Below are 461,373 nucleotides of genomic sequence, written 5' to 3' on the forward strand. Positions count from 1 at the left end.
TCTCTGGTGAGAGTAGTGAGGTTGTGGATTTCTCGGCGAAAGAGCAAGACACCCTTGTCGATGACACTAAGGAACTGCCTCCTCCCGTGACCGATAAAACCGTTACCTTGGCAGACAATAGTAATGGCAGACACCGAGTGGTTGTTCCTGATGAGGTGGTTGATTCATTAATAGAGACTGAATCAAAGGTGGTAGCCCCATCCTCTCAACAAGTGGAACCTGTGGCAAAAAGCGAAGACAAACCGGCAAGCAATGCGGTCAACTTCTCATTTGCCAGAGAAGAACTCATGGGAATCAGTGCGAAGCGTTACACTATCCAGCTTGGCGCTTTGAGAACCATGCGTGAGGTGCAATCCTTCCTGGATACCCACCAAATGCAAGATGAAACTCGAATCTATCCTACGCTTCGCTCTGGAAAGAAATGGTACATCATTACCTATGGTGACTATCGCTATGTGAAGCTCGCTAGCCAAGGCATTGCCGAGCTGCCAGAGGCGGTTCAAGAGGTAGGCCCTTGGGTCAAGTCAATGGCACAAGTACATAAAGAGATTGAAGCGGGAAAATAACACTGAGATGAGCTTCATTTTATGTTACATTCCGCGTCCTATAAATTATGGGTAGTGAAGACCAGCAATGAAAAAACAACGTGCCTTTTTAAAGTGGGCAGGTGGCAAATATGGACTCGTTGATGATATTCAGCGTCATCTGCCACAAGCAAAAAAGCTGGTTGAACCTTTTGTTGGTGCAGGCTCGGTTTTCTTAAATACTGACTACGAGCAGTATTTGCTTGCAGACATTAACCCAGACCTTATCAATCTTTATAACCTTTTGAAGAATGATCCGCAGCCTTATATCAATGAGGCCAAGCGTATGTTTACGTCTGAATACAACCAAAAAGAGGTGTATTTAGAGGTTCGTAGACAGTTTAACGCCACCGATGACATTCTTTTCCGCTCTGTCGCTTTTCTGTATATGAATCGATTTGGTTTTAACGGCCTGTGTCGATACAACAAGAAGGGTGGATTCAATGTTCCCTTTGGTTCTTACAAGAAACCTTATTTCCCAGAGCAAGAGCTAGAGTTTTTTGCTGAGAAAGCGAAGAAGGCAACGTTTGTCTGTGAGGGTTACCTAGAAACCTTCAAGCGTACTCGTAAGGGAAGCGTGGTTTACTGCGACCCTCCCTATGCTCCACTATCAACGACAGCGAACTTCACCACTTATTCGGGTAATGGTTTCTCTTTGGATGACCAAGCGGCTCTAGCTGATGTTGCTGAGCGCACCGCAAATAAGCGTGGCATACCTGTGCTGATCTCTAATCACGATACCATGCTAACTCGTCGTTTATATCACGGCGCAGAGCTGAATGTGGTGAAGGTTAAGCGTACCATCAGTCGCAATGGCGCAGGGCGAAATAAGGTTGACGAACTATTGGCTCTGTTCAACAGCGCCGACTGATTTCCCCTTTGTTATCGCAACAATGATAATCATTTCAAATTTGTCCTTTTAGTTTATCGTTTGCTTTTGTAGAATTGCGCGCAAATTGAACGCCTTATACAGGGGACAGGTATGACCGATTTTCTTATTGCTCCATCTATTTTATCCGCGGATTTTGCTCGCTTAGGTGAAGATGTTGAGCGTGTGCTCGCAGCTGGCGCCGATGTGGTGCATTTTGATGTGATGGACAACCACTACGTTCCAAACCTGACCTTTGGTGCCCCGATCTGTAAGGCACTGCGTGACTACGGAATTACCGCACCTATCGATGTGCATCTAATGGTTAAGCCGGTAGATGCTATCGTCCCTGAGTTTGCCAAAGCGGGCGCAAGCATGATCACCTTTCACGTTGAAGCGTCTGAGCACGTTGACCGTACTCTGCAGCTCATCAAAGAACATGGCTGTAAGGCGGGTGTGGTACTTAATCCTGCAACACCACTTTCTCACCTAGACTACATCATGGACAAGGTTGATATGATCTTGCTGATGTCGGTAAACCCGGGCTTTGGCGGCCAATCTTTCATTCCAAATACTCTGGATAAACTGCGTGCTGTGCGTGAACGTATTGACGCAAGTGGTCGTGATATTCGTCTAGAGATTGATGGTGGTGTTAAGGTCGACAATATTCGTGAGATTGCTGAAGCGGGCGCAGATATGTTTGTTGCAGGCTCAGCTATCTTTAACCAGCCTGATTACAAGCAAGTGATCGATGAAATGCGCGCTGAACTGGCGAAGGTGAAATAACTTGTCATCAAATACTATTAAGCTTCTCGCATTTGATCTCGATGGAACGCTACTGGATAGCGTTCCTGATTTGACAGCAGCTCTAGATCTCGCAATGAAGGCGGTAGAACGCCCTGGGGTGTCAGAAGCTCAAGTGAGAGAGTGGGTCGGCAATGGTGCTGATATACTTGTTGGGCGTGCTTTGAGCCAGAATATCGAGATTGATGCGAGTCTGACAGATGAAAGCAGAAGCGAAGCGAGAGAGCTTTTTGACCGCTTTTACGGCGAGTGTGGCCACTCGAACAGCACGCTTTACCCGACGGTGAAAGAGTCATTAATTGGCTTGCAGCAGGCGGGTTATCGATTAGCGATTATTACCAATAAACCATACCAATTTGTGCCAGAGATTCTTCAGCAGCACGGTATTGCGGATCTGTTTGTTGATGTCTTAGGTGGCGATAGCTTAGCTAAGAAGAAACCTGACCCAATGCCTCTGGCTCACTTGATGGACAAGCAGCAGGTTTCTCAATCAGAGATGATCATGATTGGCGATTCTAAAAACGACATCTTGGCTGCTAAGAATGCGGGAGTCATGTCTGTTGCCTTGCCATATGGGTATAACCATGGTGAACCTATCGAGCAGTCGAACCCAGATCACCTGATTCAAGACCTCTCTCAACTCCCCGAGTTGCTTACTCGCTGCTAGAGACAGTAATGAGCCTGAAATCTCAACTTAGGCTCATTTTCCTGTTTTTTTTCTTTCAATATACTCATCGATGAGTACACTGCTTTATCGTATAAAAATTTTATTCTAGAAGTATTGAGGAAGTAATTATCATGACCACTAAACCAATAGTGTTGAGCGGTGTTCAGCCGTCTGGTGAATTAAGCATTGGCAACTATCTTGGTGCTTTGCGTCAGTGGCATCAGATGCAAGATGATTACGACTGCCAGTACTGTGTTGTTGACCTTCATGCCATTACCGTTCGTCAAGACGCAAAGGCACTGCACGAAGCAACGCTAGACGCACTTGCTATCTGTCTTGCAGTAGGCGTAACGCCAGAGAAAAGCACGCTGTTTGTTCAGTCTCACGTACCTGAGCATGCTCAGCTGGGCTGGATTCTAAACTGCTACACCCAAATGGGTGAGTTAAACCGCATGACGCAGTTTAAAGATAAATCTCAGCGCTATGCGAATGACGTTAATGTGGGCCTGTATGACTACCCTGTGTTAATGGCTGCGGATATTTTGCTGTACGGTGCACACCAAGTGCCAGTGGGTAACGACCAGAAGCAACACCTAGAGTTGGCCCGCGATATCGCAAACCGCTTTAACAACATCTACAGCACACCAGAAGCGCCAATCTTCCAAGTGCCTGAGCCGTACATCCCAACAGTGAACGCTCGCGTAATGAGCCTTCAAGATGCGACTAAGAAGATGTCTAAGTCTGATGATAACCGTAAGAACGTTATCACCCTTCTTGAAGAGCCAAAATCTATCATTAAGAAGATTAATAAAGCGCAAACGGATCCAGATAACCCGCCTCGTATCCTGCATGATATCGAGAACAAGGCTGGTATTGCTAACCTAATGGGACTGTACTCTGCGGCGACGGGTAAAACCTTTGCTGAGATCGAAGCGCAGTACCAAGGCGTTGAAATGTACGGTCCTTTCAAGAAAGATGTGGGTGAGGCGGTGGTTGCTATGCTTGAGCCAATCCAGTCTGAATACCACCGTATTCGCCAAGATATGCCGTATCTGAACGAAGTAATGAAGGCTGGTGCTGAGAAAGCATCAGCGAAGGCTGCTGTGACTTTAGATAAGGTTTTCGACGCGGTTGGCTTTGTTAAGCGTCCGTTTTAAGATCTTGGTCAAATAAGTTGTGATAGAATGCCATCGCCGTCAAGGTGGTGGCATTTTTAGTTTGGATTCTGGCATGCTGTTGATCATTGATAATTACGACTCCTTTACTTACAACCTATATCAGTACTTTTGTGAGTTAGGGTGTGACACTAAGGTCGTTCGTAATGATGCGATTACCATTGCCGAGATCCACGCGCTGCAACCGCAAGCCATCGTTATCTCGCCGGGTCCTTGCACCCCAAATGAAGCCGGCATTTCTCTGCAAGTCATTCAAGAGTTTATGGGACAACTGCCTTTGCTTGGCGTATGCCTTGGGCATCAAGCGATCGCCCAGGTGCTTGGTGGAAAGGTGATTCGCGCTGATAAAGTCATGCACGGTAAAACTTCCCCAATACAACATACCAACACAGGTGTGTTTTCTGGGCTTAATAACCCGCTAACGGTCACCCGTTATCACTCCTTGATTGTAGAGAAAGAAACCCTCCCAGAATGTCTCGAGATAACCGCCTGGACCCTCGACGAAAAAGGGCAACAAAAAGAGATTATGGGCTATCGCCATAAGACGCTACCCGTTGAGGCGGTTCAGTTTCATCCAGAATCGATAAAAACAGAGCAGGGTCATGAGATCCTAGCTAACTTCCTTGCTCGTATCCCGCAAACATAAAGCATATCTATTGAAATTCCTTGCATAACATTTTTGTTACTTATTCTTCGTGAAAATGAGGTTTGTTATGCAACATGATCACTTTTTCTTGTCTGTTGCTCGAATAGCGTCACACCGCTCACATTTTGCACGGTAAATTAGTCTATTTAGACGTATTTTCCTCTTGAAATGGTTAATAAATTGTAAATACAATGCTTGTACAGAGGAAATGTCTCCAGCAATGCATAAATAGCGAATTTTTTAATTGCGAGGGGAGTGCATAAAGGAGTGCAGAATATGACAGATGTAACGCGTAAAGATTTCGATGAAGTGATGGTCCCTTGTTATAACCCGATGTCGATAATTCCGGTTCGAGGTGAAGGGGCGCGAATCTGGGATCAGCAAGATAAGGAATACGTTGATTTTGCTGGCGGTATCGCGGTGAGTTGCTTAGGTCATTGTCACCCAGTGATGGTAGAGGCACTCACTAAGCAAGCGAATCAGTTATGGCACCTTAGCAATGTAATGACCAATGAGCCCGCTTTGCGTTTGGCTAAAAAACTGGTCGAGCTGAGCTTTGCAGATAAGGTCTTCTTTGCTAACTCCGGTGCAGAAGCTAATGAGGCAGCACTTAAACTGGCTCGTCGCTATGCTGTGGATGAGTTTGGTGAGCACAAATCTAAGATCATCGCCTTCAATCAAGGCTTTCATGGTCGTACCTTCTTTACAGTGACAGTGGGTGGTCAATCGGCTTACTCGGATGGCTTTGGCCCTAAACCGGGTGATATCGAGCATATCCCATACAACGACATTAAAGCATTCGAAGCCGCAATCTCCGATGAAACCTGCGCGGTCATGATGGAGCCTCTACAAGGGGAGGGTGGCATCATTGCTCCGACTTCTGAGTTTGTACAAACAGTCCGCGAACTGTGTGACAAGCACAACGCATTATTGATCTTCGATGAGGTGCAAACGGGCAACGGTCGTACTGGCGATTTCTACGCATACCAAGGCTTAGGTGTCACACCTGATATCTTGAGCACCGCTAAGTCTCTTGGTGGTGGTTTTCCGGTTGGCGCTATGCTGACGACAGAGAAGCTGGCTAAACACCTTAAGATTGGCACTCACGGCTCGACCTACGGTGGCAACCCATTAGCGTGTGCGGTAGCTGAAGCTGTCGTTGGACATGTTTCTCAACCTGATGTTCTACAAGGCGTAAAAGAGCGTGAAGGGTTATTCCGTGCAGAGCTAGAACGCATCAATGCTAAATACCCAATCTTTGCTGAGTTCAGAGGTAAGGGCTTGCTGCTTGGCGCTGAGCTGAACGATGACTGGAAAGGTCGCTCTCGTGATGTATTGGTGGCTGCGGGTGAAGAAGGCCTGATGGTGCTGATTGCAGGCGCTAACGTGGTTCGTTTCACTCCTTCGCTGGTGATCACGCCAGAGGAAATCAAGCAAGGATTTGAGCGCTTTGAAACGGCTGTAGCTAAGTTATACAACGCGTAGTTTTCTATCAGGAGGATAGTGGGATGTTAGTAGTACGCCCAATTTTAAAGGATGATTACGATGCATTGCACTTGTGCGCAGAGGAGTCCGGTCACGGATTTACCTCTTTGCCAGTCAATGAAGAGTTGCTTACGAGTAGAATTGATCACTCAGTAAATAGCTTTCAAAAACCAGAGGTGACTGAACCCGGTGATGAAGGCTACCTGATGGTCGGTGTTGATTGTGATACGGGTGAAGTAGCCGGTACTACAGGCATAGAAGCCTCGATAGGTTGGGATACCCCTTTTTATTCGTACCATATCAGCAAGGTTGTACATTCGTCGCCAAAACTGGGCGTGAATAATGTCGTGAAGCTACTGACCTTTGGTAACAACTACACCGGGTGCAGTGAAATCTGCACCTTGTTCCTGCGCCCTAAGTTCCGTGGTGGACTGAATGGTCGATTGTTGTCTAAGTGCCGCTTCTTGATGCTAGCGGAGCATCCTCATCGATTCTCTAAGACTATCTTTGCGGAGATGAGAGGGGTCTCTGATGAAAAGGGCAACTCTCCATTTTGGGAGTGGTTGCAGGAGCACTTCTTCTCTATCGATTTCACTATGGCTGATTACCTCACTGGTATTGGCAAGAAAGGCTTTATTGCTGACCTGATGCCAAAGCTGCCGATCTACATCAATCTATTGAGTAAAGAGGCACAGGAGGTGATTGGTGAAGTACACGATAATACCCGCCCAGCATTGAAACTGCTTGAGAACGAAGGCTTCACTTGTCGAGACTACGTCGACATCTTCGATGCGGGTCCAACGGTGGAGTGTGACCTTCGCAATATTGACACCGTGCGCCATTCATTTAGGGCTCAAGTGTCGGTTGCAGAGCATGGCAGCTCTACTAACTATCTCATTAGTAATACCTCGTTTGAGAATTTCAGAGCCGTAGCTCAACAAGCGGCATTTGATGCTGAAACTCAAAGCGTCATTCTCAGCCCTAAAGTCGCAAACGCTCTTCAAGTTAAGAGCGGTGATTGGGTTCGAATGGCGGCAGTGTAAACAGAACAACAAGGACGAATTAGATGGAAACGCATTTTATCGCGGGTGAGTGGATTTCAGGGCAAGGCCATGATGTGCACTCTTTATCTCCTTACAACAGTGAGGTTATCTGGCAGGGTCACTCTGCGAGCAAAGGGCAGGTAGAGCTGGCTGTTTCAAGTGCGCGACATGCGTTTTTGAGCTGGAAAAAATGTTCTTTTGAACAGCGTGAGCAAATCGTATTGCGCTTTGCTGAACTGGTTAAAGAAAACGCCGAGTTGATTGCCGAGACGGTAGCTAAAGAGACGGGCAAGCCATTATGGGAAACTCGCACTGAAGCTGCTGCGATGGCAGGCAAGATTGCGCTATCCATTAAGTCGTACCATGAGCGAACAGGCACCAAGCACAAGCAGGTTGCGGGCAACGATGTCACCTTGCAACATAGACCGTTGGGCGTATTGGCTGTATTTGGCCCGTATAACTTCCCTGTGCATCTTCCTAATGGGCATATCGTGCCTGCGCTATTGGCAGGTAATACCGTGGTGTTTAAGCCGTCTGATCTAACGCCACTGTGTGGCGAGCTTGCCGTGAAGCTTTGGCATGAAGCGGGCTTACCGAATGGTGTCATCAACCTAGTCCAAGGCGGTAAAGATACCGGCATTGCACTGGCTGATTCAGCGCAGATTGATGGGCTGTTGTTTACTGGTAGTGCTAACACTGGTCATATCTTACATCGCCAGTTTGCTGGGCAACCTGAAAAAATGCTGGCGCTGGAAATGGGTGGCAATAACCCTCTGATTGTCGGTGAAGATTTTGGTGAGCTGGATGCTGCGGTTCACACTGTAGTGCAGTCTGCCTTTATTAGTGCGGGGCAAAGATGTACCTGTGCTAGGCGCTTGTATGTTGCCAGAGGTGACGCGGGCGATAAGCTCATTGCCAAGTTAGTGAAGGTGACTGGTCAGCTAAAAATGGATCAGCCATTTGCTGAGCAGCAACCCTTTATGGGCACCCTTATCTCACGCACGGCAGCGGAGCAGATTGTGGCAGCGAAACAGTCGTTGATAGACCTTGGCGGCAAGCCTCTATTGGATGGGAAGTTGCTGGATGATGCCTTTGTTGAGGCGAGCATCTTAGATGTTACTGACATCAAGGCATTGCCTGATGAAGAGTACTTTGGTCCCTTGCTGCAGATCGTTCGTTACAACGACTTCGCAGAGGCCATAGAGCTGGCGAACAACACTAAATATGGCCTATCGGCCGGTCTGATTTCTATTGATGATGCTCAGTGGGAGCTCTTTTCTGACGAAATTCGTGCTGGCATAGTCAACCGTAATCGCCCTATCACAGGAGCGAGCGGTGATGCGCCATTTGGCGGCCCCGGTGCGTCAGGTAACCTTCGTCCAAGTGCATTCTATGCCGCAGATTACTGTGCATATCCTATGGCTTCTATAGCAGGAGATGCGCCAATAATGCCTGAAACATTGTCTCCAGGTATTCAATTCGACTAGTCATCAACAAAGTACTATCAAGGAGGGGTTATGGGTGTCCAAAAGCTATTTGACCAACTGTGGAGTGATTTTAATGGCAGGCTTTGTCCGTCATCGCACACCATTCATGAGCTATTAAAGCAAGATAAGGCGCTAATCAACGATCACATTGCGCTGCGTACCTTCAATTGTTCACCCATAGGCCTAGAGGTATTGGCGAAGCCATTTATCGAGCTTGGCTATAAAGAGGGTGGTGACTATCTCTTTAAAGCGAAAAAGCTGGTTGCTAAGCATTATCAACATCCAGACCCTAATATGCCTAAGGTATTCATCAGTCAGTTGCAACTCGAGCAGTGTTCAAGCGAGTTGCAGGCGATTGTGAAAAAACTATCGGAACAAATTGATCCAAGTAAATTGCAAGGCTCTGCGTTTTTACATGGTGGTCGTTTGTGGGACCTGAGCTTTGAAGATTATCAAAGCCTAGCCAAAGAAAGTGAGTATGCCTCATGGGTAGCTGCACATGGCTTTGGTGCCAATCACTTTACCGTGAGCGTCAATCAATTGGCTCAGTTTGAAGAGGTATCTGAGGTGAATACTTTCCTTAAGGATAACCAATTTGCCATCAACGCTTCCGGCGGAGAGGTGAAGGGCTCTTCTGAGGTACTGTTAGAGCAATCCTCTACAATGGCGGATAAGGTTAAGGTTGTATTTTCTGATGGCGTACAGAGCGTTCCAGGTGGCTTCTATGAGTTTGCCAAGCGCTATGAGGTGTCTGCAGGAAACCTATATCAAGGCTTTGTTGAAGCGTCAGCGGATAAGATCTTTGAGAGTACCAATAATTAGGTAACTAGCTGTCAGTTAGAAGCTCTCAGCTAGAAGAGATAAAAAACGCCGTCATATGACAGCGTTTTTTTATATCTGGCTACTTTAGAGTGGATTAGCGAGTGCCGTAAACCACAATAGTTTTACCGTGTGCAGAGATCAGGTTCTGCTCTTCAAGCATCTTCAAGATACGACCAACGGTCTCACGAGAACAACCTACAATCTGACCAATCTCTTGACGAGTGATCTTGATTTGCATGCCGTCTGGGTGAGTCATTGCATCAGGTTGCTTCGCTAGGTTCAGTAGAGTCTGTGCGATACGACCAGTAACGTCTAGGAACGCAAGATCACCGACTTTCTGGCTAGTTACCTGCAGACGGTTAGCCATTTGCGAAGAAAGACGCATTAGGATGTCTGGGTTAACCTGAATTAGCTGACGGAATTTTTTGAATGAGATTTCAGCAACCTCACATGGTGATTTAGCACGTACCCAAGCAGTACGCTCTTGATCATCTTCAAAAAGACCTAGTTCACCGATGAAGTCACCTTGGTTTAGGTAAGAAAGAATCATTTCTTTCCCTTCTTCATCTTTGATCAGTACGGCAACCGAACCCTTAACGATGTAGTAAAGAGTTTCTGCTTTTTCACCAGCATGGATCAGTGTGCTTTTTGAAGGGTATTTGTGGATGTGGCAGTGTGACAAAAACCATTCTAACGTTGGATCTGTTTGAGGTTTACCTAAAACCATATTCTTATCTTCCTCTCTCAGCGAGTATAATTATGTTCCCTGACCTCGCCATATAAGGGGAGCGGGGTGTAGTTGCTGCTACTACTTCAAATTTTATCAGTACGAATAGTATCTTTTTTTTAAGTACATTTCTTGATTTTGATCGGTTTGAATTGTCGATTTTACAAGCAAAACCGTGTCCTCAATCACACTCTGAGACAAGAGTGCGACTCAGATTCAAAATTAGCCGATCTTACCCGTCTCTAGTAATTGTTGCAGTATAGGACGAATAATCAATTCCATAGCAAAACTCATTTTTCCTCCTGGGACAACCAAAGTATTGTGACGAGACATAAATGAGCCATCGATCATTGCCAATAGATAGGGGAAGTCGACATTCTTAAAGCCACGCATACGAATGACCACAAAGCTTTCATCTAAACTAGGGATTCCTTTGGCGTTTAGAGGGTTTGAGGTGTCAACGGTAGGCACTCGCTGGAAGTTGATGTGTGTGCGCGAAAACTGTGGGGTAATGAAGTTCAGGTAGTCGTCCATTGATCGCACAATAGAGTCCATCACCGCTTCTCGTGAGTGTCCTCGATCGCGAGTATCGCGAACGAACTTTTGAATCCACTCAAGGTTAACGATAGGCACCATGCCAATCAGCAAATCAACATGCTTAGCAACGTTACAGGTGCTGTCTACGACGCCACCGTGCAAGCCTTCATAGAAGAGAACGTCGCTTTCTTGTGGCAGTTCTTGCCATGGGGTGAAGGTACCCGGCATTTGATTGTATGGCACGGCTTCGTCGAAGGTGTGCAGATAGCGACGCACCTTTCCTTCGCCTTTTTCGCCAAAGTCCTTGAAGAAGTTTTCAAGTGCAGGGAAGTCATTGGCTTCAGGGCCAAAGTAACTGATATGTCGACCCTGCTCTTTCGCTTTTCGAATAGCCACATCCATCTCTGGACGGGTGAAACGGTGGAAGCTGTCGCCTTCAACCCAGGCGGCCTTTGCATTCATCATGTTGAACATTTTGCGAAAGGCTTCTGATGTAGTGGTGGTTCCGGCTCCTGAAGAGCCCGTTACCGCTATAATGGGGTGCTTGGCTGACATGACTTTCCTTGTCTTGTGAGTGAATAAAGGTCAATTGTATACAAATCGAGTTTAACGATTGAGTGCTTATAAGAGTTTTGCGTCGTGGCTCACTTTTATATCGATGCTCTCATGTAGCTCTGAATAAACAATAACAGCTGTACCTTGTTGCAGCTGCCATTTGATTTGGTCTATCTTATCTTGCAGTGAGATCTCTACGTCTCCGTAGTCTGTTCCTTCTCTGAGAACAAACTCTTTTATCAGGCTATCCAGTGTTTCAGGAGCGATTTCTTTCCAAGGTACGATCATGGCTGAGGCTTATTAGATTAATATGTCTGGGAGGTGAATTTATCATAAAAGCTTGGCACAGCCACCTCCAACCAAAAATAGGGGTTGCTAAACGTGCCGCCAATAAAGCCAACATGCCCTCCATTAGCGACCAAGTGATAGTCGATATTGTTGTTGAGCTTAAACTTAGGGACGACTTCATCGGTCATAAATGGGTCATCCTTGGCGTGAATGACGTTAATAGGGATGGTCACGCTATTGAGCTTTGGAAGACCTGAACAACGAGTATAGTAGTCGCTAGCATTGGCGTAGCCATGCAGTGGTGCGGTAATAGCATTATCGAACTGATGTAAGAAGCGCATGTTCTTTACGGTATCTACATCGATCTCTAGTGCCTCTTCCAATAAATGAATCTTTTGCAAAGCTGTCTGCTTCAAAGAATCCAACAGATAGTGATGATAGAGCCTTGAGAAGCCTTGTTCGATACGTCGAGAGCAAGCGGCCAGATCGAGAGGAGCACAAATGATGGTGGCTTCATCTATGATTGGCTGATCCGCATACCGAGCCAAATAGTTCACCAGCATGTTTCCCCCCAGTGAGATCCCAACCGCCACCTTAGGATTATTGGGAAATCGACGGTTGAGGTGTTCGAGGAAAAATCTCGCATCCTCGGTCTCGCCAGAGTGATAGGCACGCGCTTGCTTGTTGGGCTTACCGCTACAACCTCGAAAATGCATCATCACAGATAACCACCCTTTCTCGGAAAAAGAGTGCATCAGCCCATGTGCATAAGGACTGTTAAAGCTACCTTCCAAGCCATGAAATAGGATGAAGATAGGCTTGTTGGCGACGGAGTTACATTGCCAATCGTCGCTCCAAGCTAAATCTATAAAGTCATTATCTGGTGTGGTCAAGGTTTCCCAAGCCGGTGTGAACAGCGGTTGTTTGCGAATAAACCGTGGCATTAGTGTTTGAAGGTGAGGGTTCTTCATTGCCCAAGAGGGAGAGAAGGATTTCATCATGGCCTTTGCTTATTGAAGATAACCGCTAAATGCTCAGCCCCGAGTTGATGACAATAGTCGTCTGCAAGGTGTGGCGCTTCCACCTGAGTGAGTTCAATTCGATGAATGATGTCTATGATGTCAGCCTGTTGCTGGCGCTCAAGTTGCAGTTCGAATTGCAGTGAGTCTCTATACAAAGACTCTGGCAGGTGTTGCTTACTTTTACGTCTCAACTCACGAAAATGAAGCAATAGTGCTTCAGTGCGCCCCAAGCTTTGTATTATCTGTGGCCACTGAGAGGTCGGGAAAGTGAGTCCGTGCTCATCAAGCCACTTCAATGCCAACAGTAGATTAACGTTGCCATGGAAGTGGTTTTGCAGGTTGAGACACGCCTCTTTTATCTCCCGCATCGAGTAGTACTGCAAACTGAATTGCCAAAGGCTCTCGATGGTTAGGTGATCGTTAGGCGTGTTGTTGTTCATTCTGCGTCGAGGTTAGCCTGCATCTCTTCAAGGGATTCTTGCTCGGTCATCCATTCCATCTCCACATCCTCAAGCTCTGACTTAGCGCTAGCCTGTTGGCCAAGCACTTGAGTAAGTTTAGACTTATTTTCTGCTTGATACAGTTCGGTATCACCAAGTTGCTCTTCGCACAGCTCTAACACATTGTTGAGCTTATCCATTTTCTTTTCTAAAGCCGTGATATTTTTGCGAATCGGAGCGGTGAGCTTTCGAAACTCCGCTTCTTTTCTTTTTTGGTCTTTCTTGGCCGAGGCAGAATTAACGCTCGATTTAACCACTTCCTTTGATTGCGCTTTCTTAATTTCTTTTTGCTGCTCGGTTAGCCACTTGTAGTAGTCATTTAGATCACCATCAAAAGGCTCTACCTGCTTATCATGCACTAGGTAAAGATCATCGGTAGTCGCACGCAGCAAGTATCTATCATGGCTTACGATAACCATTGCACCCTCAAAGGTTTGCAGGGCTAGGGTTAGCGCTTGACGCATATCGAGGTCAAGGTGGTTGGTTGGCTCATCGAGAAGCAAAAGGTTAGGCTTTTGCCAAACCAGCAATGCCAATACTAAACGAGCCTTTTCGCCCCCAGAGAATGGCGCTACCTTATCCAGCGCTTTTTCGCCCTGAAAGCCAAAGCTACCTAAGTAATCTCGAAGCTGCTGCTCTGTATGATTTGGGGCAATCTGCATCAGATGCTGTAGGGGCGTTTCTTCTGGGTGAAGCGTTTCCAGTTGGTGCTGAGCAAAGTAGCCAATCTTCACGCCTTGCGAATACGTAAGCTCACCGCTCTTTGACGCTAACTCACCAGACAGCAACTTGATCAGGGTCGATTTACCGGCGCCGTTACGCCCTAGCAAACCTATACGACTACCGGGAACGAGATTCAAGCGGATTTTATCTAAGATCAAAGTGTCATCGTAGCCTGCGGATACTTGGTCCATCATCACGATAGGGTTAGGTAGCGCGGTTGGCTCGCGAAACTCAAAGCTGAATGGATTATCAAACTGAGCGGGTAAAACCTGTTCCATTTTTTCTAGGGCTTTTATTCGACTTTGTGCCTGACGTGCCTTAGAGGCTTTATAACGGAAGCGGTCGATATAGCTCTGCATATGTGTCATCTGCTTTTGTTGCTTCTGATACATAGCTTGTTGAAGTACTAGCTTCTGGGCACGCTGGGTTTCAAATGACGAGTAGTTACCCGTGTATTCGTTGAGATCTTGATTTTCGATATGGATAATGCGACCCACTACAGGATCTAAGAAGTCTCTATCGTGAGAAATCAGCACCAAGGTGCCTCTATAGTTTTGCAACCAACGCTCAAGCCACATGACGGCATCGAGATCCAAGTGGTTGGTAGGCTCATCGAGAAGCAGCAAATCTGAGCGGCATAGCAGTGCTTGAGCGAGGTTCAAGCGCATGCGCCAACCCCCCGAAAACTGAGTCAGATTCCACTCCATTTGTGCTTGAGAAAAGCCTAAACCATCGAGGAGTTCAGCCGCTCGAGCACGAATAGAATAGCCACCAATAGTCTCTATCTTCCCATGCAACTCGGCCACCTTGGTGCCGTTGTCGTCTTTTTCAGCTTGGACTAAGTCAGCTTCTAGCTGGCGATATTCTCTGTCGCCATCGATAACATATTCAATTGCTGTGCGTTCAAGGGCAGGCGTTTCCTGTGCAACCCAAGCGAGCTCCCAATGCTTTGGTTGCTTGAAGTCACCCGCATCAATGCTGAGCTCATCCTTCATCAAAGCAAACAGGGTTGATTTACCACACCCGTTTTTCCCAACAAGGCCGACTTTGTCGCCGGGATGAATTGTGGCAGAAGCGTCTTGCAGAAGGGCTTTGCCTCCGCGCAATAATTGAATGTCTGAAATCGTAATCATGAGAATGCTGAGCGTTAATCAAATATGTTGGCTCGCATATTAGGTGGAATAGGGGTAAAAGTCGATCTCTTGGCGTGATAGGATAAACCTAACGTAACAGTTAAGGAATGTGTCAAGGAATGACAAAGCTGTCTGCTTACCCGCCGAATATCCCAAGAGTGCTAGTCATATACGCGCATCCCGAACCAGACAGTTCGGTTGCCAACCAGTGCATGATCGAAAAAATAAAAGATCTGCCAAATGTGACTGTGCACGACTTATACGCAGAATACCCTGACTTCTTTATTGATATCGCTCTTGAGCATCAGCGCCTCTTAGAGCATGACTTGATTGTGTTTCAACACCCTATGTTCCTTTATTCCTGCCCATCACTGCTCAAAGAGTGGATGGATCGTGTATTAGATAAAGGGTTCGCCTTCGGCTCTCAATGCGCCTTGAAAGATAAACATTGGCGTAGCGTGATTACGACAGGTGGGCAAAAGTCGGCATTTTCTCCCGGGGGATACAATAAATATCCCTTAGAGCAGATCCTTCAACCCTTTGAGCTTACGGCAGCCCTTTGCCAGATGAACTGGATTGAGCCTTTGGTGTTGTATTGGTCGAGAACCGTATCCGACACCACTCGTGAAGAGCACGCGTTTCAATATCGACAGTGGTTATCGGATCCCTTTGCGACTCAACCTAGTCTGGAGGAGTACACCGATGGCCATGAATAATGAGCTGATTGAGAGTGGGGTACTGTTTCTTGGTGCTGCGGTTGTGGCTGTTCCATTGGCGCAACGCCTTGGATTGGGCAGCGTCTTAGGTTATTTGCTGGCGGGTGTGGTTATTGGTCCGTGGGGGCTTTCCTTGATCAGCGATGTTGATGCAATACTGCACTTCTCTGAGCTAGGGGTGGTACTGCTACTGTTTCTGATTGGCTTAGAGCTAAATCCGAAAAAGCTGTGGGCGATGCGAATGCCCATATTGGGCTTGGGCGGCGCTCAAGTCATAGTAACAACCCTATTTCTTTCTATGGTGGCCTATCTACTGGGTCAGTCGTGGATGAGCAGTCTTGCCATTGGTATGGGGTTGGCACTGTCGTCTACCGCCATTGCTCTGCGTGTTATTGATGAGCAAGGATTGGCTGGCTCCGAAACTGGCCAGTCAGGCTTTGCAGTGCTGCTGTTCCAAGATATTGCCGTCATTCCAATGCTGGCGTTATTGCCATTGCTTGCCGGAGAGGTGGCAGGCAATTGGGCTGATGTAGGCCTAAAGCTATCTGCGGTCGTGGCCTTGCTGGTGGCTGGCCACTTTTTGCTAAGACCCTTATTTAGATTTGTACTCTCTACGGGCACCCGAGAACTCTTCACTGCTGCGGCACTTCTGGTGGTGTTTGGCATTGCGGTATTTATGCAGCACCTTGGTTTATCGATGGCGCTGGGGACATTCTTAGCTGGGGTACTGTTGGCTGAGAGCGAATATAGGCACGAGCTAGAGATCACGATTGAGCCGTTCAAAGGGTTGTTACTGGGGCTGTTCTTCATCTCGGTAGGCATGTCCGTTAACTTAGGTTTGTTGATAGAGAATCCATTACTAATATTGGCAACAGTTGTGGGACTCGTTACGGCAAAAGGACTGATCTTGTATGTGCTCGCGCGACTGTTTGGCACCAAGTCCAAATCCAGAAGTCGAATGGCGGCCATACTTAGCCAGGGGGGCGAGTTTGCCTTCGTCATATTTACAGCTGCCCTTGGTTTCGGATTGCTTTCGGTGCCTGTTGCGAGCTTCTTGTTGGTGGTAGTGAGTCTATCTATGGTCACCACGCCCTTGATTCTGAAAGTGCAGACTTGGGTGTATTCACGTAGCATCAACACACCCGAAGAAACGGAATCCCATGAGCAGGTACAAGATCGCAGACCAAGAGTGATAGTGGCAGGGTTTGGTCGCTTTGGTCAGGTGGTAGGTCGGTTGATGTATGCCAACAAGGTGAAGATCACCATCTTGGAAAGCGATGCCAGTCAGATAAAGCTATTGCGTAAGTTTGGCTACAAGGTGTATTACGGAGAGGCCACGAACATTGATTTGTTGAGGGCGGCAGGGGCACATAATGCAGAAGCGATTGTACTGTGTACCGATGATCCGGATGAAATTATCCAAACTATCGAGTTGTGTCAGCAGCACTTTCCGCACCTTAAGATATTAGCTCGCGCTCGAAGCCGCGTAGAGGCTTATCAATTGTTGAACCATGGTGTCACCAGTTATTCTAGAGAAACCTTCTTAGGTGCTCTGGATCTTGGACGCCAATTGCTCATTGCACTTGGCATGCACCCCCATCAAGCCTCTCGAGCCGAAAAGCACTTTAATAAATTGGATAACACTATGTTGAAAGAGTTGCTTCCTCAACACAGTGATGAGAGCAATTTAGCCTTGCGTGCCAAAGAAGCACGTAAAGAGCTAGAAGAGATCTTTGATCGAGAAATTGAGAATGAGCGTCAATCGAGCAATTACTGGAACAAAAAAGATGAAGATTAAGAAGCGATTTATTGCAGGCGCAGCTTGCCCAGAGTGCAGCGATACCGATAGTTTGCGCTGGTGGGAAGAGAATAATGTTGAATGGGTAGAGTGTGTTAGCTGTGATTTCAAAGAGCAGCGTCTTCCTGCTGATCAGCAAGAGCAAGTGGGTGAGCAAGACCTGATTGGGATCTTTAAACCTGAATAGCATTAAGCGCTAGCCATAGCAGAGGTTAATCTGTATTATTGCGCCTCTTTTTTGAACAGTTGAATAACCAACTTTTTGGAGTGACTATGAAAATCGACAATAACTCAGTAGTAAGCCTAGCGTATCAAGTAAAAGTTGAAGAAGGCGTAGTTGTTGATCAAGCGGGTGTTGATGCACCATTGGATTATCTACACGGACACAACAACCTAGTAGTTGGTTTAGAAAAAGCGCTTGCTGGCCGTACTATCGGTGATAAGTTCAGCGTAACGGTAGCTCCAGAAGAAGCATACGGTGAGCATAGCGATGCTATGGTTCAACGTGTTCCTGCTGATGTTTTCCAAGGCGTTGACCAAATCGAAGTGGGCATGCGTTTCCTAGCTGACACTGACCAAGGTCCAATCCCTGTAGAAATCACTGAAGTAGACGGTGACGAAGTAGTGGTTGACGGTAATCACATGCTAGCTGGCCAAACTCTTACTTTTGACGTTGAAGTGGTAGCAATCCGCGAAGCGACTGAGTCTGAGATCGAACATGGTCACATTCACAAAGAAGGTGGCTGTGGCCACGGTCATGACCACGGTGATGATCACGAATGTTGTGGTGGCAAAGGCGATTGCGGTAAAGGCGACGATTGCTGCTCTAACGACTAAGCGGTTTTTACAACCTTAATGTGCTAAAAGCGCATTTCGAGATTGTTTCGCTATAATGAGCCTCCCACCCAGTGGGAGGCTTTTTTGGTTTTAAGACGAAGGAAATGTTATGCAGCCACCAATCAGTATTGCCATCCATGGCGGAGCCGGCACCATATTGCGCAGCAAAATGAGCGAACAACTTAAGCAAGAAATGCTTGCGGTATTAGAGGCCTCCGTTCGCGCCGGCTATGAAGTCTTGCAAGCCAATGGCGATGCTGCTGATGCCACGATAGCGGCAGTAAAGGTAATGGAAGATTCACCTCATTTTAATGCAGGTAAAGGCTCTGTATTGACCCATGAAGAGTCAATTGAAATGGATGCCTCAATTATGCACGGCAAAGCCCTCAATGCGGGGGCAGTGGCTGGGATCAAAGGCATCAAAAATCCCATTGAACTTGCCAATGCCGTGATGTTGAACAGCGATCATGTGTTTTTGATAGCCGATGGCGCTCATCGATTTGCACAGTCACAAGGCTTTGAATTTCTGGATGAAGAGTACTTTGTAACAGAGCGCAGACGCCAGCAACTGCAGAGCATGAAAGAAAAGGGCATTTTTGCCTTATCTGAGAGCAAGTACCCTGATGATAAAAAATTTGGCACTGTAGGTGCGGTTGCTCTGGATTGTTTTGGGAATCTTGCGGCTGCCACAAGTACTGGTGGCGTCACCAACAAAAAATTTGGTCGAGTAGGCGATAGCCCAATCATAGGTGCGGGTACTTATGCTGAAAACGGCAATGTAGCGGTATCGACGACAGGTGTAGGTGAGCACTTTATCCGTAAAACGGTGGCATCAGATCTTGCAGCAAGGATGCGTTATCTTAAAGAGGACGTCCACGCTGCCAGTGAGCAAGTCATTCATGGTGAACTCGAAGCTATGGGGGGAGAAGGCGGCTTGATTGCCTTGGATTCTAACGGTGATATTCACTTTGCGATGAACAGCTCAGGAATGTATCGCGCCAGCATTGATGCCCAAGGTTCTATTACCGTGAAAATCTATGCTGACGAATAAATAGTGGGACGTAGCGCCTTGTGCTCGCCTCTTTAGTAATGAGGAGGCGGTGTTTCTTCAGTGGGATCCGCTAGGTTCGAGGCATCAATATTTTTAACCTTACCCACAACATACTTCATCTGGTGCTGCATCTTCGAGATAAGGATCTGTTGCTGACTAAGGGCGTCATTGAGCTCATCGATGGTTTGTTCTTGGAATGCAGCCTTGCACTCAAGGTCATCAATCTTCTGATTGAGTTGCTGAATTAAAGTAGAAATCTCAGTCGTGTTGGACATCAAAGCGAGCCTATAAAGTCGATAATGGCTCGCAGTTTACCCCAGATCATCATTCCCTTCATCTTTTAGGGAACTATTATAAATAACTGTGTCTAAAAGCCCATCGCTCGCAATTTTACTTAGAAATGACAATAAATAGTTGTCTAGACGCAATTATAATTCGTACACTGATCTGTAATTTGTTAATTTTAATAAGATTAACGATAAATAATCTGCACTAAAAAGTGCTCGTAGCAAATGGCGCAGCCATGATTTGGAGAACTCAATGAAACCAATGCTAAAACTTTCTCTGCTTGCAGCAACTGTTGCTCTAGCAGTAGGTTGTCAAAAAGAAGAAGCACCAAAGACAGAAACTGCAGCAGCAGCTCCAGCAGAAGCAGCAGCAATGCAATTCAACTCTGACGACGATAAAGCGGCATACGCAATCGGTGTTTCGTTCGCTACTTACCTAAAAGCAAGTGTAGAGAAGCCTCAAGAAATCGGCATTGAACTTAGCGATGAGATGGTACTTAAAGGTATTACTGATGCGTTTGGTGGTAATGCGGGTCTTAACGAAGATGAAATCCGTCAAGCTCTTGAAGGCCTTGATGCTCGCGTAAGTGAGCAAATGGCTGCTCAAGCTGCAGAGAAATCAGCAGCTGCAATCAAAGCAGGCGAAGACTTCCGTGCAGAATTTGCTAAACAAGACGGCGTAATGCAAACAGAGTCAGGCATTCTTTACCAAGTAGAGAAGCAAGGCGACGGCGCAACACCTAAAGAAACTGACGTTGTTAAAGTGCACTATGTGGGCACACTAACAGACGGCACTCAGTTCGACAGCTCAATTGAGCGTGGCGAACCAGCGACATTCCCTCTTAACCGAGTGATTCCTGGTTGGACTGAAGGCGTTCAGCTAATGCAAGTGGGTTCTAAGTACAAGTTCGTTATCCCACCAGAGCTTGCATACGGTGACCAAGAGTCTCCAGCTATCCCTGCTAACTCAACACTAGTGTTTGAAGTTGAGCTATTGGATATTGAAGCTCCAGCTGCACAGTAAGCGTTAAAAAATACTTATGAAACCGAGGCTTGCCTCGGTTTTTTTGTATTTTGTTTATGACTCAGATCAGAATATTGCGGTGTTGACTCAGGCAGGACTCTCTTTTTTAAAATATTCTGATAAACTTTGACTTAATATTTGAATTCTGAACATGGACAAGCGCGTGAACACAGAAACTCTCGATACAGAATCGCTTTTAGAGTTGGAATCCGTTGATGTTAAGCCCTTTACGGAGCATGACAAGATCATCCTGCGCTCATATGAGGCTGTGGTTGATGGCATAGCGAGTTTAATTGGACAATTCTGTGAGATCGTTCTTCACTCTCTAGAGGATCTCAACACCTCTGCTATCCGTATCGCCAATGGTGAGAATACCGGTCGCCAAGTAGGTTCGCCGATTACCGACCTAGCGTTGAAGATGCTGAAAGACATCGAAGGCTCTGAGCGTAATTTTTCTCGTGCTTACTTTACCCGTGCTAAAGGCGGAGTATTGATGAAGTCTATTACCGTTGCTATCCGCAATGGCGATAATCGAGTTATTGGCCTTTTGTGTATGAATGTCAACTTGGACGCACCCTTCTCTCAAGTGCTGCACTCGTTCATGCCAACAGAAGAAGCAGAAGCTGCTGCATCATCGGTAAACTTTGCTAGTGATGTAGAAGAGCTGGTGGACCAAACCGTTGAGCGCACCATTGATGAAGTCAATGCGGACAAGATGGTCTCTAACAATACCAAGAATCGTCAGATCGTTATGGAGCTGTACGATAAGGGTATCTTCGATATTAAAGATGCCATCAACCGTGTAGCAGATCGTCTCAACATCTCTAAACACACCGTTTATCTCTACATTCGTCAGCGTAAGACTGAGGAAGAGTAGTTTGAGCCTATCGTACACCTTAGTGGTCAGTGGCGAGGTTTATGGTGAGCAATCTAGTTTAAATGCTTACCAATTTGCTGAAGCACTGATAAAAAAGGGACACCGTTTAGTCAGCGTGTTCTTTTATCAACAAGGGGTAACGAACGGTAATGGCCTTACCGTTCCGGCGAACGATGAGTTTGATCTAGTGTCTGCCTGGCAGCAATTGGCTGCGGAACATGGCGTGTTATTGCAAACCTGTGTAGCAGCAGCACTGCGAAGAGGTATTGTTGGCAAAGAAGAATCTGAGCAACATCAGCTTGCACAATCAAATCTTGCAGATGGTTTTGAGCAATCGGGTCTAGGGAGTTTGGCTGAGGCGCTATTGACTCAGGATAGGGTAGTGCAGTTTTGAAGAAGATTACCTTTGTATTTACCAGTACCCCGCACAGCACAGCGCAAGGTAGGGAAGGCCTAGATGCCATTCTCGCGACGTCTGCGTACAGTGAGAACCTGCAACTGGTCTTTGTTGGGGATGGGGTGAGTCAGCTATTAAAACAGCAGCAACCGCAATCTATCCTTAGCCGAGATTACATCTCTGCATTTCGTTTACTGGATCTCTATGAAGTCGAAGAGGTGTATGTGTGTAGCGAAAGCCTGAATGAATTAGGCTTTACTCAGCAAGAGCTGTTCTTGGACGCAGAACTTTTAGATAGCGAAGGGATAGCACACAAGCTTGCCACTTCTGATGTCGTACTAAGGTTTTAGTCATGCTTCATATTGTTTCTCGTTTACACAGCCTAGAGACTCTATCTCGCTATGTTTCAGCCAAGGACACGGTGCTATTGGTGGAAGAAGCGGTGTACGCAGCGAACCCTAAACACAAAAAACATGCACTATTACCCTCTATTGAGGTTAAAGCGCTTCAGCCTGACCTCATAGCTAGAGGTTTGGAGAGCGTATGTGCGTCACATATCGAAGCGGTCGACTTTGCTGGATTCGTGGATCTCACGGCCGAACACAGCAAATCCATTACTTGGTAAGCACTTTTCTGCGTGTTTATGTCCGATCTAGGCACGATCTGATAAGGATCTGCCTACTGGTTAAAAAAGATCTGTATATTTCTTGACACCCCCCCCATCCCCGAATAGAATTTCGCGTCCCTAATTGCACTAGTGTGATAGGGCTTAGATTTTTCACAAAGCTTACTTTAAGTAATCAGGAGCTAGTTAATGGCAACTATTAACCAGTTGGTACGTAAGCCTCGTGCAAAGCAAGTTGTTAAAAGCAACGTGCCTGCACTAGAAGCGTGCCCACAAAAACGTGGTGTATGTACTCGTGTTTACACTACTACACCAAAAAAACCTAACTCAGCACTTCGTAAGGTTTGCCGTGTTCGTCTAACGAACGGCTTTGAAGTGACTTCGTACATCGGCGGTGAAGGCCACAACCTTCAAGAGCACAGTGTTGTTCTTATCCGTGGCGGTCGTGTTAAAGACCTTCCAGGTGTGCGTTACCACACTGTTCGCGGTGCACTTGACTGTGCAGGCGTAAACGACCGTAAACAAGGTCGTTCTAAGTACGGTGTGAAGCGTCCTAAGTCTTAATGGATTCCGTTAAGTAAGGCCAAACACTAAATTAAATTTTAATTTTGAAGAAACTGTAAAGTTTTGGATAACCTGAAGAAGACAACGGAGAATTCCTATGCCACGTCGTCGCGTTATTGGTCAGCGTAAGATCCTTCCAGATCCTAAGTTCAAATCTGAACTGCTGGCAAAATTCGTTAACATCCTTATGGTTGACGGAAAGAAATCTACTGCAGAGAAAATTGTTTACACTGCACTAGAAACTATGGCTGAGAAGTCTGGTAAAGACCACTTAGCTGTATTTGAAGAAGCTCTTGAAAATGTTCGCCCAGCGGTAGAGGTTAAATCTCGCCGTGTAGGTGGTTCAACTTACCAAGTACCTGTAGAAGTTCGTCCGGTTCGCCGTAACGCTCTTGCTATGCGTTGGTTGGTTGAAGCTGCGCGTAAGCGTGGTGAAAAATCTATGGCTCAACGCCTAGCTGCTGAAATGCTAGACGCGTCTGAGAACAAAGGTACTGCGGTTAAGAAACGTGAAGACGTTCACCGCATGGCTGACGCTAACAAAGCGTTCGCACACTACCGCTGGTAATCCCTCGGTAATACCTTTAGTGCAGCGAGCTTTGCTCGCTGCATTTCTCTATTTTTCAGAAAGGAAAAATAGGGTCTATTCATATTTTTAAAGCTCTTTTTAAAATATTAATAGTCCCTAATAAGAGGATACAATCGTGGCTCGTAAAACTCCTATTGAGCACTACCGTAATATCGGTATCGTGGCTCACGTAGATGCAGGTAAAACAACCACAAGTGAGCGTATTCTATTCTATACCGGTCTCTCCCATAAAATTGGTGAGGTTCATGACGGCGCAGCAATCATGGACTGGATGGAGCAAGAGCAAGAGCGTGGTATTACTATCACATCTGCGGCTACCACCACCTTTTGGCGCGGTATGGAAGCTCAATTCCCAGATCATCGCATCAACATCATTGATACCCCAGGACACGTAGACTTCACTATCGAAGTAGAGCGCTCATTGCGCGTACTTGATGGTGCTGTAGTGGTATTCTGTGGCGCGTCTGGTGTTGAGCCTCAATCTGAAACCGTTTGGCGTCAAGCTGACAAATACGGTGTTCCTCGTCTAGTGTTCGTTAACAAAATGGACCGTACGGGTGCAGATTTCTTGCGTGTTGTCGATCAAATTGAAGAGCGTCTTGGCGCAACTCCAATTCCAATCCAACTAAACGTAGGTACGGAAGAAGAGTTTGCTGGCGTTGTTGACCTTATCAAGATGAAGCGCATCAGCTGGAACGAAGCTGATCAAGGTATGTCTTTCTCTTATGAAGATATCCCTGCTGACATGCTTGAAAGTGCTGAAGAGTGGCGCATTAACTTGGTTGAAGCAGCCGCTGAAGCCAATGAAGAGCTCATGGACAAATACCTTGAAGAGGGTGAACTAAGCGAAGCGGAGATCAAGCAAGGTCTACGTATCCGCACCCTTAACAATGAAATCGTGTTGGCAACGTGCGGAAGTGCTTTCAAAAACAAGGGTGTTCAAGCTGTACTTGATGCTGTTGTTGACTTCCTACCATCTCCAGTGGATGTTCCTGCGATTCAAGGCGTAGACGAAAACGAAAAAGAAGTTGAGCGTCATGCCGACGACAAAGAACCGTTTTCAGCACTAGCATTTAAGATTGCGACAGACCCGTTTGTAGGTACGTTGAGCTTTGTGCGTGTGTATTCTGGTGTTGTCAAAACCGCGGATACGGTCTACAACTCAGTAAAACAGAAAAAAGAACGTCTTGGTCGTATTGTGCAAATGCACTCGAACAAGCGTGAAGAAGTGAAAGAAGTACGAGCAGGCGATATTGCCGCTGTAATCGGTCTTAAAGACGTAACTACAGGTGATACCTTGTGCGATATGAACCACAAAGTGATTCTAGAGCGCATGGAGTTCCCTGATCCAGTTATTCAGATTGTGGTTGAGCCAAGATCTCAAGCAGACCAAGATAAAATGGCCATTGCTTTAGAAAAACTTGCTGCGGAAGATCCTTCTTTCCACGTGGAAATGGACGAAGAAACAGGTCAGACACTGATCTCAGGTATGGGTGAGCTTCACCTTGATATCATCGTCGACCGTATGAAGCGTGAATTTAATGTTGGTTGTAACGTAGGTAACCCTCAAGTGGCTTACCGAGAAGCGATTCGTGGTACAACTGAGATTGAAGGTAAATTTATTCGCCAGGGTGAGCGTAACCAATACGGTCACGTATGGCTTAAACTTGAGCCGTCTGAACCCGGCGAAGGTTTTGTTTTTGAAAACGATATTGTGGATGGTGTGGTTCCAAGTGAATACATCAATTCGGTATCGAAAGGTATCGAAGAGCAAATGATCAATGGTGTGCTTGCCGGCTATCCTATGCAGGATGTCAAAGCGACTTTGTTCGATGGTTCTTACCACGATGTTGACTCAAGTGAGATAGCGTTTAGAATCGCTGCCTCAATGGCGTTCAGGGATGGTGCTCTTAAGGCACAACCAGTTCTCCTTGAACCAATGATGAAAGTTGAAGTAACTACTCCAGAAGACTGGATGGGTAGTGTAGTGGGTGACCTAAACCGTCGCCGCGGCATTATTGAGGGCATGGAAGATGGTACTGCAGGACTCAAAGTAGTCCGTGCGCAGGTTCCACTGTCTGTCATGTTTGGTTATTCAACTGACTTGCGTTCGGCGACACAAGGCCGTGCTTCTTACTCTATGGAGTTTAGTGAGTACGCCGAAGTGCCGAAGAATGTGGCTGATGCTATTATTGCCGAGCGTGGTTAATAGTTTAGGCGTTGTATAGACCTGATGAAATTTTCAGATCAGCACGCCTAAATATTGCGCTAAAGGCGTTTGATGCTTAAAATAGCAAATTCTGGCGCGCCTCGACTATGTCTGGTCGCGGCGAATCATAACTAGGAAGGAACACGATCGTGTCTAAAGAAAAATTTGAACGTACGAAACCGCACGTAAACGTTGGTACTATCGGCCACGTTGACCACGGTAAAACAACTCTAACTGCAGCTATCTGTACTACTCTTTCAAAAGTATACGGTGGTGAAGCTAAAGACTTCGCATCTATCGATAATGCTCCTGAAGAGCGTGAGCGCGGTATCACAATCGCTACTTCTCACGTTGAGTACGATACTCCTGATCGTCACTACGCACACGTAGACTGTCCTGGACACGCCGATTATGTTAAAAACATGATCACTGGTGCTGCTCAAATGGACGGCGGTATCCTAGTTGTTGCTGCGACTGATGGCCCTATGCCTCAAACTCGTGAGCACATCCTACTTGGTCGTCAGGTTGGTATTCCTTACATCATCGTATTCATGAACAAATGTGACATGGTTGATGACGAAGAACTACTTGAGCTAGTAGAAATGGAAGTTCGTGAACTTCTTTCTGAGTACGATTACCCAGGTGATGACCTACCAGTAATCCAAGGTTCTGCACTTGGCGCTCTAAACGGCGAAAAGCAGTGGGAAGACAAGATCGTTGAGCTTGCAGAAGCACTAGATTCTTACATTCCACTTCCAGAGCGTGCTGTTGACCTACCGTTCCTACTTCCTATTGAAGATGTATTCTCAATTCAAGGTCGTGGTACTGTTGTTACTGGTCGTATCGAGCGCGGTATCCTACGCGTAGGTGACGAAGTAGAAATCGTTGGTATCAAAGAAACTACTCTTACTACTTGTACTGGTGTTGAAATGTTCCGTAAGCTGCTTGACGAAGGTCGTGCAGGTGAGAACGTTGGTGCACTACTACGTGGTACTAAGCGTGATGACGTTGAACGTGGCCAAGTACTTGCTGCTAAAGGTTCTATCAACCCTCACACTAAATTTGAGTCAGAAGTGTACGTTCTTTCTAAAGACGAAGGCGGCCGTCACACTCCTTTCTTCAAAGGTTACCGTCCACAGTTCTACTTCCGTACAACTGACGTAACAGGCGACATCACTCTACCTGAAGGCGTAGAAATGGTAATGCCAGGTGACAACGTTCAAATGACTGTTGAGCTAATCGCTCCAATCGCAATGGACGAAGGTCTACGTTTCGCAATCCGCGAAGGTGGCCGTACTGTAGGTGCTGGTGTTGTTGCTAAGATCTTTGACTAATATTTAGTTAAAATCTTGCGATACTCTTCCTCGGAAGAAACCGCACTTGAAAAGGGGAGCTTCGGCTTCCCTTTTTGCTCTCTGTAGCTACTAGCTTTGAGCTGCTAGCTGTAAGATTGATATTTCCTCCCACTGAAGGCTTGAAGCTTGCAGCTGAACTCCGATTATTTTTCACACACCCCTTGCATCCCATTCTGCGATCTGTATAATGCCTCCCACTGACTTAGGTCGGTTTGTGAACCAATGAGCACTGAGGGGCTAGGTTTTTCCTAGGTAACGTATACTCAGCTTATGTTCGCGGTTAATACAATTAATAAATAGCGTTAAGCTACAAGTTAATCGAAAATTAACTGACAATGCTTCCTGATTTTGGAGGCTACGGTTTCACATAAATCAATCGGCATTCCCTTATCTTTTTAAGTGTGAGTGGCGATATTGTTTGTGTATTTAATTATTAATTGGAGCTCTGTCTCATGCAGAACCAACGTATTCGTATCCGCCTTAAAGCTTTCGATTATAAACTAATCGATGCTTCAACTGCGGAAATCGTTGAAACAGCAAAACGTACTGGCGCACAGGTTCGTGGTCCTATTCCACTACCTACTCGTAAAGAGCGTTTCACTGTTCTAACTTCCCCACACGTTAACAAAGACGCACGTGACCAGTACGAAATTCGTACTCACAAGCGTTTGATCGACATCGTAGAACCAACTGACAAGACTGTAGATGCTCTTATGCGTCTAGACCTTGCTGCTGGTGTTGATGTTCAAATCAGCTTAGGTTAAGGGAGATTAGAATAATGATTGGTCTAGTCGGACGTAAAGTGGGTATGACCCGCGTATTTACCGAAGAAGGCGTTTCTATCCCAGTAACTGTAGTGGAAGTAGAAAATAACCGTGTATCACAAGTTCGTACTCTTGATACTGATGGTTACTCTGCAATCCAAATTACAGCTGGTGCTAAGAAAGCTAGCCGCGTTAATAAAGCCGAAGCTGGTCACTTTGCGAAAGCAGGTGTTGAAGCAGGTCGCGGTCTTTGGGAATTCCGTTTAGAAAACGGCGAAGAGTTTGAAGTTGGCGCTGAGCTAAACGTAGAACTTTTCAACGAAGTTAAAAAAGTAGACGTTACTGGTACATCTAAAGGTAAAGGCTTCCAAGGCGCTATCAAGCGTTGGAACTTCTCTACTCAAGATATGACTCACGGTAACTCCTTGTCTCACCGTGCACCGGGTTCAATTGGCCAATGTCAAACTCCAGGTCGCGTATTTAAAGGCAAGAAAATGGCTGGTCACATGGGAGCTGAGCGTGTAACGACTCAAAACCTAGAGATCGTACGTGTTGACGCTGAGCGCAATCTGCTTCTTATTAAAGGTGCAGTACCAGGCTCAATCGGCGGCAACGTTATCGTAAAACCAGCTGTTAAAGCATAACGTCTAGGAGTAAGTAATGGAATTGATGGTTAAAGGTGCTGATGCACTAACTGTTTCCGAGACTACTTTCGGACGTGACTTCAACGAAGCTCTTGTACACCAAGTAGTTGTTGCTTTTGCAGCAGGTGCTCGTCAAGGTACTCGTGCTCAAAAGACTCGTTCTGAAGTATCTGGCGGTGGCGCTAAGCCATGGCGTCAGAAAGGTACTGGCCGTGCACGTGCTGGTACTATTCGTAGCCCAATCTGGCGTTCAGGTGGTGTTACTTTTGCTGCGAAACCACAGGATCACAGCCAAAAAGTTAACAAGAAAATGTACCGCGGCGCTATGAAAAGCATTCTTTCTGAGCTAGTTCGTCAAGAACGTCTAGTTGTTGTAGATAACTTCTCAGTAGAAGCACCAAAAACTAAAGAGCTAATAGCTAAGCTGAAAGATCTTGAGCTTAACGATGTTCTGATCGTAACTAGTGAAGTAGATGAAAATCTATTCTTAGCTGCTCGTAACCTTTATAAAGTTGACGCTCGTGACGTTGCTGCGATTGATCCAGTAAGTCTTATTGCGTTCGACAAGGTTCTAATTACTGCTGAAGCAGTGAAGCAAGTTGAGGAGATGCTGGCATGATCACTGAAGAGCGTCTACTAAAAGTTCTACGTGCTCCACATATCTCTGAAAAAGCAACTATGGCTGCAGAGAAAGCGAACACTATCGTTTTCAAAGTAGCAAAAGATGCAACTAAAAAAGAGATCAAAGCAGCTGTAGAAAAGCTATTTGAAGTTGAAGTTAAGTCTGTAAATACTCTTGTTCTTAAGGGTAAGACCAAACGTCAAGGTATGCGTGAAGGCCGTCGTTCAGACGTGAAAAAAGCTTACGTTACCTTGAAAGAAGGTCAAGATCTTGACTTCGTTGGCGGTGCGGAATAACAGGAGTAGTTAAGAATGGCTATTGTTAAATGTAAGCCGACTTCCCCTGGTCGTCGTCACGTAGTTAAAGTTGTTAACGCTGACCTACACAAGGGTAAGCCATACGCTCCACTTCTAGAGAAAAACTCTAAGAATGGTGGTCGTAACAACAACGGTCGTATCACAGTACGTCACATCGGTGGTGGTCACAAACATCACTACCGTCTAGTTGACTTTAAACGTACTAAAGATGGCATTCCAGCGAAAGTTGAGCGTCTAGAATACGATCCAAACCGTAGCGCAAACATTGCTCTAGTTCTGTACGCAGACGGTGAGCGCCGCTACATTATCGCACCTAAAGGTATTTCAGCTGGTGATACAGTCCAGTCTGGTGTTGATGCGCCAATCAAAGCAGGTAACACTCTGCCGATGCGTAACATCCCAGTTGGTTCAACTGTTCACTGTGTTGAGCTTAAGCCTGGTAAAGGTGCACAAATTGCTCGTTCTGCAGGTGCATACGCACAAATCATCGCTCGCGATGGTGCATATGTAACTGTACGCCTACGTTCTGGCGAGATGCGCAAAGTTCTTTCTGAAGGTCGTGCAACGATCGGTGAAGTTGGTAACTCTGAGCACATGCTACGTGAACTAGGTAAAGCTGGTGCTTCACGCTGGCGCGGCGTACGTCCAACCGTACGTGGTGTAGTAATGAACCCGGTAGACCACCCACACGGTGGTGGTGAAGGTCGTACATCTGGTGGCCGTCACCCAGTATCACCTTGGGGTCAGCCTACTAAAGGCTTTAAGACTCGTAAGAACAAGCGCACTGACAAGTACATCGTACGTCGTCGTAATAAGTAATCTATAAAGAGGAATCGCCATGCCACGTTCTCTCAAGAAAGGTCCTTTTATTGACCTGCACTTGCTGAAGAAGGTAGAGAAAGCGGTAGAGAATAGCGACAAAAAACCAATTAAAACTTGGTCTCGCCGTTCAATGATCATCCCAACAATGATTGGTTTGACTATCGCTGTCCATAATGGTCGTCAGCACGTACCAGTATTCGTTACCGAAGAAATGATCGGTCACAAACTGGGCGAATTCGCACCAACTCGTACTTATCGCGGCCATGCTGCAGATAAGAAAGCTAAGAAGAAATAAGGAGTAGATGATGGAAGCTTTAGCTAAACATAACTTTGCTCGTATTTCTCCACAGAAAGCGCGCCTTGTAGCGGATCAAATCCGTGGCAAGAATGTTGATCAAGCACTAGAAATCCTAACTTTCAGCAACAAAAAAGCTGCTGAACTAGTTAAGAAGGTTCTTGAATCAGCAATCGCGAACGCTGAGCATAACGAAGGTGCAGATATCGACGATTTAAATGTCGCTAAAATCTTCGTAGATGAAGGTCCTATCATGAAGCGTATTATGCCTCGTGCTAAAGGCCGTGCCGACCGTATCTTGAAGCGTTCTTGCCACATCACTGTTGTTGTTGCAGACGCTTAAGACTAGGAGATAAGCAATGGGTCAGAAAGTACATCCTAATGGTATTCGTCTTGGCATCGTCAAGCCTTGGAATGCTACATGGTTTGCTAACACCAAAGATTTCGCTGACAACCTAGACGGCGACTTCAAGGTACGTCAGTTCCTTACTAAGGAACTTTCAAAAGCGTCTCTTTCACGTATCGTTATCGAGCGTCCTGCTAAGAGCATTCGTGTGACTATTCACACTGCTCGTCCAGGCGTTGTGATCGGTAAGAAAGGCGAAGACGTTGAGAAGCTACGCGCAGCTGTAGCTAAAATTGCAGGTGTACCGGCGCAGATTAACATCGCTGAAGTACGTAAGCCTGAGCTTGATGGTCAACTAGTAGCTGATAGCATCGCTTCTCAGCTAGAGCGTCGTGTTATGTTCCGTCGTGCTATGAAGCGCGCAGTTCAAAACGCAATGCGTCTAGGTGCTAAGGGTATCAAAGTAGAAGTAAGCGGCCGTCTTGGCGGTGCTGAAATCGCGCGTACTGAATGGTACCGTGAAGGCCGTGTGCCACTACACACCCTACGTGCTGACATCGATTACGCAACTTCTTCGGCTCACACCCAATATGGTGTGATCGGCATTAAAGTCTGGATCTTCAAAGGTGAAATCCTAGGCGGTATGCCAGCTGCTAATGCAGTAGAGCCAAAGGCTGACAAGCCTAAGAAGCAGCGTAAAGGCCGTAAGTAAGGAGTCGACTAATGCTACAACCTAAACGTACTAAGTTCCGTAAGGTTCAGACAGGTCGTAACCGTGGCCTAGCTAAAGGTACTGAAGTAAGCTTCGGCGAATTCGGTCTTAAAGCTGTTGGTCGTGGACGTATTACTGCTCGTCAAATCGAAGCGGCACGTCGTGCAATGACACGTCATGTTAAACGTCAAGGTCAAATCTGGATTCGTATTTTCCCAGACAAACCGATTACTGAAAAACCTCTTGAAGTTCGTCAAGGTAAAGGTAAAGGTAACGTAGAGTACTGGGTTGCTCAAATCCAACCTGGCAAGGTTATGTACGAAATGAATGGCGTACCTGAAGAGTTGGCACGTGAAGCGTTCCGCCTAGCGGCACGTAAACTGCCTATCAAAACAACATTTGTAACTAAGCAGGTGATGTAATGAAAGCACAAGAGCTACGTGAAAAAAGCGTTGAAGAGCTTAACGCTGAGCTATTAAATTTGCTACGTGAACAGTTCAACTTGCGCATGCAAGCGGCAACTGGTCAACTACAGCAAACACATACTCTTAAAGCTGTACGTCGTGATATCGCACGTGTTAAAACCGTATTGACTGAGAAGGCAGACGCATAATGAGCGACAAAATCCGTACTTCACTTGGTCGTGTTGTTAGTGACAAAGGCGATAAGTCTATTGTTGTTGCTATCGAGCGCATGGTTAAACACCCAATTTACGGCAAGTTCGTAAAGCGCACGACTAAAATTCACGCACATGATGAAAACAACGAGTGTGGCCTAGGCGATACTGTTGAAGTTCAAGAATGTCGTCCACTGTCTAAGACTAAGTCTTGGACTTTGGTGAAAGTTGTAGAAAAAGCGAAAATCTAATTTTCGTTAATTTTTAACAACTTAAAGCGGCTTCCAGATTTTTTTGGGAGCCGCTTATTTTTTGTCTACCCAATTGCAAAAAAGGGTGGTACAATTCGCGTCCCTTTAAAGAGGCAGCCCGACCCGAGAGGGTCTAGTTTTTAATATTTAGCGGAGCACTAACAATGATCCAAATGCAAAGTACACTTGACGCTGCAGATAACTCTGGCGCGCGCAAGGTAATGTGTATTAAGGTTCTGGGTGGCTCACACCGTCGTTATGCACATATCGGAGACGTCATCAAAGTTACTGTGAAGGAAGCAATTCCTCGCGGTAAAGTAAAAAAAGGTGATGTTCTGAAGGCGGTAGTAGTTCGCACCCGTAAAGGCGTTCGTCGTCCAGACGGTTCTGTCATTCGCTTCGACCGTAATGCTTGTGTATTGTTGAACGACACTACTGAGCAACCAGTCGGCACTCGTATCTTTGGCCCAGTGACTCGTGAACTTCGTAATGCGAAATTCATGAAGATTGTATCACTGGCTCCAGAAGTACTATAAGGAGCACTTAAATGGCAGCTAAAATCCGTCGTAACGACGAAGTAATCGTTCTTGCTGGTAAAGATAAAGGCAAGAAAGGTAAAGTAACTAAGGTTCTAGCAACCGGTAAAGTTATCGTTGAAGGTATCAACCTTGTTAAGAAACACCAGAAGCCTGTACCGGCAATGGGTGTTCAAGGTGGTATCGTAGAGCAAGAAGCAGCAATTGATGCTTCAAACATTGCAATCTACAACGCAGCTACTGGTAAAGCAGACCGTATCGGTTTCCGTTTCGAAGATGGCAAGAAAGTTCGTTTCTTCAAGTCTAACAACGAAATCGTTTCTAACTAAGAATAGAGTAATTTGGAGTGAACTATGGCGAAACTGCATGATTACTACAAGTCGTCTGTAGTCGCTGAACTGACCAAAGAGTTCAGCTACACAAGCGTCATGCAAGTCCCTAGAATCGAAAAGATCACCCTTAACATGGGTGTGGGTGAAGCAATCAATGATAAGAAGCTTCTAGAAAACGCAGCATCTGATATGGCAACGATCTCTGGTCAAAAGCCACTTATCACTAAAGCGCGTAAATCTGTTGCAGGCTTTAAAATCCGTGAAGGCTACCCAATCGGTTGTAAAGTAACCTTGCGTGGCGAACGTATGTGGGATTTCCTTGAGCGTTTGATTAACATCGCTCTACCACGTGTACGTGACTTCCGTGGTGTTAGCGCTAAGTCTTTTGACGGACGCGGTAACTACAGCATGGGCGTTCGCGAGCAAATCATCTTCCCGGAAATCGACTTTGATAAAGTTGATCGCGTTCGTGGTCTTGATATTACTATCACGACTTCTTCGAACACCGATGAGGAAGGCCGAGCTCTGCTGGCTGCCTTTAACTTCCCATTCCGTAAGTAAGGTGAAGGGTTACTGTTATGGCTAAACAATCTATGAAGGCACGTGAAACAAAACGTGCAAAGCTAGTAGCAAAATTCGCTGAAAAGCGTCGTGCGCTAAAAATCACTATCAGTGATGTTAACGCATCTGAAGAAGAGCGTTGGGACGCAGTACTTAAACTGCAATCTCTTCCACGTGATTCAAGTGCATCACGTCAGCGTAACCGTTGCAACCAAACTGGTCGTCCACACGGTTACCTACGTAAGTTCGGTCTTAGCCGTATTAAGGTTCGTGAAGCTTGCATGAAAGGCGAGATTCCGGGTCTTCGTAAGGCTAGCTGGTAAGTGCCACTTAATCATTTGGAGTATAACGTATGAGCATGCAAGATCCGATTTCGGATATGCTGACCCGCATTCGTAACGGTCAGGCAGCAAACAAAGTTGCTGTAAAAATGCCTTCTTCAAAGCTTAAAGTTGCAATTGCTACTTTGCTGAAAAACGAAGGTTACATCACAGACTTCGCTGTAGAAAGCGGAGCAAAACCAGAGCTAGAAGTTACTCTTAAGTACTTCCAAGCAAAACCAGTAATCGAGCAAATCCAACGTGTTTCTCGTCCAGGTCTGCGCGTCTATAAGAATAAAGACAGCATTCCTTCAGTGATGGGTGGTTTGGGTATTGCTGTAGTGTCCACTTCCAAAGGTCTTATGTCTGACCGCGCCGCTCGCAAAGCGGGTCTTGGTGGTGAGATCATCTGCTACGTAGCTTAAGGAGTAGAATATGTCTCGTGTTGCTAAAGCACCTGTCGCTATTCCAGCTGGAGTAGAGGTGAAGATTAACGGTCAAGAAGTTACTGTGAAAGGCCCTAAGGGTGAACTTTCTCGCGTTTTCAACAACGCAGTAGTAGTTTCTCAGGAAGATAACAACCTAACTTTCGGTCCACGTGAAGGTGTAGCTGGTGCTTGGGCACAAGCTGGTACTGCTCGTGCACTTGTAAACAACATGGTTGTTGGTGTTACTGAAGGCTTTACAAAGAAACTGATCCTTAAGGGTGTTGGTTACCGTGCTGCTATTAAAGGCAACGCTGTAAACCTAACTCTAGGTTTCTCTCACCCAGTTGAGCACGCTGTGCCAGCGGGTATTAAAGCTGAATGTCCTAGCCAAACTGAAATCGTACTAACTGGTGCTGATAAGCAACTAGTTGGTCAGGTTGCGGCTGACATTCGTTCTTACCGTGAGCCTGAGCCTTATAAAGGCAAAGGTGTTCGTTACGCAGATGAATATGTGCGTACCAAAGAAGCTAAGAAGAAGTAAGGTAACACTATGGATAAGAAAGCATCTCGCATCCGTCGTGCTACACGTGCACGTCGTAAGATTGCTGAACTTCGTGTGAACCGTCTAGTAGTACACCGTACTCCTCGTCATGTGTATGCACAGGTTATTGCACCAAACGGCTCTGAGGTTATCGCAGCGGCTTCTACTGTAGAAAAAGCGATCCGTGAGCAAGTTAAGAGCACTGGTAACGTTGACGCTGCTAAAGCTGTAGGTAAAGCTATTGCTGAGCGCGCTATCGAAAAAGGCATTTCTAATGTTGCTTTCGATCGTTCTGGTTTTCAATACCACGGTCGAGTAGCGGCGCTAGCAGATTCTGCTCGCGAAGCTGGTCTGAAATTCTAAGGTAGGGTTGATCGATGGCTAAAGAACAACAACAAGCTTCAGATTTGGCAGAAAAACTAATCGCCGTTAACCGCGTTGCTAAGACGGTTAAAGGTGGTCGAATCTTTAGTTTCACTGCACTAACAGTAGTTGGTGACGGTAACGGTCGCGTAGGTTTCGGTTACGGCAAAGCTCGTGAAGTACCTGCAGCGATTCAAAAAGCAATGGAAAAAGCACGTCGTAACATGGTTACTATCGCGCTTAATGAGGGTACTCTTCACCACGCGGTGAAAGGTCGTCACACTGGCTCTAAAGTTTACATGCAGCCAGCTGCGGAAGGTACTGGTATCATCGCCGGCGGTGCGATGCGTGCAGTACTTGAAGTTGTAGGTGTTCATAACGTACTAGCGAAAGCGTACGGTTCAACGAACCCTATCAACGTAGTTCGCGCGACTATTGATGGTTTGAGCGGCATGAAATCTCCAGAGATGATAGCTGCTAAACGTGGTCTAACTGTTGAAAATATTTCGGAGTAAGCACCATGGCAACTATTAAAGTAACTCAAACTAAAAGCTCAATCGGTCGTCTACCTAAGCACAAACTGTGCTTACGTGGTCTTGGCCTTCGTCGCATCAACCACACAGTAGAACTTGAAGACACGCCTGCAGTACGCGGCATGATCAACAAGGTTTACTACATGGTTAAAGTTGAGGAGTAATCAGAAATGCGTTTGAATACTCTATCACCGGCTGCGGGTTCTAAGCCTTCTAAGAAGCGCGTAGGTCGTGGTATCGGTTCTGGTCTTGGCAAAACAGCCGGCCGTGGCCATAAAGGTCAAAAGTCTCGCTCTGGCGGCAGTGTTCGTCCAGGTTTTGAAGGCGGTCAAATGCCTTTGAAACAGCGTCTACCTAAGTTCGGTTTCACTTCTCGTAAGAGCCTAGTGACTGCTGAAGTTCGTCTAGCTGAGCTAGCGAAAGTAACTGGTGACGTTGTAGATCTTAACAGCCTTAAAGCTGCTAACGTAATCACTAAGAACATCGAATTTGTAAAAGTTGTTCTTTCTGGTGACATTAACAAAGCTGTGACTGTTAAAGGTCTTCGCGTAACTAAAGGCGCTAAAGCTGCTATTGAAGCTGCCGGCGGTAAAATCGAAGAATAATCTTCGAGGGAAAGGTACAGATGGCTAAAAAACCAGGACAAGATTTTAGTAGTGCAAAAAGTGGCGTAGCGGAACTGAAAACACGCCTTCTATTCGTATTAGGCGCGTTGTTAGTGTTTCGTGCGGGTTCTTTTGTGCCGATCCCTGGTATTGACGCGGCTGTACTTGCCCAACTGTTAGAACAGCAGCAGGGCACCATCGTTGAAATGTTTAACATGTTCTCCGGTGGTGCACTTGAGCGTGCATCTATCTTGGCCCTTGGTATCATGCCGTATATTTCGGCATCGATTGTGGTCCAATTGCTAACTGTGGTTCATCCCGCTCTAGCCGAGCTTAAAAAAGAGGGTGAAGCTGGCCGTCGTAAGATCAGTCAGTACACACGTTATGGCACGCTTGTACTTGCAACATTCCAAGCTATCGGTATAGCAACAGGCTTACCGAACATGGTCGACAATCTGGTTGTTATCAACCAAACCATGTTCACCCTGATTGCAACCGTGAGTTTAGTAACCGGTACCATGTTCTTAATGTGGTTAGGTGAACAAATTACAGAGCGCGGAATTGGTAACGGTATATCGTTAATCATCTTTGCAGGTATTGTTGCAGGATTGCCTTCGGCAATTGGTTCGACAATTGAGCAGGCGCGTCAAGGTGAATTGCACGTACTTCTTCTATTGTTGATTGCAGTTTTAGCATTTGCTGTTATCTACTTTGTTGTATTCATGGAACGTGGTCAGCGTCGTATCGTCGTTAACTACGCCAAGCGTCAACAAGGTCGTAAGGTATTTGCAGCGCAGAGTTCTCACTTGCCATTGAAAATAAACATGGCTGGTGTTATCCCTGCGATATTTGCATCAAGTATTATTTTGTTCCCAGGAACATTAGCACAGTGGTTCGGTCAGAACGGCGAGAGTGCAACATTCGGTTGGTTAACTGATGTTTCACTTGCATTAAGCCCGGGTCAGCCTCTGTACGTAATGCTTTATGCATCAGCAATCATCTTTTTCTGCTTCTTCTACACGGCGTTGGTTTTCAACCCGCGTGAAACAGCAGATAATTTGAAGAAGTCTGGTGCTTTCGTACCCGGCATCCGCCCAGGAGAGCAGACAGCAAGATACATCGATAAAGTAATGACTAGACTAACCCTAGCAGGTGCTCTATATATTACCTTTATCTGTCTGATTCCCGAGTTCATGATGGTCATGTGGAACGTACGTTTCTACTTTGGCGGCACATCACTACTAATCGTAGTTGTTGTAATCATGGATTTCATGGCACAGGTACAGACTCATCTGATGTCACAACAGTATGATTCTGTGTTGAAGAAAGCAAATCTGAAGGGCTACGGCCGTTAATTCGGTCTTAGTTCCAGATTTCATTTACGGAGTTTAGCAATGAAAGTTCGTGCTTCCGTTAAAAAAATCTGCCGTAACTGTAAGGTTATCAAGCGCAACGGTGTTGTGCGTGTAATCTGCAGTGAGCCAAAGCACAAACAGCGCCAAGGCTAATTAGCAGAATTTTTTACTTGAAAAACAGGGTAGGTTCGAGTATATTCCTCGGCCTACCTTTTGCGTGCAAAAGAAGTAGTATGCCGCAGCGTATCCTCGACGGGCTTTGCTGCGGATAATTCTTTACATAAGTACTAGGAGTGAATAGTGGCCCGTATAGCAGGCATTAACATTCCTGATCATAAGCATTCTGTAATTGCATTAACTGCAATCTACGGTATTGGTAAAACCCGTTCTCAAGCTATCCTAGCTGAAGTGGGTATTGCTGAAAATGCTAAGATCAGTGAACTAACTGAAGAGCAGATCGATCAACTGCGTGATGGTGTAGCTAAATACACTGTAGAAGGTGATCTACGTCGTGAAGTATCGATGAACATCAAGCGTCTTATGGACCTTGGCTGTTACCGCGGTCTTCGTCATCGTCGCAGTCTACCACTACGTGGACAGCGTACTAAAACCAACGCTCGCACCCGTAAGGGTCCGCGCAAGCCGATCAAAAAATAATCGGATAAGGTAGAGAGTACAATGGCAAAACAACCAACTCGCGCACGTAAACGCGTTCGCAAGCAAGTAGCTGATGGCGTAGCGCACATTCATGCTTCTTTCAACAACACAATCGTAACCATCACTGACCGTCAAGGTAACGCACTAGCTTGGGCTACTGCAGGTGGTTCAGGTTTCCGTGGTTCTCGTAAGTCAACTCCGTTCGCAGCTCAGGTTGCAGCAGAGCGCGCTGGCGAAATGGCTAAAGAATATGGCCTAAAGAACTTGGAAGTTATGGTTAAGGGCCCTGGTCCTGGTCGTGAGTCAACTATCCGTGCACTAAACGCTGCTGGATACCGCATCACTAACATCGTTGATGCAACTCCGATCCCTCATAACGGTTGTCGTCCACCTAAGAAACGTCGCGTTTAAGTTTCGTTTCTAGGAATATTGGAGAAAGAACATGGCTAGATATTTGGGTCCTAAGCTGAAGCTTAGCCGTCGCGAAGGTACTGACTTATTCCTTAAGTCTGGTGTCCGTGCGATCGATACCAAGTGTAAAATTGATAACGCACCAGGTGTACACGGCGCTCGTCGCGGTCGTCTATCTGAATATGGCGTTCAGCTTCGTGAGAAGCAAAAAGTTCGTCGTACATACGGCGTTCTAGAAAAACAATTCCGTAACTACTACAAAGAAGCTGCACGCCTTAAAGGCAACACAGGTGAAAACCTGCTTCAGCTTCTTGAAGGTCGTCTTGATAACGTAGTTTACCGCATGGGCTTTGGCGCAACTCGCGCAGAAGCACGTCAGCTAGTTAGCCACAAAGCTATCTTAGTTAACGGTAAAGTTGTAAACGTTCCTTCATTCAAAGTAGCGGCAAATGACGTTGTTTCTATTCGTGAGAAAGCTAAACAGCAATCTCGCATTAAGGCGGCTCTAGAAGTTGCTGAACAACGCGAAAAGTCAACTTGGATTGAAGTAGATGGCAGCAAAATGGAAGGCACGTTCAAGCGTTTACCAGAACGTTCTGATCTGTCTGCTGACATCAACGAACACCTGATCGTCGAACTTTACTCTAAGTAAGGTTTAAACTAAAGAGAGGACACAATGCAGGGTTCTGTAACAGAATTTCTTAAGCCACGTCTCGTTGATATCGAACAGATTAACACGACACACGCAAAAGTAACTCTTGAGCCATTAGAGCGTGGTTTCGGCCATACTCTTGGTAATGCACTTCGCCGTATTCTTCTATCTTCTATGCCGGGTTGTGCCGTAACAGAAGTAGAGATTGAAGGTGTGCTACACGAATACAGCACTAAAGAAGGCGTTCAAGAAGACATTCTTGAGATCCTACTAAACCTTAAAGGTTTGGCTGTACGCGTAGCGGAAGGCAAAGATGAAGTGTTTATTACACTGAACAAATCAGGCTCAGGCCCTGTGGTTGCAGGTGACATCACCCATGATGGTGATGTAGAGATCGCTAACCCTGAGCACGTTATTTGTCACCTAACGGATGACAACGCTGAGATCGCTATGCGTATCAAAGTTGAACGTGGTCGTGGTTATGTTCCAGCTTCAGCTCGCATCCATACTGAAGAAGATGAGCGCCCAATCGGTCGCCTACTTGTTGATGCTACATACAGCCCAGTAGACAAAATTGCCTACTCTGTAGAAGCAGCACGTGTAGAGCAACGTACTGATTTGGATAAGCTTGTTATCGATATGGAAACGAACGGCACTCTTGAACCGGAAGAAGCTATCCGTCGTGCAGCAACTATTCTTGCTGAACAATTGGATGCGTTCGTAGATCTTCGTGATGTACGAGTTCCAGAGAAAGAAGAAGAGAAGCCGGAGTTCGATCCTATCCTACTTCGTCCTGTAGACGATCTTGAGCTAACAGTTCGCTCTGCCAACTGTCTAAAAGCAGAAGCGATTCACTACATTGGTGATCTTGTTCAGCGTACTGAAGTGGAGCTTCTTAAAACCCCTAACCTTGGTAAGAAATCACTTACTGAGATTAAGGATGTGCTTGCTTCTCGCGGCTTGTCTCTAGGTATGCGCCTAGAAAACTGGCCACCAGCGTCAATCGCTGAAGATTAATCAATATTAGTTAGAAGGATTAGGTCATGCGCCATCGTAAGAGTGGTCGTCAACTCAACCGCAACAGCTCACATCGCAAAGCGATGTTCAGCAATATGGCTAGCTCTCTTGTACGTCATGAAGTTATCAAGACTACATTGCCAAAAGCAAAAGAGCTACGTCGCGTAGTTGAGCCTTTGATTACATTAGCTAAGACTGACAGTGTTGCTAACCGTCGTCTAGCATTTGCTCGCACTCGTGATAACGAAGTTGTGGCAAAACTATTTAACGAACTAGGTCCACGTTTTGCTACCCGTCAGGGTGGTTACACACGTATCCTAAAAGCTGGCTTCCGTGCTGGTGATAAAGCTCCAATGGCTTACATTGAGCTTGTAGATCGCCCAGCTGCTGAAGAAGCTGCTGAGTAATAGTTCAGTTAGAACTGAAAAGCCGGGCATCTGCCCGGCTTTTTTGTGTCTGCAATTTGAGAATGAATACCTTGTTAGCTTGCCCTGACTATAGTCGAATAGCCCATTCATATAGTCTTAGCGACAAGGCTTATGTTAGATAGCCTCTATCCCCACAAACTCGTTAAAGAACCTAATAACCCACTACTTGCACCCTCTGAGGTCAGGTACTGTATGATAATGGGTGCAAATTGCGATACCAAAGCCGGATCGATTCCCAACCCTTCAAAGGTACTCTTCACTGAATCCATATCGGTAATCATCGACGTCAAACCGGTTGAACCGGTAAAACTGTTTAGCCCTGGAATTAAAGAGCTTAGTTCACTGGAATTCTCATTCGATAATTGTGTTTGAGCCAAAGACAGTAAAGCACCCGCACCACCTGCCGCTTGGGTTGGAGTAACATCCAGCTCACTAGAAAGTAGATCTGCGAGGGGTGTACTTTGCGCTGTATTAAGCTGTTCGCCTATCTGGGAAGTTAGCGCAGACATATCTGGTTGTTTCTCTTCATCATCATCTGAACCAAATAGTCCAAACAAAGCATAACTTGGTGTACTTAAAACCAAGGCACCAATTAAGGTAGATACAGCTAATCCCTTCATTCCGTATTCCTCTTTATTTTAGGTTTCTTAAGTCTAGGAAAAGAATGAACGTTTTGCTGAGTTTGCTTGAATGAATTGGCAATAAAAAACGGCGCTTAGTACGCCGTTTTTCTTGTATGACTCGAAATGAGATTACTGGTTTAATGCTTGCTCTAGGTCAGCGAGGATATCGTCAATGTGCTCGATACCAACCGATAAACGAATCATCTCTGGACTTACACCTGCATTTTTTTGTTCAACCTCCGTCAGCTGACGGTGTGTTGTCGATGCAGGGTGACAAGCAAGAGACTTCGCATCGCCAATGTTGACCAGGCGTTTGAAGATCTGCAGGGCGTCATAGAACTTAACACCCGCCTCGTAGCCATCTTTCAAGCCAAATGAAAGGATACTGGATGGCTTACCCTGCATGTATTTCTCAGATAGAGCGTAAAACTCTGAATCGACAAGTCCTGCGTAACTCACCCAGCTGACTTTTGGATGCTGTTGTAGGTAGTTAGCAACCTTAATAGCGTTCTCACAGTGACGCTCCATGCGCAAAGAGAGTGTCTCGAGACCCTGCATTAACATGAAGGCATTCATAGGAGACAAAGCCGACCCCGTATTTCGTAGTGGAACCGTACGAGCACGGCCAATAAATGCCGCTTCACCAAAGGCTTCTGCATACACCACACCGTGGTAAGAAGGCTCTGGCTGGTTGAATACTGGGAATCTGTCTTTGTGCTGCGCCCACGGGAACTTACCTGAGTCGATGATCATACCGCCCAAAGTCGTCCCGTGACCACCTACGTATTTCGTCAATGAATGAACTACGATATCGGCGCCATGCTCGATCGGTTTGCATATTGCAGGAGTCGCGACCGTATTATCTACGATGACAGGAACACCTTGCAGGTGTGCTAGCGTGGAGATGGCTTCAAGATCGGCGATGTTACCTGCAGGGTTACCAATGGACTCACAGTAAACGGCTTTGGTTTTGTCGTCTATTAGCGCTGCTAGGGTTTCTGGCTTGTCATCTGCTGCGAATCTGACCTCAATACCTAAGCTTGGGAACATGTGGGCAAACAGGGTATAGGTGCCACCGTACAACTGTGGCGTCGAAACTATGTTATCGCCTGCTTGTGCCAATGTGAGCACGGCGTAATGTATTGCAGAGCTCCCCGCACTCACCGCAAGACCTGCGATACCGCCTTCTAGTGCCGCCATGCGCTTTTCTAATACATCATTAGTTGGGTTCATGATTCGGGTATAGATATTACCCGGAACGGCTAGATCAAAGAGATCAGCGCCATGCTGAGCATCATCGAATTCATAGGCTACGGTTTGATAAATCGGGGTTGCGCAAGATTTAGTGGTTGGGTCGGTTTCGTATCCATGATGGATCGCTAGAGTTTCGTCTTTCATCTGCTTATTCCTATCCTTGTGGAAGAAATAAGATGCCATGTTTTGATGGGGTTCGACAAGAGGGGCTGTGTCGCGTTTTTGAATATAGAGTTTGCATAAAAAAAGGCTTTTCTCTAGAGAAAAGCCTTTCTAAACATAGTGTTTGTAAGAATTACAGGATAGCCAGTAGTTCTACTTCAAATACTAGTGCAGCAAACGGAGGGATTGCAGCGCCAGCGCCACGCTCACCGTATGCAAGATCTTGAGGAATGTATAGCTTCCACTTAGAACCAACAGGCATTAGTTGAAGAGCTTCAACCCAACCTTTGATAACGCCAGTTACTGGGAACTCAGCAGGTTGACCGCGAGATACAGAGCTGTCGAATACAGTACCGTCAGTTAGCTCACCGTGGTAGTGAACACGTACTTGTGCGTCAGAAGTTGGAACTTCACCAGTACCTTCAGTCAGTACTTCGTATTGAAGACCAGACTCAAGAACCGTTACTTCAGAACGAAGAGCGTTGTCTGTAAGGAACGCTTCACCGTCTGCAGCAGCTACTTTAGCTTGCTCTGCACGTGCAGATTCAACACGAGTGTGAAGCTCTTGAAGTGCGTTGTTGATCTCGTCAACTTCGATTGCTGGCATGCCGCCAGTTAGAGCTGTTGCGATACCTGCAGCGATAGCGTCAACGTTAAGGCCTTCAAGACCGCTGCCAGCTAGTTGCTGACCCATTTGTAGACCGATACCGTAGCTTGCTTTTTGCTCTACAGTTTCGAATTGAACTTCAGACATAATTGTCACTCTCAGTTTTTTGATATAAAGGCGCAAGCATACCAGTTCTGACCTGCGTTGAAAATTGCTCCTATAAATGCGGGTCAAATTTTATATAAATATTTCAGGGTCTCTTGATCTTTTGGCCACCAAGTTTGTAAAAAGCAAGTCAGCCAACACTGGAGTAGCTCCCAATTTCAGTTAAATTTCGTTCAATTCTGTTTCATAGAGAGAGTCGGGTGTGTTCATTGAGCGGTTTTTTTTATATCCTGATAGAAATGGATAAGTCGGAGTGATATGGGATGAATCGACGTACCCGCTCTAAGAGACACACAGAAGTATTATTAGACACGTGGAACCAAATAGAGTGGAAAGCACTGCCTTCAAAGATTAAAGGTGGAGTGACTTCGTTACCGAAATTACATCGCAGGGCGTTGATGATCATAGTACCTGTTACCTTGATCCTTGTTTTTATGCCAACCCCCAAGATCACTTCAGGGATTGAAGCTGGCACGCCCATCAACGAGAGGGTATCAGTACCCATTAACACTCGTGGTTTGAGTGAGCAATCAGTCAGCGCAACAACGACCACAACAAGCGTTGCCGTGGCAGGTGAAGAACCAGTTAAAGAGCAATGGATCGAGTATGAGGTGAAAGCAGGCGACACCTTAGCCAATGTGTTTCGTGAAAACAGCCTTGCAATGACCGATTTGAATGCCTTGGCAAAGATTGAGGGCATTGATAAACCGCTCAGTCAGATTAAGCAGGGCCAGCTTGTTCGATTCAAGCGAGATGCAGAAGGTCGCTTAGACATTCTTCAGCTTGAGCGTTCTGGTGATTCAGTGATGTTCTTCCGTTTGTCGGATGGTGGATTCGGTCGTAGTAAGTAACTACTTACTACGCTTTTCTTCGCATATCTATATGCGGTATACCATCCTCAAGATAAGGGGCTGAAAAAGCCTCAAAACCATGTCTTTTATAAAACTGCTCTAAATGCGCTTGAGCGCCAATCTCAATGGCTTGATTGGGCCACAGGTGTAGACACTCTGCTACCGCCTTCTCCATCAAGCTATGCCCCAGTTTTAATTCTCTCACTGATGGACAAACTACCACTCTACCTATGCTAGTTGCCGGGTAAGATAATCCAGCAGGTATGAGGCGAGCGCCAGCAACCACACGCTCGTCAATGAAACCGATGAGATGCTTAACCCCATCAAGTAAGTCTTTGTTGTCTAGCTCTGGGTAAGCACACTCTTGCTCGACAACAAAGACATCGACACGAAGCTTTAATACTTGGTAGAGAAGTCGGTTGTCTATTTCGTCAAACGAAAGCAGTTTCCATTCAATCATGTAAGTAAGTACCCATTTACTAAAAGTGTGGCCATTCCCAATAGGTTATCACAACTCATCAGCGATTTGAGATAGAGTCGCTATGTCTATTTTTAAGTCAATTAAGTAATAACAGATAAAAATATAGAATTTCCAGTTATAAATTGAACGCTGCATAATCAAGCGTAATCTCATTAACAGGATGTTAGTATGCTCGACACAGTTGTTCCTCTTACCCCGCGCTCGGCGATTGACTCTAAATTGCCTTATACCGCCCTTAGAAAAGGGGAAGTTGCATTAGTTGGAGCAGGTCCTGGTGATCCTGAACTATTAACTATCAAAGCGCTCAATATGCTGAGACAGGCTGAAGTTATCTTGTATGACTATCTCGTATCAGATGAGATCATGTCGTTAGTTTCTAGCGACGCTATTCTTGTTTGTGTGGGTAAGCGAGCCGGCGCTCACAGTGTTCCACAACATAAAACCAATCAACTACTGGTCGATTTTGCCAAACAAGGCTATCGCGTTGTGAGGATTAAAGGCGGCGATCCCTTTGTCTTTGGCCGAGGTGCAGAGGAGCTTGAGATCTTGGTCGATAATGGTGTGAGTTTTCAAGTGGTGCCAGGCATTACTGCCGCCTCTGGCGCCACCGCTTATGCAGGCATCCCTCTTACACATAGAGATTACGCGCAGTCAGCTCTCTTCGTCACAGGCCACCTCAAAGATGAGGATTCGAGTGTTGATTGGTCTACATTAGCGAGAAAGAATCAAACCCTAGTCATCTATATGGGGCTGATGAAATCGGGCTTTATTGAGAAGCAGCTTCAGCAACATGGCAGGGCAGAAGATACCCCTATCGCGATTATTGAGCGTGGTACACAGTCTTCGCAGAGGGTCATCTATGGCAAGCTTTCAGAGTTAAGTGAGCTGTCTACACAGGCCGCATCGCCAGCGCTTATTGTTGTAGGAGAGGTGGTTGCTCTAGGGAAGAAATTGGAGTGGTTTAGTAAAGACTGTGAGCACAGCCAAGAGTTGGCCTATGTATAATAAAAAGGCCTGAGTAGTAACGACTCAGGCCCTTAAAATGGGTTAGAAGAATTAATCCTCGTAAGCCTCTAATGAGACACCATTAAGAAGGTATCCCGTTTGAGCCAATTCGTGTTCTATAGTTTGCGCCTTTAATTCACCAACCACATACACCACGTCCCATAACTCTTGTACAGGAGCCCCACTTGGGAACTTCACGTAGATGATTTGGTTTGGCGGTGGTGGTGGCACGTGAATACAAGCACCAAAGTAAGGAACGAGCAGAAACTCAGTCACCTGATTCGCATCACCTTCTAGTGGGATTACAAATCCCGGAATCTTGACTTGGCTACCATCAAGCTCTGTACGCACCGAACCCACCATAGATTGCGCTTCTGCATTAGTCCCGTCGTGATTTGAGGCAGATGGCATTCCCTGAATATCAAATTGAGCGCGCTCACTTTCAGGAACCAGATCAATCCAGTTCAGCTGAAGTGGTTCAGCCTGGGCTGCAATGTTAAACATTGCTAGCGCTGCAGTAGCAAGCCATAGGGCTATTTTTCTCATAACTTCTCTCTTAAATTCGAATTGTCATGCCATCAGCAAGTGACTGACGATATGCCCTAAATGCTGGAATAAATCCGATGACGACTCCGGCTCCTAGCACTAGGCCAATCAATGTCCACTCATGGGTGGTCAGCATATTCAACTCAATACTTATACCATAAAGTTGCTGCACGATGGGTTGTAGTATTAATAACAAAGCGTAAAGTCCTACGACACCCGTCGCAATACCGGCCATAGTTAGCGCTGTAGCTTCACTGACTAGCAAGACAAAGATATGTCGAGGTCGCGCGCCCATCGCTCTTAATATAGCCATTTCTCTACGTCGCTCTTGCAAGCTGGTTAACAAGCTACTTAGCATACCCAGTAGACCTGCGATAACCACAAAGCCAGATACCGCGAGCAAGGCTTGCTCTGCAACAGACATCATGCCCCAAAGTTCATGTAAGGCAATGCCAGGGAGTATCGCACTCAGAGGCTCTTTGTTGTACGTGTTAATTTGTCGCTGCAGAGTAAAGGTTTGTATCTTAGATTTTAACCCCAGCATGAAGGCGGTAATTTCTTTAGGCTGAAAATCAATCTTCTCTAGCACTTCAGCTCCGGGGTTACCCCCCATGTTCGTGCCTGATTCCCACCCCACATGAATCGCTTCAATAGCCTCTAACGAGACATGTACCGTTTTATCTACAGGCGTCCCTGTCGGCGCTAATATGCCGACCACTTTGAATGGAAGGTTGTCGTGCCTTGCAAAGCCAACATCGGCGATGCCGTGGGCGATGATGATCTCTGTACCTACTTCGTAGCCAAGAGTCTTAGCAACATCTGCTCCGATGGTCGCTTCAAAAAGACCATTGAATGGCTTACCTGCACTGAGCTCTAGGTGCTGTTTCTTGCCGTATTTGTAGTGATCAAAATAGGCTTGGGTGGTGCCCATTACCCTAAAGCCCTTGTGGGAATCGCCAAGTGAGATAGGGATAGCACAGTCTACGGCAGGGTTGTTGCTGAATTCTTCATAGCTCTTCCAATCGATATTATTAGTGGCATTACCAATACGAAAGACGGAGTACAGTAGTAGGTTTACTTGTCCTGAGCGAGCACCCACTATCAAGTCAGTGCCAGAGATAGTGTTAGCAAAGCTGTTTTTAGCTTGGGTACGAATACGTTCTACGCCAAGGAGTAATATGACGGAGATTGCCACTGTTAAAATGGTGAGAAAGGCTGTGGTCTTTCGGTTTGATAGGCTTTTCCAAGCTAAATGCGCGGTCGCGTTCATTAATTTAAGGCTCCGGTTTTAACTAGGTTGATATCTTGCAAGTTGATACCCGTATCGAACAGTTTTTCAAGCGTTGGGTCATGGCTAACAAAAACCAGTGTTGAGTTAGCTTGCTCTGCCTGCTCCATAAGTAGCTCGATAAAAGCGGTTCGGTTTGCATAATCGAGCGCAGAGGTTGGTTCATCGGCAATGATCAGCTGTGGCTTGCCAATGAGTGCGCGCGCCGCTGCGACACGTTGTTGCTGTCCAATACTCAACTCAACTACAGGCTTATTCAATAGCTCTTCAGCTAGATGAAGTCGCAACAACAGCTCGCGGCCCTGCTGCTTAAGATCTCCGTCTACAGCATTTTTCCTTTGCTTAGAAAAATGGCAAGGAAGCACCACATTATCAATCACAGATAAATAAGGGAGTAGGTTAAATTGCTGGAAAATATAACCAATGTTATCGGCACGGAATCTATCTCTTTGAGTTTGAGATAGGGAAGATAACTCAGTGTCCAACACTTTGAGAGAGCCACTTTCACAAGAGGCAATACCTGTCAGAAGGCTAAGCAGTGTCGATTTACCGCAACCACTTGGACCCTTGATAAACACATGCTCTCCTCTATTTACCGAAAGTTTCGGTATATCTAGGGTAGGCGTTGGGTTATCAGGCCATGAAAAGCGAACATCTTGCAGTTCGATAACGGTGTCTATTTGAGAGTGTTCGGTCACTATGTTTCCTATATCAATCTGTTGAAAAGTGACAGGAGATGGCCACTACCTGAGTAGCGGCCATTTTTTGATTAAAGCTTGATAACAGTGTTGCCTTTGGTGAGTTCCGTAGCAATCTGTGCAGAGTCGGTTAGCAGGTTAACACGAATCGTCTGCGTGCCACTGAATAGCTTGAACCAGTCGCTATCAATCTCGGTAAGTTTGCTGACATCTTTACATTGGTACTGATACGCAATGTTGAATTCACCGTGGCCACCACTATGGTCATGATCGTCATGGCCGTGGGCGTCATGGTCATGCTTATCTGCGTGATCGTCGTGGCCGTGAGCATCATGGTCATGCTCATCCGCATGATCGCCATGATCGTGTCCGTCATGATCGTCATCACCACCGAGTGTATGTGAGACTTGTGCAGTGGAAAGCTCACAGCCTGCTGCTGAGCTCATTTTTAAGATAGAGTCAGCTGCATTGAGTTGAGTAAGTGCTTTTTCCAGAGCTTGGCGCTGCTCATCGTTGTTTGGTGCGTGCTCAAATCCAACTACATCTGCACCTGGAGCAAGAATCTCCACAAGAAGGTCTTGGCCATCTTGAGCAATGTTAAACTCAACACTGCCGTGAACGTGAGCACTATGTTGACGGAAGTTTTCTTCAGCATGAACTGAAACGGAGGCTACCGCTAGCGTTACAGCGCTTAGGGTGAATAGTGGCTTAACAGCTTTTATCATTGTTCTAATTACCTAAAGAAGTAGAAACGACGCATTCTAGCGTCGAAATCTTTCAATCATATTTCTCTGCTATCTCTAACCCCAACCAATTGCGTTGGAGCCAGTTAACAGAACTCAGACAGTCAAGCTTCTAAAAAGTTTGAGTTTTATAGGTTTTCCCTAACTAAAGTGATCACTTGTTGTATCTCTTCAGCGGTTAACTCACCCTCTTTAGCCCAAAGGATATTGCCGTTGTTATCTTGAACCGCAATCAACGAGGTCTTTGGTTCAAGATCCCAGGCTTTAGCCACTGCGCCATTTTCATCTAACACGATTGAGGAGTGCGGGAATTCAATTTTGCTGTCCTCTGCACTCGACTTTACAAATGAGCTAGTACCCCAAATGGCATCGTCTTGATTGACTATGGTTGTGGTTTGGTATTTATCCTGTGGGAAGTCGGCTTGGACGATTGCATCTATCATTGGCTTATTTAAAGCCTTAGCTGCAGAGCGACCGGCAATAGCTTGTATTACGCGCGTCTTACCCACCATGCTTGCTGAATCCCATTGATGATATGTTATATCATCATTTTTTACCATCGCTTCCCCATGACCAGCAACGCTCACCATTGGAGCTTTCTCTCCGGTGGTTAGATTCAGTGCCCATGAAGACAAAGGTAGAGTCATTCCCAGAACTGCGATTAAGTGTTTTGCTTTCATATATCTTCCGTTGTTGTGCTACACGCGATAGTTGGCTTTAAGTATATGTTAAATAGATTATTTCACACTTAACACTAGTCGTTTTGTGGTGGGAAACAAACTCCCGTACCACCAATTCCGCAATAACCATTGGGATTTTTGGCTAAATATTGCTGGTGGTATTCCTCTGCAAGGTAGTAAGGGCCAGCCGGTGCGATCTCTGTGGTAATAGAAGGTTTACCTGATTGAGCCAATAGTTGTTGATAGGCCGTTTGCGACTCTTTTGCTGTATTCATTTGCTCATCGCTGTAGGTGTAAATAGCAGAGCGATATTGAGTGCCTCTGTCATTACCTTGACGCATTCCTTGAGTGGGGTCGTGCTTTTCCCAAAATACTTGCAGTATGGTCGCTAAAGAAACCTGACTTGGGTCGAAGATGACACGCACAATTTCGGTATGACCCGTTTGCCCAGAACAGACCTCTTCATAGGTTGGATTGGGCGTATAACCACCGGCATAACCGACGGATGTAGAGACAACCCCAGGGATATTCCAGAAAAGACGCTCCGCTCCCCAAAAACACCCCAAACCGAGTAATATTTGCTGGCAACTTTTTGCTGGTGGCATGGTCAAATCTGTGTGGTTTACAAAGTGTTGCCCCGACTCAAGGATGGGATTATCACGACCGGGTAGTGCATCTTCCTTTGAAATCAGGATTTGTTTGTCAAACATGTGGCCTCCTAGCGAAAGTAAGTGATTTTTTAAATTTTTTATCATGGATCAATCCTTTATACTATTTAGTCGCTCCCTTGGGGAATTTTTCTGGCTACACACCTCTGTTTCGTTACAGGAAGTACAGTAACAATTACATAATGAATCAACGCGTAATACGGATATTTATCGCTTTCGCTTTTTTGGTTTTTAGCCAATTAGGTCGAGCTGAGGCTACTCTCAACGTTAATGGACTTTCTGATAAGGCCGAAGACAACGTTGAGGCATATCTGTCTGCAATTCCTGAACAAGAGTATTCCACATCCCTTCGTTTTCAGTCTCGTATTGAAGAGAGCATAGTTCAAGCGGTCAGGGCTTTGGGCTATTACCATCCTGAACTCACCTTTACTGTCAACGAAGAAGACCAAGAGCTTAATGTCGATGTTAAGTTGGGCGATCCTGTGATTATCGAAGAGTTGGATATTCAACTGAGTGGTGAAGCAGAAGATGACCCGGCATTTGAGGCGTTAATCAAGGCCAGCAAACTTAAGAAAGGTGCGCAGCTCAGTCATGGTGATTATGACGATCTAAAGTCCGGCCTGCGCAACTTGGCGCTCAAGCGAGGCTATTTTGAGGGAGACTTCAGCGTTACACGCCTAGAGGTTGCCCCAGATCTCAATCAGGCGTTTATACATCTGCATTACGAAAGTGGTATTCGCTACACCTTCGGCCCTACTAGCGTGTCAGGCTCACAAATAGAGCGAGACAGAGTCTTCTCACTGATCCCATTCGAGCAAGGTGACCCTTATCTTGCTAGTGATATAGGAAAGCTCAACCAAAATCTGTCCAGCACTTCATGGTTCGCTTCTGTGTACGTAGAGCCAGATCTAAGCCAAGTTGGTAATGGAAACAGAGAATTGCCGATGGCGATTCGTCTCTCTCCGCAATCTCGCCACCAAGTGGAAACGGGTATTGGTTACTCAACGGATGTGGGAGTCAGAGGCTCATTGAACTGGAAACGTCCATGGTTGAACCCTCAAGGTCATAGCTTTACCAGCAGTTTTTCACTGTCCAAGCCTGAACAGGAAATTGTCGTTGGTTATAAAATCCCACTGGAAGATGTGCTTCACGAATACTATCGAATTCAATACGGTATGAAATACCTAGATAACAACGATACGCAAAGCTTTGAGTCGAGCTTAGGTTTAGAGAGGCACTGGCAGCTCGAGAGTGGCTGGCACCGCACCGTGTTTATTCGTCTTCTTAATGAAGATTTTACCCAGGGTATTCAGGAAGACCGCTTTACTATGCTATTGCCAGGGATTTCCTATTCCAAAACACGCTCACGCGGTGGGGCTATGCCTACCTGGGGTGATAAGCAGACGATTTCCTTTGAGTATGGCGATCCCGCCGTTTTATCTGAAGCTCGTGTATTACGAGTGCAAGGAAGAACCACATGGATTCGCAGTTATGGTGGCAATCATCGCGGTATCTTCTATATCGGTGGTGGTGCTAACTTTACCGAATCGGTTTCCGATATTCCGCCCTCGCTACGTTTCTTTGCCGGTGGTGACAATAACCTGCGTGGCTACGAGTATGAGTCGATATCGCCAAAAGATAGCGAAGGTAAGTTGACGGGGGCTAAGTTTATGGCGACTACTAGTCTAGAGTATCAATATCGAGTGTATGGAAATTGGTGGCTGGCAACCTTTGTAGATTATGGTGATGCATGGAACGAAACACCTGAAGGAAAGATAGGTACGGGTTTTGGTATAAGGTGGGCATCACCGGTGGGACCAGTAAGGCTTGATTTCGCCTTTGGTTTGGACGTAGAAGAGGGTACAGATAAGTTCCAGCTTCACTTTGGTTTGGGGCCTGAGTTGTAATGACGCAAGAATCACAACATAACGAACAGCAAGCAACAGTGGAAGCTCCGCCTGTTACCAAGAAAAAACGCTCCTTGTGGCGTCGTTTCTTGCGTGCGATTGCTCATCTATCGCTGGGTATGCTCGCTCTGATTTTGTTCGTCATCATTACGTTATGGGTACTGCTTTTCACTAACCCAGGGCTTAATGGCATTATTTGGACAGCAGAAAAGTTTGTCCCTGAATTAAAGGTAGAGGACACAGAAGGCGCGCTACTTAACGACTTCCAGCTTTATGGCATTGAATATAACAACCCTGACCTGTTTGTCGCATTGCAGGCCGAAAAGCTTGCGCTAGACATACAGCTGCGCTGCATTCCTAAGGTTGAGTTGTGCATTAAAACCTTAGGTATAGAGGGAGCCACCTTTGCCCTCACCGATATCGCGCCAAGTGAAGAGGTGGCAGAGCAGGAACCAAGTGAGCCCATTACCAGTGTCTCTCTTCCTTTCGGTCTGGGCGTAAAGATTGAGCGCCTGTATCTGAATAGAATCGATCTGGATATCTTGGGTAATAAGATCGCATGGAGAGAATTTGAGACTGGAGCGCAAATGCGCTTTGATAGCCTTACCTTGAATCCGACGCGCCTTGATGGCGGCCGACTAACACTTGCTGCAAGTGAAGGTGAGCCAGAGGTGGTACAAGAGGCCAGCGCTGATTCGTCCAAGTCAAAGATTGTTTTACCTGAGGTATGGATCCCTCTTAGCGCCAAGATTGAAGATATTACCGTCACCGACTTTAAAATGACCTCGCCAGAGGTAGAAATAGACCGAGCGCATTTGGTTGGTTCTGCCAAAGGGAATAACGTTACCGTTGAAACCTTTGAATTGGCTATGCCACTTGTCGATTTAAATCTAGATGGCGAAGTTGAACTCAAAGAAGATTACCCACTGACTATTAATACCGATGCAAAGATAAAGCAAACCACGCTTGCAGGTCAGACATTGTCATTGAATGCCGAGGGCAGTGTGGCTGACTTAGCGCTAAGTGCTGGGTTGAGAAAGCTCATTGTTGCAGATATCGATGCCAAACTAGAGCCACTAGATCCCGACATTCCATTTGATATCGATTTAAGGCAAGCGCAAGTGCAGTGGCCGTTGCAAGGCGAGGCCGACTACAATGCTCAAATCGTCTCTCTACAAGCTAAGGGTATTTTAGATAAGTACACCCTCGATTTAATGGGTGCAGCGCAGGGCAAGACGATTCCTGATGTGGATCTTACTGTGGATGGGGAAGGTAGCCTAGAGCACATAGATCTAGAAAGTATCGATGTTAAAACGCTGCAGGGCGTTATTGAAGGCAGTGTGATGGCGAATTGGGCTAGCCCTATCAATTGGGCCGCCAATCTTCAATTACAGCATATTCAACCCGGGAGTTATTGGCCGGAGGCTGAAGGTGATATCAGCGGGAGTTTGGCAACAACCGGTCGATTGCCAGAGAAAGGCGGTTGGGAGGTTGAGCTTTCAGAGCTTGATATTGACGGCATATTCCGTGATTACCCACTCAATATTAATGGTGTACTTGACGCTAAAGACGCGACAGGTAAGGGAGACTATCGATTTGATACACCTGGCTTGCTTGTGGCACATGGGCAGAACAATATTCGTATTTCAGGGGGCCTTGATCAGAACTGGAATCTGGATACCAAACTCGATATTCCTGAAATAAAGCATACAGTGCCTGATTTAGACGGCTCTGCCATTGGGTTAATCGAACTTCGAGGGCCCTTCGCTACGCCTGAGGTCATTGCTGATGTCACAGCGAACAAGATTGCTTGGCAAGATCAGCTGACGATTGAGTCTATAACCCTGAAAGGAGATGTTGAGCCATTGCCGACTCCGGGCGGAAAGCTCAACTTGGTTGTGCAAGGCTTGCAGCATCTGGAGCAGAAAGTAACGCGCAGTGAGTTTAGCTTTAATGGCACTCAACAGCAGCACCGAGCGTCATTTAGCATCGACTCCGAGATGGTCAAGGGTGGCGTGAGCGTATCCGGTAGCCTAGAAACCGAGCCTGGTATCAAGTGGAAGGGCGAACTGCAAGATGCCAGTTTGACCACGGTACAAGGCGAATGGACGCTAGACCGTAGTCCAAAGCTTTCCTATGACGTGGACACACAAGTGGCGTTTGTTGAAGCTCACTGTTGGCTGCAGGCCGACTCTAAGTTGTGTCTTGATAAGGACGTGCAAGCAGGCCAATCTGGCGAGGTGTTTGCTAGTGTTCAGAATTTCAATTTCTCCCAAGTCGCATCACTGCTGCCAAAAGAGGTCACCTTAGTGGGTAAGGTTGACGCCAATGCCCGTGCAAAATGGTCACCAACAGCTTTACCTGAGGTAGAGGTTAAGGTCGACCTTCTTAAGGGGAGTGTCACACAACAGCTAGATCGCCCTGTGACGGTAGGATGGAACAAAGCCGACCTTAAGGCGAGCCTTGTTAAAGACGACCTTAAGGCTGAGTGGTTAATTGATTTGACCGACAACGGCGATATTAAAGGGCGCGTCGACTTAGATGAGGTATCTAAGGAAAACAAACAGATAGATGCTCGCTTGCAACTCCAGCAGATCACTTTGGGTATGCTAGAGCCTCTGTTCGGTGAATTCAGTAAGGTGGGTGCGGATATTAACTCTGACATTCAATTACAAGGCCCCGTTGAACAGCCCAAGATCTTTGGCGATTTTAGAATTGAGAATATTGTCGCTACCGGTGATGTCAGCCCAATTGATGTGACCTCAGGTCAAGTAATCGCAAAATTCTCCGGTTATCAGGGAGACTTTGACGCCAAGATCAACACCGAAGAAGGCGAACTCTTAATCACGGGTAACAATGATTGGCAAGACATGAAAAATTGGCGAGCTAATTACAATATATCGGCCAATGAATTGCTGGTGGACGTTCCTCCCGTCGTGAAGGCGAAAATTGAGCCTGATATTGATGTCGCTGTCTCTCCTGGTCTCATTGACGTCAAAGGAGAAGTGAGACTACCTTGGGGAAGAATCACCGTTGAAGAGCTTCCACCGTCAGCGATTTCGGTGTCTTCGGATGAGATTATTTTAGACAAAGACCTAAAACCATTAGAGAAAAGCTCTGATTTCCCATTTGCGATTAAAACGGACATTAAGGTCATTATTGGCAACGACTTCTTGTTGAGCGCCTTCGGCTTGAAAGGCGGCCTTGTTGGTGAGATCAATGTATCTCAAAAGAATGAGGCGCCGTTCATTCTTGGAGAGGTAAACATTGTCGATGGTAAATATCGCTCCTTTGGTCAAGACTTAATTATTGATGAAGGTAAGGTTCAGTTTAATGGGCCAGCAGACCAGCCATATCTGTCGATAAAGGCGATTCGAAACCCAGACAATACTGAAGATGATGTTATCGCGGGTATCCAAGTTACAGGCCCCGCTGATGAACCGAGCATCGATGTGTTCTCAGAGCCCTCGATGCCTCAAGCGAATGCCTTATCGTATATTTTGCGAGGGCAGGATATAGACAGCGACTCTGGCGGTAACGCCATGACGACAGCGCTTATCGGTTTGAGTTTGGCTCGAAGTGGACGTGTCGTCGGTGAGATCGGCGAAGCCTTTGGCGTAAGCGATCTGCAACTAGATACAGCGGGTACCGGAGATGATTCTCAGGTCACGGTAAGTGGCTACATTCTCCCTGGCTTACAGGTCAAATACGGTGTGGGTATTTTTGAACCCGTTGGTGAGTTCACATTCCGCTATCGATTGATGAAAGACCTGTATTTAGAAGTGATGTCAGGCACAGACAGCGCCGTAGATTTGTTGTATCAGTTTGAATTCGATTAAACATAGGGTGAAGGTATGCAGCATTTAGTTTTTGTTTATGGAACCTTGAGACAAGATGAAGCGAATCATTACCTTCTGCAAGGAAGCGAGTTTCTAGGCTTGTTTGAGACTCCACCACAGTACGCTCTTTACGACTTCAGCACGCTTCCGGGCATTGTTGAGGGACACGAGGTGATTACAGGAGAGGTCTATAGGATCAGCGATGAAGTACTAGTGAAGCTAGATATTTTTGAAGATGTGCCTATTGAGTACAGAAGAGAAACCATCGACACTCCCTTCGGTGAAGCATGGATCTACCTTTACCAAGGAACTGAATCAGGCAAAGCGATAGAGTCAGGAGACTGGAATTTACGTAACTAGGCCAATAGGCTTTGGTCATATTAAACAAGGATGTATGTATGAAATGGATGTTAACGGCGTTGAGTTGCGTGATGCTATGGGGCTGTGTGGGTAAACCGGATCAGATTACTCCGGTAAACAACTTTGAGTTAGAAAGGTATCTTGGTAAGTGGTATGAGATCGCGCGTCTTGACCACTCCTTTGAGCGGGGCATGAATCAAGTATCAGCAGAATATACGATGCGCGAAGATGGCGGCGTTAAGGTGCTTAACAGTGGTTATTCCACGGAAGATAAAGAGTGGAACAGTGCTGAGGGTAAGGCCTATTTTGTTGAGTCTGAAGACTTAGGATACTTGAAGGTTTCCTTCTTTGGGCCTTTTTACGGCTCCTACATCGTGTTTGAACTAGAAAAGCAGAACTATGATTATGCCTTTGTCTCAGGGCCTAATCATTCCTACCTTTGGCTACTCTCGAGAACACCGCAAATCAGTGATGACATAAAGCAGAAATTTAAAAGCCAAGCAAAAGAGCTTGGCTTTGATACTAGCGAACTAATCTGGGTCGAACAGACTGTGGATTAGTACTGTTCTGGGTTATCGCGCAGGAAACCGTGTAAGGTTTCAATCATCTCGGTTGAACCAGCAAAGAATGGAACACGTTGGTGCAGTTCTTCTGGTTTGATCTCCATGATACGGCCTTCGCCATCTGTCGCTTCACCGCCCGCTTGTTCCGCTAGGAAAGCAATTGGGTTGCACTCATAAAGAAGGCGTAGCTTGCCCGTTGGGTAAGCACGGGTGCTAGGGTAAAGGAAGATACCGCCAAGTAGCAGGTTACGGTGGAAATCTGATACCAAAGAACCAATGTAGCGAGAAGTGTAAGGACGCTTACCTACTTCATCTTCTTCCTGGCAGTATTTGATGTACTTCTTCACACCAGCAGGGAAGTTAATGTAGTTACCCTCGTTGATAGAGTAGATAAAGCCCTGCTTAGGAATACGCATGTCTTCGTGAGACAGGCAGAAAGAACCGATAGACGGATCGTAAGTGAAGCCGTGAACGCCTTTACCCGTAGTATAAACTAGCATGGTTGAAGAACCGTAGATCACGTAACCAGAAGCCACTTGCTCTGTACCTGGCTGCAAGAAGTCACGCTCTTCTGCTAGGCCGCCAATTGGCGACAAGCGACGGTAAATAGAGAAGATAGTACCAACAGATACGTTTACGTCGATGTTGCTAGAGCCATCTAGTGGGTCCATCAATACAACGTATTTCGCTTGTTTGTTTACTTCTTTGTCGAAGCAAACTACTACGTCTTCTTCTTCACTCGCAATACCACAAACTTGGTCACGATTTTCTAGTGCGGCTTTGAAGGTATCGTTTGCTAACACATCAAGTTTTTGTTGTGCTTCACCTTGGATATTTTCTTCACCGGCTGCACCCGTAATATCGACAAGGCCAGCCTTGTTGATTTCACGGTGTACGATTTTTGCCGCCAGATTAATCGACGACAAAAGAGACGAGAGCTCACCGCTAGCATGGGGGAAATCATGCTGCTTCTCTATGATAAATTCACCTAACGTTCTTAAATTGGACATGGGGGGTTCCGTTTATTTGTATGACAAGTTCTTTTTTTAGCCAAATATACAGGACAAAACATATTACGACACGCGAAGTAACTGATCTATTTCACAGTTTTCTGACTTTCATCACTCGCAATGCTATGGGTTAGTGTCCAGAATCTGGTTAGAATCAATTATAAGGCTTATTGACTCACCTTGGGATAGAGCCACCTCTCAAAGCAAATGGAAACTTTATGCATATTCATATACTCGGAATTTGCGGCACCTTTATGGGTGGCGCTGCGGTACTAGCAAAGCAACTTGGTCACAAAGTGACGGGTAGTGATGCGAATGTTTATCCTCCAATGAGCACATTGCTTGAGTCGGAAGGGGTTGAAATCATCCAAGGCTACGACCCTGATCAACTGGAGCCTCGTCCAGATCTCGTAGTGATTGGTAATGCAATGAGTCGCGGTAATCCTTGCGTTGAATATGTGTTGGACAACAATCTTAAATACACCTCAGGCCCGCAGTGGTTACAAGAGTTCCTTTTACACGATCGTTGGGTGCTGGCTGTGGCGGGCACTCATGGTAAAACGACTACTTCAAGCATGCTGGCTTGGATACTGGAAGATTGTGGCTATGAGCCAGGATTTCTTGTAGGCGGTGTGCTGGGTAACTTCGATCAATCGGCTCGCTTAGGCGGCAGCATGTTTTTTGTTGTAGAGGCGGACGAATACGACAGCGCCTTCTTTGACAAGCGTTCTAAGTTTGTTCATTACCACCCTAGAACTCTAGTGATGAATAACCTCGAGTTTGACCACGCAGATATCTTTGATGACCTAGAAGCCATCAAGCGCCAGTTTCATCATCTAGTCAGAACCGTTCCGAGTAACGGACGAATTTTATCTCCTGCTGACGATGAAGCCTTGAGTGATGTATTGACGCGCGGATGCTGGAGTGAAACCGAATTCTCCGGCAAAGAGTGGCAAGTGAAAAAACGAAAAGCAGACGGCAGTCACTTTGAGGTGTATTTGAAGCAACAGAAAATGGGTGAGGTGAAGTGGAACCTAGTAGGCGACCACAATGTAAATAACGCCTTGATGGCAATAGCGGCGGCGAGACACGTGGGCGTTGTTCCTGACTTGGCTTGCGAGTCTTTGGGGCGATTTATTAATACCAAGCGCCGCTTAGAGTTGAAAGGGGAAGTCAATGGTATCACCGTTTACGATGATTTTGCCCATCACCCAACAGCGGTTGAACTCACTTTAGATGGTTTGCGTAATAAAGTCGGAGAGCAACGAATCTTTGCGGTACTAGAGCCAAGGTCGAGCACCATGAAGATGGGCGTTCACAAAGATACTCTTGCGGCTTCCCTAGGCTTGGCTGACAAGGTATTCCTTTATCAGCCTGACAGCATCGAATGGTCAGTGGAGGATATTGCACAGCAGTGCTCTCAGCCAGCACAAGCGTCCAACTCAGTGGATGATATTGTCAAATCTTTAGTGGAAGAGACTAAGCCAGGCGATCATATATTGGTGATGAGCAATGGTGGCTTTGAGGGAATCCATACTAAGCTTCTACAAGCACTACAGGTAGCGGAACATTAATGCAGCGTAGCCAACAACAAAAAAGCATCACACTGGCCATGACGGGAGCCTCTGGGGCTCCTTACGGCTTAGCATTGCTCAAGAAACTGCTAGAAGCGGATTATAAGGTCTTCTTTCTTGTCTCTTCTGCGGCCCGCGTGGTGTTAGCCACTGAACATAACCTTAAGCTTCCTAGTGGTCCTGATGCCATCAAAGCGGCATTGGTGGCGCATTTGGGGTGTGATGACTCTAAGCTGGTGGTGTGTGGTAAAGAAGACTGGTTCTCTCCAGTGGCATCAGGCTCAGCCGCGCCTAAGCAGATGATTGTGTGCCCTTGTTCTGCAGGAAGCCTTGCCTCCATAGCTCATGGTATCTCTGACAATCTTATTGAGCGCGCTGCAGACGTGGTGCTTAAAGAGCGTGGTCAGTTAATTCTAGTGGTGCGTGAGACGCCATTTTCCACCCTACACTTAGAGAATATGCTTAAGCTGTCGAAGATGGGGGCGACTATTATGCCTGCCGCTCCAGGGTTCTATCATCAGCCGCAGTCCATTGAAGATCTGGTTAATTTTATGGTGGCGCGAGTGCTCGACCATATCGGTGTCAATCAAGACTTGGTGCAGCCTTGGGGCTACGATAGACGCCAGTAATTACTTCAAAACAGCAACGCCAGCATATTGCTGGCGTTGTCATTTCTAACCTTTATCAATGTAGGTTGGGTTTGAACTACAGGTTCTCCTCGGCAAATTCGGCTAATCGACTGCGCACTACACCGTTGAGGTGAATGTTTGCTGAGCCTTCAAAATTTTTGAAGCGCTCCACCATATAAGTAAGGCCTGAAGTTACAGGGGTTAAATAAGGGGAGTCTATCTGTGCAAGGTTGCCAGAGCAGACAATCTTGGTACCTTCACCACAGCGAGTAATAATGGTCTTGATCTGCGAAGCGGTAAGGTTTTGGCACTCATCGAGTAAAACAAAAGCGTTTTGGATGGAGCGTCCGCGCATAAAGTTGATGGATTTAAACTGAATGTTAGCCTTCTCACAGATGTAACGCAGTGACCCCTCCGTGCAGTGGTCATTCTTGTGTAGCGCTTCTAGGGTATCGGTGACCGCAGCAAGCCAAGGCAACATTTTTTCTTCCTCGTTGCCGGGTAAAAAACCGATAGACTCGCCAATCTCTGGCGTATTACGAGTCACGATGATCTTATCAAACATATTATGTTCAACGGATTGCTCTAGAGCGGCTGCCATGGCGAGCAGGGTTTTACCACTGCCTGCTGCACCGGTTAATATCACCAAGTCGATATCAGGGTCCATAAGGGCATCGAGCGCCATTCCTTGATAGATATTCTTTGGTTTAATATCCCAGGCACGACGACTCATCATCTTGTCTCGGCTTAGGTCTTTTAGAGTGACTGACTCTGAATCCATCTCAGTGACACGTGCAGCAAAGTTACTGTCAGAATCTAGAATGTACTGGTTGATGTAGGGTTGTTCGATACTGGATTGGTTGATTAAGTGATGGGTTTTTCCGGCTAGAGCAATGGAGTTAACTTCGTTTATCTTGTCCCAAAATGTTCCCTCGTATTCTACAAATCCCTTAGTTAAGTACTGCACATCGTCAATGAGCTGGTCGGTGCGGTAGTCCTCTACGTGGCGGACACCGGCTCCCTTGGCGCGTAGCCGCATATTGATGTCTTTGGTGACGAGCACGACATCACGTGGTGAGCGTTTGTTTTGTAGGTAGATAACGGCATTGAGTATTCGATTATCCCCAGCCTTATCCGCAAAGGCCTTTACCGTTTCTTGCAGTTCAAAATCAGCCAGTATGGAAAGTGTGCCTGTAGATTTTGATTCATTATTAAAACGGATACCTTCGGATATTTGGTCTGGCGTTGCTTCGCGGAACAGATCCTCTAAGGTACGAATCGCAACACGCGCATCACGAGCAACATCTCGTTTGCTGTCTTTGATTCGGTCTAGTTCTTCTAAAACCGTCATGGGAATGACGACGTCGTGTTCTTGAAAGGAATAAATGGCGTGTGGTTCGTGAAGTAGGATGTTGGTGTCGAGTACGAAAATCTTGCGTTCGCTATCACCCATAAGCGTCTCCTTTGCTTATCTGACGTTGTGTATCCAAGCGATCTCAAAACCCAGTTTGTAGACTGATGAAGAGAGCTCAGTTAGACAGTTAAAACCTCTTCTATTTTGAGTGTAGTTTGGTTTCATTTGTTTGACAGTTTGATTGCATAATTTATATCCAGCGAAATTAAGGTTTTACGTGCCCAGCATGCATCGATGTACTATCATGTCGCCCTTTTTCTGATAGGAAACTTAGCCAGTTTTGCTCGGTTTTCTTCTACTATTGTTAGAGTCAATTATACAAAAGGGTTTTAGCTGAATGGCATTTGCGATTGGTCAACGTTGGATTAGTGATACAGAGAGTGATTTAGGTCTTGGAACGATAGTTGCCATTGATGCACGAACGGTAACCTTGATGTTTGCCGCCTCAGAAGAAGAGCGACTGTACGCTATCAGTGATGCCCCGATTACTCGTGTCACCTTTGCTGTTGGCGACACCATCGAAGCGCATGAAGGCTGGTCACTGAACGTCGATCAGGTCATTGAAGAAAAAGAGGTGCTTTGCTACGTAGGTACGCGTGAAGATACCGGTGAGCAAGGCGTGGAGCTTCGTGAGATTTTCTTAAGTCACCAGATCCGTTTCAACAAGCCACAAGATAAGCTGTTTACCGGACAAATTGACCGCATGGACAATTTTGTATTGCGTTATCAGGCTTTGAACAACCAATACCAGCAGCATAGAAGCCCACTTCGAGGGTTGACAGGTATGCGTGCGGGTTTGATTCCTCATCAGCTGTTCATTGCTCAAGAAGTTGGTCGTCGATACGCACCGCGTGTTTTACTGGCCGATGAGGTAGGTCTAGGTAAGACCATTGAAGCCGGCATGATCATCCACCAACAAGTGCTGGCGGGTCGCGCGGAACGAATTCTTATCGTGGTGCCTGAAACCCTAACACACCAATGGCTGGTGGAAATGATGCGTCGCTTCAATTTGCACTTCTCGGTGTTTGATGAAGAGCGCTGTGTTGAGGCCTATGCAGAAGCCCATAATCCATTTGATACGCAGCAATTGGTGCTTTGCTCGCTGGACTTCCTTAAGAGCAGCCCTAAGCGTCATCAACAGGCGTTAGAAGCCGAGTGGGACTTATTGGTAGTCGATGAGGCTCATCACCTTGAGTGGAGTCTTGAGGCGCCAAGCCCTGAGTATATGGCTGTTGAATCGCTAGCATCCAAAATTCCTGCTGTGTTGCTGTTAACCGCAACGCCTGAACAACTAGGTCGTGAAAGCCACTTTGCGAGGTTACGCCTATTAGATCCAGATCGTTTCTATGATTACCAAGCCTTTGTTAGTGAAGAAGAAAACTACGCTCCTGTGGCTGAGGCTGTAAGCCAGTTGCTATCCGGTCAAGCGCTAGCTAATGATGCTAAGAATCAGATCACAGAGCTGCTATCCGAGCAAGACGTAGAGCCAATGTTTAAGGCCATATCCGATGACCAGCACCCTGAACAGCAGGCATCAGCAAGACAAGAGTTGATTGATAACTTGATGGATCGCCATGGTACGGGACGCGTATTGTTCCGAAATACTCGTGCTGCGATCAAGGGCTTCCCTGAGCGCCGAGTACACCTGCTGCCTATGCCTTTGCCAGAGCAATACGCTCGCGCCATTAAAGTGTCAAAGATGTTCAATGTTGACCTGCCAATTGAAAAACAAGCAGGCATCATGCTTTACCCTGAAGAGGTTTTCCAAGAACTGGGAGATACCGGGTCGTGGTGGCAATTTGATAGCCGAGTAGATTGGCTGATCGAGAAGGTGAAAGAAAAGCGCTCTGAAAAGGTACTGGTTATTGCCTCAAGAGCCACGACAGCATTGCAGCTTGAACAAGCACTGCGTGAGCGTGAAGGCATTCGAGCTACGGTGTTCCATGAAGGTATGTCGATCATAGAGCGTGATAAAGCGGCCGCTTACTTTGCGCAAGAAGAGGGCGGCGCGCAAGTACTGATCTGTTCAGAAATAGGCTCAGAGGGTCGTAACTTCCAGTTTGCTAATCAGCTAGTGATGTTTGATCTGCCATTTAACCCAGACTTGCTAGAGCAGCGTATTGGTCGCTTGGATCGTATTGGCCAGAATTCTGATATTGATGTATTCGTTCCTTACTTAGAGGGAAGCTCTCAGGGCGTACTGGCGCATTGGTACAATGAAGGTCTTAACGCCTTTGCTGAAACCTGCCCAACGGGTCGCACAGTGTATGAGAAGTTCTCCTATGAGTTGACTGAGATGATCGCAACCGGTGATAGCTCAGCGCTTCCCGATGTGATTGCTCAATCGGCAAAGATTAATCAGCAGCTTAAACAAGACCTAGAGCAAGGCCGTGACCGACTGTTAGAGATGCACTCTAATGGCGGTGATCGAGCGCAAGACTTGGTTCATGAAATTGCCTCTAAAGACAACGATACCCAGTTCGTTAGCTTTGCCCTTAGTCTATTCGATTGTATTGGCCTAAACCAAGACGATAAGGGAGAGAATGCGTTGGTCGTAACGCCTTCTGAGCACATGCTAGTGCCGAGTTACCCTGGTCTTCCATACGATGGCGCCACCATCACCTTTGATCGTGATACGGCGCTTTCCCGTGAAGATATGAACTTCATGTCTTGGGAACACCCAATGATTCAAGGCGGTATTGATTTACTGCTGAGTGAAGGGGTGGGAGCGTCAGCGGTTTCTTTATTAAAAAACAAAGCCTTGCCAGTAGGTACTATGCTTTTAGAGTTGGTGTATCTGGTTGATGCACAGGCGCCTAAACGCAGTGGTATTTCTCGCTTCTTACCGCAAACGCCAATTCGCTTGATGCTAGACGGTAAAGGCAACGATCTCTCCGAACAGGTTGAGTTTGGTAGCTTTAATCGTCAGTTGAGCCCAATTAACCGTCATATGGCGAGTAAGTTGGTTACCTCTGTTCAATCGCAGGTTCAGGCCTTGATTGCTATGGGTGATGAGAAAGTACTGCCAAAGCATGAGCAGGTTAAGCAGCAAGCTAAGGCTGAAATGCAAGCTAGCCTCAGTGCTGAGCTAGAACGTCTACTTGCCCTTAAAGCGGTTAACCCTAACATTCGAGACGAGGAAGTATCGGCAATCGAAGAGCAAATTAGCGAGCTCGATGGCTTTATTTCTCAAGCGCAGATTCAATTGGATTCCTTACGCTTGATCGTTGTTTCCCATAACTAATACTGGAGTGAAAACATGGCCATGACTGAGTACCATCCTCCAGTAGACCCGTGGATAGATATCATTTATCAAGATGAGCACATCTTGGTGGCCAATAAACCTGCTGGCTTGTTGTCTGTTCCTGGTAGGGAAGAGCGCCACTACGATAGTTTATGGAGTCGTCTTGTCGAGGAGTACCCTGAGATCCAAGTGGTGCATCGCTTGGACATGGCCACTTCCGGTTTGATGTTATTTGCCCTCAACAAAGAGGCCGAGCGTCACCTTAAAAAGCAGTTTCAATACCGCTTAACGCACAAGGTGTATTACGCGCGTGTGTGGGGTGAGCTTGAAGAAAAAGAGGGGATCGTCGATCTCCCTCTGATCTGTGATTGGCCAAACAGACCAAGACAGAAGGTATGCACCCACGATGGCAAGCCCTCAAGAACGGATTATCAAAAGGTAGTGCAGGAAGAAAAAACCTGTATTGTGCGTCTGTTGCCTATTACTGGACGATCACACCAACTGCGTGTGCACATGAGTGAAATGGGGCACTCCATTGTTGGCGATGAATTCTATTCTGAAGGGGAGGCGAGGGCCTATTCTGAACGCTTGCAGCTACATTCAACGGAACTGAGCTTTTATCACCCTAAAGATGGCAAATTAGTCAGTATGTTTGTGCCATGCGACTTTTATCCTGAGGCAGAACCTTTAGTATTGAAACTCTACTCTGCAGAGCCTGAGTTACCAGACTATAAAACCTTGCCAAAGCATTAAGGATTACGCATGCCACAATCGTTACCTAAGGTTGTCTTCTTAGATAAGGCGACCATTCCTGCACATGTTCACTTTCGTGAATTAAGCTTTCCCCATCAATGGGTGGAGTATGATTACACCTCGCTTGATGAACTAGAAGAACGATTAGTTGGCGCTGAGATTGTCATCAGCAATAAGGTCGCGCTTAATGGCGAAATACTTAAGCAGTTCCCTAGCATCAAGTTGATAGCAGTCTCTGCCACGGGGACCAACAATGTTGATTTGGATTACTGCGCCCAGAATCACATAGCAGTGTGCAATATCCAAGGGTATGCCACACGCTCTGTACCTGAGCATGTGATTGGGATGATCTTTGCTCTCAAGCGCAATCTGTTCGCTTATCATCAAGATATAGAAAAAGGTGTGTGGCAAAAAGACAAACAGTTTTGTTTCTTCACGCATCCTATTACTGACGTAGCAGGGGCAACGATAACGATTATTGGCAGTGGTAGCTTGGGGCAAGCGGTCGCTACCCTAGCAAGCGCTGTGGGCATGAAGCCTATCTTTGCCGAGCGTAAGGGTGTGTCGCAGGTGAGAGAGGACTATGTGAGCTTTGAAGAGGCTCTGCAGCAGGCAGATATAGTCACCTTGCACTGTCCGCTTACCCAGAGTACAACGGATTTGATTGCACGAGATGAGTTAGCTTTAATGAAGCCGACCTCGGTTCTGATCAACACGGGTAGAGGCGGTTTAGTGAACGAAGCCCATTTAGTCGGAGCGCTTAAATCGGGTGATATAGCGGGGGCGGGATTTGATGTGTTTACCCAAGAGCCAGCTGATACCTCCAATCCCTTGCTTGCCAATATGTCACTGCCTAACCTATTACTTACCCCGCATGTAGCGTGGGGGAGCGATTCTGCATTGCAAAGTCTTGTGGATATTCTTCTCAATAACATTGATGACTTCATGGCAGGAAAGCACTCAAACAGAGTTGTTTAGTACAAAAGTATTTAGCACAAAATGAAGAGTACAAATAAAAACGGTCACCTAAAGAGGTGACCGTTTTTCATCTAAATACAGTTTAGCCTTGCGGCTTAATCACGAGTACGTTTACTGGAGAGTTATGTACCACCTTACTCGCCACTGAACCCAAAACAACATTATCGATTCGTGAGCGCTTGTGGCTTGGCATGACGATTAAGTCTGCGCCTAGCTTTTCGGCATAATCGATAATGGTAGCGTAGGGCTTACCTTCAGCGATATGAACTTGATAAACCAATTCAGGGTCTACAAAGTTATCTGCGAAGTTTCGAAGCTGAGCTTCCACATCTTTCTTCATATCTTGTACGGCATCCTTAGGGAAGTAGGTTGCCACCATGGACATATGAATCCCTGGTAATACGTTCAGAAGATGCAGCTGTGCATTGCTTTGCTTGGCATGCCAAACGGCTGCCTTTAAGGCTTTATCACTGAAGCCTTTTTCGTTCAGGTCAACGGGGACTAAGATCTGTTTGTACATGGGAAATGCTCTTGAATTTTTGTCGTGCTATTGCCCCATAGTGTAGACCATGGGGCATTGAGCGAAATCAAACTATGCGTTGATAGACTCTCTAGCTCGACGTCGTTTTTGATTTAGTGCCATTAATAACACTAGAATCAATGCAGGAAGGAATACCCACTCCTTCATTGGTCGCTCTGCTTTTTGAATGATGTGTTTGATTTCCCAGTCAAAATCTATGCCTGCAGCTTCTGCAGGGCTACCGAATTCGACCATATCCACAATCACGTTATCATCATTTTGAGAAAGCATTAATCCCATTGAAGAAATGCGGTCCTCTGCGGTGCTGGCATTGTCATCAAACGGCAATCGAACCGTTTTGCTGATGAACTTGCCTTCGAGGTTTTCACCCTCTACAACCATTTGCAGAGCCTTGCCTATTGGCATTTGCTCAACAACGGTGGAGATTTCAGTCGCAGGGACTTCCAATTGAGCAGGGTAAATTTGATCCCACCAAAAGCCTGGACGGAAGAAGGTAAAGGTCAGTACTAGCAGGGCAATGGTTTCCCACCACTTATTGCGAGTTAACCACCAACCTTGCGTTGCAGCAGAAAATAGCAACATTGCGGCGGTCGCAGAGAGTATGGTCAGCATCAGGTGCCACCAACTGTCTATTCCCATCATCAGAAGCTGAGTATTGAAGACAAACATGAACGGCAGAATGGCCGTACGTATGTCATAGGTAAAGCCTTGGATACCCGTACGAATAGGGTCGGACTTTGCAATTGCCGCGGCAGCAAAAGCCGCCAAGCCTACTGGCGGTGTATCATCGGCAAGGATACCGAAATAGAACACAAACAGGTGTACAGCAATCAGAGGGATGATCAGCCCGTGCGCGGCACCTAAGGTGACAATAACCGGAGCCATCAAGGTCGACACAACAATATAGTTGGCTGTGGTCGGCAGTCCCATACCTAAGATAAGACTGATAACCGCAGTAAACAGTAACATCATGATGACGCTACCGCCGGAGATGAACTCGACAAAGTCCGTCATCACCAAGCCAATGCCAGTAAGCGTTACTACGCCAACTACAGTACCAGCCGCTGCTGTCGCGACACCGATGCCTATCATGTTACGCGCACCTGAAACCAGAGCTTCTAGCAGGTCATGAAAACCGATCTTAACGGCTTTAGCGATCTCATTATCTTTATTAAATAAAGCCATTAATGGACGCTGGGTAATTAGAATGAAGACCATGAATACCGTAGCCCAGAAAGCAGATAGACCCGGTGAGAAACGCTCTACAGTCAAACACCAAACCAACACCACTATAGGTAGCAAAAAGTGCAGACCAGATTTGACGGTAGGGCCTACATCTGGGATCTCTGTTAGATCTGGATCCATCTCGGCATGGTCCTGATACTGGGAGGAAATACGCACAAGCCCAACATAAGCGATGAGCAAAGCCACAGTCACAATTGGAGTCGCGGCTGCGCCAAATACGTCTTTGGTCCAGCCAATGCCGTAGTATACCGCTGCACTAATTACGCACAGACCCAGAATGGTGCCAGTGAAAGAGAGTAGGCTTTGCAGTTTGGTTGGCGTATGGCGACGAGGTAAGCCTTCCATGCCCGCCTTACAGGCCTCTAAGTGCACAATATAGATAAGGGCAACATAAGAGATGAGCGCAGGTAATAGAGCGGCTTTAATCACCTCTACATAGGATATACCGACATACTCAACCATCAAGAATGCAGCAGCACCCATGATAGGAGGGGTTAGCTGGCCATTGGTGGAGGCTGCAACCTCTACGGCACCCGCTTTAGTGCCAGGGAAACCAACGCGCTTCATCAGTGGGATGGTAAAGGTACCAGTAGTCACTACGTTGGCGATGGATGAGCCTGATACTAAGCCAGATAGACCAGAGGCAACAACCGCAGCTTTAGCGGGGCCTCCACGCATATGACCGAGTAGTGAGAAAGCGACCTTAATAAAGTAAGCACCGGCACCAGCTCTTTCTAACATGGCGCCAAACAGTACAAACAAGAATACAAATGAGGTCGAAACCCCCAGAGCAACACCGAATACACCCTCAGTAGTCAGCCACAAGTGAGACATAGCCTTATTCAAGCTTGCGCCTTTGTGTGCAATGACATCTGGCATGTGTGGGCCAGCAAAGGTGTAGGTAAGGAATAAAGCAGCAACGACCATTAGCGGTGGACCCAGCGCGCGACGAGTTGCCTCTAGAAGCAGAACCATGCCGATCACCGAAGCCACAATATCCATCGTGGTTGGTGCACCAGAGCGCCCTGCTAATTGGGTATAAAAGAGATAAATGTAGCCGGCAGCCAAACTGCCCAGCAATGCCAAGACCCAATCAACGGCAGGAATTCTATCTCGCGGTGAGCCCTTTAAGGCTGGATAGGCGGTAAAGGCAAGGAATATGGCAAAAGTGAGATGGATAGAACGAGCTTCGGTATCGTTGAGGATAGCGAAATTGAAAATGAATGGCAGTGGTGAAGCGTACCAAAGCTGAAACAGTGACCAGCATAGCGGCACAAACCATAGGATTCGCCCTGGAATACCCGAAGGGTTTCTTGCCCCAGTATCCGCTTGTGCGACGATCTCTTGTGCCTCTTGAGAGGGAGTCGTTGAATGTGTCATTAGTGTGTCCTAATTCTGTTGACGCGAGGGTTGGTTAGGCGCGCACCTTTAGGTACTTATACCAATCGTACTAAGTAACTGGTGATTCTAGCTGGTTAAAATACTCGATAACTGCATTAGTATTTTTGATTGTAGAATAACTACTTATCGAAAAATTCTGCCTTGTTCTCGAGCATTTTTCCTGCGCTATTTCTGAACACTTACTCAGTGTGATTGGTATCAATAACCTTAGACCAAGCCCAAATACTAGCCAATAAATTGCAATATAAAGAGAGGGGGTTGCCAAATGGAGGCAAACAGAAAGCCCCAGTCAAGAATGGGAGATTGGCTAGTAAACGTAAGGGGATGCTGTGCTACCCCCTATTTTCACCAAACAAAAGTAAGGAGGCTTTAGCCTCCTTATCTTATTTGGTTACTTGATAAGGCCTACTTCTTTGTAGTACTTCTCTGCACCAGGGTGAAGAGGAATAGATAGGCCGTCTTTCACCATGTTCTCTTTCTTAAGATTTGAGAATGCAGGGTGCAGACGTTTGAAGGTGTCAAAGTTTTCAAATACTGCTTTAGCGACTGTGTAAGCGACTTCGTCTGAAACGTCAGAAGTCGTTACCATAGTTGCCGCTACACCGAAGCTGTTAACGTCTTGGTCTGTACCACGGTACATGCCAGCAGGTACTGTGCTAAATGCATAGTAAGGGTTATCAGCGACGATCTTATCGATCCCTGGACCCGTTGCTGGAACTAGCTTCGCGTTACAAGAGGTTGTTGCTTCTTTGATTGATCCATTTGGGTGACCAACCATGTAGATGAAGGCATCAATCTTGTTATCACAAAGCGCTTGAGAACGCTCAGAGCCTTTTAGTTCAGAAGCAAGTTTGAAGCTGTCGTTAGTCCAGCCCATAGCGTCCATGACTACGCCCATTGTCGCGCGGTCACCAGAACCAGGGTTACCAATGTTGACACGCTTGCCTGCTAGATCAGAAACGTTATTAATACCAGAGTCTTCGCGTGCAATGATGTTAAAAGGTTCTGTATGAAGAGAGAATACAGCGCGAAGCTTTTTGTAAGGACCTTGGTCAGAGAATTTGCTGGTTCCGTTGTAGCCGTGGTATTGCCAGTCTGACTGAACGATACCAAAGTCTAATTCGCCAGAACGCATAGTGTTTACGTTGTAGATAGAACCGCCAGTAGACTCCACTGAACAGCGTACATTGTGGTCATTACGGTCTTTGTTAACAAGCTTACAGATTGCACCACCAGTAGGGTAGTAAACACCCGTTACTGAACCAGTACCGATAGTAATGAACTCTTGCGCTGAAACTACGCCTGCGGCCATAACTGCTGCAGCAATCGCACCAAGCTTAATCGCTTTCTTAAATGCCATGATGTTTCTTCCTTATATCCATGATCATACCAACAGCCTTCTATGTGCTATTGAAGTTTCCTGTATGGAAACGGCATCTTTTTCAATCCCAATTGAGCCAACAGCACTTGTTGTAATGTTAAATATTCGATCCAACCGAATCTTCTTAGTTTAGATCGACTTTAGAAGAAACGTTCAACATAACAGCAATTACAGAGGGTAAATCGTTGAAAAAGTGGCTGCATCATAGCAAAAAATAAGCAGAAAGAGAGTGAGCAGGATGATGGAGAATAGAAAAGCGGTTGCTTATATGAGGAGTTAAAGGTGTTTATTTTGTGAAATAATCTTTAAAAACAATGAGTTATTATTAAGTGGTTAATGAATTGTAATTTTAATGAGATGTGATCGACTTCACAGCCTAATAACTAAGCTGTGAAGGTAAGAAAGAGGATTTTATCCAGCGTATTCAAAGAGTTCGCAAACAGAGTCGAACAGTTGTTTAGTGCTGATCTCAAGGGTAGGGGTGATGAAAATAGTGTCATCGCCGGCAACAACACCAAGAATGCCTTCAGACTTACCAAGAGAGTCGAGTAAGCGAGCAATCAGCTGAGCACCAGCAGGCCCTGTATGAATGACGACTAATGCATTGTTGTAGTCAATATCCAGTACCAACTCACGCAAAGAGCTCGATACCGTAGGAACGCCAAGCTCTGCGGGCAGACAGTAAACCATCTCCATTTTCGCGTTTCGTGTACGAACAGCGCCAAACTTGGTCAGCATACGAGAGACCTTAGATTGGTTTATGTTGTCAAAGCCTTCAAGTTTAAGTGCTTCTACAATCTCGCTTTGCGAGCCGAAACGTTCTTCTTTTAAAAGGGATTTGAACTCGCGGACTAAACGGTCCTGTTTTTCGCTGTTTCGCATTCGTTGTTCCACATATTATTGGTTTTATTAGTCGCATGAGGGGAACCCTCACGTCAGTTAGTGTCTCACAGAACTGTAATATACCCAAGTAATGGGTGAGATGTCTCATGAAAACTGGTTACTTACTTTTCCAATACGTGAGAAGGGTCTTTTAATACTAAAATTGCCGCTTTGATGAGTGAGTAAGGTCGCAAAGGTGTCGTTACGTGTTTGTAAAGGTAAAGTAAATATTATAGTTTCGAGGCTATATAAGAACTAAAACAACAATTACCTCTATCTTACCCAAGGAGAACACAATGAAAGTCGCTGTTATCGGAGCTGCTGGTGGTATTGGACAAGCACTGGCACTTCTACTAAAAAATAATCTTCCTGCTGGCTCAGATCTCGCTCTATACGATATTGCACCGGTTACTCCTGGTGTTGCAGCGGATCTTAGTCATATCCCTACTCCAGTATCAGTCGTTGGTTTTTCAGGACAAGATCCTACTCCGGCTCTAGAGGGAGCTGACGTGGTATTGATCTCTGCGGGTGTTGCTCGTAAACCCGGCATGGATCGTGCGGATCTCTTTAATGTGAACGCGGGCATTGTGAAGTCTCTTGCGGAAAAGATTGCTGTTGTATGTCCAAAAGCGTGTGTGGGTATCATTACTAACCCTGTGAACACTACAGTTGCTATTGCTGCTGATGTACTGAAAAAAGCCGGTGTTTATGACAAGCGTCGTTTATTCGGCGTAACAACACTTGACGTTATTCGATCTGAAACCTTTGTTGGCCAACTTAAGGGTCTAGATCCTACTCAGTTAGATGTGCCAGTTATCGGTGGCCACTCAGGCGTCACAATTCTTCCGCTATTGTCTCAAGTGAAAGGCGTTGAATTTACTAGCGAAGAGATAGCATCACTGACCACTCGTATCCAAAACGCAGGTACAGAGGTTGTTGAAGCGAAAGCGGGTGGCGGTAGTGCGACACTATCTATGGGTCAAGCGGCATGTCGCTTTGGTCTGTCCCTGGTTCGTGCTCTACAAGGCGAAGCTAACGTGGTTGAGTGTGCGTATGTCGAAGGCAGTGGTGAACATACTCGCTTCTTTGCACAGCCAGTTAAACTGGGTACAGAAGGCATTGAAGAGGTATTGGATTACGGCGTGCTAAGTGAGTTTGAAAGAGCTTCTCTCGATGACATGCTTGAAACTCTATCTGGCGATATTGCTAAGGGTGAAGAGTTCGCTAAATAAGCTATCTCTAACAACCGAGTAATAATGACTGGAAGCGGATCTTTATGATCCGCTTTTTTGATCCCGTAACAGATAACCTGCGTAAAAACCTGTATTCATCAAGAGTGAGGCGACGGCTATGGATATGGATAAGATCACGACGGGAATGTGGGTAGAGTCTTCAGAAGGCCTGGGGCGCGTCCTAGCCGTAGATAAGAGAGACGAGATGGTGCTTGTAGAAGGTTTGCACGATGAGCAGTGGGCTGTGCCAGCCAGTTCAGTGAATCAAGACGCTCAGTTGCATCCAGGGTGCGACAAATACTATTAGGGTAGAATAAGGTAAACGAACGCCACTCTTTTGAGTGGCGTTTTTGTAATTAGCTTATTTGTTACGTTTGACCGCAAGATGGGCTAAGGCTTCAAGGGCCTCTTTTTCAATTGAGTCAGGCAAGATAGCCAGAGCTGCAATCGCTTTGTCGGCTTCGTCATTAGCGACCTTAGTGGTGTATTCCAATGAACCCGTATCATGCATAGCCTGCATAATCTCATCCAAGCGTTCCATACCATTAGCTTGCTCAATCGCTTCAATAATCATTTCGCGCTGTGCGTCTGACCCATTTTGCATGGCGTAGAGAAGCGGTAGGGTAGGCTTTCCTTCTGCAAGGTCATCCCCTACGTTTTTACCCATCTCTTTGCCGTCAGCGGTGTAATCCAATACATCATCGATAAGCTGAAACGCCGTACCTAGATGGCGGCCATAGTTTTGCATCGCGGTTTCTAGCTCTGGAGTAGAGTTCGTTAATATTGCTGCAATTTGCGAAGCTGATTCAAATAGGCGTGCGGTTTTAGAGTAGATCACCTGCATATAGCTTTCTTCGGTTGTAGAAGCATCATTGCAATTCATCAATTGCTGAACCTCACCTTCAGCGATCACATTGACCGCTTCACTCATCAACTCGAGGATCCTCAAAGATCCTAGGCTTGTCATCATTTGGAATGAGCGGGTGTAGATATAATCACCCACCAAAACACTGGCCGCATTACCAAAAGCGGCGTTGGCGGTTTCTTTTCCTCGGCGCATATCCGATTCATCAACCACATCATCGTGCAACAGCGTTGCTGTGTGAATGAATTCAATGAACGCAGCAGCGGTGATATGCCCTTCACCTTCATACCCCAAAGCACGAGCCGATAGCAGCGTGATAAGCGGGCGTAAACGCTTTCCACCACCGCTAACAATGTAGTGCCCCAATTGATTGATTAGAGCGACTTCTGAGGTCAGCTGAGCGTGAATTGTTTGGTCTACTTTTACCATGTCGTCGGCAGTGAGGGCCTGAATAGCGCTAAAGTCCATTGTACTTCCGGTTTTGAGTCGCTACGGGGAGTAGCTGGGATGATAATTAATGTTGAATTTTACACTAAAAAACGTTGCCAAATACACCCGTAAAAGGCATCATTCTCGCACTTTTATGTGGCGATTATCTTTTCGCCAATTTTTTTAAAATATGGCTTGTTTTATGTGATGCGTTCACGTAGAATCTGCGCCCTATTGATGAATTAGTTAGCGCACACCCAAACTACAAATTTAAGTTAAAGGCTGTGCGGAAAAAGCGGAGTAAAATATGTACGCTGTTTTCCAATCTGGTGGTAAACAACACCGTGTAAGCGAAGGCCAAACTCTTCGTTTAGAGAAATTGGACGTTGAAACTGGTGCAACTGTTGAGTTTGACTCAGTTCTTATGATCGCTAACGGTGAAGAAATCACTGTTGGTGCACCTCTTGTTGAAGGTGGCAAAGTTGTAGCTGAAGTGGTTAAGCACGGTCGTGGCGATAAAGTAAAAATCGTTAAGTTCCGTCGTCGTAAGCACTCTCGTAAGCAACAAGGTCATCGTCAGTGGTTCACTGAAGTGAAGATCACTGGCATCAACGCTTAAGTTATAGGAGAGTTTAACAATGGCACACAAAAAAGCTGGCGGTTCTACTCGTAACGGTCGCGATTCAGAAAGCAAACGTCTTGGCGTTAAGCGTTTTGGTGGCGAATCAGTTCTAGCGGGTAACATCATCGTTCGTCAACGTGGTACTAAATTCCACGCTGGTAACAACGTTGGTATCGGTAAAGACCACACTCTTTTCGCTCTTACTGAAGGTAAAGTGAAATTTGAAGTTAAAGGTCCTAAGAACCGTAAATTCGTTAGCATCGATTCTGAGTAATTAATACTTAGATTCAAGCTGAATTCAAAAGCCCTGCCGATTCGGCGGGGTTTTTTATTTTAAAGGTACTCGGTTTCTTGGTCCTGGGTCCTAGGGAATACTCTAGGGCCTAGCACCCAGATACCTAGCACCTAAAAGAGTTGGATCTGCTAAAGTTGATCCAAGCAAGATATTCACACCAATACGGAGTGAGAAATGAAATTCGTAGATGAAGCAACTGTAAAGGTAGAAGCAGGCGATGGCGGTAACGGCATTGTTAGTTTCTGGCGTGAAAAGTTTATAACGAAAGGTGGTCCCGATGGCGGTGACGGCGGTGACGGTGGTGATATCTACCTTGAAGCTGACGAAAACCTGAATACGCTGATCGATTACCGTTTCCAACGCTTTTATGCAGCAGATCGTGGCGCAAATGGCCGTGGCGGTAACTGTACTGGTAAGCGTGGTAATGACCTGACACTTAAGGTGCCTGTAGGTACGCGCGCCGTAGACATCCATACCAATGAGGTTGTGGGTGAAGTTGCAGAGCACGGCAAGAAAGTAATGATCGCAAAAGGCGGTTGGCACGGACTGGGCAACACCCGTTTTAAATCATCAGTGAACCGAGCTCCTCGTCAAAAGACTATGGGTACTAAAGGAGAGGTTCGTGAACTTCGCCTAGAACTACTGCTATTGGCTGACGTAGGTATGCTTGGCCTGCCAAATGCGGGTAAGTCGACCTTTATTCGTTCAGTTTCTGCAGCTAAACCAAAGGTAGCGGATTACCCGTTTACGACTCTTATCCCAAGCTTGGGTGTAGTGAGTGTGGTTCCAGAAAAGAGCTTTGTAGTTGCTGATATCCCTGGTTTGATCGAGGGTGCCGCAGATGGCGCTGGCCTTGGTATTCGCTTCTTGAAGCACCTAGAGCGCTGCCGTGTATTGCTGCATATGATCGATATCATGCCGGTTGATCAAAGCGATCCTGTGCAAAATGCTCTGACCATCATTGATGAACTTGAGCAGTACAGTGAGAAGCTAGCAGATAAACCACGCTGGTTGGTATTCAACAAGACTGATCTTATGCCTGAAGAAGAAGCGAATGAAACGATCCAAGAGATCTTGGACGCGCTTGGTTGGGAAGAACAGTACTTCAAGATTTCAGCAATCAATAAACACGGCACCAAAGAGCTGTGTTACAAACTTGCTGACTTTATGGAAACACTTCCTCGTCAAGCGGAAGAAATTTCAGAAGAAGACAAAGTCGACTTTATGTGGGATGACTACCACAAAGATGCGATGTCAGGCAGCAACGTTGTTACTGAAGACGACGATGACTGGGATGACGACGAAGAAGATGACGGTCATGTTATCTACGTTCGTGACTAGTATCTTTTGTAGACAATAGTCTGAACAATAAACATAATAAAAAGAGCCTGGAGACTATCCCGGCTCTTTTTTTGTCTGTGCGAAACAGAATTTATCTCAAGGATCTGAGATCATGCACCTAAACCAGAAAATCTCTAATCTCGATGCGTTTATCTTCACCCATTATCGTATCGTCCATGGTGTACGCATCGCTGTAGCCTTTGTTCTTACCTTAATTGCAGCGACGTATTTTGAGGTTCCGGAGCGAACTTGGATCCTCATTACTCTATTTGTAGTGATAGGACCAATCTCCTACCTTGGTAACGTTTTGCCAAGGGCTTGGCATCGTGTCCTCGGCACTTCTCTTGGGGCAATATCAGGAATCATCGGCATTGCTATCAGTCAGTATTCTGTGGCGCTAATGTATTTGTGGTGTGCGGTGATCATCTTTCTGAGCGCCTACTTTGCACTGGGAAAGCGGCCTTACGTAGGGATACTGATAGGTATTACCTTAGCGGTCACCTTGGGGGCTGCAAATGCCGATGTAGATGTGGCGATGTGGCGCGGCGTTGATGTAACATTAGGCTGTATTATTGCGGTATTGTTTTGCCTTATCTATCCACAGCGTGCATTCATCCATTGGCGCCTGCGCATCGCAAACACTCTCAAAACCCTTTCTAAGGTTTATCATCTTTCCTATTCTCCCAACGTGATAGAAAAGCCTAATCTTGAGCCGTTTCAAAATACGCTTGTGAAAGAGATGACCACTATTACAACTCTTACTTCACCATCGATCAAAGAAACCAAACTTAAGCGCCAGCTGCTCGATGCCATTCAGATTCAATTGCGCAATTTGCTGAGTACTATTGAGCTCCTTAACCATTCCTATTGGAGTGACAGAGAAAGTCATTTAAATATGCTGTGGTCTAAATCGCTAAAACAATGCCAGCAGCAAGTGGAGCAAGAGCTTGAAGACCTGGCTTATCTAGTCGAAAAGGGCGAGGTTCGAGGTAGCATTCGTATTGAAGAAACGGATGAGATTATTGGTGAATTAAAAGACATTATCGCTGAATTAGGCGGTGAAAAGTCCAATATCTATGGCTATGTTTGGCTTAACCTGAAGCTTATTGAAGATCTCGGAAATCTTAAGAAATTGCTGATCTTAGCCCTTAACCTCTCACAAAAATCATAAGTTCGCTTTGGTCTTCAATTTTGGTTGTTCTTAATCAATTAAATTTGAATTATCAGTATTGTTTTATATGCAAACCCAATAGAATATTGTTTTTATTTTAAACAATCCTCAAAGAGATAGAATGGAATCTAAACAACGCGCTGTTTCTCGCCTTATCGCTCAAGCGGGACAGATGTTGCATGCTCATGGAGCTGAAAGCGCGCTTATCGGCGGCATAATGGAGCGTATTGGTCTTGCCTGTGGTATGGATGAAGTCGAAGTATCACTCTCTGCTAGTTCATTGGTTGTGACTACGGTTACCCATGAGCATTGCATGACCACCACACGACGCTGCCCCGATAGGGGAATCAATATGCGCGCGGTGACAGAAGTACAGCGTATCTGCATCATGCTAGAAAAAGGCATCCTAGATTACGACCTCGCCCAGCAGAAGCTGAATAAAATCACCCCGGAGCGTTACAATCGCTGGCTAGTGGTGTTTATGATTGGTTTGTCTTGTGCCTCGTTCAGTCACCTTGCCGGAGGTGATAGCGCCGTATTTGCGATGACCTTTGTGGCTTCTGCTATCGGCATGATTGTCAGGCAAGAGATTGGCCATCGTCACTTCAACCCACTACTCAACTTTGCGACTACAGCTTTCGTCACCACCTTTATTTCAGCGCAAGCGGTAGTGTTTGAGATTGGTAACAGCCCCAATGTCGTCATGGCATCGTCGGTTCTTATGCTGGTTCCCGGCTTCCCTTTAATTAACTCTGTTGCGGATGTCTTGAAAGGGTATATCAATATGGGCATTGCTCGATTTGTGATGGGCAGTCTGCTTACACTGGCAACCTGTTTAGGGATTGTCGCAGTGAGCGGTGTGTTAGGCATGTTTGGGGTGACACTATGAGTGATTTGTTTGCTTTGCTCTTGGGGCTTATTGACGACATGTTCTTTGCCGCCATTCCTGCGGTCGGCTTTGCACTGGTTTTCAATGTGCCTAAGAGTGCGCTGTTCTATTGCGCGCTAGGCGGCGCTATTGGCCACGGTTCGCGCTATTTGATGATGCAGTTTGGCATGCCTATAGAATGGGCCACCTTGTTTGCTGCTACCATAGTTGGCTTTATCGGAGTCGCGTGGTCGCATCGATTCTTAGCACACCCAAAGGTGTTTACCGTTGCCGCAATGATTCCTATGGTTCCGGGGGTATATGCCTTCAATGCGATGATTGCCATGGTAGAAATTAGCCAATCAGGCTATACCCATGAATTATTTGCTGGCCTAATAGAGAATTTCCTCACCGCAATGTTTATCATTGCAGGACTTGCAGTTGGGCTCGCTATGCCTGGCTTATTTATTTATCGTCGTCGCCCTATTGTTTAGAGGAATATCCCAATGATCGTCAGCATGATTGCCGCTATGGCTAACAACCGTATTATCGGCAAAGACAACCAGATGCCGTGGCACCTACCAGCCGATTTTACCTGGTTTAAGAAGTGCACCATGGGTAAGCCAGTGATCATGGGGAGAAAGACGTATGAATCTATTGGTCGCCCTTTGCCTGGCAGGCACAATATTGTTGTCAGCCGCGACGCCGAGCTAACGATTGAAGGCGTAACAACCGTCACCTCGATTGAATCAGCATTGGAGGTGGTTACGGATGAGCCTGAGGTGATGATTATTGGTGGTGGCTCTATCTATAAGCACTGCCTGCCAATGGCAGACAAGCTGTACTTAACCTACATTGACCTTGAAGTAGACGGCGATACCCAATTCCCTGACTGGGGAGAGGGGTGGAAACAAATCCATTTAGAGCAATATTTCTCTGATGAGAAGAATGCCCACGATATGCAGTTTGTGGTGTTGGAAAAGGGCTAAATAACTAGCCCTATCAGATCATATTACAGCGCTGCTTGCGTAAAGTAGCGCTTGTCTTCCCAGCGAAGCATGGTCATATGATTGCCCCATACGCAGCCGGTATCTAAGCCGATAACATTGTGTGAATCAGTGCCCATCAGTGCTGCCCAGTGTCCAAATATGGATTTCTTTGGTAGCGACACTCTTTGTTCTAATTCAAACCAAGGTATCAATTCGTTCTTGTCTACTTCTTCTGGTGGCAGTTTGCTGTCCATATCTAAGCGTCCATCATGATAGCAATAGCGCATGCGCGTCATTGCATTGATGGTAAACCTTAGGCGGGGCATACCCTCTAGAGCAGGATCCCAGATGTCGGGAGAGTTGCCGTACATCTTTTTAATCAGCTTTTTCCAGTTATCCCCAGATAGTACCTGCTCCACTTCTTGAGAGGCTTGACGTGCTTCATCTAGGCTCCAAAGCGGATAGATACCAGCATGACTCATCACGAATTCTGGATGCTCCACGAGTAATGGTTGGTGACGAAGCCAGTCTATTAACTCAGAGCAATCATCCGCATCAAAGATAGGTAAGGTATTGTCTTTTGGCTTGGCCTTATGAACCCCTAATGAAATGGCAATAAGGTGCAAGTCGTGGTTACCCAAGACCACTTTTGCTGAATCACCCAATGAGCGAATAAATCGCAGCGTCTCTAGTGATTTTGGGCCACGTGCGACAAGGTCTCCGGCAACCCAAAGTGTGTCTTGTTGTGGGTCGAAGTGGACTTTTTCTAGCAGTAACAGGAGTTCATCCAAACAACCTTGGATGTCTCCAACAAGATAGTTGGACAAGAAAACCTCTAATTAATTGATAACGTTTGGCACGGAAAGGTTGAAAGGGGCGATCTGAGCTTTAAAGGTATCACCATCGTCAGATTGCATAATATAGTGCCCCTGCATGACGCCCACTGGTGTCTCTAGAGCGGTACCGCTGGTATAGGTGTAATCGTCATGTGACGCAATAACAGGCTGCTCTCCAACGACACCATCACCTTCTACGGTGATTTGCTTGCCATTGCCATCGGTAATTAACCAGCAGCGAGAGAGAAGTTGTACGGAATGAGGGCTGAGATTTTTTATGGTGATCATGTATGCAAATACATAGCGGCCATTATCGGGTTCCGATTGTTCCGCTATGTATTTGGTGTGTACATGACATTTGATACAAGGTTGACTGACGTCCATGTGGTCTCCTTGTTAGAGCGTGTTCGCTCTAGTGGTTGTCGGCAAGCCAGTTAGCCATATCGACAAATTGTTCCAGAGTTAAATTCTCCGGACGCATGCCTGGGTTGATCCCCAGTTGTTCCATCACTTCTGCGCTAACTAGTGATTTATAGCAGTTGCGAATAGTCTTACGGCGCTGATTGAAGCCTTCACGACAGACTCTATCTAACCATTTCAGGTCTTTCGCTGGATATGGCAGTGTCTCGTATGGCATCAGTCGAATAACCGCAGAGTCGACCTTTGGTGGCGGAACAAATGCGGTAGGCGGCACTTCTAAAACGGGCATCACCTTGCAGAAGTATTGAGCCATAACGGTCAATCGGCCATAGGCTTTACTACCTGGCCCAGCCGCCAAGCGATTAACCACTTCTTTTTGCAGCATAAAGTGCATATCTTCAATGTCTTTATGGAACTCAAAAAGGTGGAACATCAATGGAGTAGAGATGTTGTATGGCAGATTACCAAAAATGCGCAATTTATTGTTTGGCTTTACTAATTGAGTAAAGTCGAAACGCATCGCATCACCTTCGTGAATGGTCAATTTTTCACTGAGGTCAGGGTGGTTGCGTAGACGCTCTGCAAGGTCTCTATCTAGCTCAATCACAGTTAGCTTATCAACTAACTTACCAACAGGCTCAGTAATAGCACCTAGGCCTGGGCCAATCTCGACAAGGTTTTGACCTGGTCTTGGATTGATGGATGATACGATACCGTCAATGATGTACGGATCGTTTAGAAAGTTTTGACCAAAACGTTTACGCGCTTTGTGTCCTAAGTGGACATCATTTCTCATTGTTTTTTCTCAACTAATTCTATCGCGTGGGAAAGTGCAGTTTGGAAACTTCCTGTATCCGCGTTACCTGTGCCGGCCAAATCCAAGGCAGTGCCATGGTCGACAGAGGTTCTAATAAAGGGTAGACCTAAAGTGATATTCACTGAACTACCAAAGCCTTTGTATTTTAGCACTGGCAGCACTTGGTCGTGGTACATACCCAAAACCACATCAGCATCCTGTAGATACTTGTGATTAAAAATGGTGTCAGCAGGCAACGGACCTACAATGTCCATGCCTTGCTCTCTAAGCTTATCTAAGGTTGGGGAAATTGTTTGAATTTCCTCTTGCCCTAGGCAACCATCTTCCCCTGCATGAGGGTTTAAGCCACAAACGTAGATTCGAGGCTTAGGAAGGCCAAATTTAGTGACCATATCCTTATGCAGTATCTGCATGATTTGCTCAATTCTTTCTTCAGTTACCGCTTTCGACACGTAGGCTAACGGTATATGCGTGGTAACGAGTGCAACTCTTAACCCTTCTGTTGCCAGCATCATTACGACCATAGGCGTATTGGATTGCTCAGCGAAGAACTCGGTATGTCCACTAAAGGCCACTCCCGCTCGGTTAATTACCCCCTTGTGCACAGGGCCGGTCACTATAGCGGCAAATTCATCATTCATACAGCCTTGAGCGGCTCTTTCTAGTGTTTTTAACACATAGTGGCCGTTAGCCTCATCAAGTTGACCAATTACGGCTTCTTTGGCCATCGGAATATGTTCAACGGTCAGTGTTCCTTTACGTTGAGGTGATGGGGCTTGTTTTGCATCGTAGTCGAGCAAGTCAACGTCTATACCTAGATGCTGAGCACGCTGCTGCAACATGTTTTTGTCAGCGCACACCACTAACTGGTGTGGGTAATCACTGTCCACTAGAGATAAGACTAAATCAGGGCCAATGCCGGCAGGCTCACCTGCGGTAATAATGACGCGATTACAGCTCATTGCTGACCTCTTCGTCATCTTGGCTTTGTACCATTTCGATAAAGGCACTGGCTCTAAGTTCTTGCATCCACGCTGAGGCTTCTTCGTTAAATTTACGATTGAACAAGATTCTGTAGGCTTTATTGTTCATAGCACTATCAGTGCGATCCACTTCACGGCGATCAATCACCTCTACAATGTGCCAGCCATGCACTGTTTGGAATGGTTCACTAATCTGACCCACAGGCAAGGTTTCTACTTGGTGTTTGAATTCAGGTACGTATAGGTCAGGCGTTTGGTAGCCGAGCTCACCATCACGAGCGGCAGAGCCTGGGTCTGCACTGTATTGCTGTGCTAGTTCACCAAAGGTTGCTTCACCCGCTCTGATTTGGCGAATAAAGCCATACAGTTCTTTCTGTGCACCTTCATCACTTAGGATTACAGAGGTCTTAATGAGGATATGACGCGCATTAACCTCAGTTACAGCAACAGTCTCAAGGCCTTGCACATCTTCAATTTTCAAAATATGGAAACCAATACCACTGCGGAATGGACCTATGATGGCATCTTTACCTTGGGTCGTGATTTGGTCGGCAAAGATGGTTGGCATTTCTTCTTTACGCATCCATCCCCAGTCACCACCTTCTAAGGCTTTAGGTCCCTTAGAGTAGGCGATCGCAAGTTCAGAGAACTTCTCACCCTTGCTCAAGCGCTCAACCAGCTCGTTAGCTTGTTCTTCAACCTCAGTCTTTGATTGATCATCATTGAATCTAAGCTGAATATGGCCCACGCGATAGTTAACGCTCTTGTTGGTTTCCTGCGCCAACATACCGGCCATTGACTCTACCTCGGCAGGAAGGATGTTAATTCGACGACGAACTAAGGCATTACGTGCCTCTGAGATGGCGACTTCTTTACGAATTTGCTCACGGAACTCAGTGTAGGTTAAGCCTTGTGCTTGAACGCTCGCAATCAACTGTGCTTGGGATTGCTTATTGCCTTCAGCAATGCTTTGCACTGCGTCATCGAGACGATTGTCGTCAATTCTTACGCCAATTCGCTCAGCTTCTTGAGACTGCAGTTCATCCATGATCAACTTGTCGATCACTTGCTCATTAAGCACGTCCGCTTCAGGAAGTGCTTGTTGGTTTTCTTGAGCGTTGAACTTAAGTGTCTTCATCGCACTATCAATGTCGCTCTGCAAGATTACGCCATCGTTAACGATTACAACTACTCTGTCCATTTCTACTGGCGCAGCTAGGCTAATAGCGGGCAGTAGCATCAGGAGCATAGTCGTGACGAGTCGTTTAAACTTATTCATTATTTTTCCAATACATCTTCTTTGTGGTCATCGGCATGTTGCCAATGAGATATTTAATTATTCAGGTAGAAAGGACGACCGTAACCTAGAGCGTTACCTCCGTCACCATAATCCGTACCAAAGTTAGTGCCAAATCCGATAATGCCGATATTAAAGCTAATATTCTCTTCATATTCCGGGCCAGGAGTAGGAGTACCGACCCCTCCAGGCCAAGAACGAAGTTGGTCAGTGTAGGTGATACCCACATACCAACAATCGGAGGTGTAGGTGACTCGTGCTAGGGCCTCTAGCATAATGTCTTCGGTAGTATCATAGAAATATTGAGCATTAAAGTTCCAATTTCTACTGAGTTTGTAGCCACCTAATAAACCGACCTGCGAAATACCATCGGTGGTGATTGAATCTAGGTTGATAGAATTACCTACTGTTTTATCTAGATAACTTCTAGTGACATAGCGATAGTTGGTTTGGATATAACCTGGGCCTTGACGATACTCAATAGTACTGTTGGCTAACTGTACCTCTGAATCACTGATGTCATATTGAATGCCGCCATGATAGAAGAGATAGTCATTGAAGTTAAAGTCACTCTCGATCGCCCAGGCTGAATAGTTAGAATCAGCAGGGTCGGTTTCGCTCGTGTTACCCGTGTTAAGGTAGTAGATCTGACCAAACGCGAGGTTCATACGCTCTCTGTAGTTAGAGTCGTAAAAGCGGGTTGTTGCGCCATAACTGATCTGATTAGCCGCCGCTATTTTGTCAACGCCACTGTATTTACGTGTTCTAAACAAGCCGTAGTAGTCAGTTTGCATAAGCGTTGTATCGTAATCATAGATGTTGCTTTGATCTTCATAGGGTACGTACAAGTATTGGACTTTCGGCTCTAATGTCTGCGTATACCCATCAATAAAGCTTGTTCCGCGCTCTAGATAAAGAGTACCTGTGCTTCGAAACTCGGGAATGATACGTGCGACATTTGAGTCTAGGTTTCGGGTATCCTCTAGCGAGAGATCTACACCATCAAGGTCTTGATGGTAGTAGGTACCCAGTACTCGCCCTTCGGTTTCCCAACTGCCCCAAGTGGTATGCAATGGTATGGTTAAACCTGGTTCTATATGCAGTCTTGTCGCTTGACCTGGCTTAGCATTACGCTCGTCATCGGTATCAAAGTGGGTTGCGTGGCTGACCATATCAAAATCAAGATACGGTAAAAGCTCAGGATAGAAATACTTGGCACTCAACTGTGGGACCATACGGTAGGGTAGGTCAGTGGTCGTTGATAACAACTGGAAGTCACGAACCAATAGACTCGTATCCCAGTGGTCATTACGATAGGACACCTTACCTTGTTGCAGAAGTTGTCCATCTTCACGCTCACCAATGCTAGACGATACATCTCTAAAGAAGTAAATATCGCTGACTTTGGCGTAGTCAACTTCTAGCTTCCAGTTACGGTCAAACACGCCGTAGTGGGTATAGCCTACTCCCCAGCGATCGCCAAGCTCAGGATACTTCTGATCGTCCGCTAGGTACTGACCTTCAATTTGACCACGGCCCCAGCCACTTAAATATCTAAACGTGCCATCAGTCTGCAGACCGCGTTCAGACATGTATTTGAATGTGGTTTCTAAATCGTAGTTTGGTGCAAGGTTCCAATACACAGGGATGTCTAGTTCAAAACCATCACTCGTCCCGTACGCCACGGTAGGGTAGAGAAAACCGGTTTTACGTGTGTCACCAATAGGTACGGTTAGCCAAGGCAGATAGAAAACAGGCACATTCTGAATCTCGAATCGAGGATTATAGAGCGTGGCTTCTTCTGCTTCTTGGTCAATTTGGATAGATGAGGAAACTAGGCGCCATGAATTGTCATCTTCTGGACAAGAGGTGATAGAGCCATCTTCTAACTCATAGTACAGCTTTCCTTCAACGCGAATCACCTTAGCGTCGCCACGTCCGTTCTGACACAGCAAGTTGTAGTTTGCCATTTCTAGAGTGGTGACATCAGTGTCTAAATTGGAGGTTGCGGTTTCTGATACGGTCTTAATTTGACCGTCAGACATTTCCACATTGCCTCTTGCAACTATGGTATTTTCAGCTTGATAAAGGGTTACGGTATCCGCATTAACGCGTTTTGTTCCCTGGGTAACCTTTACATTGCCTCGGTAAGTGGCTTCTTTACCGTTGATACCATCGAGAGAATCTGCCTCTACGTGAGTGGGCAGTTCCTCTTCTTCTTCGGATTTTTCCGGAATAAGACATTGCGAGGTGAGGTCAAAGGTCTGGTCTTCGGCTGCAGAAACGATGGCCGTCAGCTCAGCGGCTGGCTCGGCATTTTGTTCTGCAGTTGAATTATCAGTGAGTTCTGTTTGGGAGTCGCTAAGATCAACTTGTGAAACTGAGCCTTGATCTTCTTGTGAGTTCTCCTGCACACTAGTTTCTGCCTGCGCATTTGTAACACACAATGCTGTGGTTATTGAAAGAGCGAGCCAGGTGCGGGGAAATTTTGACATCGAATTAGAAACTTCCTTGATGATGAATAAGTCCGTAGACTGTAATTGACCGTTTACTTGGTCGAATGTTCCTTATGATAATAGAATTTGGAGCGTCAGGCACTAAAAGAGCACATTACTCTATAAAAATTAGTAGATTGAGAAAAAAGCATGTATTTTTTTGGCAAAATTTTAGGCGCATTTTTTGGTTTTCTGTTTGGTGGGCCTATTGGCGCATTCATCGGATTGTATATTGGACACCGCTTTGACCGAGCAAAAGCGATCAATCAAGCTCGTCAGGGTGGCTTTTCTGGATACCAGAGAACCGTGAATCCAGCGCAGCAAATAGAGTTTTTTAAAGCTGCGTTTTCGGTGATGGGCCATGTAGCGAAAGCAAAAGGTCAGGTAACCGAGAGCGAAATTCAGCTTGCAAGCGTCATGATGCAACGCATGAATCTGAATGATGAGCAGAGACGCATTGCTCAAGAAGCATTTCGTGAAGGCAAGTCATCGTCTTTTCCGTTGCGAGAAGTACTTGGTCGCGTTCGTGAAGTGAGTGGGCGCAGGCATGATCTGATGCAGTTTTTCCTTGAGCTGCAGATTTCCGCCGCCTTTGCCGATGGAAGTATTCATCCAAATGAGCGTGATGTTCTGCATATCGTGGCTGAAGTGTTGGGCTTTAGCGCCGCGCAACTTGAGCGCCGATTAAAGATGCAAGAAGCCGCTTATCGCTTCCAACAAAGTGGTGGCTATGGCGGACAGTACTCAGGTGGTGGTTATCAACAGCAAGCTACGACTCAAGATCAGCTTGCCGCTGCTTATGAAATCCTTGGGATAGAAGCCTCTGCTGAGCCTAAAGAAATTAAGCGTGCTTATCGCAAGTTAATGAATGAGCATCACCCGGATAAGCTGTCAGCAAAAGGCTTGCCGCCTGAGATGCTTGAAGTAGCAAAAGAAAAGGCGCAAGAGATCCAGAATGCCTATGATGTAGTGAAGAAAGAACGGGGCTTTAAATAAGGGCATTCTATGACGCTAAATTACGATGATGTGTTGAGCTTTTGGTTCGATGAACTGCAGCCAAGTGATTGGTTTCGCTCCAGTGCTGAGCTCGATCAACAGATTCAACAGCGATTTGGTGAGTTGCACGGTAAAGCGTGCGAATGCGAGTTGGCCTGCTGGCGCCAATCTCCGCAAGGGAGGTTGGCTGAGATTATCGTACTAGACCAGTTTTCTCGTAATTTATTCAGAGAGTCACCATTGGCGTTCGCAAATGACCCTCTAGCCCTTGCCTTAGCTCAAGAGGCAGTTTCCCTTGGCGTTGACGCCAAACTCCCTCCTCAGCAGCGTAGCTTTCTTTATATGCCTTATATGCACAGTGAATCTCTGTTGATTCACGAACATGGATTACAACTGTTTACTCAAAGCGATTTACAGCAAAACGTTGAGTTTCACCTCAAGCATACCGCTATTTTACAGCGGTTTGGTCGCTACCCTCATCGAAACAAGGTTTTAGGTCGAGAAAGCAGTAGTGAGGAAATAGAGTTCCTCACTCAGCCTGGTTCAAGCTTTTAGTCGGCTTTGTTGAGCTTCCAATCGTAATCAAAGCTCACTTTTCCTTCAAAGCCCGTGAGATCAGAGCGATACTTTGCGAGGTGTCTGAGTACACCTTGTTCCCCATCAAAATCCACCGCAAACCAATCGTAGATGGAAGACAGTTGCAGCTTGGCATTGCTTAGTTTTGCCCCCTTACCACTGTTGATAAAGGCTTGTGCGCTTTGTTCTAGCAGTTGTTCGGTATTGTCTGCGGTAAATGCCTGCACCTGAAGGTTAGGGCAACCTAGACTGGCACAATTAACGGCGTAGTGAGTTCGAGGGTCTTGCCAGATTGGTCGCAGAATTCGGTGTTCAATATCGTTGAGACTCAATGGCTTACCTGCTACCTCAATAATCTCCTCTCCCCAAGGTCCAAAGCTAAATAATCCGCCGAGCTTAGTGATGGATTTTACTGGGTAGTTATCTAGGATGAGGTCCACAGTCAAAGCATTGTAAAGATTAACCCAATAGGCGTATTGCTCTGCCTGAGAATATTGACGAGGGTCGATGTCGGCTAAAGATGAGACATAGGCTTTGAGGGCTTGCTTGTCTTTGTCTGTGACAGAGGCATAACGAAACAGCGTATTTTCCCCTCGTTCAACTAGATAAGCATCTAGCAGAATCTGCCACTGGCTGTGATCGATGCGTTGCGTGCTTTGAGTATGCTTGTCCCAAAATGGCCAAGGTTCAGATTTTGGCGCACTAAAGGCGTCAAATGACAGCAGTGACAGAATCAATATCCATACTTTGTACATGTCTTTCTCCAGTGTGATTTTATACCCATCGTACTTTCTGATCACTTACTTAGTGTGATTGGTATTGGCAAAAAAAAAAGGCCTTGTATAAACAAGACCTTTTAATTGGGAACTCTATTTCAACAAATTATGCTTAACGCATAAATGCCGGGATTTTGTTCTCATATTCTGTGATTTTCTCAGCGTGCTGCAGCGTCAAACCAATGTTATCTAAGCCATTCAGCAAGCAGTGGCGACGAAACTCATCAATTTCAAAGCTGTACTGCTTGCCATTTGCTGTCACTAGCATTGCTTCTAAGTCTACCGTCACCTCAGCGCCTTCATTCGCTGCAACAAAGGTGAATATCTCATCGACTTCTTGCTCGGTTAAGCGCACTGGAACCATCTGGTTGTTGATGGAGTTACCATAGAAAATATCGGCAAAGCTTGGTGCAATCATCACTTGAATACCGTAGTCAGCCAGCGCCCAAGGTGCGTGCTCACGTGATGAGCCACAGCCAAAGTTCTCGCGTGCTAGCAGAATACTTGCGCCCTTGTAGCGGGGCTCATTCATTACAAACTCCGGGTTTGCTTGCTCACCAGCATCATCTAAGAAGCGCCAGTCATGGAACAAGTGCTGGCCAAAGCCTGTGCGAGTTACCTTTTGTAGGAACTGCTTTGGAATGATGGCATCCGTGTCCACGTTAGCAGCGTCAAGAGGAACGACTAAGCCTGTATGTTGTTTAAAACCTGACATGTTATTTCCTCTTACTGCTGTTCAAAAGTGCGAATATCAACAAAATGACCTGCGATTGCGGCCGCTGCTGCCATTGCTGGGCTAACTAGATGCGTACGACCTTCACGGCCTTGGCGTCCCTCAAAGTTACGGTTACTGGTAGAAGCACAACGCTCTTTTGGACCCAAGCGGTCGTTATTCATTGCAAGGCACATCGAACAACCTGGTAGGCGCCATTCAAAGCCCGCTTCGATAAAGATCTTATCTAGACCTTCAGCTTCTGCTTGCGCTTTTACTTGCTCAGAACCAGGAACGATAAGCGCTTGAACGTGGCTTGCAACTTGGCGACCTTGTGCCACTTTTGCTGCAGCGCGCATGTCTTCAATTCGAGAGTTGGTGCAAGAGCCCACAAATACTTTATCAACAGGGTAATCAGAAAGCGACTTGCCCGCTTCTAGTCCCATGTAAGCCAGTGCTTTTTCTGCAGAGGCTTTCTCTACAGGGTCGCTGAAACTTGTTGGGTTAGGAATTGGCGTATCAACTGAGATGACCTGACCTGGATTTGTTCCCCATGTTACTTGAGGTTTGATCTCTGTCGCGTCCAGTGTAACGATTGCATCAAACTTCGCATCATCGTCAGACTTTAGGCTAGACCAGTAGGCAACAGCCTCATCCCAATCACTGCCTGTTGGCGCAAACTTGCGGCCTTTAATGTAATCAAAGGTCGTTTGATCTGGAGCGACTAGGCCTGCTTTAGCACCTAGCTCAATCGCCATATTACATACTGTCATACGGCCTTCCATAGACAGATCGGTAATCGCCTCACCACAGAACTCAACTACATAGCCAGTGCCGCCAGCAGCCGTTGTCTTGCCGATAATGGCAAGCACGATATCTTTAGCGGTAATGCCTTCTGCAACCTTACCCTTAACTTCAATCTTCATGGTTTTAGCTCGAGATTGCTTTAGGGTTTGAGTCGCTAGCACGTGCTCAACTTCAGAGGTACCGATGCCAAATGCGATGGAGCCAAATGCGCCGTGAGTCGCGGTATGAGAATCACCACACACAATGGTCATGCCCGGAAGGGTAATACCTAGCTCAGGGCCCATAACGTGCACTATGCCTTGATATTTATGGTTCAAGTCATAAAGGCGAACACCAAACTCAGCACAGTTGCGAGACAATGTTTCCATTTGGATGCGAGCCATTTCACCAGAGGCATTGATGTCTTTGGTGGTGGTGGATACGTTGTGATCCATAGTGGCAAAGGTTTTGCTTGTTTGACGTACGCGACGCCCTTTTTCACGTAGACCATCAAACGCTTGTGGTGAGGTCACTTCATGAACTAGGTGGCGGTCAATGTACAAGATAGGGTTTTCACCCTCAGCTTCTACCGCAATGTGCGCATCGTAGATTTTTTCGTATAAGGTTTTAGCCATTATTCTTTCCTTTTTCCTTCGCAAACGAATGCGAAGGAAATTCATCCATTTTAAGAGTTGCGAATGTATTCAGCGATCTTATCGCCCATCTCTGACGTCGTCAGCGCTGGCTTGTCACCCGCTAGATCTGCGGTAAGCTCACCGGCCGCTAGGGCTTTAGAGACTGCATTCTCGATATCTTTTGCTGCGGCTTCTTCACCTAGGCTGTAGCGTAGCATTAGCGCTGCAGATAGGATTTGTGCTACTGGGTTAGCAATGTTTTTGCCTGCGATGTCTGGAGCACTGCCACCGGCTGGTTCGTATAGACCAAAGTTGCTTTCATTTAGACTCGCTGAAGGTAGCATGCCCATAGAGCCTGTGATCATTGCGCATTCATCAGAGATGATGTCGCCGAAGATGTTTGAGCACAGCATGATATCGAATTGAGATGGGTCCTTGATAAGTTGCATTGTGGCGTTATCAATGTACATGTGATTTAACTCAACATCAGGGAAGTCCTTCGCGACTTCTTCTACCACTTCGCGCCAAAGAATAGAGCTTTGTAAAACGTTCGCTTTATCAATGGAGTAGACGTTTTTGTCACGCAGGCGAGCCGACTCAAACGCGATACGAGCAATACGCTCAATCTCATAGCGATGGTAAACCTCAGTATCAAAGGCTTTCTCATTTGCGCCTTCGCCTTCACGGCCTTTCGGTTGGCCGAAGTAAATACCGCCCGTTAGCTCGCGAACCACTACGATATCGAAGCCACGGTCTGAGATGTCTGCACGAAGCGGAGAGAAGCCCTCTAAGCCTTTGTGGATTTGTGCTGGACGTAGGTTACAGAATAGTTGGAAGTGTTTACGCAGAGGAAGCAGGGCACCACGCTCTGGTTGATCATTTGGTGGTAAGTTTTCCCATTTAGGGCCGCCTACAGAACCAAACAAGATAGCATCAGAAGCTTCACAACCGTTTAGCGTTGACTCTGGTAGTGGTGAGCCGTGATTGTCGATAGCAATACCACCTACATCATGCTCGCTACGCTCAAACTTAATAGAGTGCTTGCTTTCAATTGCATCAAGAACTTTGTGCGCTTGTTGCATTACTTCTGGGCCAATACCGTCGCCCGGTAAAACGGCAATCTTGTAAGATTTATCTGCCATGAAATGGTCTTCCTTAAATTTATAAATGTTTGAGCTACCCCTTGCGAATAGGACAAGGGGCGAAAGTATTAAACGGTTTCTTTGTTTCTTTTTTGCTTCATCACTTCGATTTGATCGGCACGATGAATGCTATTAATTACGTGCAGAAGTGCTTGTCCCGATGCTTCTACGATATCGGTCGCAAGACCTGTACCATGATATTTGCGCCCTTTGTAGTTGGCGATGATATCTGCCTGACCTAGACCGTCTTCACCTTCCCCTTTTGCTGTAAGGTCGAACTTATCTAGATCAATCTCGTAGCCAGTTAAGCGGTAAATACATTGGTAAAGAGCATCAACAGGACCGTTGCCCACTGCAGCTTCGCATTTTTCTTCATCGCCACATTGCAATTTGATGCTAGTGGTAGCCATTACACTACCAGATTGAACGCTTAAGTAGTTAAGCTTGAAGAAGTCATCTTCGTCACGAAGGTTGGCAAAGTGCATAAGCGCTTCAAGGTCGTAGTCGAATACCTGGCCCTTGCGGTCGGCCAATTTCAAGAAATCAGCGTACAAGGTATCAAGGTTATACTCTTCTTCTTTGTAGCCCATGCTATCCATATGGCTCTTCACTGCAGCACGGCCAGAGCGACTGGTCAGGTTCAGCGCTTGGTTTTTAAGGCCGATAGACTCAGGAGTCATAATTTCGTAGGTGTTCTTATTCTTTAGCATGCCATCTTGGTGGATACCTGAAGAGTGGCTAAAGGCATTGGCACCTACAATCGCTTTGTTTGCTTGAACTGGCATGTTACAAAGCTGAGAAACCAACTTGCTGGTACGGTGAATTTCATCGTGTTTAAGGTTGGTTTGAACACCTAAGAAGCTCTCGCGAGTCTTGATGATCATCGCGACCTCTTCTAACGAACAGTTGCCCGCACGTTCGCCGATACCGTTGATGGTGCCTTCGATCTGACGAGCACCTGCTTGTACTGCTGCAATCGAGTTTGCCACAGACATGCCTAGGTCATCATGACAGTGCACAGAGATGATCGCTTTATCGATGTTAGGAACGCGATTAAATAGGGTCTCGATGATGCTACCAAACTCATTAGGAACGGTGTAGCCCACAGTATCCGGGATGTTGATGGTGTTGGCACCAGCATTGATTGCCGACTCCACCATACGACATAGATTGTCGATAGGGGTACGGCCTGCGTCTTCACAAGAGAACTCAACATCATCGGTGTATTTACGTGCGTGTTTTACCGCGTTCACACCCATTTCAATAACATCATCGTAGCTACGACGAAGCTTGTCTTGAACATGAATGGTTGAGGTTGAGATAAAGGTGTGAATTCGGAACTGGTCCGCCACCTTTAGCGCCTCTGCAGCCGCGTCGATATCTTTAGCGACTGCGCGTGACAGTGCACAGATACGGCTGTTTTTGATGTGTTTCGCAATGGTTTGTACTGACTCAAAATCACCCGGGGAGGAAATAGGGAAGCCAGCTTCAATAACGTCCACACCCAAGCGCTCGAGTGCATAGGCAATCTGTAGTTTCTCTTTGACTGTTAAGCTCGCAGAAAGTGCCTGCTCGCCATCTCGTAGTGTGGTGTCAAAGACAATGACCTTATCGCTCATGTTGGCATCCTTTTTCCAGCGTTGTGATTAAATTTCAGCATAAAAAAACCCGCATTCAAGTTGCGGGTTTTATCAATCTTGGTGGTGTTTTTCGCCCACTAGCAACCCGCGTGTTTAAGTCACGATCAGGAGGAGCAGTAGAGAAGTTGAAACACCAAATTTCATAATAGAAAAACAATCCACCAATTAAGTTAACAAATTAGTACCGCAATTCGCCTGCAAGCGTCAAGGGGTAAGTGGAATAAATCTTCAACATTTCTTCAAAATTAGATTTACCCGTAAAACTTGCCATCTTAATTTCATCTTTAACGCATTGATTAAGCTAAATTAATCACTTTCAGCGTTTTTGATTAATTTAACTCCTCTCTATTTCAGTTTTACATCACTATAATTAATCAGGTGAGTAATTAAACAGTGGTTAGAGTTAGATGTCTAGAAAGGCGGGTCGCCCAGCGGAAAAGACAGAGGCGCGAGAGAGTCTTATTCGAAGCGCCAAGTTGTTGTTTAGTAGTATGCCCTATGAAAAAGTATCAACGCGCCTGATTGCAGAGAAGGCGGGAGTAAACTCGGCCATGATTCGTTATTACTTCGGTAATAAAGAAGGGTTATTTGAAGCCATGATAACTTCGGTAATGACACCGATACTCGACAGCATGCGTAGGCATAAGCAAAGTCCAAGTTCGCAGTCTTTAGAGAGTATCATGCGTGCTCACTATCTGGTCATGAGTAAGGACCCTGAGTTTCCTCGTATGCTCGCGCGTATCATGATGCAACCTCCCTCAGAGGTTCAGCGCCAAGTGACGGAAAAGATGTTTGATCAACTCGTAGGCACGCTTGGTGATGACCTACTCTTTACTCAAGATAAGCAAAATGTATTCCGCTCGGACTTAGATGTTAAGAAGTGCAAGCTTACCTTCATCAGCATGCTGATGTTTCCCTTCATCTCTCCGCCGGCAATACTGGAAAAGCATCAAATTGAGCTCACACCAACTTTTCTAGAAGAGATGCTACAGCACAATCTCAGTGTCATCGCATCAGGAATGATAAATACCAAGGTTCAGAACCAGGACAACACTTAATGAAACTTAACCGAAAACTGCTGTTTTTTCCCGCGCTGGCTGTCGGGATTATCACCCTAGTTGTGATGATTGAAACTCGACCTGATGTACCCACCAAACCTGCAGGAGACAGAGCAAGACCTGTCGAGGTCATGACTATGACTCCAGTATCAATGGCGCCAGAAGCCATCGGATTTGGACAGGTATCCCCCAAGTTTGAGTGGAAGGCGATTGCTGAGGTTACCGGAAAGGTGGTGTATCGAAACCCTGATCTTGAGCGTGGGCGCATTTTGACGGCGGGCACTGAAGTGCTCAGAATTGATCCGTTAGATTATGAGCTAAAGCTGATTCAAGCCAAAGCGGATTTAGGCTCCAGTGAAACTCAGCTTAAAAAGTTGGCTCTGGAGAATAGCAACAGCAAGAGCAGCTTAAAGATTGAAAAGAACCGATTAAAGTTGGCAGAAACAGAGCTCAAGCGTATTCAAGATTTGAGGAGCAAAAAAGTGGCCTCTCAGTCTGACGTTGATGCGCAGCAACAAACGTACCTTGCGCAGCAGAAGCTCGTTCAAGACATTGAAAACCAGATGGCGCTGTATCCTGATGAGAAAAAAGTGGCAGAAGCCTTGGTAGAAGTTAACCAAGCTAAAGTGAAAGAGGCGGAACGCTCCCTTGAGAAAACCAGTATTGTTCTTCCTCGCGATTTGCGCATTTCTTCTGTGGATATCGAGCTTAATCAGGTGGTAAACCTGCAACAAGAGATGATAGTCGCACAAGGGCTAGACGTAATGGAGGTTGAGGCACAGCTTTCCATCCATGATATGCAGCTGTTAGTGCAAAGCCTTGAAACAAAAGAGCGCGATGCTGTGGGCTCTCCACTGCCTAGTTTTTCACGCCTTAATGCCGAGGTCACCTTATCTAGCGGCAATTTGAAAGCGACATGGCCGGCTAAGGTAGCAAGAGTGAGTGATTCTATCGACCCTACCCAAGCCACCGCTGGCGTGATTCTTGAGGTTGAACAAGACTACAGCCAACTCTCTCCTAGCGGCACGCCACCTATGGTCAGTGGCATGCTGGTTCGAGCGAAGATCGAGGGAACAGAGTCTGCGGCATGGGTGATCCCTGAGCGCGCTTTGCACGGCGATAAGGTGTATTTATTCGAAGACAATAAGTTGAAAATAATGCCGGTTACCGTTCTCTATCGACGTGATCAGCAGGTGGTGGTTGATGGGGATTTCTCTGACGGGGATACCTTGATCCTTAACGACCTACTGCCGGCGATACCGGGTATGTTGCTGAAGCTTGAAATGCTTGAAGACGAGCCACAAGCATCGGAGGGTGACGCGTGATTCGTTTCTTTGCAAGACACCCAACAGCGGCCAACTTGCTGATGCTACTTATCTTTTTGGTGGGTGTTCTTACCTTACCCACCATCAAGAGAGAAACCTTTCCCGAGTTTTCGCCTCCCTACATTATGGCGACCATCGTCTATCCTGGTGCCTCACCAATGGAGGTGGAAGAGAGCTTGTGTGTCAGGATGGAAGATGCGGTAGATGGACTGTCCAATATCGAAGAAACCACCTGTGAGGCTATTGAAGGCAGCGCTCGTCTAACGTTGAAGCTGGATAACTCTGCAGACATTGGTCGTATGCTGGTGGATGTGCAAACGCAGATTAATTCGATCAATGACTTCCCAGACGAGATTGAATCTCCAATGGTGCAAGAGCTGGATTGGAACGAGCCTGTGGTAGATGTGGCAATTACTGCAGATACAAGTTGGCCAGAAATAAAGGCTTATGCAGAGAGCCTGAAGCGTACTATGAAGCTGGACTATGGCGTCTCCTTGGTTGATGTGTCTGGTTTCTCTGACCATCAATATCGTGTCGAACTCAATACCTACATCATGCGTCAACTCGGGCTGAGCGTGAATGACATAGCGTCCCAGATTGGCAAGCAGAACGTAAAATTGCCGAGTGGCAACGTAGAGACGCCAGAAAAGAATCTACTGATTCGCTTTGATGAAAGACGAGTCACCCCGCAACAACTAGAGAGTATCGTAGTGAGCTCGGGGCCTAATGGCTCTATTGTGCGCCTTCGTGACGTGGCCACCATTACCGATCGCTTCGAGCTGGATGAACAGAAGGTACTGTTTGATGAAAAGCCTTCGGCCATACTCAAGATCAGTAAAAACAAAGAAGATGATGCTCTTAGAATCAAAGATAATGTCACCCGTTTTGTTGATGATCAACGCGCGATCGCTCCCGATGGGGTCACTATTGAGATGACCAACGATCTCTCATCTGTGCTCTGGGATCGATTGAGCATGATGGTGCGCAATGGATGGCAAGGTATCGTATTGGTATTCGCCACTATGTGGCTGTTCTTTAGTTTGCGATATTCATTCTGGGTTGCGGCAGGCCTACCGGTTGCTTTCCTTGGTGGCATTTTTATGATGGCTAATCTGGGTATTTCCATCAACATCATGTCGCTGGTGGGTTTGTTGATGGCCATCGGTATCATGATGGATGACGCCATAGTGATTGCCGAGTCGATAGCCGCGCATCTTGATCGGGGGCAAAGCATTGATGATGCGGTAATAAACGGCGTGAAGAAGGTGCTCCCCGGAGTGGTATCTTCATTTCTAACCACAGTGTGCATCTTTGGTAGCTTGCTGTTCTTAGATGGTGAGATGGGTGCTGTGTTAAAAGCGGTACCGCAGGTGTTGATTCTTGTACTGAGTATCAGTCTTATCGAGGCTTTCTTGATCTTGCCTCATCACTTATCACACTCATTGCACAGTGCTAAGAAAGAGCGCCCAGACCTGCGCTTCAAAACGGCTTTTCTCGAGAAGTTTGAAGAGTTTCGTAACGGTCCTTTAGTGCGAGCGGTGGACAAAGCGGTCGAGTATCGTTATCTCTTTATGGGCTCGGTTATTGCAGCCTTGCTCATTTCTATTTCCCTGCTTGCCGGCGGGCATCTTAAGTTTGTGCCCTTTCCTGAGTTGGATGGGGATATCGCAGAGGCGCGAATTATCCTACCTCCAGGTTCTTCATTGAGCCAAACCGAAAAAGTCGTAGAGCGACTGGTTAAATCTGCTGAGAAACTTGATAAAGAGTGGACCGAAAACGTCGAAAATGGCGTTCCTTTAATTCAGCACATTACCGCAAGCTTTAACAGCAATGCGGATGCTAATGAGTCAGGTCCGCACATTGCAACGGTGCGCCTAGACTTGCTTGGCGCAGAAGTGCGAAATACCATCCTTGATGACTTTATTGATGCCTGGCGCGAAGATGCAGGGGAGATGGCTGCGCCTATTTCACTGGTATTTAAACAACCGACTATGGGGCCGGGCGGGCGCGCAATCGAAATCCGCTTGCAACATGATGATCTAGAGTCTCTCAAGGCGGCCTCAATAGAGATACAGTCTTATCTGAATGAGTTTGATGGCGTGCACGGCGTGCTTGATGACATGCGAATGGGTAAAGAAGAGGTCTTGGTTAAATTGCGCCCTGGGGCTGAAAGCTACGGGGTGAATGGGCAGATGATTGCAAGTCAGTTGCGCGCCGCCTTCTATGGTGAAACGGCAGATGAGATCCAGATTGGCGTTGAAAACATTAAGATTGAGGTGCGTTTAGACAAAGAGGAAGCGGGCAATCTTGAGCGTCTGGCTAACTTCCCAATTATCATGCCTGACGGTGCACAGATCCCTCTCGCAACCCTAGCAAGTTTTGATTTTCAGCGAAATTACGTGCGGATACAGCGTATCAACGGTATGCGAACCGTGGCGGTATTTAGTGACTTAGACACCTCAAAGGCAAGCTCTGGGGAGATTATCAGTAAGTTCAAGACTCAAGAACTTCCCAAGCTTCAGCAGAAGTACCCGGGTATTCGTGTTGATTTTGAAGGGGAGTCAAAGGACACAGCAAAGACCGGCTCATCGATGGGCAAAGGCTTCTTAGTGGGCTTGTTTGGTGTGTTTGCGATTTTGAGTTACCAATTCCGTAGCTATCTCGAACCCTTTGTGGTTATGTTGGCGATCCCGCTGGCCTTTATTGGAGTGATTTGGGGGCACTTCTTGCTAGGGCATAACATGAGTATGCCAAGTATTATGGGGTTTGTGTCTCTTGCAGGGATTGTAGTGAACGATTCTATCCTCTTGGTTCAGTACATACGCTTTCATGTGGATGAAGGAGATACAGTGCATGATGCTGTGGTTAAGGCGAGTCGAGAGCGCTTCCGAGCGGTATTTATCACCTCAATGACAACCGCAGCTGGTTTACTGCCATTGCTTTTGGAAACAAGCCTACAGGCTCAGGTTATTCAGCCTCTGGTGATATCGATAGTGTTTGGTATCTTTGCCTCAACAGTGTTGGTGCTGTTTATGGTGCCTTGCGCGTATTCCATATTGGCTGATTTTGGCAAGGTGTCTAAACATGAGAACCTTAATGCCTAACTATCAATGTCCAACTATCAATGGTTTTGTTTGAATACATCAAAACGTGCTTAAAATGTAATCTCAACTCAAACAAAACGTCACCTTCTTGTCATTTAACTTCCTTAGTTTGGGCATTAACCCTTTGGGTACCCATCTGGGAAGTTGATAAGGAAGGCGACATGAGTAGTTTTGATTTAGAAAATCAGGGTGTACAGCGAATAAACCCTATCGTTCGTTTTGATCTGGCATTTTCATTGTTCTGTCTTGAGCATAGATTTGCTTCTCAGGTTGGCTTATTTAGCAGGGCTGTCTCTCACTCTGGAGACGGCCATCTCTACGCAGCAATTGCTCTAATCGCTTGGGTCGCCGATTCGACTATTGGCAGTCTGTTTCTTGCCTGTGGTCTGATTTCATTTGTTATTGAGCTGCCGATTTACTGGGTTGCCAAGAACAGCTTTCGCCGTCGCCGTCCCCATGATTTGTCCTCTCGATTGACCAACTTTATTGAACCGTCGGATAAGTACAGCATGCCCTCAGGCCACACTGCTGCTGCGACCATTATGGCGGTATTAACTTGCGCCTTCTTCCCGAGCTTAGCTGTGATAGCGGTGGTTTGGGCTAGCCTCATTGCACTTTCTCGAATCCTACTTGGCGTTCATTTCTTTAGCGATATCGTTGCGGGTGTGATGCTGGGTTTAGCCAGTTCATTCATCGCAATGGCAATTGTGGGAGTCTAATTTGTGAAGATACTCTATGGCGTGCAAGGCACTGGAAATGGGCATATCGCTCGTGCGAGGGCTATGGCTGAGGCTTTTAAAAATCGAGATGGGATACAAGTAGACTTTGTCTTTTCAGGTAGGGAAAGAGAAAAGTACTTCTCGATGGAGTCCTTCAATGGCTATCGCTCTTTTTCTGGGCTCACATTCAACTCTCATTGTGGCAAGGTGGACTACCTAAAGACCGCCACCAATAATAACTTGGTGGAGTTGTTCCAAGACATCAACAGCCTAAATGTTAAAGACTACGATCTAGTACTGAATGATTTTGAGCCTATTTCTGCGTGGGCCGCTAAGAAGCACAAAGTGCCTTGTATTGGCATCAGTCATCAGAACGCGTTTCGCTTTCAGGTTCCAAAGAAGGGCTTTGGCTTGATGGATAAAACCATTATTCATCACTTCGCACCCTCAGATTTTCAATTGGGCCTGCATTGGTATCATTTCGAGCAACCTATTTTGCCACCTATTGTGCATACTTGTGCACAAGGTGCAGTAACCGAAGAAGCATTTATCTTAGTCTATCTGCCTTTTGAGGACTTAAAGCAAGTGGCAGATTTACTGCAACGTTTCTCTGATCACTCTTTTCGCTGCTACCACCCTGATGTAAGGGATGCGGATGACATCGGTAATGTGCAGTTTCGTCCCCTGTCGTTTTCTTCTTTTCAGAGGGATCTTTCTCGCTGTCAGGGAGTGATTGCGAACGGTGGCTTTGAGCTGCCATCGGAGGCGCTCTCTCTAGGGAAAAAACTACTGCTTAAACCCCTCAATGGACAGTTTGAGCAGCAAAGCAATGTGGCTACTTTGGAGTACCTAGGCTTGGGTTCTGCAATGCTGGAATTGGAAGCAGGAACAATACGAAAATGGCTAGGTGAACAAAAACCGGATCCGATTCGTTATCCAGATGTTGCCGGAGCTATTTCTGATTGGGTTATCGAAGGAGACTGGCATCAGCAGGAAGCATTAAGCCAAAAACTGTGGAAGAAAGTGGACTTTCCTAGCCATATAACACATCTATTGGATTGATCTGAGCGCCTCGTTCGGTCTCTTTTCTGTAGTGGTAAGTGACCATTTACTACGGGTCTCTTACCACTTTTAGTATATACACCTTTCATTAATGACTGCTTTTTGTCTAATTATTCATCACAAAACCTGATTTAGGTTTTTTTACACTTAAATTAAGTGTTTGTTATTTATGGCTAAAATATTGTTGTTGATAAAACGTACTGATTCTTTATCAATTTGCTTGTTCCTTGGTGATGATTTGAAACATATTAGCGCTATTGAATATTCATCCCGTTGATGATTCGCCGGTTGGTTCGTAGTTTCGTAACTCTATATTTTGATACGAGCTATGCAGTAGTACTGACTCGCGGTTGGCTAAATAGAATAAAGAGAAGAGTATATGTTAACTAGCAATTCACATGATTGGCAGCAAGGATTAGCTCACCAAGGAACAACCCTACGTGGAGTCGACTTAAATCTGCTAACCGTGTTTGATGCAGTTATGCAGGAGCAAAATATCACTCGCGCCGCAAAAAATCTGAACATGTCCCAGCCTGCAGTAAGTAATGCAGTAGCGCGCTTGAAAGTGATGTTTAAAGACGATCTATTTATGCGTCAAGGTCGTGGTATTTCTCCCACTCTTCGTGCGCGTCAATTGTTTGTCCCTGTTCGTCAGGCACTGCAATTGGTTAAGAATGAACTGCCTGGTGCGGTATTTGATCCAGCAACATCGACCAACACATTCTCTATTGCAATAGGGACACCTAATGATGTTCGCTTTGCGCCTCAGCTTATCAAAACCACCACAGAGAAAGCGCCTAACGTTAAGTTGAATCTGGACTCGCATGGTGGGGTTTCATTGCATGAGAAGCTTAAGCAGCAAGAGCTGGATTTTGTCATTGATTATACGCGCTTCGAACAACCTGGCTTTGTAAGTACTGAACTATACAGCGATGAGCTTGTGGTGATTTGTGCAAACGATCATCCCCGTTTAGGGAACAAGCACCAGATCTCTATGGAGCAGCTTTTAGCTGAGCAACATGCACGCTTGTCTCCTGCTAGCGATGTGATGGGTTTGAGCGATCGAATCTACAAGAGCTTAGAGGTGACCTCTTCATACCGAGGTGCAACCTTGGGTAACTTGATCGCGGTTTCTGCGCAATCTGAACTTATTTGTGTTGTGCCTCGCTGGGTAAAAGACTTTTTCCCGACAAACCTAGGTATCCATGCATTGCCATTCCCTGGTGAGCTAGCTGAGATTAAAGCATACCTAACATGGCATGAATCGCGTGAAAACGATGAAGCACATGTGTGGATGAGAGAGCAATTAATGACGGTTTGCGGAGAAGTTGTAACAAAAGATCGTTAGGGATCTTTAGCCAAAAATAGCGCATAAAATCATCAAGCACCAAAAACTAGGTTTTTTGGTGCTTTTTTATTAGCCATATGCAATTAATGACTACTCTTACCAGTAAGTAAAAACCGGATTTATGTCCAATTTTGTATGATGAGAAAGCTATTAGAATTGCGTTTTATTTGCCCGACTGTAAACTATGCGCTCACTCAGCTTACACCTGTAAGCCAAAAGGTAGAGGTTTATGACCAGTTCAGAGTTTCACATTGTAAAAAAGGTTCGCCAACAGGTTGTAGATGGAGGAGATCGCGCGGCACTCAAACATAAGTTTGATGGTGCTTGGCACGATATTTCTTGGTCGCAATTTGGACAGCAAATGGATGCTGTTTCTATGGCACTTTTGGCTCAAGGATTGAGTGTTCAGGATAAGGTCGGTATCTATGCCAACAACATGCCAAAATGGACAATGGCAGATATTGGTGCATTACAAGCACGTGTTGTAACCGTTCCTATTTATCCTACTAATACAGCAGAACAGTCTGCTTATGTTATTCAAAACGCAGACGTGAAGGTGTTGTTCGTTGGTGAACAAGAGCAATATGACGCGTCTGTAGGCATCTTCGATCAATGCGAACAGCTAGAGCTGATTGTTGCCATGTGCGACAGCATTAAACTTGAAGATAATAGCTTCAGCCTTTCTTGGGATGACTTCCTTAAGTCTTCAGAGAAAAACGATACCGAAACGCTCAATACTGAATTTGAGCAGCGTCTTGCTGACGCGAACCTAGATGACCTTGTGACGCTGATTTACACCTCAGGTACCACAGGTCAGCCAAAGGGCGTGATGCTGGACTACACGAACTTTGCCTCTCAATTGGAAGGGCACGTTGAGCGCTTGAACCTAACTAAAGACGATGTGTCTTTGTGTTTCTTGCCTCTTTCGCATGTATTTGAGCGCGCATGGACCATGTTCGTTCTGTATACCGGCGCAACCAATGCCTATTTGGTTGATACCATGCAGGTGAAAGATGCGCTAGGTGAGGTTAAGCCTACAGTGATGTGTGCTGTACCTCGCTTCTACGAGAAGATTTTCTCTGCAATTCACGAAAAAGTGTCTCGTTCTTCTTTTGTTAAGAAAGCGATGTTCACTTGGGCTGTTAACATGGGTGCACGTGTTGCACTGTGTAAGCAGGAAGAGCGTGAGCCTTCTTACTTACTTAAACGCAGCCATGCCTTAGCGGATAAATTAGTACTGAGTAAGCTCAGAGCTCTTTTAGGTGGCAATATTACGATGATGCCATGTGGCGGAGCCAAGCTGGATGAAACCATTGGCCGCTTTTTCCATGCACTTGGCTTGAACGTGAAGCTAGGCTACGGCATGACAGAAACAACGGCGACCGTGTCGTGTTGGGATGAGCCAGCATTTAACCCGGACTCTATCGGTACTTCAATGCCGGGCGCTCAAGTTAAGATCGGTGAAAACAACGAGATCTTAGTGCGTGGCCCTATGGTTATGCGTGGTTACTATAAGTTGCCAGAAGAAACAGCGAAAACCTTCGACGAGCATGGTTTCTTGAAGACGGGAGACGCGGGTCAATTTGATGACAACGGTAACCTGTTTATTACGGACCGAATCAAAGAGTTGATGAAGACCTCTGGTGGTAAGTACATCGCGCCTCAAGTGGTTGAAGGCACCATTGGTAAAGACCACTTTATCGAACAGATTGCCGTTATTGCGGACACACGCAAGTTTGTGTCTGCTTTGATCGTACCAAGCTTTGAGGCGCTAGAAGAGCATGCTAAAGAGCTTAACATCAAATACCACGATAAGGTTGAGCTGTTAAAGCACAGCCAAATCGTTGAAATGCTTGAAGCTCGAGTGGCTGAACTGCAACAAAACTTAGCTAAGTTTGAGCAAGTGAAAAAGTTCAAACTACTGCCTAAAGCCTTCTCTATGGAGAAGGGAGAACTGACTCCAACTCAGAAGCTTCGCCGTAAGGTTATCAATGACCGTTACCAAGACGAAATTGATGAAATGTACGATGAAACGGGCAAGAGCAAATCAAAGCCTAAAAAGTAGTGCATTAACGTAAACAATTAGAGCCCGCCACTTTATTAAGTTGGCGGGCTTTTTTTATTTAACGCTATTAAAAACAGATAGTTAAGAATCACGAGTCATATGGCTGTGCTTTTTTGTGATTTTTGTTAATGAAATGTGGTTTTTGCGTGGACAGCTGTAGGTCAAAAACGGTATGGTGGGCAGGTTATCCCACGCCTGCTATGGCCTGTGTGGGGACATAGTTGAATTGTTATTGAGGTACTTAAACGCTCAGTAATGATAAGGATACTTTTAGGCTACGAATAAGCCCTAGCTATGTAAAACCTAGCGGATAAGTGGACCAAACCTATTCGCAATCGGTAAGGAGAGATGTAATGAAAATGTTATCTGGCGCAGAAATGATCGTCCAGTCATTGATCGAAGAAGAAGTAGAGCAGATCTTTGGCTACCCCGGCGGTTCGGTACTTGATATCTACGATGCCCTTCATGCAAAGACTGATAAGATCAAACACGTCTTAGTGCGCCATGAACAAGCAGCAACGCATATGGCCGACGGTTATGCCCGCTCAACGGGTAAGCCTGGTGTCGTGCTCGTGTGTTCTGGCCCTGGTGCGACGAATACCGTTACTGGTATTGCGACAGCGTATATGGATTCGATCCCAATGATCGTCATTTCAGGAAACGTACCCAATAGCCTGATTGGTAATGATGCGTTTCAAGAGTGTGACATTGTCGGCGTATCGCGCCCGATCGTTAAACATAGCTTTTTAGTAAAGCGCGCTGAAGATATCGCCGAAACGGTTAAAAAAGCATTTTTCATCGCCTCGACTGGTCGTCCCGGTCCTGTGGTTATTGATGTGCCGAAAGATGTCATGAATCCTCAGATTAAACTCCCTTACGAGTATCCTGAATCCATCAAAATGCGTTCTTACAACCCAACCACATCTGGACATAAAGGACAGATCAAAAAGGCGTTGAAGGCGCTTTTAGAGGCGAAAAAGCCTGTGTTGTATGTGGGTGGCGGCGCGGTTATCTCAGAATCAGACCAATATCTAATTAGTTTGGCTGAGAAGCTGAACTTGCCTGTGGTGAGTACCCTTATGGGCTTAGGCGCTTTCCCTGGGATGCATAGCAACTCTTTGGGTATGCTGGGCATGCACGGTACTTACGAAGCCAACATGGCGATGCACAATGCCGATCTTATTTTTGGTGTGGGCGTACGATTTGATGACCGTACCACCAATAACCTAGAGAAGTACTGTCCTGACGCTAAGATCATCCATGTGGATATTGACCCGTCTTCAGTCTCTAAGAATGTCCGAGCAGACCTACCGATTGTGGGTTCTGCCGACAAGGTTCTTGAGTGCATGGTGTCGCTGTTGGAAAATCAAAATAGTGACAACGATAAAGAAGCCTTAGACCACTGGTGGAGTGAGATTGCGACTTGGCGTGAGCGTCAATGTTTAGCTTACGAGAAATCGCCAGACAAAATTAAACCGCAACAGGTTATTGAAACCCTGCACAAACTGACAGATGGTGATGCGTATGTGGCCTCTGACGTAGGTCAGCATCAAATGTTTGCGGCGCTTTACTACCCATTCAAACAGTCTCGCCGTTGGATTAACTCAGGCGGTCTAGGAACTATGGGCTTTGGTCTTCCTGCGGGAATGGGGGTTAAGTTCGCACACCCTGAAGAAGAAGTAGTGGTTGTGACTGGTGATGGCAGTATTCAAATGAATATCCAAGAGCTGTCTACGGCGCTCCAATACGGCATTCCAGTAAAAATCATTAACCTAAATAACCGCTTCCTAGGAATGGTTAAGCAGTGGCAAGACATCATCTACGAAGGACGTCACTCTAATTCCTACATGACTTCTGTACCTGATTTCGCAGCTATTGCTGAGGCTTATGGACATGTGGGTATTCGTATTTCCTCGCCAGATGAGCTCGAATCAGGCCTGCAAAAAGCATTAGATATGAAAGACCGCTTGGTATTTGTCGATATCAGCGTAGATGAAACCGAGCACGTGTATCCAATGCAAGTCAAAGGCGAAGGCATGGACAATATGTGGCTAAGCAAGACGGAGAGAACCTAACTATGAGACATATCATTTCCCTACTAATGGAAAACCAACCAGGTTCACTGTCTCGAGTAGTGGGTCTGTTCTCACAGCGTGGCTATAACATTGAATCTCTGACGGTATCACCAACAGACGATGAGACCCTTTCACGTCTGAATATCACAACAGAAACCAATGAACTGCAACTAGAGCAAATTCAGAAGCAACTGCACAAGTTGATTGATGTACTCAAGGTGCAAGAAGTGACTGAGTTTGATCACATTGAGCGTGAGCTTATGATGGTGAAACTAAAGGCATCGGGATTTGCTCGTGCTGAAGTGAAGCGCACCGCTGATATCTTCCGTGGGCAGATCGTTGATGTCACCGCCTCTCAGTACACAGTACAACTGGCGGGCACCAGTGAAAAGCTCGACGCTTTTATTCAAGCAGTATCTGAAATTACTGATGTGATTGAGGTAGCTCGAAGCGGAGTCGTGGGTATTGCCCGTGGCGAAAGAGCACTGAAAGCATAGTTTTCATTTCAGGTGTGTTGAAAAGCGAACGCTTGCTTATTGGTTTTGCATCTAGCTTAAGCTACTGAAAAATTAAAACTTTGTGCTTATTGTTAAAGTCATCCCTGTCACAGGGATGGCTTTTTTATTGCCTAGAACTTTGAGTTAGTGCAAATAGTATGATTATTGTGATTGCGTGGTGCTTTTTTGAACGATACACTGCGCCCAGTTTGAATGAACACAGCATCGCTGAGTGGGATAGGGATAGCGCAACTCTGTGATCATATCGAGGCGAAGTATGTTAAAGAATGCATTTGTAAGATTAGTGGTTGGTGGTTTATTGATGATGGCGGTGACATTTAACGCTGTTTACTTTTTACCACTAGTGTTGTTGATGAACACACATCGAAGTGAACTGTTCTCCTACTAAAACTTACTAAGAAATAGACATAAAAAAAGAGAGCCGATTGGCTCTCTTTTTTGTATCTGTATCGAACTACAAATTATAGTACGTGTACAGATGCAGTGTTAGTAGTACCTGAAGCAACTAGAGCGCCAGAAACCATAACTACGATGTCGCCTTTCTTACCAAAACCAGCTTCTAGAGCGTACTCTTTGCCGTTTTTGTAGAACTCATCAGTGCTGTCGATAGAATCAACAAGAACTGGACGAACACCTTTAGTAAGAACTAGCTGTGCAGCAGTCTTAGGGTTAGTTGTTAGAGCAACGATGCTTGCAGTTGGGAAGTACTTACGTACAGAACGTGCAGACTTGCCGCCTTCAGTAGCAACGATGATTAGTGGAGCAGCTAGCTTCTCAGCTGTGTCTACTGCGCCTTTACATACTGCTTCAGTGATGCGTAGACGTGGGCTGTCAAGACGAGAACCTAGTTCTGCTTTTAGCGCGCTGTCAGTACGGTTAGCGATTTGAGCCATGATAGCTACTGATTCTACTGGGTACTTACCTTTAGCAGTTTCACCAGAAAGCATTACTGCGTCAGTACCATCCATGATTGCGTTTGCAACGTCACCCGCTTCTGCGCGAGTTGGACGTGGGTTGCTGATCATAGAATCAAGCATTTGAGTTGCAGTGATAACAACTTTACGTGCACGGTTACACTTCTCGATCATCATCTTCTGAGCGAAGATTACTTCTTCAGCTGGGATCTCAACACCTAGGTCGCCACGAGCAACCATGATGCCGTCAGAAGCTTCAAGGATAGCGTCAAAGTTATCAACACCTTCTTGGTTCTCGATCTTAGAGATGATGTGGATGTTTTCGCCACCGTTAGCGTTTAGAAGCTCACGGATTTCTTTAACGTCTTCTTCTTTACGAATGAAAGAAGCAGCAACGAAATCAACGCCTTGCTCACAACCGAACTTAAGGTCAGCTTTATCTTTCTCAGAAAGAGCAGGAAGTTGAACAGAAACGCCAGGAAGGTTAACACCTTTGTTTTCGCCTAGTGCGCCGTTGTTAAGAACTTTACACTTAACTTCAGTTTCAGAAGTAGAGATAACTTCCATTTCGATTAGACCGTCGTCTACTAGGATAGTGTTACCAGCAGTTAGGTCGTTCGCGAAACCAAGGTAAGTTACAGCAACGATGTCTTTGTTACCAACTACAGCAGCATCTGTAGTGAAAGTGAATTCTTGACCAGCTACTAGATCAACGTCATTGCCGTCTTCTAGTTTGATTGTACGGATTTCTGGACCTTTAGTATCTAGAAGGATAGCTAGCTGCTTGCCTACTTTAGACATAACTTCGCGGTAGTTTTCGATACGCGCAGCGTGCTCTTCAAAGTTACCGTGAGAGAAGTTCAGGCGCATTACGTTCATGCCTGCATTTACTAGTTCAGTTAGCTTCTCTACAGATTCAGTTTTAGGGCCAATCGTACATACGATTTTGGTCTTTTTCATGGAAAATACTCTCCGGTAAGTATTACGTAAGTTTAAATAGGGTACTGGCGGCCATATTACTTCATTTGTAATTAAATTACAAAATTTACAGCGAGTCGTTAATTTGTGACTCAAAAAGCATTTATTGGCAACCACGACGACCAATCACACATTATCAGTCAATTTAAGAGCGATAATTGGATTATTTTTCGTCTAATCCGCCGTTAAAGTCTGAATGAACGCTTTAGTCATTCAGGCACTATCGGCAAAAATTCTGTAATAAAGTTTCTTTCTGGTGTCGGATTCTAACACCGAACTTAATGAAGTTCACGATTTAGAATTGTCTTAGAACAAGGTTTTAGCGCAAAATTATTATTTTTAACATTGAAATAAATCCACAGAGCTAAAACTAGGCCGGATCAGGCCTCAGCTGTGTTGTTGTTATCTAAATCTGGCGTTTCGGAACGTGTTATATTCTTCAACTATTGACTGATAGATCATCTGAAACGTTCAAAGAGGAATTGAGATGTTGAAACTGGGTGTTATAGGCTCAAACTGGATTACAGAGCGCTTTATTGATGCAGCAAAGGCAAGCGACTCGTTTACATTGCAGGCTGTCTATTCAAGGAAGATAGAGAACGCGAAGCAATTTGCCGAAAAACATCAAGCAAGTGATTGCTTTGACTCTTTAGAAGCCCTTGCCAACAGCAATGTTGATGCTGTCTATATCGCTAGCCCTAATTCATTGCATGCCCCTCAAGCGATTCAAATGATGAAAGCGGGTAAACACGTTATTGTGGAGAAACCGATTGCTTCAAACTTTGCACTGGCAGAGCAGATGTATCAGGTCGCTGAAGAGCAAGGTGTCATTCTCTTTGAAGCCTACATGTCTAGTTATCTTCCCAACTTCGATATTGTTAGGCAGTCTATCCCCAAACTAGGGAAGCTTCGTAAGGCGAATATTAACTACTGCCAGTATTCTTCTCGCTATCAAAAGTACTTGGACGGAGAGAACCCTAACACCTTCAATCCTGCATTCTCCAATGGCTCTATTATGGATATCGGTTTTTATTGTATTGCGGCCTGCGTTGAACTTTTTGGTGATCCTCAATCTATAAAAGCGCACGCCGCTTTGCTGGAATCGGGTGTTGATGGCCATGGCAGTGTCATCCTTAACTATGGGGATTTTGATGCGGTGGTTACCCATTCAAAGGTGAATGATTCTTACCTGCCTTGCGAAATACAAGGAGAGGATGCCGCACTACAAATTGACATGATTTCTTTGTGCCAAAGTGTGGAATGGCATCAAAGGGGGCAATCGCCTCGGTCTATTGCAATAGAGCAACACGCAAATCCTATGTACTACGAAGCCAAAGCCTTTGCCAAAGCCATAAAAAGCGGGCGAATTCACTCAGCAGACAAACAAAGAGCTTTGATAACCTCAAAGGTCATTACTGAGATTCGAGCGCAAACTGGGGTGGCTTTTCCTGCCGACCAGTAATTAAATAAGTCGAGATATCGATAAATATCAGAGTTTTACACCTAGATGACGGTTGGTAGCGGTATCTTGGTTTATTCTTAGAGCTGAGTAAATCTTTGTGGGACAGCATCTTATATGCGAACTAAAAATAAACGCTTCGACCTCAATTTATTAAGAGTCTTTGTGATTGCTTATCGCAGCCAATCTGTCACTAAGGCTGCTGATGAGTTAGATATGACTCAATCCGCGGTCAGTAATGCATTGGCACGGTTAAAAGACAATGCAGGGCAGGAGCTGTTTGCAAGAACGGGCAGGGGAATTAAGCCTACTCGATTTGCTCAGGATCTTTACGAGAGGTTAGCAAGTCCATTATTAGATATAGAGGCTTGCTTGTCTGGTCTTGAGAGCTTCGAGCCTGAACAAAGCCAGCGAACGTTTGTTGTCTATGTGCACGAAGGGCTCATTTATACCTTGCAGCGCGCGCTAGTGAATACCGCGATGCCACCGGGTATTGATGTGGTGACTAAAGAGCTGCCAGCAACTGAAGAAGCGATCTACGATGATCTTAGTAATGAAAAGGTCGATCTTGTTATCGACGTGGTGAAGTCCACCTCTCGAGTGTATACCACCCAACCACTGACCGAAAATAAACTCTGTTGTGTGGTGCGAAAAGGGCACCCGAGGTTTTCTAGTCATTCGATCAGTAAAGATCAATACCTGAGTGAAAAGCACGCCATACTTAACCTGCGTAGAAGAAGCCTGCCGTTCGTGGGTTGGTTCGTTGATGAAGTCTTACCACAGCGAGCAGTGCATTCTCAGCACTCTTCATTAATGGGCATAATGAGTGCGGTGTCATTTAGTGATGCGATCGCGACGGTTCCCTATCATCTTGCGCAGCAGTATCAAGATACCTTTGGGCTTGAGGTGTTGGACTTTCCCTTTGATGTGGATACCTACCAGTCTTACCTGGTTTGGAATAGCCGAATGAATCAAAACAAGGCTAATGTGTGGTTACGTGAGTTGGTCTCTAATCTACTTGCCAAAGATGAGCCGATAGTAAGTACTAACTGATGAGTAGGCTATGAGCATCGTTGGGTAGGTGTAAGATGCCCAAGTCTACAGCTTGCGTTGCGTTTATTTGCTTACTCACAATAGCGCTTAACACATCGACATCAATGATAATGGACTCTTCACTTTCCCCTTGTGGGACTTCATGTTGCTTGATGCTGATCCTAGAATCTGACGCTATGATCTTGTAGTAATGTCCTTTGCTCGATTCAAATAAGAACCACTCTCCCTCATTTTCAGAACTGAGTTGTTGTTGAAGTTGAAACATCAGCATCATCATTCTTTGCTCATAACGGCCACCAACAGCCACCTTTATCTTGCCAGCATTAATCGCTTGAGCGGTTGCTAATTGAAGACTAAAGGTTTGTTTTGGCACCTGATAAAGCGCGCCACTTCCAATGCCATCCATGACACATGCTGTTGCTAGTGATGGAACGAGCAATGTTGTAGACAAAAGCAAAGCTATGGTTTTTTTGATAAGGGTAGGCATGTTCAGCTCCAATCGTAAAATACATTAGGTCAACAGACCCTAAGCACTTCCGTGTGCTTAGCTTATCGAGATAAGCTTGCCTCCTAGGACTTTAGCCAACGCGTGTTTTTATTTGATTATCGGTTAATCGGAGACTCACCTGAGGCAGAGTAGCCCACGCTATACTTTGAGTGATCTTGTGGCTCTATCACGTTGAAATACATCTCGAAGTTGTCCAGATAACCCGTTAGTTCACCCAGCTTATCCAGACTGCCTTCCGCCTTAATTTCACCTGATTTGATCAACTCTTGCATGGTCGATTGCTGAGTCAGCAATTGATCGAAGGCTGAGCGTTGCATAGTCAATGTGAAGTTTGGATTGTTGACATCAAAGCCTTCAATCGAGCTCATGCGACCGTTCTTCACCTCGATGGCAAACTTCTCATTCTCATCGGTAATGATTAAGTTGGCGCGCATTTCAAAGTTGTCTTGCGCCGCCTTTGGTCCATTTAGGCGTACGCCCATGTAGTTCAGAAAATCTGCCGTTGGCATGTTTTGAATCATGTCTGCAGAGGCGGTCTTAGTGGATGCGCCTTTGACAATACCTCGGCGCAGTTCATCAGCGCCCACAAGAAATACGTTACGCTCTCCAGATGATTCACTCTGGTAGCCTAATTGCTCAAGACAGTCTGCTTGCAGGTATCGAGCTTGCTTGTTTTCAGGTTCAGCAAAGACCACCTTATTGACGATCTCAGCACACCAGCGGTAGTCACCTCGATCAAAGGCTTTGCTACCGGCAGCAATAATGTTGTCGGCACCAAAGTCTTCTACATAGCGTTTCGCTGATTCAGTCGTGCTGTGCGGAATCAGACTCGCTGGGTTCATGTCAAAGTAGCCTAGGTACTTATTTAATACCGCTTTGGCATTACGATGATAAGAACCGTGATAGCCACGCAAGTACCATTCATTGGCTAAGGTTTCAGGCACTTTAAATTCATCTTGGATGTCATTGATGTTGACGCCATGATTTGCCAGACGCAGAGATTCATCGTGCAGGTAGCCATACATATCACGCTGCTTCTCGAGGAAGTTAACCACGTTGTCGTTGCCCCAGCGAGGCCAGCTGTGAGAGGCGATCAGCACCTCTGAGTGATGACCAAACTCATACAAGGCTTCGTTGATCACATCTGCCCATTGCAAGGAGTCACGAACAAATGCGCCGCGAAGTGTGTACAGGTTATGAAGACCGCCCACGGTAGTTTCCGCACCCCAGTACGTCTTGTATTCTGGGATATAGGTGTTCATTTCTGATGGCGCTTCGGTTTCTGGCGCGTTCTGCATTACCAGCTCTAGGCCATCTACGGTAACGCTTTGGATGTCGTCTTGAACCTCTAGAGTCGGAATGATCAAAGACAGCTCACCAGAAGCCACGGACTTACCAATGGCCGCATCCACTTGTCCTTGAGCGCCTTTGTCTAGTGATGTGCCGTATTGGTACAGCACGCGCCTTGCCATTGCCGTCCCTGCCAGAACGTTTTCTGAGATCGAGTGTTTGGTAAAGCCACGAGGCGCAATGATCTCAACCTCACCAGCATCAACCTGCTGCTGAGAGACAATCCCTTTTACTCCACCAAAGTGGTCAGCATGAGAGTGAGAATACACCACTGCTTTTATTGGTAGATCGCCATTTGGAACATGCTTCTTAAACAGCTCATAAGCAGCTTCTGCTGTTTCAGGGATGGTCAATGGATCGAAGACAATCCAGCCATTTTCACTGCGTACGAAGGTAATATTGGCTAGGTCATAGCCACGTACCTGATAAACACCATCTCGCACTTGGTAAAGACCGTGCTTCATGTTTAGGACGGCTTGACGCTGCATACTAGGGTGAATGCTGTCAAAGTCTTTGCCTTGTAATAGGAAGTCATAGCTACCTAATTCCCAAGCAACGCTTTTGCCATCTTTGTTCATGATCTTAAGGTTGTCTTCACGAGCGATAAATCCTTTATCAGCCAACTCAAAATCCGTTGTATCAGAGAAGTTCAATTGTGAGCGCAGTGAGTTATTAAAGTCAGCGGTGTACTTAGTTGCATTTTTTGACTCAGCATTAAATGCGGGTAGCGCTTCGTTTGCACTGGCACCAGCAAAAGACGCTGTTGCGGTCAAAGCGCTAATAATGACTAAAGATAAAGGAAGAAGGTTCGCTTTCATAATGTCTCTCATAAGTGGGCAAAGTGCCGATGTGGGGTAGCTTATGAGAACTGAATGATTCAATCATTATGGGGAACTTGCTTTCAGATATTTTCAATATAAATATCTGGAGGTATTGAATTCATATGCCCGAGAAAATGCAGTTCTCCTTCAGCATGAATAGGAGAAAGATTAGATATTTTTAATGGAAATATCAGATTTACTGCTTCGGCTATTTTTTGAATGGTTAGATTTGGTTAAATTATCAGCGTTCCCAAACAACACTGACTACTGAGGTTGCCATGACAATGCGTACTAAATCTACTCTACTACTTCTGATTGCTTCTCTGTTTACTGTAACAGGCTGTGCATCAAACGAGGCAATGGATGCTGAGAATAAAAATGCGGGTCGTAACCGTGGCGCTATTGGTGGTGCCTTGCTAGGTGCAACGGCAGGTGCGTTAACTGGCGATGCTAGCTTAGCGGCTAAAGGGGCGGTAGCTGGCGGTGTTGCTGGTGGTGTTGCTGGCTCAATGAAAGATGTGGATGATGCTCGCTCTAAAGATAGAACAGAGATCCAGGCTGATGGCTTAAAGCAGGATAATCGCTCTGATGCTGAGAAGCGCCTTGCGGAGCTAGAGGCTGAAGTGAAAATCAAAGAGCTAGAAGCCAAACTGGCTGATATGGAAGAGCAAAAAGACGGCTCTGAAGAGAGCTAATAGTTGGGGCAACTTTGTATTCCATATTAACGCCAAGCAATGCTTGGCGTTTTTGCGTTTATCCAAGTTTTGTTGCTAATCTAAACGCATGTTTATCGTGCGAGCAATTTTATAGTGCTATTTCCAGAGCAGCCTCAATGGTTAGAGGTAGAGCAGGGTTGGCTCTATTACGACCCCAAATTCATGCTACCTAACGAGGCCAATGAGTTATTTCAGTCTCTGCACAATCAACTTCCTTGGGAGCAGCGAGCAATCAAAATGTACGGACGCTCGGTGATGCAGCCAAGGCTACACGTATTGTGTGGTACGCACGCTTATAGATACTCGGGTATTACCCTTGAGCCCTTGCCTTGGCCAGCACTAATACAGCCTATCAAGGAAAGAGTGGAAAGCATTGCCCAGCAAAGCTTTAATACTGCTCTGATCAATCTCTACCGTGATGGGCAAGACCACATGGGATGGCATAGTGATGATGAAAAATCATTGGGAGATTCCCCCATCATTGCTTCATTAAGCCTAGGTGCTAGTCGGCGTTTCATTCTTAAGCACAAACAGACCAAGCAAAAGATAGAGTACATATTAGAGGATGGCGCTTTACTGGTAATGGCGGGCGATTTGCAAGCGCATTGGCAACACTGTATCCCAAAAACCACAAAAGTCTCACAACCGCGTATTAATCTTACCTTTCGGAGTGTGATAGGCTAGCTCGCATACTCATCTAGAATGGACCACGAGCATGCAACAAACACACACTTATCCAATTGGAACACCCGGTCAAAAGTGGACTCAAAAAGAAGTTCAACAATGGCGTGAGAGTCGCACTTTACAGCGTTCTTATAAAGACGAAGTGCTTTCTAAGATGGATGAAATCGGTGATAGCTTCGAGCGTGTTCAATATGGAGAGCTGGATTACCCATCAGGGCCTTACCCACTGTTTGGCTTTAAATCTAAGCAATGGCATAGCGATAAGCCAACGGTACTTGTCACCGGTGGTGTACATGGTTACGAGACCAGTGGCGTACAAGGCGCACTGCTGTTTTTGAAAGAAACGGCCTCTCAGTATCAAAGCGACTTCAATCTCATTGTTGCACCCTGTGTATCTCCTTGGGGCTATGAAATCATTAATCGCTGGAACCCAGAGGCAGTAGACCCAAATCGCTCATTTGTAGAGAACAGCTCAGCCCCTGAGTCTGCGCTAGTGATGCAGTTTGTCAAAGACCTAGGTGTTGAAGTCTTTGCACATATCGATCTGCATGAGACTACAAACAGTGATGAAGAAGAATTTAGACCGGCCTTAGCGGCACGCGATGGGCTGGAGTACTTTGAGGGTTCAATTCCTGATGGTTTTTATACTGTGGGCGACACTGAAAATCCATGTGAAGAGATGCAGACAGCCATTATTGCTTCCGTGGAAAAAGTCACTCATATTGCCCCTGCTGACCCAGATGGCACCATCATTGGTTCACAAGTGGTACAGCATGGCGTAATTAACTATCCGCTAGAAAAACTGGGCCTATGCGCTGGCTTTAGCAAGGCCAAATACACCACGACAACCGAAGTGTATCCAGACAGCGCTAAAGCAACAACCGAGGAGTGTAACCGCGCCCAAGTAGCGGCGATTACCGGAATGTTGGATTACCTTAAAGCGCTTTAATTGACGTTAAGAGGTGGCGACGACCGCGTCGGAAATAGCCACCTCTTTATTAGTCAAGGCTTGGATATCTTTCCACAGCATTGGGGCTACGATCATTGTCAATGCAAGGTTTGACAATGGCACGGCCACCCAGACACCCTCAACACCAAACCATTGAGGAACAAAGAACAGAAACGGTAATTGCACTAGCATGTTGCCCACAGAAACGAACATCGCCTTTCCTGCTTTGCCCACCGCCATAAAGTACACCGAAGCCAAGAATAAGAATCCATCTAGAAATAGAGCTGCTAGATGCAGTCGCATCCCCGTAACTGTGGTAGCTATCAATTCTGCATTTGAATCCGAGAACCAAGAGATAAAGAACTCAGGAAACAGATTCAATAGCACGACTGTTGCGACGCCCGATATCAATACTACCTTCAGCGCCAAAGCCACAGTCCCCTTGATGCGGCTATAACGCTTTTCGCCAAAATCGTAGCTCACGGGAGGCTGCATGCCTGATGCGATGCCCTCCGCAAACAAATAGTACATCGTGGCTATATAGCCGATGATGGCAAAGGCACCGACATGAACCTCAGTGCCGTAGTGCATCAATAAGCGATTATGCAGCGCGATAACAAAAGAGAAATAAGCAAACATCAGCATGCTAGATGCGCCTAACTGACAGATGCGAAACGCTTTTTGAAAATCAAACGCCAGGCTTGTTAAGCGAATCTCGGCTTTATTAGAGACAAAATAAGCAAGACCAAGCACAGTCACGACGAGTTGAGATATTGCCGTAGCAATGGCTGCCCCTTGCAGTCCTTGGTCAAGAACGCCTATGTACAGGTAGTCCAAGATTATATTGAGTACAGCACCAATGATGGTTAATACCGTAGCCACCTTTGGGCTATTGTCGTTGCGGACAAGCATTGGGATAACAGTGGCTGAAATCGCCATAGGCGCACTGTAAACAAAGATACTGATGTAATTGAAACCGTGAGTAAGAGACTCGCCCGCAGCGCCCTGCAGTACCAATAGGTCTCGCCCCCATACACCAATAATTGGCATAGAGATGAGGGAGAACAAGATGGTTAAGCCAATGGCGGTTTGTAAAACATTGGTCGCTTGCTGAGGCTGTCTCTCACCGCGATACATGGAAACAAGGCTTCCTGCCCCCATACCCACGAGGATGCCAAATCCCATAATGGTCGCAATGATAGGCCACGCCATATTGATACCGGCAAGACCCGAATAGCCCACATAATGACCAACAAAAATACCGTCGATGATTTGATACAAGCCACTGATCAGCATTGCCGCTACAGAAGGTATGGCAAAGCGCCAGAATACTTGGCTAACTGATTCGTCTTGTTTTATCGCTTCGGTGGTCATGCTTTTCTATCTGGCTAAATAATTTGGCCCCATTATCTAGTAAAATATGATATATAAAAGTTAGTTACTATCCGTTTAGCGTATAGGTGAAACCATGAACTGGACCCTAGATCAACTGCAGTCATTTGTATATTCAGCTCAATTGGGCTCCTTTTCGGCTGCTGCCCGTAAATTAGGCAAGGCGCAATCTCGAGTCAGTACCGCGGTCGCAAACTTAGAGGCGGACCTAGGCTTTGAGCTGTTTGATCGCTCTCGTAAATTACCTGAGCTCACTCCTCTTGGAAAAGAGATGCTGGTGGAGGCAAAAGGCGTGCTTGAGCAAGCTCAGCGCCTGCAATCACGCGCGTTAAGTGCCTCTAAAAAGGAAGAGATTGAGCTGGTGTTAGCGGTAGATGAGGCGATTCAGGTCATGGCATTTGCCCCAATATTTGTGGAGTTGGGTGAGGCTTTTCCAAATCTAAAGCTCACTATTATCAATGGGTCTAGAGAAGATATTTCGCTGTATATAGAGCAAGGAAAAGCGGACCTTGGGGTGTTGTTTAAGTCACGTCAAATTGATGAAGAGTTAGAGTTTACTTCGATAGGCCAGTATCGATTGCGACTCATTGCAGGGCAAGACCATCCCCTTACTCGCGTAAAGTCACCGACTATAGTGGACCTGCAGCAATACCGGCAGTTTGTTATCTGCGATCGCAACGGAGAAGGTCGGGATGAACCCTTAGTCGCTCATCATTGGTACATAGACAGCTATTTTGTCATCGGTGATTTAGTGGGAAATGGAATGGGGTGGGCGCTCATTCCTGATCATATTGCTTCAGCTCAGTGGTATCGTGATAGTTTGGTGCAGTTACCCGCAGACAACTTGCCGGTTAGCCTTACCGCTGAGGTGGGGTTGATACGTCGACGAGAAAATGGGATCGGTGTGGTGAGTGAGTGGCTACATCACGCATTGAAAAATATCTTTATTCAACCATCCAGCATTTAGGCCGTGCGCTGGTGAAAGGGACTTTACTGTGTTTTCGGCAGACCTTGCGCGGTAATGCAGTCATCATGTGTTAAATAGGCCACAGTAATCGCCATAAGGGCAAGTATCCCAGTTGGTATCAAATAGAGTGGGGTTTGATAGTTGTAAAAATAAAAGCTCATGCCCGCAAAGATAACGTTCATGCCCACCGCTGACATAGAGGCGGTATTTTTTTTGAGAATGCCCATCGCCATTAACATTTCTAACACCGCAATAAAGTAGCCGTACCAAGTGGATAGGCTCATTTCTTTGAATGGCAGATGCAGCAGTTCTACCCCCGAAAACTTGGCGATACTCGATATCGCAAAAACGAGCGACAATATGATGCTGAATACCTTTATCAGCCTCTTTTCTTTCTGATCCATAGATTTCCCTAGATAGCTCTCACAGTTAACGGCCACTAGACTCAATCTCGGGGGGCGGGAAAGTGATATACAACTGAGTGCTTAGTGTGTGGTGTGAATTGAAATAAATTGTGAACAACAATTATACCGTACAGCTCACAGAATAGTAACATCATGATCCAAAAAGATTTTTTGTTGTAGCCAAGATGGAAGCGTTGACGTTGTTAATTGCGCTGTTAGGTAAAAGGTAACGCGAACTTACATTGCCTGACATTTCCATTTTTAGATTATAGAGTAATAGATCTAATTTTAAGTTCTTTTAAAACAATAGGTTAGTAGTAGTTATTTGAATTGAAATAGTACGGTCATGTTTGTGTCATCGTTTGCTTAAAAAACTGAAACCAGAATGTAATGCAAGCCTCTTAGTTTCCCTAGCCATTAATAACCTAGTAGGGAAACACAACAATGTTACCGTCAAAAAAATCCTTTCTCGCAACTCTAGTTGCCTTAACCTTGGCTGGCTGTAATAGCGGCAGTACCGATTCAGGTAATGATACGCAAAAACCTGATGAGCCGAATATTCCAGAAGCCCAAGCAGAGCTAACCATAGGTTTGCTTCCTGATACTCAGGCTGATGGTATTAAGGTTGCTGAGCATCCAATGAGAGCAGTGCTCGATAAGCATCTTGAGCAAGGGGTTAACATTGTTATTCCTGTTGGTGACCTAACAGATAAAGGCACAACGACCGAGTGGGAAAGCTGGGTTGGAATTGCTCGTGAGTACAAGGCTCAAGGAATGGAGTTTTTACCCTTGATGGGCAACCACGAAGATAGCTTTGCCTATACCACTGAATGGATTGACTACATGAAGGAGTTCATTCCCGAGGACGCGGTGCACATGCCTAAGCGTGAGTGGTTGAACTACTACGTGATTCGTAAGAACACCCTGATCATCCCACTCGCGTATTGGAACCTGCCAATTGCTTTCCCGTGGATAAAAGAAGTAGTCGCCGAGCATCGTAACAATATCGATCATGTTGTCATTGCCAGCCATGATGGCTTAGTGGGTGCGAAATATGGTGAGACACGCGAGCTTATCGTAGAAGGCACAGAGGGTGGCTACCGCGATGATAAACTGCACAGCCAGTGGGACCAGATCCGTGACTTCTTCTATGAGAATGATGTGGTGTGGGTTCAGGGACATGAGCATCTTTACCAACGTTCAGTGATTAAAGCGCCAGTCGGCACTGAGACTCAATCTTGGACTCCGACTGGGGGCAATTATCGCCTTCCTCAATACACTCAGATTGTCAGCGGCAACGCCTCGTACAAAGGCTATGAGTTCCGGTACGGTGAGCGTGAGTTGGTGCAAAACGTAATTCAGATGAAGATGGGTACATACAACGAGGGCCATGACTCCTACGCCTATGATGTGAATGCGGCGCAACTTGCTATCAAGGGTGATCGCATAGATTACACGGCATTCTCTGCGCCTCATACCGTCAAGCACAATGACGATGGGGCAAAAGAGCTTGTTGATCCAGAGTGGGTACTAATGGATAAGTTCTCTCGCACTAATAATCGCTGTGAAAAGATTATCTATGCCAATAGCCTACCGGAAGATATGCGACCAGTGCTGGAGTATACCGCTAGCTACCGCACCAACGAGTGTGTTGCTGATGATGGTTCACGAGTCAGGGTTTTAGCGGGAGAGAACAACACCTTCAACCGTGTTGATTCAACGCAGAGAACACTAAGCTGGACTGAGGGCTACAGTAAGGCACAAAGCCAAAACGAGCTTATGCGCATGGCTTATCAGTTCTTGTTCCAAAAGCATGCTTCTTGGACACCGAATCTAAATGGTGATGAGCGTATCTATCCAAACGAAGAGAACGAAAACGTCACCGTTCGTGCTACGACGATTGATATGAAGAAACTTTTATCTCTGAGTTGGTCTGAAGCAAGCAAAGAAACAGCATCCGATATTGCCATAATCTCTGGCACTCAAAACCAATCGGGCATTTACCAAAATGCGTACGGCGGTGAAAAGGATATTCAGACTGAACAAGGCATGCCGGGAAGCCAACCTGATGGCTCAGCAAAAGCGCCTCATCCTCTACCTAGCTACGCAACAGCAGACTGGGATCTGTTAAAGCAATCTTCAGACCCGTATGCCTTCCAGTTTGAGGTGGCACCAGGGGTAGACTTTGATAAGCATCAGCTGGCATGGAAAAAAGGGTGGGGAGAATGGCAGACCATTACCTCTGATGAGTGTGTATTCGAAGGGCGTTTTGAAGACGAGTACCTAGATACACCGCCAAACCGAGTTCCAGGATGCCATGCCGAGCCTTTGGTCGGTAAAGATGCTGCGGAGAATAACTTCTGGGTTGTCCTTCATGGTGATGCAGAAATTGCTCTGATCAAGTAATTCGAAATTAGAGCTATAGGGGTGGCAGAATCCCACCCCTTATCCTTTCCCCAAACAAGTTTGTACCTTATTTATGTTAAACCGTATCTGTTTACTGTTATCCGCTGTTCTGTTGGTTTGGTTTGTCAGTGGCTGCTCCGAATCAATTACTGAAACCAAGCTACAAAGCCAACAGATTGATTGGCTAGATCTTATTCCTGAAGAGGAGCAACTAGCCCTTTCACAGCAAATTCAAACCTTGCAAGCAATGCCATTACACAATGAAGAAGCCCCCGGATTAGACCAGCAATATGGATTGGGAGAGGTAAATTATGCCACTTCTTTGGCGGGTGAGAATATTCGCCTAGCTGGCTTCATGGCCCCACTTGAAGGGGAAAATGGCATGGTGACTGAATTCATCTTGGTGCCCTTCTTTGGCGCATGTATTCATGTGCCTCCACCGCCAGCGAATCAAATGATTGTTGTACGTTACGAGACTGGCATTCCAGCGAGCTACTTCTTCGATTCCATTGTGATTGAGGGAGCTTTGGAGATGACAGAATTTGAAAGCAACGGTATTGGCATCGGATACCAAATGACAGCAACATATGTAGGACCCAACGTATAGAATTAGCTAATTATTGAAGGTATTTGACCTATGATGATCAAATAGATCATCATAGCTCAAATACCCTTTAAGCTGTACAGCTATAAAAATGCTGCTTGCCATAAATTCAATATAAAGTTGCATAAACACAGCTATGCAATAGGACTGATGAGGAGTAGATTCTGCGTACTCTTTAACCTTTATCTATGTGTGAAATTGCGTAATGGCAGATACAACCCCCACTCCTTTTGAATCTCTTCTTCCTCCAGAAATGGCCGTACGTGCCGCTGATGTAGGTGAAAGCAAAGCAACCAAAAAGCCAATAAAATCATTTATGTTAGCGATTGCTGCTGGCATGCACATTGGCATCGCATTCGTTTTTTATACTGTGGTGACGACGGGCGCAGCGGAAATGCCCTATGGTATGGCGAAGTTGATGGGCGGGTTGGCGTTCAGCCTTGGCTTGATACTTGTGGTTATCACAGGCGGTGAGCTGTTTACCAGCACAGTGCTGACGCTCGTTGCTAAGGTGAGTGGTCGAATAACATGGGGTCAACTGGCCAAGAACTGGTGCGTTGTCTACTTCGGTAATTTTGTTGGGGCCATGATGCTGGTGGGTATCATGATGGTCACTAAAGAATATATGAGTGATGGCGGGCTGATGGGGCTCAATGCCATGGCCATTTCACAGCATAAGCTTCACCATACTTTCTGGCAGGCCGTTGCGTTGGGCTTGATGTGTAATCTTTTGGTTTGTTTGGCTATTTGGATGACATACAGTGCCCGCTCTCTTACAGATAAAGTGATTATCTTGATCTTGCCAGTGGCAATGTTTGTGGCATCGGGCTTTGAGCACAGCATCGCAAACATGTTCCAGGTGCCTATGGCGATTGCCATTAAAAACTTCGCACCAGCAGAATTTTGGCAAATGACAGGGGCAAACATTGCTAACTATGCCGATCTCAACGTTCTGGATTTTGTTATAAACAACCTAATCCCTGTCACTATTGGCAATATCATTGGTGGTGGTTTGTTTGTGGGTATCTACTTTTGGATGATCTATCTAAAAGACTAAGGGGTTATTTTTCCTCGAATATTGTGCCTATCACCTTTCCATAGGCGCAATATGTTGTATGGATTTAAGTGATTGGTCATAATGATGAGAGCATTATTAGGACTTATCGCTTTTTATGACGCAAACCCCAAAGAAGAACAGACCCACGCTACAGGACGTAGCCGATCTGGTTGGCGTAACCAAGATGACGGTATCGCGTTATTTACGTAATCCAGATTCCGTAGCCGAAAAGACACGCCACAAGATATCAGCAGTATTAGAAGAGGTCGGTTATATCGAAAACCGAGCTCCGGCCATGCTTTCAAAATCGTCTAGTAAAGCTATCGGGGTATTGCTTCCATCTCTCTCCAACCAAATCTTTGCCTCTTTCGTTCAAGGAATTGAAGCGGTTACAAAAGAACACGGTTATGAAATTCTCATTGCCCACTTTAGCTATGATGAACAGGAAGAAGAGCGCAAGATAGCGTCTTTGCTTGCCTATCAAGTTGACGGCTTAATTCTAACCGAAAGCCATCACACCAAGCGCACTTTGCAGATGATAAAGAACGCCAATGTGCCTGTCGTTGAAACTATGGAGCTTCCCGAGAATCCGATTGATATAGCCGTTGGTCTCGATCATGTTGAGGCTTCTTATGTCGCGGTCAAAAAACTGATTGCTGCGGGTAAAACCTCCATCGCCTATTTTGGTGCTCGTCTTGATACTCGTACTAAATTGCGTATGCAGGGCTACGATAAAGCATTGCTAGAAGCTGGATTGGAACTAAAACACATACTGACCTCAGAGCACTCAAGCTCGTCGCTGGGGCATGCGTTGTTAGACAAAGCCTTGCAAACCTATCCTGATCTCGATGGTGTATTTTGTACCAACGATGATATTGCAATCGGTACTGTATTAAGCGCTCAGCAACGCGGTATAGAAGTGCCTAAGCAGATTTCGGTGATTGGTTACAATGCCTTGGAAATGGGGCAAACCATCCGCCCAATATTGACCAGCATTGATACCCCTAGATACGACATTGGTGCGAAAAGTGCGGACCTTCTTATTCAGCGCTTGCAGGGTACATTGACGACTAGCCCACAAGTCGACATGGGTTATAGCTTTACTCAAGGCGAGAGTGTATAGGGATAAAAAAGGCCAACGAACGTTCGCTGGCCTTAGATTCCTCACATCTATTTGTAAGATGTAAAATAGATTAGATGATAAAGCTTGCGCCTTCTTCTGCGCTGGTGACAGTCTGGCGAATCGTCTTAAACAAGTTACGTCCCCAAGTCATTTGATCCGCTTCAGTATCGATCTCTAGCATCGTTCGACCGCTAGAGTCAGTAAGGTTGTTCAGCTCTGATGTTTGACAGTCCAAACGAATCATATCGCCGTCTCTAACTAAACCAATGGCGCCACCGCGAATCGCTTCAGGAGAAATGTGGATTGCTGATGGGATCTTGCCTGATGCGCCAGATAAGCGGCCATCAGTGACCAGTGCCACCTTATGGCCAGCCTTTTGGATATTCCCGAGAATTGGCATGAGCTTGTGAAGTTCAGGCATGCCGTTTGCCGCTGGACCATTGTGGGTGACCACCACAACGCAGTCTTTATTCAGCTCTCCGCGCTGGTACGCCGCTTCAACATCGTGCTGAGACTGAAAGACAATTGCAGGTGCTTCAATCACGCGTTGATCTTCTTTTACTGCAGACACTTTCACCACAGAACGGCCTAGGTTGCCATCTAACACTCGAGTGCCACCAGTCGCCTGGAATACCTCATCGGTTGTTGAGATAACTTCTGCATCGACACTGCCTTGGCAGTGATGCCAAACCAATTCTCCATCACTCAAGCTTGGCAGTGTCATCTGCTCTTCGAAGCTTCCAAAGGTTGGGGTTACATCACGATGCAATAGGTTGGATTGATCCAATCTATGTAGCAGAGCAGGAACGCCACCGGCTTCTTGGAAGGCATTCATGTCCGCAGGGCCATTTGGATAGACTCGAGCCAGCAAAGGAACAGTATTAGAAAGATCGCTGATGTCTTGCCAGGTGAGTTGAATACCTGCCGCGCGTGCCACAGCCAACATATGAATGGTGTGGTTGGTACTGCCACCAGAAGCGAGCAAGGCAATAACGCCATTGATAAGGTTCTTCTCGGTCACAACATCAGAAAGAGGGCGGAAGTTACTTGAACCTGCGGTCATTGACGCAACCTTCTTAGCCGCAAAGTCTGTTAGCGCGTGTCGAAGTGCAGAGTTTGGTTGGATAAACGCTGAACCCGGCAACATCAAGCCCATAGCTTCAAACACCAGTTGATTGGTGTTTGCAGTGCCATAGAAAGTACAAGTGCCCGGTGAGTGGTATGCCTGACATTCCATTTCAAGAAGGGCATCTTTACCGACTTCACCCGCAGCATATTGCTGACGAACGCTGACCTTCTCTTCGTTGCTGATGCCCGTTGGCATTAGCCCGGCTGGTACGAATGCCGTTGGTAGGTGCGCGTACGCGAGCGCACCCATCAGTTGTCCTGGGGCAATTTTGTCACAAATACCCAGTAGCAAAGTGGCATCAAACATATTGTGGCTTAGAGAAAGGGCCGTGGATTGCGCGATTAAATCACGAGAAAACAAAGACATATCCATGCCAGCCTGGCCTTGGGTCACTCCATCACACATAGCAGGGACGCCGCCGGCTACTTGCGCTGTGTGGCCTAGCTCGGCAAGAGATTTCTTTATTTGATCTGGGTAATGCTGATAAGGCTGATGCGCACTTAGCATGTCATTGTAAGAGGTAATCAGCGCCACATTTGAGCGTGTAAAATCTAGAATCTGGCTCTTTTCAGATGAGCATGACGCAGCGACAGCATGGGCGAGGTTGCCACAGGACAAATGAGCACGCACCTTGCCTTGCTCGGCTTGTTGCTGAGTTTGCGCCATAAAGGCAGCACGACTTTCAAGGCTGCGTTCAATCAAACGTTCTGTTACTGCTTGGACGGTTGGATGAATCATGCAAGGTTCTCACTTTTTTCTGTAATGGCAGCGGCAGAGCGCTCAACAACTTCTGCGATACTGCAGTCAATATCAACGACAATGGTCTTTGGTTCAGCGTCTGGTCTTTCTAAGGCTTCAAATTGACTGGTAACCATATTCAGTTTCATAAAGTGGCCTTTACGTTGCTTCATACGCTCCATGATGAGGTCCATGCTACCGTCCAAGAATAAGAAGGTAACGTTGCCATTGCCTTCACGAATTTGATCGCGATATTTCTTTTTCAGAGCCGAACACACGATAACCCCATGTTCATTTTTGCTCTCTAGGCTATAGGCAGCATCACGAATTCGTTCTAGCCAAGGTGTACGATCGTCATCATCTAATGGCATTCCTGACGCCATTTTCTGAATATTTGCTCTAGGGTGAAGGTCATCACCATCGATGAACTTGTACCCTAATTTCTGTGCTAACTGAGCGCCGATAGTGCTTTTTCCACTCGCACATACACCCATTACGATAATGCTACTGCCCGCCATAATTGTTCCTTTCGATAAAGTTTGCGCGTGATCTCAATTTTCGACACCACTTCAAAATATAGGTTTATCTTATTATTGTTACGGGTAACATGTTACCCGTAACTTAGTTAGATGTGAACCAACACACAAATATTTTAATTCTAAAGGTGAGACCATGGAGCAGATCGCTCAAGCCGCAGATCCTACATTTCTGTTAACTATTGCGGGGTTAGCTATAGCAGCATTGCTAATCCTAATCATTAAATTAAAAGTTCATGCTTTTGCTTCTCTGACCCTTGTGAGTCTGGGTACCGCGATTGCAACAGGCGTTAGCACAGACCAAGTGGTGCCTACCATGATGGGCGGCTTCGGAGGCACACTAGCCTCAGTGGCTTTGCTTGTTGGTCTTGGCGCTATGATAGGTAAAATACTTGAGGTAACCGGCGGTGCTAAGGTGCTTGCGGATACCTTGATAGGGCGCTTTGGTAAAGAGCGCGCACCTTTAGCTCTGGGTATCGCCTCCTTGCTATTTGGTTTCCCTATCTTCTTTGATGCTGGCCTTGTGGTCATGATGCCAATCATCTTTAGCGTCGCTAAGCGCTTTGGTGGCTCTCCACTTAAATATGCTCTGCCTTCAGCAGGTGCGTTCGCGGTTATGCATGCCTTTGTACCACCACATCCAGGTCCAGTAGCCGCGGCTGATTTGCTTGGCGCAAACATCGGTCTACTGCTGTTTGTTGGTATCCTAGTGGCGATTCCGACGTGGTACTTTGGTGCTTACCTATTTGGTTTGTACGCTGGTAAGAAATTTGATATTCCACTATCAAAGGCCTTCTTTAATAGTGACGCGATTGTTGATGAATCTAAGTTACCTAAGTTTGGTACGGTAATGGCGATCTTGGTGTTGCCTGTTGTCCTTATCTGTCTTGATACTGGTCTGAATACACTAGCGGTTGCGGGGGTGATTGACGGTAAATCAGCGGTGGTAGAATTCCTGCGTATGCTAGGTAAAACCCCGATTGCACTTCTGATTACCTTGCTAGTTTGCTTGTGGGTATTTGCCAAAGATTACGGCATGGCAAAACTTGAAAAACTGTGTGGCGACTCCCTTGCTCCTATTTGTGCCGTGATTCTAGTAACCGGTGCTGGTGGTATGTTTGGCGGCGTACTTCGCGCAAGTGGTATTGGTGATGCACTAGCGGGAGTATTGGCTGATACGGGCATGCCAATTGTGGTAGCCGCGTTTGTTATCTCTACGTGTCTGCGTGTAGCGCAGGGTTCTGCAACGGTCGCTTTGACTACAACTGCTGCATTGATTGCTCCAACAGTTGCTGCGACAACCGGCCTTTCTGAGCTAGACCTATGTTTCATCGTTATCTCTATCGCAGGTGGTGCAACAGTACTGTCTCACTTCAACGATTCTGGTTTCTGGCTTGTTTCTCGTCTTATGGAAATGGATGAGAAAACCACACTTAAAACTTGGACAGTAATGGAGACGCTACTAGGTAGTATTGCCTTCATTATTGTGGCAACTCTTAGCTTCATTCTTTAGAGGTCGACATGTCGAATATTGAACAGCAACTACGTGAGATTAAGGTAGTTCCGGTCATTACTATTAACAACGCGCAGCAAGCCGTGCCTTTGGCAAAAGTGCTGGTAGAAAATGGCTTACCGTGCGCTGAGGTTACCTTCCGCACCGAGGCAGGTGCAGAGTCCATTCGTCTTATGCGCGAAGCCTACTCTGAGTTGCTTATTGGTGCAGGTACAGTGTTAAGCACTGCGCAAGTTGACCAAGCAATAGAAGCGGGCGCCGACTTTGTAGTAAGTCCTGGCTTAAACCCTAAAGTCGTGACCTACTGTCAGCAGCGCGGCATGCCGATTGTTCCTGGGGTAAATAACCCAAGTTTGGTGGAACAAGCAATGGAACTGGGCTTGAAGACATTGAAGTTCTTCCCTGCTGAGCCATCTGGTGGTGTACCTATGCTCAAGGCACTCACGGCGGTTTATCCAGTGAGCTTTATGCCTACGGGTGGGGTCAGCCCTAACAACCTACAAGACTACCTTGCGATTGATGCGGTAGTGGCTTGTGGTGGTACTTGGATTGTTCCAACTAAGCTTGTCGATGAACAGGATTGGGATGCAATAGCGCAGTTGATCAAAGCTTTATAACTCAATGACTTATAAATAGTGAAAAGCCGATAGGGAAACCTATCGGCTTTTTTTGTGTGCGAAAAGCGGTTAGTGCGTTGCTATTTTCAGAGTGTCATCGGGTGTGTCGCTTTTTTCACCCTTGTTGGCTTTGATGATGAATAGTAAGCCAATAAGTGGCACAACCGCCGCTGCGTAGGGGATCATGCTCGCACCAAGGTGCCCATCTAACACCATGCCACCAAGGAAGCCGCCAAACGCATTCGCTAGGTTAAACGCTGAGATATTGGCTGTAGCTGCCAGCTCTTGACCCTCACCACCGTGATTCATCACACGCAATTGCATTGCTGGCACGTTAGCAAACGAAGCAATACCAAAGATAAACAGTGAACCGACGAACAGTATTTTGCTACCTGTAAACATACCCACTAATAGTAGCGATGCAATGAGAGCAACAGCCCAGAACAAAGAAGCCTTGGTTAAGCTTTTATCTGAAGAGCGACCACCTAATGTGTTACCGATTATTAAGCCAACGCCAACCAATACCAGAATCCAAGTAACCGAATCTTGTTCAAAGCCAGTCACATGCATCGCGATAGGAGCAATGTAGCCGTACAGCGTCATAAAGCCTGACCATGCAAAGGCGGTAATGGCTAGACTTATCAATAGCATAGGGTTCTTGAAGGCTTGTAGCTGGGTCTTGATATCTTTTGCCTCACTGTGTCCTGAAGAGTGGATAGCGAGCATGATAAACACAAGTGCAACCGCGCCAAACGCTGCCACAGTAAAAAAGGTATTACTCCAACCAAAGGTTAGGCTTATCCAAGTACCTGCTGGCACACCCAGTACGTTTGCTAGGGTTAGGCCTGCAAACATTTGCCCTACCGCTCTACCTGCCATCTTTTCAGAAACAAGGTTTGTCGCAACCACCGCACCAATGCCGTAGAAAGGTCCCTGCACAAGACCGGCGATTACGCGACTCGCGAGTAGTAAAGTGTAGTTAGGTGCCAGTGCTGAGAGTACGTTGCCCAAGATAAACAGCCCCATTAAGCTAATAAGCACGTTCTTCTTATTAAATTTTGCAAGATAGATGGTTAGGATGGGGCCGCCGACAACGATAGCCAGTGCATACGCACTGATTAGGTATCCCGCTTGTCCTTCAGTGATTGAGAGTGACGTGGCAATCTGTGGAAGAATACCTGCGATAACAAATTCTGCAGTCCCTATGGCAAACGCGGCTAGCGTTAATATCCAAACCTGCATTGGCATTTTTTGTTGAGTCATAATGTTTTCCATTGATTCGTTTCAATGGCGCTATTATTACCCTCTATTCATATTTTGATAATTGACTGAAAATTGAATACATTATTTACTTGAAGTTAATGGTGGGGTGATTATGGATAAACTGTCTGATATGGCTATGTTTGTTTCGATAGTGAAGCAGAAAAGCATGGCAGGCACAGCGCGAGAGCTTGGGGTTTCAGCCGCCTCCATAACCACTCGACTGCAAGCGCTAGAAGAGCGCTATGGGGTTAAACTGCTAAATCGTACCACGCGACATCTGTCACTTACTGAGGCAGGAGAGCTCTATTATCGCTCTTGCTTAGATATTCTGGACAGTGTGAACGAAACTGAAAGCCTGATTAAACAAGGCACTCGGCTTACCCAAGGGCCAATAAAGATAGTGGCACCCAAGGACATCAGTAAGCAGATGCTTCTGCCGATCATCTCTGAGTTTACTGAGCGCTACCCTGAAATCACGCCATCCCTTTACCTCAATGATCACGTGCACAACATCGCAGACAGTGGCGTCGATCTGGTGATTCGCTATGGGGAACTGCATGACAGCAACATCATATCCAAAAGACTGGGTAAGAGTGAGCGAGTATTGTGTGCCTCACCTCAGTACTTAAAAGATCATGGTGTTCCAAATGCTCCAAGGGATCTCATGGAGCACAATGCCTTGGTCATGTTAAGCGGCGAACAAGAACTCAAAACTTGGTATTTCAGAAAGAATTCAAAACTAGAGTCGGTAGCGGTAAAGCCAAAGATGTTATCCGATGATGGTGAGATAATTAAACAACTGGCATTAAACGGGCAGGGAATTGCCATGAAATCGCGCTTAGATGTGCAATCTGAGATTAACAGTGGGCAGTTGGTGACAGTGCTGGGTGACTACACAGTAAACTTCAATTCAGCGACCACAGACACCAGTACAGACTTGAAGGTGTATTACTTAGATAAGAAGTATCAGCCCAAGCGTATTCGCCTGTTTTTGGACTTTTTGTATGAGAGGTTTGCGGAAATCTAGCAACAAAAAGGCCTGATAACATCAAATGCTATCAGGCCTTCGATTGTAAGAAGAAGAAAAAACTAGCTCGCCTTTATTTCTTCTTTCTCGTCTTTTTCTTCTTTATCAGAGAAGATATCTGCAACTTTCTCTTTTTCGAGGGTGCCTTCTAATTCACCGTCTTCGTTGATTACTGGTAGAGAGTAGTCAGATGAAATGGCTTCGGTGAGAACCTCTTCAATTGCAGACTCCGAAGAGATGGTTGGCACGTCTTCATACAAGCTAGGCTCTATGTTATCGATAGCATCATCTTGTGAGGCTTCTTCTAGAGTCTCCTCCGTGATCAGGCCTTGGTAGCCATCTTCGGTAACATGGTAGCCGTAGTCGTGTTCGGACTTTCTCATCTGTCTTAACGCACCCTCGATAGTGCTGGTGGTAATACGCAAAGAAGGCTTTTGCATTACGGTTTCAACAGTCAGAGCGCGGGCGCGGTTCACATCTTTAACGAAAGCTTCAACGTAATCGGTCGCAGGGTGCAATAGGATCTCGTCTGGCGTACCTTGCTGTACCAATTCACCGTCTTTCAAGATAGCGATCTTATCACCAATGCGTAGCGCTTCATCTAAATCGTGGGTGATGAAGATGATGGTCTTGTGCAGTTTCTCTTGAAGCTCAATTAACTGATCCTGCATTTCACTGCGAATCAATGGATCGAGGGCGGAAAAGGCTTCATCCATTAATAGGATTTCGGCATCTGTACACAGGGCGCGAGCCAAGCCAACACGCTGCTGCTGTCCGCCAGAAAGCTGTGATGGGTATTGGTCTTCGTAGCCTTTCAGGCCTACGGTTTCTACCCATTCGGTGGCCTTTGCAAGACGCTCGGTTTTATCAAGGCCTTGGATCTCTAAACCATAGGCGACGTTGTCGATCACCTTGCGGTGAGGGAGCAGGCCGAAGCGTTGGAATACCATCGACATCTTATGTCGGCGGAACTCTTCGAGCTCTTTTGGGGCGAACTGCATGACATCAGTGCCTTCGACGTCTATTCGACCTTCTGTTGGGTCGATAAGGCGGTTGAAGTGACGAATCAAGGTGGATTTTCCTGAGCCAGATAAGCCCATGATTACAAAAATCTCACCGTTATTGATCTCTAGGTTGATGTCTTTCAAGCCCACTGTGTGACCGGTTTTGGCCAGCACCTCGTCCTTGCTAAGTCCTTCTTTTACCATTGGCAATACAGACTGTGGCTTAGGGCCAAATATCTTATACAGGCCAGAGATTTTGATCAGAGGTTTAGTCATGTCTTAAATCTCCTAGGTGAGCCTGAGTCCGCTTAGCGTAAGCTTGAGTCGAACGGTCGATAAGAATGGCCAATACCACAATCGCCAAGCCATTGAGTAGGCCCAATGTGAAGTATTGGTTGGTGATGGATTTAAGTACCGGTTGGCCAAGGCCTTTCACGCCGATCATCGATGCGATAACGACCATAGATAGCGCCATCATTACGGTTTGGTTAATACCAGCCATGATAGTCGGCATTGCTAAAGGCAGCTGCACGCCAAATAAGCGCTGGCTGCGGCTTGCGCCAAAGGCTGTGGCGGCTTCCATCACCTCTTTATCAACTAACCTGATACCTAGGTTGGTCAGGCGAATAACCGGTGGGATAGCATAGATAACAACGGCGATTAACCCTGGGATCTTACCGATGCCTAACAGCATGACCACAGGTATCAAATAAACGAATGCGGGCATGGTTTGCATGATATCGAGAATGGGTGTCACGACACTCTGAACTCGATTAGAGCGTGCCATTGCGATGCCAATAGGGATGCCGACAACGATGGCGAGTAGGGTACAGACGGTAATGATACTGAGCGTACGCATCGTATCTTCCCACATGCCTAAATACCCAATAAAAATAAGCGCAATGACTCCGCCAATAGTCAGTTTAATTGAGCGACTGGCAAGGTAAATAAGGGCGGTAATAACGGCTAAAACAATAAACCAAGGAGTGGCGAGTAGTAATTTCTCAAACCACACCAAGAATGAAAGAAGTGGATCAAATAGGGATTCGATTAAGTCGCCATATTCTCTCGAAAAATCTTTGTAAGCACCGTCTAACGATTTGCGAATATTTCGCATAGTAGAGCGGTCTATTTCGGGAAAACTGGACAACCAACTGCTATCGAACATATATATTCCTTTATATAGTCGAAAGGGCAACTGGCTAGCTGCCCTTAATTAATGGTTTAGATGGGGTTATAGATTGGCAGTGATTTTTTCTGCAATTTCAGGTGATACCCATTGCTTCCAAATTTCTGGTGAGGTTTCAAAGAAGTGGTACATAGTGTCTTCTGAGCTTGCTTGCTCATCTTCCATCCATGCTAGCAACTTGTTCATATCGCTGTTCTTGAAGCCACGCTTAGAAAGGTACTCCATAGCCATTGGGTTCTTATCCGCAAAGGTTGCAGCAACCACAGTGTTCACTGGCGATGGTGGGTACATAGATACGGTTGGGTTTTCACAGCTCTCTAGAGCGATACAGTTAACGAACTCTTCTTCGTTAACACCGCTACCAAAGTCAACCTTAACCATCTCATACTTACCAAGAACGGCAGTTGGTGCCCAGTAGTAACCGAACCAACCTTCTTTGCGCTCATAGGCTTTTGCAATAGAGCCGGATAGACCTGCGCTTGAGCCTGAATCAATAAGCTCGAATCCTGCTTCTTCTAGCTCAAGTGCTTCAAATAGGTTGCCACCTGAGATTTGACAGCCCCAACCTGCAGGACAGCCGTAGAAGCCTGCCATATCTGGGTCTTCAGGGTGTTTAAATAGTTTCGCGTGTTTTTTAACGCCTTCGATTGTTGCTAGCTCTGGATACTCTTCAACAAGGTAGGATGGCACCCAGAAACCTTCTTCACCGCCATCAACAAGGGCTTTACCTGCGTAGGCTAGACGGCCTTCTTCAACGCCTTTTTCAACGGCGTCTTTAACAGAGTTTGTCCAAAGCTCTGGAGCGATATCAGGTTGGCCTTTTTCAATCATTGAGGTTGCGGTTGGCATGGTATCGCCAGGAGTAAGTTCTGCGTCACAACCGTAGCCATGCTCTAGTATGAAGCGGTCAATGTTGGCAATGACACTGGCTGAGTTCCAGTTCATATCTGCAATGGTAACAGTGCCACATTCTTCTGCTTGAACGTGAGTTGAAACACTAGCGATGAATGCTAGTGAGGCTAGTTTCCATTTCATCATAAGTCCTTTTATATGGTTTAGTCTCTATTTAAGGTTACATTATATCGGTTAGTTATTGTACCCCCGTCTCTTTAGAACCAAAAATAAGGACTTGAAAACTAACTTATTTCTCTCTTTTTCTTAGAAAATGTTCCTCAAAATACAGAAATAAATGGTCGCTAATTTCCGATGTGTATTTAGTGTTAAACTTATATATATCAATCACTAACCATTAATATAAGCAAAGATAACAACGAAAGCTTTATTTGATTTAGTTATTTATATCTAGTTTATTCTACTATTTTGCTATAAGTGATAAGCGGAAGTGCTGAAAGGCGTATTCATGGGAAATATGTTCGAGTGTTATATAACTACAAGAAAAATAAGGAGATTAATACAAGCCTATTTGCAGACTAATCAGAGGCATTGAATTTGGGGTGTATCGATGCCGAGATTAAGGCAGATTAAGGCTAGAGTTTTTCAGAAACCCCAAAGAATTGCTCTGGTGCTTTCTCGCGATTGTTTTTAACCACATATTCAAGTTCTACCGCTAAAGGCGAACCCATTTCAACTAGCGTTTGATGATCTTCCAAAGCGCGCTTTTTATCTCCCATTTGCACATACAGCACACCACGATACATGTACGGCTCCGGCAGTTTTGAGTCCAAGTAAATAGCCTTGTTGTAATGGGTGAGGGCTGCTTTGTAGTTTTCGGGACCTTGCTTTCTTAATGTGTAGGCCAGATTGTTGTGCGCCTCGGCGAGCTTATACCAATTAAAGTAAAAATATGATCTAATTGAGGCTATCAAACAATTGTGAAATATTGCTATGGATAGCCTTGATAATACCGATTTCAAAAAGCTAGCGAGTCAACAAAAAACCATTCAGATGAAGGTTCGCTTACTAGCGCTTGCACACTTCAAAGAAGGTCATTCGCGAACTCAAATTGCTAAATATCTTAAAGTTAGCCGAACCAGTGTGAATAAATGGGTTAAGGTCTTTTTTGAAGAAGGCTTGGAAGGGCTTCAAGAAAAACCCCGCACAGGTAGACCTGCATATCTCAATGAGGAACAACGAAAACAACTCAGCGAATTCATACAAAAAGCAGCTGAATCACCGTCTGGAGGACGTCTTGTCGGTAGCGATATACATGACTACATCGTTGAACACTTTGATAAACACTATCACCCCAATTCCATCTATTATCTCCTCGAGCACATGGGCTTTTCTTGGATAACTTCTCGTTCAAAACACCCTAAGCAATCACAGCAAATCCAAGACGATTTTAAAAAAATTCCAAATAGAAACGATCCTTAAGATCCCCGGCCATATTGGGCTAGAACAGGTTGATGTCTGGTTTCAAGATGAGGCTAGATTTGGTCAGCAGAACACAACAACTCGTCTTTGGGCGACTCGCGGAACGAGGCCTAGAGTCGTAAAATAGCAGCAATTTGAATACGCTTATTTGTTTGGCTCTGTGTGCCCAGCAAGAGGGATCGGCGAAGCAATAGTTGTTCCTTGGGTAAACAAGGACATCATAATCAACCACCTAGAACAAATATCGAAAGCTACAGAAAAAGGTCGTCATGCAGTCGTAATAATGGATGGTGCAGGCTGGCATACGGACGACATAGCGAACCAATTTAATAACGTCAGTATCATCAAGCTTCCTCCATACTCGCCAGAGCTGAACCCTATTGAACAAGTTTGGAGCTGGTTAAGACAACATTATTTAGCAAACCAAAGTTTCACTGATTACAACGAAATTGTGTCCAAGGTTTGTCGCGCTTGGAATGGCTTTCTTGAGTGCAGAGATCGCGTCACAAAAATGTGCCAAAGAGATTGGATAGACCTGATCAGTTAATTTTCCGGATTGGTATTAGAGTTCTTTTTAATAGCGCTACGAAACTTCTTCTCCGCTTTAGCAAACTCTTTATCCTTCATCAGCACCACGCCTTGATTGTAGAGCTTTTTGGCACTAGAGGAACTTGAGTGGTATGAACCCGAGCCGGCAGCCAATGCGGACGTAGCGATCAGTGAGCAGCTAACTAGCAGTGAGCAGATGATAGACATGACCTTAGACATAACAAACCCCAATTATCCAATCCATAGTGATGTGTTAGATACTTACGTCTAGGGTAGGTATAAGGTTCACCGGGTTGTGACCTTGCTGATAATGAGACAGTTGCAGGGTGGGAGTGTAAAGCGGTCAGTAGGATGCTTGCTTTAGTTTATTTTTACTCGACCAGAAACGACAAAGGCCGTAGATTTCTCTACGGCCCTTTAATATGGTGGCCCCTCGCAGACTTGAACTGCGGACCAATCGATTATGAGTCGACTGCTCTAACCACTGAGCTAAGGGGCCATATAGGGTGAAGATTATATGAGAAGGATAGGGGAGTGTCTAGGTGAAGAGCGAGGAATGCTACTGATTTGCGTATAGTTTTTATGCGATCAAACCTCTAGATACAAAAAAGGTGAGCTAGTGCTCACCTTTTAAACGCAATTGCTGTCGATTACTCGTCTAGGAAGCTACGCAGAGTTTCTGAGCGGCTTGGGTGACGTAGTTTACGCAGTGCTTTTGCTTCGATCTGACGGATACGCTCACGAGTAACGTCGAACTGCTTACCAACTTCTTCTAGAGTGTGGTCAGTGTTCATATCGATACCAAAGCGCATACGTAGTACTTTCGCTTCACGAGGTGTTAAGCCTGCTAGAACGTCTTTAGTTGCAAACTTAAGGCTAGTTGCCGTTGCAGAGTCTAAAGGCAGCTCAAGAGTCGTATCCTCGATGAAATCACCTAGGTGCGAATCTTCGTCGTCACCGATTGGTGTCTCCATAGAGATTGGCTCTTTAGCGATTTTAAGTACTTTACGAATCTTATCTTCAGGCATTTGCATGCGTTCTGCCAATTCTTCTGGCAGAGGCTCACGACCCATCTCCTGAAGCATCTGACGAGAGATACGGTTCAGTTTGTTGATGGTCTCGATCATGTGCACAGGGATACGAATAGTGCGCGCCTGATCAGCGATAGAACGAGTAATTGCCTGACGAATCCACCAAGTCGCATAAGTAGAGAACTTGTAACCACGACGGTATTCGAACTTATCAACCGCTTTCATCAGACCAATGTTACCTTCCTGGATAAGATCCAAGAACTGTAGGCCGCGGTTGGTATATTTCTTCGCGATAGAGATAACAAGACGTAAGTTCGCTTCTACCATCTCTTTCTTCGCACGGCGAGCTTTAGCTTCACCGATAGACATACGACGGCTGATGTCTTTAATAGACTGAACCGTTAGTGATGTCTCTTGCTCAATGCTCTTAAGCTTCTGGATAGAACGACGGATGTCTTCTTCGTTACGACGGATCTTTTCTTTATAAGGTGCGTCTGAAGATAGGGTTTGGTCTACCCATGCATCGTTTGATTCATTGCCGGTAAAGAGCTTAACGAACTCTTTCTTCGGCATGCCACCGTATTCTACGGTTTGACGCATGATCAAACGCTCTTGTGTACGAACGCGCTCCATAGAGGTGCGAAGTTGCGTTACCAGATGGTCAAACTGCTTTGGCGTAAGACGGAATTCACGGAATACGTCGTTTACCTTAGCTGTTGCTACCTTAAAGGCTTTGCTATCGCGACCTTCAGTGTTAGAAACCAACTGCAGATCTTGGTACGTTTTGCGAAGTTCAGTAAATCTTTCTAGAGCAAGCTCTGGATCGATACCTGTATCTTCTTCTTCGTCATCATCTGCATCATCTGCATCATCTGCATCTTCTTCTTTCAGATCAGTTTCAGCTAGCTCAGAACCAACGTGTGTTGCTGTTGGTGCTGTTGTACCGTCATCATCTGGGTCAACAAAACCAGAAATGATGTCTGTTAGGCGAAGTTCTTCAGCTTGAACTTTATCGAACTGCTCTAAAACATACGGGATTGTGCCAGGAAATTCAGCAACTGATGCTTGAACTTGATTGATGCCATCTTCGATACGCTTAGCGATATCGATCTCGCCTTCACGAGTTAGAAGCTCAACAGTACCCATCTCACGCATGTACATGCGGACTGGATCGGTTGTACGGCCAATTTCACTTTCAACGGTACTAAGAGCGGCAACGGCAGCTTCTGCTGCATCCTCATCGACTTCTTCATTTTCGTCGTTGATAGTGTCGTCATCAATTTCAGTAGCATTTTCAACTACTTTAATGCCCATGTCGTTGATCATCTGAATGATATCTTCAACCTGTTCAGAGTCGACAATCTCAGGTGGAAGATGGTCGTTCACTTCAGCATATGTGAGATAGCCTTGCTCTTTGCCTTTTAGAACAAGTGCTTTAAGCTGTGACTGCTTATTTTGATCCATAGATGGTATCCAAATCCTGGTCTGGTGAAGTAACTAGTTTGCGAAATGCAGACCGCTAATTATAGCAAAGTTTTTACAATACAAGCGTTGAGGGTCTCATGCTTTTAATTCTAGCATTAAAGCCAGTAGCTCCCTTTTCTCATCGACTGATAAGCCGATACTTCTTTCTTTCGCTTGTAGGGTTTCTATTTGCCTTTCGATACACTGATAAATCACCTTATCGAGTGAATCGCAAAAAATATCGTCATGATTGTCTTCTTCTTTATAAGTGGGAAGATCCCAACTTGCGAGAAGTGACAAAATTCTTTCGTCTTTCTGATCACGCCAGTGCTCTAATAACTGGCCTGTGGTGATATGGGGATGATTTATACACTTATCAACCACATCGAGTAATAAACTTAGTCCAGGCAGATTAGTTTGCCTAATTGAATCTAAGTTTGGCATTAACTCTACGTAGTGCGGGTTTTGTAGCAATAATGCTATGACCACTCGCATAGGAGTTCGCTCAATCTTTTTATGTGGTGCAGGGCGTGCTGCTTGTTCATCTGATTTTGCTATCAGTTGCTGCAGCTGCCTTTCATCAACTAAGCCGAGTTTTCGCCCTAGCAATTCACGCAAATACATACGAAGCGTGCCGCCAGGTACCTTACTGATCAGAGGGATAGCTAGAGTGCTTAGCTTGGCCATGCCCTCTTTGCTGCTGGTATCTACCTGCTGCATCAAGGTTTGGAACATAAACTCAGATAAGGTTGTTGCGCTGGCCACTTGTTCTTCAAAGGCCTGTTTACCGTGCTGACGAATATAGGTATCAGGGTCTTCACCATCAGGTAAAAACATAAACTTAAGCTGGCGGCCATCGTTCAGATAAGGAAGCGCATTTTCCATCGCTCTCCATGCTGCATCACGACCGGCTCGGTCACCATCATAACAACAGACAATACTGCTGGTTTGACGGAACAGCATTTGCAGATGATCGCCAGTGGTAGACGTACCAAGGGAAGCAACCGCATAATCGACGCCAAATTGAGCCAGTGCCACAACGTCCATATACCCTTCGACCACCAGAATGTGTTCTGGTGAGCGGTGAGTTTGCAGTACCTCATATAAACCATACAGCTCTTTGCCTTTATGGAATACAGGGGTTTCGGGTGAGTTGAGATACTTAGGAGTACCGTCACCTAAGACGCGGCCACCAAAGCCAATCACTCGGCCTCGTCGATCACGGATAGGGAACATGACACGGCCACGGAAGCGGTCATATCGATTGCCCTTATCGTTTTCGATAAGCATGCCTGCGCTGACGAGTGCATCTTCCGTTGGCTTTTGTTGCCCAAATTGTTTTCGTACAGAATCCCATTCATCCGGTACGAAACCAATCTCAAATTTTTGTGCTATTTCACCACTAAGACCACGATTCTTCAGGTACTCAATAGCGGTTTTTCCTGCGCTTGTTTTCAATTGCGAGCGATAGAAGTTCGCAATACTACCCAGCAGGTCGTATAGGCTACGCTTCTGCTCTGTATTCGCGATTGGGCCTTTACTAAAACCGCCCTGACGCTGCTCTCGAGGCACCTCAATACCAAGGTGTGAGGCAAGTTCTTCGATCGCTTCAACAAACTCAAGACGTTCGTATTCCATCATAAAGTCGATGGCATTACCGTGCACACCACAGCCAAAGCAATGGTAGAACTGTTTTTCTTGGCTAACGCTGAAAGAAGGGGTTTTTTCGTTATGGAATGGGCAGCAAGCGCCGTAGTTCTTGCCTTGTTTCTTTAGTTTTACTCGTGCGTCAACGATATCGACAATATCGAGTCGAGCAAGTAGATCATCAATGAAGGTACGTGGGATATGTCCAGCCATAGATCCTAAAGAAAGTGCAAGTTGCGAGATACAAACAAGCCGTGCATTCAGAGAATAGCACGGCTTGCTTTAATTTTTATGTGGGATTAAGCCAGTTTAGAGCGAACTAAACCACTTACTTTACCCATATCTGCGCGCCCTTGAATTTGCGGCTTAAGAACGCCCATTACTTTACCCATGTCTTGCATGCCCGCCGCTTCAGATTCGGTAATTGCATTATCAACTAATGCAGCAACTTCTTCTTCAGTCAGTGGTTGAGGCATAAAATCCTCAAGTACTGTAATTTCAACTTTCTCAGCATCAGCAAGGTCTTGACGACCAGCAGATTCAAATTGAGCGACAGAATCGCGACGTTGTTTAACCATCTTAGTCAGCACAGCAATGATGTCGTCGTCTGTGAGAGTAATTCTCTCGTCAACTTCACGTTGCTTAATTGCTGCTAGAGCTAAACGGATAGTGCCAAGGCGCGCTTTGTCCTTGGCTCTCATCGCTGATTTTTGCTCTTCTTTGAGATTATCAATAAGAGCCATTACTAATTCCTAATTAAAACAGGGATTAGTAAAGACGAACGCGACGTGCGTTTTCGCGAGATAGCTTCTTAGCGTGACGCTTTTGAGCTGCTGCTTTAGCGCGTTTGCGAACTGTTGTTGGTTTCTCGTAGTGCTCACGACGACGCACTTCAGAAAGAATACCTGCTTTTTCGCAAGAGCGCTTAAAGCGACGTAGAGCTACGTCGAACGGTTCGTTTTCACGTACTTTAACTACTGGCATATGCCTTTCACCTCAGGGGTTATTCGTTAATACTGGATTCCACTTTCCGGGCAAATAAACTTGCAGGGGGAAATACCAGTTTGATCAAAAATGGTGCGGAATTTTAATCCGAAGTGACTGTGTTTGTAAAGCACTTTATTGCGGAGAAAACGATCAATTATTTGTTTGAACAAATAGGACAAGGTAAACTTGCCGCACATTAAAGAAGTCGCGAGAAATTTATGCGTATTTTAGGTATTGAGACCTCCTGTGATGAGACAGGAGTTGCTATTTATGATGATGAGAAAGGCCTACTGTCACATCAACTGTATAGCCAAGTGAAGCTGCACGCCGATTACGGTGGCGTCGTTCCAGAATTAGCTTCTCGCGATCATGTAAAGAAAACCATTCCTTTGATTAAAGAAGCACTGAAAGAGGCTGATTTAACCTCAGATGATATCGATGGTATTGCTTATACAGCTGGCCCTGGTCTTGTGGGCGCACTTTTGGTTGGTGCAACCATAGGCCGCAGTATCGCTTACGCGTGGGATGTACCCGCTGTGCCTGTTCACCATATGGAAGGGCATCTACTAGCGCCTATGTTAGAGGACAATCCACCGCCGTTTCCGTTTGTTGCCCTGTTGGTTTCTGGTGGTCACACCATGCTAGTGGAAGTTAAAGGCATTGGTGAGTATCAGATTCTAGGTGAATCTATCGATGATGCCGCTGGTGAGGCCTTTGATAAGACCGCTAAGCTAATGGGTTTAGACTACCCTGGCGGTCCATTGCTTTCTCGTTTAGCAGAAAAGGGTACTCCAGGCCGATTTAAGTTCCCGCGTCCAATGACAGATAGACCAGGGCTGGATATGAGCTTTTCAGGCTTGAAGACCTTTGCGGCAAACACTATTTCTGGTAATGATAACGATGACCAGACTCGTGCTGATATCGCGTATGCCTTCCAAGAAGCGGTTTGCGCTACCTTGGTTATTAAGTGTAAGCGAGCGCTGCTACAAACGGGTATGAAGCGTATTGTTATTGCTGGCGGTGTCAGTGCCAATAAGCAGCTAAGAGTTGAGTTAGAAGCTCTAGCTAAGAAAATGGGTGGCGAGGTTTTCTATCCGCGTACAGAGTTTTGTACCGACAACGGTGCCATGATTGCTTATGCAGGAATGCAGCGCCTGAAAAATGGTGAAACCTCTGGTCTAGGTGTTAAGGCTCAGCCTCGCTGGCCGATCGATCAGCTAGAGCCTATCGCTGATTAATTACTGGCTAGACCAAGAAGCTAACAAGCTAAGAAACTAAGCGCCCCCATCGTAGGGCGTTTTTTTATGTCTGAACATTCCCGTTAAAATATATTTTAAACATTAAAATTAATTTTAATTAAAGCTTGATCTAGATCAATTAAGTTGTATATTGAATGTATCTTATTTATGAGAAAGGCGAACACCACATGACGGGATTCAAGATCACTCATCGAACGGCAACAAAAGCCAGTGACTACATTGCTTATAAGATCACTCAGGTCTTAAAGTTCACGCTGAACATTTTCTATGGCAACAAATACGCCAAGCGTGCGGTTATCCTAGAGACAATTGCAGCAGTACCAGGAATGGTTGCAGGTATGTTTAACCACCTTAAAGCGCTGCGTCGCATGAAAGATGATGAGGGCTGGATTCGAGAGTTGTTGGACGAGGCTGAAAATGAACGTATGCACTTGATGATCTTTCTCGATATTGCCAAGCCTAGCTGGATCGAGCGTTTGCTCGTGTTGCTTGGGCAAGGCGCATTCATTGTGGTGTATGGCGTGCTTTACCTTTTATCGTCAAAAATCGCCCATCGCATTGTGGGTTACTTTGAAGAAGAAGCCTGTAAAAGCTATACCGAGTACCTAGAAAAAATTGACAGTGGAGCCGTCGAAAACGTTGCTGCTCCAGAGATAGCCATTAAGTACTACAACTTGCCTACGGATGCGCGATTAAGGGATGTGATCTTGTTGATTCGTGAAGATGAAGCAAAACACAGAGATAGAAACCATGAATTTGCCGATTCTTATCAAGCTAAAGAGCTGCCTGCTCATCAAAGCTAATCAGCATTAACTTATCAAAAACCAGCCCCTTTAGGCTGTTTTTTTGCTTCAATGGTTACTTTTTTTTTGAGCCAACCTTAGGTTCACTCCCCGCCATCAAACGCTTGATATTCTCCTGATGACGCCAAATGATAAGGCAACACAACATAGCTACAGGTAAGGTGTATTGCGGTTTGATAAGCCAGGTATAGAACGGAGCGACCAGTGCAGTCACAAGTGCAGCCAACGATGAATATCGCGAGATAACAGCGGTAACCAGCCAAGTCCCCATTAACATGCCTGTTAAATCAAAGCCGATGGGTGCAATAGCGCCAACAGCGGTTGCTACGCCTTTGCCCCCTTTAAAGTGGAAAAAGATGGGGTAGATATGGCCAATACAAGCGGATATACCGATTAGTCCCAGCATAACGGGTTCTATGTCCAAGTAATAAGCAGACCAGACCGGTATGGTTCCCTTAGCCATGTCACTCACGAGTACGAGTGCGGCAGGTAGCTTCCCGCCAATTCGTAACACATTGGTGGCGCCTGGGTTATTGGAGCCAGCAGTGCGGGGATCTGGAAGCTTAAATACACGACAAATCAAGACGGCACTCGACACCGAGCCTAACAGATAGGCCAAGATGATCATGAGTAGAACCGTTGCAGACATAGAGATCCTTTACACTTTGTAGCGATTACCGCTTTATTCAGGATGATAGTTGGGTATTTGATGTAGTATATTACGTTTTTTTATACTTTTGGCTTATCCGACCTCAATCTTTGTAATTGCGCTAAGTTTACGTGCATAAGTTGCAGAAAGAGGCACTAAAGGAATCGAAATCATGAATCAGGACAGAGTCTTCATTGAACAGCTTGAGGTAATTACTACCATTGGCGTGTATGACTGGGAGCAAGAGATCAAGCAGAAGCTAGTGCTTGATATAGAGATGGCCCATAACAATCAGCCCGCTGGTAATAGTGATAATGTTGAAGACGCTCTGGATTACTTTTCGGTAAGCCAAGCGGTGCTCGCTCATATTCAAAATGGCCGCTTTCTATTAGTAGAGAGAGTTGCAGAAGAAGTCGCTGCATTAATCATGAATCAATTTAATGTACCTTGGCTGAGAATCAAGCTGCGTAAGCCTGGCGCGGTTCCACAAGCGAGTAGCGTTGGTGTGGTTATTGAGCGAGGCACGCTGTGACCCAAACCTACTTAGGTATTGGGACAAACATAGAGCGTGATAAACACGCTCATGCGGCGATCATAGAGTTGCAACGTTTAGGTGCTAACCTTCAAGTCTCAACGATTTACCGATGCCCAGCCGCCGGTTTTGAAGGGGCGGAGTTTTATAACTTCGTGATCGGCATTGATACAGATTTGGCATTGCCTGAATTCTCACGTCGATTGCGAGCCTTAGAAGTGGCCTATGGCCGACCGGAAAATGCGGCAAAAAAGCAAGATCGTACACTTGATATCGATATTCTTTTATTTGGCGAGGAGACATCACAACAGTCTCCTCAGTTGCCAAGGTGCGATATCTTCAAGTTCAATTTTGTACTTCAGCCCCTATATGAGCTTTGCCCTGACCTGATCGTTCCTTGTGATGGACGTTCTGTAAGGCAAATTTGGCAACAAGAATTTAAATCTATAGGCGGTATGTCCAATCTTACCGCTACATCTTTAAACCTAAGTGATGATTATCAATGAGTTATTTTGAAGCCTTTGCGCTGGCCTTAATTCAGGGCCTAACTGAATTTTTACCAATCTCGAGCTCTGCTCACCTTATTTTGCCTTCAGCGGTTTTAGGCTGGGAAGATCAAGGGCTAGCCTTTGACGTAGCGGTGCACGTGGGTACCTTATTGGCTGTGGTTCTTTACTTTAGAAATGAAGTGGTGACTCTGTTACGTGCATTCTTTGGTTCGGTGTTTAAGCAGCAACACAACAAGGAGTCTAAGCTCGCATGGATGATTATCCTTGCCACTATCCCTGCAGGTCTTGCCGGATTATTCCTAAACGATCTTATTGAGCTTTACCTGCGCAGTGCTTGGGTTATTGCTTGTACCACGATTATCTTTGGTCTTTTACTGTGGCACGCTGACAAATCATCAAGCTTTGAGATTGATGAGTACCAAGCGACCTGGAAGAAAACGCTGGTTATTGGTATCGCTCAGGCGATGGCGATGATCCCGGGTACTTCTCGTTCAGGGGCAACGATTACCGCAGCTCTATACCTTGGCTTTACTCGTGAAGCTGCCGCTCGTTTCTCTTTCTTGATGTCTATTCCTATCATCACCTTGGCGGGTGGATACCTTGGTACTAAGCTAGCGCTTAGCCCTGAGCCAATGCACTTAGGTGTACTGGGTACCGGTATTCTGGTGTCGTTTATTAGTGCTTATATCTGTATCCACTACTTCTTGAAGCTGATTTCTCGTATGGGTATGACCCCATTTGTGATTTACCGATTGCTATTGGGTGCAGGCCTGTTTGCATTCCTGCTGAGTCAGTAGACTCTGATTTCATTATGAAAATCCCCGCTTTGAGCGGGGATTTTTTTGTCTGTGTTTTGTGGTTGGAAGAAGAGATCTAATCCCAAAGCCAGCCTTGTTTTATCTCATCAATAGCATCCACTCTGCGCCTGTTAAGCTCCTCACGAATCTCTTTTCCTGAAAAACCACCCTGAATTACTTGCTGCACGTTAACCGATATAGCGGATTGATAGGCCGCCTTAACGTAATCTCGCTGCGGATACGACGTGGATTCATGCCCTAGGCGGCCTTGTGAGTCTGCTTGGCAGGTAATCAATACTTGCTCGAGTACAGCGGGTTTGCGCCACACATCAAAGCTATCCAGTACTCGAAGCAGGGTCGAGGCCTTGAGCTCTTGAGCTCTATGGATATTGGAGTGTTGCTTGCAGACATGCAGTGCCAGTTCTTTATATTGATTGGGAACTCGAAGGCGCTTGCTGAGTTTCTCTATGATCTTTAACCCAGTATGGCAATGCATTTTGTGGCTTGGCCACTCCTGCTCTGGCGTCACACCTTTGCCTAGGTCATGCATTTGAGCGGCAAAGCGGATCTCTGGCTCGGCGGTGAGTTCAGAGGCGCGTTTAGCCACCATGATGGTATGAATGCCCGTATCAATCTCAGGGTGCCATTTTTCCGTTTGCGGAACCCCAAACAACCGGCTCAACTCTGGAATGACAACCTCTAGTGCGCCGCAATCTTGCAGAACCTGAACAAATATTTGAGGATCTTGGGTCAGCAGCGATTTTTGCCACTCTTGCCATACACGTTCTGCTGTTAGGGTTTCCAGTTCTCCAGATTTTACAATCTCGCTCATGAGCGTTTGTGTTTCCTCGGCAACGCTAAATCCAAGATGATGCAGTTTTGCGGCAAAACGAGCCACTCTAAGCACTCGCAGAGGGTCTTCTACAAAGGCATCAGATACATGGCGAAGCAGTTTGTTTTGAATATCTTGTTGCCCACCATAAGGGTCATAGAGCTCGCCACTGCTATCTTGCGCCATGGCATTGATAGTGAGGTCACGGCGAATTAGGTCTTCTTCAAGGGTGACGTCCTCGGCAAAATGGCAATCAAAGCCCGTGTAGCCAGTACCTGATTTTCGCTCGGTTCTAGCGAGCGCGTACTCTTCATTGGTTTTTGGGTGTAAGAAGACGGGAAAGTCTTTGCCCACCGCTTGATAGCCTAGGCTCAACAGCGTTTGTGGTGTAGCACCAACCACCACCCAGTCTTGGTCGTAGTTGTCGATATTCAGTAGCTTATCTCGGACAGCGCCACCCACTAGATAGGTTTGCAATTGATTTTCCTCTTTTTACGGCATATTCGAGCAAATGATGTGAATAGTATATCTAGAACCCAATACACCGTCATTGGTATCACTTGCCTACAAAGGTTTACTTTACTTTCTTTGTTTCAATGGTAGCTTGGCCGTAATAGAAAAAGAAGTGTCGATAGAAGTTCTGAATGTATAAGGATTATTTTGGCTTTGTAGAAGAGCCGTTTTCAATTGTTCCCAGCTCAAAGTACCTGTTTTTGAGTGCACGTCACCGTGAGGCTTTGTCTCACCTGCAGATTGGCCTCAATAGTGGAGGCGGTTTTGCTATGCTGACGGGCGAGGTTGGAACAGGGAAAACTACTGTATCTAAGGCGATGTTAGCCAACCTTGAGGGTAACTGGGTCGCAGGCCTAATCCTTAACCCCACCTTTTCTGAAATAGAGCTCCTTGAAGCGATTTGTGATGAGTTCTCGCTTTCTTATGAGCAGCCCACAAGCCTCAAACAGCTTTCTCAAATCATCAATCACTACCTTTTAGATAATCATCAGAAAGGCTTACAGACTTTGGTGCTAATTGATGAAGCGCAACACCTGTCTCGGCAAGTGCTGGAGCAATTGCGTTTGCTGACCAACCTAGAAACGGACAGCCATAAATTACTCAAGGTGTTGCTGGTGGGGCAACCTGAGCTGCAGCATAAGCTGCAAACCATAGAACTGAGACAGTTGGCGCAGCGTATTACCGGGCGCTATCACTTGCTACCGCTAGTCGAGAAAGAAATAGCGGATTACATTGGATTTCGCCTGCGCATATCCGGCGTGAACGATGCACTATTCTCTGATAAGGCGATTCGAATTATCGCCTCTCACTCACAAGGCATTCCGCGCCTTATTAATTTAATCTGTGATAAAGCCCTGCATTACGCGATGCTGACTCAGCAGCGATCTGTTGACCATAAGGTAGCGATAAAAGCGAGTGAGGATGTGTTGGCTTATCAGGCCCCTGCGCTTCATCAATCACAGCCTATAAAATCAAGTTCGAATAACTGGCTATCACCGACCTTACTCGCGCTAGTGGTAGCGGGTAGCTCTTATGCCGGTTTGACGGCTTGGCAACAGTGGCAGCATTTGCAGACTGAGCATCAAGTTCAGCAACAGCAAGCTCAGCAAGTGCAAAGCGAAATGGATGAGTTAAATCAGCTAGCGAATACAAAGCAGCAGCGTTTTGTTCAATTGATAGAGCAGAGCCGCTCTCCAATGAGCGCCATGCAGTCTCTGTATCGCTTGTGGGGGTACAATGCCTCAATTGTTGATGCAGATTGCGAGTATGGTACTCAGCCTCCATTTCATTGCTTTCAGGGCGCAGCAGACCTTCCAGAAATCGTCGCGTCCAACAGACCCGTTGTGCTGACCCTATATGAACAGCAGCAGCCTTACTTTGCGGTATTAAGAAGTATTAATAGTGACAGTGTGGAACTGTTGCTTGCCGGAGAGCGAGTCCAGTTGCCGATCACATGGTTAGATGAGCACTGGAAAGGGCAGTTTAGGTATTTGTGGTACAGCGAAATACTGCAAACCCTAAAACTGAATAGCTCAGGGGAGCAAGTTCAGATTCTTGATGAGCTTCTGGCCAAAGTGTTAAATGCAAAACCTTTAAACACGGCAGTCTACAACGATGCTATGCAAAAGCGAGTTTCAGCATTTCAATCCTGGCAAGGGCTTGATGCTGACGGAGTTGCAGGAAATCGAACCTTGCGACAGCTCGATAGATTGACCAGTGAAAATGCTCCTAGGTTACTGGGTGATGTCAGGGAGGGATTGTAATGTCACAAGTATTGAAGGCTCTTGAGCAATCTCAAAAGCAATTTGAACAGACTTCTACATTGACGAATATGCCTAACGTTACGCTGAGAACCCAATCGGGTCTCGGCAAAGCACGATTGGTGGTTGCGATAGTCGCTGGGCTAGGTTTAGGTGTCACAGGGCATGCTATGTTAGCAGATTCTTCACTGACTCAAGGGTTGGCAGAGAGTCTGACACTATCTCTTAGTCGCTTCATTGGTGATGATCGCTCTTTGGACAGCGAGGTAACCCGAGTTATCGAGCCTAGTTTGGATGTGACCTTTCTTCCGGCAACAGCGCCAATTGCGCTTATGCCTTTGCCTAGAGTTGTGCTACAAACTCAGGTAGTAGCATCTTCATCTCGCCCTGCGCCTCAGCCAGTAATGACAGTAGATAATACGCCCCTACCAGAGCCTGTGAGGACAGAAGGGGAGTGGAGCTTACCTGAGTTAGACCTTTCCGGGTTATCTCCAGAGCTTGCCAGCAGCGTCGCCAGTGTGCTTGATAATCCATCCAACTATCAAGTGGATGAAATTAATGAAGATGAGCTGAGCAATGTTCGAGTGACAGAGCTAGACAAAGACAGTGAGCGCTTTAGAGGACGCTTACCTGCGCTGAACCTACAAACTCACATGTACGCCAGTAATCCAAAGCATCGCTGGGTGAAAGTGAATGGTAGTGAAGTTCAAGAAGGGGATTCCATTGATGGCGATATCAAGATAGTAGAGATAGCCCCACGTTATATCGTGGTTGAGTTCTCTGGGGAGAAAATAGAGATCCCCGCCCTTTACGATTGGCAAGGATAAGCCAACAATAAAAAAAGCTGCCAATGGCAGCTTTTTTTGTGTGATTGGGTTTATACCAATCAGACTAAGTAAGTGTTCAGAAATAGCGAAGGAAAAATACTCGAGAACAAGGCAGGATTTTTCGATAAGTAGTTATTCTACAATCAAAAATTCTAACGCAGGTATCGAGTGTTTTAACCAGCTAGGGTGATCAGTTATTTAGTACGATTGGTATTATGCCCAGCCGTTAGGAGACTTCTTACGACGAGGAATAACGTGTGGAAGCAATAGACCAAACAGTAGACCTAGGCCGGCTACACCGCCACCGTACATGAAGTATTTCAACAGAAGGTCTTCTTTTTGAGTGTCTAAGCGAGCGCGAAGTTCGCGAACTTCAGTTTGCGCAGAAAGCAGCTGATCACTCACCTTTTTGTAATTCACTTCCATTTCAGAAATCTGCGAGTTACGCGTTTCTAGAGAGCGCACTAAGCCTTCTTGCTCTTGCTCTGCTTGCTCATTAAAGCCTGCCAGCTCAGCTTTCACTTGTGCAAGCTCTTTCTCTAGACGAGGCATACGTGTTGCCATGCCTTCTGTGTTGGTTACGTACTTTGATTCTACCCAGCCTTTACGACCACGCTGATCAACGACTTCAGTGTAACCACTGTTCTTATTAGTTTGAACTAGAGTGACTGCTGCACCCGCATCTACGCTACCAATGATTCGGTACTGTGCATTCGGGCCCGAGTGCATGTAGGTAAATAGGTTGTCAGAGATATAGCGAGTCTGAGCCCACGCCGCTGGTGCTGTCATCACAGCAGCAAGAGCGATTAAAAAAAGTTTTTTCACTGTGCGTCCTTCAGAAAATCAAATTCAGGTGAGGAATGGCATTCCGTCAATGCCTAAATAGTAAGTAGATTCGAGGTTGCCTGCAACTAAAAGAGGGGGCAATGCCCCCTCTCTAACGTAAGTTTGTCAAAATATGACAGACACTTGATATTTTTCCTAGACGAAAATCATCAACATGATTTCGTAGAAGACGATAGCAAGCAATGCACCGGCTGGAAGCGTCACTACCCAAGACACTACGATGTTGCGAACAACGCCAAGGTTAAGGGCTGCGATACCACGAGCAAAGCCAACACCTAGTACCGCACCCACTAAGGTTTGTGTGGTTGAAATAGGTAAGCCGGTACCTGAAGCCAGTACTACAGTACTTGCAGTTGCAAGCTGAGCTGCAAAGCCGCGGCTAGGGGTAAGTTCAGTGATACCTGTACCTACCGTTGACATTACCTTGTGACCCATAGTCGCAAGACCTACCACGATACCAACGCCACCCAGTGGTAGAATCCACCAAGCGATTGTCGTCTTCTCTGCAATTTCGCCCATGTTTTCAATGGTAGAAACGATAGCCGATAGTGGACCAATCGCATTTGCAACGTCGTTTGAACCGTGAGCAAATGCCATCGCACAAGCGGTGATTACCATTAGTGTGCTAAATACCTTCTCTACACCCGTAAAGCTGTGTTCATGATTTTCATCATCAAGCTGGAAGCGTTTTTGAATGTATAGATAACCGATGAACATAACCAACAAGGATACCGCAACTGACCAGAACCAAGCTTCACCATTTGATAGGTGTAAGCCCACGTGTTTTAGGCCTTTCTTGATCGTAACTAGTGCAATAACGATCGTGGTTAGGAACATGTATACAGGCACATATTTCTTCGCGTTTTGCAGAGGTTTATCGGTGTTAAATATGAATTTCTGCGCACTGATAAAAATAAAGTAGGCAAATAAACCTGAGATAAATGGTGTAATAACCCAGCTACCCACAATACCTTGTACTGATCCCCAATCTACCGCTTCAGAGCCCACTGAAACCATAGCAAAACCAATAATGGCACCAATGATGGAGTGAGTAGTTGATACAGGCCAGCCCATGTAAGAGGCAAGTAATAGCCAAGTACCTGCTGCCAGCAACGCTGACATCATACCAAATACCAGTAAATCAGGACTATTGACGAATAGAGTGGTATCAATAACACCTTTTCGAATAGTGTCAGTTACTTCACCACCGGCAAGATAGGCACCGGCGAACTCGAAAATCATTGCGATGATGATGGCTTGTTTTACGGTTAACGCCTTAGAACCTACCGAGGTACCCATTGCGTTAGCGACATCGTTGGCACCGATACCGATAGCCATCATAAAACCGAATACGGCAGCAGCAATCAAAAGTATTGTGCCGTAGTTAGCTAGAATATCCATTAAATATCCTTTGATATTAATTAGTTAAATGGGGTGGAGAATGATTAGCTACGCGCAATCATCAATTCTAGACGAGCACAAACACGCTGTGCTTGGTCCGCTATTCCACCAACCCACTCGAGGATTTTGTACAAGAACATCACATCAATTGGATTGTATTGATCTTCAATATCTCTGAGGCTTCGGCGCAAATCTATTTGCATTTGGTCGGTATCGTCTTCAATACGATCGAGTTCATCGATCATAGACTCTACCAAATCCACTTCACGTCCCTTGAAGCCTGTCTCTAGCAATTCATCTAACTCGTTAATTACCTTGTGCATTTGCCCTACAGCATCCAAGCAACGTTTTACGTACACTAAGAATTCTTCGTGCAAAGCTTCAGGTATAAGTAGATTTCGGCCTAGAACACGGCCACAGATGTCTTTAGCAATGTTGGCTACTTTGTCTTGTTGGGTTAACAACTCCAACAGGTCACCCCTATCAAATGCCATGAATAGGCCAGTAGGTAGGTGCAAACGAATCTGACGCTTGAGGGTGTCAGCTTCTTTTTCTAATGTAGATATTTGTTGACGGTAATCGGCCGCCTTTTCCCAATTATTGGCATTAGAGGCAGCAAAGAATTCAGGCAAAAGTGAAGCACACTCGTAAACCTTCGCTCCGTGTTGTTGCAACGGTTTTATTGGCGATTTTGCGAATAAACCCATGATGGTATTGACTGGCATATTTGTATTGTCATGTGATTGTCATGCTGGGGTGTAACTATAATAGGTTTTTTTCGTATTAAAAGGGTTTCCGTGACTTAAAAGTGCACAAATGTGCTTTTTTTCGTGATTTAGATCAGGGGAATGTCACTTGCTGATAAACTCTTTTCGACTTAATCTGCAATAGACAGTCGATTATGAGTGAATTATGGAAACTGAAATAGAGCTGAAATTTTTTGTTTCACCACAATTCTCAGAAGTTCTGAGAGAGAAAATTCCGCACAACAAAATTCTTCAACATAGTAGCCGAGAACTCGGCAATATCTATTTTGATACTCCAGATAACTGGTTGCGTGAACACGACATAGGAATGCGCATTCGCCGCTTTGATGATGTCTATGTGCAAACGGTGAAAACCTCAGGCCGAGTCGTGGCCGGTTTGCATCAGCGCCCCGAGTATAACGCAGAGCACACCAGTGATGATCCTGACGTATCCTTACACCCAGAAGAGATCTGGCCTGAAGGCCGCAGTGTGCAAGAGCTTGGCGAACAGCTACAGCCTTTATTTGCGACCAATTTTACCCGTGAGCTATGGCTGGTGGGTATGGCTGATGGTAGCCAGGTAGAGGTTGCATTTGACCAAGGTGTCGTTGTAGCTGGCGAAAAGCGATCTCCTATCTGTGAGGTAGAGCTTGAGCTTAAGTCAGGTCAAACCGATGCTTTGTTTACTTTAGCAAGACAGCTGTGTGAAGACGGCGGTATGCGTCTTGGTAACCTCAGCAAGGCCGCTCGCGGCTATCGTCTCGCTCAAGGGTTTACCGGTAGTGAAACTAAGGCTCTGGGCTTGGTAGCGGTGACTCAACAAGACAATGTAGAAAGTTGCTTCATTAAATCGTTGGAATACGCGCTGGCACATTGGCTCTATCATGAACAAGCTTATGTAGAATCGCCTTCTATGGATTGTCTGCATGAGATTTGTTATTCATTGAGCTTTGTGAGACAAACCCTTGCTGTGTTTGGTGGCATCGTTCCGAGGCGCGCCAGTGCCATTTTGAGGCAAGAACTCAAGTGGCTAGAGCAAGAGCTGGATTGGATAAAGTCGGCAGATTATCTGGATGACCTAACAGAAGACAGAGGCCATGCCCTGCGTAAACTGGATGCTCAAAAGGCACTGGTTAAGCAACTAAAAGTTATGCGCAATGACTTGCCGTCTGAGGACGAGGTTTTACAGCTACTCGAGTCGGCTCGTTATACGGGCATTATTCTCGACTTAAGCCGATGGGTATTAACCAAGGGCTGGCAGCCGTTCTTGGATGAGAAGGCGAGCAATGCGATGTCTGGCAATCTAGTGAGCTTTTCTCAAAACCAACTGGATCGCACCTGGGCTGAATTAGTCAGTGCTTTCCCAGTTGAGCAAACTCTTACACCAGAAGACTATATCGATGAGCACTACCATCTCAATAGAAGCCTGTTTTCGGGGATCTGCTTTGCAGCGCTCTACGATCAGGAAATGCGTCAAGCCTTTCGCTTACCATGGGCGGACCTATCACAAGGGATAGATGAACTTCTTACTCTAGCGCCAGTGCGTGAGTTGGTAGGTCAACTTGAGGGTGAAGAGCAAGAGCAGTTGCAGCGTTGGTTAGAGCGTCAGCAAGCTTCTATATTGCATGCCATGGAGCAAACCAGAGCCATGTGTATGGAAGTTCAGCCTTACTGGAAGTCATAGATTCCACAGTTTCCTATGTATTGAAACACATTTCAGTGTCACAGCGCTTGCCCTAGGGTAAGCGCTTTTTTATGCTCTAGTTAATATTGCTTGGACGCAACAATGGAGCCCTCATGCATTCCCATCTAGAACCAGTCGAAATAAATAGATATCAACAGCTTAGCGAGAAGTATCCTTCTGTTATGGAACAGTGGTCATCGCAAAGGCTAGAAGAATTGCAAAGGGTGGTCGAGTTTAGCTCGTTTATCTATGAACGACTGCTGTGTGATGAGTCCTTACTAAAGCTACTTCCTGATATGCTCGATAGTGATGAGCGATGCGATCACTATCGAGATGACCTTCAACAACGCTTGGCCGAATGCCATGATGAAAATTCGGTGATGAAGGTGCTTAGGTTCTTTCGTAATCATGAGCTTATCACTATTGCTTGGCGCGATATTGTGGCAAGTTGGTCGGTTGAGCAAAGTCTTTCCCATGTCTCTATGTTGGCAGAAGCGATGATCTTCGAGAGTTACGCTTGGCATTATGCAGACTGCGCTCGCCTATGGGGCACGCCCAAAAATGCACAAGGCATTGAGCAACCTATGCTGATCATCGGTATGGGTAAACTCGGTGGAGGAGAGCTGAATTTCTCTTCCGATATCGATCTTATCTTTACCTATCCCGAAAATGGAGAAACTGAAGGAGCTAGGCGCTCAATTGCCAACGCACAATTCTTTACTCGCCTCGGGCAACGCCTGATCAAGTCTTTGGATCAAATCACTATTGATGGTTTTTGTTATCGCGTAGATATGCGACTGCGCCCCTTTGGTGAGAGTGGTCCACTAGTGATGAGCTTTGCCGCTTTGGAAGACTACTACCAAGAGCAAGGGCGTGATTGGGAACGCTACGCTATGGTCAAAGCTAGGGTCATGGGCCGTGAGATGTATCCTCAGTATCAGGAACTAAGACAGATGTTGCGTCCATTTGTGTTTCGCCGATATATCGACTTTAGCGCTATCCAATCACTACGCCGCATGAAGGCGATGATTCGCAGTGAAGTACGCAGACGTGGCCTCACCAACAATATCAAGCTAGGGCCTGGTGGGATTCGTGAAATTGAGTTTATTGCTCAGGTCTTCCAGTTAATTCGTGGAGGACGAGAGCCAAGCCTGCGCGGTAGAGGCCTACTTGAAACCTTGGAAGCAATAAAGGTACAACACCTACTTGAGCCAAGTGATGTCGATGGCATGACGTCGGCCTACAAGTTCTTGCGTCGCCTTGAGAACCTCATCCAAGCGATGGAAGATAAGCAAACGCAAACCCTTCCTGATGATGAAGAGAGCCAGAAACAATTAGCGGTTGTGATGGGGTTTAGTAGTTATCTTGAAATGCAGACCGAATTGAATGCGCACATGGCAAATGTGCACCAAGTATTCGAGTCGTTAATTGGCGATGAAGAAGAGCAGGGTCAGGAAGTTGACTCTGTTTACGCGGAAATGTGGAGCTTAGCGAAAGAGCCGGAGCAGGTAATCAACATCTTGCAAGAGCTGTCTATCGATGTAAAAGAAAAGCAGTTTTCTGAGCTTTCTACTAGCTTGTGCAACTTTAAAACTGACCTTGGTAAAAAGACCTTAGGCCCTAGAGGGCGAGAAGTCCTAGGGCATCTAATGCCTAAGTTATTGCACGCAGTATTGAATCATCCAGAGGGGGAGTTCGGTTTAGAGCGGGTATTGACTGTACTGTCTAAGATCGTCACTCGAACTACCTATCTTGAGTTGCTTGATGAGCATTCAGCGGCCCTTGACCAGCTAGTAAGGCTTTGTACGGCAAGCCCAATGATCACAGAGTTATTAGGCCGTTATCCTATATTGCTTGATGAACTGCTAGATCCCCAGCAGTTGTATAAACCCGTTGAGCTAAGTAGCTATAAATCAGAATTAAGAGATTATCTTGCCCGTATCCCTGAAGAGGATATGGAGCAACAAATGGAGGCGTTGCGCCAGTTTAAGCAAACTTGCATTTTGCGCATTGCTGCCGCAGATATTGCCGGTGTATTACCGGTTATGCAGGTGAGTGATCACTTAACCTATCTAGCCGAGGCGATTGTTGAACAAGTTGTCAATCAAGCGTGGCATCAGATGTCGGCAAAATATGGCGAGCCCAATCACTTACAAAATCGTGATGGTCGTGGGTTTGCAGTACTTGGCTACGGAAAGGTCGGCGGATGGGAGCTAGGGTACAACTCTGATCTTGATATTGTGTTTGTCCACGACTGCCCACTGTCCGCTTATACCGATGGAGAAAAGTCTATTGATGGCAGACAGTTCTATCTTCGCCTTGCGCAGCGCATAACCCATCTGTTCTCAACTCGAACCGCTTCAGGAATCCTCTATGAAGTGGATACGCGTTTAAGACCTTCAGGAGCATCGGGCTTGATGGTAAGCCCCATAGAGTCTTATGAAGAGTATCAACTTACAGAGGCGTGGACTTGGGAGCATCAAGCCATTGTTCGTGCTCGCCCTATTTATGGTGATGCGACCCTGGTCGATTCCTTTGCTAAAGTTAGAAATAAAGTACTTTGCTTAGCTCGTGAGCAGAGTCAGTTGCGAGACGAGGTGGTCAAAATGCGTGAGAAAATGCGCGATCACTTAGGTGGTAAAAAGAAAGATAGATTCATGCTTAAGCAAGACCCTGGTGGGATCACTGACATTGAATTTTTGGCTCAATATTGGGTGCTCAATTACTCCCATCAGCACCCCAGTTTGGTGAAATGGTCTGATAATGTACGAATCCTTGAGAGCTTGGTTGATGTCGAGATACTTTCACTTGAGCAAGCTAAGTACTTAACTGATGCTTATACGTCGATGCGCAATGAAACTCATCGACGCAATCTTCTGAATCTTGATGCTGATGTTGCTTTAGATAAGTTTGTTGAGCAGCGTCATTGGGTGATTGATATGTGGTGTGAATGGATGAAAGAAGCGCAACAAAGTTAAATCGCTCAAATGGTTAGCGCCACTTTGATATATCCCTAGCTATGCTAGAATTGTAAACAAAAATTCTTAACGGAACCTATATGAAGCCTATTCTTCCCGACTACAGTACATCGGGCGTTCTAATTGTCGGTGATGTCATGTTAGATCGCTATTGGTATGGTCCTACTGGACGTATTTCTCCAGAAGCACCTGTACCTGTGGTTAAAGTCGAAAACAATGAAGAGCGACCTGGTGGTGCTGCGAACGTTGCAATGAATATTGCAGCACTAGGAGGAAGCACTCATCTTGTAGGTTTAACGGGTATCGATGAGCCAGCACGAGTGCTGACTGAGAAACTGAATGCGCTTAAAGTGCAGTGTGACTTTGTTTCTCTTCCTGAATATCCAACGATCACCAAGCTTCGTGTGATGAGTCGTGGTCAGCAGCTGATTCGTTTAGACTTTGAAGATAAATTTGAGCTGGTCGATTCACAGCAGATCTTGTCCCGTATGGACTTATCTTTAAGTACTGTGAAGGCGGTGATCTTGTCTGACTATGCAAAGGGTGCTTTAGAGCATTCACGTGCAATGATAGATAAAGCAAACAATGCAGGCGTACCTGTATTTGTCGACCCTAAAGGCGCTGATTTTGAGCGCTATCGTGGTGCGACTTTGCTTACACCTAATATGTCTGAATTCGAGCACGTTGTCGGCTCGGTGAAAGACGATGAAGAATTGGCTGAAAAAGGGTTAGCGTTGATCGAGCAGTTTGATCTGCAAGCCCTATTGGTTACTCGCAGTGAGCATGGCATGACGCTATTGCGCCGCGGTGAGAAGCCATTCCATCTTCCAACTCAAGCTCAAGAAGTGTATGACGTTACTGGTGCCGGAGATACGGTAATTTCTGTATTGGCTGCTTCTGTAGCGGCAGGTAAGCCTCTAGACGAAGCCTGTGCGCTTGCTAACGCCGCTGCGGGTGTTGTTGTCGGTAAGCTAGGCACTTCAACTCTATCTACTATCGAGCTTGCAGAGGCTGTACATGGCTCGCAGGATACTGACTATGGAGTGATTGGCGAAGCTGCGCTGATTAAGGCAGTGAAAAAAGCACAAGCCAAGGGTGAGAAGGTTGTGATGACCAATGGCTGCTTTGATATCTTGCACGCTGGCCACGTTTCATACCTCAACCATGCTGCCGAGCTTGGTCAGCGCCTTATTGTCGCGGTGAACACTGACGATTCAGTTAAACGCTTGAAAGGCCCTGCTAGACCTGTGAATCCAACGGATCGACGCATGGCGGTATTGGCAGGCTTGGGCGCGGTAGACTGGGTGGTCCCATTTTCTGAAGACACTCCACAGCGCATCATCTCAGAGATCCTCCCTGACTTATTGGTTAAGGGCGGCGACTACAAGCCGGAAGAGATTGCGGGTGGCAAAGAAGTGATCGAAGCGGGTGGCCGAGTAGAAGTACTCAACTTTGAAGATGGTTGTTCGACAACGGAAATTATTGAAGCGATTAAAGGTGGGAAGGAATAACTCTTTTTCGTTATAAACTAAAAGGGCTGGTCAATGACCAGCCCTTTTTAATTTCAATCACTTACTAGCGTTAGATTATGATGCTAGTGGATCTTTTTTTGAAGCAATCAAGCCGTTATTTATCTCAAGAATGTCTTGTTCGTTAAGAGTGCCGACTGCTTGTTTTAGCTGCAGAACACTGATGATGTAGTTGTAACGAGCATCAGATAGGTTACGTTGGGCTTCAAACACACGGCGAGTGAAGTCTAGGACGTCAACGATAGTACGCGAACCAACCTCATAACCAGTTTCAACTGCGGCCAACGCCGATTCAGCAGAGATTAAAGACTGCTCGAATGCACGAATAGAGCCAATTGTCGCATCGATGTTGTTGTTTGATGCACGTACAGTTTTCACTACTGAACGGTAAGAGGCTTCTAGGTCTTCACTGACTGCTACGTAGTTGTACTCAGCTTGTTTAACCTGAGAACTCACGTTGCCACCAGTATAAAGAGGTACAGAAAGGTTAATACCTAGATTGTAGTTAGTATCATCAACATCAACACCACTAATATCGCCATTACCGTATCCAGCATCAGCGTTAAAGGTTAGGGATGGCAAATGACCTGAACTCGCTAAACGAATATCATCACGAGCGATGTCTTGACTGATACGAGCTGCGAGTAAGCTTAGGTTTTGCAGTTGAGCCTGCTCAACAAGTGCATCGGTTGACTTATCTGATTTAGATGCTGAGAAGCGCTCGATATCAAGAATATCTAGGTTCTTATGGCCGATACCTGTGATTTCTCGCAGTGTTTCATAGCTGTTGACTAAGTTGTTTCGTGCAATAACTTCTTCTGCTAGAACGCTATCGTATTCCGCTTGCGCTTCATGAACGTTTGTAATGGCAGATAGGCCTACTTCAAAACGTTGCTTTTCTTGGTCAAGCTGGCGTTCAACCGCACTTTTTTCGGCTTGAACAAACTCTAGACTGTCTTGGGCACGCAGTACTTCAAAGTAAGCTGTTGCTACTCGTAGAATAAGGTCTTGCTGTTGCGCTGCGTATGCAGAGTCAGACTGGCGTGCATTTTTTTCTGCAGTTTCGAGTGTTACCCAGCTAGAGCGTTGATAAAGCTCTTGGCTAAGGCCGATACCTGCAGTGAAGGCATTGGTTTCAGCGCCAGTGTAGGACTCTCCTACGTTGTATCCTGCTGTAAGGTTAATTTGAGGTAGCAAGGTACTGCGCGATGAGGTGACGGACTCAAAAGCTGCGTCACGTTGAGCTGCAGAACGTAAAAGCGTTGGATCGCTATTCTTGGCTTGATTGTATACGTCAGCTAGATTCTCCGCCATGACGGGTAAAGATAACCCACCTAGTGAAGCTGATACTAAAATGGACAGCGCTTTCTTCATTGTCGTAACTCTTCCTGCTACTTAAATTCGTGTTTAATAACTAGATTATAGTTCTGTGTTTCTATGTGAGTCGATTTTACACAGTCTTGTATAGAGTACTACAAAAACGAATAAAAACCCTATTGTTACATGCCTTAGCTCAAAACTTTCATGATCTAATATAAGGCTGCGGTAATCTTTCTGAAGACGTGGGAGTAATTTGATGGTCAACGCTGTCTACACTTGATAGGTTTGTTCAATTACTTACTGCAGAGAACCTTTATGTCCAACGATAGCTCCTATCCTACATTTCACAATGATGACGTTGAAATCCTTGCGACTGATACCTTGTTTAAAGGCTTTTTTAGCCTAGTCAAAGTGAAGTTTCGCCATCGTTTGTTTGCTGGTGGATGGAGTGAAGAGATTGAGCGTGAGCTGTTTGAGCGGGGGCATGCCGTTGCTATGTTGCCTTACGACCCGGTGACTGATCAGGTGGTCATGGTAGAGCAGATTCGAGTGGGCGCTCTGGGAGAGGCAAGACCTTGGCAGTTAGAAATCGTCGCTGGAATGCTAGATAAAGAGGGTGAAGACCCTATAGATGTGGCGAAACGAGAAGCGGTGGAAGAAGCTGGCCTTGATGTGACCCATATACAGCACATTAGTGGCTATTATCCATCCGCCGGTGGATGCTCGGAGCGATTGGAGCTGTTTATCGGGCAGGTCAAAGCACCCACATCAGCAGGTGTGTTTGGATTAGAGTCAGAAGGTGAAGATATTCGTGTTCATATTTTGACCAGAGAGGAAGCTTATGAGATGGTTAAAAATGGTACAATTGAGAACGCAGCATCAATTATTACGATTCAATGGCTGATGCTGAATCACCAACAACTGAGGGCGCAATGGGCAGTTCAAGGCTAGTGGGTTCAAATTATCATGTTGATTTTGCAGGGCTCATGCGACTGTACGAGACCAACTACGCCAAATTAAATGCTCTGCTTCCTCGTCAACCTGAAGTTGGAAACAAGAGAACCTATCAGGTTCAATCTCAGATTTATCAGATAAATGTGCTCGAGATAACGCGCTATACGACCTTAGTTGATGTGTTTCAGTGTGATGAAGCTCCCACTTTTCCACTTCCGCACATGACTGTGCGCTTATATCACGACGCAAGGGTTGCAGAAGTGTGTGCAAGTGAAAAAATGAGGGTAATTCATGCAAGATACGATTACCCCAACAAAAAAATGATGCAGAAGGATGAAAAGCACCAGCTCAATCAATTCCTTGGAGACTGGCTGACATTCTGCCTAAAAATGGGTATCAGTAGAGAGCCCTTACTGTGAGCTCAGGCAAAAATAATATTGGAAAGACAGATTGTGGAACCACAGATAGTTGCGACGGAAGAGACCGTCCAATTAGTACAGATTACAGATACACACTTATTCGCTGATGACGAAGGATGTCTGCTAAGTGTTAATACAGGCCAGAGCTTCATTGCAACTGTAAACGATATCGTCGAACGAAATGTTGAGTTTGACGCGATTGTGGCGACAGGAGATATCTCTCAAGATCACTCTGCAGCTTCCTATACTCGCTTTGCTGATGGAATCAAACCCCTTGAGAAGCAATGCTATTGGCTGCCTGGCAACCATGACCAAAAGTCGAATATGGTCACTGTATTACCGTCACCTCAGATCCAAGAAGTAGGACATGTGCTCGCTGGCGAATACTGGCAAATTATCATGCTAGACAGCCAAGTTGAGGGCCTGCCGCACGGCTATCTTGAGACAGATCAGCTCGAATTGCTCGACAATAAACTGGCTGAATTTCCAGAGCGACATACTCTAGTATTGCTGCACCACAATGCACTGCCGATTGGTAGTGCTTGGTTAGATCAGCACAAACTGCAACGCGCTCATCAATTTTGGGAAGTGCTAGGACGACACCAAAATGTTCGTGCAGTATTGGGTGGGCATGTGCATCAAGACTTTGAAAAAGAGCACAATGGTGTTCGAGTGTTGGCGACCCCTTCAACGTGTATCCAATTTAAAGCAAACAACGATGAATTTGCTCTCGATACCTTGTCTCCAGGTTGGCGTCACTTGCAACTGCATAAAGATGGTCAATTAGAGTCACAAGTGCATCGACTTGAAGAGGGGTGTTTTATCCCTGATTTCGAGGCTGAAGGGTACTAAATGCCCATTCAGCCCAAGCCAGCACTACTTCTTTATTTGCACGGCTTCAATAGCTCTCCGCAGTCTTTAAAGGCGCAAGTAATGGCTGAGTTCTGCGCTGAGTATCGGCCAGATATTCGCTTTGTCGCACCTCAATTGCCCGTTTATCCTGAGTCTTGTGTTCAAATGCTCGAGCAGTTGTGTGATGAACTGACCTTAGACTATCAAGTGGGCCTAGTGGGAAGCTCTATGGGGGGCTACTTATCGACGTGGCTCAACAAAAAGTACGGCTTCAAAGCGGTATTGGTAAACCCAGCAGTTAAGCCTTATGAACTGTTGCAAGATTTTCTTGGACCACAGCTCAACCCATATACTCAAGAAAAGTACCTGTTAGAACCTGTGCATGTTGAGCAGCTTCGAGCTATAGATGTGCCAGAGATCAACAACACGTCTGATTTTTGGTTGCTACAGCAACAAGGGGATGAAGTTCTGAACTACCAGCAGGCGGTAGATAAATACCGCGGGTGCAAACAGACCGTCGAAGAGGGCGGCAATCATAGCTTTGTGGGGTTTGAGCGCTACCCAAGCGCGATAGTAGAGTTTCTTCAACTCTAGGCTAAACCTTAAACTCATTGCATGTGAATTGCCTGAATAGCACACAATCATCATGCTTTTTAATCAGGAAGTCAGTGCAAACTTGACATAACTGCCACAGCGCCAGACTATGTAATGTAGCCAAGTTGTATCGCGGTTTGTGGAAGACTTACGAACACTCCAAACTCAATTCATCTACATTCAACGCTAAACAGCTATTTGCACCCGATGTGGTGCGAGTCAGGGTTTCTGAGTTTCGATACACAGAAACACTCCAACCAAGTAGGTTGCGACTTTTCTCATTGATGAGAAGCGATGTTTAACAACGCCAAGAGTAAATTTTCAAATTATGACTGAACAATATAACGCTGGGGCGATAGAGGTCTTAAATGGCCTAGAGCCAGTCCGCCGTCGCCCGGGCATGTATACCGACACTGTGCGTCCCAACCACCTTGGGCAAGAAGTTATCGATAACAGTGTCGATGAAGCGTTAGCAGGGCATGCGTCTAAGTTACAAGTTATTCTTCATCCTGATCAATCTCTAGAAGTCATTGATGATGGTCGTGGTATGCCGGTGGACATTCACCCCGAAGAAGGCGTGTCGGGTGTTGAACTTATTCTATGTAAGCTGCATGCGGGTGGTAAGTTCTCCAACAAGAACTACCAATTCTCTGGCGGTTTGCACGGCGTGGGTATCTCTGTTGTAAACGCACTATCTAAGCGCGTTGAAGTGAATGTTCGTCGTGACGGTCAGGTATATCAGATTGCTTTTGAGCATGGCGACAAAGTACAAGACCTGACCGTGGTTGGCACTTGCGGAAAACGCAACAGTGGTACAAGCGTTCACTTCTGGCCTGACAGCAAATACTTCGACTCGGGCAATTTCTCAGTCACTCGATTGATCAACAACCTAAGAGCGAAAGCGGTTCTGTGCCCCGGTCTTGAAATCACTTTTAGCGACAAAGTGAACGGTAAAGATCATAAGTGGTATTACGAAAGTGGTCTAAAAGATTACCTAGCTGAAGGCGTTAAAGGGTACACACTGCTGCCAGAAACCCCATTTACCGGTCAGTTTTCTGCAGAAACTGAGGCCGCGGATTGGGCGATAATCTGGCAACCAGAGGGTGGTGAACTCATCACAGAGAGCTACGTTAACCTGATCCCGACCTCTCAGGGTGGTACTCATGTTAATGGTCTACGTCAGGGACTGCTGGATGCGATGCGTGAATTTTGTGAATTCCGCAACCTGCTTCCTCGTGGCGTAAAACTGACCGGTGACGATGTCTTTGAGCGCTGTTCTTACGTGCTATCGATCAAGATGCAAGACCCTCAGTTCGCAGGACAAACCAAAGAACGTCTCTCTTCACGTCAATGCGCAGCGTTTGTTTCTGGTGTGATAAAGGACGGATTCAGCCTTTGGTTGAATGAAACTCCGCATATTGCTGAACAGTTAGCTGAGGCGTGTATTGCCAATGCGCATCGCCGCATGCGAGCAAGCAAAAAAGTGGTGCGTAAGAAGGTAGCCTCCGGCCCTGCACTTCCTGGTAAATTGACCGATTGCTCAGTACAAGACTTGGCTCGTACAGAACTCTTCCTGGTGGAGGGGGACTCTGCGGGTGGCTCGGCTAAGCAGGCCCGCGATCGCGAGTTTCAAGCCATTATGCCCTTGCGCGGTAAGATCCTTAATACGTGGGAAGTCAGTGCTGATCAGGTACTGGCCTCGCAAGAGGTACATGATATTTCCGTGGCTCTTGGTATCGACCCAGATACCGAAAGCCTAGATGGTCTGCGTTACGGTAAGATCTGTATCCTAGCGGATGCGGACTCTGATGGACTGCATATCGCAACCCTGCTTTGTGCTCTATTTACTCGTCACTTCAGCTCGCTAGTGCGTGCTGGTCACGTTTACGTTGCCATGCCACCGTTGTTCAGAATTGATTGTGGTAAAGAGGTGTTTTATGCCCTTGATGAAGACGAAAAAGAAGGGGTACTTGAGCGTTTAAGTAAGAAGCGAGCCAAGATCAATGTGCAACGATTTAAAGGCTTGGGTGAAATGAACCCACTGCAACTTCGTGAAACTACTATGGACCCTAATACTCGTCGTCTAGTGCAACTGACGATAGATGATGATGAGCAGACAATGGAAATGCTGGACATGCTGTTGGGCAAGAAACGCGCGGACGATCGCCGTCATTGGCTGCAAAGTAACGGCGATATGGCCGAGGTATAAGAATGTCGAACGAGATTACATATGATGGCGTAGAGCAGCTTCCGCTGCGAAAATTCACCGAAGACGCCTATTTAAATTATTCAATGTACGTGATCATGGATCGTGCATTGCCATACATCGGTGACGGCTTAAAGCCGGTTCAACGCCGTATTATTTATGCGATGTCAGAGCTAGGCTTATCGGCTTCAGCTAAATATAAAAAATCAGCACGTACCGTGGGTGACGTACTCGGTAAGTACCATCCACACGGTGATTCAGCGTGTTATGAAGCCATGGTATTGATGGCGCAGCCATTTACCTATCGTTACCCGCTCGTCGACGGACAGGGTAACTGGGGTGCTCCAGATGACCCGAAATCCTTCGCTGCAATGCGTTACACTGAGTCTAAGCTTTCTAAGTTTGCAGAGGTGCTACTTGGCGAATTAGGTCAAGGCACGGTTGAATGGCAGCCGAACTTTGATGGTTCTATGAAAGAGCCGCAAATGTTGCCTGCACGCCTGCCGCATATTCTGCTTAACGGCATTACCGGTATTGCCGTTGGTATGGCAACCGACATACCGCCACACAATGTGCGTGAAGTGGCCGATGCTACCATGACCTTGATTGATAATCCCAAAGCGGAATTGTCAGATGTTATGCAATTTGTGCAGGGGCCAGATTATCCAACAGAAGCTGAGATCATCACGCCAAAGCCCGATATTGAGAAGATCTATCGTACTGGGCGCGGCAGCATTAAGATGCGCGCGGTATGGCATAAAGAAGCCGGTGATGTCGTCATTACCGCTCTGCCACATCAGGTTTCGGGTTCTAAACTGCTTGAGCAAATAGCGAATCAAATGCGCGCGAAGAAGCTGCCTATGGTGGACGATCTTCGTGACGAATCTGATCATGAGAACCCAACACGAATTGTTATCGTGCCTCGCTCAAACCGTGTGGATTGTGATCAGTTAATGAATCACTTATTCGCTTCAACGGATTTAGAGAAGAACTACCGCGTTAACCTGAATATGATTGGTCTAGACAAACGACCTCAGGTGAAAGGCCTTGTTCAGATTCTGAAAGAGTGGATTGAGTTTCGTCGTGCCACAGTGCGTCGCCGCTTGCAGTATCGCCTTGATAAAATCATGGCGCGTTTGCATATTCTTGAAGGCTTATTAGTTGCCTACCTGAACATAGATGAAGTGATTGAGATTATCCGTACCGAGGATGATCCAAAAGCAGTATTGATGTCTCGCTTTGAGCTTTCTGAGATTCAAGCGGATGCCATCTTGGACACCAAATTACGTCAATTGGCGAAATTGGAAGAGTTTAAGATCCGCGGTGAGCAAGATGAGCTAGAAAAAGAGCGCAAGCAGTTAGAACTATTACTTGGCTCTGAACGACGCATGAATACGCTTCTTAAGAAGGAGCTTCAAGCAGATGCCGATAAATTTGGTGATGATCGCCGTTCTCCAATTGTTGAGCGTGCAGAAGCAAGAGCACTGACAGAAAAAGATCTACTGCCAAGCGAACCCATCACCGTAGTCTTGTCAGAGAAGGGCTGGATTCGTCATGCCAAAGGTCATGAGGTTGATGCTTCTACTCTGAACTATAAGTCTGGTGACAAGTTCCTTACTTCAGCAAGAGGTAAGAGTAATCAGCAGGCGGTGTTCCTAGGCTCAGATGGGCGAAGTTATTCATTGGAATCGCATTCTTTGCCTTCCGCAAGAAGTCAGGGCGAACCGATTACTGGGCGCTTGAATATCTCCACTGGAACCAGTATTCGACAGGTTCTGATGGGGGATGATGACCAGCTATGGCTAGTAGGTTCGGATGCCGGCTATGGATTTGTTTGTCGCGGTAGTGACCTACTGTCGAAAAACCGCAGTGGTAAGGCTTTAGTTAACTTACCGCAGGCGGCTGAGATCATGTCACCAAGTGCGATATCAGACCTTGATAGCGATGAAATCTTAGCGATCACTAACCTTGGCCGCATGCTGATCTTTGCAATAAAAGATCTGCCGCAACTGGGTAAGGGTAAGGGCAATAAGATCATCAATATCCCTTCTGCAAAAGCGAAGAGCAGAGAGGAGTTCGTTACTCAGCTGATTTCTATACCTGCTGACGCGACTATTACTTTGTACGCGGGTAAGCGTAAGCTTGGTCTGAAACCGGCTGACCTTGAAAACTTTAGGGGCGAAAGAGGGCGTCGTGGTGCAATGCTGCCGCGCGGTCTGCAGCGAGTGACTGAGATCGAAGTGCAAACCAAAGAGTAAGCTACTCTGGCTTAACTCCATTAATAAAAAAACCGCCGAGGCGGTTTTTTTATTGGTTACTGTTTTTGGGGAGTGAAGTTTCTGGTGTCTTCACCAATCTCAACGGTTAGCTCTATTTGTTTTCCATCTCTCACCACCACCACTTGTACTTCAGCGCCAGGGCGAGCATCCGTCACCGCATCCATCACGTTCTGTCTATTGTCTGCAACCATATCACCAATTTTTACTATGATGTCTTGTGCTTTGATGCCGGCTTTATCTGCCGGTCCTTCAGGCTCAACACCAAGGACAATGATTCCACCAGTGAAATTGCCAGCGAGTAAGCGGTTGGTCATAGAGCTGATGTCTTGTCCATCAACACCAATATAGCCGCGGATGACACGGCCATCAGCAATGATTTTATTCATGATCTTCGTTGCGAGCTTTTGCGGAATGGCAAAGGAGATGCCGTAAGTTTCAAGATCGGTGGCTTGCTGGAAGGAAGCAGTGTTGATTCCGACGAGCTCGCCTTGAGAGTTCACCAGAGCTCCACCTGAGTTACCTTCATTAATTGCTGCATCGGTTTGAATGAAGGCCTGTCTTCCATCGGTACTAATAGACGAGCGTCCAGTGGCTGAGATAATGCCAAAGGTGGTGGTTTGCCCAAGGTTATAGGGGTTACCTATGGCAAGCACAATATCGCCGACCTTTGCCGTATAGTTTGGATTTAGAGGTATGACGGGGAGATCTGACATAGAGATTTGTAATACCGCAATGTCGGTTCGTCTGTCTTGGCCAATCAATTGAGCACTGGCCACTCGACCATCTTGTAGGGCAACGATTACCTGATCGGCACTGGCGACCACATGGTAATTGGTAATGATATAACCCTTGTCATTCACTATCACGCCGGAGCCCAAGCCTTGGGTTTTTAACTTACTGCGATTGTCTTCAGAGTATTGGCGACTGTAGATATTGACCACCGCAGGGGCAGCACGCCTCACTGCTTGGTTGAATGAAATTGGGCCAGATGCGACTAGCGCTTCATGAGGTTCGGTTGGCGCTGGTATGATTTTACTACGCAGGTCAGGTACCACAGCAATTACCAAGGCGGCTGCAACCAACCCAAGTAAAATAGAGCGTAATAATAATCTCAGCATGTTTCCCTCAAAAGTGCGATGTATTACAGCAAAGCATAACACTCAATTTTGAGTAAAGAAAAGGGAAGCCGTTGGGCTTCCCTAATTAGTTCAATGGTTTGCTTTATCTAACAACAATAACAACCTTACGATCACCACGTTGGACGTTAAGTGCGAGTACACCATCTTGCTTCTCTAAGACATCTCTGAATTCACCGAGGTTAGTCACGACTTGACGGTTAACACCGACAATGATGTCGCCTTGCTCGATCTGATAAGAAGCGGCCGGAGAGCCCTCTGCAACAGAAGTCACTTTCACGCCTTTGTATCCATCAGAATCTTTGGTGTTACTGAGCGCAGCGCCAGTTAATCCAGGATGAAGCTGTTCTGCTTTGGTTTGCTGAAGCTGTGATTCGCCGAGCGTGACATCAAACTCTTTCTTATCACCATCACGGATAACGCCTAGTTTGATCTCTTTACCGGCTCCGAGTGTCGCGACTTTAGCGCGAAGTTCACTAAAGGTATCAATGCGCTTGCCGTCAATTGAGACAATGATGTCTCCCGCTTGCAGACCTGCTTCATCGGCAGCGCTATCTGGCATGACCTGGTTTACGAAGGCGCCACGGCTTGACTCATAGCCTAACGCTTCAGCGAGCTCTGAGGTGATTTCGCCGCCTTGTACCCCTAACATGCCTCGCTTAACCTCACCAAACTCAATGATTTGATCGGTTAGGTTACGCATCATATTAGAAGGGATAGCAAAACCAATACCAACGTTGCCGCCATTCGGTCCCAAAATTGCGGTGTTGATACCAATCAACTCGCCGTTGAGGTTGACAAGTGCACCGCCAGAGTTACCACTATTAATAGCGGCATCGGTTTGAATAAAGTTTTCAAGGTTCTCAAGGTTCAATCCACTGCGACCCAGCGCCGATACAATACCAGAGGTCACGGTTTGACCGAGCCCAAACGGGTTGCCAATGGCCACAGTGAAATCGCCAACGCGCAGCTTATCTGAGTCTGCGAGTTTTATTTCGGTTAGTCCTTTCGCCTTCTTTTCAAGCTTGAGCAGGGCTACATCAGACATCTTGTCGCCGCCGACAAGCTCCGCATCGTATTCACGTCCATCGGTCAGCTGCACCTTGATGGTGTCTGCGCCGTTGATAACGTGGTAGTTGGTGACGATGTGGCCTTTATCTGCATCGATGATAACGCCAGAGCCCAGTCCGCGAAACGGGCGCTCTTGAACTTGGTCGGCTGGGAACTCATCGCCGAAGAAGAAACGAAAGCTTTCGGGAATACGTTGTGTTGATACTTGAGTACCTTCAACAGCAATACTTACGACTGCCGGTGAAACGCGCTCCAGCATAGGTGCTAAGCTTGGCAGTTCGTTGCCTTCAACCTGAACGGGTAGGGCTGCGCCAGCATGCAGCGGGGCAATAATTGAGCCCAAACTCAAGGCTACAACAGACAAGGCAAGCAAAGGTTTCTTCATCATTAACTCCTTTAAACACTATGAAGCTTGAGACATAAAAAATTTCAGCAAGTTCCGTTTCTAGATGAAAATCCAGAAAGCGTGAGTAGCTTCAAATTTTTGAATAGAATGACCTATGTTGCCTTGATGGCTTCTGGAGCCTTCAAGATTTCTTTCTGTTCTTCTTTCAGCATACCGGTTGCACCGTTTGCATAATCCTTTGGTGCTTCATTGCTTGAAGATTTAGCTTCTGAGCTTGCTTCTCTTGCTTCAAGTCGCTCGGCAAAAGGATTGTCTTGGGCCGGGAGATTGGGCAATAGCTCATTGGAAGTATTCGCCATGTGCTCATAGAGCTTGCGATATTCTTTCCCGATGTTATCTAAAATCTGAGCGGATTCAGAGAAGTGATCATTCAAATCTTGTCGCTGTTGCTCGAGCTCAAACTTTGAGGTTTCTAGTTCTTTTTGTATCTCTTTCTGTTTTTGATATTGCGGGGTGGTGACGCGAGAGATGATCACACCGATGATGATACCCACGAACAGGCCGACGATCGCATAAATCCAAGGCATAGCATTTCCTCTTGTTAATCTGTTAACAATCTAGTTACCGTGTTCTTACACTGCAACATACCTCATGTTACTATGAGAATCTTATCCAATAAAGAATCTAATGTAGTTCATCATTTAAAATGACACCCTTAGAAAAATATCAATACGATATCGAGCATCACGGCTTTCAATTTGACCCTCAACAGCAAGAGGCTGTGCAAGCCTTTGAACACTTGTACGAGCGGCTTCAACAATATGCTCAAACTCCTGCTCCCGAACCCAAAAAAGGTTGGCGTCAATGGTTTAATAAGCCTGAACCCACTAAGCCATTAGCACCGCAAGGACTCTATGTATGGGGTGGGGTCGGCCGTGGAAAGACCTACCTTATGGATAGCTTCTATGAGTTGTACCCAAGCGACAAGAAAATGCGTATGCACTTTCATCGTTTTATGTATCGAGTCCATGATGAACTGAAGCAACTGCAACAGCAAAGCGACCCCTTAGAGATTGTGGCTGATAAGTTTAAGAGTGAAGCCGATATTATCTGCTTTGATGAGTTTTTTGTCTCCGATATCACAGACGCCATGTTGCTCGGCACCTTGTTTCAGGCATTGTTTGCGCGAAACATGATTTTAATCGCGACCTCCAACATTCCGCCACACCTCCTGTATAGAAACGGCTTACAGCGAGCTCGCTTTTTGCCAGCAATCGAGTTGATCGAGAAAAACTGTCAGGTCTTTGAGTTAGACAGTGAGAATGACTTCCGCATGCGCACATTGCAGCAGGCTGAGCTCTATCATTATCCGTTAGACCTGCAAGCTCAACAAAACTTGGATGCTTATTTTGAAACCTTGAGTGCTATAAAGGTAGAAAGTGGAAAAGCGGAATCAGTCATAGAGGTGAATCATCGGCAGTTAGAGGTGCAAAGGGCATACAATGGTGTGTTGATGGCAAGTTTTGCTCAGTTGTGCCAAACCGCTCGCAGTCAAAACGATTACATTGAGTTGTCGAGGGAGTATCACACGGTGTTGCTAGCGGATGTGCCTAAATTGGATGCGAGCAATGATGATGCAGCGAGGCGCTTTATTGCCTTAGTGGATGAGTTCTATGAAAGGCGCGTCTGCCTTATTATTGCCGCCGCAGTGCCTTTGACCGAGCTGTATGCGGGTGGACGACTTGAATTTGAATTTCAGCGTTGTGAATCGCGACTCACTGAGATGCAGAGCAATGACTATTTAGCTGAAGAACACCTCGCCTAGTTCATGCTGTAGCTAGGGTATAGTAGAGACACTCACGCCTTGTGTTCTGGTGTTACGCACTAAAAAGCGTTCAAAAAACTCTCAAATAGGATTGCGTTTTTAGTAGGCTTCGGTATAATCCTGCGACCCACCGTTACTGCAGGTGATTTTCTTTATTGAAACTTACCAAAGAGTGCCACCACTCGAAGGGGTGATGACTGGGCTCTTAGACAGTGGGAGCATTTGCTCCTTTTAGTTTAAATTCAAATTAACGGGTTATTATTAGCATGAAAACTTTCGTTGCTAAACCAGAAACTGTAAAACGTGACTGGTATGTTGTAGACGCTGAAGGTAAAACTCTAGGTCGTCTTGCATCTGAAATCGCTTCTCGCCTACGCGGTAAGCACAAAGCTGAATACACACCTCACTGTGACACTGGTGATTACATCATCGTTGTTAACGCTGAGAAAGTTACTGTAACTGGTAACAAGGCTAAAGGTAAAGTGTATTACCGTCACTCTGAATTCCCAGGTGGTCTTAAATCTATCACTTTTGAAAAGTTGATCGATAAGAAACCAGAAATGGTTATCGAACTAGCTGTTAAAGGTATGTTACCACGTGGTCCTCTAGGCCGCGCAATGTACCGTAAGCTAAAAGTATACGCTGGCGCTGAGCACAACCATGCTGCTCAACAACCACAAGTACTAGACATCTAATCGGGGAAATTGGAAATGGCAGAGAATCAATACTACGGCACTGGTCGCCGCAAGAGCTCAGCTGCTCGTGTTTTCATTAAACCGGGCGCTGGTAACATCGTAATCAACAAGCGTAGCCTTGATGTTTACTTTGGTCGTGAAACTTCTCGTATGGTTGTTCGTCAGCCACTTGAGCTAGTTGAAATGTTAGACAAGCTAGACCTATACATCACTGTTTCTGGCGGTGGTATTTCTGGTCAAGCTGGCGCTATCCGTCACGGCATCACTCGTGCTCTTATGGAATACGATGAAACTCTACGTCCTGCTCTACGCGCAGCTGGCTACGTTACACGTGACGCACGTCAGGTTGAACGTAAGAAAGTTGGTCTACGTAAAGCACGTCGTAAGCCACAGTTCTCGAAGCGTTAATCTTTCTTTTCAGAAAGAGCAATGCTCCAGCCTTTTGGTTGGAATTGTGTCAAAAAAGCTCGGTTTTATACCGGGCTTTTTGTTTTTTTACCGCTTCAAAAACTCCTTTCTACTTAGTATCTTCCGCAGTGAATGTTTCACTTTCACCTCTTTTGTGACCTATGCTCTGATTTGCTTCAGATATGTTGTAAAAAAGTAGCTTTATCTTGTCTTAAAGTAGCGTTTTCTTTATCATTTCCCTCATAAAAATAGAATCAAAGTTTGAATTTTTAAGCCGTGCTCTGTTGAAGGAGTAATTCTATCCAAAGGAGCAAATGGGAGAATGTTGGATGAGCAATGCGCCACTAAATAATGGACGTCGCAAGTTTCTAACCGCCACCACAGCCGTGGTTGGGGGACTAGGAGCAGCAGCTGTCGCTGTACCCTTTATCAAATCTTGGAATCCAAGTGCTAGAGCTAAATCAGCTGGCGCTCCAGTTGAGTTCGATATCAGTAAGCTAGAAGAAGGGCAAATGGCCCGTGTAATCTGGCGTGGTCAACCTGTTTGGGTTGTTAAGCGTGGACAAGGTACGCTGGATGAACTTGGTCAGCTTGCTGATCAATTACGAGATCCAGACTCAGTTGAGGAACAACAACCGTCTTACGCACAAAACCCTTATCGTTCCTTGAAGCCAGAAATCTTTATCGCAGTAGGCCTATGTACTCACCTAGGTTGTTCTCCAACCTATCTGCCAAACAGCTTTGGCGAGCAAGTGAGCGGTGTGAAGTCAGGATTCTTCTGCCCATGTCATGGCTCTAAATTTGATATGGCTGGACGCGTTTTCCAAGGTGTTCCTGCACCTTATAACCTAGCCGTACCGCCACATATGTATCTGGATGATAATCTTATTTTAATCGGCGAAGACCAAGGAGAGGCGTAATGGAGGCTTTACTCGGCTGGATTGAAAAACGCATCCCGGCTATGAATACCTACCGCAAGCACATGTCGGAGTATCCACAGCCAAAGAACTCAAACTTCTGGTATATCTTTGGTGCGTTAGCAATGCTGGTTTTGGTCAACCAGATCGTTACTGGTATTTGGCTAACCATGAACTATGTGCCATCGGCAGAGGGCGCATTTGCTTCTGTTGAATACATCATGCGTGACGTAGAGTACGGTTGGCTTCTTCGCTACATGCACTCTACTGGCGCATCGTTCTTCTTTATTGTTGTTTATCTGCATATGTACCGCGGCCTCATCTACGGTTCATACCAAAAACCACGTGAACTCGTGTGGTTATTTGGTATGTTGTTGTTTGTGGTTCTGATGGCTGAGGCCTTCATGGGATACATGCTACCTTGGGGGCAAATGTCTTACTGGGGTGCTCAGGTAATCATAGGTTTGTTTGGTGCCATTCCAGTTATTGGTGATGACCTAACGCTATGGATTCGTGGCGATTACGTTATCTCTGGCGCAACTCTAAACCGCTTCTTCGCCCTGCACGTTATTGCTCTGCCAATCGTTCTGTTGCTGCTTGTTGCTTTGCATATATTGGCACTACACGAAGTAGGCTCTAACAACCCTGATGGTATCGATACTAAGCTGCCAAAAGGTTCTATGGGTGATGGCTACGAGCCGGAATTCAAGTTCCATGAAGACTACAGCAAGAAGTACGACATAATCGACTCAATGCCGTTCCACCCTTACGGTACGGTAAAAGATCTGTTCTATGTTGGCGTATTCTTATTGTTCTTTAGCTATGTGTTGTTTTATGCACCAGCGATGGGGGGCTTGTTCCTTGAGCCACCTAACTTCGAAGTTGCTAACCCACTTAAGACTCCTGAGCATATCGCGCCAGTTTGGTATTTCTCTCCGAACTATGCCATTTTGCGTGCTATCCCAGATAAGCTGATTGGCTTCGTCTTCTTTGGTGGTTCAATCGTTGTATTGTTCTTACTGCCTTGGCTAGATCGCTGTAATGTTCGCTCGTTCCGCTACCGCAGTAAGTTGCACCTAGTGAACTTGATCCAGTTTACGATATCGTTTGTTGGCCTAGGTGTGCTAGGTACACTGCCTGCAACTGAGCTGTACACGAACCTATCTCGTCTATTCAGTGTGGGTTACTTCATGTTCTTCGTTGTGTTGTTTATCTACAGCAAGAATGAAAAGACTAAGACACTACCGACAAGGATCACCAAATAATGAAAAAGTTATTCGTATTGTTATTTGCGCTAGTGCCTGCTCTTGGATTCGCAGCGGGCGGTAACTTCGCTCTGGATAAAGCAAACAATGATATTCGTGACAAAGCGTCTTTGCAGCGAGGTGCAAAGACGTTTATGAACTACTGTTTTGCTTGTCACTCAACTCAATACCAGCGTTACGAGCGTGTTGCAACAGACCTCGATATTCCTATTGACCTGATGCGTGAAAATCTGATGTTTGATTCAGAGGCAGCTGTTGGTGAACTGATGGTTAACAACATGCCAGCAGAGGATGCCGCCAAGTGGTTTGGTGTTGCGCCACCGGATCTAACGCTAACAGCTCGCGTACGCGGTGTAGATTGGTTATACACTTACCTGCGCTCTTTCTATGAAGATCCAAGTCGTCCATTTGGCGTGAACAACGTGATCTTCCCAAGCGTGGGTATGCCTCACGTGTTGCAAGAGATGCAAGGTGTGCCTCAGCCTGTTTTTGAAACAAAAATGGTGGGTGGTCAAGAGGAGCAAGTGGTTGTCGGCGTTAAAGCTGATGGCACTGGTGAGCTAAGTCAAAGTGAATATGATGACGCAGTGCGCGACCTTGTGAACTTCCTTGAATATGCGGGTGACCCTGTTCAGGTAGAACGTGAGAACTTGGGTATTTGGGTGTTGTTATTCCTAGTGATTTTCACTGGTGTTGGCTATCTTCTATATAAAGAGTATTGGCGTGACATTCACTGATTGTGATATCATATCGTGCTGATTTCTGTAATGGAGGCGTGTTGCCTCCATTCTTCTATTTAAAATTACTATACCGGAGGGCTCATGGCTGTAGCTGCCAATAAACGTTCTGTGATGACTCTATTCTCAAGTGCTACTGATATGGCTAGCCATCAGGTACGTATCGTTTTGGCTGAGAAAGGCGTAGCCGTCGAAGTTGAACTTGTTGACGAGGCGAACCTACCTGCTGAACTTGCAGAATTGAACCCATACAAATCTGTTCCAACTCTCGTTGATCGTGAACTTACACTGTACGATTCAAAGATCATCATGGAATACCTAGACGAGCGTTTCCCGCATCCGCCACTAATGCCTGTATACCCTGTCGATCGTGGTAAGAATCGTCTTATGATGTACCGCATTCAGCGTAACTGGTACAGCGTTGCAGAGAAAATCATCGCTACAACTGGCGAAGAACAAGAAAAAGCACGTCAAAAACTGCGTAATGACCTACTAATGCTTGGTCCTCTATTTGCAGAAAGCGAGTACTTCATGAGTGAAGACTTTAGCTTGATTGATTGCTACCTTGCTCCACTATTGTGGCGCTTGCCTACGTTCGGTATCGAGCTGACAGGTCCTGGTTCAAAAGAGCTTAAGATCTACATGAACCGCGTATTTGAGCGTGATTCATTCCTAGCTTCTTTGACTGAAGCAGAACGTGAGATGCGTCTAGTTCGTTAATGGATATTTCTGCAATGACTCCCCGTCGACCGTATCTGCTTCGCGCATTTTATGACTGGTTGGCGGAGAATGAACTGACTCCTCACTTAGTGGTTGACGCTACTATGCCAGGAGTACGCGTACCCGAAGAGTATGTACAAGATGGACAAATCATCTTGAACGTTGCTCCTCGTGCTGTAGGCAACCTAGAGATTGGCAACGAAGCGTTAACGTTTCATGCTCGTTTCGGTGGTCGACCTCATTCAGTTATCGTTCCTATCTACGCTGTGCAGGCTATCTATGCTCGCGAAAATGGCGCAGGAACTATGTTTGAGCCTGAAGAGGCTTATGACGATAACTTAGAGATGGAAGAAGAGAATCACTTGGCTTCTGCTGACTCTTTAACCGCGGTTGAAGATACAGTAGAAGTTGAAGTAGAGCCTTCTCCAGACCCTGATGATGAACCGCCAAGACCTAAAGGTCGTCCAAGCCTTCGCGTGGTGAAATAACACCAAAGAAAACAAAAAGAGGAGCCCTAGGGCTCCTCTTTTATTTTCTAAAGCTAACGCTAATAAAACAGCAATTAGTTTTCAATGGACTCTTCGACGATATCTCCAGAGCGGTCAATAACCACATCGCCTTCTATGATGTCACTCTCATCTGCTGCGCTATCGACTAGCGGTGCTTGTTCAAGTGCTGCATCTTCTACGCTAGCATCAACCACAGGGGCTTCTGCTGCAGGTGCCTTAGCATCGCTGGTTGGAGCTGGAGCTTTTTTGGCTTCTAAGGTGGCAAGGTCAGCAATCTCAAAACCACGAATCACCAATTTTACGCCACTAACATTGCGAGCTGTATCTGTGGCAATATCTGCGCTTTCAGGTGTGACGTAACCGAACAGGAATACTTCACCGTTCTCAGTAATCACTTTAACCGATACGCCTTTCAGCTTGTCTTCTCTCATTAGAGCGGATTTAACCTTAGCGGTGATCCAGCTGTCACGGCTCATCTGAGAGACATTGATAACCGGCTGTATGCGCAGTTGGTTATAGACCTTTTTAACGCCTGAAATCTTTTCAACATGTTCTTCAACTTGAGTGCTGAGCTCTTCTGTCGGCGCTTGGCCAATCAAGACCACTTTGCCTCTAAAGGAGCTCGCCGCTACACGAACTTTACCTGAGAATGGCGGTTTGTTACCTAAAGCAGCAGCTTCAAATTCGATATTATTATCGCTCCAGATCTCTCGCGTAGAGCGATCATCAGTCACGATATCAGAGGAGTCACTGACAAACATGCCCGCGCAACCAGAGAGAAGCAGCGATGCAAGTATTGTCGCTACATATAAAGAAAGCTTGCGAGTGTACAACATGGATCTAAATCCTCACTACGGGTAATTTTTATTCGACGTGTTCTGGAAATAATACCTGATCAATTAGGTCACAAAGACAGTGCAGAGTCAGCATATGAACTTCATGGATACGCGCGGTGCGATTGGATGGAATGCGGATTTCTACGTCGTGTTCACCTAAAAGGCCTGCCATTTCGCCACCATCTTTCCCCGTTAGGGCTATGATGGTCATGTCTCTTGTTACCGCAGCTTCCATCGCTTTGATGATGTTCTTGCTGTTACCACTGGTTGAGATCGCCAGTAAGATATCGCCTTGTTGGCCAATGGCTCTCACTTGTTTTGAAAACACTTCTTGGTAATGATAATCGTTGGCTACCGCCGTTAATGTGGCAATATCTGAGGTTAACGTCATCGCCGGTAGGCTAGGGCGTTCTGTCTCAAAGCGGTTTAAAAGACAAGAAACGAACTGCTGTGAGTTTGCGCTAGAACCGCCATTACCACAACAAAGAATCTTCTTACCATTTAGCAGAGTACTCACCATCGCTTGAGCGGCATGTGTGATGGCGTCTGGCAACTCTTCAGCGGCCGCGATTTGAATCTGTATGCTCTCTGTAAAGCTGGCTTTTATGCTATCGTGCATTTCTATCCTTCGACAATTGCGTTTTGTATCCACTCGACTTGGCTAAGCTCACTGCTAAGAGCCACCACATCGAATCGAAAATAGGTGTGTTCAGGGGAGAGATTGTTCTTACTCAACCACAACAAAGCGGTTTTTTTGAGTTTTGATTGCTTGGCTTTGGTAACGGCTTCTACGCCGCTACCGTAGTGATGCTGTTTTCGGTATTTCACCTCAACAAAAACAATCTCTCGTTGATCGCGCATTATTAGGTCAATTTCACCACATTTTGCGCGAAAATTCTTTTCTAAAAAGATGAGGCCTTGCTTCGCGAGATAACGCTGCGCTTTGGCCTCATATTTGTGCCCAATGGCAAGTCTATTTAGTAGACTCATACTCTGCCCAGCTAAGCTGGCGCTGCACTACACATTGCTCATCGATGCTCAACACGCCGGTTTGTCCTTGCAGTGAATGTCCAGGACTGACTTTCATGTTTGGCAAGGCATTGATGAGGCTGTAAGCATCCATACCCAGTGCACGTAGGCGTTTTTGCTGGTTGCTCGACTTTTCCCAGATGCCTTGCATCTGCGTGTCTAACTCCTCGTTCGGCTCTACCAACATTGGAATATCGCTGTAGATAACACCAGATAGATCTTGAGACGCACGCTTCACGCCAGTGTTGCTGCGCGAGTTTGCATACAGCTTAGGCGGTGTTGCCTCTGGGTTGATTGCCACGTTAATAAACGGCTTAATAAGGTTAAGCTCAGAATCACCCGCAATGATGTAGACGGCATCGATGTCTCTACGAGAACGCTGCTCCGACTCCATCTCCATTCCCATCAGCTTGTCCATCTGTGCGATACGTTTTTGGCTATCTTGTAGGCCAAATACGGTATTGATAGCAAACTGTAGTTGGTTTTTAGAGCGGAAGTAGGAAACGGCACTCTTGGTTTCGTTGTTCTTGTTCCATTCTTCATTGAACGCGTCAGCCATACGTTGGCCGTAGCTTCCACGTGGTGCAATGATCAATGGGTATTTAGCGCCAGTATCCGCTAGGTGTCTTGCTGCCTCAGCCGCTTCTTGCTCTGGAGATAAGGTTACGTAACAGAAGTCAGAGCCTTCTAGAATCTCTTTCGGGAAGTTAAGGGCTAGCATAGGGATTGGGTTGTCGCTGTCTTGCTGAAGTTCTTGCAGCTCTTCAATGGTATTGCGCATCAAAGGACCTACTACAAAGTCAACATTCTGCTCTTCCAGTTGTTGCTGAATCTGAGTTGTGTCGTTCTTGTTACTATCAATAACAACGTACTCTGCTTCTGGAAGCCTAGCTTCATCACTCATCATAGCGAAAACAAAGCCATCTCTGATTACTTCAGCTTGCTTCGCAAACTTGCCACTTAGAGGAAGAACCAGTGCGGTCTTATTTGGCTGAACGATCTCTAAAGCTAAAATGTCTTTTATTTCCTGCGGCGTATAGAGCGATGCAGGATGGCTAAAGTTCTCGTCAATCCAAGCTTGCAATGATTTTTGCAGCTTAGGAAGGTTGTGGCTGTATGACTGGTTGGCGATAGCCAACTCTTGCCACCCTTTAAGCTCATGCTCGTTTTCAGCAATCTGCATTGCCTTGAGTTCGTCGACAGTGACGCTGTTCATTAATGCCCAGATTTGGTCAACGTTCTCTTGCTGTTGCTCTTCCGATAGAAAGTCTGCGCGCAGTACTTGCTCTCTTGCAGCATCTAGTGGCTGGTAAAGATCTTGATAGATCTCAGAGCGCAATTCGTAGTAGCGTTGCCACTGTGTGCGTTCTAGTCGCCATTCATTGCGAAAGTTAAGTTGCTTTAAGGCATCGGTTGGCTGTTCTTCATTAAGAAGCAGTTGAGCTCGTGCTAATTGCCATTCAGCCTGTTGTGTCTCTGACATGTTTTGCTGTGCTAGACGCTGGATAATGCGATTTGCTAGGCCAGCATTATCTTCTTCAACCGCGGCTTTTAAAGATAAAATTAACCAATCAATTTGTTCGGAACCGTCAGAAGAATCAGCCTTGATCAGGTAGTATTCTGAGGTTTGAGTTGGCTGATTGAGAATATTGGATTGTTGCGCAGCTTCTGGATCAGAAGAGGGACTTGAACAAGCCGCAAGAAGTACAGACAATGCAATGGGAGTAAGAATGCGTGATACACTGTATCCAGATCGATTTTTTTGCGCCATGAGTTCTTTAATAATTGTGGATTAATTACCTCTATATTAATCCCTCAAGTGACGGTAAACAAATGACAGATAACAATTCTTTTGATTCTTCGACAGCGACCCTCTATATCGTCCCTACTCCAATAGGGAATTTAGGCGATATTACGCAGCGCGCTATTGAAGTTTTGAACGGTGTAGACTTGATTGCAGCGGAAGATACACGTCACACAGGACGACTGCTTTCACACCTAAATGTAGGCACGCGTACCTTTGCTCTGCACGACCACAATGAGCAACAGAAATCTCAAGTTCTCGTTGAAAAACTCCTTGAAGGTCAATCAATTGCGTTGGTTTCCGATGCAGGGACTCCTCTAATCAGCGACCCTGGCTATCACTTGGTTAATCAGTGTCGTCAGGCTGGCGTTCGCGTTGTGCCTTTACCGGGAGCTTGCGCGGTCATCACTGCATTGAGCGCGGCAGGCTTGCCGTCGGATCGCTTTAGCTTCGAAGGTTTCTTACCTCCAAAGAGTAAAGGAAGAAAAGATCGCTTCTTGGAGCTCGCTAAGGTCGAACGCACCTGTATTTTCTATGAATCGCCGCACCGCATCATGGATTCTCTCGCGGATATGCTTCAAGTATTAGGCCCAGATCGCCAAGTAGTGTTAGCTCGCGAGTTAACTAAGACGTTTGAAACCATACAAGGTATGCCTTTGGGTGAACTCATTCCTTGGCTTGAAGAAGACGCTAACCGTATTCGCGGCGAAATGGTGTTGCTGGTTCACGGTTACCGTGAAGAAAGCAGTGATGAATTGCCAGAAGAAGCGCGACGTACTTTGGCTATATTGACTAAAGAACTGCCGTTGAAGAAAGCGGCAGCTCTAACCGCAGAGATCTATAGTTTGAAAAAGAATGCGCTATATAAGTGGGGACTTGAGCACATCGAGTAGCGGATAGGCGGTTAAGCCCTTATTTGATTAGACATCTGTGATCTTTGTCAGTACAATCCGCCCCGGAGCTAACCAGATAGTCGCTGCTTCGTTGATGTCCTTAGGGAGACTGACGGAGGGGAGGAAAGTCCGGGCTTCATAGAGCAGGGTGCCAGGTAACGCCTGGGGGGCGCAAGCCCACGACAAGTGCAGCAGAGAGAAGACCGCCGATGACCTTCGGGTACAGGTAAGGGTGAAAGGGTGCGGTAAGAGCGCACCGTGCGACTGGCAACAGTTCGTAGCAGGGTAAACTCCACCCGAAGCAAGACCAAATAGGCTCTCACATTGCGTTGCTCGCGTAAGAGGGCGGGTAGGTTGCTCGAGCCAGTGAGCGATTGCTGGCCTAGACGAATGGCTATCACCGCGCAAGCGGATACAGAACCCGGCTTATAGGTAAGCTCCACCTATTAAAAAAGCCCCGCCTTGGCGGGGCTTTTTGCTATCTAAAACCGATCAAAATGCTCTTTGCTTCTTTATATAGGACGCTTTCCCTTCGAGCTAAACACATCAAAGGTGCAACCCCTTGCACTGTTTAAGTAATTATTTGGTGATTTTACTTACTAACGCTGACTAAACCAGACTATTTCAGTACACTAAGCTAATAGTTATCTAAATTAAATCGAGCTTTTGTAATGAGCGAATCCTTTAAACACGTCTCCGTTTTACTCGACGAATCCGTTGATGGCCTGAACATCAAACCCGATGGTACTTATATCGACGGTACCTTTGGACGCGGTGGTCACAGCCGAGTTATTTTGTCTAAACTGGGCGAGAATGGTCGACTGTTTAGTATTGATAGAGATCCACAAGCCATCGCTGAAGCTGCGAAGATTGATGACCCTAGATTTACCATTATCCATGGCCCATTTTCAGGTATGGAAGGCTATGCACAAGAGCGAGGTCTTGTCGGCAAGGTCGACGGTGTGCTTCTTGATCTTGGTGTTTCTTCTCCACAGTTAGATGATGCAGAACGTGGCTTTAGCTTTATGAAGGATGGCCCGCTCGATATGCGTATGGACCCAACATCAGGGATCCCTGTATCAAAGTGGCTACAAGATGCCGATGTTGAAGACATTACTTGGGTGATTCGTGAGTTTGGTGAAGATAAGCATGCATGGCGCATCGCCAAAGCTATTGTTGCCTATCGTGAGAATGAAGAAAACGAACCACTTGTTCGTACGGGACAACTAGCGAAGCTTATCTCTGACGCAGCCCCAAAAAGCTTTAAAGAGAAAAAGCACCCAGCGACTCGCTCATTTCAGGCATTTCGCATCTACATCAACAGTGAGTTGGATGAGATTGCCACAGCCTTGAATGGGGCGAAGAATATTTTAGCGGAAGAGGGGCGCTTGTCTGTGATTAGTTTCCACTCTCTAGAAGATAGAATGGTGAAGCAATTCATGCGCAAGGAAAGCCGTGGTCCGCAGGTTCCGCATGGTATTCCTATGACTGAAGAGCAGATTCGTGCGCTAGGCAGTGCCGCAATGAAAACAGTGGGTAAGGCAATTAAGCCATCACTTTCAGAATTGGACGTCAATATTAGAGCAAGAAGCTCAGTATTAAGGATTGCCGAAAAGCTATGAGTGAATCAGGGAAGTTGATTCAAACTGAAGTGCCATTATTAGGGAAGATCATTGTACGCGATCTGTTTACCGCAGGTCGTGTGCCACTTTTTTTGTTGATTCTTCTCTTTTTTAGCGCAATAACTGTAGTGCTCACCACGCATATGACGCGACAAGCGATCTCTCAAAAAGATGTCGCTCTGGAGGGTCGTGAGCAGCTAGATGAAGAGTGGCGCAATCTTATCCTCGAGGAGAATGCTCTTTCCGAACACAGTCGTGTCCAGAAAATGGCAACCTCAGAACTCGAAATGAAGCGACCAGACTCTGATAAGGAAGTCATAGTTAAACTGTAATGAAACCGACTAAAAAGAAACCCGCCAAGACAACCAAAAAGCGCACCCCTAGAAAGGTAGAACCCAGCAAAGTGGTTTCTGCTGATACCAGTATCATTAATTGGCGCTATCTAACGGTACTGGGCTTTATTTTATTGCTACTTGGTGCGTTACTCGCAAGGGTAGCTTACATCCAAGTTATTGAACCAGATACATTAATTGAACGTGGTGATATGCGTTCGGTTAGGGTGAAAGCAATGCCTTCTGCACGTGGGATCATCTCAGATCGCAATGGCGAGCAGATAGCAGTAAGTGTTCCGGTAGAAGCGGTTTATGCCGATCCTCGAAATATTTTCACTAAGGGTGATGCATTAACCGATGTGGCTCGCTGGCATGCTCTGGCAGATGTACTGCAGCTCGATAGAGAGGCATTAATAGAGCGAATTGAGAAAAATAAAAATCGCCGTTTTATCTATCTACAACGCCAAGTTAGCCCTGCAATGGCTAAGTACATCAAAGAGTTAAAATTAAAAGGCATCGGTCTGAGAGATGAATCTCGTCGCTATTACCCAACGGGAGAGATTAGTGCTCACGTTGTGGGAGTGACAGGTATTGATAGCCACGGACTTGAAGGTGTTGAACGTAGCTACGATGAATACTTATCCGGTCAAGCGGGCTCGCGTAAGGTTCGTAAAGACCGCGATGGCCGAGTGGTAGAGAACATCTCTATGACCGAGAGCAAGCAAGGTAACCCGCTGCAGCTCACTATAGATCAGCGCTTACAGGCCATTGCGTATCGCGCGATCAAACAAGCGGTAGCGGATCATAGGGCGACATCGGGCAGTGTTGTCTTACTAGATGTGAAAACCGGTGGGATATTGGCTATGGTCAACTCCCCATCGTATAACCCGAATACTCGCGATCAGTTACAATCTTTCCGCATGCGAAATCGAGCTATTACTGATTCACTAGAGCCTGGTTCGTCGGTGAAGCCATTTGTAGTCTTGGCAGCATTAGATAATGGTACTGCTGATCTGAATACGGTTATCGATACCGGTAATGGTGTCATGCGTGTTGGAGGAAGCCGAGTACGAGATACCTCTAAAGTGGGTAAGGCCGATCTAAAAACCATCCTTAAGAAGTCGAGCAACATTGGTGTTGCTACCTTGGCTTTGGATATGCCGCTAGATTCTCTTTTAGGTATGTATCAGTCTATTGGCTTTGGCTCTACGTCTGGAATTAACCTTGTCGGTGAAACAACGGGCTTGTTCCCTAATCGTCGACGTTGGTCTCAGTTTGAAATCGCGACACTCGCCTTTGGTTATGGCTTATCCGTCACGCCGCTTCAACTTGCTCATGCCTATGCGACCTTAGGGAGCTACGGGAGCTTCAAACCTCTGCACATTATTAAAGACGCCAAGAACCTTGATGCTAAGCAGGTTGCAGATCCTGAGCATGCTCGTGAAGTGCTGGAAATGTTGGAAGCTGTGACGCTTAAAGGAGGCACCGCGACACGTGCTGCCGTACCTGGTTATCGTGTAGGTGCTAAAACGGGTACCTCGCGTAAGGCTAAGGCGGGTGGCTACAGTGATGAGTACGTCACCATCACTGCCGGTGTAGCACCGATCAGCAACCCTCGAGTGGCTCTGGTTGTCGTGGTGAATGAGCCACAAGGTGATGATTATTACGGTGGCTCAGTAGCTGCCCCTGTTTTTTCCGAAGTTTTGAAGGGAGCACTGCAGATCTTGAATGTGCCGCCCGATGCTAATAAAAGTTAAGAAATAGTATGAATGTTCAATGCACACTGCAGCACCTTGTTCAGCCTTGGCTGAATAATCTAAGTGAGAAACTGGGTCAGATCTCTGTGTCGGACTTAGAGCTAGATAGCAGGCAAATCCAGCCGGGTTCTACCTTCGTAGCCATTAAAGGGCATACCGTTGACGGCAGACGCTTCATCTCAAATGCGGTAAAAGCCGGAGCGAGTCTGGTGATAGCTGAAAGTGATGACGATTATCCTCATGGCAGTACCGTATGGATGGGTGAAACCCCTGTATTGTATTTGGATAGCCTGAGCTTGAACCTGTCTGCGATAGCGAGCCGATTATATCGCTTTGATAACATGGATCTTATTGCTGTTACTGGCACAAATGGCAAAACCACGATTACGCAAATTATCGCCCAGTGGCTAGATAGTGTAGGCAAGCAAGCTGCGGTTATGGGCACTACGGGGAATGGTTTTCTTTCTTCTCTCAAAGAGGCAAAAAATACCACAGGCAGTGCGATTGAAGTGTGCAAAACGCTATCGCAATTAAGTGGACTAGGCGCTGATATCACTGCTCTGGAAACCTCGTCACATGGCTTGGTTCAGCATCGTATCAAGGCGTTAAAGTTTGTGGCGGCGGTGTTTACCAATCTAAGTCGAGACCACCTTGATTATCACGGAAGTATGGCGGAATACGCTAAGGCAAAACTGAGCCTATTTACCGAGCATTCGTGCAAACATAAGGTGATCAATGCCGATGATTCTGTAGGTCAGGAGTGGTTAGAACTATTGCCTGATGCGATAGCGGTATCTTTGCTAGAAAAGCCTCAAACTAAACAATATATGTACGCGAGCAATGTTCGTTACTCAGAGCAGGGTATCGAGATTAGCTTTGAGAGTAGTTGGGGGAAAGGAGTACTAAAGGCACCACTTATCGGTGAGTTTAATGCAAGTAACCTGCTACTTGGCTTTACCACTCTTCTTAGTTTGGGCTTTGATATCAGGGCTTTACAAAAGGCAGCAACACAATTGCAGCCGGTCATTGGCCGAATGGAACTCTTTCAAACGGCTGACAAAGCTAAAGTAGTGGTGGACTATGCTCATACTCCAGATGCATTGGAAAAAGCATTGTGCGCCTTGCGAGTGCATTGTGAAGGACAGTTGTGGGCGATCTTTGGTTGTGGTGGCGACAGAGACAGTGGCAAGCGTCCTATGATGGCTCAGGTCGGTGAACGATTCGCAGACCGCGTTATTCTTGCTGACGACAACCCGCGTAGCGAAGATCCCGCTCTCATTATCCAAGACATGCTAAAAGGCGTTTTAAATCAACAATCTGTGACTGTTGAACATGATAGATTCAAAGCCTTGTCCTATGCTATTGAACAGGCAACGTCTAAAGACATTATTTTACTGGCCGGTAAAGGGCACGAGGATTATCAAATCTTAGGAGATGACACCATTCATTACTCTGATCGTGAATCGGCAATGACCTTGTTGGAGCTAATTTAATGATAAGCACTCAATTATCGGATATGGCCCTCGCTGTAGACGGACGTTTGCTTGGAAGCAACTTAGCAATTGAGTCAGTTTCCACGGACAGTCGCAACATAGGCTGCAATGGATTGTTTGTGGCTTTAGTTGGAGAGCGCTTTGATGCTCATAACTTTTGCGAACAAGCGGTAGAGCAGGGCGCCGTTGCGTTATTAGTAGAAAAAGAACTGCCATTGCCCGTTCCACAGCTCATTGTCGACGATACTAAGTTGGCCTTAGGAAAATTAGGCGCTTGGAATTTTGCTAAAGCTGATATGCCTAAGGTGGCGATCACTGGCAGTTGTGGCAAAACCACAGTCAAAGAGATGCTAGCCTCAATTTTATCTTTGCGAGGCGAGGTTTTAGCCACCGCAGGAAACTTCAATAACGATATTGGCGCTCCACTTACTCTGCTGCGTGCCACAGAGCAACACGATTTTTCTGTGATTGAATTGGGCGCAAACCATGAGCACGAAATTGAATATACAGTGAACTTAGTCCAGCCCGATATTGCTCTAGTGAATAATGTTGCCGCCGCTCACCTTGAGGGGTTTGGCTCAATGCAGGGCATTATGAAAGCGAAGGGAGAGATATTCTCCACCTTAGATGAAGGCGGTCTTGCACTGTATAACTTAGAGAGCCAAGGCGGAGAGTTATGGCAAGCCTTACTTGAAAATAAACGAGTACAAACCTTCTCTTTAGATAATTCGCTGGCTGAGTACTATGCAGGCAATATTGCTATAGATAGCAATGGCTTAGCGAGTTTCCATCTGCATACCCCATTTGGTATGGCAGAGGTGAAATTAGGGGTTGTTGGTCGCCATAATGTAGCGAATGCAGTAGCGGCAGCAGCGATAGCCTTAAATTTGGGAACTGACCTGCCAACGGTAGTTCGTGGGCTTGAATCGGTGGCTCAAGTTAAGGGACGGGTTGCAGTTGAGCAACTCACAGACAAAATACGTCTTATTGATGACAGTTATAATGCCAGCGTACCGGCGATGAAGGCTGCTGCTGACTTGCTTGGCACGTTTGAAGGGAGCCGCTGGCTTATCTTGGGATTTATGGCTGAATTAGGCAAAGAAAGTCTTGAACTTCATCGGCAAGTCGGTGAATATGCAGCAAAATTTGGGTTTGAGCATGTACTGACTTATGGGGATGACACTAAGGTAATTAGTGATGTGACTCATGGGCGTCATTTTGAAGATCACCAAAGCCTGATGGCTTTCATTGAACAACAACTCTCTACTCAACCACACACTCAACATACTTTGCTCGTTAAGGGCGCAAACAGTGCGCAGATGAGCAAGATTGCCGCTGCTTTGAAGGAGAAGCTTAAATGATTATCTGGCTAGCGGATTTATTACAGCCTTATTTTTCGTTCTTTCGTCTTTTTGATTATCTTTCTTTTCGTTCGATACTCAGTGTTATAACTGCTTTATGTCTATCCCTGTGGATGGGGCCTAAGTTGATCCGACGTTTGCAGTTGCTGCAGATCGGTCAGGTAGTTCGTCATGACGGTCCAGAATCACACCTAAGCAAGCATGGTACACCGACCATGGGCGGTGTAATGATTCTCGCCGCGATTACTATTACAGTATTGCTGTGGGCAAATCTTTCTAACCCCTATGTATGGGCGGTGCTCGCTGTACTGCTTGGCTATGGCGCGGTAGGTTTTGTGGATGACTACCGCAAGGTCGTGCGCAAAAACACCGATGGCTTGATAGCGCGTTGGAAATATTTCTGGCAATCGGCCATCGCTATAGTGGTGGCTTTTGCACTGTATGCTCATGGTAAAGATACAGCCGCCACTCAGCTGGTGGTGCCATTTTTCAAAGACATCATGCCGCAATTAGGCCTGCTTTATATTGTTCTCACCTACTTTGTTATCGTCGGTACCAGTAATGCAGTAAACCTAACCGATGGCTTGGATGGTCTCGCTATTATGCCGACCATTTTGGTGGCGGCAGGTTTTGCGGTTATTGCGTATGCGACGGGTAACGTCAACTTCGCACAATACCTGCATATTCCCTATATTCCTTACACCAGTGAGTTAGTGATCTTCTGTACCGCTATTGTCGGTGCTGGTCTTGGGTTCTTGTGGTTTAACACCTATCCAGCTCAAGTATTTATGGGCGATGTAGGTTCTCTTGCGTTAGGCGGTGCCTTGGGCACAATCGCAGTTCTTGTACGCCAAGAGTTCGTATTGGTCATTATGGGTGGTGTATTTGTAATGGAGACCCTGTCGGTAATTCTTCAGGTAGGCTCTTACAAATTGCGCGGACAACGAGTGTTCCGCATGGCACCTATCCACCACCACTATGAGCTAAAAGGCTGGCCTGAGCCGCGCGTTATTGTTCGTTTTTGGATCATCTCTATCGTGCTAGTACTGATTGGTCTGGCTACGCTGAAGGTGCGTTAATCCATGGCTCAATGGCAAGGTATTCGTGAGGTCGTTGTAGTAGGGCTTGGAATCACAGGTTTATCTGTGGTTAAGCACCTGCAAAAGGTTTCTGCGCAATTGGATGTGCCACTGAACATTCGAGTGATTGATACTCGGGCTGTAGCGCCAGGTGCTGATCAGTTGTCTGATGATGTTTCATTGCACAGTGGCGGTTGGGATCAGCAATGGCTTAATGAGGCAGACCTCATCGTGGCAAGTCCAGGCATAGCGCTTGCTACGCCGCAGTTAGCTCAGGCTATTGACTTGGGTGTACCTGTAGTCGGTGACATTGAGTTATTTGCGTGGGCAGTGAATAAGCCTGTGCTAGCGATCACGGGTTCTAATGGCAAGAGCACGGTGACTGATCTTACGGGTGTTATGGCTAACGCTGCTGGAGTGAAAACAGCGGTTGGTGGCAACATTGGCGTACCGGCACTTGAACTGCTCAACAGCGATGCTGACTTATACGTGCTTGAGCTATCAAGCTTTCAGCTCGAAACCACCTCAAGCCTAAAACTGCGAGCGGCCGCGTTTCTCAATCTATCCGAAGATCACATGGATAGGTATGAGGGAATGCACGATTATCGCCAGGCTAAGCTGCGTATTTTTGAGCATGCCGAGGTTAAGATCGTCAATGCTGATGATAAGGCAACCTATCCAGAAGATATCGAAGGACTGATAGAATTTGGGGTTGCTACTGGCGAATATAAGTTGTCTGATTATCAAGGGCAGACGTGGCTAACTGGCCATGAACAGCGCCTACTTGCAGCAAATGAGCTCTCTATTGTCGGTCAGCATAATATGCTCAATGCAATTGTGGCTATTGCACTATTGGAATCTGCGGGCATTAAAGTCGAATCTTCGCTCGACGCACTAAAGACTTACACAGGCCTGACGCACCGCTGTCAGGTGGTGAGTCGTGAAAACGATATTATCTGGGTCAACGACTCTAAGGCGACCAATGTTGCCAGTACATTAGCGGCGTTAAAGGGGCTGAAAATTGCCGGTCGTTTGTATTTACTCGTTGGCGGTGATGGCAAAGGGGCTGATTTTAGTGAACTAAAACCGGCGCTTGCCTCTTTGGATGTTGAGCTTTGTTGCTTTGGTGCCGATGGTAAGCAGTTGATTTCATTATCTGAAAACAGTGTTTACTTTGATAGCATGCAAGAAGCGGTTACTGCCATTCGACAGAAAGCTAAAGCAGGTGATATGGTGATGTTATCTCCGGCCTGTGCCAGTTTCGATCAGTTTGCAAATTTTATGCAGCGCGGAGAAGTGTTTACTCAGCTCGCTCAGACGCAGGATGCTTAGCATCTGCTATGCGTAGCAGGATGCAAATCAATCTAGAGATTAGGACAAAGTGAGAAATATGCGTTGGCTCTCTCGTTTCCATGGAAAGGAATCGACTCCCACATTAAGCCCTGAGCAAGAATCCTCTGAAGAGTCGCTAGACGACGTTCAGCAATACTCTGCATTGCCAGTGCTATTTGATAGACAGTTAGTGTGGCTATCACTGATCCTTATGCTGATAGGTTTAGTGATGGTGACGTCTGCGTCGCTACCTGTTAGTTACTCCCATTATGGTTATCCGTTCCATTATGCGATTCGTCACGCCTTTTATCTGTGCCTAGCGCTCGGTGTGATGGGGGTTGTCATACATGTTCCTACTGAGTATTGGTTAAAGCACAGCTCTAAGTTGCTGTTTACCAGTATGATCTTACTCGTTGTGGTGCTGTTGGCTGGTAAGTCAGTAAACGGTGCATCGCGCTGGATTCCTCTCGGTCCCATTAACTTCCAGCCAGCAGAGTTGGCTAAGCTCGCGCTGTTTGTTTTTATGGCAAGCTACCTATACCGCAAGCAGCAGGAAGTAAGATCGAGCTTTAAGAGTGGCTTCTTCAAGCCCTTTATTGTCTTTGCCTTATCGGCTCTCTTACTCTTAGGACAACCAGACCTTGGTACCGTAGTGGTAATGTTGGTGACTATCTTCGGTATGCTGTTTATTGCAGGTGCCAAGCTATGGCAGTTCCTTGCCTTAGTGTTTGCTGGTGTCATGGGGATTGGCGTTCTGATCCTAATTGAGCCATACCGAATGAAGCGTGTGACTTCGTTTCTCGACCCGTGGGAAGACCCCTTTGGTAGTGGCTACCAATTGACTCAGTCACTAATGGCTTTTGGTCGAGGTGAGTGGTTTGGTCAAGGGCTAGGAAACTCAATTCAAAAGCTCGCTTATCTTCCTGAGGCACATACCGACTTTGTATTTGCGGTGATGGGGGAGGAGCTGGGCTTTATTGGTGTGACGGGGATTCTACTGCTGATATTTGCCTTGGTGTTTAAATCGGTATTTATCGGCAAGCGAGCCTTTGATGCCGGTGATGTGTTTAGTGGCTATCTGGCGTTAGGCTTTGGTATCTGGTTTGCCTTTCAGACTGTGGTTAACGTTGGCGCAGCTGCAGGTATGGTACCCACCAAAGGTTTAACTCTACCCCTGATCAGCTATGGTGGCTCGAGTCTTATCATAATGTCCATCGCGGTAGCTATCGTGATACGAATCGATCATGAGCATCGAGTATTAGATTATAAAGAGTCGTTACAAGCAGACGACGTGAAACAAGATGAAGTAAAGCAAGGTGTAGCCGAACAATGACAAACAATAAAAAGCGACTCTTGGTGATGGCAGGAGGCACTGGCGGCCACGTTTTTCCTGGGCTTGCAGTAGCGAAATATCTGCAGCAACAAGGATGGGAAATCCGTTGGTTAGGTACGGCTGATCGCATGGAAGCCGACCTTGTACCAAAGCACGGTATCGAGATAGATTTCATTAAGGTCAAAGGGCTGCGAGGCCAAGGCTTAGGTAAATTAATCAAGGCACCTTTTCAAATTATTAATGCCATTGCCCAGGCGAAAGCGCACATTAAACGCTACAACCCTGATGTGGTTTTAGGAATGGGCGGCTATGTTAGCGGCCCGGGTGGTATCGCTGCACGTCAGTGCGGTATTCCATTGGTGTTGCATGAACAAAACGCTGTGGCAGGGCTGACTAATGGTTGGCTGGCTAAGGTAGCAAGCAAGGTATTCCAAGCCTTTCCTGGTGCATTCCCTAATGCCGAGGTCGTGGGAAATCCAGTTAGAACTGATGTGGTCGCGCTTGAGTCGCCACAGACAAGGCTAGAATCTCGCGAGGGTGATATTCGAATCTTGGTGATGGGCGGCAGCCAAGGTGCGCGCATTTTAAATCACACATTGCCTGAAACCATTGCAGAGCTAGGCAGTGGCTATACGGTTTGGCATCAAGTGGGTAAAGATAACTTTGAAGACGTCGAGTCTCGTTATCAACAAGCGGGCGTTCAACAAGCGAAGGTCACCGAGTTCATTGATGACGTAGCGGCTGCGTATGAATGGGCCGACTTGATCGTTTGCCGCTCTGGTGCGTTGACCGTTTCTGAGGTTTCAGCAGCAGGCTTGGCGGCGATATTCATCCCGTACCCGCATAAAGATAGACAACAAGCGCTCAATGGCGATTACCTAGTCGACGCTGACGCTGCCAAAATGATTGAGCAGCAGAACCTTTCTGCCGCCAAATTAACACAAACCATTCAGGGGCTAGATAGAGCCTCATTGCTCGAGATGGCAATTAAGTCACGTCAAGCGGCTAAGCTTGATGCAGATAAAGTGGTTGCAGAGGCAATAGTCGCTCTAAGCAACCGCAGTGATAAATAATCTCGAACAATACTGAGCAAGAGAACAATTATGGTAATCGAACACAAACAAGATTTGGCGCACATCCGAGCGATGATCCCTGAGATGCGACGCGTTAAAAGCATTCACTTCGTTGGCATTGGTGGTGCGGGTATGAGCGGCATTGCAGAGGTTTTGCTAAATGAAGGCTACGCTATCTCTGGCTCAGACATTAGTCAAAATGCCGTTACAGACCGACTGCAAAGCAAGGGCGCGACCATCTTTATTGGTCATGACCAAACTAATGTAGAAAACGCCAGCGTGGTCGTGGTATCTACGGCCATTGATCAGGGTAACCCTGAGCTTGTTGCGGCTAAAGCTTTACGAATTCCTGTTGTGCGTCGTGCAGAGATGCTCGCTGAGATTATGCGCTACCGCCATGGTATTGCCGTCGCGGGTACTCACGGTAAAACCACAACTACTGCCTTAGTGACTCAAATCTATTCTGAGGCGGGCTTAGATCCTACGTTTGTTAACGGTGGCCTAGTAAAGAGCGCGGGAACTAATGCGCGCTTGGGTTCAAGTCGAATCCTTATTGCTGAAGCCGATGAGAGCGATGCCTCCTTCTTGCACCTTCAGCCTATGGTCGCCATTGTAACTAACATTGAAGCTGACCATATGGATACTTACGGCGGTGACTTTGAAGTACTCAAGCAAACCTTTGCTGACTTCCTACATAAACTGCCATTCTATGGCCAAGCCATCATGTGCATTGATGATCCTGTTATTCGTGAGATGCTTCCGACCATCAGTCGCCAAGTTATTACCTACGGCTTTTCTGATGATGCGGACGTGAAGATCGTGAATTACCGCCAGCAAGGCCAGCAGAGCTTCTTTACGGTAGAGCGTGAAGGGCGAAATGACCTAGCGATTACGCTCAACATGCCAGGTAAGCACAATGCATTGAATGCGTCAGCTGCGATTGCGGTTGCCACCGAAGACGACATCTCTGATGAGGCAATTCTTTCGGCACTATTAGCAACTCAAGGCACGGGACGTCGATTTGAGCACTTGGGCGAGTTTGAAACCGGTAATGGTACTGCCATGCTGGTGGATGATTACGGTCATCACCCTAGTGAGGTTGATGTCACCATCGATGCCGCGCGTGCAGGTTGGCCAGATAAGCGTCTGGTTATGGTGTTTCAACCACACCGTTACAGCCGTACTCGCGATCTTTACGATGATTTTGCCAATGTCTTGGACAAAGTTGACGTACTACTGATGTTAGACGTTTATTCTGCGGGTGAAGCACCTATTGCTGGGGCTGACGGACGTTCTCTATGCCGTACTATCCGTAGCCGAGGTCGCATTGATCCTATCTTTGTTAAAGAGCAAGATGATCTACCTAAGGTACTGGCCAACTTGTTGCAAGAAGGTGATCTTGTTCTCACTCAGGGCGCTGGTGATGTAGGAAAGGTTGCTAAAAGGTTGGAAAAGTTAGAACTTAACATCAGAGCAATGCAAAAAAGCTAGTTTCCTTATCGAAATATCCGTTATTGCTATGGAAAGATAATGCCGGGCAAGTATAATCAGTCAATAGATATACTTGCCTGTAAAGGGTTATGTGCCGTTAATTAGGAAGTCGACGACATTATAAAAATGGAATCTACATTAGACGTCGAAACCGAATATAAACAAAGGCCTAGGTTCAAATTTTCTTGGGTTGATGCGAGTTTTTTATTGTTCGTAGTCGCTTTGATTGTGTTTGGTATTTTTTCCACAGTTGCATGGATGCGAGACAGTGGACGACTACCCCTTTCTCAATTTGTCCTTGAAGGTGACCTTGAATATGTGCACAGCACTGATGTGCAGAGTGTGTTATCGCATATTCATCCATTCGGCACATTTATGACTCAGGATGTTAATCAATTGCAAACAGCTGTTGAATCTCTTCCTTGGGTTGCGAGTGCCGCCATTCGTAAGCAATGGCCAAACACCATTAAGGTGTTTTTGATGGAACATCACCCAGCCGCAATCTGGAATGGTAATGCGCTTCTAAACAGTAACGGCCAGATATTTTATGCCGATGTTGGGCAGTTGCATCAGCAAGACCAAGAAATCGTTAAGCTTTACGGCCCTGAAACTGAAAGTGAAAGGGTGTTAGATACTTGGCGAGAGATTGAGCCGCAATTTGCGAGTCTCGGTTTGCAGATCACTTCAGTAGTACTGAATGACCGACATGCTTGGCAGCTGATATTAGACAATGGCATCCGCCTTGAATTGGGTAAAGATGCCTTAGAAGAAAGAATTCAGAGGTTTGTTGACCTATATCACCACATGGATGAGAGAGTTCAACAGATCAGTTATATAGATTTAAGATATGACACCGGAGCCGCCATCGGCTGGCTAACGGAAGACCAAAGGCAAGAGAGTAGTAATGACCAAGGGCACGGATGACAACCTGATTGTTGGTCTGGATATCGGTACAGCGGCTGTTTCAGCGTTAGTAGGCGAAATTCTTCCAGACGGACAGATCAATATAATTGGCGCTGGTAGCAGTCCATCCCGTGGAATGGATAAGGGTGGGGTGAATGACCTCGACTCTGTGATCAAATCAGTGGAGCGTGCAGTGAATCAAGCTGAGCTTATGGCTGAGCACAAGATCACCAACGTATATTTATCCATCTCAGGTCAGCACATTACCAGTCGCATTGAAAAGGGCATGGGCACCATCTCTGATGAAGAGGTATCTCAAGAAGATATGGATCGCGCGATCCATACCGCTCGCTCTATCAAGATTGGTGAAGAAGAGCGCATCCTGCATGTTATTCCGCAAGAGTTCAAAATCGATCACCTTGGTGGGATCAAGAACCCGCTAGGGCTTTCTGGCGTGCGCATGGAAGTGAGCGTTCATATGATCTCTTGCCATAACGATATGGCTCGTAATGTTATCAAGGCAGTAGAGCGCTGTGGCCTATCGGTTGAGCAGTTGGTCTTCTCTGGCCTTGCAGCAAGTGATGCGGTTATTACAGAAGACGAAAAAGAGCTGGGTGTGTGTGTTGTCGATATCGGCGCAGGCACTATGGATGTGGCACTTTGGACTGGCGGCGCACTGCGTCACACCGAAGTGTTTTCCTATGCAGGTAACTCTGTCACCAGTGACATCGCGTTTGCCTTTGGCACGCCAATTAACGATGCCGAAGAGATTAAGGTTAAGTATGGCTGTGCTATGAGTGAATTGGTCAGTAAAGATGACACAGTTAACGTTCCTAGCGTTGGCGGTCGACCATCTCGCAGTTTACAAAGACAAACCTTATCTGAAGTGATAGAACCGCGTTATACTGAGCTTATGGGTTTAATAAACCAAGCGATTGAAAACGCTCAAAACAAGATGCGAGAGAACGGTGTTAAACACCATCACATTGCAGCTGGTATCGTATTAACTGGCGGCGCATCGCAAATAGAAGGTTTAGCCGAATGTGCAGAACGCGTATTTGGCAATCAAGTTAGAATCGGTAAGCCTACGGAAGTAAAAGGCTTAACAGATTACGTAAAGGAGCCGTACCACTCTACGGCAGTTGGTTTATTGCATTATGGCAAGGACAGCAGTTTTAATGATGAAGGCGAGTATTCGGAACCGAAACAGTCCTCTTTAACTGGCTTGTTCAGCAAAATGCGTAATTGGATACAAAAAGAATTTTAACCTGGATAGACAGGAAAACGGAGAAAGCACATGTTTGAACCGATGACGGAAATGAATGACGAAGCCGTAATTAAGGTCGTTGGTGTTGGCGGTGGCGGCGGTAATGCCGTTGAACATATGGTGCGCGAGTCCATCGAGGGCGTAGAATTCATCAGTGTTAATACCGATGCACAGGCGCTACGCAAAACTAGCGTTAGCTCAGTTATTCAAATTGGTACAGATATCACCAAAGGTCTTGGTGCCGGAGCGAACCCACAAGTAGGTCGTGATTCGGCGCTTGAAGATCGTGAAGCGATTAAAGAAATACTAACGGGTGCCGATATGGTATTCATCGCCGCTGGTATGGGTGGCGGTACAGGTACAGGCGCAGCCCCTGTTATTGCAGAAATTGCCAAAGAACTTGGCGTTTTAACAGTAGCAGTAGTGACAAAGCCATTTGGTTTTGAAGGCAAAAAGCGCCTATCGTTTGCAGAGCAAGGAATCGAAGAGCTTTCAAAGCATGTTGATTCATTGATTACGATTCCAAATGAAAAGCTACTTAAGGTGTACGGACGCAACGTAACCCTTTTAGAAGCGTTCGGCTATGCAAATGACGTATTAAAAGATGCAGTACAAGGTATTGCAGAATTGATTACTCGTCCTGGCATGATCAACGTCGACTTCGCGGATGTTCGCACCGTGATGTCTGAAATGGGTCAAGCTATGATGGGCAGTGGCGTATCTACTGGTGAAGACCGTGCAGAAGAAGCAGCAGAAGCCGCTATTTCACACTCTCTACTAGAAGATATCGACCTAGCTGGCGCACGTGGTGTTCTTGTTAACATCACTGCTGGCATGGATATGCGTTTGGACGAGTTCGAGATTGTGGGTAACACAGTTAAGGCATTTGCGTCTGACAATGCTACAGTTGTAATCGGTACTTCTCTAGACCCTGATATGTCTGACGAATTCCGTGTAACTGTTGTTGCAACAGGTATCGGCAACGAGAAGAAGCCAGAGATTACTTTGGTTGGTGCAGCGTCTAAGCCAAAAGCGGTTGCGACTCCTGAGCCTCGCGTTGCTGTGGCAACAAAAGTAGAACCAGAGATGAAGATCCAACCAGCAGCGGTTAAGCCAAAAACTGAACCAGCACCATCTCGCCCAGCGAGTGGAGCGGGGCAGCAGGTAGCAAACTCAGGTCAAACTGAGAGCGCATACCTAGATATACCAGCGTTTTTGCGCAACCAAGCCGACTAATTGTTCGTTTTTTTGACAATTGTCAAAAAACTGGTAGGATGTGCGACCAAGCTGATAAACAGCTAGCAACTTTGCTTTAATGAGAGGTATTGCATGATTAGGCAGCGTACTTTAAAAGAGATTGTCAAAACAACTGGAGTGGGTCTGCACTCTGGGCGAAAAGTGACATTAACGCTTCGCCCAGCGGCAACAAACACAGGTGTTATATACCGTAGAACAGATCTAGAACCTGCAGTGGATTTCCCTGCGGACGCTAACTCTGTGCGCGATACAATGCTTTGTACTGCTCTTGTTAACGATGAAGGCGTGCGCATTTCTACCGTTGAACACTTGAATGCCGCGCTTGCTGGTATGGGTATCGATAATATTATTATCGAGGTAGACGCACCTGAAATCCCTATTATGGATGGTAGTGCTAGCCCATTCGTATACTTGCTACAATCAGCAGGTATCGAGGTGCAAAACGCAGCTAAGCGTTTCATTCGTATCAAGAAACCAGTTCGCGTAGAAGACGGTGATAAGTGGGCAGAACTTGTTCCTTATGACGGTTTCCGCCTGGATTTTGAGATCGAGTTCGAACACCCGGCGATCGATTCAGATGAGCAGCATATGCTATTCGATTTCTCTTCGAAGTCATTCGTAAAAGAGATCTCTCGCGCTCGTACTTTTGGTTTCATGCGTGATATTGAGTACCTTCAGTCTCAAAATCTATGTCTAGGCGGTAGCTTTGACTGTGCAATCGTATTGGACGAATACCGAATTCTTAACGAAGACGGTTTACGTTTCTCTAACGAGTTTGTGACTCACAAAGTACTTGATGCTATTGGTGATATGTATATGTGTGGTTCTCCTATCGTGGGTGAATTACGTGCATTTAAATCAGGGCACGGTCTAAATAACCAACTTCTTCGTGCAGTTCTTGCTGACCAAGAAGCGTGGGAATGGGCAACCTTCGAAGAAGAAGCAGGCTCACCAGTGGCATTCGCTGAACCAAACATGGTTCTAGCGTAATCGCTACGTAAAAGCGTTCTAATAAAAAGCAGCCATTGGCTGCTTTTTTTGTATCTAATTTCCTAGCTGATAGCTGATAGCTGATAGCTGATAGCTGATAGCTGATAGCTGATAGCTGAGAACCTATTTCTCTGCGAGTTTAGCGATATTCTGTAGTCGCTGCCTGATTTTGTCCGGAGCCATTTCGGCCAACATGTTCAGATTATCCGCTGTGGCTTGTGATAGCGGAGGACGAGAAGGGGCTTTTTTTTCTGCGACGAACAATTGATCGCTTTTATAGAGATCGGGACACACCTTTACTTCTATATTTATAAGGCGAGCAAAACCTTGTTGTCTCAATTGAGATAGTAGGTACAAACGGTCATAGTTAAGCTTCATCATGATCGACGCATTGGCGACCTCTAAGATTAACTGACTACCACGACAGTTTGCCACGCGACAATAACGCCTGATTTCCTTTGGTAGCAAATCAAGAATGCTGTTATTTAACTTATTGATGGTAGCAGCATGCTCTTGGATTGAACCAAGCTTGGTATTCTTGATAACGTCTTCAGTAAGTGTAGGTCTATGGTCTCGCACGGCTATGCCTTAATGACAGATAACAGGGTAATTTTATCACGCCTTCGCCTTTGATTCGCTTTATCTTTAGTCAATACAAAGGAAAAAGTAGAAGCTTGTTCAAACTAAACCAGTTTCTAATGGTGGATAACTTCAAAATTTCATACACTAGAACGCATTAAATCTAGCTTGAAGCTTGAAATTGCTTGCTTTGAACTCAATATAATTAGCACTCGCTTAATAGATAGACAAGCTGAACAAGTATTTGGGATCTTGAGATCCCACAACAAGAGAAACGATAACAATGATAACTAAGCTACTGACAAAGGTAATTGGCAGTCGAAACGACCGTACTCTTCGCCGTCTTCGTAAGATCGTTAAAGAGATCAATAGCTACGAACCAGATTACGAAAAGCTAAGTGACGAAGAACTAAAAGCCAAAACGGTTGAGTTCCGTCAGCGTCTAGAGCAAGGAGAAACTCTAGAGCAGTTACTACCTCATGCATTTGCAACCGTACGTGAAGCATCAAAGCGTGTGTACGGCATGCGTCACTTCGACGTACAGCTTATTGGTGGTATGGTACTAAATAACAGTCAGATTGCAGAGATGCGTACTGGTGAGGGTAAGACGCTAACGGCAACACTACCGGCATACCTAAACGCCCTAACTGGCAAAGGCGTTCACATCGTTACTGTGAACGACTACTTGGCGAGCCGTGATGCTGAGACTAACCGTCCACTATTTGAATTCCTTGGAATGACAGTAGGTGTGAACGTGCCAAACATGGCACCTCCAGCGAAGAAAGAAGCCTACCAAGCCGATATCCTATACGGAACAAACAACGAGTTTGGTTTCGATTACCTACGTGACAACATGGCGTTTCGCAGCGAAGACCGCGTGCAACGCGAGCGTTTCTTTGCAGTAGTGGATGAGGTTGACTCCATCCTTATCGATGAAGCTCGAACTCCGCTTATCATTTCTGGTCCTGCAGAAGACAGTTCAGACCTTTACACTCGCATTAACACGCTAATTCCACATCTTGAGATACAAGATAAAGAAGATAGCGAAGAGTACCGTGGCGATGGTCACTACACTCTGGATGAGAAATCTAAGCAAGTTTACCTAACTGAGACCGGCCAAGAGTTCGTCGAAGAACTCATGGTTAAGAACGGTCTGATGGAAGAGGGTGATACCCTTTACTCTCCGACTAACATCAGCCTACTTCACCACGTAAACGCAGCACTTCGCGCGCATGTATTGTTTGAACGCAACGTTGATTACATCGTGAATGAAGAAGGCGAAGTGGTTATCGTTGATGAGCACACGGGTCGTACTATGCCTGGTCGTCGCTGGTCTGAAGGTCTTCACCAAGCTGTTGAAGCAAAAGAAGGTGTTAAGATCCAAAACGAAAACCAGACGTTGGCATCGATTACCTTCCAGAACTACTTCCGTCTATACGACAAACTATCGGGTATGACAGGTACTGCAGATACTGAAGCATTTGAGTTCCAGTCTATCTACGGCCTAGAAACAGTGGTTATCCCAACCAACAAGCCTATGGTTCGTAACGATATGCCTGATGTGGTTTATCGTACAGAGGCAGAGAAATTTGCCGCTATTATCGAAGATATCAAAGAGCGTGTAGAGGCGGGACAGCCATCATTGGTGGGTACTGTCTCTATCGAAAAATCAGAGCTCCTTTCTAATGCTTTGAAAGAAGCGAAGATCAAGCACAACGTTCTGAATGCGAAATTCCACGAACGTGAAGCAGAAATCGTTGCTAGCGCAGGTATGCCAGGTGCGGTAACTATCGCAACCAACATGGCCGGTCGTGGTACCGATATCATGCTAGGTGGTAACTGGAAAGCGGAAGTTGAAGCGCTAGACAATCCATCTGAAGAGCAAGTTGAGAAGATCCGACAAGAGTGGAAACAAGTTCATGACGCGGTACTAGAGTCTGGTGGCTTGCACATCATTGGTACTGAACGTCACGAATCTCGTCGTATCGATAACCAGCTACGTGGTCGTTCTGGTCGTCAGGGTGATGCAGGTTCATCTCGCTTCTACCTATCAATGGAAGATTCATTGCTACGTATCTTCACTTCAGAGCGTATGGCTGGCTTGATTCAGTCAGGCATGGATGAAGGTGAAGCTATCGAGAGCAAGATGCTTTCTCGCTCCATTGAAAAGGCACAGCGTAAGGTTGAAGGCCGTAACTTTGATATTCGTAAGCAGCTACTTGAGTACGATGATGTTGCCAACGATCAACGTAAAGTGGTTTACGAACTGCGTGACGAGTTGATGGAAGTTGATGACATCAGCGTGATGATTGAGCAGAACCGTGAAGATGTGGTTGATAGCACAATTAACGAATACATTCAGCCTCAGTCTCTAGAAGAGATGTGGGATATCGAAGGCCTAGAGAAGCGTATGAAGTCAGATTTCGATCTAGACCTACCAATTCAAACTTGGCTAGACGAAGACGACAAGCTTTATGAAGAAGCATTGCGTGAGAAGATTCTGAACACTGCAGTTGAAGTGTACAAGCAGAAAGAAGAAGTGGTTGGCGCATCTGTGCTACGTAACTTTGAAAAATCTGTCATGTTGCAGTCTCTTGACGGACTTTGGAAAGAGCACTTGGCGGCGATGGATCATCTACGTCAGGGTATCCACCTACGTGGCTATGCACAGAAGAACCCGAAACAAGAATATAAGCGTGAGTCATTTGAGCTGTTTGAAGGCCTACTAGAGACCCTTAAGACAGACGTGATTACTATCCTTAGTAAGGTTCGAGTACAGCAGCAAGAAGAAGTTGAGCGTATGGAAGCTCAGCGTCAAGCTCAAGCGGAAGCAGCTGCACGTATGGCGCAAGCTCAGCATCAAACAGCTGAAAGCCAGTTAGCGGATGATGAGCAGCCTGAAGCTGCAGCTCAAGCTCCAGTTCGCAATGAGCAAAAGGTGGGTCGTAACGAACCTTGCCCATGTGGTTCTGGTAAGAAGTACAAACAGTGTCACGGTAAAATTGCTTAATTATTCAATTAAGTAATTATGGATACACTAAGAAGAGTCGCGTAAGCGGCTCTTTTTTTGCCTGAAAAGGAGAGCAAATGAAAAGAGTACATATCGTTGCTGGAATCATCTTTAATCCAGAAAAGACACAAGTTTATATAACAAAGCGTCCTGATAATGCCCACAAAGGTGGCTTCTGGGAGTTTCCCGGTGGAAAAGTAGAAGATAATGAATCTGTCAGTGACGCAATAGAAAGAGAGCTGTTCGAAGAGATCGGTATTCAAGGTTTACACAGTGAGTCATTCCAGCATTTTGATTTTGACTATACAGACAAGTCGCTGAGCTTTGATTTCCTGTTGATCCATAGCTTTGAAGGCAAGCCTTACGGCAAAGAGGGGCAACTCGGTCAATGGGTCGCTGTGTCGGACCTGGCTAACTACGCCTTTCCAGAAGCAAACGTTCCGGTAGTGGAGGCGATGATCCAACACTTTTGCGAGGAAATGTGAATTGGCTGGATTCCAAAGTGTGATTCAGATACATTAAGTTACCCCAGCTTTATATAATGGAGACTAGCGTAGTGGTGCGAATAGCAGTTGCCGGAGCGGCAGGCCGTATGGGCCGTAACTTGGTTAAAGCAACAAATGTCATGGAGCAAGCAACCCTTGGAGCAGCCAATGAACGTCCACAATCTTCTTTGATTGGTGTTGATGTTGGTGAGTTAAGTGGTGAAGGAAAGCTTGATGTCGCATTAGTGGATGACTTCAGCAAGGTTGTCGATGAATTTGACGTAATTGTTGATTTTACCGCACCAGAAAATACGTTAGCGAACCTAGAGTTGTGTAAAGAGCATGGTAAGGCAATTGTCATTGGAACGACGGGCTTTACAGAGTCTCAAAAGCAACAGATCAGTGAATACGCTAAAGACGTTTCTATTGTTATGGCGCCAAACTTCAGTGTGGGCGTTAACCTAGTCTTTAAGCTTCTTGAAAAAGCAGCCAAGGTTATGGGTGATTACACGGATATTGAAATTGTAGAAGCGCATCACCGTCATAAAGTCGATGCTCCATCAGGCACAGCAATTGGTATGGGTGAAGCTATCGCCAATGCTATGGGCAATGAACTTTCAGATGTTGCAGTCTATGCGCGCGAAGGCATCACGGGCGAAAGAACCCGTGATGAGATTGGCTTTGCCACTATCCGAGCTGGCGATATTGTCGGTGAGCACACTGCGATGTTTGCAGATGTGGGTGAGCGAGTAGAGATCACTCACAAGGCAACCGATAGAATGACATTTGCCAATGGTGCAATAAGAGCGGCCCTTTGGTTAGGGAGCAAACCAGCAGGTTTGTATAGCATGACCGATGTGCTCGATTTGAATAATATCTAAAAAAACGCCAGCATTTGCTGGCGTTTTTTTTGCTTAAATTTTACGGCCGCTTATAAGCGATTTTCTGTAAGGTTTAATGGTGTTTTTGGGTGTTTCGCGTGTAATTGGTGTAAAGGTGTGTATTTGTGGTGGTTAACTGGCCAGGTTAACGATTGCTATTTTTTTTGGATCGCATTTTTACAGCGATGTGAGCAAAATCAGAGCAACCGATAAAGCTTCTGCTATTTTTACACTAAGAAAGTAGGGTTAAGCTTAAGTTTTACCGGTTTCATATGGAAAATTACACATGATAGTTAAAAAGTTTAGTTTTTATCTGTCATTTATTTGACAATTTTGCGGTGCATCATTAGAATGCCGGCAATTTGTCTGAGTTCAGCAAATGTGATCTGCCTCTACATAGAGTCAGGTACTTGAAATTTAATTTATTAATTTCGCATATTTATTTGTTTGGAGGTTGTCTTGAATAAGCCAGCAATATTGGTCCTTGAAGATGGGACTGTGTTCCGTGGTGTAGCGATTGGAGCTGAAGGCTCTGCCGTTGGAGAAGTTGTTTTTAATACCTCGATGACGGGGTACCAAGAAATTCTTACTGATCCTTCCTATTCTCAACAGATCGTTACTCTTACTTACCCTCACATTGGCAACACCGGAACCAATTCCGAAGATGAAGAATCTACTTCAATCCACGCTCAAGGCCTTGTGATTCGCGATCTCCCTCTTATAGCTTCTAACTTCCGCAACGAACAAACCCTTTCTGATTACCTTAAGTCTCAAAACATTGTCGGCATTGCAGACATCGATACGCGTAAACTAACGCGTATTCTACGTGAGAAAGGTGCACAGAACGGTTGTGTTGTTGCTGGTAACAACCTTGACGAAGCTCTAGCGCTAGCTAAAGCAAAAGAATTCCCTGGCCTAAAAGGAATGGATCTTGCGAAAGAGGTTACTACAAAAGAAGCGTACCAATGGAAACAAGGTTCGTGGACGCTCACGGGTGGTCTTCCAGAAGCGAAAGATGACTCAGAACTGCCATATCACGTTGTTGCCTACGACTTCGGTGCAAAACGCAACATCCTGCGCATGCTCGTTGACCGTGGCTGCCGCCTAACCGTCGTTCCTGCTGAAACCTCAGCGGAAGAAGTACTGGCAATGAACCCAGATGGCGTATTCCTTTCGAATGGCCCTGGTGACCCTGCACCGTGTACTTACGCCATTGAAGCAACACAGACTTTCCTAGACAAAGGCTTACCTATTTTCGGTATCTGCCTGGGTCACCAAATCCTAGCTTTGGCTTCTGGTGCTAAAACAGTGAAGATGAAGTTTGGTCACCACGGTGCCAACCATCCTGTTAAAGACCTAGATCGCGATGTAGTGATGATTACTTCTCAGAACCACGGCTTTGCTGCTGATGAAGAAACACTACCAGCTAACTTACGCGCAACGCACAAATCACTATTTGATGGCTCTTTGCAGGGTATTCACCGCACTGATAAGCCAGCGTTTAGCTTCCAAGGTCACCCAGAAGCGAGTCCAGGTCCACACGACGCAGCGCCGCTATTTGACCATTTCATTGACCTGATTAACCAGTTTGCTTCTAACAAGCAAGACAAAGCGTAAGTTGGAGTAGAGAAAAATGCCAAAACGTAATGACATTAAAAGCATTCTAATTTTAGGTGCTGGCCCGATCGTAATCGGTCAGGCGTGTGAGTTTGACTACTCTGGCGCACAAGCGTGTAAAGCACTTCGTGAAGAAGGCTACCGAGTAATTCTAGTTAACTCAAACCCAGCAACTATCATGACTGACCCGGACATGGCCGATGCAACATACATCGAACCAATCCAGTGGGAAGTAGTACGTAACATCATCGCTAAAGAACGCCCAGATGCAGTCCTACCTACCATGGGTGGCCAGACGGCACTTAACTGTGCACTAGACCTTGAGAAACACGGTGTTCTTGAAGAGTTCGGTGTAGAGATGATTGGTGCAACGGCGGATGCGATTGATAAAGCAGAAGACCGTTCTCGCTTCGATAAAGCGATGAAATCAATCGGACTTGAGTGCCCAACGGCTGATACAGCGAAAACCATGGAAGAAGCTTACAAAGTTTTAGACATGGTTGGCTTCCCTTGTATCATTCGTCCATCGTTCACTATGGGCGGTACTGGTGGCGGTATTGCGTACAACAAAGAAGAATTTGAAGACATCTGTCGTCGTGGTCTGGATCTATCTCCGACTAACGAGCTTCTTATCGATGAATCTCTTATCGGTTGGAAAGAGTACGAGATGGAAGTGGTTCGCGACAAAGCGGATAACTGCATCATCGTATGTGCGATTGAAAACTTTGACCCGATGGGTATCCACACCGGTGACTCAATCACAGTAGCACCAGCTCAAACCCTAACGGATAAAGAATACCAATTGATGCGTAACGCGTCTCTTGCAGTACTTCGTGAGATTGGTGTAGAGACAGGTGGTTCAAACGTACAGTTTGGTATCAACCCGAAAGATGGCCGTATGGTTATCATCGAGATGAACCCACGTGTATCTCGCTCTTCAGCTCTAGCATCTAAAGCAACAGGTTTCCCAATCGCTAAGATTGCAGCGAAACTGGCTGTAGGCTTTACTCTAGACGAGCTAATGAATGACATCACTGGTGGCGCAACTCCAGCATCATTCGAACCAACAATCGACTACGTAGTGACTAAGATTCCTCGCTTTAACTTCGAGAAATTTGCAGGTGCTAACGACCGTCTAACCACACAGATGAAGTCTGTTGGTGAGGTTATGGCGATTGGCCGTAACCAACAAGAATCTCTACAGAAAGCACTGCGTGGCCTAGAAGTTGGCGCGACTGGTTTTGATGAGATGGTTGACCTAGATGCTCCTGACGCATTGACTAAGATCCGTCACGAGCTTAAAGAAGCTGGCGCTGAGCGTATTTGGTACATCGCGGATGCATTCCGTGCAGGTATGTCTGTAGATGGTGTATTTAACCTAACGCAAATTGACCGTTGGTTCCTAGTTCAAATTGAAGACCTAGTGAAACTAGAGCAACAAGTGAAAGCAAACGGCTTTGCTGGCTTGAACAAAGACGCTCTAAACCAATTGAAGCGTAAAGGCTTTGCCGATGCTCGCCTATCTAAGCTACTAGGTGTATCTGAAAGCGAAATTCGTCGCCTACGCGACCAGTATGACATTCACCCTGTTTACAAGCGTGTTGATACTTGTGCTGCTGAATTCTCGTCTGATACTGCTTACATGTACTCGTCTTACGATGAAGAGTGTGAAGCAAACCCAACAGACAAAGACAAGATCATGATTCTAGGCGGCGGTCCAAACCGTATCGGCCAAGGTATTGAATTTGACTACTGCTGTGTTCACGCCTCTCTAGCACTGCGTGAAGATGGCTACGAAACTATCATGGTTAACTGTAACCCTGAGACCGTTTCTACTGACTACGACACATCAGATCGTCTGTACTTCGAACCAGTAACTCTGGAAGACGTATTAGCCATCGCTCGTGTTGAGAAGCCAAAAGGCGTTATCGTTCAGTACGGTGGTCAAACACCATTGAAACTGGCGCGTGCTCTTGAAGCTGCAGGCGTACCTATCATTGGTACTAGCCCTGATGCTATCGACCGTGCAGAAGACCGTGAGCGTTTCCAAGTTGCTGTAGACCGTCTAGGCCTACTTCAGCCAGAAAACGCAACAGTAACAACAATGGAGCAAGCGGTAGAGAAATCTCGTGAAATCGGCTTCCCACTGGTTGTACGTCCTTCTTACGTTTTAGGTGGTCGTGCGATGGAAATCGTATACGACGAGCAAGACCTACGTCGCTACTTCAACGAAGCAGTTAGCGTATCAAACGAATCTCCAGTACTGCTTGATAGCTTCCTAGATGACGCTGTTGAAGTAGACGTTGATGCCATCTGTGATGGTGAGCGCGTTGTAATCGGCGGTATCATGGAGCACATCGAGCAAGCGGGTGTTCACTCAGGTGACTCAGCATGTTCACTTCCGGCTTACACCCTAAGCCAAGAAATCCAAGATGTGATGCGTGAGCAAGTAGAAAAGCTAGCGTTTGAGCTAGGTGTTCGTGGCCTAATGAATACTCAGTTTGCGGTTAAGAACAACGAAGTGTACCTAATCGAGGTTAACCCTCGTGCAGCGCGTACTGTACCGTTCGTCTCTAAAGCGACGGGTGCTCCAATTGCTAAAATTGCAGCACGCGTAATGGCGGGTCAATCTCTAGAAGCTCAAGGCTTCACTAAAGAGATCATTCCACCATACTACTCTGTGAAAGAAGTGGTACTACCGTTCAACAAGTTCCCTGGTGTTGACCCACTATTGGGCCCAGAAATGCGCTCTACTGGTGAGGTTATGGGTGTTGGTGCAACGTTTGCCGAAGCTTACGCTAAAGCTGAATTGGGTTGTGGCAATGTGTACCCTGAAGGTGGCCGTGCGCTTCTTTCTGTTCGTGAAGGTGACAAAGAGCGCGTCGTTGACCTAGCCTCTAAGCTAACTAAGCTTGGCTACCAATTAGATGCTACTCACGGCACTGCAGTAATCCTTGGTGAAGCTGGTATTAACCCGCGTCTCGTGAACAAGGTACACGAAGGTCGTCCTCATATTCTTGACCGTATCAAGAACAATGAGTACACCTACATCGTGAACACTGCTGCTGGCCGTCAAGCGATTGAAGACTCTAAGGTACTTCGTCGTGGCGCTCTAGCTGAGAAGGTGAACTACACTACAACGCTAAACGCAGCATTTGCTACTTGCATGGGTCACACTGCGGACGCTAAGACTAGCGTAACCTCAGTACAAGAACTGCATGCAAAGGTTAAATCTAGCCTAGCGTAACAACGATTTAAAAATAATAAATAGGCGGGGGTATAGCCTCCGCCATGACAACCTCATTTGCCCGCTTTATGCGGGCTTTTTTCTGTTTGTCGTTTTTGCCTTGATGAATTATTGCATTGATGAATTTTTGGAATGAGTCGCTTGCGCAGAATTCGCTATTGTGACGTTAGTCACAATGATACTGTAGCGCCCTAACATTATTAGATGGTCCCTATACATGGAAGTCAGCTTCGAGGTTCTTACATTTCTATTCTTTGTTGCCGGCATAGCGGGGTTTATCGACGCTATGGCAGGTGGTGGCGGGCTTTTGACACTGCCTGCTCTATTGGCGGCAGGTGTACCCCCAACGCAAGCCCTTGCCACAAATAAGCTCCAGAGCTCATTTGGCAGCTTCTCTGCTAGCTTTTATTTTGTTCGTAATGGTCTGGTTAACCTAAAAGAGATGCGCCTTGCCATTGGGTGTACCTTTATTGGTGCGGCAATCGGCGCAGAAGCTGTACAGTATATTGATGCTAGCCTTCTAACCAGTCTTATCCCTGCGTTACTGATTTTGATTTCCCTGTACTTTTTACTGGCACCGCAAACGCGTGCATCGGCCGGTAAACAGACAATGTCTGAGGCGATGTTTGCCTTGATGATCGGCGGTGGCGTTGGCTTTTATGATGGTTTCTTCGGACCTGGCACAGGCTCAATCTTTACGGTTTGCTTTGTGGCTATCGGGCATTTCTCATTAGTGGATGCCACCGCTAGAACCAAGGTATTGAACTTTACCTCAAATATTGCCGCGCTGACCTTCTTCATTTTAGCGGGTCTACCTATTTGGGAAATAGGTCTAGTCATGGCTGTTGGCGGGTTTATCGGTGCTCGATTTGGCGCTAAGGTGGTGGTATCTAAGGGGCAAAAATGGATTCGCCCATTGGTGATTTTTATGTCAATGACGATGGCTCTGAAGCTGCTCTGGGAACAGCATCAGCAATGGTTTCAATCAGTGTTTTTACTCTTTCATTTTTAAGTGATTTGGCGCGAACACAAAGGTGAACAGGACGCACTAATGACTGCAGTTCTTTAAACTCAAATATGTGTTGCGAGGCAATGTTGAGTGTCTTAATGATTGATTGAGGGATCAGGGCGGGAGCAAGCCCGCCCAGCGCAAGTCTAGCCGCCGCAGTATAAGAGTCCATCTCCATTAATGGGGATACCCCAAGCGCACTCAAAAATTCCAACTGATAAGTGTTGGCGGGGTTGGTTAGGTCGTTGCAGATAAGTCCTGTGGGCAACTCAGTTAAATGATTACCACTGACCACAAAGAAAGGCTCATCAAATAGGTGGAAGGTTTTTAAGCCATGGCGTTTGGGGAGGTACCCTGCACACAAGCCTAATGTCGCTCTTCCTGACTGTACATTCTCTACGATTCTTGGGGTATGGTTGGTGGTGATAGATAGGGCTCTATCTACTGCCCGAAAATACTCTATTTGAGTAGACAGGTAACCTGATAACAAGGTTTCTGAGCAGTCCATTTTGATGATGGCATCGGATGATAGGGTTTGCTCATCACTGATTAGGCCTTGCAGCTCAATAAAAGTAGGGCCGACATTGCGAATTAGCGCCTCAGCCGCTGGCGTTAAGCGAATGAGTCTGCCGTCGGGTTCAACTAACTTTTTGTCTAACTTCTTTTCAAGATTCGCAATGCGTTTGCTTACGGCTGATTGGCTAATATAAAGCTGAGAGCCAGTGCGGCTCATGGTTTTTTCTTTATTTAATACCAGCAGTGTTTCGATACCTTCGAGTAGCATGCTCAGTCGTGAAAATGTGGAATAGATAGCTGATAGTGTAGTGCTGCAAGCTGCAAGCTACAAGCTACAAGCTACAAGCTAGAAGCCACAAGCTAGAATCTAGAAGCTAGAAGCTAGAATCTAGAAGCTAGAATCTAGAACCTACAAGGTGTTATCGATTAAGGGCAAAGGTGGGCAAAGACAAATGCCAACGAATTGCGGCTAAGCGTATGGATAGGGTTACCGCGATACCGCCTAACATGGCGCTGGTAGAGCTCAGCCCAAGCATCAATAAGCCTACGTGCATGCTTCCTCCAGCCATACAGGCTGTGGCGTAGACTTCACTACGAAGTACCATGGGGATTTCGCGAGCGAGAATATCACGCAGGATACCACCGCCACATCCCGTGAGTACGCCCATCATCACTGCAATTAAGTGAGAGTCTTGGTAGGTCAACGCTTTTTCAACGCCAATGCCCACGAAGGCGGCTAAACCAATGGCATCACATACAGGGAGTAGGTACCAAGCCACGCGTTTGGGGCGTCGCACAATCAGCATGGTGATTAAGCTGGTGACAATTATCACCCAGATATAGCTGGTATCGCCGATCCAAAAGACCGGCGTTGCACCAAGCATCATATCTCGGATAGTCCCGCCACCAATGGCGGTCACCGATGCCAGAACCATCACCCCAAAAGGGTCCATTCTCAATCGACCTGCTAGTAGTACTCCTGAAATCGCAAAGATAGCGGTACCAAACAGGTCGATAAAGTACAGCAGGCTCATTATGCAGCTTTAACCAATGACAACATGTTAAGAACCATCTCAGATGAGCTTTCTGCTGCTAGCGGTAAGAACTCTTCAAAGCTCATTGGTGACTCTTTGTCTGCCACATCAGAAATAGCGCGAACGACAACAAAGGGTACGTTAAATTGGTGACAGGTCTGTGCAATGGCAGAGGCTTCCATCTCTACAGCAATAACAGAAGGGAAGTTTGTACGAATTCGTTGTTGGGCTTCAGCTGTGCATACGAAGGTGTCGCCAGTACAAATTAGGCCATGCACCGCGTGCTTATCCGTCATTTTATCTAGTGCAGATTGCGCCAGATTGATCAGCTTCTCATCCGCTTTAAATGCCGCTGGTTGGCTAGCCATTTGACCAATTTCGTAACCAAATGCCGTGACATCTGCATCGTGATGGCGAACCTCTGTAGAGATGATCACATCACCTAGGTTTAGAGTTGAATCGAAACCGCCTGCAGAACCTGTATTAATGATGACGTCAGGCTGATAGTCGCTGATCAGCAGTGTTGTACCTACAGATGCTGCCACCTTACCGATGCCCGATTGAAGTAGAACGACTTCAACACCATCGATATCGCCAGAGAAGAAGGTGCAGCCACCTTTTTTCTCTTCTTTCATTTGGTTGATAGATTGTTTTAGGATGGCAACTTCTTGTTCCATCGCGCCGATAATGCCGACTTTCATGAAAATCTCGCTCTGATCAATATAGCTATGTAGATAGAGCGAGATTGTAGCATAGGAGTTTTAGGGAGGAGAGATTTATACCAATCACACTGAGTATTTTAACCCGCCAGAATGAGCGGCTACTTAGTTCGATTGGTATTAAATTAATCCTGCTTGTTTCAGCGCTTCACGCAGTGCGTCAGCACGCTTGCGGTTCACCCCAAAATCCGAGTGCCCAGTGCGGGATTCCGAGCGAACAATCAGCGTATTGCCGTCGATACGAAGCTCAAGATCATCCACAAAGCGGAATACTCGGCTGGTGTACTCGATCCGCAAATAGTCCTGATCTTTGTCTGCGGTTTTTGCTCGCCCTAAGCTTAATGCCGCTTTTTCAATGTCGTCCAAGCTGGCATTTTCCGTTAGCGTAAAGGGCGCTAGTGTAAACTCTTCACGGCTATCTTGCGTTGATACACAATTGGGTTTGTCACCACAAGGCTGCGCACTTCGGTCTTGCATGCTTATCTCTCCATTACTGCAGCCAAGTAGCGTTGTTGCAACTAAGGCTAATGTGAATATCTTGAACATCTTATCTCTCTATATATTGAGTCTACACATCGAATCTATACGTCTAGGTAGTCGAGTATGCCATCGGCAGCCTTGCGACCTTCGTCAATAGCGGTTACCACTAGATCAGAGCCTCTTACGGCATCGCCACCAGAGAAGATCTTCTTGTTAGAGGTTTGAAACGCAAACGCTTGATCGGCAGGAGCTTTAATTCTTCCCCATTGGTCCAAATCAACACCATGAGGTGTTAACCAGTCCATGGCATGGGGTTGAAAGCCAAAGGCCATAATCACAGCATCCGCTGCTAACACGTGTTCACTGCCAGCGACCTCAACAGGGCGGCGACGGCCGGCTTCATCGGGTTCACCAAGGGTGGTTTTTACTACTTTGACGCCTGTGACATTGCCATTGTCATCGACTTCGATTCCCAGCGGCTGCAGGTTAAATTGAAAATCAACGCCTTCTTCACGCGCATTCTTTACTTCACGTCGTGAGCCGGGCATGTTCTTTTCGTCGCGGCGGTAGGCACAAATCACATTGCTGGCATTTTGACGAATGGAGGTGCGTACACAGTCCATCGCCGTATCGCCACCACCAAGTACAACCACTCGCTTATCTTGCATGCTGACCAGTGGGTGTTTGTCCTCAAATCCCATAACGTCATAGGTGTTGGAGATCAAAAATGGCAGGGCATCATAAACGCCATTGGCATCCTCATTGTCCAAACCCGCTCGGATATTCTTGTAGGTGCCAACACCTAAAAAGACGGCGTCATGTTGTTCGATGAGTTCATCCATAGAAATGTCTTTGCCGACTTCTGTATTGAGCTGAAACTCAACGCCCATTTCAGTGAATACCTTGCGTCGGTTTTGCATCACCTCTTTTTCCAGCTTAAAAGAGGGGATGCCGAAGGTAAGAAGCCCGCCGATTTCAGGGTAGCGGTCATAAACGACAGCCTTAACCCCATTGCGAACCAAGATATCTGCTGCTGCTAATCCTGCTGGTCCAGCACCTATGATGGCGACGGTTTTGTCTGTCCATTCAACATTGGACATGTCGGGCTTCCAGCCCATTTCAAAGGCTTTATCGTTGATGTATTTCTCTATGTTGCCTATGGTGACTGCGCCAAACTCATCGTTTAGGGTACATGAACCCTCACATAATCTGTCCTGAGGACAGACTCGCCCACACACCTCTGGAAGAGAGTTGGTTTGATGAGACAGCTCTGCCGCCTCTATAATGCGTCCTTCATTGGCCAGTTTTAGCCATTGAGGAATATAATTGTGAACGGGGCATTTCCACTCACAATAGGGATTACCACAATCTAGGCATCGATCAGCTTGCGCGCTGGCTTGCTGCTTGGTAAAGGGTTCATAGATCTCCACAAACTCTATCTTGCGGATCTTCAATGGTTTCTTCGCCGGATCGACACGACTTACATCGATGAATTGATAAACATTCTGACTCATAACTCAGTATCCTTACTTCGAGCTCATTACTGAGCTTGAACCCTTAATTCAGCGGCGCTACGGCTTTGATGCCCTAGCAAGGTGTTCAAATCTGCAGCCTTTGGTTTGATCAGGTAGAACCTTGGTATCCAATGGTCAAAATTCGCCAAGATAGCTTCGGCATGAGAAGACGCTGTTTCTTCAAGATGCTCTGCAATTAAGCCACGCAAGTGTTCTTGGTGAATAACCAAAGATTCAAGAGAGATAGCCTCTACAGACTCTTGGTTTACGCGGCCTTGGAAGTCTTGGTTATGGTCAAATACGTAAGCGAAACCGCCCGTCATACCTGCGCCAAAGTTAACCCCCGTCGCCCCTAAGATAGCGACAATACCACCGGTCATATATTCGCAGGCATTGTCACCCGCACCCTCGACCACCGCTATAGTGCCAGAGTTACGCACCGCAAATCGCTCTCCAGCTCTCCCTGCCGCAAACAGTTTGCCACCCGTTGCACCGTACAAACAGGTGTTACCGATAATGGCCGCTTGCTGACTTTCAAAGGCTGAACCTAAGTGAGGTCGGATGGAAATCTTGCCGCCAGCCATGCCTTTACCTACGTAGTCGTTGGCATCGCCAGTGAGCTTAATGTTTACGCCTCCAGCGTTCCAAACCCCAAGAGACTGTCCTGCTGTGCCGTTTAGGTTTAAGCAAATAGGGGACCCTGCGACACCTGCATTACCATATCGCTTGGCAATCTCACCAGAAAGGCGAGCGCCAATAGAGCGGTCGGTATTCTTCACGTCATAATAGAGATTCAACGGCGCTTTAGCTTCAACCGCTGCCAGTGCTTCTTCAACGATAGTTTGGTTGAGGAAGGCCTTATCAAACGGCTTGTTCGGTTCAGACCAGAATACAGGTGCACCCGTAGGAGAGACTGGAGTCTCAAGGATATCACTGAGATCAAGCTTACTTTGTTTAGCGGTAAAGCCTTCGACAACCTCAAGTAAGTCGGTGCGACCAATCAAATCTGTCAGTTTCTCTACGCCCAATTCGGCCAGATAACCTCGAACCTCTTCGGCAAGACCAGTGAAATAGTTGATGACCATTTCCGGTAAGCCTTTGAAGTATTCCTTACGCAGGGTTTCATCTTGAGTAGCTACGCCAGTAGCACAGTTGTTAAGGTGGCAAATTCTTAAAAATTTACAGCCCATTGCGACCATTGGCGCGGTGCCAAAGCCAAAGCTCTCAGCGCCTAAGATTGCGCCTTTAATCACGTCTAGTCCTGTTTTTAAACCGCCATCCACTTGTAGGCGAATCTTGTGACGAAGCCCATTCGCCACCAGTGCTTGTTGAGTTTCAGCAAGCCCTAGTTCCCATGGACTGCCGGCATATTTCACAGATGTCAGTGGGCTAGCGGCCGTGCCGCCGTCGTATCCTGAGATAGTGATAAGGTCGGCATAAGCCTTAGCCACACCCGTGGCAATGGTGCCAACACCCGGCTCTGAAACCAACTTCACTGATACTAAGGCATCTGGATTGACCTGCTTAAGGTCAAAGATCAATTGCGCTAGATCCTCAATGGAGTAAATGTCGTGATGAGGTGGAGGGGAGATCAAGGTTACCCCTTGCACTGAGTGCCTTAATTTAGCAATTTCTGCCGTCACCTTGTGACCCGGCAACTGACCGCCTTCGCCGGGTTTTGCTCCTTGCGCTACCTTGATCTGCAGAACATCTGCATTGGTAAGGTAATGAGGAGTAACCCCAAAGCGGCCTGAGGCGACCTGCTTAATGCGGGAGTTGCGGTTGGTACCAAAGCGACTCGGATCTTCCCCCCCTTCTCCTGAGTTGGAGTAGCCACCAAGGTGATTCATCGCCTGAGCCAGAGCCTGGTGAGCTTCAGGGCTAAGAGCACCGATGGACATAGCAGCGGAGTCGAAGCGCTTGAACAGCTCTTTAGCGGGTTCAACTTGCTCATTAGCCAAAGGTTGCGGGGCTTTCTTGAGCTGCATTAAATCACGCAAAGTCGAGATTGGGCGCTGATTTACCTGATTGGCGTAGGTTTGATAATCTTGGTTTTCCCCTGTTTTTACTGCCGTTTGCAGCTGGCTGACGACGTCAGGGTTGTAGGTATGATACTCACCACCGTGAACATATTTTAGTAGGCCACCATGTTCGATATCTTTACGTTTCGCCCACGCTTTTCGAGATAGGTTAAACAGGTCTTGTTGGAAGTCATCGAAGTGAGCGCCTTGAATACGGCTACTGACACCTTTAAAGCACAGCTCAATGATGTCTTGATGCAGACCAACGGCTTCAAATAGTTGTGAGCAGCGGTAAGAGGCAATGGTCGAAATGCCCATCTTCGACATGATCTTAAACAGCCCCTTATCTATACCCTTACGATAGTTAAGCATGACCTCGGCATACGGCTTATCGATGCCACCGTTATCGATTTGCTCTGCCAGTATTTCGTAGGCGAGGTATGGATAAACGGCGGTTGCGCCAAAGCCAAATAGAACCGCAAACTGGTGAGGGTCGCGAGCGGTGGCGGTTTTAACGATGATATTGGTATCACAGCGCAATTGCGCTTCTACCAATCGGTTTTGTACTGCGCCCACTGCCATAGCAGCAGGTATAGGCAGCTTACCTTTTTCTAGGTTTCTATCGGATAGCACTAGTAGCACCGCGCCATCACGCACCGCTTGCTCTGAGGCATCACATAGGGCTCTGATGGCTTGCTCTAGAGAAAGCTCATCTGGTGAGTAGCATAGATTAAAGTACTGATGCTTATAATGTTTCTGATTCAGCTCCAGCAGTTGTTGCATGTCAGAGTAGAGCAACACAGGGGAATCAAAGGTCACTCGATACGCGTGCCCATCGGTCTCGTTAAAGACATTCATCTCTTTACCGACACTTGTGGCAAGAGACATGACGTGTTTTTCACGTAGTGGGTCTATAGGAGGGTTGGTGACCTGAGCAAACTTCTGTCTAAAATAATCGGTCACTAGGCGCTCGCGTGAAGAGAGCACCGCCATCGGCGTATCATCCCCCATAGAACCAACCGCCTCTTGGCCCATGTCACCGAGAACCTTAAGAACTTGCTCTCGCTCTTCTCGGCTGAAGGCGAATTGCTTTTGGTAGGTCTTAAGCTCGTCATTGCTCAGGCTACGCTGTCCGATTTCATCACCGCTCAAGTCAGAGAAAGGGGTGAGCTTATGAACGTTGTTCTCCATCCATTCGCGATAAGGGTGACGACTCTTTAAGTCGTTATCGATTTCGTCGGAGTGCCACAGCTTGCCTTCTTTGGTATCGACAACCAGCAGTTCGCCAGGACCAACTCGTCCTTTTTCAGACACCTCGTCCGGCGCGTAATCCCAGATCCCAACCTCTGATGCAAGGGTGATCAGCTTGTCTTTAGTGATGACGTATCGCGCAGGGCGCAGGCCATTTCGGTCTAAGTTACAGGCTGCGTAGCGTCCATTCGACAACACAATACCTGCTGGCCCATCCCAAGGTTCCATATGCTTAGAGTTGAAATCATAGAAAGCACGTAAGTCAGGATCCATATCTGGGTGGTTTTGCCACGCAGGTGGCACGAGCATACGCATGGCCCTAAAGATATCCATGCCGCCAGCGAGGAAGAGATCAAGCATATTATCTAGGCTTGATGAATCAGATCCTGTTTCATTGACAAATGGAGCGGCGGTTTGCAGATCGGGCAGCAATGGTGAAGAGAACTTGTAGGCTCGAGCTTTCGCCCACTGCCTGTTTCCTTGAATGGTGTTGATCTCGCCATTGTGAGCAAGGTAGCGAAACGGCTGTGCCAGTGGCCAGCGAGGCTGAGTATTGGTCGAGAAACGCTGGTGGAATAAACAGATCGCAGACTCAAGGCGAAGATCCGCGAGATCAAGGTAGAAGCGCGGTAGATCCGCGGGCATGCACAGCCCTTTATACACGATCACCTTGGTTGAAAGGCTACAGATATAGAAGTCTTGTTGCTCAGAGAGTGCTTTCTCAATTCGGCGTCGCGCTATATATAGACGGCGCTCAATGTCTTTCTCGCTCCAGCCCGCAGGTGCAGAAACAAACACTTGCTCAATAGAGGGTAGGGATTCTAATGCAATAGGACCCAACACATCGCTATTGGTTGGTACGGTTCGCCAGCCTTCGACTGATAGTGTCTCTTGTCCTAGTTCTTTATTGATGGCCGCTTTGCATTGCTGACTGATAACAGGATCGCGGCTTAAGAAAAACATGCCTACGGCATATTGCTTACCTAGGTTCCATTGTTGCTCTTGGGCAATCATACGGAAGTAAGAATCGGGTTTTTGCAGCAACAGTCCACAACCATCACCTGTTTTACCATCGGCGGCAATACCACCACGGTGGGTCATTCTATCCAGTGCTGATATGGCTGTGCGTACTAATTTATGACTTGCCTCGCCTTCCATATGGGCGATTAATCCAAATCCACAGTTGTCTCTTTCTAAGCTCGGATCATACAAAGCCATCGCATTACTCCTTTTGCTCATTGCCTTAGCAATGACATCTCCATTGAATATCTATACCAATCGACTCAATAACTGTTCATTCTAGTTGGTTAAATATGTCACATTATGGATACATTTTTTTTGCATGGGTTTGACAAATTAAATCCAAAACGGAAAAAGGTCAAGGAGTGAACGATGCAGAAGTAGGGTGATGTGAGGCAGTTTACGCGAGATATAAAAAAGGCCAGCGTTGTTACGGCTGGCCAAAGATTGAAATTTTTAACTGTCTAACTATTCAGCAAGCATTAAAGAATCAGCTTTAGCTTCAAGGTTAGAGTTTTGCATTAGGTATTTGTCGATTGCGATTGCGCTCTCGCGGCCTTCGTTGATACAGCGAACAACTAAAGACTGTCCTGTGCGCATATCACCGGCAGCAAATACCCCTTTTTGGTTTGTTGCAAAGCCTTCGCTTGCGACATTGCCTCGGTCATCCAGTTTAATGTCCAACTGAGCTAAAACGCCCGTTGGCTCTGGATGCAAGAAGCCCATTGCTAGGAACGCCAAATCACAAGGGATCACACGCTCACTGCCTGCCACTTCTTTAAATGATGGACGCTCACCAGGAGCTGCATCTTGCCAAACGATATCAGCAATACGTAGACCTGTTACCTCACCCTTATCGTTACTGATAAATTCTTTGGTTAGGATGTTCCAATGACGCTCACAGCCTTCTTCGTGAGAAGTGGTTGTTTTCATGATCATTGGGTATTGCGGCCATGGCATGTTAGCAGGGCGTTTCTCTGGTGGGATCGGCATGATCTCAACCTGAGTTATGCTCGCCGCTTTATGGCGGTTAGAGGTACCTACACAGTCAGAACCCGTATCACCACCACCGATAACCACAACATGTTTGCCTGCCGCGTGAATTTCTTCACCCTTTAGGTCCATATCGTTAGCGCGACGGTTGTTTTGACCTAAGAACTCCATAGCGAAATGAACGCCTGATAGTTCGCGACCTGGGATCGGAAGATCACGCGGTACAGTCGAACCACCGGTCAGCAACACAACGTCAAAGTCTTGGCGCAATTGCTGAGCGTTGATATCAACACCAATGTGAGCGTTCACTTCGAACTTCACACCAGCTTCAGCCATAAGGTCAATCTTACGGTCGATGATGTCCATGCCTAGTTTAAAGTCAGGGATACCAAAACGCAGTAGACCACCCACTTTCTCGTCACGTTCAAATACCGTTACGCAGTGACCAGCACTGTTTAGTTGCTCAGCCGCGGATAGACCTGCAGGACCACTACCAATGATTGCAATGCTCTTGCCTGTGCGAGCACGAGGCTTCTTAGGCTTGGCATAGCCTTCTTTGTAGGCACGCTCAACAATCGTCTTCTCTATGTTACAGATAGTAATAGGGTCTTGGTTGATCCCTAATACACAGGCTGTTTCACACGGAGACGGACAGACACGGCCCGTAAACTCAGGGAAGTTGTTAGTAGAGCTTAGAATGTTCCAAGCTTCTTCCCAGCTGTCACGGTAAACCGCATCGTTGAACTCAGGGATGATGTTGCCGATTGGACAACCACTGTGGCAGAAAGGTACGCCACAGTCCATACAACGTGATGCCTGAGTATTGATCTTTTTGCCGAACTCTTCGTTGAGTACAAACTCTTTGTTGTCCTCGATACGAACAGATGGGTCGCGTTTTTGTGGAAGCTCACGACCGTGCTCCATAAATCCAGTAGGCTTACCCATGATTAAACTGCCTCCGCTTCTGTTTGTTGCTCAGCGACTGCCTTACGCTTCTGAAGAACCGCTTTGTAGTCACGTGGCATTACTTTCACCATTGACTGCAAGCTCACTTCAAAGTTGTCTAGGAAAGACTGAGCAACCTCACTTCCTGTGAATTGAACATGTTTAGTTAGCATATCGAGTAGCAGAGCTTTGTCTTCTGCTTCGATAGGGTCTAGGTCTACAAGCTCAGCGTTAAGCTTGCTTTCAAAATCGCCACCTTTATCCCAAACGTACGCCACACCGCCACTCATACCAGCAGCAAAGTTACGACCTGTTGAGCCAAGGATTACAGCTACACCACCTGTCATGTATTCACAACCATGGTCGCCGATACCTTCAACAACCACTTTCGCGCCCGAGTTACGAACACAGAAGCGCTCGCCAGCTAGACCACGGATGTAAGACTCACCTGAAGTTGCACCGTAGAAACAAACGTTGCCCACAACAATGTTGTCTTCAGGAATGATGCTTGAGTTAGCATCTGGATAGAGTACTAGCGTACCGCCAGATAGGCCTTTACCCCAGTAATCGTTCGCATCGCCCTCAACCTCAAACTTCACGCCCTTAGCAAGGAACGCACCGAATGACTGGCCTGCACTACCGTTGAACTTAACTTTCATTGGTTCAGGTAGGCCTTGGTCTTTGTACACCTTCGAGATTTCGTTAGACAACATGGTGCCTACGCTTCGGTCGGTGTTGATGATTGGGAATTCAGCCTCAACAGCAGCACCATTCTCTAGAGCAGGAATCGCCGTTTGGATAAGTTTGCGGTCCAATACATCTTCAAGATTATGGTTTTGCTCAATCTGGTTAAATACGCCGTCTTCTGCACGCGCTGGTTCTACGTGTAGAACTGGCGTCAAATCTAGGTTCTTGTATTTCCAGTGTGCGATATCTTCACGAACTTTTAGTTTGTGAGACTGACCAACCATCTCTTCGATAGTGCGGAAGCCAAGCTCAGCCATGATTTCACGCATGCCTTCAGCCATGTATTGGAAGAAGGTCACAACGTCTTCTACGCGGCCATCAAAGCGCTCACGCAGAGTTTTGTTTTGAGTTGCGATGCCAACAGGACAGGTGTTTTTATGACACTTACGCATCATGATACAGCCTTCAACTACTAATGCTGCGGTTGCTACACCCCACTCTTCAGCGCCAAGTAGTGTTGCCACTGCAAGGTCACGAGGAGTCTTCATTTGGCCATCAGACTGAACAACGATACGGTTACGTAGACCGTTCTTCAGTAGTGTTTGGTGAGTTTCAGCTAGACCTAGCTCCCACGGCAAACCAGTGTGACGGATAGACGACATTGGCGATGCACCTGTGCCGCCATCAAAGCCAGCAATAAGAACCACGTCGGCTTTCGCTTTCGCTACACCTGATGCGATCGTACCTACACCCGCTTCTGATACTAGCTTCACGTTAACGCGGCCAGCACGGTTTGCGTTCTTCAAATCGTAGATCAGCTGCGCCAAATCTTCGATTGAGTAGATATCGTGGTGTGGCGGTGGTGAAATTAAGCCAACTCCTGGAGTGGAGTGACGCGTTGCACCGATCCAGTCATCGACTTTATCGCCCGGTAGCTGACCACCTTCGCCTGGCTTAGCACCCTGCGCCATCTTGATCTGAACTTCGTCAGAGTTGGTCAGGTAGTAAGAGGTTACACCGAAGCGGCCTGACGCCACCTGCTTGATAGCAGAGCGTTCCCAATCACCGTTCTCTTTGCGCTCAAAACGAGATGGGTCTTCGCCACCTTCACCTGAGTTTGATTTTGCACCGATGCGGTTCATAGCAACAGCAAGGGTAGAGTGCGCCTCGTAAGAGATAGAGCCAAATGACATAGCACCTGTCGCAAAGCGCTTCAGGATGCTTTCGATTGGTTCTACTTCTTCAATTGGGATAGAACCTGCTGGGTTCTTAACAAAGTCCAACTGGCTACGCAAAGTGGCAGCGTTATCACCTTGGCTATCAACCGCTTGGGTGTATTGCTTAAACTGTGCAAAGTCTTTGTCGCGAGTTGACTGCTGTAGCAATGAGATGGTTTCAGGGTTAAACAGGTGTTTTTCACCACGCTGTTTCCACTGATAAACACCTCCGACATCAAGTAACTGTACTGGGATCTCACGCGTCGGGTAGCCGATACGGTGACGAACCATCACTTCTTTAGCGATGTCATCAATAGTTAGACCCTGAATACGAGAAACCGTACCCGTGAAGTACTTATCAACAACAGATTTGCTGATACCGAGTGCTTCAAAGATTTGAGCGCCGTGGTAAGACTGCAGTGTTGAGATACCCATTTTAGAGAAGATCTTCAGTAGACCGCCATTGACGCCCTTACGGTAGTTCTCGAATAGGTCTTTAATGTGCGCTTCTGGGTCGAGCTTCTTCGTGCGTTGCAGATCAACCATAGTTTCAATAACTAGGTAAGGGTTAATTGCGTTAGCACCGTAACCGATCAGCGTTGCAAAGTGGTGCGTTTCGCGAGCGTCGCCCGTCTCAACCACAATGTCACACTTAGCACGTAGACCTTTACGAATTAGATGGTGGTGTACTGCGCCCACTGCCAGCATCGCAGGAATTGCGGCATGGTTCGAGTTCACGGCACGGTCAGTCAGAAGGATGATTGAGTAGCCATCGACTACCGCATCTTCAGCGTATTGGCAGATACGTTTTAGGGCGCGCTCTAGCTTGCCTTTGTCTTCGCCTGCTTGGAATACGATATCCAGAGTTTTAGCTTGCAGGTGCTCGTTATCGATAGCACGCAGTTTCTCAAGTTCAGAGTTCGATAGAACCGGAGACTCAAGCTCTACTTTTTGACAGTGTTCAGGCGTTTCAGTCAGTAGGTTATGATCCTCACCAAGGTAAGTATTCAAAGACATAACCATGCGCTCACGAATTGGATCGATTGGCGGGTTGGTTACCTGAGCGAACAACTGCTTAAAGTAGTTAGAGAGATGTTGTGACTGATGCGATAGCACGGCTAGCGGCCAGTCAGCACCCATAGCAGAAAGAGGCTCTTTGCCTTCTTTTGCCATTGGTACAATGATTTCGTTGACTTCTTCAGAGCTAACACCGAATGCTTGCTGCTTGTGCAGTAGGCGATCAGGAGAAGGTTGATTGAATTCGTTTTCTGCATCTGGCAGTTTTTTCAGGCTCAATAGGTTTTCTTCAACCCACTTCTCATACGGCTGAGCGTTTGAGATTGAATCTTTCACTTCTTCATCAGAGATGATGCGACCTTGTTCTAGATCGGCAACGAAGATACGACCAGGTTGCAGGCGACCACGGAATTCAACGTTTTCTGGTTCAATTTCTACTACGCCAGACTCTGATGCCATTACTAGGAAGTCATCTTTAGTCACTGTGTAGCGAGAAGGGCGCAGACCGTTACGGTCTAGTGTTGCACCTACTTGAACACCATCAGTAAAACATACTGATGCAGGGCCGTCCCATGGTTCCATGATGTTTGCGTGATACTGATAGAAAGCACGACGCTTAGGGTCCATGTTCTTGTTCTCTTGCCATGCTTCTGGGATTAGCATCATCAGAGCATGTGGAAGAGTACGGCCGGATAGCACTAGAAGCTCTAGAGCCATATCGAAGTTGGATGAATCTGAGCTACCTTCTTGACAGATAGGTAGAAGCATGTCGATTTCAGCTTGGCTGAATAGATCCGATTCAAGAATCGCTTCACGCGCCTTCATCCAGTTCAGGTTACCGCGAACTGTGTTGATCTCACCATTGTGCGCAATATAGCGGAAAGGCTGAGCCAGACGCCATCTTGGGAAGGTATTGGTTGAGAAGCGTGAGTGTACCAAGGCAAGTGCTGTCACCATGGTTGGGTTTTGTAGGTCAAGGAAGTACTGAGGTACTTGCTCTGTGGTTAGCTGACCTTTATAAACCAATGTCTTATAAGACAGTGAGTTGATGTAGAAGTCATCGCCAATGTTAGAAACACTTTCCAGACATACTCGAACAGTATAGTTACGCAGAACGTACAGCTTTCTTTCAAGCTCTTCAGGTGTTGTGCTTGGGCCACCTGTAATGAATACGTGTTCGAATTGAGGCTCAGTGCTTAATGGGTCGGCACCCAGCATAGAGTTATCAGTAGGTAGAACGCGATAGCCTAGAACTTCAAGGTCTAGTCGTTGTGCGTTGCGCTCTAGAATGTCACGACACTGTGCACGTTTGTACTCATCACGAGGGAAAAGTACGACACCCACACCGTATTTCTCGAAAGACGGCAGGCGAATGCCCAGTTTAACGGTCTCTTCTAGTAGAAACTCATGTGGCTTCTGAAGCAGGATACCTGCACCATCACCTGAACATGGATCACAGCCTTGGCCACCACGGTGTTCCATACGGGCTAGCATATCCAATGCTTGAGTTACGACTCGATGAGATTTTCGGTTTTTGAGGTGAGCAACAAAACCGATGCCACAAGCGTCATGCTCCAATTCAGGAGTATATAAACCCTGGGCTGATTGCTCTCTATCCAACATAGGTAAATCCTTCCAATCTAATACGGCAGTGGGAGTACTCCCGTGCCATTCCTTATAATTGTCTTCTTAAGGGCTAATTGTGTGCATTAGCCTGCTTCCATTCCGTCTCTCGCTGAAAAGTTTGCGAGAAAAACATTCCTTGGTCATTTCCAATATTTAGCTTCTGATTAATAGAATCTTATAAAGGTAGGTGTGGAATATGACCGACTATTCATCTAAATCGAAGGCTTTAAATGAGCCGATTTTAGGCGATAGTTGTAACTATCCTACAATTTTGTCTAGCTTAATTCCAACTAAAGTTGCACCAAAATGGATTTTTTATGAACAGTTACTGGTTACATTTAGTTAACAAATCTGCGTTTATATTCACATGCAACCCTTTGCGTGAATAGTTAGTGCAAAAAATACCCATCGAAATAAAAAAGTGAAAATGCTAAAATACGCGACCTTTGCTTGCAGGGATGTAATTTAGTTTCATGACAGGATGTCGGCCATAAATCGCTTTTACAGGTTAATACTCCAATGCAGTTACATGAACTCGTCAATACCTTAGGTCAGGACCTTCAACGTCGTTACGGCGAAAAGGTGCATAAACTGACTCTTCATGGTGGTTTTAGCTGTCCCAATCGCGATGGCACGATTGGCCGTGGTGGCTGCACGTTCTGTAATGTCTCCTCATTTGTCGATGAAGCGACACAAGCACAAGCAATCCAAGTTCAACTGAGCGATCGCTCCAAAGAAATTAAGCGCGCTAAGAAGTACTTTGCGTACTTTCAGGCGTATACCAATACCTTTGCTGAGGTTCAGGTCCTTAGAAACATGTATGAAGAAGCCCTAGAGTCTGCCGATATCGTGGGGCTTTGTGTTGGAACACGCCCAGACTGTGTTCCTGATGCGGTGATGGACCTGCTGGTGGAGTACAAGCAAAAAGGTTATGAAATCTGGCTGGAGTTGGGTCTGCAAACTGCAAACAACGGTACGCTAAAGCGTATTAATCGTGGTCATGACTTCGAATGCTATGCAGAGATCACCAAGAAAGCCCGTGAAAATGGTATTAAGGTATGTACGCACTTGATTGTGGGCCTGCCTAAAGAGACCAAGCAAGACAACATTGAAACCCTACAAAAAGTGCTCGAAGTCGGCACTGATGGTATCAAGCTGCACGGCTTACATATTGTGGAAGGCAGTACCATGGCCAAGGCATGGAAGGCGGGAAAACTTGAAGCTCCAGAGCTAGAAGTTTACGTTGATATTGCGTCGGAATTGATTCGAATGACACCTCCAGAGGTGGTTTATCATCGTGTCTCTTCGGCTGCGCGCAGACCTACTTTGTTATCCCCATTATGGTGCGAAAACCGCTGGTTAGCGATGACCGAAATAGGGCGAGCCTTGGATCGCGATGGTGCGCAGGGCTCTCTTATTGACCAACCCTTCATCTACACTAAGCCGGTATTGAGTTAACTTACCTCTAAATTACTCTCTTGCCTTACTTACTTTTACGGTTAGGCAAGATAGACTACAAGCAGTTACAGCAATTGGACTGCTTGATGAAACAACTGAAAACCTACTCACAATACTACGTCGACCTTCTGGTAAAACTCGGGATCTATCGATTCTCTTTTCTCATTGCCGTTGCATTGATCACTTTGGCGATCTTTGTACAGCTAGGCATTAGTTGGGTCTTAGCAGAAGAGTTTGAGTATAAGCACATGCTTCGCTCCCTCGCTTTTGGTCTGATCATGACGCCTTGGGCGGTGTACTTTATTTCGATAGTGGTTGAGCAGCTTGAAGAGTCTCGCCGTCGCCTCTCAAAACTGGTATCTAAACTCAGCGATATGCGAGAGCGAGACCTCGAACTGAATAATCAGCTTACCCAGAACCTAGATAAATTGAATCTTGAGATGAAGGAGCGCTTATCCGCTGAGGACTCCCGAGAGCAAGCGATGTTGGATCTTGAACATGAGGTGATCCAGCGAGAAGTGACGCAGATAGCCCTTTCTGAAAGAACGGCGCTACTTCGCTCATTTATCGATGCCTGTCCGGATTTATTTTATTACCGCACCGCCGATGGCGTCTTTTCGGGGTGTAACCAAGCGGTAGAAAAACTGACAGGCAAAACGGAAAAAGAGCTTGTCGGCCTAACGCCATGGCAGGTCTATAAAAAAGAGATCGCGCAACAGATCGTAGAAACCGATCTGATTGTGTTTGAAAACAAAGAAGAACTCATTTACGAGCAATGGCTCGAGTACCCTGATGGGAGAAAGGCCTACTTTGAACTGCGTAAGGTGCCATTCTTCAATAAAGATGGCCAGCACCTTGGCTTGGTGGGCTTTGGTCGTGATATCACTGAGCGCAAACTCAATGAGAAATCCCTAGAGAAGGCGAGCCGAGATAAAACTACCTTTATCTCTACCATTAGTCATGAGTTAAGAACGCCACTGAACGGCATTGTCGGTCTTAGTAGAATGCTGTTGGGTACCAGTCTCGATAAAGAACAGCGCCAGTATATGCAAACCATCAATGTCAGTGCGATTACACTGGGGCATATCTTTAACGATATCATCGATATCGATAAGTTCGACCGCAATAAACTGGAGCTTGTGCCATCAGAGCTGAATTTTAATGATTTTGTTACTGAACTGGATAGCTTATCGCGCCTTATGGCAGAACAAAAAAGCTTAAGGTTTGAGTTAGAAAGACTGACGGATATGCCCGATAGCGTTGTTGTTGATGCTACACGGCTGCGCCAAGTGTTGTGGAACCTAATAAGCAACGCGATGAAGTTTACCGCTGAGGGTGGGGTCTTCGTCAATGTGAGTGCTGATGCTACAGAAGATAACCAAATAGCCATCCGCTTTGAAATAGAAGATACCGGTGTCGGGATCCCTGAGTCAGAACTTGAGAAGATCTTTGCCATGTATTATCAAGTGAAGTCAGAAGAAGGGAATTTGCACGCGGTGGGCACTGGCATTGGCCTAGCTGTTTCTCAATCCTTGATTCGAAAAATGGGTGGTGATATCTACGCAAATAGTGAATTGGGGCATGGCAGTACCTTTACTGTTGAGATAACTGTGCCTCGCGGTAAAGGCATCACCGAGGTTGTTGAAAACCCTGAGCCTCTGCAACGTCCCCTTTCTATCTTTATGATTGAGGACATTGAACTCAATATCACTGTGGCGCGCTCGTTGATCAATAGCTTTGGCCATTCGGTTGATGTGGCAATGACAGGCAAAGAAGCCTTGAGTAAGTTTGAACCCACCAAATACGACATCGTGCTGCTGGATATACAATTGCCGGATATGACAGGGTTTGATATCGCTAAAGAGCTACAAAGTCGCTATACAAACCTGCCTCCTATCGTTGCGCTAACAGCTAACCTTGTGAAGGATAAAACTGCTTATCGTGAAGCGGGTATGCAGGATGCTATTAGCAAGCCGTTGTCAGCAAAAGCGCTGCGAAAAATATTGAAGAAGCTTTGCTATTTAGATGATCAAAGCGTCGATGAAAAAACCCACGCCACCAAGTCTGTACTCGAAGACTCTACTGTAGATAAAGTGGTAACAGATGAGCTGGTTGATAAAGAGATGCTCACCTCTTATATCGAGATTGTCGGTAAAAAGCCGGTATTGGATAGCGTACAGCTGTTCAAAGAGATGATGCCGGAATATGTCGCTATCTTAGATTCCAACTTGGTGGCAAGGGATCAAGAGGCCATTGTCTCTGAAGCGCATAAAATTAAAGGTGCAGCAGGATCGGTTGGACTCAAGCGTATTCAAATGGTCGCTCAACAAGCTCAGTCACCAGAATTGCCTGCATGGTGGGAGAACATCAATGATTGGATCGATGAGATAAAAACAAGTTATCTATCGGATATAGATGTTCTTAAAGATTGGATTGAGCAAGAGTTTGATAAATAATAGGTTTATAATCAAATACATTCATAATGGTTTACGTACAGGAGTCAGCCATGAGAGTTAAAGTATTAGGAACAGTATTACTCAGTTCTGCGTTGTTGTTCGGTTGCGCCTCTACCGGTGAAGAAGTGCCTTGGATGGAAGCTGCACCTACAGCACAGGTTGAGCAAACCAGCGTGACACTTGAATCAACGATGTGGGGCAATAAAATGCCGACCTTTGACGAGGCGCATTCTATTCCACTGCATGGCAGTTTAATCTTGACGTCAAATGACGCCATTCCAGCGGATTTGGGTGTGACTTCTATCTGGATTAGACACAATGGTGAGGCGCTACAAATTGACGCTGATGCTTTTGATGTTGAAGCGGTTACTGAAAAACAGTGGAAGATTTCATTTAAACAGATGGAATACTACGACGGTAGCTTTGAGTCTGCTGACGTGGCGGTAGAGCTGGAGAGCGACGTTCAGAAAATCTGGCTGGTGGAAAAGTCCGTTGATGTGGATACGGTTTACTAGCTTAAAGCTTTGCTAAGCCCTGAAACGAAAAAACCCAGCGCTCGCTGGGTTTTTTATAATCAATATAAAATCGACTATTAGTCTAGGTCACCACAGAAGCGGTAGCCTTCACCGTGAATGGTGGCGATGATCTCTGGAGTACCAGCAACCGATTCGAAGTGCTTACGAATACGACGGATGGTTACGTCTACTGTACGGTCGTGTGGCTTCAGCTCACGTCCAGTCATCTTCTTCAGCAACTCTGCACGAGTTTGGATTTTGCCTGGGTTTTCACAGAAGTGAAGTAGGGCACGAAACTCTGAGCGAGGTAGCTTGTAGCCTTCGCCATTTGGATTAACCAAAGAGCGGCTATTGATATCTAGAACCCAACCGTTGAAAGTGTACTTCTCAACATTTTTGCTTTCTTCTTCATCTTTGCTCACATTCATTGAACGAGATAGAAGGTTACGAGCACGGATAGTCAGTTCACGAGGGTTGAAAGGCTTAGTGATGTAGTCATCAGCGCCGATTTCAAGACCCAAAATTTTGTCAACTTCGTTGTCACGGCCTGTTAAGAACATAAGTGCAACGTTCGCCTGCTCTCTTAGCTCACGAGCCAAAAGTAGACCATTTTTACCTGGTAGGTTGATATCCATTATCACCAAGTTTACTGAGTGCTCAGAGATCACTTGATGCATAGAGTCGCCGTCGATAGCTTCGAATACACTGTATCCTTCAGCTTCAAAGATGCTCTTGAGGGTACTACGAGTAACTTGTTCGTCTTCTACAATAAGAATGTTAGGGGTTTGCATTGGCTCTACCTAAACTATGTGTAATGGGTTTTAAATATATAAATTCTAGGCAAAAAAATAACATTAAGGTAATCATTTTGTGCATACATATTGATGCGACTTATGACCTTTTGAACCTCAATGTCCCCCTCCTTGGAAATTCTCTAAGATACCTATAAGTCCGTAAGTATCTTTCATTCTTAGCCAAATTAGTTGCGCATCATACCGACTTAACAGCTTTCTAACAATCGGTCATTGTTAATTTATTTCACTTTATTGATTTAAATCAATCGATATTTTTAACAATGTCTCGAAAAGGCAGTGAAAAACCGTGATGTAGCTCTATATTCGCTGTTACTAAGTTACAGAACTGCGTTTCATCGTGTGACTTAAAGGGGGCGTAGTTACGCAGGTGTAAAAATCGTGTATAAGAAATCTTTAAAAACTGAAGCCTAGCTTCACTTCGATGGCACTTTGCCAGTCTTCATAATCGAGCGTTGCTTTCAGGTTAAGGCTCTCGGTAAGCATATATTTACCTGATAGTTCAGCCCCCATGGAGTCTGCAATGCTCTCTTCACTGGAGTCTGATGCGGTATAAATGGCACTGTTAAGAGACAGTTTTTGGTTGAACTGATAGTTAACACCGCTGAGAAAGCCTCTATTGGGCTGATTATCACCTGAGTTTGAGATTCGGGTTGCGACATATAAATCTATGTTATCGAGGACAGAGTAGGCATACCCAGTGTCCATTCGCCATTCATCAAACTGCTCACCAGAGGTGGAGTCTGCAGACATAAATAGTCGGTGAGGGGAGCGAGAGCCAAGAGAGGCGGCGCTGGCATCGTACTCTGTTTCGTTTTCAAAATCGGACGCAGCGTGAGCAAATGTGGTCAGCAACAAAGAGGCAACTAGCGCAGCAAATAGCATCGCAGTACGAAGATTCAATCGCATTTTGCCTCCTAATCAGTCCTTTGAAGAGTATCAATTATGGATGGAGAAAAGACGATTTTCCAATCTGTTAGTTATAATTTGTCTGTCTAGTCTATGCAATATTGTGCATTTCCTTTTTTTAGCTAAATTTTTCATGCTGTTATGTGACGGCTGTAGTCTCATTTTTATTACCAAAAATGAAAAATTAATCTGTTTTGTTAATTTGTCGTTGACGAATTAAAGCAAAATAGGTAATTCTAGAGCCAGACACAGAAAATAGATTGATTAAAACATACTGATGAATACACGTAGCCTGATTACCCGAATGATTATTACCAGCACCACGAGTGTTGGGGCAGGCTGCTGAAAGAAACATTTTTTAAAAAAGGCCTGTATCCCACCAGATACAGGCCTTTTTTTTTACAATTTTTAGCTCAGGGAGAATGGAATGCGAGTATTGAAATTTGGAGGATCTTCGCTAGCGGATGCAGATAGATTTTTGCGAGCGGCGAACATCATTGCGAATAATGCGGATCAGGAAGAGCTAGCAGTCGTGCTGTCAGCTCCAGGGAAAACCACCAACAAGCTGGTAGCGATCATCGAAGCCGCTTTAAACAAGCAAGACGCTGAGCTACAAATCAAAGAGCTGCGTAACTCTTTTACTGAGTTGTCTAATGAGATAAAGAAAGAACTACCTAACATCCAACTGGCAGAGTTTGAGGCTCAAGTTAAGGAGTCTCTAGATAATCTGGTTGAGTTTGTTCAAGGCATCAAGCTTTTAGGCATGTGCCCAAACAATGTTAATGCTCGCATTATCAGTAAGGGTGAGAAAGTCTCTATTCGCTTAATGAGAGCGGTTCTTGAAGCGAAAGGTCAAGCAGCAGGTCTGATAGACCCAGTTCAATACCTATACGCTAAAGGTGATCACCTTGAAGCTATGGTTGATGTTGAAGTCTCAACGCAAAACTTTGTTCAATCGCCACTTCCAAAAGGGCAAGTGCACCTAATGCCTGGCTTTACTGCCGGCAATGAAAAAGGTGAACTAGTGACACTAGGTCGTAATGGCTCTGATTATTCAGCGGCAGTATTGGCTGCATGTTTACGTGCAGACTGCTGTGAAATATGGACAGATGTTGATGGTGTCTACAACTGTGACCCTCGCCTCGTAGAAGATGCACGCCTATTAAAATCTCTAAGTTACCAAGAAGCGATGGAGCTTTCTTACTTTGGCGCATCGGTTTTGCATCCAAAGACCATTGCTCCTATTGCTCAGTTCCATATCCCATGTCTGATTAAGAACAGCTTTAATCCACAAGGTGCAGGCACCTTAATTGGCCTAGACACTGGCGAAGACAATCTGGACATCAAGGGTATTACTACCCTTAATGAGCTAACAATGGTCAACGTATCAGGTCCAGGAATGAAGGGCATGGTAGGTATGGCGAGCCGCGTATTTGGCGCTATGTCTTCGGCTGGTATCTCTATTGTTCTTATTACTCAGTCTTCTTCAGAATACAGCATCAGTTTCTGTATTGAAGCGGCGGATCGTCAGCGAGCTAAATCAGTACTTGAAGAAGCGTTTGAGCTAGAGCTGAAAGACAGCCTATTAGAGCCTGTAGAATTTATTGATGACGTGGCTATTTTAACGCTGGTAGGCGATGGCATGCGCACCTCTCGCGGTGTCGCATCTAAATTCTTCACCTCATTAACTCAGGTGAACGTGAACATTACCGCTATTGCTCAGGGCTCTTCTGAGCGCGCAATCTCAGCCGTTATCCCTGAAGATAAGATCTCCAAGGCGATCAAGGCGTGTCATGAAAACCTATTTAACTCTAAGCACTTCCTTGACCTATTTGTTGTTGGCGTAGGTGGTGTTGGCGGTGAGTTGGTGGATCAAGTCGCTCGTCAGCAGCAGAAACTTGCCAAGAAAGGCATTGTCATTCGTGTGTGTGCTCTAGCAAACAGCCAAGGCATGCTACTCGACGGTGAAGGCCTAAACCTTGAGCATTGGCGTGACCGCATGAGCAATGCTAGCGAGAAGTTCAGCCTAGCGTCGCTAAGTGCAATGGTTCAGCGTAACCACATCATCAACCCTGTATTAGTGGACTGTACTTCAAGTGAGAATGTTGCAGGACAATACGCTGATTTCCTTCAAGCGGGCTTCCATGTCGTCACACCGAACAAGAAGGCCAACACAGCAAGTATGGCGTACTACCATCAGCTTCGTCAGGTGGCGCGCTCTTCTCGTCGTAAACTCATGTATGAAACAACGGTTGGCGCAGGTTTGCCGGTCATCGAAAATCTACAAAACCTAATCAATGCAGGTGATGAACTGGTTAAGTTCAACGGCATCCTATCCGGCTCTCTTTCTTTCATCTTCGGTAAGCTAGATGAAGGAATGACACTGAGTGAAGCGACTAAGGTTGCGATGGAGAATGGCTTTACTGAGCCAGACCCTCGTGATGACCTATCAGGCATGGATGTGGCGCGTAAGCTTCTTATCCTGGCTCGTGAAACCGGTATGGCCATAGAACTAGAAGACGTTGTTGTCGACCAAGCGCTACCACCAGGCTTTGATGATTCAGGCTCTATTGAAGAGTTTGTCGAGCGTCTACCTCAAGCTGATGCGTACTTCTCGGAAATGTCGCAAAAGGCCGCAGAAGAAGGCAAGGTACTTCGCTATGTAGGTGAAATCGTTGATGGCAAATGTCGCGTGACAATTGCTGCAGTCAATGAAGACGATCCTCTATTTAAAGTCAAAGATGGTGAAAATGCCCTGGCATTTTATAGCCGTTACTACCAACCAATTCCACTGGTTATGCGTGGCTACGGTGCGGGTACAGAGGTAACTGCTGCCGGTGTATTCTCTGATGTTATGCGTACATTGGGCTGGAAACTGGGGATCTAAACATGAAAGAGAGTGTTTGTGTTTACGCTCCAGCATCCATCGGTAACGTGAGCGTTGGCTTTGATGTGCTGGGAGCTGCGGTATCACCAGTTGATGGCACACTGCTTGGTGACCGAGTGATGGTCACTGTTGGTGAATCTGCATTTGAACTAAAAACAGCGGGCCGCTTTGTGGCAAAGCTACCCGCTGATGCGAAACAGAATATTGTCTATCGCTGCTGGCAGGTGTTTGCTCGTGAAATGTCGAGCAAGGGACAACCTATGCGTCACCTTGAAATGACCCTAGAAAAGAACATGCCAATCGGTTCAGGCCTGGGTTCAAGTGCTTGCTCTATTGTCGCGGCATTGGATGCACTGAATCAGTTCCATGACAATCCGCTTAACGAAACAGAATTGTTGGCGTTAATGGGGGAAATGGAAGGCGAAATTTCTGGTGGTGTTCACTACGATAACGTCGCACCTTGCTATCTTGGTGGCGTGCAGCTGATGGTTGAGGAACTTGGTATTATCAGCCAAGAGGTACCGAGTTTTGACAACTGGTACTGGGTCATGGCTTATCCTGGCATCAATGTCTCCACTGCGGCCGCGCGTGAGATCTTGCCGGCTCAATATCGTAGACAAGACATCATCGCTCATGGGCGTCATTTAGCTGGTTTTATTCATGCTAGCTATTCAGGCCAACCTGAGCTTGCCGCTAAGATGATCAAAGACGTCATTGCTGAACCTTATAGACAGCGTCTATTGCCAGGTTTCCCTGAAGCTCGCAGCTATGCGGCAACCGCAGGCGCTCTGACCTCAGGAATTTCAGGCAGTGGTCCCACAATGTTTACTATCTGTGATAGTTTAGAGGTTGCGGAGCGAGTCAAATCTTGGCTTGAAGTTAATTATGTACAAAATGATGAAGGATTCGTGCACATCTGCAAGATAGATCAGCAGGGCTCGAAAGTAACAGGAAGTAAATTATGAAGCTGTATAACATCAAAGAAAATGACGAGCAGGTCTCTTTTGGACAAGCGGTTCGTCAGGGGTTAGGACGCAACCAAGGGTTGTTTTTTCCAACTGATATCCCAGCACTCGATAACATCGACGCGTTGCTCGAGGAAGACTTTGTAACCCGAAGCAGTAAGATACTTTCGGCGCTTATTGGTGACGAGCTTTCTGAGTCTCAAGTCTCTCAGATGGTAGACACTGCATTTCAATTTCCAGCGCCTATCAAATCAGTTAAAGATGGCACGTATGCACTAGAACTGTTCCACGGTCCTACTCTTGCGTTTAAGGACTTTGGCGGTCGCTTTATGGCTCAGTCACTAGCAACGGTTTCTAAGGGGGGCAAGATCACTATCTTGACGGCAACCTCAGGTGACACAGGCGCAGCGGTTGCTCATGCCTTTTACGGCATGGCGGATATCAACGTCGTTATTCTGTATCCAAAAGGCAAGATCAGCCCTCTTCAAGAGAAACTGTTCTGTACCCTTGGCAAGAACATTCATACTGTTGCCATTGATGGTGATTTTGATGACTGTCAGGCATTGGTGAAGAAGGCATTTGATGATGAAGCTCTACGTCAAGAAATTGGCCTGAACTCAGCGAACTCAATCAATATCAGCCGTTTGATGGCTCAAATCTGTTACTACTTTGAAGCCGCTGCTCAAATGAGCAAGTCAGAGCGTGAAAATCTCGTGATTTCAGTGCCAAGTGGTAACTTTGGTAACCTAACAGCTGGCTTGCTTGCCAAAGCCTTAGGTTTGCCAATCAAGCGCTTTATCGCCGCAACCAATGCCAACGATACTGTGCCACGCTACCTAGAAACGGGTAAGTGGGAGCCAAAACCAACGGTTGCGACGACTTCAAACGCAATGGATGTTAGCCAGCCCAATAACTGGCCTCGTATTGAAGAGCTTTGTCAGCGCGAAGGCTGGGGATTAGATACTCTTGGTAGTGCAGCCGTAACGGATGAGCAAAGTGCCGCGAGCGTGAAGGAGCTGCACGATTCAGGCTATCTATGTGAGCCTCATGGCGCGATTGCTTACCGTGCACTTCAAGAGCAACTTGCTGAGGGTGAAACCGGCCTGTTCCTATGCACCGCTCACCCTGCGAAGTTCAAAGAAGTGGTCGATGATATCCTAGGCACTGATATTGAATTACCAGGACCTCTGGCAAAGCATGCTGCGATGGACCTGTTGTCTGAAGACCTTGCTAATGATTTTGACCTGCTAAAAACAGTGTTGAGAAAAGTACAGTAATCTTCTGCAGATAAAAAAAACGGCGCTCAGGCGCCGTTTTTTGTGTCTATAGCAAATGAATAGACACAAAAAAGCCCGGCAACGTGAATTGCCAGGCTTTTAGCATTTTTACTAAAGCTCTAGATTATAGAGACTCAGTGAAAGTACGTGCGATAACGTCTTTTTGCTGTTCAGCTGTTAGAGAGTTGAAACGTACAGCGTAGCCCGATACACGGATAGTTAGCTGAGGGTATTTCTCAGGGTGCTTAACAGCGTCTTCTAGAGTATCACGCTTAAGAACGTTCACGTTTAGGTGCTGACCGCCTTCGATTTTAGGTGCTTTTTCGATAGCGATTTCACGGCTCTCGTAGTCACCTAGATCTGAAGCAGGGATTACTTGATCTGCTTCATAGCCAGACGCTGCAACAACACAACGAGCTTCGTTCTTTTCAGAATCTAGTAGCCAGATAGAGTTTAGAAGCTCATCGTTAGCTGCCTTAGTGATTTGAATTCCTTGGATCATAATTTTCTCCTCAGCCACATATGTGGGTTCGATTTACGGATAAACTTGGAGCTTTTTCAATCGCTCACTGCATGTTTGCCATTTTAATATTGATTTACGTCAAAAAACAACTAAAAACCATATTTTTTTTAAGGTGTTTTCCATGACTATGATCAAGTTATAATTAATTCATTGATTTACAGTTCGATCTTTAACAATATTGGCGAAATTGGCCGTTATTGTGTGGTTTTTTAACAACATTTGTATCAAATTTGTTGCTGTATGCGTTGAGCATATCATGGTGTAAGTGACAAGAATTGGAAGATAAAGAGAACTTTTTATGTCGACAAACAAGTTTATTGGTGCGCATGTCTCCGCCGCTGGTGGCGTAGAAAATGCTCCTCTTAGAGCAAAAGAAATTGGTGCCAACGCCTTCGCCTTGTTCACTAAGAATCAGCGCCAGTGGGTGGCTAAGCCCTTAACGCAAAAAAGCATCGATTCATTCAAGAAAAACTGCACGGCGTTAGGGTTCAAAACTGAGCAGATCCTGCCACACGACTCATACTTGATAAATTTGGGTGCCCCTGAAGAAGAAAAACTAGAGAAGTCTCGCGCCGCATTTATTGATGAGATGGAGCGTTGTGAGCAGCTGGGTTTGACGCTATTGAATTTCCACCCTGGCAGTCACTTAAAGAAAATCTCAGAAACAGAGTGCTTGGCGCGTATTGCCGAATCCATCAACCTTGCTCACAAAGCAGTACCGAATGTGATAGCGGTTATTGAGAACACCGCAGGGCAGGGTACTAACCTCGGCTGGCGATTTGAACATCTAGCGGAAATCATTGAACAGGTTGAAGATAAAAGCCGTGTTGGCGTATGTATCGATACCTGTCACACCTTTGTTGCTGGGTACGACCTACGAACGTTTGAGGCGTGTGAGGAGACATTTGCAGAGTTTGATCGTGTAGTGGGTATGCACTATTTGCGTGCAATGCACATCAATGATTCAAAAATAGCACTGGGTGGGAAGGTCGATCGACATCATTCATTGGGGGCTGGAGAAATCGGTTGGGATTGTTTTAAGTACATTTGTCAGGATTCGCGTTTTGACGGAATCCCGCTGATCCTAGAAACCATCGAGCCTGAGATATGGAAAGATGAGATTCAAAGCCTGCGAGCGTTCGCACTTTAAATTATTTTTCTAATTGTTTGCTTTATTGGCACGCTTCTTCCATTACTTAAAGTGACAGCCGTCACAAATAGAATTGGAGTGTGCCATGTTTACATCTATCTTCCCTCAAGCTCGTCCATGTCAACGTGGTCAAGGTCACCATCGCTCTCCTCAGCGCAGTACTAAAAAGAAGTAATACCTAAATCTGACTCAGTATGCCAATATCTTCTTTATTGTGACAAAGAGATAGAGAAGACGGCATTGAGTTGGCAAGCATTTATTGAACAGGAGCGCTCGCAAGAGTACTTCCAAATCCTACAAGCTTTTATCGATGAAGAACGTGCTTCAGGTAAAGCCATTTATCCTGCACCGGAGCATGTGTTTGCCGCATTTGAGCAGACACCGATAGAGAAGACTAAAGTGGTCATTCTTGGCCAAGACCCTTATCACGGCCCAAATCAAGCCCACGGTCTGAGTTTTTCAGTGTTGCCGGGTAATAAAATCCCACCTTCTCTTCGCAATATCTATAAGGAACTCTCACAAGACATTGAGGGCTTTGAGGTGCCAGATCATGGCTGTCTAAAGTCTTGGGCAGAGCAGGGCGTACTGCTACTGAATACAGTGCTGACCGTTGAACAAGGCAAAGCCCACTCTCATGCAAAAAGTGGCTGGGAGATATTCACGTTAAGAGCCATTGAGTATTTGGCTAACCAGCAGAAAAATATCGTTTTTATACTTTGGGGGGCACACGCTCAGAAAAAAGTGGCCAGCATCAATGCGGATGATCACTGCATACTCACTTCACCTCATCCATCCCCATTATCGGCTCGACGTGGCTTTTTTGGTTGTCGACATTTTTCCTTAGCCAACCGTTATTTAGATCAACACGGCAAAAACGGCATAAACTGGCCTATCCCAACCGCTAATTTGACGCTTTTTTGAGGTATCCCTAAAACATAGATCGGTAAAATTGCTTAAACTTAAGTCAGTTATTGATATGGAGGGATGAATCATGATGATTGAAAGGATCCGTCGCGAGCACGGGTACATGGTGCGCTTGCTCGCGATCTTGAGGAAGAAACTGACGCAACTGAAAAGTGAAGAGCCGATCAACTATACCTTGTTAAAAGAGATTGTTGATTATCTTTGCGATCACTCTGAAAAAACGCACCACCCTAAAGAAGATCTTATTTATCATTACTTTATTGAGAAGTATGGCGAGCAAGATAAGATCAGCAATCTTGAAGCCGAACACATCGTCCTATCTAAGACAACGCACGAGTTTTTGGATGTTGTGGAGATGGTATTGCAAGATGCTGTGGTTCCTTTGGATGTGTTTGCGCAGCAACTGGAAACCTTTATTCAAGAGCAAAAACGACACCTAGATCTTGAGGAGCGTGAAGTTCTACCTTTGATCAATAAAACTTTTAGTACTTCAGATTGGCAATATCTTGAGAAAAAATGGGGTGCACAAGAAGACGACCCTGTGTTTGGTGAGACCATTGCTGATAAGTACAAGCAGCTGGCTGCTAGAGTCAAGCAAACGGATGAAGAGTGCATTTAGGACAGATATAAAAAAGGATGGGTTAGACCCATCCTTTGTTTTTCAAGGGAATCCGTTTTACAGCTGAATGTCTTCTAAGCGATATTCACTGCACACGTCCAAATCCAACAACTCCTTTTGTAGTCTCTGACGATCTTTGATTGCTTCAATTTCACGCCACTTACGTTTTACCGGTTTTGAGCGGCCTCTGCGAGTCCCGCTTTCTTCTGATTCAAAGATACTTTCAAGTTGCAAGCCATCCATAAGCTATCCCTTCTAACTGTAATTAAGTACTTTTCTAGCGATTACCTAGCGTGGGTTAAAAACCCTTTAACCGGCTAAGCAAGCTTGCCGACATTATTACCACGAACATTGCCACTTTATCTTTGAACTGTTTCGCAATTATTTCTCAATCGTGAAGCTTTTGTTCATCAATGAGGGCTATTTCACACTGGCATATAACATAGCTGTATGAAAAATATACGAAAAAGTGTGCAATTTGATTTCTGATGGCGATGACGGCATGATGCGCTCGAAAAATGTAATTCGAAGAATGGTGTATGGGTAATCGTTTGCCCTCTACAATACTCAGGTCAAATTATAAAAAAGCCGAGTAGTAACCATTCCATTGCTCTTAATCGAGCCTATTTGAGTACGAGGTTGATGTGACAGACATAATCAATTTAATGAACGATCTTCTTTGGGGATCAATCCTTGTTTACCTACTTGTAGGTGGCGGTATTTACTTTACCGTTCGTCTTGGTTTTATTCAGTTCAGACACTTTGGTCACATGTTCAGTGTTCTAAAAAACAGTCGTAAAGCCGACAAAGCTGGTATTTCTTCTTTCCAAGCACTTTGTACCAGTCTTGCAGCGCGTGTTGGTACCGGTAATATGGCCGGTGTTGCGGTAGCACTAACCGTAGGTGGCCCGGGTGCTATCTTCTGGATGTGGCTGATCGCTATGCTAGGTATGGCAACGTCATTTGCTGAGAGTTCACTGGCGCAGCTATACAAGACCAAAGATGAAGACGGTAACTACCGTGGCGGCCCTGCTTACTACATGGAAAAAGGGCTAGGAATGCGTTGGATGGGGGTATTGTTCTCTATCTTCCTCATTATCGCTTTCGGTCTAGTGTTTAACTCAGTTCAAGCAAACTCAATTGCGAGCGCGATGAACACGGCATTTGGTATTGAACCAATGTACGTCGGTATCGGTGTTGCTGTGCTGTCTGCATTCGTTATCTTCGGTGGTATTCGTAAGATTGCTCGCACAGCAGAACTTATCGTTCCTGTGATGGCTCTGGCTTACCTTGCTCTAGCACTATTCGTTATGTTCTCTAACTTGGATAAAGTACCAGACGTATTGGTTCTTATCTTCAAGAGTGCATTTGGTTTGCAAGAAGCGGCTGCGGGTGGCGTAGGTTACGCCATTGCTCAAGCAATGATTAATGGTATCAAGCGCGGTTTGTTCTCGAACGAAGCGGGTATGGGTTCTGCGCCTAACGCTGCGGCATCGGCAACACCTTACCCACCGCATCCAGCATCACAAGGTTATGTACAGATGCTAGGTGTGTTCACAGACACTATCGTTATCTGTTCTGCAACCGTTGCGATTATCCTGGTTTCTGGTGAGTACGTACCTCACGGTGAGATTACCGGTATCGAGCTAACTCAGCGTGCATTGACCGCAGAAGTGGGCGAATGGGGTGGCATCTTTGTTGCTGTTGCTATCTTCTTCTTTGCGTTCACCTCTATCATTGCGAACTACTCGTATGCCGAGACGAACCTTATCTTCCTTGAGCACAACCACAAAGCGGGTCTAAACATCTTCCGCGTGATTGTACTGGGCATGGTGTTGTTTGGCGCTGTATCGAGCTTACCTGTGGTTTGGGCTATGGCTGATGTCTCTATGGGCTTGATGGCGATAGTCAACATGGTGGCTATCTTGCTGCTGTCTGGCATCGTAGTGAAGCTGGCAAAAGACTATAACCAACAACTAAAAGCGGGTAAGGTGCCAACCTTTAACGCTAAAGACTACCCAGAGCTTCACTCTCAACTAGAAGAGGGTATCTGGGACGATCACGAAGAGCTAAAGGCTCAGGTGCAAAGAAACAAATAATCGACAACGCCGATTAAAACAATAGTAAGAGCCGTGCTGACTTAGCACGGCTTTTTTTATACTCTAGGGTCTGTTGACCTTTTGCGATTGAATTTTGCTCGACCAGAAGTCATTTAATCAAGGCGAGGGACTTGCCGCTTAGTCATCTAAGCAAAAGTCGCTCAACGATGAGTAAATGGGTTCTGGTCGAGCCCTTCGGGTAGCGCTTTGTTGGGCATTTCTACCGCGTTAGTCACTTTTCATGTGGAACCACCACACCTAAAAGCGACTGCCTTGTATTAATACCCAACAAATCGCTACAAAAACAACCTCAAAAGATCAACAGACCCTAAGTACATATCGCAAGTAACCCGAGTAAAGGACATTGGTATGCTGATTTTAGTCTCACCGGCAAAAACGCTAGATTTTGAATCGCCACTGGCGACAGAGCGCTATACACAACCTGATTTTATTGCTGATTCAGCAGAGTTGGTGACGGTGTGTAAAAAACTGACTCCAGCGGATATCTCTGGCTTAATGAAGGTCAGCGATAAGATTGCAGGACTGAACGTGGCACGCTTTCAGGAGTGGAGCAAAACCTTCACCCCCGAAAACTCACGCCCAGCGATCCTTGCTTTTAAGGGAGACGTCTATACGGGGCTTGAGGCTGAGACATTCAGTGAGCAAGACTTTGATTATGCGCAGAGCCATTTCCGTATGCTATCGGGCTTGTATGGGCTGTTAAAGCCATTAGACCTTATGCAACCCTATCGCCTAGAGATGGGGACAAGACTCGCCAATGATAGAGGCAGTAACCTGTATCATTTCTGGGGAGACAAGATCACCGATAAGGTCAATGAAGCCTTGGCTGAGCAAGGGGATGATCTTCTGATCAATCTAGCATCAAATGAGTACTTTAAAGCGGTCAAACCAAAGAATGTCCAAGGCCGAGTCATTACTCCAGTGTTTAAAGACCTGAAAAATGGCCAATATAAGGTGATTAGTTTCTTTGCTAAGAAGGCAAGGGGCATGATGGCGAAATACATCATTCAGAATCAAGTTGATAGTCTGGATGCTCTAAAGCAGTTTGATTACGCGGGTTACTACTTTAGTGATACGGATTCTACCGCTAGAGAGCTCGTCTTTAAGCGAGATGAGCAGTAGGGGATAGGCCCTAGGATACTGGGTTCTAGGATTCTAGGGCCCAGAACTCAGCTCCCTGAAGCCTATTAATCGCATGCAAATCGAAACATCCAGACTGATACTGAGAGCGTGGAAAGCGAAAGATTTTGATGCCTTTGTGCAGATGAACCAGAGCCCTGAGGTCATGCGATTCTTCCCGGATACGCTGACCCCTATGCAAAGTGTAGAATCGGTACGACGCTTGTCTGAAGAACTCGACAGCCAAGGCTGGGGAATGTGGGCCATAGAATGCAAACTCACCCATCAGTTTGTCGGCATGGTGGGCTTACAGCAACGTTCAACTGAAGATGGTATTTTAAATAATCCCTTTGTTGAAATTGCTTGGCGGTTGCAGAAAGAGTTCTGGGGGCAAGGCTTGGCGCCAGAGGCCGCTGCTGCGGTGTTGGCGCATGCCTTCATACAGCTTAAATTCGATACTATCTATAGCTTAACGGCCTTAAGTAACCTTCCGTCTCAGCGAGTAATGCAAAAGATAGGGATGCACAATACCGACAGAGATTTCCAACACCCTAAACTCGATGCCGATTCTCCTCTTAGTTGGCACTGCCTCTATAAGCTCACCAAATCACAGTGGTTAAGCTCAAGATGATCCTAAACTAAGGGAATCATTTTAATGGGAGTAGAGCCATGGACGCGAGGGTAAGCATCATTACATTGGGGGTATCAGATCTGAAGCGTTCGCACGCCTTTTATTCGGCGCTCGGTTTTCCTTCCAGTTATACAGAAGAGCAAGATATCGTGTTCTTCAGAATATCGGGTGTTTGTGTTGCCCTTTATCCCATGCAAAAACTAGCGGAAGATATTGGAATTGATATCCCAGACAATCAAAGTCCAACGCCAATGATGACCCTCGCACACAATACCAAAGCACAGCATCAGGTAGATGAGATCCTAGACCTAGCGGTCCAAGCGGGTGGAACTCTAGTTAAGCCTGCTCAACGAGTATTTTGGGGTGGTTACAGCGGTTATTTTCGAGATCCAGATGGGCATTACTGGGAAATAGCTCATGCCGATTTTTGGCAGTTCAATGCAGATGGTAGCTTAGTGATTGAGTAACAAAGAAAAATCCCCGACTCAAAGAGCCGGGGACTGTATTATTTCTTCTTTTTCTTAGCCTTAGTTGCTGTCTTAGCTGCGGGCTTCTTTTTCTTCTTCTTAAACACAGGTTTTTTGTGCTTAGGACGAAGCTCCTTGATGAAGCGCTCTTTAATCGCTTCTTTCGTATAGCGCTCAACACGCTCAATCATTGACTGATCGTGCGCCTCAACGATAGATACAGCATTACCTTTTTTGCCTGCTCGCGCTGTACGACCAATACGGTGAAGGTATACATCGGCGGTGCGAGGTAAATCGTAGTTAATAACATGGCTAACGTCTGGCAAGTCAATACCACGAGCGGCAACATCGGTCGCCAGTAATACGTTCACCTGGCCATCACGGAAGCGAGCAATCGCGTTGTTACGGCGATCTTGAGGCATCTCACCTTGAATCCAGCTACAAGGGATTTGAGCGCTGTCCAGTTGTTGACGAAGTTCTGCAAGACGCTCACGAGTCTTCAAGAAGATAATGCTTCTTTCTGCTTGCTCGGTGATGATGTGCTTCAGCAGTTCTAGCTTATGCTCCGCATCATCGGCACGGTGATACCACTGTTGAATCTTCTTACGTTCTTTTAGCGAGGGCTGTGCATCAATTTCTGCAGGGTCTTTAAGTAGACCTTCAGTGAAGCCTTCAACGCCCTTACCTTCAAGAGTTGCTGAGAACAATAGCGTCTGTTTACGCCAGCGACACTCGTTCGACAGTCGGTCTACGATTGGGCCAAAGCCCATGTCTAGCATTCGGTCAGCTTCGTCTAAGATCAGCCATTCGATAGCACGGCAGTCAAAACGCTCTGCGTTGATGTATTCCATCAATCGACCTGGCGTCGCAACCACAATATCTTGAGTGGTTGATAGGATATCAGCGTGGTCTTGATACATAACACCACCGGTGATGGTGAAAATGTTAAGGCTGGTATGCTTTGCTAACTCTTTAGCTTGCTCCGTAATCTGCATCGCCAACTCGCGAGTAGGAGTCAGGATCAATACTCGTGCTGGACCGCCACGACGACGTGGAAAGTCTAAAAGGTATTGCAACGCAGGAAGTACAAAAGCCGCGGTCTTACCTGTGCCTGTTGGGGCAGAAGCTAGGATATCTCTACCGTCCAGGGCTTGAGGGATCGCTTCACTTTGTACTTTTGTTGGTCTTTCAAAGCCAATTTCTTCTATGGCTTTAATAAGGGATTGGTCTAAATCTAACTCAGCAAAAGTTCTTAACACTGCAGTGCTCCGCAAACGGGTGGACGATAAAAGAAAGTATTATAGTTTAATGGTGACGCACGTCACACTCTTATTTACATCTTTAAGTAAAAACTCTGTGTTAGCGCAACAAACTCCGCGCTATAGCCATCACCTTTATGGATGATGAGCTCTGATTCTTCGGTTGGATCGCTGTTATCCATACCCAATTGCAATTCAAACAGGTAGCGGCTGTGATCTTTTTTGTGTGTGGTTTTTACCTTACACAAGCGACTCAAGTGCCAACCGTTGTTGGTGGCGCGCAAAATACACTGCTTCGCTTCTTCTACGGGTAATATAAAACTCGCGCTACCGCTACTTAAGAGTAGCGTTTTACAAGAGTCTAGAAGGTCTGGATGAGATAAGGTGTCGGTGTGTCTCGCAGTCGCTCTGGTGGTCAGAGAAGACTGTTCACCGGAATTGAAATAAGGGGGATTACAGATAATGGTATCAAATGCTGCCTTATTTGCTTTCGAGAAGGAGACGATATCCGAATGATGCAACTGGAAACGCGCTCCCCATGGGCTAGCATCAAAGTTCGTTCTCGCCGCTTCAATCGCAGAGTGGTCAATATCTACAGCCACAATATCCAGTTCAGTATTTCGCTGCGCACACATCAGAGCCAGTAAACCCGTACCAGTGCCAATATCAATAAGCTTGTTGCTGCGACTCACACTTGTCCAAGCGCCTAATAGCACCCCATCAGTGCTCACTGGCATGCCACTATTACCCCCCCAAATAGAGAATGACTTGAACTGAAAGTTCTTTGTTTTTGTCGTCATGGCTAGATCGAACCCTAGGTTGTTTGTAACGAAAATTGTGCTTTGTTTTGTGCAAATGCGGTGTATGCAATGGTTTTGTTATTACTTTTGGGTGTTCTGTTGGTTTTTGGTTTAGCTTGAAACACTGCTTTAGTGTGCCCAAGTTAGTTGAACGCACTGCTATTTGGTTAAAAAACCGAAACTATATGGTGTTTAAGCTCGTTTGCTTGAGATTGTTGATTGGCCTGTTCATTATGCTTCTCATAAAAATTAATCATAGAGGCGCTGAATTAGCGCGTCCAGCAAACTATTTATCTTCGAGGTTATTTTGAAGAAGAGCTTATCCATTTCAGACATTGTTGCACTTGGCTTTATGCTATTTGCGTTTTTCTTAGGTGCTGGCAACATCATCTTTCCACCAATGGCCGGCCAATTAGCGGGCGAGAACCTAATTCCTGCAATGGGAGGCTTTTTGCTTACCGCAGCTGGACTGCCTCTGATTACTGTGGTTGCTGTGGCTACAGCGGGTGGCACATGGGATCATTTAACTAGCGATCTTCCTAAGAAGGTGGCTCTGTTAATCGCAGCGCTAATTTTCATTATCATAGGCCCTGCATTTGCTGCGCCACGCGCAGGCTTAGTGGCTTATGAAATGGGTATTCGCCCGTTTGTTTCTCAACCGGGAACGCTGCACCTTGCTCTGTTTTCTATTACCTTCTTTGTTCTTGCGATGGCACTGGCTTGGGCTCAAGGGTCTTTGCTAGATACTATTGGTAAGGTGTTAACCCCTATCATGTTTGTTGGCTTAATCGCTCTCTCTGTTGCTGTAGTGCTTAACCCTCAAGGCCCGATCATTCATGCGCAGGGTGACTATATGAGTCAGCCCTTTACTAAAGGGATCTTGGAAGGCTACCTAACTATGGATACCTTTGCATCCTTGATGTTCGGCATGCTACTTGTTCAAGCGATTAATTCTAAGGGTGTGACAGAGCGTAAAGATGTTGCACGCTACCTTATCGCTGCAGGTGTTATCGCTGCTGTGGGTTTATGCCTTGTATATATTGCTCTGTTTTACCTAGGAGCGACAAGTAACGGTATTGCAGCTGGGCTTGAGAATGGCGGCGCTATTCTTGCTGAATATGTGAAGGCACTGTTTGGAGATAAAGGTCAGTGGGTTCTTTCGGTCATTGTGCTGTTGGCGTGTTTAACCACTGCGGTTGGGTTGATTTCTGCGAGTTCAGATTTCTTCAGCAAAAACACTAAGCTGGGCTACAAGTTCTGGGTTGTTGTGAATGGCAGTGCTTGTGCGCTTGTGGCTAATGTTGGCCTAGCGCAGTTAATTGAGCTATCTGTCCCAGTCCTGTTTGCGCTTTACCCAATTGCGATTGCCTTGGTCGCACTGACGTTTGTTCGTCCATGGCTACCTAATCCAAAATTGGCCTACCGCTTTGTACTTATGATCGCGTTCATTTGTGCGTTAATTGATGCTGCAAAAGTAGCAGGGTTTGATGTCTCGCTATTCAAATTCTTGCCAATGTTTGAGCTAGGCCTAGGTTGGGTGTTGCCTACCTCAGCGGCTTTGGTCGCTATGCTATTCACGGGTTCAAAACAGTCGAATTTAGAGAAGCAAGCCGAAGCCTAATTCATTTAGGATAGAATACGCATCTCGATAGGTGAAAAATCAATCAAAAAGGAGGCATTTTAAATGCCTCCTTTTTCTATTTCTGCTTTGATTTACAGCGAGTCAGCATACTCAACAAGGATCTGCTCACACCAAGAAGCGATGCGTTCGTCGCTGAATTCGTACTGAGAGTCCTCATCAAGTGCGAGTCCTACAAACTTGGAGCCATCTTCGGTGAGTGCCTTTGATGCTTGGAATTCATAGCCTTCTACTGGCCAGTAGCCGATAAAGTTAGGTTTGCTTGGCTGAAGCTGCTGATGAAGTAGTCCCATCGCATCCTGAAACCATTCGCCATATCCTTCTTGATCCCCTAAGCCGAATAACGCGACGTGCTTGCCTGTTAGCGGTACGCCATCTATGTCGTGCCATAATGCTCCCCAGTCTTCTTGAAGTTCACCGAAATCCCATGTGGAAATCCCTAGAATCAAAAACTCATAGTCGTTCATTAGGGAGAGTGGGGTATCTTTTACATTGTGCAGATCTACAATATCGCTTCCAATGATGTCTCGAATTTTTTCTGCTGCCATTTCGGTATAGCAGGTGGTAGAGCCGAAAAATAGTCCTATTTTCATCATTTTAATTATAGCTAATGGTCATGTTGCTGATTCTACCTTTATTTTTACTAACTTTCAGTGCCCGCCTCTAGCAATCGGCCCAATGCTTGTATACTTTAAGGTGACTGTATTGGTATGACTGGAACTTTTAGCTTGTTAAATCAGAATCTTATAGAGCAATTCTTAGATGCTATCTGGATGGAAAAGGGCTTGTCAGAAAATACCTTAGCCTCTTATCGACTGGATCTAAGCAAGCTATCGCAATGGCTAGAGCAGAATAAATCTGATTTATCCTCCGTCAGTTACCAAGAGCTATTAGATTATCAAGCCTGGCTGGTGGACAAGAACTTTGCCCAATCCAGTCGTGCTCGAATGTTGTCTGCTATGCGCCGATTGTTTCAGTATCTTTATCGAGAAAAGATACGCTCTGATGACCCTAGTGCGCTGTTAATTAGACCTAAACTTCCAAAGCGGTTGCCAAAGGACATAAGCGAGCAACAGGTTGAGAGTCTGCTTGATGCGCCCAATGTCGATGACCCGATAGAGCTTCGCGACAAGGCGATGCTTGAGCTTTTATACGCAACGGGTTTGCGCGTGTCAGAGCTTGTAGGGCTGACCATGGAAAACATGAGCCTGCGCCAAGGTGTTGTCCGAGTAGTCGGTAAAGGGGGAAAAGAGCGACTAGTTCCCATGGGTGAAAATGCCATTGATTGGATTGAACGTTTTCTTACCCAAGGCCGGTCTCAATTAATGGGAGAAAATTCCTCGGACGTTGTATTCCCGAGCAAACGCTCTCGCCAAATGACACGGCAAACGTTTTGGCACCGTATCAAGTACTATGCACAGATTGCTGGTATTGATACCGACACCTTATCACCACACGTGATGAGACATGCCTTTGCCACTCATTTATTGAACTATGGTGCAGACTTACGTGTCGTACAGATGTTGCTGGGACATAGTGACTTATCTACGACTCAAATTTATACTCATGTTGCCACAGAGAGATTGAAACAGATCCATCAGCAACATCACCCAAGAGCGTGATCGTGCAGTTTTTATGCTCACACGCTGTACTCATTATTTAGTAGGAAATTGTATGAAAATTTTAGGTCGAGTCTTCGGCTTGGTTATGTGCTCTTTGGTTGCCTTTAGTGTGAGTGCAACAGAGTTAAACGAGGCTCAAATTAAGGAACGATTCGCTAAAATCGGTGTATCCGTAATGCAAATCGAATCTATTGAGGTTGATGGATTGGTAGAAGTGACCACCAATCAGGGAACCTTTTATGCAACCCCAACGGGCGATTACTTTATTCCTGGTAAATTGTACTCTCTCGATGATAAGGGTAATTTCCAAGATGTGGCTGCACTGAGGAATGGCCCAAAGATCGTGAGCCTACTAGACCAAGCTAGCGATGAAATGATCGTGTACAAGGCAGACAATGAAAAATATGTTGTGACTGTGTTTACGGATATTTCTTGTGGCTATTGCTTGAAGCTACATCGCCAAATGGCGGAGTACAACAAATTGGGCATTACAGTGCGCTACCTTGCGTTCCCAAGAGCGGGTGATCGCAGTGACATCGGCCAAACCATGGCGAATATCTGGTGTAGCGCCGACCCAGCTAAAGCGATGAACGATGCCAAGTTACGTGGTGAAGACGTGAGTGCTTCTAGCGACAGTATTCAGCAGTGCCAAACTACGGTTTCAGAGCAATACCAATTAGGCAAAGCCATTGGCGTGTCAGGTACTCCCGCGGTGTATACCTCAAAAGGTATGAATGTTGGCGGTTATCTGTCACCTGAAGACCTACTGAAGCGACTAGAATCACAAGGCTAACCTCTATAAGCGCTGTCATTGAGCACAGCGCTTTTCTTCCTCATTACTAGACCTAAGAAGCCATGATCGAGATTAAACGTCGTCCCGCTGCTGATATTTCCAATCTGCCCACAACACTGTCTGCATTGATGCGACGCATTTATGCCGCTCGTGGTATCGAGTCTTCGGTGCAACTAGAGCGCGGCGCTAAAGGATTGCTTCCACCACAGAAGCTTCATGGCATCAAAGCGGCAGCAGAGCTGTTGCTTAGTGCTATTAAAGAGAACAAGCGCATTATTGTGGTTGGAGATTTTGATGCGGATGGCGCAACCTCTTCGGCATTGTCAGTGCTAGCGCTGCGTATGCTAGGTTCGAGCAATGTTGATTATCTTGTGCCGAACCGTTTCGAAGATGGCTATGGCTTAAGTCCTGAGGTGGTGGAACAAGCCATTGAGATGGGCGTTGATCTCATCATGACAGTAGACAATGGCGTTTCGTCTATTGAAGGGGTGCGATTTGCCAAGCAAAACAACATTCAAGTATTGGTGACCGACCATCACTTGCCAGGGCATGTCTTGCCTGAAGCCGATGCCATGGTGAACCCAAACCTTCATGAATGCGATTTTCCATCCAAGGCATTAGCCGGGGTTGGTGTTGCTTTTTATTTGATGGTGGCGCTAAGAGCACTGATGCGCCAAACAAACTGGTTCAGTGATTCTGGCGTGGCAGAGCCTAACCTTACGGAACTGCTCGATTTGGTGGCGCTAGGTACCGTCGCTGATGTTGTGCCTCTGGATGAGAACAATCGAATCTTGGTACATCAAGGTCTGCAGCGCATTAGAGCGGGCCTAGGTCGTCCCGGTATTCAGGCATTGATTGAGGTATCAAAGCGAGAATCTAGCCGCTTAGTGGCGTCTGATTTTGGCTTTGCATTAGGGCCGCGTATTAACGCGGCTGGACGCTTGGATGATATGTCGTTTGGTGTAGAGCTATTGATGTGCAATAACATTCATGCCGCCAGACGTATGGCCACTGAACTTGATGCGCTTAATATCACTCGTCGCGAAATCGAAGAGGGAATGAAGCAAGAGGCGCTCGCCTTTTGTGAGCGATTGCAGTTCAGCTCCGATCAAGAAATGCCCTATGGAATTACGCTATTCCAACGTGATTGGCACCAAGGGGTGATTGGTATCCTTGCTTCAAGAATCAAAGATAAATTCCATCGACCTGTCATCGCATTTGCCGATGGGGGGGATGGGTTTATTAAGGGATCCTGTCGTTCAATCAAAGGGCTGCACATGCGGGATGCCTTAGACAAGATTGACGTACAAAACCCGGGATTAATCCTAAAGTTTGGTGGACACGCCATGGCTGCGGGTTTGACCATTAAAGAGGCGGATTTTACTCGCTTTAGTGAGCTGTTTGACCAAGCAGTGCGAGATGAGGTGGATGAACACGCCTTAAAGGGCATAGTTTTGTCGGATGGTGAGTTAACACCGGAAGAGTTCAACATGCACACCGCAATGGAGATCCGCAATGGTGGTCCTTGGGGACAAGCCTTTCCTGAGCCAATCTTTGATGGTGAGTTTAAGGTGTTGCACCAAAAGCTAGTGGGCGAGAAGCACCTTAAGCTGATGCTTGAGCCTTTGCACAAATCTCATGCCACCAACATTATGATTGATGCGATTGCCTTCAACGTCGATCTGCGCCGCTGGCCAGATCCTGCAACCACTAAGATCAAAATGGCCTATCGGCTTGATATCAATGAGTTTAGAGGCAACCAATCACTACAGCTTATGGTTGAACATATTGATGCTGCCTAACAAGGCAGCCCAGTTTTCCTCGTCCTAATATCCACTAACTTCAAAATATTTCTGTATCTTGGTCACATTTTTGAGTAAAATTCCGCGGTTATTTTCTATTCAAAATATTGGCCAAAGATGTTTGAAATCAATCCGATTAAAAACCGCCTACAGGACGTGTCTGAGCGCACGAATGTCCTGAGGGGGTACCTTTGACTATGACGCTAAGAAAGAGCGCCTAGAAGAAGTAAATGCAGAGCTAGAACAACCGGATGTATGGAATGAACCTGAGCGTGCCCAAGCGCTAGGTAAAGAACGTGCATCACTAGAAGCTGTCGTTGAAACCATTGATTTATTGGATCAAGGCGTAGAAGACGCAGAAGGCTTGCTTGAACTAGCGGTTGAAGAAGAAGACCAAGAAACCTTTGACGAGATTGAGCCTGAACTGGCTGAGCTTGAAGCTAAGCTAGCCAAGCTAGAATTCCGTCGTATGTTCTCTGGTGACCACGATGGCGCTGACTGCTATATAGACCTTCAATCAGGTTCTGGTGGTACAGAGGCGCAAGATTGGACCAACATTATGCTGCGTATGTATTTACGTTGGGCTGATGCTAAAGGGTTCAAGACAGAGGTTATCGAGGTTTCTGAGGGTGAAGTTGCTGGCCTTAAGGGCGCAACAGTAAAGATCTCTGGTGAGTACGCCTACGGCTGGCTTCGTACTGAAACAGGTGTACACCGTTTGGTACGTAAATCACCGTTTGATTCCAGTGGTCGTCGCCATACCTCGTTTGCATCTGCATTTATTTACCCAGAGATTGATGACAACATTCAGATCGATATTAACCCATCAGATCTTCGTATTGACGTATACCGCGCCTCAGGTGCTGGTGGTCAGCACGTAAACACCACTGAATCTGCGGTTCGTATTACTCACGTACCGACTAATATTGTGGTTCAGTGTCAGAATGACCGTTCTCAGCACAAGAACAAAGACCAAGCAATGAAACAGCTTCGCGCTAAATTGTTTGAGTTTGAACTGCAGAAGCAAAACGCTGAGAAACAAGCGAATGAAGATGCGAAATCAGACATAGGTTGGGGTAGCCAAATCCGCTCGTATGTCTTGGATGATTCGCGAATCAAAGACCTTCGCACTGGTGTAGAAAACCGAAATACTCAAGCCGTTCTCGACGGTGACCTAGACAAATTTATCGAAGCCAGCCTGAAGTCTGGACTGTAAAAAGGGTGAAATATGACTGACCAAGTTCAAATTGATGAAAACAAACTGATTGCAGAGCGCCGTGCGAAATTGGATTCAATCCGCAAGGAGTGTCAAGCAAACGGTCACCCTAACGACTTTCGTCGTGACAGCCTAGCGGGTGACCTTCAAGCTCAGTTTGGTGAGAAATCAAAAGAAGAGCTAGAAGAACTTAACCATGTTGTGGCTATTGCTGGCCGCATCATGGCAAAACGTGGTCCATTCTTGGTAATCCAAGAAACCTCTGGCCGCATCCAAGCATACGCTGCGAAAGATGTACAAAAAGACCTTAAAGCAAAATACCAAGGTCTTGATATCGGTGACATCGTTGGTGTTAAGGGTGCGCTGCATAAATCAGGTAAGGGTGACCTTTACGTGAACATGGCAGAGTACGAGTTGCTGACTAAAGCACTGCGTCCGCTACCAGAGAAGTTCCACGGTCTAACAGACCAAGAGATGCGTTACCGTCAGCGTTACGTTGACCTTATTGTGAATGAAGATTCTCGCTCTGCGTTCATCATTCGCTCTAAGCTAGTATCGTCAATCCGCAACTTCATGAGCTCAAAAGGCTACCTAGAAGTTGAAACGCCAATGATGCATGTGATCCCAGGTGGCGCAACAGCGCGTCCATTTATCACACATCACAATGCGTTAGATATCGACATGTACTTGCGTGTTGCACCTGAACTTTACCTTAAGCGCCTAGTGGTTGGTGGCTTTGATCGTGTATTTGAGATCAACCGTAACTTCCGTAACGAAGGTCTATCTCCACGCCACAACCCAGAATTCACTATGATGGAATTCTACCAAGCTTACTCTGACTACAAGGACCTAATGGACCTTACGGAAGAGATGTTAAGCACTGCGGCAATGGATGTACTAGGTTCAACGTCAATGCCTTACGGTGAAGAAACCGTTGAGTTTGGTGGCACTTACGCTCGCATGAGTATGTTTGAAGCGATCAAGCACTACAACCCAGACCATGCTGAGATCCAAGCGCTAACAGAAGCAGACCTACAAGATCGTGACAAGATGGTAGCCATCGCTAAATCTGTACACGTACAAGTAGAAACATTCTGGACCTGTGGTCAGCTTCTTGAAGAGATCTTTGGTGAAACGGCTGAGCCTCAGCTAATTCAACCGACTTTCATTACAGGTTACCCTGCGGACATCTCTCCATTGGCTCGCCGTAGCGACAGCAACCCGTTCTTCACTGACCGCTTTGAGTTCTTCATTGGTGGTCGCGAAGTAGCAAATGGTTTCTCTGAGCTTAACGATGCAGAAGATCAAGATGCGCGCTTTAAAGCACAGGTAGACGCGAAAGATGCAGGTGATGATGAAGCAATGTACTACGATGCTGATTACATTACAGCACTAGAGCACGGTCTTCCGCCGACAGCAGGTCAAGGTATTGGTATTGATCGCCTAGCGATGCTATTTACCAACACTCACACTATCCGTGACGTGATCCTATTCCCTGCGATGCGCCCTCAGCAATAATCGCAGTTATAGAAGAATGAATAAGCCACATCAGCAATGATGTGGCTTTTTTTATGTTCCTGACTCTACGGGCTCAACTTCTTCTTGAAGCTCAAGTAGATTAATCGCAATAGCGACAAAATCACTGTCAGTAATAATGCCCACCAACTTGCTATTTTGGACGACGGGTAGACACCCAACCTTGCGCTTTTGCATCATCATTGCACTTTCTCGCAATCCAGCATGAGGGCTTACGGTGATGACACTCTTACACATAGCTTGGTTAAGAGGGGTATCCAAGTTATACGCGCTTTTGTCAGGGTTAATCTGCAAGCTAGAGTCTTGAGCAGCCAATATATCCCTTTGAGTGACTAAGCCTAATAGCTCATCATCAACATCGACAACGGGCACGTGCCTAATCTCATGCTCTGCCATCAGCCTTTTAGCATCAGCCAGGGTGTTGGAACGCAACAGGGTGTAGGGGTTGCGAGTCATAAGCTCGACAATTTTTATCATAATAATCTCCTAGCAAGTTCCTAATCGATTCAACTGATTTAACTATAGTAATCAGGCTTATTTTATACTTTGATTTACCCCTAATATTTGCCCAAATAATTTCATATTTAAGTGAATACATTAGCGATGATTTCATTCGCTATGTGATCTGCCTCATATGCTTGAATTGTTTTTTACCGTGTGCTGTTTTTTTTTAACCGATTGATTCATTGTTATAAGTGGCTTATGACTATAAAAGTCAGACTATTTAGATACTTATAAACGGAATTGGCTATGAAAAAATGGATTTTACCTTTGGTTGCAACAACTGCATCAATGGGAGCTCAGGCTATCACTCTAGGGGATGAAGATACTGAGGCTAGTTATCGTGTCAGCATACGCTCTAGTCATATGGCAGAGTTTCCTCTTTGTAGCGGAACCTTGATTAGAGATCAGTGGGTTTTAACAGCAGCTCACTGTGTCGTCTTTTCTGGTAATGAAGATGAGTTAGTAGAAAAAGATTACTATGTAGCTCTACCAGGAGAGTTAACCATCACACATGGTGCGGCTCATCTGAGGGACGATATAGCTGAGGATATAACTAATTTTGCCTATGTTTCTCATGTTGTAGTGCATGAAGATTATCGAAGGATAAGTAGTGTCGAGGTACAAGAAGATGGACTGGAATTAGTAAGCACAGAATTAACTAATGATATTGCATTATTGAGATTAACTTCTCCTCTACTTGACATAGAAGTAGCAGAAATCGCTTCACCAGAGGTTATGGAGCTACTAGAAGTTCAGCTCGCATCTCAGTGGCCGCTAGAGAATAATGCTGCTAGACCTGAAAATGTAACGATACATGGTTGGGGTAGCACAGATGTGTATGACCCGTGGGGTGACACTGTTGAACTTCAGCAACAAACAACTAAACAAGCTTTCTATCCAATAGATGAATGTTTCACTCGACTAGAAGAAGGCAAAGACTTTCCAGATTTTATTTCTTCAGCTTTTGAACCATCAAAAATATGCACTAAACCAACTAAGCTTCAGCCATTTGAGAATCCTGAAACAGGACAAGATGACGGTCAAGTCTACGGTAATTCAGCATGCATAGGTGATTCTGGAGGTGCATTAGTATCTGATTACAATGATAAAAGCTATCAGATTGGTGTTATCAGTGGAGCGCCATTGATTTTACCTGTTTGTGGATCCGTGACCATTCCAAGTTTTCACACAAAAGTTTCGTACTTTCATGATTGGATTACGAGCTATGTTGATAGTGATGAAGTACCTAGTTCAACAATAATGGCTCCGAATTTTATTCAAAACGCACAGATTCCCCAAGATGATGAGTCTGATCCGTCTATCCCTTCTGAGGAAGAAGTCTTGCCTGAAGAGGGAACGTGTAATGAAGATGATACAGTGTTCTTAGACTGCGGTAGTTCTGACTCGTCTGGTAGTTTAGGCGGTATTTGGTTAGGGCTTTTAGGTTTAATTACATTTATCAGGCGTTTCAGATATCAATCGTCTTAGTTTTAGATATATTTAAAGTAGAAAAATGCCCAGTGTTTTCATTGGGCATTTTTCTTTGGTGATAGCTATAGCTACGCTTCTATATTGAGCATCTTTCCTTGATCTTGTCAGGGGGCAATCTATACTAGCGCCCTGCAAAATATTTAGCCTAGGAACGTTAATCGCCATGCAAGTTTCAGATTTTCATTTTGATCTACCCGATGAATTGATCGCGCGCTACCCAATGCCGGATCGTACCTCGAGCCGCCTGCTGCAATTGACGGGCAATAGCGGTGAAGTTCAAGATAAAAACTTTACTGATATGCTGGACTTGGTGTGCGAGGGTGACTTGTTAGTGTTTAACAACACTCGAGTGATCCCAGCTCGCGTATTTGGTCGTAAGGCCAGTGGTGGCAAAATAGAGGTTCTGGTTGAGAGAATGGTGGATGAGCATACGATATTGGCTCATGTACGCTCTTCAAAATCACCAAAGCCGGGTACTGAGTTGTTTCTTGGCGATAAAGATCAGTATGCAGCTGTTATGGTTGCTAGGCACGATGCCTTGTTTGAGATTCGTTTTACCTCTGATAAAGCCGTGCTACAAATCCTAGAAGAAGTTGGCCACATGCCTTTGCCTCCTTATATTGATCGTCCTGATGAGGACTCAGATCAGGAGCGCTATCAAACGGTTTACAATGAGAAACCAGGAGCCGTGGCGGCGCCAACAGCAGGTCTGCACTTTGATGATGAGATCCTAGAAAAGATTAAAGCAAAAGGCGCAAATCTTGCGTTTGTTACCTTGCACGTAGGCGCAGGTACCTTCCAGCCAGTGCGTGTTGATAATATTCTCGAGCACCACATGCACGCTGAATACGTAGAAGTCACTCAAGAAGTAGTTGATGCGATTAATGAGACCAAAGCCAAAGGCGGTCGCGTTATTGCAGTAGGCACGACTTCTGTGCGCTCATTGGAGAGCGCAGCTCAAGATGCAGTTCGCAAAGGCACTGAGCTAAAGCCATTCTTTGGTGATACCGATATCTTTATTTACCCAGGTTACGAGTTTCAACTTATTGACTGCTTGCTGACCAACTTCCATTTACCAGAGTCGACACTGATTATGTTAGTGAGTGCCTTTGCAGGCTACGACAATGTAATGGGAGCTTACCTGCATGCAGTGGAGCACAAGTATCGCTTCTTTAGCTATGGCGATGCGATGTTCGTAACTCGTAAGGGCTTGTAAATTAAGTTGAAATGTTAGATACCATTCCGGTTTAATCTGAAGGGTTCTATACAATTCATTTCGTGAGTGCTAGCTATGCTAGGAGGCCTTGCCCTGCAGGGCCTTTCGCGTAAAACGCGGCCACTCTTTTTTGGGACAAGTCGAAAAGTCGATTCTTGTCCTAAACTAACCGTCAGATTGTTTCTCTGGCACATTGGAGTAATTCGTGAAATTTGAACTTAAAAAAAACGACGGCACAGCTCGTCGCGGTCAGCTGCAGTTTGAGCGAGGTTCGGTTCAAACCCCTGCATTTATGCCTGTTGGTACCTACGGTACTGTAAAAGGTATGACACCAGAAGAAGTGAAAGGGACTGGAGCTGAAATCTTACTAGGCAACACGTTCCACCTATGGTTAAGACCTGGCCAAGAAGTGATGAAGTTGCATGGCGACCTGCATGACTTCATGAACTGGCAAGGGCCTATCCTTACTGATTCAGGTGGTTTTCAGGTATTTAGCCTAGGCGATATCCGTAAGATCACTGAAAAGGGCGTTCACTTCCGTAACCCAGTTAACGGCGACAAGATCTTCATGGATGCAGAGAAGTCTATGGAAATTCAAAAAGATCTTGGCTCTGATGTGGTGATGATCTTTGATGAATGTACTCCTTACCCAGCGACGCATAACGAAGCTAAGAAATCGATGGAGATGTCTCTTCGTTGGGCTCAGCGCTCGCGCGATCACTTTGATAAGCTAGAAAACCCTAATTCTCTATTCGGAATTGTGCAGGGTGGTGTTTATGAAGACCTGCGTGATGTTTCAGTTGAAGGCCTGACTAAAATCGGTTTTGACGGTTATGCGGTAGGTGGTCTTGCGGTTGGTGAGCCAAAAGAAGACATGCACCGTATCCTTGAGCACACGTGTCCACAATTACCTGAAGATAAGCCTCGCTACCTGATGGGCGTAGGTAAACCAGAGGACTTGGTAGAAGGTGTTCGTCGCGGTATCGACATGTTTGACTGCGTAATGCCGACTCGAAATGCACGTAACGGTCACCTGTTTGTGACTGGCGGTGTGATCAAGATCCGAAACGCGAAACATAAAACCGATACAACCCCTCTAGATCCTGAGTGTGACTGTTACACTTGTCAGAACTATTCTAAATCGTATTTACATCATCTAGATCGTTGTAATGAGATCTTGGGCTCCCGCCTGAACACCATTCATAACCTTCGTTATTATCAACGCTTAATGGAGAGTATCCGCACAGCGATTGACGAAGACAGGTTTGAATCTTTTGTAGAAGAGTTTTATGCGCGTCGTGACCGCGATGTGCCGCCGATGCTAAAAGCTGACGCAGAATAAATACAATCATAGAAGGTGATGTAATCATACAAATTGTTGCATCTTCCTTGGTGGCTTTGTCGCTTGCCCCTTGAAAAAGGGACGACGAGGCCACATTTAGTCTTATAACTTAAATTTATTATTTTTTAAAAGGGGATTTTTAATGAGTCTATTCATTTCTCAAGCTCACGCAGCTGCAGAAGGTGGAGCACAAGGTGGTGGTTTTGAGATGCTGATCATGCTTGGCATGTTCGCTGTTATCTTTTACTTCATGATTTACCGTCCACAATCTAAGCGCGTTAAAGAGCACAAAAACCTAATCGCTTCTATGGGCAAGGGTGATGAAGTTCTAACTAGCGGTGGTTTAGTGGGCAAGATTACTTCAATCTCAGAAGAGAATGATTTTCTTGCTATCGAACTGAACCCAAATAACGAAGTTGTAATTAAAAAGGACTTTGTTACTGCAGTGCTACCAAAAGGTACGCTGAAATCTCTTTAAGAACAGCTAGAGGATCCTCGCTGTGTTAAACCGTTATCCGTTATGGAAGTACTTGATGGTAGTTATGGCCATCTTAGTTGCGGCTTTGTACGCGCTTCCGAATCTTTACGGTGAAGATCCAGCCATTCAAGTTACAGGGGCACGTGGTGCCTCTGTTGATATGGCAACCATGGATACTGTCACCAAGGCTCTTGATAAAGAGAACCTTTCCCATAAATCTATCGCCTTAGAGAATGGCTCCATTCTTGTTCGTTTTAGCGACACTGATACTCAAATTAGTGCACGTGATATCATTAGCGAAGCGCTAGGCTCAGATCTTATTGTTGCACTTAACCTTGCTCCTGCTACTCCACACTGGTTAGAAACCATTGGTGCAGCTCCGATGAAGCTTGGTCTTGATCTACGTGGTGGTGTTCACTTCCTGATGGAAGTGGATATGGACGCTGCTATGGATAAGCTGATTGCGCAGCAAGAAGAGGCCTTCCGTAGTGAATTACGCGAAGACAGAATTCGTTACCGCGCAATTCGAGCGGGTAAAGATTCAGTTGAAGTGATTCTGCGTGATGCTGAGCAGCTTGCTCAAGCAGAAACCACGCTTAAGTCTAAGCACCCAGACATGATATTTGTTGATTCAGATAGCAATGGTCGCTTTATGCTGACGGCTACTTTCAACGAAACGCGTCTTACTGAAATTCGCAACTACGCTGTTGAGCAAAATATTACTATCTTGCGTAACCGTGTGAACGAATTAGGTGTTGCTGAGCCATTGGTTCAACGTCAAGGCTCTAGCCGTATCGTTGTTGAACTGCCAGGTGTTCAAGACACTGCGCGCGCTAAAGAAATCCTAGGTGCTACGGCAACACTAGAGTTCCGTGAAGTGGATATGCAGGCGGACTTAGCCGCTGCTGCCAATGGTCGTGTACCAGCTGGTAGTGAAGTTAAGTATGACCGAGATGGTCGTCCAGCTGTATTGAAAAAGCGTGTCATTCTTGGTGGTTCTAGCATTACCGATGCAAGCTCAAGTGCTGATGAATATGGCCGTCCTCAAGTAAACATCTCGCTAGATAGCGAAGGTGGTAGCAAGATGTCTGCTTTCTCTCGTCAGAACATTGGCAAGTTGATGGCAACGGTATTTGCTGAATACAAAGACAGTGGTAAGCGCACACCTGAAGGCAAGGTCATCCTTGATAAGCACGAAGAAGTCATCAACCAAGCGACCATTCAGTCAGCTCTTGGCCGTAGCTTCCGTATCACAGGTATCGATTCTGCTTCTGAAGCACACAACCTAGCATTACTACTTCGTGCCGGTGCATTGATTGCGCCAATCTCGATTGTAGAAGAGCGCACCATTGGTCCTTCTATGGGTCAGCAGAATATCGATATGGGTATTCAGGCGTGTATCTGGGGTATGGTGGCAGTAATGCTATTTACTCTTATTTACTACCGTAAGTTTGGCTTCATTGCCAACATGGCACTAATGGCGAACCTTGTATTGATTATCGGTGTAATGTCGATGATTCCTGGTGCGACTATGACGCTACCGGGTATTGCGGGTATCGTATTGACAGTCGGTATGGCGGTGGATGCCAACGTGCTGATATTCGAGCGTATCCGTGAAGAATTGCGTGAAGGTCGAAACCCTCAGCAAGCGATTCACCAAGGTTACGCGAACGCATTTAGCACCATTGCCGATGCCAACATCACAACGCTACTGACCGCAATCATCTTGTTTGCTGTAGGTACCGGTGCGATTAAAGGCTTTGCTGTGACTCTGTCTATCGGTATTTTAACCTCAATGTTTACTGCGATTATCGGTACACGTTGTGTGGTTAACCTGCTGTACGGCGGTAAGCGCGTTAACAAACTGTCGATCTAATTGAAGGTATTTCCATGTTTCAAATAATGAAAGCTGACAAAACGATCGACTTTATGCGCTGGTCAAAAGGCGCAGTAGTATTTTCGTTGTTAATGATTGCAGCTTCTATCTATACCATTTCAACTAACTGGTTGAACTGGGGTCTAGATTTTACCGGTGGTACTCTGATTGAGGTGGGTTTTGAACACCCAGCTAATCTAGAAGAAATCCGAGCCTCTCTTGATGAAAAAGGCTTTGGCGATGCAACCGTGCAAAACTTTGGTTCTGCTCGTGATGTAATGGTGCGTTTACGCCCACGTGAAGATCTACAAGGTGAGCAGCTTGGTAGTCAAATCATTCGTGCTCTAGAAGAAGGCACTGGCGAATCTGTTGAGATGCGCCGTGTTGAATTTGTGGGGCCTAATGTAGGTGACGAACTGGCAGAGGCGGGTGGTCTGGCGATCATCGTTTCTCTTATTTGTATCTTGCTGTACGTGTCTATGCGATTTGAATGGCGTCTGGCTGCGGGTGCGGTACTTGCACTAGCGCACGACGTTATCATTACGGTGGGTATCTTCTCTATCATGCAGATTGAGGTAGACCTGACCATCGTTGCGGCACTATTGACGGTTGTCGGTTACTCCCTCAACGATACCATCGTTGTATTTGACCGGATTCGTGAGAACTTCCGTAAGATGCGTAAGGGTGACTCGGTTGAGATCATCAATGGTGCAATTACTCAGACATTGAGCCGTACCTTGATAACATCCGGTACTACCTTGTTCGTAGTTGTCGCCCTATTTACTAAAGGCGGCGCTAACATCCACGGCTTTGCAACAGCATTGCTATTGGGTATTACAGTAGGTACGTACTCATCTATCTATGTAGCATCGAACTTGGCGCTGAAACTGGGTGTCTCTCGTGAGCACTTAATGCCACCTCAAGTTGAGAAGGAAGGCGCAGAATTTGACGAAATGCCTTAAGCCTTCGTTTAATTTCTAGTAGTCTTTTAAAGCGGTCAACGGTGAGTTGGCCGCTTTTCTTTTGAGCCCAATGTTGTAAGGAAACACCATGTCAGTAATTACGAAGAACAGTGCAGTGACTATGCACTTTGCTATCAAGCTTGAAGATGGGTCTATTGCCGATAGCACCTATCAAATGGGTAAGCCCGCTAAGTTAGTGATTGGTGATGGCAGTTTGAGTGACAACTTTGAGGCATGCTTGCTGGGTTTGCAGGCAGGAGACAAAAATAGTGTTGAGCTAAAAGCAATCGACGCTTTTGGTTTATCTAACCCAGATAACATTCACCATATGGATCGTGCCAAGTTTGTGGGTGAGGCCCAGGTTGAGGTAGGCACTATCATGGCGTTTAACGGTCCTGATGGTGTAGAGATCCCAGGCATCATTACTGAGATTGCCGGCGATTCAGTGACCGTCGATTTCAACCATCCTCTAGCAGGTCGTGATGTCACCTTCGACGTGGAAATCGTCGCGATTGATTAGCACTCGAACATCCTACTCTTCAACTAAACTTACCTAGCGGGAATACCCACTCACTATTCGTGGTCATTCCTGTCTTGAGGTTACCTCGATAATATCGGTACAATGGCGCGACTTTGAGTTGCTCATTGACTGGGTAACAAGGCCTTCACTAATGAAAGATAAGACAATGGAAATCCTATTAGCTAACCCTCGTGGTTTTTGTGCCGGTGTAGACCGAGCAATCAGCATCGTCGAGCGAGCGCTTGAGATGTATCAACCACCGATCTATGTCCGTCATGAAGTGGTGCACAACCGTTTTGTGGTAGAAGGACTTAAGGCACGTGGAGCCATTTTTGTCGAAGAACTCAGTGAAGTACCAGACGACAACATTGTTATCTTTTCGGCGCACGGTGTTTCTCAAGCCGTACGCAAAGAAGCCAAGCTGCGTGATTTAACCGTCTTTGATGCAACCTGTCCTCTAGTGACTAAAGTGCATATGGAGGTGGCTCGCGCCAGCCGTAAGAGCATCGAAGTGGTACTTATTGGCCATGCTGGACACCCAGAAGTAGAAGGCACCATGGGGCAGTACGCCAGCGAAACCGGCGGTATGTATCTAGTGGAGAAGCCGGAAGATGTAGACTCACTAGTAGTGAAAGACCCATCTAATCTGCACTACGTGAGCCAGACTACGCTCTCAGTGGATGAAACTGCGGATGTGATCGATAGATTGCGTCAAGTGTTCCCTGAGATCCAAGGGCCACGTAAAGATGACATTTGCTACGCTACTCAAAACCGTCAAGATGCGGTACGCACAATGGCAAATGAAGTAGACGTGATGATAGTCGTGGGTTCCAAGAACTCATCGAACTCGACGCGACTTAAAGAGCTAGCGGAGAAACTAGGTACTCCAGCCTATCTGACCGATTGCCCTGAAGATCTTGATGCACAGTGGTTCAAGGGTAAGGATAAGGTGGGTATGACAGCTGGAGCCTCTGCACCTGAAGAGCTCGTTAATACCATCCTAGATAAGATCAAGACCTTATCGGATTGCAATGTGGTGACAGAAATTACCGGTCGCGAAGAGAATATGTTCTTCGAAGTCCCTAAAGAGTTACAAGTTAAAGCGGTTTAGCGTTTATTTGAATACAAAAAACGGGCTCCCAATGGGGAGCCCGTTTTGTTTTGTGCAGCCTGAGTTCTAAGCGCTTTCAGTGACCGGCTTAGGTTTCTCTTCGTCAAGGTACTCGTCGTCGCCCTTGCCTTTGGAGATCTTAATCACCGTGCCTGTAATACCTAGCATCGCGAGTACACCAACGACGGTAGAAATCTGCATGCCTAGACCAAAACCAAGTGTTGAGTTGTTTAGGATGAAGGTAATCACTACAGTGGTCATGAACATCGCCGGAACTGTGGTTACCCAGTGGAACTTGTTGTGACGCAATAGGTAAGCAGAAGCAGTCCAAAGCATCATTACTGCAGTCGTTTGGTTAGCAAAACCGAAGTAGCGCCAGATAACACCGAAGTCTACTTGAGTTAAGATACCGCCGATAACGAACAGTGGTACAGCCATCATTAGACGGTTACGCAGGGCGCGTTGGTCTAGATTGAAGTATTCAGCAAGGATCAAACGGCTTGAGCGGAATGCAGTGTCACCTGAAGTGATTGGCAGGATAACCACACCTAGGAATGCGATGATGCCACCAAATACGCCCAATAGACCAAATGATGAGTCATAGACCACTTTACCAGGGCCGCCATTAGCAACAACATCAGCCAGTGCTTCTACAGAGCCGAAGAAGGATAGTGCTAGTGCACACCAGATAAGAGCGATAATGCCTTCACCAATCATTGCGCCGTAGAATACGAAGCGACCATTCTTTTCGTTATCCATGCAGCGAGCCATCAGTGGAGACTGAGTTGCGTGGAAACCAGAGATAGCACCACAAGCGATGGTGATGAATAGCGCAGGCCATAGAGGCAAGTCGTTAGGGTTCATGTTCGAGAACATATCGCTCATTTCAAAGCTACCCATAACGGTGTGTTCACTTGATACCGCAACGGCTGTGATCAGGCCTACCGACATGAAGATAAGTAGTGCACCGAACAGCGGGTAGAAACGACCGATGATTTTGTCTACCGGTACGATAGTCGCGATGATGTAGTAAGTGAAGATGATGGCAACCATAGTGCCCATAGTCACTGTCATATCGGTTTGGTCATTCACAAGGTTTGTGATCATGCCTGCTGGAGCCGATACGAAAACCACACCTACAAGAAGAAGCAGAACAATGGCAAAAATGTTCATAAAGTGTTTAGCGCCATTGCCTAGGTAACGTCCTGTCAGCGTAGGTACAGAAGCACCACCGTTGCGTACGGAAAGCATACCAGAGAAGTAATCGTGTACTGCACCCGCAAAGATACAGCCTAGTACGATCCAAAGCATTGCTGCTGGGCCGTAAAGTGCCCCCATAATTGGGCCGAAGATTGGGCCTACACCAGCGATGTTAAGTAGCTGAACTAGGTAAACCTTTTTGGTCGACATTGGCACGAAGTCAACGCCATCTTGCTTAGTAATTGCCGGGGTTTGACGGTTTTCATTGATGCCGAATATTTTTTCTATCACGGCGCCATAGATAAAGTAGCCTGCAATCAATGCTGCTACACAGGTAAGAAACCACATCATAACTGTATTCTCTTTTGGTTACGGGTTTAAATCAGGAAAATTTCTGATTACATAATATGAAAACCTCACTGTAACTACATTCGGAGCTTGGGTTAGTGGTCGAATAGTCATTTAAGTGGCGAAATATCCGCTTGAGTGGTTCAGAGAAGAGCGACTTTTTAGGCAATGTGATCTGTGTATGCTAAGCTCTTAAAAAACAATATGTTAAGTGAGTCACAATGAAAGGATTTAAGCTGGTTCTACTGTCTGTTATTCCATTTCTGTTTGCCTGCGCAACCGGAGATGAAGCGTTAGCCGAGAAGGGTGATTGGGAAGGCATCGGTTATGCCGATGGTGTGAAAGGACGCACTCAGCGTTCCTATTCCACTCTCAATGAGCTTGGCTCTGCCAATATGGGCGCTTATGAAAAGGGCTATAGCAAAGGCGTTGCAGAGTTCTGTAACCCTAACTTTGCCTATCAAATGGGATTGTCTGGTGTGTATTACGAAGGGGTATGTTCAGGTACCAAAGATGCGCAAAAGTTTCGTATGGAGTGGCAACGCGGTTGGAATGAGAGCAGCCAAGCCGGCTATTAAAATCACCAACTAACTGCTCTTCTAGTACAAGCCAAGACAATACAAGACAAGGTAAGGATTTATCCGCGGATAAATCCTTTTTGTTGCTCTAGCTGCTGCTGAGCTTGTTGCTTATTTTGCCCAGTAAGCTGCATCATGATCGCAAGCTTCACTTGCATATCGGCGTCAAATAACACCTTTTCGGCCTGTTGTTCACTGCATTCAGTGGCCTGCATAATAATTCTCACCGCGCGCGCATTCAGCTTTTCATTACTGGGTTTAACGTCAACCATGAGATTTTGATAAGCCTTACCTAGCTTAATCATACTGGCTGTACTTAACATGTTGAGCACTAACTTCTGCGCAGTTCCTGCTTTTAATCGAGTCGAGCCCGTTAATACCTCTGGCCCCACAACGGGACTAATTGCAGTCTTAGCTAAACAAGCAATGGCTGAGTCTGGATTGCAAGACAGTGAAACCGTATACGCGCCCACAGTGTTGGCATAGTTTAAAGCACCAATCACATAAGGGGTTCGGCCACTGGCCGCGATACCTACAATCACATCTTTATCTGATAGGTTCAGTTGCTTTAGGTCTTGCTCGGCTAGGGTTAGGCTATCTTCCGCTCCCTCTTGAGCGCGAAACATCGCTTCTTTACCACCGGCAATTAACCCGATCACCACGTTGTCATCCACGCTGAAGGTGGGAGGGCACTCGGAAGCATCAAGTACGCCAAGTCGCCCACTGGTGCCAGCCCCAAGATAGATGAGTCGGCCACCTTGCTGGAATGCCCCGCAGATGACCTCTACAGCCTTAGCTATGTGTGGCAACTCTTTTTGGATAGCCCTTGGAACTTCTGCATCCGCTTGATTCATTTTCTCAACGATCTCTAAACAACTTAGGGTATCGATATCCATGGTCTCAGGGTTGCGATTTTCTGAGACTAATTTTGACAATGAGTCGATCAATGTACTTTGTGACATGTAAAACCTTATTCTGGGTTGTAGATGACGCCAAGGGAGGTGGCCTGGCGTGCTCCGGTGACCTTAGGTAGATTGCTGGGAAGATCATGAATACGGCGATAGGCTAGCCAAGCAAAAGCCAGCGCTTCCATATAATCACTGCTAATGCCTTGAGAATCCGTCGTATCAACATTCCAACCTGCTAGCAGTGCCTGTAGCCTTTGCATCAGCGCTGAATTGCGAGCGCCCCCACCACACACCAATAACTGATCCCTATGTTGGGTGCTGTAGAGTTGGCACTGCTGGGCAATGCTAAGGGCTGTAAACTCCAGTAGCGTTGCTTGCACATCTTCAGCCAATAATGGCTCTTCCAGCTTATTAAGAATATTCTCTAGCCACGCCAAGTTGTAGTGCTCTCTACCTGTGCTCTTTGGTGGAAGCTCAAATAGGTAGGGGTCTTGCATCAATTGGCTCAGCAATTGCGGATGGATTTTACCACTGCGAGCAAAAAGCCCATCATGATCAAACTGCTTGTTAAGGTGTTTTTGCACCCAGGCATCCATCAACATGTTGCCCGGCCCGGTATCGTAACCCAGCACCTCTCCTGTAGGTTGAAGCACTGAGATATTGGAGATGCCTCCAATGTTCAATATCAACTTACAACCATTGGTTACCGTAAATAAGGTTTGATGATAGGCAGGCACTAAAGGGGCGCCTTGACCGCCAAGGGCCATATCTTTGCGCCTAAAATCCGCTACCGTGGTAATGCCACTACGAACCGCAATCAGGTTGGCGTCACCAATTTGAGTGGTAAAAGGGGTATCGCCCGTAGGCTGGTGGTAAACGGTTTGACCGTGACAGCCTATGGCGGTGATCTCGGTAGAGTCTAATTCTAGAGTCGCCAAAAACGCCTTAACCGCATCGGCATATAACAGGGCAAATTGATGATCGAGAGTGCCGAGTTCTTGTAGCGTAGTAGCCTGTCCTTGGCATACGTTCAATGTTCGTTGTTTTAGGTCTTTGGGCAGGGGGAATTCAAAGGTCTCTAGGCAATGGGTTTTGCCATGCTCAAAGTGAGCCAGAGCGAGGTCGACACCATCTAAACTAGTGCCAGACATGATTCCAATATAGAGCTCTTTTTTGTCCATATTTGAGGGGTCAAATCCGTTCAGTCATTGTCAAAATACAATAAACTGAATACCCTGCTAATGCCACACTAGATATGCGATATAAGGATGAAAGATGGGCCCGCTTTGGTTAGATGTTGAAAGCTTTGAAGTTGATGCAGAAGAAAAAGAAATCTTGCAGCACCCTACGGTAGGAGGTGTGATCCTTTTTGCTCGCAACTACCACGATAATGAGCAACTACAAGCGTTAACAGAGTCTATCCGTGCTGCTGCGAAACGCCCAATATTGATTGGTGTTGACCAAGAGGGTGGCCGTGTACAGCGCTTTCGAGATGGATTTACGCGTATCCCTGCGGCGCAAAGCTTTGCCACCCATGCCAATGGTGAGCAACTCGCGAAGCAGGCTGGCTGGTTAATGGCCTCAGAAGTGATCGCACATGGTATTGACCTTAGTTTTGCCCCTGTTTTAGATCAGGGACATCAGTGTTTGGCCATAGGCTCACGCGCTTTTGGTGAAGATAAAGACACTATACTTCGTCATAGCACGGCATATATGCTAGGCATGAAACAGGCGGGTATGGCCACAACAGGCAAGCACTTTCCAGGCCATGGAGGTGTGGTTGCTGATTCCCACAAAGAGACCCCTATCGATCAACGTGAGAATATCTTTGATCTCGACATGGATATCTTCCGCGCGCAAATTGATGCCGGACTACTTGATGCAATGATGCCTGCGCATGTGATTTATCCAGCGTATGACGATAAGCCTGCCAGTGGCTCTGAATATTGGCTAAAGTCAGTACTTCGCCAAAAACTAGGCTTTCAAGGCTTGGTATTCTCTGATGATTTAAACATGGAAGGGGCGGGTATCATGGGCGGTGCCGCAGATAGGGCAATACAAAGCCTAAACGCTGGGTGCGATATGGTTCTGATGTGCAACAACCGTGAACGAGCTGTACAGATCCTTGATGCTCTACCTGTCACTGAGGTGCCAAAGGCACAGCAACTAGTGAAGAAAAAGTCTTTCAATTTGAACGAGCTGCGTACAAGCAGAGAATGGAAAGAAGCGACGGAAAGTTTAGCTAAAGCCGAGCTTTTCCTTTAACACCTTCAGATAACGCCTGCTAACAGGGGCTTGGTGGCCACCAATGGTGATGATTTCCGCCAAGCCTTGATCCAGCAATTTAATCTCACGAATCGCTTTTGGACTGACTAGGTATTGCCTGTGGCAGCGCATCAGTGAGGTTTTCTCTTCAAGTACCTTCAGAGTTAATTGACTGCTGGTGGTGTGTTCACTGGTTTGTATATTTACACCGCTAATATCGCTATAGGCCACCTCAATATCCTCCACCGGAACCAGCATTATTCTGTTATGGCCAATACACGGTACTTGCTCGAGAGTGGCTGGAGTAATGGCGGATAGATCATTGCTAAACTTTTCTTTCTTATAGCGTTTAATGAGTCGGCAAACCGTTTTTTCTAGTCGCTGAGGGTCAACAGGCTTGAGAAGATAATCAAAGGCATTGTCCTCAAAGGCTTGCAGAGCATATTGATCATAGGCAGTAATAAACACCACCAATGGCATAGTGTCTGGGTCTAGCATGCTTAGTAGTTCAATACCTGATACCTGCGGCATGTGGATATCTAGAAATACTACATCGGGTTTCAAGGCATTGATTTTTTGTAGCCCTTGTATGGCATTGGCTGCTTGATCAATGACTTCTATCTGCTGTGTTTGTTCGAGAAGCTCTATAAGCTCCTCTCTAGCAAATAATTCGTCATCGATGACTAGGGCCTTAAGCATGCTTGTCCTTGTGGTTGCTTGGGATGATAAAACTCATTCGAGTGTAATTGTTGGGGGCGCACTCAATCTTCAACTGATATTGCTCCCCAAAGTAGTTCGTTAGACGCTTCGCGACAATCTGCATACCCAATCCGGTCTGGTCTTTGTTCTCAGGTTCATAAGAACCGGCATTATCTTCTACAGTAATACGATCGCCAGTGGCATCAGGGCTGCTATAGATCTTCACTATGCCATTTTCTAGCAGGTTAGAGACACCGTGCTTAATGGCGTTTTCCACTAAGGGTTGCAGTGTGAAGCTGGGCACCATTTTGTCTAACAGATGCTCTGCAATATCAATTTCAACCTCTAAGCGGTCGACAAAGCGTGACTTCTCGATGGTTAAGTAAGAATTGACGTGTGTTAACTCTTCTCTAAGGGTAACAAACTCAGTATTTCGCTTCAGGTTTCCACGAAAAAACTGTGAAAGATGCTGGATAAGTTCTCTGGCTTTGTGAGGATCTCGACGCGTTATGGCGCTAATAGTGTTAAGAGCATTGAACAAGAAATGCGGGTTTACCTGCGCATGCAGCAGTTTGATCTCAGCCTGAGAGAGCAACATCTTTTTCTGCTGATATTCACTATTGAGGATCTGGCTGGAAAGTAGCTCTGCAATCCCTTTTGCCATCGTCATATTGATGGAAGAAAAAAGCTTCACCCTTGGCTCATACAGCTTGATAGTACCTATCACCTTATCGTCGGCAATAAGGGGAATAACCAACGCAGACCCTAGTTTACAGTCCGAGGAAAGAGAGCATTGATAAGGGCTTTTTCTGCCATCAAGGTAGATTATTCGCTGCTCTCTTATAGAAGTGTGGGTGTATTCAGAAGAGATTGGCGTATTTGGCCTATGATGATCCGAACCAATGCCTTCGAAGGCTAAGATCTTATCTTTATCGGTAATGGCAACTGCGCCCACATGAGTTTCATCTTGAATAATCGACGCTATTTTCTGCGCACTTTGTGTATTGAGTCCATCAGACAATACGCCGACGGTTCTCTCTGCAATATTTAGCGCTCGCTTCGAGTAAGCCGAAGAGTATTTTTCTAAGATGGCGCGCCTATCTTGCAGGATGCTAATAAAAAATGCCGCGCCAAGGGAGTTGGCTAGAATCATTGGTATAGCGATCGCCTCCACTAGTGATATTGCCTGTTCCATAGGTTTGGCGACAATCACAATGATCAGCATCTGCATGATTTCAGCGACTAAGGTAACGTTAAATACGATCACGGCACTGAATAGGCGATCTGTCTTGCCTCTCTTGACCATATACAAGTGCACTAGGCCGCCAATTAACCCTTCTGCGGTAGTAGAAATGGCACAAGCCAGGTCGGTAAATCCACCCATTGAATAGCGGTGCATACCACCAGTGAAACCCACCGCGAATCCAACCAATGGCCCGCCAAATATTCCACCGAGCACCGCACCAATTGCGCGAGTGTTAGCGATAGCATCATCAATCTGCAAGCCAAAATAAGTGCCGAGAATACAGAACAGTGAAAACATCACATAACAGATTAGTTTGTGGCTGCGCCTTTCTGAAATATTGAGAAGAGGGATAACCAATGGAGTCTTACTTAGGGTATAAGCCACCATAAGGTACACACACATTTGCTGTAGGAGAGAAAGGATTAATTCCATTTTTGGTGAACTCAGCGCAATAGATACCCCTAATTCTATACTTATTGTTGTTTTGGGCTGGATTTTTATTGTGAAAACAAGGGGTAGAGCACTCGTGAGGTGAACGGATAACAACAGTAAATAATCACCATTAACTAGCGATGTAAATTTAAGTTTACATTAAGTGTAATTTTTAGCGTACAAAGTTATTGATTTTAATTCTGAGTCCGGTATTGTTTGATGCATACCTTGAAAGTTTATGTACAGATTTATTTACGGTGACACTATGCAACGCAGCGAACTTAGCAACATTCATATCAGTGACGAACAAATCCTTATTACTCCAGAAGAACTAAAGGCGAAGATTCCTTTAAGTGAATCTGCACGACAGTTTGTTCAACAATCGCGTGAAACCATTGCTGATATCATCAAAAAGAAAGATCATCGCTTACTGGTAGTATGCGGCCCTTGTTCTATTCATGATGTTGAAGCCGCTAAAGAATATGCGAAGCGTTTAAAGGCACTGTCTGAGGTCGTTGGTGATCAGCTATACCTTGTGATGCGAGTGTACTTTGAGAAGCCTCGTACTACGGTAGGTTGGAAAGGTCTTATCAATGACCCGCATCTAGATGGATCATTTGATATTGAACACGGCCTGCACACAGCGCGTAACTTGCTGGTGGAACTGGCAGAAATGGGTATCCCTCTTGCAACAGAAGCGCTAGACCCAATCAGCCCGCAGTACGTAGCCGATACCTTTAGCTGGTCAGCGATTGGTGCTCGTACTACTGAGTCGCAAACACACCGTGAAATGGCCAGTGGTCTATCAATGCCGGTTGGCTTTAAAAACGGTACTGACGGCAGTCTTTCCACTGCGATTAATGCAATGCAAGCGGCATCGTCAAGTCACCGATTCATCGGTATTAACCGTGAAGGTCAGGTGGCACTGCTGACAACCAAAGGCAATCCAGATGGTCACGTTATTCTTCGTGGTGGTAAGCAAACCAACTACGACTCAGTGTCAGTGCGTGAGTGTGAAGATGAATTAGCGAAAGCGGACCTAGATGCAGCGCTTATGATTGACTGCAGTCATGCAAATTCGCGTAAAGATTTCCGTCGCCAACCACTAGTAGCGTCTGATGCTATTCAACAAATCAGAGAGGGCAACAAGTCCATTATCGGCCTGATGATTGAAAGTAATATCAATGAAGGCAACCAAGCTTCAGATATTCCTCTAGACCAAATGAAATACGGTGTTTCTATTACTGATGCATGTATCAATTGGGAATCAACTGAGGCACTATTGACTAAAGCTCATGAAGAGCTGATTCCGTTTTTACAAGACAGATTGAAGTAAGTAGTAGAGTACGAAAATGGCAAAGGAACTACAGGGTTTAAGAGATAAGATTGATTCAGTAGACAAGCAAATGCTTGATCTACTGGAGCAACGATTGAAGTTGGTAGAAGAGGTTGGTGAGGTTAAGAGCGAACATGGTCTGCCTATCTATGCCCCAGATCGTGAAGCCACAATGCTAGCATCACGTCGACAAGAAGCAGAAAAGCGTGGCGTCCCTGCTCAACTTATTGAAGATATCCTACGCAGAGTGATGCGTGAGTCCTATGCCAGTGAAAAAGACTCTGGCTTCAAATGTCTTAAACCCGATCTGGGCGATGTGGTCATTATCGGTGGTAATGGTCAGCTAGGCGGCCTGTTCAAGAAGATGTTTGAGCTGTCAGGCTACAAGGTCAGTGTTGTAGGTAGTAAGAATTGGCACGAAGCGGACTCATTGTTTGCAACCGCGGGTCTGGTGGTAGTGACAGTACCTATCAACAAGACTGAGTCGGTTATAGCTAAGCTAAGCAACCTGCCTAAGGATTGCATCTTATGTGATTTCACTTCCATTAAAGCCAAGCCATTACAGGCAATGATGGATGTTCACGCAGGTCCTGTCGTGGGTCTTCACCCAATGTTTGGACCCGATGTCCCTAGCCTTGCGAAGCAGGTTATCGTTCACTGTGAAGGACGCAATGCAGAAAGCTATCAATGGCTTTTAGACCAGTTTGCTATCTGGGGTGCAAGCCTATGTCCTATGGATGCAGAGCAACACGACAATGGTATGACCTTGATTCAGGCGCTTCGTCACTTTACCTCTTTTGCTTATGGCTTACACCTAAGCAAAGAAAACCCAAACATTGATACCTTGCTGAAGTTAAGCTCGCCAATCTATCGCCTTGAGATTGCGATGGTCGGTCGACTGTTTGCCCAGGACCCTGATCTTTACGGTGATATCATTCTCTCTTCAGAGCAAAACGTAGAGATGATCAAACGCTTCCATGCTCGATTCGGTGAGGCACTGGCGTTATTGGATAACCACGACAAAACCGCCTTTGTAGATCAGTTTAATGCGGTATCCGGATGGTTTGGCGACTACTCACAACAATTTATGAGTGAGAGTCAAAACCTGTTAAAGCAAGCCAACGATTCAATACAAAGAGACTAGACAAACAAAAGGGCCGCAATTAGCGGCCCTTTTACTTACTATTTTTAGCTGATAGCTGATAGCTGATAGCTGATAGCTAGCAACTAGCAACTAGTAGCTTGCAGCTTACCTGCTTATTTACTCACACGCTTATACTTGATGCGGTGTGGTTCAGCCGCTTCAGGACCAAGCGTCTTCTTCAGCCATTCCATGTATTCGTTGTAGTTACCTTCGTAGAAGTTAACCTGACCCTCATCACGGTAGTCGATGATGTGAGTTGCGATACGATCAAGGAACCAACGGTCATGCGAGATAACCATTGCGCAGCCAGGGAACTCAAGTAGAGCTTCTTCTAGTGCACGCAGGGTTTCCACATCAAGGTCATTGGTTGGCTCATCGAGAAGCAATACGTTGCCGCCCGTTTTAAGAAGCTTAGCAAGGTGAACACGGTTACGTTCACCACCAGAAAGCTCTCCGATGATTTTTTGCTGATCTGAGCCTTTGAAGTTAAAGCGCGAGCAGTAAGCACGAGCTGGGATTTCAAAGTTGTTGATCTTGATGATGTCAGCACCCTCAGAGATCTCTTGGAAGACAGTCTTCTTGTTATCCATGCTATCACGGAACTGATCAACAGAAGCCAGCTTAACGGTATCACCCATTTCAACACTGCCTGAATCAGGCTGTTCTGTGCCACTTAGCATCTTGAATAGCGTTGATTTACCTGCACCATTGGCGCCGATAATACCGACGATAGCACCCTTTGGCATGCTGAATGACAAGTCATCGATAAGCACTCGGCCATCAAAAGATTTGGTTAGGTTCTTAACCTCGATAACTTTGTCACCTAGACGCTCACCTGGTGGGATGAACAATTCATTGGTTTCGTTACGCTTCTGACGATCACCGCTTTGCAGTTCTTCAAAGCGAGCCATACGAGCCTTAGACTTAGATTGACGACCTTTAGGGTTTTGACGAACCCACTCAAGCTCTTTCTCGATAGTCTTTTGACGAGCGCTCTCTTGAGAGGACTCTTGTTGTAGACGTGCATCTTTTTGCTCAAGCCAAGAGGTGTAGTTACCTTGCCATGGAATACCTTCACCACGGTCAAGTTCTAGAATCCAACCAGCAGCGTTATCTAGGAAGTAACGGTCGTGGGTAATCGCCACAACGGTGCCTGTATAGTCAACAAGGAAGCGTTCTAGCCATGCAACAGACTCTGCGTCCAAGTGGTTGGTTGGCTCATCAAGAAGCAACATGTCAGGCTTTTCAAGAAGCAGACGACAGATAGCAACACGGCGACGCTCACCACCCGATAGGTGTTCAATCTTGGCATCCCACTCAGGTAGGCGAAGTGCATCAGCAGCACGCTCAAGAGAGTTCTCAAGGTTGTGTCCGTCTTTCGCTTGGATAAGCGCTTCTAGGTCACCTTGCTCTTTCGCGAGAGCATCAAAATCAGCATCAGGTTCAGCGTAAGCCGCGTAAACCTCGTCTAGGCGCTTCATTGCACCCGCTACGTCAGATACTGCTTCTTCAACGATTTCACGAACGGTCTTGGATTCATCCAGCTTAGGTTCCTGTGGAAGGTAACCAACGTTCAGCCCAGGTTGAGGGCGTGCTTCACCGTCGATGTCTGTATCGATACCCGCCATGATGCGAAGAAGTGTCGACTTACCAGCACCGTTTAGACCAAGAACACCAATCTTGGCGCCAGGGAAGAAACTGAGAGAGATGTCTTTTAGGATTTGACGTTTTGGTGGCACAATTTTGCTCACCCGAGACATGGTATAGACGTATTCAGCCATTACCTAGAGATCCTGTGTTAAATGGAGATAAAGCGTTATTTTATACCATGCGAGCGCTTTTTGTTACTGCGTAAGACGCAAAATCCTACCTCCTTGAATTCATAAATAGTTATTTACATGTTTCTTACAAATGTCACCAATTGTTGCGTATTATGAAAGAAGGCAATTGAACCATTATCATCACCGTAAGAGAGAAATATGTCTGCATTCATCAAATGGTTAGGAGTAGGGGTAGGGATGGTTTCCCTATCTGTCTCAGCATTAACACTGCAACAACAGCGAGATATGTATGAGGAAGCTCAATCTCTAATCACTGAAAACAAGTTAACCGAATATCAACCTCTTAGAAAACAAATAGATAGTTACGCACTGACTCCTTATCTGGACTATCGCGTGTATATGACTGATATCGCGACGCGTACTCCTGATGAAGTCGAGCAGTACATTAAAGACCACTATCAATACCCTTTTTCTCAGTCGGTGAGAGGGGCTTATCTTGATGCGTTAGTCGAAGCGGAAGATTGGCACGGGTTTTATCGCTTTCAAGCCAATAAACCACGAATGCAAAGTTACCAATGCAGCTACTACTTTGCTCAGTATCAAGTAGGAAAAACCGTTGATGCGTTTAAGGGGGCATCAGAGTTGTGGCTGACTGGCTCAAGTGTCGCACCTGAGTGTGATGAATTATTTGAAGCTTGGAGCGACGCAGGGTTGCGCAAGGATGAACTGATCTTGCAACGTATTGAGCTGGCATTTGCGCGTCGTAATGGTCGATTATTGAATCACCTAAAAGATCTACCTAAGTCGGAAGCAGCAAGAGAAAACGCAGTCGCCATCTATAACCTATACAAAAATAAATCGAAGATAGAAAAGTTTGCCACTTCTCAGCCTCAGAGTGAAATAAATAAGAAGGTCTCCTTGGCCGCGTTGAAGCGCATTACTTATCAAGAAGCGAATCCAGAGCTTGCCATACAGGTATTAGACAATGTGGCAAAGGCTCAGCAGTTTTCCGATAAAGAGTATCAAGATACGGCAGATTACATCGCTTATAGCTTGATTAACACGGAAGACGAAGACCTTGCTAAGTGGCGTGATAAAGCGCTTTTGAGCAGTACTAATCCTAAATGGCTGGAGCGAAGAGCGCGCTTAGCCATTCAACATCAGGATTGGAAAGGTCTCGATGTGTGGATCAGCAAGCTGCCAAGCAAAGAGAAAAACTCCAAGCGCTGGAAGTACTGGCAAGCTCGTACGGATATCGCTTTAGGTGATGTTGAGAAGGGCAAGGCTCAGATGCAGAGTCTACTCGGTGAAAGAAACTTCTACAGCATTGCCGCTGCAGACTATCTAGGTAAGCCGATTAAATACAGCACCTCTGTGTTGACTGAGCAGAAGGCATCGGTCAAGCCATTCTCATCGTCACTGGCACGAATAAAAGAACTGATTGCCGTTGATAAGATCACTGCTGCAAAACGTGAGTGGCGCTGGTTATTGGCGCGCGCCAATGCCGAGCAGAAAAAAGCATTGGCCCAATATGCAGCATCGATGCGTTGGAATCACCTGACCGTCATTGCCACTATTGATGCCAAGATGTGGGATCATATTAGTTTACGCTTTCCTATTGCACATCAATGGTGGTTTAACTTTTATGCTGAGAAATACGATCTTGATCCTGTGACCCTGATGGCGTTGGCAAGACAAGAAAGTGCGTTAGATATTGATGCCCAATCACCCGTTGGGGCGCGCGGACTAATGCAGATTATGCCAAAAACAGCCTCATATACGGCCAAGAAGTACGATATCGACTACGCCGGTGAAGATGAGCTGTTTGAGGTGAATAAGAATATAGAAATAGGTAGCCAATACCTTGCGGGGTTACTTGGTGACTATCAGGGCAATCGCATACTGGCGTTTGGCGCTTATAACGCAGGGCCACATCGAGTTAAGCTTTGGAGAAAGCGCACTGGCGGGAAAGTGGATGCCTACTCGTATATTGAAGCGATCCCATTTAAAGAAACCCGTGGCTACATTCAAAATATCCTGATGTTTGAGGTCTATTACCGCGACATTTTAAACGAGCAAGGGTCATTTTTATCTGACTTAGAGTCTGAAATGAAGTATTAATAGGGGAGTTTCAATTAGTCAGTCAACATACTATGAATTCAGTTGAGCAAGAGTGGCAAAAGCTGCTTTTCACCATCGCCAAGGCCACAGAAGAAGGAGAGCATCAGACACTACTGTCGATTATGCTCACTCCTGACGAAAAAGAGGCCTTGGTCACTCGCGCCAAAATTTTGCATAAATTGCTTAATGAGAAATGCTCACAGCGCCAGATCAGCCAAGAATTGGGTGTGGGTATTGCGACGGTGACGCGCGGGTCTAATGAGTTAAAGAGGCGTTCAGAAGAGGAACAGCAACTGGTTTCTCGCCTGCTTAAACCCTTCATAGAATAAAGCCTCAGCACCAATTAAAGATACTGAGGCTTTTGGTGTCGTTTGTGGTCAAGACGCTTAAAAGGCGTCTTGGTTAACAAATGGGATTAAAGCCAAGATCAAAGCTTGGTGATACACACTGCTTCGGCTCAATCGGTTATTCGTTAAGATACCAATCGCGCCGCCTTTTTGTTTTATGTTGTTTGTGCCATAGACTTCATCCATCGCATCCCCGAGCTCTTTGCCTTGCTCTATTAAGCTCAACACCTTGGGAGGCAGCATCAAACTAGACGAGCGTGACTCTCCATGCTGATCCTTTGATTCTATGACCATCCACGCAAACGTGGCATTGCCTTCAATACCCGCCTCAAGCCCCACATAATAATCCGCACTTTGGATGACTTGTTTTGCATTTGAAACACGATTTTGAGCGCCTAGTTTCGTCTCTTCGTTAGAGAGTGGCTGGTCACTCACTTCGCTATCAACACTCACACCATCAAAGCTGAAGGCTTGCTCAGGAAATACCTCACCAAAAGCACTTTCCACCGCTTTTATTTTGGCAGGGTTCAGAGAGGCGACAATGACTGTTTGCATCTTAATGCTCTCCTATGGAACCTTAATCTGAGTAGGCTTGATATTCTCACTTGGATAACAGCCCAACACCTTTAGGAAACGAGTGATTTTCACTAGTTCGTTGATGGCCATCTGGGTAGCTTGTGAGTCTAAGTGCGCCTCAAGGTCCATATAGAACATTTCTTCCCAAGGGTTACCCATGATTGGGCGTGATTCTAGCTTGGTAATGTTGATGCTGTGGCGCTGCAATACCAACAGCGTTTCAACAAGCGAACCTGCCTCTTGAGAGGTGGACATGATCAGGGTTGTTTTCGCTGGGATCTGATCCGAAACGCTAACAGATTTACGAGCGACAACAATGAAGCGCGTATGGTTTTCTGTTTGGTTGGCGATATTTTCTTGTACGTTTTGCAGGCCATATAGCTTGCCACTTAATGCGTTACCAATGGCGGCTGCATCAGGACGATTAAGCTCTTTCACCTTCAGCATGGCATCTGCTGTACTTGCGCAGGTCTCTAGTTTAACGCCCTTCAAGCGTCCCAAGAAGTCACTGCATTGCTGGTGAGGCTGTGGATGAGAGTAAAGGGTCTTAATCTCTTCTAATCGCACGTCTGTTGTGGATAGTAGGCAGTGCTCAATAGGTTGTGATAGTTCACCAACGATATACAAGGTAGTGTGCTGGAGTAGGTCGTATACCTCGTTGATAGAGCCAGAGCTGGTGTTCTCTATTGGCAATACGCCGTAGTCGGCATGCCCAGACTCAACCGTTTTGGTGACCTCTTTAAAGGAATCACAGTTGAGTTCTATAAGGTCTGTATTACGACGGCTGAAGTAATCGCGACTTGCTAGGTGTGAATATGATCCTTTAGCCCCCAAGAAAGCGACTCTTGCCAGTGGTTTACGCTGCAGAGCAGGGTTCACTAGATTTTGCAGGTAGGATTGCTGCAGCAATACAGAATCTTCAATGATGGTGTGAAATACCTTAGTGATGTATTCTGCATCCAATTGGTACTTGTCTTTACCATTGTTGATCAGTTTAACAAGGAGCTGCTGCTCTCTATCTGCATCGCGAACAGGCTTCGATGTTTCCACTTTGCTTTTCGCAACTTCTAGGCTCAAGCTACGACGCTCTGACAGCAAACTCAGTAGCTTGTCATCTAGAACATTGAGTCGATTGCGAATTTCATCGAGAGAAAGTGGTGTTTCAGCCATTCCTAATTCCTTTATATGGGGGGTGAAAAAGTGATATACGATTCACAATAAGCTAAGGCGGGAATTAGGGTCAAGGAAAAACAGCGCCATATAGGCGCTGTTTGTGAAAGTTAAGTTCCAGTGATCTGTTAGTAGACTTCTTCTTCTTCAATGACTGGCTCTTCTGGTTCAGCAGGAACCTCTGCATGACTCGCTCGTCGTGCTTCTGGTTTGTGACGAAGTTTGTTCAGTTGTCTCTCTAATTTTTGTTCTACTTCGTTGATGGCAGTGTATAGGTCCGCGTGAACAGCTGAGGCAACCAGTTGGCCTTTTGGTACGCTAAGTACGGCTTCAAATTTCTTATTCTTGTTTGGCTCTTCTTGGAAGCTAGCGTTGCAACCAATAATGTCGACTTGCCACTTTTCTAATTTTTTAAATTTTTCTTCAATGTGAGCGCGAATCGCAGAGGTGATTTCGATGTTTTTGCCAGTGATATTCATTTTCATATATGTCGCTTCCTCTGTGTAAACCCCTTATGGGATGAATTCAGATTACGACGCTAATGAAATGTTTTTTGTGATCTGCGTCACATTAAGGCGTAGTTGTTTAATAGCCGGTAATGTTTGTGATTATTTGCATAGCTTTGCAAGAAAACCCTTGCGGTCATCACTTTTTGATGTCAAATTTGAATGGATAGAGGCACTAAGAATCAATGATTTTTAGTGCCTCTGTTGGTTCTATAGCTGCTTGATTTATAACGCAAGTGGACGGAACTAATCATCAACGTCAAAGATTAACTGCACCGCTTCGATCTCTTCAATTAATTCACTGTTATGTTCGTTTCGCTGATCTTGGATCTCACCTAGTTGTTTATAGATGGTGTAGTAGCGATTGATGTTGGCAACATACTGTACAGGTTCACGGCCAATGTTGCGTCGAGCCACAATCTCAACATTGTTAAACCATACGTTATGGTCAAAGCCTTGCTTCTTCGCCAATGCTCGCATTCTGCGTATCTTAGCTGGGCCTGCATTGTAGGAAGCTAGGCTAAAGTAAACTTTATCGTTGGCCTCGATGTCTGGGTCGCTAAAGTATCTGTCGTGAATAAAGCGAAGGTATTTTGTGCCAGCGTGAATGTTGTTTTCAACGGGCTTGATATTGGGAATGTTGATGTAAGGGTCTCTCGCCGTAGCAGGTAATACCTGCATTATGCCAACGGCTCCTCGATGTGAGACCTTGCTGTTGTCTAAACCTGATTCTTGGAAAGCTTGAGCCGATAACATAACCCAATCAATCTCGTACTCCTGTCCATAGCGCTCAAACAACTTAGACAAGTTTGCTAACCTTTCCATTTTTTTTGGATTCAATGCACGAGTCAACCAGCGGGTGTCTTGTAGGTATTTACCGTAGATGACATTACCCAGTAAGGTTCCCCCCTTGGCGGTCTTCAAGTAGCGGTTAATGACCTTTTTAAATTCAGGGCTGTCATGGCGCAGAGCCCATGCAATTTGTCCGTCAGTACGCAATGGCAATTGCTCGTGTACCTGAACGTTTTCCATGACGTTCACCCATAATTGCGCTTTGTGGCTATCAATGATGGTGGCTGGAATCAGCCCTTGATTGACCATTTCGATCAGTTCAATGTCTTGAAGGTTTTCTTGAATAAAGTTGACTCTAACCGGCGTGAGTCCGTTGCTGGATAGCTTTCGGTTGAGAACTTGGATGCTTTCAAAGTAGCTTGAACTGGCGCGTATCCACACTTCCATGCCACTGGCCTGCTCGAAGGAGATAATTTCTTCAACCTTGTCACTGGTTAGAAACAGTTCATTCACCCCATTTAGGATAGGGGTGCTGAAATCGATGATCTTCTCTCGGCGTTCTGTAATGGTAAGGTTTGCTACCGCAATATCACCATATCCCTCATTCAAAGCGTCAAACAGTTCGTCTCTGGCAACTGGAATAATTTTAACCCTCATAAAAGGGTGCGCCTTCTTGAGGTTCATTTCGAAGTGATGAAGTTGTTCGGCGATAATGCCTTTGGGTCTACCACCCTCGACATAATAAAAACCAAGATCAGCGGATACTAATGCGCGTACAACGCCCTTCTCTTTAAGGGTTTTATAGTCACCAGTATAGGTATTGTTAAGTAAAGGAGACAGCTCCAATGCTTGTGTAGAAAAGGATATTAACGATGAGGCAAGTAGCCAAATTACAAGATTTTTCATACAACATTCCGTGTTGGGTTATGAAAAAGTGGCGCATGCGCCACAACGGAATGTTAAAAATTTAACATTCCGTTTCTAGAATTTAACACTTAAAGGGGATTTAGCTCAATCAATTTTTCAGTTCGAGCAACCGCATCGTCTAAATTAAGCTCTTTATAAGCAATAAGTTGCAAGCGTAGAGACTTTCTAGCCGCATCTGTATCAGGATAGCTGCGCTGAATCTCTTGGCTGCGATTGATAGCGGCGATCCATGCTTCACGGCGGATATAAAAATCTGCTGTCGCATAGTCATAGTTTGCTAGGCGGTTCTTTAAGAAGACCAAGCGTTGCTGCGCATCTTCAGCGTATGGACTGTTTGGATAGCGTTGTAGCAGGCGCTTGAAGTCATTGAATGCCAGCTTAACAGGCTCTGGATCGCGATCTGAACGGTCGATGTTAAACACATCGTGAAGGAAGTTTCTGTCCTGCGCCATATGAGAAAGACCACGCATATACAGAATCCAATCTGATTTTTCATGCGTTGGGTTCAAGCGAGTAAAGCGCTCAATGGTCGCGAGAGCTAGTGGTAGCTCATCATTCTTATAGTAGGCATACACAAGATCCAGCTGAACTTGCTCTGAATACGGACCGAATGGGTAACGAGAATCCAAAGCTTCCAGTTTTTCTACAGCAGAAGACCAATTACCTGCTCTTAAAGAGATTTGAGCCTCAGCATACAATTCTGCAGGTGGGATATCAGGTACGATTTCATCGCTACTGCTGCATCCAAAAAGCAACAAAGCAGACAGAAGACCGATTATAGTTTGATGTTTCATGTTAAAACGAGAAGCCATGCTCAATTAATTTATTTCCTTGGTTGCCGTTACAATCGACGAGTAAGCAGATACAATAACGGATAGAACGCTTATTTTTTCATATAAACAAGCATTAGTCCCACAGTTTTTTAAAAAGTTCGATATGGCCCAGCAGATAGAATTAAAAAGTACCGTAAAAGAGAGCCAACTAGGCCAACGCCTAGATCAGGCCATTGCAGAATTGTTCGACGAGTTTTCTCGTTCGCGCATGAAAGAGTGGTTGCTTGCTGGAAAAGTCAGCGTTGATGGCGTTGTCGTGACCAAAGCTCGCATAAAGGTAATGGGCGGTGAAGAGATCACAGTTCAAGCCGAGATCGAAGATGAAGAACGTTGGGAAGCGCAAGATATCCCTCTAGACATCGTCTACGAAGACGAAGATTTATTGGTTATCAACAAGCCTCGTGGCTTTGTTGTTCACCCTGGAGCGGGTACCCCCGATAGCACAGTGCTTAACGCCCTGTTGTTCCACTATCCACAAATCGCCGAAGTACCGCGTGCAGGTATTGTGCACCGTCTTGATAAAGACACTACAGGTTTGATGGTGGTGGCGAAGAATGTACCAACTCAGACTCGCCTTGTACGTGCTTTGCAAAAGCGCCGTATTACTCGTGAATACGAAGCGATTGCCATTGGCAAAATGACAGCCGGTGGCATGGTAGAAAAACCTATTGGTCGTCACTCTACTAAGCGCACCTTGATGGCAGTAAACGAATTAGGCAAGCCGGCCGTAACGCACTATCGAGTTGCGGAGCATTTCCGTGAACATACTCGTATTAGACTTCGTCTAGAAACCGGTCGTACTCACCAGATTCGTGTGCACATGTCTTATTTGCAACACCCTCTACTTGGGGACATTGCTTACGGTGGTCGTGCGCGCATCCCTAAAGGGGCTTCAGAAGAGTTAACTGCGATGATTCGTGGCTTTGATCGTCAAGCCCTGCATGCGGTTATGCTGAAGTTTGATCATCCATCAAGCGGTGAAGAAATGCAGTTTCATGCACCTGTGCCTGATGACATGGTCGAAATGGCAGAGGCTCTGCGCCAAGATATGCGTCTGAACTACGAAGACGAATATTAATGAGTTACTTGCATCCTAGTTGGGACGTTGCAGATCGCGTGAAATCCATTAGCTCTACTCGAGTGGGTGGCTTCTCATCAGACGATTTTGCCAGTCTTAACTTAGGGATGCATGTGAATGATGACCCAGTTATCGTTCAAAGAAACCGAGAGCATCTTGCTGAGCTGAGCAAGATGCCTTCCCCTCCTGTGTGGATGAATCAAACACACTCTACCACTGTGGTCGAATTAACCGAGCCTACCTCTGAAACCATTGAAGCTGATGCCTTAGTGACATCTGTACCAGGGGTTGTATGCAGTGTTATGACCGCAGATTGCTTGCCTGTTTTATTCGCTAGCGTCGACGGCACGAAAGTGGCAAGCGTTCATGCTGGATGGCGCGGTTTAGTCGGTGGGATCTTAGAAAACACGTTAAGCCATTTTACCTCTCCCGTTATTGCTTGGGTTGGTCCAGCCATTAGCTTGGATGCATTTGAAGTGGGAGATGAAGTAAGGCAGCAGTTTGTTGATAGTAACGGTGGCGATGTCATTGCTTTTCATCAGCACAAACCAGGCAAGTGGATGGCCGATCTTCCCTTACTCGCCAAGCTGAGACTGCAAAGAGCGGGTTGCCATGATGTGACCCTTTCAGGCTTATGCACATACTCCGACTCAGAGCGTTTCTTTTCTTACCGCAGACAAGCATCTACTGGGCGTCAATCTAGCTTTATTTGGATTGAATAACTCTCCTTCTTATACCTAACACTTGAAAATGCCTTTTGATGCAACCATGTGATAATTAAATACTCATTCATTGCTCTCAGGAGGCCAACATGCGTTACGATCGTTTAACCGGTAAATTTCAAGCCGCACTTTCTGATGCCCAATCTTTGGCAGTAGGCCGAGATCATCAATATATCGAGCCATCACATCTACTCTTCTCTTTACTCAATCAAGAGGGAGGGAGCGTAAGACCACTATTAACCTTAATACAGGTTGATATTGCGCAGCTACGTGCTCAATTATCAGAAAAGCTGGATAGCTTTCCAAAAGTCAGTGGCATGTCTGCTGATGTACAAGTCTCTTCATCACTGACCAAGCTACTTAATCTGTGCGATAAGTTCGCGCAAAAACGCAACGATAGTTACATCTCGTCTGAGTTGTTCTTGCAAGCGGCGATTCATGACAACAGTCAGCTCGGGCCAATGCTCAAGTCTCAAGGTGTCACTGAAAAGAAAATCGTTGAAGCCATTGAAAAGATCACGGGTGGTCAAAAGGTAGATGACCCTAATGCCGAAGAGCAGCGTCAAGCATTAGAGAAATACACCATTGACCTTACTGCTCGTGCAGAGCAGGGCAAACTCGACCCAGTTATTGGTCGAGATGATGAGATTCGTCGTACCATTCAAGTGCTGCAGCGCAGAACCAAAAACAACCCTGTACTGATTGGTGAACCGGGTGTAGGCAAAACCGCTATTGTCGAAGGACTTGCTCAGCGCATTATCAATGATGAAGTCCCAGAAGGACTCAAAGGACGTCGCGTACTTGCTTTGGATATGGGCGCATTGATTGCCGGTGCCAAATATAGAGGTGAGTTTGAAGAGCGTCTAAAAGCAGTGCTGAATGAACTGGCTCAAGAAGAGGGTAATATCATCCTCTTTATCGATGAAATGCATACCATGGTCGGTGCGGGTAAAGCCGATGGCGCTATGGATGCCGGTAATATGCTAAAACCTGCATTGGCTCGAGGCGAACTTCACTGCGTTGGAGCAACAACATTAGATGAACACCGCCAATATATAGAGAAAGACCCAGCGCTTGAGCGCCGCTTTCAAAAAGTGCTGGTGGATGAGCCTAGTGTGGAAGATACCATCGCAATCCTGCGTGGCTTAAAAGAGAAGTATGAGCTTCACCACCATGTTGATATTACTGACCCTGCGATTGTTGCAGCTGCGACGCTATCACATCGTTATGTCTCTGACCGCCAATTGCCAGATAAGGCGATAGACTTAATTGATGAGGCTGCCTCTTCTATTCGTATGCAGATCGACTCAAAGCCAGAGGCGATGGACAAGCTTGATCGTAAAATCATTCAATTAAAGATGGAGCAGCAGGCGCTAAATAAAGAAGATGACGATGCCAGTCGTAAGCGCATAATGCTGATCAACGAAGAGCTGTCAGATAAAGAACGCCAGTATGCTGAACTTGATGAGGTATGGACGGCTGAAAAAGCCTCACTATCGGGTACACAAAATATCAAAGCAGAGCTCGAGCAAGCGCGTTTAGATATTGAATTTGCGCGCCGAGCGGGCGACCTTAATCGAATGTCTGAGCTACAGTACGGTCGTATCCCTGAATTAGAGAAGCATCTGCAACTTGCCTCTGAAGCTGAGCAGAAAGAGCTGACCTTACTTAAGAATAAAGTAGGGGATGCAGAAATTGCAGAAGTGCTCTCAAAACAAACTGGTATTCCTGTGGCGAAGATGCTTGAGGCTGAAAAGTCTAAGCTATTGCGCATGGAAGAAGAGCTGCATGAAAATGTTATCGGACAAAATGAGGCAGTAAGCGCCGTTTCTGATGCTATACGTCGTAGTCGTGCGGGGCTCTCTGATCCCAATAAACCTATTGGGTCATTCTTATTCCTCGGTCCAACGGGTGTAGGTAAGACCGAGCTGTGCAAGACACTCGCCAACTTTATGTTTGATAGTGAAGATGCCATGGTTCGCATTGATATGTCCGAATTCATGGAAAAACACTCTGTTGCTAGATTAGTAGGCGCGCCTCCTGGTTATGTCGGTTACGAAGAGGGCGGGTATCTTACCGAAGCGATAAGACGTAAGCCTTATTCGGTTATTCTATTGGATGAAGTAGAGAAGGCGCATCCTGACGTATTCAATATACTTCTGCAGGTGCTCGATGATGGGCGACTTACCGATGGACAAGGTCGTACGGTGGATTTCCGCAATACTGTCTTGATCATGACCTCTAATTTAGGGTCTACGCAGATCCAAGAGGGATTTGGTGAGGCATCCTATGTGCAAATGAAAGAGCGAGTAATGGAAGTGGTGAGAAGCCATTTCCGTCCAGAGTTTTTAAACCGCGTGGATGAAAGTGTCGTCTTCCACCCTCTAGGTGAAAAACATATTCGCAATATTGCTTCTATTCAGCTTCAAGCATTGATTGCGCGTTTAGAAGCCAAAGAGTACCAGCTGTCTATTACTGATGAAGCGCTGGATAAAATTGCTCATATTGGTTTTGACCCTGTTTATGGTGCGAGACCACTTAAGCGTGCCATTCAACAATATATTGAAAATCCATTGGCAAAATCACTGTTGTCAGGAAAATTTGCTCCAGGAGAGCCAATAGAATTGGTTGTTGAAGGTGGTGATATCGTCGCTAGACAAGGTTAATCACCTAAATTACTCGTTTATTTCACGGTAGAATTAGCACGAAAACGTTTGCTTTGTTTGAAAAATAAACGGTCAGTGCTTTTTGTTGAAAAAAGTCCTTTCTAGGGGTTGTCAGGGGGCGTTTTATTCTTATAATGCGCCTCCGTTGTCACGATAAACATCGCAGACAACAAGCGGTTCTAAAAAGATGAAATGATTAATAAAAAAGTGGTTGACACTGATAATTATCTCATTAGAATAGGCCGTCCGCTTGGAGAGGTAACCCTTGAAAAGCAACGCTCTTTAACAATTTAAACCTATCAATCTGTGTGGGCACTCGTTGATGATAATCGAAAAGATTTATCAATGAACTGAGTGACCAAAACGATGACTTTTAGTCATTGGCACAGTCAATTCATTATCGTTCTGTTGGAACGATAATAGCTTTAGAATTACATAAGTAGTTTTGAAGTCAGTATTCATTGAGCCGTTCTTCGGAACAACAAAACTTTAATTGAAGAGTTTGATCATGGCTCAGATTGAACGCTGGCGGCAGGCCTAACACATGCAAGTCGAGCGGAAACGACAACATTGACCCTTCGGGTGATTTGTTGGGCGTCGAGCGGCGGACGGGTGAGTAATGCCTGGGAAATTGCCCTGATGTGGGGGATAACCATTGGAAACGATGGCTAATACCGCATAACGTCTACGGACCAAAGAGGGGGACCTTCGGGCCTCTCGCTTCAGGATATGCCCAGGTGGGATTAGCTAGTTGGTGAGGTAATGGCTCACCAAGGCGACGATCCCTAGCTGGTCTGAGAGGATGATCAGCCACACTGGAACTGAGACACGGTCCAGACTCCTACGGGAGGCAGCAGTGGGGAATATTGCACAATGGGCGCAAGCCTGATGCAGCCATGCCGCGTGTATGAAGAAGGCCTTCGGGTTGTAAAGTACTTTCAGTCGTGAGGAAGGCATTAGAGTTAATAGCTTTAGTGTTTGACGTTAGCGACAGAAGAAGCACCGGCTAACTCCGTGCCAGCAGCCGCGGTAATACGGAGGGTGCGAGCGTTAATCGGAATTACTGGGCGTAAAGCGCATGCAGGTGGTTTGTTAAGTCAGATGTGAAAGCCCGGGGCTCAACCTCGGAACCGCATTTGAAACTGGCAGGCTAGAGTACTGTAGAGGGGGGTAGAATTTCAGGTGTAGCGGTGAAATGCGTAGAGATCTGAAGGAATACCAGTGGCGAAGGCGGCCCCCTGGACAGATACTGACACTCAGATGCGAAAGCGTGGGGAGCAAACAGGATTAGATACCCTGGTAGTCCACGCCGTAAACGATGTCTACTTGGAGGTTGTGGCCTTGAGCCGTGGCTTTCGGAGCTAACGCGTTAAGTAGACCGCCTGGGGAGTACGGTCGCAAGATTAAAACTCAAATGAATTGACGGGGGCCCGCACAAGCGGTGGAGCATGTGGTTTAATTCGATGCAACGCGAAGAACCTTACCTACTCTTGACATCCAGAGAACTTAGCAGAGATGCTTTGGTGCCTTCGGGAACTCTGAGACAGGTGCTGCATGGCTGTCGTCAGCTCGTGTTGTGAAATGTTGGGTTAAGTCCCGCAACGAGCGCAACCCTTATCCTTGTTTGCCAGCACGTAATGGTGGGAACTCCAGGGAGACTGCCGGTGATAAACCGGAGGAAGGTGGGGACGACGTCAAGTCATCATGGCCCTTACGAGTAGGGCTACACACGTGCTACAATGGCGCATACAGAGGGCGGCCAACCAGCGATGGTGAGCGAATCCCAAAAAGTGCGTCGTAGTCCGGATTGGAGTCTGCAACTCGACTCCATGAAGTCGGAATCGCTAGTAATCGTGAATCAGAATGTCACGGTGAATACGTTCCCGGGCCTTGTACACACCGCCCGTCACACCATGGGAGTGGGCTGCAAAAGAAGTGGGTAGTTTAACCTTCGGGAGGACGCTCACCACTTTGTGGTTCATGACTGGGGTGAAGTCGTAACAAGGTAGCCCTAGGGGAACCTGGGGCTGGATCACCTCCTTATACGATGATTACTCACGATGAGTGTCCACACAGATTGATATGGTTTAGAAAGTAAAGAGAGATTTTTGAAACACCCCCCAAGGTGTTTCAACAGTTTATGTTTGCTCTTCGGAGTAAAGATAAATCTAGTGTCCCGTTCGTCTAGAGGCCTAGGACACCGCCCTTTCACGGCGGTAACAGGGGTTCGACTCCCCTACGGGATACCATTGGGTCGTTAGCTCAGCTGGTAGAGCAGTTGACTTTTAATCAATTGGTCGCAGGTTCGAATCCTGCACGACCCACCATTTTCTCCCCTTAAAAGGAGAAAATAGTTCCTAAGATGGGGCTATAGCTCAGCTGGGAGAGCGCCTGCCTTGCACGCAGGAGGTCTGCGGTTCGATCCCGCATAGCTCCACCATCTTAGAATGTTCATACCACTGAACAATAAAATGTGGGCGATTAGCTCAGTTGGGAGAGCACCTCCCTTACAAGGAGGGGGTCACTGGTTCGAGCCCGGTATCGCCCACCATTCTCTAACTATTTTTGGAAACTTATTCCAAACCAGAACAAGAAATTGATACTGGTTGGGATTTTTGTCGCCTAAGCGAAGTAACTGAAAGTAATTAGAAAATGTTTTTTTATTGCCTTTTGGCTAGAAATTCATGCTCTTTAACAATTTGGAAAGCTGACGATAAATAATGTGATTTCATTATTTATCAAATTTAAAAGTTCTCAAATCCTATATCTTTATTGATGTAGGTACCAACACACATTCAAGTGTTCTTGGGAATGTACTCTTGCCAGAGTGCATTCAAATTTGAGTCCGGCAAAATCGAATGTTATCTCGCTCATAATAAAGAGATAACGCACCTTGGAAACGTCATACTGCAGCGTAGCAACTGCATTGCGTAAGCAAGACCCTTTGGGGTTGTATGGTTAAGTGACTAAGCGTACACGGTGGATGCCTTGGCAGTCAGAGGCGATGAAAGACGTAATAACTTGCGATAAGCCCAGATTAGGTAGTAATAACCATTTGAGTCTGGGATTTCTGAATGGGGAAACCCACGTGCATAAGCACGTATCATTAACTGAATACATAGGTTAATGAGGCAAACTCGGGGAACTGAAACATCTAAGTACCCGAAGGAAGAGAAATCAACCGAGATTCCGAAAGTAGCGGCGAGCGAAATTGGATTAGCCCTTAAGCTTTTAATGCGTCAGGTGAAGAGTCTGGAAAGTCTCGCAGTATAGGGTGATAGCCCCGTAACCGACAACGCATTTTAAGTGAAAACGAGTAAGGCGGGACACGTGATATCCTGTTTGAACATGGGGGGACCATCCTCCAAGGCTAAATACTACTGACTGACCGATAGTGAACCAGTACCGTGAGGGAAAGGCGAAAAGAACCCCTGTGAGGGGAGTGAAATAGAACCTGAAACCGTGTACGTACAAGCAGTAGGAGCGCCTCGAAGCGTGACTGCGTACCTTTTGTATAATGGGTCAGCGACTTAATTTTAGTAGCAAGGTTAACCGTATAGGGGAGCCGTAGGGAAACCGAGTCTTAACTGGGCGTCGAGTTGCTAGAATTAGACCCGAAACCAGGTGATCTAGCCATGGGCAGGTTGAAGGTTGAGTAACATCAACTGGAGGACCGAACCGACTAATGTTGAAAAATTAGCGGATGACTTGTGGCTAGGGGTGAAAGGCCAATCAAACCTGGAGATAGCTGGTTCTCCCCGAAAGCTATTTAGGTAGCGCCTCGGACGAATACCAATGGGGGTAGAGCACTGTTAAGGCTAGGGGGTCATCCCGACTTACCAACCCTTTGCAAACTCCGAATACCATTGAGTACTATCCGGGAGACACACGGCGGGTGCTAACGTCCGTCGTGGAGAGGGAAACAACCCAGACCGCCAGCTAAGGTCCCAAAGTATAGCTAAGTGGGAAACGATGTGGGAAGGCTCAGACAGCCAGGATGTTGGCTTAGAAGCAGCCATCATTTAAAGAAAGCGTAATAGCTCACTGGTCGAGTCGGCCTGCGCGGAAGATGTAACGGGGCTAAGCTATACACCGAAGCTGCGGCTGCATACTTTTGTATGCGGGGTAGGGGAGCGTTCTGTAAGCGGTTGAAGGTGGTCTGTAAGGGCTGCTGGACGTATCAGAAGTGCGAATGCTGACATGAGTAACGATAAAGGGGGTGAAAAACCCCCTCGCCGGAAGACCAAGGGTTCCTGTCCAACGTTAATCGGGGCAGGGTAAGTCGACCCCTAAGGCGAGGCCGAAAGGCGTAGTCGATGGGAAACGGGTTAATATTCCCGTACTTCTTATAATTGCGATGGGGGGACGGAGAAGGCTAGGTGGGCCTGGCGATGGTTGTCCAGGTTCAAGTATGTAGGCGGAAGGTTTAGGTAAATCCGGACTTTCTTAACGCTGAGATACGATGTCGAGCTGCTACGTGCAGTGAAGTCATTGATGCCATGCTTCCAGGAAAAGCCTCTAAGCTTCAGATTATAAGAAATCGTACCCCAAACCGACACAGGTGGTCGGGTAGAGAATACCAAGGCGCTTGAGAGAACTCGGGTGAAGGAACTAGGCAAAATGGTACCGTAACTTCGGGAGAAGGTACGCTCTTGGCGGTGAAGTCCCTTGCGGATGGAGCTACTAGGAGTCGCAGATACCAGGTGGCTGCAACTGTTTATTAAAAACACAGCACTGTGCAAAATCGTAAGATGACGTATACGGTGTGACGCCTGCCCGGTGCCGGAAGGTTAATTGATGGGGTTAGACTTCGGTCGAAGCTCTTGATCGAAGCCCCGGTAAACGGCGGCCGTAACTATAACGGTCCTAAGGTAGCGAAATTCCTTGTCGGGTAAGTTCCGACCTGCACGAATGGCGTAATGATGGCCACGCTGTCTCCACCCGAGACTCAGTGAAATTGAAATCGCTGTGAAGATGCAGTGTACCCGCGGCTAGACGGAAAGACCCCGTGAACCTTTACTACAGCTTGGCACTGAACATTGACCCTACATGTGTAGGATAGGTGGGAGGCTTTGAAGACGGTACGCCAGTATCGTTGGAGCCATCCTTGAAATACCACCCTTGTAGTGTTGATGTTCTAACTTAGTCCCCTTATCGGGGATGAGGACAGTGCCTGGTGGGTAGTTTGACTGGGGCGGTCTCCTCCCAAAGAGTAACGGAGGAGCACGAAGGTGGGCTAAACACGGTTGGACATCGTGTGGTTAGTGCAATGGCATAAGCCCGCTTGACTGCGAGAATGACAATTCGAGCAGGTGCGAAAGCAGGTCATAGTGATCCGGTGGTTCTGAATGGAAGGGCCATCGCTCAACGGATAAAAGGTACTCCGGGGATAACAGGCTGATACCGCCCAAGAGTTCATATCGACGGCGGTGTTTGGCACCTCGATGTCGGCTCATCACATCCTGGGGCTGAAGTCGGTCCCAAGGGTATGGCTGTTCGCCATTTAAAGTGGTACGCGAGCTGGGTTTAGAACGTCGTGAGACAGTTCGGTCCCTATCTGCCGTGGGCGTTGGAAGATTGAAGGGGGCTGCTCCTAGTACGAGAGGACCGGAGTGGACGAACCTCTGGTGTTCGGGTTGTCATGCCAATGGCATTGCCCGGTAGCTAAGTTCGGAATCGATAACCGCTGAAAGCATCTAAGCGGGAAGCGAGCCCTGAGATGAGTCTTCCCTGGCACTTTAAGTGTCCTAAAGGGTTGTTCGAGACTAGAACGTTGATAGGCAGGGTGTGTAAGTGCTGCGAGGCATTGAGCTAACCTGTACTAATTGCCCGTGAGGCTTAACCATACAACACCCAAGGGGTTTTGTGGACTCGAAGTAAGAACTTTGAATGTGTGATAAAAACTTTTAACTCTCTTTTATAGAGAAGCAGCTTTCCGAATTATTAATTTTTGCTTTCAGCTTTTTTTTGAAAAAGCTGAAGACAAATAAGAAATTTGCTTGGCGACCATAGCATTGTGGACCCACCTGATTCCATGCCGAACTCAGAAGTGAAACATAATAGCGCCGATGGTAGTGTGGGGTTTCCCCATGTGAGAGTAGGACATCGCCAGGCTTTGAACATAAATTGTTCCCGTAACTTGCATCTTTTGCCGATGCGATGCTCATGTACTAACGTACACTGTGCTTCTCTCGACAAAATCTGCGGCGTCACAGAAACAATTTAAAGTCCAAAGCAACAAAAGTGTCAGACTTTGGATGAAAGACTTTGATTGGTTTCATTAGAAATTAATCGCACAAATTGGTGCGGAGTGGTAGTTCAGTTGGTTAGAATACCGGCCTGTCACGCCGGGGGTCGCGGGTTCGAGTCCCGTCCACTCCGCCACTAATAAAAAGCCCTAGTCGAAAGACTAGGGCTTTTTTTCGTCTATAGCTTTAGCATTAATTGAAACAAAACCTCAGACTAGCCGTCCGCGACGAAAGGCTGAGGTTTTTTGCTATCTGGATTATATTTTGCTCTGGGAGCAAACGAGTCCCGCTCGTGCGCGAGTTCGATTGAACCCAAGCCGGGCCACTCCGCCACTAATAAGAAGCCCTAGACTGGCCGTCCGCGTCGAAAGACTAGGGCTTTTTTCTTGCCTGTAGAAAAACTTTCTTAGCGAACATACTTACCTTTTGCTCCGTGCAATTCTGTCCATCGTTAATTACATATTGTCTGCGATCTATTCCTGCTGGTATGGTCTAGCTCATATGTGAGCTGTGATAATGAGTACGTACCTGTTTCAACCAACACCTACAGGTTTCTTAGGATATTAATAGGCATGCAGTATAAAGAGTTTATGAGACCAACCAGAGCCCTTAGCCTAAAGAACCCAGAACCCAGAACCCAGAACCCAGAACCCCAGTCACAAAAAAAGGCCACCTCTCGGCAGCCTCTCCAATCTTAACTATCAGAACTAACTCTTAACAACCTTCCGCTTTATTCTCGAATGAATAAACAAAGCTAATAGTATGATGCCACCGCCAATGATAAGACGAGTCATGTCTACATCTCTATTCCAGATAGTGACATTAACAATCAATCCTGCCGGGATCAGTGCGTTGTTCATGATGGCAAGGTAACCTGGGTCTACTTGGCTCGCGCCTCTGTTCCATAAGAAATAACCCAATCCGGAAGCACCGATACCTAACCAAAGCAGCACACCAATTTGTGTTGGATCTGTAGGCAGTTCAGCTTTGCCCCAGATAGCCCAAGCGATGGTGACGACCACTAAAGCACCAATATAGAACCAACCAAAGATATCTCGCTGTGCCATTTCTTCGCGGCTCTCTTTGAAATACTTATAGCCAACCTGACCAAATGCAAAACAGAGGTTAGAGCACTGGACGACTAAGAAGCCGATAAGGTAATCCTCTGTTAGGTTGTCATAGCGAATAACCAGAGCACCGATGACAGCGACAAACGCACTGACTAAATACAGAGGATTGAATTGCTTTTTGAGGGCATCATAAATAAGGGTGACATAAATTGGGGTAAAGACGGTAAACACCAATACTTCTGGTACCGTCAGTAGCAAGAAGGATTGATAGTAGAAAATGTACATCAAACCAAGCTGGATACCACCAATCCCCATAAGTTGCAGTGCTTCGGACTTTTTCACCGCCTTTAAGCGAAGCAAAGGCAAAAAGACTACTGCTGCTAATGCGATACGAATCCAAACTGATACATATGCATCCACTTGTCCCGCTAAGTAGACTCCAATTAAACTGAATGATAACGACCACATGATCGTTGTAATGATTAAAAATCCCAAAACTACCTCGTATAGCGATAATGCAAGTTTTCTTGTTTACGCGGACCGCTGATTGACCAATTAAACTCGATGGAGTCATTATTCCATTTGGCCATGCCGCTATATAGGTCATCACCACAGACATGTGCTGAATCACTAATCCATTGTTTTGTCTCAGCGTTGTAGCTGAGCACAAATAGCTCTACTGCGTTCTCTCTGCCGAAGCGGCTGTGCAGCAGCTTAATTTTTAGAGCGCCCAGACGTTGCCATATGAACTCGTTTTGAGTGTCGACAGTATGTCCATTTTGCTCAAGAGTGAAACGCCCTTGCTCTTTAAAGTAAAGGGTATCGTTTTCTTCCATCTCTATGTTGACTGAACCACTTCCTTCTCCTGCCCAACCCATCACTGAATTGGCTCCGGGTTTTGATTGGTATTGGTAGTGATTAATCAATTGCAGCTGTTGCCAAAGATCAAACATAGTCGCTCTCTGTCTTCCCTAGATAATTGCATCTTTTTTAGTTATAAAAAATCCGATAGTCACTAATGAGTATCGGATTTTATAGGATGATAATTTAAGTGGCTCTATGCCATACCCTGAATAATCACAAACTTCTCTAGTAGTTCCTCTTCGGTCTCTACATGCTGAGGGTCAGTGATAATACACTTAGTAATCGGACACACCGATTGGCACGTTGGTGCATCATAGTGACCCTTACATTCAGTACATAGGTTCGGATCTATCTCATAGATAGAGTCCCCCATGCTGATGGCATCGTTTGGGCATTCAGGTTCGCACATATCGCAATTAATGCACGTTTTTTGGATCAATAGAGCCATCGATTATTTACCTGATGGGTTACGAGTATCTTGACCAGAGTTAAGGTTGCGCATTAGCAAGCCAAACTCTAGGTTCATGTCTTGTGGTACTGGGATAAATACAAAGTGCCCATTACCCTTAGCATCGTCGATGCTCTCAGATTTACGGTTCTCCATGACTTCAAGGTTGAAGACAACGTTACCTTCTGGAGTCATTAGCTCTAGGCTATCACCGACCAAGAATTTGTTCTTCACTTCTACTTCAGCAAGATCGCCACGGCGTTTGCCGGTAAACTCACCTACAAACTGTTGTGAGTCTGATACTGAATAGCCGTACTCATAGTTCTGGTAAGCATCATGGGTATGACGACGAAGGAAACCTTCAGTGTAGCCACGATGTGCAAGGCTCTCTAGAGTTCCTAGTAGGTTCTCATCAAATGGCTTGCCTGCAACAGCATCATCAATTGCTTTACGATATACCTGAGCAGTACGTGCACAGTAATAGAAAGACTTAGTACGACCTTCGATCTTCAAAGAGTGTACACCCATCTTAGTTAGACGCTCTACGTGCTGTACCGCGCGTAGGTCTTTAGAGTTCATGATGTAGGTACCATGCTCATCTTCGAATGCCGCCATTTTCTCTTCAGGACGATGAGATTCAGATAGAAGCACAACCTCGTCAGTTGGCTTACCTAAACCTAGAGTATTGTCTGGACGCTCTTGGCTCTCTTGAGGAACCGCTTCTTGAATTTCAACAATTTGACCTGTCTCATCTTCCGTTGCTTTCTCTGCTTTGTACTCCCAACGACATGCGTTGGTGCAGGTGCCTTGGTTCGGGTCACGCTTGTTGATGTAACCTGACAGTAGGCAGCGACCAGAGTACGCCATGCAAAGAGCACCGTGTACAAAGATTTCTAGTTCTGTTTCAGGGCAGTGCTCACGGATCTCTTCGATTTCTTCAAGAGAAAGCTCACGAGAAAGGATAACGCGCTCTACACCTTGAGTAGACCAGAACTTCACTGTCGCCCAGTTTACTGCGTTTGCTTGAACGGATAGGTGAATAGGCATGTCCGGGAATGCTTCACGAACCATCATGATAAGGCCTGGATCTGACATGATCAGAGCGTCAGGGCCCATTTCAACCACGGGCTTAAGGTCGCGGATAAAGGTTTTTAACTTAGAGTTATGAGGCTGGATGTTACAAACCACATACAGTTTCTTGCCTTGGGCATGTGCTTCATTGATACCGATTTGCAGGTTTTCGTGGTTAAACTCATTGTTACGAACACGAAGACTGTATCGTGGTTGGCCTGCATAAACCGCGTCTGCGCCGTATGCAAATGCGTAGCGCATGTTTTTTAGGCTACCCGCAGGAGAAAGTAATTCTGGTGTGAACATGTTTGTATACTCTATTCTGATTTCAAGTCAGGATCTCGCCACCTTGTAGCGAGATATAAGGAGGGCGAATTTTACGGGATCGTCGCAAAAATCGCCACTAAAAAGTATACATGTCACAGAATGTAGTGGGTAATTAGGGTTAGTTTTTCTCTAAACCGCCTAATTCGGTATGTAAATTGCCCACCAAAGCCAGCAATTCACTGCTCATCAATGAAAAGTCAGCATCAAAACGAGCGGCTTTATCTTCACGAGGAATGTCTTCGTTTTGATCTTTTACCTCTTCACCAAACTTAATTCGCTTCAAACTCGCGTCTTCTGCAAGGATAAATTCGACACGTTCCTGCCAATTTAACGCCAATTTTGTAACAAACTTATTCGCTTCGATATGATTTAGGATTTCTTCGCTTTGTAAATCTTGCTGCTTACAACGGATGATGCCACCGTCTTCTAGCGCGGATTTTAGCTCTGCTTCAGCGAGGATTTCGAAGCCTGTTGGTTGGCTTTCGCCCTTAACCCATTCGGTCAACGTCGTCTCAACGGGTGTCTCTGGTAGGGCTGGTACTACAGGTAAACTACCGATGGTTTTACGCAGTAGCGCAAGCGCATCTTCTGCTTTTTTCGAGCTAGCAGCATCCACAAGAATGACACCATCTTCGATGGAAACAAGCAGGTAGGTAAGTTGGCTACGAGTGAAGGCGCGAGGCAGTAAATCCATAAGGATTTCATCTTTGATGGTATCGCGCTCAGTCTTCTTCAGACGGCGGTTTTCCTGCTCTTCAAGCATATCAACCTTGTTCGCCACAGCATCATTGACCACTGAAGCAGGAAGCAGTTTTTCTTCTTTTTTTGCACACAGCAGAATGCGATTTTGCGCGACATGGCTGAGTAATTGATCTTGGCCTGGCATCGCAAAAGACCAACCAAATTTTTGTTTGTCTTGGCTGCCGCAAGGCTTGAATTGAAACTCTTTAAGTTGCTCTTCAAGAGCTTCAGCTTGTATGTCTACTTCACGGTTGAAGCGATAGACTAGGCAGTTTTTAAACCACATGATGTGTCTCTGTATTGCAATGGGAAAACCTAATGATAAAGGAAGGTTTGTACCTATGCCTAATACAATATTCGTCTTGTGCGATGAATTTATTATGATTTTTTGTTTTCAATAGACACAAAAGTGTCATAATTTAGCAAGATAATAAGCCGAGTTTACGAATAATCGAGGTTATCAGAAAAATGTCTAGAAGAATCCTAGTTGTAGAGGATGAAGCACCAATTCGCGAAATGCTTTGCTTTGTTTTAGAACAAAAAGGTTATGAAACGGTAGAAGCTGAAGACTACGATACCGCGGTAAGTATGCTCAAAGAACCCTTTCCAGACTTGATCCTTTTAGATTGGATGTTGCCTGGTGGTACTGGTATTAACTTCATCAAGCACCTTAAGCGTGATGAAATGACGCGTAACATTCCAGTTGTGATGCTGACTGCTCGTGGAGAAGAAGAAGATAAGGTGAAGGGCCTAGAAGTAGGCGCTGATGATTACATCACCAAACCTTTCTCACCAAAAGAGCTACTTGCTCGCCTGAAAGCAGTGATTCGTCGTGCATCGCCAACCTCAACAGAAGAGGTGATTGATGTGCAAGGACTGCGTCTTGACCCTGTATCACACCGAGTGACGGCTCATGACCAAGCACTGGATATGGGACCAACCGAATTTAAGATGCTGCACTTCTTCATGACGCACCAAGAGCGTGTCTATAGCCGTGAGCAGCTTCTGAACCATGTTTGGGGCACCAATGTTTACGTGGAAGACAGAACCGTCGATGTTCACATTCGTCGTCTGCGTAAGGCGCTGGAAGCCACTGAGCATCATAAACTTGTTCAAACTGTACGCGGTGCAGGTTACCGATTCTCGACCAAAGCCTAACCAGCAGGCTCGTCGAACTCTGGAGTACGCCTTTAGATGGTAGAAAAACTGACATGGAGAAAGCTGGCTTTAGAGCTGGCTTTTTTTTATACACCTTGGGTTTTGCTTGGATGGTTTGTAGGATACATGCCATGGATGCTACTGATTGCAACCGTATTGCAATTAGGGTGGCATCTGCATAATCAAATCCGTTTTTCACAGTGGCTGTGGAATGACAAGCGCCTTTCTCCTCCTTCAAGCTCCGGTAACTGGGAGCCTTTGTTTAATGGCATGTACCGCTTGCAGCAGCGTCAGCGCCGTAAACGAAAAGAGCTTACTGGGCTTATTCGCCGCTTTCGTAATGGTGCAGAATCCTTGCCCGATGCGGTAGTGGTGTTTCGCGATGAAGGCAATATCGTTTGGTGCAACCGATTAGCACAGCAACTGCTGGGCTTTCGCTGGCCAGAGGATTCTGAACTCCCTATTACTAATCTACTTCGTTCTCCAGATTTCATTAAGTATCTGAATAAAAATGACTTTTCAGAGCCTTTAGAGATGCGCTCTCCTCTAAACGTGGAGCGTATACTGGAATTGCGTATTGTGCCGTATACCGATGGTGAGCACCTGATGGTAGTACGTGACGTTTCTCAGCTTAAAACCCTTGAGGGTATGCGTCGTAACTTTTTTGCCAACGTGTCTCATGAACTGCGCACCCCGATGACGGTATTGCAGGGCTACTTAGAAATGACGGCCGATCCCGATATGTTGGTGGGCCCAATGTGGCCAAAAGCTCATGGAGTCATGACTGAGCAGCTCAATCGAATGAACAGCCTAGTGAATCAGCTTCTGACGCTATCTAAGATCGAAGCCGCTCCAATGGGCGGGGGTGATGATATTGTCGATGTACCGCGCATGTTGCATGTGCTTGAGAAAGAAGCTCAGGCACTAAGCGGTAGTAAAGAACATCAGCTTAAGTTTGATATTGATGAGTCGTTGAAGGTAATGGGTGATGAAGACCAGTTGCGCAGCGCCATCTCTAACTTGGTTTACAACGCGGTGAAATATACGCCAGCGGGCTCACATATCCATGTTACCTGGAATGAGACCGTACAAGGTGCTTACTTGCAGGTCGCCGATACGGGTGAGGGAATCGAACCTCAGCATTTGCATAGGCTGACCGAGCGCTTTTATCGGGTTGATAAGGCACGCTCAAGAGAAACCGGTGGCAGTGGTTTAGGTTTGGCTATCGTGAAGCACACCCTGAGTCATCACGATTCACTGCTAGAAATACAAAGTGAAGTGGGCAAGGGCAGTCAGTTCTCCTTTGTGCTGCCTAAGCGCTTAGTAGCTAGGGAGTTAGCACAATCGTGAGACGCTCGTTGATTGCTGGTGTGCTGGTTTTTGTGACGTCCTTTTGTAGCGCATCAACCCCTTTACCAGATTACAAAGCCATTCAAGGTATCTCGGGTAATCTAACATCCGTGGGCTCAGACTCCCTTGCGGGTATTATCACTGCGTGGGCGGAAGAGTTTTCTGCCCTGTATCCTAGCGTTAATGTTCAGGTGCAAGCCTCAGGCAGTTCAACGGCTGTTCCTGCTCTTACTGAGGGAACGGCGCAGTTTGGGCCTATGAGCCGGGAAATGCAGCCGAGTGAAATTGCTGCTTTTGAACGCGAGTATGGCTATGCGCCTACTGAGCTTGTAGTGGCACTTGATGCTTTGGGCGTATTTGTACATCAAGACAACCCAATTCAAGGGCTGAATTTTGTTCAGCTGGATGCCATCTTTTCAATCACTTACTTTTGTGGCACCAATCGATATATCGATACCTGGAGTGACCTTGGGGTGTTGCAGCCTTGGGGTAAGCTAAAGATACAAAAGTATGGGCGTAACCCGGTGTCGGGCACTCATGGTGTGTTTAAGAGTAAAGTATTGTGTGGTGGAGACTTTGACAGCTCGGTAAATGAGTTGTTGGGGGCGACGTCTGTGGTTCAGGGCGTTGCTTCGTCGGTATCCTCTATCGGGTACTCGGGCGTAGCATCAAAAGCGGTAGGCACGCGTTTGCTCCCTATTGCTGAGTATGATGATAACTATACGCTACCAACACCAGAGAACATTATTAGCGGTAAGTACCCACTGAGCCGCCAGCTTTATATCTATGTCAATAAGCAGCCGAACAAGGCGTTGCCGCGAAGTCAGCGTGAGCTGATTCGTTTTATCTACTCCAAACAAGGGCAACAAGCGGTATCTCGTGAAGGGTATATTCCCATCTCCCGTGAGCTGGCTCAAAAAGAGCTGAGCAAGGTCGATTTGAAACTATAAAGGGCTCACAGAGCCCTTTTAGCTATCTTTCTTCAAGTAAATCACCAAACTCGAACCTCAATCCCCAGCCGGCACTGTGCCAATAGAACTGCTCTTGCTCTAAGTCTGATATCAATAAGCGATTTTCTCGCAAATGATCTAAATCCGAGTGAGACAATACCCAATCGCCATCCTCAATGGTGAGTTGCCAAAGGCCGGCCTTTGCATCATTTCGCGAGACATTAATCACAATGGAGAGGCGCAAAATCTTGATAAGCTCAAGGATGTCTTCCTTGGCATACAAGCTAAACTCATCCATCTCACTGAGCTTTAAAGCCTTTCTGTGATATCGAACTAGAGTGGCGATCAACCTTTGTTGCTCGCTGTTGAAGCCGGGCATATTGGTATGCTGAAGAAGGTAGTGAGAATGTCGGTGGTAGCCTCGATAGTTCAGGCTCAATCCTACTTCATGCAATAAGGCAGCCCAGTTAAGTAGCTTGACCAATTCGCTGCTCTTTTCTAACTCCGTATCGGCAATCACTTGTTTAAGGAAATGCTTGCTGTGCTGTCTCACTCGATTAGCTTGCTCGACATCGATTCTGTGCTGAAGTGCTAGGTTCTCCGCTGTACGCATACGAATATCGGAATGTGCAAAGCGCTCTTCCATCTCATACATTGCCCCTTCCCGCAGGGCGCCGGAAGAGTAATGAAGCTCTTCGATCTCTAGGGACTGCAGAATGGCTTGTAAGATAGCAACGCCAGGAGCGAGCACTGACAGTCGCTCCTCGATAATGCCCTTGATCGCTATCTTCTCTACCTTCTTAAACTCACAAAGGTGCTTCACCAGCTTTTTGAGGCGCTTGGGTGTGATGATACCGTCTTCATAGTCCAGGCTAATCAAACACTCACGAATGGCTTTTACTGTTCCAGAGGACCCTAAGGTTAACTCCCAGCCATGTCGCTTGTATTGCTTCGCCAGAAACTCCAATTCTCGCAGGGCTGCAAGGTTTGCGGCAGCGAAGTTCTTGGTATTGAGCTTTCCGTCGCTAAAGTAGCGATGAGCGTAGCTAACACACCCCATCTGCTGGCTATTGACCAGCTCTGCTTCAAAGCCTTCGCCAATCACAAGCTCGGTACTACCACCACCGATATCGACAACAAGTTTGCTCTTGGATACGGGTTGAGTGTGAGCAACACCTAAATAGATAAGGCGCGCCTCTTCTTCACCCGGAATCACTTCAATGGGAAAGGGAAGCACTTGTCTTGCTCGCTGAATAAATAGGTGGGCATTGTTGGCAATACGCAGGGTATGGGTGGCAACGATTCTCACATTGTCTTTTTTGAACCCGTCCAGTCGTTCGGCGAACATCTTCAAGCAATCGAGGCCACGTTGCATGGCCTCGTTGGTGAGATTGTTGCGCGAGTCCAGTCCACTAGCCAATTTAACTCGTTGCTTATGGCGACTGATTATCTGTAGGTCTTGCCCTACCACCTTTGCGACCACCATATGGAAGCTATTGGAGCCAAGGTCAATGGCTGCAATATCTTTTTCTGGGGTAGCCTCACTGCTGTGCATCACGTCAGGATGCTTCAATTGTTTGCTCACTCAGTCTTCTAGCCTGCTTTTCTACTTGTTTAATATACTCGTAGGTAGCGATCTGAGAGCGAACCTTGCGGCGATTTCCTCGTGCCACGTAGCTGTTCGACATCTCCTTGTCGATCCATCGAGCCTTAACGGTATCTGTAAATTGTAGCTCCATAATATCAATGATTCTTTGCTTTAGCTTATTATCATTAATCGGCGCTGCTACCTCGATACGGTGCTCTATATTCCTAGTCATCCAATCTGCCGATGAGATAAACACCTTAGGGTCGCCATTATTCTCGGTAATGATGACTCGCGGGTGCTCAAGAAAACGGTCTATGACACTGATGACTTTGATATTCTCACTGATCCCTTCTACTCCTGGAACAAGAGAGCACATGCCTCTAATGATCATGCGTATAGAGACACCCGCACTGCTTGCTTGATAGAGCTTGTTGATCAGCCCTTTATCTACGAGGTTATTGATCTTAAGGGTGATCCCACTTCTGTTGCCCAATTCTGCGTTCTCTATCTCATCATCTATTAGCTTGTAGAGACGCTTGCGTGAGTTCTTTGGAGAGACGATCAACTGATGAAAGGCAACAGGGCGATAAGGATTCTCAATATATCCAAAGACATTACGAACCTCATCAGTAATCTCTGGCTTGGCGGTCAGCAGAGAGTAATCGGTATAGATGCGAGCTGTTTTCTCATGGAAATTACCGGTACCTATATGAGCGTAGCGCTTTATTTCGCCACCTTCACGGCGGCTAATTAATAGCAACTTAGAGTGTATCTTTAGACCGGGAGCACCAAAAACCACTTGTACTCCAGCGTCGGTTAACCGCTTTGACCATAAGATATTCGCTTGTTCATCAAAGCGCGCCTGCAACTCAACCACAACGGTCACTTTCTTGCCGTTGTTTACCGCATCAATCAATGAATTCATGAGCTTTGAGTGTTTGGCGACGCGGTAGATATTGATCTTAATACTGAGCACTTTTGGATCAAACGATGCTTGCCTGACAAGCTCAGAGACGTGATCAAAGGTGTGGTAAGGGTAATGAAGCAAAATATCTTCCGCGCTAATGGCATCAAAGCTGTTGTTGTACTGCTCAAATACGGCGGATTTAAGTGGTGGCAATGGCTTATTTTCTAGGTAGTCACGGCCTACGTTTGGAAAGCCAATGAAGTCCTTGAAGTTATGATAGCGCCCACCCGGTATTAAGCTGTCATAGTTGGAGATCTCAAGTTTTCGGCATAGAAATTCTAGCATTTCACGTGGCATGTCTTTCTCGTAAACAAAGCGCACAGGCATGGCGGATAGACGCTGACTCAGGCCTTCCGACATTTGCTCAAGTAGGCTGTGCTCAACCTCGTGACTGAGATCGTACTCCGCATCTCGGGTCATCTTCATGGAATAACAGTTGATTTCATCGTACTCAAAGAAGCCATTGAAGATATCGTCTAGGCAGTAGCGAATCACGTTGTCTAACAGGATGATAGTCTTACGACGCTTTCCCTTCTGCTCTGGCACCATAACAAAGCGTGGCAGGTGATCGGTTGGGATCTCCAGCAGTGCGTATTGCGCTACGTTGTCTTTGACGAGCGCTACGCTTAGGTAAGCGTATTCATCTTTGAGGAAATCCAGTACATTAATATCCTCATGCATTACGACAGGCGTGATATGGGGCAGTACTTGCTTACGAAAGAACTTTTTGAGCCATTGCTGCTGAGTTTCGTTGAGCTGCGCTTCGTTGACTAAGAAGATACGGCGGCGGGCCATTTCGAGAAGCAATTCGCTATACAACTCGTCAAATCGCAGATTGAGTTTCATTGCCTTGCTTTGCATTTTGCTGAGTAGGCGTTTTGAATTGTCTTGACGACCTCGTTCTTGGTTGATCAAGATACGGCGTTTAACATCGGAAAATCGTACCTTGTAGAACTCATCGAGGTTGTTGGAAAATATGCCTAGAAACCGGATTCTTTCTATTAAGGGAACCGACTTATCAGCGGCCTCTTGCAGGACTCGTTCATTAAAAGAAAGCCAGCTAAGTTCTTTTTCTACATACAGTTTTTCTGTGCTCATCTTCTTTTCCGTTTTCTAGTTTGCAATGCAAGTCTAGTGCTAAAATGGGGGGAGTGAATATTATTGCAGTTAGATTTCAGCCATGTGACAGTGGTCACGTTGCGTGTAAGGAAATGTGTCGCACAAACTATTACTAATTTGTGTCACCTTTATGTCAAATGCTTGAGTTACAATCGTCAGATCAGAGAAGATCACATTAAATGAATAGGGCTACATCGTTGTTAAAAGAGACCAATAGAGCTCGTCTGATCAAAGATAAGTTGATAACCGTATTGGTCAAGGCTAGTGGCCTAGGAATGCTGGTGGGCTTATTCGGCATTCTTATTTATTTCATTTCAGAAACCCTGCCGATTTTTGGCACTTCCACCTATCAGCAAACGGAATATCACCTGCCTGTTTCCGGTAATTCATTCATTGATGTCAATATTGATAATACCGGTCGAAATGGCACAGCAATTAACAACAAAGGCGAGGTTATCTACTTCTCGCTAGATGATGATATTAAAGTGATCAATCGAGCCTTGGCGCAAAAAGATCCGGTAGCTATAGCGAAGGACTCTCCGCAACCATGGACGGCAATGATAGATGCGAGTGGCAATATAGAAGTGGTGATGCCCGAATTTATCGTCTCTCATTCGCAAACTAGAAAGGTGTACACGCCTAACTTGAGAGTGAATCGTGAGCTTTCGGCTCTTCGATTCGATAATCCCAACTTTGATACCCAATATTTAGATTTCTCCGTGCTACCGGCTGGTGCGGTACTCGCTAGAGCGAGCGAAACAGAGGTAGAAGTCTTTGATTACTTTGCAGGGAATAGCTACCGAATAGTGTCGTTACCTGTGGAGTTTGATGACGTCAACGGCCTGTATATCGCCAGAGATGGGCTTTATGTGGTAGTGCTTGATGGAGACACAGCAAAATTATTCTTTCGGCGCACTAGGACGGAAGAGTTTAGGCTAGCGTTTCAGCATCAAGAGAAAACACAACAAGGGACCCATAGAGAGTTTAAGTTTCTCAGTGGAGATAAAGGTGCCATTGTCTCCAATGGCACTGAAGATCTCGAATTTTGGTTCTTGGTGTTTCAAAATGAAAGGCGCTTGCAGACTGCTCGAAAATATACGACCAGCTCCGAGGTGACAAATATACTTTCAGAGCACACGACCAAAGGCTTTTGGACTATTGGTGCCGATGGAACGCACAGTCTTTTTTATGCGACACGCTCTAAACCGATTTTAAACGTAAGCACTGATGGCCCTCCATTATTGAGCGCCTTATCGCAAAACGATCGTTACTTGATGAGTGTATATCAAGATAAAATCCAGCGCTTTCGCATTGATGCCCCTTATCCTGAGATCTCTGTAAAAGAGCTGACGCAAAAGGTGCAATACGAGGGTTATTCCGAGCCCGATTACGTTTGGCAAACCTCTGCGTCAGCAGAAGATGTCGAGCCCAAGTTTAGTCTTGTTCCCTTGGTGTTTGGTACCATTAAAGCGGCGCTGTATGCCATGTTGTTTTCTGTACCTATCGCGGTACTAGGTGCTGTCTACACTGCCTATTTCATGTCGACTAAGATGCGAAATACCATCAAACCGGCGATTGAATTGATGGAAGCGCTGCCGACATTAGTGATTGGTTTCCTTGCGGCAGTTTGGCTTGCGCCTATTATGGAGAAAAACCTACTCGCCTTTATGCTGAGCATTGTGGTTATTCCACTTACCGCCCTTGGGTGTGGTGGTTTATGGGCATCACTACCATTGCGAGTAAAATCTCAAGTACCCAAGGGATTACACCTAATTACTTTGCTGCCAGCGATTGTTCTGATTTGGTGGGGACTGTTTGAATACTCTCCATACTTGGAAAAACTCTTCTTTGATGACGGCTTGATTTACTTTCTTGCCGACAAGGGGTGGGACTATCAGCAGCGCAATACCTTAATTGTTGGTATTGCGATGGGATTTGCGGTTATCCCAACCATATTTACCATCTCGGAAGATGCTATTTACTCTGTGCCTAAGCATTTATCCAATGGTGCATTGGCGCTAGGCGCTACCGAATGGCAAACCCTGACTCGAGTCGTATTATTGACAGCAAGCCCCGGTATTATATCCGCCATTATGTTGGGATTAGGGCGCGCAATGGGAGAAACCATGATAGTGCTAACGGTAACCGGGAATACGCCAATAACCGACTGGAATGTGTTTGAAGGCTTGCGTTCATTGACGGCAACCATTGCGACGGAATTGCCGGAATCAAAAGTGGGCAGCTCCCACTATCGATTGCTGTTTTTGTCAGCTCTGATTTTGTTTTTGTTTACCTTTATTGTGAATAGCGTCGGTGAGAGTGTTCGCCAGCGTCTTCGTGATAAGTATCGATCTCTATAGGCAGGTATACTGAGTGATTAAGTGGTTTAGGTCGGGTAAACCTTGGATATGGTTAACTTCCATGGCAGTGACGATCAGTATTCTTTCAATGCTGACCGTACTGCTGTTTATCGGCTGGAAGGGCATGAGTCACTTCTGGCCACAAACGGTTTATGAGTGGAAGAACGACTCAGATCAGCCATTAATTGGCCAGATTTATCAAACACAGCGGGTGCCCTGGTCTCAATTATCCATAACTCAACGCCAAGCTATTCCTAGCACTTTGCGAAGTGAACTAGAAACTCAGACTCTTCCCGAGCTTGAGCGTCTGGTGATTAAGGTGGGTAACCGAGATATCTATGGGGGGGATTTTGTCTCAGAGTTTTCTCATGATTGGTCACAGCCTGTTGCTGAACCTGATTTACTCGTAATAGAGCGAAGAAGAGGCGGTCAGTTCTTTGGCCGCGTCGTAGCCTTTGAGGATCAAGGTGAAAAACACCCGATTAGCTCTGCAAAAGAGATAAAAGAGTTACTGGCTCTTACTCAAGGAGAGAGAGATAAGATTGAGTCTATAGTCGATACGCAGGTTGAGCCCGCAAGTGATGGATTGCGAAGAGCAGACCAGGCATTGCGTCGCTTGCAAGCGGATAACTCGACCGATAAACAACGAATTTCGCAATTGGTGTCCACCAAAGATCAGCTGAATGCCAATAGAACTCAAGCGGAACTGCAGATAGAAGAAATTCGCCAGCAAATAGAGCAACGTATGCTGGTGGTAAAGGACATGAATGGCGATGTTCACAGTATCAGCTTTTCTTTGATTTTAGATGCTTGGTATCCAAACCAGATGACCTTGCTTGATAAAGTGGGGCATTGGTTTCACCAAGGCGCCTTATTCTTGTATGACGAGCCTCGTGAGTCCAACTCTGAAGGTGGCGTGTTCCCCGCTATTTTTGGCACCATATTATTAGTCTTGCTCATGTCGGTCGCTGTGATGCCACTGGGGGTGCTTGCAGGGTTATATTTGCATGAATATGCCCAGAATAATTGGCTGACTCGATTGATTCGAATCACAGTACAGAACCTCGCTGGTGTTCCGTCGATAGTATATGGGGTATTTGGCTTAGGCTTCTTTGTGTATACCCTAGGGGGGAGCATCGATGATCTGTTCTACTCTGACAACTTGCCTGCGCCCACCTTTGGCACACCAGGCTTGCTATGGGCATCGTTGACTTTAGCCATGTTAACCCTGCCAGTGGTAGTTGTGACCATTGAGGATGGCTTGTCGCGTATTCCCAAATCGGTGAGAGATGGCGCGTTTGCTCTTGGAGCGACTAAATCTGAGACCATTTTTAGAGTGATATTGCCAATGGCGCTTCCTGCTGTACTGACCGCACTCATCTTAGCGGTGGCGAGAGCGGCAGGTGAAGTGGCGCCACTGATGTTAGTTGGGGTGGTGAAACTTGCGCCTAACCTGCCTATTGATGGTCAATTTCCTTATATACATTTAGAGCGTAAGTTTATGCACCTTGGCTTCCATATCTATGATGCTGGATTTCAAACCACTAATTTAGAAAGCGCCAAGTCATTGGTCTATGCGACTTCTATGTTGCTTGTTACCGTTATTATCGGCTTGAACCTTATAGCGATTCGCATACGAAACTCTTTACGCAACAGTTACCGAAATTTAGGATTTGATGAGCATGTACTCTAGCCCTGCAACAATAAATGTATTGAAGCCTCTTGATGTTGCTAACCTGCCTGCAGGAAAAACTGCGATAGAGATAGAAAACCTCAACCTTTTTTATCGTCAAAAGCAGGTATTACATGATATCTCTATGCGAATTCCCAAAGGTAAGGTAACGGCATTCATTGGACCATCAGGCTGTGGCAAGTCAACTATCATGCGTTCTATCAACCGAATGAACGACCTGATAGAGGGGTGCAAAGTCGAAGGCAATATTCGATTACTTGGTAAGGATATCTACGATGAAGAGGTCGATGTATCCGCGTTAAGACGAAGAATTGGTATGGTTTTTCAAAAACCGAATCCATTTCCTAAAACCATTTACGAGAATGTAGTTTTTGGGCTTCGCTTACAAGGCATTAAAAACAGTCGAGTACTTGATGATTGTTGTGAACAAGCACTGCGCGGTGCAGGGCTATGGGATGAAGTGAAAAATCGTCTCCATGAAAATGCAGTGAACCTTGCAGCGGGTCAACAGCAAAGGTTGGTCATTGCCAGAGCCATTGCCATTGAGCCTGAAGTATTGCTACTTGATGAGCCAACTTCTTCATTGGATCCTATCTCTACACTGACCATTGAAGAGCTGATCAATGATCTAAAAACAAAATACACGGTAGTCATCGTCACCCATAACATGCAACAGGCCGCTAGGGTCAGTGATTACACGGCGTTTGTGCATATGGGAAGAATTGTTGAATACGCGGATACAGATACGGTGTTCACATCACCGAAAGAGAAGAAAACTGAAGATTACATAACGGGTCGAATAGGGTAAGGAGAAGTAAACTAAATGCATACTGGTCGCCATATATCGGGGCAATATAACGTTGAGCTAGAGGCTATTCGAAGCCATGTCCTCACCATGGGAGGATTGGTAGAGCAGCAATTGGCATATGCATTGCGCTCGCTGGTTAAGCAAGACTATGAGCTGGCGAAAAAGGTAGTGGCCGAAGACCATAATGTAAACTCTATGGAAGTCGTTATCGATGAGGCGTGCACTAGGATCATCGCAAGGCGTCAGCCGACAGCCGGTGATTTAAGGTTGGTCATGACCATTATCAAGACCATCACTGAACTCGAACGCATTGGGGATGTGGCTTCACGACTTGCTCGCACCTCTTTGGAAAACAAAAGCGCAGATCCTCGCTATCAAAATTCTCTTGAGCCTCTTTGTCGATTGGCTATTGATATGCTTCATCAAGTGCTCGATGCCTTTGCTCGCCTTGATATTGACGCGGCGGCAAACATCTATGAGATCGATGATAGAGTGGATGAGGAGTATCAGAATATCATTCGTCAGCTCACCCAAAATATGATGGATGAAACGGAAATGATTCCAACTATCTTGCAGGTAATGTGGTCAGCCCGAGCTATCGAGCGCGTTGGGGATCGTTGTCAGAATATCTGTGAATACATTATCTACTGCGTGAAGGGTAAAGACGTTAGGCATTCTGACGATAAAGAAATCTACAAATACAAAGATAAAGAGTAAGCCTCCTTACTCTTTACTCCATAGAAAACTTACTGGAACCCTTATTGGAAAAGGCTTTTCACGGACTGAATAGCAGTAAATCCAGTCACAGGGATCTGGAAGTCATCCACGTCACTGGCTCCCATTTGCGCTTCGTTTTGAATACACGTCATCTTGCTTGCGCGTACGGTTTTTCCTGACAAGTGCAGCTCGCTGATGCCTGTCTTATTCAAAATCTCTTGCGCATTGCCAGCATGAACGCCAGCCCCGGCCATAATCTGAATTCGTCCAGCCGCTTGTTGATGTAGCGTAGCCAGTGTTTCGATACCTGCCTGTGCTGTGCTTTTTTGTCCAGACGTCAGGATTCGTTCGCATCCAAGGGAGATAACGTCTTCCAATGCTTGCTCAACATCTTGGCATTGATCGATCGCGCGATGAAAAGTCACCCCCATTCCTGATGCTGCGTCGATGAGCTTTTTGCACATAGAAACATTTACTTTGGCATCAGTGGTCAAAACACCAATGACGATGCCATCTAAGTTCGCCTCTTTCGCAGCCTGAACATCGGCAAGCATGATGTCGAGATCTTCTTCTGAGAAGAGGAAGTCGCCTTGTCTAGGTCTTATCATTGCATAGATTGGGATGGAAGAGGCTTGTTTAGCTTGCTTCATGAATCCAAAGCTGGGAGTGAGTCCACCAAGAGCCAGTGAAGAGCAAAGCTCGATACGTGTTGCGCCAGCGCGAATCGCCGTGTGTAGGGATTCTATATTGTCGATACAAACTTCAAGTTGATAGGTCATAGGAATAGGCCGAGTGATTTTTCACGATTATATCTAATCACCAGACAATAAAAAGCAGGCCAATACAATGTATTGGCCTGCTTAACGTTAATTAGCTACAAGTAGTGAATTACTTGCTTAGGTCTGAAGCGTGCTCAGATAGGAAGTCTGCAACACCTTTTGGAGATGCGTCCATACCTGCTTTGCCTTCTTCCCACTGTGCTGGGCAAACTTCACCATTCTTCTCGTGGAAGTTTAGTGCATCAACCATGCGTAGCATTTCGTCGATGTTACGGCCTAGAGGAAGGTCGTTAACTACTTGGTGACGTACAAGACCGTCAGCATCGATTAGGAAAGAACCACGGAAAGCAACGCCTGCTTCTGGGTGCTCAACATCGTATGCTTTACAGATTTCGTGCTTAACGTCAGCAACTAGTGGGTATTTAACTGGACCGATACCGCCATCTTCGATAGCAGTGTTACGCCATGCGTTGTGAGAGAACTGAGAATCGATAGAAACGCCGATTACTTCAACGCCTTTGTCTTGGAAATCTTGGAAACGGTTGTCGAACGCGATCAACTCAGATGGGCAAACGAAAGTGAAGTCTAGAGGGTAGAAGAAAACTACCGCTGTTTTGCCTTTAGTGAATTCTGCAAAGTTGAAGTTATCAACGATCTCACCATTGCCTAGTACAGCTGCTGCTGTGAAATCTGGTGCTTGACGGCCTACTAATACCATTTTGAACTCCTAAAATATGTAATGATGCCTGTGTTTCAGGCTTAGTCCATGTTTGTACGGGACAAACTATAATACACAATATACTATTGAAAAAAGCGAATTAAATAGATTAAGTCAATCGAAAAAAGCGATGTTTAAAACTTGTTAACCAGCGCACAAAACGAATGATAACCGACGGTAATTTTTGAAACTTATATGAATAAATGGCCCAGTCTCAAACAGCTCCACTATCTGATCACTTTGCATGAAACGCGTCACTTTGGTGAGGCCGCTCAGCTGTGTTTTGTTAGCCAATCGACTTTAAGCAAAGGGATTCAGAATCTCGAAGAGCAATTTGGTTGTTCACTGTACGAGAAGAAAGATAAGAAGAGTGCATTGGTGTTTACCCATATCGGTGAAATGGTGGTTAAACAAGGACGAGAACTGCTCACTAAGAGTCAAGATTTGATGGAGCTTGGCCAACTTGCGTGTGGCGGTGCAATGCAGGGGCAATTGAGGCTTGGGGCTATCCCCACTATCGCCCCGTTTCTTTTAAGTGGCCTGGTTCATGAAGTGAACAAAAACTTCCCCGACTTAACCTTATTACTAAGAGAAGACACCACCGCAAATCTGCTGACGGCTTTGCAAGACGGACAATTGGATGTATTAGTGCTAGCCCTGCCTGTGGATATCGGTAACTTTGCCAGCAAGGTGGTTGGGCGAGATCAATTTAGAATGGTGATCAGTGAATCTCAAGCGGGAAGCGTAAAGACTCCATTGCATTATTCGGATCTCCCTGATGAGTCGGTGTTCTTACTAGAAAAAGAGCACTGCCTTACCGATCATGCCGTTTCAGCGTGTAATCTGACTGAAAAGAGCAAGATAAACCCATTTACAGCAACGAGTTTACATACCTTAGTACAGATGGTGGCCAATGGTCTGGGCACTACCTTTATTCCTCAGATGGCGATTGATCACGGGCTACTGGCAAACCATTCACTGCGTGTTATCGATCCACCAGGTCGTCAGGCCTACCGCAATATAGGGTTAGTGTGGAGGCCAAGCAGTACCCGAACTGAAACCTTTGCTCAATTGGCCGAAGTGATCGAGAAATTATTAGAGAAATAACGATATAGCCACATTTTCTGCTCCCTTGCGTATATCTAAATGAGTCTAATTTTCAGAAAGATCCCCAATTTAGTTGATCCTCTATAGTTGGTGGTCTTTACTGAAAAGTAGTGTGGGGGTGTATCATGCAAAAACATCAGTTCGACCAATGGATTCATGCTGATATCGAGAGGCATATGGAAGTGCCAAAAGTCTTCGTTATCGGGTGTGCTGATCTTTCTACTTATCAGCTTGCTGTTGAATTTAAGCACAAGCTTGAGCCGATACGTGAAGACGATAAGCCAATGTCTTTTGCTTCATTAGAGATCGTCAAAGAAGAGTTGATTAAGCTTGGATTAGATAGCGCTTACTTGCGACTGCATAACGCTTATGACGAATGTGGCTCACCAGAAGACAAGCTATATTGTGATATTGAGTTATCTCTTAAGAGTTACTAGCGCTCAGCAAATTCGAGCTATTGGCTTTCAAGCAAAATAGAGTGGGTAAAGTGGCTTCGTAGGTAAAAACCTCGAGGCAAGGTCTTTATTTGCTTACCACTCGCACCATAGGCATCAGTCAGCGCTCGACTATTGGCGGCTTTAGGGCGAATTTGCATGACCTCACCGTGCCTTGCACTGATCTCATGGATCCTTCCTGTAGCGATCATCTCCATTAATTCCTCCCAATCCTCTCTCAGCAATGTTTCTTGTTCTTGAGATGGTGTCCATAATTTGGGAAAACCGACGTGGCGCTCTGCAATGGGTAATTCTCTCTCACCTTCTACCGGAACCCACAATACCTTGCTGAGTTTTTGCCTGACATGACTTTGCTGCCATGTCAGTCCATGAATTCCAGTCAAGGGTGCGACACAAACAAAGGTGCTCTCTAGAGGTTTACCTGAGTGACTAAGAGGGATTGTTTTTAGTTCGATACCAAGGTGAGCAAAATCTTGCTCAGGTCTACTTCCTGCTTCAGCACCAAGGTGAGCTTCGATAAGTTGACCTACCCAGCCTTTATCGCGACGAAGATCCTTTGGCACCTCAATACCCGCTTCTTCTGCTAATTCAGCAAAGGAATATCCAGCTAAGGATTCTGCTCTGTCTAGCAGTTCTCGCTCGGATTGTGGGGGAGTTGTCTGCACAGCTGATCTCCATTTGCAAAAGATCGTTATTTATCAAAGATCTTTGATGATAGGGGAATGGGCAATTATAAGCCAACTAGAGTGCAAAATGAAGGTTATCCACAGGGTGGGTGATAATAACTGTAATAATTGATACTTATGTATAAATAAACAGGGGTTTATGTCACGTTATAGGCTTGTTTTGCTGACTTAAGTATGCCTCTCTAAGCTTAGTGTGTGGATAAATGAATGTATGGTTGAATTTTGAACGATCCTAAAGGATCAAATATTAAGCAATTACACCCTGAGTGATCTATATACAATTTTTGGTTTATGGTGTTGATATTTAAAGGTTTATTATTTTGTTGTTATGCCTTTATAGTTTTCATTGAGATCAAAAATTAGTCCGTAAATTATTTATCTCAAGTTTTCTCACAAAGTTACTCACAGATATAGTGAATAAATAGCACTAAACAAAGTGACTCTGTTGATAAAGTAAGATTTGCTCGCTATTTATCCAATGTTGGCATCCTGACTTCATAGTTTGACAACTTTTACTACGGTTGCATTTGCTCAACTGGGGGATCTGTGGAAAAATCGACTCATATAAAATTTATCAGTAGAGGTTAGCCAGTGATCGATGGCGATGGTTACCGCTTAAATGTGGGAATCGTAATATGTAACAACCACGGTCAAGTGTTTTGGGCTAAACGATACGGACAACATTCATGGCAATTTCCACAAGGTGGAATCGACGACGGTGAGACGCCAGAACAGGCGATGTACCGAGAATTGTATGAAGAGGTCGGATTAACCAAACAAGATGTAAGAATTGTCACTACTAGTCGTCATTGGTTGCGTTATCGCTTACCAAAAAGATTGGTACGTTGGGACTCCAAACCTGTCTGTATCGGGCAAAAACAGAAATGGTTCTTATTGCAACTCACCTGTGATGAATCGCAGGTGAACATGCAAAGAGGGCCAACTCCAGAATTTGATGGATGGCGTTGGGTAAGTTTTTGGTACCCAGTGAGACAAGTTGTCTCTTTTAAAAGGGATGTCTACCGCAGAGCAATGAAAGAATTCGCTTCTTTTGCTATGCCTTTCACAGATCGAAAGCAAAACCGAAAACGCAAACACCGCAAAGGGTAGTGAGGCGCAATAATGCTAAATCAGCTAAGGGATATAGTTGAGCACGTATCTCGGGTCGAAGATATACATCAAGCACTTGAGGTGTTTGTTGAACGTACCTGCGATGCGATAAATAGCGAATGTTGCACCATTTACCTTTCTAATCACCAAAAGCAGCGCCTTGAGTTAATGGCAACCAAGGGGCTGACTTTTTCTGGTGAGCGCCTGCATATAGGCTTTCAAGAGGGTTTGGTTGGCTTAGTCCATAGAACCGCAGAACCCTTAAACGTTGCAAAAGCTTCTCTACACCCTGATTTTAAATTTTTCCCCCAGCTTGGCGAAGACGTCTATCAAGCCTTTTTAGCGACGCCTATTGTCCACCGCAAGCGAATGCTTGGTGTGGTGGTCATCCAACAGAAAACGCCGCGATTATTCAGTGATACCGAAGAGTCTTTTCTAGTGACTCTCGCCGCTCAGTTAGCGGTGCTTATTGCCAGTGAGCAACAGCAAGGTAATTGGCTTCTACAAGAAAGAAAAAGCTCCACTGTAACTGGTCTCTCAGCATGTAACGGGATTGCGATTGGACCTATTTGGCGTGGTAACGATGAGCCCTTGCTCAAAGACGTATCACCCGCATCTGCTATTGATATCGAGAAAGACAAGGAATGGCTTCTCGTAGCGATAGAGTCGGCTCTGACCGAGTTTAGACGCCTTAGAAAGCAACTCGATAGCGACCTTAATAAAGATGCCTTAGCTATCTTTGATTTGTTTACTCACCTTTTGAATGATCCCAAACTTCGTGGAGATCTGATTAAGCAGATAGAGAAAGGGGACGCTGCTGATTGGGCTCTGCGTCAGGTGATAGAGCGTTACTCTAATCACTTTGCCCGTATGAATGATATTTACCTTCAAGAGCGCTCTCAAGATGTTAGGGAGCTAGGTCAGAGGTTGCTGTATTTCCTCTATCATTCGCAAGCCAAAGAAATCAAACTTGAGAAACCGGTTATCTTTGTCGTGAACGAGCTCACAACGACGTTGTTAGCATCAGTACCAAGAGATAAGCTCCTTGGGGTGATTTCATTGCAAGGTGGGGTAAACTCTCACGCGGCAATCCTATCTCGCGCTTTGGGCATACCGTCGGTCATTGGTTCAAACCTCAAAGGTATCGAAGCAGATGATAGACATATCATCTTAGATGGCTATAGCGGTGAGGTATTGCTAAACCCTACAGCCAAAGAGATGAGCGACTATCAGAAGCTATTGGCTGAAGAGCAAGAAGTTCGCTCTATGGTTGAATCAGAGGTGCGTGAGCCAGCGCTAACCTCGGATAAGGTTCCTATCACTATTTTGCTTAATGCTGGATTGGGCGGCGACGCGAGCTACTCATTCTTTGATGTTGTGGATGGTGTGGGACTCTATCGTACCGAGATATCCTTTATCGTTAAGCAGGCCTTCCCTTCCGAAGATGAGCAGGTGGAGACGTATCGAAAAGTTTTGGCGTACTCACAGGGGAAACCGGTTGTGATGAGGACGTTAGATATTGGTGGGGATAAATCACTACCATACTTCCCAATGGAAGAAGAAAACCCATTCTTGGGCTGGAGGGGGATTCGCTTTACTCTCGATCATCCTGATATCTTCTTGATTCAGGTTCGAGCGATGATGAGAGCGAGTGTCGGTCAAAAGAGTGAACTGAAGATCCTTTTACCTATGATCTCCGGCGTGCCTGAATTGGATTCCGCACTCTCTTTGATTGCTCAAGCTTATCATGAGGTGGCGCTCACTCATCCGCGAGTGAAAAAGCCTAAAGTGGGCATCATGCTTGAAGTACCTTCCATGATCTATCTACTGCCGGTGATTGCCAAGCGCATTGATTTTGTCTCTGTGGGGACTAATGACCTTACTCAATATCTATTAGCCGTGGATCGAAACAACAGCCAAGTTTCAGAGCTCTATGAAGTGGTGCACCCCTCGGTATTGATGGCGTTAAAACAAATACACGATGCCTGTCGATACTCAAAGATCCCCGTTTCAATCTGTGGCGAGTTAGCGGGTGACCCTATCGGTGTTTTACTGTTATTGGGTTTGGGATTCAAACAACTTAGTATGAACTCAGCCAATGTGGCCAATATAAAATACGTAATTAGGCAATCAAATCTTGATGATTTAGAGGCGCTTGCCAATCAAGCCATAACTAAAGCGTATGCCTCTGATGTGCATAAGCTTGCCTTCGACTACCTAGAGAAACGAGACCTTGCCGGGTTTGTTCGGCCCGGAAAACATTAATGATTACATTCGAATTAATCGCCATCTTAGTGATGATTGGTGCGCTGGTGGGCGTGCTTGCAGGATTGCTAGGCATCGGCGGTGGCCTTATTATCGTTCCTGCATTGTTATTTTTACTGCCAAAGTCCGGCGTATCAGCGGATATTGCCATGCAAATGGCTCTGGCTACTTCCTTAGCTTGCATCATCATTACCTCTGGTTCATCGGCACTCAATCACTATCGAGTGAACAATGTTGATATGTTTGTGGTCAAATTCTTGATTCCAGGTGTGATACTGGGCGGCTTTGGTGGTAGTTTTGTCGCTGAATTTATACCAAGCCAGTATTTGCCCCCTGTTTTTGGTTGTATTGTCCTGTTCTTATCCATCAAGATGTTTATCTCGGTGAATGCAAGAGCGGTAAAACCTTTACCAAGCGCAACAAAGACCTTTATATCTGGAACTACGATCGGTACTATCTCAAGCCTAGCGGGTATCGGAGGTGGCTCTCTGATGGTTCCATTTCTTAACCGTCACGGCATAGAAATGCGCAAAGCGATTGGCACTTCATCGTTTTGTGGTGCACTACTTGCTGCTTCTGGAATGATTGGTTTTATTCTGCATGGAGTCGGGGCGAAAGACTTGCCCGCCCATAGCGTGGGCTATGTGTACCTTCCAGCCTTGCTGGCGATTGCCTGTAGCTCTGTACTAACCAGTAAGCTTGGTGTGAGGTTAACCTCGGTATTACCCACCCAGGTACTGAAAAAATGTTTTGCCGTATTGCTGCTGATAATAGCGATACGAATGCTTTTCTTTTAATGATTTGCTCTAAGAAGATTTTATGAATCAAGGATTTATCTCTTTTCCCCATATCGACCCAGTATTGCTAGAAATTGGTCCAGTTTCTATTCGCTGGTATGGACTGATGTACCTATTTGGCTTCGCATTTGCTATGTGGCTAGCCAATCGTCGCGCGGATCAACCGAATAGTGGTTGGACGCGAGAGCAAGTGTCCGACATGTTGTTCTTAGGGTTTCTCGGCGTGGTCGTTGGTGGGCGTGTTGGTTATGTATTGTTCTACCATTTCGACCTGTTTTTAGATAATCCGTTTTACCTGTTTCAAGTATGGACGGGGGGAATGTCTTTCCATGGTGGCTTGCTCGGCGTGATCTCAGCGATGGCATTCTATGCCTACCGCAACGGTCGTACCTTCTTCAACGTGGCTGACTTTATCGCACCGCTTATCCCGTTTGGATTGGGCGTTGGTCGTATCGGTAACTTTATGAATGACGAACTGTGGGGCAGAGTAACGGATGTGCCATGGGCGGTAATGTTCCCATCGGGCGGCTATTTGCCACGACACCCTTCTCAGCTTTATGAAGCGATTTTAGAAGGGATAGTGTTGTTCTTTATCTTGAACTTCTTTATTCGTAAACCTAGACCGGCTGGCGCTGTTTCAGGGCTGTTCTTGATTGGCTATGGTTCTTTCCGCTTTATCGTAGAGTACTTCCGTGAGCCGGATGCTCACCTAGGGCTGTTTGGTAACTGGATCTCTATGGGCCAGATACTTTCAACTCCAATGATCCTAATTGGTGCCGCTATGATGTGGTGGGCATATAAATTCAACCAGAAGTCCCTTGAAGTGAACAAGGCGAAGGAGAAGTAATGAAGCAGTATCTAGACCTATGTCGCCGTATCGTTGATGAAGGGCATTGGATTGAGAACCAGCGTACTGGCAAGCGTTGTTTGACTGTTATCAATGCAGATTTAACCTATGACGTAGCGAATAACGCTTTCCCATTGGTGACGACCCGCAAAAGCTTCTGGAAAGCGGCTGTTGCTGAGCTGCTTGGATACATCCGTGGTTACGACAACGCAGAACAGTTCCGCCAACTCGGCACTAAAACCTGGGACGCAAACTCGAACCTCAACGACGCATGGTTAAACAACCCGTACCGTAAGGGTGAAGATGACATGGGGCGTGTTTATGGTGTTCAAGGTCGTCAGTGGGCTAAGCCAGATGGTGGGCATATTGACCAACTACGTAAGATTGTTGATGATCTTACAAAAGGTGTTGATGACCGTGGTGAGATCCTGAACTTCTACAACCCAGGTGAGTTCCACATGGGCTGTTTGCGTCCATGTATGTATAGCCATCACTTCTCTTTGCTTGGCGATACCTTGTACCTAAATAGCACGCAGCGCTCTTGTGATGTCCCATTAGGGCTGAACTTCAATATGGTGCAAGTGTATGCCTTCTTGGCCATCATGGCGCAGATCACCGGTAAGAAGCCGGGTGTGGCTTATCATAAGATTGTGAATGCGCATATTTACGCAGACCAACTTGAGTTGATGCGCGATGTGCAGTTGCAGCGAGAGCCACTCAGTGCATCTAAATTTATCATTAACCCTGAGATTAAGAGCTTAGAAGACCTAGAAACTTGGGTGACCTTAGATGATTTCTCAGTGGAAGGATACGAATCTCACCCTGCGATTCGCTATCCATTTTCGGTATAAAGACAAATAATTTAAATTTATCTCACTGAATTTTAAAAACTATTGCTTAAGAGGCTAATATTTAGGTATTAGCCTTTTTTATGCTCGGAACTCAGTGGATAGAGTTAATTTTAAAATGAAACATGGATGTAGTGCAGCCTTAATGATGGCGGTATGGGGATTCTCCAATACTGCCATTGCGAGCCTTATTGATCCTGACCAGTATCTTACGGATATCTACTCAACGGCCTTGGTGTTGACGGACAGTGAACTGCTGACCATTGGTTTTGGTAGCTTTGACCCAAACCAGATTTTTGGCACCAATAACCCTGACTTTGGTGGCCAAGAGGTAATTGATACCAAGCGGAAAATCGCGGTGACCTCTCTTCCTATCTCTTTTTTATTCTCTAATGAAGAAAGCCTTTGGCTACATCGATTAAAGCTCAGGGCCGCCTATATGGGGTTAACGAGAGATATTGACTATGACCAACTAGAAGACTCAGGTATTACTTGGGAGAGCGATAAGAATGAAGATCACGTAATAGCAGGTTATGCCGAATATGCCCTGGGCTATCAGATATCAGAGGGGTGGCAGTTATTCGCAGGCACTGGGCTTCATCTCATGCACTATAAGAATAAATTTACCGCCAATAGCCCTGCTGCAGAAACAATAGAAGATCTAGGTATTAATTCAGCGATTAATGGCTCGTCGAACATTTGGATAGCCGAGCCCCAAGCGGATTTGATCTATACCAAAGATACCGGTCCGGGAGAGATTCGATTTAATAGTGAATATCACTATTTTTGGGGCAGAAGCTTTGGCGGCAGCATTGGAACCTCCAATGCGACCACTGAAGGCTGGCGTATCATGAATGGCATACAGTACAAGTATCATCTAGACCCTTGGGGAAGTCGCAAGCAAGACTTGCTGTTTAGAGTACGTCGAATTGATGTCGGTGGTAATTTAAGAGAGCCCTTGGATACCACTCACTACGCTGAATATAGCTTTGGCTGGGTGATGGACACTAGCGACTACTCATCATTGATCTACAACGTGGGTATAGGTATTTCATTAAACTATGGCAGCTCATTGAAAGGCGGTGCATTGGTCATCTATTACAATGAGTAATACCAATCACACTAAGTAAGTGATCAAAAATAGCGAAGGAAAAATACTCGAGAACAAGGCAGAATTTTTCGATAAGTAGTTATTCTACAATCAAAAATTCTAACGCAGTTATCGAGTATTTTAACCAGCTAGGGTGATCAGTTATTTAGTACGATTGGTATAAGTCTACAGACGAAAAAAAACCTGCCAATCGGCAGGTTTTTTAATTCTTTAGTTGTTTATGCCGTCATCGCGATAATCGCACCTGGCATAACAACGAATACTGCAATTAGATATCCAGCAACAACGCTCTTGTTCTTAATGGCCATTGTTGAAATCCAATCAGCACCCTTCAGTGGCAGTTCACGCAAGAACGGAATACCAAAGATGAACAAGGTTGCCGCTACGTTGAACAACAAGTGCACTAGAGCAATCTGAAGCGCAAAGGCTGCAAACTCACCAGTTACTGCTGTTGCCGCAAGAAGCGCAGTAATACAGGTACCGATGTTTGCACCGAGTGTAAATGGATACACATCACGTACCTTAAGAACACCAGAACCTACCAATGGAACCATTAAGCTAGTCGTTGTTGATGAGGACTGAACCAGTACCGTTACAACAGAACCAGAGAAGATACCGTGAAGAGGACCGCGACCAATAGCGTTCTTCAAAATCTCACGTGCACGACCCACCATCAGGCTCTTCATTAGTTTACCCATGATGGTAATAGAGATGATGATGGTAGCGATACCCAAAATAATCATGCTCACACCGGCAACGACAGGGCCGAAGGCGGTTAGCGGTTCTTGAATCACACTAATTAGAGGTTTTGTCAGAGGCTTAATGAAGTTAAAGCCACCCATGTCTAGGTCACCCGTGCTCATTAGCGGAGCGACTAGCCAAGCTGAAAGCTTGCCAAAGATGCCAAACATCATCTCTAGTGGTAGGAAGATCAATACCGCCAGCAAGTTGAAGAAGTCATGAACGGTCGCACTTGCAAATGCACGTTTAAACTCTTCTTTACAGCGAAGGTGACCAAGGCTTACTAGAGTGTTAGTTACCGTGGTACCGATATTTGCACCCATAACCATAGGGATAGCGATTTGAACCGGAAGTCCGCCCGCTACAAGGCCTACAATAATAGAGGTAACTGTACTTGATGATTGAATAAGAGCCGTTGCTACAAGGCCGATCATCAAACCTGCTACTGGGTGAGATGCAAAGTCAAAAAGTGTTTTGGCATGTTCGCCAGAGGCCATCTTAAAGCCACTGCCAACCATTGAAACTGAAACAAGAAGTAGGTACAGCATGAAAGCCAAGTTAGCCCAACGTAGCCAGCTGGTTTTACCTGCTGTTACTGCTGAAACTGAGGATGCTTGGTTGTTCATTTGTTATCTCCGGGCCCGTTTTAGGCTTTTAATCAACTGTTGGCGAGTTTAGATAACTAATATTTCAGTTATATTACAGTTTTATAAATAATCGCCTTTTTCTTACTCAATGTAAGTAAACGTTTGCGTAAGTTTTTAAGTCCACTAAAGTATTGATTTTTAAGGTTTTAACTTTTGTTGCTAACCTTGCTGTTGGACGCTCCTTGAGCAACTTTAGTGTCAAATGTTGATCTGGTCCAAATATTAATGTGACAAAACTGTCATCTTACTTTAACTTGGTTTCGGTAATATCGAAGGTTAATGCACTTTACCTTTAATTTTAAAGGTTGGTATAGGAGAGGAAATGTCGCATTTAAATTATAATCATCTCTATTATTTCTGGATGGTTTGCAAACAAGGGTCTTTAACCAAAGCTGCCGATGCTCTATTCCTTACGCCACAAACGGTGACAGGGCAGATCAAAGCACTAGAGCAGCGCCTCAATGGTAAGTTAACTAAACGCAACGGCCGAAGCATAGAGCCTACTGAGCTTGGGCAGTTGGTATTTAAGTATGCCGATAGAATGTATGACTTGAGCTATGAAATGCTCGATATCGTTAACTACAGTCAGCGAGCCAATCTATTGTTTGAGGTTGGGGTAGCGGATGCACTCTCAAAAAGCTTAGTTAGCCGTATTCTTTCTACGACGATTCCATCTGATGGTAACATTCATCTTAGATGCTATGAGTCCACCCACGAATTGTTGTTGGAGAAACTGTCTCAGCATAAGCTGGATATGATTCTTTCTGATTGCCCTATTGATTCCTCTCAAAATGCTGGCCTTTATAGTAAAAAGCTAGGAGAGTGCAAAATGAGCTTTTGCTCAGCGACTCCGATTGATGAAAAAGAGTTCTTAGCCAATTTAGAGCAATACAAGCTATTGATTCCAGGTTCTAGAACGTCAATGGGACGCAAGATAACAGAATGGTGCGATAGACAAGGGTATCAACCTACCATTCTTGGCGAGTTTGATGATTTTGCCTTAATGAAGGCATTTGCCGAGGCGCATCCTGATACCGTATTTGTTGCTCCAACTCGTTATCCTTATAAAAAAGACACTGGTGGTTTTCATAGAATTTCGTCAATAGATGCTTTAAAAGAAGAGTATTACGTGATTTTTGCAGAACGAATGATCCAGCACCCAGCAGTAAAAAGTGTCTGTGACGCTGATTTTTCTAATATTTTCCATTAATTTTCACCAGCAGAGGTTTAATTTTGTCAGCCTCAACGGTAATCTTAATTCAGTAATCGAACTATGAGATATGATTGATACGCTATGAACTTGCAAGCAATGGAGAAAAACTCTCCTCAAGCCATATCATTGCTTAAGGCAATGGCAAACGAGAGACGCCTTTTTATCTTGTGCATGTTGCATGACAGGGAGTTATCGGTAGGAGAATTGTGCCAACAACTCGACCTTAGCCAGTCAGCATTATCTCAACATCTTGCTTGGCTTAGAGGTGACGGGTTAGTTGAAACTCGCAAAGAGGCTCAAACGGTCTATTACGCGCTAAGTAGTCCTGAGGTGAAACGCATGATTCATCTGCTGCACGATATGTATTGCTCAGAAGAGTAGTGAGGGGCGCAACTGGCGCCTTTTGACGTGTTACAGGATCGACAGATACAAAAAAACCGGCAGAAGCCGGTTTTTTATCTGAATCGAAGTTCTAATTAAAGAGCTTTGATTGCAGCAGCGAAGCGTGCCTTATGACGTGCAGCTTTATTCTTATGAATAAGGCCTTTAGTCGCAGCGCGATCTAGGATCGGTGCAACAGCTTTAAGTTCAGCAGTTGCAGCTTCTTTGTCGCCAGCTTCAATAGCAGCGATAGTTTTTTTCATGTAAGTGCGCATCATAGAACGACGGCTAGCATTGTGCTGGCGACGTTTCTCAGCTTGGATAGCGCGCTTCTTAGCAGATTTACTGTTTGCCAAGGGTCTAACTCCCAAAAACTTGTTCGGTAACAATATAGGGCGTGGAGAATGCCTGTTTGCTAATCGAAAGTCAATTGATTTGTGTGAAAACTCATCTAAAACAATGTAATTTTGTTTCGACGGGTTAACACGGTTAAGATGGCGGGGATTTTAACAGCATTTGGGGGTTAGATCTACACTCAACCTCAGATACTTCCCCCTAAGTGTATATATCAATAAGTTGGAGTATCTTTCTGGTAGGCTATGCCTTCGCTAGGAGCATGCTAATTGCTAGTTGCATCAGTTGATTAAGGAATAAAAGTGAGTAAAGGACTTCTTCGGTCGGGCGCTATTGTCAGTGCCATGACTCTAGTCTCTCGTGTTTTAGGGTTAGTTCGCGACGTTGTGGTTGCCAACCTTATGGGTGCAGGAGCAAGCGCAGACGTATTCTTCTTTGCCAACAAGATCCCAAACTTTTTAAGACGATTGTTTGCTGAAGGGGCTTTCTCACAAGCCTTTGTCCCCGTGTTAACTGAATATCACTCCAAAGGTGATATGAATGAAACGAGGCAATTGATCGCTAAGGTGTCAGGAACGCTCGGGGTGATTGTCTCCATTGTCACCGTTGTTGGTGTTTTAGGATCCGGTGTGGTGACGGCAATCTTTGGTACTGGCTGGTTCCTAGATTGGCTAAATGGCGGTCCATCGGCTGAAAAATTTGAGATGGCCAGCTTAATGCTGAAGATCACCTTTCCTTATTTATGGTTTATCACCTTTGTTGCCTTATCAGGGGCAATACTGAATACCTTGGGCAAGTTTGCGGTTTCTTCGTTTACTCCCGTATTCCTGAACGTGATGATCATTCTATCGGCAACCATGATCTCACCACGCCTCGACAATCCAGAGATAGGATTGGCGATAGGTGTTTTCCTTGGTGGTTTGGTGCAGTTTTTCTTCCAACTTCCTTTTCTTATTAAAGAAGGCGTTCTGGTTAAACCTAAATGGGGCTGGCGTGACCCTGGTGTGGTGAGAATTCGCACCCTGATGATCCCTGCATTATTTGGTGTCTCTGTCAGTCAGATCAACTTGCTGCTGGATACCTTCATTGCCAGTTTTCTGCAAACAGGCTCGATTAGCTGGCTCTATTACTCTGACCGTCTTCTTGAATTTCCCTTAGGCTTGTTCGGTATTGCCATTGCAACTGTGATTTTGCCTGCCTTATCTCGAAAACACGTCGATGCACAAAGCGAAGGCTTTGCTTCAACGATGGATTGGGGTGTGCGCATGGTGTTACTGCTTGGATTGCCAGCCATGCTAGGTTTGATCGTATTGGCAAAACCTATGCTAATGGTACTGTTTATGCGTGGAGAATTCGGTGTCCATGAGGTGCAGCAGTCTTCTTATTCATTAGTGGCCTATGCCTCCGGCTTATTGAACTTCATGTTAATTAAGGTACTAGCGCCTGGTTATTACTCCCGCCAAGATACGAAAACGCCAGTGCGCTACGGCATTATCGCGATGACGTCTAACATGGTGTTCAATATTATTTTTGCTTGGCATTACGGTTATGTTGGCCTAGCAATGGCCACGGCCTTGTCGGCATTTGTGAATATGGGCTTATTGTATAGAGGCTTGCACAAAGCTCAGGTGTACCGTTTAACTCGTCAAACCCTTGGCTTTATGTTGCGCCTTGGAATATCGGGTAGCGCTATGGTAGGCGCCATCTTATATCTACTTAAGCCACTAGAGAGTTGGCTGAGCATGTCTCTTACTGAGAGAATTCTTGAGTTAACCTTGATGATAGGGACTGGTGGTGTGGCGTATTTATTAACGGCATTAGTGCTTGGTGTTCGATTTAAGCACCTAAAAGCCAGTGCTTAATTTAGGTCAAAATAAATCAGCGCTTCTCGTTGCTAGCATCTATTACAGGTTTCGGTATATAATTCGCCAGTTTAGGGCTGTATGGCCCACAATGTCGACTGAGAAGGTTAGGTTTTAACACGTTACATGCATCTTATCCGAGGTAGCCACAACATACGCTCTGAGCATCAGGGGTGTGTCTTGACCATAGGTAACTTTGATGGTGTCCACTTAGGGCATCAAACGGTCTTGAAGCAGGTACAACAAAAAGCTGAAGTTCTTGGTCTTCCCGCTGTGGTGATGACGTTTGAACCCCAGCCTTTAGAGCTATTCCTGCAAAGTAAGGCGCCAGCTAGGCTGACTCGGTTGCGTGATAAATACGTGCAACTCAGTAAATTGAACCTAGAGCGATTGCTTTGTGTGAACTTTAGTAAGCGCTTTGCCGGACTTCCTCCAGAGCAGTTTATTAAAGAGTTGCTGGTGGAAAAGCTTGGTGTGAAATTTCTCGTTGTTGGTGATGATTTTCGCTTTGGACGTAAACGTCAAGGTGACTTTTCTATGCTTCAACAAGCAGGAAAAGAGTATGGATTTGAGGTTGTGAGCACTGAAAGTTTCTGTCTAAATACAGAAAGAGTCAGCAGCACAGCAATTCGTCAGGCGTTAGCCAATGACGAACTGGCACAAGCCAAATCCATGCTAGGAAGACACTACAGCATTAGTGGGCGTGTATCACACGGACGAAAGCTAGGAAGAACCATAGGTTTTCCTACTGCGAATATCCCATTAAAGCGAACTGTGTCTCCCGTCTCTGGCGTGTATGTGGTGGAAACCAGCATAGACGGTCGAATGGTTGGTGGCGTGGCTAATGTTGGCCAACGACCAACAGTAAACGGTGTACGACAGCAACTAGAAGTACACTTTTTTGATTTTTCAGAAGATTTATACGGCAGACAATTAGAGGTCTGCCTTTTACACAAGTTGCGCGAAGAAGTGAAATTCCCTTCGTTCGAGGCACTTAAAACACAAATTGAATTAGATGCAGAAGCTGCTCGGGTGTGGTTGCTTCAGCACAGGCGCTGACGATATTTGAGGCTTTGCAATACCATTTGCACTGCATTAAATAGGCGTTCGCCATAATGTCTAACTTCGCCCAATATTACGGAACTAAGAATCGATGACTGACTATAAAGATACCCTGAACCTCCCAGAAACAGGGTTTCCAATGCGCGGTAATCTGGCGAATCGTGAACCAGAGATGCTTAAGCGTTGGTATAAAGAAGATCTTTACGGTGCTATCCGTGAAGCTAAAAAAGGCAATAAGCCTTTTGTTTTGCATGATGGCCCTCCATACGCAAACGGTGACATCCACATTGGTCACGCGCTAAATAAGATTCTTAAAGACATTATTATTAAATCAAAGACTCTTTCTGGTTACGATGCACCTTATATCCCAGGCTGGGATTGTCACGGTCTTCCAATCGAATTAATGGTTGAGAAGAAAAAAGGCAAGCCAGGGCATAAGATCTCTGCGGCTGAATTCCGTGAAGAGTGTCGTAAGTACGCTGCTGGTCAGGTTGAAGGTCAGAAAGAAAGCTTCAAGCGTCTAGGTATCATGGGTGAGTGGGATAAGCCATATCGCACTATGGACTTCGGTACTGAAGCCAACATCATTCGTGCTCTAGGCAAAATCGCAGACAACGGTCACCTACTGAAAGGCTTTAAGCCAGTTCACTGGTGTACGGACTGTGGTTCAGCTCTTGCAGAAGCGGAAGTGGAATACAAAGACAAGGTTTCTCCGTCAATCGATGTGAAATTTGCGGCGGCTGATGAAAAAGCAGTATTGAGCAAATTCTCTCTAGCGGATGGCCATGAAGGCGAAGGTGATATCTCAGTTGTTATCTGGACAACGACGCCTTGGACTCTTCCTGCTAACCGCGCTGTATGTATGCGTGACGATCTTGAGTACGTGCTAGTTCAAGTAGAAGGTGAAAACCCTCAGCGCTTGATCCTTGCTTCTGATCTTGCAAAAGATGTGATGGATCGTGCGGGTATCGAGCACTTCCATAACCTTGGCTTTGCTAAAGGTGCTGATCTTGAACTGTTGAATTTCCAACATCCGTTCTATGACTTTACTGTTCCAGCGATCCTTGGTGAGCACGTAACAACAGATTCAGGTACAGGTATCGTTCATACTGCACCAGGTCACGGTCAAGAGGATTTCGTGGTTGGTCAACATTACAACCTAGAAGTGGCTAACCCTGTGGGTTCAAATGGTGTGTATCTTCCAGATACTGAACTGTTTGCGGGTCAGCACGTGTTTAAAGCAAACAACTCTGTACTAGAAGTACTTAAAGAGAAAGGTGCTCTGCTACATCACCATGCTTATGAGCACAGCTACCCACACTGCTGGCGCCACAAAACGCCAATCATCTTCCGTGCTACGCCACAATGGTTTGTCTCTATGGATCAAGCTGGGTTGCGTACAAATGCACTTGAAGCTATCAAGGGCGTTCAGTGGATGCCTGAGTGGGGTCAAAGCCGCATTGAAGGTATGGTTGAAGGCCGCCCAGAGTGGTGTATCTCTCGTCAGCGTACTTGGGGTGTACCAATCACCTTGTTTGTACATAAAGAGACTTCTGAGCTTCATCCAGACACTCAACAGCTTATCGAGAAAGTCGCTCAACTTGTTGAGCAAAAAGGCATTCAAGCTTGGTGGGATGTAGACGCAGTAGAACTTCTTGGCGAAGAAGACGCAGCAAACTACGAGAAAACTCTAGATACCCTAGATGTATGGTTTGATTCAGGTGTGACTCACTACTCTGTCGTTGATGCTCGTGAAGAGTTTAACGGTGCAGGTGCAGATCTCTACCTTGAAGGCTCAGACCAACACCGTGGCTGGTTCCAATCATCATTGATCTCTTCTATTGCAATGAAGGGTGAAGCGCCGTACAAGCAAGTATTGACGCATGGCTTTGTGGTTGATGGCCAAGGCCGTAAGATGTCTAAATCAGTGGGTAACGTTGTTGCGCCTAAAGATGTGACTAACAAGCTAGGCGCAGACATTCTTCGTCTATGGGTATCTTCTACAGATTACACGGGTGAAGTCGCTGTTTCTGATGAAATCCTGAAACGCAGTGCTGATGCATACCGTCGTATCCGTAACACCGCGCGTTTCTTCCTTGCGAACCTAAGTGGCTTCAACCCTGCAACGGACCTTGTTCCTGCAGAAGAGATGGTTGCGCTAGATCGCTGGGCAGTAGGTCGTGCACAAGCAGCACAACAAGAAATTGTTAAGGCTTACGAAGAATACAATACACACGCAGTAACTCAGCGTTTGATGCAGTTCTGTTCTATCGAGATGGGTTCTTTCTACCTAGACGTAATTAAAGACCGTCAGTACACAGCGAAGCAGGGCAGTCATGCTCAACGCAGTTGTCAAACTGCACTTTACTACATCGTTGAAGCGCTCGTTCGTTGGATGGCACCAATCATGTCGTTCACTGCAGACGAGATCTGGAACGAAATGCCAGGTGAGCGCGATAAGTTCGTATTCACTGGTGAGTGGTTCGATGGTCTATTCGGCTTAGCGGAAGGCGAAGAACTGAACAATGAGTTCTGGAGTGACGTACAACAAGTTCGTGCTTCTGTGAACAAGCTTCTTGAAGACGCGCGTAAAGAAAAACTGATCGGTGGTTCACTTCAGGCTGAAGTCACTCTGTTCGCAGACGACGCACTGGCTAGCAAGTTAAACAAGCTTGGTGATGAACTTCGTTTTGTTCTGTTGACGTCTCGCGCTGATGTAGCTCCTGTATCAGAGAAATCTGACACGGCTCAGCAAACTGAAATTGAAGGTTTGTTTGTTCAAGTGAATGCGACTGAGCTTGAGAAGTGCGACCGTTGTTGGCACCACACTGCAGATGTAGGCACTATCGAAGGCCATGAGACTATTTGTGGTCGCTGTGTGTCAAACGTAGAAGGCGAAGGCGAGGTTCGTAAGTTTGCCTAATATGAACTTACTAAAGCAGACAGGGTTACGCTGGCTTTGGCTGGCGGCTCTGATCTTTGTTGCTGATATAGCAATAAAGTTAGTGGTTATGGACACCATGGGATATGGCTGGGCGAACCGTATTGAGGTATTACCCTTCTTCAACCTGCTTTATGTACACAACTACGGTGCTGCATTTAGCTTCCTTGGCGACCAAGGTGGTTGGCAACGCTGGTTATTTACTGGCATCGCCATTGCCGTATGCGGAATGTTGATGTTCTGGATGCGAAAACTACCTCAAACTGAAAAGTGGAATAACATTGCGTATTCACTGATCATTGGTGGCGCTCTAGGCAATGTCTTTGACCGTATCGTGCACGGCTTTGTGGTTGATTACCTCGATTTCTTCGTGGGAACGTATCACTGGCCTGCTTTCAACCTTGCTGATAGCGCTATTTGTATTGGTGCCGGCATGGTTATTCTTGATGGCTTTATTAGCGGTAAACGCGACTCAGCTGATTCTGCTGAGAAGTAATAACCTTTGATTGGGTGCTCGATAAGTGAGCACTTGATGGTGGTGGCAGTATATTTTACTTGTCACCGCTACAAGGTTTCGCTAGTATTGCGTCCGCCCTATAAAGGGGCGCGCTAGCTTTGTTGTAATCTAATTTAAATCACGATTATGACGCGCTGGCTCAACAATTTGGAACATAGGTGGAAAGATGTTTGAAACTCTACTTGTGATTTACCTGTTGGCTGCGCTTGGTGTGATTGGCCTAGTTCTGATTCAACAAGGTAAAGGCGCAGATATGGGAGCCTCGTTCGGTGCAGGCGCATCAAATACAGTATTTGGCGCAGGCGGCTCTAGTAACTTTTTAACCCGAATGACTGCAGTTTGTGCAACAGTCTTCATCGTTGTTTGTTTGTTTCTTGGTAATATGTCTACGCATAAAACCGAGTCTCAGTGGGTTGACCCAACAGCTGGTCAAACTATTCAAAAAACAGACGACGCAGTGAGTGAAATTCCAGCCGAAAAAGGCGCGGATATTCCTCAGTAAGCTGAAATGCTTATTGCCGAGATGGTGAAATTGGTAGACACGCCAGCATGAGGTGCTGGTGCCTTTGGTGTGAGGGTTCGAGTCCCTCTCTCGGCACCATATATTGTTTGAAAAGCAATCTATTAAGCATATAATGCTTAGTAGTCGGACGCGGGGTGGAGCAGCTTGGTAGCTCGTCGGGCTCATAACCCGAAGGTCGTCGGTTCAAATCCGGCCCCCGCAACCATTTTTAGTTGAGTCTGAATTTTCAAACATCATAACTGAATTTTTTCGGTTATGAGCTAAGCTTCTTTTAGCTTAGTGATATCAGGGTCCAGCAGCATAAAACCCCGACTATCGGGGTTTTTTGTTATCTGCGGTTTATCACTGTGGATGTGTGCTTGGTAAATGAAATGGGCTTTATGCCCTTTTTTTGTTTCTGGAGTGGTTGAACAATGACTGGTTTAGAAAGACAACTAACTGAGATGCTTGAAGCGCCTGTAGAGGCATTAGGTTATGAGTTAGTTGGACTTGAGTTTATTCGCGCGGGCGAATATTCGACATTACGCATTTATATCGATAGCGAAAACGGTATTAATGTTGACGATTGTGCTGAAGTAAGCCATCAGGTTAGTGCAGTAATGGATGTAGAAGATCCTATTTCTGTTGCTTATAACCTTGAAGTGTCTTCACCAGGACTTGAACGACCGCTTTTTAAAGCCGCACACTATGAACAGTTTGTAGGCCAAGAGGTCAGCATTGTGTTGAAGATGGGTGTTGGAAATCGCCGCAAGTGGAAGGGCGTTATCAAGGGTGTTGATGGTGAACTCATCACTGTTGAAACCGACAACCAAGATAATGAGTTTGCTCTGAGCAACATATCTAAAGCCAATCTGATCCCTAAGTTTTAAGTCTATTTAAAGAGGCTATAAGAATGAATAAAGAAATTCTAGCTGTAGTAGAAGCGGTTTCAAATGAGAAAGCCGTTCCTCGCGAGCGTATTTTTGAGGCGCTAGAAATCGCGCTTTCAACTGCGACAAAGAAAAAGTACGAGATGGAAATCGAAGTACGTGTTGAGATCGATCGCAAGAGCGGTAACTTCGAAACTTTCCGTCGCTGGGAAGTGGTTGCTGAAGTTGAAAATCCAACATTGGAAATGTCAATCGAAGCGGCACAGTTCGACGATGAAACACTGGGTTTAGGTGATTTTGTTGAAGACGAAATTGATTCGGTTAAATTTGACCGTATTACGGTGCAAACAGCGAAGCAAGTTATCGTACAAAAAGTACGTGAAGCAGAGCGTGAGCAAATCGTTGAACAGTTTATTGATAACGAAGGTGAGCTAATCACTGGTGTTGTTAAGAAAGTAAACCGTGAAACGGTTGTTCTAGACCTTGGTAACAACGCTGAAGCCGTTATCCTTCGTGATGACCAGCTACCTCGTGAAAACTTCCGTCCAGGCGACCGTGTACGTGGTCTTCTTTATTCTGTACGTCCAGAAGCACGTGGCTTCCAGCTGTTCATTACTCGCTCTAAGCCTGAAATGCTAACTGAACTATTCCGTATCGAAGTGCCTGAAATTGCAGAAGACATCATTGAGCTTAAAGCAGCAGCTCGTGATCCAGGTTCTCGTGCGAAGATCGCAGTTAAAACTAACGATCGCCGTATCGACCCAGTAGGTGCATGTGTAGGTATGCGTGGAGCACGCGTACAGGCTGTATCTGGTGAGTTAGGCAATGAGCGTATCGATATCATCCTTTGGGATGACAACCCAGCACAGTTCGTTATCAACGCAATGGCTCCTGCTGATGTAGCGTCAATCATCGTAGATGAAGACACGCACTCAATGGATATCGCTGTTGAAGCTGATAACCTAGCGCAAGCAATTGGCCGTAGTGGTCAAAACGTACGTTTGGCATCGCAACTTACTGGTTGGGAACTGAACGTAATGACTGTAGAAGACCTACAGAAGAAACACGAAGCAGAATCAACTGAAGCTATTGAAAGCTTCATGAAGCACCTAGACCTAGAACAAGATTTCGCAGAAATGTTGGTAGAAGAAGGCTTCTCAACTCTTGAAGAAGTGGCATACGTGCCAATGAGTGAGCTTTTGGAAATTAACGGTCTAGATGAAGATTTGGTCGAAGAACTACGTAGTCGAGCTAAAGATGCACTCACCACCCTTGCACTTGCGCAAGAAGAGTCGTTTGAAGGCCTGCACCCAGCTGATGACCTATTAGCACTAGAAGGCTTAGAGCGCGAAATGGCGTTCAAACTAGCAGCCAAAGGTGTAGTGACCCTAGAAGATCTTGCTGACCAAGGCACAGATGATCTTGAAGGTATCGACGACTTAACAGAAGAACGTGCTGGTGAGCTAATCATGGCTGCACGTAACATCTGTTGGTTTGGTGACGAAGAATAATCCGGCACGGAGGTAGTTGCATGACACAACTTACAGTTAAAGCCCTAAGTGAAGAAATTGGTACGCCGGTTGAGCGCTTAATTGAACAATTAGAAGACGCAGGTCTGAAAAAGAACTCTAGCGACAATGTCACTGACGAAGAAAAGCAGGCATTGTTGACGCACCTGAAGAAAGAACATGGTGATACGTCTGGCGAGTCTGAACCAACCCGTCTAACTTTACAACGTAAGAAGCGAAGCACACTGAGTGTTGCAGCTGGCGGCGGCAAGAGCAAGGATGTAACAGTAGAAGTACGTAAGAAGCGTACCTACGTGAAGCGTAGCTCTGTTGATGAGCAAGCTCGTCTAGAAGCTGAGGAAAAAGCTCGCCTAGAAGCAGAAGTTGCAGCGAAACAAGAAGCTGAAGAGAAAGCGAAACGCGAAGCTGAAGAAAAAGCACAGCGTGAAGCAGAAGCAAAAGCAAAACGTGACGCTGAAGAAAAAGCGAAACAAGAAGCAGCAGCTAAGGCGAAAGCTAACTCAACTGAAGCTCCACAAATTGACTCTGAAGAGCGTAAAGTGAAAGATCAAGCAGCAAAAGATGCGGCTGACCTAAAACGTCGCCAAGAAGAAGAAGCTAAGCGCAAAGCGGAACAAGAAGCAGAAAAACTTCTTGAAGACGCACGTAAACTTGCAGAAGAAAATGCAGAGCGCTGGGCAAAAGAAGAACAAACTAAGAAGACCGAGACTACGGACTACCACGTCACGACTTCTACTTACGCTCGTGAAGCTGAAGATGCAGCTGACCGTCGTGCAGATGGCGGTGGCCAACGTAAGAAGAAGAAGAAAAAGCCAGCTGATGCTAACGCAAACGCTCGTGGTAACAACCGTAACCAACGCGGTCAGCGCGGTCGCAAAGGCAAGCTAGCTAAGCCGACTTCAATGCAACAAGGTTTCGATAAGACAGCAACAGTAGCAAAAGCTGACGTTGCAATCGGTGAAACTATCGTTGTATCTGAACTGGCTAACAAGATGTCAGTTAAAGCGACTGAAGTGATCAAGGTTATGATGAAGATGGGCGCTATGGCGACTATCAACCAAGTAATCGACCAAGAAACTGCAGCACTTGTTGCTGAAGAAATGGGTCACAAAGTGGTTCTTCGTAAAGAGAACGAACTAGAAGAAGCAGTAATGTCAGATCGTGACAGCTCACTTGAGTCTGTATCACGTGCTCCTGTTGTTACTATCATGGGTCACGTTGACCACGGTAAAACTTCTACACTTGATTACATTCGTAAAGCACACGTTGCTGACGCGGAAGCGGGTGGTATTACCCAGCACATCGGTGCTTACCACGTAGAGACTGACAACGGTATGATTACCTTCTTGGATACTCCTGGACACGCCGCGTTTACCGCAATGCGTGCTCGTGGTGCTCAAGCGACAGATATCGTAGTTCTAGTTGTTGCTGCAGATGATGGCGTAATGCCACAGACAGTGGAAGCGATTCAGCACGCACAAGCGGCTGGCGTTCCATTGATCGTTGCAGTGAACAAGATCGATAAAGAGGGTGCAAACCCAGACAACGTTAAGAACGAACTAGCACAGTACGACGTTATCCCTGAAGAGTGGGGCGGTGAGAACATGTTTGTTCACATCTCTGCGAAACAAGGTACTAACATCGAAGGTCTACTAGAAACTATCCTTCTACAATCTGAAGTTCTTGAACTTACAGCGGTAGCAGAAGGCATGGCATCTGGTGTGGTTGTAGAATCTCGCCTTGATAAAGGTCGCGGTCCTGTTGCAACGGTTCTTGTTCAGTCTGGTACGCTTAACAAAGGCGATATCCTACTTTGTGGTCAAGAATACGGCCGTGTTCGTGCGATGCGCGATGAGAACGGTGCTGAAATCACAGAAGCGGGTCCTTCTATCCCTGTAGAAATCATCGGTCTATCTGGTGTTCCTGCGTCAGGTGACGAAGCAACTGTAGTTCGTGATGAGCGTAAAGCTCGTGAAGTAGCAAACTACCGTCAAGGTAAATTCCGTGAAGTGAAACTAGCACGTCAACAGAAAGCGAAACTAGAGAACATGTTCTCTAACATGACTGCTGGTGAAGTTGCTGAGCTTAACGTTGTACTTAAAGCTGACGTTCAGGGTTCTGTGGAAGCTATCGCTGATTCTCTACGTAAACTTTCTACTGAAGAAGTGAAAGTGAACATCGTAGGTTCTGGTGTTGGTGGTATCACTGAGACTGACGCAGTACTTGCTGCAGCGTCTAACGCTATCGTACTTGGTTTCAACGTTCGTGCTGATGCATCTGCTCGCCGCGCTGTTGAAAACGAGAACCTAGACCTTCGTTACTACTCAATCATTTACCAATTGATTGACGAAGTTAAACAAGCGATGGGCGGTATGCTTGCTCCAGAATTCAGACAAGAAATCATTGGTCTTGCTGAAGTACGTGACGTATTTAAGTCACCTAAACTGGGCGCAATCGCTGGTTGTATGGTTACTGAAGGCGTGATTAAGCGTAACAACCCAATCCGTGTACTTCGTGAAAACGTTGTAATCTACGAAGGTGAGCTAGAATCTCTACGCCGCTTCAAAGATGACGTACAAGAAGTTAAGAATGGCTACGAGTGTGGTATCGGCGTTAAGAACTATAATGATGTTCGCGTTGGTGACCAAATCGAAGTATTCGAAATCGTTGAAGTTAAGCGTACTCTTGACTAATCAACACATTGACAAAAATTGTCTGACCCCTAAGGTTAGATAATTGGTTGTTGAATACACCATGGGGGGCTTATGCCCCTCATTATTTTTTCTAAAGTGAGAAAAGAAATGTCAAAAGAATTTAGCCGCACACAGCGTGTGTCGCAACAACTGCAAAAAGAACTGGCTGTTTTACTGCAGCGTGAAGTTCGTGATTCTCGTATCGGAATGGTGACCATTTCTGACGTAGAAGTCTCTCGTGACCTTGCGGTTGCAAAAGTGTTTGTTACCTTCTTCTGTGTGGGTGAGCAAACGCCAGAGTCTTGTCTTGCTGCGCTTCAAGAGCATGAAATTGAGATTCGCATGATGCTAGGTAAGCGTATCCGCCTTCGCCTAACTCCTGAAGTTCGATTTGTTTATGACAACACTCTCGTTGAAGGCATGCGCATGTCTAACCTTGTGAGCGAAGTTGTCTCTAAAGATGCGAAGAAAAAAGCTGAATCAGGTCGCGAGGACGAAGAGTAATGGCAAGACGTCGTAAAGGTCGTCCAGTTAACGGCGTCGTATTGCTGGATAAACCAACCGGAATCTCTTCAAATGATGCGCTACAGAAAGTAAAGCGCATCTACTTTGCTGAAAAAGCGGGCCATACAGGTGCTCTTGATCCTCTAGCAACAGGCATGCTGCCTATCTGCTTAGGTGAAGCGACCAAGTTTTCGCAGTTCTTGTTGGACTCAGATAAGCGCTATCGCACCATTGCTAAGTTGGGTGAGCGTACTAACACCTCGGATTCTGATGGTGAGGTAGTGGAAACACGCCCAGTTTCAGTAACCAAAGAGCAGCTGTTAGACGCGATTGCGACCTTCCGTGGTACCACGGATCAAGTCCCTTCTATGTTCTCTGCGCTGAAGTACCAGGGCAAGCCTCTGTATGAATATGCACGTCAAGGCATCGACGTCCCTCGCGAATCTCGCAAGATCACTGTGTACGAGATTGAACTGATTCGCTTTGATGGTGACGAAGTTGAACTCGAAGTTCACTGCTCTAAAGGTACCTACATCCGCACTATTGTTGATGACCTTGGTGAAATGTTGGGTTGTGGTGCTCACGTGTCTTACTTGCGCCGTACAGGTGTTGCTAAATATCCATACGAAAAGATGGTGACGCTGGAGCAACTGCAAGAGCTGCTTGATAAAGCGAATGCTGAAGAGATTGCACCGAAGGAACTATTGGATGAGCTCTTGCTACCCATGGATACCGCGGTAGAGGACCTACCAGAAGTGAACTTGATTCCAGAATTAACGGATATGGTTCAGCACGGTCAACCTGTACAGGTATTTGGCGCGCCAAGCGAGGGCGTGGTTCGCATGACCTCTGGTGAAGAAAAAACCTTCATCGGTGTTGCCGAAATCGACGATGACGGACGCATAGCTCCAAAGCGCCTAGTGGTATTTCGCGAAGAAGCGGACAGCTAACTCTAGGGTAGTCGTCATTCCCGAGTGAACTTATTGGGAATCTACCTCTACATAACCTAGTAGGTCCCCGATAAAACACTTCGGGGACGACGGATGATAAGAAATCGACACCTTTGAAAGTGTCATTCCCGAGTGCTTTAATCGGGAATCTATTTCTACGCAACCTCTAGCAGGTCCCCGATAAAACACTTCGGGGACGACGGCTTGTTCGGCATAGGCTTTTAAATATCTACTTAGAGAATACTATTTCAATTGATCTAAGTTGCGTACAACATCCTAGCTTGTAGCTTGTAGCTTGTAGCTTGTAGCTTGTAGCTTGTAGCTTGTAGCTGATAGCCCAAATTATCCCCTTGCTTTACCAAAATCTTATCCGTATAATTCGCGCTTCGCGTAGTGGCTGAATCAGAGATTGGCGCTACAACTTTTAAACTTACTCTTATCAGGAGAGAATTATGTCTCTGAATGCAGAAACTAAAGCAGCAATCGTTGCAGAATACGCACAAGGTGAAGGCGATACAGGTTCACCAGAAGTTCAAGTAGCTCTACTTACAGCTTCTATCAACCACCTTCAAGGTCACTTTGCTAACCATAAGCACGATCACCACAGCCGTCGTGGTCTGCTACGTATGGTTTCTAGCCGTCGTAAGCTTCTAGATTACCTTAAAGGTAAAAACCTAGCTCGCTACCAAGACCTAATCAAACGTCTAGGCCTACGTCGCTAATTAAGCGACTGCGTCAAGCAGTTTGAAGAAAAAGGAGCCTATGGCTCCTTTTTTTGTATCTGTTGCCCCATCCTAAATAAGGTTGAACAATACTCTGACGAGAATGTTTTCAGGTATAATTCAGCTTTTTCCGCTCTAGATTACAAAATCTAACGCAAGTAGTTTATACTACGCCTCGTTATTTGTATTTTCACGAATAGCTACCGACCCAACACATTACAGTCACAGATTGTCGGCCAATAGGTCGCGACTATTACAAGTAGATTCAAGATCCCGTCTTTAGTCTGTTTTTACTAGTCGCGATTAGTAATGGTTTGGGTTTTCACTAAATTTTTCTATGGCTCAAAGGCTATGGAACAAGGAAACAAGAATGTTCGAAAAACCAGTTGTTAAGACTTTCCAGTACGGTAACCACACGGTTACTCTAGAGACTGGCGTAATTGCACGTCAAGCTACCGCTGCTGTTATGGCGACAATGGACGATACTTCAGTATTCGTATCTGTTGTTGCTAAAAAAGAAGCGGTAGAAGGCCAAGATTTCTTCCCTCTAACAGTAAACTACCAAGAGCGTACTTACGCTGCAGGTAAAATCCCTGGTGGTTTCTTCAAGCGTGAAGGCCGTCCTTCTGAAGGCGAAACACTAACGGCTCGTCTTATCGACCGTCCAATTCGTCCTCTATTCCCAGAAGGCTTCAAGAATGAAGTTCAGGTTATCGCGACAGTAATGTCTGTTAACCCTGACGTTCAACCAGACATGATCACTATGCTTGCAACATCTGCAGCATTGTCTATCTCTGGTGTTCCATTTAACGGTCCTATCGGTGCAGCACGTGTTGCTCACATCGATGGCGAGCTAGTGCTTAACCCGTCAATGACTGAACTAGAAAGCTCTAAGCTTGACCTAGTGGTTTCTGGTACTGAAGGCGCTGTTCTTATGGTTGAGTCTCAAGCAGACAACCTAACAGAAGAAGAGATGCTAGCGGCTGTTGTTTACGGTCACGACCAACAACAAGTTGCTATCCAAGCGATTAACGAATTTGCTGCAGAAGTAGCAACTCCTTCTTGGAACTGGGAAGCTCCAGCTGAAAACACTGAGCTTGTAAACAAGATTGCTGCACTAGCAGAAGCTCAAGTTGTTGAAGCTTACCAAATCACTGAAAAGATGGCGCGTTATGACCGTATCCATCAGATCGGCGACGAAGTAAAAGCAACGCTACTTGCTGAAAACGCTGAGCTTAACCCGAAAGAAATCCACACTATCTTCCATGATCTTGAGAAGACAGTAGTTCGTCGTGGCATCATCGCGGGTAACCCACGTATCGATGGTCGTGAAAAAGACATGGTTCGTGCTCTAGACGTACGTACTGGCGTTCTTCCACGTACTCACGGTTCTGCACTATTCACTCGTGGTGAAACTCAGGCGATCGTTACTGCAACTCTTGGTACTCAACGTGATGCACAAATCATCGATGAGCTAACAGGCGAGCGTAAAGATAACTTCCTACTGCACTACAACTTCCCTCCATACTGTGTAGGTGAAACTGGTTTTGTTGGTTCTCCTAAGCGTCGTGAAATCGGCCACGGTAAACTGGCTAAGCGTGGTATTGCAGCGGTAATGCCTTCTGTTGAAGAATTCCCATACACAGTTCGTGTTGTATCGGAAATCACAGAATCTAACGGTTCTTCTTCAATGGCTTCTGTATGTGGTACTTCTCTTGCTCTTATGGATGCAGGTGTGCCAATTAAAGCCTCTGTTGCGGGTATCGCAATGGGTCTAGTTAAAGAAGGCGACGACTTCGTTGTTCTTTCTGACATCCTAGGCGACGAAGATCACCTTGGTGACATGGACTTTAAAGTAGCCGGTACTAACGATGGTATCACTGCACTGCAGATGGATATCAAGATCGAAGGCATCACTAAAGAGATCATGCAAATTGCTCTTAACCAAGCGCAAGGTGCACGTAAGCACATCCTATCTGTAATGGATGACGCTATCTCAGGTGCTCGTGAAGAGATTTCTCAATTCGCTCCACGTATCCACCAAATGAAGATCAACCCTGAGAAGATCCGTGACGTTATCGGTAAAGGCGGCGCAGTTATTCGTTCACTTTGTGAAGAAACTGGCACTACTATCGAAATTGAAGACGACGGTACAGTGAAGATCGCTGCAACTTCTGGCGAACAAGCACAAGATGCAATCGACCGCATCAAGGCGCTAACGGCTGAAGTTGAAGTAGGTACTATCTACACAGGTAAAGTAGCTCGTCTAGCTGACTTCGGTGCGTTCGTAACTATCCTTCCTGGTAAAGATGGTCTAGTACACATCTCTCAAATCGCTGACAAGCGCGTAGAGAAAGTATCTGACTACCTAACTGAAGGCCAAGAAGTAAAAGTTAAGGTTCTAGAGATCGACCGTCAAGGTCGTGTACGTCTGAGCATGAAGGAAGCTGTTGAAGCTCCTGCAGCAGACGACGCAGCACCAGCCGCTGAATAATATTGATTTTTAAGAAAAAATTGATGTATGTGTAAATAAAGAGGAGCTTTTTAGCTCCTCTTTTTCTATGCTAAAGGAATATGATTCGAATTCGATGATCCACATGGAGGTAGTATTTCGTGAAATGGTTTAGTGTGCTGATAGCGGGTGTAGTACTGATGATGTCCGGCTGTTCAAGCATTGGCGGTCAAAGTCAACAATGGGCGCCGCCACCAATGGCCGTTCCTCTACAGCCTTCAATCCAACAAGAAGTACAGATTGCGCGAACAACGCAACTGCTACTGCGCAGTGATATTAATGATCAAGAAAGGGCTGAGCTGCATTTTCAGCGTGGTGTTTACTACGATAGCCTAGGGCTACGAGAGTTGGCTCGTTACGACTTCAATCAAAGCTTATCGATTAATCCGGCTCAACCGGATATCTTCAACTTGCTTGGCGTTTATTTTACCCAGGTAGGGCAGTATGACGCAGCCTATGAGGCGTTTGATTCCACGTTGGAGTTAGACCCTAATAATCAGTATGCAGAGCGTAACAGGGCGATAGCGCTCTATTACGGTGAAAGAGTAGATTTAGCTCTAGAGGAAATGACTCGTCACTACAATGATGACCCAAGTGACCCGTTTCGCGCATTATGGTTGTATATCGTTGAGCATGAAACCAATCAGCAGCAAGCGCTCGAGAAACTGAGTACCAGCTACGCGAATCGAGACCAACAGTGGGGCTGGGTCCTGGTGGGTTTGATGCTGGATGAAGTACCGGAAGATGATGCCTTCATGGAAATCGCGGCAGGCGCGAAAGACAACCTAACCTTAGCTCAGCGATTAACTGAGGCCTATTTCTATCTCGCGAAGAGGCACCAACTGGCTGGTGAGTATGCTGAAGCAGTTAGCTTGTACAAGCTCTCTTTGAGCTTGAATGTCTATGAGTATGTGGAACATAGATACGCATTCCTCGAGCTAGGCAATATTTTCTCTGATATTCGCGCCGAGCGAAAACAGCAACTAGAGGAAGCTTCGCAGGAAAGTGAATAATTAATGTCATTTTATTGAACTTACCTTAGTCTCTAGACTCTTATAAATACCGTTCTCATTGAGACGGTATTTTTTGTTTTTACTCCCATCACCCTAGTTATTGTTCAATTCATCAGCGTTATAGCTTTCATTTCTTTCATAAATTTCAAAAACGTGAAAGTTATGAAAGAAATCCATCAAAAACTCATTTCCTTCCCTGATATTTTTGTGACCATTTTCCGCTATTCCATGAAATGAAACCGCTTTCTCAAAGATTGGCTAATGTTTCTTTTACTGTTAACTCATTGTATTTATTGATGCTGTGCGTTTCATATAAGCTGTGAATATTTCATGGGATTCTTATCCATCATTCATTGTGAGGCATCGCTGAACTTTCATCTCTTTCATTAGATAACATTTGTTTCGTGGACATAAAACCTATAACAAAACTAGGAAATAACATGAAACTTTTTAAACTCTTACCTCTATCCCTAGCCGTGGCTGGTACGCTAGCTTCTGCTGGTGCATTCGCTGACAACCACGACATCGATGCGATGGAAGCGCGCCTTGCTGAGCTTGAAGCTCGTGTTGGTGGTGAATTCGCTGATGTACAAGGTACTGCTGTAGACAACGCCCAAACCGAACTTCCTCTTGGTATCGTATTCTCTGGTTACGCTCGCTACGGTGCTGGTTACCAAAGCGGTGATTCACTTTACGTAGGTACTGCTGGTGGTATCGGTGGTGGTAACAAAACCGGTCGTCTAGGTAACGAACAAAACGGCGGTGAGTTCCAGTTCTCTCGTTCTTTTGAAAGTGACGCAGGTGCAGTTTGGGACCTAGTATTCATGATCGACCATTGGGCTGATGCTTCTTGGGCTGACGATGGCGGTGTAAACGTTAAGAAAATGTACGCTGGTGCGTCTAACGTATTCGAATCACAGCCAGAGCTATACATCTGGGCAGGTCGTGACTTCCACCAACGTCCACAAACAGATATCGATGATTACTTCTGGATGACGCACGATTCACAAGGTGCTGGTTTCTACAACCTGAACCTTGGCGGCATCAAGCTAGACTTGGCTGCAGTTGGCCAAGTAGAAGGCGACATGGTAGGTGATAATGGTCGCTACGCTGTGACTTCTAAGATCCACGGTATGAACTTCGGTGGTTTAGACCTAGCATTCTACGCAAACTACGGTTTCAAGTCTGAGAAACTTGATAGCGATCCTAAAGATACTACTGCAGACAACGCATACCAAGTAGCTGCTGAAGCGAATTTCTCTGGTCAAAAGTTCGTTGTTCGCTACGCAGACAATGCTGTAGACAGCGTATTTGACCTAGCTGAAGACCAATCTGCATTGCTATTTAGCTTTAGTGGTGGCGTAGGTCTAACAGACAATGCTGGCATTCAATACTTAACGTCTTACCAATCTATAGAGGGTGATGCAGTAGAAGATCGTGCTCAATACAACATCATCGTTCGTCCAACATACCAATGGAACGACGTTCATTCTACATGGTTGGAAGGTGGCTATAACGTAGTTGACTACGATGATATCGATGCGACTAACTCTTCTTGGAAAGTAACGCTATCTCAAAACATCGCAATCGGCGGAATGACTTGGTCTCGCCCAATGCTTCGCTTCTACGCAACAGTGGGTGAAGCTGACAATGAGTACATTGGTCAAAACACAGACGGTTCGTACCAAACTAGCAACCCAGACACTCTAACTGTTGGTGCTATGTTCGAAGCATGGTGGTAAGCACTAGCTAACTGTTAATTTGATGTAAGTTCTTCAATTGGCCCCTTTTCCCTTGAAGGGGCCATTTTTCGACAAAATAACTCCCGTCGGTTGGGGCACGTAAGTGCCCACTTTTCGTTATTTGAACTCCCTCTACCTTTAGCCTGATCACTATTTTTGTTCCAGAAAGCGTTATGCGGGTCAAACTTCTAGAGATCGTTTTAGTCTAGATCTTAAGCCTGTGATCCTCTTCCTTAATTTTATGTCACTTCATTGATATTGTCCCAATCCAAGAAAGCGCTTTCTTTTTAGTTGGGGGTAAAAGTGGCAACAATTAAGGATGTATCAGAGCTGGCCGGAGTGTCTCAAGCAACAGTATCTCGTGTCGTCAACGGCACAACACGGGTTAGTCACACTAAAAAATTGAAGGTCGAAAAGGCGATCCGAGAACTTGGATACAAACTGAGTGCCTTTGGCCGCACCCCAAGCAACACGCGTACAGGCAGCATTGGGATCATTGTTCCTGAATTGGGTGGCCCTTTCTATTCCGAGATCCTTAACAACATTGAAAGCACTCTTAGTCGCTATGGTTATCACACCGTGGTCACGTCAGGCCAATCCTCAGAGCACTACCAAAAAGAATCCATTGAGTTCCTGCTGGGAAGAAGAGTCGACGGGATCATTCTACTCACACCGAACCTTACCGATGACTATTTGATCAATCTAGAAGATCAAGGTGTCCCTTTAGTGGTTCTCAATCGTACAATCCCTGAAATGCCTCGCAGTTGCATCAACATTGACAATGAACTGGGGGGACGTATCGCCACGCAGCACCTCATCAAGCAAGGGCATACATCCATTGCCTGTATCTCCGGCCCTTTATCAGAGGCGGATGCTAGAGCTCGTTTATTGGGTTATCGCAGAGCACTTGAAGAAGCGGATATTCCGTATGACGAAATGTTGGTGTGTGAAGGGGGATATACCGAGACTTCAGGTAATACGGTCATGGCAAAGCTGCTACGTCGAGAGCGTGAGTTCACGGCTGTGTTTGCATGTAATGACCACATGGCGTTTGGCGCGTATGAAACCCTGCGAGAACAAGGCTTTTCTGTACCCGACGATATTTCATTGATTGGCTTTGATAACGTCAATTTTGCACGCTACCTTACGCCAGCACTGACTACCGTCAGCTTTCCTATTAAGGAAATGTGTATGGAAGCGGTGGAGCTGATGTTCCAAAAACTGAATAAGAGCAAAACACAGGTGAGGTTTCGCTTGCTTCCTGCGTTGGTGATACGTGAATCCGTCACTGATATGCAGCTCGTGACTTCTTAATAAGGATTTGCGGAGAGTCATGGATATGTCTAAAGCAAATAAGAAGGTTACTGTTCAGCAAGTTGCTGAAGTTGCGGGTGTTTCCGCAAGCACAGTATCTCGGTTTTTAAACCAAACCACCTATATTGCGGATAACAAAAAGAGAGATATTCTTGAGGCCATTCGTCAGACAGGCTATCGCGCTCGCGTAGCAAAATGTAATGAGAGATTAAATAAGAGCAGAACCATAGGCGTTCTGGTTCAAAACCCCGAAAGCCCGCACACGACCCGCATCATTGAAGATATGGAAAAAGTGCTCATTGCCTGTGGCTATTCAATCTTAATTGCAGCAGGTCATTGGCAACCTAAAAGCCAATTGCATGCCTTAGAGTATCTTAAGAAGAGTGATGTTGATGGTGTTGTTATCGTGACCGGTAACCTTAAACCGCAACAAATCATGGATTATGCCAAATCACTGCCTGTTATTGCCGTTGGATACCAACTCTCCGGCGAAAATGTGCATTCATTGAGTATCGATAACTCTATTGGTGGCTACATGGCAACCCTGCATTTATTGCAAAAGGGCCACACCCAAATTGCTCATATCAAAGGAATACAGGAGCAGCCTGATGGGGCTGCACGCTTTGAAGGGTACAAGCATGCGCTTAGGGAAGCGGGACTGGACATCAAACCCCAGTTAATTAAACAAGGCGACTTCAACAGTGAGTCAGGGTATCAAAACACCATTGAATTGCTTGATTCTAAAGTGCCGTTTACAGCTATTTTTGCTGGCAATGATCAAACTGCGTATGGCGCAATTAAAGCGCTGCATGATAGAGGGTTAAGAGTACCAGAAGATGTAGCGGTAATCGGTTTTGATGATCTCGCCACTTCGCGATATTTCACGCCGTCGTTGACAACGATGAGGCAACCCATAGAAGAGATCGGGGCAGTATGCGCCGAGTCTATGATCCGCATCTTAGAGATAGGGAAGCCGCTGACACCGCGACTTCCCCCTATAGAACTGCTAGTTCGCCAATCGACTTAACGTAGTTCAAGTCCTGCAATTTGATGCCAGTAACCATTACACTGGCGATCTTCAATGATAATCGGGCTTTCACCCGCTTCATTCGCCTTGAAGGCATCAAGATGCGTAAAGGTATCTACCCCAAGCGGACTCAAACGAACCACATCAACCAATCCTTGCATTGATGGAATGTCGTTCCCTAGGTTGTAGCAATAGCCTGACTGAGTTTGGATTCCGTTTAAATTAAAAACAGTCTGGCCTTCTTGGCTGTCCACTTTAAGACCAGTAGGGTACTTAATGCAGCAGGTCTCACAGTCATCTTTTGCCTTGTTTTCTGCGCGAGCGGTAAAGCAGCGTGCGGAGTAGGCCAGAGGTAAATAGCCGTGACTAAATACTTCAACCTCGAACTTATTGCGAATACCAATCTCATCACACTGGTTCAAGGTATTGGATAGCCAATCACGAGACAACTCTACCGGCATACACCAACGAATCATTCCCTGTTTAAGGAATAAATTGAGCGTATGCGCGTTGTAGGTATTAACCGCAGGCCCTACAACAAAGGGCACGCCTTTTTCGTTGGCCAGTTGAATAGCAGAGACGTCATTGGCTTCAATGGCGAAGTCACCGTTATCGATGTACTTCTTCATGATGTTCACCTCACTCGGTGCTTCAAGTAACGCCATGGTGGAGAGCACCACTTGCTTACCTGAATCAGCAAGATCTTTGGCGATATCAAACCAATGCTTTGGTTTCACTTCTCTGCGTTTCGAGCACACTGACTCACCCAGGTAAATGACATCAGCATTAGATTGTTTTGCTTGCTGATAAAAGCTTTCTACATCTTGTTTTGGCCAAAAGTAGAGTAGAGGCCCTAATGAATACTTCATATTAATATCTCCTACTATTGCCATTTGCGATGATATGCGCCGAGGGTGGTTTGGGTTCCCTCTGATACGTTGGCCAGTGCTTTGTCCCATTCAGGCTGTACCTGATAGTTTTCTGGATCTCGCTGATAGGCATCAATCGCTGCGCGCCAGGTACGAGTCACCTGCTCAACGTAAGCGGGGCTGCGTTGGCGACCTTCAATTTTCACGGATGCCACATTGGCGGCAAATAGCTCAGGCAATAGGGACAAGGTGTTTAAACTAGTGGGCTCTTCTAGAGCATGGTAGAGCTTGTTTTCACCCTCAACAGTGGCATTGAAGCGTCCCTTACATAGGGTTGGGTAGCCCGCATTTTCACCTTGAGCATAGCGATCAATTAGGATCTCGTTCAGTCTAGATTCAAGGCCAGAATCGGTTTCTTGCCAGCGAACATATTTAGCTGGAGAGCATGCGCCAACGGTGTTTGGGGATTCCCCTGTCAGGTAAGAAGACAGGTAACAGCGACCTTCAGACATGATACATAGGCTGCCAAAGGCAAAGACTTCCAGTTCCACATCAGAGGTAAGATTTCTAGAAAGCTGTTTAACCTGGTGAATGGATAGCACTCGTGGCAGAACTACACGCTTAATGTTGAAGTTACTGTGGTAATAATCAACCGCGGCGACGTTGGTCGCGGATGCTTGAACTGACAGATGAAGCTCAAGCTCTGGGTAGCGTCTTGCGGCGTATTCTAATACGGCAATATCGGCCACAATGAGGGCATCAATGCCATTTTGCGCTGCCATATCCACAGCATTGGTCCATCGCTCAAACCCTGATGGCTGAGCAAAGGTATTTAATGCCACATGAATTTTCTTGTTGGCGTTGTGCACATACTGCACCGCTTTCTCGAATTTTTTACCGTTGAAGTTTAAACCAGCGAAGTGACGGGCATTAGTATCGTCTTTAAAGCCGACATAAACCGCATCCGCGCCACAATCAATGGCTGTTTTCAGTGCAGGTAGATTACCCGCGGGGCAGAGTAGTTCCATAATTCTGATAATTTACTGAGCAAATAGTGAAGCAGTTTATCTACAGGTGATGAGTCGGTAATTGATATGGGGCAGTTTTGTTATTCGCCTGTATGATTTTTAATCGCGCTATGTAGTAGTTTGACCAAACTCAGTTCATTTATTTGCGCAATTCAGTATGATGAGCACCAAACTATGGATGAGAGTAGTAATCGTGCTTGAGAAAGTTAGACAACAATTAGTCGCAAATGCCGCGACCATTTTTCGTGTTCCTGCCAAATTAATGCCAGCAAAGATTCAAAGTATGACCCTATTAGAAGGCCTCAAACTTGCTTTTAAAGAAGCATTGGAAGATGGCGATTTTGAATTTCTCGAGGGCAAGTGGCTGAAGGTTTCTGTTAGCGATATGGATCTTAGCTGGTTCATCAGTTGTGATGACGGACAGCTATTGGTCAATACTGAACAAACGGAACATCATGTTAGCTTTAGTGGCTCATTGAATGATCTGGTTCTCATCGCAGGAAGAAAAGAAGACCCTGATACCTTGTTTTTCCAACGTCGCTTAAGCATTGAAGGTGATACTGAACTAGGGTTAGAAGTTAAGAACCTAATGGACAGTGTTGACCTAGATGCACTACCAAAAACAGTGAGAGTTGGCTTGGAGCAATTAGCAACATTCGTTTCTAAAGGCGTTCAGACCTCAACTGAATTATCATCAAACTCGATGAGAGAGACTGAAAATGCTTATTAGAACGGAAGCGCCTGCGGACAATCTTGGAATTCTCGCTCTTTTAGAGCACGCTTTCCCAACAGATGCTGAATCAAAGTTGGTTAACAGCCTTAGAGAGAATGGCAAAATCACCCTAAGTATTGTGGCAAGCGATGACGAAGGGAAAGTGATCGGTTGTGCTCAGTTCTCACCGGTAACCCTTTCTGGTAATGATTATGGTTGGCAGGGATTAGCGCCTGTAGCCGTGCACGAAGATTACCGTAATCAGGGCATTGCTGAGAAGATGATCAAAGAAGGTCTGGATTCATTGTTGGAGTTTGGCTACTCTGCCTGTGTTGTATTAGGTGAACCTGAATACTACTCTCGCTTCGGTTTCTCGTGTGCTGAAAAGAACCGCTTTCGTTGTCAATGGGATCTACCTGTCGGTGTTTTTCAGGTATTAGATCTGACCGGCGAAAGCTTCGATGGCCTTTCTGGTCTTATTGAATACTGTGAAGAATTTGATCAATTCTGAGGCTCCATTGAAATCAAACAACTCCTCTGCATTTTTAGCTGAAATGGACATTCAGGAGTGGCATCTTGCCCACCCTGAGAAACTTCAAGGCTATCAACAACCTGAGATCTCACTTGAGGACTCGGTGAAGCTATTGTTTGTGTCACCTCAAGTGCCTTCTGGGCACTACGCTGAATTTCTACAAAAAGTATTGAAGGCGATGAAGTTAGATCTTAGCAATTGCCGACATCTTTATCCTAATCAACTTCAGCAGTTGGGTGCGCATTCCCTGCAATGGCTTTGGTTCAGTGATTGTGCATCGCAGCCACTCGACGGCGTTAAAGTTATCGCATCTCCAGCACTCTCTGAGATAGATGGTCACAACCAAAACCGTCGTCAACTATGGAATCAAATACAAGCCAATGCCTGATCTTGTCCCGTTAGCGCCATCGCACCTAGAGAAGGTGTGGCAGATAGAATCTAAAGCACACTCTCATCCCTGGAAACGCTCTATGATTGACGATCTTGCCAGTCGCGGGGCTATGCACTTTGCTTTTGTCCAAGATGATCAAGTTGTCGGTTATTTTTATGCGCAGAATATTGTCGGTGAAGTGACTTTACTTAATGTCGCGATAGACCCGCAGTGCCAAGGTCAAGGGCTGGGTAGCAAGCTGGTTGAGGGCTTTATTGAAATGTGTGAGCAAAAGGGGATTGATAGTATTTGGCTTGAGGTACGTGAATCAAACCAAATAGCTCAATCGCTATACCTTAGCGCTGGCTTTAATGAAGTCGATAGACGCAACAACTATTACCCAGCAGCTGGTGGTCGTGAAGATGCGATCATTATGAGTTATCTCTGCCTCTAATCTTCCTAAGAATCGCTACGGCTTAAGTCAGTAGCGATTTTTTTTATCCTTTATTCATCGTTACTTTGCGTGGACCTAGGATAGTTCTGCCTGATTTTTGCCCGCCACGCCTAACAAATGCAACTGCTTCTCATTCACCACTGGTTTTTATTGATCTAGATCAGCTAGGCATTAAGTTGCAATTAAAATGCTTCTTTAAAGGATGATGAAATACTAATATTTGCCACTCATAACATATATTTTAAATATCATTTAAGGGAAGGCGAAATGTTCTGTATTCAATGTGAGCAAACAATGCAAACTCCAGTTGCCAATGGCTGCCAATACGCCATGGGTATGTGTGGTAAAACAGCAGAGATTTCTGATCTACAAGACGTATTGATTTACATCCTTCAAGGTGTGAGCGCGTACGCCAACGCAGCGCGCGATCTAGGTGTTGTAGACTCAGAAGCAGATGCGTACGTGCCACAAGCATTCTTTGCAACCTTGACCAACGTGAACTTCGATGATGCACGTTTGATTGAATACACAGAACAAGCGCTTTCTTACAAAGCTAAGCTAAAAGCGGCTTACGAGGCGGCATGTGTGCTGCAAAACGTTGAGCCTAAAGTGCTTGAAGGTGCTGCGCAATTCACCATTGAAGCCGAAAAAGTCACCTTACTAAGCAAAGCAACGGATACTGCGCTGAACCACGATGTGAGTGAAGTGGGTGAAGATATCTTAGGTCTGCGTCTACTTGCCCTATATGGCCTAAAGGGTGTTGCCGCTTATATGGAGCACGCACGTATCCTTGGTCAGCAAAATGACGAAGTGTACGCTGAGTTCCACCGCATTATGGCTCGCCTTGGTGAGAACCCAAGTGAAATGAATGAGCTTCTTGAGCTTGCTATGGCATGTGGTCATTTGAACTACAGCGTAATGAAAATGCTAGATACCGGCGAAACTGAGGCCTTTGGACACCCTGTTCCTACTAAAGTGAACATGAAGCCCATCGCAGGTAAGGCGATCTTGGTATCAGGTCACGACCTTATTGACCTGAAATACATCCTTGAGCAAACCAAAGACAAGGGCATCAACGTGTATACCCACGGTGAGATGCTGCCTGCGCACGCATATCCTGAACTGGGTGGCAAACACCCGCATCTAGTCGGTAACTACGGCAGTGCTTGGCAAAACCAGCAAAAAGAATTTGCGAACTTCCCTGGCGCAATCGTGATGACATCTAACTGTCTGATCAACCCAGAAACCAATGGTTATGCGGATCGTATGTTCACTCGTAATATCGTAGGCTGGCCTGGTGTTGAGCATCACACAGGGCATGATTTCTCTGCTGTGATTGAGAAAGCGCTGGAGTGTGAAGGCTTCAAGTTTGACGAGATCCCGCTGTACACGACCACAGGTTTTGCTCATAACGCATTAATGGAAGCAGCACCTGCCGTCATCGAGCAAGTGAAAGCGGGCAATATCCGTCACTTCTTCCTAGTTGGCGGGTGTGATGGTGATAAAAAAGAGCGTAACTACTTTACAGAGTTCACCAAAGCAGCGCCTCAAGATACGCTGATCCTGACTCTTGCATGCGGTAAGTTTAAGTTTAACGACCTAGAGTTTGGCGACGTGAATGGTATTCCGCGTCTATTGGATGTGGGCCAATGTAACGACGCTTACTCTGCAATTCAGTTAGCACTGGCTTTGGCTGATACGTTTGAGTGTGGTGTAAACGAATTGCCTCTGTCGTTGATTCTGTCTTGGTTTGAGCAAAAGGCGATTGCCATATTGCTGACTCTATTAGCTCTGGGTATTAAAGATATCCGCGTAGGTCCTACCGCGCCAGCATTCTTAACTGAGAACCTACTTAATCATCTTAATGAGCAAACGGGCCTTCGCTTGATCACTACGGTTGAGCAAGATCTTGCTGATATCCTAGGTTAATCCAAGCTTGAACCCCATAGAGGAGCTTGGCTCCTCTTTTTTTGACTGCTAACTATGAGTTTTAAAGATGCAACTGACCTGTACAGACATTCGCCAAGACACCTCCGATGTAACGACTTATTGGTTTGAAACCAGTGGTGATATTGATTTTATTCCAGGGCAATTCTTGCCTCTTGAAGTGGATATTGAGGGAGAGACCCATCAGCGCTGTTATTCACTGGCCTCCATGCCGGGTGAGAAACACTGCAGTCTAACGATCAAGCGCGTAGAGGGTGGGCTAGTATCGAACTATCTTGCGGACAGTTTTTCTGTTGGCCACAGCTTACGTAGCGGCAGTGCAGCCGGTGACTTTACTATTCAGTTAGTGGATGAACAGTCATTATTGATGCTAAGTGCGGGCTGCGGGATCACGCCGCTTTATTCAATGTTGCAGGCTCGATTAGCGCAAAATCCAGATGCGGATATTGTGTTTGTTCACAGTGCTAGTACCCCAAGTGATCGCATCTATGTGCAAGAGCTAGAAGCGCTTGCAAAGCAGTATACAAATTTAAAATTGATTTGGGCGGTAAGCCGTGATGATGAACTAGGTCAGTACCATGGGCGCTTATCGCAAGAGCTTCTGCAATTACAAGTCAGTGATATTTCCTCTCGCACTGTATTAATGTGCGGGCCTGAGGCTTACATGCAATCGGCGAAAACATGGTTTGATGCATTAGGGGTGAATGCTGACCAAGTGCATCACGAGCAGTTTCACGGAGCCATCGAAAAAGTGGCTACAGGTTCGGGTGAACAGTCTCACACGTTAAGTGTCAATGGCACAGAAGTGGCCATCTCTGATGATGAAACTGTGCTTGAGGCGCTAGAGAAAGAGGGCTTACCTATCTTTGCCGCTTGTCGTGCCGGTGTATGTGGAAGCTGTCGTTGTAAGGGTGATAAAGACAAAGTAGTGAGCTCTACCACTGGGCCTCTTAGTGAGGAAGACGTAGAGCAAGGTTATTTTCTTGCCTGTACGAGCCAAGTTAACGACGATATGTTTGTTGAAATTGGCTGATTAACTTGCTGTTATTACTAAGGCTCAACCTAAGGTTGGGCCTTTATTCCATAGATAGATTGTGAAATGGCGCAGAATCAGCGAAAATAGCGCCAATTTTCGCCAGTGCACCAACTAAAGAATTCGAACATGACAAATAGTCCATTTCAGCAAGAAGTGAGCAAGCGCCGTACGTTTGCGATTATCTCTCACCCGGATGCGGGTAAGACAACCATTACCGAAAAAGTTCTATTATTCGGAAACGCGATCCAAAAAGCAGGTACGGTAAAAGGTCGTGGCTCGAACCAACACGCAAAATCTGACTGGATGGAGATGGAGAAGGAGCGTGGCATCTCGGTAACCACCTCTGTAATGCAGTTTCCATACAACGACTGTCTAGTGAACCTTCTAGATACTCCAGGACACGAAGACTTCTCGGAAGATACCTACCGTACTCTAACCGCAGTAGACTCCTGTTTGATGGTTATCGATGCAGCGAAAGGTGTCGAGGATCGTACTCGTAAACTAATGGAAGTGACGCGCCTGCGTGATACGCCAATCGTTACCTTCATGAACAAATTGGACCGTGATGTTCGTGACCCAATGGAAGTTCTGGATGAAGTGGAAAGCGAACTGAAAATGGCGTGTGCGCCTATCTCTTGGCCAATCGGTTGTGGTAAAGAGTTTAAGGGTGTTTACCATATTCACCGTGATGAAACCATCTTGTATGAATCTGGCCACGGTCATGAAATCCAAGAAGTTCGCATCATTAAAGGGCTTGATAACCCTGAGCTAGATGTAGCGGTAGGCGAAGACCTAGCGGAAAGTGTGCGTGAAGAAATAGAGCTTGTGATTGGCGCATGCCCTGAGTTTGATCTTGAGCTGTTCCTTGCGGGCGAACTGACACCTGTTTACTTCGGTACTGCATTGGGCAACTTCGGTGTTGACCACATGCTTGACGGACTAACTAAGTGGGCTCCAGGCCCGCAAGCGCGCGAAGCAAACGAGCGTAAAGTGGTTGCTGATGAAGAGAAATTCTCAGGCTTCGTATTTAAGATTCAGGCAAACATGGATCCTAAACACCGCGACCGCATCGCATTCATGCGTATTGTATCGGGTACTTACTCGCAAGGCATGAAAATGAATCACGTGCGCACAGGCAAAACGGTCAGTATCTCAGATGCTGTGACCTTTATGGCTGGTGATCGTGCACGTGCAGAGAAAGCCTACGCCGGTGATATCATTGGTTTACACAACCACGGCACCATTCAAATTGGCGATACCTTCACTCAAGGTGAAGCGCTTAAATTTGCCGGTATCCCGAACTTCGCTCCAGAGCTATTCCGCCGTATTCGCCTAAAAGATCCATTGAAGCAAAAGCAGCTTCTAAAAGGTCTGGTTCAGCTTTCTGAAGAGGGTGCGGTACAGGTATTCCGCCCGCTACAAAACAATGACCTTATTGTTGGTGCGGTAGGTGTGCTTCAGTTTGATGTGGTTGTAGCTCGCCTAAAAGCAGAATACAACGTAGAAGCGATTTACGAAGGTGTAAACGTCGCAACAGCTCGCTGGGTTGAGTGTGATGATGCTAAGAAGCTAGAAGAGTTTAAGCGTAAGAACCAAACTAACCTTTCACTAGACGGTGGTGACAATCTGTCATACGTAGCACCGACTATGGTTAACTTAAACCTAGCCCAAGAGCGATTCCCTGACATTCAGTTCCGCGCCACACGCGAACACTAATCTTTTGAAAGCCAGTTGCATGCAACTGGCTTTTTTTTGCTTCAAGATCTTCAGTTTTGACATAGGATTAGAAGAACAATGATTGAAGGTTACTTATGTGGTTCGACACGCACTGCCATTTAGACTTCCCCGAATTTACTTCACAGCAAGATAAATACTGCGATTTATTCAACCAGAATAAAATCGTTCGCTTCTTTGTTCCCAGTGTGGGGCCAAGTAATTGGCAAGATGTGCTTGGTCTGGCAAGCGATACGCACAGTATCGGTCTTGGCATCCATCCGTGTTTTCTGCAGCCTCTGATAGACAACCACACTTTAGATAATGACCTTGAGCGTCTTGGTGCTTTAGCTCTTGAAAATCGAGATCATATATCAGCCATCGGAGAGTGCGGTTTAGATAAGCGTATAGATACTCCTATTTCAACTCAGTTGTCTGCGTTCAATGTTCAGATTGATCTGGCAGAGCAGCTAAAACTTCCCTTAGTTATACATTCGGTTCAGCAACATCATAATATTCGAGAGTCTTTAAAAGGCAGGCAGAGAGATAATCTTGGTGTTGTTCATGGGTTTAGCGGTAACTATCAACAAGCAAAGATGTTGGTGGATCTAGGCTTAAAAATCGGGGTTGGGGGTGTGATTACTTGGCCAACTGCACAAAAAACACGCGAAGCAATAGCAAAGCTGCCTCTAGGTAGTATTGTATTAGAGACGGACGCACCTGATATGAGGATTTCGGGACAGCAGCATCATCCTAACTCGCCTCATTTTATTCCCTTAATATTTAATCACTTAGTTGAACTTCGGCCAGAAAGCTCTTCTATAATATCTGAGAAAATATGGGAAAATAGTATTTATCTTTTTTCACGTTAGTTTCATTCAGATACAACAAATGTCATTTTTGATTTTCGTTTTGTGATCGCGATCAATATTAAGGTAAACGTTTGCGTATAGAATCTCGCGCAAATGTGACCGGTGACCAGTTTTACTATTTTTTGAACTGTATAATCGCCGACGTTTTAGACACTTTTACACTCTTTTTTTTGAACATTTTAGAATAAGGAAGCCATAAACTATGAGCCTGTTTATGAGCATAGTAGGTATGCTGGTACTGATTTTAATCGCAGTACTACTATCAGATAACCGTAAAGCAATTAACGTTCGTACCGTAGCTGGTGCATTTGCAATCCAATTCGCATTGGGTGCATTCGTACTTTACGTACCTTGGGGTAAAGACCTTCTGAAAAGCGTTTCAGATGGTGTTTCAAGTGTAATTAACTATGGTGCTGACGGTACTGGTTTCCTTTTCGGAAACTTAGTTAACTTCTCAGTAGACGGCATTGGCTTCATCTTTGCTTTCCAAGTTCTACCAACACTAATCTTCTTCTCTGCACTAATCTCAGTACTTTACTACTTGGGTGTTATGCAGTGGGTTATCCGCATTCTTGGTGGTGGCCTTCAGAAAGCTCTAGGTACTTCTCGCGCGGAATCAATGTCTGCAGCGGCTAACATCTTTGTTGGTCAAACAGAAGCACCTCTAGTAGTACGTCCATTCGTTCCTCGTATGACTCAGTCTGAGCTATTCGCTGTAATGTGTGGTGGTCTAGCTTCTATCGCTGGTGGTGTACTAGCGGGTTACGCTTCAATGGGCGTGCCAATTGAATACCTAGTAGCGGCATCATTCATGGCTGCACCGGGTGGTCTACTATTCGCTAAAATCATCAAGCCTGAAACTGATGAGCCTATCGACCAACTTGCAGACATGAACGCTGAAGGCGAAGACAAGCCTGCAAACGTTATCGATGCGGCAGCTGGCGGTGCATCTGCTGGTCTAAGCCTTGCGCTTAACGTTGGTGCAATGCTTATCGCATTCATCGGTCTTATCGCGCTAATCAACGGCCTACTAGGCGGCGTTGGCGGCTGGTTTGGTTTCGAAAACCTTACTCTAGAAATGCTTCTAGGCTGGGTATTTGCTCCTCTTGCATTCCTAATCGGTGTTCCTTGGAGTGAAGCAGTTGTTGCAGGTGAGTTCATCGGTCTTAAGACTGTAGCTAACGAATTCGTAGCATACGCAAACTTTGCACCATACCTTGGTGAAGCAGCTCCGGTAGTACTGAGCGAGAAGACGAAAGCAATCATCTCTTTTGCATTGTGTGGTTTTGCTAACCTTTCTTCTATCGCTATCCTATTGGGTGGTCTAGGTAGTATTGCTCCTAAGCGTCGCGGTGATATCGCACGTATGGGTATCAAAGCGGTTGTCGCTGGTACTCTATCGAACCTAATGGCAGCAACTATCGCTGGTTTCTTCTTGTCTTTCTAAGGCTCTAGAAACAAACCTTTTAAAACGCCCTAGTGAGAGTTTCACTAGGGCGTTTTTGTTTTCATACGACTGGCTAGAACTTCATCACTTTTTTTTGAGATGCAAACCGTTTGCTTTCATCATAAATGCAACAATGATCATACTTCGCACTATAATAAGCATCGAAGTTAACAAGATGGATGATCATTATGAATGAAGTTTTGCTAGCCGTATTTGCAGGCTTTGCGGTGGGGATATTGTTCTCTGCTTTGAAGCTGCCAATCCCAGCGCCACCAGTATTGTCTGGTGTTATGGGAATCGTAGGTGTATACCTTGGTGGACACTTCTATCAATGGTTGATAGAAAGGTTTTTTCAATAATACCAATCACACTAAGTAAGTGATCAGAAATAGCGCAGGAAAAATGCTCGAGAACAAGACAGAATTTTTCGATAAGTAGTTATTCTACAATCAAAAACTCTAACTCAGTTATCGTGTATTTTAACCCGCTAGAATGACCAGTTATTTAGTACGGTTAGTATAAATACCTACATCCGTTGTAGAATGCAACGGTCAGCGGTTTAGGATTAAAAACCGTGCGGTGACAAGGAAAGCAATTGGTCAATTCACCAAGTCTTCATGGAACCAAGTCCGTTCATTGAGTCTGGATGCGCAATTGTTGGAACCCTATCTATACTGGAAGTGTTCCAATTAATGCCACCAAAACTATTCAAACTTTTCGGAGAAAAAAATGAGCGATTTGAAAGCTGCAGCTTTGCGTGCACTTAAATTAATGGATCTTACTACTCTTAACGACGATGACACCGATCAGAAGGTGATCGATCTTTGTCACGCAGCTAAATCAGCTGTGGGTAATACCGCTGCTGTGTGTATCTACCCTCGTTTCGTCCCTATTGCGAAGAAGACATTGCGTGAGCAAGGCTCACCTGATGTTAAGATTGCGACAGTAACTAACTTCCCTCATGGTAACGACGATATCGATATCGCTGTTGCTGAAACTAAAGCGGCTGTTGCTTACGGCGCTGATGAAGTTGATGTGGTATTCCCATACCGCGCGCTGATGGCGGGTAACGCTGAAGTGGGCTTTGAGTTGGTAAAACAATGTAAGGCTGCATGTGGCGATATTCTTTTAAAAGTGATTATCGAAACCGGTGAGCTAAAAGAAGAAGCACTGATCAAGCAAGCCTCTGAGATCTGCATTAAAGCAGGTGCTGACTTTATTAAAACCTCAACAGGTAAAGTGCCTGTGAACGCAACACCAGAATACGCTCGCATGATGCTAGAAGTAATTCGTGATATGGGCGTTGCAGAAACCGTAGGCTTTAAGCCTGCTGGTGGCGTGCGTACTGCTGAAGACGCAGCGCAATACCTTGCGATGGCAGACGATATCCTTGGCGGTTCTTGGGTTGATAGTCGTCACTACCGCTTTGGTGCTTCAAGCCTGCTTACGAACCTACTGAATACCTTAGAAGTGACAGACGAGAAAGCAGATCCAGCTGCATACTAACTGTCTGAGAAGGCTCGTGCTTTCATAGAGTAACGAGCCTTTGTTTTTCATAATAATAATCTAAGGTAGGGCTTTATGTATTTACCTCAAGAAATCATTCGCAAAAAGCGTGATGGCGAAATCCTTACAGCGGATGAAATCAACTTCTTTATTCAAGGTGTCGCTAAAAATACTGTCTCTGAAGGACAAATAGCGGCATTTGCAATGACCATCTTTTTCAACGAAATGACGATGCCTGAGCGAATTGCACTCACCTGTGCAATGCGTGATTCTGGCATGGTGATTGATTGGAGCCATATGAACTTTGATGGTCCTATCGTTGATAAGCATTCTACGGGTGGCGTGGGTGATGTGACCTCTTTAATGCTCGGCCCTATGGTTGCGGCATGTGGTGGTTTTGTGCCCATGATCTCAGGCCGTGGCTTAGGCCATACCGGCGGCACGTTGGATAAACTTGAGTCTATTCCGGGTTACAACATTACTCCAAACAACGATGTCTTTGGCAAGGTAACCAAAGAAGCTGGCGTGGCCATTATAGGGCAAACCGGCGACTTAGCTCCTGCTGATAAGCGTGTTTATGCCACCCGCGATATCACAGCAACTGTAGATAACATCTCACTGATCACGGCCTCTATTCTGTCTAAGAAATTGGCCGCAGGGCTTGATTCATTAGTGATGGATGTGAAAGTGGGTTCTGGCGCTTTCATGCCAACCTATGAAGCCTCTGAAGAACTCGCACGTTCTATAGTGGCTGTTGCTAACGGCGCTGGCACAAAGACGACTGCTATTCTTACCGATATGAACCAAGTGTTGGCATCTTCTGCAGGTAACGCAGTAGAAGTGCGAGAAGCCGTTCGCTTCTTGACGGGCGAATATCGTAATCCTCGTCTTCTTGAAGTCACTATGGCGTCATGCTGCGAAATGCTGGTACTTGGCAAGTTAGCTGAGTCCACAGAGCAAGCCGAAGAGATGCTAATGACGGTGTTGGATAATGGCAAAGCGGCAGAGTGTTTTAACAAGATGGTCGCAGGCCTTGGTGGCCCGTCCGATTTTGTGAACAACTATAATAAGTACTTACCACAAGCCGAGATCATCAAGCCAGTATTTGCCGATACAAGCGGTACGATCATCGGCATGGACACTCGCGCCATTGGTATGGCGGTGGTTGGCATGGGTGGTGGTCGCCGAGTTGCAACAGACAGTATTGATTACGCTGTGGGCTTTGACCAGTTTGCGCGCTTAGGTGATGCTGTTGATGCGAATCAGCCTCTTGCGGTGATTCATGCTCGCAACGAACAGCAATGGCAAGAAGCGGCTAATTCACTTAAAGCTGCGATTCAAATTGGTGAAAAATCTCAGTATCAAGCGACACCAAACGTGTACGCGAAGATACGAGCTGAAGACCTATAGGCCGAGGATACAGTAATGAAACGAGCCATAATTTTAGTATTAGATTCATTTGGTATTGGCGCTACAGAGGATGCTGATAAATTCGGCGATGTAGGGTCTGATACCTTGGGGCATATTGCTGAGCAATGTGCAAAGGGCCTGGCTGACAACGATACTCGTAGCGGTCCATTGACCCTGCCAAACCTATCGCGTCTGGGCTTGGGTTTAGCGGCTAAAGAGTCAACGGGAAGCTTCCCTATCGGTTTAGATGCCAATGCCGACATCATTGGCGCCTACGGTCATGCGGCAGAGCTTTCGTCAGGTAAAGATACTCCATCGGGTCACTGGGAAATGGCTGGCGTACCGGTGCTGTTTGATTGGGGTTACTTTACCGATAAACAGAATAGCTTCCCTCAAGAGTTGCTCGACAGAATCGTTGAGCGTGCAGGCCTTAAAGGTTACCTAGGCAACTGTCACGCTTCAGGTACTCAGGTATTAGACGACCTTGGCGAAGAGCATATGCAAACCGGTAAGCCAATCTTCTATACCTCCGCAGACTCTGTATTTCAGATTGCGTGTCATGAAGAAACCTACGGCTTAGACAACCTACTTGAGCTTTGTCATATCGTTCGTGAAGAGCTAGAAGACTACAACATTGGTCGTGTTATCGCGCGTCCATTTGTTGGCGATAAAGCGGGAGAGTTCAAGCGTACTGGTAACCGTCGCGATCTTTCAGTTGAGCCACCTGCAGCTACCGTGTTGCAAAAACTGGTTGATGAGAAGCAGGGTGAGGTGATCTCCATAGGTAAAATTGCCGATATCTACGCGAACTGCGGCATTACCAAGAAAGAAAAAGCGACGGGCCTAGAAGACCTATTTGATCTGACCCTTGAGCAGGTGAAAAAAGCCGAAGACAACAGCATCGTCTTTACCAACTTTGTTGATTTTGACTCGGCTTATGGCCACCGCCGCGACGTACCTGGATACGCCGCTGCTCTTGAGTATTTTGACAAGCGTTTGCCCGAAATTCTTGAGATTTTAGAGCCTAATGATGTGCTTATTCTTACTGCAGATCATGGCTGTGACCCAACATGGGAAGGTACCGATCATACTCGTGAACATATTCCAGTATTGGTTTACGGGCATAAGATTGAGGCTGGCTCATTAGGTCGCCGCTCTACCTTTGCTGACATCGGTCAGAGCTTGGCTCACTACTTCCAGACTTCAAAGATGGATTACGGAACTAACTTCCTTTAATCAAGGAAGTCAAAAATTGCGCTAATAGGGCCTGTTGACCCTAACTAAAAACAAATTAGAAAAGGAAAGATAAAATGGCTACTCCTCATATTAATGCAGAAATGGGTGATTTCTCTGACGTAGTATTGATGCCTGGTGACCCGCTACGCGCTAAATACATTGCTGAGACCTTCTTAGAAGACGTGGTTCAGGTGTGTGACGTGCGAAACATGTACGGCTTCACTGGTACTTACAAGGGTCGTAAGATTTCTGTAATGGGACACGGTATGGGTATCCCATCATGTTCTATCTATGCCACTGAGTTAATCAAAGATTACGGCGTTAAAAAGATCATTCGCGTTGGTAGCTGTGGCGCTGTGCGTGATGATGTGAATCTTCGCGATGTTGTAATTGGTATTGGTGCATGTACTGACTCAAAAGTGAACCGCATCCGCTTTAAAGACCATGACTTTGCAGCGATTGCTGACTACGGCATGGCCAGAAACGCAGAGCTTGCAGCGCAAAAACTGGGTATTAACGTAAAAGTAGGTAACCTATTCTCAGCTGAGCTGTTCTACACGCCAGATCCTGAAATGTTCGATGTTATGGACAAGTACGGCATTCTAGGTGTGGAAATGGAAGCCGCTGGTATGTACGGTCTTGCGGCTGAGTATGGCGCTAAGTGTCTGGCTATTTGTACTGTTTCTGACCACATCAAACGTGGTGAAGTGACAACTTCAGATGAGCGTGCAACTACGTTCAATGAAATGATGGTTGTGGCTCTAGAGTCTGTATTACTAGGCGACGCTGAATAATCTTCTCAGTTTAGAAAAGACAAAAGCTTGGTTCCTGAAAGAGGGCCAAGCTTTTTTTATGTGGTGATTTTCTTTGCAGGACTATTTTCTTCTTAGGACAAGCGTTAGCAGAACCCCAGACAAGAAGCTCATCATGATCATCAGGAACATCGCTCTATCACTGTTGCGATAGTGGTGATCGGAAAAGGCCGTAACGCGCCCTTTTTCAAAGGTAATACGCACATAGCCGATAATGGCATCTTGAGAAAAGATAGGCTCAACCAATTGCTGCTTGCCAATTCCTTCAGAACCCAAAGGTGTATCCATACCTAATGATTCACGCACCGTCTTCGCATTGGTACTAGAGGCGATTTTCACACCGCTATTGTCATACACAGTCGCATCCGACACTAAAGTATCGCGCGCCAGCTGATTCGCGAGATAGCGAAGCTTTTCTTGATCCTCGGTCACCAAAAAGTCACTAGCACTTAATGCTGCCTGAGAAATCAATAGCTTGGTCAGCGTTTGTAACTGCTTAGTTTGGATTTGCTGATTACCTTGGCTGATATAAACGCTATTACGCACAATTGCGACTAGCATCAAAACCAGTAAGCCAATAAATATCAGTTTTATAAATCGACGCAGTGAAAATAGAGATTCTTTCATTTTGCTAAACGTAATTAATGTATGCCATTGCATAGTGAGACTTGCGCAAACAAATTGCAATAGGGTAAGTTGAGGGTAATGTTATCCCCAAAACGGATTTGAATATTCATGGAAGTCAAAGAATTACAAACCCTTACCCCGTTGACAGATTTTAGCCGCAGCGAACTGGCTGTTGTCTTTGCTGACGGTAGCAATGACGTGCTAAGCCAGTTGTTTGCCATTGATGAGCAATTTGCAACTTGGAACGTCGGTCGCTATCAGGTGCTATTAACCAAAAGTACATTGGTAGAAAAAATGTCAGCCTTATTAGCAGCCAATAAGGCCGACTTTGCTCATCTTACTGATTTGCCCGATATGAGTGAACCAGGTCTTGCCCTGTTTGATATGGACTCAACCTTAATTGAAATAGAGTGCATCGATGAAATAGCAAAGCTTGCCGGTGTGGGAGAGGAAGTTTCCGAGGTCACAGAGCGTGCAATGCAAGGCGAGCTGGATTTTGAGCAGAGTTTGAGACAGCGCGTTGCTAAGCTTGTTGATGCAGATGAATCCATCCTTAAAGAGGTGCGCAGTGTATTACCATTGATGGCTGAAGCTAAATTGCTTATCGAAGGGCTTAAAGCGTGCGGCTGGAAGGTGGCTGTGGCATCTGGCGGTTTCACCTATTTCTCCAATCATCTTAAAGAGTTGCTCGAACTGGATTTTGCACAGTCTAATCAACTAGAAATCATCGAAGGCAAACTTACAGGAAGCGTTGTGGGCGATGTAGTGTCGGCGCAAACCAAGGCCGATATTCTAGAGCAGTTAAGAAATGATTATCAGTTTGAGAAAAGTAACTGCATCGCTGTGGGCGATGGCGCCAATGACTTGGTAATGATGGCTGCTGCGGGTTTAGGTATCGCTTATCATGCTAAGCCAAAGGTAGTCGAACAAGCTCAGACTGCGGTAAACTATGCCGACCTTGGTGGTGTGCTGTGTCTCCTTTCGGCAAGCCACGTCTTACAAACCCTACAAACAAAGAATCTTTAATGGCAAAAGTAAAAACGGCTTACGTCTGTAATGACTGCGGCGCAGACTTTCCGCGCTGGCAAGGTCAGTGCAGTGCATGTGGTGCTTGGAATACCGTCACAGAGGTGCGTTTAGCCGCATCTCCGCAAGTGGCACGCAACGAGCGATTAAGCGGTTATGCGGGAAGCGCTGAGCAATCTAAGGTGCAAATGCTCGCCGATATTGATCTGCAAGATGTGCCTAGGTTCACCAGTACCTTCAAAGAATTCGACCGAGTCATGGGTGGGGGTATTGTACCTGGAGCCGCCATCTTGATTGGTGGCAGCCCAGGTGCAGGTAAGTCAACCTTGCTATTGCAAACCATGTGTCGCTTAGCCGCGGATATGCCCACCTTGTATGTTACGGGAGAGGAGTCCTTGCAGCAGGTAGCCATGCGCGCCTCTCGCCTTGGCCTGCCGAAAGACAATCTTAAGATGCTCTCTGAAACCAACGTTGACAAGATTTGTCAGGTGGCAGAAAAAGAGCAGCCTAAGATCATGGTCATCGACTCCATTCAGGTAATGCATGTCTCTGATGTTCAATCGTCCCCGGGGACCGTAGCGCAAGTTCGCGAGTCGGCAACGACGCTAACGCGATTTGCTAAGCAAAATAATGTCGCGGTATTTTTGGTTGGCCACGTCACTAAAGATGGCTCTCTAGCCGGTCCAAAGGTGCTTGAGCATATTATTGACTGTTCTGTATTGCTTGATGGTGGCGCAGACAGCCGCTTTAGAACCTTGCGTAGCCATAAGAACCGTTTTGGCGCGGTGAATGAATTGGGTGTTTTCGCCATGACAGGGCAGGGACTTAAAGAGGTGTCTAATCCATCCGCTATCTTCTTGTCTCGCGGTGAAGAACAAACCTCTGGCAGTTCGGTTATGGTTATCTGGGAAGGTACTAGGCCACTGCTTGTAGAGATCCAAGCGCTGGTGGACTACTCGCAATTGGCCAACCCTAGACGAGTGGCTGTGGGTCTTGAACAAAACCGACTATCAATGCTTCTTGCAGTACTTCATAAACATGGCGGGCTGCAGATGGCAGACCAAGATGTGTTCGTCAATGTGGTGGGCGGGGTTAAGGTCACTGAAACCAGCGCCGATCTTGCCTTATTAATGGCTTTGCTCTCCAGCTTTAAAGATAGAGCGCTACCAAAAGATGTGGTGATCTTCGGTGAAGTGGGCCTTGCAGGAGAGATTCGCCCAGTGCCTAGCGGTCAAGAACGCCTAAATGAAGCCTTTAAACATGGCTTTACTAAAGCCATTGTTCCTGCGGCAAATATGCCTAAAGGTGGCATCGCGGGTATGCAAATCCACGCTGTAAAGAACCTTTCTGAAGCGATTCAAGCGTTTGATGAAATGTAATAACGGGTTCTATAAATAATATTACCGCCAAGGTCTAAAGACGCTTTTCACGCGCTTGATTCTCATCTATAGTTCTTGGATTGAAAAGAAAAGGGCGAAAATTTCGCTCAACAAGCACACAGAGCTATCAGTCTAGTCAGATTGTGGTATACTCTGCGCGCATTTTATATCCTATTGATAGAGTAAAACGATGACTGATTTATCAAAATACAGAAATATTGGTATTTTCGCGCACGTTGATGCGGGTAAAACCACGACGACTGAGCGTATCCTAAAGCTTACCGGCCAGATCCACAAAACTGGTGAAGTTCATGATGGTGAATCAACTACTGACTTCATGGAACAGGAAGCTGAGCGCGGTATTACTATCCAGTCAGCAGCAGTAAGCTGTTTCTGGAACGATCACCGTCTAAACGTTATCGATACTCCTGGACACGTTGACTTCACAGTTGAAGTTTACCGTTCTCTTAAAGTACTTGATGGCGGTATCGGCGTATTCTGTGGTTCTGGTGGTGTTGAGCCTCAATCAGAAACTAACTGGCGTTACGCTAACGAATCAGAAGTATCTCGTCTGATCTTCGTTAACAAACTAGACCGTATGGGCGCAGACTTCTACAACGTTGTTGACCAAGTTAAAAACGTTCTAGGTGCTACTCCTCTAGTTATGGTTCTACCAATCGGCCGCGAAGATGACTTCGTGGGTGTTGTAGACCTTCTAACTCGCAAAGCATACGTTTGGGATGACACTGGTCTTCCTGAAAACTACGAAATCCAAGATGTTCCTGCGGACATGGTTGATGACGTAGAGCAATACCGTGAAGAGCTAATCGAGACTGCTGTTGAGCAAGACGATGACCTAATGATGGCTTACATGGACGGCGAAGAGCCTTCTATCGAAGACGTTAAGCGTTGTATCCGTAAAGGTACTCAAAACCTATCGTTCTTCCCAACATTCTGTGGTTCTGCATTTAAGAACAAGGGCGTACAAATCGTTCTTGACGCAGTTGTTGATTACCTACCTTCTCCAACAGAAGTTGATCCTCAACCTCTTATGGATGAAGAAGGCAACGAAAATGGTCAGCACGCTATCGTGTCTGCTGACGAAACATTCAAAGCGCTTGCATTCAAAATCATGGATGACCGCTTCGGTGCTCTAACTTTCGTTCGTATTTACTCTGGTAAATTGAACAAAGGCGACACCATCTTGAACTCATTCACTGGTAAAACAGAGCGTGTTGGCCGTATGGTTGAGATGCAAGCTGATGACCGTAACGAACTAACTAGCGCACAAGCTGGTGACATCATTGCGATCGTTGGTATGAAGAACGTTCAAACTGGTCACACTCTATGTGATCCAAAAGACCCTGTTACACTAGAGCCAATGGTATTCCCAACTCCAGTAATCTCTATCGCTGTATCTCCAAAAGATAAAGGCGGTTCTGAGAAAATGGGTATCGCTATCGGTAAAATGGTTGCAGAAGATCCATCTTTCCAAGTTGAAACTGACGAAGAAACTGGCGAAACCATCCTTAAAGGTATGGGTGAGCTTCACCTAGACATCAAAGTTGACATCCTTAAGCGTACTTACGGTGTTGACCTAACTGTTGGTGCTCCTCAGGTTGCTTACCGTGAAACTATCACTCAACCAATTGAAGATAGCTACACGCATAAGAAACAGTCTGGTGGTTCTGGTCAGTTCGGTAAGATCGACTACCGTATCAAGCCAGGCGAAGCTGGTTCAGGCTTCTCGTTCAAATCAACAGTTGTTGGTGGTAACGTTCCTAAGGAATTCTGGCCTGCAGTTGAGAAAGGTTTTGCATCTATGATGGAAAACGGTGTTCTTGCTGGTTTCCCAACTCTAGACGTTGAAGTTGAACTATTCGACGGTGGCTTCCACGCAGTGGATTCATCTGCAATCGCATTTGAAATCGCAGCGAAAGGCGCATTCCGTCAATCAATGCCTAAAGCTGGCGCTCAACTTCTTGAGCCAATCATGCACGTTGACGTGTTCACTCCAGACGATCACGTAGGTGACGTTATCGGTGACCTTAACCGTCGTCGTGGTATGATCAAAGATCAACAAGCTGGCGCTACTGGTGTTCGTATTAAAGCTGACGTACCTCTTTCTGAGATGTTCGGCTACATCGGTCACCTACGTACAATCACTTCTGGTCGTGGTCAGTTCTCTATGGAGTTCTCTCACTACGCAGCATGCCCAATGAACGTGGCAGAAGAAGTAATTGCTAAAGCTAAAGCTGAGAAAGAAAACAAGTAATTGTTTCTTCTTAAATAGCTAAAAGAAAGCCCCGATAGTGAAAGCTATCGGGGCTTTTTGTATTTTTCTAGAACCCAGAACCCAGAACCCAGGCTATTCTTCCCAGACCACGAACTTATCCTTAGGCCACTCGGCACCGACATCGTGGTACTTCTTCTCTAGTACATGTCGTTTGATTTTCAGGGTAGGTGTGAGTATCTCATTCTCAATACTCCACGGCTCCTTGATAAGCAGTACGCCTTTTATTTTCTCGTGCCCTTCCAGCTTCTCATTGATATGCGTAATGGCTTTGGCGATACTTTTCTCGTATCTATCTTTATCAAAATTAGGAAAATCATGTGGCACAATCAGCAGGATAGGAGCAGGCATTCCTAGTCCGACGAGACAAAGCATTTCCACACGAGCAACTTCGATGACTGCTTTCTCTATTGGCACTGGAGCGACAAATTTGCCTTTGGCGGTCTTGAATGTATCCTTCTTGCGCCCTTGAATAGTCAGGTAACCTTCCGAATCGATAGAGCCGATGTCTCCAGTGTGTAGCCAACCATCCTTATCGAACGCTCTAGCTGTCGCTTCGTCGTTCTTATAGTAACCCGAGAACATCCCTTTACTGCGCACAAGGATTTCTTCGTCCTCTGCAATTTTTAGCTCAATACCTGGCCCAGCTTGACCTACAGTACCGATTTTTGACGCGTTGAAAGGATAGCTTAACGTGCTGTAGGCGAAGGTCTCTGTCATCCCCCATGCTTCGGTAATATTAATACCTACCTTGTGGTACCACTCCAATATTGCCGGGCTAATAGGCGCAGAGCCACACCCTAGAACTCGCCCTTGATCTAAGCCTAAACCATCAACGATCTTCTTCTTAATGATTGAATTTAGAATTGGGATCTTAAGTAGAAGATTCAGTTTCTTCGGAGGAAGCTTATCTTGAATTCGCTGCTGGAAAAGAGTCCACAAACGAGGAACAGAAATAAACAGAGTAGGGCGATGCATTTTCACATCTTCAATGAAGGTTTCTAATGATTCAGGAAACGCCGTTTCTAACCCTGCTTGAATAGATGAACCAAAGATATACACCCGCTCGGTAATGTGCGCTAGCGGTAGGTAAGAGAACATCCTATCGCCGGGTTTAATTCCGATGTGGTCTACAAGATTTTTCACCGACCAGCTAAAAGCACCATAAGTAAGCATAGCGCCCTTAGGAACTCCAGAGGTGCCTGAGGTATACACAATAGACATAAGCTTGTCATCGTGATGCTGAGGATGTTCATCATGAGGTATTGCATCATGAATTAACTGTGCAAATTTATACTGACATTCAGGCGCAGAATCGTAAGGGAAAGAGATAGTGATGAGCTCAGGCAGTCGCTTCATAACCTCAGAAGTTGCATGCGCATCATCAAGCTTACCCGCAATAAGAACCTTACTCTCACTATGAGTTAAGCAATATTCTATCGTGTCCGCCCCAGCCGTCGGGAAAATAGGAACACTGATAAAGTCGCCAAGCATCAAGGCCAAGTCTGTAATAAACCATTCAACACAGTTTTTTGATACAAAAGCTACCTTATCTCTAGGTTCTAACCCCAACTCCCGCAGTGCACTAACCAACTTTAAAGCCATGTTAGCGACTTCAGAATAGGTGTACTCGACAAACTCTCGGTCGATTATCTGCTTGAGGTAAACCTCATTTGGGCGCTCATGAGCCCACTTAAGGATAAGCTCGTTGGGTGGTGGGATTGTGCAAGGTGGGTTGGTGAACCCGTTCTTCAAATCTGAAGACTCGATAATGCTGTCATTCAAGGTAAAACTCTCCCTATTTTAGATTGTTGGTCGCAATAAAATTGTAGAGTAGATTTAAGAACTTGCATCAACTAGTTACTAGCAGCAGGGTGAGATCGTGAACGTTTTTCAATCAAAATCACGATTGATTTGACGATCACATTTAGCTGTGATCATATACTCCCTTTTTAGGGAGAGCATCATGCACATTGACCACTTCAAAGAACATTTTCAAACGATTATCGACCAACGCCAAGGTGCAAAGGTCACATATTGCCTGTTTGAAGTCCTTTTTGGCTCGCTATGTGCAGTGATTGCAGGCGCGAAAGGTTGGTTCGATATTCGTGAATACATTCTCGGTCATCATGATTGGTTTAAGCGTAATGACTTGTTTTTGAATGGTATTCCTGCTGATGACACAATAGCTCGTATCATCTCTACCATTGAACCCGAACAGTTCCATGAGTGCTTCATTAACTGGATGTCATCAATTCATACTCTCACCGAAGGTCAAGTGATTGCGATTGATGGAAAAACACTTCGCGGCTCATATAATCGTGAAGACAGGACGAGCACCATTCATATGATTAGTGCTTATGCGTCGTCCAACAAGCTCGTACTGGGACAGCTAAAAACCGAACAAAAAAGCAATGAAATTACAGCGATCCCTGAATTGATAAAGATGCTCGATATCAAGGGGGCCCTAGTAACTATTGATGCTATGGCCTGTCAAACCAAGATTGCTAAAGCCATTGTAGATCAAGGTGGAGACTACCTGCTTGCCGTAAAGAGCAACCAAGGAAAACTCCGACAAGCAATAGAAAAGGCATTCTCTTCTCAGCGAGCCAATGTGGCTGATAACATCTCTCTTGAGCAAGGACATGGCCGTATAGAGTCTCGTCAATGCTATGTTTTTGACAGTGCAAAACTTGAAGGTAATTTCTCTCGCTGGAAAGGCTTGAAGAGCATTGTGATGGTTGAAAACTTTCGCCTTGAGAAAGATAAATCTGTCGACCTAGAGTACCGTTATTACATCAGCTCCAAAGAGCTTAGTGCAGAGCAAGCTGCTATGGCTGTCAGAGAACATTGGGGCATAGAGTCAATGCACTGGGTACTTGATGTCACCATGAATGAAGATGCATGCCTGATATACAAAGATCACGGTGCAGAGAACCTATCATGCCTACGTCATATGAGCTTGAACATGCTCCGAGAAGAGCCAACCAAGCTAAGCATTGTTGGTAAGCAAAAGCGCTGCATGATGAATACATCGATGCTAGAGGCAGTATTAAGTGCTGGTTTTACTCGAGTGGTGAAAAACTAGGCACTCATGCGGTCACCCTGTTACTAGCAGGCTTAGGAAACAAATCAATAGTGGGGAAACTACAACAAATAAGGATCAGTGTCGCCCAGCCGACACTTTATCTGGTTGTTGAACAAGCCCGTCACGGTGACACCTTTATTAGTAATTTGCTCAGTCTGAGCAAGAGGGGTTTAGGCTCCCCTCGCGTCTTCAAGCCGAACGAAGCCATTGAGCCGCTCATTGACGATCTGCCCAAGCCGATAGTTGTCCTGTGTCTCTTTTACGTGTTAGACCTCCGCGGTGTTCATTGCACCATTATCCTTATAAGCGAGCACCTTTCGGCTCGTCAGCTGGCTAGCTCGGTCGGGTGATCCCAACGCACACCATTTCGTGCTCGCAACAAGGGCACGTTCGTACGGCTTTGCTGTGCACAGGGAGCGACGTTGGCATCGGACCGATCCACTGTGGTGCCAGCAAGAGTAAGATAGCCAGCCTTAACCGCCTCGCATTGCCATGCATAAATCCATAGTCTCGAACCCGTTGCAGCCCTTTGGGCAGCACGTGCTGCAAGATAAGCCACAGGAACTCGAGCACAGGTAACGAGCGGGTTTCGGTACACTGTGTTTGACTGTCTTGGTAACGGAAAGTGACTGCCGTCTCTGAGATCTCGAGGATGTCTTTGTCAGGCAAAACACCTCGGTAAAGATAGCGTGACAGATACTTCAGTGCAGGCAGGCCGTAGCCGACCTTTCGGCAGTCCACGACCCATTGGGCAGGGGTACCCGTTGGCAGATGAAGGTGAGCGTCATGAGCGAGCGCTTCAAGCAGCCTAGCTCGCCATACTTTCGCCAGTGCGAACGCATTAAACAGGTAGCCTTTCTTACCTTTATACCAAGTGCGCTTTGCTGCGTCATAGCCCCCTGCGGCCACCACGACATGCAGATGAGGGTGCAGGTCGCGCTTACGATTGTGGGTATGCAGCACCGAGGTAAAACCTTGTTGCCCCACTTGAGCACGCACAGCAAAGTCCTTTAGCACACCTGATGCAACCTTAAACATGGTTTGATAAAGCGCTTTGGGATCCGTTTGTGCTAACCCTCTGAGCTCGTACGGCACGGTAAAGGTCACCATGTAATAGTGGACAGGCAACAACTTGCGTTTTTGTCGCTCGAGCCAGTCTGTGGTGGTGCGATGTTGGCATTGTGGGCAGTGTCGATGGCCACAGGATAAGGGCAGTCTGTCATCGTGGTGACAGTGCTGGCAGTACCATTGCGACTGCCCTTGATGTGTTGTTTTACAGCGGAGCATTGCGTGGATCGCACGTCTGATTTCGGGTGTATCTTGCGGTAGTATTGAGGCTGCCGTGCCCAAGCAAATGTTGTAGGGAGCGCAAATCGAGTCCTTGCTCTAGCAAATGAGTGGCGAAGCAATGCCTGAGCGTATGGGGCGTGATGGCTAATTGAATGTGGCAGTCTTTTAAGATCCCTTTCATGGCTTTTTGAATCCCACCTCTGTCCATGGGGTTATCGGCTTTGGATCCGATACCAGGAAACAGCCATTTTGGGTGATGATGCGTGCACCAGTGCCCGCGCAGGGCGTGCAAGGTTCTCTTAGGCAGAGGAAGTACGCGGTCTTTGCCGCCTTTTCCTTCTCGAATGTGAACGGTCATGGCACTGGCGTCAATATCGTGAACAGTCAGATTAAGCGCCTCGCCAAGGCGAAGCCCCAGGGTATAAAGCGTCAAAAAGAACACTTGGTAGCGCTGTTGCCTCGTCATGCTGATGAGCAGTCCCACCTGCACTGGCGTAAGGATATCTGGCAGTCTTTTGACCTGAGGGGGTTTGACGATATCGAGCCATTCCCATTGCTTATTCAGTGTGTAGCGATAGAAAAACTGTAGGCCGTTGCGGTCAAGTTTCACGGTACTCCAAGAGTGGGTTTGGATGAGTGACGCGAAGTAGCGTTTCAGCTGTTGTGTGGTAAGCGTGTCGGGAGCGCAGTCAAAAAATGCACTGATGCGACGCACCGCACGGGAATAGGCATCGATAGTCGCAGGGCGTTTGCCTTGCAGGGTGAGGTTGGTAAGATGTTGTTTATACAGGATGTCGAAGCGTTGTTGGTCTTGGGTGTTCATAATGATGCTCTCCATTTGAACATTCTCGGAATGAGAATGCCGATGAAGAGTATGGATTGGGCTGGGTTTTCTGCCGCAGAGCGGCTTCGTTCAACAATGTCTTTCAAGTAGGTTTTTGTTAGGTCACATAACGTTACATATAAACTAATTTGCCCGTCATTACCGTACATTTAGTCTTGAATGAAAAAAGAAAATATTGCATTCTTTAATATGTTTAAATGAAATGGATTGTGTTTAATGCTCAAGGATTGGGTACATGAAAACAGAAAAGATCTCCTGTTTATAGTTTTCTGCTGGTTTGGCATCTCAATCGTTATGTTCACGCAAACTTGGGAGAGTATTTCCAATCTAGACCTGAAGGATAATGATGATTATATGCGCTATGTCCAGTTTATGGACTGGATAAAGAACGGTAACTGGTACTTAGAGCCTATATCACGCTTTAACCCCGAGAATGGCGTATTAATACATTGGTCTCGCGTACCTGATTTTTTATTAGCAGGAATAACGTTAGCATTGACCCCGTATCTAGGTTTAGTTCTTTCTTCACATGTTGCTATCAGTGTTGTGCCACTTTTTTACATGTTGTGTTTCGCTCTGGCAGTTTTTGCATTTGTAGATCACTATCTGGGAAAGGAATTCAGATTTATCGGGATGATATTTGTTCTTGGTTCTCACGCCATTACAAAATTTTTTCCTGGTTCAATTGATCATCATAATGTACAACTAATTATTGTTGCTCTTTTCTTAGCAATATCACCGCTCAATGATTCGCAGGTGAGATCTAGGGTCAGGTTTGTTATACAATCCTTATTAATTGCCCTCTCTATGTGGATTGGTCTAGATAATTTTTTGTTATTTACAATTTACATAGGTGTATACTCATTTTATTGCCTGTTTATAAAGCACTCTTGGTTTAATTACTTTGGTTGTCTCTGTCTAGGGGTTTCTTTATTTGGAACAATATTTGCACTATTGAATAGACCTTTGAATGAGTTTTGTACACCTTATTATGACTCGTTATCAATTCCTTTTATAGGGTGTTTCGTTTCTGGTGGTATATTATTATTAATTATTAGTAAATTACCTATAGAAAACAAGCCTAATAATATTAAAATGCTTGTAGTAATACCAATTGCATTATTTGTTTTTATTCCTTTGATTATTATATTCCCAGAGTTAGTTCAAGGTGCATATGCTAACTACCCGACTTTATTAACTGAGTATTGGTTGGGAAATGTTATCGAGGCTCAATCAATGTTATCCCTTATACAAAGCAAAGGATTAATATCAACTAGTAATTTTATTTTGTTTTTCATTCCTTCGTTATGTTATCCGTTATTCAAGAATAGAACAGTACAACTGGATATTATCTACATAATTCTCTTACTGTATTTACTAATATCATTCTTCTGGCAGATACGTACAATTACCACTTGTTTTGTAATAAGTGCACCTCTGCAAGCATATGTACTTTATAATTTATCAATAAAAACTAAAAGTACACTCATGTCAGTATTCAGTCTTATAATTGGAATTCCATTTGTTATTATTATTTTGATAACATCACTCGATATTTTAAGGGGCGAGAAAAACGATAGCGAACCAGAAACAAATGAAAATGCTAGCAGTGTTTATAGTATATTCAATGAATATGAAATATCAAAAAGTAAAATTTTATCTGGCATAGAAACGGGCACCACCATTCTAGCAAAAACCAATAACTCTATCGTCGCTGCTCCTTACCACAGAAATATTTATGGTAACACGCTGTCAATAAATACTTTTCTAGAGTCCGATGATAAGGAAATAATAAACTCCTTAATAGAAAATAAAATAGAATACATACTTATAAATAAAGATAATCAACTTGAGTATCTTTATTATTCATCTGATGAAGATTCATTAATCAAAAGGCTAAAATCTGGCACACCACCAGAATGGTTAGAACTAATTAATGACAAGAGTACACAAAGCTATAAACTATTTAGATTTAAAGGTAACTATGAATAATTTAGATATTGCAGTGCTATTACCTTGTTACAATGAACAAGGCGCAATAGGGGACACCGTTAAAGCATTCAAAAAGGCACTTCCAAATGCAACCATCTATGTTTACGATAATAATTCTACGGACGACACCATAAAAGAAGCACAAGAAGCTGGTGCCACCATTCGTAAAGAATACCGGCAAGGTAAAGGTGAAGTTGTTCGCCGAATGTTTGCTGATATTCAAGCCGATATATACATAATGGCAGATGGCGATAATACTTATGATGCTTCTGTTTGCCCTGATCTTGTTGCACAGCTAATTGAAGATAATCTCGATATGATAGTAGGCACTCGTTCTAGAGATCTAGAGTCTTACCCTAAAGGGCATGTGCTTGGGAACAAATTTTTCTCATTTTTAGTGAACACTGCCTTCAACTCGAATCTAGAAGATGTTTTTTCAGGATATAGGGTAATGAGTAATAGGTTTGTTAAGTCGACTCCTCTATTTAGCGATGGTTTTGAAGTCGAAACTGAGCTTACCGTTCACGCTTTACAGAATAAAATACCAACAAGAGAAGTCAGAACAATTTACGCATCTAGACCAGACGGGACAAGTAGTAAATTAAAAACCTATCATGATGGATTTAAGATACTTAAGTTTATTATATTTATTTTAAGAGATGTAAGACCTTTGCTATTCTTTAGTTCTCTATCTGTTATACTTATTACTATTTCTTTATTGTTAGGTACACCAGTAATTATTGACTTCCTTGACTCTGGCTTAGTTAAACGGTTTCCTACTGCTATATTGGCTAGTTCAATTGCTATTATTTCAGTGTTTTCATTATTTATAGGGCTATTATTAGACAATGTAAGTCGAGGTAGAAAAGAGCAAAAATTATTCAAATATATAGCTACAACATACTTTAAGTAGATTAGTAATAATGCTAATTTCAGAACATAAGTCAGGTTAAAATATTTAATAAATTTTGACTTTGACTGTTATAAGTAATTCTTGATGCTATTGAATGTCGTTTATTTTTCGGGGGGATTACCCTATCGCCAAACTTAATGAAGGACCAACGTAAAGTCAGTTTGACGTTAACCTGTTTTTTATAATATAAGAAAGAAAATCGATTATCGATAAGTGTTATTTTGATGTCTAAAGCTAGTATACTAAACTAGAAATATTATAATAAAGATAAGAAGCGTAATCTTTACAATTTATCAGCTTTAACCTACCATTTGACCGATTAATTACTTGCCGCTTGTAACTTGCATTAAAAGTTATTGTTGTTCATTGATTATTTATCATTTGTAATATATGGTTAATGAATAATATATAGCTACGATCTTTGTAATATGAACTTAAAAAAGGCAAGTGATTTATATTTAACTATTGCATTTATAGGTATGATTCTTATAGGTGCGATAATTATAGTTTTTAGAGAATCCATTGTTGATGTATATGACATCAAAAGACATTACCAATTAATTTCTAGTGCTATTTTGTTACTATTTGTTTTTTTTAGTAATAGAGTTAAGAAAGATATTGTTTATTTGGCATTTAGCTTTCCATTTAACATTAAGATAGCTGTGTTTGTTTTTATTTGCGCAATTTTGTTTTCTGATTTTGCTATCAATTATGATCTGGTTAACTCTAGTTTTACCTTTTATTTCCTGTCTATTTTCATTCTTGTAATGGCCACTGCATTATATATTGATAGAAAATTGACATATGTGCTTTTTATTCTTTTGATAATTTCTTTCTACTTTTATATTCTTATTGGGCACACATATGTAACTATTATTCTTGAAGAGGTTCCTGATTATTATTCAATATTTGGTTACTTGAATCCACGTGTTATGAATCAAATGCAAGCATGGATTTTTATTCCGTGCTTGCATTTTTTATATTTATGCCACAAAAAGAAGAGTAACATATCTTTCGCCCTATTGTTTTCTGTTAATATAACTATCATTTATGCTTTGGATGCTCGAGGACTAGCTATTTCGTCTTTGGTTGGAGTGTTTATGTGGCTTTTTATAGTGGGTTTCAATAGGTCTACAGTGCTGTTTTTGTTAGTATCAGTGTTGTTTGGTACTATGTTGAAGGTGGTTACTTTGGCTCCCATGCCTCAAATATTTTTTATTGGCTATGAATTTCTCTTCGAAGATATTATCGATGTAAGAGATGATCACATGAATAGAATTAAAATTTGGAAGGATACATTTTCTATTCTTAGTTTACTTGGTGAAGGCTCGGCATCATACACATGTAATCAGTCAGATCACACAATACCCCACAACTCTGTACTGTACATAGCTTATCAATGGGGGGTGTTACCCGCTCTCTGTTTTATTTATTTATGTCTTACTTCATTCAAGAAAATTATATTTGGTAAATCCATAAAACATAGAATAGTAAATCTAAGTGTATTAGTCCCACTAGCCTATAGTCTTGTTTCTGGTGTATTGATTTACCCTCTATCAGTATTTATTGGGGCGATATCTATTGGCCTATTGATCAATGAAACTGTCAGAATTAAAAAAGTAGATTGCTCTGTTTGGATATATAAGTCAATTATTGGTTTGATGGCTTTTTGTTGCATTGTTTCTTTGCTTTACTTATCTATAGATAGAGTTATAAATAATGAGGTGAGTATTTCTAGGGACGATAAAATCAGTCTTGAGATGTGGGCTAATCCTCCTAAAGAACATTGTAATTTAGATATGATATGAGATTTTTTAATATTAACAAATAGCAGGTAGTTGTTGTTTATATTTGAAATACATTCGGAGCCAGATTTTATTAGCAAATAATTAAGTGGACTATTACATGTCATCAGATACTGTTTTTTTTAGGAAAATTACATGAGTTGCCCTGACATGTGAAACTAAATATTTGATCATGCGCCATACTGAAGCTAGACTCAAGCCTGAAGCTAGACTCAAACGGAAAGACCAAGTTATGACCAGTAACCTGGAGTTGGGGTGTGAAAAATGAAAGGATTTACTAGATTTTTAAGCAGCGAACAGGGGTTGACTGTTGTTGAGTATGTACTGGGCGCTGCATTGCTTGTCGGGACAATATCGCTAGTTTTTGTTGCATTAGAAGGTGAGTTGACGACAAGTTTGCAGACAACAATTGATTATGCTCACAAAGATCAATGAAACAATTGATTAATAGTAACATTGAGTTAGAATTTGAAATGTTCGGCGACGGGCAACTTTGAACAAAGTGCGAATAGTACAATTTATGGAGAGCAAAAAATATGGATATCAAAAGTCAAATCGTTGGTTTTTTCCAAGACGAAGAAGGGTTAACTGTAGTGGAGTATGTTTTGGGTGCGGCTTTGCTTGTTGCAGCAATTACTGCAGTCTTCACTAGCTTGGAAGGCGGGCTTATCAACAGTCTCAATAACACTATGGCAGACCTAAATAGTAAAAATACTTCTACGAATTAGGTTAAGAGCCATGAAACCTTAGAAGCTCGCTCAGCGGGCTTTTTTTACACCCATGCTCATAATGTAATTTATTTATACGAAGGTGACTTGCTTTGCAACATTACTGGTTGCTTCTCTTTGCTGTCTCTCTCTGTGATTTGAGAGAGCAACGTATTCCAAACTTTCTATTGGTTGTCATCATAATAACTCGCCTCATAGAGTTAACGATCAGCTTTAACGCTAATGTTTTTGTTCAATCGGTAACGAGCGCATTTATACTATTTGGAATTGGCTTATTCTTCTTCTTCCTGCGTGCTATGTCTCCGGGTGATGTGAAGCTACTTTTTGTCGTCGGGTTTATAACCGCTACACCAGATGTTTCTAGTCTATTGTTCTGGCTACTTATGGGCGGAGGTTTAGTCGCTTTTTTCTATTACTTTTTTCATCGAGCGAATTTGATAAATTCAAAAGGCTCTATTTCTAACTTAGGAACAGCTGACCTAGATGAACAATCAAAAGGAAATCCGAGAAGTAGTATACGTTATGGAAACAAACTCGTTATGCCATTTGCTCCCTCGGTTATGATTGGTATGGCGATGTTCTATTATTTCAACTAAATTTAACTATATGCATTCAAGGATGAACAATAATGCAAACGTTAACTCCGCAGGTCGAAGCACCTAAAATAGTCTCATCTTTTGAAGAACTTGAGATACCAGAAGCGGTCGTTGAGAACTTGATTTTAAAGCAACTCGCAGCCAGCCCAAAATCAGATGTTCTTCAACTAGCGCGCTTTTTGGGTATAGTGACACATCTCATTGAAGATCTTCTTGCTGACTTGAGAAAAAAAGCGTTAGTTGAGGTGTTCCAACCATCATCTCAGTCTCTGTTTTCTGATTCAGCCAAGAGTCACGTTCGTTATGCTCTTTCGGAGCAAGGCCATTTGCAAGCAGATCAAGCCTTTAAGAAAGATGCGTACCTAGGGCCTGTTCCTGTGCCACTCAACAGATATAACGAGATGGTTAAAGCCCAAGATTTAAGGGCAAATTTAATTACTCGACCTGACGTGGAGAGAGCTCTTGATGATGTCTACGGCTCAGATAGGCTGGTAGAAGTTTTGGGCCCTGCGATTAACTCTGGTCGTGCCCTCCTACTTTATGGGCATGCCGGTACAGGTAAAAGCTTTGTTGCGGCAAGAATTTTGAACTCTCTGAACACTTCTGTGTATGTACCCCACGCGGTGTATGCTGCAGGGAATATCATTAAAGTTTTCTCCGAGCAACATCATAAACCTATAGACAGCAGTCATAACAAAGAAGTCATCAGCCTAAAAAGCCATTATGACAAGCGTTGGGTATTGTGTGAACGGCCAAATGTTCAGGTTGGTGGCGAACTTACTATGGAAATGCTGGAAGTTAACCATTCTGAGCACAACCGAATCTGGATAGCACCACTGCAAATGATAGCTAATAACGGGATTCTGGTAATTGATGATTTGGGCAGGCAACCTATGCCTGTTGCTACTCTATTGAATCGTTGGATCGTGCCCATGGAATACAGCTACGATTATCTATCTCTTCCAAATGGGCAACAGATAACCATCCCGTTTGTACTCACTATGGCCTTTTCGACCAACTTGAGTCCACAGAAAATAGCAGATCCCGCATTTTTAAGACGATTGGGTTACAAAATTCAGTTTCAGCCTTTGATTGAAAACGACTACTTAAGATTGTGGTCAGATTTGTCCAATATAAAACAATTGGAATTAACGCCGTCAGCGATAGAATCTTTGTTAAACCTACATAGTTTGCACAAAGTAGGGTATTTCCCATGTCTCCCAAAAGATATTCTCGGCATAAGCCGTGACATTATTCAGTTCGAAGAAATTGCTCCACAGGTAGATTCAGCTATATTACAGAGAGCATGGGATCTTTATTTCACTGCTGACGAACAGGGAGATTCAGTATTATGAGTAAAGGAACAGTTTTTTTCTTATTAATTCTGTCAGTCGTATTTGGCTTAGGTGCAGTATTAGTAGCCAAGCAGTGGATGGAAGGTCAGTCACAGCCTCAGGTTAAAGTAGAGACAGTAGAAAGACAGCCTACGGTTGTTGCTGCAGTAGATATACCTGAGGGCACAGTCATTGAGGAAAAGCATTTAACTAAGAAACAGTTAGAAGCCGCATGGCAGAATGCCAATCAGATCACTGAGTATTCTGAGCTTATTGGTATGGTTTCAAAGTCTCCAGTGTTTGAGGGAGAATTAATTCATCGATCTCACTTTGGTGGGCCAAATGAGGGCGCTAGTTTAGCGGTACTCATTCCGGAAGACAAAAGGGCTGTAACCCTTAGAGTAAATGATGTTATTGGCGTGGCGGGTTTCCTTTTGCCCGGAAACAAAGTCGACATTCTAAATACTGTGAACAACCGGACTTCGACGGTGCTGAAAAATATTAGAGTGTTAGCCGTTGACCAAACTGCAAAAACCAGCGAAAACAAACCGATAATAGTTCGCGCAGTCACCCTTGAAGTAACACCTCGTCAAGCTGAGAGATTGTTGTCTGAGAACAGTAAAGGTTCCATTCAATTGGCTCTTCGTAACCCTCAAGCAGTCGATCCTCCTGTTAGAAGATACGTGGCACCTCCTAGTGTCACTATTATCAAGGGTACTAACCAGTCTAACGTTCGCGTAAATAACTGAGGTTTATTATGAAAAGGATTTTCGCATTTATTGTTTCTCTTGTGATATTAATGCCTGTCTCTATTGCGTCTACGACTCAATCAGGTAATACGATCACAATACCTCAGCATAAATCTACACATGTAAAGATTTCGGGCAAGGCAAAAAGAGTTTCTCTTGGAGACCCTGAAGTTCTTGATATCGTAATGCTAAAAGCTGACGAATTATTTTTGATTGGTAAGAAGCTTGGTTCTACGAATTTATCGGCTTGGGATGCACAGGGTCGATTGATCGAATCTTTAAATATTGAGGTGACTCATGATCTCAACAATTTGAAAGCTAAGTTGTACGAGTTTCTTCCTGAAGAGGAAATTCAGGTTCATAGTGCACAGGATAAGTTGATCCTAAGCGGTTTAATTAGTAGTCAAGAGAAAATGAACATCGCTGTTAAGGTCGCTCAAACGTATTCGGCTGGAGAGGCAGTTAATGCCTCAGATGGTAATGCAGGGCAAGCTGAATCCGGCGTCATTAACCTCATGACTATAGGTGGAGCTCAGCAAGTAATGTTGGAAGTAACAGTTGCTGAAGTGCAAAGATCACTAGTTAGAACCTTCGATTCTAATTTTAGATTTTTTCAGCAAAGTGGTGATTTTACTTGGGGGTTAACCAGTGCTGGTGGTGGTATTGGAGAATCTGGTGGTGCCATCCTTCCAATAGTGGGTGATCCGGTCGGTGTGAATACTTTTGGCTTCCTAGGTGGTTTTGTAGATAGTAATACACTGTTTACGTTCGCACTTGATATAGCGAAAGAAAATGGTGTAGCAAAGATACTGGCTGAACCTAATTTAACAACACTTAGCGGTTCTCAAGCAAAATTTTTGGCGGGGGGAGAGTTTCCTATTCCTATCCCTAGTGATGATGGTATAGGAATCGAATACAAAGAGTACGGTGTGAGTGTGGATTTCACACCTATCGTACTCAGCGATCAGAAAATCTATCTTGAGCTAGCGATCGACGTCAGTGAGGTAGCAAGTTCCGGGGCATTATCTTACAACCCTGGTGATGTAAATGCGTCGTATATTGTACCTCCACTTACTAAGCGTAGTGCTTCATCAACTATAGAGCTTGCTGATGGTCAAACTATTGGTATAGCTGGGTTACTAAACGAAAATTCTCGAGATGTCGCAAATGAAGTTCCAGGAATTGGTGACGTACCTGTGCTTGGCAATTTGTTCAAGAGTAAACAATACGTTTCTGGTGAAACGGAGTTAGTTATTTTAGTCACTCCTAGATTAGCTAAACCGATTGATAGGGATAAAATTGCCCTACCAACTGACGCATTTGTCGAGCCAACGGATATGGAGTTCTACCTAATTGGCAAATCTTCATATATCGACAATGAACGAATTAAGCCAAAACAACAGGATTCAACAGAGCGTGTACAAGCCTCTACTGCCAGTGGTGGTTCTGAAGGTCAGTTTGGACATTCTTTGTAGCGCAAGGAGCAAGTTATGAAACTTAAAAAATTGATTTTGTTGTTGGCGATTATAGTCCTATCGGCCTGTTCAAATAATCCAAGATTAGGCGAAGCGATGACGTTGGTAAAAAATGAGCAAATTTATAATCCGCAAGCAACCGAGTTGAACAAAGAAGTAGTTCCTGAAGGTAGCGGTGAACGCGCTCAATCTTCAATCAAGGGCTATAATAAAGGTGCTAGTAAAAATATAGCTATATCAGGATTTGAGTTATAGAAAAAGGTTTGGAGGCTCCAATGAAACTTGCACATAGAGGGCACCACAAACAATCTGGCTTGGTTGTTATTCTATTTACAATAGCTTTGACAGTCCTGCTGGGCTTCGCAGCACTTGCGATTGATGTTAATCATGTTGTATTGAATAAATCAAGAATACAAAATGGCGTAGACGCTGCTGCTTTGGCGGGGGCTGTGGTTGCAGATACGGGAGATGCAACTCAGAGTCAAATTGCGAGCGCAGTACTTGCAACTATTAAAAATTATTCATCACTTGATGGGAACTCTGATATTACAGTTGATCAAGATGTCTCATTCGGCGAAGGGTCTTTGTCTTTGAAACTGTCAGATAAAGCTACCTTGAAAATACAATTTTCAAACGATCCGACATCTTTTCCTGGAGTGGTTGGTAGTAATGATGACACCTACGTCAGGGTTGAAGTTACCGATGTAGCATTGGAAAGCTTTTTGATTGGTATTTTGGGTATCGGAAAATCTGTATCCGCAAGTGCAGTGGCTGGGCCTAGTTCATCTGTTGAACAAACTTGCAACCTTGTCCCTATGGCCGCGTGTGCTGTTGATGGTAATGACAGTAAAAATGGTGGGTATACCGTTGGACAAGAGCAGGAATTAAAGTCTTCTTCTTGGAAGGAACATGATATTCAAGCTCCAGGTAACTTTGGTTTACTTGACTTCCTTGATGACCATAGTGTTCTTCGTGATCATTTAGCTGGAGGCTATAAAGGCTGTTTGACAATAGGTGAAAATGTTGGCGTTAAACCTGGTGGGTCAATTGGTAACGTTGCGGCAGGCTTAAATACTCGATTTGACGATGATTCATCCGAAGAATACCCTTCGGACAAGTGGATAGGTGAAGGTACATATAGTGACTATGAAGATGCACTAGTAAACGAAACTGATTCTAATAACTATATTGATGATGGCGAATTATATAGAAGAACGTTGCAAATCCCAATAATTGACTGTAGCAAAGGCTCCGGAAGTGGTAATGGCTATAGTGCACCAGTAGTAACTATTGGATGCTTCTTTATGAAAAAACCAGCACCTAGCAATAATGGAAGCAAAGAAGGGGTAATAGCCGAATATAGACCAAACTGCTTAGTGAATAATGCATCTTTTGGCCAAACTCCTAGTGACTCAGGTGCTTACAAAATACAGCTCTATAAAGATCCAGTAGGATCAGGAGCGTAAGCATGAAAGGGCTACGACAGATACGCGGTTTAGCCGCAATAGAAATGGTTTTTGTATTGCCGATTTTAATATTGATTCTGGCAGCACTATTTGAGATAGGTCGTATGTTTATACACTACACCACGCTTAATAAGTCGCTGCAAAGTGGTGTTAGGGCGGCTCTGGTTGAAGTCTATGGTACTGAGCGTTTAAGTGATGTAGCTTCTGACGACTATATTCAAACAATAGTGGTATATGGTAGTACTATTTCTGGGGCGGACACAATATTGCCTGGGCTCTCAAAAAGTGATGTATCTATTGATAAATCGGTAGATGACTATCTATCAGTGAGTGCTAGTTACGATTATACACCAGTATTTAGTAGCTCTATGCCAATTAGTGGAGAGCCTTTCTCTGTGACCATGACTGCCTCCTCTACGATGAGGACAGCACCATGATAACAGCTGCAAAAGATAAAACCTCTCGGCAAAATGGAATGGCCATCATCGAGTTTACTGTAGTTAGTGCAGTATTGTTGATTGTACTTTTTGGAATAATAGAGATTGCTCGTTTTGTTTTCTCTCTTCAAATGTTAAATGAGGTTACAAGGCGGGGAGCTAGGTTGGCTACAGTATGCTACGTGGATCAAGCAACCAAAATTCCGGATTTAACAAGCATTAAAGCTCTTGCTCCTTACGGTTATGAAAAAGAGATGCTCAAGATTGACTACTTGGATGATGAAGGGAATGTCCTTTACTCGGGTACGGGGACTATTTCGAATGATACTTTCCTGGATATAAGATTTGTGCGCGCAAGAATTGTGAATTATAGCTATGCTTTTTCGCTACTTAAAAGTATTTTGGGAGATAGTATAAGTATGCCAAGCTTTGAGACTATATTACCCAGTGAAAGCTTGGGTATTTATCGGCCATTAGGTGATGATTCAGTCCCAACACGCCCAAATTGTGAATGATTAAATAATAGGATTACAAGGTCAAGGAATGAGCGAAGTAGTGCATATGAGTGCCAACAATGAATTTAAACTGGCTCTAAAAAGTCAGGTGTCAGTTTGGGTTGTTTACAGCACAGATATTTTTAAAGAGCATATAGAAGCTGAGTTTAAAAGGTGTACTAATGCCTTTACCGACTTCATATCCCTTAGCGAGTTTAACTCTGTAAATTTGAGAGAACGTCAGGGACCTGACATTATATTTATTCAAGCTAATCATGATTGGGCACAAAAGCTTACAGAATTGTATTCTAATAGTTTGGTAGTACAAAACAGTAATGCCTCCCTTGTTGTTTTTGGTGATGAAGGTAATAGCTTTGACTTGAAAGTAGCTCTTAGAATTGGAGCTTCAGATTTCCTATCAGAATCAAGTACTCTTGAAGGTATCGCTTCAATCTTAACTGCTGTGGCTGAAGAAAAATTGGCAACGAGAGAATTTGCTGAATTGCATGTTTTTTTGAATAGTAAAGGTGGGAGTGGTGCATCCACCGTTTCTTTAAACACAGCTATTGAATTATCAAAAAACAAGTCGAATAAAGTACTATATCTAGATCTTGATATTCAATTTGGAGCAATTCAAGACTACCTAGATCTAAAGCCTCAGTATGGATTGCATGACATAATTGATGCTGCTGATGATTTAGATGAGATCGCTCTTCAGACCTTAGTTACAAAACATTCTAGTGGCTTGAATTTCCTTAATTTTCAACAAATGCACCCCATAGAAAATGAACTTAAAGCAAGAAGTTTACATACCGTAATTCCACTACTCAGGGAACATTATACCCATATAATAGCAGATTTATCTCGAGGCATTGAGGCTAACTATAGTTCTTTAATTTCTCAATCAACTAAAGTTTTTTTTGTCGCCCAACAAAGCTATGTATCGATAAAGAATACCAATGACATGCTAGAAGTATTGCAATTAGAGTTTGGCTTATCGAAGAATCAAGTTGAGGTTGTAATTAACCGTTACGAAAAAAAACAACATCTTAAAATAACAGACATTGAAGATGCTTTAGGGCAGGTACGAGTTCATGTCATGCCTAATGATTACAAAATTGTGAATGAGAGCTCCAATCTAGGAAAACCGTTTAGTTTGAATAAAAAGAAAAATGCTGTTTCGGAAGCTGTAACACGTTTAGCATCTTCTATTTCTTCTGTAGAGGAAGAAAAATCTAGTTGGTTAGGAAAGTTTTTCAGTTGAATTTAGGATGAAATATGTTTTTTAAAAGGAAAAATATCAACCCAGATTTTGAACAAAAAGTGAGTTCCCTAGATTCAGGAGACCCTACTAACGAAGCTGAGAATAACTTAAAAAGTAAAAAAACGGAAACAGCTCCTACTCCGACAAAGTCTAGCCCTGTCGTAAAAGATATACCTAGTGATAACGATAGGCATTTAAAGCAGGAGTTAGACGTAAAGCACTACTTTCATCAGAAGCTGCTGGAAACTTTAGATCTAGGTGTTTTGTCGAACCTCGAAGAAAGTAGAGCAAAAAAAGAGTTGCAGGAAGCTCTTCATCAGTTGATGAACGATGATAAAACACACGCTGTTAGCTTAGAAGGCCGAAAACGTGTAGTTAGGCAAATCGAAGACGAAGTCTTTGGGTTGGGACCATTGGAGCCTTTGCTACATGATAAAAGTGTTTCAGATATTTTGGTTAATGGACCTAAAAATGTTTACGTGGAGAGATTTGGTAAATTAGAGAGGACTCCTCATACATTTTTGGATGAAAAGCACCTGCGCAATATAATTGATCGAATAGTGAGTCAGGTTGGACGACGTATAGACGAAGCCTCTCCTATGGTTGATGCTCGCCTTAAAGATGGTTCTCGTGTCAATGCTATTATACAGCCATTGGCTATTGACGGTGCTTCTGTGTCAATACGTCGTTTTGCGGTCGATAGATTGAATATGGAAAATATGTTGGGGTTTAATTCCCTATCGCCTGAAATGGCTAAATTCATAGAAGCAGCCGTTCAAGGTGAATTGAACATATTGATTTCCGGAGGTACTGGTTCCGGTAAAACCACCACGTTGAATATATTCTCATCATTTATTCCTAGCGATAAACGAATAGTCACAATTGAAGACTCGGCAGAATTACAGCTTCAGCAACCACATGTTATAAGGTTAGAAACTAGGCCGGCAAACCTTGAAGGTAAAGGGGAGATTAGCCAAAGGGATCTAGTTAAAAACTCGCTACGTATGCGCCCAGACCGTATTGTTATTGGTGAGGTTCGTGGTGCGGAGGCCGTAGATATGCTTGCTGCGATGAATACGGGTCACGATGGATCTTTAGCAACTATTCACGCCAATACCCCCAGAGATGCTTTGAGTCGTGTAGAGAATATGTTTGCTATGGCTGGTTGGAATATGTCAGCTAAAAATCTAAGATCTCAAATAGCATCAGCGATTCATATGGTTGTGCAGATGGAACGACAGGAAGATGGTAAAAGGAGAATGGTAAGTATCTGCGAAATTAATGGTATGGAAGGTGATATAATAACCATGTCGGAGATATTCAAATTCCAACGACAAGGTGTAGATGAAGACGGCAATATTATTGGAGATTATATATCGACAGGTATTGTACCTGCTTGTCACGATAACCTAGTGAAACGTGGATTGGACTTACCTTTTGAAATTTTTAAAGCATCTAGCTTTAAATAAAAGAGATACATTATGAATGATTTAGGCTTGTTTCTAGTATTACTTTTTTTTGCCGTCTTGTTTATTTCACAAGCGTTGCTTTTACCTGTAGCAGGTCAAAAAGCGAAGCATGGCGAATTAACAAAACGTTTGAAGCAAGCTCAAAAAAAACTAGATGAAGAAAGCCTTTCTTTACTACATGAATACTATCTGAAAGAGATGACACCACTTGAAAGAGAGCTTGTTAAAGTTTCTCTTTTTGCTCAATTAAAGAAAATGATTGAGTTGGCAGGTATGTCAGTTACTTTAGGGAGGTTGCTCGGCTGGACTACTTTATCTAGCGTAGTAGTTGGTTTAACTGCATTTTTTACTGGTCAGTTGTGGTATCTATGTATTGCTATGTTTCTTGGTGTTTGGGTTCTCGTTTATATGTATATCCAAAAAAGGATAACAAATAGATTACAAAAATTTGAAGAACAACTTCCAGATGCGTTAGATATAATTAAGAGAGTATTGCAAGCTGGTCAACCTATAAATCAAGCATTCAAAGAAGTGGGTGACGAAATGCCAGACCCTATTGGTATTGAATTTAAGAAAACATTTAATTTGCTTAATTTTGGTTATGACATGCGACTAGCCATTTTACAAATGGTTGATAGGACTCCAACTATTTCAATGTTGGCTTTCTCCAGTGCGGTTATTCTCCAGAAAGAGACTGGAGGTAATTTAACTGAAAACTTAGATAAGGTTTCGAGAGTTTTACGTGCTAGATTTAAACTAGCCAGAAAAATTAAAACATTGTCAGCCGAAGCAAGGTTGTCATCTTGGATTCTAGTTCTATCACCCTTTGCGCTCTATATATTAACTCTGTTTTTGAATCCAGAGCAGGCAAAGCTACTAGTTACTGATCCCAGAGGGATAAAAGCGATCAGTATTGGTATTGTTAGTTTGTCGTTAGGGGCATTGTGGATTAGAAAGATAATCAATGTGAGGGTTTAGTGAATGGATTTTTCTGAATTAGCTTCTCAGCTAGGTGTCTCAGGCTTACTTACTCGAGATAATCTTTTCTTGATTATGGTTTTAGTTGGAACAGTGCTAGGAGTTTTAGCTATTGGAATGCTTGTTCTTGGTTTTAATTCTCCTTTGAAGCGAAAATTAAAAGCAATTGGAGGAGAAGTTCAGGGCCCACAGCGCTCCGATAGACTAGATAATGCGTTGGAGAGCATTGCTCCCGTTATGGTACCCAATAGCAAAAAAGAAAGAGATAGTATTCAAAGGCAACTGATTCAGGCTGGCTTTCATGACGCCACTGCACTGTCTTTCTTTTATGCTTTAAAGTTAGTAACGTTACTGATTGGATTATTTTTCGCAGCAGCTACTTATTTGTTGATGCAAGGCTCTAGTTATATGTTACTGCTTATACTCGCATGCTTGTGGGTGGGGCTGTTTGGGCCGAACATGGTCTTGGCAAAAATGGTTTCAGAACGAATAGAAAAAATAAAAGCAGGTGTTCCTGATGCCCTAGATCTATTGGTTGTTTGTACAGAGTCTGGTTTAGGGTTTAATGCTGCTTTAAAGCGTGTAGGAGAAGAGTTGTCGATTAGTCACCCCGAGTTTGCAGACGAACTAGACATGGTTTGTGCAAAAATACAGGCGGGTGTAGAGATGCCAGTAGCATTCAAAGAGTTAGTTGACAGAACTGGTGCTGAAGAGTTAACAGGGTTAGTTAGTATGCTTTCACATGCGGCAAAAATTGGTGGCAGCATCGCACAAACCTTACGTGATTACACTGAAGATTATCGAGATAAACGGACCCAAGCTGCTGAAGAGGTAGCCGCAAAAATTCCAACAAAGATGCTATTTCCAATGGTACTTTTTATATGGCCGTGTTTTTTCATCGTAGCTATTGGCCCAGGGCTTTTAACTTTGTTGGATGCGTTAAAATAATTAAGGATGATAACTATGAAACTTGATTTAAAGAAAGCGGCATTAACAGCTTTAATCTGTGCTGGGTTGGCGGGTTGTGCGTCTTCTGAACCTGAACCTGTAGAATTTGACGGTTCTTTGTATGCTGGTAAACCAGTAGATTCATTGACAAATGAAGAGCCTCCGAAGACCGAGATGGAAGCTATTACTCGTGGTGATGCCGCATTAGGTTCAAAAAATTATGACTTAGCACTGTATGAGTATTTACGTTCACTTTCTTTTTCTGATGCCACTCATCAAAACCAAACATTGTATACAGTAGGTAGAATTCACTCTGCTAAAGGGAATTTGCCCCTAGCCGAAAAAGCTTATATGAAAGCACTGGAATACGATGCAAATGATGTTAAATCTCTAGAAGAGTTGGGTCTACTTTATACTAAGCAAGGTCTTACTCCTGAGGGGCGCACTTACTTTTTTAGAGCTATAAACGCAGATCAAGTGAGGTTGAATAATCCTGACATTCTTACAAGTCACTCAGAGGTAACAGAGGATACTTTAAGTAAGTTGCCTTATGACTCTGAAAGCCCTTTTAGGAGTTATATGGGGCTAGGTATTCTTTCTGATGTTGAAGAAAAGCACGATATAGCTAAGCGTTACTATGAAAGGGCGTTAGAAATCAATCCCAATTCCACACAAGCAATTATTAACCTAGGCTATTCACATTATATGAGCGGTAGTTATTATTTAGCTCAAAGGATCACAAACAGGGCATTGAAGAAAGAGCCGAATAATGAAAAGGCTCTTAATAATCTAGCGCTAATATACATTGCATTGGGTGATAACAGGCAGGCTTTGAATATATTTAAGCGAAATATGTCTACGCCTGAAGCGTTAAACAATGTTGGATATTTTCTTATGTTAAGAGGAAAGTCGGACGAAGCCATTCCATTCTTCCAGCAAGCTATAGATAAAAACCCTTCTTACTATAAGATTGCCAACGAGAACCTTGAAAGAGCTTTGGCCGAAGTTAGGTTAAGTCAAGTAGAGCCAGTTGAATCTGAAGGCTAAACTTTAAGAAATGATGAGGGAGGAGACTCCCTCTATTTCTTTCTACCTCTCGATAGCTGTGATCTACTCCACAGCTTGAATCGAAATATAACCCACTTCCACTTTCTGCAATTTCTCTCCATTATTTAGAGTCATTTTACTGCTAAATTTCAATGTAAACGTTCTCATTAGTCAAAGTAAACACAATTTTTGACGGAACTCATGTTGCCTTAGGATTGTAAATGAAGAAATTCCAACAGGTTATAAATGCAAGACATTGGGAAAACTCCCTTGTGTTTTCAGCGAACAAACTTTCAGCTCACTCTAAGTTGCGCTCTTATCCATCCACAGAGCAAGCTTTACAGCAGATTACCTCAGAACAAACCAACGCCCTCAATGGCATATGGAAGTTCAAGCTATACGAAAAGCCAGAACTTGTCTCTGAAGACTCTATTTTACCTTCGCTAGACGATAGCAATTGGGACGATATATCAGTCCCAAGCAACTGGCAACTTCAAGGCTACGATAAGCCCATCTATACCAACGTTAAGTACCCGTTCCCCAAAAACCCTCCTCACGTCCCAGCAGAAAATCCTACTGGGGTGTATCGAACAACGTTTGATATTTCACAACAGTGGCTATCACGAAACACGCGAGTCATTTTCGATGGCGTCAACTCAGCTTTTCACCTTTGGTGTAATGGGAAGTGGGTTGGTTACAGTCAGGATAGTCGTTTACCTGCTGAATTTGATTTGTCGAAGTTTCTCACTGCAGGTTCTAATCAGATAACTGTGATGGTGTTGCGTTGGTCAGACGGCTCTTATCTTGAAGATCAGGATATGTGGTGGCTAAGCGGTATCTTTCGTGATGTAACCTTGCTGAGTAAGCCATTATTTTCTATCAGCGATGTCTTTGTCACAACTGAGCTTGATGCTTGTTATCGAGATGCCATTTTATCAGTGGAAACCAAGCTTTCTGCGAAGAGCGAAGGGCATCAAGTTCAGGTACAGCTGTTTGATGCACAGAACAGCCCTGTCTTTGAGCCAGTGAAGGAGCTTTGCGGCACTAAATGGATTGATGAGCGCGGTTCGTATGATGATCGCACTTTTCATGAAATACCCGTACCCAACCCTTTAAAGTGGAGCGCTGAAGAACCTAATCTTTACACTGTTGTGGTTTCTTTGCTTGATAGTAATGGTGAATTTATTGAGGCGGAGAGTTACAAGGTAGGCTTTCGTCAGGTTGAGACAACGGACGGTCTGCTTAAACTCAATGGTAAGCCTCTATTGATTCGCGGTGTTAACCGCCACGAGCATCACCCTGAGCGGGGGCATGCGGTCACTCGTGAGGATATGCTGCAAGATATTAAGCTGATTAAGCAGCACAACTTTAATGCTGTGCGCACTGCCCATTACACGAATCATCCCACATGGTATGAGCTTTGCGATGAGTATGGGCTGTATGTGGTGGACGAGGCCAATATAGAGACTCATGGGCAACAGCCGATGGGAAGGCTGTCTAACGATACTAATTGGCTTGCGGCCTACATGAGTCGAATGACTGCTATGGTTGAACGCGATAAAAATCATCCAAGCGTAATTATTTGGTCTTTGGGTAATGAGTCAGGTTTAGGCACTAACCATCACGCTATGTATCAATGGACCAAACAGCGCGATCCTAGCAGACCAGTTCAATATGAGGGTGGAGGTGCAGAGTCCGCTGCTACTGATATTATTTGCCCTATGTATCCGAGAGTCGACATTGATCTGCCGTACTCTGAGCATGATCCTAAGCACTTAAAATTCGGCATCAAAAACTGGATCAGCAAGCCCAATGAAACTCGTCCACTTATCATGTGTGAGTATGCTCATGCGATGGGCAATAGCCTAGGAGGCTTTTATAAGTATTGGGAGGCTTTTCGTCGTTATCCTCGTCTTCAGGGCGGGTTTATTTGGGATTGGGTCGATCAAGGCTTAGTGAAGGTTGATGAAAAAGGTCAGTCCTATTGGGCCTATGGTGGCGACTTTGGCGATACCATTAATGACCGACAGTTTTGTATCAACGGCTTAGTGTCTCCAGATAGAGTGCCTCACCCTAGTGCATCAGAGGCGAAAAAGGCGCAGCAGTTTATTCAGTTCAGGCTTGTTGATACTAAGCCTCTTAGTATTGAATTAATAAGTGAGTACTTATTTACTAAGGTGACAAATCAGCTAGCCAATTGGCAGATCACTGAAAATGGCGAGACGATTGCTAGCGGTGAATTTAGGTTAGATATTGAAGCTGAAGGGCGTCAGTACATTGAATTGCTTAAAGAATTACCTCTCGTAAAGCCTGGTTGTGAGTACCACCTAAATCTACAACTATGCCTTATAGAGAACACATCTTGGGCTGATGTGGGTCATCAGCTTGCGCACCATCAGTTTGAACTTCCTGCAAGTAGTGAGTTGCAACTACAAAGCCCCCCTATGATAAATGGCAATCTATCGAGAACGGAGACAGATGCGCATCTATCTATATTTAATGACAACTTTTCCATCGAGTTTGATCAAACAACAGGACTATTAACAAAGTGGCTCAAGGGCAGTAAATCGATACTTGAGTTACCTCTTATTGATAACTTCTACCGGGCTCCGCTGGATAACGACATTGGTACCAGTGAAGCGAACAATCTTGACCCTAATACTTGGGTGGCAATTTGGAATAGTGCGGGTCTTAATAACTTGCAACGACGTTGTGTTTCGATTGAGGCGTCAAGTGTTGGTAATGATTGCCTCGTTGAGGTGATATCGATCCACAAGGCCAACGATGTGGATGGCATTAAGTCGGATTGGCAGTACCGCATCTCACCTGAGGGACAAATTGAACTCACAGTGAATGTTTACCTCGCCAATGGCCTGCCTTGTCTGCCAAGGGTCGGAATAGAGTTTGCGGTACCCAAAGGGCCAAAAGCGGTACAGTTTTATGGTTTAGGACCTCATGAGAACTATCCAGATCGTAAGCTTTCTACTTATGTAGGTAAGCACACACAAACTATCGAAGAGATGCACACGGATTATGTGTACCCATCGGAGAATGGCTTGCGATGCGATGTGCGAAATGCCTCTATAGGATCATTAAATATCAATGGTTTATTCCATTTTGCGGTAAGTCGCTATAGTCAATGCAATCTAGCGGAGGCGGATCACATCAATGACCTACATGATTCGGGTAGATTATATATACGCATAGATTCTGAGCATATGGGGATCGGTGGTGATGACTCATGGAGTCGCAGTGTTCATGATGAATACTTGCTGAAGAACAAGCACCATCACTATCAAATTACGCTTTCGGCAGACTAACACTTATACCAATCTAACAATTTAGTTCGGTTGGTATTAAGTCGCCTTGATTAGATTGAGGCCAACAAGGAACGAGTAATGGCTAACATAAAACTGACCAACCTAGTTAAATCCTTTGGTGATACTGAAATTATCCACGGTGTTGATCTTGATATTAAAAACGGTGAATTTGTCGTTTTTGTTGGCCCGTCAGGGTGCGGGAAATCCACCTTGCTCCGCTTAATTGCAGGGCTTGAGGAGATCACATCGGGCACTTTAGAGATCGATGGTGAAGTGGTCAACGATGTCGACCCTGCTGAGCGCGGTATTGCGATGGTGTTTCAAACCTATGCTCTCTATCCACATATGACCGTTGAAGAGAATATGGGCTTTAGTTTGCGCATGAATGGCGTTGATAAAACCGTGATTTCGGAAAAGGTCATGGCCGCAGCAACCGCTTTGCAGTTGGAGAGTTTGCTGCATCGCAAGCCTAAAGAGTTATCGGGTGGTCAGCGTCAAAGGGTCGCTATAGGTCGTGCGATTGTGCGTGATCCTAAGGTTTTTTTGTTTGATGAGCCCTTATCAAATCTTGATGCAGAGCTTCGTGTGGATATGCGACTGCAGATTGCTTCCTTGCATGATGAACTTCAGAACACCATGGTTTATGTCACTCACGATCAGGTCGAAGCGATGACACTGGCGGATAAGATCGTGGTGTTACGTTTAGGTAATATCGAGCAGGTAGGCTCTCCATTAGAGCTCTATAATCGACCAGCGAACGAGTTTGTCGCAGGGTTCATTGGCTCTCCAAAGATGAACATGCTGCCTGCGGTTGTGGTCGATATGGTAGATAACAGTGCAACCATAAGAACGCCGGATGACCAAGTGTTTTCTATTCCAGCAGATGTCAGTTCTCTTGAGTTAGGAGACAAGGTGACCTTTGGCGTTCGTCCTGAGCATCTTTCCATTGAGAAAAATGGCGAACACACCCTGCATTTTATAACTCAGGCCGTTGAGCGCTTGGGTAACAGCACCTATTTATTTGGCCAAGTGGGTGGTTATGACAACTATAAGGTACATGTTAGTGGCGATCGGGAAATCAAGCGTGGCGATGAATTACAGCTAAGCTTTGATACCCAAAATTGTCATCTATTCTTCGAGAGTAGCTGTATTACTAACCTTTAGCCTACCGTTATCAATGACGCAGTGGTCATGAGCAAGTTCTTGAGGCTGCGTTTGAGGAGCCATTATGTCTCAAGAACTGCCTCAAGAGTTTGTGCAACTCAATAGCCAAGTATCTTCACTCATCGTCAGATTATTGCCTGCTCCAGAGATCGTATACTGGGGCAAGGCTATTCCAACTTTAACCTCCGAGGCTGAATTTTCAGCCATTATCGACAGAGCCATATCTCAAGCGCGGCTAGATGTGGATGTCCCAGTTACTCTTTGTCCTGAGATCGGGCGTGGTAGTTTTGGATCGTCAGGGCTTGAGGGGCACCATCAAGGTAAGAGTTGGGCTCCTGTATTTCAATATGCCAACCACACACTCACCGGAGATTGTCTGACCATCGAGTGCGCGGATAAGCTGGCCAAACTTTCAATTAAAATCGACTTGGTACTCGATGAACAAAGCGGCGTGCTAAGTAAATCAATCAGCGTCACCAACCATCACCAAGCAGATTATCAACTAGAAAAATTGGCTCTCACCATCCCCATTCCTTATCGAGCTAAAGAGGTGATGTCATTTTCTGGCCGATGGAGTCGAGAGTTTCAAGCTCAGCGGCACAGCATTGAGCATGGCGTCTTTACCCAAGAGAATCGCCGAGGACGCACCTCTCATGAGTACTTTCCCGGTTGTATCGTCGGCAATAAAGCCTTTACTCACCAAACCGGTGAGGTATGGGGTTTTCATCTAGGTTGGAGTGGCAATCACCATTGGCGAGCGGAAGCCAAAAGCGATGGTCGGCGCTTTGTACAAGCGGGTGAATTACTGATGCCTGGAGAGGTAAGACTTAAACAGGGCGAAAGCTACACCTCACCGACGCTGTATGCTTCCTATAGTTGCAGTGGCCTCAACGGCTTGCGACAGGCGAATCACAACTATGTTCGCCAAAATATCTTGGTACTTGAGCAAGATAAACCTCGCCCCGTTCACCTCAATACATGGGAAGGTATCTACTTTGATCACGAGCCTGATTATATCTGTCAGATGGCAAGCGAGGCGGCCAAGATGGGAGTCGAACGCTTCATTATTGATGATGGTTGGTTCAAAGGGCGCAACAATGATAAAGCCGCATTGGGTGACTGGACTTTAGATAAAACAAAGTACCCCAAGGGACTCACTCCTGTGATTGAACATATCAATCAGCTAGGTATGGAGTTTGGTATTTGGGTGGAGCCTGAGATGGTCAATCCTGATTCTGACCTCTTTAGGGCTCATCCAGAATGGGTGTTAAGCACATCGGGCTACCCACTGACTACTGGGCGTAACCAATTGGTGCTTAACCTGCAAATCCCTGAGTGTTTTGATTACTTGTATCGTTGTCTTGATGGCCTACTGAGCCAGAACAATATCGCCTATATTAAATGGGATATGAACAGAGAGTTGCTTCAACCAAGCCATGAAGAAAAGGCTGGCGTTAGAGGGCAAACGTTAGCCTTCTACCGTCTGGTGGATAAGCTTAGAGTCGCTCATTCTGAGGTAGAAATAGAATCATGTTCGTCTGGCGGTGGCCGAATGGATTATGAAGTGCTGAAGCGTACCCATAGATTCTGGAGCTCAGACTGTAATGACGCACTTGAGAGACAAACCATACAGCAAAATATGAGCCTGTTTTTTCCGCCGGAGGTATTAGGCACTCATATTGGTCCGGCTCACAGCCACACCACACGTCGCCAGCATAGTATTAACTTTCGAGGTGTCACGGCACTGTTTGGTCATATGGGCGTGGAGCTAGACCCTGTTAAAGAAAGCGAACAAGAGCGCAGGGCATTTGCCAGATACATAGAGCTGCACAAACAACATCGAACACTTCTGCACTGTGGGCACTCGTTTGTGTTCGACAGCTGTGAGGCTACGAGAAATACCCATGGTGTCTACGATGATACTCAGTTGCTGCTGGCTATCTGTCAAAAGGCGATGCCAGACTACTCACTTCCAGAGCCCGTTTTGTTGGACATGCTTGATGAAAATGCCAGTTATCAGCTGTCTTTGTTAGAGCTTCCCGAACATGGTGAGGGGATAATGAAGCACTACCCAAATTGGATTGAGCAATTGCGTGCTAATCAAGAGGTGAAAGTGCATGGCAGTGTGCTAAAGCAAATAGGTCTGTCACTGCCGATACAAGACCCTGAAACCTGTTTGTTACTTCACTTTGCAAAATGTGAGGATTAGTCAGTAGAGCGTTGAACAATAAGGGCGAACTCAATGAGTTCGCCCTTATGTTTAAATCAGCTTAAATCGTTCCCAAATTCTAGAACGCCAGCGAAATGCCATGATAATACCGCGAATCCATTCATCTGCCGCAATAGCCAGCCATGCGCCAATAACGCCTAGGCCAAAGTAGATGCCAAATACGTAGGTGAGTCCTACGCCAAATCCCCACATGCACAAGATACCTACCTGTACAGGGTATTTTACGTCACCGGTTCCTTTGAGCGCAGAGATGAAGATCAGGTTAAATACACGACCGCCCTCAAGCAGTATTGAGCCCATCATCAAGCCCATCGCAAGGGTTATTACTTCTGGGTCTTCGGTGAAAACCCTAAGTAGGGTTTCGCTGCTAAGGTAGAAGAGGGTGCTGACACCCACAGAGGCAAGAAAGCCTACCACAAAGTACCTCTGAACCTTAATCAGTATGCTGTTATTCCAACCTTTGCCAACAAAATAGCTGGTTTGGATCTGGCTGGCTTGCCCTAGTGATAAAGAGAAAGCAAAGGTAAAGCGAGCCAAATTCTGTGCATAGGTAAAGGCCGTTAGTGATGCGGTGCCCATCTGCACAACAAAATAAATGATGACCATCTGTGAAAGGTTGTAAGAGAGGATCTCTCCTGCGTTCATAACGCCCAAGCGCAGTATCTTTTTATAGGTGGAAGAAAGCACCTGCGTTGCTTTGCTGAGTCTAGGCTTCAGATCTTTTTTGATCAGCAGGTACCACATGCAGATCGCCCCAAGCAACTGGCTGATCACAGTAACGGTGGCAACGCCGGGTACACCATAAACCGGTAAGCCAAATGGTGAATACAAAACGCAGTAGTTGCCGATGACATTTAAAACGCCAAAGATGAGGTTGATCAGCATTGGGGAGCGAGAGAAACCATGGCTGCGCAAAATGGTAGAAAACACCACGCTGGTGGTAACAAATCCGGCGCAAGTACCACTAATGATCAGGTATTGGTGTGCATACTCTGCAACTTGTGGCTCAAGGCTAAATAGCCCCACTATGTTGTCAGAGAAAAAGAAGAACAAACTGCCTAGAATAATGGAAACGGCAAAGCCTAGGATAACGCTGGCAATCCCCACATGTTCTGCATCGCCAGAGCGCCCAGCGCCATTATATTGAGCAATCAAGATGCCTGTACCGGTGCTGACCATCATAGATACTATGATGATAAAGAAACTGATCGGCGAAATAACGCCAACGGCAGATACGGCAAGATCCGAGTAACCACTTAGCATGAACACATCACTGGTGTTCAGGGCATTGCGTAATAATGCCTCGACGAATATAGGCCAGGTTAAGGCGACGATATTCATACGTTTATTCATGGTTTGTGAAGAATCAGACATAAAATGTGCACGGGATTTTAATTGGTGCGCAAGTATACAGATATCATAATTTTGATGCATTGATTAATACGCAGTTTTCATCAAATTTATCAATGAATGATCAAGTAGTTCTGAGTACAAAGGTGTTGGGTTTTGAACTTAACCAACAAACTCAAAAAGCAATGCGTGATGACCTAGTCATAACCACTATTAGAATAGATACCTACCTCGTGATTATTGTTATCTTTATCTCAAAGAATATCGATTTTACGGGGCTAGCCACGCGTAAAATGCACATTTTAAAGGATAGAGTTCAATGACCATTTCACATGCTCATTTATTAGAAAGTTTGAGCAAGGGTGTTGCCAGTGATGGACAGCCCGCACGCGTTTATCAATTAAAGAATAGTCACGGGATGGTAGCGACATTCATGGATGTTGGAGCAACATGGCTCAGCTGTCAGGTCCCAGTTCGAGATGAGATGCGTGAGGTTCTCCTTGGTTGCGATACCATGGATAAATTTAACCAGCACTCAGCCTTCATGGGAGTAACAGTAGGTCGCTACGCCAATCGCATCGCTAACGGCCAGTTCAGCATCGATGGCACACCTTTTCAGATAGAAGTCAGTGAAACTGGCCATATGCTGCATGGTGGTAAAGTTGGCTTTGATAAATATCGATGGAACGTTGACGCTGCCACTGAGCAACGTATTCAGTTTTCAATCGTATCTGCTGATGGTGACCAAGGTTTTCCTGGTGAAGCCGAGGTTATAGTTACTTATGAATTAACTGAACTCAATGAGGTTAAGATTGGTTATACAGCGACAACAAGCAAACCAACCTTAATGAACCTAACGAACCACGCCTACTTTAATTTGATGGGCGCCGACTCTGGCGAAGATTGCCTAGGTCATGTGCTCAGTGTTAATGCTAATCAATTCTTACCTACCGATGAATTAGGCATCCCTGTTGGTGAGTTGCGTGACGTTGCAGAGACTGGCTTTGATTTCTTGTCGCCAAAGGTGATTGGTCAAGATCTACTATTGGATGAAGAGCAGAAGCTATGCAACGGATACGATCATTCTTTCTTATTGAGTGAAGAGTGCTTAGAAGGGGAGTGTGCAGCAACGGTAACCTCTCCAGATAGCTTGCTAACAATGAAAATGTTCACCACAAAACCGGCTGTACAACTTTATACTGGCAACTTCTTACAAGGTACTGCAAATCGTATCGATGGACAGTACGATACTTACGGTGGGGTCGCATTGGAAACCCAATATTTGCCTGATAGCCCTAATCATCCTGAGTGGCCACGTCAGAGTTGTGTCCTTAGAGAAGGCGAAACCTATAGCCACACAACGACCTATCAGTTCCTCAATAATATGTAGTTCTTCTCATCGGTTTTTAGAAGTTAGAGGTACTTTCGAGTGCCTCTTTGCATTTCTGCTCAATAGAAAAACCCTATAATAATTTCAATAGCTTACCACTTAACACTTTTCTCAGTAATTGATGAAAAAACTGCCACATAGGTAACAAAATGAACGCTATCTGATATTGGCCTATAAATTGGGGTCTACACTCTAATCATTGTTGCAGGTGCCGCCTGCTGCTGAGGTTTCCGCCTCTATAACTCAATGATTTTTGGAGTATCGATATGCAGCCATCTCTCGCGAATGAGACTGCAAAAGGTCGCCCTCCGGTAAGCAAAAAAAAGGCAAGTTCTAAACTATCGCCGTGGCTGTTTCTGTTGCCGGCGTTATTGGTGTTTTGTGTTTATGTTGTTTACCCGATCTTTCAGAGCATCTGGCTCAGCTTTTTTGAATGGGATGGCCTAGGTGAAAAGACCTGGGTCGGCCTTGATAATTACCGAGAGTTGTTTGATTCTGAGGCGTTCTATACCTCTTTGAAAAACAACACCTTATGGTTGGTGTTTTTTATGCTAGCCCCGCCTATTGGCTTAATGATCGCCTTGTTCTTGAATCAACAGGTGAGAGGGATCCGCGTTGTAAAATCGCTATTCTTCTTCCCTTTTGTTATCTCTCAAGTTGTTGTTGGCCTTGTGTTTGCTTGGTTCTACGACCCATCGTTTGGTTTGTTTAACATTGCTATTGGAGCATTAGGTTTCGACCCTATTTCTATTTTGGCCGATGAAGACTTAGTCACCTACGGCATCATAGCCGCCGGTCTATGGCCACAAATCTCCTATTGCATGATCTTGTACTTAACGGGTCTGAATAATCTCGATCCTGAACAAATTGAAGCGGCTCGCTTGGATGGCGCGAAAAGTTGGCGAATGCTGTGGTTTATCGTTTTGCCTCAACTAAGACCGGCCACCTTTATTGCCATTGTCGTGACCGTGATTGGCGCACTGCGTTCTTTCGACTTGGTTGCCACTATGACCGCTGGTGGTCCTTGGGGCAGCTCTAGCGTACTTGCTTATCAAATGTATGAAGAGTCGATCTTCAATTATCGAATGGGATATGGCGCTTCAGTTGCGGTGGTGCTGTTCCTGATTATGGATATCTACATCGCTTACTTTTTATGGCGCATGCTAAGGAGTGAGAAGTAATGTTTCCCAAACCGATTCAAAAATCAGGTGCGTTAGCCAGCATGAGTTATCGCGTTGCCCTGCCTATCGCACTGGTCTTGTGGCTACTTCCTCTCATTGCGGTAATGCTCACCTCAATACGTTCAATGGACGATATCAACAAAGGCAACTACTGGGGCTGGCCGGAAGACACTCAGATGGTGGAGAACTATACGCAGGTATTTACCTCTACGGCGATGGGCGACTATCTACTTAACAGCCTAATGATCACCTTGCCGGCGGTTGCGGGCGCAGTGGCTTTATCGACGCTGGCAGGCTTTGCTCTGGCTAAATACCGCTTCTCAGCCAATATCTGGATCTTTGCTCTTTTTATCGGCGGCAACTTTGTGCCGTTTCAAATCTTAATGATCCCAGTGAGAGACTTAACCATTGCGTTTGGTCTCTACGATACTCACTGGGCTCTGATCTTCTTCCATATCGCCTTTCAAGCCGGATTTTGCACCCTGTTTATGCGCAACTTTATTGTTGGGATACCCGATGCTCTGATTGAAGCGGCGCGAGTGGAAGGGGTGAAGGAGTGGCGCATATTTTGGTATGTGGTTCTGCCTTTAGTCAGGCCGGCCTTGGCAGCCTTAGCTGTGCTGGTATTTACCTTTATTTGGAATGATTTTTTTTGGGCGCTAGTGCTGGTGCAAAGCGATGAGGTGAGGCCGGTTACAGCAGGCTTGAGTTCTTTGCAGGGACAGTGGTTAGCGTCATGGCAATTTATGTCAGCTGGAGCCGTCGTAGCCGCGATTCCCCCAGTCGTGCTGTTCTTTACTATGCAGCGACACTTTATTGCCGGCTTAACCCTAGGAGCGACCAAGTAACTTGGTCGAATAGTTAGGATCAATAGACCCTATTAATTAAGGACTAATAACTATGAAATACGTGAAGCTACTCTCTGCCAGTATCGCCTTGAGCGCTATGCTGGGAACTTCAGTTCAGGCAAGAACTCTGGTCATCAACTCTGATGCGTCAGATCCGGCTCCAAAAGAAGCATGGGCAGAGATTGTTGACCGTTTTGAAAAGGCCAACCCAGAGATTGAGGTTAAATATAACCTTTATGACCACGAGTCTTACAAGACCACAATTCGTAACTGGCTAGTGACCTCACCGCCGGACGTGGTGTTCTGGTATGCGGGTAATCGTATGAAAACCTTTGTAGACCGTGGCTTGTTTGAAGATGTCAGTGACATCTGGAAAGACAATAATATGGTGCAAGACTTTGCATCTGCAGCACCTGCGATGACGGTGGATGGTAAGCAGTATGGTGTGCCATACACCTATTACCAATGGGGCATTTATTACCGCAAAGATATCTTTGATAAGCATGGTATCGCAGAGCCCAAAACCTGGGATGAGCTAAAGGCTGCATCGGCTAAGCTAAAAGAAAATGATGTCACTCCGTTTACCATTGGTACTAAATACCTTTGGACGGCGGCAGGCTGGTTTGACTACCTCAACTTGCGCACCAATGGTTTAGATTTCCATATCCAGTTAATGGATGGCAAGGTGCCTTATACCGATGATCGAGTGAAGAAAACATTCGAGAACTGGGCTGAGTTGGTGGAGCCTGGCTACTTCCTGAAAAATCACGCGTCATATTCATGGCAAGAAGCGCAACCTTTCTTATATAACGGACAGGCTGCAATGTACCTAATGGGCAACTTTATTACACCAAACTTCCCTGAGGAACTTGACGGCAAGATGGGCTTCTTCCAGTTCCCTGTGATCGATCCTGCAGTAGGTATGGCAGAAGACGCGCCAATGGATACCTTGCACATTCCAAGTAAAGCGAAAAATAAAGACGATGCACGCTTGTTCCTAGAGTTTGTTGCACAGGCTGAGAATCAGCAGTTGATCAATGAACTGCTACTTCAGATCCCAACCAATAGTAAAGCAAAAGCCAAGTCTGACCCGTTCTTAGATAAAGGCGTGGCAATGCTGGCATCTTCCGACGGTACTGCTCAGTTCTACGACCGAGATACCGATCCAGCGATGGCAAAAGAGGGCATGAAAGGCTTCCAAGAGTTTATGGTGCACCCTGATCGCATCGAGAAAATCTTAGAAAGACTAGAGAAAACAAGAGCGCGCACGTTTAAATAGCAGCTTCTGATAGTAAAAGCCCCTTCTATATAATAGAAGGGGCTTTTTTATTTTATAGGACTGACCGAGTCACGCTTTACTAATGTGGGTGAGAAGCGCAGTGGGTGCTCAGAAATCGGAGCATCACTGGCGAGGCGTAAGGCAAGTTCCGTAGCCTTTTCTGCCATTAACTCAACAGGATAACGAATAGTCGTCAGGCGAGGCTTCACATAGCGAGCAATTAGACCGTCATCAAAACCAATAATGGAGATATTCTCTGGGGTGGAGAGGTGGTTTTCATCCATTATCGACATAGCGCCAGCGGCCATGTAATCGTTATAGGCCACTACGGCAGTAATGGGTAGAGACTTAGCCAGTAGATTGGTCATTGCCGCTTCGCCGCCCTGGTTATTAGGGTTACCAAACTCAGTGTAGTGTTCGGGAAGCACTTGATTGTGGTCAGTCAGTGCATCTTTATAGCCATTGATGCGCTCTTCTGTATCAGAGATAGCGTGTGATGAGGCGATACACGCAATTTGCGTATGCCCTTGCTTCAGTAAGTACTCAGTCGCTAGGTAGGCGCCCTTATAATTATCCAGAGAAATACAACGAGAACTAATGGCATCGATGTGCCTGTTGATCACAACCAAGCCTTTCACTTCGTTGGCATAGTCAATCAACTCTTCGTCTGTGAGTCCCTTTGCGTGGATGACCAACGACTCACAGCGACTATTAATAAGAAGCTCTATGGCTTGGCGTTCCTGTTCTCGGTCATGATAGCCATTACCGATAAGAATGTGCTTTCCATTCTCTCTGGCCACTTTATCGACCGCGCCCACTAGGCTACCAAAAAAAGGGTCTGCAACATCGCTCACCAATACACCTATGGTATTCGTGCTTTGGCTGACTAACGCTCGAGCGTTGGCATTAGGTCTATAGCCAAGGGATTTCATTGCAGTCGTGACTGATTGAACGGAGGCTTTGCTCGCTTTGGGGCTGTTGTTGATGACTCTTGATACGGTTGCCACCGAAACCCCTGCCAATTTTGCGACATCTTTTATCGTTGCCATACATTGCGTCCTAATAATTCTTCATTTCATTAAACGAATAAAATGTAAACGAATCAACATAAACCGAATCGTGTTATTTATTGGTGAGATAAGTCTAATAAAAATAACGCTCTAAGTATTGTAAACGTTATCAGTTACTGGGTGCTTATCGTCTTGTTGCAGGATTTTTGTACTGGAGAGGGTTTTAGGCGGTCAATTATTGTATCACTGTGATTTTATAGACATTTAGTGTCTGATTTTTAATCGCCAATGTGTGTTTTTTGTAAAAATACAGTGTTGCAGGGTCCTTGAAGAGGTAGCATCGTGTGATCTTGATCGCGTTTTTATTTTTTTTAAGCCAAATGATAATAAATATCAGCTATTCGCCTGCTAACCTGCTCGCGACTTTGTAGCCGTTCAAAGTAAAAATTATAAGATAAATAGGAGTGTTCATAGATGAATACCGATAAGAAAATGTCACTGACCGCCCGAGTAATTCTGGGTATGGGTTTAGGGATACTGACAGGCTTTATCATTCGATTAGCTTTTAGCGAAAACCAGTTTATTAATAACTATCTAGTCAATGGTTTATTTGATGTAGGTGGTTCAATTTTTATCGCTAGCTTGAAAATGCTTGTTGTGCCTTTAGTGTTTGTATCACTGGTGTGTGGTACTAGCTCACTTAAAGACATTGCCACTCTAGGCCGTCTAGGTGGTAAAACAATCGCGTTTTACTTAGTAACTACGATGATCGCAATCTCTATGGCGATCTTCATGGGTACTGTATTCCAGCCAGGCGCTGGTGCAGACCTGGCTGCTGCGACAAGCTTTGCTGCAACTGAAGCTCCTTCACTGGGCCAGGTTATTGTAGGCATGTTCCCGACTAACCCAATTAACTCAATGGCACAGGGTAACACCCTACAGATCATTGTGTTTGCAGTATTGTTCGGTATCGCGATCAGTGCTTGTGGTGAAACTGGTGAGCGCGTAGCTGCGGCATTCCAAGACATCAACGAAGTGATCATGAAGCTAGTAGCGCTTCTAATGAACATTGCACCATACGGTGTGTTCTTCCTGATGGCGAAGCTGTTCACAACCATTGGTCTTGGCGCAATCATGAACCTAGGTGAGTACTTCCTAGTTCTAACTGCTGCACTTCTGATTCAAGGTCTAGTGGTTTACCCGCTTATCCTAAAAGCAACAACAGGTCTTAACCCTCTTAACTTCCTGAAGAAGATGGAAGATGCGGTAATGTTCGCGTTCTCAACCGCTTCTTCAAACGCGACGATTCCAGTGACTATGGAAACTGCAACTCATCGTTTAGGTGTTAAGAACCGCGTAGCCTCTTTCACTGTACCACTAGGTGCAACCATCAACATGGATGGTACTGCTATCATGCAGGGTGTGGCGACAGCCTTTATTGCTCAGGCATTCAATATTGACCTAACCATGGGTGACTACCTAACGGTTATCCTAACAGCAACGCTAGCGTCTATCGGTACAGCCGGTGTTCCTGGTGTAGGTCTAATCATGCTAGCGATGGTATTGAACCAAGTAGGTCTTCCTCTAGAAGGTATCGCTCTAATTATGGGTGTTGACCGTCTACTTGATATGATTCGTACCGCAGTAAACATCACCGGTGACAGTGCTGTTACGGTTATCGTTGGTAAGTCTGAAGGTGCACTGGATGTGGATACATTCAACAACCCAGACGCTGGTAAGAAAGAAGAAGAAGTTCATCTTCACCCAGTAAGAGACTAACTTATTGATTTAGCATCGAAGGGAGCCTTGGCTCCCTTTTTTTGTATCTATTAAAGTTCAAAAACAAAAGAGGCTGCGTATAAACGCAGCCTCTTCTTTTAAAACCATTAGCTGGTGATTAGTTATTGCTGTGTAGTTCGCTGTTTAGCTCTACTGCAGACTTGTTCGTTAGACACTCAACCGCACCCGTTTGCGAGTTGCGACGGAACAGTAGGTCAGACTTACCTGCTAGGTCACGAGCTTTTGCCACTTCAACTTCTTGGCCATTGTTATCCAGCATGCGCACCTTAGTACCTGAAGTCACGTAAAGACCTGACTCGATAGTACAACGATCGCCTAGCGGGAAACCAAGACCAGCGTTTGCGCCAAGTAGGCTGTTCTCACCGATAGAGATAACCACTTTACCGCCACCAGATAGCGTACCCATGATAGATGCGCCGCCGCCGATATCAGAGCCGTCACCGACCATAACACCTGCAGAGATACGACCTTCAACCATGCTAACGCCAGTAGTGCCAGCGTTGAAGTTGATGAAGCCTTCATGCATAACGGTCGTGCCTTCACCCACGTGTGCGCCAAGACGAACGCGAGACGTATCTGCAATACGTACGCCTGCAGGAACCACGTAATCCACCATTTTAGGGAATTTATCTACGCAATCTACGCTTAGAGCGCGGCCTGCAAGACGAGCTTCCATTTGGCGATCAGCAAGTTCTGGAAGGTCGATAGGGCCTTCGTTAGTCCATGCGATGTTGTGAAGAAGACCAAAGATGCCGTCAAGTACAGTGCCGTGAGGTTTAACTAGACGGTGAGAGATCAGTTGTAACTTAAGGAAGCCTTCAGCAACAGACTGTGGCTTTTCATCGCTTTCAAGTACAACGATAACCAAAGGTTGCTCAGATGCCGCTGCTTTTGATGCAAAACGTGCACTTTCCGCTTGGCCATTGCTTTCAAACGCGCTTGCAAGTGCAGCACATTGCTCAGAAGTAATTTCTAAGCTTTGGTTGCCTTGCTCATAACCCGCAACTTCCTTAACTGCAGCAACAAGTTCAGCTGTAGGGTTCAGGATAGGGGTTGGGAAGAAAGCTTCAATAATTTTGCCATCACGGTTTTTAGTCGCGCTACCGAGTGCTAGTGCAAAGAAAGACATCAATTAATCTCCATATATCGTGTTCAAGCACGCCTCACACACCTATTTGCAATGCATCCAGATGAGTAGACGTACCTCTCAAATTTTGTTGATAGCTTTACACTATAAAGAGCGTTCGCTTGGCTGAAAAGGGGTAAATCACGAAAACTGACAAAATGCTGAAACAAGGGAGCTTATGGAGACTAGGGGAGTAGAAAGCTTGGGTGTTTTATAACGGGGAGATAGAGCGGTGCGAAGAAAAAAGAGCCCTGCAATTCAAGGGTGAGTGCAGGGCATTAAGATAGCGTTTTTAAGCAGCGTCAGACTCTGAAGAATCAGGTACAGCTTCAACCTTTGGCTTCTTTGGCGCAGGTTTGCGCTTAGCACCTAGAGCGTAAAGAACCTCTTCTTTGTGCTTCGCTAGATACATAGACAACTCTTCTTGCTGGCCTTCATCGGTGATGATTTCGCTATTGCCCAAAAGCTCGAACAATTCATCTGCCATATCCAGCATCTTGTCATATGCGTCCGCTTCGGCTTTCGAGGTAAAAGTCATCTTTTCTTCTCCGTTGCGTTCTACCACGTACTTGACGATAACAGCCATGGTCCATCCTCATTAAATTGTTTATAAATTGAATACTGGTTATTTATACATAAATCACTCTTTACAGTCTAGCCGAGTTGGTGATTTTGTGGGGTGATCGGTTAAACGCCATTCAAGGCTGTATTGTAAGAATGCATCGAGTAATGGGTTTAAGTATTTATCTTTGTGTAAAACGATCTGCATGGAGCGCTCAAGAGGTAAGCCAATGTTGAGTTTCTTCACCTTGCCCGCCTTTATGGCGCTATCTACCGACAGCTCTGACAAACACGCAAGGCCAAGACCTGCGGTTACGCCATTGATGATTGCTTCGCTGCTACTGAGTTCAAACTCTGTCTGCCAATCTTGTAAATGTTCGGCGACATGATTGATGAAATAATCGCGAGAGCCAGAGCCAGCTTCCCTCAGCAACCACGTCATATCTTCAAGGTCACTAAAGGTAAGGGCTTCTTTAGTCGATAAGGGATGATCGGCTTGGCTTATCACACACATCTGATCAAAACCAAACGGATGATGAATGAGCTTAGGCGAATCTTCATTGCTCTCAATAAACGCGATATCAATCTGGTAATCGAGTATTTTCTGACCTAGGTCAGAGGAATTTGATAGCAAGGCTTTAAACTCGACCGCCGGATGTTTTTGTTTGAAGTCTTGTATAAGAAACGGCAGCAGTTGATTACCTATGGTATCGCTTGCCCCTAGTCGCAACTCACCACTAAGTGATTCAGCGTTATTGAACAGGCCCTGAATCGAGTGAGCTCGATGCAGCAGTTCATCGGCTATAGGCAGTAGCTTTGTGCCTTCATTGTTGATGATCAATCGATTGTTAATGCGATCAAAGAGGGTATGCCCCAGTTGGTTTTCCAGCTCATTGAGAGACAAGCTCACTGCAGCCTTGGACAAGAATAGAGTCTGGGCTGCAGCAGACAAAGAATTGGCTTTGGCCACAGAGGTGAACACCTCTAGCTGACGTAGAGTAAATGGAATCATAGTGTTTTATTTTACTTAACGTTGGTTTTAAATCTTTAAATATTCATAAACATAGCTCAAGAGTAAACTAAGCGCATCAAGTAAATCATGAGCGGAGTAATCTAATGCAAACACAATCTCGTTTAGCCAAGGCACCCACCCCAATGGCAGGGCTGGCTCTAGGTATTGCTAGCCTAGGCTGGTGTTTGGAAAATCTTGGTGTTTTTGGCGGTTATGCGCAAATCACAGGGGCTGTTATTGCATCCGTGTTGTTATCCGTTTTAGCCGGCAAGTTTCTGCTTCATTCGCATCTACTAAAACAAGACCTTTCACACCCCGTTGTAGGGAGCGTAGTGCCTACTTTTGCTATGGGTTGCATGGTGGTGTCGTATGCTATCGGACAACATTTAGCATGGCTTGGTAACCTAATGTGGGTGATGTCTGTCGCCTTGCATATTGTGTTCTTGGTGAGCTTTATTTTTCATCGAAGCCAAAACTTTGAGCTGCACCATATGGTTCCAAGCTGGTTCGTACCACCGGTAGGCATTGTTGTCGCGGCGCTGACTTATTCTGGCAGTTCATCTCTGCATTGGATTGGTGAGTACACCTTGTATTTTGGCATGGCGACTTACGCAGTCATGCTTCCAGTGATGATTTACCGCTTTATATTCTCAGAATTGGTTCAAGATGCAGCTAAGCCAACCATCGCTATTTTGGCCGCTCCTGCAAGCCTTTCATTGGCAGGTTACCTCTCGTTTGTTGAGTCACCATCACCTGTCATTGTGGCTTTGCTGTTTGGTATTGCCATCCTTATGACATCGGTTATCTACATGGCTTTCTACCGCTTGTTAAGACTGCCATTTAGCCCAGCGTATGCAGCCTTCACCTTCCCTCTAGTGATCAGCGCAACGGCCTTGTTTAAAGTGGTCGCATGGATGAGCGAGATTGGTGTACCGGCTGAATATGTTAAGCAAGTGCATGGCATAGCATTGGTTGAGCTAGCAGTAGCGACCCTAGTAGTAGGTTATGTAGCGATACAATATTTAAATAACCTATTGATTCAACCTAGGTTAGAGGTGAGTCTTAAATAACTCACTTTGAGGCATCATACCAATCACACTAAGTAAGTGATCAGAAATAGACAGAAAAAATGCTCGAGAACAAGGCAGAGTTTTTCGATAAGTAGTTATTCTACAATCAAAAATTCTAACGCAGTTATCGAGCATTTTAGCCAGCTAGAATGACCAGTTATTTAGTACGATTGGTATCAATAGCAGTAGGGTGTGGTAATCTTATTGCAATTGATTCAACGGATTGTGAGCCTGCCTTGTTTACTGTTTATCATTCAAACCAGATCGATCTCCTCAAATCTCTACTCATTGCACTTATTCGCCAGCAACCTTTAACCTCTCCCTTTGAGCAAGAGCAAATCTTAGTGCAAAGCCCTGGTATGTCTCAGTGGTTAAAGATGGAACTGGCCAAGGATATGGGGATTGCCGCCAATCTCAATTTTCCTCTTCCAGCGACCTTCATTTGGCAGATGTTCATCGAAGTATTGCCTGATGTCCCCAAGCGTAGTGCCTTTAATAAAGAGGCGATGACTTGGAAGTTGATGCAGGTATTACCAAGCAAACTTGAGCAGGATGAATTTTCCTCCCTTGCGACTTACCTTGAGCACGATGACGACAACTCAAAGCTGTTTCAATTGGCGGGCAAGATTGCCGATATCTTCGATGGTTACTTAGTGTATCGCCCTGACTACATTACCGCTTGGGAAAATAATGAGCATCCTGCGGAGCTAGAAGAACAAGGCTTGTGGCAGGGTGAGTTATGGCGTGAGTTGTATCGCTTTACTGAGCAACTAGGTCAGTCGAAATACCACCGTGCAAACCTGTATCAAGATTTCATCGATAAACTGGCCAGCCTGTCTGAGATAAGCAGTGACAATGTTCCCAAGCGCCTGTTTGTGTTTGGCATTAGTTCTTTGCCCCCCAAATATTTGGAAGCGCTCAAGGCCTTGGGTGAGCATATTGATGTGCATCTGATGTTCCATAACCCATGTCGCTATTACTGGGGGGATATTAAAGATCAGCGCACTCTAACAAAAATGGCGGCTAAGGTTAGGCCGCGCATTCGCTGGCATGGACAAGAGTTGAATGAGGAGGAGGGGATCCCTGTTCTTAAAGGCGATATTGAACACAATGCCCTGCCAGAGTTTCACCACGATGCTATCAGCAACAACCTACTGGCCTCTATGGGTAAGCAAGGGCGTGACAACCTACATCTATTGTCTGAGCTTGATAGTAACGAGGTTGAAGCCTTTGTGGATCTTGATGCCAAGACGCTGTTGCAGAACATTCAGCAAGATATTTTACAGCTCAATCAACATCAAGATGACACTAAGCTAGAGCAAAGCCTGCATAAGCAGGCGGTATCGAAACACGACCGTTCTCTATCCATACATTGTTGCCATAGTGCCACTCGTGAAGTGGAAGTATTGCACGATCAGCTTCTACATCTATTCAATCAAGACTCGTCACTAAAGCCGCGCGATATCATTGTGATGGTAGCGGATATCAATGCCTACTCTCCGGCGATCAATGCCATCTTTGGCAACGCCACCGGTGACAGAAGGATTCCGTACTCTATTTCCGACCGAAGCGTGGCGGAAGAGACGCCGATCTTAAATGCGTTTCTTCAGCTGTTGGACTTACCTAATAGTCGCTGTGGTCGCAGTGAGATGATGGAGATATTGGAAACCCCTGCAATACTGCAACGCTTTGGGTTATCGGCCTCAGATTTTGAACTGATTAATTTGTGGGTCGAAGAAGCGGGCGTGCGCTGGGGGCTTAATGACTCAACCGCCACTGAATTTGAACTGCCTAGCCTAAATCAGAATACCTGGGTGTTTGGTTTACAGCGTATTTTGCTTGGCTACAGCATGTCGGCCATATGTCAGCCATTAGAGTTGAGCAGCGGCAGGTTAGCACCCTATGAGCAAATAGAGGGAATGCAGGCTGAGCTTGCAGGAAAGCTAGCAGCCTTCATTGATAAGGTATTGCATTATCGCAGCGCTCTCAATGAGCCTCAGCATAGTGCGCAATGGCAAACACAGCTGAATGCCTTGGCCAATGACTTCTTTGAGCTAGATATTGAAAATGAGATAGCCCTAACCAGTATTCGTGATGCCCTGTCTTCATTGACGCAGCAAACTACTGAGTCTGGTCTAGATACGGCTTTGAGTCATCAAGTGGTCTCTGAATACCTGCAAGACAAACTGGATAGCTCCCGTGTCAGTCAGCGCTTTTTAGCCGGACAAGTGAATTTCTGTACCCTAATGCCAATGCGCTCCATCCCGTTTGGTGTGGTGTGTCTACTGGGAATGAACGACGGGGTTTATCCTCGAACCGTTGCCCAAGAAGGCTTTGATTTGATGACAGTAAAGAGTCGCATCGGTGATAGAAGCCGTCGTGATGATGACCGATATCTATTCTTGGAAGCGCTACTTTCTGCTCAACAAGGCTTGTATATCAGTTACATAGGGCAATCCATTCTCGATAACAGCGAATGTTTACCCTCGATCTTGGTGACCGAGCTACTCGAGTACTGTTCACAAAATTACTGTCTTGATGGCGACGAGCCTCTCTCTGTGGACGACTCAGGTAAACACTTGCTGGAGCATCTTACCTCTCATCACAGCATGACCCCATTTAGTCGTGAGGCTTTTGAAAATAGCCAAAGCTTTGCTGCTGAGTGGCTACCTGTGGTGAACGGGGTTTACTCTCAAGCTGATAAGTTGAGTACGCCTTTATCCGATTACTTTATGGAACGAGAGGCGTTGTCTGAGATTGAATTAGATCAGCTGTTATCGTTTTGGTCACTGCCTGTGAAGTACTTCTTCAATCAGAGGCTTCAGGTATGGTTTAACAGCGAAAAAGAGCTGATTGAAGATGAAGAGCCCTTTTCTTTAGGGGGGCTTGAGCGCTATTTGTTACGTGATGAGATAGTCGCGGCTATGTTAAACGGTGGAGGTACAGAGGTAGAGCAAGTGGCTCACTACTACCGCAGCTCAGGGCAATTACCCATTGGAAACTTTGGTGACCTAGAGGTCGCGGAGAACCAAGATGCCATGAGAGAGTTGGTCACTGAGATTGAGTTCTATACCAGCAATAAGCAGCCTTCTTTACCTGTCTCTTTGAAGGTGCAGTACCGCGACAAGTGGCTAACGATCACTGGCTGGTTAGATAGCCATTATGCCTCTGGTCTGGTTCATTATCGCGTAGGTCGTGTTCGCTCCAAAGACATTCTGCAAGCGTGGATTAAACACTTGTGTGCGTGTGCTTCAGGTGTGGCGGTGACGAGTCATCTTATTGGAATATCAAGCAAAAAAGAGATTGAGTACTTTTCTTTGGCGGCTATTGAGCCGCAAGATGCATTGGATTTTCTACACGATCTCGTCGCGCTATATTTTGAGGGTATGACTAAACCACTGCCTTATTTCCCTCGTTCGGCGCATGCAGCGACACAAGAGTTTGTGAAGAAGTCGAAGAAGGGAGATACCGAAGTTGCCAGAGAAGCAGCAATAGGCAAATTTAGCTCGACAGTCCTTGGTGATGATTACAACTCGGGTGAAGCGGATGATATGTACATTCAGCGCGCATGGCCACAATGGAGCGAAGAATTGCAACAAGGTGGGTATCAATTAGCTGAAAGGGTCTTGTTGCCTGCGCAAGAAAGACTGCAAGAAAAATCCAAATAACGGAAATCGGCAAAAAGAGAAAGGGTGGCCACCAGCATTTATTATTTGTAGGGTAATTGCTGGTGGCCAAAGGGTCAGAGAGACCTCTTATTTTTTAGTTCTTTATAGGCTTGGTGCGTAGCACTCATAATTTGAGGGCAAGCTTACGCATAACTGTTTGTTATATCAGTGAGTAGGATCGCAAACTTCATCGGATAATGCTCAACAAACAGCAATGAAACTCGGCTTCATAACATTGATCACATATTTAGATAGGGTTCACTATGACAAATGATGCGCAAATTCTTCCTGCGCCGCTTGAGACAATGACATTTCCTTTGCATGGCGCACGCTTAATTGAGGCATCTGCGGGCACGGGAAAGACCTTTACCATTGCCGGACTCTATCTAAGGCTGTTATTGGGACACGGCGATAACGACTCAGCGCACCAAACACCACTTACTGTAGAGCAGATCTTGGTGGTGACCTTTACTGAGGCGGCAACCGCAGAGCTCAAAGATCGCATTCGTGCGCGGATCCACCAAGCACGGGTGGCGTTTAGCCGAGGTCATAGTGATGATCCTGTGATCAAGCCACTGTTAGAACAAACGGATGATCGCGATCGCGCCTGTGAATTGTTACTGGCTGCCGAGCGGCAGATGGATGAAGCCGCAGTTTATACCATTCATGGATTTTGCCAGCGCATGCTGACACAAAATGCGTTCGAGTCGGGTAGCCGCTTCAAAAGCCAATTTATTAAAGATGAAACCCAGCTAAAAGAACAAGTGGTGGCCGATTATTGGCGTCGCCATTTCTATGGTATGAGCGCCAGCATGGTGTCAGAGATCCGCAGTCACTGGAAAACACCGCAAGCCCTGTACGCGGATCTGAATAATTTTATCAGTGGTAATGAGGTCTACATTCACTCAGAGGTTGAAAAGGGAGACCTAGAAACCCTGTATGCTGAGCGTATTGCCGTTCTTGCCGAGCTCCAGAAGCAATGGTCAGCAGACAGCGCTGACTTTGAAAAGTTGATTATGGAATCTGGGATCACCAAAAATCCCTACAACAAGAAGAACGTACCGAACTGGATAGGACAGATTGATAGTTGGGCAGCAAAACCACTCACCAGTATTGCTGTGCCTGAGTGCTTGGAGCGCTTTAGCTCCAGCACGCTGCAAGCCAAGACTAAACCTGACAAGCAAGCGCCAGAGCATGTGGTATTTGATCATATTGATGAATACTGCTCATTGCCTGCTCTTGAGGTGAAGCAGGCTATCCTAAGCAATGCCATTCCCGAATGTCGTGCCGAGTTGCAAAAATCAAAGGGACAGCAGCAGAAATTGTCCTTTGATGATCTGCTAAGCCAGCTCGACTATGCCTTGCAAGCGGACGATGAAGGGCTGTTGTCCGAGCGTATTCGCGGGCTATATCCCGTTGCGATGATTGATGAGTTTCAAGATACGGATCCTCAGCAATACAACATTTTTAGACATCTCTACCTGCAGCATCCTGAGTGTGGATTGTTCATGATTGGTGACCCTAAGCAGGCCATCTATGCCTTTCGCGGCGCCGATATTTTTACCTATATCCGCGCACGTAAAGAGGTGACCTCGCACTTTAATCTCACCACCAACTGGCGCTCCAGCAAAGATATGGTAGAGGCGAGTAACGCGCTGTTTCAAGAGGCTGAATCTGCGTTTATTTATGATGATGACATCCCTTTTACTGCCGTCTCTGCAAGCCCGGGAGCGGATCAAAAGTCGTGGTCGCTCAATGGTGAAACTCAATCAGCCATGACGGTTTGGCTGAAGGAGAACGAGGGCGAAGCGGTAGCAAAGGGCGATTATAACCAAAGCATGGCGCAGTCCACCGCCACGCAAATACAGCGCCTGTTAAGCGCATCCGATACTGGCAATGCACTGCTGCATGGCTCCAAAGATGAGCGAATTCAAGCGGGCAATATAGCAGTGCTGGTGCGGACAGGGCGCGAGGCGAATTTGGTTCGTAGAGCACTGTCAGAGAAAGGCGTTGCTAGTGTGTATCTCTCCAACAGAGACAGCGTTTTTGCAAGCCCAGTGGCCAGTGATGTGTTGCTATTTCTACGTGCAGCATTGCACTTTGATAACGACAGAGCACTGCGCACAGCCGCCGCCAGTTCCTTGTTTGACCTTTCTCTATTTGATCTAGAGCGCTTGAATCAAGATGAACAATACTGGGAACTGCTGAGCCAAGAGTTTAGTGATTACCGACAGTTGTGGCTGAAGGCCGGGATCATGCCGATGATCCGTAAGCTAATCCAATATAGAGAGCTAGCCCAAAGGCTACAAAATGAGCATCAGGGGGAGCGAATACTTACCGATCTCATGCATCTGGCTGAGCTGTTGCAACAAGCCTCAGCAGAGCTAGAAAGTGATCATGCTCTGCTGCGTTGGTTTGAAGAGCACATCTTTGAAGCGGGCAGTGGTGATGCTGGAGACGAACAGAAGCAGCGCTTGGAGTCGGAAAAGAACTTGGTTCAGGTGGTGACCATCCACAAATCCAAAGGCTTGGAATACGACATTATTTTTGTTCCCTTTGTCAGTGCTTTTAGAAAAAGTGACAAGGCACTGTATTACGACGCTGAGCAGCATCGCACGCGATTTGATCTGGATAATAATAGCGAGGGTATTGCGCTTTCAGATAAAGAGAGGCTTGCCGAGGATTTGCGTCTTATCTATGTTGCGGTCACTCGTGCGGTCTATGGTTGCTATCTCGGCGTTGCGCCGCTAAAGGAAGGTCGTAGTAAAAAAGCCAGCGCACACCTGAGTGCGATTGGTTATTTGTTGCAGGGTGCAGAAGCGCAAGAAGCCTCAGCGCTCTCTAGTGCTCTGCATGTGTTAGAAAACAGCTATCCATCAATACAGGTTTGTGAACCGCTTGCCTGGGATGACGTTCGCTATCAAGCCCCACACGTTGAGCAGTCCCTGTTACAAGCTAGTAAGATGCAACAACAGATAGATTGGCGCTGGAGAATGACCAGTTACTCGGGGCTGGTGAAACAAGGGCATGGCTCAAGCCACAAAGACGAGAGTGTTTGGTTGGATACAAGCTTAGATATTGATGCCTCTGATGATCAAACGCCACTGCTTGATTTGAACAAAAAGACCATGTTCAACTTCCCGCGCGGTGCGAGACCCGGCACCTTCTTGCATACCCTGTTTGAAGAGGTTGAATATACAGAGTCAGCCTTTACCGCAGACAATGAAGAGATCATCAAGCAGCTTCTGATCAAAGAGCAGCTAGATGAAGAATGGCTGCCAGTACTGCAACAGATGATCGATAAGGTGCTCAATACCGACCTAGATGGCAGTGGAATCAAACTATCGGAAAAACAGCCACAGCAACGACTAGTAGAGATGGAGTTTCTTCTTCCCATCGAAATCTTGTCCGCTCAGCGGTTTAATGCCATCACCCATAAGCATGACTCTTTAACTGCGCAAGCCGGAGATTTGGGCTTTGCTCCTGTAGAGGGAATGTTGAAAGGGTTCATCGATTTAGTGTTTGAGCATCAAGGGAAATACTATGTACTGGACTGGAAATCCAATCACCTTGGAGACAACGCAGAAGACTATCATCAGAAAAGCCTCGATGAGGCGATGATCGGTCATCGCTATGATGCGCAGTATCAAGTCTATGCCTTAGCCCTACACCGATTCTTAAAAAGCCGACTACAAGACTACTCATACGAGACTCATTTTGGTGGGTGTTTTTATCTATTCTTGCGCGGTATGGATGGCAGCGGTGACTATGGTGTCTTTCATGCCAAGCCATCGCAACAAATGCTAGAGGAACTGGATGCACATATTCGTGGCGAGGAGGCTATCTAATGGTAATGACTAGCGAAAGCCTATCAGAAACACTTAACCTTACCGACATTGCACCCGAGCAACTGGTCAATTATCGACAGAAAAACTGGCTAGAATGGCTCGAGGTCATGGCCAGTGTGGGAATGATCAGAGATATCGACTTCCAACTAGCAAAATTCTTTGCAGCGCAAGAAAAAGGCGCGTCAGCGCAGCGCATTGCCGTTATGGCTTGCGCGGTGAGTTATGAGCTGAGCAAGGGCAACTCATGCCTACCCATTTTAGATAACTGGAATCCCTTAAAGGTGCTCGGGGTTAACCAGCTTGAGCCTTTATTTGCCCCAGAGCTATTGCAATGTGATTGGGTCCGCGAGCTCAAAGCCTCTAGCTTAGTGGCGCATGATTTCCAAGATGCAATGCGTCTGCCACTGGTGTTTGAGTTTGGAAGCCTGTATTTGCAAAAGTATTGGCATTTTGAGGGAGCACTAGCACAAAAAATATTGGAGTATGCAGAGCCCATTGCCATGGAGGCGAGTAAGCTCTCCACCTTGAGGCTTCAGTTAGATCAGCTGTTCGCTTGGCAGCTGAACTATCTATTCTCTGAGCTCCAGACACTGAAGAAAAACAATGCCAGCACAGCGGTAGTTCAAAGAGCCATTTGTGAGTCGTTGGATGTGCTTGATGTTGAGGGGATTGCCATTGATAAAGTCGTGGCTATTGCTACACAGGCGCGCCATGTTAGTGAGCTTGAGGTGCTTAAGGAGTATATCCCCTTGAGTGCCTGCTTGAACCATCAGAAAGTAGCGGCAGCGACGGCCTTAACTAGGCGATTTTGCGTCATCTCTGGGGGCCCTGGTACAGGGAAAACGACGACGGTTTCCAAGCTGCTAGCAGCCTTAGTATCATCCAGTGACTCTGAGATCACGATAAAGCTAGCGGCGCCCACGGGCAAGGCAGCCGCTCGTCTTACCGAGTCCATTGGCCAAGCCATAGACTCACTGCCTGTTGCACCTGAGATAAAGGAAAGGATCCCAACCTCAGCCAGTACACTGCATCGCTTGCTTGGCGCTATTCCTAATCGAACTGAGTTCAAGCACAACTCTCACAATCCCTTGCATTTAGATCTATTGATCCTTGATGAAGCGTCTATGGTCGATTTACCTATGATGTATAAATTGCTCAGTGCATTACCTGCTCATGCCAGATTGATTTTACTCGGTGACAGAGACCAACTGTCATCGGTTGAGGCAGGCGCTGTACTAGGGGATATTTGTCAGCTTGGAGGCCAAGGTTATGGCTTGGCGCATCGAGAGCACCTTAATAAGCTGACGGGCTATCAATTACCCTCTTCGAATCAAGTAGGAACCGCGATTGGCGATAGCTTATGTGTTTTGCACAAAAGCTTTCGTTTCCATAGCCGTTCTGGTGTGGGCAAACTGGCAAGGGCTATTAATTCGGGTAACAGTAAAGAGGCCGAACAGGTCTTCTTGGCAGGCTTTGAAGATATAGCACACTTTGAAGTGACCGCTGATAGCTACCAACAACTCATCAATACCTTAGTAGGGCGTTATCAGGAGTACCTATCTTTGCGATACGCAAATAATGGCGAAATGACAATGCCTTCGTTTGCTCGTAGCGTTTTGCAAAGCTTTGCCAATACGCGATTGCTGTGCGCGGTGCGTGAGGGAGAATTTGGAGTAGAAGGCACTAATTCCAATATAGAGCGAGCGCTGGCACGTAAGAACCTCATACCCGTCGAACGAGACACATGGTATATCGGGCGTCCAGTCATGGTGACCAGCAATGACCATAGCCAGCAGTTGTATAACGGAGATATTGGCATTTGTTTGCTTGATGAAAGCTTAGAAGAGCCGCGTCTGAAGGTGTATTTCGAGCTTCCCGACGGCAGTGTAAAGGGCGTACTGCCTAGCAGGGTTCCGCCCCACGAAACAGCCTACTCTATGACAATACATAAATCTCAGGGTAGTGAGTTTAGCCACACCTTGCTGCTGCTACCTAAGACGCCAACACCGGTATTGACGCGAGAGCTGTATTACACCGGTGTGACTCGAGCGAAACATCAGCTGAGTGTATATGCCGATAAAGCCATTATGCAACGAGCTATAAAGCAGAAAACAGCGCGAAGCAGTCACCTGTCACAGCGTTTGGCAACCGATGGCTAACGATTTAACGGCTATTACTTAGGTGACATCCAGCGCTAGGATCTTTGATTTACGCTGGAAGTTGTAAAGGTCCTGCTTTTTAATGGGCAGGGCCTCAAGGTCGATTTCACTAAAGCCTTGTTCTCTAAACCAATGCAAGCTGTGGGTGGTGAGAATAAACAACTGCTTGATCCCTAAAGAGTCAGCTTGGTTCTTCATATGCGCAAGCAGGTGAGCCCCTCGATTTCCATCACGGTACTCAGGGTGAATAGCCACACACGCCATTTCCGCCATTTGGTCTTCAATATAGGGATAGAGCGCCGCGCAGCCAATAATAAGTTGGTCTTTGACTATGATGGTAAAGCGCTCAATCTCTTGCTCTAGTTGCTCACGAGAGCGACGCACTAAGATGCCATTATTCTCCAGCGGCTCTATGAGATCCAAAATACCGCCGATATCATCAATACTCGCGATACGCACTTGCTCCGCACTAGCGGTGACGACTTGTGTACCAATACCATCTCTAGAGAAGAGCTCTTGGATCAAGGCTCCATCATCCACATAGCTGACTAAGTGGCTACGTTGCACCCCTTTACGGCACGCTTTGACTGCCGCCTGCAAGAAGCGATGAGTGCTTGGGGCGTTGTTATTCGCCTCTTGTTGTAGAATATGCTCCACCTCATGAGGGAATAACTCTGCTGCAACCTCTCCATTAGGCTTGATATAGCCTTGGTCTGAGCTAAACCCGATCAACTTGTCGGCGCTTAATTTAATGGCCACCTGTGTGGCAAGTTCTTCTGAAACAAGATTAAAGCACTCTCCGGTAACGGAACCGGCAACAGGGCCAATCAACACAATGGAGCCTTGCTCTAGCGTGCGGTTGATTCCTTCTACATCGATACGTCTTACCCGGCCACTGTGCTGATAATCGATGCCGTCTTCGATCCCTAAAGGCTGCGCGATAACAAAATTGCCACTGACTACGTTCAGTTGAGTTCCCGCCATTGGCGTGTTGTTCAGACTCATAGACAAATGAGCAGTGATGGCCAGTTGCAACTGCCCTGAGGCTTGCATGACATGCGGTAACATAGAGGATTCTGTTACACGAATATCTTTATGGTAGGGCGAGCTTAATGATTGCTGACCCAGACGCTGATCAATCTGCGGACGAGCACCATGTACCAGAACGAGTTTCACTCCAAGGCTATGTAGCAGAGCGATATCACTGACAATATTAGGAAAGTTGTCATGACTAAGCGCCTCGCCACACAGGTAAATCACCATGGTGCTATCACGGTGTGCGTTTACGTATGGGGTGGACTGACGAAATCCTTTTACCAGCTCAGTACTGCGATACATGCTTAAACTCTTTGAGTGAATTTTTATACAATAATAATGACTATTTATATAATTACAACTATTAACCGCATAATGAAGAATGACGCACTTCTATGTTAATTGTGTGTGATTTTTCTTACAGGCATTGCGCAAAGCAGGGGAGTTTGTCATTCTGCTTTTCTAAGGTTTATTCAAGGACATAAAACCCAGTCAATGCGCAAATTTATACCTCTTCTTACCCTGGCTACTTTGATGGCAGGGTGTGCTCAGCAAGCTGAACGTGGTCAGCAAGATTTTGACCAAGAGTTTCAGCAACCGCTTACTCAAACAGACACCGTTGAGAGCAACGCCTTTAGGGATCTCAATTCATTTGATGCGCAGGCAAAACAGGTGTTGGATAACTCACCGTCAATGGCGAATAAGTATCAAGACCTTTATCAGCAATTGTCTGAGTGGGCTCTGCAAAGTGGAGATCCGACTGAGCTTGCCAACTATGGTGTGCAAAGTGCCCAGATGAAAGGGGGAGACAGCAAGGGCAATGTAATGTTTACCGGTTACTTCTCACCTGTGATTGAATTACGCCATGAGCCTGACGCCACCTACAAATACCCTGTTTATGGAAAACCTAGCTGTTCTCAGCAATGTCCAACTCGCGCGCAGATTTATGATGGTGCACTTGAGGGGAAAGGGCTTGAACTCGGTTATGCTGATAACATGATTGACCCTTTCTTAATGGAGGTTCAAGGCAGCGGCTTTGTACACTTTGGTGATGACAACAGCATGCAATATTTTGCCTATGCGGGTAAAAACAACCGACCTTACGTTAGCATCGGTCGTATTTTGATAGAGCGGGACTTGGTTGAAAGAGAGAAAATGTCGCTTCAAGCCATCAAGCAATGGGTGACAGAAAACGACGAAGAGACGGTGAAAGAGCTACTGGAACAGAATCCTTCTTATGTATTCTTTGTGCCAAAAGACGATCTAGCGGTACGTGGAACCGCAGGTATCCCATTACTACCAATGGCTTCGGTGGCAGGGGACAGAGAGCTTTTGCCTATGGGTACTCCAATCCTTGCGGAGGTGCCTTTATTAAATGCTGATGGTACTTGGTCTGGCGCTCATGCACTGCGTTTGCTTTTAGTCCTAGATACCGGCGGTGCGGTCAAGCAAAACCATCTTGACCTTTATCACGGCATGGGCGCTCGAGCGGGCGTGCAATCAGGGCACTATAAGCACTTTGGCCGAGTGTGGAAGCTCGGGCTAGAGAACTCAGAAACGGCTAATCCTTGGGAGTTGTAAAAAAATCAGCTTCAAGCTGCGAGTTGTAAGCTGCTAGCCACAAGCTACAAGCCACAAGCTAGCATCTTGTTTACATGCCGGACTCCAAGGGCTCCGTCATTCCCGAGCGCTTTTATCGGGAATCTGTTTCTAGGTAGCATGATTGAAGGTCCCCGACCAGAGTGCTGGCCCAGAAAAGCCCTTGGGGACCACGGTTTGTTGCTTAGCGTGTATTTTCAATGTGTGCTAAGAACGACTTGCAGCTGACAGCTGATCGCTGAAGGCTATTTCCCCCCCAAGCTATAGACATTAATCACAAGAGTGCGTATAAAACGCACTCTTGTTGTTTTATGTTCAGAGAAAAATCGTCATGCGAGAATTAACGACCCCAGCATCCGAATCCTATGACCAACGCTTTGGTGGCACTCGTCGCCTGTATGGTAATAGTGAGGTAGAGATTTTACGCGCCGCTCATGTGTGCGTGATTGGTATTGGTGGCGTTGGTTCTTGGGCTGTAGAGGCTTTGGCGCGAAGCGGTGTCGGTGAGCTAACCCTGATTGATATGGATGATGTGTGTGTAACCAACATTAACCGTCAAATCCATGCCATGACAGGCACTGTAGGTAAAAGCAAGATTGAGGTGATGGCCGAGCGTGTCGCTTTAATTAACCCTGATTGTAAGGTTAACCTGATTGATGACTTTATCGATCAGGACAACCAAGCAGAGTATCTGAGCAAAGAGTTTGACTATGTGCTGGATGCGATTGATAGCGTAAAAGCAAAGGCATCTTTGCTAGCCTATTGTCGTAGCAACAAAATTAAAGTGATTACTATCGGTGGTGCTGGTGGTCAGGTTGACCCTACTCAAATCTGTGTTGCGGACCTGAGTAAAACCGTGCAAGACCCATTGGCAAAGAAGATTAAAGATCAGCTGCGTCGCTTCCACAACTTTAGTAAGAATCCAAAGCGTAAGTTTGCTATCGACTGCGTCTTTTCTACTGAACAACTGAAATACCCACAAGCAGACGGCAGTGTTTGCGCTGTTAAATCCACAGCGGAAGGGCCTAAGCGTATGGACTGTGCCACTGGTTTTGGCGCGGCGACCGTAGTAACTGCAACCTTTGGTTTCGTGGCGGTCTCGCGTATCATTGAGAAACTGATTCAAAAGCACAGCTCGAACTAAGGCCGAACCACAATGACTTATCCTGAGAACCCTTTTGGCACCTCAATCACAGAGGCGGATATTCTAGCGCAGATGCAGCAGTGTCAGGGTTGGGAACAACGTTATCGTCAGGTGATACAGTGGGGCAAGAAACTGCCAACAATGCCAGAGTCGCTAAAGGCAGAGCAAGTGCTTGTTGCAGGTTGTGAAAGTCAGGTATGGCTGGTTGGCGAGCAGGATAATGGCGTTTGGCAATTTTGCGCAGATTCTGATGCGCGTATTGTACGTGGCTTGATTGCATTAGTGTTAGCGGTTTTCAATGGTAAAACCAGCGAGCAGATCCAGCAGTTTGATGTGGAAGGTTACTTTGAAAGCCTTGGCTTATTGCAACATTTAAGCCCATCACGCGGTAATGGGCTTAAAGCTATTGTCGAGAAGATACAAGCTACAAGCTGTAAGCGATCAGCTAACTAAACTGATAGCTTGCAGCTTTTCTAAAGCATATCTACAGCTTTGGTCAGAGCAGCGATAAACGCATCCACTTCTTGCTCTGTGTTATAGACCCCAAAAGACACTCTTACCGTCCCCTTTATACCTAGCGCGTCCATTAATGGGTGAGCGCAGTGATGACCGGCGCGTAGCGCAATACCTTGCTGATCAAGTAGGGTAGCGATGTCCTGATGATGTACGCCTGGCATCATAAAACTGATGACACTTGCGCCAGCTTGATAACCCACTAGCTCTATGTCTTCGATATTACAGATCGCCAGATAGGCTTTTTGTTGTAATGCTTGCACATGTTTTTCGGCGCTCTGATAGTCAATTTCTTTGAGCCAATCTATGGCACTGGAAAGGGCGAGTGCGCCAGCCACATTCGGCGTGCCTGCTTCAAATTTTCCGGGAAGATCACTGAATGAAGTCCCAGAAAAACTCACCTTTTGCACCATCTTTCCGCCGCCATGCCATGGAGGCATAGCTTCCAGTAGCGCTAGCTTTCCATAAAGCACACCGATACCGGTTGGCGCATATAGCTTGTGGCCAGAGAAAACGTAGAAGTCACAATCGAGGGCTTGTACATCTATGGGTTCGTGCACAATGCCTTGCGCACCATCAACCACGACGACTGTGTTAAATTGCCTCGCAAGGGCAATCATTTCCTCAATAGGATGGCGAGTACCTGTGACATTAGACACCTGACCAATAGCCAAAATCTTGGTATTGTCATTAAGCAGTGAGCGATACGCATCTAGATCCAGTGTGCAGTTTGCCAACATAGGGATCTTAACAACGGTCGCCCCTGTTTGCTCTGCAACAATCTGCCATGGAACGATATTCGCGTGGTGCTCCATTTCACTGACCAGTATCTCATCACCGGCTTTTAAATAGTTTCTAGCATAGGTCTGCGCGATAAGGTTAATCGCTTCGGTTGCACCGCGAGTCCACACGATCTCCTTATTTGAGGAGGCGTTGATAAAGGAACGTACGTTATCTCTTGCACCCTCAAAGGCTGTGGTTGCCGAAGCGGTTAGACTGTGGCTTCCTCGGTGCACGTTGGCATTGTGCTGTGAGTAGTACTGACTAATGGTGTCGATAACTCTAGCGGGCTTTTGAGTGGTGGCTGCACTATCAAGGTAAACCAAGGGCTGTTGATTTATTTGTTGTTGCAGGGCCGGAAATTGGGCTCGAATGGCGTGAATATCAAACACCTTTAGCTCCTAGTTCGTGATAGTGAAGGTTGGGTAGTGGCACCATAGGCTCGGCGACGCTCCAAGCAAAGGCTTTACCAGAAAGCAGAATAATGATTTCCATAGCAAACTCAAAGGCGGTCGCTGGGCCTTGGCTTGTCAGTAGCTTATGGATTTGATCGTAGGTTACCCGTTTCTCACGCCAGTTTTGCTCTGGAATATGAGACTTAAAGCTTGGGTGGCATGTCATAAGGGCGTCGGGGTATAAACCGTGGTGCTGCAGCATCAGAGCTGGCGTTGCACAAATGGCGGCATTGAGCCTGCCATCGTAGTGCTGCTGTTTAACCATCTCGACGAGTAGAATACTTTTTTGAAACACTTCCGCACCACCCACGCCCCCAGGCATAGCGATGACGTCAAACTCTTCATCGGCAACATCCACCAGTTTCACTTGTGCAGCAAGAGGTATGCCTCTTGAGCCGTTGAAGGTCAGTGCGCCTTCAGGATCGACACTGGCGACGGTCACTTGATAGTTAGCGCGAATGAGCACATCAATAATGGTAATTGCTTCCATTTCTTCTGTGCCTGGTGCAATAGGGACTAAGGCTTTAATGGTCATTTTGGGCCTCTTTTTGTTTTATCTGCTCGAAGAGATTCTTGTTCATCGGCGTATCAATGTTGTGCGCTCGTGCTCGCTCGAGTAAGTACCCAGTAATATAGTTGATCTCTGTTGGGCGATTGTAATGAATATCTTGATGCATGGATGAGAAGTTCTTGCTAGTCGCTTCTATCACCTGTTTTGTTCGAGCAAATAGCTCTGCATTGTCACAAGAGAAACCCTCGGCATTTATCACCGCGCTGATCTCACTACACAAAGTCTCAATGATCTCCAAGGTATCCTTTGCAGCTAGTTCACCATTTCGGCAATCTCTCAAAGCCGTTAACGGGTTAATGCAGCAATTGATCGCAAGTTTATTCCACAGCGCTTGATAGATATTGCTATCGGCGTGGGCTGGAGGCATTGCCAGATTAAAGGCTTGAACTAAGCTGCCCAATTCCACTTCGGCCTTGTCATTGAGAGGACCGATAATGGTTTGTCCCTGACCGGTATGCAGAACCTGCTGTTGATTTTTTCGCAGTGCACCATGAGTGGTTGTGGCAAAGAAAACAGGATGCTCAGACATTTGCGGCAAAATAGCCTCAACAGCGCCCATGCCATTGTGACTAAATAAAATAGAACAGTCGGCTTTGAGCTGCGAAAGAATAGACTTAAACGCGCTTTGTACTTGCCACGCCTTGACAGTTACGATCAATAAGTCGGCATTCGCCAACTGAGACTCTTGATTACAAGGAAATAAAATAGCAGGTTGATCGTCTAACGACAGTGAGAGTGATGACTCACAGCCGCGCGTCCATAACGAGACTGTGTGGCCAGCGTTGTTGAGATAACAGGCCCAAAGAGAGCCAATGGCACCGGCGCCAAGGATGCAAATATTCAAACCATACTCCAGAGTATTTATACCAATCGTACTAAATAACTGCTCATTCTAGCTGGTTAAAATGCTCGATAACTGCGTTAGAATTTTTGATTGTAGAATAACTACTTATCGAAAAATTCTGCCTTGTTCTCGAGCATTTTTCCTGCGCTATTTCTGAACACTTACTTAGTGTGATTGGTATTATGCTTGGCTAGGATACTCGTAATAGAGCTATTTCGCGAATTAACGGGATCAAAAAAGGCGCTAAAAAGCGCCTTTTGTATAACTTAGAGTTCGACTTAGAACTTGTAAGTTACTGCAACGTAGTGACTTACGCCTGATGATTCGAATGCATCGCTATCTTTGATACCGTATACATCTTTGTATAGCTTAAGGCCGTAACCTACTGCGTAACGATCTGAGTGCCAGTAGATACCGTTGAACATTGCGCCGCCGTTGCTAGCAGAAGAGTACTCTTCTTTCATGCCGAATTGGTAGTCAATGTAACCTTGGTAAGAAACGAATGAACCGTTTTCGAAGAAGTAGAATGGTTTGAACCAGTTAGTAGACACTTGGTAACCGTTCCAATCTTTAAGGTTTGAATCGTAAGTACCGTAAAGGTTAAGGCCGATTTTGCCTAACCAAGGAACCATTACGTCAGAACCTAGACCGATTTTCTGTTGGTTAACAGCAAATGCATCAACTTTCTGTGTAGCACCATCCCAAGTGATTTCAGATGCAACGTATAGCTCTTGTACTGGACCGAAAGAAAGGTCTTTCTTAGTTAGTGCATCAAGAGACATACGAGGAGCAAATTTCATGAAGATTTTGCTGCTAGCGTCAGCTTTATCAGAGCTTGGGTTGCTTAGTAGGTTGAAAACATCAACGTAGCCGTAAAGATCGAAGATACCAGAGCGGCCGCCGAATTCCATTTCTAGGTAGTCGTGGCTAGAGTTGCCAGGCTTTTCATCGAAAGCACCCATTAGGTTGAATTGCATCCACTTGTAGTCGTTCTTGTGGATGTCACCGTCTGTGTAGTCAGCAGCCATTACAGGTGCTGAAGTAGCCGCTAGTAGGCCAATAGTTAAAAGTGATTTACGCATAATAATGGGTACTCTAAAAATGTTTGTGCGAAAAAATGAACTTGCCATTCCATAGCAACCGTTTCCGTGAAGCGAATAATAGAGATCTGGCACGCAAATGGAAGTGGCAAAATGTAAAAGTTCAATTCAGATCGGTGATCTTAATCACATTTCTGTAAAGAGGGTGCTCAAAGGTCAGTCAAACGGATATTTTTAAGGGAACTTTTTAGGTAACAAAATGTGGCAAGGTTTCTGATCTATCTATTTTCGTTTGCGTAACAGTTCTGGAGATTAGAAAAGAAGAGTGGCTTATGTCTGTAATTAAATTGTTCCCCTTAAGTTCAGTCGTTTTACCTGAAGGGAAAATGAACCTAAGAATCTTTGAACCTCGCTATAAGCGGATGATCAGCGACTGTTGTAAGGCGGGAGAAGGTTTTGGTGTTTGTTTGATTAGTGAGCCTGGTACTTCTTCTCCTGGCAATATCTCTCGCGTAGGCACACTCGCAGAAATTATCGATTTTGAACAACTTTCAGACGGGTTCCTTGGAGTAACCATAGTGGGAACTCGTCGTTTCAGGGTGAAAAGGGTTTGGAGTGAGTTTGATGGCTTACGTTGTGGGGAGGTAGAAAACCTCAGCAACTGGGATAGCCGAGAACTCTCGCGAGACAACCTTTACATCAGTGATCAATTGCAAAGGGTTTATCAGCGGTTTCCAGAGATTAAGAATCTCTACTCACATTGCTTCTTTGATGATGCAACTTGGGTAAGCCAAAGATGGTTGGAACTACTGCCTATAGAGCAACAGCAATTTGAGCACCTCATATCCCAAGCGGATTGTAATGAAGCGTTGAGATTTCTCAGCCAAGCTATCGAAGCCCAATGAATGATGTACGGAAATACAATCATGTCTGGGGCGTGTCGAATTTGCTTTGCGTATTTTGGTCAGCAATTCATCGGTAGCCACTGCCACTTATTTTCAATTGGTGAACGGCGTCCTATTTTTATGCGGCTGTTTTTGTACCATCGGTCTTTGAGAGCTTTCTTACTCAGATAACGTTTATAAAGATACAGATTGGTCTCTAAGTATTGTTTTCGACAATGATGTAGAAGCGAAGTCGCCCTGAGGGACACCCTGATGCATTGCACAAAACAAGACGCTCTCAACTTCCCCTAACTTGATAAATGACAGAGAAGGCTAAGAAAACCATCACAGCTTTACATCTCACGAACACATTTCCTCAATAATCGGTGGAGTAGAGTATCGAAGTAACTGGACACGTCACCTTCGATATTCATCTCACGTGATTACAAGCCACAAGGCTTCTTCTACCCAGACCATCGCACAGTGGACGGCAAGAATGGGATTATCCTAGATACCTATACGACAGCAGGAAATGTCAACGACTCTCAACCTCATATCCAACGTTTAGACCAAACATTAGTACGCTTTAATTTAAACCCAATCTCGGTTGGACTTGATACTGGGCACTTCCGGCACCGGTTGCCGAATGCATAGAGCGTCGAGGTATTTTAGGCGTGTTGGGTTATCGCCGTCTATTGATAACCAAGAACACGTTTAAGAAAAACACTTCAAATACAACAAAGACAACGACACGTACTTATGTCCTGCAGGGCAAGAATTTGTTTATAAGACACCGACTAGAGGTGGATACAGAGAGTATCACTCAGACGCCAAACAATGTGCGTTCTGCCTAGTTAGACACGACTGTACGACAAGCCAAAACATGAAGAAAGTAGTAACGAGGCACATCTACAGTGAAACCGTTGAGCGTTCCAATATGATGCAGCTCTCACCTTATGGTCGGAAAACTTATCGGCGTCGGAGTGAGACTGTAGAACAAAGTTTCGCAGATGCAAAACAACACCATGGACATCGTTATGCTCGCTTCCGCTGCTTGGCGAAAGTACAAATGCAGTGTTGGATGGCAGCAACTTCTCTAAATATCAGGAAGACAACTCTGACGCAGAGTCATCTAAAAAGAAGGGGGCAAAAGGGCTCAAGTAAAGCAAATACTGACGTTCTGGAACCAACATCAGCCTTCATAAAGTAAAGTGCGTTATAAGTGAAAAATCGCGATCGCCCCCGAACAGTAGCTGATTAAAAGAGAACTCCGTTAAAAAAGCGGGGTTCTTCAGCAATCTGAAGCCGGCACATTTGTGTCGGCTTTATTTGATCTAGATGAAAGATTCCGCCGTATCTAAAGTGCCTAACAAAGGAAATGGGACAAAGTTATGAGATTACTAAAAGCTACCTTACTCGCTACAATCACTTTATTTTTCGTTACTGCTTGTGATGATGATGATACAAGTTCAGCCGTTAGCGCTGCTACGGTTGTCGATGCTGCGGTTGCCGATGGCAACTTTACAACCTTAGTAGCAGCCGTACAGCAAGCCGGCCTTGTTGAAACCTTATCAGATCCAAATGCCGAACTTACTGTGTTTGCTCCAACAGATGCTGCTTTCGAAAAATTTTTGATGGAGAATAATTTAACTGCCGATGAGCTTTTAGGCAGTCCAGATCTGGCTGATATTCTAACGTACCACGTTTATGCTGGTGAAGTTGATGCAGCGACTGCTATTGGACTTGCTGGTAATACAGTTGGAATGTTTAACGGAGATAATGTCGCCTTATCACTAAGCGGTGACAACTTATTGGTAAATACCTCCACAGTGACAGCGACTGATATCATCACGGGCAACGGTATTGTTCATGTGATTGATGCAGTGTTGGTCCCGCCCGCGGACATGGGTGAGCCGACTTCGAATATTGTAGAGACTGCAGTAAACGATGGTCGCTTTACAGTTTTAGTTCAGGCACTCATTACCGCTAATTTAGATGGCGCACTAGCTGACGAAAACGAAACGTATACAGTATTTGCACCCACTGACGATGCTTTTACAGCGTTACTTGCCGAGCTGAATATTGATGCTGCCACTTTGTTAGCTGACCCAAACCTAGCCGATATTTTGCTGAACCACGTTGTTCAAGGCGCTGCGGTAGATTCAGTTACAGCGATGAGTCTAAACGGAACTAATGTAACTACGATGGCAATGAAAGAAATCGCTATTGCCATTGATGATGAAACCGACACACTAACAGTAGGTGGTTCTAACGTTATCATTAGAGATATATACACTACCAATGGCGTGATTCATGTTATTGATGCAGTGATTATCGATTAGAAGTCGATCACACCTCACCCCCTATAAGTCAATGCTCGATACATATCGAGCATTGACTTATCTAGACACAACACAACTAATTACTTGCTTCGCACTATTTGATATAGCTACGCTGCCAGCACTACAGCCTGTATGCCATTAATGATTTAGCCAATATAGACGCGCTTGTTATTGAAGGTAGTCGTTGACCTGTGGCAACTAGCGCTCCCTTGAGGGTGTTGCACGGTGCATCTTTACCCGCAGCTGCCACAGTTGGCGTATACTTAACGGATTCAACGGATTCAACGGATTCAATTAATAGTGATCCAGCCCTACCTGGGTTTGCGTATACAGATATTGTACAGAACGTTTATGTTGCAGAAGGTACCTACGTGGTGACAGTAACGGGCGTAGGCAGTAAAGAACCTGTTCTTCAACTTGAAGGTGTGGCACTAGAAAACGGTAAGGTGTATAAGGCGATTGCAACCAATGGTGACATACTCGCTGCAGACATCACCGAATAATCTATTAGGGAGGTTCGTCCTCCCTCGCTCTCAAAAGGTGAATCATGGAAACGTTAGCCAAAGCCTCAAACCCGACTCGGGCAGAGTGGAACGAGTGCATGGTCAAGGTACAGCAGGGAGATAAAGCCGCCTTTGCTAAGGTGTTCAAGCATTTCTCCCCTCGCTTAAAGCAGTTTGCTTATAAGCATGTGGGGAATGAACAAGTAGCAATGGAGCTAGTGCAAGATGCTCTAGCGGCAGTTTGGCAAAAGTCTCATCTGTTTGACGGTAGTAAGAGTGCTCTATCCACATGGATATACACTATTGCTCGAAACCTTTGCTTTGATCTTCTTCGCAAACAAAAAGGCAGAGAACTGCATGTACACTCAGAAGACATTTGGCCAGATGATTACTGCCCACCTGACTTGGTTGACCAGTATTCACCTGAGAGAAACATGCTAAGAGAGCAGATTGTCCGGTATCTAGATACGCTTCCCGTGAAGCAGAAAGAAGTGGTCAAAGCGATATATCTTGATGAGTTACCTCATCAAGAAGTAGCAGACAAATTTGATATTCCTCTCGGAACAGTTAAATCAAGATTGAGACTGGCAGTAGAGAAGTTGAAAGACACAATAAGGGCGGATCAAGTATGAAACATCATCCAAGTAACGAGTTGTTGAAAGCCTATGCGGATGGAAGCATCGATGCTTGTAATGGACTGACGCTCGCAGCTCACGTAGAGACCTGTAGTCACTGTCATAGCAAGATAGAAGAGTTTGAGGCTCAAGCTTCCCAATCTTTAATGGAACAAGATGCAGAGGTTGATTTTGACCAAAATATGATGGAGGCGATGTTTAATGACATCATCTCTTTAGATAAACAGAGTGCCATCACCAAGCCAAAATCAGCGGTGAAAATTGAAGTGAATGGTAAACAGTTTTTCCTTCCTAAGTCGCTGCAAAACGTGAGTACACGACTGAGTGATTGGAAAAGCTATGGTGGCAAAGTGTATACCGCGCACCTTGACATTGGAGAGCAAGAGCGCGTGAGCTTGCTGTACATAACAGGAGGAGTGCAAGTCCCTCAACATACCCACAAAGGTGTTGAGACGACACTGGTACTGTATGGCAGCTTTAGTGACGAAGAGGGGCAATACAGTGCTGGTGATTTTACCGTCGCCGATGCTTCTATTAAACATGCCCCGCGAACCGAAGAAGGGCAAGACTGTCTATGTCTAACCGTTCTGAGTGATCCTATGGTATTCACTCAAGGTGTTGCACGAATCTTTAATATGTTTGGTCGAGGAATGTACCCTTAGAGGTGACAATCCTAGATACAAAAAATGCCACACTCTGTGTGGCATTTTTATTGAAGCAAGATCAGGATCTAACTTATAGCTAGGCAGAATCTGATTCTTCTTTTAACGATTGATTGTGCCGTTTTTCATCCTCTAAACCGCGTAGACGAGCCTTTTCTAGGACGTCGTTAAAATACCCTCGAAGAGAATAAAGCATGATTAAGCTTGGGATTACCATGGCGGCAGTAATGATAAAGAACAGTGACCAGTCATTGAGATAGTCAACCAACTCACCACTGAAGGAGGCGAGGGTCGTTCGACCAAAGTTGCCTAAAGACGCAAGTAGTGCGTATTGCGTGGCAGAGAAGGCTTGCCCGGTTAAAATCGTTAAGAAGGAAACAAAGGCGACGGTGGAGAATGCCGTAGTAAAGTTATCGACAAGAATGGTGGCTAAGAACAAGGTTTCACTTGGGCCCGCTTTCGCTATCCAAGCAAACATCAGGTTACTGGATGCCATGGCTACACCGCCAATCATTAGACCACGTACAATGCCAAATCTGACGTTGAACATACTACCGACGATGGTAAAGAGTATGGTCGCTCCCCAGCCAAGTAGTTTAGAGTAATGACCGATCTGTTCGTTGCTAAAGCCTATCTCTTTGTAGAATGGAATCGACATTCGACCAAGGAAGGCTTCACCAATCTTAAATAAGAAAACAAACAGTAAAAGAGTGATTGCGACTCGCACGCCATTGCGTCTAAAGAAATCGGCAAAGGGTTCAATTAGGGTAACGCTTAACCAAGCAACGACTCGAGAGCCTACCACTTTGTTATGACGCTGCTCTGCCTCTGCTTGTAGTTTACTTCGAGCGGTATGCGGCTCTTTGGTAAGCAGTGTAAATAGCATGAGTATGCCAATAATGGCTGTCATCCCCATGTATACACCGTTCCAGCCAATGCTATCAGCATTAACGAAGGCTAAATAACCCGGTAGTGAATATCCCGTCCACCATCCAACAACGGCCATTGCTGACGCTTGAGGTAACTTGGACGCTTCACTTTTGGGGAAGCTATCAATTCGGTATGCATCGATGGCCACATCTTGAGTAGAAGACGCGATGGCGATGCCTAGCGCTAACATGGAGGTAAACATTAGGCTCTTGGCAGGGTCAACGCCGGAAATAGCCAGGGTACACATCAACATGATCCCCTGGCATAAAAAGATCCACGATCGACGTTGGCCTAATAGGCGGTGCAAAAGAGGCAATTTAACGCGGTCGACTAACGGTGCCCACATAAAGTTGATGGCATACACGGCAAATACTGAGCCGAAATAGCCAATGGCTGCGCGAGTTAATCCGGCATCTTTTAGCCAGCCAGACATGTTTGAGCCAATTAACACCCAAGGGAAACCGCTAGAGCAGCCCAACATAAACACCCAAAGTAGGCGCTTATCGAGGTAGCTTTTGAACGTCTCACGCCAAGACATTTTTTCCGTCATTCTATTTCCTTTTGCCCAATACAGTTGCAGGGTCCATAGACCCTGCGTTTAACTTAGGGCCTGTTGACCTTTTGCGATTAAATTTTGCTCGACCAGAAGCCATTTAATCAAGGCGAGGGACTTGTAGCCTAGTCATCTAAGCAAAAGTCGCTCAACGACGAGTAAATGGCTTCTGGACGAGCCCTTCGGGTAGCGTTTGTTGGGCATTTCTACCGCGTTAGTCCCTTTTCATGTGGAACCACCACACCTAAAAGCGACTGCCTTGTATAAATACCCAACAAGTCGCTACAAAAATAACCTCAAAAGGTTAACAGGCCCTAGTACTCTAGATGAGATCTATTTTTGAATTGTCACTTTTGTGACAACGATAGGCGTGGAAGGGACATCTTTCATAAAACCAGAGCTTTTGGTCGGAACGCTGGCCATTTTCTGAACCACATCATAGCCTTCAACGACTTGGCCAAAAACCGCATAGCCAGGGTTTGAAGAAGAGTAGTTCAAGAACGCATTGTCTGAATAATTGATGAAAAATTGACGAGTTGCAGAGTCAGGGTTGTTGGTGCGCGCCATAGCAACACTTGCAACCTTGTTCTTTAAGCCATTGCTGGCTTCATTTTTGATTGGACCATAGGTTTGAATCTGGTTCATCTCTTCATCAAAGCCGCCACCTTGTGCCATAAAGCCAGGGATCACACGGTGAAAAATGGTGCCTGCATAGCTACCATCTTCTACATAGCGTAAAAAATTTGCGCTAGTGACAGGGGCTTTTTCATCATCTAATTGAATAGTGAAGTTACCCAGTGTTGTTTCAAACACCACCTTGGTGCTCGCAAAAACAGATGCACTAAACAGCGCGCACATTAATAGTAGTAATCGGCTCATTGAAATTTCTCCTCCATGTAATCGATAAGCTCTACGTCATTCGCAATCTCATTTAACACTAGTTTAGATACGTGATTGAGGATGAGTTCAATTTGCTCATTGGAAGCACCCATAGAATTGGTTGCTTTGGCACTGCCAGTATAGGTTTTCACAAACTTACCGCTCGGTGTTTCGACGGTAACCTTGAGCGTCACCTTAGCGTCCATGTCATTGCTAAATGTTGATGAGTTAACGCGTACTAAGGCTTCTTGAACTTCCAGTTCAACGTTATTTTCACTGCTTAGTGAAATAACAAAACCTTGTGACTCCAAAAGCGACTTCATCGCATTGTTAAACGCAATTCGGGCATTTTGCTTAGCATGGATGGGTAGCGCTTTATCCGCACCCTTCTTAACTAAGGCTAGGTACTGAGCCGTTCGCACGTCTGTTGTGCTCAGCGCCAGAGATTTTTGTTCATTCAACGTAATCTGGTTACTGTCAGCCGCTGGAGCAAAGTTTAGCTGTTGATCTGTCGGGTTAGCACAGCCGCTCAGGATAAGGGCTGAAAAAGCAACAATCAGCAAGTGTTTCATCGATAGTTCCCTTAATGAGATAGTGAAAAATGAAAGAGTAATTCTGAGACTATCACAAGCCTCAGAACAATAGCGCTATTTGATTGATTTTCTTGACGCTTTCTCAGCAGAAACAATCGTGAACTTTTTATTGTTGGCCACCACCTTTACCTTGTTTGGTCCAAACAGTCGGCCAAGTTTGGCGGGATACCCTAGATGACTGTTGCCAATCACTAGTAGCTTACCTCCATCTTCTAGCACTTTATGGGCGTCAGTGAACATCTGCCAAGCAATGTGGTCAGTCACGGTATTTTGTTGATGGAAGGGTGGGTTGCATACAACCAGGTCGTGGCTGCTGGCTTCAAAACCATCAAGGCAGTTGTTGGCGACAAAGGTGAATCTTTGCGGATTGCTGACATTGGCTTCGACATTAATGCGGGCTGACTCTACTGCCATAAAGCTTTCATCGACACTGGTAATTTCTGATTCTAGGTTGTTTCTGCCTAGCTGAATTGACAGCACGCCGTTACCGCAACCTAGATCAACGATCTTCTTATATTGAGAGTGGCTAGGCAGGTGATCGAGCACAAAGCGAGCGCCCAGATCTAGGCTTTCTCCTGAATAGACATTGGGAAGATTGCACAGCTGCATATCATGTTCAGGCACAGACCAGCAGGTTTTTGCTTCTACTGCCTTGGTTGGTTGAGCATTACTTTTACTAAACACGAGTCGGTGTTTTTTCCACGCAAGGGACGTCGATGTTTCGCCAAGGTGCTGCTCGAACAATTTTAGTGTTGAGGTATGGATAGCATTGGCCTTGTTGACCGCGACGACAGGCGTATTTTCAGGCAGGGACTGTCTTATTTGATGTAATTGCCAGGTCAAGAATCGATTACTTTTAGGGATCTGCAAGATAACGGCATCAATATCTTTGGGGATGGTGTCGGTAGAACGCAGAAATTCGACCTTATTACACTGATTGCGTTGCAGGTTCTTCAGAGCGCCTTTTTGACTAATAAGGGAGTCTGATTGCAGGTACACTTCATAGTCTCGAGAGAACCAGCAACTAAGCGCACCGAAATTATCGTTCAGAATGAGAATCTTAGAGCCCGCTGCAAGAGGGTTCTCAGTAAAGTGATTGATAACGTACTCATCACCGGCATCCCAAGCTTGAAAGGTCTCGTTCGCTCGTTTAGGAAATCGGTGTAAGGTAAATTGTTGGTCGTGCAGTGCAAGCTCGGTTTTCATGATTATCAGTGTTAAAAAAGTGATACAAAACTATGTCTATTGTCGCAAATTAGCCCTATTTATGCGAATTAACTTATTGTTCTGATTTAGAATAAAGAAAACGATTAAGTCCAAATGCGCCTGCATTTCGTACTAAAATGTAGCGATTGGCTAAAAATTGAGCTTTTACATTATACTTAAGCGTATCAACTTAGAGAAACAGCATGCTACAGCAATTAATTGAGCAGAAATTGGATCATCACTTCTCTCCGCACCATCTACAAGTCATCAACGAGAGCTACAAACACAATGTACCTGAAGGCTCTGAAAGCCACTTTAAGGTTGTTGTGGTGAGTGACAGATTCGAGAATTTAAGACTGATTGCCCGTCATAGATTGGTAAATCAAGCACTCAGTGATGAACTTGCTGCTGGTGTACATGCGCTTTCAATGCACACCCTGACAAAAGATGAATGGAAAGATCAGCAAATTCCTGATTCTCCGGATTGCATGGGTGGGGGACACTAACGAAAACTCGATAATGGTTAGTTTGTTACATTTTTACTGATTGTTCACAATTTAACCTTGATCTCATAAAAACGGCGTCTGTGCCGTGCTTTAGATCAAGTTTTATGGCGCTAGATGACGTAAATTTGTAATTTATTGCTAATCCTTATTGCACAACATGGAATGTATCGGGCTGATGATGTTAGAATTGCAGGCCCGGAAGGAATCCCTCTAGCGGATTCGTATGGTAATTAACAAGGATATGTTAGAAAAAACTGACCTATCTGTTATGAACAAGCACATTATGGATGTGCTTGTGTTATGAAAGTCTTTTTTCCTTAAAATAGTGCAAGTGCGTATGATTACAATTAAAAAGGGTTTGGACCTTCCTATTTCAGGCGCTCCTACCCAGGTGATTAATGACGGTAATACCGTCTCAAAAGTCGCCTTGCTTGGCGAAGAGTACGTGGGCATGCGTCCAACAATGCATGTTCGCGAAGGGGACGTAGTAAAGAAAGGACAGGTTCTTTTTGCTGACAAAAAGAATCCTGGCGTAGTATTTACTGCACCTCAAAGTGGTACGGTGACACAAGTTAACCGTGGTGCGAAGCGTGTGCTGCAATCAGTTGTTATCGAAATAGCTGGTGATGAGCAAATCACTTTCGACAAATATGAGCAAAACGAACTAGCTAAGCTAGATGCGGATGTGATTCGCAAGCAGCTTATTGATTCGGGCTCATGGACCGCTTTAAGAACTCGTCCGTTCAGCAAGGTACCAGCAGTCGACTCTACGACTAATGCCATTTTCGTTACAGCAATCGATACTAATCCATTGGCAGCAAATCCTGACGTTATCATTAACGATCAGTCTGAAGCATTTGTTGCAGGTCTAGACCTGTTATCAGCGCTGACCAATGACAAGGTATTCGTATGTAAAAACGGTGGTTCACTTCCTCGTTCAGAGCAAAGCAATGTCGAAGAGCACGTGTTCTCTGGTCCGCATCCAGCGGGTCTAGTGGGGACTCATATGCACTTCCTTTACCCTGTGAATGAAGAGCATGTCGCTTGGAGCATCTCTTACCAAGACGTTATCGCATTCGGTAAGTTGTTCTTAACCGGTGAGATCTATTCAGATCGCGTTGTCGCGCTGGCAGGTCCTGTAGTAAACAACCCTCGCTTGGTTCGTACTACTGTTGGTGCTTATCTTCCAGAGTTAGCAGATAAAGAAATGATGCCAGGTGAAGTGCGCATTATTTCAGGTTCTGTACTTTGGGGTACTAACGCGGCAGGTCCTCATGCGTACCTTGGTCGTTACCATCAACAAGTTTCTGCGCTTCGTGAAGGCAGAGATAAAGAATTATTTGGTTGGGCAATGCCAGGTAAGAACAAGTTCTCAATTACTCGTTCGTTCCTTGGTCACCTATTTAAAGGCCAATTATACAACCTAACTACATCGCTAAATGGCGGTGAGCGTGCAATGGTTCCAATCGGCAACTACGAGAAAGTAATGCCATTGGATATCGAGCCGACACTGCTTCTGCGCGATTTGTGTGCTGGTGATGTAGACAGTGCACAGCGCTTAGGTGTTCTAGAGCTATCTGAAGAAGATGTTGCTCTTTGTACTTATGTTTGTTCAGGCAAATATGAATACGGTGAGTTACTTCGAGAGTGTCTAGACACTATAGAGAAGGAAGGTTAAGTCATGTTGAAGAAATTTATTGAAGACATCGAACCGCATTTTGAAGCCGACGGTAAGTGGGAGAAGTGGTATCCGCTTTACGAAGCTGCAGCCACTCTATTTTACACTCCGGGTACGGTAACTAAGACTAAAGCACACGTGCGTGATAGCGTTGACCTTAAACGTATCATGATCATGGTGTGGTTTGCTGTCTTCCCAGCAATGTTCTGGGGCATGTATAACACGGGTAACCAAGCGATCAGCGCTTTGACCTTCTTACACTCTGGTTCTGAACTGGCAGGTATTGTGGCAGGCAACTGGCACTACTGGCTAACAGAGATGCTCGGTGGCACCATAAGTGCTGAGGCCGGGTGGGGCAGTAAGATGTTGCTCGGTGCAACCTACTTCTTACCTATCTATGCCACGGTATTTATCGTAGGTGGTTTCTGGGAAGTTTTATTCTGTATCGTGCGTAAACACGAAGTGAATGAAGGCTTCTTCGTTACCTCTATCCTATTTGCATTGATTGTTCCGCCAACATTGCCTCTATGGCAGGCTGCACTAGGTATTACCTTTGGTGTAGTAGTAGCGAAAGAGATCTTTGGTGGTACAGGGCGTAACTTCCTGAACCCTGCTCTTGCAGGCCGTGCATTCCTATTCTTTGCCTACCCAGCTCAAATCTCGGGTGACTTAGTATGGACTGCAGCGGATGGTTTCTCTGGCGCAACGGCTCTTAGCCAATGGGCTCAAGGTGGCGACGCTAACCTAGTTCATAATGTGACTGGCCAAACTATTACATGGATGGACGCATTTATCGGTAACATTCCTGGCTCAATAGGTGAGGTTTCTACCTTGTTCCTAATGCTAGGTGCACTGATGATCGTTTACATGGGAATTGCATCTTGGCGCATTATCGCTGGTGTTATGATCGGTATGATCGCAACAGCAACGCTATTTAACTTAATTGGTTCTGATACCAATGCGATGTTTAGTATGCCTTGGCACTGGCACCTTGTTCTTGGTGGCTTTGCATTCGGTATGTTCTTCATGGCGACAGACCCTGTTTCAGCCTCTTTTACCAACAGCGGTAAATGGTGGTACGGTATCTTAATTGGTCTAATGTGTGTTTTGATTCGTGTGGTTAACCCAGCTTACCCAGAGGGTATGATGCTGGCGATTCTATTCGCGAACCTATTCGCTCCATTATTCGACCACGTTGTTATCGAGAAGAACATTAAGCGGAGACTAGCACGCTATGGCAAATAAGAACGATAGCATTAAGAAAACGCTAGGTGTCGTTGTTGGTTTGAGTTTGGTCTGTTCTGTCGTGGTTTCTACCGCGGCAGTAGGCCTGCGCGATAAACAGCAAGCTAACGCGGTACTGGATAAGCAAACAAAAATCGTAGAAGTCGCACAGATCTCTGAGCAAGGCACTATTCAAAAATTGTTTGGTGACTTCATTGAGCCTCGTTTGGTTGACTTTGAAACTGGCGAGTTCGTTGAAGGTGATGCAGGTGCATACGATCAACGTAAAGCTGCAAAAGATCCAGCTGAATCAATCCGCTTAGCCGCTGATGATGACAAAGCTAAGATCATTCGCCGCGCTAACGTAGGTACGGTATACCTTGTTAAAGATGGTGATAACTACTCTAAGGTTATCCTTCCTGTGCACGGCAACGGCCTTTGGTCGATGATGTACGCTTTTGTAGCGGTTGAGATGGACGGCAACACGGTTTCCGGCATTACTTATTACGAGCAAGGTGAGACTCCTGGATTAGGTGGCGAGATAGAAAATCCTAATTGGGTAGCTCAGTTCGAAGGTAAGAAACTGTTTGACGACAACTTTAAGCCTGCGTTGAAGATTGTTAAAGGTGGCGCAACAGCCGGTGATATTCACGGTGTTGATGGACTATCTGGTGCAACTCTGACGGGTAACGGCGTACAACATACTTTTGATTTCTGGTTAGGCGACATGGGCTTTGGACCATTCCTTGCTAAGGTACGCGAAGGAGAGCTGAACTAATGGCTATATCTAAAGAAGCGAAGCAAAACCTTTGGGCTCCTGTTTTAGATAACAACCCAATTGCTTTGCAGGTTCTTGGTGTGTGTTCTGCGCTTGCGGTAACCACCAAGCTTGAAACAGCATTTGTTATGACATTAGCGGTAATCTTTGTAACTGCTTTGTCTAACTTCTTCGTGTCTGTTATTCGTAACCACATTCCAAACAGCGTGCGTATCATCGTTCAGATGGCAATTATCGCATCGCTTGTAATCGTGGTAGACCAAATCCTGAAAGCTTACCTTTACGATATCTCTAAGCAGTTATCGGTATTCGTTGGCTTGATCATTACTAACTGTATCGTAATGGGTCGTGCAGAAGCATACGCTATGAAATCTGCACCACTACCATCGCTACTGGATGGTATCGGTAATGGTCTAGGTTATGGTTTCGTACTGATTACCGTGGCATTTTTCCGTGAGCTTATCGGCTCTGGTAAATTGTTCGGTATGGAAGTACTGCCTCTAGTGTCTGACGGTGGTTGGTACCAGCCTAACGGTATGTTCCTACTTGCACCGTCTGCATTCTTCTTGATTGGCTTTATGATTTGGGCAATCCGTATCTTCAAGCCTGAACAAGTAGAAGCGAAGGAGTAATAGCACGATGGAACATTATATTAGCTTGCTGGTTAAATCGATTTTCATCGAAAACCTAGCATTATCCTTCTTCTTGGGCATGTGTACATTCCTTGCTGTATCTAAGAAGGTAAAAACCTCTTTCGGTCTTGGTGTAGCAGTTGTGGTGGTGTTGACCATCGCAGTTCCTGTGAACAACCTGCTTTATAACCTAGTGTTGAAAGAGAACGCATTAGTCTCAGGTGTGGATTTAAGCTTCCTTAACTTCATTACCTTCATCGGTGTTATTGCAGCCCTAGTACAGATTTTGGAGATGGTGTTAGACCGCTTCTTCCCGCCTTTGTACAATGCGCTAGGTATCTTCCTACCGCTAATTACGGTGAACTGTGCAATCTTCGGTGGTGTATCTTTCATGGTACAGCGTGACTACAACTTCGTTGAATCAGTAGTATACGGCTTTGGCTCTGGCGTAGGCTGGATGCTAGCAATCGTTGCTCTTGCTGGTCTGCGTGAGAAGATGAAGTATTCAGATGTGCCTCCAGGTCTACGTGGCCTTGGTATCACCTTCATCACTGTAGGCTTGATGGCGTTAGGCTTTATGTCTTTCTCCGGTGTTCAACTGTAAGAGTAAATTATAAGGATTAGTCAATGAATACTATCGTTCTTGGCGTAGTGATGTTTACTCTGATTGTATTGGCTCTAGTGCTAGTGATCTTATTCGCTAAATCTAAGCTAGTACCAACGGGTGACGTCAACATTTTAGTAAATGGTGACCCTGAGAAAGGCTTTATGGTTTCTCCAGGTGACAAACTGCTTGGCGCTCTTGCTGGCAACGGTATCTTCGTATCGTCTGCTTGTGGTGGTGGTGGCTCTTGTGGCCAGTGTCGCGTAAAAGTGAAGTCTGGCGGTGGTGATATTCTACCGACCGAGCTTGACCACATTAGTAAAGGTGAAGCACGTGAAGGCGAGCGTCTAGCGTGTCAGGTAGCAGTGAAAACTGACATGGCTATCGAGCTTCCAGAAGAGATCTTTGGTGTTAAAAAGTGGGAATGTACTGTTCTTTCTAATGACAATGAAGCGACCTTCATCAAAGAGCTTGTACTTCAGATCCCTGATGGCGAGGAAGTGCCTTTCCGTGCAGGTGGTTACATTCAGATTGAAGCTGAACCACATCATATCAAGTACGCGGATTTTGATATCCCTGAAGAGTATCGTGAAGATTGGGATAAGTTTAACTTGTTCCGCTATGAGTCAGTGGTTAAAGAACCATCGATCCGCGCATACTCAATGGCTTCTTACCCTGAAGAAGAAGGTTTGATTAAGCTGAACGTGCGTGTTGCAACGCCGCCGCCTAACAACCCTGACGTACCACCAGGTATCATGTCTTCATACATCTGGTCACTTAAAGCCGGTGACAAGTGTACTATCTCTGGCCCATTTGGTGAGTTCTTCGCTAAAGATACAGACAACGAGATGGTGTTTGTTGGTGGTGGTGCTGGTATGGCGCCAATGCGCTCACATATCTTCGACCAACTACTGCGTCTGAAGTCTAAGCGTAAGATGACGTTCTGGTACGGTGCTCGTTCGAAGCGTGAGATGTTCTACATCGATGACTTCGACAAGCTAGCAGCAGAAAACGACAACTTTGTTTGGCATTGTGCTCTATCTGATCCTCTTCCAGAGGACAATTGGGACGGCTACACAGGCTTCATCCATAACGTATTGTACGAAAACTATCTGAAAGACCATGAAGCGCCTGAAGATTGTGAGTACTACATGTGTGGTCCACCTATGATGAACGCAGCTGTAATCGGCATGCTAAAAGACCTAGGTGTAGAGGATGAAAACATCCTACTCGATGACTTCGGTGGTTAAACCGTAATCGAATAAAACAATGGCTGGCTCTTTGAGTCAGCCATTTTGTTTTGTAGAAGCTAGAAGCTAGAAGCTACAAGCTACAAGCTAGAAGCTAGAAGCTAGAAGCTAGAAGCTACAAGCTAGAACCCAGTGCGCTCTTCGCGCATTCAACCTATGGAGAGAAAGATGAAAGTTACACGTCATCTTATTCAGTACTCAACATTACTTGCTACTTTGTTGATTTCAGTAGTGGTATTAACGGGCTGTGAGCACGCGCCCAAGCAGGTTGCATTGAGCGGCAAGACGATGGGTACCACCTATCACATAAAGTATATTGCTGATGATAAGGCGCCAGAGCCTGAAGAAATGCAAAAGCAGATTGATGTCTTGCTCGAGCAAGTTAACGATCAGATGTCCACATATCGCCCTGAATCTGAGCTAAGTCTTTTCAACCAGCATCAGACTGCAGCACCGTTTCCTGTATCGAAAGAAACAGAGATAGTGGTTCGTGAAGCAATTCGCTTAAACGAACTGACAGAAGGCGCTCTCGATGTAACGGTCGGTCCTTTGGTCAATCTATGGGGTTTTGGCCCAGAAGCTCGTCCTGACAAAGTGCCAACGGATGAAGAGCTGGCATCACGACGTGAGATGGTAGGGATTCAACACCTGTCTGTTACAGAGCAGGGCTTATCAAAGGATATCCCGAATCTGTATGTTGATCTTTCAACCATAGCTAAGGGTTGGGGCGTTGATGTCATTGCCGATTACCTTGAGTCGCAGGGAGTGCACCGTTTCCTCGTTGAAGTGGGTGGTGAACTGAGATTGAAGGGCAGTAATAGTGAGGGCATTCCTTGGCGTATCGCCATTGAAAAGCCGACGGTGGATGCTCGTGAAGTGGAATTGATTGTTCAGCCAGGTGATATGGCAATGGCGACATCCGGTGATTATCGCAATTATTTTGAGCGTGATGGTGTGCGTTATTCGCACATAATTAATCCAAAAACTGGCAAACCGATCGCACACAAGGTAGTCTCTGTGACAGCGATTCACCCATCATGTATGACGGCTGACGGTCTAGCGACGGGTCTGATGGTGATGGGCGAAGAAAGAGGCCTTCAGGTTGCGAACGATAATGATCTCGCGATCTTTATGATCGTAAAAACTGAAGATGGCTTTAAAGAGGTGTACTCAGAAGCCTTTGCCAAGTATTTGAATAAGTAGGATAGAGCAATGACAACGTTCTTAGTCACATTTGGAATTTTCCTCGGCTTCATTATCTTGATGTCCGTGGGTTATATCATCCAGAAGAAGGTCGTGAAGGGTAGCTGTGGCGGCCTAGACGCGATGGGCATTGATAAAGTGTGTAGTTGTCCTGAGCCTTGTGACGCTCGTAAGCGCCGAGAAGCGAAAGCTGCGGCAAGAGCTGAGAAAGTCGCATCTTGGGAAAAAGACCGTATTGCTTAATCGTATTTGAGTAATAAAAAATGCCAAGCGTAAGCTTGGCATTTTTGTTTCTATCTATTGGGATTATTTTTGCTCTGGATTTTCTTCCATCTGAGCGCTATCCACAACATGCGACTCACCAAGGTCTCTTGGTAAAACAAGGTTCAGAAGAATCGCTACAATACCGCAAAGGCTGATGCCTTGCAGACTGAACTCACCCACACCAAACGCCATACCACCGATACCAAATACCAGTGTTACACCGACAATCACAAGGTTGCGTGAGTTGTGCAAATCTACACGGTTTTGGATAAGGGTGTTTAGACCTACTGTGGCAATAGAACCAAACAGCAACATCATAATACCGCCCATCACAGGCACAGGGATGGTTTGCAATATACCACCCAATTTACCCACTAGCGCCAGCACGATAGCGGTTATAGCCGCGTAGGTCATGATTTTAGGGTTGTAGGATTTGGTTAGCATTACTGCGCCTGTCACTTCACTATAGGTCGTGTTAGGTGGCGCGCCCATCATGCTTGCTGCCATTGTGGCAACGCCGTCACCGGCCATGGTGCGGTGTAATCCTGGTTTTTTCAGGTAGTCTTTACCTGTCACGTTAGAGATGGCCAGCATATCGCCAACGTGCTCTACCGCTGGGGCAATAGCTACTGGAATCATAAACAGGATGGCATTGATGTTGAACTCGGGCGCTACAAAGTTAGGCAGTGCAAACCATGCGGCATTGGTCACTGGGCTAAAATCGACGATGCCAGCAAACAAACTCAAGGTATAACCTACCGCAATCCCGCCAAAGATAGGCAGTAGCTTTAAGAAGCCTTTGGCAAATACGCTGATGATGATAGTAGTCAGTAGCGAGGCCAAAGAAATCCACAAAGCGATTTGCCCATCGACTAATTGAATAGCACCATCTCCAGTTTTACCCAGCGCCATATTTACCGCAACAGGGGCAAGGCCTAGACCAATTACCATGATCACAGGACCCACTACCACGGGTGGCAAAAGTCTATGAATGATGGCAACACCACGAACACGAATCAAGCCACCTAATGCTATATACACAACACCAGCAGCCATGAGTCCACCCATGGTGGCAGGAATACCCCAAGTTTGAACGCCGTAGAGAATCGGTGCAATAAAGGCAAAAGAGGACGCTAAAAAGATTGGCACCGAGCGTTTAGTGATTAATTGGAACAGAAGGGTACCGACACCAGCACCAAACAGTGCCACGTTCGGATCTAGTCCCGTTAATAAAGGAACAAGAACAAGAGCACCAAACGCAACGAATAGCATCTGCATACCCTGTAAAATAGAAGTCATGATTTTCTTTCTCCATTTTTTGGAAAATCGACAAATACTAGCATCTACCTATTGGATGTGATGTTTATTAGATCAATTTTTAATTGATTGAACAGATAAGGTAAGCAAATAGTTTTTGAACAGGGCAAAGAGTAGGTTAAAATGACTGTATGCCTAAACAGTACTCTAATGATTTGCCACAACGAAAGATCATCCATATTGATATGGATTGTTTTTTCGCAGCGGTAGAAATGCGTGACTTTCCCGAGTATCGAAATCGTCCACTCGCAGTGGGCGGAAGTGAAACACAGCGGGGCGTATTGAGCACCTGCAATTATGAGGCTCGCCGATTTGGTATCCACTCTGCTATGCCTACCGCGCAGGCGAAAAAATTGTGTCCTAATTTATTGGTAGTACCTGGCCGCATGCAGGTGTACAAAGAGGTTTCAGCACAAATTAGAGCTATCTTTGCTCGCTATACGCCTATCATAGAACCATTGTCGTTGGATGAAGCCTATCTGGATGTCACGGATAGCTCATCATGCAATGGGTCTGCCACCTTGATTGCTCAGTCTATCCGGCGCGATATCGAATCAGAGCTTAATCTAACCGCGTCAGCCGGGATTGCTCCTATCAAGTTTTTGGCTAAGGTGGCATCGGATTTGAACAAGCCTAATGGGCAGTATGTGATACCGCCCAATCAAGTTCAGGAGTTCATTGACAGTATGCCTCTGCAAAAGATACCGGGAGTAGGCAAGGTTGCATTGCAAAGACTGCATCGTACGGGTCTCTATCTTGGTGAGGATGTGCGTAAAGCTAACTATCGCGATCTGTTAGTCCGACACGGCCGATTGGGCGCCTCGCTTTGGAAGCGTTGCCATGGTGTCGACAATCGCAGTGTGCAGGTTTCTAGAGAGCGCAAGTCAGTGGGCGTCGAGCGAACCTTTACTAAAAACATCGAGACCCTTGGGCAGTGTTGGGAGGTGATAGAGCAACGACTTTATCCCGAGCTACAACGTCGCTTAGACAAGGTGGGTGGAGAGCACGTACGTCCCATTACCAAGCAGGGCATTAAGGTTAAATTTGCTGACTTTCAACTGACAACCATTGAAACCGGTTCCAATAAGTTGAACTTAGCGGCCTTTTATCCTTTGCTAGAAGAAGTCTTATTGCGTCAACAAGGTCGTGAGATTCGCTTGTTGGGCTTGAGTGTCATGTTGCAGCCAGAAGCTCAAGCGAAGCAGTTAAGCTTATTGGATAACGAATAATTTGGCTGTAGAGTAGTCGGATATCATTTAACAAGGAATTATCAATGATAAAGCGCATTACCTCGAGTATTTTAGTCGGGTCACTACTGGTTGCTCCGGCACTTCAAGCGCAGGCGCTAGCGGACTATGAGTCTTGTAATGTCGATTTGAACAACGAGCTGCACCTAGATGGAAAAGAGGTAGAGATCATCGACCGTGAGGGTCACAGAGCGGTATTTGAAGCGAAAGGCCTCGTTATTGATGGTGAATCTATTCCTTTGAGTAAAGAGCAGCAGAAGCTACTTGACCACTACAGAGTGCAATTGAACAGCGATATCCCCAAAGCTCGTGAAGTGGCACTGTCGGGTGTGGATCTGGCGAATGAGGTGCTTGATGATGTATCGGCTAAGTTCAACGACACCGATGCGTTTGATAATGTGCGTCAAGCCATCGATGATTTTTACGCAAAACTAGAGCAGCGCTATTATCAAGACGGAGAATGGGTGTTAAAGCCTAATGCCTTCGGCAATATGTTCGATAATTGGCAGCAAGATTTTGCCGATGCTCGCGAGGTTTTCAATAGTGAGTTTTTTGCCAGTGCCTTTTCGGTATTGCAGGAAAAGCTGGCATCAGAAGACGGAATCAATTTTACAGAGCTTCAGAAACAGCTCAACGATCTCAAGGTTTCAGTAGAGAAAAAACTCCAACAACACTCTTCAGAAATTTCGGAGAAAGCCCAAGATTACTGTGATTCAATGGGTAAATTAGCCGAAGAAGAGCAGTCTTTGATTAAAACTATCCCGGAATTGGAAAATTATCAGCTGTTCAATATTTGAGCTATATTTTAGTGGTTTCAGTGACTTGTAAGTTTTGTTACTTTTAACTAAGTAAATATCTGCAGATAAACTCAGAAAAACGTTTACAAAGCTTTAAACTGCTGTAGCATATGACTCGCTTCGTAAGACAAAGTTGTTAGAAAAATTAAGCAAAAGCAAGTTTCAAATTTTATTGTAAAAAGTAAAGTAGTGTTTTCTGTTTTTCCCTTAACTTAATGGCTAAAGTTTGCGAAGTCGTCACATTGGTGACATACGATTAATCTTAAATACTAAGGGACATAACATGTCAAAGACTACTGGTACAGTAAAATGGTTTAACGAAGAGAAAGGCTTCGGTTTCATTTCTCAAGACAACGGCGGCGCTGACGTATTCGTTCACTTCCGTGCTATCGTTTCTGAAGGCTTCAAAACTCTTTCTGAAGGCCAAAAAGTATCTTTCGAAGTTGAGCAAGGTCAAAAAGGCCCTCAAGCTTCAAACGTTACTACTATCTAATTTTAATTAGATTAAAAGTTTCTGAAAAGCCCGCTGTTTACAGCGGGCTTTTTTTTGTCTTAAATTTACTGCAACCCTCCACGCTTCCCTCTCTTCTCAAAGCACGATAGAAACTCTAATTGATATCTAGAGTATTAACGATCATATCGACTTCAAACGGCTTGTAAGGAAAATAAACGCTCTATAGGCATGAGCGTTCACTAGAGGACTTATAGTGGTATTGGCGAGCTAGAGATAAAATAAAGGTAGCCAATCTCAGCTACCTTTTTAAGAATTTGATGGGGAAGGGGGCTTATCTAAATTGCTTTGCTTCAGGTAGCCACTCGAAGCCGCCCGTTGCCAATTTCTCTATGAGCTGCTGTTTATCGATCTCAAAGGTTTTCACTAGCGCATCTAGGTCGCCATTGAAGTCGTCACGCAGTTTCATATTGATGATGCTCATTAGCATCACAACATCCATTGTTTGATAGTTGGCGAGATTCATGAGTTAGTCCTCGAAATCTGAGATCAACAGGTTTGCAGCGGCGAAAGCTGCGCGGTCACGGGTTTCTTTAGGCAGGCTAGTGTCCGCAGCTACATCATTGAGTGTTTTTAGTGCACAAGTAATAGCTTGTGGGATGTAGCCTTGGTCACCACTGCCAATTTGGGCATAGAGTTCGCGAACGAGGTCACAGCAATCGTAAATTTTCATTATGTTTCTCCAAAAATGAATAAGGCAGCCGAGGCTGCCTTTATTAGAATCTGTTTTTCCCCTTCCTAGAAAGGGGAATCAAAGCGTAAAGGCTTACTTAATCAGACCTTGAAGGTGCGCAACAATGTTGTCCATCTCTACCGGTACTTTCTCACCGTCACGACGGCTCTTGTACTCAAAGTGGCCATTGTCCATGCTACGGTCACCAATAACCACAGTATGAGGAATACCGACAAGCTCGATATCCTTGAACATTACGCCTGGGCGCTCTTTACGGTCATCAAATAGCACTTCGATGCCCTGAGCCGTTAGGTCAGCGTATAGCTTCTCTGCTGCTTCTTTAACTCGCTCAGATTTGTGCATGTTCATTGGAACAATAGCGACTTGGAAAGGTGCAATTGCTTCAGGCCAGATGATGCCGTTGTCATCGTGGTTTTGCTCAATCGCTGAAGCAACAACACGAGATACACCGATACCGTAACAACCCATCTCTAGGATTGTGCTCTTACCATCAGGACCAAGCACGCTGCAGTTCATCTTATCTGTGTAGGTTGAACCGAGTTGGAAGATATGACCCACTTCGATACCACGCTTAAGGTGAAGTACGCCATTGCCACATGGGCTTGGATCGCCTTCTACTACGTTACGCAGGTCTTCAACTTGACCAAGTTCAACGTCACGACCCCAGTTGATGCCAAAGAAGTGCTTGTCATCGATGTTTGCACCCGCACCAAAGTCGCTCATTGCAGCAGCGCTACGGTCAACAATGAATGGCAATTTCAGGTTCACTGGGCCAAGAGAGCCAGGGCCTGCACCAATGATTGCACGGATTTCTTCTTCCGTTGCCATTTCTAGTGGAGACGCTACTTGAGTCAGGTTTTCTGCCTTCACTTCGTTTAGCTCGTGGTCACCACGAATGATAAGGCCAACGAGCTCAGCATCCACTTCTTCAGAAGCCTTAACAAACAGAGTCTTAACCGTTTTCTCGATTGGTAGCTCAAATTGCTCAACGAGTTCTGCGATAGTTTTCGCGTTTGGCGTATCAACTTGCGTCATCTCTTGAGTTGGAGCTGCCAGTTCACCTGTTGGTGCTAGCGCTTCTGCTTTCTCGATGTTTGCGGCATAGTCAGATTCGCTAGAGAAGGCGATTAAGTCTTCACCGCTTTCTGCAAGTACGTGGAACTCGTGAGAGTTACTGCCACCAATAGCGCCTGTATCAGCAAGTACCGGACGGTAATCAAGGCCCATACGGTCGAATGCTTTACAGTAAGCTTCATGCATCGCTTCGTAAGACTTTTCTAGGCCCGCTTTATCGATATCAAAGCTGTAAGCGTCCATCATACTGAATTCACGTGCGCGCATTACGCCAAAGCGAGGACGTCGCTCATCACGGAATTTCGTTTGGATCTGATATAGGTTCAGCGGAAGTTGTTTGTAAGAACTTACTTCGTTACGAACGATGCTAGTAATCACTTCTTCGGCTGTTGGGCTTAGGACAAATGGACGGCTATGGCGATCAGTAAAGCGTAAAAGCTCTGGTCCCATTGTTTCAGAACGGCCTGTCTCTTCCCAAAGTTCGAACGGTTGAACAACGGGCATTAAAGTCTCAACAGCACCTGCATTGTCGATTTCTTCACGAACAATGTTTTCCACTTTACGCAATACACGTAAACCTGTGGGTAGCCAAGTGTATAGGCCTGAGGCAAGTTTACGAATCATACCTGCACGAAGCATTAGCTGGTGGCTAATTACTTCTGCGTCGTTTGGCGTTTCTTTCAATGTAGAAACTAGGTATTTACTGGTACGCATTGATGCTTTCCGTTGTATATGTATATAGAGGGAAGGGTTTATAACCCTAAAAAATAGCTCCCTATAATACCAGTGTATTGCCTTATGCTAAAGGGGCAATATCAACCACTTGAATGCCGTCGTCATTGGCTGAAAAACGGACATTCCATTCAAATAAATGTACGGCATACACCTTAGAGTCTGGCTTGCCTTTCTTATACGCAGGCCTTGGATCTTGTGACAAGATCTCCGTTAATGCTTGTAGACGGTATTCATGGTCTGAGTGTTGCATGAGTACGCCTTTCGCTGGCTCGCTAAATTGAACGGTGACTGGAATGGGTGGGGCTTCCGCATAACCGCCTGTGGCGTCAGGAATGCTATCGGAATAGGGGATATAAGGTTTTATGTCGATGATGGGGGTGCCATCCACTAAATCGACATTACCAAGCTTAACTACGACCTGTCCGTTTCTTATTTCAACATCTAATAATTCCACCGCCGACATACCAATTGCATTGGGTCTAAAGGTTGAGCGACTGGCAAATACACCCACTCTTTCATTACCCCCAAGGCGAGGAGGACGTACAGTAGGTTTCCAACCTGCTTCTATATTCTGATCAAACAGAAACAGCAGCCATAGATGTGAAAACTGTTTCAGTTCACGAACGGCCGCTTCGGTATTTGCTTCGCCTTTTAGGTGCAACTCTGTGGTGACACTAGGCGCCAAATTTGGCTGTCTAGGGATAGCAAACTTTTCTTTGTAGGGGGTGTGAATGGTGCCTATTGGTGAAATTGCGTGCATTTTTTTGGTGTTCCTAAATGATTTTCCCGAGTTAAATGTACGCAGAATGTATGCTCTGCGTCACTTTTTTACAAACAGTGGCAATTGAATAGATTGGAGTTTGTAAGAAGATGTTAATAATCCTTACCCTTTATTCCATATAAGTTTTTCGCTCAATATCTCCTAATTATTGACCTTTTTTAACCTTTTTTTGACACATTTGCTCGGTTTCTAAAGGCGTAACTGCCTTTTCAATTGTGTCGTACTAGGGTATGTTTCCGGCTCCTTTTTGCTGCGTTAGGGAAATAACGTGCCACAACCTGCGGGTTGAGGGGCAAAAAGAGAGATAAAAATAATTAAAGGAGAACTCAGATGAGCACATCTGCTTCACAAACACAACAACCGCCTAAAAAGCCGTTATTCACTCGTTTTCTGGATGGCGTCGAATACCTAGGCAACCTATTACCACACCCAATCACTTTATTTGCTATTTTTTGTGTGGCAATTTTAGTTCTGTCTGGCATTGCTGGATATTTTGATGTTTCTGTTATGGATCCTCGTCCAGAGGGTGCAGCAGGTCGTAGCGCCGATGGCGTTATCAAAGTCGTTAGTCTTCTAAATGGTGAAGGTCTGCGTCTTATCGTTACTAACCTCGTAACTAACTTTACCGGTTTTGCACCTCTAGGTACGGTTCTAGTAGCAATGCTTGGTGTTGCTATTGCTGAGCACTCAGGCATGCTTTCTGCAGCAATGCGTGGCTTAGTAATGAACGCTTCTCAGCGTATGGTTACAGTAACGGTTGTATTTGCGGGTATCATCTCTAACACAGCTTCTGAGCTGGGTTACGTGGTTCTTATCCCTCTTGCAGCTATGCTTTTCCACTCATTAGGTCGTCACCCTCTAGCTGGTCTAGCTGCCGCTTTTGCTGGTGTATCCGGTGGTTACTCTGCAAACCTTCTCATTGGTACGGTTGATCCACTGCTTTCTGGTATCACTGAAACAGCAGCACAAATGATCGACCCAACGTACTCTGTAGGTCCTGAATCAAACTGGTACTTCATGTTTGTTTCTACCTTCTTCATTGCAATCACAGGTGCATTTGTAACTGAAAAGATTGTTGAGCCAAAACTTGGCAAATATAACGATGAAGAAGCGGCTGAAGATTTATCTAATGACAGCATGGGTTCTTTGAAGCCTGAAGAAAAACGCGGCCTTAAGATGGCGGGTCTTGCTGTTCTTGCAGTAAGTGCACTGATTGCACTGACAGTTGTTCCTGAGTGGGGCGCACTACGTCACCCTGAGACGGGTCTAGTTTCTGGCTCTCCATTCTTGAAGAGTATCGTAGCCTTTATCTTTGTATTCTTTGCTATCCCTGGCTTTGTTTATGGTCGCGTTGTCGGCACAATGAAAACTGACCGTGATGTGATTGATGCAATGGCTAAGTCAATGTCTTCAATGGGTCTATACATTGTTCTGGTATTCTTTGCCGCTCAGTTCGTTGCTTTCTTCAAGTGGACAAACTTCGGTCAAGTATTCGCAGTAGCAGGTGCAGACTTCCTACAGACTATTGGCCTAACAGGTCCAATGCTGTTCTTCGCATTCATTCTAATGTGTGGCTTCATTAACCTGATGATCGGTTCAGCGTCAGCTCAGTGGGCTGTAACAGCACCAATCTTCGTTCCAATGCTTATGCTTGTTGGCTACGCACCAGAGACGATTCAGGCGGCTTACCGTATCGGTGACTCGACCACTAACATCATCACTCCAATGATGAGTTACTTCGGTCTTATCCTAGCGGTTGCGACTCGCTACATGAAGAATCTAGGTATAGGTACGCTGGTAGCAACCATGCTCCCGTACTCAATCTGCTTCTTGTTTGGTTGGTCTATCCTGTTCTACCTATGGGTATTCGTATTTGGTCTACCAGTAGGTCCAGGTGCAGCAACGTTCTACACGCCTTAGTAGAAACGTTAGAACTTGATGAAAAAAGTGGTCAGCATATGCTGACCATTTTTTTATCTGGAGTTTCGCAACGAGCAACTACCAACTTTCCGTATTGACTCCCTGTCGCCTCATTGCCAAGTCAGATTAACCTACCTATCGCGCTAGATGCACACTGCAAGATTAGATTGAAGAATGGTTATTGAAGTGGATTCATATGGACTAAGCGGCTAGCCGTAAGCTGTCAGCTACAAGCTGCAAGACACAAGCCTGAGGTTCGTGCGTGAGTATTGGTTTCTGACAGGTTATATAGCTTATTAGATCTATTTTTTAGTGTTGGTGCATTTAAGTAAGTGCCGTCGCTGAGGTTTTTTATTGGGAGCCTCTTATAGCAATAGATACGCAACCAGTGTGCTGGCCCAGAAAAGTACTCAGGCAGGGCGAAACCCTTTAGCCCGGCTTATGACTAAGAGGTATGTCATACCTAGCTATGTGCACACTAAGATCCTGAATCAAGTTCAGGATGACGCCATTTAACTTGAAGTGTATAGCCACAATCAAACTAGAAGCTAGAAGCTAGAAGCTAGAAGCTAGAAGCTAGAAGCTAGAACCTAGAAGCTAGAAGCTAGAACCTAGAACCTAGAACCTAGAAGCTAGAACCTAGAAGCTAGAACCCAGAACCCAGAACCCTGCTCCCAATGCCAAACGACTCACTGTACGGTGACGTTACTGAATTAAGGCGTACATAGCCTGTTTGAGGCGATTTTAGGGCATAAAAAAACCGCCACTACGAATTGAAGTGACGGCTTTTTGAAGGGGAAGTTGAAGGAGTGTGGTTTACCAACCCTTAACTACACCACCTTTAAAGATGTCAGAAGCTGCGTTGTACACTTCTTCTGTTTGGTACGCTTTTACAAAGTTCTGTACGTTTTCAGCGTTTAGGTTTTCTTCACGCGAAACGATAAGGTTTACGTATGGAGATTCTTTGTCTTCAACAAAGATGCCATCACGCTGTGGTGTTAGGTCGATAGAACTTGCGTAAGTGGTGTTGATGATTGAAAGCGCTACGTCGTCTAGAGAACGAGGTAGTTGTGCTGCATCAAGTTCAACAATAGTGATGTTCTTAGGGTTTGCAGTGATATCACGAACCGTCGCCAGTAGACCTGCGCCTTCACGTAGCTCGATGATGCCTTGTTGCTCAAGAAGAAGAAGTGAACGGCCAAGGTTAGTTGGGTCGTTTGGTACTGCAATGCGTGCGCCTTCTTCTAGCTCGTCAACAGACTTGATTTGCTTAGAGTAACCCGCAATAGGGTAAACAAAGGTGTTGCCTGCGATAGCTAGCTTGTAGCTACGATCAGCGATCTGCTGGTCTAGGTAAGGCTTGTGTTGGAATGCGTTTACGTCCACTGAACCATCATCTAGGGCTGCGTTTGGTGTTACGTAATCTGTGAAAGTCACTAGCTCAACGTCAAGGTCGTACTTTTCTTTAGCAACCTTAGCCGCTACTTCTGCAACCTGTGCTTCAGCACCTGCCATTACGCCAACCTTGATCTTGCTTAGGTCTTGTTCTTTATCGCCACAGCCTGTTAGGGCCAAAGCTGATGCTGCAATCGCAACGGTAAAAATGTTCTTTAGGCTAAATTTCATAACTATCTCCGTATAATTTTTTTAATTCTTATCTGTGGTCAACTTTACGAACCAGTGCGTCACCCACAGACTGAATGATTTGCACTAATACAATAAGCATTACAACTGTCACTGCCATGATCACAACATCGTAGCGGTGGAAGCCGTAGCGAATAGCAACATCACCCAAACCACCACCGCCCACAGTGCCCGCCATAGCTGAATAGCTAACTAGGGTAACCAGTGTGATAGTGACTGAGTTGATGATGGTAGGTAGCGCTTCTGGAAGCAGTACCTTGTTAATAATTTGCAGCGGTGTTGCGCCCATTGATTGTGCGGCTTCTACTAGGCCACTTGGCACTTCAAGCAGTGCACCCTCGATAAGGCGAGCCACAAATGGGATAGCGCCAATGGTTAGCGGCACGATAGCGGCGGTTGTGCCGATAAAGGTTCCGATAAGAAGCTTGGTAAAAGGGATAATTGCAACCATAAGCACAAGGAACGGCACGCTTCGGCCTACGTTGACAATGGCGCCTAAGATGGAGTTCAAGCGCTGGTTTTCCAGCAAACCGCCACGTTTAGTGGTGTGAAGGACTACGCCTAGAGGAATACCCACTGCGAAACCGACAATGCCAGAAAAGCCTACCATGTATAGGGTTTCCCAAGTTGCCTTTAATAAAAGTCCGCTATTTAGATTGAACCAATCAGCTAGCACATCATAAGACATAGCCAAGCACCTCTACTTTTACATTGTTGTCTTTCAGGTATTGAATCGCTGCATTGTCGGCTTCTTCATCACCGAAGAATTCTGCCACCATCATGCCGAATTTAACGCCACCGGCGTAATCCAGATCTGAGCTTAGAATTGAGATATCAATATTAAACTTACGAGTGATTTGACTGATCACTGGCGCATCCACACTAGCGCCGGTAAATTCCAGTCGCACTAACGGGTAGCTTCCTTCTTTGCGCTCAGTGAGAAGGCGTGACTCGTAATCTTCTGGAATAGAAAGGTCTAGGGTTGAGCGAATAAACTGGTGCGCAAGCTCTGTCTTCGGGTGAGCAAAAATGTCACCAACCGAGCCCTTCTCAACAAGTTCACCGCCACCAATAATGGCCACCTCGTGACAGATGTTCTTCACTACATCCATCTCGTGGGTGATGATAAGGATCGTGATGCCGAGTTGACGGTTGATGGTTTTAAGTAAGCCAAGGATCGATTGAGTGGTTGCTGGATCAAGTGCACTAGTCGCCTCGTCACAAAGCAATACTTTAGGGTCACTTGAAAGTGCACGTGCAATCGCAACACGCTGCTTTTGTCCGCCACTCAGGTTGGCAGGGTAGGTATCGCGCTTATCGCTAAGACCCACTAAGCCCAATAGTTCAGTGACTTTATTTTCAATAGTTTGCTTATCTTTACCCGCGAGCTCTAGAGGTAGAGCAATATTTTCGAATACAGTGCGAGAAGAAAGAAGATTAAAGTGCTGGAAGATCATGCCGATGTTACGGCGCGCTTCAGAGAGCTCTTTCTTAGATAGCTTGGTAAGGTCAACACCATCCACGATGACTTCACCGCTAGTAGGTGCTTCTAGCATGTTAACGCAACGAATTAGAGTGCTTTTGCCTGCACCAGAAGAACCAATCACACCAAAGATGTTGCCCTTGGCGATGGTTAAGTTGATATCTTTCAAGGCGCTGATAGCGGTTTTTCCTTGATAGAATACCTTGTTAACTTGCTTAATCTCTATCATCAAATAGCCTGCATGATTAGGTAGAGGAGTTTAAATCTTGCAGAGATGCTAGATATTTCATTGACCCAAGTCAATAGATATTTTTACGTCTAGACGTCTAAACGCCAAATCAAGGGTGCGAGTGGTAACAAAGCATGCGATAATCGTTACCATCTTTATGAAGCAGAGCAGAGTAGTTACCCGTGCCTAAAGTAGCCGTTTTTTTAGATCGTGATGGTGTTATTAATGTTGATCATGGCTATGTACATGATGAGCATGATTTCGAATATATCCCTGGCGTTTTTGAGGCAACCAAGAAGTTGCAGCAGATGGGGTATCTATTAGTCTTGGTCACCAATCAATCTGGAATAGCGCGCGGCAAATTTAGCGAAGAGCGATTTGAGTCTTTAACGCAATGGATGGATTGGAACTTCTCGGACAATGGCGTTGAACTTGATGGCATCTATTACTGCCCTCATCACCCTGAACACGGTATTGGTGATTACAAACAAGATTGTGAGTGCCGAAAACCTAAGCCTGGCATGTTTATCTCGGCCAGAGATTTTCTGAAGATTGATATGCAAAACTCCATCATGGTTGGAGATAAAGCGGAAGATATGATGGCTGCAGAAGCCGCTGGTGTGGGCACTAAAATCTTGGTGCGTACAGGAAAGCCGGTCACTGAAAAGGGTGAGGCGATTGCCAGCGTGGTGTTGGATAGCATTAAGGAAGTGCCAGACTATTTAATCGACAGAAAATAGCGCACAGCAAGATAATAAAGGCTTTGAATTATTCAAAGCCTTTTTTGTATGTTATCGGTATTGAACGGTGTAGCGGGTTGGCTTGTGGTTCATCCATAAAATCAGGTTGATGAACACAGCTGCAAGAATAGACCACGCTATCAGTGTCAAAGGGATGAAATAGAGCGAACATATCAAAATAGAAGTATCAAACAACAGCTGCGTTTTGCCCACCGAGATGCCCATCTTATCTTGGATCACCAAACACAATACATTTGAGCCACCTAAGCTGGCACGGTGACGGAACAGAACCAGTAAGCCTAATCCTATAAACGTGCCGCCGGCAATGGCAGCAAAAGCAGGCGTGAGCAGTTCAAAGCGCACAACATGGTGCAGGTTGTCAGCCATCACCGATACCAATGAAACACATATCACGCTGTTGATAGTAAAGCGCTTACCAAGACGAAACCATGCCAAGAAATAAAAGGGGATATTGACCAAGAAGTACATGGTACCGAAGCTAAGGTCGATAAATTGCGTAAACAGCAACCCAAGACCTGCCGTCCCACCCACAATCATGGATGAAGATTTTAAAAAATAGATCCCAACTGCCACTAGTAGAGTACCAGTAAATATAGCAGCGCAATCCTCGAGAAAGCTATGTTTGTTCATTGTACTTAACCTTGCAGATTCAGCCGCGAATAGTATAGGAAAACTGTGCTTTACCGAACTGTTTGCGCAACTTTTTTGTTAACAGCGTGTAATTTTTGATTTACACAGTGTAAAGTTGAGGCCTTCAAAAAAGAGAATCCCAGATAGGCCTTTATTCTGTTGGTTATTTAGGCGAATATACCTACAGAAAACAGGGACAAAAAAAATTTGTGATACGAATTTATTTCGGTAAAATGCCGCCATTGCCGTGACGAAAACGTTTGCTTTTGGTCATTGTGTGGTTTTTTTAGCTATTTACAGTTTAATCTGAGTCAGGAGATACAGATGCTAAAGCGTGATATGAACATCGCTGATTACGATGCGGACCTATTTGCCGCAATCCAAGAAGAGACAGTGCGCCAAGAAGAGCACATTGAGCTTATCGCTTCAGAAAACTACACAAGCCCACGTGTAATGGAAGCTCAGGGCTCTCAGTTAACTAACAAGTATGCTGAAGGTTACCCAGGCAAGCGTTACTACGGTGGTTGTGAGTACGTTGATAAGGTAGAAACTCTAGCTATCGAGCGTGCGTGTGAGTTATTTGGTGCTCAATACGCGAACGTTCAGCCTCACTCAGGCTCTCAAGCAAACAACGCAGTATATATGGCACTACTGAATGCTGGCGACACAGTATTGGGTATGAGCCTTGCTCACGGCGGTCACCTGACTCACGGTTCTCCAGTTAACTTTTCTGGTAAGTTGTACAACATCATTCCTTACGGTATCGATGAGAAAGGCCAGATTGAC

Annotated in this window: 415 protein-coding genes, 8 tRNA genes, 3 rRNA genes, 1 other RNA gene and 3 pseudogenes (2 of these 430 cut by a window edge); 295 read left to right on the plus strand and 135 right to left on the minus strand. The window is 45.6% G+C overall.

Going from position 1 to position 461,373, the window contains the following annotated elements; all coding sequences use genetic code 11:
* The 10 genes and pseudogenes from A6E01_RS01100 to A6E01_RS01145 form a co-directional block, all read left to right on the plus strand.
* A protein-coding gene (locus tag A6E01_RS01100; protein WP_065209410.1) for an SPOR domain-containing protein crosses the window boundary here: on the plus strand, positions 1-566 show its 3' portion. Its footprint begins 856 nt before the window's first position; 566 of the gene's 1,422 nt are visible here — the last part of the coding sequence; its start codon lies beyond the left edge, outside the window; the stop codon is at positions 564-566.
* A gap of 67 nt (positions 567-633) precedes the next feature.
* Positions 634-1,455 (plus strand): Dam family site-specific DNA-(adenine-N6)-methyltransferase, encoded by an 822-nt coding sequence (locus A6E01_RS01105; protein ID WP_017029438.1) that lies wholly within the window; start codon positions 634-636, stop codon positions 1,453-1,455.
* Between the two features lie 111 nt (positions 1,456-1,566).
* Entirely contained in the window at positions 1,567-2,238 is a 672-nt protein-coding gene (rpe, locus tag A6E01_RS01110) for a ribulose-phosphate 3-epimerase (protein ID WP_017029439.1), read from the plus strand.
* A gap of 1 nt (position 2,239) precedes the next feature.
* Complete coding sequence (locus A6E01_RS01115; RefSeq protein ID WP_017029440.1) at positions 2,240-2,923, plus strand: phosphoglycolate phosphatase; 684 nt, start codon at positions 2,240-2,242, stop codon at positions 2,921-2,923.
* Between the two features lie 131 nt (positions 2,924-3,054).
* On the plus strand, positions 3,055-4,080 hold the full coding sequence (trpS, locus tag A6E01_RS01120) for a tryptophan--tRNA ligase (RefSeq protein ID WP_017029441.1): 1,026 nt from the start codon (positions 3,055-3,057) through the stop codon (positions 4,078-4,080).
* A gap of 73 nt (positions 4,081-4,153) precedes the next feature.
* Complete coding sequence (locus tag A6E01_RS01125) at positions 4,154-4,744, plus strand: aminodeoxychorismate/anthranilate synthase component II (RefSeq protein ID WP_017029442.1); 591 nt, start codon at positions 4,154-4,156, stop codon at positions 4,742-4,744.
* Between the two features lie 276 nt (positions 4,745-5,020).
* Positions 5,021-6,229: an aspartate aminotransferase family protein gene (locus A6E01_RS01130; protein WP_017031396.1), complete on the plus strand. Its 1,209-nt coding sequence runs from the start codon at positions 5,021-5,023 to the stop codon at positions 6,227-6,229.
* A gap of 23 nt (positions 6,230-6,252) precedes the next feature.
* Positions 6,253-7,272 (plus strand): arginine N-succinyltransferase, encoded by a 1,020-nt coding sequence (gene astA, locus A6E01_RS01135; RefSeq protein ID WP_065209411.1) that lies wholly within the window; start codon positions 6,253-6,255, stop codon positions 7,270-7,272.
* Between the two features lie 23 nt (positions 7,273-7,295).
* A complete protein-coding gene (astD, locus tag A6E01_RS01140) occupies positions 7,296-8,759 on the plus strand; it encodes a succinylglutamate-semialdehyde dehydrogenase (protein ID WP_065209412.1) in 1,464 nt (487 codons plus the stop codon).
* A gap of 24 nt (positions 8,760-8,783) precedes the next feature.
* A pseudogene (locus tag A6E01_RS01145) lies at positions 8,784-9,581 on the plus strand (2-oxoadipate dioxygenase/decarboxylase family protein); the annotation flags it as partial.
* Positions 9,582-9,675: 94 nt separating this feature from the next.
* Here A6E01_RS01145 and crp read toward each other — a convergent pair.
* From crp to A6E01_RS01175, 6 genes are all read right to left on the minus strand, one after another.
* Positions 9,676-10,308, minus strand: a complete 633-nt coding sequence (gene crp / locus A6E01_RS01150) for a cAMP-activated global transcriptional regulator CRP (RefSeq protein WP_017029447.1) — start codon at positions 10,306-10,308, stop codon at positions 9,676-9,678.
* Positions 10,309-10,530: 222 nt separating this feature from the next.
* On the minus strand, positions 10,531-11,400 hold the full coding sequence (locus tag A6E01_RS01155; protein ID WP_017029448.1) for a phosphoribulokinase: 870 nt from the start codon (positions 11,398-11,400) through the stop codon (positions 10,531-10,533).
* A 66-nt stretch (positions 11,401-11,466) separates the two neighbouring features.
* A complete protein-coding gene (locus A6E01_RS01160) occupies positions 11,467-11,688 on the minus strand; it encodes a YheU family protein (RefSeq protein WP_017029449.1) in 222 nt (73 codons plus the stop codon).
* Between the two features lie 17 nt (positions 11,689-11,705).
* On the minus strand, positions 11,706-12,686 hold the full coding sequence (locus tag A6E01_RS01165) for a hydrolase (protein WP_026026227.1): 981 nt from the start codon (positions 12,684-12,686) through the stop codon (positions 11,706-11,708).
* A complete protein-coding gene (locus A6E01_RS01170; RefSeq protein WP_017029451.1) occupies positions 12,686-13,150 on the minus strand; it encodes a TIGR02444 family protein in 465 nt (154 codons plus the stop codon). The genes A6E01_RS01165 and A6E01_RS01170 overlap by 1 nt, the downstream gene beginning before the upstream one ends.
* Positions 13,147-15,066, minus strand: a complete 1,920-nt coding sequence (locus A6E01_RS01175; protein WP_065209413.1) for an ABC transporter ATP-binding protein — start codon at positions 15,064-15,066, stop codon at positions 13,147-13,149. Before A6E01_RS01175 ends, A6E01_RS01170 begins: the two co-directional genes overlap by 4 nt.
* A 119-nt stretch (positions 15,067-15,185) precedes the next feature.
* On the opposite strand from A6E01_RS01175, the gene kefG reads away from it, so the two are divergent.
* The 5 genes from kefG to A6E01_RS01200 all read left to right on the plus strand — a co-directional run bounded on the left by kefG (position 15,186) and on the right by A6E01_RS01200 (position 19,468).
* Complete coding sequence (kefG, locus tag A6E01_RS01180; protein WP_017029453.1) at positions 15,186-15,782, plus strand: glutathione-regulated potassium-efflux system ancillary protein KefG; 597 nt, start codon at positions 15,186-15,188, stop codon at positions 15,780-15,782.
* On the plus strand, positions 15,769-17,580 hold the full coding sequence (kefB, locus tag A6E01_RS01185; RefSeq protein ID WP_017031388.1) for a glutathione-regulated potassium-efflux system protein KefB: 1,812 nt from the start codon (positions 15,769-15,771) through the stop codon (positions 17,578-17,580). The genes kefG and kefB overlap by 14 nt, the downstream gene beginning before the upstream one ends.
* Positions 17,570-17,767, plus strand: a complete 198-nt coding sequence (locus A6E01_RS01190) for a YheV family putative zinc ribbon protein (RefSeq protein WP_017029455.1) — start codon at positions 17,570-17,572, stop codon at positions 17,765-17,767. The genes kefB and A6E01_RS01190 overlap by 11 nt, the downstream gene beginning before the upstream one ends.
* Positions 17,768-17,853: 86 nt before the next feature.
* Complete coding sequence (gene slyD / locus A6E01_RS01195) at positions 17,854-18,417, plus strand: peptidylprolyl isomerase (protein ID WP_017029456.1); 564 nt, start codon at positions 17,854-17,856, stop codon at positions 18,415-18,417.
* Positions 18,418-18,526: 109 nt separating this feature from the next.
* A complete protein-coding gene (locus A6E01_RS01200; protein ID WP_065209414.1) occupies positions 18,527-19,468 on the plus strand; it encodes an isoaspartyl peptidase/L-asparaginase family protein in 942 nt (313 codons plus the stop codon).
* A gap of 32 nt (positions 19,469-19,500) precedes the next feature.
* Here the strand turns inward: A6E01_RS01200 and A6E01_RS01205 are convergent, their stop codons facing one another.
* Positions 19,501-19,743 (minus strand): SlyX family protein, encoded by a 243-nt coding sequence (locus tag A6E01_RS01205; protein ID WP_017029458.1) that lies wholly within the window; start codon positions 19,741-19,743, stop codon positions 19,501-19,503.
* Between the two features lie 265 nt (positions 19,744-20,008).
* Here A6E01_RS01205 and fkpA point away from each other — a divergent pair, with 265 nt between their 5' ends.
* The 37 genes from fkpA to rplQ all read left to right on the plus strand — a co-directional run bounded on the left by fkpA (position 20,009) and on the right by rplQ (position 41,502).
* The gene (gene fkpA / locus A6E01_RS01210) at positions 20,009-20,779 is read left to right on the plus strand and encodes an FKBP-type peptidyl-prolyl cis-trans isomerase (protein WP_017031385.1); all 771 of its coding nucleotides are present in this window, start codon (positions 20,009-20,011) and stop codon (positions 20,777-20,779) included.
* Between the two features lie 151 nt (positions 20,780-20,930).
* Positions 20,931-21,656, plus strand: a complete 726-nt coding sequence (locus tag A6E01_RS01215; protein WP_017029460.1) for a helix-turn-helix transcriptional regulator — start codon at positions 20,931-20,933, stop codon at positions 21,654-21,656.
* A 1-nt stretch (position 21,657) separates the two neighbouring features.
* Positions 21,658-22,050, plus strand: coding sequence for a sulfurtransferase complex subunit TusD (tusD, locus tag A6E01_RS01220; protein WP_017031384.1), 393 nt, complete (start codon positions 21,658-21,660; stop codon positions 22,048-22,050).
* A complete protein-coding gene (tusC, locus tag A6E01_RS01225; RefSeq protein ID WP_065209415.1) occupies positions 22,047-22,403 on the plus strand; it encodes a sulfurtransferase complex subunit TusC in 357 nt (118 codons plus the stop codon). The genes tusD and tusC overlap by 4 nt, the downstream gene beginning before the upstream one ends.
* A 2-nt stretch (positions 22,404-22,405) precedes the next feature.
* Complete coding sequence (gene tusB, locus A6E01_RS01230) at positions 22,406-22,678, plus strand: sulfurtransferase complex subunit TusB (protein ID WP_017242608.1); 273 nt, start codon at positions 22,406-22,408, stop codon at positions 22,676-22,678.
* Positions 22,679-22,867: 189 nt separating this feature from the next.
* On the plus strand, positions 22,868-23,242 hold the full coding sequence (gene rpsL / locus A6E01_RS01235; RefSeq protein ID WP_004399892.1) for a 30S ribosomal protein S12: 375 nt from the start codon (positions 22,868-22,870) through the stop codon (positions 23,240-23,242).
* Between the two features lie 97 nt (positions 23,243-23,339).
* Positions 23,340-23,810, plus strand: a complete 471-nt coding sequence (gene rpsG, locus A6E01_RS01240; RefSeq protein ID WP_017029464.1) for a 30S ribosomal protein S7 — start codon at positions 23,340-23,342, stop codon at positions 23,808-23,810.
* Positions 23,811-23,946: 136 nt separating this feature from the next.
* Positions 23,947-26,040 (plus strand): elongation factor G, encoded by a 2,094-nt coding sequence (fusA, locus tag A6E01_RS01245; RefSeq protein ID WP_017031382.1) that lies wholly within the window; start codon positions 23,947-23,949, stop codon positions 26,038-26,040.
* 149 nt (positions 26,041-26,189) lie between these two features.
* Positions 26,190-27,374 (plus strand): elongation factor Tu, encoded by a 1,185-nt coding sequence (tuf, locus tag A6E01_RS01250; protein ID WP_065209416.1) that lies wholly within the window; start codon positions 26,190-26,192, stop codon positions 27,372-27,374.
* A 473-nt stretch (positions 27,375-27,847) separates the two neighbouring features.
* On the plus strand, positions 27,848-28,159 hold the full coding sequence (gene rpsJ, locus A6E01_RS01255; protein WP_004736761.1) for a 30S ribosomal protein S10: 312 nt from the start codon (positions 27,848-27,850) through the stop codon (positions 28,157-28,159).
* A gap of 14 nt (positions 28,160-28,173) precedes the next feature.
* Positions 28,174-28,803, plus strand: a complete 630-nt coding sequence (gene rplC / locus A6E01_RS01260; protein ID WP_017029103.1) for a 50S ribosomal protein L3 — start codon at positions 28,174-28,176, stop codon at positions 28,801-28,803.
* Positions 28,804-28,819: 16 nt separating this feature from the next.
* Positions 28,820-29,422: a 50S ribosomal protein L4 gene (gene rplD / locus A6E01_RS01265; protein WP_017029102.1), complete on the plus strand. Its 603-nt coding sequence runs from the start codon at positions 28,820-28,822 to the stop codon at positions 29,420-29,422.
* On the plus strand, positions 29,419-29,721 hold the full coding sequence (gene rplW, locus A6E01_RS01270) for a 50S ribosomal protein L23 (RefSeq protein ID WP_017029101.1): 303 nt from the start codon (positions 29,419-29,421) through the stop codon (positions 29,719-29,721). Before rplD ends, rplW begins: the two co-directional genes overlap by 4 nt.
* 15 nt (positions 29,722-29,736) lie before the next feature.
* Positions 29,737-30,561, plus strand: a complete 825-nt coding sequence (rplB, locus tag A6E01_RS01275) for a 50S ribosomal protein L2 (protein WP_017029100.1) — start codon at positions 29,737-29,739, stop codon at positions 30,559-30,561.
* Between the two features lie 19 nt (positions 30,562-30,580).
* The gene (gene rpsS, locus A6E01_RS01280; RefSeq protein WP_017029099.1) at positions 30,581-30,859 is read left to right on the plus strand and encodes a 30S ribosomal protein S19; all 279 of its coding nucleotides are present in this window, start codon (positions 30,581-30,583) and stop codon (positions 30,857-30,859) included.
* A 10-nt stretch (positions 30,860-30,869) separates the two neighbouring features.
* Entirely contained in the window at positions 30,870-31,202 is a 333-nt protein-coding gene (gene rplV / locus A6E01_RS01285) for a 50S ribosomal protein L22 (RefSeq protein WP_017029098.1), read from the plus strand.
* 16 nt (positions 31,203-31,218) lie between these two features.
* Positions 31,219-31,917, plus strand: a complete 699-nt coding sequence (rpsC, locus tag A6E01_RS01290) for a 30S ribosomal protein S3 (protein WP_017029097.1) — start codon at positions 31,219-31,221, stop codon at positions 31,915-31,917.
* Positions 31,918-31,928: 11 nt separating this feature from the next.
* The gene (rplP, locus tag A6E01_RS01295) at positions 31,929-32,339 is read left to right on the plus strand and encodes a 50S ribosomal protein L16 (RefSeq protein WP_017029096.1); all 411 of its coding nucleotides are present in this window, start codon (positions 31,929-31,931) and stop codon (positions 32,337-32,339) included.
* Complete coding sequence (rpmC, locus tag A6E01_RS01300; RefSeq protein WP_017029095.1) at positions 32,339-32,530, plus strand: 50S ribosomal protein L29; 192 nt, start codon at positions 32,339-32,341, stop codon at positions 32,528-32,530. The genes rplP and rpmC overlap by 1 nt, the downstream gene beginning before the upstream one ends.
* Positions 32,530-32,784, plus strand: a complete 255-nt coding sequence (gene rpsQ, locus A6E01_RS01305) for a 30S ribosomal protein S17 (protein WP_017029094.1) — start codon at positions 32,530-32,532, stop codon at positions 32,782-32,784. Before rpmC ends, rpsQ begins: the two co-directional genes overlap by 1 nt.
* Before the next feature lie 164 nt (positions 32,785-32,948).
* The gene (rplN, locus tag A6E01_RS01310; RefSeq protein WP_017029093.1) at positions 32,949-33,320 is read left to right on the plus strand and encodes a 50S ribosomal protein L14; all 372 of its coding nucleotides are present in this window, start codon (positions 32,949-32,951) and stop codon (positions 33,318-33,320) included.
* An 11-nt stretch (positions 33,321-33,331) separates the two neighbouring features.
* Entirely contained in the window at positions 33,332-33,649 is a 318-nt protein-coding gene (gene rplX / locus A6E01_RS01315; RefSeq protein ID WP_017029092.1) for a 50S ribosomal protein L24, read from the plus strand.
* 24 nt (positions 33,650-33,673) lie between these two features.
* Positions 33,674-34,213: a 50S ribosomal protein L5 gene (rplE, locus tag A6E01_RS01320; protein ID WP_017029091.1), complete on the plus strand. Its 540-nt coding sequence runs from the start codon at positions 33,674-33,676 to the stop codon at positions 34,211-34,213.
* 17 nt (positions 34,214-34,230) lie between these two features.
* Complete coding sequence (gene rpsN, locus A6E01_RS01325; RefSeq protein ID WP_017029090.1) at positions 34,231-34,536, plus strand: 30S ribosomal protein S14; 306 nt, start codon at positions 34,231-34,233, stop codon at positions 34,534-34,536.
* A gap of 29 nt (positions 34,537-34,565) precedes the next feature.
* Positions 34,566-34,958 (plus strand): 30S ribosomal protein S8, encoded by a 393-nt coding sequence (gene rpsH / locus A6E01_RS01330; RefSeq protein ID WP_017031380.1) that lies wholly within the window; start codon positions 34,566-34,568, stop codon positions 34,956-34,958.
* A 10-nt stretch (positions 34,959-34,968) separates the two neighbouring features.
* Entirely contained in the window at positions 34,969-35,502 is a 534-nt protein-coding gene (gene rplF, locus A6E01_RS01335) for a 50S ribosomal protein L6 (RefSeq protein ID WP_017029088.1), read from the plus strand.
* Positions 35,503-35,511: 9 nt separating this feature from the next.
* On the plus strand, positions 35,512-35,865 hold the full coding sequence (rplR, locus tag A6E01_RS01340) for a 50S ribosomal protein L18 (RefSeq protein WP_017029087.1): 354 nt from the start codon (positions 35,512-35,514) through the stop codon (positions 35,863-35,865).
* A 14-nt stretch (positions 35,866-35,879) separates the two neighbouring features.
* Positions 35,880-36,380 (plus strand): 30S ribosomal protein S5, encoded by a 501-nt coding sequence (rpsE, locus tag A6E01_RS01345; protein WP_017029086.1) that lies wholly within the window; start codon positions 35,880-35,882, stop codon positions 36,378-36,380.
* A 5-nt stretch (positions 36,381-36,385) separates the two neighbouring features.
* Complete coding sequence (gene rpmD, locus A6E01_RS01350; protein WP_017029085.1) at positions 36,386-36,562, plus strand: 50S ribosomal protein L30; 177 nt, start codon at positions 36,386-36,388, stop codon at positions 36,560-36,562.
* A gap of 6 nt (positions 36,563-36,568) precedes the next feature.
* Positions 36,569-37,003, plus strand: coding sequence for a 50S ribosomal protein L15 (gene rplO, locus A6E01_RS01355; protein WP_017029083.1), 435 nt, complete (start codon positions 36,569-36,571; stop codon positions 37,001-37,003).
* 20 nt (positions 37,004-37,023) lie between these two features.
* Entirely contained in the window at positions 37,024-38,358 is a 1,335-nt protein-coding gene (gene secY / locus A6E01_RS01360) for a preprotein translocase subunit SecY (protein WP_017029082.1), read from the plus strand.
* A 39-nt stretch (positions 38,359-38,397) separates the two neighbouring features.
* The gene (rpmJ, locus tag A6E01_RS01365) at positions 38,398-38,511 is read left to right on the plus strand and encodes a 50S ribosomal protein L36 (RefSeq protein ID WP_000868186.1); all 114 of its coding nucleotides are present in this window, start codon (positions 38,398-38,400) and stop codon (positions 38,509-38,511) included.
* A 147-nt stretch (positions 38,512-38,658) separates the two neighbouring features.
* A complete protein-coding gene (gene rpsM, locus A6E01_RS01370) occupies positions 38,659-39,015 on the plus strand; it encodes a 30S ribosomal protein S13 (protein WP_017029081.1) in 357 nt (118 codons plus the stop codon).
* A gap of 21 nt (positions 39,016-39,036) precedes the next feature.
* On the plus strand, positions 39,037-39,426 hold the full coding sequence (gene rpsK / locus A6E01_RS01375) for a 30S ribosomal protein S11 (RefSeq protein WP_004398450.1): 390 nt from the start codon (positions 39,037-39,039) through the stop codon (positions 39,424-39,426).
* 31 nt (positions 39,427-39,457) lie between these two features.
* Positions 39,458-40,078, plus strand: coding sequence for a 30S ribosomal protein S4 (rpsD, locus tag A6E01_RS01380; protein WP_017029080.1), 621 nt, complete (start codon positions 39,458-39,460; stop codon positions 40,076-40,078).
* Between the two features lie 24 nt (positions 40,079-40,102).
* A complete protein-coding gene (locus A6E01_RS01385) occupies positions 40,103-41,095 on the plus strand; it encodes a DNA-directed RNA polymerase subunit alpha (RefSeq protein ID WP_017029079.1) in 993 nt (330 codons plus the stop codon).
* Between the two features lie 26 nt (positions 41,096-41,121).
* On the plus strand, positions 41,122-41,502 hold the full coding sequence (rplQ, locus tag A6E01_RS01390; protein ID WP_017029078.1) for a 50S ribosomal protein L17: 381 nt from the start codon (positions 41,122-41,124) through the stop codon (positions 41,500-41,502).
* A gap of 146 nt (positions 41,503-41,648) precedes the next feature.
* Here the strand turns inward: rplQ and A6E01_RS01395 are convergent, their stop codons facing one another.
* The 3 genes from A6E01_RS01395 to A6E01_RS01405 form a co-directional block, all read right to left on the minus strand.
* A complete protein-coding gene (locus A6E01_RS01395; protein ID WP_065209417.1) occupies positions 41,649-42,143 on the minus strand; it encodes a DUF2780 domain-containing protein in 495 nt (164 codons plus the stop codon).
* A gap of 132 nt (positions 42,144-42,275) precedes the next feature.
* Complete coding sequence (locus tag A6E01_RS01400) at positions 42,276-43,544, minus strand: O-acetylhomoserine aminocarboxypropyltransferase/cysteine synthase family protein (protein WP_065209418.1); 1,269 nt, start codon at positions 43,542-43,544, stop codon at positions 42,276-42,278.
* Positions 43,545-43,695: 151 nt separating this feature from the next.
* Positions 43,696-44,316, minus strand: a complete 621-nt coding sequence (locus tag A6E01_RS01405) for an FKBP-type peptidyl-prolyl cis-trans isomerase (protein WP_017029075.1) — start codon at positions 44,314-44,316, stop codon at positions 43,696-43,698.
* A 281-nt stretch (positions 44,317-44,597) separates the two neighbouring features.
* Between A6E01_RS01405 and A6E01_RS01410 the strand changes: the two genes are divergently transcribed.
* On the plus strand, positions 44,598-45,185 hold the full coding sequence (locus A6E01_RS01410) for a LysM-like peptidoglycan-binding domain-containing protein (RefSeq protein WP_017029074.1): 588 nt from the start codon (positions 44,598-44,600) through the stop codon (positions 45,183-45,185).
* Between the two features lie 7 nt (positions 45,186-45,192).
* Here the strand turns inward: A6E01_RS01410 and A6E01_RS01415 are convergent, their stop codons facing one another.
* Positions 45,193-45,645, minus strand: coding sequence for a GNAT family N-acetyltransferase (locus tag A6E01_RS01415; RefSeq protein WP_017029073.1), 453 nt, complete (start codon positions 45,643-45,645; stop codon positions 45,193-45,195).
* A 189-nt stretch (positions 45,646-45,834) separates the two neighbouring features.
* On the opposite strand from A6E01_RS01415, the gene cobA reads away from it, so the two are divergent.
* Positions 45,835-46,671 (plus strand): uroporphyrinogen-III C-methyltransferase, encoded by an 837-nt coding sequence (gene cobA, locus A6E01_RS01420; protein WP_065209419.1) that lies wholly within the window; start codon positions 45,835-45,837, stop codon positions 46,669-46,671.
* A 51-nt stretch (positions 46,672-46,722) separates the two neighbouring features.
* On the opposite strand, the gene A6E01_RS01425 is transcribed toward cobA, so the two are convergent.
* The 6 genes from A6E01_RS01425 to msrA form a co-directional block, all read right to left on the minus strand.
* Positions 46,723-47,217 carry a DUF3299 domain-containing protein gene (locus tag A6E01_RS01425; protein WP_065209420.1) on the minus strand — a complete coding sequence of 165 codons (495 nt, stop codon included), beginning with the start codon at positions 47,215-47,217 and terminating at the stop codon, positions 46,723-46,725.
* Positions 47,218-47,227: 10 nt separating this feature from the next.
* Positions 47,228-48,487, minus strand: a complete 1,260-nt coding sequence (locus A6E01_RS01430) for an ABC transporter permease (protein WP_065209421.1) — start codon at positions 48,485-48,487, stop codon at positions 47,228-47,230.
* Positions 48,487-49,203, minus strand: a complete 717-nt coding sequence (locus A6E01_RS01435; RefSeq protein ID WP_065209422.1) for an ABC transporter ATP-binding protein — start codon at positions 49,201-49,203, stop codon at positions 48,487-48,489. Before A6E01_RS01435 ends, A6E01_RS01430 begins: the two co-directional genes overlap by 1 nt.
* A gap of 71 nt (positions 49,204-49,274) precedes the next feature.
* A complete protein-coding gene (gene zrgA, locus A6E01_RS01440) occupies positions 49,275-49,928 on the minus strand; it encodes a zinc uptake protein ZrgA (RefSeq protein ID WP_065209423.1) in 654 nt (217 codons plus the stop codon).
* A gap of 146 nt (positions 49,929-50,074) precedes the next feature.
* Complete coding sequence (locus A6E01_RS01445) at positions 50,075-50,626, minus strand: YtfJ family protein (protein WP_065209424.1); 552 nt, start codon at positions 50,624-50,626, stop codon at positions 50,075-50,077.
* Between the two features lie 74 nt (positions 50,627-50,700).
* A complete protein-coding gene (gene msrA / locus A6E01_RS01450; protein WP_065209425.1) occupies positions 50,701-51,336 on the minus strand; it encodes a peptide-methionine (S)-S-oxide reductase MsrA in 636 nt (211 codons plus the stop codon).
* A 140-nt stretch (positions 51,337-51,476) separates the two neighbouring features.
* Between msrA and tamA the strand changes: the two genes are divergently transcribed.
* Genes tamA through A6E01_RS01470 form a run of 4 tightly spaced genes read left to right on the plus strand, consistent with a single transcriptional unit; the run spans position 51,477 to position 57,960 of the window.
* Positions 51,477-53,201, plus strand: a complete 1,725-nt coding sequence (tamA, locus tag A6E01_RS01455) for an autotransporter assembly complex protein TamA (protein WP_065209426.1) — start codon at positions 51,477-51,479, stop codon at positions 53,199-53,201.
* Positions 53,201-57,040: an autotransporter assembly complex protein TamB gene (tamB, locus tag A6E01_RS01460; RefSeq protein WP_065209427.1), complete on the plus strand. Its 3,840-nt coding sequence runs from the start codon at positions 53,201-53,203 to the stop codon at positions 57,038-57,040. The genes tamA and tamB overlap by 1 nt, the downstream gene beginning before the upstream one ends.
* A 15-nt stretch (positions 57,041-57,055) precedes the next feature.
* On the plus strand, positions 57,056-57,400 hold the full coding sequence (locus A6E01_RS01465) for a gamma-glutamylcyclotransferase family protein (RefSeq protein ID WP_017029063.1): 345 nt from the start codon (positions 57,056-57,058) through the stop codon (positions 57,398-57,400).
* Positions 57,401-57,438: 38 nt separating this feature from the next.
* The gene (locus A6E01_RS01470) at positions 57,439-57,960 is read left to right on the plus strand and encodes a lipocalin family protein (protein ID WP_017031376.1); all 522 of its coding nucleotides are present in this window, start codon (positions 57,439-57,441) and stop codon (positions 57,958-57,960) included.
* On the opposite strand, the gene fbp is transcribed toward A6E01_RS01470, so the two are convergent.
* Positions 57,957-58,973 carry a class 1 fructose-bisphosphatase gene (gene fbp / locus A6E01_RS01475; RefSeq protein ID WP_017242779.1) on the minus strand — a complete coding sequence of 339 codons (1,017 nt, stop codon included), beginning with the start codon at positions 58,971-58,973 and terminating at the stop codon, positions 57,957-57,959. The genes A6E01_RS01470 and fbp overlap by 4 nt on opposite strands.
* A 218-nt stretch (positions 58,974-59,191) precedes the next feature.
* Between fbp and mpl the strand changes: the two genes are divergently transcribed.
* The gene (gene mpl, locus A6E01_RS01480) at positions 59,192-60,547 is read left to right on the plus strand and encodes a UDP-N-acetylmuramate:L-alanyl-gamma-D-glutamyl-meso-diaminopimelate ligase (protein WP_065209428.1); all 1,356 of its coding nucleotides are present in this window, start codon (positions 59,192-59,194) and stop codon (positions 60,545-60,547) included.
* Positions 60,547-61,176 (plus strand): flavin prenyltransferase UbiX, encoded by a 630-nt coding sequence (locus A6E01_RS01485; protein WP_017029059.1) that lies wholly within the window; start codon positions 60,547-60,549, stop codon positions 61,174-61,176. The genes mpl and A6E01_RS01485 overlap by 1 nt, the downstream gene beginning before the upstream one ends.
* A gap of 76 nt (positions 61,177-61,252) precedes the next feature.
* Here A6E01_RS01485 and A6E01_RS01490 read toward each other — a convergent pair whose 3' ends face one another.
* Positions 61,253-62,629 carry a PhoH family protein gene (locus A6E01_RS01490; protein WP_065209429.1) on the minus strand — a complete coding sequence of 459 codons (1,377 nt, stop codon included), beginning with the start codon at positions 62,627-62,629 and terminating at the stop codon, positions 61,253-61,255.
* A 298-nt stretch (positions 62,630-62,927) separates the two neighbouring features.
* On the opposite strand from A6E01_RS01490, the gene rapA reads away from it, so the two are divergent.
* Genes rapA through A6E01_RS01505 form a run of 3 tightly spaced genes read left to right on the plus strand, consistent with a single transcriptional unit; the run spans position 62,928 to position 67,565 of the window.
* Positions 62,928-65,834, plus strand: a complete 2,907-nt coding sequence (gene rapA / locus A6E01_RS01495; protein WP_065209430.1) for an RNA polymerase-associated protein RapA — start codon at positions 62,928-62,930, stop codon at positions 65,832-65,834.
* A gap of 15 nt (positions 65,835-65,849) precedes the next feature.
* Positions 65,850-66,587: a bifunctional tRNA pseudouridine(32) synthase/23S rRNA pseudouridine(746) synthase RluA gene (gene rluA / locus A6E01_RS01500; RefSeq protein ID WP_065209431.1), complete on the plus strand. Its 738-nt coding sequence runs from the start codon at positions 65,850-65,852 to the stop codon at positions 66,585-66,587.
* Between the two features lie 9 nt (positions 66,588-66,596).
* Positions 66,597-67,565, plus strand: coding sequence for a D-2-hydroxyacid dehydrogenase (locus tag A6E01_RS01505; protein ID WP_065209432.1), 969 nt, complete (start codon positions 66,597-66,599; stop codon positions 67,563-67,565).
* Positions 67,566-67,647: 82 nt separating this feature from the next.
* Here the strand turns inward: A6E01_RS01505 and A6E01_RS01510 are convergent, their stop codons facing one another.
* The 4 genes from A6E01_RS01510 to argR all read right to left on the minus strand — a co-directional run bounded on the left by A6E01_RS01510 (position 67,648) and on the right by argR (position 73,015).
* On the minus strand, positions 67,648-68,085 hold the full coding sequence (locus tag A6E01_RS01510) for a universal stress protein (RefSeq protein ID WP_017029054.1): 438 nt from the start codon (positions 68,083-68,085) through the stop codon (positions 67,648-67,650).
* A 72-nt stretch (positions 68,086-68,157) separates the two neighbouring features.
* Positions 68,158-70,731 (minus strand): TRAP transporter permease, encoded by a 2,574-nt coding sequence (locus tag A6E01_RS01515; protein WP_065209433.1) that lies wholly within the window; start codon positions 70,729-70,731, stop codon positions 68,158-68,160.
* A 412-nt stretch (positions 70,732-71,143) separates the two neighbouring features.
* Complete coding sequence (locus A6E01_RS01520) at positions 71,144-72,112, minus strand: TAXI family TRAP transporter solute-binding subunit (protein WP_017031370.1); 969 nt, start codon at positions 72,110-72,112, stop codon at positions 71,144-71,146.
* A 432-nt stretch (positions 72,113-72,544) separates the two neighbouring features.
* Positions 72,545-73,015: a transcriptional regulator ArgR gene (gene argR / locus A6E01_RS01525; protein ID WP_017029051.1), complete on the minus strand. Its 471-nt coding sequence runs from the start codon at positions 73,013-73,015 to the stop codon at positions 72,545-72,547.
* A 296-nt stretch (positions 73,016-73,311) separates the two neighbouring features.
* Between argR and mdh the strand changes: the two genes are divergently transcribed.
* Both mdh and A6E01_RS01535 read left to right on the plus strand, forming a co-directional pair.
* Positions 73,312-74,247 carry a malate dehydrogenase gene (gene mdh, locus A6E01_RS01530; protein ID WP_017029050.1) on the plus strand — a complete coding sequence of 312 codons (936 nt, stop codon included), beginning with the start codon at positions 73,312-73,314 and terminating at the stop codon, positions 74,245-74,247.
* 124 nt (positions 74,248-74,371) lie between these two features.
* Complete coding sequence (locus A6E01_RS01535; protein ID WP_237334482.1) at positions 74,372-74,554, plus strand: hypothetical protein; 183 nt, start codon at positions 74,372-74,374, stop codon at positions 74,552-74,554.
* A 54-nt stretch (positions 74,555-74,608) separates the two neighbouring features.
* Here the strand turns inward: A6E01_RS01535 and ispB are convergent, their stop codons facing one another.
* On the minus strand, positions 74,609-75,580 hold the full coding sequence (gene ispB, locus A6E01_RS01540) for an octaprenyl diphosphate synthase (protein ID WP_017029048.1): 972 nt from the start codon (positions 75,578-75,580) through the stop codon (positions 74,609-74,611).
* 268 nt (positions 75,581-75,848) lie between these two features.
* Here ispB and rplU point away from each other — a divergent pair, with 268 nt between their 5' ends.
* From rplU to folA, 7 genes are all read left to right on the plus strand, one after another.
* Positions 75,849-76,160: a 50S ribosomal protein L21 gene (gene rplU, locus A6E01_RS01545; RefSeq protein WP_017029047.1), complete on the plus strand. Its 312-nt coding sequence runs from the start codon at positions 75,849-75,851 to the stop codon at positions 76,158-76,160.
* Between the two features lie 19 nt (positions 76,161-76,179).
* The gene (rpmA, locus tag A6E01_RS01550) at positions 76,180-76,437 is read left to right on the plus strand and encodes a 50S ribosomal protein L27 (protein ID WP_017029046.1); all 258 of its coding nucleotides are present in this window, start codon (positions 76,180-76,182) and stop codon (positions 76,435-76,437) included.
* A gap of 195 nt (positions 76,438-76,632) precedes the next feature.
* Complete coding sequence (gene cgtA, locus A6E01_RS01555; RefSeq protein WP_017029045.1) at positions 76,633-77,799, plus strand: Obg family GTPase CgtA; 1,167 nt, start codon at positions 76,633-76,635, stop codon at positions 77,797-77,799.
* 112 nt (positions 77,800-77,911) lie between these two features.
* Positions 77,912-78,970, plus strand: coding sequence for an FUSC family protein (locus A6E01_RS01560; protein WP_017029044.1), 1,059 nt, complete (start codon positions 77,912-77,914; stop codon positions 78,968-78,970).
* Positions 78,971-79,091: 121 nt separating this feature from the next.
* The gene (locus A6E01_RS01565) at positions 79,092-79,859 is read left to right on the plus strand and encodes a threonine/serine exporter family protein (protein WP_017242770.1); all 768 of its coding nucleotides are present in this window, start codon (positions 79,092-79,094) and stop codon (positions 79,857-79,859) included.
* Positions 79,856-80,332, plus strand: coding sequence for a threonine/serine exporter family protein (locus A6E01_RS01570; RefSeq protein WP_017242769.1), 477 nt, complete (start codon positions 79,856-79,858; stop codon positions 80,330-80,332). Before A6E01_RS01565 ends, A6E01_RS01570 begins: the two co-directional genes overlap by 4 nt.
* A gap of 12 nt (positions 80,333-80,344) precedes the next feature.
* Positions 80,345-80,827: a type 3 dihydrofolate reductase gene (folA, locus tag A6E01_RS01575; RefSeq protein ID WP_065209434.1), complete on the plus strand. Its 483-nt coding sequence runs from the start codon at positions 80,345-80,347 to the stop codon at positions 80,825-80,827.
* 23 nt (positions 80,828-80,850) lie between these two features.
* On the opposite strand, the gene apaH is transcribed toward folA, so the two are convergent.
* Genes apaH through lptD form a run of 6 tightly spaced genes read right to left on the minus strand, consistent with a single transcriptional unit; the run spans position 80,851 to position 87,675 of the window.
* Complete coding sequence (gene apaH / locus A6E01_RS01580; protein WP_065209435.1) at positions 80,851-81,654, minus strand: bis(5'-nucleosyl)-tetraphosphatase (symmetrical) ApaH; 804 nt, start codon at positions 81,652-81,654, stop codon at positions 80,851-80,853.
* Positions 81,655-81,666: 12 nt separating this feature from the next.
* Positions 81,667-82,047 carry a Co2+/Mg2+ efflux protein ApaG gene (apaG, locus tag A6E01_RS01585; protein WP_017029039.1) on the minus strand — a complete coding sequence of 127 codons (381 nt, stop codon included), beginning with the start codon at positions 82,045-82,047 and terminating at the stop codon, positions 81,667-81,669.
* Positions 82,048-82,075: 28 nt separating this feature from the next.
* Positions 82,076-82,879 (minus strand): 16S rRNA (adenine(1518)-N(6)/adenine(1519)-N(6))-dimethyltransferase RsmA, encoded by an 804-nt coding sequence (gene rsmA, locus A6E01_RS01590; RefSeq protein WP_017029038.1) that lies wholly within the window; start codon positions 82,877-82,879, stop codon positions 82,076-82,078.
* Positions 82,876-83,862 (minus strand): 4-hydroxythreonine-4-phosphate dehydrogenase PdxA, encoded by a 987-nt coding sequence (pdxA, locus tag A6E01_RS01595; protein WP_017029037.1) that lies wholly within the window; start codon positions 83,860-83,862, stop codon positions 82,876-82,878. Before pdxA ends, rsmA begins: the two co-directional genes overlap by 4 nt.
* The gene (gene surA, locus A6E01_RS01600; protein ID WP_017242766.1) at positions 83,852-85,162 is read right to left on the minus strand and encodes a peptidylprolyl isomerase SurA; all 1,311 of its coding nucleotides are present in this window, start codon (positions 85,160-85,162) and stop codon (positions 83,852-83,854) included. The genes pdxA and surA overlap by 11 nt, the downstream gene beginning before the upstream one ends.
* 53 nt (positions 85,163-85,215) lie before the next feature.
* On the minus strand, positions 85,216-87,675 hold the full coding sequence (lptD, locus tag A6E01_RS01605; RefSeq protein ID WP_065209436.1) for an LPS assembly protein LptD: 2,460 nt from the start codon (positions 87,673-87,675) through the stop codon (positions 85,216-85,218).
* 150 nt (positions 87,676-87,825) lie between these two features.
* Here lptD and djlA point away from each other — a divergent pair, with 150 nt between their 5' ends.
* Positions 87,826-88,671 (plus strand): co-chaperone DjlA, encoded by an 846-nt coding sequence (djlA, locus tag A6E01_RS01610; RefSeq protein WP_017029034.1) that lies wholly within the window; start codon positions 87,826-87,828, stop codon positions 88,669-88,671.
* A gap of 9 nt (positions 88,672-88,680) precedes the next feature.
* Positions 88,681-89,226 (plus strand): DUF924 family protein, encoded by a 546-nt coding sequence (locus A6E01_RS01615; RefSeq protein ID WP_017031358.1) that lies wholly within the window; start codon positions 88,681-88,683, stop codon positions 89,224-89,226.
* Here the strand turns inward: A6E01_RS01615 and A6E01_RS01620 are convergent.
* The 5 genes from A6E01_RS01620 to leuA form a co-directional block, all read right to left on the minus strand.
* A complete protein-coding gene (locus tag A6E01_RS01620) occupies positions 89,223-90,002 on the minus strand; it encodes a DUF547 domain-containing protein (RefSeq protein WP_065209437.1) in 780 nt (259 codons plus the stop codon). The two genes, A6E01_RS01615 and A6E01_RS01620, sit on opposite strands and share 4 nt — an antisense overlap.
* 133 nt (positions 90,003-90,135) lie before the next feature.
* Entirely contained in the window at positions 90,136-90,738 is a 603-nt protein-coding gene (gene leuD, locus A6E01_RS01625; protein ID WP_017028784.1) for a 3-isopropylmalate dehydratase small subunit, read from the minus strand.
* 11 nt (positions 90,739-90,749) lie between these two features.
* Positions 90,750-92,156, minus strand: a complete 1,407-nt coding sequence (gene leuC, locus A6E01_RS01630; RefSeq protein WP_017031357.1) for a 3-isopropylmalate dehydratase large subunit — start codon at positions 92,154-92,156, stop codon at positions 90,750-90,752.
* Positions 92,157-92,206: 50 nt separating this feature from the next.
* Positions 92,207-93,298, minus strand: a complete 1,092-nt coding sequence (gene leuB, locus A6E01_RS01635) for a 3-isopropylmalate dehydrogenase (protein ID WP_065209438.1) — start codon at positions 93,296-93,298, stop codon at positions 92,207-92,209.
* Positions 93,299-93,366: 68 nt separating this feature from the next.
* Complete coding sequence (gene leuA, locus A6E01_RS01640) at positions 93,367-94,917, minus strand: 2-isopropylmalate synthase (RefSeq protein WP_065209439.1); 1,551 nt, start codon at positions 94,915-94,917, stop codon at positions 93,367-93,369.
* 428 nt (positions 94,918-95,345) lie between these two features.
* Between leuA and A6E01_RS01645 the strand changes: the two genes are divergently transcribed.
* From A6E01_RS01645 to A6E01_RS21610, 10 genes are all read left to right on the plus strand, one after another.
* Positions 95,346-95,996: a TetR/AcrR family transcriptional regulator gene (locus tag A6E01_RS01645; protein WP_017028780.1), complete on the plus strand. Its 651-nt coding sequence runs from the start codon at positions 95,346-95,348 to the stop codon at positions 95,994-95,996.
* Entirely contained in the window at positions 95,996-97,321 is a 1,326-nt protein-coding gene (locus tag A6E01_RS01650; RefSeq protein ID WP_065209440.1) for an efflux RND transporter periplasmic adaptor subunit, read from the plus strand. The genes A6E01_RS01645 and A6E01_RS01650 overlap by 1 nt, the downstream gene beginning before the upstream one ends.
* A complete protein-coding gene (locus A6E01_RS01655) occupies positions 97,318-100,425 on the plus strand; it encodes an efflux RND transporter permease subunit (protein ID WP_065209441.1) in 3,108 nt (1,035 codons plus the stop codon). Before A6E01_RS01650 ends, A6E01_RS01655 begins: the two co-directional genes overlap by 4 nt.
* A 161-nt stretch (positions 100,426-100,586) precedes the next feature.
* Positions 100,587-101,144: a phosphatase PAP2 family protein gene (locus tag A6E01_RS01660; protein ID WP_017028777.1), complete on the plus strand. Its 558-nt coding sequence runs from the start codon at positions 100,587-100,589 to the stop codon at positions 101,142-101,144.
* 3 nt (positions 101,145-101,147) lie between these two features.
* On the plus strand, positions 101,148-102,206 hold the full coding sequence (locus tag A6E01_RS01665) for an MJ1255/VC2487 family glycosyltransferase (protein WP_065209442.1): 1,059 nt from the start codon (positions 101,148-101,150) through the stop codon (positions 102,204-102,206).
* Positions 102,207-102,585: 379 nt separating this feature from the next.
* Positions 102,586-103,554, plus strand: a complete 969-nt coding sequence (gene leuO, locus A6E01_RS01670) for a transcriptional regulator LeuO (protein ID WP_017028775.1) — start codon at positions 102,586-102,588, stop codon at positions 103,552-103,554.
* A 229-nt stretch (positions 103,555-103,783) separates the two neighbouring features.
* Positions 103,784-105,619: an AMP-dependent synthetase/ligase gene (locus tag A6E01_RS01675; protein ID WP_017028774.1), complete on the plus strand. Its 1,836-nt coding sequence runs from the start codon at positions 103,784-103,786 to the stop codon at positions 105,617-105,619.
* Between the two features lie 353 nt (positions 105,620-105,972).
* A complete protein-coding gene (locus A6E01_RS01680) occupies positions 105,973-107,694 on the plus strand; it encodes an acetolactate synthase 3 large subunit (protein ID WP_017028773.1) in 1,722 nt (573 codons plus the stop codon).
* Between the two features lie 2 nt (positions 107,695-107,696).
* Positions 107,697-108,191: an acetolactate synthase small subunit gene (gene ilvN, locus A6E01_RS01685; protein ID WP_026012667.1), complete on the plus strand. Its 495-nt coding sequence runs from the start codon at positions 107,697-107,699 to the stop codon at positions 108,189-108,191.
* Positions 108,192-108,468: 277 nt separating this feature from the next.
* Positions 108,469-108,600 (plus strand): hypothetical protein, encoded by a 132-nt coding sequence (locus A6E01_RS21610; protein WP_257744110.1) that lies wholly within the window; start codon positions 108,469-108,471, stop codon positions 108,598-108,600.
* A 73-nt stretch (positions 108,601-108,673) separates the two neighbouring features.
* Here the strand turns inward: A6E01_RS21610 and pykF are convergent, their stop codons facing one another.
* A complete protein-coding gene (gene pykF, locus A6E01_RS01690; protein WP_017028771.1) occupies positions 108,674-110,086 on the minus strand; it encodes a pyruvate kinase PykF in 1,413 nt (470 codons plus the stop codon).
* Between the two features lie 505 nt (positions 110,087-110,591).
* On the opposite strand from pykF, the gene A6E01_RS01695 reads away from it, so the two are divergent.
* Both A6E01_RS01695 and A6E01_RS01700 read left to right on the plus strand, forming a co-directional pair.
* Positions 110,592-111,566: a Gfo/Idh/MocA family protein gene (locus tag A6E01_RS01695; protein WP_017028770.1), complete on the plus strand. Its 975-nt coding sequence runs from the start codon at positions 110,592-110,594 to the stop codon at positions 111,564-111,566.
* Between the two features lie 114 nt (positions 111,567-111,680).
* Positions 111,681-112,616: a LysR family transcriptional regulator gene (locus tag A6E01_RS01700; RefSeq protein WP_082961324.1), complete on the plus strand. Its 936-nt coding sequence runs from the start codon at positions 111,681-111,683 to the stop codon at positions 112,614-112,616.
* On the opposite strand, the gene A6E01_RS01705 is transcribed toward A6E01_RS01700, so the two are convergent.
* Together A6E01_RS01705 and A6E01_RS01710 are read right to left on the minus strand one after the other, a co-directional pair.
* Positions 112,609-113,103 (minus strand): hypothetical protein, encoded by a 495-nt coding sequence (locus tag A6E01_RS01705; RefSeq protein ID WP_017028768.1) that lies wholly within the window; start codon positions 113,101-113,103, stop codon positions 112,609-112,611. The genes A6E01_RS01700 and A6E01_RS01705 overlap by 8 nt on opposite strands.
* 116 nt (positions 113,104-113,219) lie before the next feature.
* Positions 113,220-115,292, minus strand: a complete 2,073-nt coding sequence (locus tag A6E01_RS01710; protein ID WP_065209443.1) for an alkyl/aryl-sulfatase — start codon at positions 115,290-115,292, stop codon at positions 113,220-113,222.
* Between the two features lie 281 nt (positions 115,293-115,573).
* Between A6E01_RS01710 and A6E01_RS01715 the strand changes: the two genes are divergently transcribed.
* From A6E01_RS01715 to A6E01_RS01725, 3 genes are all read left to right on the plus strand, one after another.
* Positions 115,574-115,990, plus strand: a complete 417-nt coding sequence (locus tag A6E01_RS01715) for a hypothetical protein (RefSeq protein WP_017028766.1) — start codon at positions 115,574-115,576, stop codon at positions 115,988-115,990.
* A 114-nt stretch (positions 115,991-116,104) separates the two neighbouring features.
* Complete coding sequence (locus A6E01_RS01720) at positions 116,105-116,695, plus strand: alpha-ketoglutarate-dependent dioxygenase AlkB family protein (protein ID WP_017028765.1); 591 nt, start codon at positions 116,105-116,107, stop codon at positions 116,693-116,695.
* Positions 116,696-116,726: 31 nt separating this feature from the next.
* Positions 116,727-117,644 (plus strand): M14 family metallopeptidase, encoded by a 918-nt coding sequence (locus A6E01_RS01725; protein WP_065209444.1) that lies wholly within the window; start codon positions 116,727-116,729, stop codon positions 117,642-117,644.
* Positions 117,645-117,650: 6 nt separating this feature from the next.
* On the opposite strand, the gene A6E01_RS01730 is transcribed toward A6E01_RS01725, so the two are convergent.
* Complete coding sequence (locus tag A6E01_RS01730) at positions 117,651-119,018, minus strand: MATE family efflux transporter (protein ID WP_017028763.1); 1,368 nt, start codon at positions 119,016-119,018, stop codon at positions 117,651-117,653.
* A gap of 94 nt (positions 119,019-119,112) precedes the next feature.
* On the opposite strand from A6E01_RS01730, the gene A6E01_RS01735 reads away from it, so the two are divergent.
* The gene (locus A6E01_RS01735; RefSeq protein WP_017028762.1) at positions 119,113-120,003 is read left to right on the plus strand and encodes a LysR family transcriptional regulator; all 891 of its coding nucleotides are present in this window, start codon (positions 119,113-119,115) and stop codon (positions 120,001-120,003) included.
* Positions 120,004-120,026: 23 nt separating this feature from the next.
* Here the strand turns inward: A6E01_RS01735 and A6E01_RS01740 are convergent, their stop codons facing one another.
* Entirely contained in the window at positions 120,027-120,407 is a 381-nt protein-coding gene (locus A6E01_RS01740) for a hypothetical protein (protein WP_017028761.1), read from the minus strand.
* A gap of 444 nt (positions 120,408-120,851) precedes the next feature.
* On the opposite strand from A6E01_RS01740, the gene A6E01_RS01745 reads away from it, so the two are divergent.
* The 4 genes from A6E01_RS01745 to A6E01_RS01760 all read left to right on the plus strand — a co-directional run bounded on the left by A6E01_RS01745 (position 120,852) and on the right by A6E01_RS01760 (position 125,597).
* Positions 120,852-122,813 carry a metallophosphoesterase family protein gene (locus tag A6E01_RS01745; RefSeq protein WP_017028760.1) on the plus strand — a complete coding sequence of 654 codons (1,962 nt, stop codon included), beginning with the start codon at positions 120,852-120,854 and terminating at the stop codon, positions 122,811-122,813.
* Between the two features lie 73 nt (positions 122,814-122,886).
* A complete protein-coding gene (locus A6E01_RS01750) occupies positions 122,887-123,420 on the plus strand; it encodes a DUF3299 domain-containing protein (protein ID WP_237334483.1) in 534 nt (177 codons plus the stop codon).
* A 202-nt stretch (positions 123,421-123,622) separates the two neighbouring features.
* Positions 123,623-124,474, plus strand: coding sequence for a formate transporter FocA (focA, locus tag A6E01_RS01755; RefSeq protein WP_017028757.1), 852 nt, complete (start codon positions 123,623-123,625; stop codon positions 124,472-124,474).
* A gap of 115 nt (positions 124,475-124,589) precedes the next feature.
* On the plus strand, positions 124,590-125,597 hold the full coding sequence (locus A6E01_RS01760; protein ID WP_017028756.1) for a LacI family DNA-binding transcriptional regulator: 1,008 nt from the start codon (positions 124,590-124,592) through the stop codon (positions 125,595-125,597).
* Between the two features lie 70 nt (positions 125,598-125,667).
* On the opposite strand, the gene edd is transcribed toward A6E01_RS01760, so the two are convergent.
* Complete coding sequence (gene edd / locus A6E01_RS01765) at positions 125,668-127,464, minus strand: phosphogluconate dehydratase (protein ID WP_017028755.1); 1,797 nt, start codon at positions 127,462-127,464, stop codon at positions 125,668-125,670.
* The gene (locus A6E01_RS01770) at positions 127,461-127,982 is read right to left on the minus strand and encodes a gluconokinase (protein ID WP_017028754.1); all 522 of its coding nucleotides are present in this window, start codon (positions 127,980-127,982) and stop codon (positions 127,461-127,463) included. Before A6E01_RS01770 ends, edd begins: the two co-directional genes overlap by 4 nt.
* Before the next feature lie 154 nt (positions 127,983-128,136).
* Between A6E01_RS01770 and A6E01_RS01775 the strand changes: the two genes are divergently transcribed.
* Both A6E01_RS01775 and A6E01_RS01780 read left to right on the plus strand, forming a co-directional pair.
* A complete protein-coding gene (locus tag A6E01_RS01775) occupies positions 128,137-129,513 on the plus strand; it encodes a GntP family permease (RefSeq protein ID WP_017242749.1) in 1,377 nt (458 codons plus the stop codon).
* Positions 129,514-129,521: 8 nt separating this feature from the next.
* Positions 129,522-130,130 carry a bifunctional 4-hydroxy-2-oxoglutarate aldolase/2-dehydro-3-deoxy-phosphogluconate aldolase gene (locus tag A6E01_RS01780; RefSeq protein WP_017242748.1) on the plus strand — a complete coding sequence of 203 codons (609 nt, stop codon included), beginning with the start codon at positions 129,522-129,524 and terminating at the stop codon, positions 130,128-130,130.
* Positions 130,131-130,199: 69 nt separating this feature from the next.
* Here A6E01_RS01780 and A6E01_RS01785 read toward each other — a convergent pair whose 3' ends face one another.
* Complete coding sequence (locus tag A6E01_RS01785; protein WP_017028751.1) at positions 130,200-131,393, minus strand: MFS transporter; 1,194 nt, start codon at positions 131,391-131,393, stop codon at positions 130,200-130,202.
* A gap of 112 nt (positions 131,394-131,505) precedes the next feature.
* Between A6E01_RS01785 and A6E01_RS01790 the strand changes: the two genes are divergently transcribed.
* Entirely contained in the window at positions 131,506-132,420 is a 915-nt protein-coding gene (locus A6E01_RS01790) for a LysR family transcriptional regulator (RefSeq protein WP_017028750.1), read from the plus strand.
* 62 nt (positions 132,421-132,482) lie between these two features.
* Here the strand turns inward: A6E01_RS01790 and A6E01_RS01795 are convergent, their stop codons facing one another.
* The 4 genes from A6E01_RS01795 to A6E01_RS21615 form a co-directional block, all read right to left on the minus strand.
* The gene (locus tag A6E01_RS01795) at positions 132,483-133,700 is read right to left on the minus strand and encodes a quaternary amine ABC transporter ATP-binding protein (protein WP_017028749.1); all 1,218 of its coding nucleotides are present in this window, start codon (positions 133,698-133,700) and stop codon (positions 132,483-132,485) included.
* On the minus strand, positions 133,693-134,592 hold the full coding sequence (locus A6E01_RS01800) for an ABC transporter permease (RefSeq protein ID WP_017028748.1): 900 nt from the start codon (positions 134,590-134,592) through the stop codon (positions 133,693-133,695). The genes A6E01_RS01795 and A6E01_RS01800 overlap by 8 nt, the downstream gene beginning before the upstream one ends.
* Positions 134,593-134,658: 66 nt before the next feature.
* Positions 134,659-135,648, minus strand: coding sequence for an ABC transporter substrate-binding protein (locus A6E01_RS01805; RefSeq protein ID WP_017028747.1), 990 nt, complete (start codon positions 135,646-135,648; stop codon positions 134,659-134,661).
* A gap of 452 nt (positions 135,649-136,100) precedes the next feature.
* Entirely contained in the window at positions 136,101-136,487 is a 387-nt protein-coding gene (locus A6E01_RS21615; RefSeq protein ID WP_335673595.1) for a tetratricopeptide repeat protein, read from the minus strand.
* On the opposite strand from A6E01_RS21615, the pseudogene A6E01_RS20865 reads away from it, so the two are divergent.
* Positions 136,459-137,494, plus strand: a pseudogene (locus A6E01_RS20865) (IS630 family transposase). The gene A6E01_RS21615 and the pseudogene A6E01_RS20865 overlap by 29 nt on opposite strands.
* Here A6E01_RS20865 and A6E01_RS01825 read toward each other — a convergent pair.
* The 6 genes from A6E01_RS01825 to rpsU all read right to left on the minus strand — a co-directional run bounded on the left by A6E01_RS01825 (position 137,491) and on the right by rpsU (position 142,622).
* Positions 137,491-137,715, minus strand: a complete 225-nt coding sequence (locus A6E01_RS01825) for a tetratricopeptide repeat protein (RefSeq protein ID WP_237334485.1) — start codon at positions 137,713-137,715, stop codon at positions 137,491-137,493. The pseudogene A6E01_RS20865 and the gene A6E01_RS01825 overlap by 4 nt on opposite strands.
* A 204-nt stretch (positions 137,716-137,919) precedes the next feature.
* Positions 137,920-137,995, minus strand: a tRNA-Ile gene (locus tag A6E01_RS01830).
* Positions 137,996-138,146: 151 nt separating this feature from the next.
* Positions 138,147-139,991, minus strand: coding sequence for an RNA polymerase sigma factor RpoD (gene rpoD / locus A6E01_RS01835; RefSeq protein WP_017026795.1), 1,845 nt, complete (start codon positions 139,989-139,991; stop codon positions 138,147-138,149).
* A 96-nt stretch (positions 139,992-140,087) separates the two neighbouring features.
* Positions 140,088-141,851, minus strand: a complete 1,764-nt coding sequence (gene dnaG / locus A6E01_RS01840) for a DNA primase (protein WP_065209445.1) — start codon at positions 141,849-141,851, stop codon at positions 140,088-140,090.
* An 86-nt stretch (positions 141,852-141,937) separates the two neighbouring features.
* Positions 141,938-142,381, minus strand: a complete 444-nt coding sequence (locus A6E01_RS01845) for a GatB/YqeY domain-containing protein (protein ID WP_065209446.1) — start codon at positions 142,379-142,381, stop codon at positions 141,938-141,940.
* 25 nt (positions 142,382-142,406) lie between these two features.
* The gene (rpsU, locus tag A6E01_RS01850) at positions 142,407-142,622 is read right to left on the minus strand and encodes a 30S ribosomal protein S21 (RefSeq protein ID WP_005421025.1); all 216 of its coding nucleotides are present in this window, start codon (positions 142,620-142,622) and stop codon (positions 142,407-142,409) included.
* Positions 142,623-142,843: 221 nt separating this feature from the next.
* Here rpsU and tsaD point away from each other — a divergent pair, with 221 nt between their 5' ends.
* Entirely contained in the window at positions 142,844-143,863 is a 1,020-nt protein-coding gene (gene tsaD / locus A6E01_RS01855; RefSeq protein ID WP_065209447.1) for a tRNA (adenosine(37)-N6)-threonylcarbamoyltransferase complex transferase subunit TsaD, read from the plus strand.
* A 188-nt stretch (positions 143,864-144,051) separates the two neighbouring features.
* A complete protein-coding gene (locus tag A6E01_RS01860; RefSeq protein WP_017026799.1) occupies positions 144,052-144,687 on the plus strand; it encodes an alternative oxidase in 636 nt (211 codons plus the stop codon).
* Positions 144,688-144,742: 55 nt separating this feature from the next.
* Here A6E01_RS01860 and plsY read toward each other — a convergent pair whose 3' ends face one another.
* Positions 144,743-145,336 carry a glycerol-3-phosphate 1-O-acyltransferase PlsY gene (gene plsY / locus A6E01_RS01865; RefSeq protein WP_017026800.1) on the minus strand — a complete coding sequence of 198 codons (594 nt, stop codon included), beginning with the start codon at positions 145,334-145,336 and terminating at the stop codon, positions 144,743-144,745.
* 172 nt (positions 145,337-145,508) lie between these two features.
* Between plsY and folB the strand changes: the two genes are divergently transcribed.
* Genes folB through A6E01_RS01880 form a run of 3 tightly spaced genes read left to right on the plus strand, consistent with a single transcriptional unit; the run spans position 145,509 to position 147,174 of the window.
* Positions 145,509-145,868, plus strand: a complete 360-nt coding sequence (gene folB / locus A6E01_RS01870) for a dihydroneopterin aldolase (protein WP_017031336.1) — start codon at positions 145,509-145,511, stop codon at positions 145,866-145,868.
* Positions 145,865-146,374: a 2-amino-4-hydroxy-6-hydroxymethyldihydropteridine diphosphokinase gene (gene folK, locus A6E01_RS01875; RefSeq protein ID WP_017026802.1), complete on the plus strand. Its 510-nt coding sequence runs from the start codon at positions 145,865-145,867 to the stop codon at positions 146,372-146,374. Before folB ends, folK begins: the two co-directional genes overlap by 4 nt.
* On the plus strand, positions 146,371-147,174 hold the full coding sequence (locus A6E01_RS01880; RefSeq protein WP_017026803.1) for an undecaprenyl-diphosphate phosphatase: 804 nt from the start codon (positions 146,371-146,373) through the stop codon (positions 147,172-147,174). The genes folK and A6E01_RS01880 overlap by 4 nt, the downstream gene beginning before the upstream one ends.
* Positions 147,175-147,250: 76 nt before the next feature.
* On the opposite strand, the gene A6E01_RS01885 is transcribed toward A6E01_RS01880, so the two are convergent.
* Complete coding sequence (locus A6E01_RS01885; protein WP_017026804.1) at positions 147,251-148,483, minus strand: multifunctional CCA addition/repair protein; 1,233 nt, start codon at positions 148,481-148,483, stop codon at positions 147,251-147,253.
* A gap of 167 nt (positions 148,484-148,650) precedes the next feature.
* Between A6E01_RS01885 and A6E01_RS01890 the strand changes: the two genes are divergently transcribed.
* Positions 148,651-150,282, plus strand: a complete 1,632-nt coding sequence (locus tag A6E01_RS01890) for an ExeA family protein (protein ID WP_017026805.1) — start codon at positions 148,651-148,653, stop codon at positions 150,280-150,282.
* On the plus strand, positions 150,282-151,106 hold the full coding sequence (locus A6E01_RS01895; protein ID WP_017026806.1) for a general secretion pathway protein GspB: 825 nt from the start codon (positions 150,282-150,284) through the stop codon (positions 151,104-151,106). Before A6E01_RS01890 ends, A6E01_RS01895 begins: the two co-directional genes overlap by 1 nt.
* A 213-nt stretch (positions 151,107-151,319) precedes the next feature.
* On the opposite strand, the gene A6E01_RS01900 is transcribed toward A6E01_RS01895, so the two are convergent.
* The 3 genes from A6E01_RS01900 to A6E01_RS01910 all read right to left on the minus strand — a co-directional run bounded on the left by A6E01_RS01900 (position 151,320) and on the right by A6E01_RS01910 (position 154,078).
* Complete coding sequence (locus A6E01_RS01900; protein WP_017026807.1) at positions 151,320-151,931, minus strand: TIGR04211 family SH3 domain-containing protein; 612 nt, start codon at positions 151,929-151,931, stop codon at positions 151,320-151,322.
* A 156-nt stretch (positions 151,932-152,087) separates the two neighbouring features.
* Entirely contained in the window at positions 152,088-153,353 is a 1,266-nt protein-coding gene (locus A6E01_RS01905) for an inorganic phosphate transporter (RefSeq protein ID WP_017026808.1), read from the minus strand.
* A gap of 44 nt (positions 153,354-153,397) precedes the next feature.
* On the minus strand, positions 153,398-154,078 hold the full coding sequence (locus A6E01_RS01910) for a TIGR00153 family protein (RefSeq protein WP_017026809.1): 681 nt from the start codon (positions 154,076-154,078) through the stop codon (positions 153,398-153,400).
* 187 nt (positions 154,079-154,265) lie between these two features.
* Here A6E01_RS01910 and A6E01_RS01915 point away from each other — a divergent pair, with 187 nt between their 5' ends.
* The 3 genes from A6E01_RS01915 to hldE all read left to right on the plus strand — a co-directional run bounded on the left by A6E01_RS01915 (position 154,266) and on the right by hldE (position 160,272).
* Complete coding sequence (locus tag A6E01_RS01915) at positions 154,266-155,783, plus strand: CYTH and CHAD domain-containing protein (RefSeq protein WP_065209448.1); 1,518 nt, start codon at positions 154,266-154,268, stop codon at positions 155,781-155,783.
* 113 nt (positions 155,784-155,896) lie between these two features.
* Positions 155,897-158,761 carry a bifunctional [glutamate--ammonia ligase]-adenylyl-L-tyrosine phosphorylase/[glutamate--ammonia-ligase] adenylyltransferase gene (gene glnE / locus A6E01_RS01920; protein WP_065209449.1) on the plus strand — a complete coding sequence of 955 codons (2,865 nt, stop codon included), beginning with the start codon at positions 155,897-155,899 and terminating at the stop codon, positions 158,759-158,761.
* Between the two features lie 80 nt (positions 158,762-158,841).
* Complete coding sequence (gene hldE / locus A6E01_RS01925; RefSeq protein ID WP_017026812.1) at positions 158,842-160,272, plus strand: bifunctional D-glycero-beta-D-manno-heptose-7-phosphate kinase/D-glycero-beta-D-manno-heptose 1-phosphate adenylyltransferase HldE; 1,431 nt, start codon at positions 158,842-158,844, stop codon at positions 160,270-160,272.
* A gap of 75 nt (positions 160,273-160,347) precedes the next feature.
* Here hldE and tolC read toward each other — a convergent pair whose 3' ends face one another.
* The gene (gene tolC / locus A6E01_RS01930; RefSeq protein ID WP_017026813.1) at positions 160,348-161,664 is read right to left on the minus strand and encodes an outer membrane channel protein TolC; all 1,317 of its coding nucleotides are present in this window, start codon (positions 161,662-161,664) and stop codon (positions 160,348-160,350) included.
* 261 nt (positions 161,665-161,925) lie between these two features.
* Between tolC and nudF the strand changes: the two genes are divergently transcribed.
* The 6 genes from nudF (at position 161,926) to parC (ending at position 168,893) form a co-directional block, all read left to right on the plus strand.
* Positions 161,926-162,561, plus strand: coding sequence for an ADP-ribose diphosphatase (gene nudF, locus A6E01_RS01935; RefSeq protein WP_017026814.1), 636 nt, complete (start codon positions 161,926-161,928; stop codon positions 162,559-162,561).
* Complete coding sequence (locus A6E01_RS01940) at positions 162,543-162,983, plus strand: DUF1249 family protein (RefSeq protein WP_017026815.1); 441 nt, start codon at positions 162,543-162,545, stop codon at positions 162,981-162,983. The genes nudF and A6E01_RS01940 overlap by 19 nt, the downstream gene beginning before the upstream one ends.
* A 33-nt stretch (positions 162,984-163,016) precedes the next feature.
* A complete protein-coding gene (gene cpdA / locus A6E01_RS01945) occupies positions 163,017-163,835 on the plus strand; it encodes a 3',5'-cyclic-AMP phosphodiesterase (RefSeq protein WP_017031325.1) in 819 nt (272 codons plus the stop codon).
* 6 nt (positions 163,836-163,841) lie between these two features.
* Positions 163,842-164,429, plus strand: coding sequence for an esterase YqiA (gene yqiA, locus A6E01_RS01950; RefSeq protein ID WP_170961716.1), 588 nt, complete (start codon positions 163,842-163,844; stop codon positions 164,427-164,429).
* 328 nt (positions 164,430-164,757) lie between these two features.
* Entirely contained in the window at positions 164,758-166,638 is a 1,881-nt protein-coding gene (gene parE / locus A6E01_RS01955; RefSeq protein WP_017026818.1) for a DNA topoisomerase IV subunit B, read from the plus strand.
* Between the two features lie 2 nt (positions 166,639-166,640).
* On the plus strand, positions 166,641-168,893 hold the full coding sequence (gene parC, locus A6E01_RS01960) for a DNA topoisomerase IV subunit A (protein ID WP_017026819.1): 2,253 nt from the start codon (positions 166,641-166,643) through the stop codon (positions 168,891-168,893).
* A 56-nt stretch (positions 168,894-168,949) separates the two neighbouring features.
* Here the strand turns inward: parC and degS are convergent, their stop codons facing one another.
* The 3 genes from degS to zapG all read right to left on the minus strand — a co-directional run bounded on the left by degS (position 168,950) and on the right by zapG (position 172,054).
* Positions 168,950-170,032 (minus strand): outer membrane-stress sensor serine endopeptidase DegS, encoded by a 1,083-nt coding sequence (gene degS / locus A6E01_RS01965; RefSeq protein ID WP_065209450.1) that lies wholly within the window; start codon positions 170,030-170,032, stop codon positions 168,950-168,952.
* A 103-nt stretch (positions 170,033-170,135) separates the two neighbouring features.
* The gene (locus A6E01_RS01970) at positions 170,136-171,506 is read right to left on the minus strand and encodes a Do family serine endopeptidase (RefSeq protein ID WP_065209451.1); all 1,371 of its coding nucleotides are present in this window, start codon (positions 171,504-171,506) and stop codon (positions 170,136-170,138) included.
* A gap of 113 nt (positions 171,507-171,619) precedes the next feature.
* Positions 171,620-172,054, minus strand: coding sequence for a Z-ring associated protein ZapG (gene zapG / locus A6E01_RS01975; protein ID WP_065209452.1), 435 nt, complete (start codon positions 172,052-172,054; stop codon positions 171,620-171,622).
* Between the two features lie 119 nt (positions 172,055-172,173).
* Between zapG and zapE the strand changes: the two genes are divergently transcribed.
* From zapE to sspB, 8 genes are all read left to right on the plus strand, one after another.
* Entirely contained in the window at positions 172,174-173,292 is a 1,119-nt protein-coding gene (gene zapE, locus A6E01_RS01980) for a cell division protein ZapE (RefSeq protein ID WP_065209453.1), read from the plus strand.
* Between the two features lie 266 nt (positions 173,293-173,558).
* Entirely contained in the window at positions 173,559-173,987 is a 429-nt protein-coding gene (gene rplM / locus A6E01_RS01985; protein ID WP_017026824.1) for a 50S ribosomal protein L13, read from the plus strand.
* A gap of 15 nt (positions 173,988-174,002) precedes the next feature.
* Positions 174,003-174,395 carry a 30S ribosomal protein S9 gene (gene rpsI / locus A6E01_RS01990; protein ID WP_017026825.1) on the plus strand — a complete coding sequence of 131 codons (393 nt, stop codon included), beginning with the start codon at positions 174,003-174,005 and terminating at the stop codon, positions 174,393-174,395.
* Positions 174,396-174,724: 329 nt separating this feature from the next.
* Positions 174,725-175,315, plus strand: a complete 591-nt coding sequence (gene petA, locus A6E01_RS01995; RefSeq protein ID WP_017026826.1) for a ubiquinol-cytochrome c reductase iron-sulfur subunit — start codon at positions 174,725-174,727, stop codon at positions 175,313-175,315.
* Entirely contained in the window at positions 175,315-176,577 is a 1,263-nt protein-coding gene (locus A6E01_RS02000; RefSeq protein ID WP_017026827.1) for a cytochrome b, read from the plus strand. The genes petA and A6E01_RS02000 overlap by 1 nt, the downstream gene beginning before the upstream one ends.
* Positions 176,577-177,314 (plus strand): cytochrome c1, encoded by a 738-nt coding sequence (locus A6E01_RS02005; RefSeq protein ID WP_017243596.1) that lies wholly within the window; start codon positions 176,577-176,579, stop codon positions 177,312-177,314. The genes A6E01_RS02000 and A6E01_RS02005 overlap by 1 nt, the downstream gene beginning before the upstream one ends.
* A gap of 84 nt (positions 177,315-177,398) precedes the next feature.
* Positions 177,399-178,034, plus strand: a complete 636-nt coding sequence (gene sspA, locus A6E01_RS02010; RefSeq protein WP_017026829.1) for a stringent starvation protein SspA — start codon at positions 177,399-177,401, stop codon at positions 178,032-178,034.
* The gene (gene sspB / locus A6E01_RS02015) at positions 178,034-178,522 is read left to right on the plus strand and encodes a ClpXP protease specificity-enhancing factor (RefSeq protein ID WP_017031317.1); all 489 of its coding nucleotides are present in this window, start codon (positions 178,034-178,036) and stop codon (positions 178,520-178,522) included. The genes sspA and sspB overlap by 1 nt, the downstream gene beginning before the upstream one ends.
* Before the next feature lie 74 nt (positions 178,523-178,596).
* On the opposite strand, the gene A6E01_RS02020 is transcribed toward sspB, so the two are convergent.
* Genes A6E01_RS02020 through A6E01_RS02035 form a run of 4 tightly spaced genes read right to left on the minus strand, consistent with a single transcriptional unit; the run spans position 178,597 to position 182,179 of the window.
* On the minus strand, positions 178,597-179,379 hold the full coding sequence (locus tag A6E01_RS02020) for a BON domain-containing protein (protein ID WP_065209454.1): 783 nt from the start codon (positions 179,377-179,379) through the stop codon (positions 178,597-178,599).
* A gap of 28 nt (positions 179,380-179,407) precedes the next feature.
* On the minus strand, positions 179,408-179,998 hold the full coding sequence (locus A6E01_RS02025; RefSeq protein ID WP_017026832.1) for a phosphoheptose isomerase: 591 nt from the start codon (positions 179,996-179,998) through the stop codon (positions 179,408-179,410).
* A gap of 2 nt (positions 179,999-180,000) precedes the next feature.
* Positions 180,001-180,369, minus strand: a complete 369-nt coding sequence (locus A6E01_RS02030; RefSeq protein ID WP_017026833.1) for a YraN family protein — start codon at positions 180,367-180,369, stop codon at positions 180,001-180,003.
* A complete protein-coding gene (locus A6E01_RS02035) occupies positions 180,353-182,179 on the minus strand; it encodes a penicillin-binding protein activator (protein WP_017243595.1) in 1,827 nt (608 codons plus the stop codon). The genes A6E01_RS02030 and A6E01_RS02035 overlap by 17 nt, the downstream gene beginning before the upstream one ends.
* Before the next feature lie 62 nt (positions 182,180-182,241).
* Between A6E01_RS02035 and rsmI the strand changes: the two genes are divergently transcribed.
* The 16 genes from rsmI to lpxC all read left to right on the plus strand — a co-directional run bounded on the left by rsmI (position 182,242) and on the right by lpxC (position 200,395).
* Entirely contained in the window at positions 182,242-183,105 is an 864-nt protein-coding gene (gene rsmI, locus A6E01_RS02040) for a 16S rRNA (cytidine(1402)-2'-O)-methyltransferase (protein ID WP_017031314.1), read from the plus strand.
* Between the two features lie 64 nt (positions 183,106-183,169).
* Positions 183,170-183,550: RNase P RNA component class A (gene rnpB / locus A6E01_RS02045), an RNA gene on the plus strand.
* 226 nt (positions 183,551-183,776) lie between these two features.
* A complete protein-coding gene (gene rsmH / locus A6E01_RS02050) occupies positions 183,777-184,727 on the plus strand; it encodes a 16S rRNA (cytosine(1402)-N(4))-methyltransferase RsmH (protein WP_017031313.1) in 951 nt (316 codons plus the stop codon).
* Positions 184,724-185,059: a cell division protein FtsL gene (ftsL, locus tag A6E01_RS02055; protein ID WP_017026837.1), complete on the plus strand. Its 336-nt coding sequence runs from the start codon at positions 184,724-184,726 to the stop codon at positions 185,057-185,059. The genes rsmH and ftsL overlap by 4 nt, the downstream gene beginning before the upstream one ends.
* Positions 185,059-186,816 carry a peptidoglycan glycosyltransferase FtsI gene (locus A6E01_RS02060; protein ID WP_017031312.1) on the plus strand — a complete coding sequence of 586 codons (1,758 nt, stop codon included), beginning with the start codon at positions 185,059-185,061 and terminating at the stop codon, positions 186,814-186,816. The genes ftsL and A6E01_RS02060 overlap by 1 nt, the downstream gene beginning before the upstream one ends.
* Positions 186,817-186,824: 8 nt before the next feature.
* Entirely contained in the window at positions 186,825-188,309 is a 1,485-nt protein-coding gene (gene murE, locus A6E01_RS02065) for a UDP-N-acetylmuramoyl-L-alanyl-D-glutamate--2,6-diaminopimelate ligase (RefSeq protein ID WP_017026839.1), read from the plus strand.
* Positions 188,309-189,670: a UDP-N-acetylmuramoyl-tripeptide--D-alanyl-D-alanine ligase gene (locus A6E01_RS02070; protein WP_017026840.1), complete on the plus strand. Its 1,362-nt coding sequence runs from the start codon at positions 188,309-188,311 to the stop codon at positions 189,668-189,670. The genes murE and A6E01_RS02070 overlap by 1 nt, the downstream gene beginning before the upstream one ends.
* Positions 189,667-190,749: a phospho-N-acetylmuramoyl-pentapeptide-transferase gene (gene mraY, locus A6E01_RS02075; protein ID WP_017026841.1), complete on the plus strand. Its 1,083-nt coding sequence runs from the start codon at positions 189,667-189,669 to the stop codon at positions 190,747-190,749. Before A6E01_RS02070 ends, mraY begins: the two co-directional genes overlap by 4 nt.
* A 3-nt stretch (positions 190,750-190,752) precedes the next feature.
* Positions 190,753-192,081, plus strand: a complete 1,329-nt coding sequence (gene murD, locus A6E01_RS02080) for a UDP-N-acetylmuramoyl-L-alanine--D-glutamate ligase (protein WP_065209455.1) — start codon at positions 190,753-190,755, stop codon at positions 192,079-192,081.
* A gap of 58 nt (positions 192,082-192,139) precedes the next feature.
* On the plus strand, positions 192,140-193,414 hold the full coding sequence (gene ftsW, locus A6E01_RS02085; protein WP_065209456.1) for a cell division protein FtsW: 1,275 nt from the start codon (positions 192,140-192,142) through the stop codon (positions 193,412-193,414).
* On the plus strand, positions 193,411-194,487 hold the full coding sequence (murG, locus tag A6E01_RS02090) for an undecaprenyldiphospho-muramoylpentapeptide beta-N-acetylglucosaminyltransferase (RefSeq protein ID WP_017026844.1): 1,077 nt from the start codon (positions 193,411-193,413) through the stop codon (positions 194,485-194,487). The genes ftsW and murG overlap by 4 nt, the downstream gene beginning before the upstream one ends.
* Before the next feature lie 30 nt (positions 194,488-194,517).
* Complete coding sequence (gene murC, locus A6E01_RS02095; protein WP_017026845.1) at positions 194,518-195,978, plus strand: UDP-N-acetylmuramate--L-alanine ligase; 1,461 nt, start codon at positions 194,518-194,520, stop codon at positions 195,976-195,978.
* Between the two features lie 126 nt (positions 195,979-196,104).
* A complete protein-coding gene (locus tag A6E01_RS02100) occupies positions 196,105-196,902 on the plus strand; it encodes a cell division protein FtsQ/DivIB (RefSeq protein WP_017026846.1) in 798 nt (265 codons plus the stop codon).
* The gene (gene ftsA / locus A6E01_RS02105) at positions 196,883-198,148 is read left to right on the plus strand and encodes a cell division protein FtsA (RefSeq protein ID WP_017026847.1); all 1,266 of its coding nucleotides are present in this window, start codon (positions 196,883-196,885) and stop codon (positions 198,146-198,148) included. Before A6E01_RS02100 ends, ftsA begins: the two co-directional genes overlap by 20 nt.
* A 30-nt stretch (positions 198,149-198,178) precedes the next feature.
* Positions 198,179-199,384: a cell division protein FtsZ gene (ftsZ, locus tag A6E01_RS02110; protein ID WP_065209457.1), complete on the plus strand. Its 1,206-nt coding sequence runs from the start codon at positions 198,179-198,181 to the stop codon at positions 199,382-199,384.
* A 93-nt stretch (positions 199,385-199,477) separates the two neighbouring features.
* Complete coding sequence (gene lpxC, locus A6E01_RS02115) at positions 199,478-200,395, plus strand: UDP-3-O-acyl-N-acetylglucosamine deacetylase (RefSeq protein WP_017026849.1); 918 nt, start codon at positions 199,478-199,480, stop codon at positions 200,393-200,395.
* A 123-nt stretch (positions 200,396-200,518) separates the two neighbouring features.
* Here lpxC and A6E01_RS02120 read toward each other — a convergent pair whose 3' ends face one another.
* Complete coding sequence (locus A6E01_RS02120) at positions 200,519-200,974, minus strand: DUF721 domain-containing protein (protein WP_065209458.1); 456 nt, start codon at positions 200,972-200,974, stop codon at positions 200,519-200,521.
* Between the two features lie 283 nt (positions 200,975-201,257).
* Here A6E01_RS02120 and secA point away from each other — a divergent pair, with 283 nt between their 5' ends.
* The 6 genes from secA to A6E01_RS02150 all read left to right on the plus strand — a co-directional run bounded on the left by secA (position 201,258) and on the right by A6E01_RS02150 (position 211,226).
* The gene (gene secA / locus A6E01_RS02125; protein WP_065209459.1) at positions 201,258-203,984 is read left to right on the plus strand and encodes a preprotein translocase subunit SecA; all 2,727 of its coding nucleotides are present in this window, start codon (positions 201,258-201,260) and stop codon (positions 203,982-203,984) included.
* Positions 203,985-204,061: 77 nt separating this feature from the next.
* Complete coding sequence (gene mutT / locus A6E01_RS02130) at positions 204,062-204,469, plus strand: 8-oxo-dGTP diphosphatase MutT (RefSeq protein WP_065209460.1); 408 nt, start codon at positions 204,062-204,064, stop codon at positions 204,467-204,469.
* Positions 204,470-204,525: 56 nt separating this feature from the next.
* On the plus strand, positions 204,526-205,350 hold the full coding sequence (gene dapB, locus A6E01_RS02135) for a 4-hydroxy-tetrahydrodipicolinate reductase (protein ID WP_026012856.1): 825 nt from the start codon (positions 204,526-204,528) through the stop codon (positions 205,348-205,350).
* Between the two features lie 459 nt (positions 205,351-205,809).
* Positions 205,810-206,967, plus strand: coding sequence for a glutamine-hydrolyzing carbamoyl-phosphate synthase small subunit (gene carA / locus A6E01_RS02140; RefSeq protein ID WP_017026854.1), 1,158 nt, complete (start codon positions 205,810-205,812; stop codon positions 206,965-206,967).
* Positions 206,968-206,983: 16 nt separating this feature from the next.
* Positions 206,984-210,214, plus strand: a complete 3,231-nt coding sequence (gene carB, locus A6E01_RS02145; protein ID WP_017243584.1) for a carbamoyl-phosphate synthase large subunit — start codon at positions 206,984-206,986, stop codon at positions 210,212-210,214.
* A 217-nt stretch (positions 210,215-210,431) separates the two neighbouring features.
* On the plus strand, positions 210,432-211,226 hold the full coding sequence (locus A6E01_RS02150; RefSeq protein WP_017026856.1) for a TSUP family transporter: 795 nt from the start codon (positions 210,432-210,434) through the stop codon (positions 211,224-211,226).
* On the opposite strand, the gene A6E01_RS02155 is transcribed toward A6E01_RS02150, so the two are convergent.
* The 8 genes from A6E01_RS02155 to gltB (A6E01_RS02190) all read right to left on the minus strand — a co-directional run bounded on the left by A6E01_RS02155 (position 211,141) and on the right by gltB (A6E01_RS02190) (position 226,260).
* A complete protein-coding gene (locus tag A6E01_RS02155) occupies positions 211,141-212,007 on the minus strand; it encodes a LysR family transcriptional regulator (RefSeq protein ID WP_026012855.1) in 867 nt (288 codons plus the stop codon). The genes A6E01_RS02150 and A6E01_RS02155 overlap by 86 nt on opposite strands.
* A 151-nt stretch (positions 212,008-212,158) precedes the next feature.
* On the minus strand, positions 212,159-212,773 hold the full coding sequence (locus A6E01_RS02160; protein ID WP_017026859.1) for a trimeric intracellular cation channel family protein: 615 nt from the start codon (positions 212,771-212,773) through the stop codon (positions 212,159-212,161).
* A complete protein-coding gene (mtnN, locus tag A6E01_RS02165) occupies positions 212,773-213,474 on the minus strand; it encodes a 5'-methylthioadenosine/S-adenosylhomocysteine nucleosidase (RefSeq protein WP_065209461.1) in 702 nt (233 codons plus the stop codon). The genes A6E01_RS02160 and mtnN overlap by 1 nt, the downstream gene beginning before the upstream one ends.
* Positions 213,475-213,612: 138 nt before the next feature.
* A complete protein-coding gene (locus A6E01_RS02170; RefSeq protein WP_065209462.1) occupies positions 213,613-214,038 on the minus strand; it encodes a DUF1499 domain-containing protein in 426 nt (141 codons plus the stop codon).
* A 35-nt stretch (positions 214,039-214,073) separates the two neighbouring features.
* The gene (locus tag A6E01_RS02175; RefSeq protein WP_065209463.1) at positions 214,074-215,486 is read right to left on the minus strand and encodes an FAD-dependent oxidoreductase; all 1,413 of its coding nucleotides are present in this window, start codon (positions 215,484-215,486) and stop codon (positions 214,074-214,076) included.
* 26 nt (positions 215,487-215,512) lie between these two features.
* Positions 215,513-219,976, minus strand: a complete 4,464-nt coding sequence (gltB, locus tag A6E01_RS02180; RefSeq protein WP_017026863.1) for a glutamate synthase large subunit — start codon at positions 219,974-219,976, stop codon at positions 215,513-215,515.
* A 270-nt stretch (positions 219,977-220,246) separates the two neighbouring features.
* Positions 220,247-221,716, minus strand: coding sequence for a glutamate synthase subunit beta (locus tag A6E01_RS02185; protein ID WP_065209464.1), 1,470 nt, complete (start codon positions 221,714-221,716; stop codon positions 220,247-220,249).
* A gap of 2 nt (positions 221,717-221,718) precedes the next feature.
* Complete coding sequence (gene gltB / locus A6E01_RS02190) at positions 221,719-226,260, minus strand: glutamate synthase large subunit (RefSeq protein ID WP_065209465.1); 4,542 nt, start codon at positions 226,258-226,260, stop codon at positions 221,719-221,721.
* Between the two features lie 522 nt (positions 226,261-226,782).
* Here gltB (A6E01_RS02190) and mnmL point away from each other — a divergent pair.
* The 3 genes from mnmL (at position 226,783) to A6E01_RS02205 (ending at position 230,692) form a co-directional block, all read left to right on the plus strand.
* Positions 226,783-227,721: a tRNA modification radical SAM protein MnmL/YtqA gene (gene mnmL / locus A6E01_RS02195; RefSeq protein WP_065209466.1), complete on the plus strand. Its 939-nt coding sequence runs from the start codon at positions 226,783-226,785 to the stop codon at positions 227,719-227,721.
* Between the two features lie 86 nt (positions 227,722-227,807).
* Positions 227,808-230,177, plus strand: a complete 2,370-nt coding sequence (gene arcB / locus A6E01_RS02200; protein ID WP_065209467.1) for an aerobic respiration two-component sensor histidine kinase ArcB — start codon at positions 227,808-227,810, stop codon at positions 230,175-230,177.
* Between the two features lie 50 nt (positions 230,178-230,227).
* On the plus strand, positions 230,228-230,692 hold the full coding sequence (locus A6E01_RS02205) for a hypothetical protein (protein ID WP_017026868.1): 465 nt from the start codon (positions 230,228-230,230) through the stop codon (positions 230,690-230,692).
* Positions 230,693-230,769: 77 nt separating this feature from the next.
* On the opposite strand, the gene arcA is transcribed toward A6E01_RS02205, so the two are convergent.
* Complete coding sequence (gene arcA / locus A6E01_RS02210) at positions 230,770-231,483, minus strand: two-component system response regulator ArcA (protein ID WP_017026869.1); 714 nt, start codon at positions 231,481-231,483, stop codon at positions 230,770-230,772.
* Positions 231,484-231,900: 417 nt separating this feature from the next.
* Entirely contained in the window at positions 231,901-232,413 is a 513-nt protein-coding gene (locus A6E01_RS02215; protein ID WP_017026870.1) for a hypothetical protein, read from the minus strand.
* A 427-nt stretch (positions 232,414-232,840) separates the two neighbouring features.
* Between A6E01_RS02215 and thrA the strand changes: the two genes are divergently transcribed.
* From thrA to thrC, 3 genes are read left to right on the plus strand one after another with little or no spacing between them, the layout of a single operon-like run.
* Positions 232,841-235,300: a bifunctional aspartate kinase/homoserine dehydrogenase I gene (gene thrA / locus A6E01_RS02220; protein ID WP_065209468.1), complete on the plus strand. Its 2,460-nt coding sequence runs from the start codon at positions 232,841-232,843 to the stop codon at positions 235,298-235,300.
* A gap of 2 nt (positions 235,301-235,302) precedes the next feature.
* Complete coding sequence (gene thrB, locus A6E01_RS02225) at positions 235,303-236,265, plus strand: homoserine kinase (protein WP_017026872.1); 963 nt, start codon at positions 235,303-235,305, stop codon at positions 236,263-236,265.
* Complete coding sequence (gene thrC / locus A6E01_RS02230; RefSeq protein ID WP_017026873.1) at positions 236,262-237,542, plus strand: threonine synthase; 1,281 nt, start codon at positions 236,262-236,264, stop codon at positions 237,540-237,542. The genes thrB and thrC overlap by 4 nt, the downstream gene beginning before the upstream one ends.
* A gap of 124 nt (positions 237,543-237,666) precedes the next feature.
* Here the strand turns inward: thrC and grcA are convergent, their stop codons facing one another.
* Positions 237,667-238,044 carry an autonomous glycyl radical cofactor GrcA gene (grcA, locus tag A6E01_RS02235; RefSeq protein ID WP_017026874.1) on the minus strand — a complete coding sequence of 126 codons (378 nt, stop codon included), beginning with the start codon at positions 238,042-238,044 and terminating at the stop codon, positions 237,667-237,669.
* A 319-nt stretch (positions 238,045-238,363) separates the two neighbouring features.
* Here grcA and nfo point away from each other — a divergent pair, with 319 nt between their 5' ends.
* The 3 genes from nfo (at position 238,364) to A6E01_RS02250 (ending at position 240,758) form a co-directional block, all read left to right on the plus strand.
* Entirely contained in the window at positions 238,364-239,215 is an 852-nt protein-coding gene (gene nfo / locus A6E01_RS02240) for a deoxyribonuclease IV (RefSeq protein ID WP_017026875.1), read from the plus strand.
* A 240-nt stretch (positions 239,216-239,455) separates the two neighbouring features.
* Complete coding sequence (gene ung / locus A6E01_RS02245) at positions 239,456-240,136, plus strand: uracil-DNA glycosylase (protein ID WP_065209469.1); 681 nt, start codon at positions 239,456-239,458, stop codon at positions 240,134-240,136.
* Between the two features lie 70 nt (positions 240,137-240,206).
* Complete coding sequence (locus A6E01_RS02250) at positions 240,207-240,758, plus strand: hemerythrin domain-containing protein (RefSeq protein ID WP_017026877.1); 552 nt, start codon at positions 240,207-240,209, stop codon at positions 240,756-240,758.
* Between the two features lie 57 nt (positions 240,759-240,815).
* Here A6E01_RS02250 and A6E01_RS02255 read toward each other — a convergent pair whose 3' ends face one another.
* Positions 240,816-241,001, minus strand: a complete 186-nt coding sequence (locus tag A6E01_RS02255) for a DUF3545 family protein (RefSeq protein ID WP_017026878.1) — start codon at positions 240,999-241,001, stop codon at positions 240,816-240,818.
* Positions 241,002-241,402: 401 nt separating this feature from the next.
* Here A6E01_RS02255 and A6E01_RS02260 point away from each other — a divergent pair, with 401 nt between their 5' ends.
* From A6E01_RS02260 to A6E01_RS02275, 4 genes are all read left to right on the plus strand, one after another.
* Entirely contained in the window at positions 241,403-242,857 is a 1,455-nt protein-coding gene (locus tag A6E01_RS02260) for an alanine/glycine:cation symporter family protein (protein ID WP_156744611.1), read from the plus strand.
* A gap of 369 nt (positions 242,858-243,226) precedes the next feature.
* Positions 243,227-244,000: a peroxide stress protein YaaA gene (gene yaaA, locus A6E01_RS02265; protein WP_065209471.1), complete on the plus strand. Its 774-nt coding sequence runs from the start codon at positions 243,227-243,229 to the stop codon at positions 243,998-244,000.
* A gap of 73 nt (positions 244,001-244,073) precedes the next feature.
* A complete protein-coding gene (locus tag A6E01_RS02270; RefSeq protein WP_065209472.1) occupies positions 244,074-244,628 on the plus strand; it encodes a GNAT family N-acetyltransferase in 555 nt (184 codons plus the stop codon).
* A gap of 38 nt (positions 244,629-244,666) precedes the next feature.
* Complete coding sequence (locus A6E01_RS02275) at positions 244,667-245,095, plus strand: VOC family protein (RefSeq protein WP_065209473.1); 429 nt, start codon at positions 244,667-244,669, stop codon at positions 245,093-245,095.
* A gap of 38 nt (positions 245,096-245,133) precedes the next feature.
* Here the strand turns inward: A6E01_RS02275 and srmB are convergent, their stop codons facing one another.
* Positions 245,134-246,354, minus strand: a complete 1,221-nt coding sequence (gene srmB / locus A6E01_RS02280) for an ATP-dependent RNA helicase SrmB (protein WP_017026883.1) — start codon at positions 246,352-246,354, stop codon at positions 245,134-245,136.
* Positions 246,355-246,428: 74 nt separating this feature from the next.
* On the minus strand, positions 246,429-247,154 hold the full coding sequence (locus tag A6E01_RS02285; protein WP_065209474.1) for a tRNA1(Val) (adenine(37)-N6)-methyltransferase: 726 nt from the start codon (positions 247,152-247,154) through the stop codon (positions 246,429-246,431).
* Positions 247,155-247,461: 307 nt separating this feature from the next.
* On the opposite strand from A6E01_RS02285, the gene brnQ reads away from it, so the two are divergent.
* Positions 247,462-248,775, plus strand: coding sequence for a branched-chain amino acid transport system II carrier protein (gene brnQ / locus A6E01_RS02290; protein WP_065209475.1), 1,314 nt, complete (start codon positions 247,462-247,464; stop codon positions 248,773-248,775).
* A 92-nt stretch (positions 248,776-248,867) separates the two neighbouring features.
* Here brnQ and fldB read toward each other — a convergent pair whose 3' ends face one another.
* Positions 248,868-249,386, minus strand: a complete 519-nt coding sequence (gene fldB, locus A6E01_RS02295; protein WP_026026340.1) for a flavodoxin FldB — start codon at positions 249,384-249,386, stop codon at positions 248,868-248,870.
* Between the two features lie 117 nt (positions 249,387-249,503).
* Here fldB and xerD point away from each other — a divergent pair, with 117 nt between their 5' ends.
* The 5 genes from xerD (at position 249,504) to lysS (ending at position 255,744) form a co-directional block, all read left to right on the plus strand.
* A complete protein-coding gene (xerD, locus tag A6E01_RS02300; RefSeq protein WP_017243565.1) occupies positions 249,504-250,415 on the plus strand; it encodes a site-specific tyrosine recombinase XerD in 912 nt (303 codons plus the stop codon).
* 52 nt (positions 250,416-250,467) lie between these two features.
* The gene (gene dsbC, locus A6E01_RS02305) at positions 250,468-251,208 is read left to right on the plus strand and encodes a bifunctional protein-disulfide isomerase/oxidoreductase DsbC (protein ID WP_065209476.1); all 741 of its coding nucleotides are present in this window, start codon (positions 250,468-250,470) and stop codon (positions 251,206-251,208) included.
* A gap of 62 nt (positions 251,209-251,270) precedes the next feature.
* Positions 251,271-253,010, plus strand: coding sequence for a single-stranded-DNA-specific exonuclease RecJ (recJ, locus tag A6E01_RS02310; RefSeq protein ID WP_065209477.1), 1,740 nt, complete (start codon positions 251,271-251,273; stop codon positions 253,008-253,010).
* Positions 253,011-253,127: 117 nt separating this feature from the next.
* Positions 253,128-254,226 (plus strand): peptide chain release factor 2 gene (prfB, locus tag A6E01_RS02315; protein ID WP_102322210.1). Its coding sequence is split into 2 segments (ribosomal slippage): positions 253,128-253,202 and positions 253,204-254,226, totalling 1,098 coding nucleotides; the frame shifts between segments, so codons are not numbered across the junction.
* Between the two features lie 12 nt (positions 254,227-254,238).
* Positions 254,239-255,744: a lysine--tRNA ligase gene (lysS, locus tag A6E01_RS02320; RefSeq protein ID WP_017026891.1), complete on the plus strand. Its 1,506-nt coding sequence runs from the start codon at positions 254,239-254,241 to the stop codon at positions 255,742-255,744.
* A 51-nt stretch (positions 255,745-255,795) separates the two neighbouring features.
* Here the strand turns inward: lysS and A6E01_RS02325 are convergent, their stop codons facing one another.
* Positions 255,796-256,239: a CBS domain-containing protein gene (locus A6E01_RS02325; RefSeq protein WP_017026892.1), complete on the minus strand. Its 444-nt coding sequence runs from the start codon at positions 256,237-256,239 to the stop codon at positions 255,796-255,798.
* Positions 256,240-256,512: 273 nt separating this feature from the next.
* Here A6E01_RS02325 and A6E01_RS02330 point away from each other — a divergent pair, with 273 nt between their 5' ends.
* The 8 genes from A6E01_RS02330 (at position 256,513) to ispH (ending at position 265,262) form a co-directional block, all read left to right on the plus strand.
* Positions 256,513-257,754, plus strand: a complete 1,242-nt coding sequence (locus tag A6E01_RS02330; RefSeq protein ID WP_065209478.1) for a S1 family peptidase — start codon at positions 256,513-256,515, stop codon at positions 257,752-257,754.
* A 166-nt stretch (positions 257,755-257,920) separates the two neighbouring features.
* Positions 257,921-258,973, plus strand: a complete 1,053-nt coding sequence (gene queA / locus A6E01_RS02335; RefSeq protein WP_065209479.1) for a tRNA preQ1(34) S-adenosylmethionine ribosyltransferase-isomerase QueA — start codon at positions 257,921-257,923, stop codon at positions 258,971-258,973.
* Positions 258,974-259,178: 205 nt separating this feature from the next.
* Positions 259,179-260,315, plus strand: a complete 1,137-nt coding sequence (gene tgt, locus A6E01_RS02340; RefSeq protein WP_017026894.1) for a tRNA guanosine(34) transglycosylase Tgt — start codon at positions 259,179-259,181, stop codon at positions 260,313-260,315.
* A 142-nt stretch (positions 260,316-260,457) separates the two neighbouring features.
* Positions 260,458-260,793: a preprotein translocase subunit YajC gene (yajC, locus tag A6E01_RS02345; RefSeq protein ID WP_017026895.1), complete on the plus strand. Its 336-nt coding sequence runs from the start codon at positions 260,458-260,460 to the stop codon at positions 260,791-260,793.
* A gap of 22 nt (positions 260,794-260,815) precedes the next feature.
* On the plus strand, positions 260,816-262,669 hold the full coding sequence (secD, locus tag A6E01_RS02350) for a protein translocase subunit SecD (RefSeq protein WP_082961325.1): 1,854 nt from the start codon (positions 260,816-260,818) through the stop codon (positions 262,667-262,669).
* Positions 262,670-262,683: 14 nt separating this feature from the next.
* The gene (secF, locus tag A6E01_RS02355; protein ID WP_017031275.1) at positions 262,684-263,631 is read left to right on the plus strand and encodes a protein translocase subunit SecF; all 948 of its coding nucleotides are present in this window, start codon (positions 262,684-262,686) and stop codon (positions 263,629-263,631) included.
* A gap of 88 nt (positions 263,632-263,719) precedes the next feature.
* Complete coding sequence (fkpB, locus tag A6E01_RS02360; protein ID WP_017031274.1) at positions 263,720-264,151, plus strand: FKBP-type peptidyl-prolyl cis-trans isomerase; 432 nt, start codon at positions 263,720-263,722, stop codon at positions 264,149-264,151.
* 166 nt (positions 264,152-264,317) lie between these two features.
* The gene (gene ispH / locus A6E01_RS02365) at positions 264,318-265,262 is read left to right on the plus strand and encodes a 4-hydroxy-3-methylbut-2-enyl diphosphate reductase (protein WP_017026899.1); all 945 of its coding nucleotides are present in this window, start codon (positions 264,318-264,320) and stop codon (positions 265,260-265,262) included.
* Positions 265,263-265,328: 66 nt separating this feature from the next.
* Here the strand turns inward: ispH and A6E01_RS02370 are convergent, their stop codons facing one another.
* Positions 265,329-266,813: a carbon starvation CstA family protein gene (locus tag A6E01_RS02370; RefSeq protein ID WP_065209481.1), complete on the minus strand. Its 1,485-nt coding sequence runs from the start codon at positions 266,811-266,813 to the stop codon at positions 265,329-265,331.
* 218 nt (positions 266,814-267,031) lie between these two features.
* On the opposite strand from A6E01_RS02370, the gene A6E01_RS02375 reads away from it, so the two are divergent.
* Positions 267,032-267,388, plus strand: coding sequence for a DUF2799 domain-containing protein (locus A6E01_RS02375; protein WP_017026901.1), 357 nt, complete (start codon positions 267,032-267,034; stop codon positions 267,386-267,388).
* A gap of 59 nt (positions 267,389-267,447) precedes the next feature.
* On the opposite strand, the gene murQ is transcribed toward A6E01_RS02375, so the two are convergent.
* A complete protein-coding gene (gene murQ / locus A6E01_RS02380; RefSeq protein ID WP_065209482.1) occupies positions 267,448-268,350 on the minus strand; it encodes an N-acetylmuramic acid 6-phosphate etherase in 903 nt (300 codons plus the stop codon).
* Positions 268,351-268,358: 8 nt separating this feature from the next.
* Entirely contained in the window at positions 268,359-269,477 is a 1,119-nt protein-coding gene (locus A6E01_RS02385; RefSeq protein WP_065209483.1) for an anhydro-N-acetylmuramic acid kinase, read from the minus strand.
* 94 nt (positions 269,478-269,571) lie between these two features.
* On the opposite strand from A6E01_RS02385, the gene nagZ reads away from it, so the two are divergent.
* Positions 269,572-270,561: a beta-N-acetylhexosaminidase gene (gene nagZ, locus A6E01_RS02390; RefSeq protein WP_017026904.1), complete on the plus strand. Its 990-nt coding sequence runs from the start codon at positions 269,572-269,574 to the stop codon at positions 270,559-270,561.
* Here the strand turns inward: nagZ and btsR are convergent.
* Complete coding sequence (btsR, locus tag A6E01_RS02395; protein ID WP_065209484.1) at positions 270,535-271,260, minus strand: two-component system response regulator BtsR; 726 nt, start codon at positions 271,258-271,260, stop codon at positions 270,535-270,537. The two genes, nagZ and btsR, sit on opposite strands and share 27 nt — an antisense overlap.
* On the minus strand, positions 271,253-272,938 hold the full coding sequence (locus tag A6E01_RS02400; protein ID WP_065209485.1) for a sensor histidine kinase: 1,686 nt from the start codon (positions 272,936-272,938) through the stop codon (positions 271,253-271,255). The genes btsR and A6E01_RS02400 overlap by 8 nt, the downstream gene beginning before the upstream one ends.
* A gap of 265 nt (positions 272,939-273,203) precedes the next feature.
* On the opposite strand from A6E01_RS02400, the gene A6E01_RS02405 reads away from it, so the two are divergent.
* Positions 273,204-274,274: a 3-deoxy-7-phosphoheptulonate synthase gene (locus A6E01_RS02405; protein WP_017026907.1), complete on the plus strand. Its 1,071-nt coding sequence runs from the start codon at positions 273,204-273,206 to the stop codon at positions 274,272-274,274.
* A 16-nt stretch (positions 274,275-274,290) separates the two neighbouring features.
* Entirely contained in the window at positions 274,291-275,418 is a 1,128-nt protein-coding gene (gene tyrA, locus A6E01_RS02410; protein ID WP_065209486.1) for a bifunctional chorismate mutase/prephenate dehydrogenase, read from the plus strand.
* A gap of 113 nt (positions 275,419-275,531) precedes the next feature.
* Here the strand turns inward: tyrA and ettA are convergent, their stop codons facing one another.
* A complete protein-coding gene (ettA, locus tag A6E01_RS02415; RefSeq protein WP_017026909.1) occupies positions 275,532-277,199 on the minus strand; it encodes an energy-dependent translational throttle protein EttA in 1,668 nt (555 codons plus the stop codon).
* 198 nt (positions 277,200-277,397) lie between these two features.
* Here ettA and A6E01_RS02420 point away from each other — a divergent pair, with 198 nt between their 5' ends.
* Both A6E01_RS02420 and trpR read left to right on the plus strand, forming a co-directional pair.
* Positions 277,398-279,320 (plus strand): transglycosylase SLT domain-containing protein, encoded by a 1,923-nt coding sequence (locus A6E01_RS02420; protein WP_017026910.1) that lies wholly within the window; start codon positions 277,398-277,400, stop codon positions 279,318-279,320.
* A gap of 32 nt (positions 279,321-279,352) precedes the next feature.
* Positions 279,353-279,649: a trp operon repressor gene (trpR, locus tag A6E01_RS02425; RefSeq protein WP_017243547.1), complete on the plus strand. Its 297-nt coding sequence runs from the start codon at positions 279,353-279,355 to the stop codon at positions 279,647-279,649.
* Between the two features lie 57 nt (positions 279,650-279,706).
* Here trpR and yjjX read toward each other — a convergent pair whose 3' ends face one another.
* The 5 genes from yjjX to bamD all read right to left on the minus strand — a co-directional run bounded on the left by yjjX (position 279,707) and on the right by bamD (position 284,432).
* On the minus strand, positions 279,707-280,222 hold the full coding sequence (yjjX, locus tag A6E01_RS02430; protein WP_065209487.1) for an inosine/xanthosine triphosphatase: 516 nt from the start codon (positions 280,220-280,222) through the stop codon (positions 279,707-279,709).
* 12 nt (positions 280,223-280,234) lie between these two features.
* Positions 280,235-281,413, minus strand: a complete 1,179-nt coding sequence (gene pheA / locus A6E01_RS02435) for a prephenate dehydratase (RefSeq protein WP_017026913.1) — start codon at positions 281,411-281,413, stop codon at positions 280,235-280,237.
* 128 nt (positions 281,414-281,541) lie between these two features.
* Positions 281,542-281,898: a ribosome hibernation-promoting factor, HPF/YfiA family gene (hpf, locus tag A6E01_RS02440; RefSeq protein ID WP_017026914.1), complete on the minus strand. Its 357-nt coding sequence runs from the start codon at positions 281,896-281,898 to the stop codon at positions 281,542-281,544.
* A 267-nt stretch (positions 281,899-282,165) separates the two neighbouring features.
* Positions 282,166-283,617, minus strand: coding sequence for an MltF family protein (locus A6E01_RS02445; protein ID WP_017026915.1), 1,452 nt, complete (start codon positions 283,615-283,617; stop codon positions 282,166-282,168).
* An 89-nt stretch (positions 283,618-283,706) separates the two neighbouring features.
* On the minus strand, positions 283,707-284,432 hold the full coding sequence (gene bamD, locus A6E01_RS02450; protein WP_026026046.1) for an outer membrane protein assembly factor BamD: 726 nt from the start codon (positions 284,430-284,432) through the stop codon (positions 283,707-283,709).
* Between the two features lie 142 nt (positions 284,433-284,574).
* Here bamD and rluD point away from each other — a divergent pair, with 142 nt between their 5' ends.
* From rluD to A6E01_RS02505, 11 genes are all read left to right on the plus strand, one after another.
* Positions 284,575-285,549: a 23S rRNA pseudouridine(1911/1915/1917) synthase RluD gene (gene rluD / locus A6E01_RS02455; protein ID WP_017026917.1), complete on the plus strand. Its 975-nt coding sequence runs from the start codon at positions 284,575-284,577 to the stop codon at positions 285,547-285,549.
* Entirely contained in the window at positions 285,549-286,271 is a 723-nt protein-coding gene (pgeF, locus tag A6E01_RS02460; RefSeq protein WP_017026918.1) for a peptidoglycan editing factor PgeF, read from the plus strand. The genes rluD and pgeF overlap by 1 nt, the downstream gene beginning before the upstream one ends.
* Positions 286,272-286,360: 89 nt before the next feature.
* The gene (gene clpB, locus A6E01_RS02465) at positions 286,361-288,937 is read left to right on the plus strand and encodes an ATP-dependent chaperone ClpB (RefSeq protein ID WP_065209488.1); all 2,577 of its coding nucleotides are present in this window, start codon (positions 286,361-286,363) and stop codon (positions 288,935-288,937) included.
* Positions 288,938-289,427: 490 nt separating this feature from the next.
* Positions 289,428-290,980 (plus strand): 16S ribosomal RNA (locus A6E01_RS02470).
* Positions 290,981-291,110: 130 nt separating this feature from the next.
* Positions 291,111-291,186: transfer RNA gene (locus A6E01_RS02475), tRNA-Glu, on the plus strand.
* A gap of 2 nt (positions 291,187-291,188) precedes the next feature.
* Positions 291,189-291,264 (plus strand) — tRNA-Lys (locus tag A6E01_RS02480).
* Positions 291,265-291,301: 37 nt separating this feature from the next.
* A tRNA-Ala gene (locus A6E01_RS02485) sits at positions 291,302-291,377 on the plus strand.
* Positions 291,378-291,412: 35 nt separating this feature from the next.
* A tRNA-Val gene (locus A6E01_RS02490) sits at positions 291,413-291,488 on the plus strand.
* Between the two features lie 405 nt (positions 291,489-291,893).
* Positions 291,894-294,783 (plus strand): 23S ribosomal RNA (locus A6E01_RS02495).
* A gap of 152 nt (positions 294,784-294,935) precedes the next feature.
* A 5S ribosomal RNA gene (gene rrf / locus A6E01_RS02500) occupies positions 294,936-295,051 on the plus strand.
* The 16S, 23S and 5S rRNA genes sit together here with 5 tRNA genes alongside, the layout of an rRNA operon.
* A gap of 193 nt (positions 295,052-295,244) precedes the next feature.
* Positions 295,245-295,321: transfer RNA gene (locus A6E01_RS02505), tRNA-Asp, on the plus strand.
* 571 nt (positions 295,322-295,892) lie between these two features.
* On the opposite strand, the gene A6E01_RS02510 is transcribed toward A6E01_RS02505, so the two are convergent.
* From A6E01_RS02510 to rdgC, 5 genes are all read right to left on the minus strand, one after another.
* The gene (locus A6E01_RS02510; protein WP_065210334.1) at positions 295,893-296,723 is read right to left on the minus strand and encodes a DMT family transporter; all 831 of its coding nucleotides are present in this window, start codon (positions 296,721-296,723) and stop codon (positions 295,893-295,895) included.
* A gap of 29 nt (positions 296,724-296,752) precedes the next feature.
* The gene (locus A6E01_RS02515; RefSeq protein WP_065209489.1) at positions 296,753-297,208 is read right to left on the minus strand and encodes a DUF6314 family protein; all 456 of its coding nucleotides are present in this window, start codon (positions 297,206-297,208) and stop codon (positions 296,753-296,755) included.
* Positions 297,209-297,312: 104 nt separating this feature from the next.
* The gene (locus A6E01_RS02520) at positions 297,313-297,567 is read right to left on the minus strand and encodes a YfhL family 4Fe-4S dicluster ferredoxin (RefSeq protein ID WP_017028938.1); all 255 of its coding nucleotides are present in this window, start codon (positions 297,565-297,567) and stop codon (positions 297,313-297,315) included.
* 3 nt (positions 297,568-297,570) lie between these two features.
* Positions 297,571-298,944 (minus strand): prephenate-dependent tRNA uridine(34) hydroxylase TrhP, encoded by a 1,374-nt coding sequence (gene trhP, locus A6E01_RS02525; protein WP_017028937.1) that lies wholly within the window; start codon positions 298,942-298,944, stop codon positions 297,571-297,573.
* Between the two features lie 139 nt (positions 298,945-299,083).
* Positions 299,084-299,992 (minus strand): recombination-associated protein RdgC, encoded by a 909-nt coding sequence (gene rdgC, locus A6E01_RS02530; RefSeq protein WP_017028936.1) that lies wholly within the window; start codon positions 299,990-299,992, stop codon positions 299,084-299,086.
* A gap of 182 nt (positions 299,993-300,174) precedes the next feature.
* On the opposite strand from rdgC, the gene phoB reads away from it, so the two are divergent.
* From phoB to A6E01_RS02545, 3 genes are read left to right on the plus strand one after another with little or no spacing between them, the layout of a single operon-like run.
* Entirely contained in the window at positions 300,175-300,864 is a 690-nt protein-coding gene (gene phoB / locus A6E01_RS02535; protein ID WP_017028935.1) for a phosphate regulon transcriptional regulator PhoB, read from the plus strand.
* Positions 300,865-300,900: 36 nt separating this feature from the next.
* A complete protein-coding gene (phoR, locus tag A6E01_RS02540; RefSeq protein WP_017242921.1) occupies positions 300,901-302,214 on the plus strand; it encodes a phosphate regulon sensor histidine kinase PhoR in 1,314 nt (437 codons plus the stop codon).
* Positions 302,211-303,164 (plus strand): PstS family phosphate ABC transporter substrate-binding protein, encoded by a 954-nt coding sequence (locus tag A6E01_RS02545; RefSeq protein WP_065209490.1) that lies wholly within the window; start codon positions 302,211-302,213, stop codon positions 303,162-303,164. Before phoR ends, A6E01_RS02545 begins: the two co-directional genes overlap by 4 nt.
* A gap of 22 nt (positions 303,165-303,186) precedes the next feature.
* Here A6E01_RS02545 and ppx read toward each other — a convergent pair whose 3' ends face one another.
* Positions 303,187-304,719, minus strand: a complete 1,533-nt coding sequence (gene ppx, locus A6E01_RS02550; RefSeq protein ID WP_065210335.1) for an exopolyphosphatase — start codon at positions 304,717-304,719, stop codon at positions 303,187-303,189.
* Positions 304,720-304,723: 4 nt separating this feature from the next.
* On the minus strand, positions 304,724-306,817 hold the full coding sequence (ppk1, locus tag A6E01_RS02555) for a polyphosphate kinase 1 (RefSeq protein WP_065209491.1): 2,094 nt from the start codon (positions 306,815-306,817) through the stop codon (positions 304,724-304,726).
* Between the two features lie 200 nt (positions 306,818-307,017).
* On the opposite strand from ppk1, the gene A6E01_RS02560 reads away from it, so the two are divergent.
* From A6E01_RS02560 to phoU, 4 genes are all read left to right on the plus strand, one after another.
* The gene (locus A6E01_RS02560; RefSeq protein WP_017028930.1) at positions 307,018-309,198 is read left to right on the plus strand and encodes an ABC transporter permease subunit; all 2,181 of its coding nucleotides are present in this window, start codon (positions 307,018-307,020) and stop codon (positions 309,196-309,198) included.
* A gap of 61 nt (positions 309,199-309,259) precedes the next feature.
* Positions 309,260-310,891 (plus strand): phosphate ABC transporter permease PstA, encoded by a 1,632-nt coding sequence (gene pstA / locus A6E01_RS02565; protein ID WP_065209492.1) that lies wholly within the window; start codon positions 309,260-309,262, stop codon positions 310,889-310,891.
* A complete protein-coding gene (pstB, locus tag A6E01_RS02570; protein ID WP_017028928.1) occupies positions 310,881-311,699 on the plus strand; it encodes a phosphate ABC transporter ATP-binding protein PstB in 819 nt (272 codons plus the stop codon). The genes pstA and pstB overlap by 11 nt, the downstream gene beginning before the upstream one ends.
* 15 nt (positions 311,700-311,714) lie before the next feature.
* Positions 311,715-312,416 (plus strand): phosphate signaling complex protein PhoU, encoded by a 702-nt coding sequence (phoU, locus tag A6E01_RS02575; RefSeq protein ID WP_017028927.1) that lies wholly within the window; start codon positions 311,715-311,717, stop codon positions 312,414-312,416.
* 41 nt (positions 312,417-312,457) lie between these two features.
* Here phoU and A6E01_RS02580 read toward each other — a convergent pair whose 3' ends face one another.
* Positions 312,458-313,195 carry a copper homeostasis protein CutC gene (locus tag A6E01_RS02580; RefSeq protein ID WP_065209493.1) on the minus strand — a complete coding sequence of 246 codons (738 nt, stop codon included), beginning with the start codon at positions 313,193-313,195 and terminating at the stop codon, positions 312,458-312,460.
* A gap of 109 nt (positions 313,196-313,304) precedes the next feature.
* Complete coding sequence (locus A6E01_RS02585) at positions 313,305-313,913, minus strand: peroxiredoxin C (RefSeq protein WP_017028925.1); 609 nt, start codon at positions 313,911-313,913, stop codon at positions 313,305-313,307.
* A 195-nt stretch (positions 313,914-314,108) separates the two neighbouring features.
* Here A6E01_RS02585 and A6E01_RS02590 point away from each other — a divergent pair, with 195 nt between their 5' ends.
* Complete coding sequence (locus tag A6E01_RS02590; protein ID WP_017031251.1) at positions 314,109-315,020, plus strand: hydrogen peroxide-inducible genes activator; 912 nt, start codon at positions 314,109-314,111, stop codon at positions 315,018-315,020.
* A 125-nt stretch (positions 315,021-315,145) separates the two neighbouring features.
* Complete coding sequence (locus tag A6E01_RS02595; RefSeq protein WP_017028923.1) at positions 315,146-315,457, plus strand: DUF6482 family protein; 312 nt, start codon at positions 315,146-315,148, stop codon at positions 315,455-315,457.
* A gap of 17 nt (positions 315,458-315,474) precedes the next feature.
* Here the strand turns inward: A6E01_RS02595 and mutH are convergent, their stop codons facing one another.
* On the minus strand, positions 315,475-316,140 hold the full coding sequence (gene mutH / locus A6E01_RS02600; RefSeq protein ID WP_065209494.1) for a DNA mismatch repair endonuclease MutH: 666 nt from the start codon (positions 316,138-316,140) through the stop codon (positions 315,475-315,477).
* A gap of 612 nt (positions 316,141-316,752) precedes the next feature.
* Here mutH and rppH point away from each other — a divergent pair.
* From rppH to A6E01_RS02630, 6 genes are all read left to right on the plus strand, one after another.
* The gene (gene rppH / locus A6E01_RS02605) at positions 316,753-317,271 is read left to right on the plus strand and encodes an RNA pyrophosphohydrolase (protein WP_017028921.1); all 519 of its coding nucleotides are present in this window, start codon (positions 316,753-316,755) and stop codon (positions 317,269-317,271) included.
* A gap of 12 nt (positions 317,272-317,283) precedes the next feature.
* Entirely contained in the window at positions 317,284-319,536 is a 2,253-nt protein-coding gene (gene ptsP, locus A6E01_RS02610) for a phosphoenolpyruvate--protein phosphotransferase (RefSeq protein WP_017028920.1), read from the plus strand.
* A gap of 2 nt (positions 319,537-319,538) precedes the next feature.
* Positions 319,539-320,333, plus strand: a complete 795-nt coding sequence (locus tag A6E01_RS02615; RefSeq protein WP_026012702.1) for a sulfite exporter TauE/SafE family protein — start codon at positions 319,539-319,541, stop codon at positions 320,331-320,333.
* Positions 320,334-320,355: 22 nt separating this feature from the next.
* On the plus strand, positions 320,356-321,180 hold the full coding sequence (gene lgt / locus A6E01_RS02620; protein ID WP_017028918.1) for a prolipoprotein diacylglyceryl transferase: 825 nt from the start codon (positions 320,356-320,358) through the stop codon (positions 321,178-321,180).
* On the plus strand, positions 321,180-322,031 hold the full coding sequence (locus tag A6E01_RS02625; RefSeq protein ID WP_017028917.1) for a thymidylate synthase: 852 nt from the start codon (positions 321,180-321,182) through the stop codon (positions 322,029-322,031). The genes lgt and A6E01_RS02625 overlap by 1 nt, the downstream gene beginning before the upstream one ends.
* A 115-nt stretch (positions 322,032-322,146) precedes the next feature.
* A complete protein-coding gene (locus A6E01_RS02630; RefSeq protein WP_237334486.1) occupies positions 322,147-323,139 on the plus strand; it encodes a Solitary outer membrane autotransporter beta-barrel domain in 993 nt (330 codons plus the stop codon).
* Between the two features lie 218 nt (positions 323,140-323,357).
* Here A6E01_RS02630 and A6E01_RS02635 read toward each other — a convergent pair whose 3' ends face one another.
* Complete coding sequence (locus tag A6E01_RS02635) at positions 323,358-324,506, minus strand: Na/Pi symporter (RefSeq protein WP_017028915.1); 1,149 nt, start codon at positions 324,504-324,506, stop codon at positions 323,358-323,360.
* Between the two features lie 343 nt (positions 324,507-324,849).
* On the opposite strand from A6E01_RS02635, the gene nhaR reads away from it, so the two are divergent.
* On the plus strand, positions 324,850-325,737 hold the full coding sequence (nhaR, locus tag A6E01_RS02640; protein ID WP_017028914.1) for a transcriptional activator NhaR: 888 nt from the start codon (positions 324,850-324,852) through the stop codon (positions 325,735-325,737).
* Between the two features lie 84 nt (positions 325,738-325,821).
* A complete protein-coding gene (locus A6E01_RS02645) occupies positions 325,822-326,121 on the plus strand; it encodes an ArsR/SmtB family transcription factor (RefSeq protein ID WP_065209495.1) in 300 nt (99 codons plus the stop codon).
* A gap of 95 nt (positions 326,122-326,216) precedes the next feature.
* Here A6E01_RS02645 and rpsT read toward each other — a convergent pair whose 3' ends face one another.
* The gene (rpsT, locus tag A6E01_RS02650) at positions 326,217-326,477 is read right to left on the minus strand and encodes a 30S ribosomal protein S20 (protein WP_017028912.1); all 261 of its coding nucleotides are present in this window, start codon (positions 326,475-326,477) and stop codon (positions 326,217-326,219) included.
* A 300-nt stretch (positions 326,478-326,777) separates the two neighbouring features.
* Here rpsT and murJ point away from each other — a divergent pair, with 300 nt between their 5' ends.
* The 18 genes from murJ to A6E01_RS02740 all read left to right on the plus strand — a co-directional run bounded on the left by murJ (position 326,778) and on the right by A6E01_RS02740 (position 348,255).
* Entirely contained in the window at positions 326,778-328,337 is a 1,560-nt protein-coding gene (gene murJ, locus A6E01_RS02655; protein WP_017028911.1) for a murein biosynthesis integral membrane protein MurJ, read from the plus strand.
* A 126-nt stretch (positions 328,338-328,463) separates the two neighbouring features.
* Complete coding sequence (gene ribF / locus A6E01_RS02660; RefSeq protein WP_017028910.1) at positions 328,464-329,396, plus strand: bifunctional riboflavin kinase/FAD synthetase; 933 nt, start codon at positions 328,464-328,466, stop codon at positions 329,394-329,396.
* A gap of 94 nt (positions 329,397-329,490) precedes the next feature.
* Positions 329,491-332,322 carry an isoleucine--tRNA ligase gene (ileS, locus tag A6E01_RS02665; protein WP_065209496.1) on the plus strand — a complete coding sequence of 944 codons (2,832 nt, stop codon included), beginning with the start codon at positions 329,491-329,493 and terminating at the stop codon, positions 332,320-332,322.
* Position 332,323: 1 nt separating this feature from the next.
* The gene (lspA, locus tag A6E01_RS02670; RefSeq protein WP_017028908.1) at positions 332,324-332,836 is read left to right on the plus strand and encodes a signal peptidase II; all 513 of its coding nucleotides are present in this window, start codon (positions 332,324-332,326) and stop codon (positions 332,834-332,836) included.
* A gap of 187 nt (positions 332,837-333,023) precedes the next feature.
* A complete protein-coding gene (secG, locus tag A6E01_RS02675) occupies positions 333,024-333,359 on the plus strand; it encodes a preprotein translocase subunit SecG (RefSeq protein WP_017028907.1) in 336 nt (111 codons plus the stop codon).
* 15 nt (positions 333,360-333,374) lie between these two features.
* Positions 333,375-333,458 (plus strand) — tRNA-Leu (locus A6E01_RS02680).
* Positions 333,459-333,508: 50 nt separating this feature from the next.
* Positions 333,509-333,585 (plus strand) — tRNA-Met (locus tag A6E01_RS02685).
* 208 nt (positions 333,586-333,793) lie between these two features.
* Positions 333,794-334,249, plus strand: coding sequence for a ribosome maturation factor RimP (gene rimP / locus A6E01_RS02690; RefSeq protein WP_017028906.1), 456 nt, complete (start codon positions 333,794-333,796; stop codon positions 334,247-334,249).
* Positions 334,250-334,272: 23 nt separating this feature from the next.
* Positions 334,273-335,760, plus strand: coding sequence for a transcription termination factor NusA (gene nusA, locus A6E01_RS02695; RefSeq protein WP_017242909.1), 1,488 nt, complete (start codon positions 334,273-334,275; stop codon positions 335,758-335,760).
* Positions 335,761-335,780: 20 nt separating this feature from the next.
* Positions 335,781-338,471 carry a translation initiation factor IF-2 gene (gene infB / locus A6E01_RS02700; RefSeq protein ID WP_017028904.1) on the plus strand — a complete coding sequence of 897 codons (2,691 nt, stop codon included), beginning with the start codon at positions 335,781-335,783 and terminating at the stop codon, positions 338,469-338,471.
* A 108-nt stretch (positions 338,472-338,579) separates the two neighbouring features.
* Positions 338,580-338,975, plus strand: a complete 396-nt coding sequence (gene rbfA / locus A6E01_RS02705) for a 30S ribosome-binding factor RbfA (RefSeq protein WP_065210336.1) — start codon at positions 338,580-338,582, stop codon at positions 338,973-338,975.
* Entirely contained in the window at positions 338,975-339,925 is a 951-nt protein-coding gene (truB, locus tag A6E01_RS02710) for a tRNA pseudouridine(55) synthase TruB (RefSeq protein WP_065209497.1), read from the plus strand. The genes rbfA and truB overlap by 1 nt, the downstream gene beginning before the upstream one ends.
* 452 nt (positions 339,926-340,377) lie before the next feature.
* Entirely contained in the window at positions 340,378-340,647 is a 270-nt protein-coding gene (gene rpsO, locus A6E01_RS02715) for a 30S ribosomal protein S15 (protein WP_017028901.1), read from the plus strand.
* A gap of 370 nt (positions 340,648-341,017) precedes the next feature.
* A complete protein-coding gene (gene pnp, locus A6E01_RS02720; protein ID WP_065209498.1) occupies positions 341,018-343,141 on the plus strand; it encodes a polyribonucleotide nucleotidyltransferase in 2,124 nt (707 codons plus the stop codon).
* 119 nt (positions 343,142-343,260) lie between these two features.
* Complete coding sequence (gene nlpI, locus A6E01_RS02725) at positions 343,261-344,172, plus strand: lipoprotein NlpI (RefSeq protein ID WP_017028899.1); 912 nt, start codon at positions 343,261-343,263, stop codon at positions 344,170-344,172.
* A gap of 440 nt (positions 344,173-344,612) precedes the next feature.
* Positions 344,613-345,914: a carbohydrate porin gene (locus A6E01_RS02730; RefSeq protein ID WP_065209499.1), complete on the plus strand. Its 1,302-nt coding sequence runs from the start codon at positions 344,613-344,615 to the stop codon at positions 345,912-345,914.
* A 303-nt stretch (positions 345,915-346,217) separates the two neighbouring features.
* Positions 346,218-347,228, plus strand: a complete 1,011-nt coding sequence (locus A6E01_RS02735; protein WP_017028897.1) for a LacI family DNA-binding transcriptional regulator — start codon at positions 346,218-346,220, stop codon at positions 347,226-347,228.
* Between the two features lie 25 nt (positions 347,229-347,253).
* Complete coding sequence (locus A6E01_RS02740) at positions 347,254-348,255, plus strand: LacI family DNA-binding transcriptional regulator (RefSeq protein WP_371980452.1); 1,002 nt, start codon at positions 347,254-347,256, stop codon at positions 348,253-348,255.
* On the opposite strand, the gene A6E01_RS02745 is transcribed toward A6E01_RS02740, so the two are convergent.
* Positions 348,252-349,124: a U32 family peptidase gene (locus tag A6E01_RS02745; protein WP_017028895.1), complete on the minus strand. Its 873-nt coding sequence runs from the start codon at positions 349,122-349,124 to the stop codon at positions 348,252-348,254. The two genes, A6E01_RS02740 and A6E01_RS02745, sit on opposite strands and share 4 nt — an antisense overlap.
* A gap of 14 nt (positions 349,125-349,138) precedes the next feature.
* Positions 349,139-350,152 carry a ubiquinone anaerobic biosynthesis protein UbiU gene (gene ubiU, locus A6E01_RS02750; protein ID WP_065209501.1) on the minus strand — a complete coding sequence of 338 codons (1,014 nt, stop codon included), beginning with the start codon at positions 350,150-350,152 and terminating at the stop codon, positions 349,139-349,141.
* 193 nt (positions 350,153-350,345) lie between these two features.
* Here ubiU and ubiT point away from each other — a divergent pair, with 193 nt between their 5' ends.
* The 14 genes from ubiT (at position 350,346) to deoD (ending at position 364,181) form a co-directional block, all read left to right on the plus strand.
* The gene (gene ubiT / locus A6E01_RS02755) at positions 350,346-350,882 is read left to right on the plus strand and encodes a ubiquinone anaerobic biosynthesis accessory factor UbiT (RefSeq protein WP_017242906.1); all 537 of its coding nucleotides are present in this window, start codon (positions 350,346-350,348) and stop codon (positions 350,880-350,882) included.
* Positions 350,872-351,375, plus strand: a complete 504-nt coding sequence (locus A6E01_RS02760; RefSeq protein ID WP_017028892.1) for a GNAT family N-acetyltransferase — start codon at positions 350,872-350,874, stop codon at positions 351,373-351,375. The genes ubiT and A6E01_RS02760 overlap by 11 nt, the downstream gene beginning before the upstream one ends.
* Before the next feature lie 7 nt (positions 351,376-351,382).
* Positions 351,383-351,784 carry a DNA polymerase III subunit psi gene (locus A6E01_RS02765; RefSeq protein WP_026026187.1) on the plus strand — a complete coding sequence of 134 codons (402 nt, stop codon included), beginning with the start codon at positions 351,383-351,385 and terminating at the stop codon, positions 351,782-351,784.
* Positions 351,777-352,220, plus strand: coding sequence for a ribosomal protein S18-alanine N-acetyltransferase (gene rimI, locus A6E01_RS02770; protein ID WP_065209502.1), 444 nt, complete (start codon positions 351,777-351,779; stop codon positions 352,218-352,220). Before A6E01_RS02765 ends, rimI begins: the two co-directional genes overlap by 8 nt.
* A 267-nt stretch (positions 352,221-352,487) precedes the next feature.
* Positions 352,488-354,149 carry a hydroxylamine reductase gene (hcp, locus tag A6E01_RS02775; protein WP_017242904.1) on the plus strand — a complete coding sequence of 554 codons (1,662 nt, stop codon included), beginning with the start codon at positions 352,488-352,490 and terminating at the stop codon, positions 354,147-354,149.
* Positions 354,150-354,216: 67 nt separating this feature from the next.
* The gene (locus A6E01_RS02780) at positions 354,217-355,200 is read left to right on the plus strand and encodes an FAD-binding oxidoreductase (RefSeq protein WP_065209503.1); all 984 of its coding nucleotides are present in this window, start codon (positions 354,217-354,219) and stop codon (positions 355,198-355,200) included.
* Positions 355,201-355,329: 129 nt separating this feature from the next.
* Positions 355,330-356,919 carry a peptide chain release factor 3 gene (gene prfC / locus A6E01_RS02785; protein ID WP_065209504.1) on the plus strand — a complete coding sequence of 530 codons (1,590 nt, stop codon included), beginning with the start codon at positions 355,330-355,332 and terminating at the stop codon, positions 356,917-356,919.
* 95 nt (positions 356,920-357,014) lie between these two features.
* Complete coding sequence (locus tag A6E01_RS02790) at positions 357,015-357,788, plus strand: TatD family hydrolase (protein WP_065209505.1); 774 nt, start codon at positions 357,015-357,017, stop codon at positions 357,786-357,788.
* Positions 357,789-357,990: 202 nt separating this feature from the next.
* On the plus strand, positions 357,991-359,235 hold the full coding sequence (locus tag A6E01_RS02795) for a NupC/NupG family nucleoside CNT transporter (protein WP_065209506.1): 1,245 nt from the start codon (positions 357,991-357,993) through the stop codon (positions 359,233-359,235).
* A gap of 188 nt (positions 359,236-359,423) precedes the next feature.
* The gene (locus tag A6E01_RS02800) at positions 359,424-359,594 is read left to right on the plus strand and encodes a XapX domain-containing protein (RefSeq protein ID WP_017028884.1); all 171 of its coding nucleotides are present in this window, start codon (positions 359,424-359,426) and stop codon (positions 359,592-359,594) included.
* 370 nt (positions 359,595-359,964) lie between these two features.
* Positions 359,965-360,741: a deoxyribose-phosphate aldolase gene (gene deoC, locus A6E01_RS02805; protein ID WP_065209507.1), complete on the plus strand. Its 777-nt coding sequence runs from the start codon at positions 359,965-359,967 to the stop codon at positions 360,739-360,741.
* A gap of 75 nt (positions 360,742-360,816) precedes the next feature.
* Positions 360,817-362,151 (plus strand): thymidine phosphorylase, encoded by a 1,335-nt coding sequence (gene deoA, locus A6E01_RS02810; protein WP_065209508.1) that lies wholly within the window; start codon positions 360,817-360,819, stop codon positions 362,149-362,151.
* 15 nt (positions 362,152-362,166) lie between these two features.
* Positions 362,167-363,387 (plus strand): phosphopentomutase, encoded by a 1,221-nt coding sequence (gene deoB / locus A6E01_RS02815; protein ID WP_065209509.1) that lies wholly within the window; start codon positions 362,167-362,169, stop codon positions 363,385-363,387.
* A 74-nt stretch (positions 363,388-363,461) separates the two neighbouring features.
* A complete protein-coding gene (gene deoD / locus A6E01_RS02820; protein ID WP_017031223.1) occupies positions 363,462-364,181 on the plus strand; it encodes a purine-nucleoside phosphorylase in 720 nt (239 codons plus the stop codon).
* Between the two features lie 81 nt (positions 364,182-364,262).
* Here deoD and A6E01_RS02825 read toward each other — a convergent pair whose 3' ends face one another.
* Positions 364,263-364,826 carry a YtjB family periplasmic protein gene (locus A6E01_RS02825; RefSeq protein ID WP_017028879.1) on the minus strand — a complete coding sequence of 188 codons (564 nt, stop codon included), beginning with the start codon at positions 364,824-364,826 and terminating at the stop codon, positions 364,263-364,265.
* Between the two features lie 108 nt (positions 364,827-364,934).
* On the opposite strand from A6E01_RS02825, the gene serB reads away from it, so the two are divergent.
* The 3 genes from serB to fusA (A6E01_RS02840) all read left to right on the plus strand — a co-directional run bounded on the left by serB (position 364,935) and on the right by fusA (A6E01_RS02840) (position 369,506).
* Entirely contained in the window at positions 364,935-365,852 is a 918-nt protein-coding gene (gene serB / locus A6E01_RS02830) for a phosphoserine phosphatase SerB (RefSeq protein ID WP_065209510.1), read from the plus strand.
* Positions 365,852-367,231, plus strand: a complete 1,380-nt coding sequence (radA, locus tag A6E01_RS02835; RefSeq protein WP_017028877.1) for a DNA repair protein RadA — start codon at positions 365,852-365,854, stop codon at positions 367,229-367,231. The genes serB and radA overlap by 1 nt, the downstream gene beginning before the upstream one ends.
* Positions 367,232-367,421: 190 nt before the next feature.
* Positions 367,422-369,506: an elongation factor G gene (fusA, locus tag A6E01_RS02840; RefSeq protein ID WP_065209511.1), complete on the plus strand. Its 2,085-nt coding sequence runs from the start codon at positions 367,422-367,424 to the stop codon at positions 369,504-369,506.
* 93 nt (positions 369,507-369,599) lie between these two features.
* On the opposite strand, the gene A6E01_RS02845 is transcribed toward fusA (A6E01_RS02840), so the two are convergent.
* Positions 369,600-371,309 carry an AMP-binding protein gene (locus A6E01_RS02845; protein ID WP_418368973.1) on the minus strand — a complete coding sequence of 570 codons (1,710 nt, stop codon included), beginning with the start codon at positions 371,307-371,309 and terminating at the stop codon, positions 369,600-369,602.
* 181 nt (positions 371,310-371,490) lie between these two features.
* Between A6E01_RS02845 and A6E01_RS02850 the strand changes: the two genes are divergently transcribed.
* Positions 371,491-372,612, plus strand: coding sequence for an ISAs1 family transposase (locus tag A6E01_RS02850; RefSeq protein ID WP_065209512.1), 1,122 nt, complete (start codon positions 371,491-371,493; stop codon positions 372,610-372,612).
* A 333-nt stretch (positions 372,613-372,945) separates the two neighbouring features.
* On the opposite strand, the gene A6E01_RS02860 is transcribed toward A6E01_RS02850, so the two are convergent.
* Positions 372,946-373,968 carry an IS91 family transposase gene (locus A6E01_RS02860; protein WP_237334510.1) on the minus strand — a complete coding sequence of 341 codons (1,023 nt, stop codon included), beginning with the start codon at positions 373,966-373,968 and terminating at the stop codon, positions 372,946-372,948.
* Positions 373,886-374,725 (minus strand): site-specific integrase, encoded by an 840-nt coding sequence (locus tag A6E01_RS02865; RefSeq protein ID WP_065209515.1) that lies wholly within the window; start codon positions 374,723-374,725, stop codon positions 373,886-373,888. Before A6E01_RS02865 ends, A6E01_RS02860 begins: the two co-directional genes overlap by 83 nt.
* A gap of 237 nt (positions 374,726-374,962) precedes the next feature.
* On the opposite strand from A6E01_RS02865, the gene A6E01_RS02870 reads away from it, so the two are divergent.
* The 21 genes from A6E01_RS02870 to A6E01_RS02970 all read left to right on the plus strand — a co-directional run bounded on the left by A6E01_RS02870 (position 374,963) and on the right by A6E01_RS02970 (position 399,134).
* On the plus strand, positions 374,963-376,738 hold the full coding sequence (locus tag A6E01_RS02870) for a hypothetical protein (RefSeq protein ID WP_065209516.1): 1,776 nt from the start codon (positions 374,963-374,965) through the stop codon (positions 376,736-376,738).
* The gene (locus A6E01_RS02875; RefSeq protein WP_065209517.1) at positions 376,731-377,651 is read left to right on the plus strand and encodes a glycosyltransferase family 2 protein; all 921 of its coding nucleotides are present in this window, start codon (positions 376,731-376,733) and stop codon (positions 377,649-377,651) included. Before A6E01_RS02870 ends, A6E01_RS02875 begins: the two co-directional genes overlap by 8 nt.
* 428 nt (positions 377,652-378,079) lie before the next feature.
* Positions 378,080-379,459, plus strand: a complete 1,380-nt coding sequence (locus A6E01_RS02880; RefSeq protein ID WP_065209518.1) for a hypothetical protein — start codon at positions 378,080-378,082, stop codon at positions 379,457-379,459.
* 261 nt (positions 379,460-379,720) lie between these two features.
* A complete protein-coding gene (locus tag A6E01_RS02885; protein WP_065209519.1) occupies positions 379,721-379,891 on the plus strand; it encodes a Flp family type IVb pilin in 171 nt (56 codons plus the stop codon).
* Between the two features lie 101 nt (positions 379,892-379,992).
* Positions 379,993-380,184 (plus strand): Flp family type IVb pilin, encoded by a 192-nt coding sequence (locus A6E01_RS02890; protein ID WP_065209520.1) that lies wholly within the window; start codon positions 379,993-379,995, stop codon positions 380,182-380,184.
* A gap of 92 nt (positions 380,185-380,276) precedes the next feature.
* A complete protein-coding gene (locus tag A6E01_RS02895; protein WP_065209521.1) occupies positions 380,277-380,780 on the plus strand; it encodes a prepilin peptidase in 504 nt (167 codons plus the stop codon).
* Between the two features lie 32 nt (positions 380,781-380,812).
* On the plus strand, positions 380,813-382,135 hold the full coding sequence (locus A6E01_RS02900) for an AAA family ATPase (RefSeq protein ID WP_065209522.1): 1,323 nt from the start codon (positions 380,813-380,815) through the stop codon (positions 382,133-382,135).
* A complete protein-coding gene (gene cpaB / locus A6E01_RS02905) occupies positions 382,132-382,863 on the plus strand; it encodes a Flp pilus assembly protein CpaB (protein WP_017029181.1) in 732 nt (243 codons plus the stop codon). The genes A6E01_RS02900 and cpaB overlap by 4 nt, the downstream gene beginning before the upstream one ends.
* A gap of 8 nt (positions 382,864-382,871) precedes the next feature.
* Positions 382,872-384,338, plus strand: coding sequence for a type II and III secretion system protein family protein (locus A6E01_RS02910; RefSeq protein WP_026026213.1), 1,467 nt, complete (start codon positions 382,872-382,874; stop codon positions 384,336-384,338).
* A 15-nt stretch (positions 384,339-384,353) separates the two neighbouring features.
* Entirely contained in the window at positions 384,354-384,593 is a 240-nt protein-coding gene (locus A6E01_RS02915) for a hypothetical protein (protein ID WP_017029183.1), read from the plus strand.
* Positions 384,594-384,613: 20 nt separating this feature from the next.
* Entirely contained in the window at positions 384,614-385,804 is a 1,191-nt protein-coding gene (locus A6E01_RS02920; protein ID WP_017029184.1) for a pilus assembly protein TadG-related protein, read from the plus strand.
* 2 nt (positions 385,805-385,806) lie between these two features.
* Positions 385,807-386,241, plus strand: a complete 435-nt coding sequence (locus tag A6E01_RS02925) for a TadE/TadG family type IV pilus assembly protein (RefSeq protein WP_017029185.1) — start codon at positions 385,807-385,809, stop codon at positions 386,239-386,241.
* Complete coding sequence (locus A6E01_RS02930; protein ID WP_065209523.1) at positions 386,238-386,756, plus strand: TadE family protein; 519 nt, start codon at positions 386,238-386,240, stop codon at positions 386,754-386,756. The genes A6E01_RS02925 and A6E01_RS02930 overlap by 4 nt, the downstream gene beginning before the upstream one ends.
* 28 nt (positions 386,757-386,784) lie before the next feature.
* The gene (locus A6E01_RS02935; protein WP_065209524.1) at positions 386,785-387,999 is read left to right on the plus strand and encodes a CpaE/TadZ family protein; all 1,215 of its coding nucleotides are present in this window, start codon (positions 386,785-386,787) and stop codon (positions 387,997-387,999) included.
* Positions 388,000-388,013: 14 nt separating this feature from the next.
* A complete protein-coding gene (locus A6E01_RS02940; protein WP_065209525.1) occupies positions 388,014-389,468 on the plus strand; it encodes a CpaF family protein in 1,455 nt (484 codons plus the stop codon).
* A 12-nt stretch (positions 389,469-389,480) separates the two neighbouring features.
* The gene (locus tag A6E01_RS02945; RefSeq protein WP_065209526.1) at positions 389,481-390,446 is read left to right on the plus strand and encodes a type II secretion system F family protein; all 966 of its coding nucleotides are present in this window, start codon (positions 389,481-389,483) and stop codon (positions 390,444-390,446) included.
* Positions 390,447-390,449: 3 nt separating this feature from the next.
* Positions 390,450-391,394: a type II secretion system F family protein gene (locus A6E01_RS02950; RefSeq protein WP_065209527.1), complete on the plus strand. Its 945-nt coding sequence runs from the start codon at positions 390,450-390,452 to the stop codon at positions 391,392-391,394.
* 15 nt (positions 391,395-391,409) lie between these two features.
* Positions 391,410-392,441 carry a tetratricopeptide repeat protein gene (locus A6E01_RS02955; RefSeq protein WP_065209528.1) on the plus strand — a complete coding sequence of 344 codons (1,032 nt, stop codon included), beginning with the start codon at positions 391,410-391,412 and terminating at the stop codon, positions 392,439-392,441.
* Positions 392,442-392,662: 221 nt separating this feature from the next.
* Positions 392,663-395,761 carry a beta-galactosidase, LacZ type gene (gene lacZ, locus A6E01_RS02960; RefSeq protein WP_065209529.1) on the plus strand — a complete coding sequence of 1,033 codons (3,099 nt, stop codon included), beginning with the start codon at positions 392,663-392,665 and terminating at the stop codon, positions 395,759-395,761.
* Between the two features lie 78 nt (positions 395,762-395,839).
* Positions 395,840-396,925, plus strand: coding sequence for an ABC transporter ATP-binding protein (locus A6E01_RS02965; RefSeq protein WP_065209530.1), 1,086 nt, complete (start codon positions 395,840-395,842; stop codon positions 396,923-396,925).
* Between the two features lie 64 nt (positions 396,926-396,989).
* Positions 396,990-399,134, plus strand: coding sequence for an alpha-galactosidase (locus A6E01_RS02970; protein ID WP_065209531.1), 2,145 nt, complete (start codon positions 396,990-396,992; stop codon positions 399,132-399,134).
* Positions 399,135-399,185: 51 nt separating this feature from the next.
* On the opposite strand, the gene A6E01_RS02975 is transcribed toward A6E01_RS02970, so the two are convergent.
* A complete protein-coding gene (locus A6E01_RS02975) occupies positions 399,186-400,529 on the minus strand; it encodes an MATE family efflux transporter (RefSeq protein WP_065210338.1) in 1,344 nt (447 codons plus the stop codon).
* A 295-nt stretch (positions 400,530-400,824) separates the two neighbouring features.
* Between A6E01_RS02975 and galM the strand changes: the two genes are divergently transcribed.
* The 4 genes from galM (at position 400,825) to A6E01_RS03000 (ending at position 405,203) form a co-directional block, all read left to right on the plus strand.
* Positions 400,825-401,895: a galactose-1-epimerase gene (galM, locus tag A6E01_RS02985; RefSeq protein ID WP_017029197.1), complete on the plus strand. Its 1,071-nt coding sequence runs from the start codon at positions 400,825-400,827 to the stop codon at positions 401,893-401,895.
* A 266-nt stretch (positions 401,896-402,161) separates the two neighbouring features.
* On the plus strand, positions 402,162-403,076 hold the full coding sequence (locus A6E01_RS02990; RefSeq protein WP_017031198.1) for a carbohydrate ABC transporter permease: 915 nt from the start codon (positions 402,162-402,164) through the stop codon (positions 403,074-403,076).
* On the plus strand, positions 403,076-403,924 hold the full coding sequence (locus A6E01_RS02995; protein ID WP_017242546.1) for a carbohydrate ABC transporter permease: 849 nt from the start codon (positions 403,076-403,078) through the stop codon (positions 403,922-403,924). Before A6E01_RS02990 ends, A6E01_RS02995 begins: the two co-directional genes overlap by 1 nt.
* A 52-nt stretch (positions 403,925-403,976) precedes the next feature.
* Positions 403,977-405,203, plus strand: coding sequence for an ABC transporter substrate-binding protein (locus A6E01_RS03000; RefSeq protein WP_017242545.1), 1,227 nt, complete (start codon positions 403,977-403,979; stop codon positions 405,201-405,203).
* A 47-nt stretch (positions 405,204-405,250) separates the two neighbouring features.
* On the opposite strand, the gene A6E01_RS03005 is transcribed toward A6E01_RS03000, so the two are convergent.
* The gene (locus tag A6E01_RS03005) at positions 405,251-406,252 is read right to left on the minus strand and encodes a substrate-binding domain-containing protein (protein ID WP_065209533.1); all 1,002 of its coding nucleotides are present in this window, start codon (positions 406,250-406,252) and stop codon (positions 405,251-405,253) included.
* A gap of 435 nt (positions 406,253-406,687) precedes the next feature.
* Here A6E01_RS03005 and A6E01_RS03010 point away from each other — a divergent pair, with 435 nt between their 5' ends.
* Positions 406,688-407,992, plus strand: coding sequence for a dicarboxylate/amino acid:cation symporter (locus A6E01_RS03010; RefSeq protein ID WP_065209534.1), 1,305 nt, complete (start codon positions 406,688-406,690; stop codon positions 407,990-407,992).
* Between the two features lie 118 nt (positions 407,993-408,110).
* Here the strand turns inward: A6E01_RS03010 and dapD are convergent, their stop codons facing one another.
* The 3 genes from dapD to A6E01_RS03025 all read right to left on the minus strand — a co-directional run bounded on the left by dapD (position 408,111) and on the right by A6E01_RS03025 (position 410,712).
* Positions 408,111-409,142, minus strand: a complete 1,032-nt coding sequence (gene dapD, locus A6E01_RS03015; RefSeq protein ID WP_065209535.1) for a 2,3,4,5-tetrahydropyridine-2,6-dicarboxylate N-succinyltransferase — start codon at positions 409,140-409,142, stop codon at positions 408,111-408,113.
* A gap of 289 nt (positions 409,143-409,431) precedes the next feature.
* Positions 409,432-409,725 carry a YebG family protein gene (locus A6E01_RS03020; protein ID WP_017029109.1) on the minus strand — a complete coding sequence of 98 codons (294 nt, stop codon included), beginning with the start codon at positions 409,723-409,725 and terminating at the stop codon, positions 409,432-409,434.
* Between the two features lie 54 nt (positions 409,726-409,779).
* Positions 409,780-410,712, minus strand: coding sequence for a LysR substrate-binding domain-containing protein (locus A6E01_RS03025; RefSeq protein ID WP_065209536.1), 933 nt, complete (start codon positions 410,710-410,712; stop codon positions 409,780-409,782).
* 104 nt (positions 410,713-410,816) lie between these two features.
* On the opposite strand from A6E01_RS03025, the gene A6E01_RS03030 reads away from it, so the two are divergent.
* The 4 genes from A6E01_RS03030 to recD all read left to right on the plus strand — a co-directional run bounded on the left by A6E01_RS03030 (position 410,817) and on the right by recD (position 421,457).
* Positions 410,817-411,782, plus strand: a complete 966-nt coding sequence (locus A6E01_RS03030) for a TDT family transporter (RefSeq protein WP_065209537.1) — start codon at positions 410,817-410,819, stop codon at positions 411,780-411,782.
* Between the two features lie 236 nt (positions 411,783-412,018).
* Complete coding sequence (recC, locus tag A6E01_RS03035; protein WP_065210339.1) at positions 412,019-415,450, plus strand: exodeoxyribonuclease V subunit gamma; 3,432 nt, start codon at positions 412,019-412,021, stop codon at positions 415,448-415,450.
* 263 nt (positions 415,451-415,713) lie between these two features.
* Positions 415,714-419,298: an exodeoxyribonuclease V subunit beta gene (recB, locus tag A6E01_RS03040; protein WP_065209538.1), complete on the plus strand. Its 3,585-nt coding sequence runs from the start codon at positions 415,714-415,716 to the stop codon at positions 419,296-419,298.
* Complete coding sequence (recD, locus tag A6E01_RS03045) at positions 419,298-421,457, plus strand: exodeoxyribonuclease V subunit alpha (RefSeq protein WP_065209539.1); 2,160 nt, start codon at positions 419,298-419,300, stop codon at positions 421,455-421,457. Before recB ends, recD begins: the two co-directional genes overlap by 1 nt.
* 18 nt (positions 421,458-421,475) lie before the next feature.
* Here the strand turns inward: recD and argA are convergent, their stop codons facing one another.
* Complete coding sequence (gene argA / locus A6E01_RS03050) at positions 421,476-422,795, minus strand: amino-acid N-acetyltransferase (RefSeq protein ID WP_017029115.1); 1,320 nt, start codon at positions 422,793-422,795, stop codon at positions 421,476-421,478.
* A 192-nt stretch (positions 422,796-422,987) separates the two neighbouring features.
* On the opposite strand from argA, the gene mltA reads away from it, so the two are divergent.
* The 3 genes from mltA (at position 422,988) to csdE (ending at position 425,688) form a co-directional block, all read left to right on the plus strand.
* A complete protein-coding gene (gene mltA, locus A6E01_RS03055; RefSeq protein WP_065209540.1) occupies positions 422,988-424,073 on the plus strand; it encodes a murein transglycosylase A in 1,086 nt (361 codons plus the stop codon).
* Between the two features lie 349 nt (positions 424,074-424,422).
* Positions 424,423-425,235, plus strand: coding sequence for a tRNA cyclic N6-threonylcarbamoyladenosine(37) synthase TcdA (gene tcdA, locus A6E01_RS03060; protein ID WP_017031185.1), 813 nt, complete (start codon positions 424,423-424,425; stop codon positions 425,233-425,235).
* Between the two features lie 12 nt (positions 425,236-425,247).
* Entirely contained in the window at positions 425,248-425,688 is a 441-nt protein-coding gene (gene csdE / locus A6E01_RS03065; protein WP_065209541.1) for a cysteine desulfurase sulfur acceptor subunit CsdE, read from the plus strand.
* A gap of 20 nt (positions 425,689-425,708) precedes the next feature.
* On the opposite strand, the gene csdA is transcribed toward csdE, so the two are convergent.
* The 4 genes from csdA to A6E01_RS03085 form a co-directional block, all read right to left on the minus strand.
* Positions 425,709-426,920: a cysteine desulfurase CsdA gene (csdA, locus tag A6E01_RS03070; protein WP_065209542.1), complete on the minus strand. Its 1,212-nt coding sequence runs from the start codon at positions 426,918-426,920 to the stop codon at positions 425,709-425,711.
* Positions 426,913-427,518, minus strand: a complete 606-nt coding sequence (locus tag A6E01_RS03075; RefSeq protein ID WP_065209543.1) for a DJ-1 family glyoxalase III — start codon at positions 427,516-427,518, stop codon at positions 426,913-426,915. The genes csdA and A6E01_RS03075 overlap by 8 nt, the downstream gene beginning before the upstream one ends.
* The gene (gene panE / locus A6E01_RS03080; RefSeq protein WP_065209544.1) at positions 427,508-428,398 is read right to left on the minus strand and encodes a 2-dehydropantoate 2-reductase; all 891 of its coding nucleotides are present in this window, start codon (positions 428,396-428,398) and stop codon (positions 427,508-427,510) included. The genes A6E01_RS03075 and panE overlap by 11 nt, the downstream gene beginning before the upstream one ends.
* A gap of 278 nt (positions 428,399-428,676) precedes the next feature.
* On the minus strand, positions 428,677-429,480 hold the full coding sequence (locus A6E01_RS03085; protein ID WP_065209545.1) for a nucleoside-specific channel-forming Tsx family protein: 804 nt from the start codon (positions 429,478-429,480) through the stop codon (positions 428,677-428,679).
* 290 nt (positions 429,481-429,770) lie between these two features.
* On the opposite strand from A6E01_RS03085, the gene A6E01_RS03090 reads away from it, so the two are divergent.
* The 6 genes and pseudogenes from A6E01_RS03090 to A6E01_RS03110 all read left to right on the plus strand — a co-directional run bounded on the left by A6E01_RS03090 (position 429,771) and on the right by A6E01_RS03110 (position 434,464).
* Entirely contained in the window at positions 429,771-430,343 is a 573-nt protein-coding gene (locus A6E01_RS03090; protein WP_065209546.1) for an LON peptidase substrate-binding domain-containing protein, read from the plus strand.
* Positions 430,344-430,751: 408 nt separating this feature from the next.
* A pseudogene (locus tag A6E01_RS21505) lies at positions 430,752-431,527 on the plus strand (transposase); the annotation flags it as partial.
* 186 nt (positions 431,528-431,713) lie between these two features.
* Positions 431,714-432,664, plus strand: coding sequence for a fasciclin domain-containing protein (locus A6E01_RS03095; protein WP_065209547.1), 951 nt, complete (start codon positions 431,714-431,716; stop codon positions 432,662-432,664).
* 191 nt (positions 432,665-432,855) lie between these two features.
* Positions 432,856-433,167 (plus strand): DUF4397 domain-containing protein, encoded by a 312-nt coding sequence (locus A6E01_RS03100; RefSeq protein WP_065209548.1) that lies wholly within the window; start codon positions 432,856-432,858, stop codon positions 433,165-433,167.
* Positions 433,168-433,211: 44 nt separating this feature from the next.
* Complete coding sequence (locus A6E01_RS03105) at positions 433,212-433,799, plus strand: sigma-70 family RNA polymerase sigma factor (protein ID WP_065209549.1); 588 nt, start codon at positions 433,212-433,214, stop codon at positions 433,797-433,799.
* Positions 433,796-434,464, plus strand: coding sequence for a ChrR family anti-sigma-E factor (locus A6E01_RS03110; RefSeq protein ID WP_065209550.1), 669 nt, complete (start codon positions 433,796-433,798; stop codon positions 434,462-434,464). The genes A6E01_RS03105 and A6E01_RS03110 overlap by 4 nt, the downstream gene beginning before the upstream one ends.
* A 79-nt stretch (positions 434,465-434,543) precedes the next feature.
* On the opposite strand, the gene A6E01_RS03115 is transcribed toward A6E01_RS03110, so the two are convergent.
* The 4 genes from A6E01_RS03115 to A6E01_RS03130 form a co-directional block, all read right to left on the minus strand.
* Complete coding sequence (locus tag A6E01_RS03115; RefSeq protein WP_065209551.1) at positions 434,544-435,944, minus strand: AmpG family muropeptide MFS transporter; 1,401 nt, start codon at positions 435,942-435,944, stop codon at positions 434,544-434,546.
* 336 nt (positions 435,945-436,280) lie between these two features.
* Positions 436,281-436,826, minus strand: a complete 546-nt coding sequence (locus A6E01_RS03120) for a peptidylprolyl isomerase (RefSeq protein WP_017029128.1) — start codon at positions 436,824-436,826, stop codon at positions 436,281-436,283.
* Positions 436,823-437,398 carry a YajG family lipoprotein gene (locus A6E01_RS03125; RefSeq protein WP_017029129.1) on the minus strand — a complete coding sequence of 192 codons (576 nt, stop codon included), beginning with the start codon at positions 437,396-437,398 and terminating at the stop codon, positions 436,823-436,825. Before A6E01_RS03125 ends, A6E01_RS03120 begins: the two co-directional genes overlap by 4 nt.
* A gap of 75 nt (positions 437,399-437,473) precedes the next feature.
* A complete protein-coding gene (locus A6E01_RS03130; RefSeq protein WP_065209552.1) occupies positions 437,474-438,625 on the minus strand; it encodes a methyltransferase in 1,152 nt (383 codons plus the stop codon).
* A gap of 203 nt (positions 438,626-438,828) precedes the next feature.
* Here A6E01_RS03130 and A6E01_RS03135 point away from each other — a divergent pair, with 203 nt between their 5' ends.
* From A6E01_RS03135 to nqrM, 9 genes are all read left to right on the plus strand, one after another.
* Positions 438,829-439,131 (plus strand): BolA/IbaG family iron-sulfur metabolism protein, encoded by a 303-nt coding sequence (locus A6E01_RS03135; protein WP_065209553.1) that lies wholly within the window; start codon positions 438,829-438,831, stop codon positions 439,129-439,131.
* Between the two features lie 337 nt (positions 439,132-439,468).
* Positions 439,469-440,809 carry a Na(+)-translocating NADH-quinone reductase subunit A gene (locus A6E01_RS03140; protein WP_065209554.1) on the plus strand — a complete coding sequence of 447 codons (1,341 nt, stop codon included), beginning with the start codon at positions 439,469-439,471 and terminating at the stop codon, positions 440,807-440,809.
* A gap of 3 nt (positions 440,810-440,812) precedes the next feature.
* Entirely contained in the window at positions 440,813-442,054 is a 1,242-nt protein-coding gene (locus tag A6E01_RS03145) for an NADH:ubiquinone reductase (Na(+)-transporting) subunit B (RefSeq protein ID WP_017029133.1), read from the plus strand.
* Positions 442,044-442,811: a Na(+)-translocating NADH-quinone reductase subunit C gene (locus A6E01_RS03150; RefSeq protein WP_065209555.1), complete on the plus strand. Its 768-nt coding sequence runs from the start codon at positions 442,044-442,046 to the stop codon at positions 442,809-442,811. Before A6E01_RS03145 ends, A6E01_RS03150 begins: the two co-directional genes overlap by 11 nt.
* On the plus strand, positions 442,811-443,443 hold the full coding sequence (locus A6E01_RS03155) for an NADH:ubiquinone reductase (Na(+)-transporting) subunit D (protein WP_017029135.1): 633 nt from the start codon (positions 442,811-442,813) through the stop codon (positions 443,441-443,443). The genes A6E01_RS03150 and A6E01_RS03155 overlap by 1 nt, the downstream gene beginning before the upstream one ends.
* 7 nt (positions 443,444-443,450) lie before the next feature.
* A complete protein-coding gene (nqrE, locus tag A6E01_RS03160) occupies positions 443,451-444,047 on the plus strand; it encodes an NADH:ubiquinone reductase (Na(+)-transporting) subunit E (protein ID WP_017031174.1) in 597 nt (198 codons plus the stop codon).
* 23 nt (positions 444,048-444,070) lie between these two features.
* Positions 444,071-445,297 (plus strand): NADH:ubiquinone reductase (Na(+)-transporting) subunit F, encoded by a 1,227-nt coding sequence (nqrF, locus tag A6E01_RS03165; protein WP_065209556.1) that lies wholly within the window; start codon positions 444,071-444,073, stop codon positions 445,295-445,297.
* Positions 445,298-445,465: 168 nt separating this feature from the next.
* Entirely contained in the window at positions 445,466-446,500 is a 1,035-nt protein-coding gene (locus A6E01_RS03170) for an FAD:protein FMN transferase (protein ID WP_065209557.1), read from the plus strand.
* Positions 446,501-446,509: 9 nt separating this feature from the next.
* Positions 446,510-446,743 (plus strand): (Na+)-NQR maturation NqrM, encoded by a 234-nt coding sequence (gene nqrM / locus A6E01_RS03175; protein WP_065209558.1) that lies wholly within the window; start codon positions 446,510-446,512, stop codon positions 446,741-446,743.
* Between the two features lie 63 nt (positions 446,744-446,806).
* Here the strand turns inward: nqrM and A6E01_RS03180 are convergent, their stop codons facing one another.
* Complete coding sequence (locus A6E01_RS03180; RefSeq protein WP_065209559.1) at positions 446,807-448,063, minus strand: uracil-xanthine permease family protein; 1,257 nt, start codon at positions 448,061-448,063, stop codon at positions 446,807-446,809.
* A 149-nt stretch (positions 448,064-448,212) separates the two neighbouring features.
* Between A6E01_RS03180 and dinB the strand changes: the two genes are divergently transcribed.
* From dinB to cspE, 3 genes are all read left to right on the plus strand, one after another.
* Positions 448,213-449,310 (plus strand): DNA polymerase IV, encoded by a 1,098-nt coding sequence (gene dinB / locus A6E01_RS03185; protein ID WP_065209560.1) that lies wholly within the window; start codon positions 448,213-448,215, stop codon positions 449,308-449,310.
* 44 nt (positions 449,311-449,354) lie between these two features.
* Entirely contained in the window at positions 449,355-450,125 is a 771-nt protein-coding gene (locus tag A6E01_RS03190; RefSeq protein ID WP_065209561.1) for a DUF2884 family protein, read from the plus strand.
* A 283-nt stretch (positions 450,126-450,408) separates the two neighbouring features.
* Positions 450,409-450,618 carry a transcription antiterminator/RNA stability regulator CspE gene (gene cspE, locus A6E01_RS03195; protein ID WP_017029143.1) on the plus strand — a complete coding sequence of 70 codons (210 nt, stop codon included), beginning with the start codon at positions 450,409-450,411 and terminating at the stop codon, positions 450,616-450,618.
* Between the two features lie 292 nt (positions 450,619-450,910).
* Here cspE and A6E01_RS03200 read toward each other — a convergent pair whose 3' ends face one another.
* The 4 genes from A6E01_RS03200 to tsaA all read right to left on the minus strand — a co-directional run bounded on the left by A6E01_RS03200 (position 450,911) and on the right by tsaA (position 453,899).
* On the minus strand, positions 450,911-451,102 hold the full coding sequence (locus A6E01_RS03200) for a DUF4250 domain-containing protein (RefSeq protein WP_065209562.1): 192 nt from the start codon (positions 451,100-451,102) through the stop codon (positions 450,911-450,913).
* A gap of 3 nt (positions 451,103-451,105) precedes the next feature.
* A complete protein-coding gene (locus tag A6E01_RS03205; RefSeq protein ID WP_017029145.1) occupies positions 451,106-451,309 on the minus strand; it encodes a YaeP family protein in 204 nt (67 codons plus the stop codon).
* A gap of 93 nt (positions 451,310-451,402) precedes the next feature.
* Positions 451,403-453,118 carry a proline--tRNA ligase gene (locus tag A6E01_RS03210; RefSeq protein WP_065209563.1) on the minus strand — a complete coding sequence of 572 codons (1,716 nt, stop codon included), beginning with the start codon at positions 453,116-453,118 and terminating at the stop codon, positions 451,403-451,405.
* 82 nt (positions 453,119-453,200) lie between these two features.
* Positions 453,201-453,899 (minus strand): tRNA (N6-threonylcarbamoyladenosine(37)-N6)-methyltransferase TrmO, encoded by a 699-nt coding sequence (tsaA, locus tag A6E01_RS03215; RefSeq protein ID WP_065209564.1) that lies wholly within the window; start codon positions 453,897-453,899, stop codon positions 453,201-453,203.
* Between the two features lie 351 nt (positions 453,900-454,250).
* Between tsaA and A6E01_RS03220 the strand changes: the two genes are divergently transcribed.
* Positions 454,251-455,840 carry an AbgT family transporter gene (locus tag A6E01_RS03220; protein ID WP_017029148.1) on the plus strand — a complete coding sequence of 530 codons (1,590 nt, stop codon included), beginning with the start codon at positions 454,251-454,253 and terminating at the stop codon, positions 455,838-455,840.
* Between the two features lie 816 nt (positions 455,841-456,656).
* Here A6E01_RS03220 and A6E01_RS03225 read toward each other — a convergent pair.
* From A6E01_RS03225 to metN, 3 genes are read right to left on the minus strand one after another with little or no spacing between them, the layout of a single operon-like run.
* Positions 456,657-457,466 carry a MetQ/NlpA family lipoprotein gene (locus A6E01_RS03225; protein WP_017029149.1) on the minus strand — a complete coding sequence of 270 codons (810 nt, stop codon included), beginning with the start codon at positions 457,464-457,466 and terminating at the stop codon, positions 456,657-456,659.
* A gap of 28 nt (positions 457,467-457,494) precedes the next feature.
* Complete coding sequence (locus tag A6E01_RS03230; protein WP_017029150.1) at positions 457,495-458,172, minus strand: methionine ABC transporter permease; 678 nt, start codon at positions 458,170-458,172, stop codon at positions 457,495-457,497.
* Positions 458,162-459,196 (minus strand): methionine ABC transporter ATP-binding protein MetN, encoded by a 1,035-nt coding sequence (metN, locus tag A6E01_RS03235; RefSeq protein WP_017029151.1) that lies wholly within the window; start codon positions 459,194-459,196, stop codon positions 458,162-458,164. Before metN ends, A6E01_RS03230 begins: the two co-directional genes overlap by 11 nt.
* A gap of 182 nt (positions 459,197-459,378) precedes the next feature.
* Here metN and gmhB point away from each other — a divergent pair, with 182 nt between their 5' ends.
* Positions 459,379-459,936, plus strand: a complete 558-nt coding sequence (gene gmhB / locus A6E01_RS03240; protein WP_065209565.1) for a D-glycero-beta-D-manno-heptose 1,7-bisphosphate 7-phosphatase — start codon at positions 459,379-459,381, stop codon at positions 459,934-459,936.
* A 51-nt stretch (positions 459,937-459,987) separates the two neighbouring features.
* On the opposite strand, the gene A6E01_RS03245 is transcribed toward gmhB, so the two are convergent.
* A complete protein-coding gene (locus A6E01_RS03245) occupies positions 459,988-460,587 on the minus strand; it encodes a YitT family protein (protein WP_017031160.1) in 600 nt (199 codons plus the stop codon).
* Positions 460,588-460,911: 324 nt separating this feature from the next.
* Here A6E01_RS03245 and glyA point away from each other — a divergent pair, with 324 nt between their 5' ends.
* A protein-coding gene (gene glyA / locus A6E01_RS03250) for a serine hydroxymethyltransferase (RefSeq protein WP_017029154.1) crosses the window boundary here: on the plus strand, positions 460,912-461,373 show its beginning. It continues 789 nt past the right edge of the window; the window shows 462 of its 1,251 coding nt (coding positions 1-462); its start codon is at positions 460,912-460,914; its stop codon lies beyond the right edge, outside the window.

Origin of the sequence: Vibrio breoganii, assembly GCF_001677275.1 — a bacterium.
GTDB classification, from domain to species: Bacteria; Pseudomonadota; Gammaproteobacteria; order Enterobacterales; family Vibrionaceae; genus Vibrio; species Vibrio breoganii.

Coding starts and splice junctions, on each gene's coding strand:
- A6E01_RS01805 (WP_017028747.1), bottom strand. CDS start 135,648: ATGAAATGGAAACTAGCCTCACTAGCATTCATCGCTAGTGTTTCAACT.
- nqrM (WP_065209558.1), top strand. CDS start 446,510: ATGACAACGTTCTTAGTCACATTTGGAATTTTCCTCGGCTTCATTATC.
- carB (WP_017243584.1), top strand. CDS start 206,984: ATGCCAAAACGTAATGACATTAAAAGCATTCTAATTTTAGGTGCTGGC.
- edd (WP_017028755.1), bottom strand. CDS start 127,464: ATGATTCATCCAACCGTCCAAGCAGTAACAGAACGTTTGATTGAACGC.
- rplQ (WP_017029078.1), top strand. CDS start 41,122: ATGCGCCATCGTAAGAGTGGTCGTCAACTCAACCGCAACAGCTCACAT.
- A6E01_RS01800 (WP_017028748.1), bottom strand. CDS start 134,592: ATGTTCGATAGCAGTTGGTTGTCCAGTTTTCCCGAAATAGACCGCTCT.
- tyrA (WP_065209486.1), top strand. CDS start 274,291: ATGGCAAAGGAACTACAGGGTTTAAGAGATAAGATTGATTCAGTAGAC.
- A6E01_RS01770 (WP_017028754.1), bottom strand. CDS start 127,982: ATGGCGGGCAGTAGCATTATCGTAATGGGTGTATGTGCGAGTGGAAAA.
- secG (WP_017028907.1), top strand. CDS start 333,024: ATGTTTGAAACTCTACTTGTGATTTACCTGTTGGCTGCGCTTGGTGTG.
- A6E01_RS01470 (WP_017031376.1), top strand. CDS start 57,439: ATGAAATGGATGTTAACGGCGTTGAGTTGCGTGATGCTATGGGGCTGT.
- rpsE (WP_017029086.1), top strand. CDS start 35,880: ATGGCTAAAGAACAACAACAAGCTTCAGATTTGGCAGAAAAACTAATC.
- A6E01_RS01735 (WP_017028762.1), top strand. CDS start 119,113: ATGAACTGGACCCTAGATCAACTGCAGTCATTTGTATATTCAGCTCAA.
- trhP (WP_017028937.1), bottom strand. CDS start 298,944: ATGTTCACACCAGAATTACTTTCTCCTGCGGGTAGCCTAAAAAACATG.
- fbp (WP_017242779.1), bottom strand. CDS start 58,973: ATGTCCAATTTAAGAACGTTAGGTGAATTTATCATAGAGAAGCAGCAT.
- rpsG (WP_017029464.1), top strand. CDS start 23,340: ATGCCACGTCGTCGCGTTATTGGTCAGCGTAAGATCCTTCCAGATCCT.
- A6E01_RS03030 (WP_065209537.1), top strand. CDS start 410,817: ATGCAAACACAATCTCGTTTAGCCAAGGCACCCACCCCAATGGCAGGG.
- pstB (WP_017028928.1), top strand. CDS start 310,881: ATGTACTCTAGCCCTGCAACAATAAATGTATTGAAGCCTCTTGATGTT.
- lacZ (WP_065209529.1), top strand. CDS start 392,663: ATGAAGAAATTCCAACAGGTTATAAATGCAAGACATTGGGAAAACTCC.
- folA (WP_065209434.1), top strand. CDS start 80,345: ATGATCGTCAGCATGATTGCCGCTATGGCTAACAACCGTATTATCGGC.
- A6E01_RS02285 (WP_065209474.1), bottom strand. CDS start 247,154: ATGACGACAAAAACAAAGAACTTTCAGTTCAAGTCATTCTCTATTTGG.
- A6E01_RS02250 (WP_017026877.1), top strand. CDS start 240,207: ATGATGATTGAAAGGATCCGTCGCGAGCACGGGTACATGGTGCGCTTG.
- rplP (WP_017029096.1), top strand. CDS start 31,929: ATGCTACAACCTAAACGTACTAAGTTCCGTAAGGTTCAGACAGGTCGT.
- infB (WP_017028904.1), top strand. CDS start 335,781: ATGACACAACTTACAGTTAAAGCCCTAAGTGAAGAAATTGGTACGCCG.
- A6E01_RS01515 (WP_065209433.1), bottom strand. CDS start 70,731: ATGACACATTCAACGACTCCCTCTCAAGAGGCACAAGAGATCGTCGCA.
- kefB (WP_017031388.1), top strand. CDS start 15,769: ATGGCCATGAATAATGAGCTGATTGAGAGTGGGGTACTGTTTCTTGGT.
- A6E01_RS02745 (WP_017028895.1), bottom strand. CDS start 349,124: ATGAAGTATTCATTAGGGCCTCTACTCTACTTTTGGCCAAAACAAGAT.
- secA (WP_065209459.1), top strand. CDS start 201,258: ATGATAACTAAGCTACTGACAAAGGTAATTGGCAGTCGAAACGACCGT.
- A6E01_RS03205 (WP_017029145.1), bottom strand. CDS start 451,309: ATGAAAATTTACGATTGCTGTGACCTCGTTCGCGAACTCTATGCCCAA.
- queA (WP_065209479.1), top strand. CDS start 257,921: ATGCAAGTTTCAGATTTTCATTTTGATCTACCCGATGAATTGATCGCG.
- mnmL (WP_065209466.1), top strand. CDS start 226,783: ATGCAGTTACATGAACTCGTCAATACCTTAGGTCAGGACCTTCAACGT.
- A6E01_RS01405 (WP_017029075.1), bottom strand. CDS start 44,316: ATGTCTGAAGTTCAATTCGAAACTGTAGAGCAAAAAGCAAGCTACGGT.
- rpsI (WP_017026825.1), top strand. CDS start 174,003: ATGGCAGAGAATCAATACTACGGCACTGGTCGCCGCAAGAGCTCAGCT.
- A6E01_RS02330 (WP_065209478.1), top strand. CDS start 256,513: ATGAAAAAATGGATTTTACCTTTGGTTGCAACAACTGCATCAATGGGA.
- A6E01_RS01795 (WP_017028749.1), bottom strand. CDS start 133,700: ATGACTAAACCTCTGATCAAAATCTCTGGCCTGTATAAGATATTTGGC.
- A6E01_RS02625 (WP_017028917.1), top strand. CDS start 321,180: ATGAAGCAGTATCTAGACCTATGTCGCCGTATCGTTGATGAAGGGCAT.
- deoB (WP_065209509.1), top strand. CDS start 362,167: ATGAAACGAGCCATAATTTTAGTATTAGATTCATTTGGTATTGGCGCT.
- msrA (WP_065209425.1), bottom strand. CDS start 51,336: ATGTTTGACAAACAAATCCTGATTTCAAAGGAAGATGCACTACCCGGT.
- kefG (WP_017029453.1), top strand. CDS start 15,186: ATGACAAAGCTGTCTGCTTACCCGCCGAATATCCCAAGAGTGCTAGTC.
- A6E01_RS01410 (WP_017029074.1), top strand. CDS start 44,598: ATGAATCGACGTACCCGCTCTAAGAGACACACAGAAGTATTATTAGAC.
- A6E01_RS01780 (WP_017242748.1), top strand. CDS start 129,522: ATGTCGAATATTGAACAGCAACTACGTGAGATTAAGGTAGTTCCGGTC.
- rplV (WP_017029098.1), top strand. CDS start 30,870: ATGGAAGCTTTAGCTAAACATAACTTTGCTCGTATTTCTCCACAGAAA.
- A6E01_RS02595 (WP_017028923.1), top strand. CDS start 315,146: ATGCAAAAACATCAGTTCGACCAATGGATTCATGCTGATATCGAGAGG.
- ftsZ (WP_065209457.1), top strand. CDS start 198,179: ATGTTTGAACCGATGACGGAAATGAATGACGAAGCCGTAATTAAGGTC.
- zrgA (WP_065209423.1), bottom strand. CDS start 49,928: ATGATAAAAGCTGTTAAGCCACTATTCACCCTAAGCGCTGTAACGCTA.
- A6E01_RS02375 (WP_017026901.1), top strand. CDS start 267,032: ATGAAAGGATTTAAGCTGGTTCTACTGTCTGTTATTCCATTTCTGTTT.
- fkpA (WP_017031385.1), top strand. CDS start 20,009: ATGAAACCAATGCTAAAACTTTCTCTGCTTGCAGCAACTGTTGCTCTA.
- ispB (WP_017029048.1), bottom strand. CDS start 75,580: ATGGACTTTAGCGCTATTCAGGCCCTCACTGCCGACGACATGGTAAAA.
- A6E01_RS01130 (WP_017031396.1), top strand. CDS start 5,021: ATGACAGATGTAACGCGTAAAGATTTCGATGAAGTGATGGTCCCTTGT.
- rpsH (WP_017031380.1), top strand. CDS start 34,566: ATGAGCATGCAAGATCCGATTTCGGATATGCTGACCCGCATTCGTAAC.
- A6E01_RS01740 (WP_017028761.1), bottom strand. CDS start 120,407: ATGGATCAGAAAGAAAAGAGGCTGATAAAGGTATTCAGCATCATATTG.
- A6E01_RS02405 (WP_017026907.1), top strand. CDS start 273,204: ATGCAACGCAGCGAACTTAGCAACATTCATATCAGTGACGAACAAATC.
- trpR (WP_017243547.1), top strand. CDS start 279,353: ATGAATTCAGTTGAGCAAGAGTGGCAAAAGCTGCTTTTCACCATCGCC.
- A6E01_RS01785 (WP_017028751.1), bottom strand. CDS start 131,393: ATGACTCAACAAAAAATGCCAATGCAGGTTTGGATATTAACGCTAGCC.
- mpl (WP_065209428.1), top strand. CDS start 59,192: ATGCATATTCATATACTCGGAATTTGCGGCACCTTTATGGGTGGCGCT.
- tamB (WP_065209427.1), top strand. CDS start 53,201: ATGACGCAAGAATCACAACATAACGAACAGCAAGCAACAGTGGAAGCT.
- A6E01_RS03110 (WP_065209550.1), top strand. CDS start 433,796: ATGAAACATCATCCAAGTAACGAGTTGTTGAAAGCCTATGCGGATGGA.
- rsmA (WP_017029038.1), bottom strand. CDS start 82,879: ATGAGAAATGATGTCCACTTAGGACACAAAGCGCGTAAACGTTTTGGT.
- A6E01_RS03210 (WP_065209563.1), bottom strand. CDS start 453,118: ATGCGTACCAGTAAATACCTAGTTTCTACATTGAAAGAAACGCCAAAC.
- A6E01_RS01385 (WP_017029079.1), top strand. CDS start 40,103: ATGCAGGGTTCTGTAACAGAATTTCTTAAGCCACGTCTCGTTGATATC.
- ppx (WP_065210335.1), bottom strand. CDS start 304,719: ATGCACAGCAGTGAGGCTACCCCAGAAAAAGATATTGCAGCCATTGAC.
- mutT (WP_065209460.1), top strand. CDS start 204,062: ATGAAAAGAGTACATATCGTTGCTGGAATCATCTTTAATCCAGAAAAG.
- astA (WP_065209411.1), top strand. CDS start 6,253: ATGTTAGTAGTACGCCCAATTTTAAAGGATGATTACGATGCATTGCAC.
- A6E01_RS03190 (WP_065209561.1), top strand. CDS start 449,355: ATGATAAAGCGCATTACCTCGAGTATTTTAGTCGGGTCACTACTGGTT.
- A6E01_RS01775 (WP_017242749.1), top strand. CDS start 128,137: ATGGAGCAGATCGCTCAAGCCGCAGATCCTACATTTCTGTTAACTATT.
- hpf (WP_017026914.1), bottom strand. CDS start 281,898: ATGAAAATGAATATCACTGGCAAAAACATCGAAATCACCTCTGCGATT.
- yajC (WP_017026895.1), top strand. CDS start 260,458: ATGAGTCTATTCATTTCTCAAGCTCACGCAGCTGCAGAAGGTGGAGCA.
- A6E01_RS01505 (WP_065209432.1), top strand. CDS start 66,597: ATGCCACAATCGTTACCTAAGGTTGTCTTCTTAGATAAGGCGACCATT.
- A6E01_RS02995 (WP_017242546.1), top strand. CDS start 403,076: ATGTTTCCCAAACCGATTCAAAAATCAGGTGCGTTAGCCAGCATGAGT.
- A6E01_RS02445 (WP_017026915.1), bottom strand. CDS start 283,617: ATGAAAAATCTTGTAATTTGGCTACTTGCCTCATCGTTAATATCCTTT.
- rpoD (WP_017026795.1), bottom strand. CDS start 139,991: ATGGATCAAAATAAGCAGTCACAGCTTAAAGCACTTGTTCTAAAAGGC.
- A6E01_RS01395 (WP_065209417.1), bottom strand. CDS start 42,143: ATGAAGGGATTAGCTGTATCTACCTTAATTGGTGCCTTGGTTTTAAGT.
- folB (WP_017031336.1), top strand. CDS start 145,509: ATGAATCAGGACAGAGTCTTCATTGAACAGCTTGAGGTAATTACTACC.
- rluA (WP_065209431.1), top strand. CDS start 65,850: ATGGCCATGACTGAGTACCATCCTCCAGTAGACCCGTGGATAGATATC.
- A6E01_RS02945 (WP_065209526.1), top strand. CDS start 389,481: ATGAATGATTTAGGCTTGTTTCTAGTATTACTTTTTTTTGCCGTCTTG.
- A6E01_RS01880 (WP_017026803.1), top strand. CDS start 146,371: ATGAGTTATTTTGAAGCCTTTGCGCTGGCCTTAATTCAGGGCCTAACT.
- A6E01_RS02865 (WP_065209515.1), bottom strand. CDS start 374,725: ATGAACACCCAAGACCAACAACGCTTCGACATCCTGTATAAACAACAT.
- pykF (WP_017028771.1), bottom strand. CDS start 110,086: ATGAAAAAGACCAAAATCGTATGTACGATTGGCCCTAAAACTGAATCT.
- ilvN (WP_026012667.1), top strand. CDS start 107,697: ATGAGACATATCATTTCCCTACTAATGGAAAACCAACCAGGTTCACTG.
- rplN (WP_017029093.1), top strand. CDS start 32,949: ATGATCCAAATGCAAAGTACACTTGACGCTGCAGATAACTCTGGCGCG.
- A6E01_RS01650 (WP_065209440.1), top strand. CDS start 95,996: ATGAAACTTAACCGAAAACTGCTGTTTTTTCCCGCGCTGGCTGTCGGG.
- A6E01_RS03170 (WP_065209557.1), top strand. CDS start 445,466: ATGAAAGTTACACGTCATCTTATTCAGTACTCAACATTACTTGCTACT.
- A6E01_RS02975 (WP_065210338.1), bottom strand. CDS start 400,529: ATGTCTGATTCTTCACAAACCATGAATAAACGTATGAATATCGTCGCC.
- A6E01_RS02875 (WP_065209517.1), top strand. CDS start 376,731: ATGAATAATTTAGATATTGCAGTGCTATTACCTTGTTACAATGAACAA.
- A6E01_RS02780 (WP_065209503.1), top strand. CDS start 354,217: ATGCAACTGACCTGTACAGACATTCGCCAAGACACCTCCGATGTAACG.
- A6E01_RS02590 (WP_017031251.1), top strand. CDS start 314,109: ATGAATAAATGGCCCAGTCTCAAACAGCTCCACTATCTGATCACTTTG.
- A6E01_RS01970 (WP_065209451.1), bottom strand. CDS start 171,506: ATGAAGAAACCTTTGCTTGCCTTGTCTGTTGTAGCCTTGAGTTTGGGC.
- rpmJ (WP_000868186.1), top strand. CDS start 38,398: ATGAAAGTTCGTGCTTCCGTTAAAAAAATCTGCCGTAACTGTAAGGTT.
- A6E01_RS01680 (WP_017028773.1), top strand. CDS start 105,973: ATGAAAATGTTATCTGGCGCAGAAATGATCGTCCAGTCATTGATCGAA.
- rpsU (WP_005421025.1), bottom strand. CDS start 142,622: ATGCCAGTAGTTAAAGTACGTGAAAACGAACCGTTCGACGTAGCTCTA.
- ptsP (WP_017028920.1), top strand. CDS start 317,284: ATGCTAAATCAGCTAAGGGATATAGTTGAGCACGTATCTCGGGTCGAA.
- pstA (WP_065209492.1), top strand. CDS start 309,260: ATGGCAGTGACGATCAGTATTCTTTCAATGCTGACCGTACTGCTGTTT.
- A6E01_RS01695 (WP_017028770.1), top strand. CDS start 110,592: ATGTTGAAACTGGGTGTTATAGGCTCAAACTGGATTACAGAGCGCTTT.
- parC (WP_017026819.1), top strand. CDS start 166,641: ATGTCGAACGAGATTACATATGATGGCGTAGAGCAGCTTCCGCTGCGA.
- nusA (WP_017242909.1), top strand. CDS start 334,273: ATGAATAAAGAAATTCTAGCTGTAGTAGAAGCGGTTTCAAATGAGAAA.
- recJ (WP_065209477.1), top strand. CDS start 251,271: ATGATCGAGATTAAACGTCGTCCCGCTGCTGATATTTCCAATCTGCCC.
- gltB (WP_017026863.1), bottom strand. CDS start 219,976: ATGGCTTTGTATGATCCGAGCTTAGAAAGAGACAACTGTGGATTTGGA.
- lspA (WP_017028908.1), top strand. CDS start 332,324: ATGAACTTACTAAAGCAGACAGGGTTACGCTGGCTTTGGCTGGCGGCT.
- A6E01_RS03020 (WP_017029109.1), bottom strand. CDS start 409,725: ATGGCTGTTATCGTCAAGTACGTGGTAGAACGCAACGGAGAAGAAAAG.
- ftsA (WP_017026847.1), top strand. CDS start 196,883: ATGACCAAGGGCACGGATGACAACCTGATTGTTGGTCTGGATATCGGT.
- bamD (WP_026026046.1), bottom strand. CDS start 284,432: ATGAAACATCAAACTATAATCGGTCTTCTGTCTGCTTTGTTGCTTTTT.
- rplC (WP_017029103.1), top strand. CDS start 28,174: ATGATTGGTCTAGTCGGACGTAAAGTGGGTATGACCCGCGTATTTACC.
- rimI (WP_065209502.1), top strand. CDS start 351,777: ATGCCTGATCTTGTCCCGTTAGCGCCATCGCACCTAGAGAAGGTGTGG.
- A6E01_RS02740 (WP_371980452.1), top strand. CDS start 347,254: ATGTCTAAAGCAAATAAGAAGGTTACTGTTCAGCAAGTTGCTGAAGTT.
- dapD (WP_065209535.1), bottom strand. CDS start 409,142: ATGTCTTTCTTTGCACTAGCACTCGGTAGCGCGACTAAAAACCGTGAT.
- A6E01_RS03025 (WP_065209536.1), bottom strand. CDS start 410,712: ATGATTCCATTTACTCTACGTCAGCTAGAGGTGTTCACCTCTGTGGCC.
- mltA (WP_065209540.1), top strand. CDS start 422,988: ATGCGCAAATTTATACCTCTTCTTACCCTGGCTACTTTGATGGCAGGG.
- rbfA (WP_065210336.1), top strand. CDS start 338,580: ATGTCAAAAGAATTTAGCCGCACACAGCGTGTGTCGCAACAACTGCAA.
- A6E01_RS03010 (WP_065209534.1), top strand. CDS start 406,688: ATGAATACCGATAAGAAAATGTCACTGACCGCCCGAGTAATTCTGGGT.
- A6E01_RS02005 (WP_017243596.1), top strand. CDS start 176,577: ATGAAAAAGTTATTCGTATTGTTATTTGCGCTAGTGCCTGCTCTTGGA.
- btsR (WP_065209484.1), bottom strand. CDS start 271,260: ATGCTTAAGGCCCTAGTCATCGATGACGAATTATTTGCTAGAGAGGAG.
- A6E01_RS02790 (WP_065209505.1), top strand. CDS start 357,015: ATGTGGTTCGACACGCACTGCCATTTAGACTTCCCCGAATTTACTTCA.
- A6E01_RS01465 (WP_017029063.1), top strand. CDS start 57,056: ATGCAGCATTTAGTTTTTGTTTATGGAACCTTGAGACAAGATGAAGCG.
- nfo (WP_017026875.1), top strand. CDS start 238,364: ATGTCGACAAACAAGTTTATTGGTGCGCATGTCTCCGCCGCTGGTGGC.
- A6E01_RS02950 (WP_065209527.1), top strand. CDS start 390,450: ATGGATTTTTCTGAATTAGCTTCTCAGCTAGGTGTCTCAGGCTTACTT.
- rplM (WP_017026824.1), top strand. CDS start 173,559: ATGAAAACTTTCGTTGCTAAACCAGAAACTGTAAAACGTGACTGGTAT.
- rluD (WP_017026917.1), top strand. CDS start 284,575: ATGGCCCAGCAGATAGAATTAAAAAGTACCGTAAAAGAGAGCCAACTA.
- surA (WP_017242766.1), bottom strand. CDS start 85,162: ATGAATAAGTTTAAACGACTCGTCACGACTATGCTCCTGATGCTACTG.
- plsY (WP_017026800.1), bottom strand. CDS start 145,336: ATGTCTGCAACGGTTCTACTCATGATCATCTTGGCCTATCTGTTAGGC.
- tsaD (WP_065209447.1), top strand. CDS start 142,844: ATGCGTATTTTAGGTATTGAGACCTCCTGTGATGAGACAGGAGTTGCT.
- A6E01_RS01445 (WP_065209424.1), bottom strand. CDS start 50,626: ATGAAAGCAAAACACTTAATCGCAGTTCTGGGAATGACTCTACCTTTG.
- A6E01_RS02560 (WP_017028930.1), top strand. CDS start 307,018: ATGAATAGGGCTACATCGTTGTTAAAAGAGACCAATAGAGCTCGTCTG.
- A6E01_RS02205 (WP_017026868.1), top strand. CDS start 230,228: ATGAGAGTTAAAGTATTAGGAACAGTATTACTCAGTTCTGCGTTGTTG.
- A6E01_RS02510 (WP_065210334.1), bottom strand. CDS start 296,723: ATGTGGTCGTTATCATTCAGTTTAATTGGAGTCTACTTAGCGGGACAA.
- A6E01_RS01715 (WP_017028766.1), top strand. CDS start 115,574: ATGACAATGCGTACTAAATCTACTCTACTACTTCTGATTGCTTCTCTG.
- petA (WP_017026826.1), top strand. CDS start 174,725: ATGAGCAATGCGCCACTAAATAATGGACGTCGCAAGTTTCTAACCGCC.
- A6E01_RS01490 (WP_065209429.1), bottom strand. CDS start 62,629: ATGGGTGATAGCGAACGCAAGATTTTCGTACTCGACACCAACATCCTA.
- A6E01_RS02800 (WP_017028884.1), top strand. CDS start 359,424: ATGAATGAAGTTTTGCTAGCCGTATTTGCAGGCTTTGCGGTGGGGATA.
- focA (WP_017028757.1), top strand. CDS start 123,623: ATGGCAGATACAACCCCCACTCCTTTTGAATCTCTTCTTCCTCCAGAA.
- A6E01_RS02170 (WP_065209462.1), bottom strand. CDS start 214,038: ATGTTCAAGATATTCACATTAGCCTTAGTTGCAACAACGCTACTTGGC.
- A6E01_RS02850 (WP_065209512.1), top strand. CDS start 371,491: ATGCACATTGACCACTTCAAAGAACATTTTCAAACGATTATCGACCAA.
- A6E01_RS01105 (WP_017029438.1), top strand. CDS start 634: ATGAAAAAACAACGTGCCTTTTTAAAGTGGGCAGGTGGCAAATATGGA.
- A6E01_RS02580 (WP_065209493.1), bottom strand. CDS start 313,195: ATGACCTATCAACTTGAAGTTTGTATCGACAATATAGAATCCCTACAC.
- A6E01_RS03155 (WP_017029135.1), top strand. CDS start 442,811: ATGGCTATATCTAAAGAAGCGAAGCAAAACCTTTGGGCTCCTGTTTTA.
- gltB (WP_065209465.1), bottom strand. CDS start 226,260: ATGTTGGATAGAGAGCAATCAGCCCAGGGTTTATATACTCCTGAATTG.
- A6E01_RS01400 (WP_065209418.1), bottom strand. CDS start 43,544: ATGAAAGACGAAACTCTAGCGATCCATCATGGATACGAAACCGACCCA.
- A6E01_RS01560 (WP_017029044.1), top strand. CDS start 77,912: ATGCACCTAAACCAGAAAATCTCTAATCTCGATGCGTTTATCTTCACC.
- A6E01_RS02160 (WP_017026859.1), bottom strand. CDS start 212,773: ATGAGCCTGCTGTACTTTATCGACCTGTTTGGTACCGCTATCTTTGCG.
- cobA (WP_065209419.1), top strand. CDS start 45,835: ATGCTCGACACAGTTGTTCCTCTTACCCCGCGCTCGGCGATTGACTCT.
- A6E01_RS02880 (WP_065209518.1), top strand. CDS start 378,080: ATGAACTTAAAAAAGGCAAGTGATTTATATTTAACTATTGCATTTATA.
- A6E01_RS01730 (WP_017028763.1), bottom strand. CDS start 119,018: ATGACCACCGAAGCGATAAAACAAGACGAATCAGTTAGCCAAGTATTC.
- leuB (WP_065209438.1), bottom strand. CDS start 93,298: ATGGCAGATAAATCTTACAAGATTGCCGTTTTACCGGGCGACGGTATT.
- A6E01_RS02970 (WP_065209531.1), top strand. CDS start 396,990: ATGTCTCAAGAACTGCCTCAAGAGTTTGTGCAACTCAATAGCCAAGTA.
- prfC (WP_065209504.1), top strand. CDS start 355,330: ATGACAAATAGTCCATTTCAGCAAGAAGTGAGCAAGCGCCGTACGTTT.
- glnE (WP_065209449.1), top strand. CDS start 155,897: ATGCATTCCCATCTAGAACCAGTCGAAATAAATAGATATCAACAGCTT.
- rpsO (WP_017028901.1), top strand. CDS start 340,378: ATGTCTCTGAATGCAGAAACTAAAGCAGCAATCGTTGCAGAATACGCA.
- fusA (WP_065209511.1), top strand. CDS start 367,422: ATGACTGATTTATCAAAATACAGAAATATTGGTATTTTCGCGCACGTT.
- ftsW (WP_065209456.1), top strand. CDS start 192,140: ATGCGTTGGCTCTCTCGTTTCCATGGAAAGGAATCGACTCCCACATTA.
- A6E01_RS01790 (WP_017028750.1), top strand. CDS start 131,506: ATGGATAAACTGTCTGATATGGCTATGTTTGTTTCGATAGTGAAGCAG.
- A6E01_RS01915 (WP_065209448.1), top strand. CDS start 154,266: ATGGAAACTGAAATAGAGCTGAAATTTTTTGTTTCACCACAATTCTCA.
- A6E01_RS01645 (WP_017028780.1), top strand. CDS start 95,346: ATGTCTAGAAAGGCGGGTCGCCCAGCGGAAAAGACAGAGGCGCGAGAG.
- A6E01_RS03005 (WP_065209533.1), bottom strand. CDS start 406,252: ATGGCAACGATAAAAGATGTCGCAAAATTGGCAGGGGTTTCGGTGGCA.
- A6E01_RS03150 (WP_065209555.1), top strand. CDS start 442,044: ATGGCAAATAAGAACGATAGCATTAAGAAAACGCTAGGTGTCGTTGTT.
- recB (WP_065209538.1), top strand. CDS start 415,714: ATGACAAATGATGCGCAAATTCTTCCTGCGCCGCTTGAGACAATGACA.
- A6E01_RS03230 (WP_017029150.1), bottom strand. CDS start 458,172: ATGTCTTATGATGTGCTAGCTGATTGGTTCAATCTAAATAGCGGACTT.
- A6E01_RS01615 (WP_017031358.1), top strand. CDS start 88,681: ATGACGCTAAATTACGATGATGTGTTGAGCTTTTGGTTCGATGAACTG.
- A6E01_RS02370 (WP_065209481.1), bottom strand. CDS start 266,813: ATGATGTGGTTTCTTACCTGTGTAGCAGCATTGATTGCAGGCTACTTT.
- parE (WP_017026818.1), top strand. CDS start 164,758: ATGACTGAACAATATAACGCTGGGGCGATAGAGGTCTTAAATGGCCTA.
- A6E01_RS02030 (WP_017026833.1), bottom strand. CDS start 180,369: ATGAGTCTACTAAATAGACTTGCCATTGGGCACAAATATGAGGCCAAA.
- A6E01_RS01675 (WP_017028774.1), top strand. CDS start 103,784: ATGACCAGTTCAGAGTTTCACATTGTAAAAAAGGTTCGCCAACAGGTT.
- rpe (WP_017029439.1), top strand. CDS start 1,567: ATGACCGATTTTCTTATTGCTCCATCTATTTTATCCGCGGATTTTGCT.
- sspA (WP_017026829.1), top strand. CDS start 177,399: ATGGCTGTAGCTGCCAATAAACGTTCTGTGATGACTCTATTCTCAAGT.
- degS (WP_065209450.1), bottom strand. CDS start 170,032: ATGCTGAGATTATTATTACGCTCTATTTTACTTGGGTTGGTTGCAGCC.
- A6E01_RS01520 (WP_017031370.1), bottom strand. CDS start 72,112: ATGGCATTTAAGAAAGCGATTAAGCTTGGTGCGATTGCTGCAGCAGTT.
- A6E01_RS01160 (WP_017029449.1), bottom strand. CDS start 11,688: ATGATCGTACCTTGGAAAGAAATCGCTCCTGAAACACTGGATAGCCTG.
- A6E01_RS02515 (WP_065209489.1), bottom strand. CDS start 297,208: ATGTTTGATCTTTGGCAACAGCTGCAATTGATTAATCACTACCAATAC.
- phoR (WP_017242921.1), top strand. CDS start 300,901: ATGGTAGAAAAACTGACATGGAGAAAGCTGGCTTTAGAGCTGGCTTTT.
- pdxA (WP_017029037.1), bottom strand. CDS start 83,862: ATGAGCTGTAATCGCGTCATTATTACCGCAGGTGAGCCTGCCGGCATT.
- dinB (WP_065209560.1), top strand. CDS start 448,213: ATGCCTAAACAGTACTCTAATGATTTGCCACAACGAAAGATCATCCAT.
- recD (WP_065209539.1), top strand. CDS start 419,298: ATGGTAATGACTAGCGAAAGCCTATCAGAAACACTTAACCTTACCGAC.
- A6E01_RS02795 (WP_065209506.1), top strand. CDS start 357,991: ATGAGCCTGTTTATGAGCATAGTAGGTATGCTGGTACTGATTTTAATC.
- nudF (WP_017026814.1), top strand. CDS start 161,926: ATGTCCAACGATAGCTCCTATCCTACATTTCACAATGATGACGTTGAA.
- A6E01_RS01570 (WP_017242769.1), top strand. CDS start 79,856: ATGAGTGATTTGTTTGCTTTGCTCTTGGGGCTTATTGACGACATGTTC.
- ppk1 (WP_065209491.1), bottom strand. CDS start 306,817: ATGAGCACAGAAAAACTGTATGTAGAAAAAGAACTTAGCTGGCTTTCT.
- phoU (WP_017028927.1), top strand. CDS start 311,715: ATGCATACTGGTCGCCATATATCGGGGCAATATAACGTTGAGCTAGAG.
- serB (WP_065209510.1), top strand. CDS start 364,935: ATGGAAGTCAAAGAATTACAAACCCTTACCCCGTTGACAGATTTTAGC.
- A6E01_RS01620 (WP_065209437.1), bottom strand. CDS start 90,002: ATGTACAAAGTATGGATATTGATTCTGTCACTGCTGTCATTTGACGCC.
- A6E01_RS02185 (WP_065209464.1), bottom strand. CDS start 221,716: ATGGGTAAGCCTACTGGATTTATGGAGCACGGTCGTGAGCTTCCACAA.
- cgtA (WP_017029045.1), top strand. CDS start 76,633: ATGAAATTCGTAGATGAAGCAACTGTAAAGGTAGAAGCAGGCGATGGC.
- A6E01_RS01725 (WP_065209444.1), top strand. CDS start 116,727: ATGCAACAAACACACACTTATCCAATTGGAACACCCGGTCAAAAGTGG.
- leuA (WP_065209439.1), bottom strand. CDS start 94,917: ATGAGCGATAAGGTCATTGTCTTTGACACCACACTACGAGATGGCGAG.
- rapA (WP_065209430.1), top strand. CDS start 62,928: ATGGCATTTGCGATTGGTCAACGTTGGATTAGTGATACAGAGAGTGAT.
- A6E01_RS03220 (WP_017029148.1), top strand. CDS start 454,251: ATGAGCACATCTGCTTCACAAACACAACAACCGCCTAAAAAGCCGTTA.
- rimP (WP_017028906.1), top strand. CDS start 333,794: ATGACTGGTTTAGAAAGACAACTAACTGAGATGCTTGAAGCGCCTGTA.
- grcA (WP_017026874.1), bottom strand. CDS start 238,044: ATGATCCAAGGAATTCAAATCACTAAGGCAGCTAACGATGAGCTTCTA.
- apaG (WP_017029039.1), bottom strand. CDS start 82,047: ATGGACGTCAGTCAACCTTGTATCAAATGTCATGTACACACCAAATAC.
- A6E01_RS01845 (WP_065209446.1), bottom strand. CDS start 142,381: ATGGCTCTTATTGATAATCTCAAAGAAGAGCAAAAATCAGCGATGAGA.
- secF (WP_017031275.1), top strand. CDS start 262,684: ATGTTTCAAATAATGAAAGCTGACAAAACGATCGACTTTATGCGCTGG.
- A6E01_RS01660 (WP_017028777.1), top strand. CDS start 100,587: ATGAGTAGTTTTGATTTAGAAAATCAGGGTGTACAGCGAATAAACCCT.
- A6E01_RS01200 (WP_065209414.1), top strand. CDS start 18,527: ATGCAGCCACCAATCAGTATTGCCATCCATGGCGGAGCCGGCACCATA.
- A6E01_RS03135 (WP_065209553.1), top strand. CDS start 438,829: ATGCTACAGCAATTAATTGAGCAGAAATTGGATCATCACTTCTCTCCG.
- A6E01_RS02730 (WP_065209499.1), top strand. CDS start 344,613: ATGAAACTTTTTAAACTCTTACCTCTATCCCTAGCCGTGGCTGGTACG.
- astD (WP_065209412.1), top strand. CDS start 7,296: ATGGAAACGCATTTTATCGCGGGTGAGTGGATTTCAGGGCAAGGCCAT.
- leuO (WP_017028775.1), top strand. CDS start 102,586: ATGTTAACTAGCAATTCACATGATTGGCAGCAAGGATTAGCTCACCAA.
- nhaR (WP_017028914.1), top strand. CDS start 324,850: ATGTCGCATTTAAATTATAATCATCTCTATTATTTCTGGATGGTTTGC.
- A6E01_RS02070 (WP_017026840.1), top strand. CDS start 188,309: ATGATAAGCACTCAATTATCGGATATGGCCCTCGCTGTAGACGGACGT.
- rplR (WP_017029087.1), top strand. CDS start 35,512: ATGGATAAGAAAGCATCTCGCATCCGTCGTGCTACACGTGCACGTCGT.
- murG (WP_017026844.1), top strand. CDS start 193,411: ATGACAAACAATAAAAAGCGACTCTTGGTGATGGCAGGAGGCACTGGC.
- A6E01_RS01215 (WP_017029460.1), top strand. CDS start 20,931: ATGGACAAGCGCGTGAACACAGAAACTCTCGATACAGAATCGCTTTTA.
- cpaB (WP_017029181.1), top strand. CDS start 382,132: ATGAGTAAAGGAACAGTTTTTTTCTTATTAATTCTGTCAGTCGTATTT.
- A6E01_RS02635 (WP_017028915.1), bottom strand. CDS start 324,506: ATGAACAACCAAGCATCCTCAGTTTCAGCAGTAACAGCAGGTAAAACC.
- leuD (WP_017028784.1), bottom strand. CDS start 90,738: ATGTCAGGTTTTAAACAACATACAGGCTTAGTCGTTCCTCTTGACGCT.
- A6E01_RS01860 (WP_017026799.1), top strand. CDS start 144,052: ATGACGGGATTCAAGATCACTCATCGAACGGCAACAAAAGCCAGTGAC.
- A6E01_RS01205 (WP_017029458.1), bottom strand. CDS start 19,743: ATGTCCAACACGACTGAGATTTCTACTTTAATTCAGCAACTCAATCAG.
- metN (WP_017029151.1), bottom strand. CDS start 459,196: ATGATAGAGATTAAGCAAGTTAACAAGGTATTCTATCAAGGAAAAACC.
- A6E01_RS02885 (WP_065209519.1), top strand. CDS start 379,721: ATGAAAGGATTTACTAGATTTTTAAGCAGCGAACAGGGGTTGACTGTT.
- rpmC (WP_017029095.1), top strand. CDS start 32,339: ATGAAAGCACAAGAGCTACGTGAAAAAAGCGTTGAAGAGCTTAACGCT.
- A6E01_RS01165 (WP_026026227.1), bottom strand. CDS start 12,686: ATGAAATCCTTCTCTCCCTCTTGGGCAATGAAGAACCCTCACCTTCAA.
- A6E01_RS02060 (WP_017031312.1), top strand. CDS start 185,059: ATGAAACCGACTAAAAAGAAACCCGCCAAGACAACCAAAAAGCGCACC.
- murC (WP_017026845.1), top strand. CDS start 194,518: ATGGTAATCGAACACAAACAAGATTTGGCGCACATCCGAGCGATGATC.
- A6E01_RS01425 (WP_065209420.1), bottom strand. CDS start 47,217: ATGAGAAAAATAGCCCTATGGCTTGCTACTGCAGCGCTAGCAATGTTT.
- A6E01_RS02150 (WP_017026856.1), top strand. CDS start 210,432: ATGGAAGTCAGCTTCGAGGTTCTTACATTTCTATTCTTTGTTGCCGGC.
- A6E01_RS02400 (WP_065209485.1), bottom strand. CDS start 272,938: ATGGAATTAATCCTTTCTCTCCTACAGCAAATGTGTGTGTACCTTATG.
- A6E01_RS03090 (WP_065209546.1), top strand. CDS start 429,771: ATGTCTGTAATTAAATTGTTCCCCTTAAGTTCAGTCGTTTTACCTGAA.
- A6E01_RS03245 (WP_017031160.1), bottom strand. CDS start 460,587: ATGAACAAACATAGCTTTCTCGAGGATTGCGCTGCTATATTTACTGGT.
- A6E01_RS03115 (WP_065209551.1), bottom strand. CDS start 435,944: ATGACGGAAAAAATGTCTTGGCGTGAGACGTTCAAAAGCTACCTCGAT.
- rdgC (WP_017028936.1), bottom strand. CDS start 299,992: ATGTGGTTTAAAAACTGCCTAGTCTATCGCTTCAACCGTGAAGTAGAC.
- hcp (WP_017242904.1), top strand. CDS start 352,488: ATGTTCTGTATTCAATGTGAGCAAACAATGCAAACTCCAGTTGCCAAT.
- csdE (WP_065209541.1), top strand. CDS start 425,248: ATGACTTATCCTGAGAACCCTTTTGGCACCTCAATCACAGAGGCGGAT.
- mraY (WP_017026841.1), top strand. CDS start 189,667: ATGATTATCTGGCTAGCGGATTTATTACAGCCTTATTTTTCGTTCTTT.
- arcA (WP_017026869.1), bottom strand. CDS start 231,483: ATGCAAACCCCTAACATTCTTATTGTAGAAGACGAACAAGTTACTCGT.
- clpB (WP_065209488.1), top strand. CDS start 286,361: ATGCGTTACGATCGTTTAACCGGTAAATTTCAAGCCGCACTTTCTGAT.
- A6E01_RS02920 (WP_017029184.1), top strand. CDS start 384,614: ATGAAACTTGCACATAGAGGGCACCACAAACAATCTGGCTTGGTTGTT.
- A6E01_RS03145 (WP_017029133.1), top strand. CDS start 440,813: ATGTTGAAGAAATTTATTGAAGACATCGAACCGCATTTTGAAGCCGAC.
- murE (WP_017026839.1), top strand. CDS start 186,825: ATGAATGTTCAATGCACACTGCAGCACCTTGTTCAGCCTTGGCTGAAT.
- zapG (WP_065209452.1), bottom strand. CDS start 172,054: ATGCCTTGGATTTATGCGATCGTCGGCCTGTTCGTGGGTATCATCATC.
- cspE (WP_017029143.1), top strand. CDS start 450,409: ATGTCAAAGACTACTGGTACAGTAAAATGGTTTAACGAAGAGAAAGGC.
- rplB (WP_017029100.1), top strand. CDS start 29,737: ATGGCTATTGTTAAATGTAAGCCGACTTCCCCTGGTCGTCGTCACGTA.
- ispH (WP_017026899.1), top strand. CDS start 264,318: ATGGAAATCCTATTAGCTAACCCTCGTGGTTTTTGTGCCGGTGTAGAC.
- ribF (WP_017028910.1), top strand. CDS start 328,464: ATGCATCTTATCCGAGGTAGCCACAACATACGCTCTGAGCATCAGGGG.
- leuC (WP_017031357.1), bottom strand. CDS start 92,156: ATGGCTAAAACCTTATACGAAAAAATCTACGATGCGCACATTGCGGTA.
- A6E01_RS01910 (WP_017026809.1), bottom strand. CDS start 154,078: ATGCCAGTCAATACCATCATGGGTTTATTCGCAAAATCGCCAATAAAA.
- galM (WP_017029197.1), top strand. CDS start 400,825: ATGACCATTTCACATGCTCATTTATTAGAAAGTTTGAGCAAGGGTGTT.
- A6E01_RS01760 (WP_017028756.1), top strand. CDS start 124,590: ATGACGCAAACCCCAAAGAAGAACAGACCCACGCTACAGGACGTAGCC.
- A6E01_RS02420 (WP_017026910.1), top strand. CDS start 277,398: ATGTCTGCATTCATCAAATGGTTAGGAGTAGGGGTAGGGATGGTTTCC.
- A6E01_RS02520 (WP_017028938.1), bottom strand. CDS start 297,567: ATGGCTCTATTGATCCAAAAAACGTGCATTAATTGCGATATGTGCGAA.
- A6E01_RS02630 (WP_237334486.1), top strand. CDS start 322,147: ATGAAACATGGATGTAGTGCAGCCTTAATGATGGCGGTATGGGGATTC.
- lgt (WP_017028918.1), top strand. CDS start 320,356: ATGAATCAAGGATTTATCTCTTTTCCCCATATCGACCCAGTATTGCTA.
- deoA (WP_065209508.1), top strand. CDS start 360,817: ATGTATTTACCTCAAGAAATCATTCGCAAAAAGCGTGATGGCGAAATC.
- rpsS (WP_017029099.1), top strand. CDS start 30,581: ATGCCACGTTCTCTCAAGAAAGGTCCTTTTATTGACCTGCACTTGCTG.
- dapB (WP_026012856.1), top strand. CDS start 204,526: ATGGAGACTAGCGTAGTGGTGCGAATAGCAGTTGCCGGAGCGGCAGGC.
- A6E01_RS01155 (WP_017029448.1), bottom strand. CDS start 11,400: ATGTCAGCCAAGCACCCCATTATAGCGGTAACGGGCTCTTCAGGAGCC.
- A6E01_RS01170 (WP_017029451.1), bottom strand. CDS start 13,150: ATGAACAACAACACGCCTAACGATCACCTAACCATCGAGAGCCTTTGG.
- A6E01_RS01700 (WP_082961324.1), top strand. CDS start 111,681: ATGCGAACTAAAAATAAACGCTTCGACCTCAATTTATTAAGAGTCTTT.
- A6E01_RS02910 (WP_026026213.1), top strand. CDS start 382,872: ATGAAAAGGATTTTCGCATTTATTGTTTCTCTTGTGATATTAATGCCT.
- rpmD (WP_017029085.1), top strand. CDS start 36,386: ATGGCAACTATTAAAGTAACTCAAACTAAAAGCTCAATCGGTCGTCTA.
- A6E01_RS02275 (WP_065209473.1), top strand. CDS start 244,667: ATGGACGCGAGGGTAAGCATCATTACATTGGGGGTATCAGATCTGAAG.
- A6E01_RS01415 (WP_017029073.1), bottom strand. CDS start 45,645: ATGATTGAATGGAAACTGCTTTCGTTTGACGAAATAGACAACCGACTT.
- A6E01_RS02325 (WP_017026892.1), bottom strand. CDS start 256,239: ATGATAAAAATTGTCGAGCTTATGACTCGCAACCCCTACACCCTGTTG.
- A6E01_RS01745 (WP_017028760.1), top strand. CDS start 120,852: ATGTTACCGTCAAAAAAATCCTTTCTCGCAACTCTAGTTGCCTTAACC.
- pnp (WP_065209498.1), top strand. CDS start 341,018: ATGTTCGAAAAACCAGTTGTTAAGACTTTCCAGTACGGTAACCACACG.
- A6E01_RS02890 (WP_065209520.1), top strand. CDS start 379,993: ATGGATATCAAAAGTCAAATCGTTGGTTTTTTCCAAGACGAAGAAGGG.
- nqrE (WP_017031174.1), top strand. CDS start 443,451: ATGGAACATTATATTAGCTTGCTGGTTAAATCGATTTTCATCGAAAAC.
- rplE (WP_017029091.1), top strand. CDS start 33,674: ATGGCGAAACTGCATGATTACTACAAGTCGTCTGTAGTCGCTGAACTG.
- A6E01_RS01190 (WP_017029455.1), top strand. CDS start 17,570: ATGAAGATTAAGAAGCGATTTATTGCAGGCGCAGCTTGCCCAGAGTGC.
- thrB (WP_017026872.1), top strand. CDS start 235,303: ATGAAAGAGAGTGTTTGTGTTTACGCTCCAGCATCCATCGGTAACGTG.
- truB (WP_065209497.1), top strand. CDS start 338,975: ATGGCAAGACGTCGTAAAGGTCGTCCAGTTAACGGCGTCGTATTGCTG.
- trpS (WP_017029441.1), top strand. CDS start 3,055: ATGACCACTAAACCAATAGTGTTGAGCGGTGTTCAGCCGTCTGGTGAA.
- zapE (WP_065209453.1), top strand. CDS start 172,174: ATGACACCCTTAGAAAAATATCAATACGATATCGAGCATCACGGCTTT.
- slyD (WP_017029456.1), top strand. CDS start 17,854: ATGAAAATCGACAATAACTCAGTAGTAAGCCTAGCGTATCAAGTAAAA.
- A6E01_RS03120 (WP_017029128.1), bottom strand. CDS start 436,826: ATGAGCCGATTACTACTATTAATGTGCGCGCTGTTTAGTGCATCTGTT.
- djlA (WP_017029034.1), top strand. CDS start 87,826: ATGTATTTTTTTGGCAAAATTTTAGGCGCATTTTTTGGTTTTCTGTTT.
- rpmA (WP_017029046.1), top strand. CDS start 76,180: ATGGCACACAAAAAAGCTGGCGGTTCTACTCGTAACGGTCGCGATTCA.
- tcdA (WP_017031185.1), top strand. CDS start 424,423: ATGCGAGAATTAACGACCCCAGCATCCGAATCCTATGACCAACGCTTT.
- dnaG (WP_065209445.1), bottom strand. CDS start 141,851: ATGGCTGGACATATCCCACGTACCTTCATTGATGATCTACTTGCTCGA.
- A6E01_RS02100 (WP_017026846.1), top strand. CDS start 196,105: ATGGAATCTACATTAGACGTCGAAACCGAATATAAACAAAGGCCTAGG.
- A6E01_RS03085 (WP_065209545.1), bottom strand. CDS start 429,480: ATGCGTAAATCACTTTTAACTATTGGCCTACTAGCGGCTACTTCAGCA.
- A6E01_RS02025 (WP_017026832.1), bottom strand. CDS start 179,998: ATGCACGATAGCATAAAAGCCAGCTTTACAGAGAGCATACAGATTCAA.
- A6E01_RS02760 (WP_017028892.1), top strand. CDS start 350,872: ATGCTTATTAGAACGGAAGCGCCTGCGGACAATCTTGGAATTCTCGCT.
- A6E01_RS03125 (WP_017029129.1), bottom strand. CDS start 437,398: ATGAAACACTTGCTGATTGTTGCTTTTTCAGCCCTTATCCTGAGCGGC.
- murD (WP_065209455.1), top strand. CDS start 190,753: ATGGCTCAATGGCAAGGTATTCGTGAGGTCGTTGTAGTAGGGCTTGGA.
- ileS (WP_065209496.1), top strand. CDS start 329,491: ATGACTGACTATAAAGATACCCTGAACCTCCCAGAAACAGGGTTTCCA.
- A6E01_RS02935 (WP_065209524.1), top strand. CDS start 386,785: ATGAGCGAAGTAGTGCATATGAGTGCCAACAATGAATTTAAACTGGCT.
- A6E01_RS03095 (WP_065209547.1), top strand. CDS start 431,714: ATGAGATTACTAAAAGCTACCTTACTCGCTACAATCACTTTATTTTTC.
- rsmH (WP_017031313.1), top strand. CDS start 183,777: ATGAGCGAATCCTTTAAACACGTCTCCGTTTTACTCGACGAATCCGTT.
- A6E01_RS03105 (WP_065209549.1), top strand. CDS start 433,212: ATGGAAACGTTAGCCAAAGCCTCAAACCCGACTCGGGCAGAGTGGAAC.
- A6E01_RS01905 (WP_017026808.1), bottom strand. CDS start 153,353: ATGGATATTCTAGCTAACTACGGCACAATACTTTTGATTGCTGCTGCC.
- dsbC (WP_065209476.1), top strand. CDS start 250,468: ATGAAAATTTTAGGTCGAGTCTTCGGCTTGGTTATGTGCTCTTTGGTT.
- A6E01_RS01485 (WP_017029059.1), top strand. CDS start 60,547: ATGCAGCGTAGCCAACAACAAAAAAGCATCACACTGGCCATGACGGGA.
- ftsL (WP_017026837.1), top strand. CDS start 184,724: ATGAGTGAATCAGGGAAGTTGATTCAAACTGAAGTGCCATTATTAGGG.
- lpxC (WP_017026849.1), top strand. CDS start 199,478: ATGATTAGGCAGCGTACTTTAAAAGAGATTGTCAAAACAACTGGAGTG.
- A6E01_RS02930 (WP_065209523.1), top strand. CDS start 386,238: ATGATAACAGCTGCAAAAGATAAAACCTCTCGGCAAAATGGAATGGCC.
- A6E01_RS01705 (WP_017028768.1), bottom strand. CDS start 113,103: ATGCCTACCCTTATCAAAAAAACCATAGCTTTGCTTTTGTCTACAACA.
- thrA (WP_065209468.1), top strand. CDS start 232,841: ATGCGAGTATTGAAATTTGGAGGATCTTCGCTAGCGGATGCAGATAGA.
- A6E01_RS02385 (WP_065209483.1), bottom strand. CDS start 269,477: ATGGACAAAAAAGAGCTCTATATTGGAATCATGTCTGGCACTAGTTTA.
- nqrF (WP_065209556.1), top strand. CDS start 444,071: ATGAATACTATCGTTCTTGGCGTAGTGATGTTTACTCTGATTGTATTG.
- A6E01_RS02255 (WP_017026878.1), bottom strand. CDS start 241,001: ATGGATGGCTTGCAACTTGAAAGTATCTTTGAATCAGAAGAAAGCGGG.
- rpsJ (WP_004736761.1), top strand. CDS start 27,848: ATGCAGAACCAACGTATTCGTATCCGCCTTAAAGCTTTCGATTATAAA.
- A6E01_RS02270 (WP_065209472.1), top strand. CDS start 244,074: ATGCAAATCGAAACATCCAGACTGATACTGAGAGCGTGGAAAGCGAAA.
- A6E01_RS02990 (WP_017031198.1), top strand. CDS start 402,162: ATGCAGCCATCTCTCGCGAATGAGACTGCAAAAGGTCGCCCTCCGGTA.
- A6E01_RS01535 (WP_237334482.1), top strand. CDS start 74,372: ATGGATAAGATCACGACGGGAATGTGGGTAGAGTCTTCAGAAGGCCTG.
- rsmI (WP_017031314.1), top strand. CDS start 182,242: ATGACAGATAACAATTCTTTTGATTCTTCGACAGCGACCCTCTATATC.
- A6E01_RS03225 (WP_017029149.1), bottom strand. CDS start 457,466: ATGAAATTTAGCCTAAAGAACATTTTTACCGTTGCGATTGCAGCATCA.
- A6E01_RS01710 (WP_065209443.1), bottom strand. CDS start 115,292: ATGAAAGCGAACCTTCTTCCTTTATCTTTAGTCATTATTAGCGCTTTG.
- A6E01_RS03180 (WP_065209559.1), bottom strand. CDS start 448,063: ATGACTTCTATTTTACAGGGTATGCAGATGCTATTCGTTGCGTTTGGT.
- A6E01_RS02955 (WP_065209528.1), top strand. CDS start 391,410: ATGAAACTTGATTTAAAGAAAGCGGCATTAACAGCTTTAATCTGTGCT.
- pheA (WP_017026913.1), bottom strand. CDS start 281,413: ATGGCTGAAACACCACTTTCTCTCGATGAAATTCGCAATCGACTCAAT.
- A6E01_RS02965 (WP_065209530.1), top strand. CDS start 395,840: ATGGCTAACATAAAACTGACCAACCTAGTTAAATCCTTTGGTGATACT.
- secY (WP_017029082.1), top strand. CDS start 37,024: ATGGCTAAAAAACCAGGACAAGATTTTAGTAGTGCAAAAAGTGGCGTA.
- radA (WP_017028877.1), top strand. CDS start 365,852: ATGGCAAAAGTAAAAACGGCTTACGTCTGTAATGACTGCGGCGCAGAC.
- rplF (WP_017029088.1), top strand. CDS start 34,969: ATGTCTCGTGTTGCTAAAGCACCTGTCGCTATTCCAGCTGGAGTAGAG.
- A6E01_RS01940 (WP_017026815.1), top strand. CDS start 162,543: ATGGGCAGTTCAAGGCTAGTGGGTTCAAATTATCATGTTGATTTTGCA.
- tamA (WP_065209426.1), top strand. CDS start 51,477: ATGAATCAACGCGTAATACGGATATTTATCGCTTTCGCTTTTTTGGTT.
- rpsQ (WP_017029094.1), top strand. CDS start 32,530: ATGAGCGACAAAATCCGTACTTCACTTGGTCGTGTTGTTAGTGACAAA.
- deoC (WP_065209507.1), top strand. CDS start 359,965: ATGAGCGATTTGAAAGCTGCAGCTTTGCGTGCACTTAAATTAATGGAT.
- A6E01_RS02215 (WP_017026870.1), bottom strand. CDS start 232,413: ATGCGATTGAATCTTCGTACTGCGATGCTATTTGCTGCGCTAGTTGCC.
- tsaA (WP_065209564.1), bottom strand. CDS start 453,899: ATGCACGCAATTTCACCAATAGGCACCATTCACACCCCCTACAAAGAA.
- argR (WP_017029051.1), bottom strand. CDS start 73,015: ATGCGAAACAGCGAAAAACAGGACCGTTTAGTCCGCGAGTTCAAATCC.
- hldE (WP_017026812.1), top strand. CDS start 158,842: ATGAAGCCTATTCTTCCCGACTACAGTACATCGGGCGTTCTAATTGTC.
- tolC (WP_017026813.1), bottom strand. CDS start 161,664: ATGAAGAAAGCGCTGTCCATTTTAGTATCAGCTTCACTAGGTGGGTTA.
- lptD (WP_065209436.1), bottom strand. CDS start 87,675: ATGTCAAAATTTCCCCGCACCTGGCTCGCTCTTTCAATAACCACAGCA.
- rpsD (WP_017029080.1), top strand. CDS start 39,458: ATGGCTAGATATTTGGGTCCTAAGCTGAAGCTTAGCCGTCGCGAAGGT.
- murQ (WP_065209482.1), bottom strand. CDS start 268,350: ATGTCACAAAGTACATTGATCGACTCATTGTCAAAATTAGTCTCAGAA.
- A6E01_RS01430 (WP_065209421.1), bottom strand. CDS start 48,487: ATGAACGCGACCGCGCATTTAGCTTGGAAAAGCCTATCAAACCGAAAG.
- A6E01_RS03130 (WP_065209552.1), bottom strand. CDS start 438,625: ATGAAAACCGAGCTTGCACTGCACGACCAACAATTTACCTTACACCGA.
- rpsC (WP_017029097.1), top strand. CDS start 31,219: ATGGGTCAGAAAGTACATCCTAATGGTATTCGTCTTGGCATCGTCAAG.
- A6E01_RS02925 (WP_017029185.1), top strand. CDS start 385,807: ATGAAAGGGCTACGACAGATACGCGGTTTAGCCGCAATAGAAATGGTT.
- xerD (WP_017243565.1), top strand. CDS start 249,504: ATGACTGGAACTTTTAGCTTGTTAAATCAGAATCTTATAGAGCAATTC.
- A6E01_RS01510 (WP_017029054.1), bottom strand. CDS start 68,085: ATGTACAAACAGATCTTAGTCCCCGTTGACCTGAACGAAAAAGGCTTC.
- A6E01_RS02035 (WP_017243595.1), bottom strand. CDS start 182,179: ATGGCGCAAAAAAATCGATCTGGATACAGTGTATCACGCATTCTTACT.
- mdh (WP_017029050.1), top strand. CDS start 73,312: ATGAAAGTCGCTGTTATCGGAGCTGCTGGTGGTATTGGACAAGCACTG.
- A6E01_RS01825 (WP_237334485.1), bottom strand. CDS start 137,715: ATGTCTAAGGTCATGTCTATCATCTGCTCACTGCTAGTTAGCTGCTCA.
- A6E01_RS03140 (WP_065209554.1), top strand. CDS start 439,469: ATGATTACAATTAAAAAGGGTTTGGACCTTCCTATTTCAGGCGCTCCT.
- A6E01_RS02915 (WP_017029183.1), top strand. CDS start 384,354: ATGAAACTTAAAAAATTGATTTTGTTGTTGGCGATTATAGTCCTATCG.
- deoD (WP_017031223.1), top strand. CDS start 363,462: ATGGCTACTCCTCATATTAATGCAGAAATGGGTGATTTCTCTGACGTA.
- A6E01_RS02585 (WP_017028925.1), bottom strand. CDS start 313,913: ATGGTATTAGTAGGCCGTCAAGCACCAGATTTCACAGCAGCAGCTGTA.
- sspB (WP_017031317.1), top strand. CDS start 178,034: ATGGATATTTCTGCAATGACTCCCCGTCGACCGTATCTGCTTCGCGCA.
- A6E01_RS01175 (WP_065209413.1), bottom strand. CDS start 15,066: ATGATTACGATTTCAGACATTCAATTATTGCGCGGAGGCAAAGCCCTT.
- A6E01_RS02155 (WP_026012855.1), bottom strand. CDS start 212,007: ATGCTACTCGAAGGTATCGAAACACTGCTGGTATTAAATAAAGAAAAA.
- rpsN (WP_017029090.1), top strand. CDS start 34,231: ATGGCTAAACAATCTATGAAGGCACGTGAAACAAAACGTGCAAAGCTA.
- A6E01_RS01565 (WP_017242770.1), top strand. CDS start 79,092: ATGGAATCTAAACAACGCGCTGTTTCTCGCCTTATCGCTCAAGCGGGA.
- rplD (WP_017029102.1), top strand. CDS start 28,820: ATGGAATTGATGGTTAAAGGTGCTGATGCACTAACTGTTTCCGAGACT.
- rpsL (WP_004399892.1), top strand. CDS start 22,868: ATGGCAACTATTAACCAGTTGGTACGTAAGCCTCGTGCAAAGCAAGTT.
- arcB (WP_065209467.1), top strand. CDS start 227,808: ATGAAACAACTGAAAACCTACTCACAATACTACGTCGACCTTCTGGTA.
- pgeF (WP_017026918.1), top strand. CDS start 285,549: ATGAGTTACTTGCATCCTAGTTGGGACGTTGCAGATCGCGTGAAATCC.
- A6E01_RS02900 (WP_065209522.1), top strand. CDS start 380,813: ATGCAAACGTTAACTCCGCAGGTCGAAGCACCTAAAATAGTCTCATCT.
- lysS (WP_017026891.1), top strand. CDS start 254,239: ATGACTGACCAAGTTCAAATTGATGAAAACAAACTGATTGCAGAGCGC.
- rplU (WP_017029047.1), top strand. CDS start 75,849: ATGTACGCTGTTTTCCAATCTGGTGGTAAACAACACCGTGTAAGCGAA.
- rplO (WP_017029083.1), top strand. CDS start 36,569: ATGCGTTTGAATACTCTATCACCGGCTGCGGGTTCTAAGCCTTCTAAG.
- A6E01_RS01890 (WP_017026805.1), top strand. CDS start 148,651: ATGTATAAGGATTATTTTGGCTTTGTAGAAGAGCCGTTTTCAATTGTT.
- yjjX (WP_065209487.1), bottom strand. CDS start 280,222: ATGCAAACAGTCATTGTCGCCTCTCTGAACCCTGCCAAAATAAAAGCG.
- A6E01_RS01895 (WP_017026806.1), top strand. CDS start 150,282: ATGTCACAAGTATTGAAGGCTCTTGAGCAATCTCAAAAGCAATTTGAA.
- A6E01_RS02940 (WP_065209525.1), top strand. CDS start 388,014: ATGTTTTTTAAAAGGAAAAATATCAACCCAGATTTTGAACAAAAAGTG.
- A6E01_RS01750 (WP_237334483.1), top strand. CDS start 122,887: ATGTTAAACCGTATCTGTTTACTGTTATCCGCTGTTCTGTTGGTTTGG.
- A6E01_RS02825 (WP_017028879.1), bottom strand. CDS start 364,826: ATGAAAGAATCTCTATTTTCACTGCGTCGATTTATAAAACTGATATTT.
- A6E01_RS02020 (WP_065209454.1), bottom strand. CDS start 179,379: ATGTTGTACACTCGCAAGCTTTCTTTATATGTAGCGACAATACTTGCA.
- rplX (WP_017029092.1), top strand. CDS start 33,332: ATGGCAGCTAAAATCCGTCGTAACGACGAAGTAATCGTTCTTGCTGGT.
- ubiU (WP_065209501.1), bottom strand. CDS start 350,152: ATGGAACTACTCTGCCCCGCGGGTAATCTACCTGCACTGAAAACAGCC.
- tusB (WP_017242608.1), top strand. CDS start 22,406: ATGCTTCATATTGTTTCTCGTTTACACAGCCTAGAGACTCTATCTCGC.
- A6E01_RS02000 (WP_017026827.1), top strand. CDS start 175,315: ATGGAGGCTTTACTCGGCTGGATTGAAAAACGCATCCCGGCTATGAAT.
- A6E01_RS03200 (WP_065209562.1), bottom strand. CDS start 451,102: ATGAATCTCGCCAACTATCAAACAATGGATGTTGTGATGCTAATGAGC.
- argA (WP_017029115.1), bottom strand. CDS start 422,795: ATGTATCGCAGTACTGAGCTGGTAAAAGGATTTCGTCAGTCCACCCCA.
- thrC (WP_017026873.1), top strand. CDS start 236,262: ATGAAGCTGTATAACATCAAAGAAAATGACGAGCAGGTCTCTTTTGGA.
- A6E01_RS02175 (WP_065209463.1), bottom strand. CDS start 215,486: ATGAGTCAGAATGTTTATCAATTCATCGATGTAAGTCGTGTCGATCCG.
- rplW (WP_017029101.1), top strand. CDS start 29,419: ATGATCACTGAAGAGCGTCTACTAAAAGTTCTACGTGCTCCACATATC.
- A6E01_RS03075 (WP_065209543.1), bottom strand. CDS start 427,518: ATGACCATTAAAGCCTTAGTCCCTATTGCACCAGGCACAGAAGAAATG.
- rpsK (WP_004398450.1), top strand. CDS start 39,037: ATGGCAAAACAACCAACTCGCGCACGTAAACGCGTTCGCAAGCAAGTA.
- fkpB (WP_017031274.1), top strand. CDS start 263,720: ATGTCAGTAATTACGAAGAACAGTGCAGTGACTATGCACTTTGCTATC.
- A6E01_RS02870 (WP_065209516.1), top strand. CDS start 374,963: ATGCTCAAGGATTGGGTACATGAAAACAGAAAAGATCTCCTGTTTATA.
- A6E01_RS21610 (WP_257744110.1), top strand. CDS start 108,469: ATGTTAAAGAATGCATTTGTAAGATTAGTGGTTGGTGGTTTATTGATG.
- phoB (WP_017028935.1), top strand. CDS start 300,175: ATGTCTAGAAGAATCCTAGTTGTAGAGGATGAAGCACCAATTCGCGAA.
- A6E01_RS02645 (WP_065209495.1), top strand. CDS start 325,822: ATGAACTTGCAAGCAATGGAGAAAAACTCTCCTCAAGCCATATCATTG.
- yaaA (WP_065209471.1), top strand. CDS start 243,227: ATGCTGATTTTAGTCTCACCGGCAAAAACGCTAGATTTTGAATCGCCA.
- nagZ (WP_017026904.1), top strand. CDS start 269,572: ATGGGCCCGCTTTGGTTAGATGTTGAAAGCTTTGAAGTTGATGCAGAA.
- A6E01_RS03000 (WP_017242545.1), top strand. CDS start 403,977: ATGAAATACGTGAAGCTACTCTCTGCCAGTATCGCCTTGAGCGCTATG.
- A6E01_RS01125 (WP_017029442.1), top strand. CDS start 4,154: ATGCTGTTGATCATTGATAATTACGACTCCTTTACTTACAACCTATAT.
- mtnN (WP_065209461.1), bottom strand. CDS start 213,474: ATGAAAGTCGGCATTATCGGCGCGATGGAACAAGAAGTTGCCATCCTA.
- crp (WP_017029447.1), bottom strand. CDS start 10,308: ATGGTTTTAGGTAAACCTCAAACAGATCCAACGTTAGAATGGTTTTTG.
- fldB (WP_026026340.1), bottom strand. CDS start 249,386: ATGAAAATAGGACTATTTTTCGGCTCTACCACCTGCTATACCGAAATG.
- ettA (WP_017026909.1), bottom strand. CDS start 277,199: ATGGCTGAATACGTCTATACCATGTCTCGGGTGAGCAAAATTGTGCCA.